The sequence below is a fragment of the Devosia sp. 1566 genome, from assembly GCF_004005995.1.
Lineage (GTDB): Bacteria > Pseudomonadota > Alphaproteobacteria > Rhizobiales > Devosiaceae > Devosia.
In genome coordinates, this window is the sequence record NZ_CP034767.1 from 3,794,687 (window position 1) to 4,168,745 (window position 374,059).

The following is a 374,059-nucleotide window of genomic DNA, read 5'->3' on the forward strand; positions in this document are numbered from 1 at the left end:
GGTATTTTGAGCGACGCGACGCGCGCAATTATTGCCCAACCGCACGTGACAGCATTGGGCAGGCTTCTAACTGTTCAATGTTCGCGCAACATACGATCCGCGCGCTTGCGCAAACGGGATAGGTCAAGGCGAACGCCCGTGCGCGACCCAAGTTGTTAGGCGGGCTGGCATCTGTCCCTCATTGATAGAAACGACTCTCCCGCATGGCCAAGTCGGCCTTGAACGCTCAAGATCGAAAGGCTTTAGGCGCGGACTTCCCGCCCTGAAGTATTGGTGTCGACTAACGTACATGCAGTCAGCGTAATAGATGTGCAAACATATCTTTGGCTGCTAGCAGAAACGAAGCGGTGTAGCGCTTCATATCTATCCCGTTAAATTTGGCACAATCTTTGCAGGGATCCTGATGAAAGGTGTGAAGGGAACTAAAATCATGATCACTGCAACTACCCGCCGCAGACTGCTCGCCGGCATCACAGGTCTGGCGACTGCGCTGATGATGAGCAATCAAGGGAGCCTGGCCCAGCCTGTCACCACCCCCAAGACGATCTCAGCGGGGAAGCTGACTATGTCAATCAACCCCACCTTGCCGCCGCTACAGTTCGTTGATGAACAGGGCCAGTTGCAGGGCATGCGCGTGGAGCTCGGCAATGCGATTGCTGAAAAGCTTGGGTTAACGCCCGAATACGTAAGGATCGAATTTGCTGCCATGGTCCCCGGCTTGGCCGCGCGCCGGTGGGACATGATCAACACCGGCATATATTGGACCGAGGAGCGGTCAGAGCTGATGTATATGGTTCCTTACGAGCTGGCTGCTGTCAGCTTCATGGCACCGCGCGGCAATCCGCTCGGGATCTCAACCTGGCAGGATCTAGCCGGGCTTTCGGTCGGAGTTGAACTCGGCGGGATTGAGGAGACCCGCACCCGCGAAGTCAACCAAATGCTGATCGCAGAAGGACTTGAGGGGATCACCATCCGCACCTTCAACAATTTTTCGGAAGCCTTCCAAGCGCTTCGGGCGGGGCAGGTGGAAGCAGCCACCGCCATTGATGCTACCGCCATGTACTGGCAAGAACGAGGCACCTTCACCCGAGCAGTATCGGGCCTGTTCCCACAAGTTGCGACCTTCGCCTTCGCGGATCGCGACCTCGCCGAGAGTGTCGCCCAAGCGCTCAATGAGTTGCGCGAGGATGGCTATTACGACGATCTATTTGAGCGGTACGGCGTGCTCCCAATCGAAGAAGACGAGTTCGCGATCCGCGGCCCTGGTCCGGCTTGATCGCCAGCTCTTTCGAAGTGGTTGCTAAACTCTCCGCCATAAGCAACAGCGAACCGGACCAGTCCGCGAGCGTCTACGGGGCTCAAGCTTTGCGCCATCCGCGCGCAGGGCTTGCTCTTCTGTCCCCAACTCCAAACAAGCTGAAGGTCTGTGAGAACGAGTGCGTTGCCGGCCTCGTAAGAAACCGTTGAGCCGTTGAGTAATAGCCCAGCAACGGTGATGCCTTTGCTGTCCCGGAGACCTGCGGCCAGAACGGCCTAAAAATTCAGGTCCTGGGCGCCAGAACGCGATACGTACTCCGCGTAAATCGTGCCCCCCGTATGGAGCTGGAGGGCAAAGCTGGGCGTACCAGCGCTGTCGTTACAGTGATGTTTTCGCCGACAGTAGCCGTGAACTGCAGGACATCATTGACCTTGTAGGTTCCGTCAGCGGGAACCGAGACCTCAGTCACAAAGGGGTTGGCGGTATAGATGGTGAAGGTCTGAGTGACGGGGGTGGAGCTATTGCCGGCCACATCCGTTGCCGTAACGCTGATGGAGTTTGAACCATTCACATTGAGGCTCAGGGTGCCGCTTTCCGGCGCGACGGTAGCCAGATCGATGCTCCATTCCCGGTCGGCCGCCGTGGTCGTGTAGGTTGCCCCACCGATTGTCAGCTTGATACCAGCGCCATCCTCCACCGTTCCGCGAATTGCCGGGGTGGGATTGCTGGCATGGGTTGACGAGGTGATTGTTGGCGCAGTTGGTGCTGACGTGTCGATGGTGACGAAAGTCGATGAGGAAAGCGCGAATTCGTTGCCGGCCGCGTCCCGGGCCGCTGCAGTGATCTCGTGCGTGCCCTCCTGGAGTTGCCCAGCCTCGAAAGACCAGTTTCCGGCGCCGTTGGCGTCTACGCTGCCGATTTCCAGGCCATTTGAGTAGACGATGATCTTCGCGTTGGCTTCTGCGTTCCCGGAAAAATACCGGCTCAGCGACATTGTTGAACCCGTCATTCGGGGTGCCGCTGTCGGAGTTTTCGTCGAGCACGATGCTCGCAGCGGCGGGCGGGATGTCATCGAGAACGGTAATCGTGAAGGGGGACTCACTCACCGCCTCCGCTGAACTTCTGGAATGGGGCTCGCAGCGGTCCGGCCGGTACCGACCCCATGCACGAACCCGCTTCGCGGGAGGGGTGCACGCGGGTCGTAGCGGGTGATATTTTGGGCCTTTGAGCGGAGGCGGTTGCGATCTGAGCCTGGAGTTTCTTTCAACGAGAGGAACTTTCCATGGCGATCTTATCGACCGACGCTCCCGCCACGCCGCTTCGCCAACGCATGCAGCAGGACATGCTGATGCGCGGTCTGGGCGTCCACACGCAGCACGATTATGTGCGTCACGTCCGGCGCTTTGCCGTCTTTCTGGGGCACAGCCCTGATGTGGCCACGCCCGATGATATCCGCCGTTACCAGCTGCACCAGCATGAGAGCGGCGTCAGCCCCTCCACGATCAATGGTGCGGTCTCGGCGTTGCGCTTCCTGTTCGATGTGACGCTGAAGCGGCAGGATCTGTCGCGGGCTTTGGTGATCACCCGCTATCAACGCCAGCTGCCTGACGTGCTCAGCATCGAGGAAGCGGCCCGGTTGCTCCAGGCGACACCAGGTATCAAGTACAAGGCCGCGCTTGGGGTTGCCTATGGCGCCGGGCTGCGCGTGTCCGAGGTTGCCCACCTCAAGTCGACGATATCGACAGCGCCCGCATGTTGATCCGGGTAGAACAGGGAAAAGGGCGCAAGGATCGCAACGCCATGCTCTCGCCCCAGCTGCTGGAGCTTTTGCGATTATGGTGGCGCGAGGGCAAGCGGCGGGGCGTGATGCTGCCTCATGGCTGGCTGTTCCCGGGGCGCTCCTGCATCGATCCGATCTCGTCGCGGCAATTGCATCGTGCGGTGCAGGAGGCGACCGAGCTCGCCGGCATCCGCAAACGCGTCAGCCCGCATACCTTGCGGCACAGCTTTGCCACCCACCTGCTGGAGCAGGATGTCGATATCCGCGTCATCCAGGTGCTGCTCGGCCATAGCAAGCTCGAGACAACAGCGCTCTACACCAAGGTCTCGACCCGCACGATCCAGGCGGTCGCCAGCCCGCTCGACCGGCTGATGGCCCTGATGGAGGACAAGCCTCCACCCGCCTGATCCAGTGCGCGCCACCATCGAGGTCGCCGATATCTTCCGGGTTGCTGGTCCTGCCTATCGCTCGGCCCATGCCGGGCATCTGAGCCTGGACCAGCTCAAGATCATGTCGGCGATTGAGACTTGCCGCACCGCCGCGCTTGGCGGCCATGTCGAAGCCTGTTTTGACTGCGGCCATCAGCGGATCGCCTACAACTCCTGTCGCAACCGCCACTGTCCCCGGTGCCAGGGCGCCGCGGCCCGCGCCTGGCTCGAAGCGCAAAAGGCCAATCTTCTGCCGGTCGGTTACTTCCATGTCGTCTTCACGCTGCCAGCTGAGATCGCCGACATCGCCTTCCACAACAAGGCGCTGATCTATGACCTGCTGTTCAGGGCGGCGTCCGAGACCATGCTGACGATCGCGGCCGACCCAAAACACCTGGGCGCCCGCATCGGCATCACCGCCGTGCTCCACACCTGGGGTTCGGCCATGACCCACCATCCACACATCCACATGATCGTTCCCGGCGGCGGCATTGCCCCGGATGGTCGGTGGATCTCCTCGCGACCGGCCTTCCTGCTGCCGGTGCGGGTGCTCGGCGCGCTATTCCGGCGATTGTTCCTCACCCGGCTGCTCGAACTCCATGGTGCCGGACGGCTCGCGTTCTTCGGCAAGCTGGCCGGGCTCAGCGCCCATCGCGCCTTCGTTCGTCACCTCGCGCCAGTCCGGAAGAAACGCTGGGTGGTCTATGCCAAGCCGCCCTTTGCCGGGCCAGAGGCGGTGCTCGCCTATCTCTCGCGCTACACCCATCGCGTGGCGATCTCGAATAGCCGTCTCCTCGGGTTCGACGGAGCCGAAGTGACCTTGTGCTACAAGGATTATCGCCGCAGCGGCACCGACCGGCAGCAGGTCATGACCCTGGCCGCCGACGAGTTCATCCGCCGCTTCCTGCTGCACGTTCTGCCGCGCGGGTTCCACCGCATCCGGCACTACGGCCTGCTCGCCAGTTCCTCTCGCAAGGACTGCCTCGCCCAGATCCGCGCACTGCTTAAGGTGGCACCAGCACCAGAAGAACCAGCGGTCGCCGAGGCCTCAAACCAGCGCCCGCCTTGTCCCTGTTGCGGCGGCACCATGGTCATCATCGAGACCTTCGCTGCATGGTGCCAGCCGCGGGCTCCGCCAACCGCGGGACCACCAACCCGGGAGACCGTTAATGACCCGGCATGACCCGCTTGTTCAAACAGCCGCGCCACATCACTGGCCGACGGGATGGTTCGTGCCAAGCGCCACGGCGACCATCGTCATGCACACCAACCTCTTCAACACCCTCGTCGCTGATGCTCGAATGCAGTCCGAACAACATCCACCCGGCTGGCGATCAACGCCATATACCGCCGTTCGCGGCGGGAACTCGACCTCGCCTAAACCAAAAACCCCATAGCGCAGCGCATGCGGACCGCGGGTTCCTGCATGGGTGGCTTTGTGACGCCAAACGGCATCCCAAACCCTTCACCATGGCAGACGTCTGCCGCGGAGCTGCGATTGCCCAGAAGCAGCCGCAGTCCACAGGATCCTTGCAGCGTTAAAGGCAATCGGTTCGGCCAGCGTACAGCTATCATCGTGATCAGCTCAGGTTTGGTCCAAACAAACCTGCTTCCCGGCGGTTGGAGCTTATAATGACACTCAAGCTATTCATTAACTGCATCGGTCATGGTGCTAGGCCTTACCGCACCCGTATTTTCATATCCCCTGGGCATTAATGACGCCGACACAAGCGTCATTCAGGCCGAAGACGGTTTCCTCTCGGGCGAGTCGCGGGCGGGCCGTACCCTGCCGGTGCGCACCAGGCCGAACCCCGTCGCACCCCCGGAAGTCAAACCAGTACGCAAACGGAGCGATCGCGAACGCCTCGGTGAAGTCTGGGCCCCCGAAACGGTGTTCCGGGGCGGCCAATATGAAGCGCCCTTCGCCCGCGGGGTCCGCAGTGACCATCGCATGTATGTCAGCCGATCGGCCGACCCATCGCTGGGTACAGCGATGCAGTCGAGATCGCGCTCCCGGAGGATAGATGGTCGATTGACGGCCTGCCGTTCACCTATAGGCGGCCAATAATTACGTCTGGTCGGGCCGGCCAGGTGACACCGATGTGCAGCAAGACACCTTTCTGGCGCCGATGGCTAAACGCGGCCAAGTGCAATCCCCTTGAGCAAGGATCCGCTTACCGTTGAGCTGATAAAATACTCACTGTGCTCAAAGTTTGTACCTGCACTTGATCGCGTGCAAACTGTATGCGATATGCGTCAGACCATCGGAGACTGCTACCGTGCAAAATATCACAGCCGCGGCGCCAAAGCTCAGTGACGATGCTTTGTCCGACCGAGTCCATGCGGCAGTATCTGAGCTCATAAAATCGCAAAAGCTGCACGGTGGAGACATCATCGTGGAATCGCGGTTGGCAGAAATGCTGGGGGTATCTCGTACGCCCTTACGCGAAGCGCTGCAGAAACTGGAAGGCGAGGGCCTTGTGGTCAAGAACGGCCGCTCCTTTGTGGTGCGCGCCGTCGGGCTCGCCGAATATCTGCAAAGCCTCAAGGTACGCGAAGTGCTGGAAGGGGAAGCCGCCGCCCTCAGTGCCGGCCGGGTCCCACCCGCTGCCATCAAGCGCGTGCGTGAAAACATCGATGCGCTGCTCGCCGCCCCCGTGTACCTGCCCGAAGCCCACTGGCAATCCGATGACGAGGTTCATTCCCTCGTGTGCGACTATGCCGGCAATCCGGTACTGGCCGAAATGATCCGCCATCTGCGCATGGTCACCCGGCTTTACGAGACCCTCAATCTGGCCGATCGTCTCATTCCCGATGCCACCGAGCATCTCGAGATCATCGAGGCGCTCGAAAGCGGCGAAGCGAAGCTGGCTCGGCAAAAGGCGCAGGCCCATATGCGCTCGCTCTACAAGGCCTCGATCTGATCACCCAGGCGACAGAGTCAGCAAGCGCAGCGGATTGTGCCGCAACAGCTGTTCGACCCGATCTGGCGTAAGGCCCGCCCGACGCATGAGGGTGGGACCGTTGCGCAGCAGGTGCCCATAGCCGTGCCCTCCCAGATGCGTCATCCGGGTGCAGGTGCAGATGTCGTGGCTGACTACGATCCGCTCGCCCCAGCCCTCATCGAACAGGGCCTTGATCAGGTGCAGCCGACCCAGGTCGGTAGGCAGTTCCGCCTCGCCCATCCAGTAATGGGACTGCTCGATGCCAAAAAAGTCCCATTCCACGCAGACGCCGGTTTCCAGCAGCGCACGCACGCCTTCGCCGTCGGGATAGGTGCGATCCATGTGGCAGATCACGCAGCGCGACAGATCCGCGCCCGCTGCCTCCAGAATCCGCACGATCTCGAATGGCGCCTGCACATGGCGGCCGGGATGTACGCTGATCGTCGCCCCGGTCCGGCGGCTCGCCTGAGCCGCGGCCACCAGCGCCCGTTGCTCGAACGGGTGAATGGGCCAGGAGCAGCCGATCTCTCCGATCAGGCCGGCGCACACCGCAGTGCCATCAAGCCCGGTTTCCACTTCCGCAACAAAGCGCTCGGTCAGCGCCGCCACGTCGAGCACCAGGGTTTCGGCATCGAGGTAATCGGCCACATAGGTGCCGGCAGCAGCAACCACATGCACGCCCGCCGCCACGGACGCCCGCCGCTGCCCTTCCGGATTGCGGCCGATGCCGAAGGTGCTCTGGTCGACCAGCAGCGCTCCGCCATCAGCCGCAAACGCCGCCAGCTCCCCCGCCGCCACCTCCGGATCAAGCTGGCGCGCATTGCGGGGGTTTTCGTTGGAGCGGTAGTCGACCTGCCAGCGATTGGCCATGGTAATGGGCGGGCTCCCGATGCCGTTGCGCTGCCCGGGGCGAACGAGATCGAACAGCAGATGTTCGTGAAGAACGATGCGCCCGATTGCCTCTGCATCCACATCGCCGCACACCGTGCGAACCACACCCGCCATCTGTCGCCTCCCCGCTAGATCGCCACCCGTGCCTGCCGCCGGCGCAGCAGACGCAACACGCTGAACGTGGTGTAGTCGATCGGATCCTCGTCCACGGGCGCATCGCGCCCCCCGATCCGCAGGCTCACCGGGCCAGCATCGGCAAGGCTCGTCACCTCAAACACCGCCTGGGTGATGCCGGGATCGGCAACCAGCTCCAGCTCGGTATGATCCAGTCCCAACCCCGCCAGTGCCACGGCTACCGACACATTGAGATGCCCGGGGAACCTGCTCACGACGTCCCGCACCGTTCCGCGCAAAAACGAGGTGGGCTGGCGCACCGCGTCCAAATCGATGAAGCGCCCGGCCCCCATGCCCGCCCAGCGCTGCACGGGATAGCTCACCCGCAACACCACTTCGCGCAGGCCGCACTCACGTCCGGCCGCAATGAAACCCAGCGACCCCAACGCGCCTGCCGGGATCTCCAGTCGCCCCGGCCCGCCCTTGGCAGCCGCCCGCAACGCTTGTTCGTTTGCCGGATCGGCAAAGGCACCCAGCGACAACGGCATAAGATCGATACCGGCCCTCAGCAATTCCGGGCCATGCTGCACCAGCGCCGTGGCCGAGGCACTTTCAACCGCCACGACCGGTCGGCGCGCGATGAACGCCCTCAGATCGGTGCACACAACCGCGGCGCCGAACGCCTCCGTGGCCGCCTCCCGGCTGCGTTCGCGCACCAACAGGGCCACGAGTTCGGGCGCCCCCGCTTGATCGCGGAGCCGGCAGGCGATGCGCCGCGCGATAGGGCCGAAACCGATGATCCCGAAGCTTGCGCCCGCCGTCACGAGACGCTCGTGGCCATCGCCCTGGGCTGGACGGTTTCCCGCACGCCGCACCAGCGCGCGATGATACCGGCTGCCACCTGAACGCAGCGGACATAATCGTCGATATCGATCCACTCGTCATGGCTGTGGTTCTGCGTCAGGTCCCCGCCAAGCGAACCCAGTCCGACAGTTAGGATGCCCTTTTGCACCATCGGATTGCGGATATCACTCGAGGTGTGCATCACATTGATATGGGGCGCTTCCCCGATCGTAGCTTCGATCACCTCGGCTACCGTGCGGTAAAGCGGGTGGCTCACCGGCACTTCAGCGCCGGTAACACCAGCATCCCAGATGATCTGGGGTGGATGGAGACGCAGCCAATCGTCTTCGTCGACTACATGGCGCACCACCGCTTCGATCTGCGCCTGCACATCTTCGAGTGCTTCCCCCGGCGGCAGCGAAACCGCTCCGCCCAGCGTGCAGCTGCTGGCCATCCGCGACAACCGATCGGGTTCGCCCGCCGCGATATGGGACAGCATCAGATTGGTGGAGCGACCCACCGCAGCCTGCAGCGAGGGATGCAGCACGCGCTCGCCGCGTTCGGCATCGAGGTCACTCAAGGCCCGGAAAATCAGCATGGCTTTTTCGATCGGGTTGACCCCGCGATGAGCGAAGCCGGTCTGGTGCGGTTCGGTGGTTTGGGGTGGCTGGCCGGCCACCACGATGCGAAAATCCAGCTGCCCCGAAGCAAAGGCTTTCACTTCACGCAAGCCTTCTCCGGATTCCGCGGGGTGGAAATACACCGCCGCATCGGCGCTGACCCCGCTATGGAGCAATGCGGAAACCCCGCGCGCATGGCGCTTGCTGGGTGTGCTGGCCAGATAAACATCTCCGGCCGGCTTGAGCCCGGCCGCCTTGAGCACGGCCACCGCCTGCACCATGGCGGCAATTCCGGCCAGATCGTCTGCCAGGCCCCAGCCATAAAGGCGGCCGTTTTCGGTTTCCCCGGCAAAGGGGTCGTGGCTCCAGCCATGCGGCTCGACAAAGGGTTCGCTGTCAGGATGGGCGAAGAAGATGACGCTGCGCCCCTCGCCCGAACCAGGCAGATGGGCCAGCACGCTTGCCCGTTCGCCGGTGTCGATTGCCCGCTCTCCGGCAAATTCGGCCACCATCGGAATATCGGCCGGGCGATAGCGCTGCGTTGTCACCGTGCAGCCCAAGGCCTCACTTTGCGCTGCGAGCCAGGCCTGCACCGCTTCCTCGCCATTGCGCGACTGGCTCAGCAACTGGCGCAGGAAGTCGACAATGGTGTCCCGGCCGGCGGCAACTGCCGCATCGATCTTGTTCAGGCTCTCGCTCATGCTTTGTGCTTCCTGCCCTGCGCTAATGCTGCAGGATCTTGCTGAGAAAGGCGTCGGCCCGCGGACTGCGGACATTGCCGAAAAATTCCGAGGTGGGCCGGTCATCGGCGATCTCGCCGTGATCCATGAAGATCACGCGGCCCGCGACCTTGCGCGCAAAGCCCATTTCATGGGTGACGCACATCATCGTCATGCCTTCGCGCGCCAGCTCGGTCATCACGTCAAGCACTTCGGACACCATTTCGGGGTCGAGCGCGGAAGTCGGCTCGTCGAACAGCATGGCGATCGGGTCCATGGCCAGCGCCCGGGCAATCGCCACGCGCTGCTGCTGGCCACCAGAAAGCTGCAGCGGATATTTGTTGGCATGGGCGCTCAAGCCGACGCGGGCCAGCAGTTCCCTGGCCTTGTCGGCAGCCTCGTTCTGCTTGCGCCCCAGCACCTTGGCCTGGGCGATGGTCAGGTTGTCGAGGATCGTCAGGTGCGGAAACAGCTCAAAGCTCTGGAACACCATGCCGACGCGCGCGCGCAGCTTGGGCAGGTCGGTGGTCTTGGCACCCACGGAGGTGCCATCCACAGTGATGGTGCCCTGCTGGAAGGTTTCCAGCGCATTGACGCATTTGATCAGCGTGGACTTGCCCGAGCCGGAGGGGCCGCAAACGACCACGACCTCGCCCTTTTGGACCGTTGTGGTGCAGTCCGTAAGGACCTGGAAGTCGCCATACCATTTGCTGACTTTGTCCAGAACAATCATGCCTTGAACTCCTGACTATCTGGGGAAACGGGAAATCGCGAACGGGCTGACGTCCCGGTCGGTAGTACCGGTGGTGACGAGGTCGGCGGTGATGCGCCCTACCAATGGGGCCAGCGTATAGCCGTTGGAGGTCACCGCATTGAAAAAGCCGGGTAGCGCCGGGTGCTCGCCGAGAATGGGCGCGCCATCGATATCGATATTCATCGCTGCCCAAGTGCGGATCACATTGAGCTTGCGCAGTGCTGGAACAACGCGTTGCGCCACCCAAAGATTGCCCTCGATGCTTTCGCGCGTCGGGCGGGGATGCTTGTGGATGGTGTCGAGTCCCGCAGTCCAGCCGCCTCCGATGAGGAAACTGCCATTGCTGGTTTGCTTGAGCGTCAGGTGCCGGTCGGCATGCGCCACAAGCCGCGAGATCAGCGGCTTGACCGGCTCGGTGACGCACATCTGCAAGGGCGCACCGAATACCGGCACCTGCAGCCCTGCAATGCGGCCGATTTCGCCAGCGAAGGCCCCCGCCGCATTGACGACCTGTCCGGCCTGAATCGTGCCGCGCACCGTGCGTACGGCAAAGCCGACACCGGCCTTGTCGATCCCCGTCACCGCCGCATTGGAATAAACCCGCACGCCCAGCTTCAACGCTGCATCCAGCACGGCCTGGGTCGCGACCAGCGGATTGATCTTGCCTTCCTGCGGGCAGAAGGCCGCCCCGATAAAGAGTTCATCGAGTGCCGGCTCAAGGCTGCGCAGGGTTGCGGCATCGATGATGTCGCAGTCGATCCCAAAGGAGCGCTCGACCCGGGCTTTTTCCGCCAGGAAGCCGAGATCGCGTTCGTTCTCGGCGACCATCAACCCGCCAGTGATCTTGATGTCGAGATCGAGGTCGGTTTCGCTCTGGATCGCCTTCCACAGCTCGATGCTATCGCGCTGGAGCGGAAGGGTCTGGGCGGCCAGCGAGCTGCCGCCCGTTTTGGCTCCGTGGTCAAAGGACAGCAGCTGCGCATGCAGGCTCCCCGCATTGCCGCCTGAAGCGCGCGCATTGGGGTAGCCGCGATCCACCACCGCCACTTCGCGGCCGGCCCGTGCCAAAAACATTGCGGTCGAAAGCCCCACAATGCCCGCGCCGATCACCACCACTTGCGCCTGCCGGCGATCGAGCCGGTCCTGGCGTTCCGTGGCATCGAGCGGGGGCAGCATGGCGCGGCGATGGCCGCCCCATTCCGGCTTTTCCACCGCCAGGGCAGCCAGCGGGACTGGGCGCAAGGGGATCTGGGGGGCATTGAACTGCGCTTCCGAGCGCGGCCGGTCGATCAGGGTCGCAATACGCGAGCCGCAGTAGCGGCCCTGGCAGCGGCCCATCCCGGCCCGGGTCAGGCGCTTGATGCTGGCCAGGTCGACGGCCCCCCGGCTCATGATTGCGTTTTTAATCTCGCCCAGTTCCACCGCCTCGCAGCGGCATACAATGGTGTTGTCTTCGGCCCGGCTAAGGCCCGGATCGTCGGCGGCAAAGACCTGCCAAAGTGCGTTCTGAAACTTGCGATGCCGCGCCAGGTGGCGCCGCGCCACCGCGTCGTCAGCAACGTTGCGCCCCATCCGCCTTGCCGCTTCGAGGCCAGCCAGCCGGCCCTGTGCCATGGCGATATGCGCGCCGCCAAAGCCTCCGGCCTCACCCACGACGAAAACATCCGCAAGGGAGGTCGCACCCGCATCGTCGCGCACGGCTTCGAGCCGGGCAAAACTGTTGGCAGGCGCGGCATGTTTCGCACCCAGCAAGCGCAGCAATTCATTGGCCGGGGCAAAACCTTCCCCCACGCAGACCGCATCGACATCGAAGCGCTGCTGCTTGCCCGCCTTGTCTTCCAGCACCGCCACCCGGGCGCGTCCGTTGCCGTCCACCCGAACGATCCGCGTTTCCCAATAGACGGGCGTATCGAGGCGGTTCAGTGCCGCCAGCTGCCGCATGCCTGCAAGGGTGAGCTTGGGTTGCGCCGCCGCCATGGCCATCGCAGCAGCGGGGCGTTGCCATGGTGCGGGTGCCGCTTCGGCCACCGCAACCACGCGGACGCCGCTGCGCGCCAGTTCAAACGCCACCTGCAGGTTGAGCGGTCCATTGCCCGCCACGAGCACCCGCTGCCCCGCCGCCACGCCATAGCTGCGCAGCAGGGTTTGCGCAGCGCCGGTGGTCATCACACCCGGCAGCGTCCAGCCGGGGAACACGCCGGGCTGCTCGCTGGCGCCGGTCGCAATAATCATCATACCGGGCGTGAAATAGCCCGCCTTGCCGTCGCGCAGATAGCCCAGGCGCAGCTTGTCGCCGTCGCGAAAGGCGCCCCAGATCAGAACGCCGCTGCGGATCTCGATGCCGGCGCCCTGCACCTTGCCGATCAGCTCGGCCCCCGACCGCATCTGCGCATCGGCGCCCGTCATGGTATGTGCGCCCAGATGGGCGGCCTGCTTGTAGAACTGCCCGCCGGGAGCCGGCCGTTCATCGACGACCAGCACCGAGGCGCCAGTCTCGCGCGCCGCTGCTGCCGCCACGAGCCCGCCGGGACCTGCGCCGATCACGAGGATCTCGACCGCTTCCACCGGCAGGTCGCCCTGGGGCAACTCGGCAAGATCGGCTTCGCCATCGCCCAGTGCCGGCCGCGGCTCCTGGGGCTGCACCATCATGCCAGGTTCGACCTTGGTCATGCAGGAGCGGACATTGTTGCGCCCGTCAACGGTCACCAGGCAATCATGGCACACGCCCATGCCGCAAAACAGGCCGCGCGGCTGCTCGGCGCCCGTGCTCGACTTGAGGTTGCGGGTCTGGGCCATGATGCCATGGGCCAGCAGCGTAGCCGCCACCGTGTCGCCTGCCACCGCTTTGAGGGGGCGGCCATCAAAGCTGATGGTAACGCCCGGCCCGCCGGTCCGGTTCTGATGCGGCACGCCACTCACCTGCCGGCATATCCCAGGAGGCGTTCAATGAAATCGAGGTGGATGGCGGCGCTTTCATCCAATTCGCTCGCCAGCACGAACTCGTCGGCCGCATGCCCTTCCGAGCCGCCTCCGGGCCCAAAATTGATGATCTCGATCCCATCATCGGCAAACCAGCGGCCATCGCTGGCGCCCACCGCATCGAGAAACCGCGGTTCGGCTCCCGTCACTGCGGTTACCGCCGCCGACAGGGCCTGCACCACTGCCCCATCGCGGGGCGAGCTGAAGCCGTTGGTGCCGCGCATCAGCTCGGCCTGCCAGCTGCCTTCCGGCTCGCCGCTTCTTTCCAGCGCCGCTACGATCTCGGCAAAGGCGCCGTTCACGGTTTCGGACGGTACGAGGCGGCGGTCGATCTCGAGCCGGCACCGGCTGGGCACGACATTGGTGTTGTGCCCGCCATGGAACTTGCCCACATTGTAGGTCGAGCGCAGCGCCCCTTCCGAACGCGCCGCAATCCTGGGGAACAGCTCGCGCTCCAGCACCGCCGCCAGCCGCAGCATGCGCTCGATGGCGTTGTCGCCCGTTTCAGGCGCCCCGGCATGGGCTGCCTTGCCGAAGGTTTCGATGCCCACCCACATCACCCCGCGTTCCGAAGTGATGAGGGCATTGGAGGTCGGCGCGCCCAGGAACAGGTAATCGGGCTTCACCGCGCCGCTTTCGCGCAGGAACCGCATGCCGTGCGGCCCAAGACTTTCCTCGTCGGTCACGAAGGTGAAGCTGATCGAGCCCTTAGCGGGCCCGCCGCGCCGGGCGATCTCCTCGGCCAGCCAAAGCTGCACCGCCATGGAGCCCTTGCAGTTGGATGAGCCCAGGCCATAAAGCCGGTCGCCCTTGGCAGTCAGAGCAAACGGATCGGTCTGCCAGCTCGAAGCCTCGCCAACCCCCACCGTATCGGCATGGGCGTTGAAGACGAGATGGGGCGCGGCCGTGCCAATAGTAGCGACGAGATTGTCGAGCCCGGGCACTTCGGCGTGCACCGCCACCCGATAGCCCAGCGCCTCGAAACGCGGCACCAGCAAGGCGCAGAGCGCCGTGGTTTCCCCCGGCGGATAGGCGGTAGGCACCGCCACAAGCTCTCCGAGAATTTCGGTCAACCGCTCCCTGGTGCTCATGGCTCGACGCTCCCGGCGGCGTAGCTCAAACCCAGTTCGCGCACGAGTTGGCCCATCTTGCGATCGAGCTCGTCGGGAATGGGCAGGCGTGGCGGACGCGGATGGCCGGCGTCAAAGCCCATATGCTTGAGCAGGGACTTGGTGGCCCCAACATAGCGCTGCCCGCCCACCGCATCGATCAGCGGCACCCAGGCATGGTAAAGGTCGCGCGCAGCGTCGATGTCCTTTTCGTCCGCCACCAGCTCATAAAGCCGCGCCATTTCTTTGGGGGCTACATTGGAGGCCACGGCCACCCAGCCGCGGGCACCCTCCACAAAGGACTCAAAGCCCAAAATGCCGCCGAAGACGGTCATCTTGTCACCGCACAGGCGGATGATGTCGCGCACGCGGGTCACTTCAAGGGTCGATTCCTTGATGTAGTCGCAGCCATCGATGTGGGCCAGCCGCGCCACGAGTTCGGGCTTGAGATCGACATTGGCAGTGGCGGGGTTGTTGTAGACCATGATCGGAATGTTGATCCCGGCCGCGATGGTCTCGTAGTGCCGCACCAGTTCGTCGTCGGTGGGCGTCGAATAGAATGGCGGGATAATCATCACGCCGTCAGCGCCCAGCTTTTCGGCGGACTGGCTCAGATGCAGCGCCCGGCGGGTATCTTCGGCCCCCGTGCCCACCAGAACTGGCACGCGCCCATCGGCGGTATCGATCACGGTGCGGGCGACATCGGCAAATTCCTCGTCACTGAGCGACAGGAACTCGCCCGTTGAGCCCAGCGGGATCAGCCCATGTATGCCCTGCTCGATCTGCCAGTTGGTGAACTCGGCAAGGGCGGCAAGGTCGACCCTGCCTGCTCCGTCAAAAGGCGTGATCATCACGGTGAAGGTACCGCTGAAGGTGTTATGCATAGTTCTCGAACCAGTCCGCAGAATAAAGTGTGGTATTGAAGGATTGGGCTCAGCGCTGCTCGGCCGGCGCGCCGATCTTGGGCAATTTGGAACTCTTGCTGGTGCTGACCTGCTGGTAGGCCTTGGCGTAGCGCTTCTCGATGCTGCGCTGCACGAAGTCCCACAGCGTGGTCAGGACCAGGTAGTAGATGGCGGCCACGGCAAAGAGCTCGAGCACCATGAACTTTTCCTGGATCAGCACCTGGGTGCGGCGCAGCAGCTCTTCCATGGAGATCACGGAGGTGACCGAGGTGGTCTTAAGCAGTCCATTCACCGAGTTGCCGAGGGGGGGAATGATGATGCGCAGTGCCTGGGGCATGATGATGTAGCGCATGATCTGCGGCTCGCGCATGCCCACCGCTCGGGCGGCATTGACCTGGCCGGCCGGCACGGCGCCAACGCCAGCGCGCACGATCTCGGCCAGGTAGGCCGCCTCGTTCAGGATCAGCCCGATCAGCGCCGATTCCAGCACGCTGAGGCGGATACCGAATTGCGGCAAGCCGGTATAGATGACGATGAGCTGCACCAGCAGCGGGGTGCCGCGAAAGAGCCAGATGTAAGCTGAAGCTGGCGCCGACAAGAGCGGGTTCTTCGAGATCTTCATCATGGCGAGGATGAAGCCGAGGATCAGACCACCCACGATTGCGGCCAGTGTCAGCCACAAGGTGGTTATGGCCCCTCCGATAATAAAGGGATTGGTCAGGTACTCGAAAAAGCCGGTCCAGCTCCAGACTTGCATGTCAGCTCCTTGCGGTTGCTTGCTTATTCGCCGGCGACGATGACGAAGTCCTCCGTCACCGAAGCGACGCCATATTGCTCGAACAGGGCGTCATAGGAGCCGTCCGCCTTCATCTCCGCCAGCACCGAAACCACGGCCTTGGCCAGTTCGGGGTTCTGCATGGCGAGCGCGACTGGGGTGGGGAACAGGCCCGAGATGGCTCGGCGGAAGTCGCCGCGGGCGTCATATTCCTCGGCCACGCCATCGATCGACACCACCGCCTCTACCTGCCCGGCACGCAGCGCCTGATAGGCCAGTGCAAAATTGTCGAAGGTGCGGATTTCCATGGGCTCGAGCCCGCGCGCCTCGAGGTCGGCACTCAGCTCCTTGGTCTTGTTTTCTTCAAAGCCGCCGATCTCGACGCCTACGACCTTGCCCGCCAGGTCATCGGCTTCGGTGACGTCCTCGACGCCGACCGGCACCGAAACGCTGATGGCCTGCAGCTCATAGGCGATCATGTTCATCATCGCCGCCCGCTCCGGCGTCACGAAGATGCCGGTGTTGATCATGTCCCAACGCCCGGCCTGCAGGCCCGGGATCATGGCGGAGAACTCGATGCGCACATATTCGGGCGTCAGGCACAGCCGCTTGGCGATTTCCTCGCCCAGTTCGACGCGCATTCCCTTGAGCTCGCCGCTCGAATTGATGAACTGCAGCGGCGGCAGGGTGGGGTTGGTGGACATCACCAGGGTGCCGGACTTGACTAGCGCCGAATCCGGAACGGTCTGCGTGCAGTCCGCAGCCGTGGCCACTCCCATCGACATGATCAACGCGACTGCACTTGTAAAGCCTAGTTTGATGCTGTTCGGCATGTTCGATACCCCTCAGGTGAAGCCCAGCTGGAGGGCCAGCAATGCGATGACCCTGGCCGTGAAAAAGGCACAAGTCAAATGCATTTGCAATATGATTTGTATACACTAGGGCCGACAGAGCGGTTGCGCCGCTTTCTTCGAGCAGCCGCTTTTGGTCGGTTTGAGGCAGGAGCTTGCGGGGCTGAGCGCACGCGCAAAAAGCTCCCTCAATCGTTGACTGGACGCACGATCGTGTTAGCGTAGAATGTAATGTGTATACATATGGAATCCAGGCGGATGCTGTGCCGCCATTCGGGCCTTTGTTTCTGCGTTCGCCTTATCGTTGCCGTCCTTGAGCCGCCGCTGCCATGGCGCAGCCGACAGGGGTTCTTGTGATAGCAGGGCCCAACACCAAGGGAGAAGACAATGACTGAGCCTCAGGACTATGCGCTGACCCGCGGCAAGATCGTCGACGTGATCGGCGGCAAGATCATCGATGACAAAGCCATACTGATCAGGGGCGGCAAGATCAGTGGCATCATGGCCGAAGCCGAGTTGCCGGCCGGAACGCGGACCATCTCGGTCGGCGGACGCTATCTTTCGCCCGGCCTCATCGATTGCCACGCCCATGTGTTCATCGGCCAGTTCAACGATGGCGGCCATATTCTGCCATCCGAGATGTCGGCCCGCGCCGGTGAGCACCTCGAGGGCATCCTCAAGCGCGGCTTCACAACCATCCGCGATGCCGGCGGTGCCGACCAGGGCCACAAGGCTGCGGTCGAAAAGGGAATCTGGACTGGGCCGCGTATGTTCGTGGCCGGCAAGATCCTGTCCCAAACCGGCGGTCATGGCGACCATCGCGGCCGGGCCGACACCTGCTCTTGTTCGTCTCAGCTTGGCGGTACGGCCATCATTGCCGATGGCGTTGACCAGGTGCGATGGGCCGTGCGCGAGAATGTCCGCCAAGGGGTCGACCAGATCAAGATCATGGCCGGCGGTGGTGTCAGCTCCCCGGGGGATAAGCTGATCCACCCGCAATATTCTCTGCAGGAGATCGAAACTATCACCGAGGAAGCCGACCGCGTCGGGCGCTATGTCATGGCCCATGTCTATGCCGATATTGGCATTCGTCGCGCGGTGGAAGCGGGCGTGCGCACCATTGAGCACGGCAATTTCCTCACCGCTGCCACGGCACGCGTGATGAAGGAACGTGACGCCCATCTCGTGCCGACCTTGATCACCTATGAGGCAGACGGCAAGTACGGCATGAGTTTCGGCTGGGCGCCGGAAAATGCCGAGAAGAACGCCGAAGTGCTCGCCAGTGGCCTGAAATCGCTCGAAGTCGCACTCGCTGAGGGCGTTAATGTCGGCTACGGCACCGATCTGTGCTGGTCGCCAAAGACCTACCAGGGGGATGGCCTCCTGATCCACCAGAAGGTGTGCGGGCCGGCGGAAGCTCTCCGTCACGCCACCGTCAACAACGCCAGAATCGTTCGCATGGAAGGTCAGATTGGCGAACTCAGCGCCGGTGCCTTGGCCGATATCCTTGTGGTCGACGCCAACCCTTATGATGGGCTGGAATGTTTTGCCCAACACGAAAACAAGGTTGTGGGCGTCATTCAGTCCGGGCGCATTATTCGCGACGATCTGCAGCTTTTGCACTGACCCTCGAGGGATGGGCCGTCCTTGCTAACAGTGCGGCCCACCCACCTTGCAGTGTACAAGGGTTGCATACATAATCGATCCATCGGATCAGGAGAGGGGTGTTGCCCTATGGAGCAACAGAACGCGATAAGACGCGCCTGGTACGCATTGCCCAGCCTCATTCGCTTTGTTGTGAGGCGATTGGCCGTTGGCGTGCTGCTCTGCGTTGGCGTCACTCTGGTCTCCTTCACCCTCACCCAAGTCGTACCCGGTGATCCGGTCGCCGCCAGCCTTGGCGAACATGCTGCCGCCGATCCGGATACCGTGGCTGCCTTCCGCCAGCGCTTCGGCCTCGATAAGCCTCTGCCAGAGCAATACCTCATCTATGTGCGCAATCTCGTGCAGGGCAATTTCGGAGAATCCCTCCAAACCCGCCGCCCTGTCGCGGAAGATCTTGCCAAATATATGAGCGCAACCATCGAGCTCTCGGTGGTGGCGATGACCATCGCCATGGTGGTCGGGATCTCGCTGGGGATCCTCGCCGCCGTCCATCGCGACCATTGGCCCGACCAACTCATCCGCATCATTTCCCTCGCAGGCGTTTCCGTGCCCACCTTCTGGCTCTCCCTAGTCTGTTTGTACGTGTTCTTTTTCCAGCTCGGCTGGTCGCCTGGAGTTGGACGCCTGCCTCCAGGGGCGAGTTCGTCTGTCAGCATCACCGGGCTCAACACCATCGACGCCCTGTTCACCGCCAATTGGAAGCTCTTGGGTCAGGCATTGAGCCATCTGGCACTACCTGCCCTGGTGCTGGCGGTTTACACCCTCGGTGCTATCACCCGCTTCACCCGCGCTGCGGTGATAGATGCCCTGCAGCAGGACTTTGTCCGCTCGGCTCGAGCTAAAGGCCTTCCCGAGCGCATTGTGGTGATGCGCCACGTTCTGCGCCCGGCACTAGCTGCCATCATCACTGTGTCCGGCATGGCGTTCGGACGCATGCTGGGCGGCGCCGTTCTGGTGGAGTCGGTCTTTTCCTGGCCTGGCTTAGGCGAATACGCCTATCGCAGTGCCGTTGCGCTTGATCTGCGGGCCATCATGGGCGTTAGCCTGGTCATCGCCGCCATCTACATCCTCGTCAATCTCCTGGTCGATGTCCTTTATGCGGTGGTGGACCCCCGCATTCGCTTGGGTTGATCCTCATGACCATTGCTCCCACTAGCCAAGACATCCATCGCGACGGCACGAAGCATCGCTCTGTCTGGTTTCAGCCCCTCGGCCTGCTCGGGGCGGGGCTGCTGCTGATGATGATCCTCGCGGCCGTCCTCGCACCGTGGCTGGTGCCAAACGATCCCAACGCCCAGTCCTTTGGCCGCTTTCTGCCGCCCAACCCCGAAAACTGGTTCGGCACCGATCAGCTCGGGCGCGACATCTTCGCACGTGTTGTCCACGCAGCACGCGTCTCCATGCCCTATGCGCTGCAGCTGGTGGTGATGTCGGCGGTGATCGGCACCATCGCTGGTGCGATTGCTGGCTATTTCGGTGGCTGGGTAGATGGCGTGATCATGCGAGCGGCCGATCTCGTCATGTCCTTTCCCGACATCATCCTTGCCATGGCGGTGGTTGCCGCGCTCGGTCCCAACCTCTTCAACGCCGTTCTGGCCGTTGTTATTGTCAGCTGGCCCATCTATGCGCGCGTCGTGCGCTCGATGATCCTCACACTGCGTGATGAACCTTATGTTCAATCGAGCCGGCTGCTCGGAGCATCCTCCGGCCGCACGCTCTGGAAGGATATCAGGCCAAATGTCGCCGGCCCGGTGGCCGTGCTTGCCGCGCTCGAATACGGCCATGCCGTACTCATCCTTTCGGGCCTTTCTTTCCTTGGTCTGGGCGCCCAGCCGCCCACTGCCGAATGGGGCAGCATGGTTTCGGAAGGCGCCAAGTATTTCGACAAGTGGTGGATGAGCGTCTTCCCCGGATTGGCCATCCTGACCGTGGTTCTCGCCGCCAACTTCCTCGGCGACACCCTGCGCGATGCTTTTGATCCCAAGTCCGCCAAGGCTTTCCGATGACCGGCACCCCGCTCGTCAGAATTGAGAAACTGACCATCAGTCTGCCGGCCAGCAGTGGCAGCCGCCTCTTTCCCGTGCGCGATGTCAGTCTTGCCATAGACGCCGGTGAGATCGTTGGGCTCGCCGGTGAAAGTGGCAGCGGCAAGACCATCACTGCATTGAGCCTTTTGGGGCTGCTGCCGCCCGGCGGGCGCATGAGCGGCCGCATCCTGTTTGACGGCCAGGACATTGTTGAGATGGCACCCAGGCAGCTGGCAAGCTTGCGGGGCCGTGACATCGCCATGGTGTTCCAGGACCCCATGACCGCGCTTCACCCCATGCTCTCCATCGAAAAGCAGATGACCGAGCACCTGCGTCATCATCGAGGTTTGGACGCTGCAGCGGCCCGCACTCGAGCCATCGAGCTTCTGGACATGGTCCGGATCCCGGACGCGAAACGGTCTCTCAAGCGTTTCCCGCACCAGTTCTCGGGCGGCATGCGTCAACGCATCGCCATCGCCATTGCCTTGTGCTGCGCGCCCCGGTTGCTTATCGCCGACGAGCCGACCACCGCCCTCGACGTAACGGTGCAGGCAGGCATCCTTCGCCTGTTGCAGGACTTGCGCGCCGATCTTGACCTATCGGTGCTACTCATCACCCACGACATGGGCGTCATGTCGGCCCTCACGGACCGGGTAGCCGTCATGTATGCGGGCCGGATCGTTGAGCAAGGCAGGCGCGCGAGCGTGCTGGCTCACCCTCGCCACCCCTATACCCATGGCCTGCTAGCCGCTCTGCCCCATGCTGACGCTGCTGGCATAAGCCTTACCCCGCTGCAGGGCACGCCGCCGGCAATCGGCGCCCTGCCCCCAGGCTGCCCGTTCCATCCGCGCTGCGCCTGGGCCGAGCCGCGCTGTCAGGCAGTCGAGCCTGACCTGGCCGGTGTTGAGGCCGACCGCACCATTGCTTGCTGCGTCGATCCGCTCGCCCGGGAGTTTGCATGAGCCTGCTCGAAATTCGTGATCTCGAAGTAACTTATGCCGGGCACGCCGGCACGCGCGTCAGGGCCGTTGCCGGCGTCGATCTGGATGTGGAGGCCGGCCAGGTCGTCGCGCTGGTCGGCGAGTCGGGTTGCGGCAAGTCCTCGCTTGGCAAGGCGGCAGTGGGCCTGGTGGCGCCCTCGGCGGGGTCGGTGCGCTTCGACGGACAGCCGCTCGAGCCGTTGCGCCGCGGTGCCCGGCCCAAAGCGCAGCGTAAGCTGCAGATGGTATTTCAGGATCCGTTCTCCTCCCTTAACCCAAGGCGCCGCATCGGCGATCTCATCGCCGATGGTGGCCGGGCAGCGAGCGAGGGCGGGGAGATCCCCATGAGCGCGGGCGAGTGCCTTGAACGGGTTGGGCTTTCGGCCGGTTTTGCCGACCGCTTCCCGCATCAATTCTCGGGCGGCCAGCGCCAGCGTATCGCCATCGCCCGCGCACTGGCGGCACGGCCGCGCTGCATCGTTGCCGACGAACCAATTTCCGCCCTTGATGCTTCGGCCCAGGCTGCCATCGCCAATCTCCTCGTGACCCTGGTGCGAGAACTCGACATGGGCTTGCTATTCATCTCCCACGACTTGGCCATCGTGCGAACCATCGCCGACGTCACCACGGTGATGTATCTGGGCAAGATCATCGAGACCGGGCCCAGCGCAGCAGTCTGGCAGGATCCGTTCCACCCCTATGCTCGTAGCCTCATAGCTGCCATTCCCCGCCCGGACGGCAGCGGCACGGTGCCGCGCGGCCTGCCGGGTGATGTCCCCGACCCTGCCCGGCCGCCGGCCGGTTGCCGGTTCCATCCGCGCTGTGCCCTGGCGCTGCCCCTTTGCCGCGAGGCCGAACCGGTCCGCGAGCACTTCGGAATGGCGCGTTCGGCCGCCTGCTTCGTCGCGTCAGCGGCCTTGAGGAGCCCGACAGCATAGCCCCCACCGATGTATTGCTAGAGGTATGCATCTGTGTTGTACTCTAATTGTATGCGATGGTGATGCCGCAGGTCGGGATGTCCCCGCCCCGGCACCGTCTTCAAGGGGGTAAGGATCGTGAAAAACATTCTCGGCGCCACGCTGATTGCGGCCTTGGGCAGCATGTCGGCAACCAGCTGGGCACAGGCCCAGGAAACGCTCATCGTTGACACAGTCTTCCAGCTCAAGACGGCCGATCCAGCGCGCTCCTTCGAGCCCACGGCCGCCCTGTGGCTGCACGCCGTTTACGAGAACCTCGTTACCTTCACCGACGGCGATACCACCACCGTCAAGCCAGGCCTTGCCGATGCCCCCGTTGTCTCGGATGACGCCAAGACCTTCACCTTCACCTTGCGGGAAGGCGCCACCTTCAGCGATGGCTCGCCGGTGACTATTGAGGACGTGGTTTTTTCTCTCAACCGGGCCATCAACGTGAAGGGAAACGCTGCCTATATCCTAGCCGGCCTCACCATCAAAGCCGGGTCTGAACCCAACACTGTTGTGGTGACCACGGAAAATCCCGATCCCGCGCTGCCTGCGCGCCTGACCTATCCTGCCTTCGCCATCGTCAACGCGGATGTTGCTCAGGAAAACGGCGCGGCGGCGAATGCTGAGGCCGCCCAAACGGACACAGCCGACGTCTACTTGGCCACGGCATCGCTGGGCTCAGGCCCCTACATCCTGAGCAAGTTCGACATGGCCTCCGAGGTCGTCCTGACCCGCAACGACAACTATTGGGGCGACCCCGCGGCCTTTGACCAGATCGTCATCCGCAACACCGCCAATGCGGCCCAGCAGATGAACATCATGCGCAATGTCAGCCAGATCGCCATCGACCTGCGCCCTGACCAGGTTAGCTCGCTTGGTGATGGCGCAAATGTCATTTCCCAGCCAGGCTCTGACATGGGCTGGCTGTTCCTCAACGCCAATCCCGAGATTTCGGCCACCTCGTCCAATCCCAAGATCTGGGAAGCGGTACGTTATGGTCTCGATTACGAGGGCATCCGCTCGATCGCTGGCGAAAGCGCCGGACGCCCCGGTGGGATCATTCCCTCGATCATCCTCGGCTCCCTGCCGACTCAGGATGCTCCAGTGCGTGACGTCGAGCGTGCCAAGGCTGCTGTTGCGGCCAGCGGCATCGAAAATCCGACCCTCGACATGGCCTATGCGTCTGACATTGCCAAACACGGCATTTCCTTCGGGGATATTGGTGCCAAGGTGCAGGCCGATCTCGCCGAAATCGGCATCACGGTCAATCTAGTCCCGCAGCCGGTCACGACCAACCTTGATGCATATCGCGCCGGACAATTGCAGTTCAGCGTCCAGTGGTGGGGCTCCTCCTTCCCCGATCCGGTCGGCTATCTGCCCTTCACACCTGGCCTGCTTGTCGGCACGCGTGCAGGCTGGCCGGCAGGGTCTGATCCGACGGTCGAAGAAATCTCGGCCCGCGCCGCCGTTGTTGTGGATGCGGCAGAGCGCGCCGCCGTATATGAGGAGTTCCAAAAGGCGCTCAACGCCTCCAGCCCCTTCATTCCCTTGTTCCAGCCGCCAACGACGCTCGTCAGCGCCACTGCGGTTGACAATGTCACCTACAATCCGACCTGGACCGTAGACCTGACCGAGGTAGTGCCAGCCGCGGAATGAGCCTCTATGGAGTGGCGGTCGCTTCTATCCGCCACTCTTACTTACCGGCAGTCCGGCTATGCACTCATGGTGTCTCGACCGGCATCGCACTCGGGTCACCGTCTTGACGCGGGTCTGCATGGTCGGAACAATTGCAATGGCCATGGAACGCCGTCGGGACGTGAGTCACTCGGCGGCGCAATCGCCACCGCCGCTCCGCGCCTTTGCAGTCACGCCCGAACCACCTGTTTGCGGATAACGGGAACGCCCGCGGATTCCAACAAGCGGCAAACGGAACCGAAACTAAATCTACCGAAAGACAGGTAGTGCCTTAGCGGGTCGGTCTCATCCTCCGGCGGTCTGGGATAATGACGAAGCGTCAGATACCGCGCCGCCCGCCAGGTGAGTCTTTCCTCTGGGCCCACTGTCAAAACGGTGACGAGCGGGTCCGTTGCAATCAACCGCAATCCGTCTGCCATCAGGGCAGCCAAGTTTGCGGTCAGTAAAATGGGCTGAAGCGGCTCAGATGTGTCGGACACTCCGATCCAAGCTTCTGGTCCCCCCGAAACGCGATCGAGTGCACCTATCACGTCGACAATGTGCGCCTCCGAGGTCAGGCGACGTCGATAACCAGACAGCACGAAATCGCTGGACGCTGGGCCTATCCGATCGATGGTACCATCTCGACCCGACCGACTTTTGATAAACCTTTGGAGTACAAGGTCTATTACGCAACCATAACGGGCGATCACGCATACTCTGTCCGCACAGATCAGAGCGAGTTCGGGATTTAATGCAATTGGTCCCGTCCCTGGCTCACACACGATTTGGACCGGATAACCTTCGACGCCGAGCAGGAGAGCACGCGCCAGGCCGATGGCGGCACCAGTCTCCCCCGGCACCCCCTGGTACTCGATTATTTTGGTAATAGAGGCGCCTTTCATCATAATAGAATTTCTTTCTTCAAGCTGAGGGAAATGCGCCAAAAGGTCCCACCGCGCGGCTGACACGTTTCTTCGAAATCCGGGGCGCCTTCGTGGGCGGGCTGAGCTTTGTCCGCACCGGCAGCGACCGCTCACGATAGAAAAAGGATGCTTCCCCGCATGGGCCGATTACAGGTGGTGGTTTGCGCTCACACACCGTTCGCGGGTCATAGAAATAAACCCCGTAACTGGTTGCCTCAGTCGCATGACCCATGCGTGTCCGGATCTCTCCCGCCGCGCTACCCTCGATGACCCAGATGGAGGCGCCTAAGCGGCGGAGCATGCGTACCGAACACTTCGGCACCGTCTTGCGCCGGCTGCGACAATCAGGATCAGAGATCACCCGGGTAACGCCGGCTTGCATGCAGAGCGCCTGGAAACGCTTGTTAAGTTCATCTTTAGGAAAGCTCGATTCTGAGCCTCCAACGATGAACGAACCGTCCGGCGTCTCGCGAGAGACAAAGTAGTTGTAGAGCGTTGCTCCAAAATCTATGGCGCGACGAGCATTCGGGGTCTTGCCACTGGCGGTGACTTTGCCATCGCTGTTAATGACAGCCTCTACAACAAACTGCCCGCACTTGTTATGGTGGTCCAGACATATTGCGGAAGCACCGGCTCCACGGATTTCCTGCGATCGAAGCGCCAGACCTATCGCCAAGACAATCAGATCGAGATCGTCATCCGTTGCAGCGGAAAGGATTGCCTCCAGATCAGCGATGGAAAGCGCCTGCTCTCGCGTCTTTAATTGACGCTCGCGTTTGGCAGAATTCTTGCGTTGCAGCCTTGGAAATTTGAAGTCCGGCACGTTTTGCAGCCACAACTTAATCCTCGCAAATCGCAGTAGTCCCTTCCAGAGGGATGTGACCCTCCTGGCAATTCTGGGCGACACTTCTGCGAGCTCGCAGCGATACCGAAGCAAGAACGCATAGTCGATATCGCCCAAGCGCAGATGCCCGTATGGCGCAACAATGTAGGTCCGTATTGCGTTGGCTCGCCCACGAGCACTCCTGGAGCCCTGGTTGTTGGTGAGGAAGGACTCTATGTAAGCGGTCGCTGCGACATCGACGGAATTGTTGCCCCCAGGCGATACGAAGACTGGCACTGCTCCACCGTGCCCCGGATTCTTATACATCGTGCGAGAACTTCCCGATGCGCCGACGAATGGCCGTGGCCTCTCCCGGAAGAGCCGGCTTCCCAGGAGAAGGCGGCATATAGGGACCAAAAAGCCGCTTAACCGTCCTGATATCGCTGTACCCGACAGCCTTGGCCACCTCATGCAGGCGATGGTTGCTTGCCGCAACCCGGCGCCCCGCTGCGAGGCGGAAGTCACGATAGGCGAAGCGTCCGACATATGTTGTCGGAGTGACCTTCGACTCCGCCCTCCCCCGAGTCTTCACAAGGTGCTTAAATTGCAGACTGCAAAGGGCACCTATGATGCCGTGATCTGTCCTCCAGAGGGCGAATATGCGTTCGTCTCCAAGTCGATCGCGCTTGATGCGGTCCAGGCGCCCACGTAATAGACCGAGTAGTTCCCGTTCCCTCAAGTGCGCCCACCGCCCGAAGCAATCTTCCTCAGTTTCTTCGGTCGAGGGCTGCAAATAGATGCGCCCACGAACGGGATCGAAATCGCGCCACCGCACGTCAAGGATCTGCGCTTCGGACGCACCCTGCCCGGCGCTCAGGTCAAAAACAATGGTTTGATTGATGTCGGCGGCGTCCCTGAGCGATTCAAACACCTCGGGATCGTTGACAGCAGAGGCCGGTTTACTGGCGCGCGGCCGAACCACCTGAGCTCCCATCGGGTAAACATCGGTAAAGTGCTGGGCAACGGCATAGGCGGCCAGCTCGGCCAGGGCCAGCATCCGGTGGTATACCGTCGCAGGCGACAGGGGGCGTTTACACCCGGCGGGTTTGACCCGACCGTGTTTGATTGCCTCCGCGGCTCTCTGGATATCGGGCTCCCTGATGGTGCTCATCATGCGCTCGCCAAACAGACGGACGAATACTTCGCAGGCGGCAATGAGCCGCGTGACCCCGTCCGGGTAGGACGCCAGGGTATGGTTGAGGAATTCCTGCACCACCCGCCGCACCCTTACTGCCTTACGGGCCGCATAAGTCCCTTCTGCAATGACCAGACTTTCGATTTCGTGTCGCGACATTACCTTCCGCCGAGTCCATGGTCCCGGCGAAGCGGGGTCTCCATCCAGACGCTGGGCGAATCTGAAAAGACGGGCCTCATCCCAACTGTCCGGCTCACCCCGTACAGGGTAGAGGGGTGCCGCGTTGTCTTCCGCCGTCTTCGGTCTTCCCGGTCTTTTGGGTGAATTGAGTTGCTTTCTCGCTTTCATGCTTGCGCCTCCGTTTGCTCGGTTGCGCATGAACCAAGCTAAGGCTGGGAGAACTGTCACCCCATTTATTTTCTAGGCGCGAACTGCGAACACCACAGAGCGTCGAGTGACAAATAAGGATTCGCGGAGCGGCTGAAGGATTCAGGTAACGCGTTGTAATCTATGGACTTTCCTGCACGTCGGCGGAATGAACCTCTGCAGCTTGACCAAAACCGCCAGACCGGCAAAATAGCTTGCGAAATCCGAAACTTAACGCAAGTCAAGCACGGAAATTAACCTCACCACCGGACAATCAGGTGCAGCAATGCATCATCGATCCCGAGGGCGATTTCACCAGCGCCCGCAGGAGGTTGGGCCCCTCAGGTGGCCTTGGAAAGACAAATTGCCAAAAGTCACTGCTTCCGTTCGACCGTTCGCAAGGACTACCGGAATTTTCCTTATCCAACCGAACGGACGGCATCTTGCACGAGGGACAATTCCTTTGGCTCCAAGATCGTCTATCCGGTGCTTGAAAAATTCGCGCCTCGCCGACAGGCAGCAAAGCCGTCGGTTTCCGGCTGTTTTGCCTTGTTCAGGAATTCGCATCGTTCCTGTTTCGCGCCGCCAAGGATTTCAGCTCCGGTGCTTGTCAAGTGTGGACCCACGAAAAGCGCCCTAGCCGCAGCCGCAGTGCGTCGTTTTGACGCACATAGACGCGTATGCTCATGGTTCTGCAGCCCGGCATCATCGGCTTGTGGGAAGAGAGATCTGCCCCGGAACCATCCCACCGCTTGATCGATCGCCATCGGATAATGCATCCCGCATGACGCGGAACAGCTCCAAACTACCGGGCAGCGGAACCAGCAGCGTAAGACCACCAGGACCCAAAAAGACCGACGGCGGCCAGTCAGATCGCGCTGGCTCCGAACGAGTTCGGATGCCTGTGCCAGCTTGCGGTGGAGCGGCCCACGACACGACCCCGGATTTGCTGTCACAAGCCGAAGCCTAGGCATCTACGGGACTGACCGGCATCTCCGCCTCCTGTTTGGAGGTACAGTACCGCTGGTTCCAGAAGCGGGGATAAGGCAGTAGCTGGTTTCTGAAGCATCCTTACGCGCGCTACTGGCGCATCATCAGCTAGCAGATCAACCTTCCGTCCTAAAGCCTCAAGCCCGGCTCAACCGACCTTCCAGCAGGCTTGGTAGATCGACAAGCAGGTCATTCTCGCTGTCGAAATCTTTGGGCCTATACGCCTCGCCCGACTACATCGCTCAGCATGGGGAACCGGCGAACCTCGACGATCTAGCACAGCATAGTATTGTCGGTCCCGATCGCAGCCGCAGCGACCTCGCCTTGGCCGAGGCACGCGGGGCGATGTTTTCGCGTCACCGCTACGTCCTTCGCTCCGACAGCCACCCCGCTCAACTGGCTGCAGTCCGTGCCGGCATCGGCATTGGAGTCACCCAGGTGCCTTTGGGCGACAGCGATCCCCGGCTCTTCCGCGTGCTGCCGGATTTCACGATGGCCTCGCTGGAAACCTGGATTGTCACGCACGAGAACCTCTCGCGCGTGCCCCGCGTGCGCGCCCTGTTCGATGCATTAGTGCACGAGTTTACAGCCATGGCTCACCAGAGCGCGGTTTGAGGAGAGAGCGCTCAATTGTGGTAGCAGCAAGCTGAGGCGCGGTGCCCGAACTTTCAACGAGATGGCAGCCCAGCTATCCGCCGATTATTATGTCCGCTTACCGGCTAGGGGCCAAAGTGCTTCAATGACCGAATTGGGGTCGGGAATGGAATAGCAGCATTCGTCGGTGTGCCTGCGATAGCGGACATTCCGCGCACGCGGTGCCATGTGGTCATAATGGCGTCGGAGGCTATCAGTCCGGGTCGGAGAGAAGTAAGTGAAGCAGACGCTGTCGACAAAAGCGCACAGGTTTGCCCAGTCGCGCTCGTTGAGGCAGGCGATATATTCGTTGTAGATGAGGGGCAGTCTGGCTTGGTCGAATGGGCTATCCTCAGCACGGCAATTTGCAGTCGAAATGCTCAACCTCAAAAGCCGCCGTTAAGTACGGCCTGGCGGGGTCGCATCGTCGGGCCGGCCGCCCATACCCATCCCCATGCCTCCGCCACCTCCGCCGCCTCCGCCAACACCACCGGCACCGCCTCCGCCATCTTCGCGGCCACCGCTGCCCTGCTGACCACCACCCCTGCCTCGTCCGCCAGTGCTGGCCGGTCGGGTAGGGCCCTGCATGGGGATCTGCAGGTCAGCCGGAATTGCAGACAGGTCGAGCGCCTGGCGAATGAAATTGCGTAGCGACACCACGAGCTCATCGGTATGGATCTGATTGCCGGCCACGAGGTCACGCGCCGCCTTCTCGGCCAGCCGAACATGCTCGTCAGTGCCCAGCAGGATTATGTCGGACAGCGCCGCTTCCACCGCGTCACGCATCTGGCGAACGCGTTCGAACATCTCGTCGCTCATGGTGCGCGGCACGACCGCCTCCCCGCCCTGCTCGGCCGCTAGCTTTTCAGCCGCTCGGATGTCGCGCAGGTGGCGCGGCTCGACCGAGAGCCTTCCGGTAAACGAGCCGCCCAGCACCTTGTACGCAGCCATCAAGGTCTTGAGGCGCTCGTTGATCTGTCGGTTTTGGCGCTGCTGGCGCTGCTGGATCGTGGTCATCATCACCAGCCGAATCCCGATGCCTACCAGCGCGAACAGCGCGATGCCGACCAGGGTGGTTAAGACACTCTCCCAAGAACTGAAATCGAAACTGCGCAAACTATTCTCCTGCAGCTGGCGCCAGAGTGCCATGCTAGGTGGATTGGTGCAAAGCGAGATCGGGATCGTCTTCTCGCGAGGTTATTACCCTTGCGGTTGCTAGCCAATGTCCCCTGGAACCAAAAACCGGGCATCCTGGGGAAGGGGATGCCATTTCACTTCAATCCGCCCCGCTTTGGTGGAAAGTGCTCCGTACTTTGTTGCGTTCGTCGGCCATTCTCCCAGGGACTACCCGGCATGATGTAGGCGGTCTTGGCGCCAACGGCAGCGATCCAGTCCCGGACAGCCTTGGCGATGAACTCGGGGCCATTGTCTGAACGAATATGCCCAGGCGCTCCGCGCAGGATGAACAGGTCGGTGAGCACATCAACGACGTCGACCGCCTTGAGCCTGCGACTGATCCTGATGGCCAGGCATTCCCTGGTAAACTCGTCGATGAGGTTGAGCATGCGGAACTTCCGGCCATTGTGGGTTCTGTCCTCGACAAAGTCATAGGACCAGACGTGATTGGAGTGCTCGGGCCGCAGCCGGATGCAGGCTCCCTCATTGAGCCAGAGCCGCCCGCGTTTGGGTTGCTTTGGTGGAACCTTGAGCCCCTCTCGCCGCCAGATCCGCTCCACCCGCTTGTGGTTCACCACCCATCCAGCGCGATGCAGCATCGCCGTGATCCGACGATAGCCATACCGGCCATACTGGGTGGCAAGCTCGATGATGTCGGCCGTTAGAGCCGCTTCATCGTCGCGGGTTTGGGGAGCCGTGCGCTGGGTGGATCGATGCTGGCCCAGAACCCGGCAGGCTCGCCGCTGCGAGATGCCAAACCGGGCAACAACATGATCCACACAAGCACGGCGGCGAGCGGGGCTTAGAAGTTTCCCCGGGCGGCCTCCGCCAGCACCATCTTGTCCAGGGTCAGGTCCGATACGGCCCGGCGCAACCGCGCATTCTCGGCCTCGAGCTCTTTAAGCCGCTTCACCTGGTCGCCCTTGAGGCCACCATACTCCTTGCGCCAGCGATAATACGAAACTTCCGTAACCGCTATCGCCCGGACAGCTTCCGCCACCGTCTTCCCCTGCGAAGTCAGCACGTCAACCTGACGAAGCTTGGCGACAATCTCTTCAGCCGTAGGCCGTATCCTGGGCATCTGCGTATCCTTTCAAAATGGGAGCTTCCCATACTTCAAAAAGGACCACTTCTGTGGGGGCAGACCAACATGGAAGCGGACGTTCCAGCTCCGCTCCAAGCCAAGGCATTTTGCCTGCTGCCGGCAGTTTTAAATGATCATACCGGTCGATGTGGAGGCTCTCGCCGGCCCGTAACCTTAACGGGCGAAGGTCAGGTGAATGGTGCCGCTTTCGGCGGTCTCGGATGTGACCGATGGCAGGCGGGCTTCGAGACAGCGCTGGTTGTCCCACAGGCGAACGCCGCTGCCGAGGACAATGGGCGCGATAGCGACATGGAGGTAATCGACCAGATCGGCCTCAAGGTAGGCGCGCACGGTGGTGGGACCACCGCCGATGCGGACATCCTTGCCGGCGGCGGCGGCGGTAGCGCGTGCGAGTGCGTCCTCAATGCTGGTGTCGATAAAGTGGAAGGTGGTGTCTGACACCGTGAGCGTGGGACGCGAAGTATGAGTGAGGACGAAGACAGGGCAGTGGAACGGCGGCTCATCGCCCCACCAGCCATTCCAGTTCGGATCGTCGGGGAAGTTATGGAGGCCAAATTTGCCGGCACCCATGATTTCAGCACCCGTGTTCTCAAAATAGGCGCGGGCGTAGGCGTCATCTACACCAGTGGTGCCGGCACCTGAGTTGTCGTGAAAGACACGCTCACGGAAGGTGCGCGTGGCGACGTAGGAAGCGGTCAAGCGCCCCCAATCTTCACCGAAGGGCTTTTCGGGAGTAGTATCTGTAGTGGTGGCGAAGCCATCGAGCGAAATCATTAAGTCGACACGTACAGCCATAGCGAACTCCAGGTGTGCAATGTCAGTAAGGCAGGTACCTTCTTATTAAGACTCTGACAGTAAGGCAAGTGCCTCTTTAAGATTGACCAGATGGAAGGTCCACGCTAGGCCTTGGACATGCCTTATCACTCGACCCCACTGGACCTGGCCTTCCATGCTCTGAGCGACCCAACACGGCGCGCTGTGGTGTCGCGATTGCGCGAGGGAGAAATGCCGGTCAGTGCGCTGGCCGCGCCGTTCGACATGGCGTTGCCCTCGTTTTCGCAGCACCTCAAAGTGCTGGAAGAGTGCGGCCTGATCATCAGTGAGAAGCGTGGACGCAGCCGCTGGTGCCGGCTTGTGCCGGAGCGGTTCGACGAGGCGGCAGACTGGATGGAAATAGAGCGCCATCGTGCGGCCGAGCGGCTAGATCGGCTTGAACGCTATCTCGACCGGACGTGAAGGGAACCCCGATGACGATGCTGTTCGAGAACCTGCTCGATACCTGGTCTATGGACCGCGAGATCGTCTTGGTGAAAGTGCTGAAGCACCCGCGCCCCAAGGTGTTTGCGGCGTGGATGGACCCGACGGCGCTTAGTCAATGGTACGGCCCGGACGGGCTAAGCATCGAGAGCCATGAGGCCGATATGCGCGAGGGCGGGTTCTGGCGCTTCGACATGGTGGGGGTATTCGAGGGCAAGCAGCAGCGCTTTCCCAACCTGATGCGGTTCATCCAGATCGTCCCTAATGAACGGATTGTCATCGACTATGGCGCGGAGAACAGCGACCCAAACGGCTTCCACATGGTGGTCACGTTCGACGAGCAGGCCGACGGTAAGACCGTGCTGACGATGCGTCAGCTGCATCCTAGTCGCGAGCGGCGGCAGGCGGTGGTGGCCTTCGGTGCAGTCGAATATGGGCTGCAGACGTTGGGTGCGCTGGAGCGATGGCTGGGCTAAGGAAGACCCCCGGCCTATTTGCGCCCTGCACCGGAAACGTTCATCGCGGGGCAGCGCGATAAAGGCCGATGGGGGGGGGTGGTTTTCAGACCGGCAGCTTTTGAGCTTCAAGGTTGTGCAAGCGGACATTTGGTGCGTCAGTGCATGCAATGTGACGATGGGAAACGCACGACGTGACGTTTGCCCCTGTAGCCGTTGTCGTTCATCCCCCTTAATCAGCGCGGCATGGCTAGAGAAGGTACGGGCACCAGCACGTGTGTTTTTCCGCGTCGGTTAGTTGATGAAAAAGTGCGATCGTTTTGCTACACACTCTGTAGCACCCGCGTGCCCCGCTTCCTATATACGGCAAATGGAAAGCCCGAACCGAGGCCTTGTGGAAGCCCGCCCGCATTATCCCAGCGTTCAGGCGCGCGCCGCGGATCTGTTTGTACATTTGCTGGGTCTCGGCCTGGCCCTCCTTGGCGGCGCCATCCTGCTTTGGATGGGCATCCAGGATCCAGCCCCTGGCAGGCTTGCGGTCATCGCGATCTACTCGCTTGGCGCGGTATGCATGTTCGGGTTCTCCACCGCGTACAACTTCGCGCCGGCTGAATGGAAGCCCGTGCTGCGCCGGCTCGACCATGTCGGCATCTTCCTGATGATCGCAGCCACTTATACGCCGTTCACCGCGTATCTGCTGTCCGGGGCCTGGGCCTGGTCGCTGACGACCAGCCTGTGGGTGCTGGCCGGCTTGGGAATTGCCGGCAAGATCTTCCTGCCGCCGATCAGCCAGAGGGTCTGGGTGCCTATCTACCTGGGCCTGGCGTGGATCGGCGCCATCGCAGCAGTCCCCCTTGCCGAGATAACCTCCGCGGTGGTGCTGTGGCTCCTGGCATTTGGCGGGCTACTCTATTCAGCTGGTGTTTTTTTCTACACCAACAAGCGCCTGCAGTTCGCCAAAGCCATCTGGCACGGCCATGTCGTGGCAGCGGCCGCGACGCACTGGGCAGCCGTGCTGGTGGGGCTGTTTGTGGTCCGCTCCTGATCGCCGCTCCCCCAATCCGCCTGGCGCAGCGTTGAGGAAGGGATGCTGGGCTTTGGCAGTTTTCTAGGAGCAGCAGGTCCGTTCCGCTGCGGTGCGGATGTTGATAACGGGCGGGAAGACCGTGCACGTAATCGCCCGCACGCCCGATGCGCATGCAGCAGCGCTAAGCCGTCGCTATGGGGTGCATGGCGCAAAATGACGTCCAGATAATCCTTGAGGCTCTGGGGATCCAAAGCCCCCGCCGATAATACAGATTTTCACCTGACCCTCCCTGTTGGCCCTGCAGTCGGAAGTGACCGGCAGCAGAGTTGATCGTGTAGCGGCACGTGCAAGACCCAAATGCACCGTGTGAGTCGAGGTTACCCTTTCGGCTCACAAGTTAGTTGTTCATCGCTCTCGAGGCCGTTGGTCTGGCGCTCAAGGGCCCTCTGACCCAAAGGCGCGTTCCACTCGAGCGGTAACGTTCGATATCCTCCACCTCAAGTTAGCATGATTGACATGGGTCGCCTGGATTCCGCCCGCTGTCGCGTGAAAACAAGGGATGGCTTTCTGGAGACCGCGAAGCCTCAGCACGTCCGGAGAGGTTCCGGGTGCACCGCTGAACTACCGGTGCCCTTGAAGACGAAGGCTCCCGCGGCTGGCCCGGCGCAGCGCCATGTTCAGGCAGGAAGTCGAGGAGCGTGCTCCCATCCTGGGCAAAGCGCCCGCTACCGCCTCGCGCTGGAATATCAGCAGCCACAGCGCGCTCACACGGCCGTTCAAGCGTACGGTAGAAGACCAAAATCCAGACGCAGGTTTATCGGGGTTAACTAAGCCGGTTCACTGAGGAGATCACCAATGACGGCCACGGCTGGACTGATGATTGTTGAAGATCAGCCCTTGATTGCAATGATGATCGAGGAAATGGCGGCCGACCTCGGCTGGGTTGTGGACGGGATCCTCTATTCCGAAGCTGACGCGCTGACCTTTCTCGACGCTAACCGACCACACCTTGCGCTTCTCGATATCAATCTTGGTTTGACGACCAGCCTCCAGGTCGCGGCCGCCTGCCAAGAACGAAAGATTCCGGTGGTTTTCACCACGGGCTACAACGCTGCCGACGTATTGGCGCAATGCGGTAATGCGCCGGTGTTGGCCAAACCGTTCTCTACCGATGGCACCAGTTGCACCATCATCACGGCGCCGGCGGTCGAGCATATCGCCGATATCCATGGCCGCATGCCGGTCATCCTCGAGGAGAGCGCCTACGATGCCTCGTTGTCGGGCGATGCCAAGGGAGACGATGCCAAGGCGATCCTGCTCGACAACCATCTTGACAGCCAGCTTGAGTTCTTCCGGGTCGGCCGCGAGGTGAACAATAGCCGGCACGAGGGGGCGGATACCAAGAAGCCTCTTTTGAACGCGCTCTAGGAACCGAATTCGGGGTCGCTCATTATCAGGCCAAACGGCGCGCGATACCCCTCCAGCGCGGTTTAAGAAAGCCGCAGGCGGTGTGTCCCCACCGCGGGCGGCTTTCTCTTTCACCCTCGCGTTCAGCTTTCGCGCTTCGCGGCCTTCTTGAGCTGCTCCGGCATGATGTCGTCCGGCATAATCTCCTGGAGATGGTCGTAGACGACATCTGCCGAGAAGGGCTTCCCGATGAAGACGGCGCCGTCCGGCATGTCCCCGGGCTGCGGTTTTAGATGACCTGACGAAACCACGATGGCGATATCCGGCCAATTCTTCGCGCAGGTGCGGGCGAGGTCGAAACCGTTAAGTTCACCCGGCGGCATCTCCACATCGGTGAACAGCAACTGGATGCTGGCGTGGGACTCCTCGAGGATCGCCAGGGCCTCCCCAACTTCCCCCGCCTCGTACACCCGGAAGCCGGCGTCTTCGAGAATTCGCGCCGCATCCATACGGATGAGCACGTTGTCATCCGAAACCAAGGCAAATGGCGTGTAGTCGTCTGACATAACGTGCTCCAGCAAGGCGTTTTAGGACAATGCATGGATTAAGGAAGCGATGCTTAACTACACTCCGCCATCTCGTTCCACCTGTCAGTGAACGGTGTCTTTCAGCCCTGGAAAGTCGATCCAGAACTTGGCACCGGCTCCGTCTTCCCGAGTTCCGAACTGAAGAGTCCCGCCTAGTTGACGGGCCAATGCCACGACGACCTTCATGCCCAGCCCACTCGTATTCGCCGGATTGAAGTCCGCGGACAGGCGGTCACCCGAGTTGGCAACCGAAAGCCTATGCCTTCCGGGTGACGGCTCTTTGAAGCTTACCTTGATCTGACCGCCCCCGTGTTTGGTCGCATTGATGACCAGCTCGTTCAGGACCAGGCCCAGAGGTACGAGCAGGTCCGCCGCCAATGAGGCAGGCTGTACATCGACCAGAATGGGCACATCCGCGTTCAACGTACCTTGCAGCTCTGCCATGAGATTTTCAATGTAACCCTTCGCATTCACCGAACCGGCACTCTGGTTCTTGAAGATATGCTGGTGTACCCGGGCCACCGACGCAACTCTCAGAGCCGCCACACGAAGCTGTTCGGCGGCATGCGAGCCCTCCACCTGCCTTGCCTGGAGCTGCAGCATGGATGAAACCAGCTGCAGGCTGTTCATCACGCGATGGTCGATTTCCTGCCCGAGCATGCGAGCTGTCTCGAGTGCGTCGGAAAGCTCTGCAACCGCTTTTCGTGCAGCCAGGCGCAGTTCCATCTGGTCCATGACAACCGAAGCAAGATGACGAAGCTGCTTGATCTGTTCTTCGGTGACCGGGCGTGGCTCGCGATCGATTACGCAGAGCGTGCCAAGTTTGAATCCATCTGCCGTGGTTAGCGGAACGCCTGCGTAGAACCTCAGACCGAACTCTCCGGCGACCAGTGGATTGGCCAGGGAACGAACGTCTGTCGCCGCGTTCTCGAGAACCCAGACCTGATCCTGTACGATCGCCGATGCGCATAGTCCCGGCTCTTTGCCGATCTGCTTGACACCATCAAGCCCGTGATGGGACTTGAACCAGACCCGATCCGTATCGACTAGGCTGATGATCGAGATCGGCACGTTAAACAGGCTAGCTGCAAGCGCGGTGATCCTGTCGAACGAGCCGTCCGGCGGCGTGTCGAGTATGTCGTAGCGCCTCACGGCGGCCAAGCGCGCTGCCTCGGCTTCGGCATCCGTCAAATTCGATTCTGTCGACGACATCGTTCTTCCCGTAGAGGCTAAGAGCATGGTGTAACTCTCAGTCATCCGCGCCCTTGTTCAGTGGCCATTGATATTCACAGCCTACAGCATTTCCGCTTCATCGATAGCATGCCGCTGCTGAGATATCGCTTACGTTATCCCCCCGTCAGCGATCTTGACGGTCAAATTGCCGAGCGGCAGTTTTTGGGATTTAGCGATGTCATATCGAAGGTCTGAATGGGGTCGTTGGCAGCGCCCTACCCCACTTCGTATTGGGGGTGGTAAGCCGAATGGCAGCTTTTCGGCCAGAAGGACTGACAAGCTGCCGCTCGATTATGCTCCTCATGCCTGGTTCACCAACGGGAAGAAGAAGGCCCTCTTAGATGATATCGGATGCAACAGCGCGTCCCGATCGCAAGAGGGGCGCGGTCCCAAGTGCACGGCATGTATGGACGCATTGGCGCCGAGGGGAATACCGCGTCATTGAGCGTTGTCGTAGCTGGCCCGGCTGTCGCGAATGAATTCCCGATGTTCAATGGCCCAAACAGCAAGCTGCCGTGCGGTTTGAGTCAGGGACATTCCCGCCTCGCTTAGTGAATATTGCACCTGTGGCGGCGTGGTGTTGCGGACTGCCCGATGAACCAGTCCGTCACGTTCCAAGGCCTTTAGCGTCCGGGTTAGCATCTGCTGCGAAATTCCCGGCACCTGCCGCTTGATGCTGTTGAAGCGTTCCGGCCTGCGGCTTAGCAGCACCACAATCTGAACTGTCCACTTGTCACCAATCCGTGCGAGCACGTCCCCAACGCCGGCGCAGTTCGGAAGTTCGTCGAGCACATCAGTCATAGCTGTAAGACCTGTCACAAGAAAATGCGTTCTCGGAGCAGCATAAGAAGTCACATATCCTTAGCAAGTCTAGAAATTAGACCTGACGCTCACGGATTGCAGGTCGAGGTAAAAGGAAGTTTGGATGATTGGCATTTCGACCCCCCGTGAAGCCAACATGGATGCGCCAATGCCTGTAGCGTCGGTCCGGGCACTGCGGTTGCAGTCTCCCGGCCGAGGTGAGGACCTGCAGTTGCGTGTGTCTGCACCGGTTGTCGGTAGTGACTTGCCTGTGATCCTGTTTTCACATGGCTTTGGGTCGTCCATGGACGCCTATGGGCCTCTGGCGCACTATTGGGCGGCACATGGCTTTGTCGTAATTCAGCCGACCTACCTCGATTCACGACGGCTCGGCCTGGCACTTGATGATGAACGGCGGCACTCGATCTGGCGCATCCGTGTGCAAGACGCGAAGCGCATCCTCGACCATCTCGACCAGATCGAGCGAGGGTTGCCCGGCCTTGCCGGAAGGGTCAACCGCGACAATGTTGCGGCTGCAGGCCATTCTTTTGGTGGCCAGACAACGAGCATGCTGCTTGGCGCCCGCATGTTGGCGGGCGGTCTCGACGAGGCCATGTTTGATCCCCGGATCAAGGCGGGCGTCCTGTTGGCATCAGCAGGCAAGGGCGGAGATGATCTAAGCGAAATTGGGCGAGCCATCACGCCTTACCTCCACACCAGCTTTGACCACATGATCACGCCAACGCTCGTCGTCGCAGGTGATGCGGATCATTCCCCATTGACAACCCGGGGGCCTGATTGGTTCTACGAACCTTATCAGCTTGCCCCGGGGAGTAAGACACTTCTCAACGTTTTCGGCGGCGAGCATATGCTGGGCGGCATCTCCGGCTACGCGGTTACCGAAACTACTGACGAATGCCCGGAACGCGTGGCCTTCATCCAGAAGGTCACCCTGGCCTATCTGCGCCAGCAATTGCTGGGCGACGAGGAGGCGTGGTCCAGCGTCCGCGCAGCTCTTAGTTACGACCCCGTACCCAAAGGCAGTCTTACGACCAAGTTGAGTTGATGAGCAACTAAGCGGAGCGCGGTACGTCCCCATGCCTCCACAAAGGTGCTCTCCTCAGCAATGCGGCAGCTTGTGGCCGAGCGTGCGGCCACAAGCTGAGTGCCGCTAGCCAAATGGTCGGCAGCCGTCCATGAGCTCCGCAGCGGACAGGCCTCCGCCGGTAGCACATTGTCAAGACGGCCGGGCAGGACGTCGCACATTTTGCATCAGCACACCCAGCATTTCACCTAGCCAGCATGCAGGGAGGGATGTCCCCCGCATGCTGACGTAGCCGGACCTAATGAGAGATGCTCGCCGGAGCACTGTTCCGGGTCCCCACGGCCGCCGGAGGACTGAGAGGCTGAAGTGTATCCTTGTCGAGTAGGAGGAAAGAGCCCTGTCCATCGGCGCCGCGCAGGTCAACCCGGATGGCTTCGCCCCATTGCTCCACCGCGTCAGCATCAATGCCTCGCTGAGCAAGGCTCGTGATAACGCTGGACGCAGAGCGTCCATGGACTTCCTGCTCCTCTTCCGTCAACGACTGCGCGGCAAATGCACTCACAGGTAGCAGGGCCACTGCAGCTGCAAGGAGAGCTGTCATCACCATGACTACGCCTCCTTCCTTGACCGCCGCGGCCCTCCGCGCGCGGGATTGCGCATAGGCTACGGAGGCGCTCAAGGCGACGCACTCGATTGCCGAAATCTCTGGATCATTCGTACCAAGTCTAAGCTTTTGCATGACAATTCCTTCTGTCTTGAAGGCTTCATACCTAGGACTTTGGTGTCATCGGTGCGTGCCGAAAACTCCTGGATGCCTGCCTATTCCTCTTGATGCGATGCGCAGACCCGGCCACAGGAATCGAGCTGGGAATGCTGGGATGAGAGCTCTCGGTAAGGTGAGCACGGCTCTAACGAACGCCGTTGACCGCATGGTCCGCCTTATAAGGTCACATGATCTACGCCCTGCCGCGCCAGCACGCTGCGCTCGATCAGGCATACAACCGAGCAATTGGTTTGAGCTAACAGAGAGTGGGCAGTTCCGGTACCAACCGTTCTGGGAGCATCCGATTGGCTGCGGCAACACAGTGCCGCTGAGTGCAGGCGTCAAGGAGCGGTTCAGCTTCGGATCGGCTCCTTCGGCTTACCAACGAGATGGCACTTATTGAGTTTGGGACCGCTCGCGCTCCGAGAGCGTCCGGATCGTTCGTCCATTCCTCGTCATCTCTTGGCGGCACATCTGCTCGGAGGCGAACATGTGATCGCCCCCAAATCCGCGGTCGCTTGCAGTGTTCGGGATCCGCTTGATGGATTAAACCATTCGCGAGGCAGGAGCCCCAAACTGCTCGTTTAACGCCCTGACATCGTATTGAACCCACTCTTCGGCGAGCCGGCCATTATCTTCGAATCTGAAGTGATTCATGACCTCCCAACGAATTTCTCGGCCGTTGGGCTTCAAGGGGCCGCCCGGAGCTGCTGTGAAAACAAAATCGAACTTGCCGGAGAAAACAGTGCGAGCAGCGAGATAATTGCCTTCGGCAATGATTGCTGCTCGTTCCACCTTCATCCCCGACAAAGCGGCACGAAGCGAGGCGAAATAGGCTTTCAGCTCGGGGTAAGTGAGATCGCCGCCCGGTCCGTGGAAAATGAAGTCTGGGCTGAAATATGCATCGAGAGCAGCATTGTTTTCTCGGGCGATCGCCTTCTCGCCAATACGGATCAGTGGCTCTGCGAGCGGGTTGGTGGACATCGGCACAGGCATAAAGGTCTCCTAATCTGCTGATGGGCTTCTCATGATCGCACTGATCAATCGTGGTGGCTGGGCACTGCTGCGGTATGACGAGACAGCGACCGAGAAAGCCGCTGTTCCGCTGCAAACACTTTGAGCTTACAGCCCCGAATGGGCGCTGAAATGAGCAAGCGCCCATGGGCACCAGGCGCGTCACGCTTGTAGACATTCGGAAATAGGTGGCTAAGCCGACGCGGATTGCTCTGCGGGATCGATTGGCATCCCTTTGGTGATCAAGCCACCAAAAGGACGAGTCTTCATTTCCACTCGGGGATCATGCTGGGCATCGCGTAGCGGGCGCCGGCTGCGCCCTCGGGCAGAATTGCCGTGATCCCAGCCAGATCTTCTGCCGTCAGCTGGACCGCAGCCGAGCCGATATTCTCCGCTAGGCGTTCCTTGCGGCGCGTGCCCGGGATGGGAACGATGTCGTGCCCTTGCGCCAGCAGCCAGGCGAGAGCCAGTTGCGGCACGGTAACGCCCTTTGACTTGGCCAGCGCCGTGAGCTGCTCGACCGCAGCCTTGTTCTTCTCGAAATTGCCAGGCTGCCAACGCGGATCGCTGCGTCGCAGGTCGTTCTCGGCATAATCTGCAGCCGGCTTGACCTCGCCCGTGAGGAAACCGCGACCAAGGGGAGAATAGGGCACAAAGCCGATGCCCAGTTCGCGCAAGGTGGGGAACAACGCCTCAACCTCCCGTTCGAACACCGAATATTCGGTCTGCAGCACGGCCACCGGCTGCACGGCATGGGCGCGACGGATGGTTTCGGGCCCGGCTTCGCTCAGGCCGAAATACTTCACCTTGCCGGCAATGATCAGGTCTTTGACCACGCCGGCTACATCTTCGATCGGCACATTGGGATCGACCCGGTGCTGGTAAAGGATATCGATGTGGTCCACACCCAAATTGCGCAGGCTCCTGTCGGTGAGCTCGCGGATGAACTCCGGCCGGCTGTCGATACCCCAATCCTCGGTGAAGCCGAACTTGGAGGCGATCACGATCTCGTCGCGAAATCCTTTGACGGCGCGGCCGAGGATCTTTTCATTCTCGCCCCAACCGTACACGGCGGCCGTATCGAAAAAGGTGACGCCCTGGTCAAAAGCATAGCCGATTGTCTCGATGCCCTGGGCTTCATCGCTGTCCCCATAGGCAATGGAGACGCCCATGGCTCCATAGCCGATTGCCGAAACTTCCGGACCATTCAGACCGAGTTGACGCTTTTCCATGACAATTCCTTCCATCCTGCAGGCCTCATAGCTAGGGCCTTGGCCTCACCACTGCGTGCCGAAAACTACTGAATTCTTGCCCATTCCTCCTGATGCGTTGCGGAGGGCCGCTTGCCGGGACTAGTATCGCGAGATGAGCACCACCACAGACTTGAAGCGCCTGATCCGGCCATATGCCTTGCAGCCAAAGACGGTGACGTCGTTCACGCGGCTCGAGATCATGCGGCTGGATCATCCGACGGCGCTGCAGCCGGTGATTTACGAGCCGGCTGTTTGTCTCGTGCTGCAGGGTGCCAAACGCGCCGTCATCGGCGAAAAAGTCTTGGCTTATGGCGAAGGCGATTACTTCATCGCCGCGGCCGAGGTAGCAGCGCTTGGCCGGATTTCAGCAGCGACCAAGGATGAGCCTTATCTGGCTCTCACCCTGCTGCTTGAGCCCCAGGTGATCGCCGGCGTGCTGCTGAACTTGCCGAAAGGGATCGAGCCCCCGGTCTCGTCCGGGTTCTACACCAGTACGGCAGACAGCAAGCTGCTCGATGCCTGGCTGCGGCTGGTGAGTGTGCTCGAGCGACCCGACGAGGCCGCAGTGCTGGCCCCCATGATCGAGCGGGAAATCCTGTTCCGGCTGCTGCAGGGCCCGAGTGGCGTCCTGCTGCGCCAGATTGCCGGGAGCGACAACCGGCTATCCAGCATCCGCAAGGCCATGGCCTGGCTGCGCGAACACTACGCTGAGCCGGTCAGGGTCGAGCGACTGGCCGCCATTGCCGGAATGAGCCCGTCCGTCTTCCACAAGCATTTCAAGGATGTGACGGCGCTGTCCCCCATTCAGTACCAAAAGCAGATTCGGCTGCACGAGGCGCGGCGGCGACTGTCGCAGGCACCGGTGGACGCAGCCGGTGTGGCCTTCTCCATTGGCTATGAAAGCGCCTCCCAGTTCAGCCGAGAATACAAACGCTTGTTCGGTGCCTCACCGGTGCAAGATGCCAAACAATTGCAGAGTCTAATCGGTTAGGAAGTCGTTGGTTCGCCATCAAATCCTCTAGTCAGCCCGTTAATACCCTCCAATTACCGGCCATCAGAGGGGTCAGAGGTCTTGTCGCCGCGCGATCCGGCAAAGAAAGTCAGGGCGGCCGCGAGCGCAAGCAAACTCCCCGCAATAAAGGCGCTGTTGATACCGTTGCCATCTACAAGAACGCCGCCAGTGAATGCGCCTAGGGCCAGAGCAACTTGGAACACAGTAACCATCATCGCCGAGCCAATCTCGAAACGCTCTGGCGCGGCCGCATAGAGCCAAAGTTGCACGCCTAATGGTACACCGCCAAATGCGAGACCCCACAGCGTTACAAATGCGATGGCGGCCAAACTGTGGCCGCCAAAAAGCATAGCCAGGAACAGGGCGACAGACAGCAACAGCATGACGCCCGCAAACCCCACGCGCAAACTCTGATCCAGCGCCTTTTCAGCTGCGAAAGTGCCCAGCAGTCCGGCCACACCATATGCCGCAAGGACGCCGCTGAGCATTGACGGGCTCAGGGCTACAACCTGCTTCAAGAACGGCTCAAGGTAGGTGTAGGCTGCAAAATGTCCGGTAACGATCAAGGCCGTCGCCAGCAACCCGATGCGCGCCTGGCGCACCGCAAACAGGGCGAAGATGTCACCTACCCTCACCACCCGGGTTGCTGGAAGCTTGGGCAGGAGCAAGGCCTGGCCGATTAGGGCGGCAACCGATAATACCGCCGTCGCCAGGAACGCCGAGCGCCACCCCGCCCATTCACCAATCAGCGCGCCGGCGGGAACACCGGCCACTGTCGCGACCGAGATGGAGGCAATGATAATTGCCGTCGCACGTCCGCCGGCGGACTCCGTGACAAGCCGCCTCCCGATCGCCGCTGAAAAGGTCCAAAACCCTCCAATACATAGCCCCAACAACACGCGGCCCAGCAGCATGACACCGAAAGACGGCGCTAAGACTGCCACCACGTTGCTCAGAACAATCAGCGCGGTCAGCACCACAACAAAGATCCGGCGATCGATTGATCCTGCGGCAACTGTTAACACCGGGGCGGCAATTGCCGCCGCGATGCCGGGAACGGTCACCATCAAACCGGCAGATCCCTCGGAAACCCCCATGTCCGCCGCGATGGCGCTCAACAGGCCAATAGGCAGGAACTCCGTCGTCACCATAGCAAATGCGCCGATAGCGATAGAGGCAACAGCAAGCCAGGGGCGAATTGATGGGTGATGCCCCATCGTGCTCGAGCTTGTCATCGGATCAATGCCCCCCAGAAACGTTGTGCTTGGAAGTCAGCAGCACCGTGCCGAGCTTGCCCGAGCGTTCAGCTTCGCTGACAGCTAAGCCCACCTGGGCGAGATCATACTCAGCTGCGACTCTGAACAAGCCGGGGGCGCTCCGCGCCAATTCCAGTGCGATGGCCAGGTCGGAAGCGCGCACTTCGTCGGGCAAATTGCTCCATCGTCCAACGGAAACGCCGGTGATTGTTATGCCCCCTGCGGAGAAGGCAAGCGCAGGCACACGGATCGGCTCCCCGGAAAGGTCGCCATAGGAAATGACCGTGCCGCCATCCATGCCCGAAATGACTGTGCTCAAAACGTCTCCGCCGACAGGATCAAGTACCATGCGGATGGGCCGGCGATCAGCGATTGTGCGCAGCTCTTCCTGCCATTCTGGATTTTCGGTGCTCGCCATTGGCATACCAGCGAAGTCGCCTTCGACCGCTGCCATGCTGATGTGGGAGCGGACCAAGCCGACAGGAAAGTAGCCCTTGTTCAGCAAAAGAGAGGCGGTAAGCTTTGCGACTTGAGATCTGGCGGCTGTCAGAACAACTGCGTCGCCTTGCTTAAGGCCAGTTTCCTCGGCAGCGCGCACGATCATGGCTGCAGTCAGCGGATTAACATGCAGCTGGGCGGCCGTCTCCGCAGCGATGTCGTCTGGGACCAGCGTAACAAAGCGGGCGGGAACCAAGACCTTCTCGCTCCAGGCGCCGCGCGCCGGAAAAAAGGCGACTCGCGCACCTGGCACAAGGCCGCTGGACGGGCTCACCTCCGGACCAATCGCCTCGATGGTTCCGGTCCCCTCAAAGCCAATCTGCGCGCCGTCCGGTCCAACCGGCGTTATGTTGCCGCGTGACCGGTACAGCCCCCGAACGCCAATTAGATCTCCCGGACGAACGGGACGATGCGTAGCTCGAACCAGGACTTCTCCATTTCCTGGTTCACGTAATTCTGGCCTTTCCGTTAGTTGCAGCACGTCGGCCGGATCGCCATAGCGGTAGTAGATGATGCTTTGCATGATATGCCTCAGCGCAATGATGGAATGCCAGTAAGAAGCTTGGTGACAAAGGTGGGGGTTGGTCGGGCGCCGCGAAGTGTCTGCCTCGACGACTTCGTTCCAGTAGATCAGCCTGGAATAGGTACGATTGCCCCCAGAGCCTGAGCGGCTGGTACACTTTTCTAGGACAGACGCTGAGTGCCGCCGGAAGGTCCAGCATCTGCCTGCAAGGGCGCCGGCAATGCCGGGGTCAATTGTTGGCGGGAGCGGCGGGTTCTTTCGTTCTGCGGACGGTGTCGCCCCAATGGAACCTCGCCCGGTCACTGCTGGTGAAGTCCGGGTCTACGTAGACATGGACGCGCTTGATAAGCAGGTCATCGAACACGAACACGTTGCAGAAGCGGCCTTCTGAGCGCTCCGGGTTCGGCCAAACCTTCCCATCCTTCGTTGTGCCTCCCTCGTAACCTTCCACAACGACGTAATCGCCACTGGTGATGAAGTTCAGGCGATCGAAGTCATGTTTGATAGTCGCAATCTCGGTCATGAGACCCGCGGCACTTTCCGCGACAGCAGCCTTGCCGTAGCCCACGCCAAACTTGGGAAAATAGAGCTGAACGTCGTCGCTCATCAGGTCGAGAACTGCGGGATCGCCGGCGTCCACCCTCCGGAAGTACTCAGTTGCTACTTCGATGCGTTGGGCGGTCAGTGCATCAGGCTGGTTCATTGTGGTTCCCATGCTTTTGCGAGTTAGCTGCGGCCACTTCGGCCCATCAGAAGAATACAGTTCGGTATGGTATCGATCAGTACTGAAACTGCATTTACGTGTCAATGCCGCTCATCCGCTCTCTTCTCGCGGCAGTCCCGAAGCACAGCTTTCAGTTTTGCGTACGACAGCCGATAAACCTCCGGGTCCCTTGTCACGGCTGGCGTAACCCCATTCTGGTCCGATGCAGGACAGCTGCTTTGTCTGGCCGATCATTGACCATCACGAGGGTCCGGTGTCCCGGTCCGTTATGCCTCCAAGTTCAACAACATCGATGCGGTGCATGAGCGGTCTTGCGAGGCATGAAGGCCGTTCCACGCCAGTCTTCGCCACATTGCTGATCGAAGGCTCCCTCTTATGAGAAACCATCTCGACTGCCCGGACGGTTAGATGCTTTGCCCGTCGAGCGCATCTCTCTCGCCGGTGGTTCGCTTCTTGGTCGGTTGCCAAGGCATCTTCAGGAGCAGAAGTCCAATCCCCTACGTCGGCAGGCATAAAATGGACGAGGCCGTGGATCGGCTTTCACCCGCCACCCACGGCCTCGAGAGCTGCATCGTTCCGGAGCGTGCTCGAAGTGACTCGCTGAAAATCCCGGTTCCAGAGCTTCAAATTGGCAGGCTTGCTCAGGCTTTGGTCGGCCAAGTTGTCAGCACGTGGTCGATAACCAGATCGAGAGCACTTCTTTCAACCCCAGCCTTCGCCTGCACGGCCATGCCTTGGGTGACAATCATCACGAAGCGTGCCAGCGCAGCACAGTCAGCCGATGCCGGCAAATCGCCTTCCGCCCTTGCTCGCTCCAGTCGCTTACACAGAGCTGCCTCGTTGGCCGAGCGCCGGCGGATCAGTTCTTGCCGTACGGGTTCGCTCTGGTCCGAGCAGGCAAGAGCGCCATTAACCCCGAGGCAGCCTGGATGCACTTCATACCGGGTCTGCTGCTCGGCTGAACCACGCAGAATGCGTTCCACCACCTTAAAGGAACTCGGCTCTGATAGCGCCTCGGTGATGAAAGACAGATATTCAGCTTCGTAGCGGTCGAGCGCCTGAAGGAACAGCGCTTGCTTGTTTCCGAATGCCGCGTAGAGACCGGGGCGGGCCACCCCGGTTGCGGCAGTCAGGTCTTCAAAAGAGGTGCCTTCGTAGCCCTTTTGCCAGAAAACACCCAACGCGGCTTCGAGCGCGTCGTTTACGTCGTACTGCTTGTGCCGGCCCATGGTCCGTCCCCTTCTTGCTCAGCTACGGCCATCATCTGCAGTTGACGACCGCTGCCCACATACGATACCGATCGTTATCGTACCTCTTGATATTGAAATTGGCTAGCACCTTGATGCAAGGCCAACTGCGGGAGGCACTAGCGCAAGGATGAGGAAATCATGAACGATAGCCCGCTCGGCATGTATGAGGCCTCCGTGCCGCTGTTCCTTGGCGGCTTCCGAACCCTTTCCGGCCTGCTCACGAATGCCAACGAGTTCGTCGCATCCGGCCGCATTGCAGAGCACGATCTCATCGAAGCCCGGCTTGCGCCGGACATGGACCCGTTGCGTAGCCAAATCCAACGCGCGAGCGACACCGCCAAGGGATGCGCCATGCGGCTTGCCGGCCGGGACGTGCCGAGCATCCCAGACGATGAGACGACGTTGCAGGACCTTCAGGATCGCGTGGCAAAAACGCAGGCGCTGCTGCTTTCCCTGTCCCCGGGCGATTTCGCCGACAGCCATGCCCGCTCGATCAAGATCAACATGCGCCGCCGTTGGGTCACGTTCGATGGCCGGGACTACCTGCTGGAATTCGCGCTGCCAAACTTCTTCTTCCACGTCACAGCCGCCTACGCGATCTTGCGTCACAACGGGCTAAAGATCGGCAAGCTCGATTACCTTGCGGATGTCCGCGAGCGCTGGGACAGCCAGCGAAGCTCGGGCGCGTAACCTTCCCGCGCGTGCTTGGGCGCATTGGCAACCAGGTTCCACCGCAATCCCTTTGGGTCCGGGGAGCCGGTCTAAATGCGGACCGTCTCGGCCGCACGCCTACCCCTGCCCGGCGCGCCGGCCAATGCCCGCGTTGGATCGCGGCCCAAGATACAGGAAGGGGTGGTAAGCGGTCGGCTGGCTCTGGGCCAGAGGCCACCGGAAAGCAGCCGCCGGACGCTAACTTGCGGACAATGAGACACCAGAGATCGAGCGCGCTGGGTGCTTGCAACGGCCTGTGATGCGCGGATACGCTCGGCGTCAGCTTGTATTAGGTAACACCGCGCTTTGAAGCTGATAACCAAAGGGTCGTCGAAGCCTTCCCGAGTACACTGTGGCGACGCTTAGATGCACGCTTGATGATACGAGTCGTGGGAGATTGTCAGTCCGACGGCGGTCAATGCTTATGACTTCCTGTGATCGCTCCACTACCGCACTGCGCTAGTGTAGCAATGGTGTTGGTAATGGCGGTTTAGTTGGCGAGCTCAAGAAGAGGATAGTCGGTGTAACCGCGGGCGCCCTCGCCGAAGAAAGTCGTCGGGTCGGAAGTATTGAAGGGCGCTCCAACGCGTAGGCGCTCCACCAGGTCGGGATTGGCGAGGAAAGGCACTCCGAACGCAACAAGGTCCGCATGTCCGGCGGACAGGACTGCATCGCCCTTCGCTCGGTCAAAGCCGCCATTGACGACCAGCGTGCCCCGGAACACAGGACGGAATGTCTCAGCAACATTCCCAATCTCAACGGGCCCCGTGTCATAGGCGGCCTCGTTTGGCTCGGTGAGATGAAGATATCCAACCCCCAGGCGATCGAGTTCGCGCACGGCATAGCTAAAAGTCTCGCGCTTATTGCTGTCGTGCATGCCGTAGAGCACGGAAGAGGGAGACAGCCGAACGCCCACTCGTTCCGCCGACCAGGCCGCTATCATAGCCTCGGCCGTTTCCAGTAGGAGCCGGGCACGACCAGCGATGGACGCACCCCAGCTGTCGGTCCGGTGGTTAGATCCGTCCTGCAAAAACTGGTCCTGCAGGTAGCCATTGGCCCCATGCAGCTCGACACCGTCAAAGCCAGCCTCGCGAGCGTTGCGTGTGGCCTGCGCGAAATCCTCGATGATGGCGGGTAATTCAGCCGCGTGCAGTTCGCGTGGCTGGGGGAAATCTACCCTTCCGCGCGGCAGGAAGAAATTGCCAGACGCGGCGACCGGCGAAGGCCCGACAGGTAGTTCGCCTCCGCGGATTTCCGGGTGGGAGACACGGCCAGCATGCCAGATCTGGTTGTAGATCCGACCTCCCGCAGCGTGAACCGCATCGGTGACTTTACGCCAGCCGGCAATCTGGTCATCGCGATGGATGCCAGGGGCCCGAATGATCCCATGTGCTTGATCGGAGACCTGCGTGCATTCGGTGATGTTCAGTCCGGCACTGGCGCGCTGAACATAATAGTCGATCATCAACTCACTGGGGACGCCGTTTTCCATTGCTCGGGTCCGAGTCATGGGGGCCATGACAATGCGGTTGGGCAGGTGCAGCCCGTTGAAGTCGTAGGGCGTGAATAGACTTGTCATTGTCTGTAGTCCTTGGTTCAGGTCAAGCATGGCGTTGCCGCCGTCCGCGACGATGGCGTGGCCGGTGAAGAAATCGCTTTGGGAGAGGCGAGGAAGAAGACGATGCTGACGAGGTCCTGGGGGACCTCGTCGGACTTCAATCCTCAACGAATGATCCTGAACGCCTTGCGAAGTTCATCCGTGAATAGGGCCGGCTGCTCGAAAGCCGCGAAGTGGCCACCATGTTCTACCTCATTCCAATAAAACAGGTTCGGCCACATCTGCTCCGCCCAGGATCTTGGCGCGCGCCAGATTTCACGTGGGAACACGGTTGCGGCCATTGGCAGCTCGATTCTGCCGAAATTGAAATCCGGTCCCGTGGGGGCATTCTCCCAATACGTGCGTCCAGAGGAGGCCGCTGTATTCGTGAACCAGTATAACGAAATGTCATTCAGCATCTCGTCGAGGGTGAGCGCGTCTTCCGGGTTTCCTCGATTGTCGGTCCAGGCATGGAATTTTTCATAGATCCACATCGCTTGGCCGACCGGACTGTCAGCCAGGGCATAAGCGACCGTCTGTGGCCTCGTGCCTTCAAGGTGGAAATAGCCCGAACCATCACCCTTGAAGGCTGCAATGGCGTCCAGAGCGGTTTTCTCGACAGGCGTAGGATTGGCCCGGGGCATGTTATCATGGACAAATTGCCAATTCACATGTGCGGCCACCAAGCCTTGCGGTCTCAGGTTGGCAAGAAAATGCGTTACTGCGGCACCCCAGTCACCACCCTGCGCCACCCAACGGTCATACCCTAACCGTTGCATCAGAGTTGCCCAAGCACCTGCGGTGCGCGGGATGTTCCAGCCTGTTTCGCTTGGTTTATCCGAGAAGCCATAGCCAGGCTGTGAGGGGATGACGAGATGGAAGGCGTCCTCTGCTCTGCCGCCATGAGCCGTAGGATTGGTCAGCGGATCAATGACTTTGAGGAATTCGATGAACGACCCTGGCCAACCATGCGTCATGACCATAGGAAGGGCGCTTGCGTGCTTTGAACGCACGTGCAGGAAATGAATGCCAAGGCCGTCGATATTTGTCCTAAACTGGGGAAGCTCGTTGATTTTCCGCTCGAACCTTCGCCAGTCATAACCGCTGGCCCAGTATTCGACGAGTTCGCGTGCTTTAATTAATGGCACACCTTGGGACCAATCTGCCACCGTCTCCTTGTCGGGGAACCGTGTCCGAGCGAGCCGTGCCCTAAGATCAGAGATGCTAGACTCCGGCACATCGACCTTAAATGGTGTTACGGCCTCCGTAGCGGGGGGTAGCGCCATCTCAGCACGCGCTTCCCATGCCAGCGCCGCTCCCAGTGCAATAGCTGCCGGCGCCGCTGCCGCGTGCCTGAGAAAATTCCTGCGTGATGATCGAATAGCGTCGTTCGGAATATCGTTTCTCATAGTCTTATCCAAGGTTGGCATTAAGGGCAGGTAGATTGTCACACCCATGCTAGATCTGGGCGCTGCCACCGTCGGCGAAGAGCTCAGCGCCGGTTACGTAGCTGGAATCGTCTGACGCCAGGAACAGGGCGGCAGCCGCGATTTCGTCGGCTTCGCCGACCCGACCCATCGGAATGGTCGTGGCGAGGTAATCGAGAAGGCCCTGCTGCTGCACGGCATCGGGACCAGCAAGGTCGACGAGCCCGGGGGTGCGGGTAGCGCCTGGGCTGATCGTGTTGATGCGAATGCCACGATCCTTGAGATCCAGGATCCAACTGCGGGAGAGGTTGCGAACGGCGGCCTTGGATGCGCTGTACACACTGAAGGCGGCAGTCCCCTTGCTACCGGTGCTCGAACCGGTCAGGATCACCGAAGCACGCTCGCTCAATAGCGGAAGGGCCTTCTGAACCGTGAACAGAACGCCCTTCACGTTCCGTTCGAACGTCGCGTCAAATTCGGCCTCCGTGATAGCGCCGAGCGGCTGCATTCCGCCGCCGCCAGCATTGGCGAACAGCACGTCGAGCCGGCCCTTCTCGTCCGAGATCACCCGGAAGAGGCGATCGAGATCGTCGAGTTTTGTGGAATCCGCGTTGATGCCACCGGCATTCGTACCGATCGCCGCCACGGCATCGTCCAGCGCCTGCTGCTGGCGTCCGGTGACGAACACGTAGGCGCCTTCCGCCGCGAAGCGCTTCGCTGTCGCTAGCCCAATGCCCCTTGTGCCGCCCGTAACCAGGGCGACCTTCCCTTCAAGTCTTCCAGTCATTTCAGTTCTCCTTGGTTGGATGGCAATGAGATATGGACGTGCGCGTGCATTCGAAATAGAAACGAATGCAAAGCATCGTTTCAGGAATGGTGATGTCGAAGCTGCCCGATCTCGAAGGCTTGGCGATCTTCGCTAAGGTCGCAGAGGAGCGTTCCTTCGCCCGCGCAGCGCGACTCCTGGGACTATCGGTGGCCACGGTTTCCCGTTCCGTCGGCCGCCTGGAAGACCGGCTGGGAACCCGATTGTTCAACCGAACCTCGCGCCAGCTAGCCCTGACCGATATGGGAGCGAGCCTCGCGGCCCGGGCTAGCGCGATCTACGCCGACGCGGAGGCAGCCGAGAACCTTGTACTCGAACAGTCGAGCCAGCCTCGCGGTCTGGTCCGGCTGGCGATCCCCATGTCGTTCGGTTTGCGCTGGGTGACACCGCTGCTGCCTGCATTCTTTCGTCAGTATCCCGACGTCTCGATCGATCTCCATTTAAGCGACGCGGTGGTGGACATCGTTGGCGAAGGGTTCGACGCGGCATTGCGGATCGCCGTCCTGCCCGATTCCTCATTGGTCGCCCGGCATCTGGCCGATATCGGCGGGGCGGTAGTTGCCGCCCCCGCCTATCTCGAAACGCGTCGGCTGCCAGAGCGACCGGCCGACCTGGAGCCGGCGGACTGCCTCGGCTATGCGTATCGCCCTCGACAGGACGTGTGGCGTTTCCGCAGCCAGGCAGGCGAGGAGGAGTCGGTCACGCCGGCCGGCAAGCTGCGGGTCACAAACGTGGATGCGCTCCTCCCCATGGTGCTTGACGGTCAAGGCATCGCGGAACTGCCCGCCTTCATCGCCGATCCATACTTGGCGGAAGGGCGCCTCGTGGCCCTGGTACCCGGGTGGACATTGCCCCGGGGGGCGCTGTATTTCGTCACCCCTTCGGCCCGCGCTCGACCGGCTAAGGTCAGCGCTTTGCTGGAGTTTCTCGCCGCTCAGCTGTCACGACCGGTTTGGTCGTAGCTGCAGCAGGCTAATGCGCTCGCGCGCAGCCAGAACGAGACAAGGAAGCGCAGTTCTGGCGGGGCCTTCATCAAGAAGGCGACGGAGCCCGCCCGATATTCCCGCGTGGTGGCTTGGTACCAGCCGCTGCGCGCCAATCTCAATAGGGCCGGCATTGGCGGGTCTGCTGCTGGACGAAAGCGGAGGCCCGCTGATCGCTTGCCTCGCCTTTCTCCAGGCCAAGGTAGCGGAGAAGACCTGGCAATGGCAGCTTTCCGGATAGCCGCACGCCACTACGAACGGCAGAAACGGGGTCGTTAGCGGCCGGCATATAGCTGGTTTTCGGGTTCGGCGGCTTCTGCGTCGCTGCTTCCCTACGGAATCTCGGACGGAACGAGCATTTTCCGGATCAGCGACCCGAGCGGTCCGTCGGACGAGCTTCTTTCGGAGTTCGTAAAGTTCATGACCGCGGCGTGATCGCCTCCGGCTGGATGACTGGTGAACCATCAAGTGGCGGCAGCTTGATCCTCTCCACCGCCTCCCGTGCCGCGATCATCTCCGGTCCTTCGGAATAGTGGCCGAGTGTCATCCCCTTGCGGGTATGGCCCACGATCGCCGCGATCAGTGGCTCGGGCGATCCGCTACGCTCGGCCTTGGTGATGAACCAGCGACGGAACGAGTGAAAGTTGACGCGGGAGCGACGCTTGCCGGCAACCATATCATCAACGCCCAGTGAGCGCCTGTACGTGGTGAAGTGCTTGCTGGCCCGAAAGCTGCGCTCAACCTTGGGCTTGTCCGGATCGCGGGGGTATTCCGGGAACAGGTCGTCTTCGGGCTTCTTGCCCTGTAGGCGGCGCCCGACGATCTCCATCAGGTCGGAATGGATGGGTACGAACCGCTCGCCCTTCTCGCGCTTCTGGGGTTTGAAGCGGAACGCCTTGTTGTCGATGACGTCCCCCGCTTTGAGGTCGACAACGGCATCGAGGCGCGCGCCGGTGAGCGCACCCATCATCATCACGTCGCGCAATGCCTGCTTGCATTTGCCCGTCAGCAGCGTGACGACCTCCTGCTCGGTGAACGGGCGCTCCAACTCGCTGTTCTTGGCGGTCGGCATATAGACCACCGCCTCCTTCCAAGGATTGGCGGTGATCTGCCGCAGGGATTTCAGGTAGTCGAAATAGAGTTTGAGCCGGGACACGTACTTCTTGATCGTACGCGCCGCCATGCCATGTTCGTTCTCGAGGTGCGCTACGAAATCGGCTACCACGTACTCGTCGACCTTGGTCGCGTCGTCGCCCAATCCCTGGCAAATGCAGAAGGCCCCCAGCATCCGTAGTGCCCGGTCATGGTCGTCTTCGGTGCGCGGGGAAACCCTGAGGCGCTTCTCCTTGTAGGCGGCGTCGGCATTGGCGATGGGAAGGCCGCCGTTCATGGCCACGTTGACGAAATCGTCCGCCAGGCGCTCACGGTTCGGATCGTAGACCGGAATGCGCGTTCCGGCATCGCCGGCCTCGCCCGTACGAGCCATCCATGGCGAGACCTCCCGATAGCCCACAGGCTTGCCCAGGATGCCTTGGACCGTGTCCTCGACGATAGCGCGCGCGAGGCCGCCGCGTTCTTCGGGACCGTAGTCGGACAGGGTCTTCGCCAATTCCGAAGCCTGCTGCAGGACGGCTTGCCGGTCGGCACGACCCGCTCCGAAGGTCTGGCGCTCGAAAGCGAGGATTTCCTCCTTGAGGTCTTTGACGACCGCCCACTTCGTCTCGTTTGCGACAGCCAGGCTGTCGGTGCCGAGCTGGCGCTTGAGCTTGGTCGTTCCCATGGCCTTACGCAGGACCTTGGGTACCGTCATGACGACGCGGTACTTGCCGTGATGGAGTTCCAGAAATCGCTTGTCGCCTGCGGCGGTGCGGGCCATGATAATGCCTCTCGCGTACCCCTCTACGTACCCCAATAGGGTACCCGGCAGCGTCCGGAAAACGGGCATCTAGTTAAAGAACAACTAGGAAAATCCTTGCGTCGAGCGCGCCCGCTCAGCTCCACCATTTTCCGGCGACGCATGAAAGCCCTGCAACTTCAGGGAGTAGCAGGCCCGCAAAATCAGTCGCGTACCCCAACACGTACCCCATTTGCGTACCCCGTAGAATTAGCCCCAGTATCCATTTTCAGCACCAGGGACTGTGGCCCTTCCGGGTCGCTCATTTCCTGCGCTGATCGGCCGGCGCAAGATGCCTCTCGACCGAAATGTCGGGCAGTCGCCGGGAGCTCGCGCTAGGCCGCAATCCTTGCCCTGCGGTAAGCATGCCCGGCTCGGGGAGCGCTTCATGCATCAGTTCAGGGTCGAGAGCAGGTGGGGAGACATGCTTCTGCTCCTTGGCTGACCCCAAAACAGCAAATTGGTCCGGTGCCACCTATGGGATCAGGCGATCAGCGCGCAACTGGGTGAACAGGTCATAAAAGGCCTGATCGGTTGGCTGATAGCGGGTAAAGCCCAAACTGCGGCTCTTGCCCATGTCGGTGACGACCTCGATCGGGCGCCCCAAATCAGCGTCGGTATGCCAGGGTGAAGCCAGGCGCGAAAGCTCCGGCTCGACCAAGCCGTGGCGCTCGGCAAGCTGCTTCCAGATGGGGGCGTCGCCTTGCATCTGCTGCTCCAGCGTCAACACTGTGCCGTCGAACGGCGCGGGCTCCAGGCCGAACCACTCAGCAATCCGAGCCCACATCCAGCTCCACCGGAACACGTCACCATTGACAATGTTGAACGCCTGATTGGCGGCGGCCGGGGTGGTTGCGGCCCACAGCAGCTGGTGCGCGAGCTGGCGCGCATCCGTCATGTCCGTCAGTCCGTTCCATTGCGCCGCTGATCCCGGGAAGCGGAAAGGACGTCCGAGTTCGCGGCAGAGCGAGGCGTAAACAGCCAGGGTCGTTCCCATGTTCATGGCATTACCGACAGCTTTGCCGATGACGGTATGCGGGCGATGAACGCTCCAGGTGAAGCCGTCGCGCGCGGCGGCGGCAAACACTTCATCTTCCTGTGCATAATAAAAATTAGCGACGTCGAGCCTGCCTTGATCTTCCCGGAACGGGGTTTGTGGCAGCACACCTTTGCCATACGACTCAAAGGGGCCAAGATAGTGCTTGAGCCCGGTTACGAGCGCCACATGGCGGGTACTGTTGCTTGACCGCAATCCGTCCAGCAGATTGCGCACCATGGCTGAATTGACGCGGATATTCTCCGCCTCGCTGTCTTGGCGCAGCCACGTGGTGATGAAAACCGCATCCACTTTGAGGTCTTTCAAGGCTGCCGCCGTCCCTCCGGCGTCCTGCAGATCCGCAGTAACGGGTGTAACCCCCGCCTGTGCAAGGGGACGCCGGGCCAGCCCGTAGACTGTCCAACCCTCCGAAACCAGCAGAGCGGTTGTCGCGCTTCCCACGATACCGCTTGCGCCAACCACCAATGCCGTTTTGGCCATAATCTTCTCCATCATGAAAGGTCGAATTCAGGTCGGGTGCAACTCCCCAGCACAAGCAATGGCGGTGCGAAGTGACCTTCGCACCCCTCTTTCTTCAAGCTGCGCCAGCGGATTGGTCGGTTAAGCCGTTGCTGTCCCAAGGAGCGGAACAAGGAACGCGATCAGCCAGGCGACCGAAATGCTGCGCTGTTAACTGCTGGTATCGCCGGTGCTTGTCCAAACCCACACGGCAAGGTTGGGGTTCCGAACTTCCCACGCTGTCCCAAAGGTGGTGGACCGCATTCTGCGCCGTTCGGCCGAGCAGCAGACCCGGCATGAAGTCCATCCAGGCTGGCTCAGCTTTAGCCATCGATTAGGCTCCACAAACCGCCTTGGATACCCAGTTAGGCCGACGCGTTCCGCCGGCGTGATCGCCTGCGGCACCGTGGTTATGCAAGTACGGGGGCAAACTCTGGTTGGCACAAGCCTGCCCAGCGCTATATGCACCAGAGCTGGACATAGCCGCAGGAATGCCGAACTAAGAATTAGGGCGTGGTGCCAACGAAGTTTTCCTGCCGGCTCGATGCAAAGCAAGCCTTGGCTCGACTCTGAGGTGCCGAGTCGCCAATCTACGCCCTGATTACCAGGATACCCCGTGAACCTTCATCTACACCCCATTCCCGCTCCAACGGCGACTGACAACGCACCGCCCCTTATCGCGCTGCGGGACGTCGAAAAGACCTATCCGGCGCGCTCCGGCGGGGGCGCCGTCAGTGCCTTGGAAGCCATTACGCTTGATGTTCCCAAAGGCTCCATCTTGGGCGTTATCGGGCGCTCGGGGGCCGGCAAATCGACATTGATCCGGCTGGTCAATGGGCTCGAACGGCCAAGCAGTGGCCGGGTCGTGGTGGATGGTGTCGAGATTTCCGCCCTGCCCGAACATGCCCTGCGCGAGCAGCGCCGCTCCATCGGCATGATCTTCCAGCATTTCAACCTGCTGGCGCGCCGCACCGCCTATGACAATATTGCGCTGCCCCTCGAGATTGCTGGCCTCCCCTCATCCCAGATCAAGGCGCGGATCACCCCCCTGCTCGAGCTTGTGGGTTTGGCCGACAAGGCGCGGCGCTATCCCGCCGAACTGTCGGGCGGCCAAAAGCAGCGCGTCGGCATTGCCCGTGCCCTCGCGACCAATCCCAAGGTGCTGCTGTCGGACGAAGCGACCTCGGCGCTTGACCCGGAAACCACCGAACAAATCCTGGCGCTGCTGCGCCGCGTCAATGCCGAACTGTCCCTGACCGTGCTGCTGATCACCCATGAAATGTCCGTCATCAAGTCGGTGGCCGATCGGGTGGCGGTGATCGATGGCGGCCGGATTGTGGAGGAAAGGTCGACCTTTGACCTCTTTACCCGGCCAAGGCACCCAACAACGCGCAACTTTGTCGCCAGCCTCACGGGCACCGAACTGCCGGCCCATCTCGCTAGCAAGCTTGCCTCAGATCCCGCAGGCGCGTCGCAGGCGCTGGTGCGCCTGACCTTTACCGGTGGCGACGCGGCCCAGCCCTTTCTGTCCGTATTGACCCGGCAACTCGATCTGGATCTGGGGATTATCCAGGCCAAGGTCGATCACATCGCCGGGCAACCCTTTGGCACCCTGATCGTGGGAGTCCCCGCCGTGCCCACCCAGGTTGCGGCGCTGAGCGAAGCGGCGCAAAAGCTGGGTTTGGATGTTGAGGTGCTTGGCTATGTGGCCTGAAGTTTTTTCCCCCCAGATCCTCAAGCTGCTGGTCTCATCGGTTGGCCAAACCCTCTATATGGTGGGCGTGGCCGGGTTGATCGGCACCCTGATCGGCCTGCCGCTCGGGGTGTTTCTCGCCACCAGCCGGCGCGGCGAACTCTTTGCCGCCCCCGCGATCAACAACGCGATCGGCCTTGTGGTCAACGCTGCCCGTTCCACCCCGTTCATCATTCTTGTGGTTGCCATCGTTCCCCTGACGCGGCTGATTGCCGGCACCTCCATCGGCACCAGCGCCGCCATCGTGCCGCTGACCATTGCTGCGGCGCCCTTCATTGCCCGCGTCATCGAAGCGGCGATTCGCGGGGTTGATCAGGGCTTGATCGAGGCGGCCCGCGCCATGGGCGCCACGCCGCTCCAGATCGTTCAAAAAGTGCTGTTGCCCGAGGCGTTGCCGGCCATCGTCTCGGCCCTCACGCTCACCGTCGTCAGCCTGATCGGCTACTCGGCCATGGTCGGGGCTGTGGGGGGTGGCGGCCTCGGGGATCTCGGCATTCGCTTTGGCTACCAGCGCTTCATGCCCGACGTCATGCTCGTCGTGGTGCTGGTGCTGATCGTTCTCGTCCAGGGCGTGCAAAGCCTTGGCGACTTCCTCGCGCGCCGGCTCGACAAGCGCGCCCGCTTCTGACTTTCAACAAGGATGCCTCTATGACCAAGACCTTCCTGCCTGCCCTGGCGCTTGCCGTCACGCTCTCAGCTGCGCCAGCCTTTGCCGAAACCTACAAGATCGGCGTCACGCCGGGGCCGCACGCCCAGATCCTCGAAGCAGTTCAGGAAGTGCTGGCACCTAAAGGCATCGAACTCGAGATCACCGAGTTCTCCGACTATGTCGTGCCCAACGAAGCGCTCGCTTCGGGTGAACTGGATGCCAATTCGTTCCAGCACCAGCCCTATCTGGACAACCAGATCAAGGACCGCGGCTACGACATCGTTTCGGTCGCCACCACCGTGAACTTCCCCATCGGCATCTATTCCGAAAAGATCGACTCCATTGAGGATCTCCCCGAAGGCGGCTCGATCGCCATTCCCAATGATCCCACCAATGGCGGCCGCGTGCTGCTGCTGCTGCAGGAAAATGGGGTAATCAAGCTCAAGGACGGCGTGGGCACGGCCGCGAGCGTCGCCGACATCGTCGACAATCCCAAGAACCTGCAGATCCTCGAGATCGACGCCGCCCAATTGCCCCGCACCCTGCCCGATGTCGATGCGGCCGGCATCAACACCAATTATGCCGAACAGGCCGGGCTTGATCCGGTGAACGGCGCCATCCTGCGCGAAGGCCCCGAGGGCCCTTACGTCAACATCATCGCTGTCCGCTCCGAGGACAAGGACGCCGAATGGGTCAAGGCGCTGGTTGAAGCCTACCACTCCGATGAGATCAAGCAGTTCGTCGACACCACCTTCAACGGCGCCGTCCTGGCGAGCTGGTAAGCCGAACAAAGGGCCGTCGCCGGGCTTGCTCGGCGACGGCACCCTCCCCTTGCGGCCAAGCCGGCGTCCATGGCAGGGGTGCTCGGCGTCCCCCTCAACAGCCGCCGCACCCGGCATCCGGATCCCGTTCATGAACGAAGTCTTTTCCCAACTCGGCGTCTCCATTTTCGAGACCATGTCGCGCCTCGCGGCCGAGCATGACGCGATCAATATCGGGCAAGGCTTTCCCGAAGACCTGGAGCCGCGCGAAGTGGTCGAGGTCGCCGCCGAGGCTATGCTGGCCGGCCCGCACCAATACCCGCCCATGCGGGGGCTCCCGGCCCTTCGCAAGGCCGTGGCCGAGAACGCTCAGCGCCACTTCGGGCTCGAGATCGATTGGCAGACCGAGGTGATCGTCACTTCAGGCGCCACCGAGGCCCTGGCCGCCGCCTTTCTCGCATTGCTCAACCCCGGCGACGAAGTCATCCTGCTCGAGCCCGCCTACGACTCCTACCGCCCACTGGTGCAGCGCGCCGGCGCCAGTGTGGTGCCGGTCACCCTCGAAGCGCCGCACTGGACCTTGCCGCGCGAGGCGCTTGAGGCGGCCGTAACCGCCAAAACCCGCGCCATTGTGCTCAACACGCCGATGAACCCGACCGGCCACCTCATGGGGGTCGATGACCTTCAATTCATCAGCGAGCTGATCAACCGGCACGATCTGGTTGCCATCTGTGACGAGGTTTACGAACACCTGACCTTTGATGGCCGGCAGCACATTCCCCTGATGAGTCTGCCCGAGGCGCGTGCGCGTTGTGTGCGCATCGGCTCAGCCGGCAAGTCGTTTTCCGTCACCGGCTGGAAGGTCGGCTATGTCACCGCCGATGCTCGCCTGCTCGGCCCCATTGCCAATGCCCACCAATACCTGACCTTCACCACTCCGCCCGCTTTGCAAACAGCCGTCGCTTACGGCCTGCGACTGGACGCTGATTATTTCGAGGGACTGCGCAGCAAGCTGCAGCAGCGGCGTGACCTGATGGCCGGATCGCTCCGGCAAGCCGGGTTCACCGTGCTGGATGCCCAGGGCACCTATTTCCTCAACATCGACATTTCAGCCTATGATCCAGCTGGGGACGATGTCGCATTCGCGCAACGGCTGGTGCGAGAAGCCGGCGTCGCCGCCATCCCCTTATCGGCCTTCCACAGCGACGGCCGCTCCAGCGGCCTCTTGCGCCTGTGCTTTGCCAAAACGCCGCAAACCATCCTCGCCGGCGTCGATCGCCTGCGTGATTGGCGCGCAAACAAGAACTGAGGGCCATCCCGGGCTGGCTAGTCCAAGCAAACCAGTCCGACTGCGTGTTTGGGGCCGTTGCGGTCCAGGCCTGAAACCCCCGGCAGATCGAGACAGACTCGCCTGCCGGGGGTCGGTGCCGAAGCTGAACCAGGCGTCCTGGGGTCTAGTGAGCGCCCACAGCCGCTTCTACTTCTGCCAGACTGTGTCCGGTCAGGTCCTTGTCGAGCTCGCCGAGCAGGATGGCTGACAGGGACTTGTGGTATCGCTTACGGAACTCGCCCAGGGAACGGGGAGCGGCAACAATAACCATGTTTTTGGCGGCGCCACTCAGCGCCATGCCGTTGAGCACGTCGACAACGCCAGCGGAAAATCCGTCTTCTGCTTGCTGACCATTGTCTGGGTTGGACGAGCTGCTTTGATGTCCACCCGAACCGGAGCCGCTTGCATCCACGGACGCCTTTGGCTCGGCGGCCAGCTGCAGGCGGCCTTCATCTCCTGTGTTCCGGAACAGGTTCAGTTTTTCGCCGTCAGCAACGGCAACAATCGTGCCATGGGGCAACTGCATATTATTCTCCTTGGGGTCCCACACTAACAGGTGAAACTGCATCCCGTTCCTTGCCCGTAGTAACTGGCCGGCCTCGTTCGTCATGGATTGCATGAGCAGACCATCGCGGACGGCACAGTCACATCCGTGTTCAGATGGCTTTGCTAAGGCCGTCACCGAAAGGAGGAACATGCCATGAAAGTCGTTGCCAACATTGATTTCGACGGGAATTGCCGAGAAGCCTTCACCGCCTATGCGAGCATCCTTGGCGGCGAGATCCGGGCCATGATCAGTCACCGCGACATGCCCGGACTTGCGCCGGGCATCTCCGAGGACCGTCTTGACCGGATCGTGCATGCATGGATCGATATCGGCGATCAGGCTCTGATGGGCCAGGACATGCAGGATTTTTCAGGCCGCAGCGGCTACAGCGTCACCATTGCCGCCGATTCCGTCGAGCAAGCCCGCCGCATCTTTATGGCGCTGTCCGAGGGAGGAACGTCGCTCATGCCCTTCGAGCCGCAGCCATGGTCACCGGGCTTTGGCATGACGATGGATCGCTTTGGTGTCACCTGGGTCATCGACTCGCCGGCCGCAGACTGATCAGGCGCCCTGTACCCAGCCCCCTCGCAAGGGGCTAGGGAAGGCCAGCGAACTGAAACGGTTCGGCGGGCTGGAATTGATTGTTGGCCCTGTCCGAATAGATGTTCATCTCGTTGGGGCCCAGATCAAGCTTCATCACCTTGCCACTGGCTGAAAGATCGAGCTTGGCTATATCAACCCAGAAGATATTGGGCGTCATTGCCGATTCAAAGAAGTAGCGCTTGCGCTTGTGGTCCGAAACCGTGCGCCAGCGCGTCGAGGAAATATTGGGCTGATCGGGCGTGCTGATGCCAAAAGGAACCGAGACATTGCGGATCACGCTGAAGGCAGCCGCGATGGTTTGCACCGGGTCGTCGGTCTTGGGAATGGCCTGCACGTAAAAGGAAGCGCGCGCGAAGCGGTCCGACGCCCGGTTCGTGCCGGGCAGAAACACGGTGCCGCCGATCTGCTCCCAATATTCCTCCATCGCCAGCTGCTTTTCGAAGATCGGTGAATTGGTCATCACCTGATAATCGCGGCTGTGGTGGATGACCTGCTTGCCACCGACATATTCGATGATCGCGCTGTCCCCACTGGCATCCGACAAGGCCAGGTGCAGGGTGGCCATCCTGTCGTCGCCCGGCACTTTGTCCGTGACGATGACAAAGGGCTCTTGCGCCAGCGCCTCGACCGCTTCCTGCACCGACGCAAAATTGTCGAGCACATACTGCGTCCAGGCGGCGATAGTCAGGCCTGGCCGCGTGCCGTCATAATCGGGATAGGTGGATTCGGCCAGCCACAGCAGATTGGCAACGAGGCCCGCCTCGTTCATCCCGTCCGTAGTCGAGTTGTCATGGGCCGAAGCGACAACGCTGCCATAGCGGGAGGTCCACTGGATCGAATTGGGCCCTGCCTGGCCCGAGCGCTGCATTGCCTGCGGGAACGCCCAAAGATCGGTGGCGATATCGGTTTTCCAGTCCATGGAGCGTCCGGTCACGACCTGATCGTCTCCCCCCAGATAAACAAACCGCGTGCACATGCTGGCCTCCACACAGATGGAGCCGGTTCATTACGCCCGTGCCGTTTGACCACTCATAATCGCCGGCAAGCAAATCTACTCGATTGCCGGATACTTGCTTCCTTGATAGGCCCAAGCCGTCCGGCGGCTTCCCGGCATGGTTCCCTGTTGCGGACATCAGCACCTGTATCAGCAGTGTTGGTCCTGAATTGTTCACGTGAAACAGCAACAAGGTGACACGGGCAATCAACAAAATTACCGATAATATGTACGTTTTGTTCGTACATGGAGCCTACTGGGACAGCAGTCTCCGATTGGAAACGGCACCTCCCCTATAGGCGATGACCATGTCGACTGAGTTGAACGCTGAGCTGTCCGAAATTGCCGAAGCACAAAGGATGGCCAAGCTGGGCTTTTGGTCCTGGGAGCCTCACACCGGCAAGTTCTCCTGCTCGGAGGAGGTTTTTCACCTGCTGGGACGTGACCCCGCCACGTTCCAGGTCACGCTGCAAAGCAGTTTAGAGTGCATCCATCCCGATGACCGGGAGGCCGTCCGGGAGAACCTGCGGGCAACAATCGACCAACGGCAGCCGCACAGCACCCAGGCACGGGTTGTTCTGGGTGACGGTCAGTTCCTGCACTTGTGGTCCAGGACCCAACCTGTCCTGGGCACCAACGGAGAGGTCATCGAGGTCAAGGGGATCTGCCAGGACGTCACTGCCCGGGTGCTCGCCGAGGCTGCCCTGCGCGAAAGCGAGGACCATTACCGCCATGCGATTGAACTGAGCCCGCAAATCCCCTGGACCGCCGACGTTGACGGCAACCTGCTGGAAATCGGCCCCCGCTGGCCCAGACTCATTGGCATGACCCGCGAAGAAACGCTGGGGAAAGGCTGGTCCAGGGCACTTCACCCGGACGACGTGGACGCAGCGGTGGCATCCTGGCAGTCCGCAGTAACCTCAGGGCAACCGCTCGACATCGAGTATCGCGTCCGCCGCCGCGATGGCAACCACACCTGGATCCGCGTCCGGGCTGCCGCTCGGCGCGACTCGGAAGGTCGCGTGGTGCGTTGGTATGGTACCGCCGAAGATGTCCAGGCCTACAAGGCGGCGGCCAGCGCACTCAAGGAGAGCGAAGCGCGTCTCGCAGCATTGCTTGAAAGTACCGGCAACTGTGTGGTCGTTGTCGACGGGAACTGGCGTGTGACCTATCGCAACCAGCGGGCGCTCAATGCCACGGGTAAACCGGGAAACTTGCGGCTCGGCCAAACCCTGTGGAAGGCGCTGACGCTTGATCCTGACAGCGAGTTTCGCCAGCGCCTGCAAGCGGTAGCCGAGATCAGGCAGCCGGCGGAATTCGAGACCTTCGTTCCAGGGCTCAATGTCTGGTTCGAGGTCTATGTCAGCCCCTATGGGGACGGGCTGTCGATATTCTTCCGGGACATCACCGAGGTAAGGACAGCGAGGGACAGGATCGCCCATCTCGCCCACCACGACGCCCTCACTGGATTGTCGAACCGGGCGCATTTCCTGCAGCGCCTCGACCGCGACCTTGATGCTGCTGTCCGCAACGGCGGAAGCGTGGCTGTAGTTTATCTTGATCTCGACGACTTCAAGGACATCAACGACACCCTTGGGCATGCCGCGGGCGACGCTCTGCTCACGACCGTCGCCAAACGGCTTGAAGCCGTTGTTCCGGGATGCGTGGCTCGTATCGGTGGGGACGAATTTGCCGTTCTGCAAACCGCCGATGTCAGCGAGACTACCCTGGCTGAGTTGACCTTGAGGATGCGGGACGTGCTGGCAGAGCCCGTTTCCTACCTGGGGGCCGAACTGTCATGCAAAGCCAGCTTCGGCATTGCAATGTATCCCCAGAGCGACCCGCAGCCGGCCGAGCTGATGAAGAACGCCGACATGGCTTTGTATGACGCGAAAAATTCCGGCGGCAACCGCCTGGCTTTTTTCAACCCAGCCGCCAGGCACCGGCTCCAACGGCGTGTGTCGGCGCTGTCATGCGCCCGAGACGCGCTTGAGCGCGACGCAGTCTTCCCTTTTTATCAACCCAAGGTGTCGCTGAGTACCGGCGAGTTGTGCGGGTTTGAAGCCCTGCTGCGCTGGAGTTCGCCCCGCCACGGCGTCCAGCCACCGGGCCTGATCAAGGAAGCCTTCGACGATCCGCTGCTTTCGGTCGCCTTGGGCAAGCGCATGCTGCACCGGGTCGTTGCCGATATGAAGCTTTGGCGGGATCAAGGCATTGATTTTGGCAGCGTCGCCATCAATGTTTCGGCCCAGCAATTCTTCCGGATGGACCTGGCGACCACCATTCTGAAATCGCTCCAGACAGCTGGACTTCCGGCGAGTTGCTTTGAAATCGAAGTGACCGAAACGGTGTTCCTCGAGGACGACTCAGGGACAGTCGCTCGTTCCCTGCAGCGTTTGCAGGAAGGCGGCGTGAGCATTTCTCTGGACGATTTCGGCACCGGATACGCGTCTCTGACCCATCTGAACAAGTTCCCGGTGAGCTGGCTCAAGATCGACCAGTCCTTTGTCAAAAATCTCGGCGTGGATCCCAACGCAACGGCCATCGTCAAGGCAGTCATCGGCTTGGCCCATGCGCTTGGCATCAAGGTCGTTGCCGAAGGCGTGGAAACGACTGAGCACTGGGACATCCTGCGCACCAACAGCTGTGATGTTGCTCAGGGATATTTGTTGGCAAGGCCGATGGCCGCGGAGCGCGTGCCCTATTACGTCAGGCACTTAGCAAGCTCGATGGAACTCGAAGCAACCTACGACCGCTCGAGTGCAAGTTCCGCCTGACCCTGCGCGAGTTGCACATGGGGTGTGGCCTATCGAGGAGGCAACGGGGTAACCCCGGTTTTACCGGGCCCCGACCCTGCCGCCCTTGTCCCGGTGCAACGCAAAAAACAGCGGCTCAAAGCCCCGGCAATCCATCATGCCGAGCAGGAGGTCAGGGGTGACCCTCCGGAAGGAGTCAATAATGGGCTGCCGGTCATAGATCATCGACATGGTAGGCACACCACGGCAGGTGAGCGTCCGCAAGCGCGCAGTGGGTTTATCCGTCGCCAAGGCGCGATAGCCCAGCCGGAACAGCAACCGGACGGGGCCCAGCCGTTGCAGGCGGGCTGTAGCATTGTTAAGCGGCAAAAAGCGCGGATTGAGCGTGACAGGCGAGCTGTTGCCAAACAGCAGCGGAAACACCCGTTCTTCATCCATAAACGCCTTGCCGTACCACTGAAAGGCTTCCAGCATGCCATCGAGAACATGGCCGGTTGGTATTGAAACGCCCCTCCACCTGCCGATGATCTCCGCCAGGTTTGGCGATGGCAGGCGGTCAAACTGGTCGAGCGCAGCCTCTAGCGAGCTTCCCTCTTGCTGCGCGCTCGCGATCCAAAGTTCCGTGTCCAGCATAGCATCACCATCCCAATCCTAAGCAGGGCCGCCACTTCCTGCTCGTCGCGGCAATTCTAAGGGGGCGCGGGCCGCACGAAAAACCGTTGCTCAACACCAGCGCAAAATAGACGACTGAGTTCCTAGGGATTGTTGAGACAAAGCCCCGATCGGCGCAGGCTAGAGACATGGGGGATCCTTGTGGAGCCCGTGTTGAGAAGGAAGCCAACGTGTCTCTTCAACCTTTAGCACTGTTGCAGCGTCCCCTTGGGTGGGGACTTGTGGCCCTGTTGCTGGGCAGCGTTTCGACCGGTGCTGCCCTCGCGCAAGACGCGCCCGTGCAGGGCGGAACGCTGGTCTATCTGGAACAACAGGCGCACACCAATCTCTACCCGCCCGCCGGCGGTTTTTATCCCAATAGCGGCATCCTCAACCAGATCACCGACAAGCTGACCTGGCAGAACCCGGCAACGCTCGAGATCGAACCCTGGCTGGCCGAAAGTTGGGAGATCAACGCGGACGCCACCGAATATGTCTTCAAGCTGCGCCCGGGCGTGACCTTCTCGGACGGCACGGCACTTGATGCGGCCGCCGTCGCCAAGAACTTTGACACCTTCGGCCTCGGCAACAAGGACCTGGGCTATCCGGTGGCGGAAGCCATCAACAATTATCAGGGCAGCGAGGCCATCGACCCGCTGACCGTCAAGTTCACCTTCAAGGCCCCCGCACCAGGCTTCCTGCAGGCGACATCGGTGATCGGCTCGGGCATCGTCGCCCCTTCCGTTCTCGAACAACCCTATGATGAGCTCGGTGACGCCACCAAGATCATCGGCTCGGGTCCATTCGTGGTGGAAAGCGAGGTGCTGGGCCAAAGCCTCAACCTCAAGGTGCGCGAGGATTACGCCTGGGGCCCACCCAATATCGGGCATACCGGCCGCGCCTATCTCGATGCAATTCAGCTCATCGTCACCCCCGAGGATAGCGTGCGTATCGGCGCGCTGCTGTCCGGGCAAGCTGATTTCATTCGCCAGATCCAGGCCTATGATGAAGCCCAGGTGGAAGCCCAGGGCTATTTGATCCACTCCGCCCCAACGCGCGGCGTCAACAACAACGTCACTTTCCGTCCCGAGAACCCGATCGTGGCCGACATCAAGGTGCGTCAGGCGCTGACCGCCGCCACCAATGCCGGGGAGATCGTTTCCACCCTGTTTTCCGCCCATTACCCGCAGGCCACCTCCGTAATTGCCTCAACTGCCGCGGGCTATGTGGACCTCTCCGAGAAACTCGCCTTTGACCCGGAAAAGGCCAAGGCTTTGCTCGATGAGGCCGGCTGGGTTGTGGGTGCCGATGGCATTCGCGAAAAGGACGGGGTCAAGCTCGAACTCAGCGCCTATGAGTCGCTGCCCCAGCCGCAGAACCGCGCGACCCTTCAGCTCCTCAGCCAGCAATGGGCCACCGTGGGTGCCAAGCTCAATGTTCTGGCGGGTGACTCCGGCAGCGCGACCCAGGACAATCTTGATCCCCTTAAGACCCCGCTCCGTCCCGCTATGGTGGGTCGTGCCGATCCGGACGTCATCAAGTCCAACTTTTACCCCACCAACCGCGACTCCCTGCTGCAAAAGGGCGGCACCAACCCCAATGCCACTTGGGAAGATCCCGCGCTTAACGAGTTGCTGCTCGCCATTGCGGCCGAGCCGGACACGAAAAGGCGGCTGGACCTGACTGCCGATGTCCAGGCCTATCTGCTCGACCAGGCCTATGTGATCCCGATCTTTGAAGAGCCGCAGGTCTTTGCCGGAGCGCCCTATGTCCGGGGCATTGGCTTTGACGCAGTCGCCCGCCCCAGCTTTTACAATGTCTGGCTGGCGCCTCGTTGATCCCCCTCGCTGCCCCGGTTGTTCCCTGGCCGGGGCGGCGTTTTTCATCAGCCCGGAGGTCCCCATGACCACCACGATTGCAACGCGCTTCGGCCAGGCCGTTCTGGTTCTCCTGCTTGCCTTCACCGCCTCGTTCCTGCTGCTGCAGGCGCTGCCGGGCGATGCGATCCTGATCAAGTACCAGAACCCCGAAATGGGGCTGTCGCCCGAGCAGATCGCTGAGATCCGTTTGCGCTACGGTGCCGACGCCCCCATCTGGGCGCAATATGGCAACACCCTGGTCAACTTCCTCCAGGGCAGTTTCGGCTATTCCGTACAGGCCGGCGTGCCGGTCAACACGGTCCTTGCTGCCAATGCCTGGCCGACACTGAGACTGGCCAGCCTCGCTCTCGTCTTTGCCGTGCTGCTTGCTGGCCTTGTGGCCTTTGCGGCGACGCTGGCGCCGTTCAACTGGCTGCGCAACGCACTGCAGATGGTGCCCTCGCTGATGATCTCGGTGCCGGTATTTTGGCTCGGCATCATGCTGATCCAGCTGTTCTCGTTCCGCTTGCGGCTGGTGCCGATCATCAATCCCTCCGAATTCCAGGCCTTGATCTTGCCGGTGGCGACCCTGGCCGTACCCATTGCCGCCCCCTTGGCGCAGATCCTGATCCGAAGCCTCGATGAGATCGAAACCCAGCCCTTTGTCGCCGTCGCGAGGGCCAAGGGCGCCAGCCGGCGCTTTGTTCTCTGGCACCACGTGCTGCGCAATGCCCTGCTGCCGGTGCTGACCATTGCCGGCGTGTTGTTCGGGGAACTGCTCGCCGGTGCTGTGGTGACCGAAACCGTCTTCGGCATCAATGGACTTGGCCGAGTGACCGAGCAGGCAGTCAGCAACCAGGATACCGCCGTGCTGCAGGCCATCGTCGTGCTCGCGGCTCTCGGCTTTGTGCTGATCAACCTCCTCGTTGACCTCCTCGCGCCGCTCATCGACCCCAGACTCAACCGTCCCGTGGGAGCAAAGGCATGACCACGCTCGACCTGTTCACTCTTGGCGCCGCAACCCCGCGCCAGCACCGGCTGCAACTGCAGCCCACCCTCCTCCTGGCTTGGGCGATCATCGCCATTGCCATCGCCTGGGCCGTTGCTCCGGCACTCTTCACCCACCATAGCGGCACGATCGGCATGGCCGGCAACCAGCTGCGGGCACCCGATGCCTCCCACTGGTTCGGCACCGACGAGATCGGCCGCGACGTGCTGGCCCGGATCATCTACGGCTCGGTCAATTCACTGTCGGGCGCCCTGGTCGCCGTTTTCGTCGGCCTGGTTGGCGGCACGACGCTGGGGCTCATCGCGGGCTCGACCGGTGGCCGGGTCGACGCCGTGATCATGCGGCTGGTGGATGTCCTCCTCTCCGTGCCCGGCCTGCTGCTCCAGCTCTCCATCATCATCATTCTGGGCTTTGGCACGGTGAACGTGGCCGCGGCGGTCGGTGCAACCACAATTGCCGGATTTGCCCGACTGATGCGCTCAGAGGTTATCCGGGTGCGCCACGCCGATTATGTCGAAGCCGCCTTTGGCAGCGGTGGCCGGTTCTGGAGCGTGTTGTGGCGCCATGTCCTGCCCAATGCCATGGGTACGGTGATTGCCTATGCCGCGCTTCAGTTCGGCAGCGCTATCCTCGCGATTTCGACGCTGGGCTTTCTCGGCTATGGCGCGCCCCCGCCCACCCCTGAATGGGGCCTGCTGATCTCCGAGGGCCGCAAATATCTCACGACCTCCTGGTGGCTCACCACCTTTCCCGGCCTTGCGGTGATCCTGGTCGTGCTTGCCGCCAACCGCATCAGCCAATCGCTGCAGAGGACGCCATGAGCACGATCAGCTTTGCGGGACAGCATGAAACGCCAGTGCTCAACGTCGAAGGGCTCAGCCTCTCCTACCGGCTTGCCAATGGTTGGCGCCGCGTGGTCCAGAACCTGTCGCTGACCCTGCACAGCGGCGAGGTGGTGGCGCTGGTCGGGGAATCGGGCTCGGGCAAGACCACGACGGCCCAGGCTGTTATTGGCCTCTTGCCCGACAATGGTCGGATCGATGCCGGCTCCATCCGCCTCAACGGCGCCGAGATCAGCAACTGGTCGGGCCGGCGGCTCGATGCCATTCGCGGCAAGGTGATGAGTCTTGTGCCCCAGGACCCCGGCACCTCCCTGAACCCGGTGCGAACCATCGGCGCGCAGGTGGGAGAAGTCCTCAAGCTTCATGGCATGCGCAACCGGCGGGAACGCCAGGAGCGCGTCATCGAGCTGCTGGCGCGGGTCGGCCTCAGCGAGCCGGCGTTGCGGTTCCACCAATATCCGCACGAACTCTCGGGCGGGATGAAGCAGCGCGTTTTGATCGCGATTGCCGTGGCACTGCGCCCCGCGCTGATCATCGCCGATGAACCAACCAGTGCGCTCGACGTCACGGTGCAGCGCCGCATCCTCGATCTGCTCGACGAGCTGCGCCAGGAAACCGGCACTGGCGTCCTCCTCGTCACCCACGATCTGGGAGTTGCCGCCGACCGGGCCGATCACATCGTCGTCCTCCAGGGCGGCATGGTGCAGGAGCAGGGCCCAGCGAGGTCCCTGCTGGCCAGCCCACACAGCGCCTATGCAAGACAACTGCTCGGCGACGCTCCCGCGCTGCGCCCGGCACAACCCCGTTCGGCCCCCAGCCTTGCGCCGGCGCTGCTGACCGTTGAGGGTTTGCGGCAGCAATTCAACATCGGCGGGCGGCCCTTCCTAGCCGTCGACGACGTTTCCTTCAGCATCGCGGCTGGTACCACCCATGCCTTGGTTGGCGAATCGGGTTCAGGCAAGACCACCACGGCGCGCTGTGTTGTTGGCCTGCAGCGCCCGACCGCCGGACAAATCGAGATCGGCGGCACCAATCTGTCCGACCTGAGTGGCGAAGCGCTGCGCCGGTTCCGCCGGGACGTGCAACTCGTGTACCAGAACCCGTTCGCCTCACTCGATCCACGCCAAACCATAGGCGAGATTGTCGGCGAGCCGTTGCGCAACTTCGAACGGGTCAGCAAGGGCGAGCGCATCGAGCGCGTCGAGGGCATGCTCGAACGGGTCGGTCTGCCTGCCGACAGTGTCGGCCGCACCGCCCGGGCCCTCTCGGGTGGGCAGCGCCAGCGCGTGGCCATTGCCCGCGCGCTGATCCTGCAGCCCCGCGTCCTCGTGCTCGATGAAGCCGTATCCGCTCTCGATGTCACGGTGCAGGCCCAGATCCTGCGCCTCCTCGAAAAGCTGCAGGAGCAGTTCGGCTTGACCTATCTGTTCGTCACCCACGACCTCGCGGTGGTGCGCCAGATCGCCCACTCGGTGACGGTGATGCAGGGCGGCCGCGCCGTGGAAAGCGGCGCTGTCCTCGATGTCTTCGCCCATCCCCAGGCCGCTTACACCCGCGACCTCCTTGCCGCGATCCCGGGCCGCGGCCTGGCACCCGCCGCTTCATTTTCCACCCTCTACAAGCGAGCTGCAGAATGAGCAAAATCAAACGTCTGGGCTTTTTCTCCCGACTTCTCGACGATGCACCGCCCTCCGAACGCTACCGCCTGGCAACTGAGCAGATCCAGACGGCGGAACGCCACGGCTTTGACTCGGCCTGGGTCGCTCAGCATCATTTCAGCCATGATGAAGGGGGCCTGCCCTCGCCTTTCGTGTTCCTGACTCATGTCGCCGCGCACACCAGCCGCATCCGCCTGGGTACCGGCATCATCACGCTGCCGCTCGAAGCGCCGATCCGCGTTGCCGAAGACGCCGCGGTGCTGGACCTGCTCAGCGGTGGGCGGCTTGAGCTTGGGGTCGGCAGCGGCGGCACCCCAAGCTCCTTTGCTCCCTTTGGCCTCGACAGCGCCCAGCGCGGCCCGGTGCATGGCGCCAACCTTACGTTGTTGCGCAAGGCGCTTGCCGGCGAGGCACTGGAGGGCGGCAACCAGCTTTACCCCGGCGGCGGCTCGCTGGCCGGGCGCATCTGGCAGGCGACCTTCTCGGTGGAGGGCGGGCAGCGGGCTGGCACCGCGGGCGATGGGCTCATGCTGTCGCGCACCCAGCCGCGGCCTAAGGACAATCCCGATGCGAGCCTGGCCGAGCTGCAGCAGCCGATCATCGATGCCTATCTCGCAGCCCTGCCTCCTGGCGCTGAGCCGCGCATCCTGGCCTCACGCACCTTGTTTGTCGCCGATGAGCAGGCCACGGCTCTGGAATGGGCCGATATCGGGCTGCGGCGCATTGCCGAGCGGTTTGTGGCCTCCGGCCACGCCCAGCCCGGCCAAACACTTCCCGAACTGATCCGCGCCTTTGACACCCATGTCGGCAATACTGCCGAGGTGATCGATAGCCTGGCCCAGGACCCGGTGCTCGATCGCGCCACCGACATCTCCTTCCAGGTGCACTCGGTCGATCCCCCTCATCCTCTGATTCTGCGCTCGCTTGAACTCACCGCCGAGGTGGTGGCGCCCGCCCTTGGCTGGCGTGCCGAACCCCAGGCCGCGCCCCGCATCGCCATTGCCCGCTGACCCCTTTTTGAGGAGAACACCATGAGCAACCCCGCGCCGGACCTGATCGATCAGGTGCTGTCCATTATTCCGGGCTCCCACCTCGATGCCCTGCGGCGGCACCGCGAAGTGGCCCGGGACAATGTCCAGCAGGCCTATCTTGCCCTGTTCGAGCCGGCCGATGCCAGCCAGGTATCGCTGCTTGAGCGCTTCGCCGTCGCCAGCTTTGTGTCGGGCCTGCAAGGCCAGCCGGTGCTGGCCGACCACTATGCCCATAAGCTCACCCAGCTCGATGGCGGCCCCGCCATCGCCGCGGCAATCAATAACGAGGTCGAGCGCGGCGCGACGACGGGGCCCTACGGCATCTACCCGGCCGGGCCCCTGTCCGGCGAAAACAAGGTGGGGCTCCATTTCGCCGTCTCGCCTGAGGTCCGCCGCCTGCTTGGTGAACGGCTCGCCGCGGCACTCGACCATGCCCATCTTCTGGTGTTCCGCCCTCGGGATGCCAGCAAGGAAGCGCTGCAGGTCCTCCTCGCCGCCGGCTGGAGCACGGCTGGGATCGTGACCCTGTCCCAGCTGGTTTCCTATCTCGCCTTCCAGCTGCGCCTCGTCGAAGGGCTTTCGGCGCTGGCCGGTGCCGCGGCAATCGAGCCGGCCAACGACACCACCATCACCAGTTTCACCGCGGCCGTTGCGGCCGGCTCCAACCCTTGAGGCTGCCATGAGCCAGATCACCGAACCCAGTACCCAACCTGCCGCCGTCAACGCCTTCACCCAGGACGAGCTAGGCTGGTCCCCATGGCTCGAGCCGCTCGATGAGGCCGCCCTCACCGAGCGCCATTGGACGGGCCTTGTCGATGCCTCGCGCGCCAAGTCCTCCTACTTCATGCTGCTCGCCCATGATCCTGACGTGCTGGGCGCCCGCACCAAGGCCGACAAGGACATCTTTTATAATCCCAATGGCGGCTTGCCGCGGGCGGAACGGGAATTGTCCGCCACGGCAACCTCCCGCCATAATGGCTGCATCTTTTGCGCGTCCGTCCATTCCCGCTTCGCCTCTACCCATTCCAAGCGCCGGGACGACGTGCAGCGCCTGCTTGATGGCGGCACCGGCACCGATCTCGGCGAGCGCTGGAACGCGGTAACGGCGGCAGCCGTGGCCCTGACCGATACACCCACCGCTTTTGGCGATGGCGAGATTGCGCGGCTACGCGCAGCGGGGCTCGACGACTTCGAGATCACCGACGTGATTTCCACCGCCGCCTTTTTCAACTGGGCGAACCGTTTGATGCTCTCGCTGGGCGAACCCGTTCCAGCCGCGAAGGCTGCGTGATGTTGGATCGTCTCGAAGTCAGCGCCGGCACGGTTGAAGAGGATTTCCGGCTGGCCATGCGGCAGTTGGCGGCGGGCATCAGCATCGTGACCGCCGGCACCGACAAAGAACGGGGTGGCTTCACGGCCACCTCGGTGATTTCGCTTTCCGTGGATCCGCCGCGCCTTCTCGTTTCGGTCGACAGCCGCTCCAACACCTGGCCACTGCTGCAAAGCAACAAGGGCTTCTCGGTCAATCTGCTGGCCCATGATCAAAGGCATTTGGCCGAGGTTTTTGCGGGCCGCACCCAGGCTCACGGCAGCGACCGCTTTGCCGGTGCAGCCTGGCGTCAATACCCCGGCGCAGGCTTTGCCCTTGAAGGCGCAATCGCCTCGGTGCATTGCGTTCTCGAGGAAGCCATCGAACGCCATGGCCATGTGCTGGTCATTGGCCGCGTGCTCGCCAGCACCACCGCTCCTGCACCCGCGCTGGTCCATTGGGATCGTTCCTTCCACAAGCTCGGCAGCTAAGGGCGGCAACCCCGGCGGGGTCGCCCATGTCGCCACCGCTCAAACCGTCTCGGCTGTGTCCTCGCTGCTCTCGCTCAGCCGATCATCGGTGAACTGCGACCACACCGCCATAAACAGCGCCGCAACCAGCGGCCCCAGCACAAAGCCGTTTGCCCCGAACAAGGACAAACCCCCGATCGTGGAAATCAGCACCACATAGTCGGGCAGCCTGGTTTCGCGGCCCACAAGCACGGGCCGCAGGAAGTTGTCGATCATGCTGATCACCAGCGCACCAACAAGAACGAGGATGATCGCCTTGGTGATCTCGCCGGTCAGGCCGAGATAAACAGCAAACGGCGCCCAAACCAGAAAGGCGCCAACCGCCGGCAGCAGCGACAGCACCGCCATCACCACGCCCCAAAGCAGCGGCGCTTCGATGCCAAGCAACCAGAACGTAACCCCACCAATCCCACCTTGGGCAAGGGCGATCAGCACATTGCCCCGCACCGTCGCCTTGACCACCGAAACGAACTTGGCGGCAATGTCGTCGGTCCGGGTGCGGTCAAGGGGAACTGAGTTGCGGATCATCAGCACCAGGGACCGGCCATCCCGGAACAAAAAGAACAACAGGTAAAGCATGATCGCGAGGCCAATAACGAACTGTAGCGTGCCTTGCCCGATGCCAAGGGCGCCGCTGGCAATGGTTTGGCCGGTGTTGGAAAGGGCTGAAAGCACGCCGTCCTGGATCTCGCGCAGATTGCCCAGATTCATGTCGGCCAGGGCCTTGTTGGCAAAATCCGGTAAAACCGCCTGTACCTGGGCCAGCGCATCGGCGAGGCTAAAATCGCTTTCTTGGAGCCGCCGGATCAAGGACGAGACTTCAATCGAGAAGGACGCAATGACCAGGCTGGCGGGGATCAAAACCACGCATATACAGGCTAGCACGCTGACCACGGCCGCAAGGCTGCGCCGGCCACCAAACCAAACGGTCAAGCGCCGCTGCAGCGGATTAAACAGAATGGCGAGGATCACCGCCCACAAAATGGCGCTGTAATAAGGCAGGAGCAGCCAAACAAAGGCTGCAGTGATCGCGACCACCAATGCCACGAAGCTGATGTTTTGAATGCCTTGTCTCGACATCGATGGAGCCCTTTTCGGTTCGCCTTCCGCAGCTGCTGCCAAGAGCGTGCGTACTGAACCCGCGAAGCGCCAGCTTCGATCCCCAGCAGTTGAGGTCCTTCACCGCGACCTGGGCGCGGGCCGAGCTCGCGCGCCCTCATTGTGGCTGCAATGGACGCACACCGCCGTTCCGGGTAGCCTCAGCCCATGATCTCGCAACCCGACCTTTTCGGCTCGCCTGGGCCGGTGCTCCCTGAGGGCTTCCGCTATTTTCCTGACGCCATCCCGCCTGCCATGCAGGAGGACGTCCTCGGGCAGGTGCGGCAACTGCCGTTCCAGGCCTTTGACTTCCATGGCTTTGAAGGCAAGCGCCGGGTGGTTTCCTTTGGCTGGCGCTATGATTTTTCGACCGAACGGCTGGCGCGGACTGACCCTATTCCCCCTTTCCTTTTGCCGCTGCGCGATCAGGCGGCGGCCTTTGCCGGCATCGAGCCGGACCGGCTGCAACAGGTTCTCGTCACCGAATATGGGCCGGGCGCACCCATCGGCTGGCACAAGGACAAGGCCGTCTTTGGATCCATCGTGGGGGTATCGTTGCTGTCGGCCTGCACCTTCAGGCTCCGGCGCAAGGCGGGCGCCAAATGGGAGCGCGTCTCGATCACCGCCGAACCCGGCTCGGCCTATCTGCTCTCGGGCGCGGCCCGGACCGAATGGGAGCACTCCATTCCACCCGTGGAGCAAACCCGGTTTTCCCTCACCTTCCGCGAGCTGCGCAACCAGCCCTAGCAGCCCATCGCAACAACAAAGGGGCAGGTCTTGCCTGCCCCTTCCTGTCTTATTCGGCCGCAACAGCCGGCGCGCTGGCCGCCGCTGGCGCAATGGGCTCATCAACCCCGATGCGCTTGGGCTTGGCCCGCACCAGTTTCATGATGAACACGAACAGCACCGGCACAAACAGCACTGCCAGCAGCGTGGCAGCGATCATGCCGCCCAGCACCGTCGTGCCGATGGCGTTTTGGCTCGAGGAGCTGGCGCCCGTGGCGATCGCCAGCGGCACCACGCCAAGGGTAAAGGCCAGCGAGGTCATGATGATCGGGCGGAACCGCAGATGGGCCGCCTCGATCGTGGCCTCCAGCAACGGCTTGCCATCGGCCCAGCTATCCTTGGCGAACTCGATGATCAGGATCGCGTTCTTGGCGGAAAGGCCGATAATGGTGATGAGGCCCACGGTGAAATACACGTCGCTCGCCATGCCGCGCAGCATCACGGCAAGCACCGACCCGATCACCCCCAGCGGCACCACCAGCATCACCGACAGCGGGATCGACCAGCTCTCATAGAGTGCGGCCAGCAGCAGGAACACAAAGGCCACGGTCAGGGCCATGAGGAACATGCTTTGCGAGCCCGACTGGATTTCCTGGAGGGTCTGGCCCGTCCATTCAAAACCAAAGCCGGCCGGCAACTGGGCGGCAAGCCGCTCCATCTCGGCAATGGCATCGCCCGAGGTAAAGCCCGGGGCCGCCGAGCCCGCGATGCGCACCGCCGGATAGCCATTATAGCCCACGATCTGCGCCGGCCCCAGTCGCCAATCGGCCTTGGCAAAGGTCGACAGCGGCACCATGCCCCCGTTGGAATTGCGCACGGTGAGGTTGAGCAGATCGCTCACATCCATGCGCTGCCCGGCATCGGCCTGCACCGTCACGCGCTGCATGCGCCCCGCATTGGGGAAGTCGTTCACATAGGCCGACCCCAGATTGGTGGAGATGGTCGAGCTGATATCGGCAAAGCTGACGCCAAAGGTATTGGCCTTTTCACGATCCACGATCAAATTGATCTGCGCCGTATTGGGCATGCCCTCGACGCGCAATCCCCGCAGCACCGGGCTTTGCGACGCCAGCCCCATCAACTGCTGACCGGCGGCGGCAAGCGCCGCCTGTCCCTGCGATCCACGATCCTGCAAGCGGAAGGTGAACCCGTTTGAGGTCCCGAGCCCGGCAATGGGCGGGGGCGACAGAGCAAACGAGATGGAGTCGCGCAGGCCGAACAACTGGCCGTTGACCCGATTGGCGATGGCGTCGGCGGAGTTGTTTTCGTCGCGCTCCTTCCAATCTTTGAGCGTGATGAAAGCCAGGCCCGCATTGTCGCCGGCGCCCGAGAAGCTGAAGCCGTTGATGGCGATAATGTCTTCCACCGCGTCTTCGGCGAGGAAAATGCCTTCCACCTGCTTGGTGATCTCGGCCATGCGGTTGTTGCTGGCCCCTGGAGGCGCCTGCATGTCCGCGATCAAAAAGCCCTGGTCTTCACTGGGCAAAAACGAGGTGGGCAATTGCATATAGGCCCAGCCCAGCCCGACAATCAGCGCCAGGTAGATCACCATGAACCGGCCGGTGCGCCGCACCATCCAACCCACGCCCTTGGAATAACCGCCCGTGGCGCGATTAAAGGTGCGGTTGAACCAGCCAAACGGCCCGCGCTTTTCGTGGTGGCCCGGCTTGATCGGCTTGAGCAGCGTCGCGCACAGCGCCGGGGTCAGCGACAAGGCCAGAATGCCCGAAAAGACGATCGAGATCACCATGGTCAGGCTGAACTGCTGGTAGATCACGCCCACCGCGCCTGACGTAAACGCCAGCGGCACGAACACGGCCGACAGCACCAGCGTGATGCCGATAATGGCACCCGAGATCTGCTTCATCGCCTTGCGCGTGGCCTGGAGGGGCGGCAGCCCTTCCTCGGCCATGATGCGCTCGACATTTTCCACCACCACGATGGCGTCGTCGACGAGAATGCCGATGGCGAGCACCATGGCAAACATGGTCAGCACATTGATGGAAAAGCCCGCCGCCAGCATCACCGCGCAGGTGCCCGCCAGCGCCACCGGCACCACCAGGGTAGGAATCAGCGTGTAGCGGAAGCTTTGCAGGAAAATGAACATCACCACAAAGACCAGCGCCATGGCCTCGATCAGGGTGTGGATCACCTTCTCGATCGAGACTTCCACAAAGGGCGCGGTGTTGTAGGGAATGCGGTATTCGACCCCGGGCGGGAAGAACTGGGCGAGCTCCTCCATCTTGTGTTCCACCGCTTCGGCGGTCGCCATGGCATTGCCGCTGGGGGCCAACTGCACGGCAAAGGCCGCCGCCTGCTGGCCGTTGATACGGGTGGAAAAGCCATAGCTCTCCGCCCCGATCTCGATCCGCGCCACATCGCGCAGCCGCACCGAGGAGCCATCAGGATTGGCGCGCAACACGATCGAGCCAAAAGCCTCGGGCGTCGACAATTGCCCGCTCACCAGGACGCTGGCGGAAATCTGCTGCGTCAGCGGATTGGGCTGCGCCCCGATCCGGCCGGCGGCCACCTGGGCGTTCTGGCTGGCAATCGCCGCGGTCACATCGGCCGAGGTCAGGTTCAACCCCAGCATCTTGTCGGGGTCGAGCCAAACGCGCATGGCGCGCTGCGAGGCAAACACCTGCGCCCGGCCAACGCCTTCGATGCGGGCGATTTCGCTGGTCACATTGCGGCTGAGATAATCGCCCAGCCCCACGGCATCCATCTTGCCGTCGGTGGACACGAGCGCCACCATCATCAAAAAGCCCGAACTGGCTTCCTGCACCTGCACGCCCAGCCGGGTCACGATCTGGGGCAGCCGGGATTCCACCCGCCGCACCGCGTTCTGCACGTCAATCGACGCGTTGGCCAGCTCGGTGCCGGTCTCGAAAGTGGCATTGATCGTGATCATGCCCGACGCATCGGACGTCGATTCAAAATAGATCAGCCCCTCGACGCCGTTGAGCTCGTCCTCGAGCGGGCGCGTTACGCTCTGGTAGATTTCCTCGGGCGAAGCGCCGGGATAGGTGGCGTAAACCGAGACTTGGGGCGGCGCCACATTGGGATATTGCGCCACTGGCAGATTGGGGATGGCGAGCACGCCGGCCACCACGATGAAAATCGCGACGACCCAGGCGAAAACCGGCCGCTCAATAAAAAACCCAGCCATATCAGTCCTCAGTTCGCCTTGGCGGCGTCAGCCACCGGCGCTTGCCATTCTTGCGGATTGACCGTCGCGCCCGGCCCGATCTTCTGGAAACCCTCCACTACGACCTTGTCGCCGACCTCAAGACCCTGCGCGATGAGGTAGCGGTTGCCCAGCGAGCGGCCGACCTGCACCACCCGCAGTTGCGCAACATTGTCTTCGCCCACCACGTAAACCTGCGAATTGCCACCGGCATCGCGCAGCAGCGATTGCTGCGGCACGGTGATCGCGTCCTGGTCAAAGGCCTGCTCGATCAGCACCCGCACATAAAGCCCCGGCAGCAGGTCGCCATCGGGATTGGGAATTTCGGCCCGCATCGTGACCTGGCCGGTGCTGGCATCGACAGCCGCTTCCTGGAACAGCAGCTTGCCCTCATGGGGATATTGGCTGCCATCATCGAGCTTGAGCGTGACCCTGGCTGCGTCCTCGCCGGCGCTGACCAGCGTGCCATCTTCCAGCGCGCGGCGCAGGGCGATGAGTTCGCCCGAGGACTGGGTGAAATCGGCATAAACCGGGTCGAACTGCTGAATGGTCGCGAGGCTCTCGGGGCTGTTCGCCGTGACCAGCGCCCCTTCGGTGATCAAGGCCCGCCCGATGCGCCCGCTGATCGGCGCCCGCACTTCGGTATATTCCAGGTTGAGGCGCGCCCCCGCCAGATTGGCTTCGGCCGCCGCCACATTGGCATTGGCCTGCGCCAGGGCAGCCGTTGCGCTTTCCAGCACCTGCTGGCTGGCCACATTTCGCTCGCGCAGCGTATTTTGCCGCTCGGCCTGCTGGCTCGCCTGCAACTGCCCCGCCTTGGCGCTGGCCAGGTTGGCCTCGGCACTCGCGACCTGCACCGCAAAGCTGGCCGGATCGATGCGGTACAGCACATCGCCCCGCTCCACCTGGCTGCCCTGCTCGAACACCCGCTCCACCACGATGCCCGACACCCGCGGCCGCACCTCGGCGATCCGGGTGGGCACGATGCGGCCCGGCAACTCGTTGACCAGCGCCACCCGCTCGGGCTTGACCGTCAAAACGCTCACCCCGGCCGGCGGCATCGCCGGTGGAGCCGCCGCTTCAGATTGTCCATCAGCATCGCTGCAAGCGGCAAGAACGGCTACCAGCCCGATGGCCAAGGCGGCCCCGGATACGCGTTTCACAAAGTTCACGGGAGTTGTAGTCCTGGTTGGTCAGAAGATGGTGGTGGGTTCAGTGGGGGTCGAGATCGTCCAGCTGCGCCAGCTTGCCGATCTCGGCGAGCAGCTCCTGCCGCTCGCCATCGGGCCAGCTATGGGTGCCAAACCATTCGAGCGAGCGCATGCCCTCAAGCGCGAGGAATGCCAGCCGCGCGCCCGCCGTGGCGCCGGGGGCTGAAACCGCCTGGATCTCGCGTTCATAGTGTTCGCTGATGACCTTGGTGAGCTCCAGATCATTGGTCAGCGAGGCGCAAAGATTGCGCGCCACGGCTCGCTGTTCTTGCGGCAGGGCGGCCATTGTCAGTTCCACATGGGCGGCAATGCGCCCTGAGGCGCCCTGGACCGGCTGATCCAGTTCGGCTTGGTCGAGCATGCGCTGCCATTCGTTGAAACGGCGTTTGACAATGAGGCGGATCAGGTCCTGCTTGCTGCCGCAATCGCGCACGACGCTGCCCTTGCTGATCCCCGCCTCCACCGCGACGTCCTCAAGGGTGAAATTGGCCGCGCCATTCTGGGCGATGACGCGCTCGGCCGCGTCGAGGATGGTGTTTTCCTCGATAGTCCTGTGGCGCGCCATGACCAACCCCGATTAATTCCTGAACAGTCAGCTATTATTGCTGGCGGACCCTGTCAAGCGTAGCGCCGCGCGGTTGGTTACCGCCGGCAAAGCAGCGCCACACCACCCCGCTACGCCACCCAGCTCGCACCCGCATTCGCTCCGGCGCTTGATATCCGTCAGCCGCGCCGCTCGCCCTATTGCTAGAAACGAACTGCAATTGGCGTGGTCCGGCCGCTTCCGGCCGTCTTCACCGCGAGCGGAACACGGGAGCTTGGGGTGCAATCGAGGGGGTGGGGCACAGCTGTCGTTTTAGCCGTTGCCCTCCCCGGCTGCGCCCGCGTCCCTCACGCCCCATCCGTTCCCATTTTCGGCTCCTATTTTCCCGCCTGGGTGATCTGCGCCGTAGCCGGCATCATCATTGCGGTGATGATCCGCGCGCTCTTCATCCTGCTCCATATCGATCAAAACCTGCCCACTCCGCCGCTGGTTTATCTGTGCCTCTCCATCAGCGCCGGCATTGGCTGCTGGCTGGTCTGGACGGGGTATTTCTGATGCTGGGCAAAATCTTTGGCAGATTGGTCGGCTATGCCATCTTCATCCTCACCGCCGGGATGATCTATCTGGCCTGGAGCGAGGGCGCCGCCAATCCCAGCTCAGATTTCGCCGAGATCGATGCGCCCCTCGTGCAGATTTCCCCCAATGTGCCGGGCCGCATCATCGAGATCCCGGTCAGCAACAACGCCGCCGTCAGCAAGGGCGATACCCTGTTCCAGATCGATCCGGAGCCTTACCGGTTGCGACTTGAACAAGCCCAGGCCGAGCTGCGCGCCACTCAATCCGAACTCGCCCAGGGTGAGCGCAACATTTCGGCCGAACAAGCCAATGCCGATGTCACCCAAAAACAGATCGAACGCGCCCAGTACAATTCGGACCTCGCCAAGCAGACCCTTGACCGGCTCGAGCCCCTGCTCAAGCGCGGCTTTGTCACGGCCCAGCAGGTCGATGAAGCCCGAACCGCCTACAACGATTCCCTAGTGAGCCTCGAGCAGGCACTTCAGCAATCCCAAGGCGCCACCGAGGTGATCGGCACGGTGGAAACGCGGCAAGCCCAGGTCGAAACCGCCACCGCCACCGTGGCCCTGGCGGAACGGGACCTCGCCAACACCACTGTGCGCGCGCCCATCGACGGCATCATCTCGGGCCTCACCATGGCTCCAGGCGAATATGTGCTGACCGGCGTGCCCGCCTTTGCCATGATCGACACCTCCAAATGGGAAGCGGTGGCGTTTTTCCGCGAAACCGAATTGCCCAATATCGCGCTGGGTGACGAGGCCGATGTCTACATCATGGCCGATGCCGAGTTGAGTGTGCGCGCCACGGTCACGGCGATCGGTTGGGGCGTTCGCTCCACCGATGAAACCACCATTCTGGGGCTACCCGTGCTGGCCAATTCACTCAATTGGGTAAAGGTGGCCAAGCGTTTCCCGGTTTATCTGGAAATGCATGAGCCACCCTCCTCACTGCTGCGCGTCGGGGCGTCGGCAGTTGTCGTCGTGGACAGACCTTCGGATCGCCGCGATGCTCCCCGTCAGCCCTAGGCCCAGGCTTCGCGACGTCTTGATCGAAGAACTGCGCCCCCATCAAGGGCGGCTTGGCGCGTCCCTGCGCACCGCGCTCTGCTGCGTGATCGTCGTGGTGCTCTCCATGAGCCAACAGGTGCCCGAAGCGGCCTTGTCCTGCTATCTCGTGTTCTTTGCCAGCCGCAACAATGCTGCCAGCGGCATCGTCATTGCCTTGGCCCTCATCATGGCCGCAAGCGTCGGCATCGCGCTCGGCGTCCTGGTGCTCGACATCGCGGCCGACGAACCCATGGTGCGCCTCGCGCTCGTTGCGGCCTTCACCTTTGGCGGCATGTATTTCTCCGTCGCCACCTCCGCCGGCTCCATTGCTGCCACGGTCGGTTTCGTCTTCGCTTTTGTGCTCACCCTTAACGATTTCGTACCCATTCCGGGCCTGCTGGTCCGCGGGCTGAGCTGGATGTGGGTTGTGGTGTTCTTCCCCATGGCGACCCTGGTCCTGGTCAATGCTCTGATCGGTCCCAATCCCAACACCATGACCCGCCACGCAATTGGCAAGCGCCTGCGCACCGGCGCCAGGGCGCTGCGCGGCGAGGCCGGGGCGGGCGCTGCGGCCCTGGCTCTCCTGTCCGAAGAGCCCGAGGAAGGCGATGAACTGGCTTCTCCCATCCAGCTGGCCGCCCTGCTCGGCTATGCCAGGCCAGCCGAAGCCGCGCGCCTCGGCGCGACCTTGCCCACCAGCGAAACCCTGCTCCTCGGCACGCTCGATGCGCCCCGCGATCCCGCGCTCGCCGCCGATCTCGAGCGCCTTGCGACCCTGATCGAAGAACGAGCCCCCCACCGGGGCGGCTGGCAACCCAAGGCCTCCTCCCCCGCAACCCAGCCGCTGGCCGAAGCGGCCGACCGGCTGGCCGATCTCTGGAGCGGACGCACGCCCCTGCCCCCCGGCCCGGGACCCAGCCTCGAGCTAACGGCCGACACCTTCACCAACCCCGCCTATCTGCACTTCGCCCTCAAGACGACGCTCGCAGTCTTTATCACCTACGCCATCTACACCGCCCGTGACTGGTTTGAAGTGCATACCGCCATGATCACCTGCTTTTACGTAGCGCTCGGCACCACCGGCGAAACCCTCCACAAAGCCACCCTGCGCATCATCGGCTGCCTCATTGGCGCCGCCATGGGCGTTGGCAGCATCCTCTTCCTCATGCCCCACATGACCGATATCGGCCAGCTCATGCTGCTGGTGGGCGTCTGCAGCTTCATTGCCTCCTGGGTCGCCAATGGCTCGAGCCTGATCCAATATGCCGGCTGGCAGATGGCGCTGGCCTTTTTTCTCTGCACCCTGCACGGCTTTGGCCCCTCGCTCGACATCGGGGTCGCCACCAACCGGGTGCTCGGCATCCTGATCGGCAATGTCGTGGTGGCCATTGTTTTTCTGTCCTTCTGGCCCACCAGCGTTGCCGGCGTCATCGCCGGCCATCTATCGCACGCCCTCCAAAGCCTCGCCACGGCCCTCCGGCGCCCTTATCCCGGCGCGGCCGAACCCGCCACCGAGATTGCCGAAGCCCACCGCCTCACCCTGATCTCGGTGTTCGAGCCCGAATGGCTGCGCCTCAGCTCGCCCGTCCTGCCCCATGTCGCCGCCATCCTCGAAGCCAGCCAGCGCGCCGTACCCGAGATCGCGCGCTTGCAGCTGCGGCGCCAGACCGGGCGCTTCCTGCATGGCGCCCCGCGCAGTGTCAAAGCAGCAACGCTGGCGCAGGAAGCGTCCGTGGGCGGGTTTTTAAAGACTGCCGCCGATGCTATCCTCGAGCCTGCCCCGGAGGCCCGGATCATGCTCGACCAGTCGTTGCATCAAGCCTTCCAGTCGCTGCAGCGCCTCGAGCGGCTGAAGCGCAAGGCGCCTCGCCGGGCCCGCTGGCGCGCCGACCTGGAGGGCGCCATCCACTCCTATCAGAAATTGCTGCTTGGTTTTGCTCGAACGCTCGAGGCAATCTAATGCTTGTGCACCGGCTCCCCCAACTCTTGGCTGTTCTGCTGATGGGGGTGGGGCTGGCCAGCTGCTCCCCCTCCTCCCTCAACCTCGCGCCCGCCAGTGCCACCACGCCCTATCATGGCGTTGCCGGCGCGCCGGCGCTCGACAAGGGCACCCGGAACTTCGCCGCCGCGCCCGACCCCAGCATGCCCATCGTGGTGACGACGCCGACGCTCAATTCCTCCACCACCTACAGCCTGCCCCAGCTCATCAACATCGCCCAGCTCGCCAGCCCCGCCACCCGCGCCGCCTGGCAGCGGGCGCGCGAAGCGGCCGCCGCGACCGGGGTGGCCGAAGCCACCTATCTGCCCGTGCTGTCAGCCGATGTTTTAGCCGGCTTTGCCGCCACCTCCACTACCGCCCCGGGCCTGCAAACCGAGATCCTCGACGTCCCCATCGACATCCCCAACGGCACCATTACCACCTCGGGCGTGCAAGTGGTGCCCGCGCTCGCCATCGAATGGCTCCTGTTCGACTTTGGCTCGCGCGACGCAGCGCTGGCCAGCGCGCAACAGCTGTCCTTTGCCGCCAATCTCGGCTTCACCCTCGCCCACCAAAAGCTGATCTACGATGTCAGCAACGCTTATTACCAATACAACGCCGCCCGGGCGCAGACGCGGATCAATCGCGAAGCCCTCGACAATGTCAAAGTTGTCCTCGCCGCCGCCGAGGCCAAGCTGAAACAGGGCCTCGCCACCACAATGGAGGTCGCTCAGGCCAAGCAGCAGGTGGCCCAGGCCGAGTTCGACCTCACCCAGGCCGTCGGCCAGGAGCGGAGCACGCAATCCATGTTGCTGGGCGCCATGGGCGTGTCGCCCCTTACCAACATCAAGGTGCAGGACATCAGCAACAAGCCGCTGCCGAGCAAGCTGCCCGCCAATCTTGACCGGCTGATCATCGCGTCCCTGCAGCGCCGCCCCGATGTCCAGGCAGCCTTTGCCCAGATGAAGGCGAGCGAGCAGGGCATCCTCGCCGCCCAGGCCAATTTCATGCCCAAAGTGGCGCTGACGGGCAATCTCAGCGCCGTTCTCGGCAGCTATTCGGTGGATGACAGCCGCTTTGATGCCGATGCCTCGCTCACCGTCGCCCAACCCAATGCCGCCGTGCTGCTGGGCCTCAGCCTGCCCATCTTTGATGGCGGCCTGCGCGACTCCCAACTCGAATCCGCCCGCGCCAATGCCGCAGCCTCCGCCGATGATTTCAACCGCCTGCAAAGCACCGCCGCCCAGGAGATCGTTGTCGCCTATGACGTGCTGCGCACCAGCCTTTCGGGCTATGCCGCCGCAACTCAGCTCGTCAACGCCGCCCGCACCAACAACGACGCCGCGGTGGAATATTACAGCACCGGCATCGGCACCCTGCCCGAAACCAGCGTGTCCCATGCGGGGCTGCTCAAGGCGCAATATGCCCAGGCCCAGGCGCGCAGCAATGCGTTTTCCGCCGCCGCGGCCCTCGCCTTTGCCACGGGAACCTTGACCAGCGCGCATGGTCTTTAATGCCGGCGCTGCTCGCTGCCCCGCCTGGCGGCGGCCGCTAAAATAAACGACGATTGCTCATGCTGTGCCCAAGCAACCGGCAAGACTATTTCCCGTTTATCGGAACGTCCCCGCGGGGCCACCGTTGCTTCTGCTTGGCTAACACAAGGAGTGCCAAGCATGTTCATGCGCGTCGATCGCCTCATAACCGAGCTGCCGCCCCCCAAAAAGCAGGATCCCAATGCTGCGGCCGCACTGCAGGAACTGCTGGGTGGCAAATATGGTGAAATGTCCACCCTCGGGAACTACATGTTCCAAAGCTTCAACTTCCGCAGCAAGGACAAGCTGCGCCCCTTTTATAGCCTTGTCGCCTCGATCACCGCCGAAGAACTCGCCCATGTGGAGCTCGTGAGCAATGGCGTGGCCATGCTCAACAACGGCCCCGAAAAGCCGGGCGGCGATGCCGGCCCTGGTGGCGATATTTCCAAGTCGCCCTTCGAGGCCATGCAGGATATCCGCCTTGCGGCGGCGTTCCTTTCCAATGGCGGTGGCGCCACGCCGGTCAACTCCAATGGCGTCAGCTGGAACAATGATTTCATCACCACCACCGGCAATCTGATCTTTGATCTCTTGCACAATTTCCATCTCGAATGCGGCGCGCGCCTCCACAAGCTGCGCGTATACGAGACCCTGAGCGCTGACGACGCCACGGGCCGGGAAGTGTGCGGCTATCTGCTGGTGCGCGGTTCGGTGCACGCTCATTCCTATGCGCTGGCGCTCAAAAAGCTCACCGGCGTCGAGATCGAAAAGATGCTGCCAACGCCCAATATCCCGTTGGCCAAGATCCCGGAATGCCAGAAATACCTGGACGAAGGCTCCCATCGCCGCCTCTACACATGGAGCCAGAACGACTACAAGGACATCTCGGGCATCTGGTCCAATGACGAAGTCGCCCTGCCCGGCGATCCTCCCGGCCCGCTTGAGGTCGTTGAAGGCATGCCCAATGGCGGCAAGATGCAGCAGCTCCAGGGCGTCCCATCGGCTTTCACCCCCGATTATGCCCCCGAGGAATTCTACGAAATCGCCGCCAAGCTCTACCAGGCTTCGCGCTGATCCCATCGGGGCGGCTTCGGCCGCCCCCCTCCCCGCCACTCAGCCATTGAGTATCTTGGCCATGGATTGGCCGATCTGCCCGCCGGCATAAGCATCGCCGTAATCGGCCCGCGCCTTTTCCGCCAGCGCCGCCAGACTGGGCTGCGCCGCCACCCGCCGCGACAGCGCCAACGTCCGCGGCGCCGTATCCGCCAGCAACGCCTCGATCCGGCTGAACCGGTCCGCCACCGTGGTCCAGAGCGTTGCCGTGATCACATCGGCAATCCCCGGCCCCTCCCCGCCCAGCAGCAAGCCGGCGTCCTCGGTCAGGCCGTGGCGGCTGCCCAGTTCCTCCCACAGCGTCATCCACTTGGCAAAGCGCGGCACATGCTCCTGCCAGCGCACCTCGTTCCACATCTCCATGCCCCCTTGCAGGGTCAGCTCGTCGATCACGTCATTGGCGTCGTTGACCACTTTCATGGTCAGGGCGCGCAGTTCGGCCGTCGGCGGCATTAGCCCGAGCGTTTCCCCGAGATAAAGAACAATTGCGGGCATCTGCGACACGGCAAAGCCGTTGCCATTGTCGATCAAGACGGGCGGGCCCATGAACGGCACCGGCATCTGGGCGACCGGCTGCCCCATCAGGGCTGCGATCGCGCCATCATCGCGTTCGCTCCAGCTTTTCCCTGCGAAAGCCAGCACTGCCCGCACGAACTGGCCGCGGAATGGCACCGACCAGTATAGCAGCTCATAATCGGCCACGATCCCTCTCCTCATGCTTGGGAAGGAACCAACGAAGCCGTACCCGGCGGCGTTCCCGTTTGACCGATCGCCCTTAAAACTTGCCCGACTTGATGAAATCCACAAAAGCGCGCAGAGGCGCTGGCACCAGCCGACGGCCGGGATAATACAAAAACGGCCCGCTAAAGCTCGACCACCATGGCTCCAGCACCGGCACCAATTCGCCCCGCTCGAAATGGGGCCGCAACCAATCCTCGAACAGCGCGACGATGCCCATGCCCGCAATCGCAGTATCGATCGCCAGCTCCATCGCTGCCCCGGCCTGCACGATCAGCGGACCCTTGGGCTCGATGCTGACCCGCTCCCCATCGCGCTCGAAATCCCAGGCAAACAGCGCCCCACTCGGAAATCGGCCCTGGAAACAGGCATGTTCGAGCAACTCGCGCGGATGGCCGGGCGTGCCCCGTTGCGCGAGATAAGCCGGCGCGGCTCCCAGGCCAAAGCGCTGCACCCGCGGCCCGATCGGCACCGCGATCATGTCCTGAGCCAGCTTTTCCTCATAGCGGATGCCGGCATCGCACCCGGTTGCCAGAAGGTCCACAAAGCTTTCATCGGCCACGATCTCGACCCGGATCTCGGGATAGGCAGCCAGGAACGGGGGGATGATGGCGGGCAGCACCGTGCGCGTGGCGCTGACCGGCACATTGAGCCGCAGCGTGCCCATCGGGCGCTCGCGATGCACGTTGACCACGTCTACCGCCAGCGCAATCTCCTGCAGCGCGGGCGCAAGCCGCGCCAGCAGGTCGCGCCCCGCTTCGGTGGGTCCGACGCTGCGGGTGGTGCGATTGAGCAGCCGCACGCCCATTTGCGTTTCAAGGCGCCGCACCGCGTCGCTCAGCCCCGAAGGGCTGCGGCCCAGCTCCCGCGCGGCATCACGAAACCCTCCGGCGCGCGCCACTACCGCAAAGGCACTGAGGTCATTGAGGTCGAAATCCACTGTTCGCCCTTCCGCACAGCCCGTGCGGATTGTGGGGCGTTATCAGGCCAATCGGCAAGCCCTATCTTGGTGCGACAACTGGAGAATGATCATGTCCACAATCGAAATTGCCGGCACCTATCCCCTTGCCGACCGTCCCGTAAAGCGCCTCGGCTATGGCGCCATGCAACTCGCCGGCCCGCATGTATTCGGTCCCCCGCGTGATCCCGACGCCGCCCGGGCTGTTCTGCGCGAAGCCATTTCGGCCGGGGTCAACCACATCGACACCAGCGACTTCTATGGCCCCCATGTCACCAACCAGCTGATCCGGGAGGCGCTAGCGCCCTACCCTGCCGACCTCGTCATCACCACCAAGATCGGCGCGGTGCGGGGCGACGACGCCTCCTGGTTGCCGGCATTCTCGGCCACCGACCTCGCCCAGGCGGTGGACGACAACCGGCGCAATCTCGGGCTCGATGTGCTCGACGTGGTCAATTTGCGCATCATGTTCGGCATGGGCCCGACTGAAGGCTCGATCGAAGCTCCGCTGACCGCTCTGCTCGAGCTGCAAAGCCGTGGCCTCGTGCGGCATGTCGGGCTGAGCAATGTCACCGCGACCCAGGTTGCCGAAGGGCGCAAGCTCGCGTCCATTGTTTGCGTGCAGAACCAGTACAATCTGGCCCACCGCGAGGACGATGCGCTGATCGACGAGCTCGCCGCTGCTGGCATCGCTTATGTGCCGTTCTTTCCGCTAGGCGGCATTTCCCCGCTGCAGTCGGCGACGCTGTCGAACGTGGCGGAGCGCCTCGGCGCCACCCCGATGCAGGTGGCCCTCGCCTGGCTGCTCCGCCGCTCACCCAATATTTTGTTGATCCCCGGCACGTCCTCGGTGGCCCATCTCCGGGAAAATCTGGCCACCGCGCAACTTGAACTCTCCGCTGCCGATATGGAGGAACTCAACAGCATCGCCGCTCCCGCTGCAGCGTCGTAACCGGCTTTGCAGCCTTGGCCGGCCATGCGCTCCTCCAACGCAGGGCCGGCCGGCAGGGCCCTAGCGCAGCGGGTTCTCGCGCCGCCAGGCCTCGTATTCTTCCTGGGCATCGGGATGGAGCGGGTAATAGCGCTGCAGCGATTCCCCGGCCATCAGCTTCATGCGCGAGAATTCCTCCCACTCGGCATGCTTCTGGCCGTCCTCGATCACTTGTTGCGCCATCGACACCGGCACCACCACCGCGCCATCGTCATCGGCCACGATGATATCGCCCGGCACCACGGTCACCCCGCCACAGGCAATGGTGACATTGACCGCATAGGGGTAGATATCGGTCTGCACATGGTAGTTGGGCGACCAGCCCTTGAGCCAGAGCGCGAGGTCGAGCTTTTCCACATTGGGCCGATCGCGCATCACCCCGTCGATGATGATGCCCGCGCCCCCGCGGCCCTTGAAATAGGTGGACATCATGTCCCCGAAAATGCCCGAGCGCATGTCGCCGCGCGCATCCACCACCACCACATCGCCATCCTGCACATGATAGAGCACATGCCGGTGCAGCTGCGTTTCGGGATCGGCATATTCGCCTTCGCTAAAGAGGTCGGGCCGCTGCGGCAGGCATTGCAGCGTCAGGGCCGGCCCGCAGATCACCTTGCCCTTGGTCTGGGGCAGGATGCCGGTCATATGCGGGTTGCGGAACCCCATATGCCCGAGCGTGCCGGCAATGGTCGCCGCGCCCAGCCCGCGCAAGCCCTCGATCAATTCCTTTGCCGGCCGTTGTATCTCGGCGCCACTCGTCATTCGTCTTTCCTCCACTTTGGCCGGCCGCCTACCAATTGGTCACCGAACCATCTCGGCGCCGCAGATGCGGCGCTTCCCAGAACTCAAAACTCTGCCGCGCCAGGAGGTCTTCATTGACCTCCACCCCCAGCCCCGGCGCATCGCTGACCCGGTAAACCGCGCCCTCCAGCTGCGGCTGCACCGGAAAGAAATCGGCGTTGTTAAAGCCCAGCCCGCGTTCGGGCTCCCGCGTCTCGAGCCAGGCGAAATTGGGCACGGCCGCCGCGAAGTGCACGGTCGCGGCTGTGCAGACCGGCCCCAGCGGGTTATGCGGCATCAGGTCGACATAATGGGCCTCGCTCCAGCCAGCGACCTTCATCGCCTCGGTCAGCCCACCGACATTGCACACATCGAGCCGATTAAACTGGTGAATGCCCCGCTCGATATAGGGCAGGAACTGCCACTTGCTGGAAAACTCCTCGCCGATGGCGAAGGGAATATCGGTCATCCCGCGCAGCGATTGGTAGGCTTCGGGCGTCTCGTCGCGAATGGGCTCCTCAAGGAAATCGAGCACGCCCTTGTCGAGCTTGTTGCAAAAGCTCGCCGCCTCCGCGACCGACAGGCGGTGGTGATAATCGATCCCCAGCACCACGGCGTCGCCCAAGGCCTCGCGGGCCCGGTTAAGCAGGCGCGCCGTGCTGGCAATGGATTCGCGGGGCTCGAAAATGTCACGGCTATCCTGCCCGATGGGGAAAAAGCGGATCGCGTCGAACCCCATTTCCATCAGCTCAACGGCCCGCTCGATCGCGCCTTCCCCCGCACTGTCACCGGTGGAGGCAAAAGTGGGGATCACGTCGCGCTGCTTGCCCCCCAGCAACTGGTAGACCGGCACGCCCAGCGCCTTGCCCTTGATGTCATGGAGCGCAATGTCGATGGCCGAAATCGCGGCCTGCAGCACCCGCCCGCCCTCGAAATATTGGCTGCGATACATTTCCTGCCAGATCCGGCCGATCTGCATCGCGTCCTGCCCGATGAGGAACTCGCGGTAATGCTCGACCGCCCCGGCCACGGCCTTCTCGCGCCCGGTGAGGCCACTTTCGCCCCAGCCAAAGATCCCGCCATCGGTTTCGATCTTGAGCAGGAACTGGTTGCGGATACCCACGCGCACGGCAAAGGGCGTAATGGCAGTGATCTTGAGCTGGAACGGCATGAGCAGGGGTAATCCGGATTATGCCGAGCGCAGCGCCATTTCGGTTTCGCCATCGAACAGATGCATGCGCTCCTGGTCGAATTCGAGCCAGACCTGCTCGTCGGGCGCGACCTGCACCGTGGGTGGCAGGCTGATATTGACGATCGAGCTCGCGACGAACGCCTGCACAAAGGTGATGTCGCCGGTGGGCTCCACCGTATAAACCCGCGCCGGCACCGCCCCGTCCACCGCCGATTTGTGCAGCCGGATGGTCGAGTGCCGCGCCCCCAGCACCACTTTGCGCGAACTGGCGCCCGCGACCTTGCGCGCATTGGCCTCCGAAAGCGGCATGTGCCAGCCCTCGGCGCTGGTCAGCACCGTTTGCCCATTGGCACTGCTGGCTTCCAGCGGCACCAGACTCATGGCCGGGCTGCCGATGAAGCTTGCGACAAACATGTTGACGGGGTGGGCAAAGACCTGCGCCGGGGTATCATATTGCTGCAGCAGCCCCCCATTCATGACAGCCATCTTGTCGGCCATGGTCACGGCTTCGAGCTGGTCATGGGTCACATAGATGATGGTCGCCCCCAGATCCTGGTGGAAGCGCTTGATTTCCGAGCGCATCTGCACGCGCAGCTTGGCATCGAGATTGGACAGCGGCTCGTCCATCAGGAACACCGCCGGGTCGCGCACCAGCGCCCGCCCCAGCGCCACGCGCTGCTGCTGCCCGCCCGACAGCTCGCGCGGCTTGCGCTCGAGCAGATGGGTGATGTCGAGCACCTTGGCCGCCGCACTGACCTTGGCCTCGATCTCGGCCTTGGGGAGCTTTCTCATCTGCAGCGGGAAGGCGAGGTTCTGGAACACGCTTTTTTGCGGATAAAGCGCATAGTTCTGGAACACCATGGCGATGTCCCGGTCCTTGGGGTCGAGATCGTTGACCACCCGGTCCCCGATCACGATGTCCCCCGAGGTGATCGGAATCAGCCCCGCCACGAGATTGAGCGTCGTCGTCTTGCCGCAACCGGACGGGCCGACCAGGGCAACGAACTCGCCATCATTAACTGTCAGGGACACGTCCTTGGCCGCATAAATCGAGCCATAGGTCTTGACGAGATCCTTGAGAACCACCTGAGCCATGGGGCAACTTTCTAGTGTTTGACCGCGCCTTCGGTGAGCGCACGCACGAAATATTTCTGGAGCACGAGGAACAGCACCACCACAGGCACGCTCATCATGAAGCTTGCCGCCATCAGACCCGGGAAATCGGTGGTGTTTTCCGAAAAGAACCGCTGGATGCCGACGGGCAGGGTCAGCTGGTCGTTCCGGGTGAGGAAGGTCGCGGCATAGATGTATTCGTTCCACGCCCCGATAAAGGAGTAGATCGCGGTGGCGATGATCCCCGGCGCCGAAAGGGGCATGACGATCAGGAGGAACGCCTGGAAGCGCGTGGCCCCGTCGATCCGCGCCGCCTGTTCGAGCTGTACCGGGATGTTGTCGTAAAACCCCTTGAGCAGCCAGATCGCCAGCGGCAGCCCGAAGGTCAGGTAAGTCAGGATCAGCGAGCCATGGGTGTTCACCAGTCCCAGCACCCGCATCAGGATGAAGAGGGGCACGAGGAAAATCACCGCTGGGAACATGTTGCGCAGCAGCACCGCGAAAAACAGGAATTTCCGCCCGGGAAAGCTGAAGCGCGAAAAGGCGTAGGCGGCCGGCACCGCCACCACCACCGCCATGATCGTGGTGCAGACCGATACAAAGAGGCTATTCCAGAAAAAGCGCAGGAAATCCTGGCCCACGCTGTTTTGCGGATCGAGCAGCTTCTGGTAGCTCGCCAGCGTCGGCTCGCTCGGCCACCATTGCGGCGGGAACTGCATGGCGGCAAAGCCCGATTTGATCGAGGTCAGCAGCATCCAGATCATGGGCAATGCGGTGTAAACCAGCATGAAGCCGAGAAAGATGCGCCCCGCCCAGCGCCAGCCATCGATCTTCTTGCGCCCACGCGGGGCGGTAATTGCGGTGCGGTCGGATGAGGCAGCGGTTTGGGTGATGCTGGTCACGCGCCGTGCTCCTTTTTCTCGTTGCCGCTGAGCGCGCGGACATAGAAGTAGCCCAGCGCCATCAGGATGATGAACAGCAGCACCGAATAAGCCGAAGCCACGCCCCAGCGCTGCCGCCCGAAGGCCAGCTCATAGATGTGGGTGATCCAGATATGGGAGGCGTTGGATGGCCCGCCGCCGGTCATGATCCAGGGGATAATGAAGGAATTAAAGTTCGCCACTGCCAGCAGCAGGATGGTGACCGTCGATACCCCGCTCAGATAGGGAAAGGTCACGTGCCAGAACCGCTGCCAGGTCGAGGCGCCATCGACCTTGGCGGCGCGCAGCAATTGCTCGGGCACGGTTTGCAGTCCGGCCATGATCATGATCATGGCAAAGGGGAACTCGCGCCAGATATTGACCACGATCAGCGAGGGCAAGACGGTGTGGACATTGTCGATGAAGTTGGGCTGCTGGTCTACCAGCCCCATTTGCACCATCACCGCGCCCAGGATGCCGAAATCGGAATGGTACATCCACTTCCAGATATAGGACGCCGCCACCGCGCTGATCACCCAGGGAATGATGAGGATCGCGCGCAACACGGCCCGGCCGGCGAAATCACGGTGCAGCGCCAGCGCCGCCGCATAGCCCAGCACAAAGGCGATGAGTGTCGAGGCAAAGGTCCAGATCACCGTGTTGAGGGTAACGCGCCAGAACACATTGCTTGAGAGGATCGTGGCGTAGTTCTCGAGCCCGACAAAGTTCTTGTCGCGCAGCTGCAGGCCGGGGGGCGTTTCAAAGAACGACAGGTCGATCGTGTAATAGATGGGATAGGCGATGACGATCAGCATGACGATGATCGCGGGCAGCACATAAAGATAGTCGGCCCGGCTGGACCATATCTGCTGCAACACACTGGGGCGAACAATGCGCGCCTGGGCAGGGGCGCTGGCAAACCCGATCTGGGTGGTCATTGTGGCTCTCGTGGTGAGAGAAAAACTAACCGGCAGCGGCGCAGGGCTGCCGCCGGTCGCGTCTTCTGTGCCGGCTGGGCCTAGAGCCCGCCGCCGCCCGTCAGGTCGCGCACCTTTTGCGCCGCATCATCGGCCGCTTCATCGACCGTCATCGCCCCGGTCAATGCGTTTTGCAGCATGTCGGGAATGATGATGTTCATGATTTCGGGCGTCACTGGCAGCGCCGGGAACGGCACGCCATAGGGCAGCATGGCGGTGGTGACATCGAGGAACTCGATGTTTTCAAGCCGCTCCTTCATCCAGCTGGTCTTGAAGCCATTCAGATTGCCCGGATTGGAGCCCGCATAGGCCATTTTGAGCGACCATTCGGGGCTGGTCCAAAAGCAGGTCATCGCCTTGGCCGCTGCCTCGTCCACGACACCGCCATCCACATATTCAGGCTTGAGGATGTGGATATTGGAGCCGCCGAACACCACCGCGCGCCGCCCGTCGGGGCCGGTGGGAATAAGGCCATAGCGCATATTGTCGATGACGGTCTGTGCCTTTTCCTTGTCGGCGCCCGTGGCCTTGGCCTGCAGGTCCAGCATCACGTCATAGTCGGATGGGTGCGACACCATCATCGCCACCTGGCCGGCCAGAAACAGCGGCTGGTTGTCGGCCTGCTGGTTGGTCAGTGCTGAAACCGGCACCGATTTGTCGCGCACATACATGTCATAGGATGCCTGCAGCGCCGCCTTGCTTTCGGGGCTGTCGAGGCGAACCTCTTCATAAGTCGGGTTCGGGTCGGCTTCGTCGAACACGCCCCCGCCATAAGCCCAGAGCTGGGGCATGAAGCGATAGGGGGTATTGCCCGCATTCTTGCGCGCGACGAGCCCATAGCCGGCAATGCCCAGCGTGTCGTGGATCTGCTTGGAATAGGCGACCACCTCGTCCCAGGTTGCCGGTGGCTTTTCGGGATCAAGGCCGGCCCGCTCGAAGATGTCGGCGTTCCAGATAAAGCCCATCGTCTCGTTATTGGTGGGAATGCCGTAGGTCTTGCCTTCCCACATCACCGACTTCATGGCGCCCGGCCAGAAATCCTCGCTCTTCCAGCCCACGTCTTCCGGGCTGAGCTCCTGCAAATAGCCCTTGGAGGCAAATTCAACCCCACCCAGGATCTGGAGGCGCACCATCATCGGTCCGGCATTGCCCAGAAGCGCCGTGCGGAATTTGTCGAGCAGGTCGTTATAGGTCAGCGCCTGCTCCTGCAGCTCGATATTGGGATAGGTTTCCCGGAAGGCGACAAAGAAGTCCTTGTAGTACTGGCGCAAGAGGTCCGGGTCGCCCTCGAACACGCCCTGGTACCAGAAGGTCAGCTTGCCTTGGTAATCGAGCGGGGTGACGGCCCCGCACTGCTCGGCCGTGTCGAACTCCTCGGTGCCCGCGATCGAGCGCACATATTCCGGCGACCACTGGCTGATATCGACACTTTGCGCGAGCACGGAAGTGCTCATCATCGTCGACACAGCGAGCGCAGTTATTGCTGCGCCATGCACAAGGGCACGGCCCAAACTGGGCTTCCTCATCTCGTCCTCCTGTCATCCGCTGGGCTCGGCGCAGCGGGCTCCCTTGGCGATCGGACAGCGGGCTTGTGCCTCTTCTGTCTCGCGCCACCTCGGGCAGGTTTGCAGACAACAAATAATGTGTCAACGGGCTAAAATTGCACATTATCGGCAAGATTCATTGTACGATCCAGCCGTACGCTGGCTAGGCTGGTGCTCGCGTTCGACAATGCCAACCCATGGAAGTGACGGGACTACCAATGAACGACTACAAGGCGCAGCCGCCCGTGGGCATGGAGCCCAGCGGCGCGACTCCAGCCGGTGATTCGGTTTACCAGCAGATCCGGGACGACATCATTTCGGGACGCCTTGTGGCCAACGAACGCCTGGTGGTGGCCGAACTGGCGCAGCGCCATAACACCTCCGCCAACCCCATCCGCGAAGCCCTGCAGATGCTGCGTGGCGAGGGCTTTGTCATCATTTCCCCCAATCGCGGCGCCCGGGTGCGCCCGATCGACCAGGATTTCGTGCGCGACATCTACGAGATCGGCGTCTTGATCGAGCCCGCACTCACCCGCTGGTTCGTGGGCATGGCGACGAGCCAGGATATTGCGCAGCTCAAAGCGGTGCAGGACGAGATCGAGGCTAACAATTTCGCCGATCCCCTGCGCCACAGCGAACTCGATACCCGCTTTCACACCATCATGTATGAGCGTCATTACAACCGCCATGCCGCCGAGCTCTGGTGGAAGCACCGCGAAGTGCTGCGCGCCGTCAGCCGGCGCTTTGATTTCACCCTGGCGCGCCGCGCGCAGGTCATGCGCGAGCATCGCGAGCTGATCGCACTGATCAAGGCGGGCGATGCCGATGGGTCGGCGGCGCTCGTGGCCCAGCATGTCGAGGGCTCGGGCCGCCATATTCTGGAACATATGCGTGCCGCCGAAACGGCACGGGCGAGTTAGCGCCGCATCTGCACAGCAATCGGCGCCTTGGGGAGGAAGGCAATGAAGATAACTGGCGTCAAACCTTGGCTGATCAAGTCAGCCGCATCCTATTGGGGCGAGTTCCTCTTTGTGGAGGTGACCACCGACGAGGGCGTCTCGGGTTGGGGGGAGATCACCACCACCACCTATGTCGCCAACCGGGCGCTTTGCGTCATGCTGACCCAGATCAGCAAGATCATCGAAGGCGACAACCCCGCCCATATCGAACGCATCTGGCACAAGATCTTCCGCAATTTCACCTATATGGGCAGCCGCGGCGCCGCAGTGGAATGCACCAGCGCCATCGACATCGCCCTGTGGGATATCCGGGGGAAGGTGCTGGGCCAGCCCATCTATGAATTGCTGGGCGGGCCGGTGCGCGAGGACATTCTCCTTTACACCCACCCTGACCAGCGCAAGTTCACCAGCCCGGAAGCCGTCGCCCAGGAAATCCGCGACATCGTGGCGTCCGGCCACACCGCGCTCAAATTCGACCCCTTCCCCCAGCAAGGACCGGTGCTGGCCAACGGCATCGCCCGCGAACAGTTCGAGGGCTATCTCGATGGCACGATGACGCGCAAGGATGAGCGCGAAGCCGCTGAACTGACCGAACTCATCCGTCAGACCGCCGGGCCCGATATCGAAATCCTCATCGATGCCCACGGCCGCTTTGACGTGCCCACCGCCATTCGCCTTTGCCGCTCGCTCGAGGAAGCCGGCGATATCGACTGGTTCGAAGAACCCGTGCCGCCCGAAAGCTTCAACGCCCTCCAGCAGGTGCGCGAGAAGGTCAATTGCCCCATTTCCTGGGGCGAGCGCGGCCACACCAAATGGGATTTCGTGCCCATCCTGCAAAACCAGCTCGCCGACTACATCATGCCCGACGTCACCTGGACCGGCGGCATCACCGAGCTCAAGAAGATCTCGGCGCTCTGCGAAGCCTACTACATCCCCGTTTCGCCCCATGATGCGGCCGGGCCCATCAATGTGGTGGCGGGCGCGCAGGTGATGATGACCGTGCCCAATTTCTACCGGCTCGAAACCTCGGAATGGAATTTGAGCAAATACGACCACCTGATCGACAAGCCGCTCGACAACTCGAACGGCTCGCTCAAGCTCAACCGGGCCCCCGGGCTCGGCATCGAAATGAACCGGGCTTATCTGGAGGAAAACCTGGTGGACCTCGCCTGAAGGCGGGAACGGGCGCGTGGAGGCGCCCCAGTGGGAAAGGGAGGAATTGACCCATGAACGAGATCAACACCAATGAGTTGATCCAAGCCAATGTGCGCACCAGCTCAAGCCCGAGCGATCTGCGCATCACCGATATCCGCGTCGCCGAAATCGTGGGGGCGCCGTTCATCAGCGCGCTCCTCAAGATCTACACCAATCAGGGCATAGTCGGCTTTGGCGAAGTGCGCGACGGCGCCAGCGCCACCTATGCGCTGATGCTCAAGAGCCGGCTGCTCGGCGAAAACCCGCTCGATGTGGATCGCCTGTTCCGCCGCATCAAGCAGTTCGGCGGCCACGGCCGGCAGGGCGGCGGCGTTTCGGCTATTGAGATTGCTCTATGGGACATTGCCGGCAAGGCCTATGGCGTGCCGATCTACCAGATGCTGGGCGGCAAGTTCCGCGACAAGGTGCGCATGTATTGCGACACCGATGCCAGCGTCGCCAGCGGCACCGAAACCGGCAAGCGGTTGAAGGAACGGATGGCGCTGGGCTTCACCTTCCTCAAGATGGACCTCGGGCTGATGCAGGTCGTCGATACCCCCGGCTCCGTTGTGGCGCCCGCGGGCTCGCTTGAGGGCTATCGCATCCATCCGCCCCGCGGCCACGGCAAGACGCTCGAAGACCGCCGCGCCCGCAACGCCGTCTACGACACCCACAATGTGCGCCACCCCTTTACCGGGCTCAACTTCACCGAGCGCGGGCTCGACCAGCTCGAGCAATATATCCACGAAGTGCGCGAGGTGATCGGCTACGAGATCCCGCTCGCCATCGACCATGTCGGCCATATCTCGCTGCAAAGCGGCATCCGGCTCGCTCGCCGCATCGAGAAATACGCCCCGGCCTGGCTCGAGGACGTGATCCCCTGGCAATATACCGAGCAGTATCGCGAGCTGCAGCAGGCCACGACCGTGCCGATCTGCACCGGCGAGGACATCTATCTGCGCGAGGGTTTCGAGCCGCTGCTGGGTTCGGGCATTTCGGTGATCCACCCCGATCTGCTCACTTCGGGCGGGATTCTCGAAACCAAGAAGATCGGCGACGCCGCCCAGGAACAGGGTATCGCCATGGCCATCCACATGGCCGAAAGCCCCATTGCCTGCATGGCCGCCGCCCATGTCGCCATCGCCACGGACAACTTCATGGCGCTCGAATACCATTCGGTCGAGGTCGACTGGTGGGACGACATCGTCACCGGCCTGCCCAAGCCCCTGGTGCAGAACGGCTTCATCACCGTGCCCGACAAGCCGGGCCTGGGGATCGACGACATCGTCGACGAGGTCATCGCCGAGCACCTGCAGGACGGCGTCAAGGGCATCTGGCTGCCCACCGACCACTGGAACGACGACTATTCCTGGGACCGGACGTGGAGCTAGGCTTTTTCCCCGACGGGGAAAATAGCCCCGCCTCTTCGCGCAGCGAAGATGGCTCAGGCTTCCCGGCCTTTTCGCGCAGCGAAAATGGCGAGCGTCTATTCTGGGCAAAACCATCGCCCACCCACTGAACGGCACCTCCCCCTTGATGGGGAGGCTGGGAGGGGGTGCGGGAGCCACGATGTCGGGGCGAACGCCCCTTACCCTTGATCCCTCCCCGCCCGGGGGAGGGTGTCGACTGAAAGGTCAGCGACACCGCCAACAAGGTTCAGGAGGAACCATGAAAATCACCGATCTGCGCTGCGCCGTTATTGGCCGGCACCCCATTGTGCGCGTCGTCACCGATGAAGGCCTCTATGGCCTGGGGGAAGTGGAATACACCAAGGCTTATCTCAAACCCTGGGTGCTCCATTTCCGCGATGCGCTGATCGGGGAAGACCCCACCGATGTCGAGCGCTGCATGCTGAAAATCCGCCAGCGCGGCTCGTTCAAGCCCTATGGCGCCGCCGTTTCGGCCATCGAGCATGCCCTCTGGGACATCGCGGGCAAGGCTGCCAATGTGCCCGTTTACAAGCTCCTCGGCGGCAAGGTGCGCGACCAGGTCCGCGTCTATAACGGCTCCATCCGCCAGAAACGCACCGGCGATCGCCCCGAGGATTATGCGGCCGACGTCAAATGGATGATGGAGCAGCCGCAGAACTTCTTCATGGTCAAGCAGGGCATCAGTTTTCATTCCAACATGAAAACCGCTGTTCCCGATTTCCATTATGGGGTTACCCAGCCGCGCCTGTTCCACGGCGCCATGGACCAGGGCCAGATCAGCGAGCACGCTTTCAACCACATGCTCGATTGCGTCATCGCCATGAAGGAAGTGCTGGGTGACAAGGTTTCCCTCGCGCTCGATTGCGGCCCCGGCTGGTTCCTGCCCGATGCCATCCGCTTTGCCCAGGCGGTCGAGAAATACAATCTGATGTGGCTCGAGGACATGCTGACCGGCGATTACGTGCCCTGGGTCAATCCCCAGGCCTATCGCGAGCTGACCACCTCGACCTCCACCCCCATCCATACCGGCGAGCAGATTTATCTCCGGCACAATTTCAAGGAACTGATCGAAACCCAGGCCGTGCGCATCATCGGCCCCGATCCTGCCGATATCGGCGGCATTGCCGAGCTCAAATGGGTGGCCGAGCACGCCTATATGCATTCCATCATGATGGCACCGCATGGCACCGCCAATGGCCTTTTGGGCCTCGGCGCCCTCATCAATGTTTGCGCCACGCTGCCGGCCAACTACATCGCCTTTGAATATCCCAGCGCGTCCGATCCCTGGTGGGAGGACATCGTCATCGGCCTGCCCGACCAGATCGTCACCAATTCCATGGTCGATCTGCTCGAAGCGCCGGGCCTGGGGCTCGATATCGATCCCGAGGGGGCCCGGCCTTATCTGCTGGAAGATGATTTGGACTTTTTCGCCCCCTGAGGAGAGGGGCGAGAGAGCAGCTTGCACACAACAATCGGGCTGCACCGCAAGGGGCAGCCACGCGCGGGGAGGAGAACCACGTGAAAATCACTTCGGTCACCACAGCGGCCACATCGGGCCATTGCATGCATCTATGGGTGCGCATCGAAACCGATGCCGGCATCACCGGCCTCGGCGAATGCGTCCATGGCGGCCACCAGGCCATTGCCATCATCCAGCGCGAACTGGCGGGCAAGCTCGTCGGTCGCGACCCCTTCGCCATCGACGCCATCTTTGAGGAAATCCGCCGCAGCCTCGTTTTCGAAGGCGGCTTTGCCGGCGCCTTGATCACCGCGCTCACCGGCGTCGAGATCGCCCTTTGGGACCTCAAGGGCAAAGCCCTGGGCGTGCCGATCTATGAGCTCATGGGCGGCAAGTTCCGCGACCACATTCGCGTTTACTGCGATTGCGAAGTCTCGCCCGGCATGAACATGGACCAGGTGCAGGCCGAGGTCGATCAGGTGCTCGCAGCCGGTTTCACCGCCCTCAAGGTCGATCTCGATATCCGCGCCTATGGCCATACCGGCACCGAAACCGACTGGTATGAAAAGGACGGCTTCAACATGACTCCCAACAAATGGGAACATGACCGCATGGTGCAGCTGGCCGAAATGGTGGTCAAGGCCGCCGGCAAGGAGGTGGAAGTCGCCTGCGACCTGCATACCCGCCTCGACAAGCACAGCGCCATCCGCCTCGCCCGCGATCTCGAGCACCTGCAGTTGATGTGGCTCGAAGAGCCCATTCCGCCCGAGAACATCGATGTCATGGCCGAGATCACCCGCAGCACCACGACCCCGATCTGCGCCGGCGAAAACCTTTATCTGCGCCACGGGTTCAGGAAGCTGCTCGAGCAGCAGGCGGTGGATATCATCATGCCCGATATCCCCAAATGCGGGGGCCTGTCGGAATGCCGCAAGATCGCCGAGCTGGCCGATCTCTACTCAATCCCGTTTGCGCCCCACAACGTGTCCTCGCCCATCGGCACCATGGCCTCGGCTCAGGTCTGCGCCACGGTGCCCAATTTCCTCGTTCTCGAGTTCCATTGGTTCCACCGCGATTACTGGTCCACCATCACCGATGGCGGCGAGATCATCAAGAACGGCAGGATTGCGCTCAGCGATCGGCCGGGCATCGGGCTCGAGCTCAACGAGGAAGTCGCCCGCGCCCACCAATATCCCGGCACGACCTGGTTTGAGCCGATGCAGTAATCCGGCGCCACAGCGCCGGCGCTGCAAGGCACCGGTCGTTACCCCCGCGATCATGAACGGCAAAACCCTGCGCCGGCGCCTCAAGCGCCGGCCGCGTCATTATCCCCCAGCGGGACTTACGCCGCCTGGGCTTCCAGCAGGTCGAAGGTCGCGACCTTGTTGGCAAAGGCGAATTTTTCAGCGGTGGAGCTGTCCATCGCCGTCATCGCCTGGTTCAGCAGCGCCTTGAATTCGACCAGCGCCGCGCTCGCATCATCCACCGAAAAGGGCTCGCCTTCGAACCGGGCGACAAAGCGTGCAGCCACCCGGCCAAGCAGGGCGAGAATGGCGGCATTGTCGCTATCCTGACGGGCCAGTTCGCGCACTTTCTGGTGGAACTCGGTATAGGTCCGGATCCCCCCGCTTTGTTCTTCAAGCCAGGTATAAAGGTCGTGCACTCTAGGTCTCCTGTCATAACAGACGCTTGCTGGACGGCGGAAACGGGCGTGTATATCAAAAGTGAGACTTAGCGCAAAGGGAAAGCATGTCCGCCCAATTCGAGGAAATCGGCAAACGACTGCGCGCTCATCGGATCGGCAAGAACCTGAACGCCGATGATATTGCCGCCCATCTTGGCATCTCTCGCGCTGCCGTTTACCGGCTCGAGAAGGGCGAAATCGTCAAGGTCCAGATCCTGGAATCCATCGCCCGCTTCCTTGATGTATCCCTGCCTTCGCTCTTGGGCGTTGGCGTCGAATACTACAGTAATGCCCTCTCGTTTTTCGAGCGCATGCGCCAGCTCGAAGAAAAGTCGCACTATCTCCTCGGCAATTTCTCGCCGGTCTCGTCTCTCTTGCTGTCGCCCGACTACATGGATTATCTTCGCCTGATGCTGGTGGAGGCCATTTCTGAAACCGAGCGCGACCGCCCCGCCGCTCTACACGCCATCGACAATATTCTCGATCTCCTCAATGAGCGCCGCCGCAGCGCCACAAGGCGCAATGTGCCCATCGTCTCCATCGTCGGCAGCCAGGATATCGAGCGGTTTTTGCTGTTGGGTCTCGTCGGGAGGCTGGATCTACCGCGTGAAGTCCAGGCCGAGCGCCGTGCCGCCGCCCGCCTCGAAATCGAGCGGCTATGCACCACGCTCGAGCGCCAGCCGATCGGCACCCAGATCGGCATCATCGATGGCCAGCCGCCCAGCCAGACCTTCCAGATCTATGAGCGCGACGCCGATTCCGCGGTCACTCTCTCGCCCTACCGCCTTGGCGATCAACCCAATATTTCCTCGGGCATCGCCATTGTCACCACCGCGCCCGAAGCGGTGCACCACTTCCGTGACACGCTCGAAGCGCAATGGGCCGTGGCGAAGAAAGGCCCCGATGGTGCCGCCATCCTGCGCCGCATCATCGAGCGCACGGCCGCGACCTTCCCCTGAGCGCGCGGGCGTACCGACCACGCAGGCCCATTGACAACCTGCCCGGGGCTGCGCATTGTCTCAAAAATGAGACAGGATGAAATCTCCGCCCTCGCCCCCGCCGCTCCTTTTATGCCGCGCATTGCGGATACCTCGGCGCGTGTCCTCAGCAATGACTGGGTTAATGCCGAATATAAGCTCGTCGTGCTCGATGCCCCTGGTGTCGCCGCCACGGCCGAAGCGGGCCAGTTCTTCAACATCGACTGCCCGGCAATCGGCGAAGACAAGCCGTTCTTTCGCCGCCCCATGAGCACCTATGCCGCCGACCCCGCGACGGGCCGGGTGGAGTTCCTCTACAAGGTCGCCGGCGCCGGCACCCGTGGCCTCGCCAGCCTCGCGCCCGACAGCACGCTGCGCATTCTTGGTCCCCTGGGGGTCGGCTTCAGCTTGCCCGAGGGTATCCGCTCCATTGTCGTGGTTGGGCGTGGCGTCGGGCTTGCAACCCTCGCGCCCCTGGCCGAACTCGCCCGCAGCTGCGGCATCGCCGTTACTGCCCTTGTCAGCGCCCGCGATCCCGCAGCTGTGCTCTCGGTGGAGCGCTTCCGCTCCGCCGGCGCTGCCGTCGAGATCGTGCTCGACAGCGATGGCACCAGCGAGCTGCCCCATGTCGAGGCCCTGCTGCGGCGCCTCCATGCCGATGGCCGCGCCGACGCTCTTTACACCTGCGGCTCCAACCGTCTGATGCTGCTGCTCCAGCGCCTCGCCGCTGAACTCGACCTTTACGGCGAAGTCGCCATGGAACAGCAGATGGCCTGCGGCCTGGGCATGTGCTTTTGCTGCGTGCGCAATTTCACTGTCGATGGGCAAACCGTTTCCAAGCGCGTCTGCTGGGATGGCCCCGTCTTTCCCCTTGCCGAGGCCACCTCATGGTAGACCTGCGCACCGATCTCGGGCGAGGCCTGGTCCTCGCCAATCCCGTCATGCCCGCCTCGGGCACCTTTGCCGAAGGCCTCGCCGACGTCATCGACCTCAACACGCTAGGCGCGCTGGTCACCAAGACCATCACCGCCGAATTGCGCGGCGGCAATGCTACGCCCCGGGTGGCGGAAGTGGGCAATGGCATGCTCAATTCCATCGGCATCCCGTCCAAGGGGATTGCACATTTCCTCGCCGAAACCCTGCCCTTTTACCGCAGCTTTGCGAGCCCGCTGATCGTCTCGGTCTCGGCGCCCACCATTGCCGAATTTGCCCAAGCGGCCGCGCAGCTCAACCAGCCCGGCATTGCCGGCATCGAAGCCAATATTTCCTGTCCCAATATCGAGGAAGACGGCAAGGCCTTCGCCATGCGCCCCGCCACCACCGAACAGGCGATTGCCGCCATGCGCGCCGTCACCGACCTGCCGCTCTGGGCCAAGCTCACCCCCAACACCGGCGACATTGCCGGCGTCGCCCGCGCCGCTGAAGCCGCGGGCGCCGATGCCGTGGTCGTCGCCAACACCATCCTCGCCATGTCGATCGACATCGATACGATGCGCCCGACCCTCGGCAACATCATGGGCGGCCTGTCCGGCCCCGCCTTCAAGCCCATTGCCCTGCGCATGACCTATCAATGCGCCCGCGCCGTCCGCATCCCCGTGATCGGCTGCGGCGGCATCAGCAGCGCCCGCGACGCGGTCGAGTTCCTGCTCGCCGGCGCGCGCGCCGTGCAAATCGGCACCGCCACCTTCACCCGCCCCGGCACCATGCCCGAAGTGATCGCCGGCCTCGCGCAATACTGCGAACGCCATGGCTTCACGAGCCTCGACCAGCTCATCGGCGCCCTCGACACCGACATGCAGCTCCCCCACCTGATGGAGGCCGCCCAATGAACGCCCTTGCGCCTGCGGCCGATATCGATTGGACCGCCTTCCCCACCGAGCATGAGCTCGCCACCGCCATCTTTGCCGAACTGGCCCGCTGCACCGGCGACGGCGTCGGCATCACCCGCGAATGCTATGCACCCGGCGAAGACGCGGCGCTGGCCATCTTCTCGGCCGTCGCCCACGCCCATGGCTTTGCCATCAGCATCGATCCCGTCGGCAATCTCCTCGTTTGCCTGCCCGGCGATGATGGCACCCGCCCCGCCCATCTCATTGGCTCGCACGCCGATTCCGTGCCCCAGGGCGGCAACTACGATGGCGCCGCCGGCATCGTCGCGGGTCTCGCCTGCCTTATCCGCATTGCCCGCTCGGGGCGCGAGCTCACCACCCCCGTGCGCCTGCTGATGCTGCGCGGCGAGGAAAGCGCCTTTTATGGCCGCGCCAATATCGGCTCGCGCGCCCTTTTTGGCATCCTCTCCCCCGCCGATCTTGCTGCCCGCTCGCGCGGCACCGGCCGGACCCTGGCCGAAGCCATGACCTCGGTCGGCATCGACCTCGCCCCCATCCGCGCCGGCCAGACCCTTTTTGACCCCAGCACCGCCGCGAGCTACCTTGAACTCCATATCGAGCAGGGCCCGGTGCTGATCGACCGCCGCCTGCCCGCCGCAGTCGTCTCGGGCATTCGCGGCAATCTGCGCCACCGCCGCGTCGTTTGCCGCGGGGAAGCTGGCCATTCCGGCACCATCCCTCGCTGGCTGCGAAAGGATGCCGTTTTCGCCTTTGCCGATCTTGTCGGGCGCCTCGACGAGCATTGGCGCGTCCTCCTCGAGCGCGGCCTCGACCTCGTGGTGACCACCGGCATTGTCGGCACCGATCCAGACCAGCATGCCCTCAGCCGCATCCCGGGCGAAGTCATGTTCTCCTTTGAAGTGCGCAGCCAGAGCCACGACACGCTCGAAAGCTTCTACGAGCTGTTCCGCGCCGAATGCCGCGCCGTCGGCCAGCAGCGCGGCGTCGTCTTCGAGCTCGACGAGCGCGTTTATACCGAGCCCGCTCGCATGGACCCCGCCGTGATCGAGCGCCTCTGCGCCGCCGCCGCCGCTTGCGACCTCGATCCCCAAACGCTGCCTTCGGGCGCCGGCCATGATGCGGCGGTGTTCGCCAATGCCGGCATTCCCTCGGGCATGGTGTTCGTGCGCAACGCCAATGGCTCGCACAATCCCGCCGAAGCCATGGATATCGGGGATCTCATCAAAGGCACCGATGTGCTTTATAAGGCCGTGACCGCCACCAACTGAGCCAGGCCCCCGACCCCATGCGATCCCTGACCATCCGCAAGCCCGTCGACCTTCACGTGCATTTCCGCGACGGCGCGGTGCTCGATGCCGTCGTGCCCCACACCGCCCGCCAGTTTGCGCGCGCCATCGTCATGCCCAATCTGGTGCCCCCCGTCACCACCGCCGCGATGGCCGCCGCGTATCGCGCGCGCATCGAGGCGGCGATCCCCGAGGGGGTCGACTTCACCCCCATCATGACCTGCTACCTCACCGACGCCACCGACCCCGCCGACCTCATTGCCGGCCATCGCGACGGCATCTTTGCCGCCGCCAAGCTCTACCCCGCCCACGCCACCACCAATTCGGCCCATGGCGTTACTTCCATAGCCGGGCTCGATCCTGTGTTCGCAGCGATGGCCGAAGCCGGCATGCCGCTCCTCACCCATGGCGAGCTCGTCCACCACGATGTCGATATCTTTGATCGCGAAGCGCGCTTCATCGATGCCGTCCTCGCCCCGCTGCTCGAGCGCCACCCGACGCTCAAAGTGGTGATGGAGCATATTACGACGAGCGAAGGCGCCCAGTTCGCGAGGAGCCACGGCAGCCGCGTCGCCGCTACCATCACCCCCCAGCACCTGCTTTATGATCGCAATGTGCTGTTCGAAGGCGGCATCCGCCCCCATTATTATTGCCTGCCCATCCTCAAGCGCCGCTCCCACCAGCTGGCGCTGCGGGAGGCGGCCACCAGCGGCGCGCCCAACTATTTCCTGGGCACCGACACGGCCCCCCATCTGCGCCATCTCAAGGAAAATGCCTGCGGCTGCGCCGGCGTCTTTTCCGCTCCCGTCGCGGTCGAGGCCTATCTCAAGGTCTTTGCCGAGGAAAACGCGCTCGACAAGTTCGAGGCCTTTGCTTCCCTCAATGGCCCCGCCTTTTACGGCTTTGCGCCGTCACAAACCCGCGTCACCTATGAGGAACGCGCCTGGACCGCGCCCGCCAGCGTTTCGGTGGAAGAGCACCAGATTGTCCCGCTCTTTGCGGGCGAACGAGTTGACTGGGCTTTGAGCCGCGGTTTATAGCGAACCGGTTGCAATCGAGATTTAAGCACCCTGCGGCGCTGGACTTCCATCCGGCGGCCGCGATTTCGCGCGACCGCATGACGCAATGATGAAGGACTGTTTCCCATGAGTGCACTGCACCGCAGCGAAGACAAAAAAGCCATCGCCCGGCAAACCGCCCGGATGATGCTCGAGATCAACGCTGTTCACTTCAATGCCGAACATCCATTCGTCTTCACCTCCGGCTGGGCCAGCCCGGTTTACGTGGATTGCCGCAAGCTCATCTCCTATCCGCGCCTGCGTTCGGCGCTGATGGACATGGCCGCCCAGACCATCGTCACCGAAATCGGCTATGAGTCGATCGACGTGGTCACCGGTGGCGAAACCGCGGGCATCCCCTTTGCCGCCTGGATCGCCGACAAGCTGATGCTGCCCATGCAGTATGTGCGCAAGAAGGCCAAGGGCTTTGGCCGCAACGCCCAGATCGAGGGGGAAGTGATCGCCGGCGCCCGCACCCTCCTCGTGGAAGATCTCGCCACCGACGGGCGCTCCAAGGTCATGTTCGCCGATGCGCTGCGCAAGGCGGGCGCCAAGGTCGACCACTGCTTCATCGTCTTTTTCTACGACATCTTCCCCAACAGCCACGACCTGATGAAGGAGCTCGGCATCGAGCTGCATTATCTCGCGACCTGGTGGGATATCCTCGAGGCAGCCAAGGAATCCGGGCACTTCGATGCCAAGACCCTGACCGAGGTCGAAAGCTTCCTCAACGACCCCTCGAGCTGGTCGGCTGCCCATGGCGGCATTTCCGAATTCTCCCCTACCCCTAAGGAATAAGCCCGTTTTCAACCGGCAAAACAAAAGGGCCGCCCAGTGGGCGGCCCTTTTTTTTGTCCCTCTGTGACCCCGGTCAGGGCGCCAGCATGCGGGGCAGGAACATCGAGATCTCGGGCAGATAGGTGATCACCAGCAAGGCCAGCAGGTTCACCACCACAAAGGGAAAAATGCCCGAAATGATCTTGCCCACCGACTCCCCGAGCGTCGAGGACGCCACGAAAATGTCGAGCCCGAATGGGGGCGTGATCATGCCGATACAGGTGTTGAGGCACACGATGATGCCGAAATGGATGGGATCGATGCCAAAGCTGACCGCCACCGGATAGAGCGCCGGTACGAGGATCAGCATGGTCGAATTGGGATCGATGAACATGCCGGCGACAAGGAACAGCAGGTTGACGATCAGGAGGAACATCACCCAGTTCGCATCGATCGCCCCGAGAAAGTCGATCACCAGCGTTGGCAGCTGCGCCAGCGTGATGAAATAGGCCACGATCGAGCCCATCGCCAGCAGCACGAAGATCGTGCCCGTGGTCACCGCCGCGCCGGTCGCGACCTTGAACACATCGCCCAGTTTCATGTGGCGATAGATCAGCACCTCGACAATCAACGCATAGGCCACGCTGACGGCGGCAGCTTCGGTGGGGGTGAAGAGGCCCGAATAGATACCGCCGAGCAGCACGACCGGCAGGCCCAGCGCCCAGATCCCGCGCCCCACCACTTTGAGCCGCTCGCCCCAGCTCAGAGGCGCATCGCCCTTGATGCCGTGGCGATAGGCGTAAAACAGCACATAGCAGCAAAACACGCCGGCCAGGAACAAGCCCACGACGAGGCCGGCGGCAAACAGCGCCGCCACCGACGTGCCGGTGAGCCAAGCATAGATGATGAGCGTGATCGAGGGCGGGATCAGCAGCGATACTTCCGCCGAGGACACGATGAGCCCGAGCGAGAACTTGTCGGAATAACCTTGCCGCTGCATTTCGGGATAAACAATGCCGGCCAGCGCCGCCACGGTGGCCGGCGCCGAACCCGATACCGAACCGAAGGCCGCCGCGGCCGCCACTGTAGTCAGCCCCATGCCGCCCCGGCGATGGCCGAGAAAGGCCCCCACCAGCTGGATCAGGTGCCGCGCGATCACCCCCTTGGACATGATCTCGGCGGCAAAGATAAAAAACGGAATGGCCAGCAGCGTCGAATGGTTGATGCCCCCGACGATGCGCTGCCCATAGATCAAATCGGGCATGCCGGAAAAGAAGAATTCCTTGGTCAGGATGCCCGGAATGCCGAGCACGATGAGCATTTCAAAGCCAAGGAAGAGGAGGGCCAGCGCCCCCGCAACAAGAACGGCAATCAACATCTCAGTGGGCCTCAGCCTTGTTGGACCAGCGATCGATCAGCCCGAACAGGCTCATGGCATAGCGCAGCGCCAGCAGCAGAAAGCCGACAGGCAGCGCGTAATACAAAAGGGCGGCCGGGACGCCCAGGGTCGGGCTCATCTGCCCGGTGCGCCCCACGGTCTGCGCCATCTGCAGGCCGAACCAGGCGATATAAAGCGAGAGCACGAGCCCAGACAGATCAATGGCCCGGCGGATCCAGAGCTGGGCGCCCGAGGACATGCGCTCAAGGAAACTGGTCATGGCGATCTGGCGCCCTTCGGCCAGCGCCAGCCCCAGCGACAGAAACACCAGCCATACCATCAGATAGCGGGCGGCTTCGTCGATCCAGGCGAAATTGCGCGCATAGACGGGAACCAGTTCGCGCACGACCACACCGGTGACGTAAAGCGCGACCATGATCAGCATCAGGGCTGCTAGCGCGATCCGCTCCAGGGACGACCAGGCGGCGAGCGCCTTGGAAAACTTGCTGTTTGGGCTCATGTCACTGCGGGTTCCCTCTGCAAAAAAGAGGCGCCAGGGGAAAAGCTCCTGGCGCCTGCTGGCTGCTGGCGCCTTGCGGCGCCGGTTCGCTCAATTGGCTTACTGCCCCGAGACCGCGCTGTATTGCGCCTCATAGGCATCCACGATTCCCTGCCCAGCGGCACCCGCATTGGCGAGATAGGCATCGCGCGCGGGGCCATACATGGCTTCCCGGAAAGCGGCGCGCTGCGCGTCGTCGAGCTCCTGGATGGTGATGTCGCTGGCGCGGATGGTTTCGAGCGCGGTGGCCTGGGCGGCTTCCTTGAGCTCTTCCACCTGCGGGCGCACTTCCTCGAAGGCCTCGATGATCACGGTCTGGTATTCGGCCGGCAGGCCATCCCACCAGGCCTGGTTGAACATCACCACGTCCTCATTGGCGCCGTGCTCGGACACCAGCAGGTAGTCCTGCACTTCGTGGTACTTCATGGTCGCGATCGTATCGAGGGCATTTTCCTGCCCGTCGACCACGCCGGTCTGCAGAGCGGTGTAAAGCTCGCCAAAGGGCAGCGCCACGGCCGAAGCACCGACGGCATTGAACTGCTCGATCAGCACCTTGCTGTCCATGACGCGGAAGCTCTGGCCGGCGAAGTCCTCGAGCGCGGCAATCTCTTCATTGGAAGTCATCGACTTGCGCCCATTGGGCCAGATGGCAATGGCCTTGAGCCCGAGCGGGGCAAAGCTGTCGAGCACGGCTTGGCCGAAAGCGCCGGTGCGCAGCTCATTGGCCTGGGCGCGATCGGCGGGATACAGGAACGGCACGTCAAGGATCGATACGGCAGGGTTGAAGCCGGCAAGGAACGCGGCGGGCGACACGGTGCCTTCCATCAGCCCCAGCTGGGTGCCTTCATTCATCTCACGGGCCTGGCCGAGCTGGCCGGCGGGGAACAGCTGGAACGCCACGTTGCCGTCGGTGCGCTCCTTGACGAGGTCGGCCACCATCACCAGGCCCTTGTGACGCGGCTGCTGGTCCGATTCCAGGTGGCCGATCCGGGCGGTGAATTGCTGGGCGGCGGCGGGCAGCGCCCCGATCAGTGCGGACAGGACCGCGACGCTGGCAAGCAAAACACGACGGTTCATTTGGTTCCCCTTCATTCAAAATTATTTTCGACAAAAGCCCTGCGCCCCAACGGAGTCAAGCGAACTTTCTCAAAAACTAGACAGTTCTGTTATCCTGCCCCAATGTTGGGCGGCCTGCCCAAACTCTGGCCCGGTTAGTACCCATTCACGGCAGCGCCAGTTCCTCGGTAAATCCGGCCAGTTCCGTCCCCACCGGCAGCAGCGCCCGCACCGCTTCGCGCACCGCTATCACATCGACATCGCGCGCCAGCACCACCAGCACCACCCCTTGCGGCTCACCCACATCGCGCCCCTGTCGCTCTGCCGTGGGCAGCGCCGAGATGGCCTGGTCGGCCAGGCCCAGATGGCACCCCGCCACCCCAGGCAGCGCCGCAATCCCCGCCGCCACCGCCGCCCAGTCCTCCTCAGCCTCGGCCACAAGGCACCCCACCAGCACCCGCTCGCCCGGAGCCTCGCCAGCGCTGGGGCCAAAAAAGCCGACGCAGCGCCGATTGTTCTGAAACTGGCGCATCACCCGCTGCGTCCAGGGGCTGGGATCATTGAGCCGCGCCAGATACGCCGCCGACCGGCTCACCTCGGGTTCCGCAAGGGTATACAGCGTGAAAAACTCGAGCGGCGCCTCGTCGGCCCGCCACCGCGTGCCACCCAAAAAGCCGGGGATGGCGAGGCGCTCGGGCATATGCTCCTCGCGGTGCCAATCGACGAAATCCTGCCGCCCTACGGCCGGGATCCCGTTCCAGATTGCGACAAAGCCGCGCCCCGCCAGTGAATGCATCCGTATCTCCGCAAAATCGGCCGGGCCATAACTGTAGCGCAGCCGCGCAACATCGCCGCTTCGTCTCACGATTGAGACGAAAGCTCCATCTGCTTTGCCGCTTGTGCAGTATCCGCCCGCGTTCTGCTGTTGTTGCGCCTCGCACAACCCACCAGAACTTGGCGCCCAGCCCCGGCGGGCTGCTTATCCCGGCTGCCGCCAGCTTGGCAATGCCCACGCCCCCGCGTCCGGTTGCCCCAGCCGCCGGAGAACAGCTTTCCACAAACCGGCTTTTTGCAGAATTTGCTACTCCTCTGGAACCCAGCGCGAGCAGTCCATCTTCCTTCCACTAATGGAGTTGGCTGCCGCCCTGCCTTATGCTGCGGCACCCTTTTCGTGGAGCCCTCATGCCCAAAATTGCGCTTCTTGCCGCCGCCCTGCTTGCTGGCGTCAGCTTTCTGCCCGCCGCCGCCTTTGCCCAGGATTTTGATCCCGCCGCCACCATCCGCATCGGCTCGCTCTACGAGCCGCAGAACCTCGACAACACCGCGGGCGCTGGCCAGGGCATCAACGAGGCCTTCAACGGCAATGTTTATGAAGCGCTGTTCCAGCTCACCGATGCCGGCACCGTCGAGCCCCGGCTCGTGGCCGATTACACCGTCTCGGAAGACGGCCTCACCTATACCTTCACCCTCCGCGACGGGGTGACCTTCCATTCCGGCGATCCGCTGACCGCGGCCGACGTAAAGCACTCCATCGAGCGCGTCACTGCCGAAACCTCGCAAAGCTCGCGCAAGCGCAGCCTTTCGACCATCACCGGCATCGAGACCCCCGATGACCAGACTGTGGTCATCACCCTTTCGCAGCGTTCCATCTCGCTGCCCTACAATCTCTCCTATGTCTGGATCGTCAACGACGCCGCCCCCGACATCACCGCCGCCGAAGACGGCACCGGCCCCTACCAGCTCGCCGAATGGCGCCGCGGCTCGGCCCTCGCCCTCACCCCGTTCGAACAATATTGGGGCGAAGCACCCAGCAATGGCGGCGTGCTGTTCCAGTATTTCACCGAGGCCACCGCGCTCAACAATGCGCTGCTGACCAATGCGGTTGACATCATCACCTCGGTGCAAAGCCCCGATTCCCTGGCGCAATTCGCCGACAACCCGGCCTTCACCGTCACCGAAGGGGCCTCCACCACCAAGGAAATCCTCGCCTATAACGACCGCCTCGCTCCCTTCGACAACCCCCAGGTGCGCAAGGCCCTCGCCCGCGCCACCAACAAGGCCCAGCTCCTGAACTCGGTCTGGGGCGACTATGGCACGCTGATCGGCTCCTTCGTGCCCCCCACCGATCCCTGGTATGTGGATCTGACCGGCGTTGATGCCTATGACGTCGAATCCGCCAAGGCGCTCCTTGCCGAGGCCGGCTATCCCGACGGCTTCGAGTTCACCCTCGACACGCCCGACTACGACCCCCACCCGCTCGTGGCGCAGTTCCTGCAGGCGGAATATGCCAAGATCGGCGTCACGGTGAACATCAACATCATCACCGCCAATGAATGGTACACCAAGGTCTACCAGAGCCACGATTTCCAGGCGACGCTGCAGGAGCACGTCAATCACCGCGACATCGTCTTTTACGGCAATCCCGAGTTCTACTGGGGCTACAACAACCCCGAAGTGGTCGAGCTGATCGCCAGCGCCGAAGCGGCCGCCTCCGAAGCCGAGCAGACGCAAAAGCTGACCGAAGCCAACCGCATCATCGCCGAAGACGCCGCCAGCAACTGGCTCTATCTCTATCCCCAAATCGTCGTTTCCGCCGCCAATGTCACGGGCTACCCGACCAACGGCCTCAACGCCCAATTCTTCGCCTACGACATCCAGAAGACCAACTGACGGCCTGACCCCGATCCACCGGCAAACACCGGCCCATCCCCTCCCCCTTTGCGGGGAGGGCTAGGGTGGGGGTTCAGGCCCATCCACCAGCCAGAACCCCGGCGCTTCCCTCAACGCTCGCCGCCAGCCTCTCCGCTCCCACCCCTCCCCCTTGCGGGGAGGGTAGCGCAGCTTGGGCCGCAAGGCCCTAGCGGAGCTGGGGTGGGGGTCGTCGACCCTGCCACCGCTAGGCCCGCTCTTCTCCAGAGAGCGAACTTAGAGCACACATCCAAACCTTGGATAACCCCACCGGCCCTTTCGGGGCGCCGGTGGTTTTGTCCATCGCCCCCAGCTACACTGCGCGCGTCGCATCGCCGCCAAAGGACATCAGCCCATTCTCGCCTATACCATCCGCCGCACCATCATCCTGCTGCTGTCCCTGCTGATCGCGGCCGTGGTGCTGTTCGTGCTGCTGCGCCTGCTGCCCGGCGATCCCGCCAATGCGCTGCTGGGCGTCGGCGCCACCCCCCAGCAGATCGAGGCCGCCCGCGCCCAGGTCGGCTCCGACCAGCCCCTCTTCACCCAGTTCACCACCTTCCTCGGCAATATCGCCCGGCTTGATCTGGGCACCTCGTTCGTCAGCCGCGCCTCCGTGCTCGCCGAAATCGGCAATCGCCTCGCCGTCACCCTGCCCCTCACCGCGCTTGGCTTTGCCATCGCGCTCCTCCTCGCCATTCCCCTCGGCATCATCTCGGCGGTCAAGGCCGATCGCTGGTATGGCGCCGCCATCTCGGTCGTCTCGCAACTCGGCATCGCCATTCCCGTGTTCTGGGTCGGCATTCTGCTCGTTACCCTTTTTGCCGTGAACCTGCGCTGGCTGCCCTCGGGCGGCTTTCCCCTGCGCGGCTGGAGCAGCTTTGGCGAAGCCGCCACCGGCATGATCCTGCCGGCCCTCACCATTGGCCTCGTCATGGGCGCCTCGCTGCTGCGCTATGTCCGCGCTGCCACCCTCGAAGTGCTCGGCAGCGATTTCCTGCGCACCGCCCGCGCCTTGGGCGCCAGCTTCCCCGAGGCTCTCATCCGCCACGGCATCCGCAATGGCGCCGTGCCGGTGATTTCCATTCTCGGCATCGAGCTGGCCTCGACCTTTCTCGGCGCCGTGGTGATCGAGCGCGTCTTCAGCCTGCCCGGCCTTGGCTCCATGCTACTCCTCGCCATCCAGCAGCGCGATTATCCCAATGTGCAGGGCGTGCTCTTCGTTTCGACCCTCCTCGTCCTGCTCATCGGCTTTGCCGCCGATCTTGCCCAGCGCCTGATCGATCCGCGCCTGCGCACCCGCAGCGAGGCCCGCGCATGACCAGCATTTCCACCACCGCCACCGCGGCCCCGCAGCGCCGCCCGCGCGCGCTGCTCCTTTGGGTCGGCATGGCCCTGGTGAGCCTCCATCTCGTTGTCGGGCTCCTGACCCTCGTCTGGACGCCCTATGATCCCACCGCCTTTTCCGGCGGCCGCCTCGAGGGCCCAAGCCTTCTCCACTGGGTCGGCACCGACCGGCTTGGCCGCGATCTTTGGACCCAGCTGATGATCGGCAGCCGCATTGCCCTTCAGGTCGGCACCGGCGCTGTCGCCATTGGCGCGGTGATCGGCGTTACCCTCGGGCTTCTCGCCGCCTTTGCCAGCAAATGGCTCGATGACGTGCTCGCCGCCGCCCTCGATATTCTCATTGCCTTCCCGACCCTCCTCATTGCCATGCTGGTGGTGGCGGCCAGCGATACGGCGAGCCTCGGCTCCGCCATCCTCGCGCTCGGCATTGCCCTTTCGGCCATCGTCGCCCGCCTCACCCGCATTCTCGCCAAGCGCGTTCTGGTGATGGATTACATCACCGCCGCCCGCACCTCGGGCAGTTCCTGGCCAAAGATCGTGCTCATCCACATCCTGCCCAATATCCTGCCGACCCTTTCGGTCAATTTCGCCCTCCAGTTCGGCCTTGCCGTCATTGCCGAAGCCTCGCTCTCCTATCTGGGCCTCGGCGCCCCGCCGCCCAATGCCTCCTGGGGCCGGCTGCTGCAGGAAGCCCAGGCCACGGTTTACACCGCCCCCATCGGCGCCATCGCGCCCGGCCTCGCCCTTGTGTCGCTGGTGATTGGCATGAACCTCCTCGCCGATGGCCTGCGCGACCGCGCCGATCCGACGAGGCGCAGCCGATGAGCCCCTTGCTGACGGTCGACAACCTTTCCATCCAGGCCGGTACGACGACGCTGGTCTCGAATCTGAGCTTTACCCTCGCCCGCGGCGAACGCCTCGGCCTGATTGGCGAATCCGGCTCTGGCAAGTCGCTGACCGCGCTGGCCATCACCGGCTTGCTGCGGCGGGGCCTTTCCGCCACCGGCTCGGTGCATCTCGCCGGCCAGCAGATGGTCGGCACATCAGAGCAAAAGCTCAACCCGCTACGCGGCACCGCTGTCGCCACCGTGTTCCAGGAACCGCTGACCGCGCTCGATCCCCTGATGCGCATCGGCAAGCAGATCGCCGAGCCCCTGGCACGTCGCGCCCGCCGCGACGGCAAGCCCCTCTCCGGCAGCGCTCTCGCCGAAGCAGTGCAAACCCTGATGGGCGAGGTATCCCTCCCCGATCCCGCCCGCATTGCCCGTGCCTATCCCCATGAGCTCTCCGGTGGCCAGCGCCAGCGCGCGGCTATCGCCATGGCGCTGGCCTGCCGGCCCGATCTGTTGATCGCCGACGAACCCACCACCGCGCTCGATGTCACGACGCAAGCCGAAATTCTGCAGCTGCTCGATCGCCTGGTACGCGAGCGCAACATGGCGCTGCTCTTCATCAGCCACGATCTGCCCGTCGTCGCCAACACCGTCGAGCGCATCGTCGTGCTGCGCCGCGGCATTGCCGTGGAAGCCGGCCCGGTTAGGACCGTGTTCAACACCCCCCAGCACGAATATACGCGCAGCCTCCTGGCCGCCGCGCGCAGCTTTGATCGGGCACTGGAGGGCCAGCCATGAGCCTTGTTACGGTTGAAAATGTTGGCTTCGGCTACACCCGGAGCCGCCCGATCCTCCAAGATATCTCGTTCCAGATCGCGGAGGGCGACACCGTCGGGCTGGTCGGGGAATCCGGCTCGGGCAAAACTACGATTCTGCGCCTGCTCCTCGGCCTCGAACGCCCGGGCACTGGCACCATCCAGTTCGATGGCGCCCCGCTCGACCCGCGCAACCGCGCTTTCATGCGCAATTTCCGCCGCCAGGCGCAGGTCGTGTTTCAGGACCCCTATTCCTCGCTCGATCCGCGCCAAACCATTCAGGCCGTGATTGCCGAGCCCCTGCGCTCACTGCGCATCGAAGGCGACCACGGGCAGATGATCAGGGCGGCCCTCGCCGCCGTCGGGCTCGATGCCGATGCCGCCACCCGCTACCCCCACCAGTTCTCGGGCGGCCAGCGCCAGCGCATCGCCATCGCCCGCGCCATTGTCGCCCGGCCCCGCCTGCTGCTCGCCGATGAAGCGGTAAGCGCCTCGGATCTCACCACCCGCATCCGCATTGTCCAACTCCTGGCGGGCCTCAGCCAATCCATGAGCCTCTTGCTCGTGTCGCACGATCTGGGTGTCGTTGCGGCCCTCTGCCGCCGCGTCATCATTCTCGAGCGCGGGCGCATTGTTGAAGCCGGCCTCACCCGCGACGTGCTCGCCCATCCCCAACACCCCTATACGCAGCGCCTGCTTGCCAGCGTGCCGCGCCTGCATCTGGAGAGCCCGACGCCATGACCACCGCCCCCGCCGATTACACCGCCTGGCAAGACCGCCGCCTCGCTGCCCTCAAGGCCCCCGATGGCTGGCTCAACATCATTGCCCGCGATTGGCTCTCCGAAGGGACCGTTGCGGTCGGCAGCGCCGCCGATAACGACATCGTCCTGCCCGCCGGCCCGGCCCATATCGGCACCCTCACTCAAGGCCCGGACGGCAGCGTCACCTATACGCCCGTTGGCGGCGAGCCGACCAAGCTCGCGCTCTCCAAAACCAACCCGCCCCGCTTCACCGCCGAAAACCTCCTGCTCGAAGTCACTACCCTCAACGGCGAAAACGCCCTGCGCGTGCGCGACACCGCTTCAACAGCTGGCGACGACCTGCCGCCCATCCAATACTTCCCCTATGATCCGAGCTGGCGCATCTCCGCCCAGTGGATCGCGCTCGACGCCCCCAAGCAGCTTTCCATCACCACCTCCAAGGCGATCCCGACCGAGGTCGAGGCCTCCCACAAGGCCGTGTTCACCCGCGAGGGCACCACTTACGAGCTGCTCGCCACCCATGGAACGCCGCAAAGCCCACAATTCGTCATTCGCGACCTGACCGCGCAAAGCGAAACCTATGGCGCCTGCCGCTTTGTGTTCGGCGAGGAGGTCACCGACACCACCATCGTCCTCGACTTCAACAAGGCCATCAATCCGCCCTGCGCCTTCACCGATTTTGCCGTCTGCCCGCTGCCCCCCGCCGAGAACGTCCTGCCCATCCGCATCGAGGCCGGCGAAAAGCGTCTGGCCAACAGCCACTAGGCCGCGCGCTTTTCCCTTGCGCCACCGTCCGGGGGAACACTGTTCCGCCCCCGGGCGGTTGCCGCCCTCACTTCGGCATGCTCCCTTGCAGCACCAGCCGACCGGCCCACAAAAACACTGGAGGAAACCATGAAGCTCGAATCCATCGCCCTGCACCACGGCTATACCGCCGAAGCCACCACCAAGGCCGCGGCCGTGCCGATCTACCAGACCACGTCCTATACCTTTGACGACACCCAGCATGGCGCCGATCTCTTCGATCTCAAGGTCGCCGGCAACATCTATACCCGCATCATGAACCCCACGACCGCGGTGCTCGAAGCGCGGGTCGCCGAGATGGAAGGCGGCATTGGCGCCCTCGCTGTCGCCTCGGGCATGTCGGCCATCACCTATGCCATCCAGACCATCGCGGAAGCCGGCGACAACATCGTCTCCATCTCCCAGCTCTATGGCGGCACCTATAATCTCTTCCAGCACACTTTCCCCCGCCAGGGCATCGAAGTGCGCATGGTCGGCTTTGACGATTTCGAGGGCTTTGAGCGCCTGATCGATGCCCGCACCAAGGCGGTGTTCCTCGAATCCATCGGCAACCCGCTTGGCAATGTCGTCGACATCCAGCGCATCAGCGAGATCGCCCATCGCCATGGCGTGCCGGTGATCGTCGACAACACCGTCGCCACCCCGGTCCTCTGCCGCCCCTTCGATTTCGGCGCCGATATCGTCGTCCACTCCCTCACCAAATATATCGGCGGGCACGGCACCTCGATCGGCGGCATCATCGTCGATAGCGGCAAGTTCAACTGGGTCGCCAACAAGACCCGCTTCCCCATCCTCAACCAGGCCGACCCCTCCTATCATGGCGTGGTTTATACCGAAGCGCTTGGCGCCGCCGCCTTTATCGGCCGCGCCCGCGTCGTGCCGCTGCGCAATACCGGCGCCGCCCTTTCGCCCTTCAACGCCTTCCTGATCCTGCAGGGCCTCGAAACCCTGGCGCTGCGCATGGAGCGCCATTGCGACAACGCACTTAAGGTCGCCCAATTCCTCCAGAACCACCCCAAGGTCGCTTGGGTGAACTACGCCGCCCTCCCCGATAGCCGCTTCCACGCCGCGGCCCAGAAGATCACCAAGGGCAAGGCCTCGGGCATTTTGAGCTTTGGCATCAAGGGCGGCCGCGACGCCGGTGGCGTCTTCATCGACAACCTCAAGATGATCCTGCGGCTGGTCAATATCGGCGACGCCAAGTCGCTCGCCGCCCATCCGGCCACCACCACCCACCGCCAGCTCAACGCCGAGGAACTGGCCAAGGCCGGGGTGTCCGAAGACCTCGTGCGCATCTCGGTTGGCATCGAGCATATCGACGACATCATCGCCGATATCGAGCAGGCCCTGGCCGCCGTCCCGGCCGCCTGACCCACTCCGCTCGCCGGCTGCATTCGCACCGCCGGCGAGCACCTGTCGTTTTGTTCAGAACGCGTTCATCATCATGGCCAAAACCCGGCCAACCCGCCCCGGAGACCCCGTTTGCACCCCTTCACCACCCAGCTGCTCGACGCCATCACCACCGGCAATCCGGTCCCCCGCGCCACTGCCAATCCCCCGCAAACCCCCGCTGAAAGCGAAGCCATCCAGTCCGAATTGATCGCCGCCCTCGGTGGCATCGGTGCCTGGAAAGTCTCCCCCTGGTCACCCGGCGCCACCATGACGGCGGCTCCCATTCCCAAGGCCTGGGTTCACCAAAGCGCTGAAACCGTTGATCTTTCCGGCCTGCGCTTCGAGGTCGAGTTCGCCCTGGTTGTCGCTGATGACGGCTCCTTCCGCATCGCCCCCGCCCTCGAATTCATCCGCTCGCGCACTCAGGCCGACGCTGAATGGCCCGCCGCGGCCAAGCATGCCGACCTCCTCGTCACCGGCGGCCTCGTCCTCGGCACCCCCCAGCCCCTGCCCGCGGCGGACAGCGAAATTGCTGTGACAATCCAGCTACTTGCCGGCGAGGAAAGCCAGACGCTGACCACCACCCTGTCGGTTCCCGACCTCCTGGAAGCGGCCCGCTGGACCAGCGAATACGCCAGCCGCATCGGCCTGCCCTTCACCCCCGGCACCGTCATCATCACCGGCGCCCGCCTCGGCCCGATCGAGCTAGCCGCCAATCATATCCGCGCCGAGCTCGACAGTTTCGGTGCCGTCGAGATCTTCCGCGCCGGGGCACAATAAACTCCGCCCGCGGCGATACTTGCCGCCGAGTAGAATTTTCTTCTCTGCTCGGCGGCCAAAACAACGAGCCTTTTATCCAATCCGCCTGCGCTTTGGAGCGCCAGGCTTCGCTTCCGCACGCCCAAGGCCTTATGCTCCCAGCAACTTTGCAGGAGTGTGGGATGCGTTTTTCGTCTTTGGTTGCGGCCGCCATGCTGGTCGCGGTTCCCGTGTCCGTCCAGGCCGCCGAGGTGACCCCGCTGGTCACCGCCGACTGGCTCAAGGCCAATGCCGGCGATGAAAACGTCAAGATCATCGACATCCGTGACGAGATCGAAGGCACCGACCTCGGCGAATTGCCCTATATCGCCAATGCCGTGGTCGCTCCCTATGCCAGCGCCGGCTGGCGCACCGAGGTCGACGGCGTCCCCGGCCAGATCCCGCCCGAAGCTGAGATCGCCGAGCTGATCGGCAATCTGGGCATTGATGGCGACGATCACGTCGTGATCGTTCCCTGGGGCACCGATTCCTCCGAATTTGGCGGCGCCACGCGAGTGTACTGGACGTTCAAATATCTGGGCCACAACGATGTTTCCATTCTCGATGGCGGCTGGCGCCAATACGACGCCCAGGGCGGCGAGCGCGTCGCCGAGGCCGCCAAGCCCGTGCCCGTTGAGTTCCCCTACGAGATTCAGCCCCAACTGCGCGCCACCACCCCTGACGTGCAGGCTGCTCTTGAAAAAGGCACCAAGCTCATCGATGGCCGCCCCACCGAGCAGTTCGTCGGCCAGTCCAAGAGCCCGGTCGTTCGTGTCACTGGCACCATCCCGGGCGCGGTCAACATCCCGCACTCCACCCTTTACAGCGGCGAATATGCGAGCTTTGCCCAGCCCGAAACCATCGCCACCCTGGCGCAGGGCGTGGGCCTGGCCGAAGGCGAAGAGAACATCGTCTTCTGCAACACCGGCCACTGGGCATCAATCGCCTGGTTCGCCCTGAGCGAAGTGGCGGGCAACAAGAACACCGCCATGTATGACGGCTCCATGGCCGAATGGGCTGCCGATCCGGCCCGCCCGATCCAGTAAAAACCTGGTGCCGGCCCTCCACCACCATCTTGGGTGTTGCGCTTGACCGGCGCAGCATCCAAAGCTTTTTGAACACACCAGTTTCCGAGACCTATGAGCCAGATATCTGCGGCCGCCCCGCCCAAACTGCTCCCCACCATTGTCCCTGACCGGGCGCCGCTCCTCGTGGCGAGCGCCATGCTTGTCCTGGGCTTTGCCCTCATTACTTGGCAGGTCGACCTGCGACAGGGCGGGCTCTTCCTGATCGGCGCCGCCCTGGGCGTTGCGCTTTACCACGGCTCCTTTGGCTTCACCGGCGGCTGGCGACGTATGGTGGTGGAAAAGCGCGGCCGCGGCATGCGCGCCCAGATGCTCGCCATCGGCGTGGCCGCGATCGCCATGATCCCCCTCGTGGCTGCCGGCAATATCGGCGGCCAGGCCATGGTTGGCGCCATGGCCCCGGTCGGCCTTTCCGTCCTGCTCGGCGCCGCTATGTTCGGGTTGGGCATGCAACTGGGCGGCGGCTGCGGCTCGGGCACGCTGTTCACAGTTGGGGGCGGCTCCGCCCGGATGCTGGTGACGCTGGTCTTCTTCATTATCGGCGCCGTCGCCGGCACGGCCCATCTGCCGTTCTGGCTGCAGCAGCCCTCGCTGCCGCCGATCAGCATCGGTGCCGAACTGGGTGTCGGCTTTGCCATTGCCGTTACCATCGCGGGCCTGGCCATCGTGGCGCTAATCACCGCGCTGGTGGAAAAGCGCGTGCATGGCAATATCGAGCACGAACCGGCGCCGGTTCGGGCCGATTGGGGCTGGATCCTGCGTGGACCCTGGCCTCTCGTGGGTGCCGGTCTGGTGCTGGCGCTGCTCAATGTTGCCACGCTTCTGCTGGCCGGCCACCCCTGGTCGATCACCTATGGCTTCGGGCTTTGGGGCGCCAAGATCGCCCAGGCCGTCGGCATCGATGTCGCCAGCTGGGAGTTCTGGACCTGGCCGGCGCAGGCCCAGGCCCTGCAGTCCAGCGTTTTGGCCGACACCGTTTCGGTGATGGATTTTGGCCTTGTGCTCGGCGCCGCCGCTGCCGCCGCCATCGCCGGCAAGTTCGCGCCCAAGGCTGCCTTGCCTCTCGGCTCGCTGCTTGCTGCCATTGTTGGGGGCCTCCTCATGGGCTACGGCGCCCGCCTGTCCTTTGGCTGCAATATCGGCGCGCTGTTTTCGGGCATCGCCACCGGCAGCCTGCATGGCTGGCTCTGGTTTGCCGCAGCTTTCGTGGGCTCGTTCTTCGGCATTGCCCTGCGGCCGGTATTCGGACTTGATGGACTGGCCAAGAAATGAGCGCGCGTAACACCCTTCTGTTTGGCGCCGCTCTGGCCGTTTCCACTGCCGCGATCGCCTATGACCACCTGACCAATCCGGTGCCGCCGCGTCCGGGCACCCAGACCGCTGCCGCAGCGGGGGGTTCTGCCCCTTGTGCAGCCGCGCCCTGTGCTGCGGGGGCCTCTCCCTGCGCCGCCGGCGCGCCGGCCGCACCCATGCGCGCGGCTCCCCCACCCCCAGCCGCTGCACCCTGCGCGGCCGGTGCGCCACAGCTGGCGGCGCCTCCGCCACCCCCGGCCACCCCGCCTGCTGCCGGCAAGGCACCGCCCCCGCCACCACCGCGGGCGACACCTCCGGCTCAGCCGCAGGCTGCGCTGGCTGCCCCGCCACCTCCGCCCAAGGCTAAGCCTGCGGGTGCGGAAGCGCCTGATCTGGTTCTGGACCCGTCCTGAGATGAGTGAGGACGCCCGCCGGCAGGCCCTGGCTGAAGTCGCCTTTTGCGAGACAATCCTCGCCAAGGGCGGCCTCAATGTGCTGAGCGAAACATTTGCCGGCGTGACCACGATTGAGGCATGGGAGCATTATCCCCCCGGCGATGTGTTCGACCCTGCGAGCAATTCCCAATGGTTCTACCATTGCCACCCGGCAGAGGAAGGCGCGCGCGAGCACGGCCATTTCCACTGCTTCCTGCGCCCGGAGGGTCCCGCCGGTCCCATCCACCATCTGGTGGCGATCGGCGTCGATGGTGAAGGGCGCTTGCTGCGCCTCTTCACCTCCAATCAATGGGTGGTAGGCGACGACTGGGCCGATGCGTCCACGACGATCCCGCTGCTCGAGCGCTTCGACATGCAGATGCCCCGGCCCTCTTATCTGGTGAACCGGTGGCTGACGGCGATCATCGTTGCCTATGGGGAGCAGATCGCGGACCTGCTGCGCCAGCGCGATGCAGCTCTGGCGGAAGGCGGCGGGGATATCGACGCCCGCCGCCAGGATCGTTCGCTCGAAGTGCTCTCAGAGTTCTTTCCGGCCGCCGCCTGAGTCGACAGCCGGGTTTGTTGACCGGCTAAATTAACCGGTACTGCTTGGCCTTGTTGCGCAGGAACGGCAGGCCCTTGTCCATCACTTCCTCAAAGCTGTTGGCGACGGGCCGCCAAACCGCAAGGCCATAGGCAAGCTCGGGCGGCATGTTGATGAAGCTTTCCATGGCAATGCCGCCCTTGAAGCCGATAGCGGCGAGGGTTGCATAGATTTCGTCCCAATCGCAGGTGCCTTCGCCGGGGGTACCGCGATCGGATTCCGACATATGGATATACCGCAGCAGGTCCCCGGCATCGATGATGCCGTTGCCCGCGCCCTTTTCCTCGATATTCATGTGGTAGGTATCGAGGTGAACGAAGATATTGTCGGCGCCCACCTTTTCGATCATCCAGCGGGCCTGTGCTGCCGTGTTGATCAGGTGGTTCTCGTAGCGATTGACGGGCTCGATGCCAAAGGCCAAGCCGACTTGCTTGGCATGACGCGCCGCCGCTTCCAGCGCCCGGGCCATGTTGTCATATTCCTGCGCCGTGGGGGGCAGCCCGCTGCGCTGGCCGATGCCGCCATAGGTGACGCCCGACAGGGCCTCCGCCCCCATGGCTGCGGCAACATCCATGACATGCTTGAGATGGGCGATCCCCGCTTCTGGATCAACCGAAGGCCAGCTGCCCTCAGGCAGGCCGAGCGAGCAGACCGCCCGCATATTGTGCTGCTCGAGCAGCGATCTTGTATGAGCCGGATCCACCACACCCGGGTTGACCAGGGCGATTTCGATGAAATCCATCTTGTAGGCCGCAGCGGCGGCAACCGTGCGCTCCGCTCCGGCCCGATCCCAGTTCATCGTCCACATGCTGGTGTGAACACCAAAGCCTTGCATTGCCTTTTCCTCTTCTCGTCAGAAATCTTGACTACGGTGCCGTCTTAAATAGCCAGAAACCAACATGGCGCCTCAGAACCGATGGGCGGCGGCAAGGTTGCGGAGGTCCCGCGCCGTAGCCTGCAAGGTGAGGAACGCCTGGTAGCGGAAATCCTGCAGCGCCCGCAGGTCAGGGTTGGGCAAGCAGCGCGCCGCTACGCGGGACATAGCCGGCATTGCCGTTTGCAGGTCCGGGTAAAGGTTCGACGCCACTGCGCCCAGCATGGCCGAACCCAACAGCACGGGTTCGGGGCATTCGGTGATATCGACCGGCAGCCCCGTGGCATCGGCGAGCAATTGCCGGGTCAGCGGATGGGCGCCGGCGCCACCGCTGATGCTGATCGTTCCCACCGGAGCGCCATGAGCCGCCTGCGTCTCGATGATCTGGCGCAGGCCATAGCCCAACCCGCAAATGCCGGCGACGTAAAGGGCCACCAGCGAGTCGGGACCCGATTCCATGCCTTGGCCCATGAGCACGGCGCGGGCATGCGGATCGGCAAAGGGCGCGCGGTTGCCCAAAAATTCCGGCACCACATGCAGGTCGTCGGCCAGCCGCACCGTGGCGCTGGCGTTGCCGGCGAGCTGCAAGGCGCGATCGGCCAGCCATCCCGGCAGGGACATGCCGGCCGCTTTTGCTAAGGCCGTCGCTTCCGCATTGCCGGGATGCAGTTTTACGAGCTGGTCGATGGCCGCTCCGGCCGCCGACTGCCCGCCTTCGTTGAGCCAGGCGCCGGGCACCATGGCCGAATAATAGGGTCCCCAGACACCCGGCACAAAGGCCGGTTTTTTGGTGGTCGTCATGGTGCACGATGAGGTGCCGAACACATAGCCAAGGCAGCGCGTGGCGTCGCCACCGGCCGCAACCGTGCCCAACCCACCCGCATGGGCGTCGATCAACCCGGCTGCCACGGCCGTGCCCGGCAACAGGCCCATCGCTTGTGCGGCGGTTTCGGTCAGCCCCTGTCCCAGCGGCGTGCCGGGGTCAACCACGCTTTGCCCGATACGCTCGAAGTCCTGGTCGGCCAGGTCCGCCAGGCCAATCTGGCGGAAATAACTCGCATCCCAACGACGCTCATGCGCCAGATAGGTCCATTTGCAGGTGACCGTGCAGGCCGAGCGATCCAGCGCCCCGCTGGCTTTCCAGGTCAAGAAATCCGTGAGGTCAAAGAAATTAGCGGCGCGGACATAGATGTCCGGGCGATGCTCGCTCAACCACAGCAGTTTCGGGGTTTCCATCTCGGGCGAAATGCGGCCGCCCACATATTGCAGCACGGGATGGCCCTGCGCATTGATGCGCTCGGTCTGCTCCAGCGCCCGATGATCCATCCAGACGATGATGTCGCGTTCGGGATGGGCGGGGTCGCCCACCGGCAGGCTTTCGCCCTGGGGGCCCAGCACGACCAGCGAGCAGGTGGCATCGAACCCAAGCCCGCGCACATCGGCCGGGTCGATCCCGGCTCGGGCCACGCTTTGCCGAACCGTTTCGCAAACGGCCTGCCAGACTTGCGCGCTGGATTGCTCGGCAATGCCGCCGTCCTCGCGGTGCATGTCGATATTGCGGCGCGCCGTGGCCAGCATGCGGCCATCTGTGTCGAACACGCCGGCTCGCGCTGAGCCGGTGCCGACATCAACCCCGATAACATAGCTGGCCATGGCGGTCTCTCCCCTAGCCCGTGTCAGACGCGATCGAAACTGGTGGGGAGCACGATCATGTCGCGGATCGTCACCGTGCGCTTACGCGTGAGCATAAAAACAATGGCGTCCGACACTTCCTCGGGACCCATGAGGCTGCCGGCTTCCTTGGCCTTGCGCAGATTCTCCTCGGGCCAGTCGGCCAGCAGGGCCGAAACCACTGGCCCCGGCGAGACCTGGCCGACGCGGATACCATGGGGAATGAGCTGGCGGCGCATGCCCTGCACAAAGCTCGTAATGGCCCATTTGGAGCCCGAATAAACCGGCTCCCAATAGGTCGGGAAATGCCCGGCCACCGAGCAGGTAACGAGGATATCGCCGGTCTTGCGCTCCATCATATGGGGCAAAACGCCATGCACATTCTTCATCACCGCATTGACGTTGAGATTGAGCATCCGGTCGATGGCTTCGGGCGTGGTTTCAAGCAGATCGCCGCCGACATAGGTGCCGGCATTGCAGTAAAGGATGTCGATATGAGGCACCTTGGCGAGGATCTCGGGCACCATGGCGTCGCAGCTTCCGGCATCGAGCAGGTCGGTGACCTGGACCACCGCCTTGTCGCCCAGTTCGCCCGCAAGCGCCGTCAGTGCCGCCTCGTTGCGGTCGACCATCACCACCGTCGCGCCTTCCTTGAGCAGGGCCTTGGTCGTTGCCAAGCCGATGCCCGAAGCCGCCCCGGTGATCACCGCGATCTTGCCTTGCAGGGGTTCCGCCATTCTTGTTCTCCTGGATAAAGGGGTTGAAGCGGGCCGCAGCCTTGTGGCTCACCCAAACTGTTGCTGATGGCGGGTTTGCCCATCAGCCTGATTCTTGCATGCCCGCGGGCAGTTTTGGCTCTCAAGCCCGCCCATGCGAGGCGCGCGAGCGCCGGGCCAGCGAATCCACGATCACGGCGATGGCCAGCACGGCACCGGTGATCATGTAGCGCAGGGACGAATTGAGGTTGAGCAGGGTCAGCCCATTGGCGATGGCCTGGATGACGATGATGCCTAGGAGCGCCGAATAGGCACTGCCCCGCCCGCCAAAGAGGCTCGTGCCGCCGATCACCGCTGCGGCAATGGCGTTGAGGTTCACGTCGCCCGTGCCGGCCTGCTGGCTCGAGGACGCCAGGCGCGACGCCGCCAGCACGCCGCCCAGCGCGGCAAAGGTCGAGCACAGGATAAAGGCACTGGCATAGATGCGCCGCACATTGATGCCGGCGCGGCGGGCCGCTTCCTTGTTGCCGCCTACCGCCTGCATGGAGCGGCCCCATTTGGTGCGGGTAAAGGCGTAATCCATGATGATGACCAGCGCCACAAAGAGGCCGAACATCCAGGGCACGCCCCGGCCGAGATTGAGGTAATATACCGCTCCCTCGATCACGAGGGTCAACACCGCGGCCTTGAACAAGAGCCCGCCCATGCCCCCGGCACTCAGATTAGCCGCGCGCCGGCGCTGGATCGTCCGCATACCCAGAACGATGGTGAAAATCCCGGGCAGCAAGCCCAGCGCATGGGAGAGCCATTTAGGCATCATCAGGATCTGCCCGAACATCACCAGCGGCGACTGATAGGGCAGGTTGATCGAGCCGGCATTACCCAGGATGTAAAGCTGCAGACCCAAAAGAGCGAGTAGCCCCGCAAGCGTGGCCACAAAGCTTGGCATCCCAAGCCGATTGTAGAGCAGCGCATAGATGCTGCCGACGACGACGCCGGCGAGGAGGGCAGCAAGGAGCGCGACCTCAAAAGGCCAGCCCTGCGTCACCCAAAGCGAGCCGAACAGGGCGGAAGCCAGCCCGCTCATCGAGCCAACCGACAGGTCGATCTCGCCCAGCATCAGCACGCAAACAATGCCAAGCGAAATGATGCCGACCGTGGCGCAATCGAACAGCAGGTTCACGAGGTTGTTGGGCGCCAGATAAACTGGGTTGAGGGCGCTGAACACCAGCGAGATCACCACCAGCCCGACGGCAACGGGCAGCATGCCGAGATCGCCCGAACGCACCCGGTCGAAAAAGCCTCGGATCGCGCCCGAGACGCCCTCGTCATGCCGGACGCGTACATCGCTGCGGTCCAGTTCACGGGAAGCCTCAGGCTTTACCTGATCGAGCTGGCTCATCGCATTGCCTCCTGGTCGGATGTGTCCGCAGCAAGTTGTTTGCGGCTCATGCGCCGCGACACGGCGTTTTCAGTAGCGCCGGTGATGGCCGCCACCAGCTCGTGGTTGGAATCCTCGGGCGTGAACACGCCATTGTTGCGGCCCAGGCGCAGCACGACAATGCGGTCCGCGACTGCCCGCACATCCTCCATGTTGTGGCTGATCATCAGCACACCCAGCCCCCGCGCGCGAACCCGCTCGATCAGGTTCAACACTTCGGCGGTCTGCGCCACGCCAAGAGCGGCAGTGGGCTCGTCAAGCATGATGAGCTTGGGTTCCAGCAGCAGCGAGCGAGCGATGGCTACGGTCTGGCGCTGCCCGCCCGAGAGCGACGCCACCGGCTCGCGCACCGAAGGAATGCGGGCGGACAGCTCGTTAAGCAGCGTCCAGGCGCGCACTTCCATCGCCACCTCATCAAGGCGCCAGGGGTTCTGCTCGCGCCCAAGATAGATATTGGCGACAACATCGAGGTTTTCGCACAGCGCCAGATCCTGGAACACCGTGGCGATGCCAAGATTAAGCGCTGCGGCGGGGCTGTCGAGGCTCACCTCTTGCCCATTGAAACGGATAGTGCCTGCCGACGGCTGGTGCACGCCAGCCAGGATCTTGACAAGGGTCGACTTGCCAGCGCCGTTGTCGCCCACCAGCGCCACGACCTCGCCAGCATGCACCTCTAGCTCGATATCGGTCAGCGCTGATACCGCGCCGAAATTCTTGGAAATGCCACGCAGGCTGAGTACCGGCTCGCCAGTATGCTGCGCAGTTGATGACTGGTCGGACATGGCCTGCCCCTTCGCTCAGGAGAAACATCCGCCCGGCCATGACCTGGCCGAGCGGACGGGGTGGCGCTTACTCGAGAATGCCCAGTTCGCGGCAGCCTTCGGCATATTCACCCGTGCACACTTCCTCTGCGCTGGCGATGTCCTTGTCGAAGATCTCGGCCTTGATGTTTTCGCGCGTCACCACAACCGGCACGAACAGCTCCGAGGGCGTGTCGTAAAGCGTCGTCTTGGCTTCGGGGGTTTCCCCGTTCAGCAGCTTGTAGGCGACTTGCGCCGCAGCAGCCGCCACGATCTCGGACGGCTTGGAGATGGTGTTGTACTGATCCCCCGAAATGATCAGCTGCAGTGCCGCGATCACCGCGTCATTGCCCGTGACGGGCGGAACGGGGTCAACGCCTGCCGCCTTGAACGCAGCGATGGCGCCGCCGGCAGTGCCGTCATTGGCCGCAGCCACGCCCACGATCTGGTCGCCAAAGCGAGTGATCTGTCCGCTCGCCCATTGCTGGGCTTCGGCCGGCACCCAGTCGGGGGTATCGAACTCAGCCAGGGTCTCGTAGCCGGACGCATCGAGCGCCGAGTCAATGCCGTCCCGGATCAAGCCGGCTGCCGCGTCGGTGGGCGAACCATTGATCTGCAGCACCCCCGCGCCCTCGGGCACGCCCTCAGCCTTGAGGTGGTCCACCAGCGACTGCGCGATGGCCCGGCCAATACCTTCATTGTCGAAGGACACATAATAATCCGCCGGGGTATCGGGGATCGGGCGGTCATAGGCGATCACCTTGACGCCCTGGGCATGGGCCTGCTGCACCAGCGATGCGGCGGCCGAGGAGTCCACCGGGTCAAGCACGATCACCGTGGCGCCCTGGGTAATGGCGGAGTTGAACTGTTGCTGCTGCAGCGCGGCATCAGCCGTGGCGTTCTGGTAGATCAGATTGCAGTTGGCGCAGAGCTTTTGCATCTCTGCCTGGAAGCCCGGCCAATCATGCTCCTCGTAGCGCGTGGAGCCCTGGTCCGGCATCAAAAAGGCAATCGTGGCATTTTCGGCCTGGGCGAAAGCTGGGGCCGCCATCAGCAAGCCAGCAAGCGTCGTCGCCAGCGCAGTTCCGATCAAAGTTCTAGACATGTAGTCCTCCCATTGTGGTTGATTTCACTCACTCCCCCCGCCCGACTTTGTGTCTGGGCCGGGATTCCCTTGATTCTTCCTGGCGGCGCTTAGCGCCGTCGGCCGAGCGTCAGCAGCTCTGCGCCTCCTGTTGCGTGTCCCACGCTCTTGCCCGTGGAGCCCGGTGCGGCGGTCGATTCACGCAGCACCAGTTCCACCGGCAGCTGCCGGTGCACCGGGCCACCGCTGGCGCCGTTGATGCGTTCGAGCAATCGCGACCAGGCCAGCCGCCCTATGAGGTCAACAGGCTGCCGGATCGCGGTGATGGACGGCCGGGCAACCGGCATCCAGGAATAATCATCAAAGCCCACCAGCGACACGTCGTGAGGTACCGCACGCCCAGTGCGGTTGAGCGCCGCCAGCACTTGCAGTGTCGTGGTATTCATCAAGGCAACGATCGCGCTGGCGCTGGCAATCTGCGCCTCCGCCGTGTCTGGCAACGCTTCGGGCACGCCGCCAAGGCCGGTTTCCACCACCAAGGGTTCGGCGCCGAATTCAGCCAGCACTTGCGCCACGCCGGCGATGCGCTCGCGCAGATTTCGCACTCCCAGCGAGGGGGTGCAGACGGTGATTTGTCGATGACCGAGCTGCACCAGGTGGCGGGCCGCTGCCGCACCGGCGGCAACATTGTCGATCTCGACGAAGTCGCTGGGCTCGCCGTCGGGCGCCCGATCGGCAAAGACCAAGGGGATGCGGGCCGCCTCGATCTGCTTGCGGGACGCAAGTCCGGCCGAGCAGGGTATGATGATGAAGCCGGCGGGCTTCCATTGCATCAAAGCGTTGATGCGGGCTTCCTCGATTTCGGGCTGATGGGCGGAACTTGCCACGATCAGCTCGAAGCCATCCTTCTGGCAGCTGGCTTCCACTGCCGCCAGGATGGTGGGAAAGAATGGGTTGTCGAGGGCCGGCACGATCGCCGCTACGATCTTGGAGCGCCCGCTGCGGAGATAAGAGGCCGCCGGATTTACCCGGTAGTTGAGCGCCTCGACCGCCGCCATGACCTGCTCGCGCGAGCCGGCACGAACCGGCTTGTCGCCCGATAGCACGTTGGACACCGTCGCGACGGAAACGCCCGCGCGCTTGGCAACGTCCTTCATGGTCACGTTGATCTTGATCTTCCCACCCTCCCCGGTGAGCCGCCTCAAGCCGAAGCTAAAAACGATTTACGTAAATCGTTTCACGGCGCCGCGAGGCTGTCAAGCGGGTGCTTTGCTCGCGGCAGGAGGAGGGAGGGCTGCAGAAGCCTATGCAGGCGCTGCCGCCTTGTCTCCGGCGGAGTCCCGAGGAAGAAAGGTGGCGTCCAGAAGCGACACCAAGAGCGCGGCGAGCAGCGTACCGGCCACCGTCAAGCCCGCCCGCTGGACAAACGCGAAACCGGGCTCGGAGGTGGCCAGCGCGCTGCCGACCAGCGAAATCATCACCGAAGCAGCATCCTGATAAGCCATAGAGGGCAACCGGCCGCTCAGCATCTTGTGCCCCAACCAGAGGGTCGCGAGAAAGACCAGGCACAGCAGCACAGCCAGATGCCCGACCCAATTGAGCAGCGCAAGAATGGTGAGCGCCAGCACTCCCCCCAGGATCACTGAAAAGCTGCGCTGCCCTGCCTCTGCCCAGATCGAGCGGCGCGTCGATTGCACCAGCACGAACATGCCGGCGACTGCCAGCATCATGTTGGAGAAGTCGAGGATCGTGTACAAAAACAAGCTATAGCCCAGCATGACCACCGTGCGATTGGCCGCACGGATCCCCCATCCTGAGGGAAATGCCGGTTCATACTTGTCCACATTGATCTCGGTGGTGCAGGGCGGCAGCAGCACATAAAGCAGTGGGATTACGACGGCTGAGCACAAGGCCGCCTTGCTCATCTCGCTGCGCAGATAAGCCATGGCCGGGTAGGAGCCGAGGCCCATGATCGACATTAGCGCCACGGCGACGATGATCAGCAAGCCAAAGGCGTTGCCGGTTCGCTGGATCAGGTAAAAGGCCAGAAAGTAGATGCCGCCGATCACCAGCAACAGCAGCGCCGGGATGCCTGAAAACAGCAGCACCACACCCGACATCAGCCACAACACCCCGCTGAACATGATGGGAGCGGCAAAGACCCGCCGGGCGTCGAAAGCCTTCCGATTGCCCGCCAGGAGCGAGAACATCAGGGTGGGAAAAACCATCGCCAAGGGCGAGCGGAAGGCCATGCCAATGAGGAGCCCGATAACAGGCATGATGGCAACCCGCACGGCAAATAGCGGGTCTTCATCGATCAGCGGCCGGGGAGCGATGAACATGGCTGCCCGTTAGTACAGATAGGAGAAATAAGCGTTGAGCGTCTGCAAGGCAGAGGCCGCAACAGCCACCGGATGCGAGCGGCCCTGCGCGTAAACCAGCGCACTGGCCTTTGAGCCCACCCGAACATTGTCCGGCCAGGTTTGGTCGGGCGCCAGTTCAACATGCACCGGGATCGTCCGGGCCGGCTCGAACCAGCGGGCCATGGCCTGATTCTGCGGCAAGCCGTTAGCAGCGGTGCGGCCGGGATCAATGCCCCAGGCAATGCCGCGCACCACGCCAGGATATTTGCGGCCCGGTGCGCCATCAAACAGGATATCAGCGTCATCGCCGACATCGATATTGGCAAGCTGATTTTCGCGCATATCGACCACCACCCAGGAACTATCGGCCTCGATAAAGGTGAGCGCGGGGGTGCCGGCATTCACATACTGGCCCTGGGCGAGCTTGAGATTGGTGACCACCCCGTCAGCGGGGGCCAGCACCGAAGCAAAGGATCGGTTGAGCCGCGCTTGCTCGAGCTGCACCGCAGCCGTTTCCACCTGCGGATTGGCTTCCTTGCCACCGGCACGAAGCCGGGCGCTTTCAAGTTCCGCAGTGGCGGCATCAAGTCCCGAACGCGCCGATGCCAGTTGTGCATTTGCCGCATCGAGCTGAACCTGTGATGCCAAACCACGCTGATGCAGGCTCGTGGTGCGCTCGGCAGCGGTCCGGGCCGTATCAAGGCTGGCGCGCGCCTGCTCAACTTTGGCTTCAGTCGCCACCAGCGAGATGACCGAAGCGTCAAGGGTTTGCGTGACTTGAGCGAGATTGGCCTCGGCTTGCCGGACCGCCAGGTCAAAGGGAGCCGGATCCAGTTCAAACAGCGGCGTACCCCGGACGACAAACTGATTGTCCTGCACCAGTACAGTTTGCACCTGTCCCGATACCCTGGGGGCCATCAACGCGGTTAGCGCCGTCACCGAACCCGAGGAACTCGCCGGAGCCACCAGGTCGGTCGCTACATGCCAGCCCAAAGTGCCGATAAGGACAACAAGGATCACCCCGGCCACCTTGCGTGCCGGGTTGGCTCGTTTGGCGGCCGGTTCCGCACGCGGCGCAGCTTCATCTGGCTTGCCTGCCGCAGCGTGTGGCTGCAGCGCCTGCGCGGGAGTTGCAACTTCGGCATCGATTTGAGCAGTTGTGCGAACCACGTTTTTTCGTCCTTGCTTCAAGGGGCCGACGCCTCTAGAAGTAATTTGTCTTCACCGTAGAGATACTTCATGGAAGAGAAACCGTCAAGCAGCAGTGCGCGCGACCTGAAGATGCGCCGGCTCGGATCGGCGCTGCAAAATCTGATGCGCAATGTGGAAAGCGCGCGTGAGGCCGCTGCCCGCGCCCAGAAGCTGCATCCAACCGATTTCTCCTGCATTGGCCTACTGGCCCGAGCAGGAGCACCGATCAGTCCCAAGCAGATCATTGACGAGCTGCATCTGAGTTCGGGCTCAGGGACGGCCTTGCTGGATCGCTTGGAACGGGCCGGCTTTGTGCGTCGCCTTCCCAATCCAGACGATCGCCGCAGCGTGTTGATCGAACTCGACAAACAGCAGGCCGCCGAGCCGCTGGCGAGGTATCGGGAAATCGAACAGGCCTATGTTCGGGTGACGGAAAACCTGACCGACAACGATATGGACACTGTGGCGGACTTCCTCGATGGCGTTGCCGCCCTTACCCGGCTGCATCCCCGGCCGTGATTTGAGCCTTCCCAGCTCAGGCGGAAAACCAGTTGGCATGGGCCTCCGCCAATTTGGGCAGCGAAGTCAGGATTTCGCTTAGGTGTCGCTGCATCCCCGCTTCGGCGCTATCGGGATCACGGCGGCGGATGGCGTCGGCAATTACCGCGTGCTGCTCGATCAAGGTCTTGATCGGCGTGGCGTCTGAGAGGGACAGGTAGCGCACCCGGTCCATCTGCGCCTTGAGGCTCTCCAGCAAACGCCAGGCATGTTCGCAATCGGCAGCCAGTGCAATCGCCTGGTGAAAGGCTTCATCGAGGCGCAAGAATTCCACATGCTCGCCGGCATCATTGGCCTGGCGCTGCCGCTCGATCAACCCATCGAGAATGGAATGGTGACGAGGGTCGGCCTCGGCGGCCGCCTTGCGCACCACGGCTACTTCAACGGCTTCCCGAATGAACCGGGCGTTTTCCACTTCCCGGCGTGAAATCATCACCACCGAAGTGCCCCGCTGGGGCCGAATCTCCACCAGCCCCACCTCCGCCAGTTTGATGAAGGCTTCGCGCACGGGCTGGCGAGACACACCGAGCTGGCGAGCCATCTCGGCTTCCGACAAGGGATCGCCTGGCCGCAACTGCAGCTGGATGATGGCCTGGCGCATGGCCTCAAAGACCTTGTTGCCTACGGTAGCGGGCCGCCCCAATTGGGCAGCCTCATGGGTCAGGGGTGCAATCGTTACCATGTTGACTCCTTTGAACTACCATACTACCATTTTTGCGAAGCCGTTGCCTAGAGCACGGAACGTCGCGGCTACGCCGCTTGGGAGGAAATCATGAAATTCACACCGCTCGCCGCGGCGCTTGCTGCTGGCTTGGTCATCTCGTACTCGGTTCCCGCGATGTCGGCTGACTATACCCTCAGCGTCAACACGGCGCTGGCCACTTCAGACCCGCTGTATAAGGGGCTTGAAGCCTTCCGCGACAATGTCGCCACCGCCTCCAATGGCGCCATCGAAGTCAAGCTCTTCCCCAATTCGCAGTTGGGCGCCGATGAAGACGTGCTGGAGCAGGCCCGTGCCGGAGCGCCGGTCGCTGTGGTGGTTGATGGCGGTCGCCTCGCCGCATTCGTCAACGAATTTGGCGTGCTCGGCGCTCCTTATCTCGCTTCGGGCTATGAAGGCATCCGCAAGGTGGCCGTTTCCCCGCAGATGGAGGAATGGATCACCAAGCTGCACGACGCTTCGGGTCACCAGGTGCTCTCGTTCAACTGGTGGCAGGGTGAGCGGCACCTCTGGACCAAGATGCCGGTCAATGTGCCCGCTGACCTCAATGGCTCGCGCATGCGTACCCCAGGCGCGCCGGTCTGGGTGGAAACGGTTTCCGCCATGGGCGCGACCCCAACCCCCATGCCGTTCTCGGAAGTTTATTCGGGCCTTGAGCAGAACGTGATCGATTCCGTGGAAGCCCAGCTTCCTGCCGGCTTTGGCTCCAATCTGCAGGAAGTCACGTCCGTCCTGACCAAGACCGGCCACATCAACCTGATCACCGGACTTGTCACCTCCGGCCCCTGGTTCGACAGCCTGCCGGCCGAGCTGCAAACCGTGCTCCGCGACGAGGCCCTTAAGGCTGGCGATATCGCTTCCTATGGCACCCAGGATGCCCTGGCCCAGATCGAGGCCGACCTCGTCGCCGCCGGAATGACTGTCAACGAGATCGACGTCACCCCGTTCAAGGAAGCGACGGCCGGCGTTTATGACAAGCTCGGCTATGGCGCGCTGCGCGACGAGTTGCAGGCTATCGCCAACCAGTAATTCCCTATGGCGGGTCCTGCGGAGCCCGCCATTCCATTGCTCAGGTAAAATCCATGCTCAAGCGTTTGGCTCAACTCGAGCTGGCGATCTGCTTCGCCTTGCTCGCCGGCATCACCGGCCTGGTGTTCACCGCCGCCCTTATGCGGTTCTTTGGCCATCCGCTGATCTGGTCGGTGGACATGGCCCAGCTCCTCTTCATCTGGCTGTGTTTTTTCGGCTCCAACAAGGCCATGCGCGAAAAATCGCACCTGGGCATGGAAGTGCTGGTGTCGCGCCTGGGCTACAAACGCCGGTTCTGGCTGGAATTTGCTTGCACGCTGCTGATCATCGCCTTTTTGCTGGTGCTGGCAGTTGAGGGTTGGAAGCTGACCATGCTCAACCGTGAACGCACTTTTGGCGACAGCACCCTTTCTTATTCCTGGGTCACCGTTGCCGTGCCCGTGGGCTGCGTGCTGCTCGCCGCCACACTGATTTACAATACGGTTCGGGCGTTCAAGGGCCGCCAGCAGGAACTGCTGATCTATAACCGCACGCAGGCCGAAATGGAGCGCCAGCGCCCCCACACTGGAGCTCTGATCATGGCCCTGATTGGTATCGCCTTTGTTGTGCTTGATGGTCCTGGGCATGCCCGTTGCCTTCGCGACCGGCATTTCCGGCTTCATCTTCTTCATGACCACGCAGGGCATGCCAATGTCCATCGGCGTGCAGAAGATCGCATCGATGAGCCAGAGCTTCCCCTCTGCTCGCCGTGCCCTTCTTCGTACTGGCCGGCCACCTGATGAATGAAAGCGGCATCACCGGCCGCCTTCTCAAGGTCGCGCCTGCTCTCGGTAGGCTGGATGTCTGGCGGTCTGGCGCAGGTGGCCATAGTGCTTTCCACCTTGATGGGTGGCGTTTCCGGCTCCGCCGTGGCCGACGCCGCCATGGAAGCGCGCATTCTTGGCCCCACCATGACTGCCAAGGGCTATGGCAAGGGCTTCTCGGCCGCCGCAATTGCCGGTGGGCTCGCTTATCACCGGCCACCATTTCCGCCGTCCATCGGGCTGATCCTTTATGGCTTTGTCGGCAATGTCTCGATTGGCCGGCTGTTCCTGGCCGGCATCATTCCTGGCATCCTGATGATGGTGGTCCTGATGCTCACCACCTATCTCATTGCCAAGAAGCGGAAATATGTAGTCGCCGACAGCAAGAAACCGACGGTCAGGGCGCTGGCCGCCGCCTGCTGGGATGCCAAATGGGCGCTGCTGTTTCCCGTGGCCTTGGTGCTGGCCATCCGGGGCGGCCTCTTTACGCCTTCCGAGGTCGGCTCCGCCGCCGTAGTTTATGCCCTCGTCATTGGGTTTTTTCGCCCATCGCGAGCTAACTATGGAAAAGGTTTGGCGCTGCTTTGGTCAGGCGACCTCCGATGTTGGCCTGATCATGCTCATTATCCTGATGAGCGGCATGGTAGGCTATGCCACCATCTATCTGCAGGTGCCCCAGGAACTGGCCGGCTGGATGCTGGCCGGCATCACCGATCCCAACATGATCGTGCTCGTCATCCTGATCTTCCCTCTTGGTGGCCGGCCTGGCGCTCGACAGCACGGTGATGGTGCTGCTGCTGACACCGATCTTTGTGCCCATCATCACGCAGGTCGGCATGGATCCCGTCCATTTCGGCATTCTGATGATGTCAATCGTCACCCTGGGCGGCATGACCTGGCCCAGCGGTTCGGCTATGTTTGCCGTGTGCTCGCTGATGAATGTGTCGATCGAAGAATATTCCATCGAATCGATCCCCTTCATCGCTGCCGTCGGTCGCTCTGATCGCTGTGCTGCTCTTTGTGCCCGACCTCGTGCTTCTGGCTGCCGCGCCTCGCCTTTGGCAGCTGACGACGCCGTTGGAGCCGCGTGCAGCGGCTCCGACCCTATTCCCTCGGAGATCGACATGAAGCAGACTTGGCGCTGGTTCGGGCCCCATGACCTCACCAGCATTGACGACATCATCCAGAGCGGTGCCGAGGGCGTGGTCTCGGCCCTGCACCACATCCCCAATGGGGAGGTCTGGACGCCCGAGGAGATCGCGCTGCGCCAGCGCCAGATCGGCACTCGCAAGGATGGCTCCCCTTCGGGGCTTCGCTGGGACGTGGTCGAAAGTCTTCCGATCTCGGAAGACATCAAGCAGCAGACTGGCGATTGGCGCCTTCACATCGCCAACTACCAGACCAGCCTGCGCCACCTCGCCGAAGCCGGGCTGGAGGTGATCTGCTACAACTTCATGCCGGTGCTCGATTGGACGCGCACGGCGCTTCGCTGGCGGCTCGCCCATGGCGGCACCTGCATGCGCTTCGAGCTCAACGATTTCGCGGCCTTCGACATCCACATCCTGGAACGCAAAGGCGCTGGGGGACGACTACCCCGAGACTGTGGTCGAGGAAGCGGGCCGGCGCTTTGCCGATATGAGCGATGCCCGATAAAATCACCCTCGCCCGCAGCGTGACCATGGGCCTGCCCGGCTCCACCGAGTCCATGTCGCTTGCCGACATGCACACCCACCTCGCCCGCTATGGCGCGATCTCCCCCGACCAGTTGCGCGCCCATTTCATCGCTTTTCTGGAAGAAGTGGTCCCGGTTGCTGAAGATCTGGGTTTGCGGCTCTGCTGCCACCCCGACGACCCGCCGTTTCCGCTGCTCGGCCTGCCGCGCATTATGTCGACCGGAGAGCACTTCCGGCTGATCCTGGACGCGGTCAACAGCCCGGCCAATGGCATGACTTTGTGCTCGGGCTCGTTGGGTGCCCGGCCGGACAATGACCTGCCCTCCATCATGGCAGAGCTTGGCGACCGCGTGCACTTCCTGCATCTGCGCAATGTGACGGCGCGAAAACGATGCGATCATGGGCTCGTTCTACGAAGCCGAGCATCTGGGCGGCGATACCGGACATGGTCGCGCTGATCGCGGCGGTACTTGCTGAGGAAGGGCGCCGCAAGGCGGCGGGCCGCACCGATTGGGAAATCCCGATGCGTCCCGACCATGGCCAGGACATTCTCGATGACCTCAAACCGCAGTGCCCAACCCGGCTATCCGACCATCGGTCGCATGAAGGGCTTGGCCGAACTGCGCGGCATCACCAAGGCGCTGCAACACGGGCGCCGTTCGCTATCAAGACGCTTAGGAGCGAAGCCCGCCTCCGGTACTAAGCTTTGTTCCGGTGCCCCAAGCGATCGGCTCCCAATTCCTGCAGGGTCTTGAGCAGCCTCGGCTCAATGGTTTTAGCCTGTAGTGCGCTTTCGAGGCTAAAGGCTTGCTGCACCTCGAGAAACTGCACCGCAAAGCCGCCGCGGGTTACCCGCACGACCTGGGCGGCGATGGCGCCGATCGCGAGATAGTCGCCGACCCCCAGAGCCAGAAAGGTCAGCACAACCGCGCCCGAGGCCGAAACATTGGCAATGCGGCAGCGGGTTTGCCGGCCATCGGGCAGGAAGATCAGCGCCTGCGTATTAAGGGGCACAAAGCGGGGATGAGCGCGCAATTCCGCCCGGTCATCGCCAGCAGCCGAGCTTGGAAGCCGGTCCCCAAACAGCGGCGCAAAGCGCGCATGCGAGCGCGGCGTGGCGAGCGTACTGTGCACCGCAGCCCCGCCTAGATAATTGAACTGAGCGGAATAGGCCGCTTCCGCCTTGCCGATCGTATTGGCGCCATAAGCAAAGCTGGCCAGACCGGCAAGCCGCGCTTCCCGCCCGAACCGCTCGAGTTCGCTCGCCATTTGCAGGTTTTCGCCCTCGGCTTCGCCCAGCGAGATGGACAACCCCCAGGTCGCGCCGCGAACGCCATCGTTCAACCGGTCGTCCCAGGGCGTAACTTGCAACACGACACGTTCGGTGATCTCGCGCGCCGTTCTGACGACCTGGAGCAACTCAAACGCACTTGCCGCGGAAGGCACGCCGATAACATCGAGCAACAGGAACTTGCGATAGGGTGGAGGCAGGGCCGCGCCCAGTTCGATGAACTCGGGCGAAGCACCCAGCAGAGTTTGAAACTGCACCGGAACCATGACGCTGGCCTGCTTGATGTCTCCAAGCGCCTGATGCAGGCCTTCGACGGACTTGGCGAACAACACGCAATCAAGATTGGCGAGCGCCTCCAGCAGCTCATCTCGGCTTTCAAGCGCGGTAAGATGTTCGGCCGCCGCGGTCCCTACCCAGCTATCAAGCAGGCTCCGGTTGATGGTTTTACCAAAGGCGCGGCTGGGCCAGAGCGGCTGGAACAGGGCACTGGCATAACGGAGCGCGGTGATGCGGTGGCGTTTGGCCGACCGGTCGCTGACCTGATCGCGAATGTCAAGCAAGCTGGCATGGAGGGCCGCCAGGGGGTCGCTGGTTTCGGTGAAACGTTGCGAGTCTACGGCCGCGGCAAAGCTTTCGACCGACACCATGGAAGCGCCATGTTGCAGCTCCAGCTTGATCCTTTCCTCGATCCGCGCCGCGATACGCTGCACCTGGAAGTGCGCGAACGCTTCGTCCTGGGTCTCAAAGCAAACCTGAAACGCGCCACTGGGCAACAGCTGGAACACATCCTGCGGGCCGAGAAATTGCTGCAGCACCTCCTCGGCTATGCCAGTGGCGCGATCCGCGAGCGTGTTCCATCCCTCCCCAACGCGCGCCCGGATCTCGTCCAGCCCGACAAGGAGCACGCACCCCGCCATCACGGCCGTTGAATTGCGCGCGCGTATATGGCTGACCAGGCCAGCAATGTCATTGACGCGAGGCGAGGACGCCGATGTTGCGGCGGCAAAGCCCACAGCCTTGCTCGATCCGGTGAATAGCTCTCGGACGCGCTTCAACAGGTAATCAGTGCGCACGATATTGCCTTGTTGCTTGGCAGTCTCCAAACCGAAAGCGGTTCAGTTGGCGCCGTATTCTCCGCTTGAGCATGCCGCGGCTTTACAAAGCATTAACCTCGACGCATTTGCCGTGTCGGAGCACGCGCCGGTTGACCGCTGCTAACCTCCGAGGGAGGCGTAGCCCCGCAGCGGCACCCAGGTGAAAGCCCCGCAGATAAAGCCAAATGTGCTACTTGCCGGGGAAGAGAACGGCAGCAGCAAAGCACCAAGCAGATGAGCATTATTTTGACCGTGACAGCCGAGCCCTCGGCCGCCGACCTGTCGGCGATCAGTAAAGGATTGGCAGCCTTCAACCGGGCGGATGTCGGGCCAGCGGAGCGGCGAGCCCTTGCCGTGACACTCAAAGACGGTACTAGCACGCTTGTGGGCGGGCTTTCCGGTTACACGGCCTGGGGCTGGCTTTACGTGCAGTGGCTGTGGCTGGATGAAGGCCAGCGCGGCCACGGGTTGGCCAGTCGCATGCTCGAGCAAGCGGAAGCAGAAGCGCGTAGCCGCGGCTGCCACGGCGCTTACATCGACACATTCAGCCCCGTTGCGCTCAAGGTTTATCAGCGTGCGGGCTATGTGCCCTTTGGCGCCCTGCCCAACTTCCCGGCAGGGCGAACACGCACCTTTTTGCAAAAGCCGCTTTAGCCGGCAATGCGCCCGCCGGTGAGAGGATGGGGCGCCCCGGTGGTGGTCGGAAAACTGATCGGCAGCCCCCGCAGCACGCGAGCCGCAAGGAAGGCGAAGCATTCCGCCTCCACCGCATCGCCACGCCAGCCGACTGCTTCGGCGGGAATGGCTTCCACGCCGGCGCGCTCATGCAACATCGCCATGATGGTCGGGTTATGCCGCCCGCCCCCGCACACCACCAGCTTGGTTGGGCGCTCCGGCAACAGGTCCAGTGCCTTGCCGACCGCTCCAGCGGTAAACGCGGTAAGGGTCGCCGCACCCCTTGCGGGTTCGAGACCGTCGGCCATCGCAGCGGTGAAGTCGAAGCGGTCGAGCGATTTGGGAAAGGGCGCGGAGAGATAAGGATGCTGCAGCAATTGCGCGAGCCGTGCCTCGTCGACCTCGCCGCTGGCGGCAAGTGCACCGTCGCGATCCATCTCACCCAGGCCCAGGGCCTTCATGAAGTCGTTAAGCGGGGCGTTGGCGGGACCGGCGTCAAAGGCAATCAGCCCAGCCTCCCCGTCCCACCAAGTGACATTGGCCACCCCGCCCAAGTTCAGCACCGCCGTGTCGCCGCTCGCCCCAATGCCCCGCAGCAGCGCCTGGTGGTAGACCGCCGCCAGAGGCGCGCCTTGCCCACCGGCGCGCACATCGGCCGAGCGAAAATCGAACGCAACTTTCACGCCAAGCAACTGGCTCATCAGCGCACCGTCACCCAGTTGACGGGTTGCTCCCATTCGGTCCGGTTGGGGCGCCCGGTGCAACACCGATTGGCCATGGAAACCGATAATGCCGATATCAGCCATGCTGAGGCCCGTGCTTTCCACCAACTGTCGCACCGCTTCAGCTTGGGCGCGGGTGAGCGCGGCTTCGGCTTCGGCAAAAATGGCAGGCTCGGGCCCCTCGAAGTTCCACTGCCGAGCGGCGGCCAGAGTTGCTGCGAGCAATTGGCGAACCTCGCTTGTATATGGCGCCAGCGTATAGGCGCCGAACTGCTCGATCCGCTCGCCATCGGTCTTGAGCAGCGCAACATCGATATTGCCGTCCAGCACCGTGCCGGTCATCAGCCCAACAGTCCAGATCGGGTCCACGGTGCTATTCTCCATTGCCGCTGATAAGATCGCCTACGGCGCGCCGCAGGCTCATAATGCCACTGTCGAAATGCCGGGTCGGATGGACGCGATTGGTCAGGAGGGTCCAGGCCCGGCTATTGGCGAAATCGATCCATAGGCCGGTGCCGGTAAAGCCGGTATGGCCAATCGTCTGGGCCGAGCAAGCCTCCCCACCCGACCACCCCTCATAGGGGCGCTCCCAGCCATGGGTCCGGCGTCCCGACACTGGGGTGCGCATCAGCTCGATTGCCTTGGCCGAAGCACCCGTGCCATTCAGGAGGCCTTCGGCAAAGTCGAGCACGGCGCCAACGGTGCCGAACAGCCCGGCGTGACCGGAGCCCTGCAGCGCATAACAGTTCTCGTCATGCACTTCGCCAACCATGACCCGGCCCCGCCAGGGATCCTGTTCCGTTGCGACAGCACGGGCGGGATCCGCCGACCAGGCGAAACCCGGTCCGGGATCGATCTGGCGCATGGAGCAGCCCTGCGACCGCTCCAGCACAAAGCCCAAAAGGATGAAATTGAGATCGGAATAAACCGCGGGACCGGACGCCCATTCATGCTGCATCACAAAGGCGCGCAGCAGGTCGGGATCACTGCCATAGGTATAGATGGGGAACACTCCGGGTAGCGGCGTCTGGTGCCCCAGACACTGCCGAAAAGTAATCTTGCGTTCCCAATTATCCGCATTGTACTGCCGCCAATCTGGCAGCACCGAGATGATGGGTGCGTCGAGATCGATGGTGCCCGCATCCGCCAGCGCCAGAATGCGCGGGGTGGTAAAAATCACCTTGGTGAGTGACGCCAGATCGAACCAAGAGGCTTCGCTGATGGGGCGCTGCTCTGGTACCAGCTGTGCCAAGCCGATAGCCCTTGTTGCCCGAGAGCCGTCCCGCTCAACCACTCCGAGCACGCCGCCGGGGATGCGTCCTTGTTCAATCGCGTGCCGCACGGGGGCAAAAGCGCGCTCCGCTACATCCTCTAGGCTCATGCGTCCTCCAGCCTTACCCGGTGATCAATACCAGCATCTCGCCAGTTCGGCGTAGCTGGCTCATAGCCCGGCGGCCGCACCAGCGATGGGATCTGGGTGGCATCCACCGTGAAGTGCTGACGCCGCCGCTCGATAGTAGGCACCGCCGCAATCAAGCGCTTGGTATAGCTGTGCTGCGGATCAGACAGCACCGAGGCCGCAGCTCCAATCTCGACGAACTGGCCCGCATACATCACGGCAATCCGGTGGGCGATCCGCTCCACCACGGCCATGTCATGCGAGATGAAAAGGTAAGCGAGCCCGAATTCCTGCTGCAGTTCCACGAGCAGATCCAGCACTTTTGCTTGCACCGACACGTCAAGTGCTGACACGGCTTCATCCAGCACCAGAACATTGGGGTTCAGCATTAACGCCCGCGCAATGCAGAGCCGCTGGCGCTGCCCGCCCGAGAACTGATGGGGAAAGCGCAGGAGAGCATCTTCGGGCAGCCCAACACGGTCCAGCAGCATGCTCATGCGCTCACGCACTTTTCCATCCAGCTTCTGACCAGCGGCAATGGCAGGCTCGGCCATCAGGTCACGCCCATTGAGACGGGGATTAAGCGAACCGAACGGATCCTGGAACACCATCTGCATCGGACGCTCACCTGCGCCCCTGGCCGTCTCGATGTTGCCACGGGTCCTGGCGACGAGGTCCAGCATGGCCCTGGCGGTAGTGGATTTACCCGAGCCGCTTTCCCCCACAATGGCCAGCGTTTCGCCGGGCGCCAGATCGAACTCGACCCCATCCACCGCATGCACCGCGCCCCTAGCGCGCGCAAACAGCCCCCGCTTGAGCGGGAAGCGAACCACCAGGTCCTCTACAGCCACCGCCCGTGGCTCAGAGCCTTTGCGCGGCGCATCGCTGCGCACCGCACTACCCCGGTTAAAATGGGGCACCGCTCCGAGCAGGTGCTTGGTATAATCGTGCTGCGGCCGGTCCAGCACGCCATCGAGCGCCCCCTGCTCCACCGCAACCCCGTTCTGCATCACCATGATCTGGTCGGCAATTCCGGCCACGAGCCCGATGTCATGGGTAATAAAGATCATCGCCATGCCGGTTTCTTCGCGCAGTTCGGCCAAGAGCGCCATGATCTGCGCCTGCACCGTCACGTCGAGCGCCGTGGTCGGCTCATCGGCAATCAGCAGACGCGGATTGCTGGCGATCACCATTGCGATCATCACGCGCTGGCGCATGCCACCCGATAGCTGGTGTGGATAATAAGCGAGCCGCGCCTTGGCATCGGGAATGCGCACCCGCTCCAGCGCCTGCTCTGCCGCCAGAGTTGCCGCGCGGCCCTCAAGCCGGCGGTTGAGGCGGAAGGCTTCCTCGATCTGCTTGCCAATGGTTTGCACCGGATTGAGCGAAGTCATGGGCTCCTGGAAGATCATGCCGATTTCGCGCCCCCGAATCCGGCGCAGCACACCCTCCTCGGCACCGGTAATATCGAGCAGGTCGCCGTCGGGCCGCTGCAGCTTTACGCTGCCGCCAGTGACGCGCCCGCCGCCAAAATCAACCAGCCGGTTGATCGACAAGGCCGTAACTGACTTGCCCGAGCCGCTTTCCCCCACAATGGCGAGGGTCTGCCCTTGGTCGAGCTCAAAGCTGACGCCCCGCACCACTTCATTGGCTTTGGGATCACGGCCAAAGCCCACCCGCAGGTCACGAACAGAAAGCAGCGGGCTCATGGGATGCGCCCCTGCGTGCGAGGATCAAGAATGTCGCGCAGGGCATCGCCGAAGAGATTGAAGCCCAAAATACCAAACATGATCGTCAGCCCGGGAAAGATCAGCAGCCAGGGCGCCTGCTGCATTAGGTTGCGCGCCTCGCTCATCATCAAGCCCAGCGAAGGCGACGGGGGCTGAGTGCCGAGACCGAGAAAGCTGAGCCCCGCCTCGGTGAGAAGGGCCCATGCCAGCGCCAGCGTCACCTGCACGGTCAGCGGCGCCACGAGATTGAGCAGCAGGTGGCGGGTCAGGATAAACCATTGCGAGGATCCAAAGGTCTTGGCTGCCTCGATGAATTCCCGCCGCTTCAGCGACAAGGTCGGGCCGCGCACGACGCGCGCAAAGATCGGTGTATAAACAATGCCGATGGCGGCAATGCTGGTCATGGTGCCGGGGCCGACAATAGCGATGATCAGCAGCGCCAGAAGGATCGCGGGAAAAGCCAGGAGCACATCCATCAACCGCATCAGCACGCCATCGGCCGGGCCGCCCCACCAGGCGGCAAACAGGCCAATGACCGTCCCCGCCAGCGTCGCAATGCCAACCGAAGCAAAGGCGACAACGAAGGACTGCCCGATCGCCACCATCAGCCGGCTGGCCGTATCGCGTCCAAGAAGGTCAGTGCCCATCAGATAGGTGCCGTTCGGCGCCTTCATCCGGTCAATGCGAAACTGTTGCAGGGCATCATGAGGGGTGATGCCCACAGCCCCAAGGATTGCGAGGAAGATATAAAGGGTGACGATGGCAGCGCCGATCCGGCCGCTCGGATGAGCGGCAATAGCTTTGAGCAAACCCATCAGCGACTCCCCAGCCGAATGCGGGGATCAAGCGCCGCATAGGCGAGATCAACCAGAAGATTGACGATGAGGAAGTTGAAAGCCACGAACAATACCGATCCCTGCACCAAAGCGTAATCGCGCTGGCTGATTGCATCCAGCGTCAGCCGCCCAAGCCCTGGCAAAGCAAAGATCTGCTCGACGATCACGGCGCCGCCCAGCAGATAGCCAAATTCCACTCCGCTCAGCGTCACCACGGGAATGAGCGCATTGGGCAGGGCATGGCGCCAGATGACGCTACGCGCCGAGGCGCCCTTGGAGCGTGCGGTGCGTACATAATCCTCATGCAGTACATCGAGCATGGCCGAGCGCGAAATGCGGGTCACCGAGGCGGCAAAGGCAAAGCCGAGCGTCAGCGACGGAAAGATCAGTTGGCTCAAATTGGCGAGGGGATCGACGTGGAGCGGTGTGAACGTGCCCATCGCCGGCACGACTCCAAAATAAACCGACAGCACGAAGATAATCACGAGGCCCACCACAAAGCCGGGGGTAGATTGGCCGAGCATGGCCAGCACCCGCACGACAAGGTCGGTGGGACGCTGCGCCCGGGTGGCCGCGAGCACGCCTGCCGGCACCCCGATGCTGAGCGCTATGAGCATGGACAAAACGGCCAGTTCCAGCGTCAGTGGGAAGCGCTCGAGGATCACGGACAACACCGGCCGGCCATAGGTGACCGACACGCCCATATCACCTCCGAACAGCCCGGTGAGCCAGCGCCAATATTGCAGGTGGATGGGTTGGTCGATGCCGAAATAAGCAGCAAGGGACGCACGTTGCGCCGGGGTCAGCAGGCCCGCTTCCGTGCCGAGCATGGCGGTGATCGCATCGCCCGGAATGAGCCGGATCGACACGAATACCAGCACCGAAACGCCCAGCAGGATCAGCGGAAAGGTCAGCAGCCGCTGCGCGACGTAGTTCATGAAATCAACCGTTGGGAAAGGAGGCGGGCCCCTGGCCCGCCTTCAGGCATCAGGGGGTGACGGAAACCTTGGTCAGGCCGAACAGCGTACCGGTCGGCGAAGGCTCAAAGCCCGACACGGTCTTGAGCTGGGCCGTATAGGTGTTGGAGGTCGACAGCCAAATCCACGGGGCCATCTCCACCAGATGCGCCTCGAACTGGCCAAAGATTTCCTTGCGCTTGGCGGGGTCCGTTTCGATCCGGCCCTGCTGCATCAAGCTGTCGAGCTCGTCATCGACATAGTTGGAAACGGCGAGCAGATTGCCATCCTTAGTGAAGTACCGATTGTACATTGGATAGGGGTCGGGACGGCCGCCGTTCTGGGCGACTGCCATGTCGAAATCACCGGCCAACCAGGTATCGACAAAGACATTGAGCTCCATGATCTTGATCTCGAGATCAACCCCGATCTCTGCCAACTGGCTCTGCAGCACCTGGGCCTCGGCCGAGGCGACCGGAGGTTCCCCGCTGGCGGCGATCACGGTGGCCTTGAACCCGTCAGCCATCCCGGCTTCTTCCATCAGCGCCTTGGCTTTTTCCAGGTCCTGCTCATAGCAGAACAGCGTGCTGGGATCGCTGGCATAGGCCGGCATGGTCAGGGGGCCGGTGACCTGCCCCTCACCCACTAGGGCGGTATCGAGCACTTCCTGGCGGTTGACCGCGCAAGAGATGGCCTGCCGCACCAGGAGGTTGTCCATCGGCGCTCGCGAGGGATTGAGCTGGAGCACGTTGTACGCAAGGCCCGGAATAGCATTGAGCTGCAGGTTCGGCTCATTAGGAACGAGCGTGGCGATCAGCGGATCGTTGAGCAGGGCAAAGTCGGTTTGCCCCGCACGCAGGGAGGCCAGGATCGCGGTCTCATCGGGCAGAACCGAAATGGTGATGCCATCGATGGCAAGCTCGCCGCCCGCCCATTCGGGATTGGCGCTCAGCACTTCGCGCGAATTAGGATCCCACTGGTCGAGCTTGAACGGACCCGAGCCAAGCGCTGTGGTGCCGATGCTGCCCGCCGTAATAGCGCTGGTCGGTACCACAGCGGCATTGATCGTGGCCATGGCCACGAGGATCGGCGCATCGGGCTGGGACAGGGTGAACACCACCGTGCCCTCGTCGGGGGTGTCGATGGAGGCAATGGACAGGAAATTGGAGCGAGCCGCGGCACCTGTTGCTTCATCCAGCAACCGCTCGAACGAAGCCTTGACGTCCGCGGAGGTCACTGGCGTGCCGTCGCTGAACTTGGCATCGGCATCGAGCTTGAAGGTCAGCGTGGTGCCGTCTTCGGAAAAGCTCCAGCTTTCGGCAATCGCCGGCACCACATTGAGTTTGCCGTCGAGCCGCACGAGAGGCTCATAGATCAACTCCAGCAGCCGCAGGGACGAGAATGCGGTCTGGGTGTGCGGATCAAGCCCCGTGGCGTCCTGCGCCCAGGCCATGCGCAAGCTCGCCGCCTCAACGGGCAGCGCCAGGGCTGCGGAAAACATCGTCGCTATGGCGACGCTGGACAAAAACGGCTTGCCGAACTTCAGATGCATTGTGATCTCCGGTGCGAAACTCTTGCGCGCTCTTTGATGCCTCATGGGCCATCACGGTGCCGAAGGCGAGCTTATGCCTGGGAGAGCGGGAACGGCAATCAACCAACAGGTCGATAGCCTCGCTTTACAAAGCTTGGCAGCGCTTCTTGCGTTGACGAGCTTAGCGCCATAACGTCTGCTCTGTCGAGACTGGTATCATACTGGATCTATCGGGAGGGGCCGGTGATGGCAGAAAACGGGCTGGCGGCGCTTGCGCCCCAGGGTGAAGAGCTGCCCTCTGCCCTGTCGCAGGCCATTGTTGCTGCCATGCGCAGCGACATGGCCCATGAAGACCCACTTTATCTGCAGCTCGCCCGCGCCATTCGCGGCCTGATCGAAAGCGGTCACCTGCGTTACCGCGAATCGCTGCCTTCGGAGCGCACTTTGGTCCGGGCCACCGGCATTTCCCGTGTCACCGTGCGCAAGGCTATTGATCAGCTCTTCCGCGAAGGTCTGGTGTCCCGCCGGCCAGGAGCCGGCTCCTATGTCGCGCGCAAATTCGATCAGCCCATGTCGGTGTTGGTCGGGTTCACCGCTGACATGACGCGCCGGGGCCTTGCGGGTCGGTCCATTCTGCTGGACAAGACGGTCAGCCTGCCCAAGCCCGACGAATTGCTCAAGCTCGCCCTTTCTCCCAGCGACAAAGTGCTCCGCCTTTCGCGTGTGCGCCTGGCGGACGACGAGCCGCTGGCCATTGAAAACGCCGTGGTCCCCTTGTTTGCTGTTGAGCCAGACCGGATCGAGCATTCACTCTACGAAGCCATGCGACACACCGGTAACCGACCGGTGCGCGCTCTGCAGCGGCTGCGCGCCGCGGTAGCGGACGCGGACGAGGCCCGTCATCTAGACATTCCCGAAGGCAGCCCGATCCTTCATATCGAGCGCCATTCCTTTCTCGCCAATGGCAAGCCCATTGAGGTGACTCACTCCGCTTACCGCGGTGATCGCTATGATTTTGTCGCCGAACTGCACCTGGAAGACTGAGGCAAAATGCGACAAGTGCTTTACATCGGCAGCGCCTTGTTCAATGCTGTGGTATTGCACTGGTATGGTCCGTGCGCAGGAGGCCATGCATGGCGCGGTTGAACCTTCGTGGCGTCAAGAAACGCTTCAAGAGCACTGAAGTGCTCCATGGCATCGATCTCGACATCGGTGACCGTGAATTTGTGGTGTTTGTCGGCCCCTCCGGCTGCGGCAAGTCGACCTTGCTGCGCCTGATCGCCGGCCTCGACCCCATCAGCGAAGGCGAGTTCATCCTCAACGGCCGGCGCATGAACGAAGTGCATCCGTCCCAGCGCGGCATCGCCATGGTCTTCCAGAGCTATGCGCTTTACCCGCATATGGATGTCTACGAGAACATGGCCTTTGGCGCTCGCCTGATGGGCCTGAGCAAGACCGAGGTCGAAGCCCGCATCGCCCAAACCGCGCGCATGCTGCAGCTCGAGCCGCTGCTGAAGCGCCGCCCGCGCGAATTGTCGGGCGGCCAGCGCCAGCGCGTTGCCATTGGCCGCGCCCTTGTGCGCAAGCCCGAAGTGTTCCTGCTCGATGAGCCGCTGTCCAATCTCGATGCAGCCCTGCGCTCCGAAGTGCGCCTCGAAATCGCGCGCCTGCACCGGGAAATCGGTGGCACCATGATCTATGTGACCCACGACCAGGTGGAAGCCATGACCCTGGCCGACCGGATCGTCGTCATGAATGCCGGTCGGATCGAGCAAGTGGGCTCGCCCCGCGAACTCTATGAAACCCCGGCCAATCTCTTTGTGGCGACCTTTATCGGCTCGCCCAAAATGGCGGTGATCAATGCTGAGCGCACCGGCAATGCCGTGACTGTCGCCGGCGCCACGGTGCCACTCGCTCGCCTGCCCGCCGGTGGAGGTGCGCTACGCCTGGGCATTCGCCCCGACGCCATGCGCATTCAGCGCGAGCCGGGTGCCAGCGCCATTCCGGCCAAAGTCGTTTACACCGAATATCTGGGTGAAAACGCCTTTGTTTATGCCCGGCTCGTGGATGGCACGCTGGTGGGCATCCGCACCACGCCCAATGATCTCTATGAGCCCGACGCGCCGGTCGGCCTGCTGCTCGACAATGACGCGATCCATTTCTTTTCTGCCGAAGATGGCCGCCGGTTACCCGCGTAATCCAGGTGGCGAGTTGATGACGATTACGCCTGCAAACAAATCAAGGGAGTTGAAATGCCAAGCACACTCATTCGGATCGGGGCCGCACTGGCCGCCATCACCGTCGCGGCGCCCGCACTGGCGCAGGACCTGACCTTCTGGAGCTGGCGCCAGGAAGATCGCGCCCAGTATGACCAGTTCATCGATACGTTCGAAGCCGCCAATCCCGGCATCACCGTAAACTTCGAAACCTTCGAAGCCACGAACTACAACACCATTCTCGCCACGGCTCTCGCCGGCGGCAGCGGGCCCGACCTGATGATGGTCCGCGCCTATGGGGGGCTCGAAAACATCGCCGTGCCCGGCTATCTCGAGCCGCTGACGACCGAAATCGTGCCGGCTCTGGCCAACTACACGCCCGAAGCGCTGGCCGCCGAAACCGTGCGCGCCGACGGCAAGGTCTATGCCGTGCCCTTCGCCAGCCAGACTCAGCTCGTGATCTACAACAAGAAGATTTTCGATGATGCAGGCCTCAGCGAACCCCAGACCTGGGACGAGTTCATGGCGCTGAGCCAGAAGCTCAAGGACAGCGGCATCATCCCGATCGCCAATGGCACCGCCACGGCCTGGCAGAACGAGACCGTGACCTTCGACTTCGTGTCCTCGCTGATGGGCAAGGATTTCGTTGCCGATATCATGTCGGGCGAAACCGACTTCACCGATGAGCGCTTCACCAGTGCCCTGGCCGCTCTCAAAGACCTGTCACAGTACTTCCCGGACGGCTTTATCGGCCTTGATTATGCCAGCGCCCAGCAGCTGTTCTCCTCGGGCATGGCGGCGATGTTTGGCGGCGGCTCCTATGAGCTGGCCACCTTCCGCGCCCAGAACCCCGATCTGGAACTCGGCGTCTTTGCCGCCCCCGGCCGTACTGCCGAGGACGAAAAGCTTGTCGCTCTCTATTTCGACGGCGGCTATGCAGCCAATGCCGCCGGCGCCAACAAGGAAGCGGCGCTCAAGTTCATCAACTATCTCGCCAGCACCGAGTTCGGTCAGGCCTTTGCCGACAACCTCAACAACATCTCTACCGCACCGGGCGTAACCTTCCAGGATCCGCTCCTGGCCGAGGTTGCCGAGCTCAATGCCACCTCGATCCCCTACCTGTTTCTCGTGAACTTCCGCTATGGCGAGCCCTCCGGCTCGGTGCTGATCCAGAGCGAAGTGCAAAAGCTGTTTGCCGGCGAAACCACGCCGGAAGCCGCGGGCCAAGCCATTACTGACGGGCCTTAAGGTCTGGTACGAGCCCTTCCAGGACTGATCACCCCTTCGCCCAATCCCTCCCTCGCCCACCGGCGGGGGAGATCCTAGCTGGAGAACACCATGCCGCAACTTCGCCTCACCGGGCGCGGGCTTTGGATCACGGCGCTGATCGTGCCGCCACTGGCCTTTGTGGCGCTGTTCGTCGTTTATCCGATCATCTCCGCCTTCGCTTATGCCTTCTTTGACTGGAACGGGCTGCTACGCGGCGAATTTGTCGGGCTCGACAACTTCCACACCGTGCTGTTCGTGGAGCCCTATGCCAGCTGGACCCGCAACGCTTTCTCCCACAACATCATCGTCTTTTTTGCCCTGATGGTGCTGCAGAACGGCCTGGGCTTTTTCCTTGCCTATGCGCTGTGGCGCGAACTACCCGGCGCCCGCTTTCACCGCATCGCGGTGTTCCTGCCCGTCGTGCTCTCGACCATCATTGTCGGCTATCTCTTCAAGCTCTTCCTTCATCCGCTGTTCGGCGTCGTCAACATCAGCCTGCGCGGCATGGGCCTGGGCGAGCTGGCGCAACCTTGGCTCGGGCAAAGCTCAACCGCGCTTTGGGCCCTGATCGCCGCCAATGCCTGGCACATGGTCGGCTTTCCCACCCTTGTCTTCCTCGCCGGCATGCAGCGCATCCCCACGGAAATGCTTGATGCCGTGCGCATGGAAACCCGCAGCGAATGGGTCAAGATCACCAAGATTGTCTGGCCGCTCGTCGCGCCCAGCGCCACCGTCGTCTTCGTCTTGCTGTTTGTGGGCGCGTTTAACTGGTTCGAGCTGCCCTATGTGATGGCGGGGCTCGATGGCTCGCCCTTTGGCTCTACCGACGTGCTGGGCCTTTATTTTTACCGCACCGCCTTCGGTAATGTGTCCTCTGGTCAGCAAGACTTCGGTCTGGGCAGTGCCCTTGCCGTGCTGATCTTCCTCTTCATCGCCGCCGTCGCCGGCGTCATCACGGTGCGCCTGCGCGCACGGGAGATCCAGTTGTGAGCACTGTTACCAGCACTTACAGCGATCGTCCCGGCCTCATCGCCACCCTAGGGCGTGACGGGCTGATCCAGATTATCCTGATCGCCAACACCTTCATCATGCTGGCGCCCATCGTCATCATGATGTTTTCGGCCTTTAAGACCACGCCGCAGATCTTCGCGTCGCCCTTCGGCATTCCTGATTTCACCAATCTGGTCAATTTCAGCCGGATCTGGACCCAGACCAACTTCCTTCAATACCTCATCAATTCCTTTGTCGTGACGGGCGCCTCCATGGCACTGATCCTGACCTTGGGCACGATGGCAGCCTATGCGCTGGCGCGTTACGAGTTCTTCGGCGCCGGCTTTATCCTGATGTTCTTCATCGCGGGGCTCACCTTGCCCCTCAAGCTCGCCATTATCCCGCTCTTCATGCTGATGCGCGATCTAGGCATTCTCAACAATCAGCTCTCGCTGATCTTTGTTTATACCGCCATGGGCCTACCCACGACGATCTTCATCATGACGGGGTTCATCCGCACCCTGCCCAATGAACTTGAAGATGCCGCCCGCATGGATGGCGCCAGCGAGGCGCGGATCATGTGGTCGATCATGCTGCCCCTGGTGCGTCCGGCCATGGTCATCGCCGGCATCCAGAACGTCGTGCCGATCTGGAACGACTTCTTTTTCCCGCTGGTGTTCATCCAGAACGATCGCCTGAAAACCCTGCCCCAGGGCCTCACTACCTTCATGGGTGAATATTCCACCGACTACGGCGTGCTTTATGCCGGCCTGACGCTCTCGGCCCTGCCGATCATCATCATCTATATCGTGCTGTCCCGGCAGTTCATCAGCGGCATGACCTCGGGAGCCATCAAATGAGCCTGCGCCTGCAACAGGGTAGCCTCATCGTGTCCTGCCAGGCCCGGGCCGACAATCCCCTGCATGGTCCCCAGTTCATGGGCGCCATGGCCCTGGCCGCACGCGATGGGGGCGCCAGCGCCATTCGCGCCAACGGGCCTGAGGATGTGCGCGCCGTCAAAGCTGCGGGTCTGCAGGTGATCGGTATCCACAAGGTCTTTTCCCCCGACGTGCCCGTCTACATCACCCCCACCATCGCGGCCGCCGATGCCTTGGCCGAAGCAGGTGCCGATATCATCGCGCTTGATTGCACCCCCCGTCCCCGCCATGGCGACGAACCCGCAGCGATCATCGCCCATATCCGCGACCGGCTGGGGCTCGAAAGCTTTGCGGATGTGTCAGCCCTTGAGGAAGGCATCGCGGCCGCGGCGATGGGCGCGACCTATGTGTCGACGACGCTCTCCGGCTACACCGAATACACCCAGCCCAAGCCTGACCTGCCCGACTTCGAGCTGATCCGTGCGCTGGTGGCCACCATCAAGACGCCCATCATCGCCGAAGGCCGCTTCAACACGCCCGAACTGGCCCAGGCCGCGATCGCTGCTGGCGCCTATGCCGTGGTGGTTGGCACCATGATCACCAATCCGCGCGAGATCACCCGCGGCTTTGCCCGGGCGGTTGCCGAGGCACATTGATGGCAGGCTTCCTAGGCATCGACATCGGCGGCACCGCCTCGCGCTGGGTGCTGGTGGATGCAACTGGCACCCCGCTCGCCCGTGGTTCGGCCGCCGGTGCCACCGGCCATCTCTTTAATCCCGCTGAACGCGAGCGACTGGCCACCACCCTCGCCGCTATCGCCGCAGCGCTCCCTCAAGAGCCCATCCATGCTACCTGCCTGGGCATTACGGGGCTGGGCCAAAGCGTGCATGAAGAGGCGCGCCAGCTGGTCGCCAGCAGCTTCAAGCTCCAGGCAGGTGCCATCCGCCTCATCGATGACATGGAACTGGCCTTTCGCGCCGCCTTTGCTCCGGGCGAAGGGCACCTCATCTCGGCGGGAACTGGCTCGATCGGGCTGCATCTCGATGCCAACGGCACCATGCTCCGGGTCGGCGGTCGCGGGCTCCTGATCGATGACGGCGGCTCGGGCACCTGGATCGCCCTGACCGCGCTTGATCAACTCTATCGCCGCATCGATGCCACCGGCGGCCCCGCCGATGCCGCCATCCTCGCGCGCGAACTCTTTGCCGAGATGGGCGGCGATCACTGGGACCAGACCCGCGCCTTTGTTTATGGAAGCGACCGCGGCCGCATCGGCACCCTCGCCCAGGCCGTGGCCCGCGCCGCGACTGCCGGCGATCCACTGGCAACCGAGGTCCTCGAGCGCGCCGCCGATGAACTCGCCCGCCTCGCCAAGGCGCTGATTGGCCGTGCCGGCAGGCTCCCCGTCGCCTTTGTGGGTGGGATCACGACGCTCCACCCCCTGATCAAATCCGGCCTGACCGCTGCCCTACCGGAAACATCAGTCAGTTTCCCCCAGATCGACGCCGCCAGCCACGCTGCCCAATGGGCCAGAACCACTCACCAACAGGAGGCCCCTTTATGAGCCACACCACCGAATCCGCCTCCCTGCGCTTCGCCAATCTCGAAGACTGGTCCAGCACCGATCTGGTTGCCGGCATTCTGGAAGGCCAGTTCAGCGCCATCAGTGCCGTCCAGGCCGCCAGCGCCCCCATCGCCGAAGCCATTGACCGGGGCGCCGAACGGCTGGCCCGTGGTGGTCGCCTCGTTTACCTCGGCGCCGGCACCTCCGGGCGCATCGCCACCCAGGACGCTGCCGAACTGCCCCCCACTTTCAACTGGCCCTATGAGCGCGCCCTCAGCCTCATGGCGGGCGGGGAAGATGCCGTGTTCCGCGCCGCCGAAGGTGCCGAAGACAGCGAGCAGCTGGCCATCGAGGCTCTCGAGGGCATCGGCGTCAACGAAAACGATGTGGTGATTGCCCTCGCCGCTAGCGGCCGCACCCCCTATGCCATTGCCGGCGTCCAGCATGCCCGCGCCAAGGGCGCCTTGACGATCAGCATCTTCAACAACTCAGGCGCTCGCCTGGGCGAAGTCGCCGATATCGCCGTGCTGCTCGATACCGGGGCCGAGATCCTTTCGGGCTCCACTCGCATGAAGGCTGGCACCGCGCAAAAGGCGGCGCTCAATTGCATCTCGACGGGCGTGATGATCCGGCTGGGCTTTGTGTATCGCGGCCTCATGGTCGAGATGCGCCCCACCAATACCAAACTCAAGGACCGCGCCGCCAAAATGGTCGCGACCCTGACCGACACCGATTACGCCACCGCCGCCGAGGCCCTCGCAACTGCGGGCGGCAGCATCAAGATCGCCACCGTCATGCTGCTCAAGTCGCTCGATCGGGGGGACGCGGAAGCCGCTCTGGCCGGCGTTGACGGCAATCTGCGCCGCGCCCTGCAATAGTCCGGCGCGCGTTTCGCGGCGCCCGCGCAAAGATCCCGGGACAACCCCATATGGTTTACCTTCCGTCAACCCGCAGCCGCGAATAGTGCCGACCTCATTGAAACCCAGGAGGCACCATGAGCGACGCTGGTATTGCGGGTGGACGGATCCGTTCCTTTGTTGAACGCATCGAGCAGATCGAAGGCGAGATCGCCGAACTCAACGAAGGCAAGAAAGAGATCTTTGCCGAAGCTAAGGGCGAAGGGTTCGACGTCAAGGTGATCCGCGAGATCATCAAGCTGCGCAAGCAGGACCAGGACGAGCGTGACGAGCACGAAACCCTGCTCGATCTCTATATGCGCGCTATGGACCGCACTGACGAGACCGAAGACGCCAAGGCAGCCTGAGCTCGCCTGAGCTCGCCTGAGCCTCATAATCTGGAAAAGCACTCCCAACCAGCTTGGGGGTGCTTTTTGCTGTCAGCTGGTCCCATTCGGCAATGGTCTCCAGGGGCCCTCGCCCGTCCGCTGCAGCAAGGGCGAAGACAGCGGGGCCACGATGCGTTCCCGCCAGGGCGCCAGCGGCTCCTGCCAACGCGTGCCCTGCAGCATCGCCACCCCGATCACCACCGGCTCGATCCCGGCCTTCCCTAGCAGCCGCAGCACGGCTGCTGTCGAGGTGCCCGAGCTGATCACATCGTCGATCACCGCCACCCGCTTGCCCTCCAGCAGGGGCAGCATGCGCGGATCAACGAACATGGTCTTGCCCAACCCAGGGCTCGTGATCGAGCTGATCGGCTCGGAGAGATCCTCGACATACCAGAACTTGCGCGAAGTTCCGAGCGCCACCATCCGGGGGTGCCCGAGCCGGCGCGCCACATTATTGGCAAGCGGCAAACCAAGCGTCGGCACCCCAACCACCACATCGGGCGCATGAGGGGCGAGCAGCCCCGTCAATTGCTCGGCCAGTGCATCTTCCACGGCAAAGCTCGCCTGGTTGATGATCAGGGAAGCAACCGCCCTGGTGCCATCGCCGGGCAGGACGCGAATGGGCAGCAGCAATTCACGCCCATCCGCAAGTTGGGCCGGATAGCCCCCGAAATAGCCGGCTTCCGGGTCGCCGGGATAAGTGCCCTTCGGCACGATCTGCTGCCAAAAGCTGTGTGGTTCGATGGTCACGGCAAGGTTTCTCTTGCAAGGGCCCCACCCGGGAGCCGATGTCTGGGGGCTAGAGTTTCAAGTACGAGCTTTCGATGCAATCCAACAGCAATGACCCTTTCGAGCTCATGCACATGATCGAGCTGCGCCGCGATCTGCATGCCAACCCCGAACTGGGCTTTGAGGAAATCCGCACCAGCCAGATCGTCGCCGAACAACTCGCGGAAGTCGGCATTGAAGTGCATCGCGGCCTTGGCAAGACCGGCGTCGTCGGCACTTTGCGCGGGGGCACGGGCACAAGGGCGATCGCCTTGCGGGCCGATATGGACGCACTGGCCATGCCTGAACTCGCCGAGCGCGACTATGCCTCCAAGACCCCAAACACCATGCATGCCTGCGGCCATGACGGCCATACGGTGATGCTGCTGGCAGCGGCGCGCCATCTCGCCCGGGAGCGCAACTTTTCGGGCACCGTGCATTTTATCTTCCAGCCGGCTGAAGAAGGGCGCGGTGGTGCCAAGGCCATGATCGATGACGGTTTCTTCGAGCGCTTCCCGGTTGACGCTGTTTATGGCCTGCACAACATGCCCGGGCTCGCTCCCGACGAGATGGCAGTGGTCGCCGGCCCGCAGCTGGCCTCGTCCGATAGCTGGGAAGTGACGTTCCGCGGCATCGGCACCCATGGTGCCAAGCCCCATCTGGGGCGCGATGCCGTCACCGCCGCCGGCCAATTCCTTCTTGCCCTCCACACCATCGTCGCTCGTCGCGTCGATCCGCTGCAACCCGCCGTGGTGAGCGCCTGCGCGATCGAGAGCGGCGATTTCCGCGCCCTCAATGTCATCCCTGACGCTGTCCGCATCGGCGGTACGGCCCGCGCCTACAGCGCCGCGGTGCGCGATCAGCTCGAAGCCGAAATCGGCCAGCTGGCACAGGGCACCGCCGCCATGTTCGGCATCACTGCAGACTACAAATTCCTGCGCCGCATCCCGCCCGTGATCAACGACGCCGACGCGACCCGTCGCGCCCTGGCGGCAGCGCAGGCCGTGACCGGCCGGCCGGTGGTCACCGATTTCCCGCCCTCGACCGCCGGCGACGATTTCGCCTTCTTTAGCGCGGCGGTGCCCGGCGCCTATGTCTGGCTGGGCAATGGTCCGGCAGTGGATGGCGCGCTGCACCACAACTCGCGCTATGATTTCAACGACGAAGCCATTGCAACCGGCGCCCGCTTCTGGAGCACGCTGGTTCAACAAGAGCTGCGCTGAGCCTCGTTGAGGCCGTGCCTCAGGGCCTCGATAGCTCCGGGGCCATCGACCCGCATCGCGACCTTGATGGGCGGCGCGTCCGCGTCCTGCACAAGGGCGCCCGCTTCAGGTCCATCGCTCACATCAACCGCCAGTCTCAAGGTGTCGAGGCCAAACAAGCCAGGCTCGACCGCAAACAGCATCACGCAAGGGTCGTGGAGGGGCCGGCTTTCCCGGCCACTGCCGAAGTAGAGCGCGATGATCTCGGCACAAAGGTCTCCGGCCGGCGAGCCTCGCAGCGAGGCAATCTGCGCCGGAACCACCCGGACGCGCCGGGTGACGTCCAGCGGGATCACGGTGAGATCAAGCCCTGCTCCGAGCACGATCTGCGCCGCCTCGGGGTCGGTGGCGAAATTATACTCCGAACGCGCGCCGATATTGCCGGGCTCGTCCACCGCTCCGCCCATGACGATGAGCCGACCCATGCGGGCCGCAGCATCAGGATGGTCGCGCACGAGGAGGGCGATATTGGTCAGGGGCCCGAGGGCAAGGATGTCGACGCTCCCCGCAGGCGCCGACTGCAATTGCTCGACCAGCCAGCCGACCGCCTCGCCCTGCGCTTCGGCTTGCGGCCGGGGCAAGGCAAGGCCGCCCATCCCATCATCGCCGTGAATGGAGGTGAGTTCCGCCCCGCCACGACGAAGCGGCTGCGCAGCACCGCGGCGCACCGGCACATCGCAGCGCGCCATCGCGACAAGCAGCCGAAGGCTGTTGCTTGTGCTCGCCTCGATACCGATATTGCCCGCGACCGTCGTCAGTCCCAGCACCTCGAACCGACCGCAAGCGAGGGCATAAAGGATTGCGACCGCATCATCGAGCCCGGGATCGGTGTCGATGATCACCCGCCGAGGGGTTGCTGGCGCGCTCAAGCTTTCTGCTCGTCAAGCAAGACCATCTCGGCCCTGAACTGCTCGGCAATCTGCAAGGCATCGCGCAGCGCCTTTTTGGGCTCAAGCGTTTGCATCTGCCGGTTCCGCATCAGCCAGCGGCCGGCCACCATAGTGTCGAGCACATCACCGGGCATGGCTGCAAACACCAGCGCCGAATAAGGATCATAGATCGGATGCAGCCGCGGCGCGGCAAGGCTGATGCGAATAAGGTCCGCCTGCTTGCCCGGCTCGAGCGAACCCGTCTGCAGATTGAGCCCCAGCACCCGGGCTCCCTCGATCGTCGCCATCTGCACGACATCACGCGCTGGCAATGGCCGCCGCGATTTGCCCAAGAGCTTGGCAAACATCGACACCGGCGCGAACTGCGCGAACAGATCCAGCGTATTGCCGCTCATCGCCCCGTCACTGCCCAGGCCCACCGGCAAGCCGGCATTACGCAGCGCTTCCACCGGCGCGATGCCGCGGCCGGCCTTGCCATTGGAGCGCGGATTGGTGGCGACGCAAACCTGCGCCTCGGCCATCATGGTGATATCGGCATGATCGAGCTGCAAGCAGTGCGCGCAGATGAGGTTGGGCTTGAGCAAACCAGCTTCGCGCGTCACCTCGACCGTCGAGCAGCCATGGTTATCCTGCGCCCAGCGGACTTCCAGATCGCTCTCAGCCAGGTGCATCTGCACCGGAATATTGGGGTGATCCGCCGACCATTGCGCTACCCGCTCCATGGTGGCGCGGCCGGTGGAGTATGGCGCATGCGGGGCAATCGACGCCGTGACGAGCGGATGGCCGGCAAACTCATCCACCAGCGCCTCGACCAGGGCAAAGCCCTCGTCCCAGTTGCGATGATCGGGCGGCTGGAAGTCGGCGAGAGTCTGGCCGACGATGGCACGCAGGCCCGAAGCCGCAGCTACCCGGCCCACTTCCTGCTCGAAATAATACATGTCGGTGACGGTGGTGACCCCGCCCTGGATCATCTCCAGCGCCGAAAGGGCCGAGCCGACCCGCACCATCTCTGGCGACACGAATTTGCGCTCAAGCGGCAGGATATAGCGGTAAAGGCGATCATCCACGTCTTCGCCCAGGCCCCGGAACACCGCCATGCCCATATGGCAGTGGGTGTTGACCATGCCGGGCATGACGATATCGCCGCCGCAATCCACGATCTCGGCGCCGGCGATGGAGGGCGGCTCGCCACCGCCCAGTCCCGTGATGGTGGTGCCATCCACCTGCACCCAGCCAGGATTGTGCTCGCTCATCGCCTCGTCGAGCGTCAGCACCCAGGCATTGACGAAAAGAATGGTCACGCCGTTTCTGCCGCCAGGATCGTGCATTGCTCGGGCACGGGCACGAGCTTGGCCTGTCCGCCCATCTCGAGCGGCCGCGTCAGCGGCCCATTGGCCAGCAGCGGGCCGGCGGGCGTGTCGCACTGATACTGGTAGGCACGACCCAGATAGGTGCGCAGCCCCAGCGTTGCCGGAATGCCTTCCATGGCCAGGTCAGGGCTCGCCACAAGGCCATCGGCCCGGCAAGCCAGCGTGAAGCTGTCGGGAATGGCGCCGAACTGCTCCAGGCCCAGCGTCAGCCGCACGCCACCGGCAGCCTCGGCGGTGATCTTCGCACCATCCCGCTCGACAACGCGCATGGGGATCAGGTTCTCAAAGCCCACAAACCGCGCGACGAACGCATTGGCTGGACGCTGATAAAGGGTTTCGGGCGTATCGAGCTGCATGATGCGGCCCGCATGCATGATGGCCACGCGATCCGAGATCGAAAAGGCTTCTTCCTGGTCGTGCGTGACGTAAACCGAGGTCGTGCCATTGGCGCGCTGCAGCTGGCGGATTTCGACCCGCATATCGACCCGCAGCTTGGCGTCGAGATTGGACAGCGGCTCATCGAACATCAAAAGCGGCGGCTCAATAACGAGGGCGCGCGCCAGTGCCACACGCTGTTTTTGCCCACCCGACAGCTCTCCGGGCAGTCGGCTCGCGAGATGCGCGAGGCCCACGCGCTCGAGCATGGCCGCGACACGCTTGGTTTTTTCCGCCGGCGCAACCCCGCGTTGCTTGAGCCCAAAGCCCACATTGTCGGCCACGCTCATATGGGGAAAGAGCGCATAGTTCTGGAACACCAGCCCGATATCGCGCCGATGCGCGGGCAGGCGTGTCAGGTCGACCCCGCCAAGCAGGATGCGGCCTGAAGTGGGCTGCAGGAAACCGGCCACCAGACGCAGGGTCGTGGTCTTGCCGCAGCCGCTGGCGCCCAGCAGCGAGACGAGTTCGCCTTCCGCCACCTCGAGCGAAAGATCTTCAAGCACCTTGGTCGTGCCGTAATGGGCAGTGATCGACTGGATCGAAAGAGCTTTGGTCACGCGCGTGGCACTCTATTTAGCAAGGAATGTAAGGCCGAGCGTGCGCTCGACAATCGCCATGACCCCGACGGTCAGCACCATCAGCAGCACTGACACCGAAGCAACGGTGGGATCAAAGAACTGCTCCATATGCGCCAGCAGCTGGATGGGGAGCGTGGAAATGCCCGGGCCGGTGAGGAAAATGGAGATGGACACGTCATTGATCGAGGTGATGAAGGCCAGGATAAAGGCCGCGATCACGCCCGAGCGCACATTGGGGAGCAGGATGGTGAAAAAGGTGCGCAGCGGGGGTGAGCCCAGGCTGATCGCCGCTTCCTCGACCGAAAAGTCGAACGAGGCGAGCGACGCGCTGATCACCCGCACCACATAGGGCAGCACGAGCAGGCTGTGCCCGAACACCAGCGTCAGGAAGATAGGGGTGTTGAACTGCACCGCCACATTCTTGAGGAGCGCGAACCCCAGCACCAGCTCGGGCACCAGCACCGGCAGCACGAACAGCGTGGCCAGCCACCCCGGCAGCTGGATGCGGTAGCGATTGAGCGCATAGGCGGCGGGAATGCCGATCAGCAGCGCGATGAAGGTCGAGAGGAACGCGATCTGCAGGCTGGTGATGATGGTACGACGGAACGCAGCGATCTCGAAGATATTGGCGAACCAGCGTAGCGACAGCCCCTGGGGGGGGAAGGTCAGATAGGTCGTGTCGCTGAGCGCAGAGCCCACCACGATGATGAGTGGGCCGATGAGGAAGATGAAAACGAGGACGGTAAAGCCAATGAGGGCCGGGTGCAGCTTTTGGGTCATCATACCGCCATCGGGTTGAGACGGCGGGCGACCCGCGTCATCACAAGAACAATGGCGATGGTGAACACCACCATGACGGCCGCGATGGTGGAGGCCGCGACCCAGTCGAAGGTGACCATGGCCTGCTGATACATGAGCGTGCCCATCATCATCACCTGCTCGCCGCCCAGCAATTGGGGCGTGGCATAGGAGGTGAAGCTGCCGGTGAACACCAGCACGGCACCCACGATGAGGCCCGGCACCGCGAGCGGCAGGATGACCTGGGTGAAGGTCGCCCAAGGCTTGGCGCCCAGCGAAGAGGAGGCCTGGATCAGGTCTTCGGGGATGGATTCAAGCACGCCCACCAGGGTCAAAATCATCAGGGGAACAAAGAGATAGACCATCGCCACGATCACCGAGCCCTGCGTGTAGAGCATGGTCAGGGGCTCGCCGATGAGACCGGTGGAGACGAGGAAATTGTTGAGAATGCCGTTCTTGCCCAAGATGATGAGCCAGGCAAAGGAGCGCACGACGACGCCGGTCAGGAGCGGAAACACGGCGGCAATGATCAGGATCGACTTGAGCCAACCCGGCGCGCGGCTGATCACGAAGGCCGTTATGAAGCCAACTATGAGCGCGATCGCCGTAACTATGAACGAAACCTGAATGGTGCGGAACAGCACCGTGCGGCGAAAACCGCTGCCGAAAAATCCAAGATACGGCGCCAGCGGGCCGTTGGGCGTCATGAAGGTGGTGACGATGGTGGCAACCACCGGCAGCACCAGAAAGACCACCACCAGCAGCGTCGCGGGAGAGGCCAGGGTCCAACCTGAAAATCGCTTCATTCAACCTGGCCCTTTAGTCCAGCAAAGAGTGCGGGGCGCTAAGGCGCCCCGCTTGGAGATTACATGCCGAAGATTTCGTTCCAGCGCTCGATCCAGCCGGACTTGGCGGCGTTCATCTTGGCATAGTCGATGCGCTGCAGCCCGGCGATGGTGTCGGCACCATAGGTCCAGAGTTCTGCCTGCTCGGGGGTCAATTCCACCGCGGTGTTGACCGGAGCGTCAACGCCCTCTTCAGCCAGAACCTGCTGGATTTCGGGCGAGAGGATGAAGTTGATGAACTGGTAGGCCAATTCCGGCTCGGCTGCGCCCTTGGGAATGTTGACGGTGTTGAGCGTGGCAATCGAGCCTTCCTCGAGCTCGGCCCATTCAACGGTCGGCACGGCAGCCTGAATCTGGCCCAGGGTGAAGTCCTGCGCAATGGCAGCACTGATCTCACCGGTCGAGAAGAGATTGATCATCTCCGAGCCGGTATTGTAGTTCTTGACCACATTGGGCTTGAGTTCGGCGACGGCGGCAAAGGCGGCATCGGTGTCTTCATAGGCATCGACACCGGCATGATCGCCTGCCTTGAGCACGACCATCGGGCCGGCCGTGGTGGTGATGCCGGGCAGCGAGAGCGAGGAAGCGAGGTCTTCGCTCCAAAGGTCATTCCAGGAGGTGACCGGCGTTGCGATCTTGGCGGTGTCGTAAACAATGCCGACTCGGCCGATCGTATAGGCCGGACCATACCCGCCCTGCGGGTCCTTGGCGATGTCATAAAGACCAGCAAGGTTGGGGAGTTTGGCCGGATCGATCTGCTGGAACAGGCCCGCTTCAATGCCCTGCTGGCTGAAGCTGTCGGAGAAATAGGCGACGTCAACGCCACCGCCATTGCGGATCTGCAGCTTGTTGAGACGCTCGCCGTTATTGCCGGTCTCGAACACGATCTCGCAGTCGCACATTTCGCGGAAGGGCGCGAGCACCAGCGTCTCGAGCTTTTCGCCATTGAAGCCCCACCAGGAAATGGTCAGGGTCTTGTCCTGCGCCATTGCGGGCGCGGCCATCATGGCAGAGGCGGCAAGGGCAACCGCGAAGACGGAAGAAACAATTTTCGACATGGATATTCCTTTGCACGCGGAGTGCCGTCCGCGAACGGATGGAGCGCAGGCCCGGCCGGCAGAAGCCTGTTTTTTGGGTCGCATATGCCGCAAGCCTTATCTTTGTGCAACTGTCATGGGAAGATGGCTTCTACTCGCCATCCCTCTTATTGACAGGCAAGCGCATTGTCAGCGCGGCAAACTGTATCTCGGAACTGATATGACCACCATAAGCGATCTGCTGATCAACCCTGAAGACGAAGTCGCGATCCGGCAGAACCTGGCCCTGGTGGCACTGGGCAAGCGTCCGGCCGATCGCGCCATTCGCGTGGGAAAGGTGCTCGATGTCTATGGCCGCAACTGGCACGAGGACCAGGAGATCGTGGTCTCGGGGCGCCGCATCGCCTGGGTGGGTCCGGCCGGCGCTTATCCCGGCAACGTAGCCGAACGGATCGACCGCTCCCATCTGGCCGCCGTGCCCGGCTTTGGCGAAGTGCACAAGCATATTGAATCGAGCCATCTGACCCCCGAATGGGAGGCGGCGCTGGTGCTGCCCCATGGCTGCACCTGGACCTGTGAAGCCAGCCACGAATTTTCCAACGTGAATGGCGCTCACAATCTCCAATTCTGGCTGACTGCGCGGCTGGCCGGCTCGCCCATGAAGATTTTCCCCTTGCCCGGCTCGGCCGTTCCGCCCACCGCCTATGAATGGGGTGGCGGGCATTTCGGCTATGCCGAACAGGCCCAGTTCCTGCGCAGCCAGCTGATGGTGGCGGGGCTCGACGAGGTGATGGATTGGCCGGCAGTCTGGAACCCCGACAACCCCTCCTATGAGCGGCTCTGGGGGATGATCCGCGCCACCTTCGAGCAGCGCGGCGTGGTCGAGGGGCATGCGGCCGGGATGCGGGACCTCAATGACATCAATGCCTTTGCCGCCGCCGGCATGGCGTCGGACCACGAAGCCTGGACGGCCGAGGAGGTCAGCGACAAGCTGCGGCGGGGCCTGTTCATGGAACTGCGCCCCCATTCCCTCACCGAAATGATCACGGGCCTGCTTGAGCGCGGGCAGAGCGATTGGTCCAATGTCGCGCTGTGCACCGATGATCGCTCCTGTTCCGATACAATGAAGCTGGGGGCCACCGACCATAATGTGCGGCTCGCCATCGCCGCAGGGCTGCCGGTCGAGACCGCGATCCAACTGGTGACGATCAATCCGGCCCGGCATATGCGGCTAACGCCTTGGGTCGGCGCTGTCGCGCCAGGACGCTTTGCCGATCTGGTTCTGCTCGATGACATTGAAAAGCTCGCCATTGACCAGGTCTGGGCTGACGGCACCCAGGTCTCGCAGGGGAAAAGCTATACCGGCGCCCTGCCCCAGATCACCTGGCCCGACTGGGCAACAAAGACGGTCCATATCGAGCGGGAGATGACGGCCGCCGATTTCGCCATTCCCGCACCTGCGGATCGCGACACGGTTCAGGCTGCGCTGTTGCGGCCTTTCCACTGGGCCGATGACTTCATCACTACCGAACTCAAGGTAGAGAATGGGCTGGTGCAGCGCGACACTGCCCGCAACATCACCAAATGGGCCATTGTCGACCGGTTTTCGGGGGAGGGCAAAGCCGCGGCCATGTTCTGGCTGGGCACCGGGCCGGCCACGCCCGATACGGCGCTGGCCTGTTCCATGGGGCACGACAAGCACAATATCTGGGTGGTGGGCTCGTCGGACGAGGCCATGGCGCTCGCAGTCAATACCCTGCGCCAAACGCAAGGGGGCTGGGCCCTGGTGCGTAGCGGGGAAGTGCTCGCCACCGTGCGCTATGAGGTCGGGGGCCTCATGGCCTGCCGCCCGGCCGCCGAACTCGATGCCGAAATGGCCGAGCTTTACCGACAGGGCGAAACCATTGAGTGGATGTTCGAGCCGACCTTTTCGCCGCGCTGGTGGCCCGGCTTTCCCGAACGGCTGGCCTTTGCCACCCTCACCTGCGCGCCCTGGCGCTGGGTTCTGGTGGCCCCTTCGCCGCTCGCGCCGGAGGGGTTTGTCAATGTTGCCACCGGAGCCACCCACCCCATCGTCTGGTAGATGTGGCTGGGCTTGCCTAGTGCAACGGCCCCAGCACGCGCCGATACTCCGCCTCGGGGGCGCCATAGGCGTCGGCGGCAAAGGCCTCCAGCGCTTCGCGATCACGAATGGCGATGAAGCCGCGCTCCGCACGAATGAAACGACTCCCTTCAAGGGAGTGGAGCGCCGTGGTGACACTGGGGCAGCGCACGGCCAGCATCAGCGCGAGAAAGTCGTGCGTGAGCGCCATCTCATCAGCCTCGGCCCGGTCGTGACACATCAACAGCCAGCGCGCCAACCGCTCGTGGACCGGGTGCACGGCGTTGGACAGGGCCGTATATCCGGTCTGGATCGACAGCGTGTGCACAGATAGCGAAAGCATCTGGTGCAGGGATGGCTGGCTCGGCACGCCCCCAGCAATGCTGTGCTATCGATGACGTGACCGGCGCCAGCCATTTGCATCACGATTAAATGAACCGGCTGACCGGACCCAAGGGGAATGGGTCCAACTTGGTACGCTTGCTAATACAAGTTGGTCCTATCGGGGCTGATGTGCTAAGACTGAGTTGATGACGCCTAGAGACGCAGCCGCCACAGGCGATGCTGCCCTGCTGCGTTCGCCATGAGCGGACGTCACTGCCCGATCCAGGCCGCTTTATACGCCAGAATTGCTGCACGAACCTGAGCGGACCGGCTCAGGCGAGACAATTAAACTGCAGTGCCCTGTAGCGCTTCCTGGCGCTATCAGCGGCACGGCAACAAGCGCAGACATGGCTTCGTAATTCTCGAGTTTGACTAACATAGTTCAATGAACAGGAGGTTGGCGATGTCGGATGGTGCGGAACTGATGATCGTTGAGGACGAACCCCTGATTGCCATGATGATCGAGGAAATGGCCGATGAAATCGGCTGGCCGGTCGGGAGATGCCTCCACTCCGAAGCGGATGCCTTTGTTTACCTCAACAGCCACAAGCCTGCCCTGGCGGTGCTGGACATCAATCTGGGCCTGACCACGAGCCTCGGCATCGCGGCCGCCTGTCACGATCGCAACATCCCTGTTGTCTTCACCACCGGCTACACCGCCGCCGACGTGCCGACCCAATGTGGCAACGCCCCAGTGCTGGCCAAGCCGTTCTCGACCGAAGACCTGGCTCGAGCCATCAAGCAAGGATTGCAGCAACATGCTCATGCGTAACCATTCAGCCTCGGGCCTGCCCGCCATCGGCGATGCTTTGGCCGGCCATCTGGGTTTGTTTGGCCCCCTAAGCCCCGCTGAGCGCACTGGGCTGCTGGCCCTTACGGGCTCCACGGTGCGGCTGTCGGCCAATGAAGAAATCACCCAGCTGGGATCGCACGCTTCCAGCATCGTCGTGGTGCTCGATGGCGTGTTGCAGCGCTTCAACGACGATGCCCGCGGCAATCGCCAGATCTGCGGGCTTTACCTGCGCGGTGATGCCCCGGGGCTGGAAACGCTGCAGATGCCGATCGCGGACCAGGGGCTTTCAGCCCTGGTACCCTCCATTGTCGGGCTCATTCCGCAGCGCAAGATGCTCGATCTGATCACGCAGTTTCCCTCCCTGCAGGGCCTGATGTGGCGCGAAACTTTGGTGCAGGCCTCGATGCTGCGCATCTGGCTTCTTCGCAACAGCATCAAGAATGCCGCCGGGCAGCTCGCGCATCTGTTTTGCGAATTGCTGATCCGCGCCAAGGCCGCCGGCATTGCCCAGGGCAATAGCTGCCCCCTGCCCCTTTCGCAGCGCCACCTTGCCGAAGTGACCGGGATGTCGGTGGTGCATGTCAACCGCACGCTGATGGTGCTGCGCGCCGACAATTTGATTGAATTTGCCAATGGCGTGCTGACGATCCATCGCTGGGACGAGCTGGCTGAAATCGGCGAATTCACCCCCGGCTATCTGCATCTGGGCGAGCAGGCTGCCGAGTTGGCCCCAGCGCGGCCCACCCCGGTGCTGCAAAGCCGGATTGAGGACAGTTTCGAGTTCATCCCCAGTCGCGCCCCTTCGGCGTCCGAGGAGCCCGACGCCTTCCGGCGCAAGGCGGCTGATTTCAAGCAGATGCTCAAGACCTGGTCATTTGTGTCCTCGGGCATCATGCGCGGGGAAGCTGACGATCTGTTTGAAAAGCTCACCCGCCTCGCCAATGATCTGCACGAGTTGGCGGGCGATGCCCCTGAGCGCAAGGCCACGGTGGAAACGCTGACGAGCCTGTTTCACCGCGTGCAGCTGGTGCCCGACCGCAGCAAAAGCCAGGCCTGAGGCCTGGCTTTGCGCCCTTAGCGGAAACGCGCAACACTGTAGGGCGTTGGATCCACAAAGGGGGTCTCCCCCGTCATCATTTCGCCCAGGAGCCGCCCCGTGGCGGGCCCGAGCGTCAGCCCATGATGGGCATGGCCGGTGGCCAGCCATAGCCCCTTGCGCCCTTCAGGCCCGATTATGGGCTTCATGTCGGGCGTGCAGGGCCGCGCCCCCATCCAAGGCTTGGCATCGAGCCGCTCGGCAATGGGGTAGCCCTCGCGCGCATAAGGCTCGGCGGCATCCACCTGCACAGGGTTGGGCGGCGCATCGAGCGCGGCAAATTCCGCCCCGGTGGTGAGCCGGATGCCCTGGCGCATCGGCACCATCAGGAAGCCCGCTTCATCAAACATCGGCATGGAGATGGTGGCATTGCCCCGCGGGCGGTAATGCATGTGGTAGCCGCGCTTGACCCCGAGCGGCAGGTGCCGCCCCAGTTTGCTCAGCAGCCCGCCCGACCATGGGCCCAGCGCCACCACCGCATCGCGCGCCTGGAGCGGGCCCTCGACCGTGTCGACACTCCAGCCTGGCGCCGCTTCACGCAGGCTCAGCGCATCCCCATGCACGAACCTTCCGCCCAACTGGATGAACAGGCGCAGATAAGCCTGCGTCAGCGCCAACGGATCGCGTACCGTCCAGGGCTGCGTCCAATGCACCGCGCCAACGAGCGGGGCAGTGACATGGGGTTCCTGGCTGCGCAGCGTTTGCTGGTCGAGGGCCTGGTGCTCCAGCCCATAGCGGCCATGCCCCTCGGCTTCCTCGAGGGCGGCGCGGAAACCCTTTTCGGTGCGGAACACCTCCATCCAGCCCGCCTTGCCGATCAGGTCCCCGGCGCCCGCTTCCTCGATCAACGGCGCATGCTCGGACACGGAATGGGCGATGAACTTGGAATAGTCCTCGACGATCTTCTGATAGGAGCCCGAGCGCGACGCCCACCAATAGCGCGCAAGGAACGGCGACAACTTGGGCAGGTCGCGCCAGCGAAAGCGCATGTCGACGCTCTGGTTGCGGCCATAATTGAGCACTGTCACCAGCGACTGGGGAAACAGATGCGGCGCCACCCCTTCGCGCTGGATCAGTCCGGCATTGCCATAGGAGGTTTCCTTTCCAGCCTCCCCCCGGTCCAGCAGCACCACGGAACGGCCGCGCTTGAGAAGGTGAATGGCGACACTGACCCCGACGATCCCGGCCCCGAGGACAACGCAATCTGCTTTCATGGAGAATTCCGACTCAACTCAATAATGTTGGCGATCCGCTGTCTAGACGCCGCTGGGGCGCATGCGGAAGTCGTTGCCCTCGGGCAGCAACTGACCACCATCTACGACAATGGTGGTGCCAGTGATATAACTGGCCTCGTCGGAAGCCAGAAACAAAAACGCGTTAGCAACATCGCGGGCACTGCCCAGCCGCCCCAGGGGAATGGCGCTTTCCATATCGGCGATGAAAGCCGGGCCGCGATGCTCCTGCATCGCTTCGGTCAGGATATTGCCGGGCTCGACGCCATTGACGGTGATGCCATAGGCGGAAAACTCCAGCGCCGCCGAGCGGATAAAGCCGTTGATGCCGGCCTTGGTCGCGGCGTAGTGGCCGTGGCCCGGGCTGGTGACATGCGGCCCGGTAATCGAGGAGGTAAAAAGGATCCGCCCCGAGCCTTGCGCCCGCATCGGCGCTAATGCCGCTTTGGCGGCATTGAACGAGCCGCGCAGATTGACCGCCATGACGCGATCCCAATCGGCTTCCGAAGTGTCCTCGATCAGCTGCCAGGGATAAACGCCGGCATTTTGCACGATGATATCGAGCCGCCCATAGGCGGATAGTGCCATAGCCACGGCCGCTTCCGCATCGGCCAGCCGCGAAATGTCGGTGGCGATGAACTGCGCACCCAACTCCTCGGCCGAGGCGCGACCGGCCTCGGCTTCCCAATCGGCCAGAACGAGGTTGGCGCCTTCCTCGGCAAAGCGCAGCGCAATGCCTTTGCCAATGCCACGGGCAGCCCCGATGATCAGGGCCGTCTTGCCCGCCAGCCTGTCGCTCATGCCAATTGCTTTCTGATGGTTTGTTTGAGGGTATCGAGCAGCACCGCCGCCAAGACCAGAAGGCCATGGATGACCTGGGTGTAATGAGCCGGCAGGCCCATGAGGTTGATTGCAGTGTTGATCGACGAGAGCAGCAGCACGCCGGCATAAACGCCGGGCAGCGAGCCTACGCCGCCCTTGAGGCTGACGCCCCCGATCACCACCGCGGCAAAGGCATTGAACAACATGCCGGCGCCCAGATTGGCGGTAGCCCCCGAGGTGCGAATGGCGAGGAGCCAACCGGCCAGGGCGGCAATAGCCCCTGAAAGGACAAAGGCTGCCATCAGCACCTTGTTGACCTTGATGCCCGCGCGAAACGCGGCGCCTTCATTGCCCCCGATCATCAGCAGGTGACGGCCGAACCGGGTTTTAGCCAGGATGAAGGAAAAGGCCACAAAGCAGAAAATGGCGATGTAAGCGGTGAGGGGAATGCCAAGGACGCGCTGAATACCGAGCCAACGCAATTCGGGTGCCAGGTTCTGCGCCGAGCGGCCGCCCGACAAGGCCACAACCAGCCCCCGCACCCAGATAAAACTCGCCAGGGTGACGATGAAAGCATTCATCTTGACCTTGACCACGAGAAAGCCGTTGAGCACGCCGATAGCGGCGCCCACCAGCAGGCCGGCGCCAAGCGAGACTGGCACAACCAGCCAGCCCGGTGTCAAAGTTATGCCAAGGCCGATGCCAGACGAAGCAAAGAGTATCCCCGTGACCATGGCGCTGAGCGCGGCGACCGATTCCACCGATAAGTCCATGTGGCCGGCGATGATCACCAGCGCCAGGCCAATGGACATGACGCCCAGAACGCTGGATTGCTCGATGATGTTGGCGAAGATGCCGGGCTGGAAATAGTTCGGGATAACAGCCGAAAAGATTGCCAGCACCGCGAGCAGCATGAACCACACAAGGTTATCGAGCACGAACTCGAGCGCTTGGCGTTGGCGAGGCGGCATGGATGAGCTTCCGGGAGGGCTATGGACAAAGGCTCCCTCCCGATGGGGGAGGGAGCAGAGGGTTCAATGGTTATTCAACCGGCGTGATCGGCTGTGCTGGCGGCTGCCCGTTGCCCCAGAAAGCGGGGTCATCCACATTTTCGGCGGTGACCGCGGCACCCGGAATCTTGATCGTGGGGCCCCAGTCTTCGACCGTCACCGCTGAAGTCAGCCCGAGCACATCATATTCGCCGGGCTCGATGGGCTCCTTGGCAACGATCTTGTCCATGAACATCGCCACCGCCGCAGCCTGCGCATAAAGCGGCTGCTCGACTTCCACCTGCATCCAGCCATCGCGGATCAGCTGCAGCGCAACCGGGGCACCATTGGAGCTCATCACCAGGACATCGCCAGGCTGCTTGCCGGCCGACTCCAGCGCCGCCACGGCCGCGACGGATAGATGCGCTGCGTGGCTGAAGACGATGTCGATGTCGGGATTGGCCAGCAGCTGGTCCGACACAATGGTGCCGGCATTGCTCGCTTCCCACATCATGGCGGGTTGGCTGATGATGGTGACCTCGGGAAAGGCTGCCATCTTCTCTTCAAAACCCTTCTGAATATCGAGGGTGTAGGGGTCACCGGGGTCGCCCAGCACCTGCAGCACCTTGCCTTTAACCCCGCCGTTCTTTTCGGTCAGCAGCCGCTCGACCTCTTGGGCGGCGACATAGCCAATCTCGATCGTGCCGGCGACCGAGGTGAAGTCCGAAACAGTAGAGGAAATCTGCCGATCAAACTGGATGACGGGAATGCCTGCCGCCCGCGCCGCATCAACGGAAGGCGCCAGGGCATTGAAGTCCACGGCTGCCAGGATAATGGCCGTGGGGGCTAGGGTGATAACGTCGTTCATCTGCGATTGCTGCAAGTCGGTCTTGTTGTCGGCATTGAGCGTCGTCATGTCGTAGCCGACCTGCTCGAGGAACATTTCGAGCGCACTGACCGAGCCGGTCTGGAATTCATCCAAGAGGGTCGGGACCATGTAGTAGACCGTGCCCTTGTCCTGGGCATAGGCCGGGCTCAACAAGGCCGCGCCACTCGCCGCCATGAGCAGGGTCGATTTCAGCAGTTTGTTCAAAACATCGCTCCTCGAACCGGATCGCTACTGCCCCGCGCCCAGGGCCGGTCCGGATCCGGTCAAGGTTTCGCCCGTGATCATGCCGATCACTGCGTCCGCATTGGTTTGACTGCGCGCCACATCGCCGGCCACCACGCCCTGGCGGATCACCACGATGCGGTCGGCAACCTGAAAAGCCTGCTGCATGATATGGGTGATGATGACGACGCCGATGCCCTGCGCGGCGACCTGGCGGATCATCTGCAGGCCCCGCCGGGTTTGCTCGACGCCGAGCGCCGCAAAGGGCTCGTCCAGCAAGACCAGCTTGCCGCCCCAATGCACGAACCGATTGAGCTCAATCGCCTGGCGCTGCCCGCCCGACAGATGCTCGACCTTGGTGCGCAGGGAGGGAATGCGCGTGCCCGCATCGGCCAGCGCCTTGGCGGTTTGCCGCTCCATGGTGGCTTCATCGAGCACGCGAACGCCCAGCACCTTGCGCGTCAGCTCCCGCCCCATGAAAAAATTGCCGACCACATCGATATTGGTGCAGAGCGACAGGTCCTGGTAGACCGTCTCGATCCCGGCGGTTTTGGCTTCGGAGGGGGAACGGGGGCGGAAGTCGCGGCCCTCGAACCGCATGCTGCCCGAACTGGCCTCCAGCCCGCCCGAGATAATCTTAACGAGAGTCGACTTGCCGGCGCCGTTGTCGCCCAGAAGGGCGATGACCTCGCCCTTGGCAATGGAAAAGGACACTCCTCGCAGCGCTTCCACGGCGCCAAAGCTCTTGGTGATACCATCGAGCTCGAGGAGAGGCTGGTTCACGCGGCCACTCCGCAAGCCGCGACGAATAGGCAGTTCAACCTGCCAACCACACCATCTGCCGCGCCAACTACCATGCCGCCGTGCCCCCTCAATAGGCAGCAGACTGGCAGCGCCTAAATTTCAAGTCAATCGGCAATCAATGGCTCCTGCTGCCCTCGCCCGGTCCCTTTCCTGAACCGTTCGCCACGGCAAGGTGGCCGTTGGCAGCATCCTGCATCAGGTGCAAGGCCAACAGGCTGAGCTTTTCGGCGTCCTCGGCGCCAAAACTGCTGCGCGCTTCCTGGTCCAAGAGCGACAATGCGCCGACGATTTCCCCATCGCCGCCGACCAGCGGCACCGAAACACAAAACCCGATGCCGTTCTCGAGCAGGGCGGGATCGGCGGAGAAACGCGCGTCCGAACGCACATCGGTCACCACCACGACCTCGCCCGTGCTCATGGCGAGAGCGGCCACCGTGCTGGCGCCATGCGGCGTCGCGGGCGTGGATGAACCATTGCTGCCGCCGGCCTCGTCCTGGCGCAAGTCCACAACCGCAACAGGCACTTCCATGGTCACCGCAATTTCCCGCAGGCGTTCGGCCACGGGGCCCTCAGGACGAGCGAGTTGCCGGATCCAGGCCATGTCGGCGGCCGCGCCAAGCGGGTCGGTTGCTTCGAGAGCCGGTGTCCCCCCTTCGGGCTCAGCCATCTCGACGCGCACGGCAGTGGCTGCTTCCTCGATATTGCGCGCCACCATGTCCACGTTCAGCTCACCCGCTTCGGCCGTCGCCATGTCGTCATTGAACACGCAGGCGATTACGACAAGGCCGGGCTGGCGACGGTGTAGACGGCGCGCCACATAGCGCAGATAGCTGCGCATGCTCTCGCCGAGATAACACAGGCACACCACCCGCACGCCTTCGAGATCGAGTTGGCCGATGCTTTCCTGGCGGACGGCTAGGGGCGGCATGACGCTGATGGCATATTCGGTTTCCAGCAGCCTCCCGAGCAACAGTGCGGCCGAGCCGTCGAGCTCGGTGCGCCCGCCGATGCAAAGCACCTGAGGCTTTTCCGCCTCCACCGCATGGCGGCCCAGATCATCGTCGAGGTCGTCCACCACGCCCGAAAGGCTTTCCACCACCCGGCGGCGATGGGCGACATCATTGGCGTTGGTGTCGAGGTCTGCTTCCGCCAGGCGCAGCGCGGGCATGGCGATCTCCTGGTAAAAGCGCTGCAGATCATGCTCGCCGACATATTCTTCGGCCAGCTCGATGGCCTCCACGGTGTTGCCCGCCACCAGCCGCTGGTAGAACCGCTCCGTCGGTTCCAGCACCGGCTCGCTGCCGAGGAGCGTCTCGAAAAACTGCAATTGGGGCACATAGCGGCCAAGCACGACAAGGCACACGGTTATAGGCGTCGACAGGATCAGGCCGATCGGTCCCCATAGTGTGGCCCAGAACATAGCCGCCACCAACACCGCGAGCGGTGACAGCCCGGTGCTCGAGCCATAAAGCCTCGGCTCGATGGCATTGGTGGTGACGAGCTCGAGCGTCGCGAACAGCGCCACGGAATAGAGCAGCATCGACCAGCCCGGATCCACCGCAAAGGCGAGGGTAAAGGGAATGGATGAGGCGATCAGCGTACCGACAAAGGGGATGTAGCGGAAAATGGCCGCGAGCAAGCCCCAAAGCACCGCATTGGGCACGCCGATCAGGCTGAGGCCCGTCCCGTACACCACCCCATAGGAAAGATTGACGCAGAACTGCACCAGCAAATAGCGCCCAACGCGGGCGGCCGCTTCGTTCATTACCTTGGTGCTGGTGCGCAGATCGCCCCGGCTGACGAGTTTGAGGAAGCGGTCGCGGAGGTCTTCGCGCTCGAGCAGAAGGAAAATCAGGAACACTGCTACGATAGCGGCGGTGGTCAGCGGCCCCAGCACGGAACTGAGCACCGATTGCACCATGGCGAGTGGGCCAGCGGCATCATTGGTGATCACGACCGGCATGGGCCGCGTGGTTTCAGCGCCATCCGCTGCTTCAAGCTGCCCCTGCAGCTGGCCGATCGCATCGCCGAAACTGCTGAGGAAACCCGTGCCGCCCTCCCCGCCGAGGGTTTGCTGCAGCGCGGTAAATTTTTCGATTACTGTGGTCTGGTAGCGCGGCAGGTCGCCCGCGAGCTTGATCAGCTGGGTGGCGACGATATAGCCGATGGTCGACAACACCGCGCCTGCCAGCAGCACGGCCAGCAGCACCGCCACGATATGGGGCAGATGCAGCCGCCGCAGCCGATGCACCACCGGCGCCAGCGCGAAGGCCAGCAGCACTGCCAGGACCAGCGGCACGAAAATGCCCGCCCCCAGATAAAGCACCACAATGGTCATGCCGATAAAGGCGGCGGTGACCAAGGTGTTGGTTGGCGGGGCGCCCTTGTAGTTGACCGCTCCGACCAGGGGAGGAGTGTCGTGCGGATCGCTCATGGGTGAATACCTGAAAGCCGCGAGATTGCTGCGCGAAGGCAACGGCCACGGCTCCTCCCGGTTCCGTTACTGCGCGCCCTCGGCGCAGAATGACGCAAGGGGTGCCCTCAGGCACCCCGGCAAGGTTAGCGCAGCAGCAGCAGCGAGCGCGAGGTCATCCTTACGGGCTCGCCCGCTGTAAGCTTGCGGACGTCCTCGCCAGTGACGGCAGCAGTGTTGATCTCGACCAGCCATTCATGGCCACCTTCCCGCTCGGGCACGACGAAATCCACGTCGCCGTCATGGGGATTGAACAGCACCAGCACCTCCCACCAGGTGTCGGGCTGGCCCTTGAGGTCGTCGCGCGCCAGATGCAGGCCGATCGTGGTGGCGCCAGCGTCTTCCCAATGCTCGTCCTGTTGTTCCCCGCCCCCGGGATTGAACCAGGTAACGGTCATGCCGTCGCGCCAATTGGCGCGCCGCAGCAGCGGCTGTGATTGCCGGAGCGCAATCACCTGGCGCACAAACTCGGTCAATTCAGCGGTGGAGGCAGGCCGTTCGTCCCAGTTAACCCAGGAGATCTCGCTGTCCTGGCAATAACCGTTGTTGTTGCCCAGCTGCGAGCGGCTGAACTCGTCGCCCGCCAGGATCAGCGGCGTGCCATGTGAAAGCAGGAGCGTCGCAAGCATGTTGCGCTTTTGCCGTTCGCGCACTTCATTGATGCCGGCATCGTCGGTTGGGCCTTCCGCGCCGTAGTTATAGGAGCGGTTATCATTGTGCCCATCATTGTTGTCTTCGCCATTCGCCTCATTGTGCTTCTCGTTGTAGGAAACGAGGTCATTGAGGGTAAAGCCGTCATGGGCGGTAATGAAATTGACGCTGGACCACGGGCGGCGGCCGCGTAGATCATAAACATCGCCGGATCCGGTAAAGCGGGCCGCAAAGTCGCGGACAGTGTTGTCCTCGTCGCGCCAGTAATCGCGCACGGTATCGCGATATTTGTCGTTCCATTCCGACCAGCCGGGCGGAAAGCCACCGACCTGATAACCCCCCGGGCCGATATCCCAGGGCTCACCCACAAGCTTGACCTTGCTCAGCACCGGGTCCTGCCCGACCGCTTCGAAAAAGCCGCTTCGCTCGTCAAAGCCATAGGGCTCGCGCCCCAGAATGGTGCCCAGATCGAAGCGGAAGCCGTCGATATGCATCTGCTCGACCCAGTAGCGCAGGCTGTCGGTCACCATCTGCAGCACGCGCGGATGGCTGGTGTTGACCGTGTTGCCGGTGCCGGTGTCGTTGATGTAGTAGCGCGGCTCGCCCGGCATGGTGCGGTAATAGGCGAAGTTGTCGATGCCTTTGAACGAGAGGGTCGGCCCCATTTCGTTGCCTTCGGCGGTGTGGTTGTACACGACGTCGAGGATCACCTCGATGCCGCCATCATGGAAGGCGCGCACCATGTCGCGGAACCCATCGAGCCCGCGCGGGCCGAAATAGCGGTTGGCCGGCGCAAAAAAGCCCAGCGTATTATAGCCCCAAAAATTCTTGAGGCCGCGATTGAGCAGGAAATCGTCATCGGGGAAGAAGTGCGTCGGCAGCAGTTCAACCGAAGTCAGCCCCATGCTCTTGATATAGTCCACCACCGCCTTGTGGCCCATTCCTTCGAAAGTGCCGCGCAGGTTTTCGGGGATCGCCGAATTGAGCTGGGTGAAGCCCTTCACATGGGTTTCGTAAAAGATGGTCTGGTCCCACGCGATATTGGGCTTGCGATCGCTGCTCCAGTCATAACCACGCGGATCGATCACCCGCGCCTTGGGCATGCCTGCGGCGTTGTCGCGCTCGTCAAAGGACAGATCCTTGTCTTCGCTATCGGTGATGTAGCCGAAATGGGCGGGCGACCACTGCACGTCACCCACCAATTCACGGGCATATGGATCCACCAGCAGCTTGTTGGGATTGAACCGATGGCCGTTCATGGGATCATAGGGACCATGGACGCGATAGCCATAAAGGGTGCCGGGTCCTATACCGGGCAGATAGCCGTGCCAGATTTCGTTGGTATATTCGGGAAGGGTGATGCGCTCTTCCGCCCCACTTGCCGGATCGAACAGGCACAACTCCACCCGATCGGCATGAGCGCTGAACAGGGCAAAATTGGTCCCGTCCCCGTCCCAGTGAGCGCCCAGCGTGGTGAAATCACCGGGCAGGACCTGGCGGGAAGACGAGCTTGTAATCGACATGGAGCGGGAACCCTTGATTGACGCCGCTCAACGTCGCTAGGCCCTTCGAAGTTGCCTCAAATCCGTGTCGTAATACGCCAAATTGGCGGCGACGGCGGGCGGCGGTAACCTCGTCTTCACTATGCGCGCCCTACAAGGAAGGCGCACGGTATGTACCGGGTACGTGCAAACAGCGTCAGTGAGGCGCCTGTCCATTTGGTTGGGCAGGCGCCCTACGCTGAACCGAAAATGAACCAGGTGATATGGTTTGGTTCAGAGCCCAGCGGCTAGAAGCGAGCATGCTTTTGAGGGCATGATCATTTTCAAACCCTGAGGTTCTCCCATGAAACTCCCCGCTTTTTCTCCCCTCCTGCGTGCTGGGGCCGTGGCACTGGCACTGGGTGTCACCGCAGTTTCGGCCATGCCGGCCCAAGCCCAGTCCAATAGCCCCAGCCTGTCGTTCAGCTTCCAGAACGGCAATGGTTATGGCTTTTCGGTTGGCGAACGCCACCGCCCGCAGCGCGATTGCATGAGCGATCGTGAGGTGCGGCGCCTGGTGGAGCGCGCCGGCTATCGTCACGTCCGCATCTATGCTTCGGGCGACCGCTATGTTCGCGTCCGGGGTGACGAAGGTCGCCGCTCCTATATCGTGACTGTAGACGCCTGCCGCGGCCGCATCATCGATCGCGACCGGGTTCGCCGCTAATCGCTTGGGCCCGGCTTTGTGCCGGGCCTTTTGCTTGCTGACCGCTCGAGGGTCAGCCTGCAATGGCCACTTCAAGCGCCAGCTCCACCATCTCGCGCAAGGAGCTTTGCCGCTCTTCGGCGCTGAGCTCCTCCTTGGTGATGATGCAATCGGTCATGGTGCAGATGGCGAGCGCGCGCGCACCGAACCGGGCAGCGAGCGTGTAAAGCGCCGCCGCTTCCATCTCGACGCCCAGAACGCCATGTTCGGGCAAGGCGTCGTAACCGGCCATCCCATCGGCATGGTAGAAGATATCGGCCGACAGCATATTGCCGGCGTGAAAGCGCAGCTTGCGCTCTTCGGCCCGCTCGGCGGCACGGCGCAGCAGCCCAAAATCGGCGATCGGGGCAAAACTATAGGGGCCGAACCGCCCCTTGACGATGGAGCTGTCGGTGCAGGCCCCTTGCGCCAGGATTACGTCGCGTACCTTGACCTTGGTGTTGAGCCCGCCACAGGTGCCCACCCGGATCAGCGTCTTGCAGCCATAGACATTGATGAGCTCATGCACATAGATCGCGAGCGAAGGCTGCCCCATTCCGCTCGCCTGCACCGAAACCCGCCGGCCGTGATAGGTGCCGGTATAGCCCAGACAATTGCGCACGCTGTTGACCTGCTGCGCATCGGCGAGGAACGTTTCGGCAATCCATCTAGCCCGCAGCGGATCGCCCGGCAGCAGCACGGCATCGGCGTAATCGCCCGGCTTTGCATGATTATGCGGCGTCATCGGTTGCGTCCCTGGCTGGTTTCGGAGACAAAACCCTGCCATCGGCCGCCCCTCCGGGCAAGGCCGGCGGCTTGACGCCGCGTCGGACGCGGCCCATCTAGACGAGCAACACGAGGAGCGCGAAACAGCACATGGCCGCCAAGATCTTCATCGATGGGGAAGCTGGAACCACCGGATTGCAGATCCGCGAGCGTTTGCAGGAGCGGCGCGATCTCGAACTGCTCACCATCCCGCCCGAGCGGCGCAAGGATGCAGGCATGCGCGCCCAGCTGCTCAACGAGGCCGATGTGGCCATTCTCTGCCTGCCGGACGATGCCGCCAAGGAAAGCGTCGCGCTGATCGAGAACACCACCACCCGCGTGATCGACGCCTCCACCGCGCACCGGGTGAACCCCAACTGGGCCTATGGCTTTGCCGAGATGGACCGCGCACAAACCAAGGCGATTGCCGAAGCGCGCTTCGTGGCCAATCCCGGCTGCTGGCCTCAAGGCGCCATTGCCGGGCTGCGCCCGCTGATCGCTGCGGGCTTGCTGCCGGCCGATTACCCGGTGACGGTTAATGGCGTGTCGGGCTATTCGGGCGGCGGTCGGCAGATGATCGAGGAATATGAAGCCGCCGGTGCCAGCGCCAGCCACTTCATGCCCTATGGCCTGACCTTCCAGCACAAGCATGTGCCCGAGCTTACCCAATACGGCACCCTCCAGCGCGAGCCGCTGTTCCAGCCGGCCGTTGGCGATTTCGCCCAGGGCATGCTGGTGGCCGTGCCGCTGCAGCTGGGCATTCTGCCCAAGGCCCCGACCGGCAAGCAACTGCATGCCGCTTTGGCCGACCATTACGCTGCCATTCCCGACAGCTTTGTGGACGTGGCGCCCTTCGAGGCCGTGGCCAAGACCCCGGCGCTCGATCCACAGCACCACAACGACACCAACCGCATGACCCTGCACGTCTTCGCCAATGATGATCGCGCCCAGGCGCTGCTCGTGGCGATCTACGACAATCTGGGCAAGGGCGCCTCGGGCGCTGCCGTGCAGAACCTCAACCTGATGCTCGGCGTGGACGCGCGCGAAAGCCTCGCGGCTTAAGGCAAGCCCCCAAACCTGACGACGGCAGGACGATCACCGCCGCCCCACCCTCGATGTCACCCGGCCCCATCACGAAATCCGGCCCCTGCCGCAAGGTGCTCCACCAGGGCACCTTGAGCACCTCCCACCAACACCTCAGGACGGGTCCCGGCTCAAGGCCGGAATGACAGCTGGCTGATAAGGCCACCTTTGAGCCCTTCCAAACGCCGGAAATTCCCTCTTCCACCCCAAAACCACTTCGCAGGCGTAACCAAGAGTACGCCAGCGAACGGTTTCCCCCCAACTCGACTTGACCCCATCCCCGCTTTCGCGCAAAGACCAAGCCAAAGCGAGGTTTTCCGATGGACAAATTCACCACCCTGACCGGTGTTGCGGCGCCATTGCCGATCATCAATATCGACACCGATATGATCATCCCCAAGCAGTATCTGAAAACCATCAAGCGCACGGGTCTGGGCACCGCGCTGTTTTCGGAAATGCGCTACAACGAAGACGGCACCGAAAACCCCGATTTCGTGCTCAATAAGCCGGCCTATCGCGGTGCCAAGATCATCGTGGCCGGCGACAATTTCGGCTGCGGCTCCTCGCGCGAGCATGCCCCTTGGGCGCTCTTGGATTTCGGCATCCGCTGCGTGATCTCGACGAGCTTTGCCGATATTTTCTACAACAACTGCTTCAAGAACGGCATCCTGCCGCTGGTCGTCAGCCCCGAGCAGCTCAAGCTGCTGCTGGACGATGCCGAGCGCGGCTCCAACGCCACCCTGACCATCGATCTGGAAGCACAGACCGTTCAGGGTCCCGATGGCGGCACCATCCATTTCGATATTGATCCCAGCCGCAAGCAGATCCTGCTCGAAGGCCTCGACGATATCGCCGGCACGCTCAAATCCGACCCGTCCATCGCTGGCTTTGAAAGCAAGATGGCCGTGGACCGCCCCTGGCTCTAAGGCTCCCGGCCATGGTGCAGCGCGTTTCTACCGGCTCGCCGTTTGAAACCGACTTTAGCTATTCCCGCGCCGTCCGGCACGGGGACACCGTCTATGTTTCGGGCACCACCGGCTATGACTATGCCAGCATGGTCATGCCCGACGGAGCGGGCGATCAGGCCCGCAATGCGCTTGCCACTATCGATGCGGCCCTGGGTGAACTGGGCTGCACGATCGCCGACACCGTCCGCGTCGTTTACTACGTAGCAGACCGCTCACATGTCGAGGACGTCGTGGCGGCGGTCGGACCGGTTTTCCGTACGGTCCGCCCCGCCGCTTCCATGCTGATCGTGCAGATGATCGAGCCCGGCATGAAGATTGAAATCGAAGTAACCGCCCGCCTGGGCGCCTCCAACTCTTGAAAGCACAAAATATGGCCACCCATTCCCTCTTCCTCTTGCCCGGCGATGGCATCGGCACCGAGATCATGGTGGAGGTCGAAAAGCTCATTGATTGGACCAATGGCGAGCAGCTGACCGATTTCTCGATCGATACCGGTCTTGCCGGCGGCGCCGCCTATGATCAGCATGGCGTCGCCATCACGGATGCAGACGTGGCCAAGGCGCTCGCGGCTGATGCCGTGCTGTTTGGCGCCGTGGGCGGGCCAAAGTGGGACAATGTCCCTTATGAGCATCGCCCCGAGGCGGCTCTCCTGCGCCTGCGCAAGGAAATGGCCGTTTTTGCCAATCTGCGCCCCGCCATCTGCTACCCCGCCCTGGCCGACGCCTCTTCGCTCAAGCGCGAGCTGGTGGAAGGCCTTGATATCCTCATCGTGCGCGAACTAACGGGCGGCGTTTATTTCGGCGAGCCCAAGGAGATCACCGATCTGGGCAACGGCCAGAAACGCGCCGTCGACACCCAGGTCTACGAGACCTATGAGATCGACCGCATCGCCCGCGTCGCCTTCGATCTCGCCCGTACCCGCCGCGGTCTCGTGCACTCCGCCGACAAGAAGAACGTCATGAAGTCCGGCGTGTTCTGGGATGAAGTCGTGCACCAGGTGCACAAGGACTACTCGGACGTCGAGCTGCGCCATATCCTCGCCGACAACGCCGCCATGCAACTCGTGCGCAATCCCAAGCAGTTCGACGTCATGGTCACCGACAACCTGTTCGGCGATATCCTCTCGGACGTGGCGGCCATGCTGACCGGCTCGCTCGGCATGCTGCCCTCCGCCGCGCTGGGTGCACCCGATCCGGTGACGGGCAAGCGCAAGGCCTTCTACGAGCCCGTGCATGGTTCGGCCCCCGATATCGCCGGCCAGGGCATCGCCAACCCGATCGCCATGATCGCGAGTTTTGCCATGTCCCTGCGCTACAGCTTTGGCATGGTGGAACTGGCCGGCAAGGTCGAGGACGCCATCTCGGCCGTGCTCAGCGACGGGTTGCGCACCCGCGACATCGCCCAGGACAACCGCAAGACGGTGGGCACCGAAGAAATGGGCTCGGCGATCCTCGCCAAGCTCAAGGCGTAAAGCCCCCTTCTCAGCGTTGCACCAAGATCACCCCGGCCTCGCGCCGGGGTTTTTTGTTTGTGCCGGCGTCGGCTGCGAAAGGGGTTTTGCGGCTCCTTCCCAGGCTTCGCAGTCGACACCCTCCCCTCGCGGGGAGGCGCCGCGCCGGCGCACGGCCAAGCCCCACAAACCAAAAACCCCGGCGCTTGCGCACCGGGGTTCTTCTGGCAGTCGCCAAAAAGCCGAATTACTCGGCGGCAGCGTCCTCGGCCGGAGCATTGGCGGCAGCAGCCTTGGCGGCCTTTTCTTCAGCGCGCTGGGTGGCCTTCTCGCCGGGCTTGCCCTTGTTGGGGTTGTTGCGGGGGTCACGCTTGGTCAGGCCCGCATTGTCAAGGAAGCGCAGCACGCGGTCGGTCGGCTGGGCGCCAACTTCCAGCCAATGCTTGGCGCGCTCGCTGTTCAGCACGACGCGGTTCTCGGCATCCTTGTCGAGGAGCGGGTTGAACGTGCCCAGCTTTTCGATGAAGCGGCCATCGCGGGGCGAGCGGGCATCGGCAACAACGATATGGTAGAACGGGCGCTTCTTGGTGCCACCACGAGCCAGACGGAGCTTGAGAGCCATTTTGGTATCCTAGGTTTGGTTGAAGGGTTACTTTTTCTTGCCCAGGCCAGGCAGGCCAGGGAAACGGGGAGCGCCGCCGAGGCCGGGTAGGCCCGGGGCGGATTTGAGCAGCGAACCGACATCGGTCGGCAGCTTTTCGGTCAGCTGCGGCTGCACGGAGGGCAGGGCCTGCAACTGCTTGGGATCGATGCCGGCCTGACGGGCCATGGCTTCGAGTTGTGCGGGATCCATCTTGCTCAGGTCCGGCATGCCGCCCAGCATATTTCCCATCTTGCCGCCGAACATGCCGCCAAGTGCGCCCATGCCGCCCTTGGAGACCTTTTTCATCATGTCGGCCATCTGCCGATGCTGCTTGATGAGCTTGTTGATTTCGCTGACTTCCACGCCCGCGCCAGCGGCAATGCGCTTGCGGCGCGAGGCATTGAGCAGGTCAGGCTCGGCCCGCTCCTTCTTGGTCATCGAATTGATGATGGCGACCTGGCGATCAAAGATCTTTTCGTCGACATTGGCGCCGGCCATGGCCTTTTTCATCTGGCCCATGCCCGGCAGCATGCCCATCAGGCCACCCATGCCGCCCATTTTTTTCATCTGCAGCAGCTGGTTGCGCAGGTCCTCGAGGTCAAAGGAGCCCTTTTTGAGCTTCTTGGCCATCTTGGCGGCCTCTTCGGCCGACACATGCTCTGCGGCGCGCTCGACGAGGGAGACGATGTCTCCCATCCCCAGGATCCGGTCGGCAATGCGCGAGGGATGGAAATCCTCGAGCGCATCCATCTTTTCGCCCACGCCGATCAGCTTGATCGGCTTGCCGGTGGCGGCACGCATCGAAAGCGCAGCGCCCCCGCGGCCATCGCCATCGACGCGGGTAAGGACGATACCCGTGACATCGAGCCGCTCATCGAACGAGCGCGCCACATTGATCGCGTCCTGACCGGTCAGGGCATCGACGACCAACAGGATTTCGTGCGGATTGGCGATCGACTTGATCTGGGTCGTTTCGACCATCAGCTCTTCATCGATATGGGTGCGACCGGCGGTGTCGAGCACCAGCACGTCAAAGCCGCCCAGCCGGGCTTCGCGCGCGGCGCGCCGCGCGATCTCGACCGGGGTTTCGCTGGCGACGATCGGCAAGGTGGCAACGCCCACCTGCTCGCCCAGCACGCGCAGCTGCTCCATGGCAGCGGGGCGGCGGGTATCGAGCGAGGCCAGCAGCACCTTCTTTTTCTGCCGGTCCTTGAGGCGCTTGGCGATCTTGGCCGTGGTCGTGGTCTTGCCCGAGCCCTGCAGACCCACCATCAGGAGGGTTACGGGCGCAGGCGCATTGAGATCGATCGCGACCGCGTCCTCGCCCAGCACGGCAACGAGCTGGTCGTGGACGATCTTGACCACTTGCTGGCCGGGCGTGACCGAACGGGTGACTTCGGCGCCCACCGCGCGCTCGCGCACCTGTTCCACAAAGGCACGCACCACTTCGAGCGACACGTCGGCTTCGATCAGCGCGCGGCGAATCTCGCGCAGCGCCACATCGACATCGGCAGCGTTGAGCGCACCGCGCCCTCGCAGTCCCTCGAAGATCTTGCCAAGCCGGTCTGAAAGGCTCTCGAACATGAACTTGTCCTTTATTCTCTTCGGGTGATCCGAGGAGAGATAAGATCCATCAGCCCAAACGCCAAACCCACCCGCGGGCGCAACGCGCTGGCGGATGGTGGCCTCCGGGATCGTTTTATACCACTTGGGGTCCCGGTCGGCGGATCAGGTACGGCCTGATGAATGGGTGCTGCATAGAGTTTTCACGCCTCCGAGTCAAGGAAAGCCCGGCCTGCGCCCCTTTAGCGGCTGGACGCCCGGCGCTCCGCTGGCCATAAGGGCGCCATCCCGATTAACTGGATCCACCCATGCCGATTGCCGTTGTCAGCTGGAACATCAACTCGGTGCGCTTGCGCCTGCCCATGGTGCTCGACTTTCTCAAGCAATATAGCCCCGATGTGCTGATGCTCCAGGAGATCAAGTGCACGGAGGATCAGTTTCCCCGCGTGGCCTTTACCGAAGCTGGCTATCCCCACCATGCGGTGCATGGGCAAAAGGGCTATCATGGCGTCGCCATCATTTCTCGCTTCCCGCTCACCGACATTGCCACCCGGCAGTTTTGTGACATCGATCACTCCCGCCACATCTCGGCCCGGCTCGACTGGGGCAGTGGACCGGTGACCCTCCACAACTTCTATATTCCGGCCGGCGGGGACGAGCCCGATGCCGAGATCAACATCAAGTTCAAGCACAAGCTCGATTTCCTCGACGAAATGGCGCTCTGGTTTGCCGAACCGCAGTTCGCCCAGGGCCAGCTCATCGCCGGTGACTTCAACGTCGCCCCGCACGAGAACGACGTGTGGAGCCACAAGCAGATGCTCAAGGTCATCAGCCACACCCCTGCCGAAACCGAGCGGCTCGACGCGCTGCTGGCCGGCGGACACGGCTGGGTGGACCTGATCCGCAAGCACGTGCCCTATGACCAGAAGCTGTTTTCCTGGTGGAGCTATCGCGGGCTCGACTGGGAGAAAAGCAACCGCGGTCGCCGACTTGACCACATCTGGGCCACCGCAGACGTGGCCGCCCATTGCTCGGGGGCCGAGATCATCAAGCCGGCGCGCGGCTGGACGGAAAAGCCCTCTGACCACGTGCCGGTGATCGCCCAGTTTGGCCTGTGACGCCTAGCGCTTGAACTTGTTGCGAATGGGCTGCAGCGCTTCGAGATAGCTGCCAAGGTCGGCCTGGATGCGCTCGGCCACGCGCTGCGCCAGCACCGGGGACTGCTGCACCAGCTTCATGAAAGCGTGCCGCGGCACGAAAAACACCTGGGCTTCGGTCAAAGCAGTGATGGTGACGGGACGAGGCTTGGCCAGGATCAGCGCCATGGCAGAAACAACGCTGCCGGGCTCATCGATTGTATAGGGGGCCGAGCCGTCGCCTTGTGGCGCCACCTGCAGGACTCCCTCGAGCAGCACAAAGGCGCCGCTCGGAATCTCGCCGGCCCGGTACAGCACCTGTTCGGCGCCGAAATGCTGCTGGTCGCCGGCAAAGGCCAGCATGCGCCGCTGCTCGTCGTCGCACATTTCCAGGAACTCGGCCCGCGCCAACATCGCGGCCGTATCGTCCATAATATCGCCCTATCCAACAAATCAGCGGGTCGCCCGGTCGGTCCGAAGCGGTTCGCCAAGCTATAGGGCAATTCGGCTCCCGCTTTGAACCCCCTTTAGCGCCAATGGTCTAGGGGACGAGGCGATAGCCCCCTTCTTCGGTCACCAGGAGCCGAGCATGAGACGGGTCGCGCTCGATTTTCTGGCGCAAGCGATAGATGTGGGTTTCCAGCGTATGGGTGGTCACGCGGTTGTTGTAGCCCCATACTTCCTTGAGCAGCACATCCCGGGTGATGGTTTTTGGGCCCTGCCGGTAGAGATATTTGAGGATCGAGGTTTCCTTGTCGGTCAGGCGCACCTTGCCCCCGTCATTGGCCTCGAGCATCTTGGCGGCCGGCTGAAAACTATAAGGGCCGATGGTGAACACCGCGTCCTCGCTCTGGTCGTGCTGGCGCAGCGCCGAGCGGATGCGCGCCATCAGCACCGGAAAGCGGAAGGGCTTGGTCAGATAGTCATTGGCGCCCGATTCTAGCCCTTTGATCTGGTCGGCATCGCTGGTCTGCCCCGTCAGCATCAGGATCGGGCTTTTGAAGCCCTCCTGGCGCAGGATCTTCACCGCCTCGCGCCCATCCATGTCGGGCAGGCCGACATCGAGGATCATGAGGTCAATATTGTTTTCGCGGGTGGCCTTGAGCGCATCATTGGCGCTGGCAGCCTGGACGATCTCGAATTCCCGTTCGTCTTCGAGTTGATCCACCATGGTCTGGCGCAGATCCGCATCGTCATCGACCAGAAGAATGCGGCGCTTGTTCATGAATTCGCTCCGGACTTAGACCAGGGCGAGTGCAAACGGCTGCCTGCAGAAAGGCAAAGGGGCCGGTCACGTCGCCGTTACGGTGATAAGCAACGGAACACGACGCCCAGAAGTTGCAGTGCGGGCACAAAGCGGCGCAAGTTTATCTCTTGCTAACCATTTGCCTCATCTAAGCAAGCGGCGGTCGGCCCCCGAACAAGGCCGAGCCCACCCGCACATCGGTGGCGCCCATGGCAATGGCCGTTTCGAAGTCCCCGCTCATGCCCATGGAGAGGCGCGACACCCCGGCCGCCCGGCCCAGCGTGGCCAGATGAGCAAAATAAGGCCCCGGCGGCACCCCATCGGGTGGGATGCACATCAACCCCACCACATCGAGCCCATGCACGCTCCGGCAGCGCTCCACAAACGCTACGGCTTCGGCCGGCGCAATGCCGCTCTTTTGCGGTTCTTCCCCGATATTGACCTGCACATAGCAGGGCAATTTCCGCCCCGTGCGCGCCATCTCAGCGGCCAGCACCTCAGCTAGGTTGTCGCGGTCGACGCTCTGGATCACATCGAACAAGGCCACGGCATCGCGCGCCTTGTTGGTCTGCAGCGGCCCGATCAGGTGCAGTTCCACATCGGCAAAACGCTCGCGCAGCGTCGGCCACTTGCCTTTTGCCTCCTGCACCCGGTTCTCGCCGAACACGCGCTGCCCTGCCTCGAGAAAGGGGGCGATCGCGTCGGCATCGAATGTCTTGGACACCGCCACCAGCTTGACCTCGGCCAACCTTGGCTCGAAGCGAGCCTGCGCCCGCGCGATGCGATCGCGGATTTCGGCCAGCCGCGCCGGCGCGTCCACTACAGTCTCGCTCACGCTTTTGCCCTGTTGCTGTTGACCTGAGGGGTGATTTCTGATGATGGTCCGGTAGCCAAAATCCCCAATAAACGCAAGCAGCTTCGCCCTTTCGGCAGACTGCGCATTTGCCCCCAAGGACTGATAGATTGAGCGGCGAACGCTATAATCCGCGCGAAATGGAACCGCACTGGCAGCAGGTCTGGGACCAGCGCCAAAGCTTTGTGACCTCCAATGATGACCCGCGCGAGCCCTATTACGTGCTCGAAATGTTCCCCTATCCTTCAGGGCGCATCCATATGGGCCATGTGCGCAACTATGCCATGGGCGATGTCGTCGCGCGCTATCACCGCGCCCGCGGCAAGAATGTGCTGCACCCCATGGGCTGGGACGCTTTCGGCCTGCCGGCGGAAAACGCCGCGATCGAGCGCAAGACCCATCCCGGCACCTGGACCCGCGCCAACATCGCGACCATGAAGGGCCAGCTCAAATCCATGGGCCTGTCCATCGACTGGACACGCGAATTCGCCACCTGCGAGCCCGAATACTACAAGCACCAGCAGGCCATGTTCATCGACATGATGGCGGCCGGCCTTGTCACCCGCAAGCAAAGCAAGGTGAACTGGGACCCCGTCGACATGACCGTGCTCGCCAATGAGCAGGTGATCGATGGCAAGGGCTGGCGCTCGGGCGCCCTTGTGGAACAGCGCGAGCTGACACAGTGGTTCTTCAAGATCTCCGACTTCGCCGAAGAGCTGCTCGAAGCGCTTGATGGCCTGACCGAGTGGCCCGAAAAAGTGCGCACCATGCAGCGCAACTGGATCGGCCGCTCCGAAGGCCTGCGCCTGCTGTTTGAGATGGTACCCAACAACACCGTCAATGCTTGCAGCATCGAGGTCTTCACCACCCGCCCCGACACCATTTTCGGCGCCTCCTTTGTCGCCCTCTCCCCCGATCACCCGCTGACGGCGGAACTGGCGCGCAGCAATCCGGCTCTGGCCGAGTTCGTTGAGGAGACCCGCCGCCTCGGCACGGCAACCGAAACCATCGAGAAAGCGGAAAAAAAGGGCGTCTTCACCGGCCTCCAGGTCAAGCACCCCGTGCTCGAAGGCCAGACCCTGCCGGTCTATGTCGCCAATTTCGTGCTGATGGACTATGGCACCGGCGCCATTTTCGGCTGCCCTGCCCATGACCAGCGCGACCTTGATTTTGCGCGCAAATATGACCTGCCGGTGATCCCCGTCGTGCTGCCGCCCGACGCGGATGCGGCCAGCTTTGCCATTGGCGATGAAGCCTATGTTGACACTGGTCACATCTTCAACTCGGATTTCCTCTCCGGCCTTTCTATTGCCGAAGCCAAGACCGCCGCAGCGCAGTTCTTTGCCGAGCGCACCGTCAACGGCAAGCCGCAGGGCAAGGTGGAAGTCAATTATCGGCTCCGCGATTGGGGCGTCTCGCGTCAGCGCTATTGGGGCTGCCCGATCCCGGTGATCCATTGCGAGGTCTGCGGCACCCTTCCCGTCCCCAAAAAGGACCTGCCGGTAGTGCTCCCCGAGGATGTCACCTTCGACAAACCCGGCAATGCCCTCGATCATCACCCGACCTGGAAGCACGTCCCCTGCCCGCAATGCGGCGGCCCCGCCCGACGCGAAACCGATACCATGGACACCTTCGTGGACAGCTCCTGGTATTATGCGCGCTTCACCGCGCCTCAGGCCGAGACCCCGACCGTCCCTGCCATTGCCAATCGTTGGTTGCCAGTGGATCAGTATATCGGTGGCGTCGAGCACGCGATCCTGCACCTGCTGTATTCGCGCTACTTTACCCGCGCGATGAAGGCGACCGGCCATGTGGGGCTCGATGAGCCGTTCAAGGGCCTCTTCACCCAGGGCATGGTCACCCATGAAACCTATCGTGCCGCGGCGGGCGAATGGGTTGCCCCGGTAGACGTTCTGCTCGAAACCAGCGGCGAAACCCGCTCCGCCACGCATCTCGAAACCGGCGCACCGATCAACATCGGCTCGGTCGAAAAGATGAGCAAATCCAAAAAGAACGTCGTTGATCCCGACGAGATCGTTGCCACCTATGGCGCTGATACTGCGCGCTGGTTCATGCTCTCGGACTCCCCGCCCGAGCGCGACGTGCAGTGGACCGAAGCCGGCGTTGAAGGCGCCAGCCGCTTCCAGCAGCGCATTTGGCGCCTGGTGGGCGATACGGTGGCCCTGTGCGCCCAGTCGCATGACCTGTCCACGGTTGCCGCGGACGAAGAAGCCACCGCCGTGCGCCGTGCCGCCCACCGCGCGGTGCAGCAGGTCGCAGACGACATCGAAGGCCTGCGCTTCAACCGCGCTGTCGCCCAGATCTATGAGCTGACCAATGCTCTCGTACGCTCCTCGGGTCTGGTGTCGGCCGCTCCCGCAGCGCGCCTCGCGGCGCTCGAGGAAGGGGTTGGCTACCTTGTGCAGCTGATCGCCCCGATGATGCCGCACCTGGCAGAAACCTGCTGGCAGGCACTCGGCCGCGACGGTCTCGTGGCCGATGCACCCTGGCCCCAGGTCGATCCGGCGCTCCTCGTGGACAATGACGTGGTCATGCCCATCCAGGTCAACGGCAAGCGGCGTGGTGAAATCACCGTAGCCAAGGGCACCGCCGCCGCCGAGATCGAGCGCATGGTCTTGTCACTCGAAGCGATTGCCCGCATGCTGGAGGGCAAGACACCGCGCAAGATCGTCGTGGTGCCGGACAGGATCGTCAATGTCGTGGTCTAGCCCACTCCGGAGCGCATTGCTCGCTCTTGGCCTTGTCGCTGCTGCGGCCACCCTGGGTGGCTGCAGCTTCTCGCCGGTCTATGGGCAAGCCAATGCGGCGCGGGTCGAGCAGTTTGCCCTGAGCTTCGCCAAGCCGGGCAACCGGCTCGAGCAAATCATCTACCAGGAGCTGGCCGAAAGCTTCAGCAATTCAGCCACTGCCACGCCGCGGGAGGCCCGCGTCAGCCTCGCCGTCGGCTACGCCGATGCGGCGCTGTCGCAAACCGGCAGCCCGTTCAAGCCGCTCGAGGTGACCATCACCGGCACCCTTACCGTGGCAGCCCTGCCCGGTGGCAAGCCGATCGTCCTGACCCGCACGGCGACAGCGAGCTTCACCAAGAATGATCAGGTTCTGGCCGATCGCATGGCCGGCACCGAAGCCGCCGAACGCGCGGCCCAGTCGGTCGCCGAGTCGCTGCGTCTCGGGCTCCTGGCCGTCCTGTCGCGCTAGATGAGCGCGCTCAAGGCTCATGAGGTCGCGCGCTATCTAGCTCGTCCGGACCTTCGCGAGGGCATTTTCCTGGTCTACGGACCCGACACCGGGCTCGTTCGCGAAACCGCGCACACCCTGATCCGCCGCCTCAGCGGCGATGATCCCGAAGCCGCCGATGTGATCGTGCTCGACAGCGCCCAGCTCGATGCCGATCCCTCGCTCTTGGTTCTCGAAGCGCGGAGCACGTCGCTCTTTGGCGGCAAGCGCATCATCCGGGTCCGGGGGGCTGGCAAGAACCTCGTCATGGCGCTGACACAGCTGCGAGATGATCCCGGCGGCTCCGCCATCGTTCTCGAAGCCGGCAATCTGGCCCCGCGGGACGCCCTGCGGGGCCTTGTGGAAGCAGCCAAGCTCGGTCGCGCCCTGCCCTGCTATGCCGATACGGACGAGACCCTTTCCGCCCTCATCCGCGAAACCTTCAATGCCCAAGGCATTAGGGCGGATGGTGACGTGGTCTCCACCCTGCTCGAAATCATGGGCAATGATCGTGAAGTCACCCGGCGCGAGCTCGACAAGCTCAGCCTTTATGCTGCGGCGAGCAAGCAGCTGACGCGCGAAGATGTGCTGCGCCTGTGCGCCGACAACGGTGCACTGGTGATCGACGCTATCATCGATGCGACTGCTGGCGGTCATGCCGAGCGTTTGGAACTGACGCTCAATCGAGCTTTGAGCGGCGCCGTCGATCCCCAGCGACTGCTCGCCACGGCGACCATTCACTTCGCCAATCTGCGGCGCTGGCGCACCGAAGTCGACAAGGGCCGCAGTCCGCGCGATGTCTTGGATAGCTTGAAGCCCAAGCCGCATTTCTCGCGCCGCTCGAGCCTGGAGCAGCAGCTGCGGCTTTGGTCCGATACTGCACTAGGCACGGCGCTGGAGCGGCTGCTGCTCGCCACCGGCGAGTCGCGCCGTCGCCCGGCCTTGGCCGAGCCGGTGCTGCGCCGTGCTTTGCTGAGCATCTGCACGGCGGCCGCAAGCCATTAAGGCCTAGTTGCCGGAGCCGGTCAGCCGATGGCAAATGCCGTCGAGTTGTTCCATGGTCTTGTAGCGGATCTCGATCTTGCCGCCCTTGTCGCCATGATTGAGCGACACCGACAGCCCCAGCGCGTCCGACAAGCGCCTCTCCAGCGACACTGTATCGCTATCGCGCTCCGTCGGCGTGCTGCGCTTCTTGGGGGCAACTTCGCGCTGCTGGCTCAAGGCCTCCGCCTCACGCACGGAAAGCCCTTCATCAACGATCTGCCGCGCCAGTCTGGCCGGATCTTCCGCCGTGATCAGAGTGCGGGCATGGCCCGCGGTCAAATCGCCGCTCGAGACCATCTCCTTGACGTCTTCGGGTAGGCGAAGCAGCCGCAGCGTATTGGCGACATGCGAGCGGCTCTTGCCGATCACCTGCGCCAGATCCTGCTGGGTGTATTCGAACTGCTCCATCAGTTGACCATAGCCCATGGCCTCTTCGAGCGGATTGAGATCGGCCCGCTGCACGTTCTCGATGATGGCGAGCTCGAGGGCTTCCTTGTCCCCGACCTCCCGCACGATCACCGGCACATCATGCAGCCCCGCCTTTTGCGCGGCCCGCCAGCGGCGTTCGCCGGCGATGATTTCGAACAGATGCGGATCTTCGCTCGGGCGCACCAGCAGCGGCTGCATGATGCCTTTCTCGCGAATGGAATTGGTCAACTCTTCGAGCTGATCGGCATTGAAGGTACGGCGCGGGTTGGACCGATTGGCAATGATGAATTCGACAGGGAGGCGCTTGGTCCCCTGCATGTCGGTGACGCGATTTCCTTCCATCGTCGCCATATCGCCGATCAAAGCCGCAAGCCCACGGCCGAGCCGCGTTGGTTTATCGTTCATTAACGCTCTCCTAAGCCGCGTTGAGTTGGCGCTCGCGCCGAATAACTTCAGTGGCCAACCGCAGATAGGCCTGGCTGCCCGCACATTTCAGATCATAGAGCAAGGCGGGTTTACCATACGATGGCGCTTCACTCAGGCGCACATTGCGCGGGATCACGGTGTCATAAACCAGTTCGCCCATTTCGCTGCGCACATCATGCAGCACCTGCTCGGACAAATTGTTGCGGCGATCGAACATCGTCATCACCACGCCTTGGATCGAGAGGCGCGGATTGAGCGTCGAGCGGATCTGCTCGATGGTCTGCAGCAGCTGGCTCAAACCCTCAAGCGCAAAGAACTCGCATTGCAGCGGCACCAGTACAGCGTCGGCGGCCACCAGCGAATTGATGGTCAAGAGGTTCAGCGAGGGCGGGCAGTCAATCAGCACATAGCTGATCGCCTGGTCATTGATCTTCAGGTCACCCAGAGCTTTGAACGCGTTGCGCAGCTTGAAGGCGCGGTCTGCCTGCGCGGCAATGGTCAGCTCGACGCCCAGCAAGTCCATGGTGGATGGAACGATCGCCACATTGGGAACGCTGGTCAAAACAGCTGACTCGACCACGGTCGCTTCGCCGACCAGCAGGTCGTAGGCGGAAATCTCGCGTTCGTTGCGGGCGATACCAAGACCGGTGGAAGCATTGCCCTGTGGATCGAGGTCCACGATCAGCACGCGTTCGCCAATGGCAGCGAGAGCGGTAGCCAGGTTGATGGCGGTTGTAGTTTTACCCACGCCGCCTTTCTGGTTCGCCAATGTGAGAATACGGGGTGCCAAATTCGCCTCCAGTACACCGCTGCTAGCGAGATCTCAGTCCAGTGAGTTCAAGCAGCACGCCATGCGGATCAGTGTCGCTTTGCGCTACTACCACGTCGAATGCCCATAAAGCACGCGATTCGCTGATCTCTTCACCATATTCGCGGCCTTTGTGTAGCAGTGCACGGGTGTGCGGGCCGAAAAACGGCTGCATCATGCCGCAGAGCTGCGGTAGTGCCGCCAAAGCGCGTGAAGTGATCACGTCGGGAATCGCTGTTTCACGTGAATCAATCTCGTTGCTGCGCTTGGGAATCACGGTGACTGCCAGGCCAAGCTCACGCGCGACGGTGCGCAGGAAGCTTACCTTGCGGCCTGTGGGCTCAACCAGAGTGAACTGCGCCGGGGTCTCCTTCAGGGCGATTGCCATTGGCAAAGCTGGCAGCCCGCCGCCGCTGCCGAGATCGAGAAAGTTGCGGTCTTCCGCCCGAACGAGAGCTAGAGTTTGCAAACTATCGGCGAAGTGGCGCGTCCAGACCTGGTCCAGTGTTTCACGTGAAACCAGATTTTGCACCGCCTGCCAGCGCCGCAACAGGCCCTCATAAGTTTGCAGATCGGCCTCTACTTCGGCCCGACTACGAGAGAAATACTGAGTGTAGCGCTCTATACTACTCTTAGGCACTGGCACGCTGCCTCACATCCCCGCGCCGGATAGCAGCCAGAACCAGAGTGATCGCGGCCGGGGTGACGCCATCCACCGCCTGCGCCTGGGCAATGGTTTGCGGCCGCGCCGCGGCCAACTTCTGGCGCAGTTCACTCGATAGACCCGGCAGCGTCTGATAATCGAAATTATCGGGAATGCTGCGCTGCTCGTCCCGACGCACCGCCTCGATGTCCTTGCGCTGTCGATCCAGATAGACGGCATATTGCGCGTCCACCACGAGTTGCTCGAGCGTCGGTGCGGCAATCGTATCCAGCTCCGGCCAAAGCTTACGCACATCATCGAAGGCGATGTCCGGATAAGACAACAGCTCAAACGCGGAGCGAGATTGCCCATCGGCATTCACCGCAATCCCGGCCCTTCGTGCCACTGTGGGGCTGACGCGCAAGGTCTGCAGCAACGACCGGCCCGTAGCCAGGGCTGCGGTCTTCGCCTCGAACTGCTGCGAGCGCTGCTCACCCACAAGCCCGCACTCGATCCCCAACTGGGTCAGGCGCTGATCGGCGTTGTCGGCGCGCAGGTGCAGGCGGAACTCCGCCCGCGAGGTGAACATGCGGTAGGGTTCGGTTACGCCCCGGGTGACCAAATCATCAACCATGACCCCGATATAGCTCTCAGTACGCGAGAGGACCAGTGGCGCCCGCCCCTGTACTGCCGCGGCAGCATTAGCACCGGCCAGCATGCCCTGCGCCCCGGCCTCCTCATAGCCGGTCGTGCCGTTAATCTGCCCCGCAAGGTACAATCCAGGCTGGCGCTTCAGCTCCAGCGTGGCGCGTAGCTCGCGCGGATCGACATAATCATATTCAATTGCATAGCCTGGGCGAACAATCCGCACCTGCTCGAGCCCCGGCATGGAGCGCAAGAAGGCCGCTTGCACGTCCTCTGGCAGCGAGGTCGACAAGCCATTGGGGTAAACCGTCGTGTCGTCCAGCCCTTCTGGCTCCAGAAAAATTTGGTGACTGTCGCGATCGGCAAAGCGGACGATCTTGTCCTCAATGGAGGGGCAATAGCGTGGGCCACGGCTCTGGATGCGGCCGGAATACATGGCCGAGCGATGCAGGTTCTCGGCTATGATGCGGTGCGTGTCGGCCGTGGTACGTGTGATATGACATTCCACCTGCGGCGTCGTGATCGCAGCCGTGAGCATGGAAAAGGGCTCGGGTGGCGTGTCACCTGGTTGAGCTTCCAGCTGCGCGTAGTCAATGGTCGTACCATCGAGGCGCGCCGGCGTGCCGGTTTTGAGACGGCCAAGCTGCAGGCCGAGTTGCTCTAGCCGCGCCGATAGCCCAAGCACCGGCCCCTCCCCGAACCGCCCCGCCGGCGTGGTTTCTTCACCCCGATGGATCAAGCCCCGCAAAAACGTGCCGGTGGTCAGCACCACGCTTTTGGTGCTGAAACGACGCCCATCGAGAAGCACTACCCCCGACACCTTGCCGTCAGCGTCGACGCTGATGTCATCGACTTCACCCTCGATGACCTGCAGGTTCGTCTGCGCCGTAATGGCTGCCTGCATAGCCTGGCGATACAGCTTGCGATCTGCTTGGGCGCGCGGCCCACGCACCGCCGGGCCTTTGCGGCGATTGAGCACCCGGAACTGGATGCCGGCGGCGTCGGCAACGCGGCCCATCAAGCCGTCGAGCGCATCGATCTCGCGCACCAGGTGTCCCTTGCCCAAGCCGCCGATGGCCGGATTGCAGCTCATCTCGCCAATGGTGGCAAACCGATGGGTGATCAGCGCCGTCGGCACACCCATGCGGGCTGAGGCGGCCGCGGCCTCACAGCCGGCATGGCCCCCGCCCACCACGATCACTCCGAACTCAGTCATTCCGCAAACTCCAACAACCCGTGAAGCAATGTTCCACGTGAATCATTGCCGGCATCGCACAGCCCGGCTTATTTGCCGATACAGAAGCTTGTGAACAGGCGATCCAGTACCATTTCCGGATCGAGCCGGCCCACCAGCCGCTCCAGGGCACTCGAGGCCAATCGCAACTGCTCAGCCGCAAGCTCGGGTTCATCGAGCAGCCGCATGGCCCAACCCAGTGCTTCCCGTGCCGCCACCAAGGCTGCACGATCGCGCTCGCGGCTCAACAGCGCCGGCTCGCCGCCGGTGTAATCTTGCCCTAAATCAGCTAGGCGCTGCAACAACTGCTCAACGCCGGTGCCATCCAGCGTCGACACTGCCAGATCAGCATCTGGGCTCACCTGACCCAGATCGGCCTTGGTGCTGACCCGCAGCAATGGCGCCAAATCTGCCGGGGGCTCAACGGGCTCGATGTCCGGCGCCTCAAGCCAGAGCACGAGGTCGGCACTCTGCATGGCTTGACGGGCCCGGCGGATGCCTTCCGCCTCGGCCTTGCTGTCGGTGTCACGCAACCCCGCAAGATCAAGCAGCACGAATAGCTGCCCACCAATATCGAGCGGCACTTCGCGCACATCGCGCGTCGTGCCCGCTTCATCGGTGACAATGGCAATGTCTGAACGCGCCAAGGCATTAAGCAGACTAGACTTTCCCACGTTTGGGGGGCCGGCGAGCGCCACGCGAATACCCTCGCGCACGATCCGGCCATGCTCGACACTGCTCAGCGCTCGGGCGATATCTTGATCGAGTGCCGCAATGCTGTGACCGAAACCCTCAGGCAGGGCCTCCCCGACATCGCCCTCGTCGGAAAAATCGAGCCGCGCTTCGATCTCGGCCCGCAGATCGAGCAGTTGCTCGCGCCAGCCGCCGATCTTGCTACTAAGCCCGCCTTCAAGCCGCGCCAGCGCTTGGCGACGCTGGTTCTCGGTTTCCGCTTCCAGTAAGTCGCCGAGCCCCTCGACTTCGACGAGATCGAGCTTGCCGTTCTCAAAGGCGCGCCGGGTGAACTCGCCAGCTTCAGCGAGGCGTGCCCCCTGCCCCACGAGTAATTTGAGAATGGCGCGCACGCCGGCCGGCGATCCATGCACCTGCAATTCGGCGCAATCTTCGCCAGTAAAGCTCGTGGGGCCCGGGAAAAACGCCACGAGACCCCGATCAAGTGCCGTCCCGGCACCAATGCTGCGCAAGGTGAACTGCCGCGACTTGGGCACGACGCCTGTCACCGCCAAGAGCAACTCTTGCACGGCGGGACCCGAGAGCCGGATCACCGCCACGCCCGAAGGCGTCGCGCCGGACGACAATGCTACAATCGTATCGCCCAGGCGCATCGATCCACCCTCGCCCCGCGGCTCAGGTATTCATCGAATCAAAGAAATCCGAATTGGTCTTGGTCTGGCGGATCTTGTCGGTGAGGAATTCCATGGCATCGATCGTGCCCATGGGCGTGAGGATCCGGCGCAGCACATACATCTTCTTGAGGATGTCGGCTTCCACCAACAGCTCTTCCTTGCGGGTGCCCGACTTGGTGATGTCGAGAGCGGGGAAGATGCGCTTGTCGGCGACCTTGCGATCAAGAATGATTTCGGAGTTACCGGTGCCCTTGAACTCTTCAAAGATCACTTCGTCCATGCGCGAGCCGGTATCGATCAGCGCGGTTGAAATAATGGTTAGCGAACCGCCATCCTCGATGTTGCGCGCCGCACCGAAGAAGCGCTTGGGGCGCTGCAGGGCATTGGCATCCACGCCGCCCGTAAGAACCTTGCCCGAACTCGGCACGACGGTGTTGTAGGCGCGGCCAAGGCGGGTGATGGAATCGAGGAGAATCACCACGTCGCGCTTGTGCTCGACAAGGCGCTTGGCCTTTTCGATCACCATTTCGGCGACCTGAACGTGGCGGCTGGCGGGCTCGTCAAAGGTCGAGGAAATAACTTCGCCGCGAACCGAGCGCTGCATGTCGGTCACTTCTTCGGGCCGTTCGTCGATCAGCAGCACAATGAGATAGCATTCGGGATGGTTGGTGGCGATTGACTGCGCAATATTCTGCAGCAGCACGGTCTTGCCGGTGCGCGGGGGTGCGACGATCAAAGCGCGCTGCCCCTTGCCCAAGGGTGCCACGAGATCGAGCACCCGCGCCGAGCGATCGCGAACCGTGGGGTCCGGCAATTCCATGCGCAGCCGCTCTTCGGGGTAAAGCGGGGTCAGATTGTCGAAGTTGACCTTGTGGCGCACCGCCTCAGGATCTTCGAAATTGATGGTGTTGACCTTGACCAGGGCGAAATAGCGCTCGCCTTCCTTGGGGGAGCGAATCTGGCCTTCCACCGTATCGCCGGTGCGCAGGCCGAAGCGGCGGATCTGCGAGGGGCTGATATAGATATCGTCCGGACCCGGCAGGTAGTTGGCATCGGGCGACCGCAAGAAACCGAAGCCATCGGGAAGAACTTCCACCACGCCTTCGCCAGTAATATCGACTTCGCGCTCCGCCAACTGCTTGAGAATGGCGAACATCAACTCCTGCTTGCGCATGGTCGATGCATTTTCAACTTCGTGTTCTTCTGCGAACACAAGAAGTTCGGCCGGAGATTTGGCCTTGAGCTCGCTGAGCTTCATATTCTGCATGTAGAGGATGACCCTGCGGGAAATCGAAAAGGCGGAGAGGAGGGGGGTGTAAGGCCCCGCAAGCAACCTGGGCGGTCGCGAAAGCGCGGAAGCATTTCGTTTCAGATAGCCCGGCTTGCCGCTTATTTCAAGCGACAAGCGCGCTGCAATGGCGTTTTTCGCGCCCGAACGGCTAGAACGGCCGCACGATCACGGCAATGACGATGCCGATCATCAACACGGTCGGCACTTCATTGATGATGCGGAAGTAGCGCTGCGGCTTGGTGTTGGCGTCCGCGGCAAAGTTCTTGGTGTGGCGAACGAGAATGCCATGGCACGCCGTCAGCCCGATCACAAACGCCGCCTTGAGCCACGGCCAACCCTGGCTCCAGTCGACCGCGCCCATATGGATCATCCATAGTCCGAAGACGAAAGTGGCGATCATGGCGGGGTTGATGATCCCCTTGAGCAGCCGCCGCTCCATGATCTTGAAGGTTTCCGATTGCTCCGTGCCCGGGGTGGTGACGGAGTGATAAACGAACAAACGCGGCAGATAGAGCATGCCCGCCATCCAGGCGATAACGGCAATCACATGCCCCGCTTTAACCCATTCATACATGCCCGCTACCCGTTCTTGACCAGCTCGACCAACCGCTCGACATGGGCGATCGGCGTTTGCGGCACAATGCCGTGCCCCAGATTGAAGATATGCGGACGATCGGCAAAGGCGGCGATGATCTGGCGCGCCCGCTCTTCCATCTGCGGGCCACCGGCAACCAGCCGCAGCGGATCAAGATTGCCTTGGACCGCCATCCCGGGTGGCACCGCGTTCTGGGCAAAGCCGAGCGGAGTGGAATAATCCAGACCCACGGCATTCACCCCCGTCGCGGCGACATAGGCGGCGATGTTGCCGGCCGCGCCACGGGGAAAGCCGATGATCGGCGCATTGGGCACGCGCTGGCGTACGCCTTCGACGATCCGCCGATTGGGTTCAATCACCTGTGTGCGGAACGCTTCTTCGTCGAGATTGAGGGCCCAGCTTTCAAACAGCTGCACCACATCGGCGCCCGCTTGAAATTGCGCCACGAGATAATCGATGCTGGCTTGTACCAGGATGTCCATCAAAGCCGCAAAGGCCGCCGGCTCCTGCAGCGCAAATAACCGCGCCGCCGCCTGATCGGGCGAACCGCGTCCGCCGATCATATAAGTGGCCACGGTCCAGGGCGAACCGCAAAAGCCGATCAGCGTCTTGTCGGCGGGCAGTTCGTGCTTGAGGCGCCGCAAGGTTTCAAACACCGGCGCCAGATGCTCGAGCACCCGTTCCGGACGAAGTTGACCCAGGGTCTGCGCGGTGATGGGCTCGAGCAGGGGGCCTTCGCCTTGTTCAAAGCGAACCGATTGTCCCAGCGCATCGGGCACGACAAGAATGTCCGAAAACAAAATCGCTGCGTCGAGCGGGAACCGACGTAGGGGCTGCAGCGTCACTTCCACAGCCAAATCGGGCGAATAGCACAGATCAAGGAAACCTTTGGAGCGGGCGCGCACTTCCCGATACTCGGGGAGATAGCGTCCAGCCTGGCGCATGATCCAGATCGGGGGTCGTGCCTGTCGCTCACCGAGTACGGTGGCGAGAAGAGGCTTGAGGGCCACTTGGCTCACAGTGACTTTCCCTTCCAAACCCCTGAAAAGACTCTTGTTCTTAGTATCTCTATTATCATTGCGGTGTTTTGCTCTAATTCACGGGCATCCACAATCGCTGTGGTGGCGACACAGTTACGCAGGATTGCGGCGGCGAGGCTGTGAATCCAAATCAGCGGCGTTGCTTTGAGGGCCGATGCGCAAAAGGTTAACGCGGCGTTAACCCGCGGACTCCCAGAGTCAAGCCAAAGGTTAAGGCTGTGTAAACCTGCCTCGCCGGCGGCTGGAGGGCAAAAAGTTTTCCCCAGAGTTCCCGCTGACTCTAAACGGCCCCCTCCCGGAGTCCAGATGTTAACGTTTTACTAAGCTGGTCGAACAACTCGGCGCCTGGCCGGAATCTATGAGTCAAGAACACAGAGATTGCTTGAGCTGTGGATAGCAGTGTGGAAAACATCCCGCCATGCTGATCCTTGCCTCCCAAAGCGCAACCCGTAAGGCCTTGCTGGCGCAGGCAGGTTTGCGTTTCGCCGCACATCCTGCCGTTATCGACGAGCGCCTGACCGAAGCCACGATCCTCAACCAAGGGGGCGGGGGCAGGGCAGTCGCTATGGCCCTCTCTAGCGCCAAAGCCCTTAACATCTCCTTGCTCCATCCCGGCGCGCTGGTGATTGGCGCCGACCAGACCTTAACCTTTGGCGGGCAGTTGCTGCACAAGCCAGCCGATCGCCAGCGGGCCGCCGCACAGTTGCGCCAACTTAGCGGCCAAACCCATCAACTCCATGCCGCCGTGGCGCTGGCCCGGGGAGGGGGGGTGGTGTGGAGCTTTGTTGACACCGTTGAGCTGACCATGCGCGGCATCAGCGATGCCGAGATCAAGGCGGTGCTGGATGCGGAAGGCGATGCCGTTCTGGCATCTGTCGGCTCCTATCGGCTGGAAGGGCCCTCCATTCAGCTGTTCGAACGGGTGCAAGGCGACTATTTCTCCATTTTGGGGTTGCCCCTGTTGCCCCTCCTCGGGGCGCTTCGGCGCTTTGCCCCACACCTGTTGCTCGGAGCCAGCCAGTCTTGACCCGCAAAGCCTTTGTTATCGGCCACCCCATCGCCCATTCCCGCTCGCCCCTGATCCACGGCACCTGGCTCGCTGAACACGGGATCGACGGCACCTATGAGGCCATCGACGTGGCGCCTGCCGAGCTTCCCGGCTTTTTTCAGCGACTGCGTGGTGGGGAATTTGCCGGCGGCAATGTCACCATTCCCCATAAGGAAGCCGTTTTTGCCCTGTGCGACACGGTGGATCCACTGGCGCGCAGCATTGGTGCGGTCAATACGCTGGTGGCCGAGCATGGCCATGTGCACGGCACCAACACTGATTATCTCGGCTTTCTCGGCAATCTCGATCAGGGCGCGCCGGGCTGGTCCGAGGGGCTCGAAGCAGCCATCGTTCTTGGAGCAGGGGGCGCGGCGCGCGCGATCCTTGTGGCGCTGCAAAGCCGCAATATCCCGATCATCCTGCTCAACCGCACGCGCCAAACGGCCGATCGGTTGGCGCAGAGCATCGGCGGCGATATCGATGTTGCCGACCTGGAGGAGTTCAACAGCATCGCTCCATCAGCCGGTCTTGTGGTTAACACCAGCTCGGTTGGCATGCATGGCACCGGCTTTGCCGATTTTGACCTCGGCCAGTTGCGGCCCGATGTGTTGGTGACCGATCTGGTTTATGTGCCGCTGCAAACTCCCTTGCTCGCCGATGCGGCCGCCCGTGGCTTGCGCATAGTCGACGGTCTGGGCATGCTGCTCCATCAGGCCGTGCCGGGCTTTGCCGCCTGGTTCGGCATCCAGCCCGAGGTCACCCCGCAATTGCGCGCCCGGATCGAAGCCACTCTGGACCATTGAACATGTATCGCCTTGGCCTCACCGGCTCCATCGCCACTGGAAAATCTGCGGTCCTCGCGGCGTTCGCGGCCAATGGCGTGCCGGTGTTTTCCGCCGATGCTGCAGTGGCCGAGCTTTACGCCGGCGCTGCGGCTCCGGCCGTCGAAGCGCTGTTTCCCGGCGTTATCGTCGACGGAGCCGTTGATCGCACCCGGCTATCGCTGCAACTCGCAAAAAACCCCGGAAAGTTTGACCAGCTCGAAACCCTGGTCCATCCCATGGTGCGCGCCCGCATCGCCCAGTTCCTCGCCGATGCGGCAGCGGCGGGCGAGACCCTTGCCGTTGTTGAAGTGCCGCTCCTTTATGAGACCGGCCATGATTATGGCTTTGATGGCGTGGCTGTCACCCTGGTTGACCCCGCCATTCAACGCGAGCGCGCGCTGGCCCGCGCCGGCATGACCGTGGATAAGCTGCAAACAATTCTTGCCCGCCAGCTCCCGCAGGCTGAAAAGCAGAAGCGCGCCGATTTCGTTTTCGATACGGGCAAGCCGCTCGGGGTTACGCAGGCTGAGGTGGCGGCCCTGGTCGAAGCCTTGCAGGCCCAGCAGGAACAGGCATGAACCGAGAAATCGTCCTTGATACCGAAACCACGGGCTTGTCTCCCGCCACGGGCGACCGGCTGGTGGAAATCGGCTGTGTCGAGCTGATCAACCATATCCCCTCGGGCAAGACCTACCATATCTATATCAATCCCCAGCGCACCATGCCCGAAGAAGCGTTTCGGGTGCACGGGTTGTCCGACGAATTTTTGGCCGACAAGCCCCTTTTTGCTGAGGTAGCCGAGGATTTCTGCCAGTTCATCGGCGATGCCACGCTGATCATTCACAACGCCCCATTCGACATGGGTTTTTTAAACGCGGAGCTAGGCAAGCTTGGTCGCGGTGCCCTGCGCAACATGGTGATCGATACGGTGATGCTCGCCCGTGAGCGGCACCCCGGCGCTCGCGTGAGCCTTGATGCCTTGTGCAAGCATTACGGCATCGACAATTCGCGCCGGACTCTCCACGGCGCGCTGCTCGACAGCGAGATCCTCGCTGAGGTCTATCTCGAGCTGATCGGCGGCAAGCAGGTGAGCCTGGCGCTGGTGGCGGAAAACCGCGTTTCGGGCGCCGAGGCTCTTGCGAGCTTTGCGGCCGCCCCACGCCGGCCCTTGCCCCTGCCACCTCGGCTGACGCAAGCGGAACTGGCGGCCCACGCCGCCTTCATCGCTTCGCTTGGGCCCGAGGCGCTCTGGACCCAATTCGCCGCCGACGAAGTCCCGACCCGGCTCAGCGCCTGATCAACGAAAAACCCCGGACGCGAGCCCGGGGTTTTGTTTATTGAAATTGTGCCAGCCGAACTCAGTTCGGCTTGTCGCTTTCGGCATCGGCAGCAGTCACTGGAGCGGCAGCATTTGCGCCACCCGCATTCTGCTTGGCCGCGAGGGCCTGCAGGTTCTGGCGATAGATTGAAGCGAAATCCACCGGCTCCATCATCAGCGGCGGGAAGCCACCCTGCTGGGTCACGCTGGCGAGCACCTGGCGGGCAAACGGGAAGATCAGGCGCGGGCATTCGATCATCAGCAATTGGCTGAGCTGAGCTTCGGGGACATTGCGCAGCCGGAACACGCCGCCATAGACCAGCTCCACTGCGAACAGCAAAGTGGTTTCGCGATTGGCCTTGGCGTTGAGCGTGAGCTCGACGGCGAATACTTCGTCGGCCTGCTTTTTGACGGCGACGCTGATCGAAACATTAAAGGCCGGGTTGCCGCCGCCTGCCATGATCGAACCCGGTGCGCCCGGATTCTCAAACGACAAGTCGCGAATATACTGCCCAACCAGGTTCATGCTGGGGGCGGTGCTGGCCTGGGGTGCGGCGCTGCCCTGGGTCTCGTCAGCCATGATCGTGGGTCCTCTGTCCGGTTTTTTCTTGCGCGCTGGCTAGCATCTTTGCTTCGGGCGAACAAGCCAAGCCCGGAGCGCCTATTTCTCCCGGAATTCGTCGTCGTCGAGATCGATTGTATCGGGGCGATCGATCCGGCGCTCGTTCCAGGCGCTTGAGCTTTGATAGCTGGCGGTACTCACCACTGTCATGCGCTTGGCAAGGCTCCGGTAGATCCAACTGCGCACCGGCGGCAGCAGCAGGAGAATGGCGACAATGTCGGAGAAAAAGCCCGGCACCACCAGCAGCACCGCGGCGATCCCCAGCATCATCGCATCGGCAATGGCGCGCGCCGGCATCTCGCCCCGGTTCATGCGCTGGCGCATTTGCGTCAGCACGCTCACCCCTTGCTGGCGCAACAGCACCGCGCCGAGGAGCGCCGCGAGGATCACGAGCCCCAGCGTTGGCCACAGGCCGATTGTCTGTCCCACCTTGATAAACAAGGCAATCTCGACAATAGGCAGCAGCAGCAGGGCAAACGGCAGATAGCGGATCACGCGAACACTCCTTGTTAAGCCAGATGCGGGGTGGCGCGACACAATGCAACTTGCCCGCGGGCGAACTGGTTTCGCCGTCAGCTTTGCCTATATATAGAAACACTTCGTGCGCATGCGAGCGCATCAGCGTCCTTTGCGGCGCTTCAAGCAAAGGTGCATTGATGGACGATTTTCTCGATCTGCCCACTCTCATTGTGATCGTGGTAGCCGTGATTGTTTTATTCCGGCTGCGTTCGGTGCTGGGAACGCGGACGGGAACCGAGCGTCCACCCGTCGAGCGCCGCAAGCCCGCCGAGGCCGCTGCCGCTGACGATACCGTCGTCCCGCTGCGCCCGCGTGGTGCCGGCCAACCCGAACTTGATGACGAGCGGCGCGCGCGCAAGCTCGAGGCCGAGATCGAGCAGCATTCGCGCGGCAATCAGCCTTTGGCACAGGGCATGCGCGACGTCGCGGCGGCCGACCCCACCTTTACGCCCAAATCCTTTCTCGATGGCGCCAAGCAGGCCTATGAAATGATCGTGACCGGCTTTGCCGCCGGCGACCGCGCTCTGCTCAAGACGCTGCTGGAAAAGGACGTGTTTGACGGGTTCAACCGCGCTATCACCGACCGAGAAGCGGCGGGCCAGACCGTCGATTTCACCTTTGTGGGCCTGCCCAAGGTGGAAATCTCGGAAGCCGAGAACAACGGCAAATCTGTTCTGGTCACCGTCCGCTTCCATGCCGAAGTGGTTTCCGCCACCCGCGACAAGGACGGCAATCTGGTTGAAGGGAATGCCGATCAGGTGCAAACGGTCGCCGACGAATGGACCTTTGCGCGCAACCCCAAGTCGCGCGATCCCAACTGGAAGGTCGTCACCACCAGCCAGCTCGACTGACCCGGGCTGGCACCCATTCATGTCCAAGCGTGATCCCAAGCGGCTGCCGCATGACTTCCACTTGTGGACGACGGTCGCCGCAACCGTGGATCCGCTCCGGCGCAAGGGGCTGATGCGCATGGGGGCTGGGCCGCTGCCCATGCCGCACGCCGAAACGCCGGCTGAGCCCCCGGCACGGCCCGCTGCCGGCAAGCCCAAGCCGCCCCGCAAACCGTTCCTCGCGCCGTACCAGGCGCCGCTCCCCAGCGCACCAACTCCCGAGCGCAGCATCGAGCCCGCCATCCATAAAAAGGTGCGCAAAGGCCGCATCGATATCGATGGCACGATCGATCTGCACGGCATGACCCAGAACGAAGCGCGCAGCGCGCTCCATCGCTATGTGCAATCGCGCTGGGCCCGTGGCGACCGCACGCTCCTCGTCATCACCGGCAAGGGTGCCCGTACCGACGATGATTACATCGCCGCCATGAACCAGCGCGGCGTCTTGCGCACCATGTTGCCGATCTGGCTGAGCGAGCCGGCGCTGTCGCCGCTGGTATCAGGCTGGACGCTGGCGGCCCGCGGCCATGGCGGGGAGGGCGCGTGGTATGTGCGCCTGCGCCGCCAGTGACCCCGCTCGGCGCCAAGCTGCGCGCGCTGCGCGAAGAACGCGGCATCCAACTCAAGGACATGGCCGCCGCCCTCCAGGTCTCGAGCGCCTATCTCTCCGCTCTCGAGCACGGCCGGCGCGGCAAGCCCACCGGCTTTCTCCTTCACCGCATCATCGCTTATTTCAACGTCATCTGGGACGAAGCCGAGGAGCTGCAGCGCCTCGCCGAAATCAGCGACCCCAAGATCACCATCGACACCGCCGGCATGGTCCCCGAAGCAACCGAGCTCACCAACCGCCTCGCCGCCGATATCGGCAAACTCACCCCAGAAGACCTCCGGTTCCTGCACACCGAACTGGTACGCCGCTCCACTCGCCGTTAGTTTTGAGCTGTTAGGGCCGGTGCTGTCTGTCGGCTCACCGCCCCATCCCACCCCCGATGGTGGGCTACTCAACCTTTACGCGGCTGGAAGCCATCACGCGGGCAAAATCAAAGGGGGTGAGAGAGCCACCTCCCACCCCTTCACACCCAAGAGACTACAGCACGAACTTACTTAGATCCGTGTCCGCCGCCAGCACGCCGACCTTCTCGGCCACGAAGGCCGCATCGATTCGGATGGTCTCGCCCTGCTTGTCAGGGGCCTCGAACGAGATGTCTTCCACCAGCCGCTCCAGCACCGTTTGCAGCCGCCGGGCGCCGATATTTTCCACCGACGAATTCACCCGCACCGCGGCATCGGCAATGGCCTCGATGGCATCCGGGGTGAATTCCAGCGTCACCCCTTCCGTGCCCATCAGCGCAACATATTGCTTGATGAGGCTCGCCTCGGTGTCGCTCAAAATGCCGATGAAGTCCTCGCGGGTCAGCGCCTTGAGCTCGACGCGGATCGGCAGGCGACCCTGCAATTCGGGCAGAAGGTCCGAGGGCTTGCTCACATGAAACGCGCCCGAAGCGATAAACAGGATATGGTCGGTTTTGACCGGCCCATATTTCGTCGCGACGGTCGTGCCTTCGATCAGCGGCAACAGGTCCCGCTGCACGCCTTCGCGTGATGGCCCGCCCTGTACGCCACCTTCGCGCGCCGCAACCTTGTCGATCTCGTCGATGAAGACGATGCCGTGGTTTTCCACCAGCTCGATCGATTCGGCCTTGAGCTGTTCCTGGTCGAGCAGCTTGTCGGCTTCCTCGGCGATCAGCGGCTCATAGGCATCCTTGACCTTGAGCTTGCGCTTGACCCCGCGCCCGCCCATCGCCGACTTGAACATATCCGATAGATTGATCATGCCGATCCCGCCATTGGGCATGCCCGGCATTTCGAAACCGCCCGTGGAGGGCGACGGGGTCAGCTCGATCTCGATTTCCTTGTCGTCGAGCTCGTTGGCCCGCAGCTTCTTGCGGAACGAGTCGCGCGTCGACGGCGTGGCTGACGTGCCGACCAATGCATCGAGCACCCGCTCTTCGGCATTATGATGCGCCTGGGCCTGCACATCGGCCCGGCGCTTGTCGCGCAGCACGGCGATGCCGGCTTCCACGAGGTCGCGGATGATCTGCTCCACGTCGCGCCCGACATAGCCCACTTCGGTGAACTTGGTGGCTTCCACCTTGATGAACGGCGCCTGCGCCAGCCGGGCCAGGCGGCGCGAAATCTCGGTCTTGCCGACACCCGTGGGCCCGATCATCAGGATGTTCTTGGGCGTCACTTCCCGGCGCAGCTCGGGGGGCAACTGCTGGCGCCGCCACCGGTTGCGCAGCGCCACGGCCACCGCGCGCTTGGCATCGGCCTGACCCACGATATTGCGGTCGAGCTCGCTGACGATCTCGCGCGGGGAAAAATTGGTTTCACTCATTTCGTTGTCTTTCCTGGTGCCTCGTCGAGCAAGCGCACCATCAGGTGTTCGTCGATGTAACGGCCGTTCACATAAAGAGACCGCGGTTCGGTCCCGTAGATTTCAAACCCGGCCTTCCGGTACAGCGCCAGGGCCGGTGCATTTTCTGCGCCAGCGGCCAGCAGCACCTGCTGGTGGCCGAGCTGTCTCGCATGGGCCACGGCCTCCTCGATCAGCGGCAGCGCCATGCCTTGGCCGCGCGCCTCGGGGCGGACATAGACGGTATAAAGATTGCCGATATGCCGCCGCTTGGCGCTCTGGCTCCAATACAGGCCGACCACGCCGCAGAGTCTTTCCGCAACAAAGCCACCAAACACGGCGCTGCCCGTCAGTTGCTCGGTGAAGGCCTCGAGCGGTTGCTGGCTTTCCTCGCCATGATCGCCGCCAAAGGCTTCCGGTGTATCGAGCAGCGCTTCGAGCCGGATCGTCCGGAACGCTTCGGCATCCGCCGCCGTCAATTGCCGGACCGAAAAACTCACGCGTCCAGCTCGATGGTTTCCACCGTCACATTGCCATTGGTGTAGACACAGATTTCCTCGGCGATCTTCATCGCCCGGCGCGCCACATCCTCGGCATCGAGTTCGGTGGCCTGGTGCAGGGCCAGCGCTGCCGAATGGGCGTAGTTGCCGCCCGAGCCGATGGCGATCACGCCATGATCGGGGGTCAGCACATCGCCATTGCCGGTCAGCACCAGCGTGTCCTTCTTGTCGGCCACAATCATCATGGCTTCCAGCCGCCGCAGATATTTGTCGCCGCGCCAGTCCTTGGCCAGCTCAACGGCCGCGCGCATCAGCTGGTCGGGATATTGCTCGAGCTTGGCTTCGAGGCGCTCAAAGAGGGTAAAGGCATCGGCGGTCGAGCCGGCAAAGCCGCCGATCACCTTGCCGCCAGCGAGGCGTCGCACCTTCTTGGCGCCGTGTTTCATCACGGTCTGGCCCATGGACACCTGGCCATCGCCAGCCACCACGACCTTGTTGCCCTTGCGCACGGAAACGATCGTCGTCCCGTGCCAGCCGGGGAATGCTGCATCACTCATGGGGAGAACTCCAGAACTTGTTGGTTCTTACTTAAGCGCAGCCCCGGTGATTTCAATGTGGGCCTGGCCGAGGCGCCACCTCGCTTCAATCCAATCTTTAAGGCTGCGGCGCTACATGCTAGGAGCCCGACGCCCGGAGGCCCCAATGCGCACTGCCACGATCGCCCGCAAGACCAACGAAACCGATATCCGCGTGTCCATCAATCTCGATGGCACCGGCAAGCACGCCATGGCGACGGGTGTCGGCTTTTTCGATCACATGCTCGACCAGCTGGCGCGCCATTCCCTGATCGACATGGAGATCAGCTGCACCGGCGATCTGCATATCGACTTCCACCACACGGTAGAGGATGTCGGCATTGCCCTGGGCCAAGCCATTCGCGAGGCCATCGGCGACAAGCGCGGCATCAACCGCTATGCCAGCTGCGATCTGCCCATGGACGGCACCCTGACCCGGGCAGCGCTCGATGTCTCGGGCCGCCCCTTCCTCGTGTTCCGCGCCCAGTGGAGCCGCGACAAGATCGGCGAGATCGACACCGAGCTGTTCCAGGAATTCTTCCAGGCCTTTGCGGTCAATGCCGGCATCACCCTCCACATCGAGAACTTCTACAGCGACAACAGCCACCATCTGGCCGAGTCCATGTTCAAGGCCGTCGCCCGTGCCCTGCGCGTGGCGCTCGAAATCGATCCGCGGGCAGCCGATCGCGTTCCCTCCACCAAGGGCACGCTCTAGGCTTTCACTGCGGCCCCTTTTGCCCTAATGGAGCAGCAGCGGGCGGGAACACCCCGCGCGGCAGGCCCACGCCCCGGGTCTGCCCTCCGCCGCGCTCTTTGTGCACTGGAGCCAACTGGTGACCTTTTACGCCATTTTTGACGCCAAGCCTGGCCAGGCCGATCTGCCCGTCGCCGTGGGGGATCGCTTCTCCTGGCTCGCCTTCTGGCTGCCCCCCGTCTTTGCGCTGCGCCATGGGCTCTGGCTCGAACTGCTCGTCTACGTGCTCCTCGTCCTTGCGCTCGGATTTGCCTCCCTTTGGCTGGGGCAGGGCGCCACCACAGCTCTTTACGGCGTGCTGGCCGCGTCGATCGGCTTTGCCGCGCCCGCGCTGCGCCGGGCCAAGCTGACGCGCGCCGGCTGGACCTATCGCCGCGAACTCTGGGCACCCTATCCCGAACAGGCTCAACTGGAGGCCCTGCAATGAGCCGCGTTGCCATCATCGATTACGGCGCAGGCAATCTGCATTCGGCCGCCAAGGCCTTCGAGCGGGTGGCCGCCGGCTTCGAACACCCACCTGAAATCCTCGTCACCGCCGACCCTGAAGTGGTGCGTGGCGCTGACCACATCATGCTGCCTGGCGTCGGCGCCTTTGCCGATTGCAAGCGCGGTCTCGATGCCGTGCCCGGCATGGTCGAAACCCTCAACAGCAAGGTCATTGCCGGCGGCACGCCGTTTCTGGGCATCTGCGTGGGCATGCAGCTCATGGCCGGCGAAGGCCGCGAAAAGGAAATCACCCCCGGGCTTGGCTGGATTCCCGGTTCGGTCGAGCGCATCGCCCCCAGCGATCCCAGCCTCAAGATCCCCCATATGGGCTGGAACACGCTTCGCTTCGAGCGCCCCCATGCGCTGTTGTCGGGGATCGCCGACGGCCCTAATGGGCTCCACGCCTATTTTGTCCATTCCTATCACCTGCGCCCCACCCATCCCGAGCATCTCATCGCCACCGCCGATTACGGCGGCCCGGTGACCGCTTGCGTTGGGCGCGACAATCTCTTTGGCGCGCAGTTCCACCCGGAAAAATCCCAAACCCTGGGCCTGCGCCTGATCGAAAACTTCCTGAGGTGGACGCCATGATCCTCTTCCCCGCCATCGACCTCAAGGATGGCCAATGCGTGCGCCTCAAGCTTGGGGACATGAACCAGGCCACCGTCTTCAACGACGATCCGGCTGCTCAGGCCAAGAGCTTTGAAGATCAGGGCTTTGAGTATCTCCACGTCGTTGACCTCAATGGCGCCTTTGCCGGCCAAAGCGTCAACGGCGCGGCGGTGGAAGCCATTCTCAAGACGGTGAAGTTTCCCGTCCAGCTCGGCGGCGGCATCCGCAATCTCGGCCATATCGAAGCCTGGCTCGACAAGGGCCTCGCCCGCGTCATCCTCGGCACCGTCGCCGTGCGCGACCCCGCTTTGGTGAAAGAAGCCGCCCGCAAGTGGCCCGACCAGGTCGCCGTCGGCATCGATGCGCGCGCCGGCATGGTGGCGGTGGAAGGCTGGGCCGAAACCTCCGAGCTCAGCGTCATCGAGCTCGCCCGGCGCTTCGAAGGCGCTGGCGTTGCCGCCATCATCTATACCGATATCGACCGCGACGGTGTACTCGCCGGCATCAACTGGGACTCGACGCTGGAGCTTGCCCGCGCCACCGGCATTCCGGTGATCGCCTCGGGGGGCCTCGCGTCCATGGCTGATATTGAGCGCCTGACCCAACCCGATGCGCAGGTGCTCGAAGGCGCCATCACTGGCCGCGCCCTTTACGATGGCCGCATTGATTCACGTGAAGCCCTGACCCTGTTGCGGCAGGCGGCCTGAATGGCGAACCGCTTTCCCTGGCGGTTCTACCTTCTGGCGCTCGCCGTCATCGTCTTTCTGGCCCTCCTGCCACTGATTTCGGTATGGCTGGCCACAAGTCTTGCCGATTGGCACAATTGCCAACTGGACGAAGGCTCGGTTCATGCCTGCATGATCGCCGGGGCCGATTGGGGCGAAGCGCTTTACGCCATGGCCCTGATGGGCTGGCTGATGCTGGCCAGCATTCCGCTCGGTGGCGGGGCCGTGCTGGTCTGGCTGATTATGCTTATCATTCACTGGCTGGCCTGGCGCCGGCACACGCGCCTGCCGCAAGGATAATCCGATGACCCTCAAGACCCGATTGATCCCCTGCCTTGATGTGATGGGCGGCCGCGTCGTCAAGGGCGTGCAGTTCGTTGACCTTCAGGATGCCGGCGATCCCGTCCAGGCCGCCATGGCCTATGACGCCGCCGGCGCGGATGAACTCACCTTCCTTGATATTGCCGCCAGCCACGAAGGGCGCGACACCATTGTCGATGTGGTCCGCCGCACGGCCGAACATTGCTTCATGCCAGTAACCGTTGGCGGTGGAGTGCGCACCGTGGAAGACATTCGCCGCCTGCTGCTGGCCGGCGCCGACAAGGTCGCCATCAACTCCGCCGCCGTCAGCGATCCCGATTTCATTGCCCGCGCCGCCGACAAGTTCGGCAATCAATGCATCGTCGTCTCTGTCGACGCCAAGGCCCGCGCCGAGGGTCCCGGTTGGGAAATCTGGACCCATGGGGGGCGCAAGCCGACGGGCATTGATGCGGTGGAATTTGCCACCCGCATGGTCGAGCGCGGCGCCGGCGAATTGCTGGTCACCTCCATGGACCGCGACGGCACCAAGACTGGCTTTGACCTTCCCCTCACCCGCACCATCGCCGATGCCGTGGAAGTCCCGGTGATCGCCTCGGGTGGCGTCGGCACGCTCGATCACCTCGTTGAGGGCGTCCGGGAAGGCCATGCCAGCGCCGTGCTGGCCGCCTCCATCTTCCACTTCGGCACCTTCACCATCCCCCAGGCCAAGCAGTATCTGCGCGACCATGGCGTTGCCGTGCGCATGGACCCGCCCGATGTCGAACCCGAGCAAAGGATTGCCCCATGACCCTCGAGGAACTCGACGCCCGCATCGCTTTGCGCGCCGCCGCTTCGCCTGACGAGAGCTACACCGCCAAGCTCCTCGCCCGGGGCATCGAAAAATCAGCGCAAAAGCTCGGCGAAGAAGCCACCGAAGCCGTGATTGCCGCCGTCACCGGCAACAAGCCCGAACTCACCAAGGAAGCCGCCGACGTGCTTTATCATCTGCTTGTCGTGCTGCGCGCGGCTGACCTGCCGCTGGCCGAGGTCATGGCCGAGCTTGACCGCCGCACCGCCCAAAGCGGGCTCGAAGAAAAAGCTGCGCGCGGGGCAGGGCACTGATGGCCAAGCTCAAGCGTCGGCCCCCCGAGCCCTACCATCACCTCACCAAGGCGCAATGGTCCAAGCTGCGCGCCGATGAGCCCATGACCCTGACGCGCGAGGACGTTGCGCGCCTGCGTACCCTCTCCGATCCCATCTCGCTCGAGGAAGCCGAGGAAGTCTATCTGCCGCTGACCCGGCTGCTCTCGTTCTATGTGGAAGCCGTGCAGAATCTGCACCAGGTTTCGACGCGCTTTCTCGGCACACCCGACCAGCGCGTGCCCTTCATCATCGGCGTTGCGGGTTCCGTTGCCGTGGGCAAATCCACCACCGCCCGCATTCTCCAGGCGCTGCTGCGCCGCTGGCCGGCGAGCCCCAAGGTCGATCTCGTCACCACTGATGGCTTTTTGTACCCCAATGCCGTTCTGGCCGAACGCGGGCTCATGGAGCGCAAGGGCTTTCCCGAGAGCTATGATCGTGCTCGCGTCGTCGGCTTTCTCGCCGATGTGAAATCGGGCAAGGGCAAGATCTCGGTCCCGGTTTATTCCCACCTCGTTTACGACGTCGTACCCGGCGAGGAAGTGGTAATTGATCGCCCCGATATCCTCATTGTCGAGGGGCTCAACATCCTGCAGACCGGCGAACTCCCCAAGACCGGGGACCCGATCCTCTTTGCCTCCGATTTCCTCGACTTCTCCATCTATATCGATGCGGACGAGGATGATCTACGCGACTGGTACATGGAGCGATTCTTCCGCCTGCGCGAAACCGCCTTCCGTGACCCCAGTTCGTTCTTCCGCCGTTTTGCCGATATGACCGAGGAAGAGGCCGGGGCCTTTGGGAACAAGGTCTGGGAAACCATCAACCTGCCCAATCTGCTCAATAACGTGCTGCCGACGCGTGGCCGCGCCGATCTGATCCTCAAAAAGGGCAAGAGCCATCTGATCGAGGAAGTGCGCCTGCGTCGCGTCTGACGCTTAGTACGTCCCCGGCCGCGGCTCGCTTAAGACGATCTGGTTGCCGTCGGGGTCGCGCAGTTTGGCGGTCTTGAAGAAATCACCCATCGATTTGGCCACCGGCTCGATGCCCACGCTTTTAAGCCGGTGCAATTCCCCCGCCAGATCATCGACGATCAGCGTCAGCGTCGATGCACCCGCGCGGTCCCCGTCGGTAATCAGCTGGATCCAGCCATCGGTTGGCAGTTTCCATTCGGCCACATCGCCCAGCGGGCGCGAATCGGCCTCCCGGCCGAACAACAGCTCATACCAAGGCAGCGACTCGCCAAAATCGTCGACCGCGATGCCCGCAAGCGCATTGGTGATGGTCATGCAAGATCTACCCCGCCCTTAGAGTTTCCCAACCTAGCACGCCGGTCCCCGCGGGGCACGCAGTTGGCGCGGCCCGATGGCGCTGCTATAGGCAAAGCCGAAAATCGGAGTAGATGATGGCGGAACTGAGGGTAATCATCGCGGGCGCCGGCGGGCGCATGGGCGCAGCCAATATTCGGGCGCTGGTCAACCATCCCGGCGTGGTGCTCCACGCCGCCCTGGATCGGCCCGGCTCAAGCGTGCTCGGGCGTGATGCCGGCACGCTAGCCGGGCTTGAGGCCCTCGGTGTTCCGGTGGTCGATTCGCTCGATACAGCGCTGCCCGGCGCCGACGCCATCATCGATTTCACCGCCCCCGCGGTCAGCGTCACACTGGCACAGCGGGCCGCTGACACTGGCTTGATTCATGTGATCGGCACTACCGGGTGCACTCCCGAGGACGACGCCGCGATTGCTGCCGCTGCCAAGGCCGGGGCCCGCATCGTCAAATCAGGCAATTTCTCCCTCGGCATGGCCGTGCTCTCCAACCTCGTGGAACAGGCCGCTGCGGCTCTGGCCGATTACGACATCGAAATCGTCGAAATGCACCATAGCCGCAAGGTCGACGCGCCCTCGGGCAGCGCCCTCATCCTCGGGGAAGCGGCCGCGCGCGGTCGCGCCGTTTCGCTCGAGGAAAAATCCGTGCGCGTACGCGATGGTCATACCGGCCCGCGTGAAGCCGGCACGATCGGCTTTGCCACCCTGCGCGGCGGCACGGTCGTCGGCGATCACAGCGTCATCTTTGCCGGCCCCGGTGAGCGCCTCGAGCTCGGTCACCGCGCCGAAGACCGCTCCATCTTTGCCAATGGCGCCCTGCGCTCCGCGCTCTGGGCCCGCGATCAGGCCCCCGGCCTTTACACCATTGCCGATGTGCTCGGCCTCACCCAGTCATCAAGGACCTCATCATGACCGGCACCCTGATCCTTGTCCGTCACGGCCAAAGCGAGTGGAACCTGCTCAACCTCTTTACCGGCTGGCGTAACCCCGACCTGACCGAGCAGGGGATGGAAGAGGCCCGCGCCACCGGCAAGGCGCTGAAGGCCGCGGGCATCGTGCCCGACCTTTATTATACCTCGGCTCTGCGCCGGGCCCAGCACACGCTCGATTTGATGCTCGAGGAAATGGGCGTTCTGAATTGCACCATCATTCGCAACACTGCGCTCAATGAACGCGACTATGGCGACCTCTCGGGTCTCAACAAGGATGATGCCCGCGCCAAATGGGGCGAGGAGCAGGTGCTGATCTGGCGCCGCTCCTATGATGTGCCCCCTCCTGGCGGCGAATCGCTCAAGGACACGGCGGCCCGCACCTTGCCTTACTACCAAGCCGAGATCCTGCCGCGTCTCCAGGCCGGCGCAACCATCCTCATTGTTGCCCATGGCAACTCGCTGCGCGCCATGGTCATGGCCATTGAGGGGCTGACGCCCGAGCAGATCCTCAAGCGCGAGATCGCGACCGGCCAGCCTACGGTGTACGAGATCGGCAGCGACGGGGCGCTGGAGCGCCGCATCGAGCTCTAGGTTTCACGTGAAACCGGGTGGGTGGCGGAAATGACCCCGGCCTCCCACCCCAGGATCGCGCGCTTGCGCGGCACGCCCCAATGATAGCCGGTCAGCGCCCCTGAACTGCCCACCACCCGGTGGCAGGGCACCACAAAGCTGATCGGGTTCTTGCCCACCGCCGCCCCCACCGCCCGCGATGCCGAGGGCCGTCCCACCTGACGCGCCACCTCCGCATAGGTGCTGGCCTGCCCCAGTGGGATCGAAAGCAGCGTCTCCCACACCTTGACCTCGAAGTCGGTGCCGATCAGCACCACCCGCACCGGCTGCTCGGGCGACCAATGCTCGGGCGAAAACACCTGGGCGACCATGGGCGCAATGCGCGCATCGTCGCGAATGAACCGGGCATTGGGCCAGCGCTGCGCCAGATCCTCGAAGGCCCGCTCGATGCTGGTCTCGCCATCGGCAAAGCCCAGCCCGGAAATACCGTAGTCGGTGGCAGTCACGACGGCGGTCCCGAACGGGGAGGGGGCCGCGCCCCAGATCATGTCGATCCCCGCGCCACCGGCCCGGAACACGCCGGGCGGCATCGCCTCATAGGTCACGAACAGATCATGTAGCCGCGAGGTCGAGGAGAGACCCACTTCATAGGTGGTGTCGAGTACGCTTTGCCGGCTCGCCAGCAGCGATTTGGCATGGTCGAGCGCCACCGCCTGGGCAAAGGACTTGGGTGTCAGCCCGCACCAGCGGCGAAACAATTCGCTGAGCGAACGCTCGCTTTGCCCCAGCGCACGGGCGAATCGGGCGAGATCGAGTTCATCGGGGCCTGTTTCGCTGAGATAGCGAATGGCCGCGCGAATCGCCTCGTAGTCATCGGCTGCGGATATGGTCACATGCGTGTTCATGGGGAGGAAGCTAGGACAATGCGCCCCCGCAAGCGACCCGAAAACAACGTCTAGGCGCGCGCCTTGCGCAGGGCCGAACCGAAGGCCTTGCTGAAGCTCGAGAGGTCATCGGGATGCAAGAACGCCCCCACTGGCGTATCGAGCCCGCCCGAGCGCAGCAACAGCCCCGTCGTGCGCTCGTTGATATCGCGCTCGATCACCAGCCGCACCTGGCGCGGGTCAAACAGCTGCGTGCTGGTTTCGCCCTTGGCCCCGATGCTGGTCAGCTCGAGCCGATCCTTCCACAGCCGCACCTGTTCGGCCTGCTTGCCGCCCTTGATCGAGGCATGCATCGCCCAGGCAATGGCCAGCACGTCGAGGCCCATGAACCCGATCACCGGCCAGGCGCCCATGGCAAAAAAGATGATACCGGGGATCAGCGCGAGGACGCCTGCCAGGGCAACAACGAACCAGCCACCGCGTCGCGACAGGGAGCGGTGTGGCGTCAGCCTAGCTGCAAAGAGCGGCGCTGTGGTTGTAGCTTGCATCGACATGGTAAAGCTCTCAAGCCATATAACCCCAAAGCGGGGAGTGAGAAAATGCCGCCATTAAAAAAAGTGAAGTCACTGCCTCCCGCGGCTATCGCGGCGATCTTCGAGCGCTTCCACAGCATAGACCCTGAGCCAAAGGGCGAACTCGAATATGTCAACGCCTTCACTTTGTTGGTGGCGGTGGTGCTTTCGGCCCAGGCGACCGATGCAGGCGTCAACAAGGCGACCCGCGCGCTCTTTCAACTGGCGCCCACCCCCGCCGCAATGGTGGCGCTTGGCCCCGAGCGCATCGAGGAAATGATTCGCACCATTGGCCTGTTCCGCACCAAGGCCAAGAATGTCTATGCCCTCAGCCAAAAGCTCCTCAACGATTATAGCGGCGAGGTCCCGGCCGATCGCGAGGCGCTGGAATCCCTGCCCGGCGTCGGGCGCAAAACCGCCAATGTCGTGCTCAACATCTTTTTTGGCCAGCCCACTATGGCCGTCGACACCCATGTGTTCCGGGTCAGCAACCGCACCGGCATCGCTCCAGGCGCCACGGTGCTGGCAGTGGAAACCCGGCTGATGCAGGTTATTCCACCCGAGTATGCGCTCCATGCCCATCACTGGCTGATCCTGCACGGCCGTTATATCTGCAAGGCGCGCAAGCCCGAATGCTGGCGCTGCCCCATCCGGCAATGGTGCCTGTTCGAGCCCAAGACGCCCGCACCCGGCGGCGGCCCCCAAGCGCTCTCGAGCTAGCTGCCGTAACCCCGCGCCATCATCGCAGCAAAGATTGGCACGAGGATGAGAAAACCCAACTCGGCATGGAGGAACCGACGCTGCCGGCGAATTTCACCTTCGCTTGGGCGAAAGCCGGGATCGGCGCGAAGCGCTTTGCGCCACCGGCCAAAGGCAATTGTGGGCGCAATTGACAGCAGGCCCACCGCCACAAAGGCGGCCATCTTTCCCCAGAAGGCGTGATTGCTGAAATAATAGTCCGGACCCGCGGCACCCCAGTACAGCCGCATCACTCCCACCAGCACCACCAGCACTGCGGCGCTGCCATAAACGGCGTCGAGCCGCGCCAAGCGCTGCAGCTGTACGCCGTCTAGACCGGGACGCAGCAGCACGAATTCGGCTGCGATCGCGCCAACCAAGGTGAACACCGCTAGATGGTGACCGATCGCCAAGGCAAGATCTGCATCCATCTTCCGCTCCATTGTTGACGCTGTTCACATGCTAGTTTAGGCATGTGAACAATGTCAACTTCGAACCACCCGCCGTATCACCATGGCGATCTGCGCAACGCCTTGCTCGACGCCGCTCTCATCATTCTGGAGCGGGAAGGGGAGGCGGGCCTCGGGCTGCGCGAACTCGCCCGTGCCGTTGGCGTGTCACCAGCCGCGCCTTATCGCCATTTCGACGGCCGCATTGCCCTCCTGGAAGCGCTGGCGGTCACCGGCTTTCGCCGCTTCACCCAGATGATGGACGAGGTCGGCGCCACGAACCCGCCCGATCCGCTCGCCGCCATGGGCCGCGCCTATGTCTTGTTCGCGCTTGATAACGGCAATCTCTTTCGCCTGATGTTTTCCCCGCAGCTGCGCCGCGCCAATCGTCCCGGCCTGCGCATGGCCGCCGATGCCGCCTTTGCCACCCTGCGCCGCGTTGCTGGCGGGGAAGGGCGGGAAGCCCGCATTGCCTCGCTCACCGCGTGGGCGCGCGTTCATGGCCTTGCCGTGCTGCTGCTCGATGGCCAGATCGCCATTGAAGCGGGCGAAGACACCCGAGACCTGATCGCCCAGATCATCGGCCGCTCCTAAGCTGGCTACCCGCCTAGTTCGGCTGGCCAATTGCACAGCCCGGCGCGATCCTCTACACCGCCAAGGTCTGGTCCCGGAGCCCCTGCATGTCCGAAACGCGGTTTGACGTCCTCACCATCGGCAATGCCATTGTCGATATCATTGCCCCCGTCGAGCCGGGCTTCATCGAGCGCGAAGGCATGAGCAAGGGCATCATGCACCTCATCGACACCGACCGCGCTGCCGATCTTTACGACAAGATGCCCCTGGGCAAGCAGCAGATCTCGGGCGGCAGCGCCGCCAATACCGCCGCCGGCGTCGCCTCCCTTGGTGGCCGCGCCGCCTTTATCGGCAAGGTCGCCGACGATCCGCTGGGCGACGTCTTTGCCACCGACCTCGATGCGCTGGGCGTCTACTACGCCACCAGCCGCCTCGAAAACGGCGCGCTCACCGCCCGCTCCATGATCTTCCTGTCCGAAGATGGCGAGCGCACCATGAACACCTATCTCGGCGCCTGCCACGAGCTGACCGAGCGCGACATCCGCCCCGACGAGATCGGCAGCGCTGCCATCACCTATATGGAAGGCTTTCTATGGGACCCGGTCGAGGCCAAAAAGGCCTTTGTGCTGGCCGCCCACTACGCCCACAAGAACGAGCGCGCCGCCGCCTTCACCCTTTCGGACCCGTTCTGCGTCGATCGTTATCGCGCCGAGTTCCTCGATCTCATCCGCTCCAAGACCATCGACTATGTCTTTGCCAATATCAACGAGCTGAAATCGCTCTACCAGACGGATGACCTCGGCGTCGCTGTTCGCGAGATCGCCAAGGATGCCGAACTCGCCGCCATCACCATGGGCGCCGATGGCGCGATGGCGATCTGCAATGGCGAAGTGGTTTCGGTACCAGCCTTCCCGGTGCCCCATGTCGTCGATGCCACCGGCGCCGGCGATCTCTTCGCCTCGGGTTTCCTGCTCGCTATGGCCCGTGGCCAAACGCTGGAAACCGCGCTCAAAACCGGCTGCCTCGCGGCTTCCGAGGTGATCTCCCATATCGGCGCGCGCCCGCAGCTCGATCTGGGCGACCTGACCCGCGAGCACGGGCTGGCGGGCTAGGCTCGGAGCGCCTCCAGCCGCCGCAGCCCGCGCGGGGCGAAATCGGCCAGCGCCTCGACTGACCGCCACTGCGCGCCATGCACTTCCTCGAGCTGGGGCGTGAGCGGCAAGCCCGGGTCGGCTACGAACAGATATTGCAGATCGTGGTGCACATGCGCCGGCTCGTTGCGGGCCGGTTTGCCCGGCACGTCGTGGCTGTCGATGGTGAAGGGCAGATCGCTATCCGCGTGCCAGGGATGGAGCCGCAGATCTGCGACCCCCGTTTCCTCGAAGGCTTCCCGTGCCGCCGATTGGGCAAAGCGCGGTGCCGGTTCGTAGTGCCCGCCCGGCTGCAGCCATCGGCCGATGGTGACATGGTCGATCAACAAGGCCTGCCGGAGATCGGGCGAAAGCACAAAGGCACTGGTCGTGACATGCCCCGGCAAGGTGCTCCGCTCATCGAGCTGATGCCCCTCTGCGATCTGCCAGCGTAACAGGGAGAGGTATTCTCCCCGCTCCGCCACTTCGGCAAGGTAGCGCTCCACCAGGGCATTCAGCGTGGGCAGGAAGGGTTTAGGCAAGCCGTGTGCCGCCGGCCATTTCGGCGAGGATCGCCCGGGCTGCCGCTGCGGGATCGGGCGCTTCGATGATCGGGCGCGCCACGACGAGATGGGTCGCGCCGGCGTCGAGCGCCTCGCGCGGACCCATGACCCGCTTCTGGTCCCCCGCCGGCGAACCGGACGGGCGAATGCCGGGCGTCACTACCGCGAGGTCAGGACCCACGAGATTGCGCACCATCCCCGCTTCATGGGCCGAAGCCACAACGCCACCGATCCCGGCTGCCCGCGCCTGTTCGGCCCGCAGCGCGACGAGGCCCGCCGCATCGCGCTCATAACCCGCTTCGCGCAGATCGGCATCGTCCATCGAGGTCAGCACGGTAACGCCCAATACGCACAGCCCCGATCCGGCGGCGGCCTTGGCGGCGGCGCGCATGGTCTTGGGATAGGCATGCACGGTCAGCATGGTCGCGCCCGTCTGCGCGAAAGCAGCGACCCCTTTTTCAACCGTGTTGTCGATGTCGAGGAGCTTGAGATCGAAGAATACCTTCTTGCCCGCGCTAATCAACTCCTTGCCCAGGGCAAACCCGTCCCCGCCATAAAACAGCTGGTAGCCGATCTTGTAGAACTCGACGCTGTCGCCCAGCCGCGCGACCATGTCTTCGGCCTTGGCGCGCGACGACAGGTCCAGACCAACAATCAATTCTCCGCTCACCGCTGCTTCTCCCGGGCTCAAAAACTGCCGGGAGGCTTAGGTCAAAACCCGAGCCTCCGCAATCGCCGGCGCGGTGAACCAGTCCGGTGGCAATTCCTCGAGGGGCGTCCAGTCCAGCAGCACTTGTCTCTCGGCAAGCTCGAACACGAACCCATTGCCACCGCCCCGACCGCCGCGGCGCCCCTGGTCTTCCCGCCGGTCGATCGGCACTCCTGCGACAAAGCATTTGAGCAGCGTGCCCACCCCGCCATGCCCGCAAAACACTGCCGGGGTGCCCGGGGGGACACTGGCCAGCGCCGTGCGCACCGTTTCAACGATACGGGCCTGCGCGTCGATCGCCCGTTCCCATCCCTGGTAGCTGCTATGGGGTTCGGCAAAGAACTGGTCGGCTGCCAGCTCAAACAGCGCCGGGGGCAGAAAGCCCGTGCTGCTGCGATCATTTTCCCCCATCAGGTGATCGCTCAACACCACTGTCCCGGTGCTCGCCGCGAGAACTTCGGCGAGATCGAGTGCCTTGCGCTCGCGGCTCGAAAAGATCATCGCGCCGGGCGGCACCACGCCCCGCGCCGCAAAGCGCTCAGCCCGGTCGAGCCCTTCGGCCGACAGCGGCCACAGCGGCACCGGCACATTGGCATCCATGCTGATCTGCGGGTGGGAAAGGTAAAGTGCCCGCATCGCCTGCTAGCCTCTGCTGAAATGGGTGAGATCGTGCACCAGCTGCTCGATCTTGCCGACCACGGATTTTTCGGTGGGATTGCCGTCCGCATCAAAGGCGGCGGCGCCCGGGCCAATGCCGAGCAGCGTCGGCACCACCAGGGCTCCAAGTTTGCTCAGGCTATCGCGCAGATGGGACTGGCCCATCACCGTGCCATATTTGCCCGAGCTCACCCCGCCAATGCCAAAAACGGCGTGCCGGAACGGATTGGGCTTTTGCCGGCTGAGCCAGGCAATGGTGTTGACCGTCAGGGGTGTCAGCCCGCCATTATATTCCGGACTGGCCCAGAAGATGATGTCGTGGCTGGCAAACAGCTGCGCGAGAACAGGCGCTGCTTCCGGTACCTGGTCCGGTTCCAGATCCTCGTTGAACAGGGGCATGGGAAAGTCGCCCAGTTCAAGCTGGGTGACCGCAACCCCGGCTTGCGTGAGCTTGCGCCCGACATGGTTTTGCAGCACGCGGTTGAGCGAGCCGCGCCGGATCGAGCCTGAAAGCGTCAATGCAGTGCCCATGCCGGCAGTGTTCCTCCGCGTTGGAGGATCAATGTTGCTCAGCTGCGGGATGTGCACAAGCCATGTTGACGCATAGCTGCCGATGGGATCGTCTCAACTCGCACTGAGGGAGACAATTACATGGCTTCGAAGTTGAACGTGACCCATCTCTCGCACGACCTGGCGGCCGGCAAGAGCTATCTGTCATTCGTGTGGGCCGATGATTCCAACAAGCGCCTTGGGCTTGAAGTGCCCTTCGGCACCGCCATCGCCGATGCCGAGGATGCGGGCAGGGCGGCGCTCACAGCCCTGTCGCGTGAACTCGACGAAGCCGTGCTCGTCGTCCCGCCGGCGGCAACCACCGGTTCTTGACCGGCGGCAGCGCGCTTAGGTGTCGAACATCTTTTTGAGCTTGGCGAAAAACCCGTCCGAAGTGGGGCTGGTTTCGTTCGTGGTCAGGCGCTGGAATTCTTCGAGCAGTTCGCGCTGCTTGCGGCTGAGGTTCTGCGGCGTCTCAATATCGAGCTGCACATAAAGATCGCCCTGATCCTTGGAGCGGAGCACCGGCATGCCCTTGCCCTTGAGGCGCACGCGCTGACCCGGCTGGGTGCCGGCCGGCACCTTGACCTTGGCTCGCGCATTATCAAGCGTTGGCACCTCGAACTCGCCCCCCAGCGCCGCCGTCGTCATCGCGATGGGGACGCGCGCATAAAGATCAGCGCCGTCGCGCTGGAACAGGTCGTGCGGCTTGATCGAGATAAAGATGTAAAGATCGCCCGGCGGGCCACCACGCAGCCCCGCCTCGCCCTCATTGGCCAGCCGGATGCGCGTGCCATCCTCGATGCCCTTGGGGATATCCACCGATAGCTTGCGATTCTCCTCGCGCCGGCCCTGGCCACCGCAATCGGTGCAGGGCTGGTCCATCATCTGGCCGCGGCCCTGGCACACGGGGCAGGTCCGCTCGATGGTGAAAAAGCCCTGTGCAGCGCGCACCTTGCCATGGCCATTGCATTGCCGGCAGGTATGGGTGCCGGTGCCCGGCTTGGCGCCCGAGCCATCGCAGGTGGTGCAGCCAACCAGCGTTGGCACATCGATCTCGACCGTGCGGCCGGTATAGGATTCCTCGAGCGAGATTTCGAGATTATAGCGCAAATCCGAGCCGCGCAGCTTGGCCGAGGCCCCGCCGCCGCCGCGTCGGCCGCCCATGAAATCGCCAAAGATGTCTTCGAAGATATCGGACATCGAGGAGTTGAATTCGGGGCCAAAGCCCGCGCCTCCACGCCCACCGCCATTTTCAAACGCGGCATGGCCGAACCGGTCATAGGCGGCGCGCTTCTGGCCGTCCTTGAGCGTGTCATAGGCCTCGCTGATTTCCTTGAACTTGGCCTCCGCTTCGCTGTTGCCGGGGTTGCGGTCGGGATGATGCTGCATGGCCAGCTTGCGATAAGCACTCTTGAGTGCCGCATCGTCGGCTCCCTTGGCAACGCCAAGCACTTCGTAGAAATCTCGTTTGGCCAAGAAAATTGTCTCCAGACGCCGGGCTGCGGTACGGGCGTCGCGCGGGGAGCGCGCCAGCCCGGCACCGATGGGATTGGTTGGAACTGCCTCACAGATGGCGACGCTGCGCCGCCGGTGCAAGGGTGATTAGCAAGGGTAGGGCGCGCCAGCAACTCTTGGATACACGTGAAACCCTGTTGCCCAGGCCCAAAACAAAAAGGGCCCGGCCAAGCCGGACCCCTCTAGACCATTCTGAAGGCTTACGCCGACTTCTGGTTGTCGTCGTCGCGCACTTCCTCGAAGTCCGCATCGACCACGTCGTCATCGCCATCGTCGGTGCCGGAGGCCTTGGCCTCGGCTTCTGCCTGCGATGCCTTGTACATGGCCTCACCCAGCTTCATCGACGCTTCCGCCAGAGCCGCGGTCTTTTCCTTGATCGCTTCGGCATTGTCGCCTTCGATCACCGAGCGCAGATCGGCAAGAGCGGTTTCGATCGCGGTCTTGTCTTCGGCCGAAACCTTGTCGCCATATTCCTTGAGCGACTTTTCGGTCGAGTGGATCAGGCTTTCGCCCTGGTTCTTGGCTTCCACCGCTTCGCGCTTCTGCCGGTCGGCTTCGGCGTTCTGCTCGGCTTCCTTGACCATGGCTTCGATATCGGCGTCGCTGAGACCACCCGAAGCCTGGATGCGGATCTGCTGCTCCTTGCCGGTGCCCTTGTCCTTGGCCGAAACCTGCACGATGCCGTTGGCGTCGATGTCGAAGGTCACTTCGATCTGCGGCACGCCACGCGGTGCGGGGGGAATGCCGGTCAGGTCGAAATTGCCCAGCAGCTTGTTGTTGGCGGCCATTTCGCGCTCACCCTGGAACACCCGGATGGTCACGGCGCTCTGGCTGTCTTCGGCGGTCGAGAACACCTGGCTCTTCTTGGTCGGGATGGTGGTGTTGCGATCGATCAGGCGGGTGAAAACGCCACCCAGGGTTTCGATGCCCAGCGACAACGGGGTCACGTCGAGCAGCAGCACGTCCTTGACGTCGCCCTGCAGCACGCCGGCCTGGATCGCTGCGCCAAGCGCCACCACTTCGTCCGGGTTCACGCCCTTGTGGGGCTCCTTGCCGAACAGCTGCTTGACCACTTCCTGCACCTTGGGCATGCGGCTCATGCCGCCCACCAGCACCACTTCGTCGATCTGTGCTGCCGAAACCCCGGCATCCTTCATCGCCTGCTTGCAGGGGTCGATGGTCCGCTGGATCAGGTCTTCCACGAGAGTTTCGAGCTTGGAGCGCGTCAGCTTGAGCGTCAGGTGCTTGGGGCCCGAAGCGTCTGCCGTAATAAAGGGTAGGTTGATTTCGGTCTGGGTTGCGCTCGAAAGTTCAATTTTGGCCTTTTCGGCAGCTTCCTTGAGGCGCTGCAGGGCGAGCTTGTCATTGCGCAGGTCGATGCCCTGCTCTTTCTTGAACTCGTCGGCCAGATAATCCATCAAGCGGTTGTCGAAGTCTTCGCCGCCCAGGAACGTGTCGCCATTGGTGGACTTCACCTCAAACACGCCATCGCCGATCTCGAGGATCGAGACGTCGAAGGTGCCGCCGCCAAGGTCGTACACGGCGATGGTGCCGCTGTTCTTCTTGTCGAGGCCATAGGCCAGCGCTGCAGCAGTCGGCTCGTTGATGATGCGCAGCACTTCAAGGCCGGCAATCTTGCCGGCGTCCTTGGTCGCCTGGCGCTGCGAATCGTTGAAGTAAGCGGGAACCGTGATCACCGCCTGGGTGACGGTTTCACCGAGATAGGACTCGGCGGTTTCCTTCATCTTCTGCAGGATCATGGCCGAGACCTGCGAGGGCGAATATTTCTCGCCCGAGGCTTCCACCCAGGCGTCGCCATTGTCCGCCTTGACGATCTTGAAGGGCACCAGGTTCTTGTCCTTGGCCACAACCGCGTCATCGAAGCGGCGTCCAATCAGGCGCTTGACGGCAAACAGCGTGCCTTCGGGATTGGTCACGGCCTGCCGTTTGGCCGGCTGGCCAACCAAACGCTCGCCATCCTTGGAAAATGCCACCATGGAGGGGGTGGTACGCGCCCCTTCGGCGTTTTCAATCACCTTGGGATTGCTGCCGTCCATCACGGCGACGCAGCTATTGGTGGTGCCCAGGTCGATACCGATTACTTTAGCCATAACGTGCCTCTTTTTAAGCAAAACCCTTGATCGAAACCCCTCTTGAAAGCGGGTTTCCAGGGCCTTCGGAGCCGGGTTTCCTTGAATTGGGTGTGCTCATTGCTGAGCGTGAGGGGTATATAGGAGGGGGGCTGGAAGCGTTCAAGCAGAACAAAAGCGATTTGCCTGAACGAGGGGCCCTCCGGGGCCGCCATCGTGCCGGCCCGGCGCTGCTTGTGCCACCCGGCCGCGCTCGCGCCAAGTGGCTTTGCACGGCGGCCCATCCACAATAGAATCAAAGCCATGTTCGCTCCCGGCTCAGTGCTGCTCCACGACAATCTCGCGCCCGACGGCACCAATCTGCTGTTCACGGACCCGCACGCCATCCTTGTGGCCCATACCAGCGAGGAAGCCCGAAGGGCCCTGGCGGAACTGGAACGAGCCAAGCAGCAGGGCTTCTGGGCCGCGGGGTTTCTGAGCTATGAGCTCGGATTTTTGTTTGAAGAGCGCCTCGAGCCTCTTCTGCCCGAGCGCTCGCCTTTTCCCCTGCTTTGGCTTGGCCTCTACAGCGCGCCCCAACGCTTGTCCGCCGGGGAAGTAGACCAACGCCTCGACAGCGCCATACCCGGGCAGGGCGCAGAAGCCCTCGACCTCGTCCCCAGCCGCCCCTTTGCCGATTACGCCCCCGGCTTTGGGCAAGTGCAGCAATGGATCGGCGCCGGCGACACCTATCAGGTCAACCTCACCTTCAAGGCCCGCTTCCGCCTTGAAGGCCACCCCGCCGCGCTTTATCGCGATCTCGCGCGCAAGCAGCAGGTTGCCTATGGCGCGCTCATCAACACCGGCGAGCACTGGATCTTGTCGCGCTCGCCCGAACTTTTTGTCGCCAGCACCGGCGGCACGCTGTCCGCTCGCCCGATGAAGGGCACGCGGCGGCGCGCCGGCACCATTGCACAGGACGAAGCGGGTCGCGCGGCCCTCGCCGCCGATCCCAAGAACCGCGCCGAAAACCTGATGATCGTTGATCTCCTGCGCAACGATCTGTCCCGCATCAGCGCCGTGGGCTCGGTCGAGGTCACCGACCTCTTTTCCGTGCAAACCCTGCGCACCCTCCACACCATGACCTCGGGCATCACCGCGCAGCGCTTGCCTGATGTGTCCACCACCCAGCTCCTCGCCCAGCTCTTTCCCTGCGGCTCCATCACCGGGGCGCCAAAACTGCGGGCCATGGAAATCATCGCCGCGGTGGAGGCCGAACCGCGCGGGCTTTACACCGGCTCGATCGGCTATTTCGCCCCCAACGGAGACCTCACGCTCAACGTCGCCATCCGCACCGCCGTGATCGACGGGGAGGGACAGGGGGAAATCGGCATCGGCGGGGGCGTCGTCGCCGACTCGGCGGCCGAGGACGAATATGAGGAAGCACTGCTGAAAATGGCTTTTCTTGCGGACAAGAGCCCACCCATCTGCCTGATCGAAACCCTGCGTTGGACCAACATCACGAGCTTTTGGCTGCTCGAGCGCCATCTCGATCGCATCGCCGCTTCTGCGCAATATTTCAACATGCCGTTCGACCGGTACGCCGCCACAAGCCTTCTCACCAAAACCGCTGCCGGCTGGAGCGAGCCGGCCATGCGAGTGCGCCTTACTCTCGAGCAGGTGGCGGGGCTCGGCCTTTCCGCCACCCCGTTGCCGGCCAACCCAGCGCTGTTCCGCTTCGCGGTTGCTGAGGAGCGGCTCGATTCCGGCTCGCTCTGGCTGGCGCATAAAACCACCAACCGCGCTTTTTACGACGAGCCGCGCCAGCGCGCCGCGGCCGCGCTTGGCGTCGATGAAATCGTCTTTCTCAACGAGCGCGGCGAGCTGACAGAAGGCTCCATCACCTCGCTGTTCCTGCGGCGGGGCGGCGTGCTCCTCACCCCGCCGCTCGAGGCCGGCTTGCTGCCCGGCACCTTGCGTGCTGAACTGCTCGCAACCGGCGCAGCCAGGGAGGCGCGCCTGACCCTTGATGACCTGGCAAGCGCCAACGCCATTTATCTCGGCAATTCCGTGCGCGGCTTGCTCCGCGCCAGCTGGATTCACCGCCCAAGCAAGGATGCGACATGACCTTCGACATCACCCCGCATGACGTTCTGATCGTGGTGGATGTGCAAAATGATTTCCTGCCCGGCGGCAGCCTTGCCGTGCCCAGCGGTGACGAAATTGTGCCGCTGATCAACCAGCTGGCCCGCCGCTTTACCCATGTGGTGCTGACCCAGGACTGGCACCCCGCCGATCACATCTCCTTTGCCAGCCAGCATCCCGGCACCCAACCCTTCCAAACCATCGAGCTGCCCTATGGCACCCAGGTTCTGTGGCCCGACCATTGCGTTTGGGACACCCATGGGGCGCAGATTTCGGCCGATCTCGATATTCCCCATGCGCAGCTGACCATCCGCAAAGGTTATAACCGCGGCGTCGATTCCTATTCCGGCTTCCAGGAAGCCGACCGCCGCACCCGCACCGGCCTTGGCGGCTATCTCGCCGAACGGCGTCTCGCCAAGATCTATGTTGCGGGTCTCGCCACCGATTTCTGCGTCGCCTGGACCGCGCTCGATGCCGCCGAGGCTGGCCTCGATGTCAGCGTGATCGAAGACGCCAGCCGCGCCATCGACAGCAATGGTTCACTGCAACAAGCCTGGACCCAGATGGGTGCCGCCGGCATCGGCCGCCTGATGAGCAGGGATATTTTGGGGTAACGGGCCCTCACCATCCCTACAAACAAAAATCCCCGCCAAAGCGGGGATTTTCCAGAACCGTACCTGAACACTCAGGCTGATTTATCAACCGTTTCGGCGCCTTCTGCGGCGCGTGGGCCACCCTTGGCCACACCAACCATCGCCGGGCGCAGCACGCGATCGCCGATGGCAAAGCCGGTCTGCACTACCTGCACCACCGTCCCTTCGGGATGGCTGGGATCGGGCACTTCAAACATCGCCTGGTGCTTGTGCGGATCGAACTTCTGCCCTTCGGCTTCGATCGGCTTGACGCCATGCTTGGCCAGCAGGCGCTGCATTTCGCGCTCGGTCATCTCGATGCCCTCGATCAGGGACTTGGTCGTGGCATCGCCCGATTCGCGCGCTTCGGGCGGCAGCACCATCAGCGCCCGGCTCAGTGCATCGGTGGCCGAGAGCATGTCGCGGGCAAACCCCGAAATGGCATAGGAGCGCGTATCGGCAATATCGCGTTCCATGCGCTTGCGCAGGTTTTCCATTTCCGCTGCCGTGCGCAGCACCCGGTCCTTGAGCTCGGCATTCTCGGCGCGCAAGGCTTCCACGGGATCCACTTCGCTTTCCGGTACGGGCGTTTCGATCTCGAATTCTTCGCTGGGCGAGGTGTTTTCGTCGCTCATAAGGGCAAGCTTTCGCATTGGGAATGAATTTGCCCCCGATATCGGTCAATGCACCGGCTTTTTCAACCCTCCCTAGCCGCGCCCCTTGCGCGCCATCATCGAGGTGATGACATTGGCCGTATAGTCCACCACCGGCACGATACGGGCATAATTGAGCCGCGTCGGCCCGATAACCCCAAGCACGCCCACCACCTTGTCATTGGCGTCCTTGTAGGGGCTCAGGATCACCGAAGATCCCGAAAGGGAAAACAACTTGTTTTCCGAGCCGATAAAGATGCGCACGCCCTGGGCGTTTTCCGCATCTCCCAAGAGTTCCAGCAACCCGTCTTTACTTTCGAGTTCGTCGAATAGCTGGCGCATGCGAGCCATGTCTTCGGACGCCATGGTGTCATTCAACAGATTAGCCCGGCCCCGCACGATCACCGTGGGCTGCGCCGCCGGCGATGGCTGGCTCAGTGTCGCGATCCCGGAATCAACCAGCTTTTGGGTCAGCTCGTCCAGTTCCGCCCGCTGCTCGGCGCGCTGCTCGCCCAGGGCCTTGCGCGCTTCCGCAATGGTGCGCCCCACCACATGATGGGCAAGGTAATTGCTGGCCTGTTGCAGCGCACTGGCGGTCAGGCCCGGGGGCAGGGGCAGGATGCGGTTTTCCACCTGCCCGTCCTCCCCCACCAGGATCGCCATCGCGCGAGCTTGGTCGAGCCGGACAAATTCGATGTGCTTGAGCACCATATCGGCTTTGGTCGCGATCACCACGCCCGCGCCCTGGCTTAGCCCCGACAGCAACTGGCTCGCCTCGGCGAGGAGGTCCTCCACCTGCCCGCCTTGCGCGGTTTCGGCAATGTGCTGGGCAATGCGGCTGCGTTCGCGCTCGTCGACGGCACCCACTTCCAGCATCGCATCAACGAAAAAGCGCAGGCCCTCCTGGGTCGGCGCGCGCCCGGCCGAAACATGGGGTGCGGCAATCAGCCCGAGATCCTCGAGATCGGCCATCACATTGCGCACCGAAGCGGGCGACAGGCCCAGTTGCAGCATGCGGCTGAGATCACGCGAACCCACCGGCTGGCCCGTGTCGAGATAGCGCTCCACGATGCGCCGGAAGATATCCTGGCTGCGCGTATTGAGGACGGCGAGAAAGTCTTCGGGTGGCTTGACCATCATATTCGTTCAAATTGTCGGCTTTAACCCTCCCCATTCATTTAGGGGCATTGCGGCCATTCGCCAAGCCAGCCTGGCTTGTGAGGACCTGCAGAGAGGGTTAAGAGGCGGTTAACTGTTTTTTACTGCCAAGGTGATTGCCTATGCGCCCTTCCGGACGCGAACCCAACCAGATGCGCGCGATTTCCATCGAGCGCAATGTTTCGCTGAAAGCCGAGGGATCCTGCCTTGTCTCGTTCGGCGACACCAAGGTTTTGGTGACCGCTTCGGTGGAAACCAATCTGCCCGGCTGGCTGCGCAACAAGGGCCAGGGCTGGGTCACTGCCGAATACGGCATGCTGCCCCGCGCCACCGGCTCGCGCACCCGCCGCGAAGCGACCGCCGGCAAGCAATCGGGCCGCACCCAGGAAATCCAGCGCCTGATCGGCCGCTCGCTGCGCGCCGTGGTGGATCTTCCCATGCTGGGCGAAAACCAGGTCACCCTCGATTGCGACGTGCTCGAAGCCGATGGCGGCACCCGCACCGCCGCGATCACCGGTGCCTATGTTGCCCTGGCCGATGCCATCCGCTGGATGGACGAGCGCAAGCTCACCCGCGGCCCGGCCTTGCGCGATTCCGTGGCCGCCGTGTCCTGTGGCATCTATCGCGGCACCCCCGTGCTCGATCTCGATTATCTCGAGGACGTGGAAGCCCATACCGATGCTAATTTCGTCATGACCGGCTCAGGCAAGTTCGTGGAAATCCAGGGCACTGCCGAGCAGGCCCCCTTCAGCCGCGACGAACTCGACCAGCTCATGGGCCTGGCCGAAACCGGCATCGCCGAACTCACCCGCCTTCAAACAGCAGCACTGCAAGCATGAACCTGTTTTTCCGCAAGAAAAGCGGCGCCGCCACGACTGCCCCCCAGGCGAGCGGCCGCAGCACGCCCGGCACCAATTGCCCCATCTGGCATGATGTGGCGCGCGCCCTTGATCAACCCGCCCGCGCCTCGGCCGGGCGCAGCAAGGCCCGGCAAGGATCCCCCAAATGAGCGCCATTCCCCGTCTTCGCGCTGGTGACCGCCTCGTGCTGGCGTCGCACAATGCGGGCAAGCTGGCCGAGTTTCGGGAATTGTTTGCCCCCTTCGGGCTCGAGCTGATCTCGGCCGCGCAGCTTGATCTGCCTGAGCCCGATGAAACCGGCACCACCTTTGCCGAAAACGCCCGCATCAAGGCCCATGCCGCCGCGAGTGCCGCCAATATGCTGGCCCTGTCCGACGATTCCGGCCTGTGCGTTGATGCGCTGGGCGGCGATCCCGGCGTCTACACCGCCAATTGGGCCGGCCCTAATCGCGATTTCAATCACGGCATGAAGCGCGTCGAGGATGCCCTCCAGGCTGCCAATGCCACAACGCCAGCCCAGCGCCACGGCTCCTTCCGCGCCACGCTTTGCCTCGCCCATCCCGATGGCCGCGACGCCCTCTACGAAGGCCGCATCGATGGCACCCTGGTCTGGCCGCCGCGTGGCGATGTCGGCTTCGGCTTTGATCCCGTCTTCATGCCCGAAGGCTTCGACGTCACCTTTGGCGAAATGCCCTCGAGCGTCAAACATGGCTGGGCTCCGGGGCAGGAGGGTCTCTCCCACCGCGCCCGCGCCTTCGCCAAATTCGTCGAGGGCCAAATTGAGCAGGCCTGATCGCGTGCCCGCCAATCGCTGCCACGCCACCAACCCACATGAGGGGGCTGCCGCATGAGCCGTAACGACCTCTTTGGCGTTTATGTGCACTGGCCCTTTTGCGCGGCCAAGTGCCCCTACTGCGATTTCAATTCCCATGTGCATCGCGGCCCGCTCGATGAGCAGGCCTTTGTCGCCGCCTATCAGCGCGAGATTGCCCATACCGCCAGCCTCACTCCGGGCCGGGTCGTGCAGTCGATCTTTTTTGGCGGCGGCACGCCCTCGCTGATGAGCCCTTGGGCCGTGGAAACCATTCTCGACACCATCGCCGCCCATTGGACGGTCGAACAACGCGCCGAGATCACGCTCGAAGCCAATCCCACCAGCGTCGAGGTTGATCGCTTCAAGGGTTTTCGTTCCGCCGGCATCAACCGTGTCTCGCTCGGCGTGCAGTCCCTGCGGGACAAGCCGCTGGCGGACCTCGGCCGCCGCCACACCGTCGATGAAGCCATCGCTGCCGTGCGCATCGCCCAGTCGATCTTTGATCGCTCGAGCTTTGATCTGATCTATGCCCGCCCGGGTCAAACCCTCGAGGATTGGGAGGACGAACTCAAGGAAGGCCTCTGGCTCGCGCGTGGCCATATCTCGCTCTATCAGCTCACCATCGAGCAGGGCACGCGCTATTTCGACCTGCATCGCGCCGGAAAGCTCATCATGCCCGATGAGGATCTGTCCGCCGATTTCTACGAGTTGACCCAGGAACTCACGGCCTCCGCCGGCCTGCCGGCCTATGAGATTTCCAACCACGCCCGCCCCGGTCAGGAAAGCCAGCACAACATGCTCTATTGGCGCTATGGCGAATATGCCGGCATCGGCCCAGGCGCCCATGGGCGCCTCCTGATCAACAACCAGCGCCACGCCACCGCCGCCGAAAAGCTGCCCTTCAAATGGCAGGAAAAGGTGCTGGCGCAGGGCCATGGCCTCGTCACCGACGATGTGTTGACCTGGGAAGAGCAGGGCGACGAATTCCTCGTCATGGGCCTGCGCCTCAAGGAAGGCATCTCGCCCCAGCGCTTCACCGCGCTGTCCGGCCGTCGCATCAGCCAGCGCCAGATCGAGGATCTCAAGGGCTACGGCTTTGTGGAAACCCTCCCAAACGGCAATATCCGCGTCACTGACCGTGGTTGGCCGGTGCTCGACGCCGTCGTTGCCGATCTCGCCGCTTAGCGATTGGGTGGCGCGCGCCTGCGTGCTAGCCTTGCGCCCATGAGTTCAGAGTTCTTCATCGCCGGCACCAAGCTCGAGGCCCCTCCCTTGGCGCCCGGCCTTTACGTCGTTGCCACCCCCATCGGCAATCTGCGTGACATCACCATCCGCGCCCTTGAAACCCTTGCCGCCGCGTCCGCCGTGCTCTGCGAAGACACCCGCATGTCGGCGCGCCTGCTCGATCACTACGGCATCAAGACCCGCCGCGTGGCGCTGCACGAACACAATGAGCGCGCCAAGGCCGACGACATCGTCGCGCGCATCGCCGCCGGGGAAGCCCTGGCGCTGATTTCCGACGCCGGCACGCCCTTGCTTTCCGATCCCGGCTTCCCGCTGATCCGCGCGCTGGCCGCCGCCGATCTGCCGGTCTTCGCCGTCCCCGGCGCCTCAGCACTTCTTTCCGCTCTTGTCGTCGCGGGCCTGCCGACCGACGCCTTTGCCTTTCACGGCTTTTTGCCGGCCAAGGCGGGCGCTCGCGCCACCGCGCTTGCCGCCCTTTCGGTTTCACGTGAAACTCTGGTGTTCTACGAATCCCCGCGCCGCCTCGACGATACTTTGGCTGCTATGGCCGAAATTCTCGGTCCGGACCGGCAAGCGGCCGTCGCCCTCGAGCTCACCAAGCGCTTCGAACGCGTGCAGCGCGGCACTCTGGCCGAACTCGCTGAGAGCTTCGCCGAAGGCGATACCAAGGGCGAAGCCGTTATCGTTGTCGCCGGCGCGGCCGAAGCTGCGGCCCCCGACGCGGCCGATTGGCAGGCCGCGCTCCTTGCCGAAATGGCCGACCAGCCCCTCCGCGCCGCGGTTGACGCTGTCACCGCCCGCTTTGGGCTAAAGCGCAAGGAGGTCTATGATGCCGCCCTCGCCCTTAAAGCCACCGACTGAACCCAGCCGCGCCCGCCAGCGCGCCAACCGCGGGGGCGAACGCGCTGAAGCCCTGGCCGCGCTCTTTCTCCAGCTCAAGCTCTACCGCATTCTTGCCCGCCGCCACAAAACCCCGCTTGGCGAAATCGACTTGATCGCCCAGCGTTGGGGCACCACGGTCTTTGTTGAGGTCAAGGCGCGTGCTTCAGAGCCCAGGAAGGCGAGGCGCTCACCCAGGTGAACCAGGCCCGCATCAGCCGCGCCGCCCACTACTGGCTCTCGCGCCACCCCGCCTATGCCCAAGCCAATCTGCGCTTTGACGTGATTTTCCTTGCGCCCTGGGCTTGGCCGCGCCATCACATCAACGCTTTCGACGCTTCCTAGGACCTCTGCATGTCACTCAAGATCGCCGTCCAGATGGACCCCATTGCCAGCATCAATCCCGCCGGCGACTCCACCTTTGCCATGATGCTCGAAGCTCAGGCGCGCGGCCATGCGCTGGTATATTATACACCCGACACGCTCGGCCTGCGCGGCACCACCGTTTCCGCCCTCGCCGCACCGGTCGAGGTCTTCGACAAGCCCAAGGGCGAGCACTTTAAGCTGGGGGCGTTCACGCGCATCGATCTGGGCGAGCAGGATGTGATCCTGATGCGCCAGGATCCGCCCTTCGACATGAACTACACCACCATCACCCATATTCTCGAGCGGCTGCACCCGAAAACCTTCGTGGTCAATCCGCCCGCTGCGGTGCGCAATGCGCCCGAAAAGATCCTCGTCACCGATTTTCCCAAGCTGATGCCGCCCACCCTAGTGACGCGCGATCGCGAGATGATCCGCGCCTTCCGCCAGGAGCATGGCAACATCATCCTCAAGCCCCTTTACGGCAATGGCGGCGCCGGTGTCTTCTTCCTTCAGGAGGGCGACCATAACCTCGCCTCCCTGATCGAGCTGTTTGAGCTCAGCTTCCGCGAACCCTTCATGGTGCAGAAATACCTGCCCGATGTCCGCAAGGGCGACAAGCGCATCATCCTCATCGATGGCGAGCCCGTCGCAGGCCTCAACCGCATTCCCGCCGAAGGGGAATCGCGCTCCAACATGCATGTGGGCGGCCGCCCGGAACTGTCCGAACTCACCGCCCGCGAGCGCGAGATCTGCGCTGCCATCGGCTCCGCGCTCAAGGAGCGCGATATGATCTTTGTCGGTATCGACGTGATCGGCGACTACCTCACCGAGATCAATGTCACCTCGCCCACCGGCATTCGCGAGATCAAGCGCTTTGGCGGTCCCGATATTGCGGTGATGATCCTTGATGCCATCGAACGGCGCCGCCGCTGACCGTGCCGCTTAACTTAAGGGCGGTGTGCTGATGCCGGTCGATACCTATCTGCTGGCGGTTACCACGTTTTTTGCCACTATCGGCCCCGCCGATCTGGCCGTGGTGTTCCTGGCGCTCACGCGCGACACCTCCTCGCCCGAGCGGCGCCGCCTGGCGCTTCGCGGGGTGCTGATCGGCGGATTGATCCTGCTCTTCTTCGCGCTCTTCGGCGAACCCCTCCTTGCGCTCTTCGGCATTACCTTGCCGGCACTGCGCACGGCCGGCGGCGTGCTGCTGCTCCTCATCGCCATCGACATGGTGTTCGCTCGCTCATCTGGCGGCACCTCCACCACCACCGAGGAAGATATCGAGGCGCGCGACCGCGCCGATATCTCGGTGTTCCCTCTCGCCACCCCGCTCATTGCGGGACCGGGGGCGATCAGCGCCGTGATCCTGCTCATCGCTGGCTCGGAAGGCGATTACGTCAAGGACGCCGCGGTGATCGCGGGCCTGCTCACCATCTTGCTGCTGACCTATGTGATGCTGCGTCTCGCTATCCCCATCCAGCGCTTGCTGGGTGTCACCGGCGCCCATGTGGTGTCACGCGTGGTCGGCGTGCTGCTGTCGGCTTTGGCGGTGCAGTTCATCTTTGATGGCATTGCCTCGAGCGGCATCTTCCGCCCCTTGGCCAGCTAATCCCGCGGCGCCCATTCGTTGAGCGCTCGCGCTCGCGGCGCCCCTTCGTTGAGCGCTCGCGCCCGCGGCGCCGATTCAGGCGCTCGCGCTTCTGGTCCTGTGACAGCCCTCAACAACAAAAAAGCGACCGGCCTTGTGCCAGTCGCTCATTCGCATTTGCTCGGCATGCTTACTTCTTGCCGGTATTGCCGGTGCTGCCGCTACCAAGGCCCGTGATCGGCTTTGCTGTTTCCAGCTTGTCCTTTTTGGGCTTCTTGGCTTCCTTGTTGCTGCGCATCTGACCTTTAGCCATGGCTGTTCTCCTCTGCGCCGGGCTGAGCCCGGAAGACGGGCTGGAATCTAGTCCTCGCCACCGCGGCTGACAAGTGACGGCGCCCTATTTGTAGACGCGGCACCGGCCAGTCGGGGCAAGGGCGGCAAATGAGCGTGGATCGCAGCCCGTCATCAGGAAATTGATCCAGTCATTCCGATCACCGTAAAAGGCGTTGCGGTCCACTTCACCTCGGATGCCGGGCACGACGCCAGTCTGCGTCCACTGCCAGAACGTCCAGCCGCGGTTACGATAGCGCTCATGCGGTTCGGCAGCCGTGGAGCGCAACCAGAACGCATTGGGGAAGTACTCCCCATCCAGCACGTCGCGGTGGAAGTTCATGTCGGTATAGATGATGGGCAGCTTGCCGGTATGGGCTTCCATTGCCGCTAGCATCACCCGGATCTTTTCCAGCGCATCGGCCCGCGATGGCTTGACCTTGCACGAGGAATGATTGTTCCACTCCAGATCCAGAACGGGCGGCAGCGCGTCGGGATCATTGGGCACATTGGCGATGAACCACTGCGCCTGCTCGGAGGCGAGCGAACACCAGGTCATGAAGTGGTAGGCGCCGCGTGGCATGCCCGCATCGCGTGCGGCCGCCCAGTTCCGGCGGAAGTTCGGATCGATGTAATCCTTTCCTTCCGTAGCCTTCATGAACACAAAGGCGATGCCCGAGCGCAGCGCCGTCGAAAAGTCGATATGGGATTGGTAGCGCGCCACATCGATCCCCTGGATCGGCATTTTGCGCGCTCGGTCCACTCCGGCATGGGGCCGGTTGTCCCCGTCGATCGGGCCATAAAGTCCACCGCCGCTCGCGCAGGCGGCAAGCAGCACCACCATTGCCGCCATTGCGGCGCCCTTGAGCATGGAAGAAAAACGGCGCGCGCAGACTGGGGGCATGAATATACTCGTGTACGACCAGGCGAGCCTTTCATTCAACATGGCGCGGTTAAGGGAAGCTTGCGTTAACTCCAATCCGCCGCCTCGTGGTTAACCCCTATTTAATGTTCGCTGAATGTTCTTGTTGGAGCGGCAGTGCTCTGCTAGCCTCCTCCTGTGCTGGGGGAATGGCGTACATGGTAACCCGGGTTGCGACCGTGGCTTTTCAGGGCATCGAGGCGGTGCCGGTCGATGTCCAGGTGCAGATTGCGCCAGGCCTGCCCAAGTTTCTCATGGTCGGTTTGCCCGATAAGGCGGTCAAGGAGTCGAGCGAACGCGTTTATGCCGCGCTGCTCGCCTCGGGCCTCAGCCTGCCGCCCAAGCGCATCACCGTTAATCTCGCTCCCGCCGACCTGCCCAAGGAAGGCAGCCATTATGATTTGCCTATCGCCCTGGGGCTGATGGCCGCGATCGGCGCCATTCCGCAGGATGCGCTGGAAGGTTTCCTTGCCCTGGGCGAACTGGGGCTCGATGGCCGCCTCGCTCCCGTAAATGGCATCCTCCCTGCTGCTATTGCCGCCGGTGCCCGCGACCTTGGCATCATCTGCCCCGAAGCCTGCGGCCCCGAAGCCGCTTGGGCCGGGGAAGACGTCGACATCGTCGCCGCCGAAAGCCTCTTGGCCTTGGTGAATCACCTGACCGGTCATCAGCGCGCCCCGCGGCCACTGCCGCGCAAGCACCTCACCAATGGCGGCCTGCCAGATTTGAGCGAAGTGCGCGGGCAACTCGTCGCCCGCCGCGCCCTCGAAGTCGCCGCTGCCGGTGGCCACAATCTCCTGATGATCGGCCCGCCCGGCGCCGGCAAGTCCATGCTCGCGGCCCGTCTGCCTTCCATCCTGCCGCCGCTCAATCCGCGCGAACTGCTCGATATCTCGATGATCCAGTCCATCGCGGGCGAACTGGCCGGCGGCGCCATTTCCGATCGCCGCCCCTTCCGCGCGCCCCACCATTCCGCGTCCATGGCGGCGCTAGTCGGCGGTGGCCTGCGCGTTCGTCCCGGTGAAGTCAGCCTTGCCCATAATGGCGTGCTGTTTCTCGACGAACTCGCCGAATTCGCGCCCCAGGTTCTCGATTCCTTGCGCCAGCCGCTTGAAGCGGGCGAAACCGTCATCGCCCGCGCCAATGCCCGCGTGTCCTATCCCTCGCGCGTCCAGCTGATTGCGGCGATGAACCCCTGCAAATGCGGTCTCGCCGGTACGCCCGGCCACACCTGCAAGCGCGGCGCCGCCTGCGCCAATGACTATCAGGCCCGCGTGTCCGGCCCCTTTCTTGACCGCATCGATATCCGCATCGACGTGCCCGCCGTCAGCGCCGCCGATCTTATTGCCCCCGCCGAACCCGCCGAAGCCTCCAGCGTCGTCGCCCAACGCGTCGAGCGCGCCCGCGAGCGGCAACGCCAGCGCTTCCTCGAACACGGCGCGCCTGGCATCTACACCAATGCGGCTGCCGGCCCCACCCTGATCGAAACCGTGGTCAACCCCGATAGCGACAGCCGCAAGCTCCTGCTCCAGGCCGCCGAGCGCTTCAACCTTTCCGCCCGCGCTTACCACCGCGTCCTCAAGGTTGCGCGCACCCTTGCCGACCTCGCCGGCGTCGACCGCGTCGCCCGCCCTCACATCGCCGAAGCCCTGAGCTACCGCGTCAACTTGGCCGCAGCGTAAGTCGCGCTGATATTTGGTTAACTGCATCGCGGCTATGGCTAGGGCAAAGGGGAGCCTCAATGCCCAGCGATCAACCGGGAAGGTCGCCCACCAAACGCCCGCCCGCCCGAAAACCGCAGACAAAAACGGCGAGCCGTCAATCGAAGCGGCTGCCTCCCGCCCCTCCGCCAAAGCCAGCGCCTGGGCTCAGAACCGTTGCCGCCATCCTGCTGACCGCCTTGGTTGCCTTGGCGCTCGCCCGGGCCGCACTCCCCGTCTGGTCAGCGGCGGTTTATTTCGCCGCGAGCGCCCTGTCTTTTCACCTCTACCACAAGGACAAGCTGGCCGCTCAAGCCGGTGAGTGGCGGGTCAGCGAAGGCGCCCTCCATGCCATTGATCTGTGCGGCGGCATAATCGGTGGCCTCGTGGCGCAGCAGCGGTTCCGCCATAAAACCCGCAAGCCGAGCTTCGTTCTGGCGACAGCGGGCATTGCCCTGCTGCATCTGCTGGCTCTGGCAGCTTTGGCGCTTGGGCTTGTAGCACCGCGTGGAGGGGCGAGCCTGTTGCCCTAGTGTTCCCACTTGGCTTGCCATTCGGGATAATGCTCTTCCCAGAGCGCCTGCCATTCGCGCACCAGCGCCGCCCGCCGCCGGCCATAGCGCTCCTCGGTGAGCTCGAGCGCCAAAATCCGGTCGGTGCGGAAATTGCGGAATGCATCGCGCAGGCAGCACCAGGCCGCGACCGTCTGCTTGCCCTCGAAAAACGCCACCTGCACCGGCCAGATCACCCGCTCGGTGCGCTGGCCCGCTTCATCGGCATAGCTGATCCGCAGCGCCTTTTCGCAGCGCATCGCCATGCGCACGTCCCCAAGAATGGGCAGGGGCTCGCGCTCGCGCCAGAGCGCCACGGGCCACAGGCCCGTATCATTGATGCGGTCGCGCAAGTCCTCGGGCGAGGCAGTGGCGATTTTCGCCAGCGCGTTCTTGGCCGCGAGGCCCAGCCCGTCATCGGGCTGCGCCTGCACCCAGCGCGCGCCCAGCACCAGCGCTTCCAGCTCCTCGGGCGTGAACATCAGCGGGGGCAGGAAAAATCCGGGTTTTAGCATATAGCCGATCCCCGCTTCTCCCGCGATCGGCGCGCCCAGCCCGATAAGGGTCTGCACATCGCGATACAGCGTACGCACCGAAACGCCCTGCTCCTCGGCGAGCGCCGCAGCCGTAACCGGCCGGCGGTGCCGGCGCAGCGCATCCATGATCGAAAACAACCGCTCGGTCTTGTCCAGCTTGTGTTCTCCATCCCCGGCCCTCCCGCCTGCTGCGGAAAGGATGTTGCGCTTTGGCCCTGACAGCGCCTGTCAGGACGCCGCGACCTCTTGGTCGTCGGCCCCGCCGCGACCTCCTGGTCGTCGCCCCGCGGCGGGCCCTTGCTCGTCCGCTCCCGGCGAGCCCTTGCTCGTCCGCCCTGTTTATCGCCTAGCCGATCTCGATCTCGCACCAATGCCGGTATGGCTTGTCGGGCCCATGGATGATCGAGGGGAAATGCGGGTTGTGCAAGGCATCGGGGAACATCTGGTCCTCGAGGCAAAACCCGGAATGCTTGGGATAGCGGCGACCGTTCAACCCGGGCACCGCCACATTGGTCATCACCCCGTTATAGAACTGCAGGCCCGGCCGGTCGCTCCATAATTGGAGTGTAAGCGCCCCGTCTGGCCCGCGCACGGTCGCGATCGGGTCGGCGAGATCGCGGCCGGTGTCGAGCACGAGATTGATGTCATAGTCGATCGGCGCGCCCGCTTCATCGCGCAACGTGCGCCCCGCGCGCAGGTCATATTGCGTGCCGCGCGAGGGCAGGATGGCGCCGGTGGGGCACAGATCGGGGCCCAGCTGCGTATAGGCGCTCGAGGGGATCTGCACCCAATGGTCCAGCACCAGCGGGTCGGTGCCCAAATTCCAGTACTGGTGCTGCACGAGGCTGATCGGCGTGCGCCGGTCGGTTGTTGCCTCGAACTCGGTGCGCAGCCGGTTGCCCACCAGCCGATAGGTCACGGCAAAATCCACATTGCCCGGATACCCCATCGCCCCGTCGGGGCTATGGAGGGTAAACCGCACGCTGTTGCCGGCACTGTCGACCTCGCCGGCCCAGACCTGGCGCCCCAGCCCTTCGGGGCCGCCATGCAGGTGAATATTGCCCTCATTGACCGGCAGGTCGTAGTGCTGCCCGTCCAGGTCGAATGATGCGCCCACGATCCGGTTGGCCACCCGCCCCGTGATCGCGCCGAAATGCGGACTATGCTCGGGATAGGGCTCGAAGCTGTCGAACCCCAGCGCCACCGAGCGCAGGCCCCCCGCCACCCGCACCCGCCAGTCGCGCACCGCCGCGCCATAGCCGATAATGTCGATCTCGACCCCCGTATCGCTGCGCAGATGATATTGATCCACGCGCTTGCCGTTGAACTGGCCGAATTCGCTAACTGCTATGCTCATGCGCCTCTCCCCTTTTGCGCCCTGCTTTAGCCGGTTTGCGTTCACCCCTGCAACGGCGCACTTGACCAAACACTTGACCTAACCGGCTGCCCTCCGCAGTGTCTCGCGCGGTTTGGAGACAAGGGCAGTGAACGAGATCGGATCGAGGCGCCGGGCAACGGTTCATGATGTGGCGCGCGCCGCGGGCGTGTCGCTGGCCACGGTTGATCGCGTGCTCAACAATCGCCCCGGCGTGCGCCCCGTCACCGCGCAAAAAGTCGAAGCGGCAATGGCCGCTATCGGTTTCCAGCGCGATCTGTCCGCCTCGCTGCTGGCCCGCGGGCGCGATCTGCGCGTCGTTTTCCTCCTGCCCGCCGGCTCCAACGAATTCATGGGCAGCCTGGCCGGCGCGGTGGAGCGGCGCGCCCAATCCAGCGCGGGCGAGCGGCTGGCGCTCGAGCTGCGGCGCCTGCGCCCGCTTGATCCCGAAGGGCTCGCCCGCGCCCTTGACGGGCTCGAACCTGCCATCTGCGATTGCGCCGTGATCGTGGGCAGCGAAACGCCGTCTGTACTGGCTGCCGTCGAGCGCGCCAGCCGCCGCGGCGTCGCGGTGGTGACCCTCGTGTCGGATCTGCCCAATTCCGCCCGCCGCCATTTCATCGGCATCGACAATCCCGCCGCCGGCCGCACCGCCGCCTCCCTCATGGGCCGGTTCTGCCCAAAGGGAGCCATCGGCGTCATCGCCGGCTCGCTCGCGCTGCGCGATCATCGCGACCGCCTCGATGGCTTTGGCGCCGTTCTCGCCCGCGAGTTCCCGGACTTGCAACTGCTCGGACCGCTCGAAAGCCATGACGAGCCCGCCCACGCAGAGGCGCTTGCCACCCGGCTTTTGGCCGACCATCCCGATCTGGCCGGCATCTACAATCTTGGCGCCGGCAATGCCGGGCTCGTGGCGGCGCTCGCCGCCTCCGAGCGCGCCCGCGCTGTGCGCGTCATTGCCCATGAGCTGACGCCCGCCACCCGCGCCGGGCTTGATTCGGGGGCGATCGATGTGGTGCTGGATCAAAATCCCGATCACGAAATCCGCGAGGCGCTGCGCGCCGCCCAGCAATGTGCCCTTGGCAGTGCCGCACCCGTCACCACCGACCCCATTGAAATTGGGATATTCCTGCGCGACAATCTGCGCTAACACAGCAGCCGATCCAAAATTCGGCATCGCCCAAACGGGCAGGGGAGGGACTTTCGTGTTTTCACGCTTGCCAAATTGTGAGGTACGTTCCTCATGACCAACTTCCTTGGCATTGATATCGGCACCTCCGGCGTCAAGGTGATGCTGATCGATGCGGCAGGCCGTCCCATCGGCGACGCCACCGCGCCTTCCCCCGAGCCGACCCGCCCCCATCCCGGCTGGTCCGAACAGAACCCTGCCGATTGGTGGGCAGCAACCCAGGCCGCCCTTGATGGGCTGAGCCAAAGCCACGCGACCGAGCTCGCCGCCGTGCGCGGCATTGGCCTCTCCGGTCACATGCATGGCGCCACGCTGCTGGGGGAAGACGATGTGGTTCTGCGCCCCTGCATTTTGTGGAATGACGGGCGCTCGGCCGCCGAATGCGCCGAAATGGAAGCGGCGCTCCCCACCCTGCGTGATATTGCCGGCAACATCGCCATGCCCGGTTTCACCGCGCCCAAGATCGCCTGGGTGCGCAAGCATGAGCCCGAGGTCTATGCGCGCATCCGCAAGGTGCTGCTCCCCAAGGCCTATGTGCGCCTCTTGCTGACCGGCGACTATATCGAAGACATGAGCGATGCCTCGGGCACGCTCTGGCTCGATGTCGGCCGGCGCGACTGGTCCGACGAACTGCTTGCCGTGACCGGCCTTGATCGCTCCCACATGCCGCGCCTCGTTGAAGGCTCTGCCCCCTCGGCCATCCTCAAGCGCGAGCTCGCTGCCCGCTGGGGCATGTCGGGCGATGTGGTGGTGGCCGGCGGCGCTGGCGACAATGCTGCCGCCGCTTGCGGTATCGGCGCCATTCGCCCCGGCGAAGGCTTTGTGTCGCTCGGCACCTCGGGCGTCCTGTTCGTATCCAACGACAAGTTCCGCCCCAACACCTCGGGCGCCGTGCATGCCTTTTGCCATGCCGTTCCCGACACCTGGCACCAGATGGGCGTGATCCTTTCAGCGACCGACTCGCTCAACTGGCTCGGGCACATCACCGGCCAGAAGCCCGCCGCCCTGGCCGGCGCTGCCGAAGCGGGTTTCACCGGTCCCGGCGAGGAGATCTTCCTGCCCTATCTCTCGGGCGAACGCACGCCGCACAACAATGCCGGCGCCCGCGGCAGCTTTGTCGGCCTCTCCCACCGCTCCGATCCGGCCCGGCTCGCCCAGGCGGTGATGGAAGGGGTCAGCTTTGCCGTGCGCGACTGCCAACGCGTCCTTGAGGATGCCGGCACCCAGATCAACCGGCTGATCGCGGTGGGCGGGGGCAGCCGGTCGGCGCTGTGGCTCAAGCTGATCGCCACCAATCTCAACACCGAGATTGCCCTGCCTGAAGATGGCGATTTCGGCGGTGCGCTGGGCGCCGCCCGTCTCGGGCTCTGCGCGGCCACTGGCGCCAACCCCGCCGAGGTAATGACCATGCCCGCCATCAAGACCGTCATTGCACCCGATGCCCGTTTGTCGGCTGCCTATACCGAGCAATACCAGCGCTACCGCGCGCTTTATCCCGCCATCGAGGAGGCACGTTCGTGACTGATTTCTTCAAGGGCATTTCGCCCGTCAAATATGAAGGCCCGTCGAGCACCAATCCGCTCGCCTATACCCATTACAACAAGGACGAGATGGTCGCCGGCAAGCGGATGGAAGACCATATCCGTCCCGCCATCGCCTATTGGCACACCTTTGCCTATGAAGGCGGCGACCCCTTTGGCGGCCGCACCTATGATCGCCCCTGGTTCGATCGCGGCATGGACGGCGCCCGTATGAAGGCCGATGTGGCCTTCGAGCTCTTCGAATTGCTCGACGCGCCCTTCTTCTGCTTCCACGATGCCGATATCGCCCCCGAAGGGGAAACCCTCGCCGAATCCAACCGCAATGTGCGTGCCATCGGCGAGATCTTTGCCAGGAAGATGGAAACGAGCCGCACCAAGCTCCTTTGGGGCACGGCCAACCTCTTCTCCAACCGCCGCTATATGGCGGGCGCCGCCACCAATCCCGATCCCGAGATCTTTGCCTATGCCGCCGGCCAGGTGAAGAACGTGCTCGAACTCACCCATGAACTGGGTGGCGCCAATTACGTGCTCTGGGGCGGCCGCGAGGGCTATGAAACCCTCCTTAACACCAAGATCGGCCAGGAGCAGGACCAGATGGCCCGGTTCCTCCACCTCGTGATCGATCACGCCGACAAGATCGGCTTCACGGGCCAGATCCTGATCGAGCCCAAGCCGCAGGAGCCATCCAAGCACCAGTACGACTTCGACGTCGCGACGGTTTACGGCTTCCTCAAGAAGTACGGCCTCGAAACCCGCGTGAAGTGCAACATCGAAGTCGGCCACGCTTTCCTTGCCAACCATTCCTTTGAGCACGAACTGGCGCTGGCCGCGTCGCTGGGCATGCTGGGTTCGGTCGATGCCAATCGCAACGATTTGCAGTCGGGCTGGGACACCGACCAGTTCCCCAATGACCCGCGCGAAATGACTCTCGCCTTCCTGCAGATCCTCAAGAATGGCGGCCTCGGGTCAGGCGGCTTCAACTTCGACGCCCGCGTGCGCCGCCAGTCGCTTGATCCCCAGGATCTGCTGATCGGCCATATCGGCGGGCTCGACGTCCTCGCCCGCGGCCTCAAGGCTGCCGCCGCCATCATCGCCGACGGCACCTATGACCAGGCGGTCGACCAGCGCTATGCCGGCTGGACCGAAGGCCTTGGCCAGGACATCCTCTCGGGCAAGCTGTCGCTCGCCGACCTCGCCCAGAAAGTGGAAACCGAGAACCTCAACCCCCAACCCGTCTCGGGCCGCCAGGAATATCTCGAAAACCTGATCAACCGCTTCATCTAGGCCTTGTCACGAGACGTCGGGCCATCCCACCCCTCCCCCTTGAGGGGAGGGGTCAGGGGTGGGGGTTCAGGCCTCTCCTCCACTTCGACTTCGCCGCTCGATCGTCCCCGCTTCGGACAGTTCGAACCACCCCCGATCTCTCCTCCGCCACCCCTCCCCCTTGAGGGGAGGGGCCGGGGGAGGGGGTCCCTCAGTGACCCCGCCAACCACCCCAGTCCTCTGCCCCATAGAGGACCCAAGGCACCGCCACCGCTGCGCTCGCGCGAGGAACCCATGCCCACCATCACCAATCCCATTCTGCCCGGCTTCAACCCCGATCCCTCGATCTGCCGCGTCGGCGAGGATTATTACATCGCCACCTCCACCTTCGAGTGGTTCCCCGGCGTGCAGATCCACCACTCCCGCGACCTCGCCAACTGGGACCTCGTCTGCCGTCCGCTCACCCGAAAGACTCAGCTCGACATGCGCGGCGATCCCGATAGCTGCGGCGTCTGGGCGCCCGACATTTCCTATGCCGATGGCTTGTTCTGGCTCGTCTATACCGACGTCAAGCGCAAGGACGGCTCCTTCAAGGACGCCCATAACTACATAGTCACCGCCCCCTCGATCGAGGGGCCCTGGTCCGACCCGATCTACATCAATTCCTCGGGCTTTGACCCCTCGCTGTTCCACGACGATGACGGCCGCAAATACTTCGTCAACATGCTCTGGGACCACCGCACCCGCCCGCTCAAATTCGCCGGCATTGCGCTCCAGGAATTCGACCCCGCCGCCGGCAAGCTCATCGGCCCGGTCACCAATATCTACCAGGGCACCGACCTCAAGCTCGTCGAAGGCCCGCATCTTTATAAGCGCAACGGCTGGTACTACCTGCTGACCGCCGAAGGCGGCACCGCCTATGAGCATGCCTGCACCTTCGCGCGCTCGCGCACCATCGATGGGCAATACGAAACCCATCCGGACAAGCATATCCTCACCTCCAAGGACGCGCCCTTTGCCGCCATCCAGCGCGCCGGCCATGGCGATCTCGTCGATACCCCCGAGGGCAAGACCTATCTCGTCCATCTCGGTGGCCGTCCCACCACCCAGAACCGGCGCTGCGTTCTGGGCCGCGAAACCTCGATCCAGGAAGCCTATTGGGGCGATGACGACTGGATTCACGTGAAACAGGGTCCCGTGCCCTCTCTCCACGTCGAAGTGCCCGGCACCCGCAACGACACCCCCTATTGGAGTGAGCAGCGCTATAGCTTCGCCGATAGCGAGCTACACCAGGACTTCCAGTGGCTGCGCACCCCCGAGCCTGAGCGCATCTTTGCCCTCGAGGATGGCAAGCTGCGCCTTTTCGGCCGCGAATCCATCGGCTCCTGGTTCGAGCAATCCCTCGTCGCCCGCCGCCAGACCCACTTCTCCTATGATGCCGAAACCACGCTCAGCTTCGATCCGGTCGACGAGCGCACCATGGCGGGCCTTACCGCCTATTACAGCCGCTACAATTTCTATTATCTCGCCGTCACCGCCCATTCCGACCGCCAGCGCGAGCTGCTCCTGATGAGCTCGGAAATGAGCTGGCCCGACGGCAATCTGCGCTTCCCCGCCGAACCGGTGCAGATCCCCCAGACCGGCAAGGTCAAGCTCGCCCTCTCCATCCGCGGCGCCGCCTTGCAGTTCTACTACGCCCTGGAAGGCGAAGCCCTGCAGCCCATCGGCCCGGTGCTCGATGCCTCGATCCTTTCGGACGAATGCGGCGGTCACCAAGCCCATGGCTCCTTTACGGGCGCCTTTGTCGGCGTCGCCGCCCAGGATCTCAACGGCACCGCCCGCCCGGCCGATTTCGATTATTTCGTCTATCGTCCCGAGCACCACGCCAGCGACCGCTACGAGGTCTAGCCACCATAACGACGGGCGGGCAGGGCACCATCCAGGCCCGCCTGCCCCTTCACATCTTGCGGATGGGGGCGACACCGCGTCGCAGCTGCCCTATGCTCTTCCTGTTGCGGCTGCGGGTCCGCTGAACGCATTGCTGGTATTCTCACCGGGCCATGTGGCCTCCATTGGAGGATACCTCACCATGGCCAATTTCCACATTCTGACCGGCGCGGGCACCAAGCTCGACCTGCCGGTTATCCGCACCATCACCATCGCCGATCTGTTTGATGCCCTTCGCGCCGGCGCCAGCGATTTCTGGGCCAAGCCGAGCCATTATCTGCTGCTCGCCGTAATCTACCCGATCGTGGGCGTCGTGCTCACCGTCTGGATGAGCGGCTTTCACACCTGGCCGCTGCTTTATCCGCTGATCGGCGGCTTCGCCCTGATCGGCCCTATCGCCGCGCTCCCCCTTTACGAAGTCAGCCGCCGTCTCGAAATAGGGGAGGAGATATCCTGGGGCGAAGCCATGAGCGTGCTGCGCTCTCCGGCCATCGGCGCCATTGCCGTGCTCGGGCTCATGCTCTTTGTGCTGTTCACGCTCTGGCTTACTGCCGCCCAGGGTCTTTACGAAGCCCTCTTGGGCGCCTCCCCGCCGCGCACCTTCGACGCTTTCCTTGCCCAGATCATGGGCGAACCCGCCGGCCGCACGCTGCTGGTCGCCGGCACGCTGCTTGGCGCCGGCTTTGCCCTCGTCACCCTTTGCACCACCGTCATCGCCTTCCCGCTGCTGCTTGATCGGGACGTGGGCGCCTATGTGGCAATGGAAACCTCGTTCCGCGCCGTGCTGCACAACCCGGTGCCCATGCTGGCCTGGGGCGTCATGGTGGGGGCCGGGCTGTTCCTGGGCTCGCTCCCCATCTTTGTCGGGCTTGCGCTGGTGATCCCCATTTTCGGCCACGCCACCTGGCACCTCTATCGCAAGCTGGTGGATTCCGCCTCCCTGATCCGGGGTGCCTGACGCCCCAGCGGCAATCTTGCGGGCATATCCAAACTGCCGCAGTTGGCATTGCCCCGCTAAGCCCCTAAGGTCCGCGCTTTCGAGCCCGGACCTTTGAGCGCTTGATGCACGGATCGCCCACTTCTCCTGCCCCGACCGGCCCAGCCCCCACGCTGACGCCGATGATGGCCCAGTTCTTCGAGATCAAGGCGAACCATCCCGGCTATCTGCTGTTTTATCGCATGGGCGATTTCTACGAGCTGTTCTTTGAGGACGCCGAGATCGCCAGCGCCGCCTTGAACATTGTCCTCACCAAGCGCGGCAAGCATCTGGGCCAGGATATCGGCATGTGCGGCGTGCCAATCCACGCCGCCAATGATTATCTCAACAAGCTCATCAAGCTTGGCCACCGCGTCGCCATTTGCGAGCAGGTGGAAGATCCCGCCGAAGCCAAAAAGCGCGGCGCCAAATCGGTCGTGCGGCGCGAAGTGGTGCGCCTTATCACCGCCGGCACCCTGACCGAAGACGATCACCTCGACGCCCGCCGCTCCAATTTCCTCGCCGCCCTCGCCGCCGTGCGCCACGGCCAAACCGATTTCGCCCTCGCCTGGGCCGATATCTCGACTGGCGAGACCTTCACCCTCGAGCTGGCCGCCACCGAGCTCGCCGACGAACTCGCGCGCATCGATCCGGCTGAACTCCTCGTCAGCCCCGCCACGCGCCTCCTGCTCCGCGAGCAGCATCTTTGGGCCCCTGCCTGGGACAAGCTCACCCACGAAGCCGACCCGGCCGTTTTTGACAGCGAAGCGGGCACCGCGCGCATCCGTTCGGCTTTGGGCGGCGAGGGCTTTGACCCGACCGCCTTGTCCCGTCCCGCCCGCGCGGCGCTGGGCGCGCTCCTCGCCTATGCCGAGGAAAGCCAGAAGGGCGCGGCTGTCCCCCTGCGCGCGCCGGCCAGCGAAGCGCCCGGCAAGTTCATGGCCATCGACAGCGCCACCCGCGCTTCCCTCGAACTGCACCAGACCCAGCGCGGCGAGAGCCGCGGCTCGCTCCGCCACGCCATTGATCTCACCGTCACCGCCCCCGGCTCGCGCCTCTTGGCCGCCCGCCTCGCCGCCCCGCTCAACGATGCCCGGGCCATCAACGAGCGCCTCGATGCGGTCGCGGGCCTCGCGCAAGACCCAACCCTCACCGGGCGCCTGCGCACCGAGCTCAAATCGGTGCCCGATCTCGCCCGCGCCCTGACCCGCCTGGCGCTGGAGCGCGGTGGCCCGCGTGATCTAGCTGCCATTGGCCGCGCCATTGCCGCCGCCGCCGCGCTCGGCCACCAGCTGGCCGGTACCGAGGGCTCGACCACCCTCACGCGGCTGCACGCCATCCTGTCCGGCGCTCCGCTCGATCTCGCCACCGTCCTCGGCAACGCCCTCGCCGATGAACTGCCGCTCCTCGCCCGCGATGGCGGCTTTGTGCGCGAGGGCTATGAGCCCAAGCTCGATGCCGAGCGCCTCCTTGGCCGCGAAACCCGCGCCGTCGTCGCCGCGCTCCAGGCCGAACTCGTGGCGCAAACCGATATTCGGACCCTCAAAATCCGGCACAACGGCATGCTGGGCTTTTTCGTTGAAGTCCCCGCCGCGCAAGGCGCCAAACTCCTTGAAGAGCCGCTGCGCCAAAGCTTCATTCACCGCCAGACCATGGTCAACGCCATGCGGTTCACGACGACCGAGCTGGCCGAACTCGAAGGCCGCATCGCCCGTGCCGGCGACGCCGCGCTCGAGCTTGAAACCGCGATCTTCGCGCGCCTCCGCACTGGCGTGCTCGACCACACACCAACCCTGCGTGCCCTCGCCGATGCGCTGGCCGAGCTTGATGTCACCGCCGCGCTCGCCCATCTCGCCGCCACCCGCAACTATGTGCGCCCCGAGATCGACACTTCCCTCGCCTTTGCCATCACCGCGGGCCGCCATCCCGTGGTCGAGGAAATGGTGCGCGCCGACGGCAAGTCTTTTGTCGCCAATGATGCCGATCTCTCCGGTGACGAGGCTTCGGGCGGCGGGCATCTCTGGCTGGTCACCGGGCCCAATATGGGCGGTAAATCGACCTTCCTCCGCCAGAACGCCTTGCTCGCCATTCTCGCGCAAATGGGCAGTTTCGTGCCGGCCGATCGCGCCCATATCGGTGTTGTCGATCGCCTGTTCTCGCGCGTCGGCGCTTCGGACGACATCGCCCATGGGCGCTCCACCTTCATGGTGGAAATGGTGGAAACCGCCGCCATCCTCAATCGCGCCACTCGCCGGTCTCTCGTCGTGCTCGACGAGATCGGCCGTGGCACTGCCACTTTCGATGGTCTCTCGATCGCCTGGGCGGCTGTCGAGGCGCTGCACGAAACCACCGGCTGCCGCGCCCTTTTTGCCACTCACTTCCATGAGCTGACCAGCCTCGCCAAGACCCTCACGCGCGTGTCCAACCATACCATGAAGGTGCGCGAATGGGAGGGCGAGGTCGTGTTCCTCCATGAGGTGGGGCAGGGGGCGGCCGATCGCTCCTATGGCATTCAGGTCGCCCGTCTCGCCGGCCTGCCCGAGCCGGTTCTGCGCCGCGCTCGCCAAGTCTTGACCGTGCTGGAGGAGCGCGCGGCGGGTGCGGCCCCTTCCGGCCGCGTCACCAGCGTGCTAGACGATCTTCCGCTGTTTTCCCACCAGCCAGCGCCGGCGCCCGCCGTCGCCAACCCAGTTGATGAAAAGCTCGACGCTATCCGCCCCGATGAAATTACGCCTAAAGAGGCGCTCGAGCTGATCTACGAGTTGAAGAAAACCCGCGATGCCGCTCGCCGAAGTTGACGCCAAGCCGCGAAAGCCGCTGTTTGCGACCCGACCTGCCCAAGTCATCCTGGAAGAACTCGATGCTGCCATTGGCACCGAGCCACCCAAGAGTGCGGCGGCACGCGCTGCGGTCCTCGCCCATGTCAGGCAGTGCCTTGCCGAAGCGCGCCAGGGTGCCGAAGCCGAACTGATCGCCAGTGGCAAGGGCACGCGCTGCGCTCAGAATCTGTCGGCGGCGCAGGACGAGATCATCACCGCCGTCCACCTCTTTGCCACCCACCGCGTTTATCCCGTCGACAATCCCTCTGGCGCCGAAGCCATCGCCCTCTCGGCTGTCGGCGGCTATGGCCGCGGCACCCTCGCCCCCGGCTCCGATATCGACCTGCTCTTCATCCTTCCCTATCGCCAGACCCCCTGGGGCGAACAGGTCACCGAATACATCCTTTATATGCTCTGGGATCTCGGCCAGAAGGTCGGCCACGCCGTACGCTCGGTGGATGAATGTATCCGCATGGCCCGCGCCGACATGACCGTGCGCACCGCCACCCTCGAAGCGCGCTTCCTCACCGGCGACAAGGCGCTCTTTGACAATCTCGTCCACCGCTTTGAAACCGAGATCGTGCCCCATACCGGGCCCGAATTCATTGCCGCCAAAATGGCCGAGCGCGACGAGCGCCACCGCATCATGGGCAATACGCGCTATGTCGTTGAACCCAATGTCAAGGATGGCAAGGGGGGCCTACGCGACCTCAACACGCTCTTCTGGATCGGTAAATACTTCTACCAGGTCAAGACCTCGGCCGAACTCGTCGACAAGGGCGTGCTCGCCCCCGCCGAATACCGCCTGTTCCAGCGCGCCGAGGATTTCCTCTGGGCCGTGCGCTGTCACCTGCATTTCCTCACCGGCCGCGCTGAGGAAAAGCTGACCTTTGACGTGCAGCCCGAACTCGCGCAGCGCATGGGCTATGCCAAGCGCGCCGGCATGCTGGGCGTCGAGCGCTTCATGAAGCGCTATTTCCTCGTCGCCAAGGATGTGGGCGATCTCACCCGCATCTTCTGTGCTTCGCTCGAATTTAACCACGCCAAGGACATGGATCTAGTGGGCCGCGTTCTCGCGCCTTTCCGCTCCGGCAAGTCCAAGATCAAGGGCGAAACCGATTTCATCCTCGATACCGGCCGGCTCAACATCGCCCGCCCCGATGTCTTCACCAGGGATCCGGTCAACCTCATCAAGATGTTCCTCGTTGCCGGGCGCCAGCAGCTGCTGTTCCATCCCGATGCGATCAAGGAAATCACCCGCTCGCTGCATCTCATCAACAACAAGCTGCGCACCGATCCCAAGGCCAACAGCTATTTCCTGACCATCCTGACCTCACCGGAATCGGTCGAGCGCATGCTGCGCCAGATGAACGAAAGCGGCGTGCTCGGGCGCTTCGTGCCTGAATTCGGCAAGATCGTCGCCCTGATGCAGTTCAACATGTACCACCACTATACGGTGGACGAGCATCTGATCCGCGCCGTCGGCGTCATGGCCGAGATCGCCAATGGCGGCCTGCGCCAGGAACTGCCCCTCACCCACGAATTGCTGCCCCAGCTCAACGACACCCGCCTCCTCTATGTCGCCCTGTTCCTCCATGACATCGCCAAGGGCGGCCAGGAAGACCATTCCGAAGCCGGCGCCCGCATCGCCCGCCGCCTCTGTCCGCGCTTTGGCCTCTCGCCCGCCGAAACCGACACCGTCGCCTGGCTGATCCAGTATCACCTCTTGATGAGCGAGGTCGCCCAGGCCCGCGACATCCAGGACCCCGAAACCGCCAAGGCCTTTGCCGATATCGTCCAGTCGCCCCAGCGCCTGGCGCTCCTGATGATCCTCACCGCCTGCGATATCCGCGCCGTCGGCCCCGGCGTCTGGACGGGATGGAAGGGCTCGCTGCTGCGCGCCCTTTATTACGCCACCGAACCGCTGCTCTCGGGCGGCCATTCCCAGGTTACCCAATCCGCCCGCATCGCTGATGTCCGCGCCACCCTCACCGAGGCCCTCTCAAGCTGGCCCGCCGAGGAAGTGGCCGCCTATACCGCCCGCCATTACGATCACTACTGGCTGCGCGCCGAGCCCGAACTGCAGATCGAGCACGCCCGCATGATCCACGAGGCTGACCAGAACGGGGACGCTTTTGCCGGCTCCATCCGGGTCAAGGCTTTCGAGGGTATCACCGAAGTCAGCTTCTATACCCCCGACCATCCGCGCCTGCTCTCGCTGATCGCCGGCGCCTGCACCATGCAGGATGCCTCCATCATCGGCGCGCAGATCTTTTCCACCCGCGACGGCCGCGCCATTGACACCTTCCGCCTGCGCCGCACCTTCACCAATGACGAAGACGAAAAGGTGCGCGCCACCCGCATCATTGATACCGTCAAGCAATTGCTGCAGGGCCGCCGCACCATCCTCATCGATCTCGGCAAGGAATCGCGTCACAACCGCCGCCTCAAACCCTTCGCGCTCCCGGCCGAAGTGATGGTCTCCAACTCGCTCTCGGAAAAATTCACCGTCATCGAGGTTTCGGGCCTTGATCGCATGGGGCTCCTGCATGCCCTGACGCGTGAGATCTCCGATCTCAACCTCTCCATCGGCTCGGCCCATATTGGCACCTATGGCGAAAAGGCCGTCGACGTTTTCTATGTCACCGATCTCACCGGCGGCAAGATTTCGAGCAAGCCCCGCCAGCGCCGCATCCGCGATGCGCTCCTTGCCGTCTTCCACCCCCGCGCCGCCGAAGCCAAGGTGGCCAATGGCTGAGGCCCAGCCCCGGCGCCCCCGCCCATGAGCCTATACCGCAATTTCCTGTCCGTGGGCGGGCTCACCCTCGTGTCGCGCGTGGCCGGCTTTGCCCGCGATGCACTGATGGCGGCGGTTCTCGGCATCAGCCCCGTCGCCGATGCCTTCAACGCCGCCTTCCGCTTTCCCAACCTGTTCCGGCGCCTCTTTGCCGAAGGCGCCTTCAACACCGCCTTTGTGCCCATGTTCTCGACCGCGCTCGAGCAGCAGGGCCACGACGCGGCCAAGGAACTCGCCTCGCGCATCATGAGCTGGCTCGTCGCCGCCATCGCCGTGGTGACCATCCTCGCCGAAATTTTCATGCCCCAGATCATGGTCTGGTTCGTGCCCGGCTTTGCCGATGATCCGCAAAAGCTCGAACTGACCGTCTTCCTCACCCGGGTGATGTTCCCGTACCTCGCCTGCATGTCGCTGATGTCGGCCTATGCGGCGATCCTCAATTCCCTGGGGCGGTATTTCGCCTCCGCCTTCGCCCCGGTCGTGCTCAACATCGTCAACATCGCCGCCCTTGTGCCGCTGGCCTTCCTGAACCTCCCCGATCAGGCCGATACCGCCTTCTGGATCGCCATCGCCACCATGCTCGGCGGCATCGCCCAGCTGGCTCTCGTTTATGGCGCCATTCGTCGCGCTAGCTTTGTGCCCCGCCTGCGCCTGCCGCGCATGGATGCCGATGTGCGCCGCTTCTGGGTCCTCGCCATTCCCGCGATCCTGGCCGGCGGCATCACCCAGATCAACATCTTCGTTGGCACCATCATCGCCTCCACGAGCGACAACGTCATTTCCATCCTCGCCTATGCCGATCGCCTCTACCAATTGCCCCTCGGCATTGTCGGCATCGCCATCGGCACCGTGCTCCTGCCCGAGCTCTCCCGCCATATCGGCGCCGGCCGCGATGCCGAAGCGCGCGCCAGCCAGAGCCAGTCCCTGCTGCTGGCCATGCTGCTGTCGCTCCCCGCCGCGGTGGCGCTCGCCACCATTCCCGTCCCCATCATCCGCGTCCTCTTCGAGCGCGGCCAGTTCGGCCCCGCCGATACCCTGCTTACCGCCCAGGCCCTGGTCGGCTACGCCGTGGGACTGCCCGCTTTCGTTCTGGTGCGCGTGCTCCAGCCCGGCTTCTTTTCACGCCAGGATACCCGCACCCCCACCGTTTTTGCCGGCGTCTCGGTTGCGGCCAATATTGCCATTTCCCTCTGGCTGTTCCCGACCCTCCAGCATCTGGGCATTGCGCTCGCGACCTCCGCCTCCGCCTGGCTCAATGTCCTCCTCCTTGCCGTTTTCCTGCGCCGTCGCGGCCATTTCCGCATGAGCCTCTCGGAATGGCGGCGCCTCGCCACCATTCTCCTGGTCGCCATGGTCATGGGGGCGGTGCTCTATCTCCTTGCCGCGCGCGCCGGGGCGATTTTTTCCCCCGGCCACTCGCTCTTGGTGCAGATCACCGCGCTGGGCGCCATTTGCCTCTTTGGCGCGCTGACCTATTTCACCCTCGCCCATTTCAGCGGTGCTCAGTCGCTTGGCGGCCTCGTGTCGCGTCTGCGCCGCCGCCGCGCCAAAAGCCAGACTCCTGCCGGCTCTTGACCAACTCCAAGGTTCCAAACCGGGCATTTGCCCTATAATGCTTCCCCTCTGATCCCATTCCGTTCGACCAGGCGTTCCATGACCTTCACCCCGCGCATCTTTTCGGGCATCAAGCCTTCGGGCGATCTGCATCTGGGCAATTACCTCGGCGCCATCCGCCAGTTCGTGCCGCTGCAGGACACCCACGAGACCATCTATTGTGTGGTCGACATGCACGCGATCACGGTCTGGCAGGAGCCCGAGGATCTCAAGCGCCGCACCTATGAGATCGCCGCCGCCTATATCGCCGCCGGGCTCGATCCCAAGCGCTCCATCATCTTCAACCAGTCCCAGGTGATGGAACATGCTGAACTGAGCTGGATCTTCAACTGCGTGGCCCGCATGGGCTGGATGGCCCGCATGACCCAGTTCAAGGACAAGGCCGGTGAAAACAGCGAGAACGTCTCGCTCGGGCTCTTTGCCTATCCTTCGCTGATGGCCGCCGATATCCTCCTTTACAAGAGCACCGCCGTGCCGGTGGGCGAGGACCAGCGCCAGCATCTGGAGCTGACCCGCGACATCGCCAAGAAATTCAACCACGATTTCAGGAAGCAAATCGCCGAGCTTGGCTTTGAGGAAGACTTCTTCCCCATCACCGAAACCCTCGCCACCGGTCCGGCCATGCGCGTCAAGTCGCTGAAAGACGGCTCCAAGAAGATGAGCAAGTCCGAGTCGACGTCGGACCTCGCCACCATCTACCTGCTCGATGATGCCGATGCCGTGGCCAAGAAGATCAAGCGCGCCACCACCGATCCCGAACCCCTGCCCAGCGAAGCGGCCGGGCTCGAAAGCCGCCCTGAGGCCGAAAACCTCGTCGGCATCTATGCCGCGCTCTCCAATCAAAGCGTTGATGCGGTGCTGGCCGGATTTGGCGGCAAAGGCTGGGGCGCCTTCAAGCCCGCCCTCGCCGATCTGGCCGTCAGCGTGCTCTCGCCCATTGCCAATGAGATGCAGCGCCTGGTCGCCGATCGCGGCGAAATGGACCGCATCCTGCGCGATGGCGCCGATCGCGCCCGTGCCATTGCCGCGCCGGTGATGGCAGATGTGCGCCAGATCGTCGGCTTTATCCGCTAACGGAGGCCCGCATGGTTCCCGCCAACGAATACAAGCGCAAATTTCTCGTCGTCATCGATGAAACCGAGGAATGCGACCGCGCCCTCCTCTTTGCCGCCTATCGCGTCAAGCGCACCGGCGGCGCCGTCGTGCTGATGAGCGTGGTCGAGCCGCCCGAATTCATCGGCCTTGGCGTCGAAGAAGTGCTGCGCGCCGAAGCCGTGGAACAAGCCGAGCGCAATCTCGACACGCGGCTGGCCCGCCTGCGCTCCATCGGCGACATCAAGGTGGAATCGGTGATCCGCGAAGGCAGCGGCCCCGAACAGATCGAGCGCGTCATCGACAAGGACAAGGGCGTCGCCATCCTCGTCCTTGCCGCCTCCATCTCCCCGGAAGGCCCCGGCCCCCTGGTCCTCCACTTCGCCAACCGCGCCAACGCCCTCCCCATCCCCCTCACCATCGTCCCCGGCCACATGACCGACGAAGAAATCATCGCCATCTGCTGATTTTTGTCACCGGCGGCCGAACCGCAACCGGCACCAGCCTCACGGCTCCCGCCCACCCTCCCCCTTGCGGGGAGGGCCGGGGAGGGGGTCGTGCAGTGATCCACCAAGCCCCGGTAACCGCACCTACAAAACGCCGCGCCCCTTCGTCCCCTCCCCCTTGAGGGGAGGGCCAGGGTGGGGGTTCGAGCCCCTCTGCGAACTCGAATTAGGTGGGACCGCCCGAACCCCCACCCTCAATCCCTCCCATCAAGGGGGAGGGAGGCGTCAGCCCTGCACTGACCGCTAGCAAAACCATCCCTGCACAACAGCTGGTGCCCCTTCGTCCCTCCCCCTTGAGGCGAGGGCTAGGGTGGGGGTTCGAGCCCCTCAGCGAACTCGAATTAGGTGGATCCGCCCGAACCCCCACCCTCGATCCCTCCCCTCAAGGGGAGGGAGGCGCAACTCCCATGACCGGCGTCCAGCCGATCTGTCCCTCGCACAGGCGCTCATGCGCTTACCCACCCTCCCCCTTGCGGGGAGGGCCGGGGAGGGGGTCGATGGTTAAGCCCCCAAGCCAGCAGCGGCCTCAGCTTCCCCCGCTCAGTCCCGCGCCGCCACGGCCATTTGCTTGCGCCTGAGCAACCCGTCATTGGCAAACGTCCCGAACGGCACAAACGCCGCCAGTGCCGTGCGCACCCACTCCAGCGCCGTAAACCCCTTGCCGGGCAGGCACACCAGCATGGCCAGCAGATACAGCACAAACGCCGCCCCATGCGCGGCCCCGACCGGGGGCACGAGGCTGGGATTACCCAAAACATACTTCATCGGCATGGCGATGCCGAACAGCGCCAGCGTGGTGATGCCCTCCAAGAGGGCTAGTCGTCGAAACCATTGGATCATGCCCGCGTTGTACCGCCCGCAGCGCATGGGAGCCACGCGGCGCGAGGTCGCGTAAAGCCTCTTGCACCGCGCCGCGAAAAGCTTATTTTAGAAGCGTTCTAAACACGTCCACGGCAAGGAAGCGCCATGTTCATCCAGACCGAAGCCACGCCCAATCCGGCGACCCTCAAGTTCCTGCCGGGGCGCGATGTGCTGGTGGGCGAGCCGCGCGATTTCCGCAACCCAGATGCTGCCGCAGCGTCCCCGCTGGCGACGGGCCTGTTTGCCATTTCCGGCGTTACCGGTGTGTTCCTTGGGTCCGATTTCATCTCGGTTACCAAGGACGACACCAACTGGGCCCATATCAAGCCCGCCATTCTGGGCGTGATCATGGATCACTTCCTGTCCGGCAAGCCGGTGCTGGCGCCCGAAGGCGAAGGCACTTCCGACTTTGCCGATGATGGCGAAGAATTCTTCGAGGCCGAAGACAGCGAAACCGTCGAGGTGATCAAGGAGCTGCTCTCCACCCGCGTGCGTCCGGCCGTGGCGATGGATGGCGGCGACATCATCTTCAAGGGCTACAAGGAAGGCACCGTCTTCCTGCACATGCAGGGCGCCTGCTCGGGTTGCCCTTCCTCGACCGCAACGCTCAAGAACGGCATCGAAAACCTGCTGCGCCATTTCGTGCCCGGCGTCGAAGCCGTCCAGCAGGTCTAGGCTCTCCTTCATCACTTACAAAAAAAGCCCGGAGCGATCCGGGCTTTTTTTTCATCAGGAGGCGGCTTTTTCGCCTTCGCTGCGCTGATCGGTGATCGCCAGCGGCTCTTCGGGAGCGCCACCCTCGGGCACCCGGCGAATGCGCAAGCGCTTGATACGGCGGCTATCGGCAGCCAGCACCTCGAACTCGAACCCCTTTAGTCCGCCAACCTTTTCGCCGCGTTTTGGCACGTGTCCGGCCAGGTCGAACACCAGCCCGCCCACCGTATCGACTTCCTCGGCATAAGTGCCGGGATCGAAATCGGGTCCGATCAGTGCCTGCACATCGGCCAACTCCGCCCGGGCATTGGCGATATAGGTGTCTTCGCCCACTTTACGGATCAGTGCAGCGGTGAATTCGTCGTGCTCGTCTTCGATCTCGCCGACCACGGCTTCGAGCAGGTCCTCAATGGTGACGAGCCCATCCGTGCCGCCATATTCGTCGATGACGATCGCCATATGGACGCGGCTGGCGCGCATGGATTGCAAGAGGTCCCCGACCGGCATGAAGGTGGGCACGAACATCGCCGTGCGCACGAGGTCGAGCTTGCCGATCTTGGAGCGCAGCGCCGGCGACACCAGCTTGACCGGCACATCCTTTTCGGGATCGTTGACGCTATCGGTAATGCGCCGCAGCGCGTCCTTGACGTGAATGAAGCCGAGGATGTTGTCGAGCCCGTCCTCATAAACGGGCAGGCGGGAATGGCCCACATCGCGGAACTTGGCCAGCAGCGTGCCCAGATTGACATCGGCCTCGATGGCCTGGATGTCCGAGCGCTCCACCATCACATCGCCCACCGTCACATTGCCCAGCTTGAGCACGTTCTGCAGGATCGTCCGCTCGCTTTCGGAGAAATCGCCGGTTTCGGCGCTTCCCGGCTCGTCCAGTGCTTCCTGCAGGTCTTCGCGCAGGGACGCCGTGCCGCGCACCAGCATGGAGCGGATGCGGTTCAGGATCGAAAGCCCCCGGGCGGCTACCGGCGCGGGGGCGGGGGAAGAAGGAGGCTCGGCATTTTCGGGTCGGTGGCCCAAACTGTCACTGTCGGTCATTGTTTTATGCCGCAAACGGCGGCTCTTCTGCTGTGGGAAGGGGTGTGGGCCCTGCGGGCGCTAATCGGCATAGGGGTCCTCGACCCCAAGACTTGCCAATATCTGAGTTTCGAGCCCCTCCATTTGAAGGGCCTCGTCTTCAACAATATGATCATAACCCAGGATGTGGAGAAATCCATGCACCACCAGATGGGTAAAGTGATCGGTAAAACTCTTGCCCAACTCTTCGGCTTCGCGCGTGAGGGTTTCATGGGCGAGCGTAATATCGCCCAGGATCCCGACCACCGGGCCAAAGGGCTCGATCTGGGGAAAGCTCAGCACATTGGTCGCGCTGTCCTTGCCGCGCCATTGCGCATTGAGTTCGCGCTGTTCGGCATCGTCGGTGAGGAGGATGGAGATCTCGGCGGCGCCGGCGATCCGCGCCTTGCTGTGAGCAAGCGCGGCCAGCACCGCCCGCTCCGCGAGCGGGTCGAGATCTTCGGGCCAGGCGTCGCTGTTGCGGATCACCGCGATCTCGAGGGGGGAAGCGCTCAGCGGGCCACCCCTTCGGCAAGCTTTTCCTGCGCCTTGCGGGTGGTGTCGGCCTCATAGGCGCGCACGATCCGCCCGACAAGGGCATGGCGCACCACATCCTTGTCGCCAAAGCGCGAGACATGCACGCCCTCGATCCCGTCGAGCAGCCCCACGGCCTCCACCAGCCCCGACTTTTCGCCCCGCGGCAGGTCGACCTGCGTCGGATCGCCCGTCACGATCATCTTGGAATTTTCACCCAAACGGGTCAAAAACATCTTCATCTGCATCGAGGTGGTGTTCTGCGCCTCATCGAGGATCACCACCGCATTGGCCAGCGTGCGCCCGCGCATAAAGGCGAGCGGGGCCACTTCGATGATCCCCGAAGTGATGCAGCGCTCGACATTTTCGCTCTTCATCATGTCGTAGAGCGCGTCATAAAGCGGGCGCAGATAGGGATCGACCTTTTCCTTCATGTCGCCGGGCAAAAAGCCCAGCCGCTCGCCCGCTTCCACCGCCGGACGCGACAGGATGATGCGGTTGATATCCCCGCGCTCGAGCAGCGACGCGGCATGCGCGACCGCGAGATAAGTCTTGCCGGTGCCGGCCGGACCCACCCCGAACACCAGCTCGGCCCGGTCCATGGCCCGCATATAGGCGTCCTGCGCCGGGGTGCGCGCGAGAATGGTGGATTTGCGCGTGGCGATCTGGGCCATGCGCACCTTGCCCTTGCGCTCGAGCGTCGGCAGGGTCAGCTGGCTGTCCTCGGTTTCGATCATGCGGATCACGCCATCCACATCCGAAATCCCCAGCGCCCGACCTTCCTCGAGCGAGGCATACAGCGATTCCAGCACGCGCCGCGCCTGGTCCACGGCCTGCGCCGCGCCCTTGAGCAGCACATGATTGCCGCGCGGCGCGGCCGCCACTTTGAGCCTTTGCTCGATCAGCGCCAGGTTCTGGTCGAAATCACCATAAAGCTGCGCCGCCAGGCGATTGTCTTCAAATGCGAGTTCGAGTTGGGATGCCAGTGCGTTGTCTGCGGTGGGTGCCAAATGCCTGCTCAAAAAAACTGGGGCTCCTCAAGGGAACGGAACACTGGCGCTGCCAGCAAGGGTTAAACGAGGCTAGGACGATTTTGTCCCCGCGTCAGCAGTAATATTGTGACGCCCACGCCCGCGCGCAAGCCGCTCCCTCGCGCCAGGCGCATCGGCAGGCGGCCGCCGGCTTAACCCACGTGCATAACCGGCGCATCGCTACGCCGGAACTGCGGCAGATGCGCATGGCTGACGAGCCGCCCGACCAGCGAATTGGTCGAAGTGCCCACGATCTCCACCTGGTGGATCGACCCGATCAGCTCGGTCCCACCCTCCAGATGCACAGCCTGCAGGTAAGGCGAGCGACCGCCGACCTGCCCCGGCATGCGCCCGACGCGCTCGATCAGCACCGGCAAGGTCTTGCCGACGCAGCTCTGGTGGAAGGCCGTGGTCTGGGCATTCACCAGCTCCTGCAGCCGATACAGCCGCTCGGTCTTGACCTCTTCGGGCACCTGGTCGGGCAGATTGGCCCCCGGCGTGCCAGGTCGCGTCGAATATTTGAACGAATAGGCCGAGGCGTAGCCAACCGCCCGGATGATCGCGAGCGTGTCCTCAAAATCGGCATCGGTTTCCCCCGGAAAGCCGACAATGAAATCCCCCGACAGCGCCATATCCGGCCGTGCCAGCTTGATCCGCTCGATCAAAGCCAAATACTCCGCCGCCGTATGGCGCCGGTTCATCGCCTTCAAAATCCGGTCCGACCCGGACTGCACCGGCAGGTGCAGATAAGGCATCAGGATGGGCAGGTCGCGATGGGCGGCGAGCAGCGCGTCGTCCATGTCGCGCGGATGGCTCGTCGTGTAGCGCAGCCGCTCCAGCCCGTCGATTTCTGCCAGCAGGTAAGCCAGCTCCCCCAGCCCAACCACCCGGCCGTCATCGGCCAATCCGTGATAGGCATTGACGTTTTGCCCGAGGAGGGTGATTTCGCGCACCCCCGCTTCCACGAGGCCCCGCGCTTCGGCCAGCACCTGGCGCACCGGCCGGCTGACCTCGGCGCCGCGGGTATAGGGCACGACGCAAAACGAGCAGAACTTGTCGCAGCCTTCCTGGACCGTCAAAAAGGCCGTCAGCCCGCGCTTGATCGTCACCTCCCGCTGCGGCGCGGGCAGGTGGTCGAACTTGTCTTCTTCGGGGAACTCGGTGTCGACGATGGTGCGCCGCAGCGAGGGGTGCACGGCGCGCCGCGCCTGCGCTTCCGCCAGCATTTGGGGCAGCTTGTGATAGGCCTGCGGGCCCACCACCATGTCGACCACCGGCGCGCGGCGGGCAATTTCCTCGCCCTCGGCCTGGGCCACGCAACCGGCGACCCCGATCATCAGGTCGGCGCCATCGGCCCGGCGCTCCGCCTGCAATTCCTTGAGGCGCCCGAGCTCGGAAAACACCTTTTCGGCCGCCTTTTCGCGGATATGGCAGGTGTTGAGCAGCACGAGGTCGGCATTGCCGATCTCGGTTGTCGCCTCATAGCCGTGCGGCGCCAGCGCATCGGCCATGCGGTCGCTGTCATAAACGTTCATCTGGCAACCATAGGTCTTGATGAACAGCTTTTTAGTGTTGGCACGCGTCTGGGTCATGGCGCTCCTTTACCAGAGCCTGCCGCCAGACCCAAGCGCTCCCTGCAACTTCCGGCCCCCCGCGCCGTTTAACGTGAGCTAACTTTTTCAAGGAGGTCATCATGACCGATCCGACCACGCCAGGCGCAGCGGCACTCAAGGACGGCGAAAAGCCCGGCCCCAAGGATTCCCCGGTGCAGATTCGTCCAGCCGGCGGCGAGTCCCAGGCCGACAAACCCGAGGATTGGGATGAAGTGGATGAGGCCGTGGACGAAAGCTTCCCGGCCAGCGACCCCATCGCCAAGTACTGAGCGCCTGCAGGACCCGGTTGATGGCCGCTGCACCCCGGGTGTGGCGGCTATCGCCTGTTTGGCAATCCAATAAAATCTGGCTTTCCGCGCTCCAATGCAGTATAGGGCAGGGCAACTGGCGGGCGTTTGCCCCGTCAGTTTATTCGGCCCCGCCTGGACGACATCCCGGCCGGGGCGACCCATCCTCCCAATTGAAAGGATATGCCCGATGTCGATTACTCCTGAGCGCAAGACCGCCCTGATCCAGGAATATGCGACCAAGCCAAACGATACCGGTTCGCCGGAAGTGCAGGTCGCCATTCTGTCCGAGCGCATTGCCAACCTGACCGAGCACTTCAAGGGTCACGCCAAGGACAACCATTCCCGCCGCGGCCTGCTCAAGCTGGTTTCAACCCGTCGCAGCCTTCTGGACTATGTCAAGAAGATCGACGAGGATCGCTACAAGACCTTGATCGAACGTCTCGGCCTTCGTCGCTAAGCGACGTCAGATGATTTGCGGATGCGGGACCCGGTTCCGCATCTGTCGCCGGCGCCTTGAGATTGCGTCAGGGCGAGCCGAAAGTTCGGTTTTCGAGAACCGGAGCGGAGCGTACATCGGTACCTCAGCACCGGAACCGCAAAAACGGACTTGCAGGCCGCCCTCACGCGAAGATCAAGGGGTCGGAAGCGTAGACCGGCGTTCGCCGGAGCATGGCAGGATTATTGGCCGCTCCCCGCCTCACGCACTGCAAAATCATTTCCTTGGTTTTGAATCCGTGAGGCGCCCCACCATTCGGGGAGCGTCTTGTTGTCTTGCCCATGTTTCAGCCCGCCGAACCGAAACAGTGTCTGGTTTTGAGCCGGCGCGGCACATGGGGTGCGGCGCTCGGTGCGGACACACTCGATGACTTCGCGGTCGCTATGCGCCGCGCTCCGGGTCATTGGGCAGAGATGAAAGACAAACACATGTTTGATCACCACAAGGTAGAGCTCAACTGGGGCGGCCAGCCCCTCACCCTCGAGACCGGCAAGATTGCGCGCCAGGCCGATGGTGCCGTTCTCGCCACCCTGGGCGAAACCGTGCTTCTGGCCACCGTTGTCAGCGCCAAGTCCCCGAAGCCGGGCATCGACTTCTTTCCGCTGACCGTCAACTACCAGGAAAAATACTTTGCTGCCGGCAAGATTCCGGGCGGCTATTTCAAGCGCGAAGGTCGCCCGACCGAAGCTGAAACGCTGACCTCGCGCCTGATCGATCGCCCCATCCGTCCCCTGTTCCCCGATGGGTACAAGAACGAAACCCAGGTGATCGTTACCGTTCTCCAGCACGACATGGAAAATAATCCTGACGTTCTGGCCATGGTCGCCGCTTCCGCTGCGCTGACCATTTCGGGCGTGCCCTTCATGGGCCCGATCGGCGCTGCGCGCGTTGGTTACGTTAATGGCGAATACGTCCTCAACCTGCCGGTTGACCGTCGCGCCGACTCCAAGCTCGATCTCGTCATGGCCGGCACTGCCGATGCCGTGCTGATGGTTGAATCGGAAGCCAAGGAACTCAGCGAAGAAGTGATGCTGGGCGCCGTGATGTTCGGCCACGCCGAATCGCGCAAGGTCATCGACGCCATCATCAAGCTGGCCGAGCTGGCCGCCAAGGACGCCCGCGATTTCGAGCCCGAGGATTTCTCGGCCATCGAAACCGAAATGCTCGGCGTGATCGAAGCCGATCTGCGCGCCGCCTACAAGATCACCAAGAAGGAAGATCGCTACGACGCGGTCGACAAGGTCAAGGCAACGGCCAAGGCGCATTTTGCTGCCCGCGTTGATGCCGGCGAGATCTCGGCCGAAGATGTTGGCGCCGTGTTCAAGTCGCTCCAGGCCAAGGTTGTGCGCTGGAACGTGCTCGACACCGGCTACCGCATCGATGGTCGTGACCTGCAAACCGTTCGCCCGATCGTTTCGGAAGTTGGCGTTCTGCCCCGCACCCATGGTTCGGCGCTGTTCACCCGCGGCGAAACCCAGGCGCTGGTGGTTGCGACCCTCGGCACCGGTGAAGACGAGCAGTTCATCGACTCGCTCGAAGGCACCCAGAAGCAGAACTTCCTGCTGCACTACAACTTCCCTCCATACTCGGTGGGTGAAGCTGGCCGCATGGGTTCCCCAGGGCGTCGCGAAATCGGCCATGGCAAGCTTGCCTGGCGCGCGATCAACCCGATCCGCCCTTCGGTTGAAGAGTTCCCCTACACGATCCGCGTCGTGTCAGAGATCACCGAGTCCAATGGCTCCTCCTCGATGGCCACCGTTTGCGGCACTTCGCTGGCGCTGATGGATGCTGGCGTGCCGCTGGCCCGTCCAGTGGCCGGCATTGCCATGGGCCTGATCCTCGAAGGCGAGAAGTTTGCTGTGCTCAGCGACATTCTCGGTGACGAAGATCACCTGGGCGACATGGATTTCAAGGTGGCGGGTACCGAAGAAGGCATCACCTCGCTCCAGATGGACATCAAGATCGCCGGCATCACCGAGGAGATCATGAAGATCGCCCTCGAACAGGCCAAGGGCGGTCGTATCCACATCCTGGGCGAAATGGCCAAGGCGATCACCGCTTCGCGCAGCGAAGTGGGCGAATTCGCTCCGCGCATCGAAACCATGAAGATCCCGACCGAAAAGATCCGTGAAGTGATCGGCACCGGCGGCAAGGTGATCCGCGAGATCGTCGAAAAGACCGGCGCCAAGATCAACATCGATGATGACGGCACGATCAAGATCTCGTCCTCGGACGGCGCTCAGATCGAAGCGGCCATCAAGTGGATCCGCTCGATCACCGACGAAGCCGAAGTGGGCGCGATCTACCAGGGCACGGTCGTCAAGACAGCTGACTTTGGTGCCTTCGTGAACTTCTTTGGCGCCAAGGATGGCCTCGTGCACATCTCGCAGCTGGCCGAGGCTCGCGTTGCCAAGACCACCGACGTGGTCAAGGAAGGCGACAAGGTCTGGGTCAAGCTCCTGGGCTTTGACGAGCGCGGCAAGGTCCGCCTCTCCATGAAGGTTGTCGATCAGGCAACCGGCAAGGAAGTCGAAAAGAGCGAACCGGCCGAATAAGCCGAAAAACATCTCCCAAGGGGGCTCGGTATCAAACCGGGCCCCTTTGCCTTAGTTGCGCCTCTGCAACACCACATTTCACATCTGTGCGAGGCAACCCACGCGTTAACGTAGCGTTGGCGTAGTGATGCTTTCCTGCACTCGACAATGGCTGTCACGGGGCTTAGGTCATTGTCGAATCACCATTTTTTCGTTCAGCCGCTCCACCAGGGAACTACTGTGCTCAACCGCCGCCTGTTTATGATTGGACTTCCCCTCGCCCTGGCTGCCTGTACCACGTCGCGTCGTGCGCCGACGATGTCAGAGCCGACCATTGATCCGTTCTACGTGTCCATGTACGGACCCGTGCTCGATGAACCTCATCCCGTCGCCGCCATGGACCTGCGCCGTGTCGACCCCAAGTGGTGGCGCCAGGAAGTGGAATATGTCACCGACGAGCGCCCGGGCACCATCATCGTCGATACCCCCAACCGCTTCCTTTACCTTGTGCAGGAAAACGGCCGCGCCATGCGTTACGGCATTGGTGTGGGCAAGGACGAAGCTCTTGAGTTCCGCGGCAATGCCACGGTCGGCCGCAAGGCTGCCTGGCCCCGTTGGACCCCCACCAGCTCGATGATCAAGCGCGAACCCGACCGCTATGGCCAATATGCCGGCGGCCTCGAAGGCGGCCCCACCAACCCGCTTGGTCCCCGTGCGCTTTATCTTTACAAGAACGGGCGCGACACCCTGTTCCGCCTGCACGGCACGACCGAGCCCTACACCATCGGCACCAATGTCTCCTCTGGCTGCATTCGCCTGATGAACCAGGACATCATCGACCTTTATTCGCGCGTCCCCACCGGCACCCGCGTGGTCGTTTACAACTAAACGGATTGGGTCATTGCCGCGGCAGCGGGGCTCCTTTTTTCGGATCCCGTAGTCACCGAAAGAAAGAACGCCGCTGTCGCGGCAATGACCCGGTTCAGCATCAAAAGCCCGCTCTCGATGAGAGCGGGCTTTTTGTTTACCGCCATTTGATTCCCGGTCCCCGTGTGGTTTTTTGCGCGCCTCATAACTGCGCTTGGGCGGCGATCGGCAGGGGCGCGGCTAGGTGTGCCGCCTCGCGCATGAACGAGCCGTCAGCGGCTGTTCAGAAGGCGTTCAGCTACATGGCCGCTTTGTGGCCAAGGCAACAAAAAAAGGGCGCGGATCCGATCCGCGCCCCTTGTCAATTTCAGTGTTCTTAGGCCTACAGCGTGCGCTGCACCGTCTCGACGCGGAAGCATTCGATCACATCGCCGGGACGCATGTCCTCGTAGTTCTCGAAGGCCATACCGCATTCCTGGCCGGTCTGGACTTCCTTCACTTCATCCTTGAAGCGCTTGAGAGTCTTGAGCTTTCCTTCGTGGATCACGACGTTGTCGCGGATCAAACGCACGCCCGAGCCACGCTCCACCATGCCTTCGGTGATCCGGCAACCGGCGACCTTGCCCACCTTGGTGATCTGGAAGACCTCAAGGATCTCTGCATTACCAATGAAGGTCTCGCGGCGCTCAGGCTTGAGCAACCCGCTCATCGCATTTTTCACATCATCCACAAGATCATAGATGATGTTGTAGTAACGAATTTCGATCCCGTCGCGGGTCGCAAGATCCGTGGCCTGCTTGTTGGCACGCACGTTGAAACCGATGACGATCGCGTTCGAGGCCGAAGCCAGGGTCACGTCCGATTCAGTGATCCCGCCCACGGCGCTCATCAGGATCTGCGCCGACACTTCATCGGTTGAGAGCTTGTTGAGCGAAGCCACGATCGCTTCCACCGAACCCTGCACGTCGCCCTTGATAATCAAGGGGAACTTGGCAATGCCCGAGGCCTTGAGCTGGTTCATCATCTGCTCAAGGCTGGTCGCGCCGCCACCAGCAGTCTTCTCGCGGATAACGCGCTGACGGTATTCGGTGACTTCGCGAGCCCGTGCTTCGCTTTCAACCACCGAGAACCGATCGCCAGCGCTTGGCACGCCGGTAAAGCCCAGGACCTCAACGGGGACCGAGGGGCCGGCCTCTTTGACCTGTTCGCCCTGATCGTTGATCAGCGCCCGAACACGGGCAAATTCGGTACCAGCAACCACGATGTCGCCGATCGCCAGCGTGCCGCGCTGCACCAGCACCGTCGCAACGGCACCGCGACCGCGGTCGAGCTTGGCTTCAATCACAAGGCCTTCGGCACGGCCGTCGCGCGCCACGCGTAGCTCAAGCACTTCGGCCTGCAGCAGGATGGTCTCGAGCAACTTGTCGAGGCCATCGCGCGTCTTGGCGGAAACCTCGACATCGAGCACATCGCCGCCCATGGTTTCAACAAACACTTCGTGCTGCAGCAACTCGGTGCGAACCCGAATCGGGTTGGCATCGGGCTTGTCCATCTTGTTGATGGCCACGATGATCGGAACACCGGCCGCCTTGGCGTGCTTGATGGACTCAATGGTCTGAGGCATCACGCCGTCATCGGCTGCCACAACCAAAACGGCAATGTCGGTCGCCTGCGCACCGCGGGCACGCATGGCGGTAAAGGCTTCGTGGCCCGGGGTGTCGAGGAAGGTGATCCGTGCACCGTTCTTTTCCACCTGATAGGCGCCGATATGCTGGGTGATGCCACCGGCTTCCCCGCTCACCACATTGGCTTCGCGGATGGCGTCGAGCAGGGAGGTCTTGCCGTGGTCCACGTGACCCATGATGGTCACGACGGGCGCACGATTAGTCAGATCCTCAGCCCGGTCATCGGTGGGCAGATCATAAAGCCCTTCTTCAACATCGGCTTCCGACACGCGCTTGACCGTGTGACCGAGTTCGGTCGCAATCAGCTCGGCCGTATCGGCATCGAGGATGTCGTTGATCTTCATCATCTGGCCCTGGGCCATCAACAGCTTGATGACGTCAACGGCGCGCTCGGCCATGCGGTTGGCCAGTTCCTGGACGGTGATCGCCTCGGGAATGGTCACTTCACGGCTAAGCTTGGGCGCCACCTGCTGGTTGCGACCCATCTTCTTGTCGCGACGACGACGCATTGCAGCCAGCGAGGGACCACGATCACGGTCGCTTTCGGCGCCGGCATTGGTAACCGTCAGCCGGCCGCGAGCATTGGCATCCTCACCAACGCGGCGCGTCGGACGCTCCGGCGTGGCGCGAGATGCGCGGCGGGCATTTTCCAGTTCAGCTTCACTGATCGGGCCACGATTGGTGGGCGCGCTGGTGCGGATCTTGCGACCATCGGCTTCGCTGGGCGGTGCCGGCGGCACATTGCCGATCGGTGCCATGCCAGCGCCCGCTGGACGACGAGCCTCCGCAGGACGAGTGGCGGTGCCCGACGGACGGGCCGTGGCAGCACCGGGGCGCAGTGCAGCGCCTGCACCGCGCTCGCTTGCGGGGCGCAGATTGGGGTTGGGGCGGTCGCCTGCCGGGCGCGTTGGCCGCGGCGGCTGGCCTGGGCGGCCGGCAACCACACGGACACTGCTCGGCCCGGGATTGCGCTGAGACGCTGGAACAACGGGTGCAGCAGCTTCTGCCGGGGCAGGAGTGGGAGCCGATGTCTCGGCCGCAGCTGCAACTGGAGCTGCTTCAGCCTGAGGGGCAGGGCTGGATGGCTCAGGTGTTTCTGATGCCGCTTCGCTGGCGCGACGGCGCTCTTCTTCGAGCCGGGCCGCCTCTTCACGCACCTGGCGGCGGCGGGCATCTTCCTCAACGCGGCGGGCTTCCTCGGCGGCAAAGCGCTGTTGCTCCTCCGCCTGGCGCGCGCCGGCCTGCAACAGGGCGTTGCGCCGGGCTTCAGCTTCAGCAGCTGACAGGCCCAAGGGGGCACGGCTCTGCCCGGCCGGGCGACCTTGCGGCGGACGCTGGCTCTGGGGAGGGCGCTGGCTTTGCGCTGGCCGCTGGCTCGCCGCGGCGGCAGGGGCCGGAGCCGCTGACTGGGGCCGCTGCGGTGCACCACTCGGGGCGCCCGGCGTGGGCACGCGGCGCGTGCGCTTCTCGACCACCACGGTACGGGACTGTGGACGCGACATGCCGGGGCGGTTTCCGGCACCCGGACCCCCCTTCAATGTCAACGTCTTCTTGCCCCCGCCAGAAGTGTCGTCGATGCGCTTGTCGTCGTTATCAGCCATGTATCTCGCGTCTCTCAAACTCGTTCGTCTGGCAAAACAGCACCGTCAACCGCAGGGCGGTCGGTGCTGTCGGCCATCGCTTGGGCGGTGTAAAGGGCCAGTCTGCGGGCCTTTTCCACTGCCGATTGGGCTGCCGCCCCTTTCGTTAGGGCAGCATGTATCACATTTTCCTGGCCAAGTGCCAAACCCAATTGCTCCGAAGAGAGCAATTCGAGATGAGGCACTTCAAAGTCGTCCACGCCTTCTTCGCGTGCGGCGTGATGAAGGGCCTTGAGGGGTCCTACCATCTTGCTGCGTCCATCCGCCGAGGCGTCGGACGCGGTGATCAGCGCAACCAGCTCGCCCGTGGCAAGGAGACTGCGAACTTTGGTCGCCCCGGTCACCAGCTGCCCCGCCTTGCGCGTCATGCTCAGGGCCTGCAACAAGCGCTGCTCAAGCCGGGTTCGCACCAGCTCGGGCAGGTCTTGGGGGACCACAACCTCGCTTTTGAGGCTGCGCCCGAACACCTTCTTTTTCACCGCCTCGGCAACGGCCTGCTGGTTGAGGCTGATCCAGACGCCCCGCCCATCCGCCTTCGCCTCTGTGTCAGGGGCCAGGACCCCGTCGGGGCTCAGCACAAAGCGGATCAGCTCGGCGACCGGCTTTTCTTGCCGAGTCAGCGCGCACATCCGCGTTGTTTCTTCGCGCCGGGCCAAACGGAGCTCCCTTGCCTTGAGGCGGCTTAAACCGCCGCCTCTGCTTGAGTGACTTCGCCTTCTTCAGCCTGCGCGCCAGGCAGTTCGTCTTCGTTGATCCAGCCGGCCCGCACGCGCGCCTGCATGATCATATCTTCAGCTTCCTCGCGGCTGACGGGGAAGTCCTTCAACGTGCCTTCGAACCGCTTGGTTTCGCCGTCCTTGCGCTCACTCCATCCCACCAGATCGTCGGCGGCGCAGCCCGCGAAGTCTTCCACGGTCTTGATGTCATCCTTGCCCAGAGCTACCAGCATGGCGGCAGTCAGGCCCGGGATTTCGTAAAGATCGTCCTCGACACCGAGTGCCTGGCGCTCCTCGTCGTGAGCCCGATCAATGGCGGCCAGATATTCGGTGGCGCGGTTCTGGATTTCCGCAGCGGTTTCTTCGTCAAAGCCCTCGATCGAGGCGATTTCATCGAGTTCGATATAGGCGAGTTCTTCAACCGACGAGAAGCCTTCGGAAGCCAATAGTTGGGCAACCATCTCGTCCACGTCAAGGGCATCCATGAACAGGGTCGAGCGTTCGGTGAATTCTTTCTGACGCCGCTCGCTTTCTTCCTGCTCGGTCAGGATATCGATATCCCAGCCAATGAGCTGGCTGGCAAGACGGACATTCTGGCCACGGCGGCCAATGGCAAGGCTCAGCTGCTCATCGGGCACCACGACTTCGATGCGCTCGGCCTGCTCATCGAGCACAACCTTGGCAACATCTGCCGGCTGCAGGGCCGAAACCACCAGATCGGCAATGGAGTCGGTCCACGGGATGATGTCGATCTTTTCGCCCTGCAGCTCGCCCACCACCGCCTGCACGCGCGAACCGCGCATACCGACGCAGGCGCCCACGGGGTCGATGGAAGAGTCCGACGAGGTCACCGCGATCTTGGCGCGCGATCCCGGATCACGGGCAATTGAGCGAATGGTGATGATGCCATCATAGATCTCGGGCACTTCCTGCATGAACAGCTTGGCCATGAACTGCGGATGGGTGCGCGACAGGAAAATCTGCGGCCCACGCTGTTCGCGGCGCACGTCATAGACATAGGCGCGCACGCGATCGCCATAGCGGAACATTTCGCGCGGGATCAGCTCGTCACGGCGAATGATGGCTTCGCCACGGCCCAGATCCACGATCACATTGCCGTATTCGACGCGCTTGACCGTGCCATTGACGATCTCGCCAATGCGGTTGAAGTATTCGTCATACATGCGCTCGCGCTCGGCATCGCGCACCTTTTGCACGATAACCTGCTTGGCCGACTGAGCGGCAATGCGCCCAAATTCCATAGGGGGCAGGGGCTCGGTCAGGAAGTCGCCAATCTTGGCGGTAGGCGATTTGATCTGGGCGGTCTTCAGGTCAACCTGACGGCTGGGCTCTTCAACCTCGTCAACAATTTCCAGCAGGCGCCACATCCGGGTCTCACCCGAGCGGGGATTGATCTCGACCTTGATCTCGGTTTCCGCGCCATAGCGGCCCTTGGCGGCCTTTTCCATGGCGTCCTGCATGGCTTCGATCACAACCATGCGGTCGATCGATTTCTCGCGGGCGACGGCATCTGCAATCTGCAAGAGCTCGAGTCTGTTCGCGCTAACGGCCATTTAGTGGGTCTCCTGAACGATTTGGTCGTCTTCATCGTCGTCGCCGGGATCGGTGAACTCAACCGTTTCCGTTTCGTCGTCATCGATGGGATGAGCTTCCTGGTCGATCCGCGCCTTTTCCATCAAGGCATCGGTCATAACCAGCTTGGCTTCGGCAAGAGCCGTAAAGGGCAGGCGGAAATCGGGATCGGTGCCGCCCGGCGCATCGGGAATGGTAATGACGAAGGCATCATCCTCGACGGCCTTAATGATGCCGCGGAAGCGCTTGCGGCCATTAAGGGCATCGGCCAGTTCCACCTTGGCTTCATGACCGATATAGGTCTCGAAGTCGCGGCGGCGCACCAGCGGGCGATCAATGCCTGGCGACGACACTTCCAGGTGATATTCGCGGTCGATCGGGTCCTCGACATCCAGCACCGGGGAGAGATCCTTGGACAGGGTTTCGCAATCGGTGATTGCAAAGCGGCCGTTCTCGTCCTCGGCCATGATCTGCAAGGTCATGCCATTTTCCTGGGTGACCTTCACCCGCACCAGGGCATAACCAAGGCTGTTGGCGACCGGCTCGATAATGGCTGCCAGCCGTTGCTCGAGTCCGGTTTCCTTGATGAAGCGTTTTTCAGTAAGATCGATTGGCATTGAACCTTCAGGTAATAAAAAAGAGCGGGGCCGGGAAGGCGCCCACTCTGCAAACTGCCAGAGATGTTGAACCCTTATATAGCGCTGTATTGCCAGCGCTGCAAGGCTTCCATCAGCGACGCTCGAAACTGAAGTAGAACGACACCATCCGGCCTTCCCGGCGCGCCTTGGTCTCGTACCGCGTCGCTTCCCAGCCAGGATAAGGCTCGTGCCACTCGCCCCCACCACCGGGATTGAACGCGAAATCGGGGCTGCGCAGGATATGAGCGAGGCACCAATTGGCGTAATCCTCAATGTCGGTGGCGAAATAGAACTTCCCACCGGGGCGGATCACTCGCGCGAGTTCCCCCAGTGTTGTCGGCGACACAAAGCGCCGCTTGTGGTGTCGCGTTTTGGGCCAGGGATCGGGATAAAGCAGGTAAACGCCATCTAGGCTGGCGTCCGGCAGCGCCATCAGCAGCTTGAGGGCATCATCGGTAAAGAGCCTGATATTGCGCAGCCTCTGCGCGGCGATGGTCTGCACCATCTTGCCGATGCCGCCGGTAAACACTTCGCAGCCGATAAAGCCGGTTTGCGGATGCCGGCCGGCCTCAAGGGCAAGATGCTCGCCCCCACCATAGCCGATCTCAACGATGATCTCGTTGGCGTCGGGAAACAGCGAGCGGGGATCGAGTGATCCTTCGAGCTCGATCTCAAGCGCGGGCAGGGTGGCGTCGAACACCGCCTGCTGCCCGCCATGCAGCTTCTTGCCGGAACGGCGGCCAAAAAAAGCGCGCGGTTCACCCGCGCGCGTTTGCGGAAGTTGGTGAGCGGTCTTGGTCATCAGGTTCGCGGCTATAGCAGGCCGCTGCCCGTTACGCCAAGGGCTCCTACTTTACCGCCGCCTTGAGCGCCCCTACGAGGTCGGTTTTTTCCCACGAAAACGAGCCGTCCCGTCCGGCCTTGCGGCCGAAATGGCCATAGGCGGAGGTCTTGGCATAGATGGGCTTGTTGAGATCGAGATGGGTGCGGATACCGCGCGGGGTCAGATCCATCACCTGGCCCAGAGCCAGCTCCACGGCTTCTTCCTCGACCTTGCCGGTGCCATGCAGGTCCACATAGATCGAGAGTGGCTGTGCCACGCCAATGGCATAGGACAGCTGAATGGTCGCGCGATCGGCCAGACCTGCTGCTACGACATTCTTGGCGAGATAGCGTGCTGCATAAGCGGCCGACCGATCCACCTTGGTCGGATCCTTGCCTGAAAAGGCGCCACCACCATGGGGGGCAGCCCCGCCATAAGTATCGACAATGATCTTGCGGCCGGTCAGTCCGGCATCGCCATCGGGGCCACCAACCACGAACTTGCCGGTTGGATTGACGTGCCACACCGTCGCGTCATCGATCCAGCCGTCGGGCAGGGCCTCGCGCACGAAGGGTTCGACAATCGTTCGCACATCGGCCGAGGTCAGGTCTTCATCAAGGTGCTGCGTCGAGAGCACGATCTGGGTAACACCAACCGGCTTGCCGTTCTCATAGCGCACCGTCACCTGCGATTTCGCATCGGGCCCCAGCACGGCCGCCGGACCCACTCCCGACTTGCGCGCCTGGGTCAGCACATCGAGAATCTTGTGGGCATAAAAGATCGGTGCTGGCAGCAGTTCGGGGGTTTCGCGGCTGGCATAGCCGAACATGATCCCCTGGTCTCCCGCGCCGACATCCTTGTTGCCCGCCTCATCCACACCAGCTGCGATATCGGCGGATTGCCCATGCAGCAGCACGTCGATCTTGCAGGTTTTCCAGTGAAAGCCTGCCTGCTCATAACCGATGGCACGGATCGCCTTGCGGGCCGCGGCCTTGAACTTAGCCGGATTGACGCGTGGCTGGCCGGCACCGTCGAGCACGACATTACCGTCCTTGTCCTTTTTCAGCAATGTTTCGGGCACGCGCACTTCACCCGCGATCACCACGCGGTTTGTGGTCGCCAGCGTTTCGCAGGCAATGCGGACCTTGGCCGGGTCCATGCCGGTTTTTTTGGCTTCGCGAAAGACGAGATCCACGATTTCATCGGAAATGCGGTCGCAGACCTTGTCCGGATGGCCTTCCGAAACCGACTCAGAGGTGAAAAGATAAGAAGAGCGTGCCACGCCTTGTTCTCCGCTACCGTCAGAAGGGCAGCATTTCCCCTCTTCAGGGGTGGTTTTGGCACCGGGGGCCGTAGCGGTCAAGGCGGATATAAAGAAAGCTTGATATCTCGTTGGCGTGAAGGTGGGCAAAGCCTGCCCATGGCTGGCGGCGTTCAGGGGACCAACAGCGAGAACTCTAGGTCTGGACAGGGTCGAGTCCAGCCCTTCATATCGGCCCATGACCGAAATCGCTCGATTCCCTGACGTCATGCTGCTGGCCGCCGGCCTTGGCACCCGGCTTCGGCCCATCACCCAAACCTTGCCTAAGCCGCTTGTACCGGTGAGTGGCACCCCGCTGATCGAGCGCGTCATGGCAAGTGCGCGCGCTGAAGGGGCCAAGCGCTTTGTTGCCAACGCCCATTATCGGGCCGACCAGCTGCTCGCCCATTTCGGCGGCCTGCTCAAGGTGTCGCGCGAAGACACGCTGCTGGGCACCGGTGGCGGGGTTAAGGCAGCGCTGCCCATGCTTCATTCCGACCCGATCCTCGTCATGAACACCGATGCCTTCTGGCTCCCCGGCGCTGACACGCCGCTCGCGCGCATGCTCGAGCGCTGGGAAGGAGGAGAAGCCGAAACTGTGCTGCTTTGTGTCCATCCCAGCCGGGCAACGGGGTTCGGGCGCAGTCACGATTTCTGTCTTGATCCCTTCGGCAGGGTCACGCCGGACTATGGCGCGCCGGTAATCTATGCCGGCGTCGCTCTCCTCGGCAAAGCGGCCTTTGCCGATACCCCGGATGGGGCATTTTCCCTCACCAAATTGTTCGACCGGGCAATGGAGCGGGAAACCCTTGCCGGCGTAGCGTTGAACGCACACTGGTTTCACGTCGGCGACCCCGAGGCACTGGCGGCGGCGGAGCAGGAACTGGCGTGACAATCTTTTCCATTGCGCCCCATGCGCCCTTCCTGCCCAGGCTGGCAGATCGAATTCTTGATGGCACGCTGCTGGGCGACTGGGACCGCAGCCAGCCCTTCTGGTTGAGCGACATCACCGTGATTGTCCCGACGCAGCGCGCCCGTCTAGGGCTTGCTGAAGCCTTTCGGCAGCGTGGCGGTGGTCTATTGCCCGATATTCGGACCTTTGGTGGCGAAGTGGAGGATGAAGAGCCGTTCCTGCCGCCCTTCGATGCGCCCTTGCTGCCGCCGGCCGCGTCCGGGCTGGAGCGGCGCCTGGTGCTATCGCGCTTGGTTGGCGCCTGGGCCAATACCAGCGAAGGTCGCGCGGCATTTTCGACCCCGCCCACGGCCGGCGAAATCCTCTCCATGGCCGAGTCGCTGGGTGAGCTGATCGATGACCTGACCACCGAGGAGCGCACCGCCGGCGACCTGCGCGCTATCGCCGCTGGGGTGGAAAGCAATCTCGGTGCTTATTGGCAGCAAACCCTGCGCTTCCTCGATATCGCCCTGCAGTTCTGGCCCGAGCACCTGCGCGAGCGGGGCCGTGCCGATCCGGCCGCATTGCGCTCATTGCGCCTCGACCGGCAGGCGGCCGCCGCGCCCTTGCTCTATGGTGACCGGCCGGTAATTGCGGCCGGATCCACGGGCTCCATTCCCGCAACGGCGCGGCTTCTGGATGCCATTCAACGGCTCCCTCGCGGTGCGCTGGTGCTGCCCGGCTTCGATACGACGATGAGCGAGGCTGATCATGCCGCCTTGCTTGATGATGCCAACAATCCCCATGGCCACCCGCAATATGGGTTGAGTAAGCTGCTGCGCGGGCTTGGAGCGGGGATCGGTGAGGTGATCGAGCTTGAGGATACCCCCGCCGCCCGTACCGACCTGGTCCGTCTCGCGCTCGCGCCAACGCCCCAAACCGCTATTTGGTCCGAGCAGCGCATGAGCGAGGAAGCCCTTGCGCTCGCCACTTCAGGCATGAGCATTCTTGCCGCGCGCACCGAAGACGAGGAAGCACGCGCCATTGCCCTGGCGGCCCGAGCGGCGCTTGCAGAGCGCAAGACCGTGGGCATCGTCACGCCTGATCGTAACCTCGCGCGCCGGATTGCTGCGGAACTGGCCCGTTGGGACGTTCGGGTGGATGACGCCGCCGGCGCTCCCCTTTATCAATCTGCCGCGGGACGGCTGGTGCGTGAAATCCTTGCGCTCGCCACCAATGGCTGTGCGGCCGTTGACCTCATGGCATTGCTGCGCAACCGCGCCGCCCTTTTTGGCCGCTCCCGTGGCGAGATCGCCCGGGTCGCTGACATGATCGAGCTGGGCCTTTTGCGTGGGCAGCGCTCCAGCCCCGGCCTTGACGGCATTCGCACCCTGCTGACGGCCAACATCGATGGCACCACGGCCTTCCCGGCCTTACGACTGGACCCGCGGGCGGGCGCCGACATATCGGGCTTGCTCGACATGGTGGAGGCGGCCCTCGCGCCCTTGCAGGCGCTGCTGGCGGCGCCCGAGATCACGGCGGCGGGTCTCGCCTCGGCCTTGCTGGCCGGCTTTGTCGGTGTCGCCGATGGCGCCGATATCCCGGGGCGCCGGGAACTCGAGGCCTGGGCCAATGAACTCGATGGTCACGGCGAGCAGGGCCTTCGCTTTGCCCCACGCGGCCTTGACGCGGTGCTGCGTGCCCTCATGGCCGGGTTCCAGGTGCGCACGCTTGAAACCCGGCGCACTGACATCACCATCTGGGGACAGCTCGAAGCGCGCCTGCAAAACCCCGATCTGCTGATCCTCGCCGCGCTCAACGAAGACAAATGGCCCGAACCGGCCGATCCCGGCCCCTGGCTCAGCCGCGGCATGCGTCTTTCCGCCGGGCTCGAGCCGCCCGAGCGGCGGCAGGGCCTCGCCGCGCACGACTTTGCCCAGGCGCTGGGTAATGGCCAAGTGCTGCTCGCCTTTTCCGAACGCATCGGCACCAGCCCCGCCATCGCCTCGCGCCTCCTGCAACGCCTCGAAGCCTTTGCGGGGGACGTGTGCATCAAGGCGTTGCGTTCGCGCGGCAGCCGCTGGTGCGTGGAGGCGCGGGCGCTTGACGCGGTAGCGGCCGTGCTACCGGCGACCCGCCCCGCACCCAATCCGCCGGTGGAAGTGCGCCCACGGCGCCTTTCGGTCACCGAGATCGAAACCCTGATGCGCTCGCCCTATGATCTCTATGCCAAGCACGTGCTCGGCCTGCGCCCGATCGATGCCCTGGGCAGCCCGCCCGATGCCCGCGAACGCGGCACCATCATCCACGACATCTTTGCCCAGTTCGTGATCGATGGTCATGATGCGATGGCCACGGACGCCATCGACATCCTCAATGCCATTGCGCGAGTCAAATTCGCCGGGCTCGACGCCATTTCCGAGCGGCGCGACATCTGGCTGCGCCGCTTCGATACCGCTGCCCGGCAATTCCTCGATTGGGAGCGGAGCCGTGACGCCGAGATTCGGCGCCGCCATGCCGAGATCGATGGCGATTGGGCGCTCAAGCTCAAGGAACCCATGCGCATCACCGGCCGGGCCGACCGGGTGGACGAGCGCGTCGATGGCACGCTCGAGATCGTCGATTTCAAGACCGGCACTCCGCCCAACAAGGCGGCGATGCAGAGTTTCCAGGTGCCTCAACTGCTGCTCGAGGCGCAAATGGCGCGCGTCGGCGCGCTGGAGGGTGTGGCGCCGGCCGATACGGCTGCCCTGACCTATGTGAAGGTCGGCTTGGGTCCCGATGCCTTTGTGCCCAAGGCCTTCGTTCCCCCCGAAGGGCACGACCTGATGTCGGCAGCCGACGAACTGGCGCGTCGGGCCCAGGCCCATATGGAGCATTTCCTGTTGCGCCAAACGCCCATGCCGTCCCGGCTCTTGCCCTTGGCCGGTCAGCGCTTTGCGGGCGCCTATGACCATCTTGCCCGGGTCGCCGAATGGAGCGCCATGGATGGCACGGAGGGCGACCAGTGAGCGATCGCGGCGAACTTCAGGTTCCGTTCAATACCCGCGCCAACCAAGCCCAGGCGGCAGATCCCGGCCTCTCGATCTGGGTGTCGGCCAATGCGGGCTCGGGCAAGACCTTCGTGCTCACGCGCCGCGTCCTGCGCCTGTTACTCGCGGGCGTCGATCCTCAGGCTATTTTGTGCCTGACCTATACCAAGGCGGCGGCCGCCGAGATGCGGCGCCGGGTGGCGCGTGAATTGGCGCGCTGGGCAACCATGGAGGAGCAGGCGCTCGATGAGGACCTGCGCGAGCTTGAGGGCGCAAGCTTCCGCCCGGCTATGCGCGAGCGCGCCCGCACCCTCTTTGCCCGCGCGCTGGAAACCCCGGGGGGTCTGCGCATCAACACCATTCACGCTTTTTGCGAAAGCGTGCTGCATCGGTTTCCACTCGAAGCGCGGGTGCCCTTCGACTTCTCCGTAGTGGAAGATGACACGCGCGAAGATATGCTGCTCGGCGCCCGCGAAGCGGTGCTGGCCGAAGGCATCGGCGTTGAAGGCGCCGTCGAAACCCTCTTTCGCACCCTTTCCGATGACCAAATCCGCAAGGCCATTGGCGATGCCCTGGCCGATGCGCGCAAGCTCAAGACCGTGCTGCAGCACCCCGACCGGGCAAGGGCGAATCTCCGGCGCCTGGTGGATGCCGGCAACCGCTCCAGCGCCGAGGTGGAAGCCGAGCTCCAGAACGATACGCTGCTCGACGCGCTTAGCTGCCGTGATCTCGTGACCATATTTGCCGGCGATCCCCTCAAGGGGGTGGGCGCGCGCTTTGTTGACATGCTTGCCCGCTGCAATCCCGATCTGATCACCGCGGGCGAGCTGCGGCGCCTCTTCCTGACGGATAAGGGGCCGCGTTCGCGCCTGCTCACGGCCGCCCAACAGGCCAAGCGCCCCGATCTCTTCGATCTGCTGAACCGCGAGCAGGAGCGCGTGGTTCGGCTCGATGCGGAATTGAGCAAGCTCGAACTGGTTGAGCGTAGCGAGGCCTTTGTTCAGATCCTGGGCGCTATCCACCAACGCTATGAGGATGCCAAGCGCCGGCAGTCCAAGCTCGATTTCGACGACCTGGTGGAGCGGCTTGCCGATCTCTTCGAGCGCGAAGCGGGCGAATGGGTGCGCTACAAGCTCGATGCCGGGATCGATCACATCCTGGTCGATGAATCCCAGGATACCAATGGCGAGCAATGGCGGGTGGTCAAGGCGATCACCGCCGAGTTCTTTGCCGGTGAAGGGGCGGTGACGCGGCCGCGTTCCCTTTTCGCCGTGGGCGATCAGAAGCAGTCCATCTATTCATTTCAGGGTGCCCAACCTGAACTCTTTGGCGAAACCGGCCAGCTCTACCGCCGGCTAGCCGCTGAAGCCGACGCACCCTTCCTACCGGTGCCCCTGCGCACGAGCTTCCGCACCCTACCAGAAATCTTGCAGGCGGTGGACCTCGTCACCAACAGCCCCGAGATGCGTCAAGCCCTGCTGGAAAACGAGCCGGTGGAGCACCAGGCCGCCCGCACCATGCGGGGTGGTACGGTGACCCTGTGGCCCCCGCTGCAGCAGCCGGCGGGCGGCAGGGAGGACGATGAGTGGCCCACCAGCGTTCCGCCCATCGAGCAGACCGCGCCACGCCAAGTCGCCGAACGCATTGCCGCCGAGATCAGCGGCTGGATCAAGAGAGGGCGTCCCCTCACCGGCCGCGGCCGCCCGGTGCGGGCCGACGACGTCCTGATTCTCGTGCAATCACGTGGTCCGCTTTTTGCCGAGATTATCCGGGCGCTTCGCAAATGGGACCTGCCCACCCCGGGCGCCGACCGGTTGGGGGTCACCAGCCATATCGCGGTCATGGACCTCTTGGCGCTCTGCGACGTGCTGCTGAATCCCGCCGACGATCTGCAACTGGCGGCCTTGCTGCGCTCGCCCTTGTTCGACATCACCGAGGATGATCTGTTCGGCCTCAGTCATGGGCGGGCGCAGGGGCAAAGCCTGTGGCGGGCGTTGAGCCGATGTACGATTGCCCCTTGCGCCGAGGCGTACGAACGGCTCCATCGCTGGCGCGGCGAGCTCGATTTCGAGCGCCCCTTCGAGTTTCTCGCCCAGGTGCTTTATGCTGAAGACGGGCTTGCGCGCTTTCACGCCCGGCTCGGCAGCGAAGTGGACGACGTGCTGGCCGCGTTACTGGAACTGGCTCTCGCCCACGAGCAGACCGAACAACCTTCGCTGCTGGGATTCGTGGCGGCGATGCGGGGGCTTGGCGGTACCGTCAAGCGGGAACTGCCCGAATCGGGGGCAGGGGTGCGCATCATGACCGTGCATGGCGCCAAGGGGCTCGAGGCCCCGATTGTAATCCTTGCCGATGCCGTCAACAAACCACGCCCGCAACAGGTGGGGCGGCCGATCTACCTCGTGCCTGACTATCCCGGCCCGCTCCTGATCCATGCAAGCGGCGCCAACGGGCATTTGCCCGAAACCTCGCCTCTTAAGCAGCGGATCGATGCCAATCTGCTCAACGAATATTGGCGTAAGCTTTACGTCGGCATGACCCGGGCTGAGGACGAGCTTTACCTGACCGGTGCGCTCACTCCCGGGACCGACGCCGGAAAGCAGCTCGAGGGCAGTTGGTATGCAGCCGTGGAAGCCGCCCTCCGCCCGCTAAGCCAAAGCGTCACCGATACCGATGGCGTTGAAACCGCGCTGGTCTTTCCACGCGATCGCAAGCAACCGGCCGGCTTGGCTGGCGGGACTACCCAAGAGACCCAGAGCGCGGGCATGCTTGCGCTTGAGCCTCTGCCACCTTTCCGCGCCATTTCCACCGTCACGCCGGCTGCAGCCGGCACGCAGGGGGCGCCACGTACCCCCTTCAGCACCGCGCTTGAAGGGATGCGCGACGCCGAGGCTTCGCGGCGCGAGGGCATTGCGCTCCACGCGTTGCTGCAGCATCTCGGCAGGGTGGAGCCCGCGCTTTGGCCCCAGGTTGTGCCGAAGGCCGTCGCGGCGCTCCTGCCCGAGGCGCCGGAACGACAGCCGATCGTGGGCGCCAAGGCTATATCCATCCTGACTCGGCCCGAGCTGGCGGGGCTCTTCGGCGCCTCGAGCCGCGCGGAGGTGCCGTTTCTGTTTGATGCCGTCCAAAACGGCGCGCCAATTCGGCTGGCGGGGCGCATGGACCGTATCGTCGTCGATGCCGACAGCGTTCTGGTGATCGACTTCAAATCCGACGCCATCGTTCCTGATGCACCTGAACTAGTGGCGCGGAACTACCTGACCCAGCTGGGGTTGTATGCACTGGTTGCAGAACAGCTCTTCCCTGGACTGCGGGTGCGGGCCGCCATCCTGTGGACGACGCTGGAATCATTGATGTATCTTCCACCCCACCTCTTGCACGAGGCGCGCGAGGGTTTCACCATCCGGTGAGTCTGCTTGCTGAAACGCTAGACTCTTCCCAGCTTTGGGAGCAAACAAAGCACCGCTTTCAACCAAAAGGCAATTTTGATGACCAAACACGTTTCCGACGCCAATTTCGGCGAGGAAGTTCTGAATTCCAAAGAGCCCGTTCTGGTCGATTTCTGGGCCGAATGGTGCGGGCCCTGCCGGGCGATCGCACCCGTGCTCGATGAGCTGTCGACCGAGTTGGCTGGCAAGGTCAAGATCGTCAAGCTCAACATCGACGAAAACCCCTCCACCACCGTCAAATACGGCGTTCGCTCCATCCCGACCATGATCTTGTTCAAGGACGGTGAAGCGGCCGACATGAAGATCGGCGCCGGCACGCCCAAGGCCGGCCTCAGCAAGTGGCTGTCCTCGCACGCCGCCTAAGCTGATCGACCGATCACGAGATTAGCTGACACCGCCGGAGCGATCCGGCGGTGTTTTTGTGTGCGGTGACGCTGCTCAGTGGGGCGGCGTGCCATTGAGCGCCAGCGCGTGCCCGGCAAGATAGAGCGAGCCGCAAATCACGACCCGCGCGCTCGGAACACCCGCGGCCTTGCGGATCGCGGCGCCAAGCGAGCGCTGGGGGCTGGCCTCAAGGCCAAGTGCCTGGGCGGCTTGCGCGATAGCGGAAGCCTCGTGGGCATTGGTTTCGCCGGGAATGGTCAAACCCACAACCTGCGGATTGAATTGCCTGAGGGGCTCAAGGAAGATCGCAGGCGAGCGGTTGTTCATCATACCCATGATCAGCACCAGCGGGGCTGGGCGCTGGCCCTGGAGAGCCGCCAGCGCGCGGGCCAGTGCGGCAGCGCCATGGGCATTATGGCCACCATCGAGCCAGAGTTCTGCATCGGGGGGCAAGGCATCGCGCAACTTGCCCGTGAGCGGGGTCATGCGCGCGGGCCAGTAAACCGTCCTCAGCCCCCTCTCCAGTGCCTGCTTGTCGACCGGCAAACCGAAGCGCCGTACGGCGGCAATGGCGAGGCTGGCATTGTCCACCTGGTGATCGCCAAAAAGGGCTGGCGGAGGCAGATCGAGGAGGCCATCGCCATCCTGGAACACCAGACGCCCATCTTCCAGATGCCCGTGAAAATCCTCGCCCTGAAAGGCGGGGTGAACGCCAAGCCGGCGTGCCGCCCGCTCGATCACATCGCGACCTTCGGGCTGCTGATAGCCGATGACGGCCGGGCTGCCGCGCTTGAGAATGCCGGCCTTGCTGACGGCGATCTCGGCAATGGTGTTGCCGAGGAATGCCTGGTGATCGAGGTCCACGGGTGTGATAACGACGCCTCGGGGCTGGGCAACGACATTGGTGGTGTCATAGATGCCGCCCATGCCCACTTCGAGCAGCAGGAAATCGGCCGGTGTTTCGCTGAATAGCAGGAACGCGGCGGCGGTGGTCACCTCGAAGAGGGTGATGTTTTCGCCCCCATTGACCCGCTCCACCCGCTCCAGGGCCTCGTTGAGGCGGCGCGTCGGCACGAGCTGCCCACCAAGCCGGATGCGCTCGTTGAAGCGCACGAGGTGAGGGGAGGTGTAAACATGCACCGATTGCCCCGCGGCCTCCAGAAAGGCGCGCATGAAGGCGATGGTCGAGCCTTTGCCATTGGTGCCCGCGACATGGATCACCGGCGGCAGCCGATCCTGTGGCCGCCCCAGCGCCTCAAGCAACCGTTCGATACGCTCCAGCCCCAAATCGATCAATTTGGGATGAAGCCCCGAAAGGCGTTGTAAAATGAGGTCGGTACGCGACATGGGGCCCCCTGACTGGACGGCACTCCCTAGCCCCGATCTCGCCGCCGCTCAAGCGAGCAGCGCGAGATCGGCTGATCAGTCGCAATCAGCGGCTGGCGCTATTCGGCATAGGCCGGGGGCTGCGGCCGCGCCTCGTCATCCGCTTCTGCCGCCACCGCCACTTCACGCAGCGTTACCTGCTGCAGCAGCGGTGAGGACGAGGCGAGTTCCGCTACCGGCTCGGTCTTGGTGAAGATGCCGGCAAGCGAGCCGATGGTGGAGCGCAGATTGTGGCGGTGCACTACCATGTCGACCATGCCGTGCTCATAGAGATATTCCGAGCGCTGGAAGCCCTCGGGCAGCTTTTCGCGAATGGTCTGCTCGATAACGCGCGGCCCGGCAAAGCAGATCAAGGCGCCCGGTTCGGCAATATGCACATCGCCCAGCATCGCATAGGACGCGGTAACGCCGCCCGTGGTGGGGTTGGTGAACACGACAAAGAAGGGCAGCCCCGCTTCGCGCAGCCGCAGCACGGCAACCGTGGTGCGCGGCATCTGCATCAACGACAAGATGCCCTCCTGCATGCGCGCACCGCCCGAAGCCACAAACAGCACCATCGGCGTTTTGCGCTCAAGTGCCGTTTCCAGCCCGGTAATGATGCCCTGTCCGGCGGCCATGCCGAGCGAGCCGCCCATGAAGTCGAAGTCCTGCACCGTCACCGTAATCGCGTGACCATAAAGCGTACCGGTGGCGACAATCACCGCATCTTCGTAGCCCGTCTTGACGCGGTTTTCCTTGAGCCGGTCAGTATAGCGCTTCTGGTCGCGGAACTTCAGCGGGTCCTGCGGCACTGCGGGCACCGGCACCAGGTCATAGCGGCCTTCGTCCATAAAGGTGGCGAGCCGATCGGCCGGCTTGATCTTCATGTGATAGCCCGAATTGGGCACCACCCACTGATTGGCTTCCAGATCGCGATAGAACACCATCTCGCCCGACTCGGGGTCCTTGACCCAGAGGTTTTCCGGCGTGTCGCGCTTCGTGTTGAGGAACGAGCGGATTTTCGGGCGGACGAAGTTATCGATCCAGTTCATGCGAAAGCCTCGGCGGATTGGTCGCGAAAGGATGGCTTAGGAGACGATTGTGGCATTGTTATCAGCGGCGACCACAATCGCCATTGTGGCGAGGTTTCACGCGCGGGCGCGCCGCACGCCGCCGGCAAGGGTCGCCACCAAGTCGCGCACTGCCCCAACGGTTGCGCCGGTGGCCTTGCCGTCCTGCAGCGAATTGCGCACCGCGTCCACCAGAACCGAGCCAACCACGATGCCATCGGCATGGCGCCCGATCTCGGCGGCGTCTTCTGCGGTCTTGATGCCAAAGCCAACGGCGACCGGCAGATTGGTATGGGCCTTGATCCGGTCAACCGCCTCGCCGACAGCGCCGCGCGACTTGATCGCCGATCCTGTCACGCCGGTCATAGATACGTAATACACAAAGCCGGACGTGTTCTGCAGCACCTTGGGCAGGCGTTTGTCGTCCGTCGTCGGCGTGGTCAGGCGAATGAAGTTGATGCCAGCCGCGAGCGCAGGCAGGCACAGCTCCTCATCCTCCTCGGGGGGCAGGTCGACAATAATCAGCCCGTCAACGCCTGCTTCCTTGGCGGCGGCGACAAAACGCTCGACCCCAAAGGAGAAGATGGGATTGTAGTAGCCCATCAGCACAACCGGCGTGGTTTCATCCTTACGGCGGAAATCTTCCACCATGCCGAGCACGCCGCGCAAGGTCTGGCCCGAAGCCAGAGCTCGCTGACCAGCCAACTGAATGGCAACGCCATCGGCCATGGGGTCGGAAAACGGCATGCCCAATTCGATCACATCAGCGCCCGCTTGCGGCAAGGCCTCGAAGATGGCCTGGCCCGTGGCGAGATCTGGATCCCCCGCCATCACAAAGGTCACGAGCGCCGGGCGGCCCTCGGTCTTGAGCTGGGCAAAACGCTTGTCGATACGGGATTGAAACATGAATGGTTCCGATGGGAGCAACTGGGCGGTTTAGGAGCAGAAGCGGGCAGCTGTCAACGACAGCCGCTGTCGCGTCAGAGCAGACCCAGGCGTCGGCCAACGCTCTCCACATCCTTGTCACCCCGGCCCGAGAGGCATAGCACCACCGACTGCTCCTTCGGCATCGTGGGGGCAAGCTTGATCACCTGCGCCAGGCCATGGGCCGATTCCAGCGCCGGGATGATGCCCTCTAGCCGGGTACACAGCTGGAAGGCTTCGACGGCTTCGGTGTCCGTGATGGGCACATAGGTGACGCGCTGGGTGTCGTGCAGGAAGGAGTGCTCGGGTCCGACGCCGGGATAATCGAGGCCGGCCGAAATCGAGTGACCTTCAAGGATCTGCCCGTCGCGATCCTGCAGCAGATAGGTGCGGTTGCCGTGCAGCACGCCGGGACGGCCGCCAGTCATCGACGCCGCATGGCCGTTCTCCACCTCAATGCCATGGCCGCCGGCCTCGGCGCCATAGATCGCGACCTCCGGATCATCAAGGAAAGCATGGAAGGTACCGATGGCATTGGAGCCGCCGCCCACGCAGGCCACGATCGCTTCGGGCAGCTTGCCCTCGGCCTGCCGGAACTGTTCCTTGAGTTCAGTGCCGATCACCGACTGAAAATCGCGCACCATCTCAGGATAGGGGTGGGGACCCGCGGCAGTGCCGATCAGGTAATATGTGGACTCCACATTGGTAACCCAGTCGCGCAGCGCCTCGTTCATCGCGTCCTTGAGCGTGCCCGCTCCGGCAGTGACGGGCCGCACTTCAGCGCCCAGCATCTTCATGCGCAACACGTTCGGCATCTGCCGCTCGACATCTGTCGCACCCATGAAGATGGTGCAGGGCAGATTGAACTTGGCGCAAACGGTAGCGGTCGCCACACCGTGCTGCCCCGCCCCGGTCTCTGCGATGACGCGCGTCTTGCCCATGCGGCGTGCGAGCAGGATCTGCCCCAGACAATTGTTGATCTTGTGCGAGCCGGTATGGTTCAGCTCTTCACGCTTGAACCACACCTTGGCTCCACCAAGATGCTCAGTTAGCCGCTCGGCAAAATAAAGCGGGCTCGGCCGGCCGGCGTAATGGGTCGACAGGTCGTTCAGTTCGGCGGCAAAGGCCGGATCTTTTTGCGCGGCGCGATAGGCAGCCTCCAGATCCAAAATCAGCGGCATCAGCGTTTCGGCAACGAACCGGCCGCCATATGGGCCAAATCGGCCCGCTTCATCAGGGCCATTGCGTAAAGAGTTGATGCCGTCCATGGGGTCTCGCCAATCGATCGCGGAGCAGAAAGGAAGCCGGAGCTTGCCGCTTCAATAGGCCCTGCAACGTCCCAATTGCAAACTCAAAGCGCAGCGCGGGCGTTCCGGATAAAGGCTTCGACCAGGCGCTTGTCCTTGACGCCGGGCGCTGATTCCACACCCGAGGACACATCGACGCCCATCGGGCGCACCGTCTGGATGGCGTCGGCCACCGTGGTGGGGGTCAGTCCGCCCGAAAGCATGAAGGGAATTGCGGGGTCGAGCGCCCGGAGCAAGGACCAGTCAAAGGTTTCCCCCAGCCCGCCGGGACGGTCGGCTCCCTTGGGCGGCTTGGCATCGAGCAGAATGCGATCCGCTACATCGGCAAACCCGGACACATTGGCGACATCGTCGGCAGACCCGATCGGCACCGCCTTGATAATCTCAACGCCCGCTTCAGCGCGGATCGCAGCGACGCGGTGCGGGCTTTCGGGCCCATGCAACTGGATCCAGTCTGGGCCGAGCGCCGCTACTTCCGCAACGCAGGAATTGTCCGGATTGACCAGCAACACGCTGCTCTCGATCCGGCCGCGAGCCGTGGAAATCAGCCCGGCAATATCCTCGATGGTGCAGTGGCGCGGCGAGCGCACGAAATGCACGAAGCCCACCATGTCGGCGCCTGCCTCAATGACGGTTTCCAGCATTTCAGTGGTTTTGATGCCGCAAATCTTGATGATGAGGGGGTCTACCATCGCCTGTCACGAATTGGGGGGCAAGCTGCGCATCAGCGCAGTTCCAGAAGATCGTCGACTTCAGCAAGGGGAGCGTTTGCGCCCGCTGCCGGGGTTTTGCGCAAGCTTTCAAGCTCGCTTTGAAAGGCATAGGCTTCACGCCGCCAATGCCGCTCGCCACTGCGATGGCGAGCCTGGGCGAACCAGGTGGCAATACCCCCCAGGAGCACGCCCACCAGCAACACGACATACAGTACGACGAACAACGGCACGCCATAACCGGGTGTCGCCATGGATTCGACCGGCACGAACGGGTTGAAGTTGATCAGCACGAAATGGCGGTTGGCCAGCGCGAACACGATCAAGAGGGCGCATAGCGGCACCAGAACCAGCCAGCCGACGATTTTCTTGACCATAAAAGCGCTGCCTTAGGCTGTGTGCCCGTTACGAACGGTTTAGCCGCTCGCGGATTTCTTTGCCAGCCTTGAACTGGGGAACGTATTTCTCCCCCACATCCACCTGCTCGCCAGTACGCGGATTGCGCCCGAGGCGCGCCGGCCGGTTCTTGACCGAAAAGGCCCCGAACCCACGCAGTTCCACCCGGTCGCCCCGCGCCATTGCATCGCCGATCTCATCCAGAATGGCATTGACGATGTTTTCGATATCGCGCTGGAACAGGTGCGGATTTTCGGCCGCAAGTTTCTCGACGAGTTCCGACTTGATCATGTTTGGCTCCGAAGGTGCCCTAATCCGTCCCCACTCACGAGGCGGGGTCAACCTGCCAAAGCGAAACCAACCCGTCAAGCGCGATGGCACCGGCAGGAGGCAGCCCGAGTGCCGCCCGCGCCTGCCCGGAGATCATGGCGCCGATCCAGCCCAGACCCTGATCAGGTTTGGGCCAGGCGGTCACAAGCTCCAGATCCTCGGCAATGCCGCGCTCCGCCACTAGCCACTCAACCGCCTCACGCTCGGACCCGATACCGTCGATCAGTTTGCTTGCAACAGCCATTCGCCCTGTGACAATACGCCCGTCCGCCAGCGCCAGCGCTTCGGGGCGCGGCAAGCCCCGCCGTTCCGCCACTACGTCTACGAACCACTCAAAGCTGTCGTTGACGAGGGCCGCGATGGATTCGCGTGCTGGGCCCACCAAAGGTTCATCAAAGTCGGGTTCAGCCTTGAGCGGGCCTGAAGCAACTTTGTCGAGATTGACGCCAATTATATCCATCAGCTTGCCGGCATTCACATGCTGGTACAGCACGCCAATGGAGCCAACGATGGACAGTCGTCGCGCCAAAACGCGATCTGCGGCGATGGCGGTCATATAGGCGGCCGATGCGCCCAGTTCCTGGACCACCGCGACAACAGGCTTGGTTTGGCGCAGTCGGCTCAGCGCTTCATAGAGTTCCTCGCCGCCCGCAGTCGTGCCGCCAGGTGAGTTGATGGCCACAATGACAGCGGTGACGCTGTCGTCCTCGGCGAGCTCTTCCAACGCTTCCAGCCGATCACGATTGGTGCTGATCGCGCCATCGATCACAACCCGGGCAATGTGGTCGCCGACCACGCCATCGCCCCCAGCGAACCGGCCAAGCAGCGCCAGAATGGCCACGACGATGGCGAGCGCAGCAACAATGCGCCACCAACCGCGTGAGCGGCGGAAATGGGCGGCAGCAAGCGCCCCATGCGGATCGGGCGGGCGGGTAGGCTCAGGAGAAGGCTGGTCGGTCATGATCGGCTCACTCTTTGCCCGCCAAGCGGTAGCGAGGCAGCCGCGGGAAAGCAAGCATGCGGCGGGTCAGCTCAGTTGCCGCACCATATATTGCGCTGCGTCTTCATAGCTCAGCAGCGCTTCGCGCAACTCGGGCACATCAACAGGGACGAAGCCGTGCCGGCTCCAGAACGGCGCCGAGCCATTGACGGCAGCAAGGCTAGCCGTGGCAAAGCCGGCGCGCCTGGCGTGGTCCAGCACCTGCTCGACGATCACTCCCGCCGCTCCATGGCCGCGAGCCTGGGGCAGCAGTGCCAGATCGTGCAGATAATAGGTGGGCGGCCCGCTCGGCAGGGTGCCGTAAAGCTGATTGAGCTTGGGCATGGTGCCGGCAGTCCAAGGGTGGGTGAGGAAATAACCGCTCGGTGCGCCATTGATGTCCAGCAGCCAGGCGCCATCCGGGTACAAGGCGCGGCGCTCGGCAAACACCGCAAGATCCTCGGGAAAGCTGGGATGCACGCAAGCGGCAATAGCTTGCACCGCCGGCAGATCCAGCGTCGTCATGCCCCGCCAGTGAATACCCTTGCTTGTCATGGCATACCCGCAAAAGAAAGGACCCGCGCTAGAAAGCGCGGGTCCAGATGGCATGAAGCCGATCTTAGTTGTTGTCGCGACCCTTGAGCGCAGCGCCCAGGATGTCACCGAGCGAAGCGCCCGAATCGGAGGAACCGTAATTGGCCACGGCTTCCTTTTCCTCGGCAATTTCCAGCGCCTTGATCGAGAGCTGGATGCGCGAGGTCTTGCGATCGTACTGGGTGACGCGTGCGTCGACCTTTTCGCCCTTGCTGAAACGCTCGGGACGCTGGTCGTTGCGATCACGCGACAGGTCGGCGCGGCGGATGAAGGCCGTCATGTCGCTATCGGCCAGCTTGACTTCAATGCCGCCATCGTTGACGTCGATCACGGTGCCGGTGACCACAGCGCCCTTGCGGATGCCGCCGGTCTCGCCCTCAGCCGAGGATGCAGTCTCGCCGGTGGCTAGCTGCTTGATACCCAGGGAGATACGTTCCTTCTCGACATCGACGTCGAGCACCTTGGCCTGCACCATGTCGCCGCGGTTGTAGTCGTCGAGCGCGATTTCGCCGGACTTCTGCCAATCGAGGTCGCTGAGGTGCACCATGCCGTCCACATCGCCTTCGAGGCCGATGAACAAACCAAATTCGGTCTTGTTCTTGACTTCGCCTTCGATGACCGAACCCACGGGGAACTTGTCAGCAAACGATTCCCACGGATTGGCCAGGGTCTGCTTGAGGCCAAGCGAGATACGGCGCTTGTCGGGATCGACCTCGAGCACCACCACTTCCACTTCCTGAGAGGTGGAGACGATCTTGCCGGGGTGGACGTTCTTCTTGGTCCAGCTCATTTCTGAGACGTGGATCAGGCCTTCAATGCCTGGCTCCAGCTCCACAAACGCACCGTAGTCGGTGATGTTTGTGACGCGACCGGAGAACTTGGCGTTGATCGGGTACTTGGCTTCGATGCCTTCCCACGGATCGGCCTGCAGCTGCTTCATGCCGAGGCTGATGCGGTGCGATTCGTGGTTGATGCGCACGATCTGGACCTTGATGGTCTCGCCGATCGTGAGCACTTCGGACGGGTGATTGACCCGGCGCCAAGCGATGTCGGTGACGTGGAGCAGACCATCGATACCGCCGAGGTCCACGAACGCACCGTAATCGGTGATGTTCTTGACCACGCCGTCGACAACCTGACCTTCTTCCAGCTGCTGGACGATTTCCGAACGCTGTTCAGCGCGGGATTCTTCCAGAATGGCGCGACGCGACACGACGATATTGCCGCGGCGCTTGTCCATCTTGAGGATCTGGAAGGGCTGGGGAACGTTCATCAGGGGAGCGATATCGCGGATTGGGCGGATATCGACCTGCGAGCGCGGCAGGAAGGCGATGGCGCCTTCGAGGTCGACCGTGAAGCCGCCCTTGACCTGGTTGAAGATCGTGCCTTCAACGCGCTCGTTATTGTTGTACATTTCTTCGAGCTTGACCCAGCTCTCTTCACGGCGGGCCTTCTCGCGGCTCAGCACCGCTTCGCCCATCGCGTTCTCGACGCGATCGACATAGACTTCCACGACCGAGCCGACGGTGATGGTGCCGTCACGGCCAGCCTGGCCGAATTCCTTGAGCGCAATGCGCCCTTCGGTCTTGAGACCGACATCGATGATCGCCAGATCCTTTTCGATCGCGACCACGGTTCCCTTGACGACGGTGCCTTCCAAAGGCTCGTTGTCGATGAACGAGTCCATCAACAGGGATTCAAAATCTTCTTTAGTCACAGTTTGCTGTGCCAAATTCATCTCCAGATGCGCCGGCGGTTGGGGGTTGGCATTGTCGCAATGGGGGCTCGCCATCTGTTGGTCAGATGCCGGCGCGCGGGCGCCCGATCGGAACGGCAATGTTGGGTATTCTGCCCGGCAGCCGAAGCAAGCATGCGCAAGGATTGAATTAGGGCACGAGCCCTGCCTTGCGCCTGATGGCTCCATCGACAATAGCGATGGCTGCGCGGAGTGCGGCTTCTATATCGAGAAGCGTGGTGTCGAGCAAGTGCGCGTCCGCCGCCTTGTAAAAACCGCCATGGGGATTGGCCATGTCCCGGGCATCCCGCTCTTCTATTTGGTGATAAAGGGCGTAGCGATCAACCACCTGGCCGCGCAATTCCAGCTGGCGCGCCCGTCGTTCCATCCGCGACTTGGAATCAGCCTGGATAAAGAGCTTGGCGTCCGCCTCGGGGCAGATCACGGTACCGATGTCGCGACCATCGAGTACGGCACCGCCCTCCTGCAGGGCAAACTGGCGCTGATAGTCAAAGAGTGCCTGACGGACTTCTCCAATCACGGCGACTTTGGACGCCAGCTGGCCGGCCCGCGCCGAAAGCAGTAGTTCGGACTGCAAGTCCGCCTCATCAAGCTTCCGGGCCGCTGCGATGGCGCGGTTCTCAAAATCCGGCGCGTCCTCAAAGCCGTCCACCGCCTGCCCGACAGCGCGGTACAACAGGCCCGTATCCAGATGCGGCAGCCCGTAATGGCGGGCGAGGCCGCTCGCGAGCGTGCCCTTGCCCGAAGCAGCTGGTCCGTCGACGGCGATGATCATGGCTTTCTCCGGGCGGCTGGAACGGCGGGGCGGGCTTAGCATTTTCGGTTTGACAGGGGCAAGGTTTGCCCATAACCGGACGAGCCAAAGCGGGGCTTGCCCCGCGCTCCCCCATCGACGAGGACCACCCATGGCCAGTTCCGAACGCGGCACCAAGCGGACCGATCCCGACACCGGCAAGAAGTTCTACGACCTCAACATGGACCCGATCGTCTCGCCTTATACGGGCAAGAGCTATCCGCGGTCCTACTTCGAGCAGGTGCTGGTCGGCAAGGCTTCCCCGGCAACCGCCCGGAAAGTTGAGGAAGAAGACGAGACGGAAGAAGAAGACGAGGTCGTCGACGCAGCGGCGCCCGAGATCGTTTCGCTCGAGGACGCCGATGCTGAAGAAGCCGGCGAGGACGAAATCCCTGATGTCGAGGATGTCGAGGTCGACGAGGAACTCGGCGACGACGAAGACGTGTTCCTGGAAGAGGAAGACGACGAGGACGACAGCTTGGCATTTGATGTTGGCGGTGACGAGGATCGTTGATTTCGCTTGAATTTTTTCGCCGGCCAAGCTTTTGGCCGGCGAAATAAAAAAGTGTCATTTAGGCACTTGCAAGGGGACGGAGCATCCAATAGGTTCCGCCTCGCTTCGGACGGGAATGACCCGGACGAACCCGAAAAGATGGGGCCATAGCTCAGCTGGGAGAGCGCTTGCATGGCATGCAAGAGGTCAGCGGTTCGATCCCGCTTGGCTCCACCAATCTTTCGATAACTCCCTGTCGAGACTATTCTCGGGTTGAGCCCCGATCGAGGGTTCTCAATCACTCGGCGACCCAACCCGCTGCAGCCGCTTTCCATCCACCGCCCGCCGCGCTACAAGGCGGCCGCGTCAGCTGGAGGTGAACCGCGTGCCCACAACAGATATCGCTCGGCGGGTCTATGATCATACCTGGAAGCTCGACCCGATCATCCGGAGCCTGCTGGACACCGACTTCTATAAGCTGTTGATGCTGCAGATGATCTGGGGCTTGTACCCCAAGATCGACGTCACCTTCTCGCTGATCAACCGCACCCGCTCGGTTCAGCTTGCCCATGAGATCGACATCACCGAGTTGCGCGCCCAGCTTGATCACGCGCGCACTCTGCGCTTCTCCAAAAAAGAAATGATCTGGCTGGCCGGCAATACCTTTTACGGCTCGCGCCAGATTTTCGAGCCAGCCTTTCTGCAATGGCTCGAAGACTTCCGGCTGCCGGAATACCATCTGGAGCAGCGCGACGGTCAGTTCGTGCTGGAATTTCCAGGCAAGTGGTTGGAAACCTCGATGTGGGAGATTCCCGCCCTTTCAATCATCAACGAGTTGCGCAGCCGCGCCGCGATGAAGCGCTACGGGCCCTTCACGCTCGATGTGCTCTACGCACGGGCCAAGGCCAAGATGTGGGAAAAGGTCGAACGGCTGCAAAAGCTGCCGGAATTGCGCATTTCCGATTTTGGCACACGCCGGCGCCATTCTTTCCTCTGGCAGCGCTGGTGCGTCGAGGCCCTCAAGGAAGGGATCGGGGAAGCTTTTACCGGTACCTCCAATGTCATGCTGGCCATGGATACCGATCTCGAGGCTCTCGGCACCAATGCGCATGAGCTCCCAATGGTCCTCGCGGCGCTGGCCAAGACCGATGACGCCCTGCGCGAGGCCCCCTATGGCGTGCTGCAGGACTGGGAAAGCTATTATGGCGGCAATCTCAAGATCGTGCTGCCCGATGCCTTTGGCACTGATTCCTTTCTCAAGCATGCCCCCGATTGGGTCGCCGACTGGACTGGCTTCCGCCCAGATAGTGCCCCCGCCATCGCTGGCGGCGAACGCATCATCCGTTGGTGGCAGGAGCGGGGGCGCGACCCGCGTGACAAATTGCTGATCTTTTCCGATGGGCTCGATGTGGACATGATCGAAGAGGCCTATTTGCACTTCGACGGGCGCGTGCGCATGGCCTTTGGCTGGGGCACCAACCTGACCAATGATTTTGAAGGCTGCGCGCCAGAGCCCAATCCGGGACTGGACCCAATCTCGATCGTCATCAAGGTCAGCGAGGCCAATGGGCGGCCGGCGGTCAAGCTGTCCGATAATCCGGCCAAGGCGACGGGCGAGAAAAGCGAAATTGAGCGTTATCTGCGCGTTTTTGGCGATGCTGGCCGGGTAGAGCACGCCGTGCGCGTTTGACCCGCCCGCACGCTGTGGAGAACCGCCTTTAGTTCGAGGCGGTTAACTGGGCTGGAACGCTAAACGTCCAGCATCGTTGCCTGTCCACAGGGCCGGAACCGTTTGACTTACCAACTTATCGACATTGCCGTAGCGCATAAAAGCGCCCATCCCCGCTTGCCTAACCGCGTAACCGGCAAGGTGCGCGCCGTGCTGACCGAAATACGCGATGGGCGCGAACAGCGCCACGATCTGGATATCCCGGTTTGGGCCAACACGTCCGAAACCATGAGCGAAGAAGATATCGACATGGCCTTGCTGGTGAAAGCCGCCGACATTTTGGCGCGGCTGAAATCGAAGCTCGATCAGGTATAGGGCTGATTGCCTGTGGTCTGCAGGAAGGCGCGGTAGGCGGGCGAAAGGCCGGGAAAAGTCTGAGCGTTTTGAGCCTCTGTTGCGGCTCGTGGGGCAGGGGAAGGGCAGAGCCGGGCCGCCCTCCGCCGGCGACGATGCTCTTGCCGCTCATCCACTGCAAACCACAGCACGGCGGGCACCACTAGCGTCCAGATCGCGATCAATTGCCAAGCCACGCCAACCTCCCTGCAGCGCCAGCAAGGATGCTGTACTCGTCGAAGGCTCGTTAACGCTAGAAGGCTCGGCGGTTAGTGTTAACTTGGGATGGCAGTGCTACTGCGGCTCGCCCTTGGCGGGCTTGGATCCGGTTTCGATCGGCACGGCATAAAGCTCGAGGCGATGATCCACCAGCCGGTATCCCAGCCGCTTGGCAATCACTTCCTGGATCGCCTCGATTTCCTCGTTGCGGAACTCGATTACCCTTCCGCTTCGAACATCGATGAGGTGGTCGTGGTGCTCGTCGGGAATCAGTTCGAACCGGGCGCGTCCATCCTTAAAATCGTGCTTGGTGACAAGGCCGGCTTCCTCAAACAGGTTGAGCGTCCGGTAGACTGTGGATAGTGAGATGCCGGCGTCGATCGCCGCTGCGCGCCGGTGCAATTCCTCGACGACGGGATGGTCAGCACTGTCCTGGATCACGCGGGCGATGATCCGGCGCTGGTCGGTCATGCGCATGCCCTGCGCCACACAGGCCTCTTCCAGGGTCGGTTCGCTGCTGGTCTTGCTCACAAGCGGGTCCTGCCAAGGCTATAGGAAGGAGTTAGCCAAGATCGGCGGCCATGACAAGCGCGGTGGCTGCCGAACCGTCCGGGCGGGGATAATAGCCCTTGCGCCTACCCACTTCCACAAAGCCATGACTGCGATAAAGTCGCAGCGCTGCACTGTTGCGCTCATCCACTTCCAGGAACATGCGGCGGGCATTGGTAAACAGCAGATCATCCAGAGCCGCTCGCAGCAGAGCCTGGCCCACCCGCTTGCCCCGCCATTTAGGCTCAACGGCAATGCTGAGCAATTCCGCCTCATCACCAATCAGTCGCACCAGGATGAAACCGGCAACTTGGCGCCGTGGGTCACAGGCGACCAGGGTAGTGCATTCCGTTTCCTGGAGGAAGTCGGCAAACTCCTCGCGAGACCAGCCACGAAAGAAGCCCTGGGCGTGAATAGCGGCCAAGACCTCGGCATCGCCTACCTGGGCGGGCTCCACATGCAGGCCATGCGGCCCCAGCCACAGCTTTCTCACGGGGCGAGCCGGGGTATGCGGGCGGCAGCCTGGGGCTTGGCATCTGCTTCGCGCACATAGGCAGCTTCCGGGGGATAGTCGGCCGGATCAGCGGTAGCCCCAAAGCGGGCCAGCAAGCTGACATCGATGAAGGGGCCGCGCAGCAGAGTTGCCCCTGCTGGCACCGCAGCTTCCGCTTGCGCCATGGGCAGCAATTGCGCTGCACCGGCCGGAACGCCTCTAGTGCTGAAAGTCTGGGAATAGGCCTCACCCCGCCGCGCATCGAGCAGCACCGCTATCGGCCCCTCGCTTGAAGCGGAGAGGGAAAGGGCCAAAAGGGTCGGGGCACCCACCACCGGGATGCCCCGGGCCAACGCTATGCCTCGGGCAGCGGAAAGCCCGATCCGCAAGCCGGTAAAGGAACCGGGCCCCGTCGAGACGGCCACCCGCCCGAGATCGGCATAACTCAACCCATTGCGCTCCAGCAGCGCCGCGAGCCGCCCGAAGATCAATTCGGCATGGCCGGTGGCGATCTCGTCGACTAGCACATCCACGCTTCCATCCGCGAGCAGCAGAGCGAGCTGCAGCTGGGGCGCAGCAGTATCAATGGCGAGGGTGATGGGCAGGGTCTGCATAGCTATCGCTCTAGCGGCGTCGTCCTTCGGTGTCGAGACCGATCAACTCGTCAATGTGCCTCGGGCAGCGCCTTGACGCTGGGGCTTTGCGCAGCCAGCTTGCGCCCATGCACCCCGATTCGCGCAGTAGTTCGCAATGACCTGGCTGGCCGAGACCGCCATGCTGAGCCATGGTTGGCGCCGTCTCGTGCTGCTGGTGCTGGCCGGGGCGGTGGCCGGGCTCGCTGTGCCCCCATTGTTCGTGTTGCCGGCGCTGTTCCTGGCGTTTCCCGTCTGGGTCTGGTGCCTCGATGGTGCCGAGCATGGCCGCGGCTGGCCGAGATTGTTCGGACCAGCCTTCACCATTGGTTTTGCCTTCGGCTGGGGCTATTTCACAGTCGCGTTTCACTGGTTGGGCGCGGCTTTCTTTGTGGATGGCGGCGTCATGCTGGTGCTGATGCCCTTTGCCATCTTGGCCCTTGCCGCTTTGATCGCCTTGTTTTGGGGGTTGGGCAGCGCTGGCGCGCACCTACTCTGGTCCACCGGACCTTGGCGCATTGTGACGCTCGCGACCTTTGTGACCGCCGCCGAATGGGCGCGCGGCCATGTGCTGACCGGCTTTCCCTTCGACCTGCTTGGCTATGCCCTGACGCCGACAACGGAGATGATGCAGGCGACGGCCCTTGTGGGCGTTTATGGCCTCACCTTTGTTGCGGCCCTCCTGGCAATGACGCCGGCCCTGATCTGGCCCGCTGACGGGCGCCCGCTGTCGCGGCGGCTGCTTCCGTTCTTCCTGTCGCTGGCGGTCCTGGCTGGCCAGCTTGGTTATGGCTTTAACCGGCTGGCAGGCACCCCGGTCGCCGAGCGTACCGATATCGCTATGCGCCTCGTGCAGCCTTTGGTTTATGAGCATGCCAACTGGGCCCGGGTGGATCCGGCTGGCCTCATCGACCGGCTGCTGATGTTGTCGGAAATCCGGATGGATCCGCAGGACCAGGGTCTTGCCGACATCACGCATCTGGTTTGGCCCGAATCCAGTTTGCCCTTCTTTCTGGCGTCCTATCCCGATGCGCTGGCGCGTATTGCCCGCATGCTGCCGGACGACACCATCCTCTTTACCGGAGCGCCGCGCCAGCAGCTTGCTCCGGGCGCGACCAGCCCATCCGGTCCGCCCTTCAATGCCATTCTGGCGATCAACAGCGATGGTGAGGTGATCGAGAGCTACGACAAGGCTCACCTGGTGCCCTTTGGCGAGTTCCTGCCCTTTCAGGACTTCTTTGCCCAACTTGGTATCAAGCAATTCGTGCCTGGAGCGGAAGGCTGGGGCCATGGCGACGCGCGCCGGCGCTTGCTGAACCTGCCGGGGACGCCGGCTCTATTGGCGCTGATCTGCTACGAAATCCTGTTTTCCGGTGATCTGGGCGACACGGCCAAAGCCCAGTTCCTGTTCAACATCACCAATGATGCCTGGTTCGACGGCTCAATCGGTCCGGCCCAACATGCCCACCATGCTCGGGTGCGGGCAGTGGAAGAGGGGATGAGCCTGATCCGGGCGGCCAATACTGGCATTACCTTTGCCACTGATCCGCTGGGCCGCATCACCGGGCAGCTGGCGCCCCTGGAGATGGCCGCGCTCGATGTGCGCCCGTCCGAACGGCTGGCCAGCACGCCGTTTGCCCAATGGCGCCATTGGCCCTTGCTCGCCGTTCTGGCGCTGGGCCTGCTGATCTCGGTGCTAGCCTGGCGCGCCGAGCGGCCCCGGCGGCGCTAGCTAGGCTCCTAGGTTCGGAGCACGCCGCCGCTGGCTTTGCTGACGGCATTGACCACAGCGGCCGAAACCTTCTCGATCTGCTCGTCAGTCAGCGTCTTGTCGGTAGGCTGCAGCGTCACCGCGACCGCCACCGACTTGTTGCCCTCGCCGACATGGGTGCCTTCATACACGTCGAACACCTCGACGCTGGTGATCAGGGTTTTGTCGGCACCGCGGGCAGCCTTGATGATGGTGCCGGCGGAGACCGACTTGTCGACCACAAAGGCGAAATCGCGGCTCAGGGGCATGAGGCTGGAAAGCGGCAGGGCCGGCTTGGTGCGCGTCGGCTTGCGGCGCGGCTCGGGCAAGGCATCCAGATCAATCTCGAAGGCTGCGACGGGCCCAACAAGGTCAAGCTCGGCACTGAGGGCCGGGTGCAGCTCGCCAAACCAGCCCAGCGTCACCTTGGGTCCGAGCGCCAGGCGCCCGCCACGACCGGGATGGCTCCAGGAGGCGGCTTCGGGCAGCACCTGCACCTTCTCGATATCAACCCCAAGGGCGTCGAGCACGGCCGCGAGATCTGCCTTGGCGTCGAACACGCCAACGGGTTCCGCCTTGCCGTCCCAGCGGCGACCGCTGCCGGTCAGCTTGGCCGTGCCGGTGCGAATGCCAGTCGCATAGGTGTGCTGGCCTTCGGGAGCATCGGACAGGAACACCTGCCCGACCTCGAATAGGGCCAGATCTTCGATGCCGCGATTGGAGTTGCGCCGGGCCGCGGCCAACAGGCCCGGCAGCAGGGAAGGGCGCATATCGGTCATATCTGAAGCAATGGCATTGGCCAGCTGCAGGGTCTCTCCGCCTCCGCCGAAGCGCAGGGCTTCCTTGTGCGAGATGAACGACCAGGTGACGGCCTCGTCCAAACCGCGGGCGGCCAGCAGGCGCCGCGCAATACGCCGCCGGTTCTGCATGGTCGTCAACACGCGCGGGGCCACATGGTGCAGGCGCGGCAGCGGCTCGACAGGCACGGCATCAACGCCAACCATGCGCATCACTTCTTCAACGATATCGGCCTTTTGCGTGATGTCGGGCCGCCAGCTGGGCACCGCGACATCGCGCGTCTCACCACCGCCGGTCACAGCAAAACCGAGACCTTCGAGGATAGCCTCGATTTGGCTGGGTTCAACCGTAAGGCCGGTCAGCCGCTTGACCTCGGAAAGCGGGAATTCCACTCGCGTATTGGGGAACACGTCTTCGCCCGAGATCACAGGCTCAGCCGGTTCGCCGCCGCAGAGCTCCAGCACCAGCCGGGTGGCCAGCTCGAGGCCGGGTTCGGTCAGCGCCGGGTCAACGCCACGCTCGAGCCGATAACGCGCATCCGAGACAATGCCGGTCTTGCGTCCGGTTCGGGCAATCAGGTCAGGATCCCAGCTGGCGCATTCCATCAGGATTGTGGTGGTATCATCAGTGCAGCCCGAGCGCTCGCCCCCCATGATGCCGCCAAGGCAAAGCGGCCCCTGCTCGTCGGCGATCACCGTCATGGTTTCGTCGAGCGGGTGGAGCTTGTTGTCGAGACCATCAAGGCTCTCCCCGGCGCGTGCATTGCGCAGCACGGGCTGGCCCACGATCTTGTCGGCATCATAGGCATGGAGCGGACGCCCCCAGCCCAGCGACACCAGATTGGTGATATCAACCACCGCATTGATGGGGCGCAGACCCACTGCTCGCAGGCGGCTTTGCAGCCACTCAGGGGAGGGGCCATTCTTGATGTTGCGAATGACCCGGCCAGCGAATTTGCGGATGGCCTTGGGCTCGCCTTCGGCGAATCGGTGCGGCAGGGGCGCCAACGGGCTCGGGCCCTTCGAGGCCGTGGGCGACATGTCGGTGCGCTTCAATGTGCCAACGCCAAAGGCTGCCAGATCCCGGGCGATGCCATAAACGCCAGTGGCGTCGCCGCGATTGGGCGTGATCGAAATGTCAAAGACGACACCATTGATGCCGGCATAATCGACATAGCGGTGACCGACGGGTGCATCTCCGGGCAGCTCGATGATGCCGTCATGGTCGCTCGACAGGTCGAGCTCGGCCGCCGAGCACAGCATGCCATTGGAGGCGGCGCCGCGAATATTGCCCACCCCGATAGTCATGTCCTTGCCCGGGATATAGGTCCCGGGGAACGCGAACACGGTCTTGAGCCCGGTTCGGGCATTGGGCGCACCGCACACGACGTCAATCAGCTCGCCGCTCCCCGCATCGACCTTGCACACGCGCAACCGGTCGGCATTGGGGTGCTGCTCGGCCGATACGACATGGGCCACCACAAAGCTCTTGAGCGCTTCGCCCTGATCTTCCACGCCTTCCACTTCGAGGCCGATCATGGTCAGCGATTTGCTGATCTCATCCACGGAGGCTGTGGTGTCGAGATGCTCGCGGAGCCATTCAAGGGTGAACTTCATGATCGCATACCTTAACGGAAGTCGCTCTGGCTGCCGGTGATCGGCGGCAGGGCGCGGGAAATCTTGAACAATTCGACAAGGACCCGGGCAAAGCCGCGGGCATCGTCGATCGCATGATGGGTGTGGGCGATATGGCCGTAGAACTCGGCGGGCAGCTTGCTCATGCCCCAATCGAGATAGGGCGCGCCACGCAGCGTTCCGGCCATAGTGTAAAGGCAGACCCCGCCGCCACGAAAGATCTGCCGGCCCTTGAAGGGACCGCTCAGCACTCGCGTGCCGGCAAACTGGTCGAGATAATGGTCCATCCACAGGCCGTCAAACATAAGGGGGGCGGCAGCAAAGACCTTGGGTCCGGGCAGGTTTTCCACCCAATCGGCAAAGCGCGGCATTACCGTCTCCGCCGGCTCGGCTCCCGTGGTTGCTGCTGCCCAGGCTTCCGGCTGGGTTTGCCACCAGGCCATGGTGGTTTCGTTGGCATGCCGATCCGGGCGCGCCTGCAGCACGGCCTCGAACTCGCCATGTCGCGTCCCATCTGCTTCGACCGCCACGGCCGCAAAGCTCAGCATCGAATTGTGCAGCGGGGTCGGGCCGTCCGACTCAATATCGGTGACGATAAAGATCGGCCGCGCCACCTGATTATACACGGGGCGCCCGGCAGGCAGAACCTCAACCAGCCGAAACTGCTCGCAGACCACCGGCATGTCGGGAGCAAAGCCACCGTTGCGAGCGAAAAAACGCTCATGGCCGGCGCGCCACTCGGCATAGGGGCCCTCGCCTTCAAGGTCGCTGAACTCCGGACCGATCTCATCGAACCGCTTGACCTCGACTGAGAGGGTTTCGATCACCGCCGCCGCTCCCCCCGCTCCGTTCAGTACGACATCGCGCCGTCCGGCCTGGGGTAGGGGTTCCTTGTATGGCCCGAAATTACGCAAGGCGCCGCAGGTTGCCGTCTTCTTGCCGGCAAGCACGAGGGCGAGCAGCTCGTCCGCCAACTCGGGCGAGTCGCCGAAGCTGAACTGGATGGCATCGCGGTAAGGGGGCGGCAGGTCAGCCATACCGTTAGCTCGACAGCCCGCCGAACAAGGTTGGCAGGTCCAGCGGCCGGAACCCATAATGGTCGAGCCAGCGCTGGTCGGCGTCAAAGAACTGGCGCAGATCGGGCATGCCATATTTGAGCATGGCGATGCGGTCGATTCCCATGCCCCAAGCAAAGCCCTGATAAACGTCCGGATCGAGCCCGGCATTGCGGATCACATTAGGGTGCACCATGCCGCAGCCCAGGATCTCGAGCCAATCATTGCCTTCGCCGATCTTGACCTCGTTACCCGAGCGGTCGCAGCGCACGTCCACTTCCATGCTGGGTTCGGTGAAGGGGAAAAAGCTCGGCCGGAAGCGCAGCGTCACATTGGGCACTTCGAAATAGGCCTTGAGAAATTCCTCAAGCACCCAGCGCAGCTGCCCGATATGGCTGGACTTGTCGAGCACCAGCCCCTCGACCTGGTGGAACATAGGCGTGTGGGTCTGGTCGGAATCGTTGCGATACGTGCGCCCAGGGATCACCACCCGGATCGGCGGATCCATGGAGGGCGTGATATAGCTCGCAGAAGGCTTTTCATTGGTTTTCTGCATAACGCGGACCTGCACCGGAGAGGTGTGGGTGCGCAGCAGCTTCTTCACCCCGTCCGGACCGTGCTTCATGAAGAACGTGTCATGCATTTCCCGCGCGGGGTGCCCCTCGGGGAAATTGAGCGCGGTGAAATTGTAATAATCGGTCTCGATATCGGGACCTTCAGCGATGGAAAAACCCATATCCGAAAAGATCGCGGTGATTTCATCGAGCGTCTGGCTGATGGGGTGGATGCGCCCCCGGGCGGTCGGTGCCGGCTGCAGGGGAAGCGTGATGTCGACGGTTTCCTCTGCAAGGCGCGCCTCGAGCGCTTCGGCCTCGAGCGCGGCTCCGCGCGCTTCGATCAAGCCGGCAATTTCACTCTTAAGGCCGTTGATCGCCGGACCCGCCGATTTGCGCTCTTCGGGGGCCATGCTGCCCAACGACGCCAGCAGCGCCGAAACACTGCCTTTCTTGCCCAGCGCGGCGACGCGAACCGCATCCAGCGCGCCGACATCGGCGGCAGCGGCGGTCGCGTCGGTAAGCTCGGCGCGGAGAAGATCGATCTGCTGATCAAGGGTCATGGGGAGATCCGGATTAAGTGAACGCGGTTAGACCAAAACAAAGCGCCCTGCACCAGCCCTTCCGGGTGGCACAAGGCGCAAAGCTGACCTCAGCGAAGGAGAGTCTTAGGCAGAAACGCGGGCGTGGGTGGTGGCTTCAACGCCTTCCAGATACGCCAGGGCTGCCTTGGCCTTTTCGACCAGTGCGCCGAACGCTGCGGGCTCGGTGATCGCGAGATCGGAGAGCACCTTACGGTCAACGGCAATCTCAGCCTTGCTGAGGCCGTCGATAAATCGACCATAGGTCAATCCGTGATCGCGCACGGCAGCGTTGATGCGCTGGATCCACAGAGCGCGGAAGTTGCGCTTCTTGACGCGACGATCGCGGTAAGCGTACTGGCCGGCCTTTTCCACTGCCTGCTTGGCAATGCGGATCGTAGACTTGCGACGGCCGTAGTAACCCTCGGCAGCCTTCAAGACCTTCTTGTGACGGGCGTGATTGGTAACGCCTCTTTTAACGCGTGACATGTGTCAGGGTCCTTTCGAGAGCGTTAGCGGTTGTACGGCATGTACCACTTGACCAGCGATTCATCGCCCTTCTGCAGGATTTTGGTCCCACGATTGGTGCGAATATACTTGGCCGAGTGGTTGATCAGGCGGTGGCGCTTGCCGGCGACGCCGGCCTTGACGCGACCGGTTGCCGTGAAGCTGAAACGCTTCTTGGCGCCCGATTTAGTCTTCATCTTGGGCATTTTGCGGGTCCTTGGTGTTACGAGGATAGACAGAGGGCCTATCGCATTCAAAGACCGCCACGGCATGCCTGAGGCCGGGCGGTCAGCAGAAGCCGGCTCTATAGGGCCAAAGGCGGCACAAGGCAAGAGCCTAGCCGTCACCAGCGAGCAAATTGGGCCGCCTTGAACAGCGCCGGGCGCCCACCATATGTTGGCAAGGCGCGTGATGCCGTTCTTTCTGGGTCCGCGCCAATGCGTTGCTTGTGATCAAGGACGGCTGCATGTCGCGTGTCTCGGTGTTTTCTGCGCCCTTTTTGTTGGGCTTCGACAATCTGGAAGAGCGGGTAGACCGCCTGGCCAAGGCTGCCGAAGGCTACCCGCCCTACAACATAGAGCGTAGCACCGCTCCGGATGGGACTGAACAGTTCCTGGTATCGATTGCCGTCGCCGGGTTCTCACCCGACGATCTGGAAGTGACTGCCGAAGATGGGCAGGTCCTCGTGCGGGGTCGGCAAAAGGAAGATGGCGCGCGTCAGTTCCTGCATCGCGGCATTGCCGCCCGCCAGTTCCAGCGTTCCTTCCTGCTCGCCGACGGCATGATCGTTAGGGATGCAACTTTAAGCCACGGTTTGCTCGTTGTTACCATCGAGCGCCCCCAAGCGCCCAAGATTGCCCGGCGCATTGAAATTCGCTCAATTTGAGGAAAGGGCCAGTTATGTACGAAAAGCGTAACACTGAAAATTACACTGAGACCTTGGCCAATCCGCTAAAGTCTCTCACGCGGGCCCAGTTTGCCGCACTTGGCGGCAGCGCGGTGGCCTATGTACGGCCCGTGGGCGGCGATGTGCTGTCGGCCATGATCGAGGAAGCCGAGTTCAACACTGACGAGGTTTATCAACTCGTCATGTCTGCCGATGGCACACCCTTGCTGGTAACCGATACCGAGGATGCCGTTAGCGAATGGCTCGGCACCCGCAATCTCGGGCTGGCTACCGTCCATTAAAGCGAATCCAGCTGGAAGGCCGGCCGCCAACGGCGGCTCACGCGGCGTAGTTGGTGTCCGATGGGCTGCTTAGAATGGCGTAAAGTTGAGCTTCATCGCCGGCGCGGCGCAACTCCTCGACCACGCTTTCGGTGCGCAACAAGCGGGCCACCCGCGACAGCGCCTTGAGGTGATCCGCCCCCGCGCCGGCTGGTGCCAGCAGCATCATGACGAGGTCTACGGGCTGATCGTCGACTGCATCGAACTCGATCGGCTGGTCAAGCCGGGCAAACACCGCCGTCACCTGTTTGATGCCGGCGGTTTTTCCGTGTGGAATCGCGATCCCGTTGCCCAGGCCCGTCGAGCCCAGGGCTTCGCGATTGGTAATGGCATCAAGGATGTCGTTGCGCTCGAGTCCCGTCAGTTCGGCGGCCCGTTGGGCAAGCTCTTGGAATAGCTGCTGCTTGGATTGCACTCCCGTACAAGCAAGCACCGCGCGTTCAGCCAGAATGTCGGCCAACTCCATCACTATAGCCTTAATCTAGATTATTCTTGGTGCAGCAATTACTCGGGTCTAATTTGCGCCCAATGCCGGATCGATCCAGCCAATATTGCCGTCGGAGCGGCGGTAAACCACATTCAGACCGCCATGTCCAGCGTGGCGGAACATCACAGCCCCGGCGCTGGTCATATCCAGTTCCATGACGGCCTCTTCCACGCTCAGCGAGCGCAGGTTTTTCGTGGTCTCCGCGATCACAGGTGGCGCATAATCTTCTGGAAGTTCCTCAAGCTGATCGCCTGCACCAAATACCGTGTATTGCGCGGTTCCGTCGGCGTCGGGCACCTGGGTGTCGCCGACGCCGAATCCACCGCGCCGATGCGACTTGAGCTTCCGGTTATACCGGCGCAACCGCTTTTCGATGTGTTGCGTCATCAGCTCGAAGGCGGCGATAGCGTCGCCACCCTGGGCGCTCGCCTGCAACACGGCTCCGGTGTCCAGATGCACTACACAATCGGCCAGGAAGCCAGTTCCGTCGGGAGTAAGGGTGAGGTGGCCGTCATAATTGCCGTCGAAATACTTCCCCACTGCTGCGTCGATATGCTCCTCCGCACGACCGCGCAGGGCATCGCCGACATCCATGTTCTTTCCCGAAACGCGTAAGCTCATGGCATCCTCTTTCTTTTTGTTCTCGCTTGATGCGCCGTAGCCAGAGTAACCCTTGGTGGGCCGACTAAATGTGCCACTCCCTGGGCAAGCTGGTTGCAGCCATCACGCACCCAACGCGTAACTTGCCCCCTCGGTTCGAACCTGCCCTATGCAACATGGTCGTACCGGCCGGTTGCAAGCGGACAGGCGCCGGTCTCAGGCCATTGTCGCCAGATCTCGTTTTTGGCGCCGGCGGATCACCGAGGAGGGGATGTTCATACCTTCCCGATACTTGGCGACCGTCCGCCGGGCCAATTCGATACCCTGCTCGCGCTTGAGCATGGCCGCGATCGTATCATCGGACAGCACATCGCTATGCGATTCGCTTTCGATCAACTGGCGGATACGATGGCGTACCGCCTCGGCCGAATGGTCACCGCCGCCGTCAGAAGCGGCAATGGCGGTCGTGAAGAAGTATTTCATCTCGAACAGCCCGCGCGGCGTCGCCAAGTATTTGTTGGAGGTGACGCGGCTGACGGTTGATTCGTGCATATCAATAGCGTCGGCGACCATTTTGAGGGTCATCGGCCGCAGATAAGCGATGCCATGGCGCAAAAAACCGTCCTGCTGGCGCACGATTTCCGCGGCCGTCTTGATGATGGTTTGGGCCCGCTGGTCAAGGCTCTTGGTCAGCCAATTGGCGCTGGCGAGGCAATCTGACAGAAAGGCTTTGTCGCCTGGCTCGCGCGTCCGCTTGGACACGGTGGCGTAGTACACCCGGTCAACTAAAACTCGGGGCAGCACCTCGCTGTTGAGCTCGATGCCCCAGCCACCATCAGGAGCAAGGCGCACAAACACGTCGGGCACCACTGTTTCAGCCGGGCCAGAGTCGAAGGCCAGGCCCGGACGGGGATCAAGCCGGCGCAGTTCAGCGAGCATGTCGAGCAGATCTTCCCGATCGCAGCCGATGGCTCTTTGCAAACCGGAAAGGTTGTGCTCGGCCAGCATCGGAAGATGAGCGAGCAGGCCCTGCATCAGTGGGTCCAACCGATTGGCTTCCCTGAGCTGAATAGCAAGGCACTCAGCAAGGTCCCGCGCGAACACTCCGACCGGTTCACACCCTTGAAGCGCTCCGAGAACAGCCTCCACGTCCGCCAACTCAGCGCCGAGTTGCTCGGCCGTCGTGTCCAGCGGCGCATTCAGATAACCCGCCTCATCCAGTTGCCCGATCAGGGCGCCGGCGATCAGGCGGTCCGAAGCCGTCCGCAAGATCAGATTGGCCTGGCGTTCCAGGTGCTCCGAGAGTCTCGGGCGAGCCGAAAGGAACTGGTCCAGATCGGGTGCCTCGCTCCAATCCACACTGTCGCGCTCGCGACCGCTCGAGACTTGGCCCTCCGATCTGTGCTGTTCGGGGAAAACATCTTCCACGGCCGTGTCGAGGTGCTCCGCAATGGCCTCGGCCGTGGGCAAATGCACCGCGCTGTCCAGTGTGTCAGCAAAACCGCTGCCGGTCTCTGGCTGGTCAGCGGCCTCAGTCATATCCCCCGTCACTGACGCGCCGTCGCCTTCAGCGCGCTCCAGTAGCGGATTGCGCAGTAATTCGGCGTCGACGAACTCATTGAGTTCGAGATGGCTCAACTGCAACAACCGGATCGATTGCATCAATTGCGGCGTCAGCGTCAGGCTTTGCGCCTGCCGAAACTCCAGCCGCGGCCCTAATGCCATAACTGTCCTCACGCCCATTTGCTGCACTTCTGCCGCGCTTCCCGCGTGCAACATGACTCAGTTGCGGGCCAAGGGCAAGTTCCATGCCAAGAAGGCGGTTGCGGTTCAAATGGCGAAATTTTCGCCGAGGTAAACGCGCCGGGCATCAGGGTCGGCGCTGATCGTTTCGGGCTTGCCCTGGATCATCACCTTGCCCCCATGAATCACATAAGCACGATCCACCAGACCCAGGGTTTCGCGCACCGCGTGATCGGTGATAAGCACGCCAATGCCGCGTTGCGTCAACTGCTTAACCAGGCCCTTGACCTCGGCCACCGCGATCGGATCGACGCCGGCAAAGGGTTCGTCAAGAAGCATGAACACGGGGTCGGCCGCCAAGGCGCGCGCCAGTTCCACCCGCCGGCGTTCGCCGCCCGAAAGGGACAAGGCGTTGGCCTTGGCGAGGTGCGAGATCGAGAACTCATCGAGCAGGGCTTCCAGGCGCGCTTGGCGTGCCTTGCGCCCCCGAACATGGTTCTCCAAAACGGCCATGATGTTGCCGCGCACCGATAGGCCGCGGAAAATCGATGGCTCCTGCGGCAAATAGCCAATGCCTAACTGGCCGCGCTGGAACAGCGGCAGGTGGGTAATTGGTCGCCCATCGAGCCGGATATCGCCTGCATCGGGTTTGACCAGCCCCATGATCATGGTGAAAACCGTAGTCTTGCCCGCTCCGTTGGGACCCAGCAGGCCCACAGCCTCGCCCCGCCGCACGGCAATGGAAACATCGCGCACGACGACGCGCTTGCCGAAGCTCTTGGCCAAGCTATGCGCAACCAGCCATCCGGTCTGGTCAATTCGGCCTTGGGCGCGCGTCTCGTTCATTGCGAGGTAAACACGCCGGTGACGCGTCCGCCTTTGCCACCGGTGAAGGTAGACACATTGGTTGCAAGATTGACGACGAGTTCGCCGGCATCCACCGTGCCGCCCGAATTGGTCACCTTCACATTGCCGGTGAGGCGCAGCAGTTGATCGCCCGGGGTAAACACGGCCCGCTCTCCCGTTGCGGTCTGGTCGGGTGTTTCGAGCTTCACGTCCCCCGTGGCCTCAAAGGTCTCGATATCGGTAGTGCCCCCAGCGCCATAGGTGGCAACGACCTTGGTGGCCCAGACCTTCACCGTTGGATGGGTCACCACGACATTGCCGGTAAACACAGCCTCCCGCTCTGCCTCGTTGAGGGTGAACAGGTCCGCCGTGATGGCGACGCGGTCCTGCGCTGCGGCCAGCCCAGACAGGCAAAGCAGCAACAAAATCGATAACAGCGATCGCATCATCATTGGGGCTCGGCTCCAGGCGTGTGGGGCAGGGTGACGTTGGCGCCACTAAATGTCCAGACGCTCGCCTCCGCATCGAAATGCATTCCCGCAGCGGTCAACTCCGTGCCGTCGGCATAGTGGATAACGACCGGGCCATCGCCGGTCAGCGTCTGCGCACTCCAATCAAAAACCGACTGCTCGATCGTGCCGCTGGTGCCGGTGCTGTCACTGATGTCGGACGCGCCCTCGATCCGAACCACCCTTTGAGCTGTGTCCAGAACCGCGCTATCAGCGCTCGCATCGAACACTACCCCATCGGGGCGCACAACGTTGAGGGCGGCGTCGCGCAAGGCGATCTGCTCGGTCGAATTGAGCATCGCCTGCGCGTCGCTCGCCCGCACCCGATAAGCGGAGCCGTCGGACAAGACTCCGGCATATTCGGGTGCTTCCACCCGGATGCTCTCACGATCCATGCTGACTTCGCCGATACTGAATTGATCCAGCAGGCTGGACAGGTAGATCTGCCCTACCAGCAGCAGCAGGGTCATCGCCCCGAGAGCGGGAACCGCAACGCGTAACACGCCCACCATGCGATTGCGGCCCTGCAAGCGTCGGTAGGTGGCAAGGCGGTCAGTGCTCGTGGCGTGCTGCTCCGTCATGGACAGGCCCACGCCTTAACTGTGGGCAAAGATGTCGGTCTCATCCCACCCCAGCAAATCCAATTCGCATCGGGTGGCAAGGAAGTCAAAGCAAGCCCGGGCCAGTTCGGTGCGGTTTTCGCGCCGGAGCATCCGATCGAGATGACGCTTGAGGTCGTGCAAGTAAAGCACGTCCGAAGCGGCATAATCGAGTTGTGCGTCGCTGAGCTTTTCGGCCCCCCAGTCCGAGCTTTGCTGCTGCTTGGAGAGATCGATATTGAGCAACTCACGGACCAGGTCCTTGAGTCCATGGCGATCCGTATAGGTGCGTACCAGTTTGGACGCAATTTTCGTGCAGTAGACCGGACCGGCCACCACGCCAAAGCGGTGCTTGAGCACTGCCACGTCAAAACGGGCATAATGGAAGATCTTGGTCCGCTCAGGATCGGCGAGCAGTCGAACCAGATTGGGCGCCTCGTTGCTGTCGGCCGGAATCTGCACCACATCGGCACTGCCATCACCGGGCGACAGCTGAACTACGCATAAGCGGTCGCGATGCGGATGCAGGCCCATAGTTTCAGTGTCAATCGCCACTTCGCGGCCATAGCGCGAAAGGTCGGGCAGGTCGCCGCGGTGCAGTCTGGGGGTCATGTTGATCTCAACAAACGGATGCAGCATTCCTCTTGGCACAGCATCAGGGCATTGAAAAGGCGAGACCAAAAACCAGAAGGCCGCCCGCTTCACAGCGGCCGGCCTTCTTGAAAAATGGTGCCCAGAAGAAGACTCGAACTTCCACACCTTGCGGTACACGGACCTGAACCGTGCGCGTCTACCAATTCCGCCATCTGGGCAGGCGGGGCGTTGTTAGGGCCGGCGCCGACCGATGTCAACGCCTATTGTTTCAATTCACATATTAGCCCCATCCCAATGCGTCACCGCACCAGTGTTAACTGGCGGTGCATCATCGAGGCAGTTGACGTTGATCATCACCGTTTCGGTGCCGTTTTCGTCTCGGCCCCGCCCGAACGATTCGATGCCGCAGGTTTTGCAGAACAGATGATCAATGGTGTTGGTGTTGAAGTGATAGAGGGTGAGATTGTCCGCGCCGCGGATCAGATTGAACCGGACCGCGGGGACAGGCTGCATCACCCAGCCCAGCCTTTTGCACCGGGAACAGTTGCAGGTCATCAGACTGTCCAACTCGGTCTGGGCCGTGTAACGGACCGCGCCGCAATGGCATCCGCCCGAATAAATGTTCATGTCGGTCATGTTCGCCTCCCTGAAACAAATAGGGAACATCATTATTCTTGTGTCAAGAGCGTGCATCCACCGCCTCTCGACCAATCCCGCGCCTTAGGCTAAGAGCACGGCTAGTTTGTCCTTCCATTGCTGCCGGAGCCTGCCATGGACCCCCTCAACGAAAAACTGGTGACGATCTTCGGAGGCTCGGGATTCCTGGGCACCCAAGTGGTCCAGGCGCTGTCTCGGGCTGGGTATCGCATCCGGGTGGCCGTGCGGCGTCCTGACCTGGCGGGCCATGTTACGATCTATGGCAATGTCGGGCAGATCCAGCCAATTCAGGCCAATCTGCGCCATGCAGCTTCGGTGGCGCGAGCGATCGCCGGTGCAGATGTGGTGATCAACCTTGTTGGTATTGGCGGCGAACGCGGGGCGCAGACCTTCAATGCCGTTCATACTCAAGGCGCTCAGACCGTCGCGGCCGCTGCCAAGGCGGCGAGGGCTTCGGTGGTCGTACATCTGTCGGCCCTCGGGGTGGATCGGGCGGAGCGAAGCGCCTATGCCCGCAGCAAGTTGGCGGGCGAGGCCGCCGTGCTGGCCGCCTTCCCCCAAGCGGTCATCCTGCGCCCTTCGCTGATGTTCGGCGCGGACGATGGCTTCTTTAACCTCATGGGTTCGCTGGCCCGCATGTTCCCAGCCATGCCTCTGGTTTGTGGCGACACCCGCTTCCAGCCGGTTTACGTTGGCGATGTTGCCGATGCAGTGACGCTGGCGGCTAGCGGCAAGGTCAAAGGTGGTCGCATCTACGAACTAGGCGGGCCGCAGGTTGAAACCCATCGGGAACTTCTGACCCGCATACTGCGCGAGACAGCCCGCAAACGCCCGCTGGTGCCGCTCTCCCCAAGCATGGCCAAGCTCCTGGCTCTGCCACTGTCGATCCTCCCCGGCCAGCCGCTGCTGACCAAGGATCAAGTGGAACTGCTTGGGGTCGACAATGTCGTGTCCGAAGCGGCTATCCGCGAGAAGCGGACATTGGAAGGGCTCGGCATCGTGCCGACCTCGATGGATACTATCCTGCCCACTTACATGTGGCGCTTCCGCCGCAACGGCCAGTTCGATCGCAACCTCATCGAAGGCGCCAACGAAGGCGCAACGCTCTAGCCACTTAGCACCCTAAAATATCTTGGCCGCCTTCTCACCTGAGGGGGCGGCTTTTTCGTGCTCAGCATTTTGTTCAAGATATATCTTGAATGCTCTTTTTCGGACCCAATGTAAGCAGCCGGGGCATTGAGATATATCGGAGACACATCATGGCACCTTCTGGACGTGACGGCGAACTGAACTGGCGGCGACTAGAACAGATGGCGCGGCGCTGGGGCCGTCTGGCCTACCAAGCCGATGCGAGCCTTCTGGGCAATGTCGGCGGAAATTTCCGCATCGGCCGCATGCTAGCTTCGGGCGATCTGCGGCTGGTGTCCCTGTATCTGATCGAACAGCAGCCCCGGCACGGTTATGATCTGATCAAGGCCGTGGAAGAGCGCTCTGGCGGCTTTTACGCTCCAAGTCCTGGCGTGGTTTACCCGGCTCTGACCTTCCTTGAGGAAGCGGGCTATGTGACCTCCGCTGCCGATGGTAACAAGAAGCTTTATACCATCACCGATGCCGGCCGTGCCCACTTGGCAGACAATCGCGAGGCGATCGAGGGAACGTTGGCCTTTCTCGCCAAAGCAGGCGAACAGGTGCACCGGTTCCGCGATTTCGCCCGTACCGATTGGCCGTTTGGGGGCGATCGGCCCGAGGGGTCTGACGCTGCCAGCGGCGCGTCCTCCAGCCGCGAACAGGGGGCGGCTGCTGAACACGCATCCGACACCGACATGAAAGGCGTCGTTCCCGACCTGAATGAAGCCCGTAAAGCGCTCAAGGCTGCCATCAAGGCGGCCCGCCACTACTCGCCCCAGCGGCAAACAGAAGCCGCGACTATCCTGCGCCGCGCCGCAGCTGATCTGACGGCTCTCGGCACGCACCCTGATGACGACGTCGACATCTGAAGTGCTAAGCCTGGCCGCTCGGCACGAGCCGGGCGGTTTTTTGCCCGACAAGGATGTGAGCCGCTTCCGACGCAGCCACTAACATGTTAGTGGATTGAGATGCAGCAAGCTCTCATTACCCCTGTCACCCAGCCCCCGCTTGATCGTCAAGCAGCGGGCGAACGGCTCGTCGCGCGCCTCAAGGGCGTGATCCCATCCGAAAAGATGATGACCGACCCGCTGATGACCTATGCGTGGTCCGGCGACGCGTCTTCTTATCGGCTTATCCCGGCTGCCGTTGTCTTCATCAATTCCGAGGCCGATGTGCAGGCAGTAATGCAAGCCTGCCGTGCGGAGGGCCTACCGCTAACCTTCAGGGCCGCGGGCACGTCCTTGTCGGGTCAGGCCGTGACCGATGGGGTGCTTGCAGTTCTCGGCGACGGCTGGCGCAAGCTCGACATCCATCCCGGCGCCGAGCAGGTGACGCTAGGGCCCGCGATCATCGTCGCGCACGCCAACCGTGCTCTCAAGCCCTTCAACAAGAAGCTTGGCCCCGACCCAGCCAGCCAGGCCACCTGCAAGATCGGCGGCGTGGTCAACAACAACTCGTCCGGAATGTGCTGCGGCGTTGCCCAGAACACCTATCACACCATGGCGCGCCTGCGCATTGTGCTCACCGATGGCACAGTCCTAGACTCGGGCGATCCGGTTTCACGTGAATCGTTCCGCCAGAACCGCGCTGATCTGCTCGACGGCATTGCCGCGCTTCACGCCCAAGTCATGGCCGACGCGGAACTTGTTGCCTTGATCCGCAAGAAGTACGCGATCAAGAATACCGTTGGCTACTCACTTAATGCGCTGGTCGACTACCACGACCCGCTGGACACTCTTGTGCATCTGATCGTGGGCTCGGAAGGCACTTTGGGCTTTGTGTCCGAAGTCACCTACAACACTGTGCCCGAGCATCCCTTTAAGTCGACGGCGCTGGTGCCGTTCCCCGATCCCTACGCCGCCTCACGCGCCATTATCCGGCTCGCTAATGGCGGCGTGCATGTGACCACTGGCGTCACTGCAGCCGAATATATGGAACGCCGGGCCCTGGCGACGGTGGAGCATCTGGCTCCCATGGCGCCGCTCCTGCCCTGGCTGACGGATCACTCGCCTGCCGTGTTGATCGATGTCACGGCTCCAGACGCGGAAACGCTCGAGCGCGAAGTCGAAAAGGCCGTAGCGATCCTAGCTGAAGAAAACGCCACTCATATCGATTTTTCCACTGACGAGGCCCGGTCGCACGCGCTTTGGGATATCCGCAAGGGGTTCTTCACTTCCGGGGGCGCAGCGCGGCCGAAGGGCACTTCCATGCTCACCGAAGACGTGGCGGCTCCGATCGACCAACTCGCCGACTTTGTCATCGACATGCGCCAGCTGCTCGATGACCACGGCTACGAAGATGCCATCATCTTCGGCCACGCCCTGGCGGGAAACCTCCATTTCCAGATGAGTGACAACTTCTCCCAGCCAGGCTCGGCCGAGAGGTTCGATGCGTTTTCTGTGGCGCTGTCGCAGCTTGTCTCGATCCGCTATGGCGGCTCGCTTAAGGCCGAGCACGGCACAGGCCGCGCCATTGCGCCCTTTGTGGAAGCCGAATGGGGTTCGCGCGCATACGGCGTGATGCGCCGGATCAAGACCCTTTTTGATCCGGAGAACCTGCTCAACCCCGGCGTCTTGCTCAACGACGACGCAAAGATTCACGTGAAGCACTTGAAGGTGATGCCGCTGGCCGATGAGCTCATCGACATGTGCATCGAATGCGGTTTTTGCGAACCTGCTTGCCCCAGCCACCAGATGACCTTGTCGCCACGCCAGCGCATTTCGGTGACGCGTGAGCGGGCCCGGCTCCGGGCCAGCGGCGAAAATCCGGCACTCCTGGCTCGTCTCGACGATGACTTTCGCTACGCCGGCATTGATACTTGTGCCGCCTGTAATCTTTGTTCCCTTCGGTGCCCCGTTGGCATCGAAACGGGCACAAGGATCATCAAGGAACGCGGTGAGCGCCGTACCGATTTTGCCCGTTCGGTAGCCGGCTTTGCCGCCGATCATACCGGCGCTATTGAAAGCTTCATGCGTGGGGGTGTGGCGCTTGCGGACGCGGCTAAGGCCGTTGTCTCGGCGCCGTTGATTGAAACGGTGACGGAAACCGCCCGCCGGTTAACCGACAAGCATTTGCCGCGAGTTTCGCGGACCCTCAAACCTGGCCCTGGAGCCCCAAAGGCCCCGCCCGTCATTTCCCGCGACGATCCTCGCCGTACCGGTTTTCCCGTGCCCATCGTGCAAGGTGGGCGCCAGCGCGTGGCATATTTCCCGTCCTGCGCCACCCGCATGTTCGGCGCGCCCAAGACCGAGTTCGATCTTCTTGCCGTACCTGACGCCATGCTGGCGCTGCTGGATCGTGCCGGGTTCGATGTTGTTATGCCCGACCACCTGAATGGCCAATGCTGCGGCCAGCCATTCCACTCCAAGGGCTTTCCCGAACAAGCCGTGCAAGTAGGCGCCGCGCTCTTGGACGAACTCTCGGCTTTGCAAGGGGACCTGACCGTCACCGACGCTTCCACTTGCGCCAAGCACCTGCGCGGCGCTCCCGAAGGCGCGCCGGTCCTGGATTCCAGCGAGTTCATCGTCACCCATATCCTGCCGCAGCTGACCGTCACGCAGCCTCTGCCGGTCGTGGCTGTGCATCATAACTGTTCGGCCCAGCGCCTGGGTGAGCAGGGGGCCACGGAGGCGATCGCCCGCGCCTGCGCCAGCCAGATCGCGGTATTATCGTCCGTCACCTGCTGCGGTTACGCCGGCGACAAGGGCTTGTTCATCCCTGAACTCAACCGCTTTGCCAGCCGATTTGCCAAGAACGATATTCCGGCAGGCTGCACGCTGGGTGTTTCGACGGTCTCCACTTGTGCCTCTGGACTCTCCGAGCATGCCGGTATTCCCTTTGTGGGGCTGGCTAGCCTGCTCGAATATGTAAGTCGCCCGGGCGACTAAAGGCGCCACGCGGCCCTCCGCCCCGGCTACCCTGATAAGCTTTGCTTGCCCGCCGCCTTCCCCTTGGATACTGCACGGCGGGCAAGCCATTGGATGATTATGACCCTCACCGCCACTATTCTAAGCCTCGGCCACAAGGGCGAGGGCGTCACCGAGATTGATGGCCGCAAGGTCTTCGTGCCATTGGCGCTGCCCGGCGAAACGGTGGTGATCGAGGCGGACGGCGAGCGAGGCACCCTGCTTGAGGTGCTAGCGCCCGCACCTGAGCGGATCACGCCTTTTTGCCCGCACTTCGGCTTTTGTGGCGGCTGTCAACTCCAGCATCTCGAACGCGCCGCTTACGAAGCGTTCAAGACCGGCATCATCGAAACGCAGCTACGCTATGCCGGCTTGGATGCCAAGGTTGAGCGCTTCATCGATGCGGCTGGGCAGGGACGCCGCCGGGCTACCTTGCATGCGCGGCGCGAAGGCCCTGGGTATATGCGCCTGCGTAGCCACGAGGTTTACCCCATCGATGCCTGTCCTATCCTGGTGCCCGCGCTCTCTCGCGCCCCGCGGATCGCCGCGGCGGTGATGGCAACCCTGGGTGAGGCCGATGTGGCTTTCACCGCCACGCTAACGGGGCTCGATGTGGCCGTTCGGACAGAAAAAAAACAGGCGCGCGCCAAGCGGATCGAGCCACTCGTCAACCAGTTCGGCTTGGCTCGCCTAGCGCTCAATGGCGAACTGGTACTGCAAGCCCAAGCGCCGCTGGTGTCCATGGGTCGAGCTACGGTTGAGCTACCGATCGGATCGTTTCTGCAGGCCACTGAAGCCGCCGAGTCAGCGCTGGCGGATTATGTGCTCGGCGCGGTGGGCAAGGCCAAAAAGGTGGCCGATCTATTTTGCGGTGTCGGCCCGTTCGCGTTGCGGCTGGCTGAGGCAAGGCCCCTCTACGCCGCCGACACCGACAAGGCCGGTATCGCAGCACTCGACAAGGCGCGCCGCTACGCCAAAGGTCTGCGGGAGATCACTGCCAAGGCTCGCGACCTATTCCGCGATCCCCTGACGCAGTTCGAACTCAACGAGTTCGATGCGGTGGTGCTTGATCCGCCCCGCGCCGGGGCCGAGGCGCAGGTGCGCGAGCTCAGTAACTCCAAGCTCAGAGTGGTGGTGATGGTCTCTTGTGACGCGCGCAGTTTCGCTCGGGACGCAGCGCTGCTGATCGGCGCCGGATTTACTATGAGCGACCTTGTTGCGGTGGATCAGTTCACCCAATCCACCCATGTCGAGATTGCTGCCACTTTCCGGCGCCAATAGGGGTCTATCAAGCAACCGCCTGAGACAAGGCGCGTTACCCACCCATCGATTAACAAGGACGACTGCGTGGGGCGGGCGTTGTTGTCCACGGAGAAACTCATGCAATCTTTGAAATACGCTCTGAGCCTTGGCGTCTTGTGTGCTGCTTTTGCTGCCCCAAGTTTTGCCCAAGAGGCCGCCTCCACCGCTAACACCGCATCCCCGGAAGGCAACTTCGTGGATAAATACGGTACCTCCTTCCAGTTCTCGCTTTGCGGCGACAGCGGCACCGATCTTTGCGGCGTGCTGACCAATCTCGAAGGTGAGTCCGCTACCGAAGAGAACCTGGCTTTCGTAGGCAAGATGGTGATGCAGGCGCCCCAGACCGGTCCAAACGAATGGAAGGGCGCGCTTTCCGCGGGTGGAATCAGCGCTGAGGCCACCGTCACCCAGACGAGCCCTGATACCATCGACATCCAGGGCTGCCGCGCAGCCATTCTCTGCCAGACCCTGACCTACACCCGTATGTAGGGCTGTTTAGTCCAGCCCCCGGACCGCTTGGTTCGGGGGCTTTTTGCGTTTTCAGCAGACCGTCGCCACGCGCTCCTTGATCACATCCAGCACTTCGTCTCCAGGCCGCTGCCACCAGTTGTCACGCGAAAAAATCTCCACTTCCTGTGGACCATGGTAGCCTGCAGTTTCGATCATTGCCCGAATGGCGGGCAGGTCGATCACCCCATCGCCCATCATGCCGCGGTCGAGCAGCATATCGGTCGTGGGCACCAGCCAATCACAGATATGGTGGGCAAAGATGCGGTTCATCCGCCCCGCCCGCGCGATTGCCTCTGCTAGGCGGGGATCCCACCAGACATGGTAAACGTCGATGGCAACGCCAACGCTCTCGTCCAGCGATGCACAAATATCGAGCGCTTGGTCGATCGTGTTCACGCAGGCGCGGTCTGCGGCATACATCGGATGCAACGGTTCGATGGCAATGCGAACTCCCGACGCACGGGCATGGGGCAGCATGGCAGCAATCCCGTCTGCCACCATTCCCCGCGCGCCCGGCAAGTCCTTGGAAGAACCCGGAAGGCCCCCTACCACGAGCACGAGGCAGTCGGCGTCGAGGGCGGCAGCTTGGTCGATGGCGCGCAGATTGTCGTCGATATTAGCCTGCCGGCCTAGTGCTGTTTCAGCGGGAAACATGCCCCCGCGGCACACGCCGCTGACCCGCAGGCCATTGCTGCGCACGATGTTGGCGGCTTCCTCGATCCCGATGGCCTCGATCTGGTCGCGCCAGGGCGAAATGGCCGTGATGCCGTGGCGCAAGCAACCATCTACCGCTTCCCCAAAGCCCCATTGCTGCCCCGTTGTGGCGAGGTTCAGCGAAATCTCTCCGTTCATGCCTCCACTCCGTGGACCGCAAGGACGGCGCGCATCCGACTCGTGGCCAGATCAGGATCGGCAAGCACGCGAGCGCAGTCAGCAAGGCGGAACAGTTCGCAGAGGTGCTGGAGCGAACGGGCCGACTGCTGACCACCGATCATGGTGAAATGGTCCTGCAGGCCATTAAGATAGGCCAGGAACACTACGCCGGTTTTGTAGAACCGCGTTGGGGCAGCAAAGATATGGCGGCTCAGCGGCACTGTAGGTTCGAGCAGATCGAAGAATTCATTGGTATTGCCACGGCCAAGCGCGGCCATGCCCGCCGATGCGGCCGGGGCGATAGCGTCGAAAATCCCGAGCAGGGCGTGGGAATAACCCTGCTCGTCCCCGGCAATCAGTTCGGCATAGTTGAAGTCGTCCCCGGTATACATCTTGACGGATGCGGGCAGTCGTCGGCGCATCGCAATCTCTTTTTGCGCTGACAGGAGCGAAACCTTGATGCCATCGACTTTGTTGGCATTGGCCGCAATCACATCAAGGCACACATCCATCGCCGCATCATGATCTATGCTGCCCCAATAACCCTGCAGCGCCGGATCAAACATTTCCCCCAGCCAGTGCATGATCACGGGCTGCCGCACCTGGCCGAGAACATGCCCGTAAACCCGCGCATAATCGTCCGGTGACTTGGCGGCAAAGGCAAGGGCGCGGCTGGCCATCAGGATGACCCGGCCTCCCTCCCTTTCAACAAAGCCGACCTGCTCCTCATACGCCTTGATGATGTCGTCGATCGTGACATCGGGCGCTGGCGCCAGATGGTCAGTGCCGGCGCCATAGGCGATCAATGTGTCACTGCGCGTTCGTGCCTCGGCTTGCGAACGCCGGATCAACTCCTGCGCCTCGGTCCAGGTTAGGCCCATGCCGCGCTGGGCCGTGTCCATGGCTTCGGCCACACCCAGTCCCAGATCCCACAGCCGATGCCGGAACTGGAGCGTCGTGTCCCAGTCGATAGCGGGCGCAAGCCACGGATCGTTGCTGGCAAGGGGATCGGCGACCACATGGGCCGCAGCATAGGCAACGCGCGGGAAATCCTGCGCCTTGAACTTAACGAAAGGAATGGGGCCTCCGGTGAGCCGGTAGGGCGTGATTGACCGGTCGGGATTGAGCAGTCGGATGGTGGGCTGGGTGAGGACCTTGCTCATGCCTCAAAACTCCAGCTTGGGGACATCCAGCCAGCGCCGTTCGGCCCAGCTCTTGAGGCCCAGTTCGGCCAACTGCACCCCCTTGGCACCCGCTTCGAGCCCATAGGGCCAAGGCGCATCCTCGGCAACATGGCGCAGGAACATCTCCCACTGGGCTTTAAAGCCGTTTTGGGCGGGCCAGTTGTCTGGCACTTCTTCCCAATCGGCAAAGAAGTTCATGGTTTGCGGCTGGTCGGGGTTCCACACAGGCTTTGGCGTATTGACGCGATGCTGGGTCCAACACTTGTGCAGCCCGGCCACGGCAGAGCCAAGCGTGCCATCGACATGGAAGGTGACAAGGTCATCGCGGCGCACACGAGTGGTCCAGCTGGAGTTGATCTGGGCCACGACGCCGCCTTCGAGCTCGAAGGTAGCATAAGCCGCGTCGTCCGTATCTGCTTTGAAGCGTTGACCTTTTTCGTTGACGCGCTCCGGAATATGGGTGGCGCCTAGGCAGGACACGGCCTGCACTTCCCCGAACAAATTGTCGAGCACATAGCGCCAATGACAGAGCATATCGAGAATGATGCCGCCACCATCCGCCTTGCGGTAGTTCCAGGAGGGGCGCTGCGCCGGCTGCCAGTCACCTTCGAACACCCAGTAACCGAACTCACCGCGTACCGAGAGGATCTTGCCGAAAAAGCCGCTGTCGCGCAGCATTTTGAGCTTGAGAAGGCCCGGAAGGAATAGCTTGTCCTGCACGACGCCATGTTTGAGGCCCGAGGCGCGGGCGGTTTTCGCGAGGCGAACGGCGACGTCGAGATCGTCGGAGATCGGCTTTTCGCAATAAACATGCTTGCCGGCGGCGAGGGCTTTTTCCAGCAACTCGGCGCGCATCAGGGTGGTACCGGCGTCAAAGAACACGGTGTCTTCCGGATTGGCGAGGGCAGCGTCGAGGTCTGTTGTCCAGCGTGCAATACCGTGCTTCTCGGCAAGTGCCTGAACTTTCTCGCGATCCCGACCGACGATAATGGGGTCCAGCATCAGGCGGTCGCCGTTGCTCAGCGCCACGCCACCCTGATCGCGGATCGCCAGGATCGAGCGGACCAAGTGTTGATTGTACCCCATGCGACCTGTCACGCCATGCATGATCAGGCCAAGTCGCTGCTGCGCCATGCTGTTTTCTCTCCCGCGCCACTTTCGGCGTAACTGTTTAGTTACTTGCGTACACGCGGAAAGGCGATGCAGTCAAGGGGCCCTTCCCCGGCGGTTTCACGCAATGCACTTCCCAGTTCATCTTTGAAACACTTTACCCCTGCTGGTGCGGCTGGTATCCGTCGGGGGTAGGGCGGCGCGGCAGCTCGGTTTGGATGAGGCAGATGGATCAGGCGCCGAGTGGGGTGGAGAATGGGGTCAAGCGGGCCCGCAACTCCGGCAAGACTAAGGCGGCGATCCTGGTGGCGGCGCGGGCTGAATTTGCCGAACGGGGCTTTGAGGGTGCGCGGGTGGATGCCATTGCCGAGCGGGCGGGCGCCAACAAACGGCTGCTCTATCACTACTTCGGCAACAAGGAAGATCTCTACCGCGCGGTGCTGCTCGACGCCTATGGCGAGATCCGCAAGGGTGAGCGGGCGCTGAGTCTGGACCAATATGGCCCGGTGGAAGCCATGGACCGGCTCGTGCGCTTCACCTTCCGCCATTTCCTGGCAAACCCTTGGTTCCCAAGGCTTTTGGGGACCGAAAACCTGGAGAATGCCCGCTTTCTCAAGACCATGCCGGATATCCGCGCCCTCCACTCCCCCCTGGTTGGGCAGATCACCGAGATCGTGCGGCGCGGCAATCAGGCCGGCATTTTCCGCGGCGATGTGGATGCGGTGCAGCTTTATATCTCAATCGCGGCCCTTGGATTCTTCTATGTTTCCAACATGGCGACCCTGTCGGTGATCTTTGACCGGGACCTCGCCAGCGTGGCCATGGTGCAGGAGCGTGAGGCGCAAGCGGTGCAGATGGTGCTCGATTACCTGCGCACGCGCCCGAGTTGAGCCACATAGATGAACAGATTATGAACGGCTGCTGAACAGCTTGCGTTCGTGCCGTTTTTCGTCTTCCATACAAGAAGGGCTTGGCGGTGCTTGACATCGACCAAAGTCTGACACAGTGTTGTAACCAGTTGGTGAGTTAGCGGCGGGGAGGCCGCGCTCCGCACCGCTCCGGATCCGGGCGGCAGCTGTTCATGGGAGGACATCATGACTATTCGTATCGACCGCCGCAGCTTCCTGCTCGGCAGTACGGCCCTGATGGCGGGAGCCGTCGCCGGCATTCGCCCGGGCTTTGCCCAGGAAGGCGCCAATCTGCGCCTGATCTTCTGGGGCGGCCAGGCGCGCGCCGACCGCACCTATGGGGTGACGGATCTGTTCACCGCAGCCAACGGCGGTGAGATCCAGGGCGAGTTCCTGGCCTGGAACGATTACTGGCCCAAGCTCGCCACACAAACCGCTGGCGGCAATGCGCCTGACATCATCCAGATGGATTATCGCTATATCGTTGAATACGCGAACCGCAACGCCATCGCGCCGCTCGACGAATTCGTGGGCACTACGCTCAAGCTTGACAATTACGATGCCGACCAGCTCGAGGGCGGCAAGGTTGGGGGCAAGCTTTACGGCGTCAGCCTTGGCGCCAATTCGGTTTGCACCCTGATCAACACCACCGCATTCGAGGAAGCGGGCGTCACCCCGCCCACCAATGCCTGGACCTATGATGACCTGATGGCCATGGGCGAGGCCTTCAAGTCGGCCAATATCCGTGGCGGCATGAAGGCCATCATGGATGCCTCCTATACCGAGCCGGCGCTCGACAACTGGCTGCGCCAGCGCGGCAAGGCCCTTTATACCGCCGAAGGCCAGCTGGGCTTTGGCGTCGAGGACATGACCGAGTGGTTCACCCTTTGGCAGGGTCTGCGCGAAGCGGGCGTCTGCGTTGCCGCCGAAGAACAAGCGCTTGATACCGGCCCGCTCGAAACCACGATGCTGGTGCAGCAAAAGGCGGCGCTGATGCCGTCCAACTCCAACCAACTGGTGGGCTACCAGGCGCTGATGGAAGACAAGCTCGATATGTGCGGCCAGCCGCGCATCGCGGCCGGGCAGGGCGGTGGGCATTACCGCAAGCCATCGATGTTCTTTTCGGTGGGCGCCAATTCGCAGAACAAGGAAGCGGCCGCCAAATTCCTCGATTTCTTCATCAATGATGTGGAGGCAGGCAAGATCCTGGGCGTGGAACGCGGCATCCCGCCAGCAGTGGCCGTGCGCGAAGCTGTGGCGCCCACGCTGGACGAAGCCAACCAGATCGCCCTTAATTTCGTGGCGAACCTGGGTGACCTGTTGGGGCCGCTGCCCCCGCCACCACCTGCCGCCGCGGGCGAGATCGACATCTCGCTGCTGCGCACCGTCGGCCAGGAAGTGGGCTTTGGCGCCCGCTCGCCTGAAGACGGCGCCCAGTACTTTGTTGGCGAAGCGACCGCCATCCTGACCCGGGCAGGCTAATCCATGACTGCGCGCTCCCTTGCAACCGACGCTCCTGCACGGGAGCGCGCGCATTCTCCCTCCTTCCTGTCGCGCATCTGGCACAATGATGCGCCGGGCTATCTGTTCTTGCTGCCTTGGTTCATCGGCTTTTTCGGCCTGACCATCGGGCCGATAATTTCCTCGCTTTATCTCAGCTTCACCGACTTCGACCTGCTGACCTCGCCCGACTGGGTTGGCGCGGACAACTATGTCCGCATGTTCACCAATGACCCGAAATTTGCCGCCTCCATGCGGGTGACGCTGTTTTTCGTGCTGTTTTCGGTGCCGCTGAAGCTGGCCTTTGCGCTGGGCGTCGCCATGCTGCTCAATCGTGGCATCAAGGGGCTGCCCCTCTACCGCGCGCTGTTCTACCTGCCATCGCTGCTGGGTGCTTCGGTCGCCATCGCCATTTTGTGGCGGCAGATCTTTGCCGGCGACGGCCTCGTCAACCAGCTGCTGGCGCCACTCGGCATTGTCGGCCCGAGCTGGATTTCCAATCCGCGCTATTCACTCTGGACGCTGGTGATCCTGTCGATCTGGCAGTTCGGCTCGCCCATGATCATTTTCCTCGCCGGTCTGCGCCAGATCCCTACCGACATGTATGAGGCGGCGAGCCTTGATGGCGCCAGCCGCTGGCGCCAGTTCGTCAAGATCACCCTGCCGCTGCTGACGCCGGTGGTGTTCTTCAACGCCATCATCCAGACCATCGACGCGTTCAAGAGCTTCACCCCCGCCTTCATTATTTCGGGCGGCACCGGCAATCCGATCAATTCGACGCTGTTCTATACGCTCTACCTCTACCAGGAGGCCTTCGGCTTCTTCCGCATGGGCTATGCCTCGGCGCTGGCCTGGGTGCTGCTGGCGCTGGTGGCGGCGTTCACCGCGTTCTCGTTTTTGACCAGCAAGTACTGGGTGCATTATGACGACTGACGCGCCCCGCCTCGAGGTCGTGACGGCCCATACGCCTTCGCCGCTGCGCCGGCGCCTGACCACCATTCTCGTGCATGTGCTGCTGATCGGCGCCTCGATCGCCATGCTGTATCCGCTGCTCTGGATGCTGTCGGCCTCGGTGCGGCCGGAAAACGAGATATTCAACGCCACGAGCCTCTGGCCCAGCGAATGGAGTCTCGATGCCTATCGGCGCGGCTGGAACGGGTTGCGGGTGAGCTTTGGCACGTTCTTTTCCAACAGCTTCCTGATCTCGATCCTGTCGGTGCTGGGCAATGTGATGGCCTGTTCGCTGGCCGCCTATGCCTTTGCCCGGCTCAAGTTCCGCGGGCGCAATTTCTGGTTTGCGCTGATGCTGATGACGCTGATGCTGCCTTATCAGGTCACGCTCATTCCCCAATATGTGCTGTTCCGGCAGCTGGGCTGGATCGACACCATCCTGCCGCTGGTCGTGCCCAAATTCCTCGCGGCCGATGCGTTCTTCATCTTCCTCATGGTGCAGTTCTTCCGTGGCCTGCCGCGCGAGCTCGATGAAGCCGCGCAAATGGATGGCTGCTCGCCCTGGCGCATCTATTGGAAGATCATCCTGCCGCTGTCGACGCCGGTGCTGGCGACGGCCGCGATCTTCACCTTCATCTGGACCTGGGACGATTTCTTCGGGCCGCTGATCTATCTCAACGAGATGCGGCAATACACGGTGATGCTGGGCCTGCGCACCTTCACCGACTCCACCGGCGAAAGCGATTACGGCGCGCTCTTTGCCATGTCGGTGCTCTCACTGATCCCGATCTTTGTGTTCTTCCTGTTCTTCCAGCGGCTGCTGATCGAGGGCATCGCGACCACGGGGATGAAGCGGTGACACCAGCCTGTGCGGGCAAGGCCTCCCTCCCCCTTGAGGGGAGGGCCGGGGAGGGGGTGATCCGGTGGGTCACTGATGGACCCCCACCCCCAGCCCCTCCCCTCAAGGGGGAGGGGAGGACACGGGCCGCATGGCCGGCGGTACACCAGCCCCTTCCACGACGCGCCCGGACTGCCGTCGACTTTCGGCACCCACAAAAGAACTGAGTAGACCATGACCATCAAGATTGCCGCGATCGGCATCAATCACAGCCATATCTATGGGCAGGTCAATTGCCTGCTCGATGCCGGTGCCGAGCTCGTGGCGTTTCATGCGCCCGAGGATGATCTGGCGGGCCAGTTCGCGGGAAAATACCCGCAGGCGCGGCGGGTTGCCGACCCCAAGGCAATCCTTGAGGACGAGAGCATCGCGGTGATCCTGACCTCGGCCATTCCTGCCGAGCGAGCGGCCATTTCCATCGCCGCCATGCAGCATGGCAAGGACGTGCTGTCCGACAAACCGGGCATGACGAGCTTTGCCCAGCTCGAGGAAATCAAGCGGGTGCAGCGGGAGACCGGGCGCATTTATGGGGTGCTCTATTCCGAGCATTTCGAGGTGCGCGCCACGGTCGAAGCCGGCAATCTGATTGCCGCCGGCGCCATTGGCGAAGTGATCAATACGGTGGGGCTCGGACCCCATGCCATCCGCAACAATCAGCGGCCCGACTGGTTTTTCGACCGCAACCGCTATGGCGGCATTTTGTGCGATATCGCCAGCCACCAGTTCGAGCAGTTCCTGTTCTTTTCCAAAAGCCTGGATGCCGAAATCATCTCGGCGAGCGTCGCCAATCGCGCCCATTCCGACCGGCCGGGGCTGCAGGATGTGGGCGACACGCATCTGCGCACGCCCCGCACCACCGGCTATATCCGCGTCGACTGGTTTACTCCCGAGGGCCTGCCCACCTGGGGCGATGGCCGGCTGACCATTTTGGGCACCGAGGGCTATATCGAGCTCAGAAAATATATCGATATTGCCGGCCGGCCCGGCACCGATCACCTGTTCCTCGTCGACAAGTCCGGGGTGCAGCATGTGGATTGCTCGGCGACCGAGCTGCCCTTCGGGCGGCAGTTCCTCGAGGATGTGCGCAACAGAACGCAAACGGCGATGCCGCAGGAGCGGTGCTTTAATGCCATGCAGCTGGCGCTGACCGCCCAGCAACTGGCCGAACGCGGCACGGAGTGGCAGCAGTGAAAGAGATCTTCAACGTCGCTATTATCGGCTGCGGCATTGGTCGCTCCCATATCGTCGAGGGCTATGCGCCCAATGCCGACAAGTTCCGCGTGCTGGCCCTGTGTGATCTCAACCCCGAGCGCATGAACCCCATTGCCGACGAATTCGGCGTGCCGCGGCGCGAAACCGAGTTCGATGCCGTGCTGGCGATGGATGATATCGACATCATCGATATCTGCACCCCGCCCATGCTGCATTACCCCATGGTGCTGGCGGCGCTGCGCGCGGGCAAGCATGTGATCTGCGAAAAGCCGCTGGTGGGCTCGCTCGCCCAGGTCGACGAAGTGATCGCCGAGGAAAAGAAGTCCAAGGGCATGCTGATGCCGGTGTTCCAGTACCGGTTCGGCGACGGCATCGAGCAGGCCAAGGCCATCATCGATGCCGGGATCGCCGGCAAACCCTATGTGGGGACGGTGGAAACGCTGTGGACGCGCGGGCCTGATTATTATGCGGTGCCCTGGCGCGGCAAATGGGCAACGGAACTGGGGGGCGTGTTGATGACCCACGCCATCCACCAGCATGACCTTTTCACTTACCTGATGGGCGACATCAAGCGCCTGTTCGGGCGGGTGGCGACGCGGGTCAACGACATCGAGGTGGAAGATTGCGTCACCGCCTCGCTCGAGCTCGAGAACGGGGCGCTCGGGAGCTTTACGGCGACGCTGGGCTCCGCCCAGGAGATCACGCGGCTGCGGCTGGCCTTCGAGAATGTCACCTTCGAAAGCGATCACGAGCCCTATAATCCGGGCAACAAGCCCTGGACCATTCTGCCGCGCAACGCGGAAACGCGCGAAAAGATCGAGGCTCTTCTGGCTGGCTGGCAGCATGTGCCCTCGCGCTTCCAGACGCAGATGGCGCGCTTCCATGCCGCCCTGACGGGGCAGGCGCCGCTGCCGGTGACCTCGGCCGATTCGCGCCGGGCGCTGGAATTGGTGACGGCATTTTATCATTCCTCCACCACCCACGAGGATGTGGAACTGCCCCTGGGCACCGAGCATCCCCGCTATTCCAGCTGGGTGCCGCCCCAGTTCCAAAAGGCTTAAGGAGCGTTTCATGGCCACCAGTGTCGTGCTCGACAATATCCGCAAGGCCTATGGCGATGTGGAAGTGATCCATGGGGTGAATTTGCGCATCGAGCCGGGAGAGTTCACCGTGTTTGTGGGCCCGTCCGGCTGCGGGAAATCCACGCTCTTGCGCATGATTGCGGGGCTCGAGCCCATCACCGGGGGCGATCTGCTGCTCGATGGGCAGCGCATGAACGAAGTGCCCGCCGCCCGGCGCGGCATTGCCATGGTGTTCCAGAGCTATGCGCTTTATCCGCATATGACGGTCTATCAGAACCTGGCATTCGGGCTGGAGACGGCGCGGGCGCCAAAAGCCGAGATCGAGCAGCGGGTGGCGCGGGCCGCCGAAATCTTGCGCATCGAGCCGCTGCTCAAACGCAAGCCCAAGCAGCTTTCGGGCGGGCAAAGGCAGCGCGTGGCGATCGGCCGGGCCATTGTGCGCGAGCCCAAGATCTTTTTGTTCGACGAGCCGCTGTCCAATCTCGATGCCGAGCTGCGCGTGCAGATGCGGGTCGAGATCGCCAAGCTGCACAATGACCTCGGCAACACCATGATCTACGTGACCCATGATCAGGTCGAGGCCATGACCATGGCCGACAAGATCGTGGTGCTGCGCGCCGGGGTGATCGAGCAGGCGGGCGCGCCGCTCGAGCTCTACAACAATCCGCGCAACCTCTTTGTGGCGGGCTTTATCGGCTCGCCCAAGATGAACCTTTTGCCCGCCCAGGCGCAGGGCAATGCCAATGAGCTGCAGGTCGCGGGCGACCGGATGAGCCTTAATCGCGCCGCGGCCGGGGCAACGACGCTCGGCATCCGGCCCGAGCATATCAGCGTGACCCCGGGTACGGGGACGCGGCTCGCGAGCGTGCGGGTGGATTTGGTGGAAAGCCTTGGGGGCCAGACGGTGGTGTATGCGACGACCGCCGACGGGCAGGCGCTGACCATTGTGCTGGAAGGGCAGCGCCAGTTTGCGTTGGGCTCGGATATCGAAACCTTTATCGATCCCGCGCGGGTGCATTTGTTCGACAAGGACGGCCACGCGCTCTAGCCCCCCTTTTCCACTGCTGCGGGTGTGGCGGTGGACTGAGGGATCGGGTGCAACACAATCTTAAGATCTGGCGCCCATCGTCCGCGGGCTGGTTTTGTTGAACCTCCAAGCCAACTTGCCGCCCCGGCCTGCCGCGGGCGGCTCTTCTTTGCGGGCGTTGTTGCGCATGGCGGCGGGGACTAGGGTAGGCGCATGAGTGTTCTAACGCCCCTGCATCGCTTGTTTGAATCCTGGATCGACCCGTTTCGGGCGCCGCAAAGCTTGCAACCGCCCGGCACCGGCCCGCAGTTTTTCTGGCATTATGTGCGCCAGGCCAAGCTGCCGTTCCTTGCGCTTCTGGTGCTGGGCGGGGCGGTGGCCCTGGTGGAAGCGGCGCTGTTTTACTATGTCGGCCGGCTCGTTGACATTCTCGATGCGGCCAATCAGGCGGCGGGCTGGAATGGCCTTCTGGCCAGTGCCGGCACCGAGCTTGGCATCATGCTGATGGTGGTGCTCGTTGTGCGCTTCATTGTCACCTGGCTTTCGGCGGCGGTGGAAGAGCAGACGGTTAATCTCGGCTTCTACAACCTCGTGCGCTGGCAGGCCTATTCGCATGTGATCCGGCAGAGCCTGTCGTTCTTTCAGAACGATTTTTCCGGCGCCATTGCCAGCAAAGTCTGGCAAAGCGGCGGAGCGGTGGGCGATTTCATGGTCGCACTGCTCCAGGTGGTGTGGTTCATCGCTGTTTATGCGCTGACAACGCTGGTGCTGGTGGGCCAGCTCGATTGGCGGTTGGGTGCGGCGGTGGCGCTCTGGATCTTCGCCTTTTCGCTGCTGGCCTGGTATTATGTGCCGCGCATGCGCCAGCGCTCGGCGCAGGCGGCGGAAGCGGCCTCGGCGCTCAATGGCCGGATCGTTGATAGCTTTGCCAATATCCAGACGCTCAAGCTCTTTGGCTCGAGCGATGAAGACGACCGCTTTGTGCGCCGCGGCTTTGACGGCTTCATCGAGGCCATGCGCAGCCTCGCGCGTACGCTGGTGGGGGTGCGCTCGGCCATGGGCATGCTGTCGGGCATCGCCATTGCCGGGATCGGTGCGCTTTCCGTGCATTTGTGGACGCAAGGGCTGATCTCGGTGGGCGGGGTCGCCTTTACGCTGGGGCTGGTGCTGCGGCTCTACAATCTGCTTGGGCGCATGATGAACCAGCTCAACGGGCTGATGCGCAATTATGGCACGGCGCAGAACTCGGCCGAACTGATCGCCCGGCCGCTGGCGCTGGTGGATGCGCCCGATGCCAAGCCGCTGGTGGTGACGCAAGGCGCGATCAGCTTCGAGAACATCTCGTTTCACTATGGCCAAATCCAGGGCGTGATCGAGGGCCTCAATCTCGATATTGCGCCGGGCGAAAGGATCGGGCTGATCGGGCGCTCTGGGGCGGGCAAGTCGACGCTGGTCAACCTGTTGCTGCGCTTTTACGACCTCGAAAGCGGGCGCATCACCATTGATGGGCAGGACATTGCCGGGGTGACGCAGGCTTCGCTGCGCGCCAATATCGGCGTCGTCACGCAGGATACCGCGCTGCTGCACCGCTCGGTGCGCGCCAATATCGTCTTTGGCCGGCCCGAAGCGAGCGACGCCGAAATGGTCAGCGCCGCCGAAATGGCGGAGGCCGACGAGTTCATCGAAACCCTGGTCGATCACCGTGGGCGCACCGGTTACGACGCGCAGGTCGGCGAGCGCGGCGTCAAGCTATCGGGTGGGCAACGCCAGCGGGTGGCGATTGCCCGGGTGCTGCTGAAGAACGCGCCCATCCTGGTGCTGGACGAGGCGACTTCGGCGCTGGACAGCGAGGTGGAAGCGGCGATCCAAAGCCAGCTCGAACGATTGATGGCAGGCAAAACCGTCATCGCCATTGCCCATCGCCTTTCCACCATTGCCGCGATGGATCGGCTGGTGGTGCTGGAAAAGGGCCGGATCATCGAGCAGGGCACCCATGCCGAACTCTTGGCGCATGGCAAGACCTATGCCCAACTCTGGCAGCGGCAATCGGGCGGTTTCCTTGATCCCGCGGAGGTCGGCGGCCGCTAGATATCCCTGGCGGCTCAGTGGAGCCGCCGCGCCAACGCGGCTTTTTGGTCCAAGAGGAGAGCTGAAATGCGCATGATAGCAAGCAGTGGTGGAGCGCAACTGGCAAGTGTGGCGGAAGGGGAGCGGCTGGAAGGGACGATCCTCCTTGTCATGGGCGCCACGGCATCCATGGTGTGGTGGCCCCAATCGCTGGTGCAGGCGCTGGCTGGTGCGGGGTTTCAGGTGATCAGGTTCGATCATCGCGATACTGGCGCCTCCACGACCAACCCGCCCGGAGATATCCGCTACACCATCCAGGAGCTTGCCGATGATCTGGTCGCTATCCTGGACGCCTACGGGGTGCGTCGAGCCCATCTGGTGGGCATGTCGCTGGGCGGGTATCTCGCCCAGATCGTGGCGCTGCAGCATCCCGAGCGCGTCGCGACGCTGGCCCTGCTTTCGGCCGAACCGCTGGGCATGAACTACCAAGGCGAGGGGATTGCGCCGGCACTGCTTGAGCATTTCGGCACTTTCGGCTCGGTCGACTGGAGCGACGCTGCCGCGGTTCGACGCTTTATGCTGCGCGATGCCGAACTCTGCGCTGGTACTGCCGTGCCGTTCGACACCGATGCTGCGAGCGCCCGGATCGAACAGGAGCTGAGCCGAACGCAAAGCATGGCCAGTGCCTTTAATCACGGCTCGGTCGGGGGCGAACTTGATCCGGGCTTGAGCGCGGCTGATTTACGGCTGCCGCTCCTGGTGGTGCATGGCAGCCAAGACCCGGTAATTTCCCTCGCGGCAGCACGCACCAGCGCCGCCGCCGTGCCCGGCGCGGAGCTGATCATCCTGCCCGAGCGCGGCCACGAACTGCTCGAAATGGACATGCCCGAGATTGCCGCAGCTGTGGTGCGCAACTGCGCACGCGCGTCGTGATGCCAGGTGACCAGCCCTCGGGGTTCAGGCGGCCAGTGGCGGATCGGTGAAGTGGCGGAACAGCACCCGGTTGCGCCCGGTGGCCTTGGCACCATAAAGCCGCTCGTCCGCCAGCGAGAACAGATGGTCATAGGTGGCGAGCCCGTTATAAGTCACGCCCCCAATGCTGACGGTGATTTCGTCTGATATGGCCGGCAAGGGGAGCTTGAGACTGCCAACCGCTTGGCGGATGCGCTCGGCAACTGTTCGCGCTTCCTCGGGGGTTGCACCGGGCAGGAATACGCCAAATTCCTCGCCCCCGACGCGCCCCACAATATCGGCCCCGCGCAGCATGCCCTTGATGGTGCCGGCAATCAGCTTGAGCGCCTCATCGCCCAGTTGGTGGCCGAAGCGATCATTGATGTTCTTGAAGTGATCGGCATCGATCACCAGCAGCGCACCCGAGCGCAGATTGGCATGGGCGCGCGACTGCTCGAGATATGCGTCCACCATCATGGTGAAGGCGCCCCGATTGAGCACGGCGGTCAGGCTATCGGTAGACGCCAGCTTGGCAAGGTCGCGCTGGGCGATGGCCAATTGCCGGATCTTGCTCATCAGCAAGAACAGCAGCGGGCCTGCCAGTGCACTGGGCAGCAACAGGTCGACTGCTATGGCCCGCCGGAACTCGTCAGCGGTCATGGTGGGGAAATTGAAGGAGTCCACGAACAGCGCCGCGCCCGCGCAGAAGATCATCCCGGCAAGGGTAACCAGCCAAACGCGCAGGCGTCCGGTGGCGGAAAAATCGAGCTGCATGGCCACGCGCTTGCTCATGCCGCGACGTGGTGCTTGGTGCCGGGGTCGCGGGCGTGCAACCAGGCGGTGAAGGCTGGGGCGGGCACCGGCCGCGAGATCAGGTAGCCCTGGGCTTCATCGCACCCGGCCTCGCACAGGAAATCATAGGCAAGCTGGGTTTCCACCCCTTCGGCCACGACGCGCAAACCAAGCTCCTGGGCCATGGTGATCATGCCCCTGACCAGCGCACTGTCGGCACCACCGGGCACGAGGGTCCGGATAAAGCTCTGGTCGATCTTGATGATCTCGGCAGGAATGTCCTTGAGATAGGAAAAGCTGCTGTAGCCCGTGCCGAAATCATCAATGGCGCAGGCAATGCCAAGCGCGCGGATAGCAGCGAGATTGATGAGAATCCGCCCCTGGTTGCGGATCAGCCCACTTTCGGTGAATTCGACTTCGAGCGCCTGGGCGGGCACGGCGTAGCGCGCAAGGGCCTCGCCCATCCGCTCGGCAAAATCGGCTTCCTCGAGATTGGCCGGCGATACATTGACCGAAATCTTGAGTTCGAGCCCAGCGGCGCGCCAAACGGCCGCCTGTTGGAGCGCCGCCTCGATCACCCATTGGGTCAGGGGACGCGCCAGTTCAGTGGCTTCGGCCAGGGGAATGAACTCGCCGGGGGCAACATTGCCCAGGGCGGGATGCTGCCAGCGCAGCAGCGCTTCAACGCCATCGCACCGCCCGGTGCGCAGATCGATGCGCGGCTGGAAGTGAAGGCTGAGCTGGTCGGGGGCAAGCAGGGCATCATGGAGGCCATCGAGCAGGGCATAGCGCCGCTGATGGGCATCATCGAGCGCCACCGAATACAGCCCGACGCTTTTGCCGGCGTCGCGTGCATCCTGGGCGGCGCCAAGCGCGGCGCGCAGGACCTGGGCGGGCGAGACTTCGCCGAGGCGGAAGGGCATCAGGCCCACCACCGGCGCCGAAGCGGCGCGGTCGCGCCCAAGGGCTGTTTCGGCCACTTCCGCGAAATGGGCTTGGACCTGATCGAACAGCACCTGGGGATTGTGGCCGACGAGGACCGTCGCGAATTGGGTGACGCCGACCTGATAAAGGGTCGCTTCGCCTTTGAGGCGTTCCTTGATGGCGCCGGCGGCGGTCTTGATCATGGTGTCGAGATAGGCGGGGCCAAGAATGCGCATGGACTGGTTGAGCTGAACGGGCTCGACCAGATCCACCAGCATGGCGATGCGCTCCTGCCCGGCATGGTCGCGGCTGAGATCCTCGAGGTCTTCGGCAAACTGGTTGCGGTTGGGCAGGCCACTGGCCGGATCGATGCGCCCCAGGGCATGCTGCAGTTCGACCTGCGCCATGACCATGGCGGCCAGATCGGTGAGGATGCGCGCTTGTTCGGGGGTGATGGTGCGCGGCTTGGTATCGAGGACGCACATGGCGCCCAGGGTGAACCCGTCACGCGTGGTCAGGGGCGCGCCGGCATAAAAGCGCACGCCGCTCTGGTCCAGCACATTGCCCTTGAAGCGCGGATCCTGGGAAAGGTCGGAAACCACCAGCACATCGCCCAGGCGCGTGACTTCGGCGCAGGGGGCGCGGTCGCGCGGAATCTCGGTGCCGCAGCCTACGCGCGACTTGAACCATTGCCGGTCCTTGTCGGTCAGCGAGACCGCGGCGATGGGGGCACCAAAAATCTGGCTGGCCATGCGCGTGATGCGATCAAAGCTTTCGCTGGGTGCTGTGTTGAGCAGACCCAAATCATTGAGCGCCCGGAGCCGCTCGCCTTCATCCTGCTGCATCACGCTTTGCCTTTATCGTCCGTTGTTGCGTAGCTCAAAGTTACGGCGGGAAGATGAAAAAGGTTTAAGCGCAAGATTGCAGCTGCTGAGCACAGTTAATGCGGTGTTACCCGGGGGGATCAACTGCAACCGATATTGGAGCTTTTCAGCGCCCGCCGGCAAAGGCGGCGAGCGTATCAGTCAAGCTGGCAAGCAGGGCCGGATTGTTCCACAGCACGAGGCCGCCGGCACCCAGCGCCACCACCAGCAAGACGCCGAAGATTTTGCGCAGGACGGTGAAAACGAGCCAGACCACGACAAGGCCAACAAGGCCCAGGATAATCAGGGTGGTGGTATCGGTCGGGATCGGCTGGCTCCGTCGGGTCGTGGCAGCCGCGGCTCCGGCTCGGGGCGGGAAACGCGGCTGCGCTGGGTTGGCTTAGCGCTTGTCGAGCACGTCGCCTTCAAACACGCCAAGGTTTTCCAGCATCTTTTCGTTGAAACTGAGGTCAACCAGATCGTCGAGCGGAACGGGAGCGATTTCGGCAAATTCCGGATTGGCATAGGCGAACTCGACCGCAGCGGCCAGATTGTCCGGGTTCATGCAGCCATTGACGCACCAGCGCGAGGTGTTGAGCGCGGCGGTGGCGGAGATGGCTTCGGGAGAGAGGTCATCGCGGGCAGCGGCAATGGCGGCTTCCCAGGTGGCGGGATCGTTCTGCATGGCGCGGGCGGCATCGGCCAGGGCATCGGTGAAGCGCTGCAGCGCGTCGCGCTTGGCTTCGATCGTGGGCTCGAGCGCGGCGACGAACTTGGACTGGCCCGGCGAGCGCTCGGCAAAGTCATCGGCATCCACCAGCACATGGATGCCTTCCACGTCGGCAATCGACTGATAGGTGCCGAACGAGACGGTAGTGGCATCGACCTGGCCGGCGGCCAGCGCCTGGACGCGCACGTCGGGCGCCCCGATGGCGACGAAATTGGGCGCGTCGGTCGGGATGTCGTAGCTGTTGAGGACCGCCACGGTCAGGTTGTGATCAAGGCTGCCGCTATCGGCGATGGCAAAGGAACGCCCTGCGAGGTCCTCGACCGTTTCGATGTCGTCCTTGGCGGCCATGAGAAAGGCGCTGCCGGAAGACACCGCGGTGATGCCGCGGATCGGCACGTCGTTTTCGGCGCGCAGGCGGATGGCCGATTCAATGGTGATATCGGCCACGTCAACGGCACCCGAATTGAGCGCAGCCACAGCCTGGGGCGTGCCATCGAGGGTGACGACATTCACCTTGACCCCGTGCTTCTCGTAAAAGCCCATATCCTGCGCGATGCGGAAAATGGAGCCCGTGGTGGGGTTGAAATTGGCGTCGGTGCTGGCCAAGGCGAGGTTGATCTCGGGCAGATCGGTGGATTGGGCGAGGGCGGTGCTGCCGAGCAGGCTGGCAAGGGTCAAACCGGTGGCAAGGGCGGCGACAAGGGGGCGGGTGGGGTGAGCGGACATGGCACTACTTTCTGGTGACGGGTTGGACTGTTGGGTCCGGGTTAGTGTTTGGGGGCAAAGAGGGGGATGGAGCTGAACTCGCTTTTGAGGATGCCCGAGGGATGCTCATGGCCCATCCAGCCCTCGATGAGGGTCGAATAGATGCGGCGGTAATCGGTGGTGAATTTGAGATTGCCGTCGTCGAGATCGGTGAGGCTAGGCACGCCGCCGTAGTGGCCGCCCAGCACCGGCTTGCCGATCACAAAGGCGGGGCCGGCGGTGCCGTGGTCGGTGCCAAGGCTGGTGTTTTCGGCAACGCGGCGGCCGAACTCGCTGAACACCATGACGACCACGTCATCGCCGCGTCCGATCCGCTCCATGTCGCGCACAAAGGCTGCGATATGGTCGGAGGTATAGGCCCAAAGCCGGGCATGGGTGTCGCCCTGATAGACATGGGTATCAAAGGCATTGTTGCGATAAGGGACGTAGTAGACCTTGGTGGGGAACTCGGCGGCGATAAGGGCGGCGACGCGTTCGAGGCCAAAGGGCACGAGGCCATAGTCGATGGGGCTGGAATAGGTGTTCCAGGCCTCGCGCACCAGATGCTCGGAGCTGTTGGCGCTGGCCGCCACGTCAAAGAGGAAATCCTCGGCGGGATTGCGCCCGCCATTGCCGAAGCGGGCGTCGAGCACGCCCAGGGCCGGCTTTTCCTCGTGCAGCACGCGGCGAGTGAAGTTGTCGGGGTTGTTGAAGACCAGCGGCACATGGTTCATCGAGCGCACGGCCAGGGACTGGTTGTCGTCGATATTGACGAGGAAATTGGTGGTGTGGCCGAGCGGATCGATGGCATCAGCCATGCGCCCGAGCCAGCCATAGGCCTCGCCGCTATTGGGCGCGCCGGTCTGCCAGAAGGCCATGGAGGAGAAGTGCGAGAACGAGGGCTGGTCATAGCCCACGCCATGCACGATCCCCATCATGCCGTCCTTAAAGAGCCGCTCAAAGCCGCTCATGGTTTTCTGGAAGCCGAACTGGTCGTCGATCTTGAGCAGCTTGTCGGGGCGGATCCCGAGATGCGGGCGGGCATTGTAATAGGCGTCATCGCCATAGGGGATGACGGTGTTGAGCCCATCATTGCCGCCCGACAGCTCGACGATAACGAGGATGCGCTCATTGGCGTCGGCCTGCGCTTGGGCGACCCTGGACCAGACCGGCGAGCTGCTGATGCCGCTGGCGCCGCCCAGCACCATGCTGCCAAAGCCGCTTTGCAGGAGGCCTTGCTTGTCGGTGCCGCTGAGTTTGGGTGGTCTTGCCATGAAAAGGTCTCCGCCGGTCAGGCCAGCTGATATTGCGGTGCGCTCATGATGAGATGGGCCACCATGCGCAGGCCGTGCTCCATATAGGTGTCGGCTTCCAAAAGGCTCGTCGTGCCCAGCTCCCCATCCAGCGTGTCGATGAGGACAGCGCGGGCGGGCGGGGCGAGGGGCACGCGCAGCAAGCGCCGGGCGAGCAGATCGACCGCCTCGCCCGTCGTTGTGGCGCCTTCGGTGCGCAGCATGTCGGACAGGCTGAACTGGGCGGGGGCGCGGGGCGTCGGCTTGAGCTTGCGCAGCGCCTCCTGATAGCCCACGAGGCTGCCATAGCGGGTGTTGAAGCTTTCCTGGATGCCGGCGGCCATGCTGGGCGAGGCGCCTTCCTCGAGGGTGGCCGCGGTGATCTCCATGCCCGAAAGGATGTTCGCATTGACCCGCTTGACCACGCGCCCTGGGTTGAACAGGGGATCGGTGAAGTCGATCACATTGGGGAACATCACTTCGCGGGCGAAATTGGCGCGCTCGAACAAGAGCCCCGGCGTGATCCAGGCGCGACCTTCGCCCCAGCCGGCGACGGTGGGTGGATAGAGCAGCACCTGGCCCAGCGTCTTGCCGACGCTCCAAGGGTCGGGAATGCCCGGCAGTTCCCCAATCCCGAGCTTGCGATAGGTCGAGACGATCAGCTCGGTCGGCGACTTGATATGGGCCGCAATCGAGGGCTCGGCATAAAAGTCCTCGGACAGGAAAATGGTCTCGAGGAACGGGGCGATCTCGTAATTGCCCGCGCGCAGCAGGTCGCCCAGGGTTTGGGCGAAGTCGGGCGAAATCTGCTCGCGCACAAAAAAGCGGTAGAGCTTGGCGGCGATGTAGTTGGCGGTTTGCGGCTGCTCGAGAATGATGCGGAGGATATCCTCGCCGGCAAAGGCGCCGGTGTGGCCGAGGAAATTCTTGATCCCGGTGTCGTGCTTGTCGGGATCGACCACAAAGGTGAGATCGTCATTGCCCCAGCCGGTAAAGGCGCGGGCGGCTTCGCGGATATCGTCCTCGGTGTAATTGCCCACCCCCATGGTGAACAATTCCATGACCTCGCGGCCGAAATTCTCGTTGGGCGCGCCTTTCACGTTCTGGGCGGCATCGAGATAAACCAGCATGGCCGGATCCTTGGCCACCGCGTCCAGCAGGGCACCGAAATTGCCGCTGGCCCCGGCGCGCAAAGTGCCGAGCTGAAGGAGCGCCTTGCGGTAATCGCGCAGCTTTTCTTCGCTGGTGGCAAAATGGCCGTGCCAGAACAGGGTCAGCTTTTCTTCAAGCGGGCGGTTGGTGCGCACCATGCGATCGAGCCACCAATAGCCGATGCGCCGGGTTTCAAGCGTCGTCGCGCGGGCCCAGTAAAAGAAGCGATTGGTGACGGCCTGCAGGGGACGGGGGCCGCTGGGCTTGGCGCGCACGCCCATCGCCTCGCCGGTTTGTGCGGCAAGGGTGGTGGCCGCGGGCCGGCTGACCGGAAAATTTTTGAGCGTGGGGTCCCAGAACCCAGATTCCTCGAAGGGCGGCAAATGGCTGTTGTCGTGCTGCCGGTAGTGCACGAGGCTGGCGACGGCAGCGGCCGGTGTCACCGCGGCCAATTGCCCGATCTCCTGGGGCGTTCCACCAAAACCGGCGCGCTCCAGCAGATGCGCCGCCAGTTCATAGCTCCAGGCGGCGTCGGAAAGTGGCGACAGGTTTTCAGCGCGTGGCAGGCTCAATGTGGTCCGGTACCTTTGGCACCCCCACTTGGCGCGCGGGCGCGCGCGGAAAAAAACCGGGAGGTTGCCCGCCCCATAAGATCACCGATGGGGGCGCGCTAACACTCTATGAGGCCTATAGGAAATTCCTATCCGCTGGTGGCGGGCGCCGGGTCGTCGAGGGGAAAGGCGCCGGCCAGTTCCTCGAGCTGGGCGCCATCGCGCACCATGTCGTGAATGCGGCCCCAGAGATGCGCGCGCATTTCGGCAAATTGGGGGAGGGTGCGCGGATCGGTATCCCAGCGCGCCTCGGGCAAGCGCACATCGACGATTTCGTCAACCCGGCCGGGGCGCGGGCGCAGCAGTACGATGCGCTGCGACAAGAGGATCGCTTCATCGATGTCGTGGGTGACAAAAACAATGGCAATGCCGCGGCGCGACCACATCTGCCAAAGCTCGCGTCGCAGCACTTCGCGCGTCATGGCGTCGAGGGCGGCAAAGGGCTCGTCCATCAGCAGCACTTTGGGTTCGACCGCAAGCGCCCGGGCCAGGCCCACGCGCTGCTGCATGCCGCCCGAGAGCTCATGGGGAAAGGCGCCGGCAAAATCGCGCAGTCCGACCGCGCCGAGCAGGGCCGAGGCGCGCTGCGCCCGCTCGCGCCGGCTCATGCCGCGCAGCGAGAGCACAAATTCGATATTGCCGGCCACCGACAGCCAGGGCAGGAGGCGGGCGGATTGAAACACCATAGCCAGGTCCGGCCCTGGCTCGGGTGGGGCACCGAGCACGCTGACCTCCCCCTCATCGGCGGGGGTAAGGCCATTGATGATGCGCAGCAGCGTGGTCTTGCCGCAGCCGCTGGGGCCGACGAGGCTGACAAATTCCCCGGGAGCAATATCGAGCGAGATGTTCTCGATCGCGCGGATCTGCCCGTCGCGGAAGCTCTTGCCGACACCGCGCAGCGAGATCAGGGGGGTGAGTGTGGGGGCTTGGGTCACTGGGCGTTCCTTTGCGCCACGCGCCAGCGCCCGAAGCGCCGTTCGGCCCAGCGTAGGAGGGCGGTGAGAGCGGTGCCCAGGGCCATGAGGACGATGACCACGGCAAAATAGCGATCCATCTGGAAGCGATTGCCGGCAGCGGCCAACAAGCCGCCAAGGCCGGACTGGGCCATGGTCAGCTCGGCGATCACAGTGCCCACGGTGCTGATGGCAGCGCCGATCCGCAAGCCACTCAGGATGGAGGGCAGGGCATCGGGCACCATCACCCGCCAAAACAGGGTCAGCCGCTTGGCGCCAAAGGCGCGGGCCATTTCCACAAGGTCCTTGTCGGCATTGGCAATGCCGGCAGCGGTGTTGATGAGAATGGGAAACAGCGCCGCGTTCCAGACGACGACGATCTTGGCTTCGGTATAAAGCCCGAACCAGACAATGATCAGCGGGATAAAGGCAGCGCCGGGCGTCGAGTTCATCGCATTAACGAACGGGTCGAGAATGCGCCCGACGAGGGGAAAGCCCCCGAGCACAATGCCCAGCAGAATGCCGGTGCTGGCCGAAAGGAGGAACCCCAGCCCGATCACGGTCAGCGATTCGCCCAAGGCGCGCAGCATGGTGCCGTCGGACCAGAGCTTGATGCTTTCATCGAGAATGTCGGTGGGCTTGGGCATGATCAGATTGCCCGCGCTGGCATTGAGCGCGAACATGCCAAGGATCAGGAGGAGCACAAGGCCGATCTGGATCGCGAGCACCAGCGTGCTGGTGCGCCGGCGGCGCGTTTGCGCGCGGCTGGCAAGGGCGGTGCTCGAGAGGCTCGATGATGGGGCGGGCGCGGTTGAGCGGGCCGGCGGCTGTGGCGGTTGCCCTTCTCCGATCATACCGCTATCCCCCTCTTTAGGCTGCACAAGGCTTAGGCACCCGATGCAATTCAGAGCGGGCAGACCGCGGTCCGGATGGCCGCTGCTGGCGATAGTTGGACCAAGCGGTTGAACTATTCAAGCCGCACTGGACGAGGGGACCCGGCGCCCCGCGGCGCTTTGCCCGTGCGGCGGAGGCGGGTTTGGGCTAGATCTGGGCCCCTGGTGCCAGGGGCCGGGCCAAAAGAAAGTTTGATCCGGAATGGATGACAAGCAGGCGATAAAGCCGGGAGCCAAGACCGGGAGCAAGGCGCGGGGTCGCGCGCGGGCCACGAGCGCGGCGCAGCCGCGAACCGGGGATCTGACCCTCCACCAGCTGCGAATTTTCTGGGCGGTGGCCCGCTCGACGACCCTCACCAATGCGGCCAAGCAATTGGGGCTGACCCAGCCGTCGCTGTCCCAGCAATTGGCCAAGCTTGAGGCCAATGTCGGCACGCTGTTGTTTCACCGCCGCTCCAACGAGATGGAGCTGACCGAAGCCGGGCAATATCTGTTGCCCAAGGCCGAGCAGGTGCTGCGCTCGATCACCGAACTCGAGGACGGGCTGGGCCAGTTCGGGGCCGGGCAGCGGCTGACGTTGCGGCTGGCGGGGATCAATTCGGTGCTGCGCGTGGTGCTGCCCCGCGCGGTCGGGGCGCTGCAGGGACAGTTTCCTGACCTCGAATTCGACCTCTTGGAAAGTGCGCCCGGCGAGATCCTCGACCTGCTGTATAGCCGGCGGGTGACGATCGGGCTTTTGGCTGCCAATTCGGTGGCGCAGGCCGGCGTGGGCTTTGTGCAGGTGCCGCTGCTCGAAGACCCCTATGTGCTGGTCGTCCCCAAGGGGCTCGAGCTCGACGGAGTGAGCGATCCGCAGGCCCAGTTGCCAGCCGAGGGGTGGCGGCTGCTCAACCAGGCCATCCAGTTCAGCTTTGGCAGCCGCCACGCGAGCCGGGTAGCCGATTGGTATGCGCGCCTCCTGCCCGAGCACCGGGTGGTGGCGCAGTGCCGCTCGTTTGAAACCGCGATCGGGCTGGTGCGGGCGGGGGCAGGGGTGTGCCTGGCGCCGGCGTTGGCCTCTGTGGGGATCGATGGCGTGCCGAGCGATGTGACGCTGTATCGGGTGCAGGCGCCGCCCCGGCGGATCGTGGCGCTGGTGCCCTCGCAATACCGGCGGGTCGAGCCTTATGCGGCAATGCTGGAAGCGCTGCAGGCGAGCGCGGCTGGCTATGTCGCTCCCCCTATCGCCGCAACGCCGCCGTGGCTGGCGCTGGATAGGGCCGAGGAGTTCTAGGCTTCAGGGGCGGTGCTCGCCTTGGCCTTGCCGATCGCGCCCAGATGGGTGTGGTTGAACGCTGAGGCATATTTGAGCCCATAGCCAAGGGCGCGGTCAAAACCGATATGAGCGGCAAGGATCAAGGCAAATTGCCAGATGAGCTCAGCGCCAAGCGCCCAGCCAAGGGCGCCAAGGACTGCCGCCAGCACATAGCTGTGGGCCGTGTTGTATACGGCGGCGCCGGCCCTGGCATTGAGGGCATAGCCGGCAAAGCTCAGATCGGGCACAAAGAACAGCAGCACGAACAGCCAGGGATTGCCGCCGCTGGCGAAATAAGCGGCGGTCGCCCCGGCGAGCACCGCCAGCGCTTCAAGTCGCAGCACGCTGCGCACTCCACCCGTCGCCGCGCCAATTGGTGAAGATTTGCCCTGGTCCATAGCTGCCCCTTGCTGCTGCCTTGCGCGATAGTCTAGCGCGGCGGGGAGGGGGTTGGCGACTGGGCTCAAGCGGCGCCGGCCAAGACCGTTTTGGGCGCCTGGAGGGCGGGTCGAGCATTCCGCCCGACCCGCCGGAAATTGGTTTGAGCCTTAGGTCGAGATGCTCAGAATATGGCTTTCAAAGGCCACAAAGTCGCCCTCGATCCGCGTGCCGTCACTGACCAGCGTGCGTTCGCCGCTGATGCGCAGATAGCCTTCGCCGAGCACTTCCTCGATGATGTCATCGAGCTCGCGCTCATCGGTGAAGCCGATCTTGGTGCCATCGCTCGTGGTGAGTTGATAATCGGGCAATTCGCTCTCCTGTTTTCGACGGTTCGTGCATCAACGCCGCAACCGGGCAAAAGGTGCGACGGGTTCTAACGCGTTCTGGGGAAGGAAATTGATCGGGTGCAATGCTGATTCGGCTCGCGGTCGCAGACCCACGTGGCGCCAAACCCGGAAAAACAAAAAGGGTCCCGAAGGACCCTTTGTTTCTCAAGGCTTGCCGGCCTTGAGAATTTGGAGCGGGCGATGGGATTCGAACCCACGACCCTAACCTTGGCAAGGTTATGCTCTACCCCTGAGCTACACCCGCGCTCCGTTGTCATCCACGCTGCCTTGGCATCGGGTCGACGGCGGCCTATATGCCTAATCGCATTCCGCTTTGCAACCGCAAAAATGGGCCTTGTTGCCAAGTTCGTGTCCGGGGAGATCCCGCCACACTTGTCAGAAGCCGGTTTGCGGGGGCATGAAGACACCAATCTGCTTTTTTGCCGCACCCGAAGGCTTGCTCCCATGTCCCAGCCGTTCACCGCTTCCCCCGCCAGCCAGCCCGCCCCTTCCAATGGAGCGCTGGTCAAGAATTCCAGCGACGCCGCGTTCAAGGCCGATGTGATCGATGCTTCGCTCGATGCGCCCGTGCTGGTGGATTTCTGGGCGCCCTGGTGTGGCCCCTGCCGCCAGCTGACCCCGGCGCTCGAAAAAGTGGTCAATGAAAAGGCCGGCAAGATCCGGCTGGTCAAAATCAATATCGACGAGCATCCCGCCATTGCCGGCCAGCTGGGCGTGCAGTCCATCCCGGCGGTGTTTGCCTTTGCCGGCGGTCGTCCGGTGGACGGGTTCATGGGCGCGATGCCCGAAAGCGAAGTGCGCCGCTTTGCCGACCGGGTGATTGCCGCGGCCCCGGCGCCCGGTCCCGCTCCCGATTCGATGGAAGCCCAGATCGCCGAAGCGGTCGCTGCCGCCGAAGAGGCGCTTGGAGCGGGCGACCTGCCGCGCGCCGCGCAGATCTTTGGCATGGTGGTGCAGCACGCGCCCGACAATGCCCCCGCGCTGATTGGCCTGGCACGGGTATATCTGGCAGCGGGCGAGCCCGACCAGGCCCGCGCCACCCTCGACATGGTGCCCGAGGAAGCGCGCACGGGCGAGGCCTATACGGCGCTCGCCAATTCGCTGCGCCTCCTGGCCGAAGCGGCCGAACTCTCGGAAACCGCGACGCTGGAAGCGGCGATCGCTGCCGATCCGGACAACCACCAAGCCCGATTCGATCTCGCCGTCGTGCTCAATGCCGAGGGGCGGCGCCTTGAAGCGGCCGAGGCGCTGGTAACGCTGCTCCGGCGCGACCGCAGCTGGAACGAGGACGGCGCGCGCAAAAAGCTGCTCGAATTCTTTGAAGCCTGGGGTCCCAAGGATCCCGCCACCGTCAAGGGCCGCCGTCTGCTCTCGGCGGCGCTGTTTTCGTAACGCAAAGGAAAGCACTCGTGCTCAAGCGCCCCGCTTCTCCCGCCGACCTGCCCAAAAGCGTGCCGCTGTTTCCCCTCAGCGGCGCGCTGCTGCTGCCCTTTTCGCACCGCCCGCTCAATGTATTCGAGCCGCGCTATCTCGACATGGTGGACGCGGCCCTCCGCGGCGACCGCCTGATCGGCCTGATCCAGCCCGAGGACAGCGAAGAAGAAAGCCCCAAGGGTCGCAGTCCGCTGCAATCGATCGGCTGTTTGGGGCGAATCACCCATTTCGAGGAAAGCGGGGAAGGGCGCTATTTCATCATCCTTGAGGGCATCACCCGCTTCCGGCTGGTCCATGAGCTGACGGTGATGACGCCTTATCGCCAATGCACGATTTCAGCCGAGGAATTCGCCACCGACTTCAACCGGCAATGGGGGGAAGGCGAGGTCGATCGGGAGCGCTTCCTCAAGATGATGCGCGATTATGCCGATTTCGCCGATATTGAGCTCAACTGGCAGGAAATCGACAATACCGGCACCGCCGATCTCGTTAATTTCTGCTGCATGGTGTCGCCCTATGGCGCGGCTGAAAAACAGGTGCTGCTGGAAGCCCCCACGCTCGAGCAGCGCGCTGAAACCTTGATCGCCATGACCGAATACGAGATCGCGCGCGGTGGCGCCGGCGGTTCGGCGCCCCCGCTCAATTGAGTGTTCCCGAGGTCAATCCCCGGCATGTGGTGGACCGCCGCACGCTCGAACTGCTGGTGTGCCCCCTGACCAAGACGCGCATGACCCTCTCGGCGGACCGGAGCGAGCTGATTTCGGTGGCCGCGCGCCTGGCCTTTCCCATTCGCAAGGGCGTGCCGCTGCTCGCCCTGGATGAGGCGCGCAGCATCGAGCCCGAGGAAATCAAGGCGCTGACGCGCCCGCCGGCGCCTTAGATCGGCAGGCCCGAGAGGAGGCGCGGCCCGTGGGCCGAAAGGCCCGCGGCACCGCGGATCATCATCGCCTTGACCGGGCCGGCGCGATCCACCAGCCCCAGGCCAAAATCGCGCAGCGCCCGCACCGGCGGGGCGTCCGTCGAAAAGAGCCGGTTCATGCCATCGGTGACAAGGGCCATGCCGGTGGTGTCGAGCCGCCGCCAGCTCTGGTAACGCTCGAGCACGGCGGGACTGCCATGATCAAGCCCGAGCCGCATCGCTTCGACCACGGCTTCGGCGAGCGCCGCCACATCCTTGAGCCCGAGATTCACGCCCTGTCCCGCGACGGGATGCACCACATGAGCGGCGTCGCCCACGAGCGCGAGGCGCGGGCCGACAAATTGGCGGGCCAGCTGCAGGCGCAGGGGAAAGCCCATCAGATCCTCGTCTACGCCGACGGCCCCCAGGGTCGAGCCCATCACCGCCTCGATTTCGCGGGCGAGCTCCTCTTTGCCCATGGCGAGGAACCGGGGGGCATCGGCTGACTTCTCGGTCCAAACGAGGGACGAGCGGTTGCCGGGCAGCGGCAGGCTGGCAAAGGGGCCGGCGGGACGGAAATGTTCATAAGCCACCCCGTCATGGGGGAGTTCATGGGTGATGGTGGTGACGAGCCCGGTCTGGCGGTAATCATGGGAAAAAACGCCGATCCCGCTCATCTGGCGCAGGCTTGATTGCGCACCATCGGCCGCAACCACCAGCGGCGCGCGCAAGATCCGCCCATCGGCGAGCACCAGATCGGCCGAGTTGGCGCTGGTCTGCAGGCCGGCAACGCTGGCCGGCGCCACGACGGTAATCTTGCTCGCTACCGCATCCAGCAGCGCCTGCCCGCTGACCCGGTTGGGCACCATATGGGCAAAGGGCTCGCCCGGAGCCACGTCCCCTTCAAAGCTCAGGAACAGGGGGCGGGACAGATCGCCCGGACCCGAATCGGTGATGCGCATGGCGGTGATCGCCTGGGCCTGCTCTGCCATGGGCGCCCAGACGCCGAGCGCCGTCCAGGCGCGGCGCACGCTCGCGGCAATGGCCGAAGCGCGGTTGTCGCGCGGCACTTCGAGTGGGCGTCGATCCACCAAGGCGATGCGGATGCCGCGGGCAAAGCGCGACAGGGCCAGCGCCAGGGTCAAGCCCGCCGGACCGCCGCCCACGATCACCACATCGAACTGTTCAGCCTTGCTCATCGGGAACGCCTCCATTGCGGCTATTGAACGCGCCGGGCTCCTCAACGCAAGAGTGCCAAGGGTCGCGCCAGGCCGCCGCAAATTTGCTCAAAACGCTCCAGACCTGCTCATTAATTGAGCACTTGCGCTCAAGCATACGGGTGAAATTCACGCACGATCTGGCAAGTGCTTGAAATGTTTGTTGTTTCTGAGCAGCTATCGAGTTGGCACGGCACTTGAGTCTTGCTTGGCATCAAGACCAGCGCAAGATGCAAAGGGGCTCGCATGAAACTGGTGATCGCTATTATCAAGCCATCCCGCCTCGAAGAGGTTCGCCAGGCACTCAATTCACTCGATGTTCACGGCATGACTGTGACCGAAGTGAAGGGTTATGGCCGCCAAAAGGGACATTCGGAAATCTATCGCGGCACCGAATATGCCGTCCATTTCCTGCCCAAGCTCAAGGTCGAGATTGCGGTCGACGATGCGCTTGCCGATGCCGTTTCCGCGGCCATCCGCGACAGCGCCCAGACCGGTCGCATCGGCGACGGCAAGATTTTCGTGCTCGACCTGCTGGCCGTCACCCGTATCCGCACCGGTGAAACCGGCGCCTCTGCCCTTTAAGCGTCCTCGGGAGAAACAAGAAGATGAAGACGTCCAAGATCTTGGGGAGCGCCGCACTTGCCTCCCTGCTGCTGGCCCTGCCGGCCTTCGCCCAGGATGCGGCGGCACCCGCCGTCGAAGTCGTTGAAGAGGCCGTTGCCACGATCGACACCGGTGACACGGCCTGGTTGATCGTTTCGACCCTCCTGGTCATCCTCATGACCATTCCGGGCGTGGCGCTGTTTTATGGCGGCCTCGTGCGCTCCAAGAACATCCTGTCGGTCGTCACCCAGGTGTTCGGCGCGTTTTCCATGATCGCGCTGCTCTGGGTCGCTTATGGTTATTCGCTGGCCTTTTCCGGGCCGAGCGAAGGCGGATTGTCCGCCTTTATCGGCGATTTTTCCAACTTCTTCCTCGCCAATGTGAACCCCGACTCGGTTTCGGGCACCATTCCCGAGCTGATCTTTGTGGTGTTCCAGCTCACCTTTGCCTGCATCACCGCGACCCTTGTCGTGGGCGGCATTGCCGAGCGCATGAAGTTCGGCGCGGTGATGGCCTTCCTCGCGATCTGGTTCACCTTCGCCTATCTGCCGATCGCGCATATGGTGTGGTCGGCCGCGGGCCTATTTTTCCAGATGGGCGCGCTCGATTTTGCCGGCGGCACCGTCGTGCACATCAATTCGGGCGTTGCCGCACTCGTGGCTGCCATCGTGCTGGGGCCGCGCCTTGGCTATATGAAGGAGCCGATTGCGCCCCATAACCTCGTCTTCACCTATATCGGCGCCTGCCTGCTCTGGGTTGGCTGGTTCGGCTTCAATGCCGGCTCGGCTCTCGGCGCCAACGGCGTTGCCGCCCAGGCCTTCCTCAACACCATCACCGCTCCCGCCGCAGCCGGCATTGCCTGGGCTGTGGGCGAAAAGATCACCCGCGGCCATGCCTCGGCCCTGGGCTTTGTGTCGGGTGCCGTTGCGGGCCTTGTTGCCATCACCCCGGCTGCCGGTTTTGCCGGCACCTTTGGCTCGATCGTTCTGGGTGCGGTGACCGGCTTTGTGTGCCTCTGGGCGGTCGTGACCCTCAAGCCCATGCTCAAATACGACGACAGCCTCGATGTGTTCGGCATTCACGGCGTCGGCGGCATTGTCGGCGCCATCGGCACCGCTGTTGTCGCCGATCCGGCCCTGGGTGGCTTTGGCGCCGAGGGCTATGCCATGGGCGGCCAGCTGGTCACCCAGGTCATGGCGGTGGTTGTCGCAATCCTGTGGTCGGGCGTCGTGGCCTTCGTCGCCATGATGATCGTCAAGGCGATCTTCGGTGGGGCCCGCGTTCCCGAATCGGCCGAGGTCGACGGGCTGGACCTCTCCAGCCACGGCGAGCGCGCCTACAACTAGCATTCCTCCCTTCCGGGCGGCGTCCCTCGCGTCGCCCGGATCCCATTCTTTGCCTGCATTGATCGTGGCGTGCGGCTCGTGTTCCTCTTGGCCCGCCCAGAGGCTTCCCACTCGCAAACCGCATGGGCCGCACTCCTCGATCAATCCTCCCTAGTGCCGCCTTCCCCCCGCTGTTGGCGGCACTCTGCCTGGGCCCGTTGCCTGCAACGGGCCCTTTTTCTTGCCGTGGTGGGGATGGTTAGCCTGCGATTAACCACACGGCTCTAGCATCGGCGGCATGCGGCCTGGATTCTCCCGGGCGCCACCTAAACCATAGTGCCCCATGCCATCACACCCCACGCCAATGCTCGACGAGATTCGCTCGGTGCCACAACGCGGCACCCGGGCCGCAGCCAAGCCAGCGCCTGCTGCCGTGAGCGCCATTGCCATTCGCATCCCGGTGCGCCTTGTGGGATTGCTGGGCCTGGTTTTGGTAGCGGTGTGCCTGGTCGCCATGGCCTCCTGGTCGGTGGATGACCCAAGCTTCACCTATGCCACGACCAAGCCCGCCGCCAATTGGCTGGGTTTTCCCGGTGCGGTGATTGCCGATACGCTGTTTCAGATGCTGGGCCTGGCCGGGCCCGTGCTGCTGGTGCCGCCGGCCCTGTGGTTCTGGGCCATGTCGCGCCGCCGCCTGCCCACCCGCTTTGGCCTCCGAGCCACGAGCTGGATCGGGGCAACCATTCTTGTGGCCGGCGTGCTGGCCTTTGTGCCTATGCCCGCCACCTGGCCGCTGCCGACCGGGCTTGGCGGCATTGTCGGCACCGGCTTTACCGTGCTCGCGACCCTGGTCGGGGGCGCCCAGCCGCAGCCGCTGACGGCCGCGCTGTTTGCCGTCATTCTCGCGGCTCCCGCGATTGCCCTTTTTTGGATCGGCATGGGGTTGGGTACCGCCCGTTCAACGGCCCCGGGCAAGCCGGCCAAGGCCGCTGGCCGGGCCGAGCCCGAGCCACGCGACGCGCGTGACGCCGACGAGGAACGCGAAACCAATCCGCTGGTGGACGTGGCGCTCGGCGCCATGGTGCATCTGGGCTACTCCCTGCGTACCGCCTTCCGCCGCGCCCGCGCCAATCACGCCGAAAAACGCGCTGCCGACAACGCGCCCTATCGCGATGACGAATTCGAGCCCAGCCTGGATGGTCGTGGCGCGCCCCAGTTGGAGCGCCTCGAGCCTGCAGTGGTGGCCGAGCCGCGCCGCATTCATTCGCGCACCATGCCTGAGCCCAGCTTTGCGCCTGAAGCGCCGGTGTCCGCGCGCATCAATGCCCGCCCGAGCTATGACGAAACCGAGCTCGATTATCCCGATGATGCCGAAGACGACGACATCCCCTTTGTGCCCGAGCCCCCGGCCCCCGCCGTGGTCAATCACCGCCAGCAGGGCGATTCCCGCTTCCATCCGGTCAATCCCGCGGCACCCCGCGTCGCGGCGCCAGCGCCTGCCCCGGTGCAGGGCACCCGTGTCGCGCGCGAGGCCCAGCCCTCGTTCCTCGACGAGCCCGGCGCGTTTGAGCTGCCGCCGCTGAGCCTTCTGGCCGAACCCAAGCACAAGGGCCCTTCGCCCGAGCATGCCCCCGAGCGGCTCGAGGAAATGGCGCGCCAGCTCGAAGGCGTGCTGGAAGACTTCGGCGTCAAGGGCGACATCATCAATGTGCGTCCGGGCCCGGTCGTCACCTTGTTCGAGCTCGAGCCGGCGCCCGGTATCAAGTCGAGCCGCGTGATCTCGCTGGCCGATGATATTGCGCGCTCCATGTCGGCGATCTCCGCCCGTGTGGCGGTGGTGCCCGGCCGTAATGCCATCGGCATCGAGCTGCCCAACCAGATGCGCGAAACCGTGTATTTCCGCGAAATGCTGGCCTCGTCCGACTTCGAGAAGATGAAGGGCAAGCTGCCCATTTGCCTGGGCAAAACCATTGGCGGCGAGCCTGTGATCGCCGATCTCGCGCGCATGCCCCACCTGCTGATCGCCGGCACCACCGGTTCGGGTAAATCGGTGGGTATCAACACCTTCATCCTGTCGCTGCTCTACCAGATGACGCCCGAGCAGTGCCGCATGATCATGATCGATCCCAAGATGCTCGAATTGAGCATCTATGACGGCATTCCTCATCTGCTGACCCCCGTGGTCACCGACCCCAACAAGGCCGTGGTGGCGCTCAAATGGGCGGTGCGCGAGATGGAAGATCGCTATCGCAAGATGAGCAAGATCGGCGTGCGCAATATCGATGGCTTCAACCAGCGCGTCACCGAATCCAAGGCGCGTGGCGAAGTGATCACCCGCACCGTGCAGACCGGGTTTGACCGCGAGACGGGCGAAGCGATCTTTGAGAGCGAAGAGTTCGATCTCGAGCCCTTGCCCTATATCGTCGTCATCGTCGACGAAATGGCTGACCTGATGATGGTGGCGGGCAAGGACATCGAAGGCGCCATCCAGCGCCTGGCGCAAATGGCGCGCGCGGCCGGCATCCACATCATCACCGCCACCCAGCGCCCGTCGGTGGACGTGATCACCGGCACGATCAAGGCCAACTTCCCCACCCGTATCTCGTTCATGGTGACGTCGAAAATCGACTCCCGTACCATTCTGGGCGAGCAGGGCGCCGAGCAACTGCTGGGCAATGGCGACATGCTTTACATGGCCTCCGGTGGCCGCACCAAGCGCCTGCACGGCCCCTTTGTGGCGGACTCCGAAGTCGAGGCAGTGGTCAAGCACCTCAAGGCGCAGGGTGCGCCCGATTATCTCGACTCCATCACCGCCGATGAAGACGAGGATGGTGGCTCGGCCGCTGATTTCGGCGGTGCCGATGACAGCGGCGGCTCGGGCGACGAGCTTTATGACAAGGCCGTCCAGATCGTGCTCACCGACAAGAAGGCCTCGACCTCCTATGTGCAGCGGCGCCTTGCCATCGGCTACAACAAGGCGGCGACCCTGATTGAGCGCATGGAGCGCGAAGGGGTGATCTCGCAGGCCAACCATGCCGGCAAGCGCGAAATCCTCGTCGGCAACAACGCTGACGGCTATTAAGGCTTTGGTCAGGCAGCGGCAGGACGCGGGGAACCTTCCCGCTCCTGCCGCAATTGCTGTCTAGGCTGATCTCGAACACCAAAGCCCCAGGGAACTCCTCCATGTTACGCCGCGACGCTCTGCTGCTTGGCCTTTCGGCCGTTCTCGCCACCACGCTGCCCAGCTTGGCGCTGGACCGGGCCCTTTCGGCCGAAGAGCAGCAGTTGATCGCCGATATCGGCGCCCATAATTCGGCAATCCGCTCCATGGCGGGCCGGTTCCTGCAGATCGACACCAATGGCGGGCGCAGCGAAGGCACGTTCTTCCTTGAGCGCCCCGACAAGGTGCGCTTCCGCTATAATCCCCCCAGCCGCGAAGAGATCGTTTCGGTGGGGCGGGGCTTTTACGTGCTCAACCGCAAGGAAGAGACCTATTACGCCTATCCCCAGGACACGATCCCGCTGCGCCAGTTTTTGGGCGACAAGATCGACCTGCTCAATGCCAATGTGGTCGATGTGACCACCTCGGACGGCTATATGTCGATCACCGTGATCGACGAGACCGTGGCGGGCACGGTGCAGGTCTCGCTGATCTTTGACACCTCGACGCTGGATCTGAGCCAATGGAGCCTGGTCGAGCCCAGCGGGGCGGAGCTGACCTTTTCGCTCTATGACGTGGAAAAGAACGTCGAGATCCCGCGCGCCTATTTCTCCATTCCATCGACCTATTCGGCCCAGCAGCCGAAATAACTTCGGGCGGGGCCTAGCGCATGACCAAAAGCGCAATGAGCCCCGCGCCGCCCACCAGGATGCGCCACCAGGCAAAGGGCGCAAAGCCATAGCGGCTGACGAAAGTCAGCAGGTAGCGCACGACGAGCGCTCCCACGACGAACGCGGCGGCAAAGCCGATTGCAACATTGAGCGCGATGGAGGCGTCGATCAGGTCGCGGCTCTTGTAAAGGTCGTAGCCAAAGGCGCCCACCATGATGGGAAGGGCGATAAAGAAGGTGAATTCCGCCGCCGCGCGCTTGCTGGCGCCAAACAGCATGCCCCCCACCACGGTCGAGCCCGAGCGCGAAATGCCGGGCACAAGGCTGAGCATCTGGAACAGGCCGACAATTACCGCCAGATGCCAGGGGAACTGGTAGATATCGTCATATTTGGGCTGGAGCGGCAGCCGGTCGACGATGAGGAGAACGATCCCGCCGATCAAGAGGGTCCAGCAGATCAGCTGCGCCGAGTCCCACAAATCCCCCTGGATGAAATCGCGCAGCAAGACGCCGGCGACCACGGCAGGCAAACAGGCGAGGATAACGGTTACAGCAAAGTGCCAGGCATAGGGCTTGCCGGTCAGCGCATCGCGGATCAGCAGGCCCAATTTGGCGAAATAAACCGTGATGACAGCCAGGATCGCCCCCAGCTGGATCAGCACGATAAAGGTCGCGGGCTGGGTCAAACCGAAGAAGTGGCCGGCCAGGAGCAGGTGCCCGGTGGAGCTAACTGGCAGGAATTCGGTAAGCCCTTCGAGTATTCCAAGGACCAGCGGCACAAAAAGACCTTGATCGGCGTTCATCTGATCCCCTAACTCCACTAGCTAGCCGCGTGGCAGCGCCGGGGGTCTTAAACTGCTTCGCTCCGAGCGCCAAGGCGGGCGAGCAACCGGCCCCAACACCAGCCTGATCTGAACACCAGCCTGAACTTAACAAGAGCATCCCGCATGCCAAGTCTGCTGCACCACCCCCTTGATCCTTCCTCCCGTATCATTCGCCTGATGTGCGCCGAATACGGCGTGCCGCTCGACATGGAGGAGATCAAGCCGTGGCTGCGCGAACCCACGCTGCTCGAGATCAACCCTGCCGCGACCCTGCCCATCCTGCTCGACGACAGCGACACGCCCATTGTCGGCATTCTTGCGGCCATCCACATGGTCGAGGATCTGTGGTCGCCCAATGTGGTCTCGGGCCTCGTGCCGGCCGATCCGGGGCCGCGCGCGGAGATGTGGCGGCTCTTGGAATGGATCCTGACCAAGCTCAACGAGGAAGTGACGCGCTATATTCTCGAGGAAAAGATCGTCAAGCGCGACCAGCGCGGCGCCACCCCCGACCCATCGGTGCTGCGGGTGGCCAAGGCGAATTTGACCGAGCATATGCTCTATTTCAACTGGCTGCTGGCGACGCGCTCCTGGCTGGGTGGCGACAGCATGACCCTGGCCGATTTTGCGCTGGCGGCGCATTTCTCTACCCTCGATTACCTCGGTGACATGGACTGGAACAAGGCGGGTGAAACGCGCGACTGGTATTCGCGCATCAAGTCGCGCCCGGCCTTCCGCACCCTGCTCAATGACCGCGTGGTGGCGATGCCGCCCCATGCCGGCTATGCCGATCTGGACTTTTAACGCCCATGCAACTGCACCTTCCCCATCGTCCGGAGGGTTTGCCGACCCCCGCTGAGGGGAAGGCGAGCGCCGGTGCTGCAATCGGACCCGAAAAGCTCGTGACGGAGCTGCGCGAGCGCGCGAGGGCGCTGGGGTTTTCGAGTTTTGGCATCACCCGCGCCGATGCGCGCCCGGATCTGCCGGCCAAGCTCGAGGCGGCGCTCGAAGCGGGCTGGCATGGCGATATGGACTGGATGGCCGAAACGCCCGAACGGCGCGCGAGCCCCCAGGGGCTGTGGCCCGAGGCGCGCTCGATCATTCTCCTCGGCTTCAATTATGGCCCGGAAAGCGATCCGCTCGAAGCGCTGGGACATCCCTCCCATGGCGCCATTTCGGTTTATGCGCGCAACCGCGATTACCACGAGATCATCAAGGGCAAGCTCAAGGAGCTCGCAGGGCTGCTGGCGCGGCGCGCGGGCGCCGATGTCAAGGTGTTCGTCGACACCGCGCCGGTGATGGAAAAGCCGCTGGCGGAAGCGGCGGGCCTGGGCTGGCAGGGCAAGCACAGCGTTTTGGTCAGCCGCGACTGGGGCGGCTGGCAGTTCTTGGGGGCGATCTTCACCTCGGCCGAGCTTCCGGTCGACCAGCCGCATCGCTCAAGCTGCGGCTCGTGCACGCGCTGCCTTGATGTGTGCCCGACCAATGCCTTTCCCGCGCCCTATCGCCTCGATGCCCGGCGGTGCCTGGCTTACCTCAATATCGAGCACAAGGGGCCCATTCCGCTCGAATTTCGTGTCCCAATGGGCAACCGCATCTATGGCTGCGATGATTGCCTTGCGGTCTGCCCCTGGAACAAATTTGCCAAGCAAAGCCAGGAAGCGCGGCTGCAGGCGCGCGAGGAGCTGGACCGCCCGGCCCTGGCCGATCTGGTGCAGCTCGATGATGCAGGGTTCCGCGCGCTCTTTGCCGGCTCCCCAATCAAGCGGATCGGCCATGCCCGCTTCCAGCGCAATGTGCTGATTGCCGTGGGCAACAGCGGCGATGCCGCCCTGCTGCCACTGGCGGCGGCCCGCCTGGCCGATCCCGAGCCGCTGGTGCGCGGCGCGGCGGTGTGGGCGACGCGGCGCCTGGCGGCTGATGATGACGGCGCCGCTTATCGCGCGCAATATGCGCCTGATGAAACCGACGCGCAGGTGCGCGAGGAATGGACGGCAGTGCTGCAATGAAATTCTTCTTTTTCGGCCTCGGCTTTTCGTCCCTGGCGGCCGTCGAGCAGGTGCGGGCCCTTGATCCGACGGCCAGCATTGCCGGCACGGTGCGGTCACCCGAAAAGGCGGCGCGGCTGCGCGACAACGGCATTGCCGCCCATCTGTTTACCGGCGATGCGCCGAGCGAAGCGCTGCGCGCGGATCTGCACGCGGCCACCCATGTCGTGTTGTCCATCGCGCCCGATGCCGGGGGCGATCCGGCGCTCAGCCAGCACCGGGCCGATCTCGATACCGCGCCCGATTTGCAATGGCTGTGCTATTATTCCACCGTCGGCGTTTACGGCGATTTCGGCGGCGCTTGGATCGATGAAACCGTGCCGCTGGTGCCGCGCAACGAGCGCTCGGACCGGCGGGTCGCGGCCGAAGCCGCCTGGCGCGATTATGCCGAGGAGCGCGGGGTGGGGCTGGCGATTTTGCGGCTGGCCGGTATCTATGGGCCGGGGCGCTCGACCTTTGACAAGCTGCGCGACGGCACGGCCCGGCGGCTGGTCAAGCCCGAGCAGGTGTTCAACCGCATTCACGTCGAGGACATCGGCCGGGTCACGGCGCTGGCGGCGCAGCAGCGGCTGGCGGGCACCTTTAATCTGAGCGATGACGAGCCGGCGCCGCCGCAGGACCTCGTGACCCATGCCGCCCAGTTGCTGGGGGTCGCGCCACCGCCCGAGATTGCCTATGCCGATGCGGAGCTGACGCCGATGCAGCGCTCGTTTTATGCCGACAACAAGCGCGTTGCCAACCGCGCCATCAAGGACGCGCTCGGGATCGAGCTCTTGTATCCGACCTATCGCGAAGGGCTGGCCGGTATCTTGGCGGGGGAAGGCAAATGAGCGTGGCAGGAGCCAAATCGGCGCCCGAGCGGCGCGTGCTGGAAGGCCGACTGGTGCGGCTCGAGCCGTTGGAGAGCCGCCATGCCCCCGATCTCCTCGCGGCATCGCAAGGGTCGGATATGGACGAGCGCTATCGCTGGCTTGGGGAATATCCGCCGCGAAGCGTCGGGGAGCTCGAAAGCTGGATCGCTGCGGTCAATGCCGGAGCCGATCGCTTTGTCGCCGTGGTGGACCAGCGCACGGGTCGCGCCCTCGGACGGCAGGCCTGGATGCGCATCTTCCCCGAGCACGCCTCGATCGAGATTGGTGGCGTTTATTGGGGCCCGGACATGGCGCGCACGCCGCTGGCGACCGAGGCGCTGTATCTGTTTTCCCGCCACGCCTTTGACGATTTGGGTTACCGGCGCTTTGAGTGGAAGTGCAATAATCGCAACGAGCCGTCCAAGGCGGCGGCGCAGCGCTTTGGCTTTACCTATGAGGGGTTGTTCCGCCAGGACCGCATCGTCAAGGGCGAAAGTCGCGACACCGCCTGGTTCTCGATCATCGATAGCGAATGGCCCGTGCTGCGCGCCGAGTTCGAGCGGTGGCTGAGCCCGGACAATTTCGCCCCCGACGGCAGGCAGAAAACTCAGCTGAACGCCCGCCGCTAGCTCGCTTTTGCATCCTTGACCAGCGCCAGCACCGCCGCGCGCAGCCGCTCCAGATCCTCGGGCCGGCTGAGGCGATGGTCGCCATCGGGGATCAGCGTCAGGGTGACGGGGTCATGCAGCAGGTGGGTGACGAGCTTGATCGCATGGGCCTGGGGCACGTCGGTATCCTGCCCGCCCTGGAGGATATGCACCGGGCAGCCGGTTTCGATGACGGCGCCAAACAGCAGGTGTTGTTCCCCGTCCTCGATGAGGCCGTGGGTCAGGCGATAGGGCTCGGGTGAATAATCGGAGGGCTGCTCGACATAGCCTTGGTTGCTCAGGGCGTCGTGCTCGGCTGGGGTGAACTGCGCCAGCATGAGGTCCTGCGTCATGTCCACGGCCGGGGCGATCAACACCAGACCGGCGACCCGATGATCGCCTTGCGCGAGCATGGCGCGTACCAACAGGAGGGCGAGCCAGCCGCCCATGGAGGAGCCGACGATGATCTGCGGCCCGGTCGTGGTGGCAAACACCGACTGGGCTTCCTCGAGCCAGCGGCTGATCGTGCCCTCATTGAAATCGCCCCCCGAAGCGCCATGGCCGGAATAATCGAAGCGGGTGACGGCAAGACCCTGTTCGGCGCCCAGGGCATCAAGCGCCAGCGCCTTGCTGCCATTCATGTCCGAGCGAAAACCGCCGAGCCAGAAAATGCCGGGCGTTGCACCCTCCCGCCGGGCCACGGCAATGGGCCGGGCGGCGTCGCCTGTGCCAACGGAAAGCAAGGATGGCTCAACCATGAAATGCACCAATCATTATCCAGTTGGGAACGCAAAGCGGCTCAAGAGCGCTTTAGTGTGGCCCCGAACGCCCAGCAGGCAAGAAATCCCTGCTTGTGCAGTTGACTTCCGGTGCCGCTACCACGATTTTACGCCTGTTTTCACCACTTTGTTTAACTACACAAGGAACGCCCGCCATTCGCCGTCCCATGAGACCCGTTACGCCCCAGAAAGATGGGCCGCTCTCCAATGAGGATATCACCAGCCCTGATGTTCAGTTGATCGATGCCGAAGGTGAGAACCGCGGCATTGTCCGAACGCGCGAGGCGCTGACTGAAGCCCAGGAAGCAGGCCTTGATCTGGTGCTGATCTCGCCTAACGCCCAGCCGCCGGTCGCCAAGATGCTCGATCTCGGCCGCTTCAAATATGCTGCCCAGAAAAAGGCGGCCGAAGCGCGCAAGAAGCAGAAGGTGATCGAGGTCAAGGAAGTCCAGCTGCGTCCCAATATCGATACGCACGACTACGAGACCAAGATGAAGGCCGTGCAGCGCTTCCTCGACGAGGGTGACCGGGTCAAGGTGACAATGCGTTTCCGTGGCCGCGAAATGGCGCACCAGGAAATCGGCATGCAACTGCTCATCAAGGTCAAGGACCAGATGGAAGCCCTGGCCAAGGTTGAGTCGCAGCCGCGCTCGGAAGGCCGCCAGATGGTGATGGTGCTGGCGCCCAAGTAAGCGCTGGCGCTTCAAAGCTATTCAAAGGCAGGCCAGTGGCCTGCCTTTTTGCTTGTGGACCCTACTGCCCGTAGGGCTCAAGCTCATCGGCGCGGGGGATGGCCGGCTGCGCTCCGGGCTTGAGGCAAGCCAGGCTCGCCGCCGCCGTTGCACGCCGCACTGCCGCCTCAAGCGATAGCCCAGCATCGAGCCCGGCAGCGAGATAGCCGCAGAACGTATCGCCTGCGCCAACCGTGTCGACGGGGGTGATCGGTAGCGCAGGCACGCTGATGACGCCTTCCGGGGTCGCGGCCCGCGCGCCATCGCCGCCGAGGGTCACGATCACGGTCTGGTTGTGCTGGATGGCCCAATCCTGCATTGCCACCATGATGTCGGCATGGCTTTCACCGCAGAGCAGCGCAAACTCGCTTTCATTGGCGACGAGGATGCTCGCCTGCGTCGCGATCGCCGCAGTGCTGGGCAGGAAAGGCGCGGTGTTGAGGATCGAGATAGCGCCGCGTTCCTTGGCCAGCTCCAGCGCGCGTTGCGTGGCGTCCTGCGGGATCTCCTGCTGCAGCAGCATGACCGAGCCGGGCTCCAGGTCCGATAGAGCCGCATCGGCATCGGCGGGGCTCAAAGTGCCATTGGCGCCGGGCAGGACGGCAATGACGTTTTCGCCCTGGGCGTCCACCAGGATCATGGCGATGCCGGTGGGCTCGGCGGCAATCTTGACCTCGTTGAGATCAACCCCATCGGCCTTGAGCAGCTCGAGCGCTGCCTGGGCGAAGACGTCGTTGCCTACGGCCGATACATGGCGCACTTCCGCCCCGGCGCGGCGGGCAGCCAGAGCCTGATTGGCCCCCTTGCCCCCGGGGGAAACCGAAAACGTGCCGCCGGCCACCGTTTCGCCTGGGCTGGGCAAGCGGGTGACAGTGCCGATCTGGTCGAGATTGGTGGAGCCGAAAATGGTGATCATGGGTGGCAGGCCGCCTTCAATAGGGTGTTCCAGTTGCGCGTGGTGGCAAGACTTGCCTTGTCCAGCATGCGCCCGAGCTTGTCCATGCCCGGCACACTCATTTGGGCGTGTCCCTGGTCTGGGGGTAAATGGCCTCACCGCGGGCCAGCATGGCGACGAACTCGGCGATCTTGCGAGCGCGACCGGCAGGGGTGCGCAAATTGGCGAGGCGAAACGCCAGGGCAAAGCGGTTGGTCTTGCTCAGCCCTTCAAAGGTCGCGAGAGCGGCAGGATCGGCGGCAATCGCCGCCATCAAGTCGGCCGGTATGTCCATCTTGCTGGGGGACGCATAGGCGGCGTCCCAACGGCCATCGGCCTTGGCAGCCTCGACCTGGCGCAGGCCGTGCTCGGTCATGCGCCCCTGGGCAATCAGTCTCGAGACATGATCGCGATTGACCTGGCTCCAGATGCTGCGGGGCTGCCGGGGCGTGAAGCGCTGCAGAAACGAGGCCTCGTCCCAGGATTTGCGGATGCCGTCAATCCAGCCCCAGCACAAGGCGACGTCGAGCGCCTCGGCATAGGTAACCGTGGGGGTGCCATTGCCCTTCTTGAAAATGCGCAGCCACAATTCGGGCTCGCTCCCGTGGTGTTCGGCGAGCCACGCTTCCCAGGCGGCCGCGTTGGGAAAGGCGCGGATCCGGTCGGGGCGGGGCACCACCGGGGCCATCAGGTGGTGAGCGGATTGGCGCCGGCAAGGATCGCGAGGAGCTTGGCGTCGAGCAACTCGCTTTCGGGCAAGGTGATGCCGAAATTGGCCATCAGGGCTTCGCGCAGTTCGGCCTCGTCGGTGAGGGTCCGCTGCTCGGGCTCGCCTTCGGGACCGGGCAGGCTTAGCTGGTTGCCAGTAAGCACGATCCGGCTGCCCTTGGGGGAGAGGGCCGCGGTCAGCGTACGGCGCTGCGAGGAGGCGGGATCGCTCCAGACATACTGGTTGGACGCTGCGATATCGCCTTCGGCGTTGGCGTCAAAGCTATAGAGCGGCACCCAGCCCTCGCCGAGCTTGGCCTGCAGCTCCCAGCGCGGATCCCCGCCCAGGAGGCGGTAATCGCCATGGGGAGTGGTCTGCTCCACATCGGCGCGCAGCTTGAGCGGCGCGGTGGGGGTCATGGCGCCAAAGCCGGCATCGGCGAGATAGGTCTGCCCGGCAAGCTCGACCAGCACGATCAGATGCAGATCCGGATCGATTTCGGTCTGCGGGCTGGGCCAGAGCACCGAGGCCAGCAGCGGGCGGGCGGTGTAGTCGAGTTCGCCCAGCATGCTCAGCAACAGGCTGTTGTGCTCAAAGGCGTTGCCGCCGCGATTGTCAGCCAGGAGCTTGCGCTCAAGGCTCGCCTGATCGAGCAGCACCGGTTCGCCCAGCAGGGGATCGAGATTTTCAAAGGGAATGCTGGCTGGATGCAGCTGCACCAGCTGGTCGAGCGTGCCAAGAGTTGGAGCGATGGAGCCGGCAAAGCCGATTCGCTCGAAATAGGCATTCAGATTGACCTTTGGCCGCATCAGCCACCCGTTTTGCTGTTTCCATTGCGGCGCAATATGCCGGTGGGTCACGCTTTTGTCACCCGCCAAGCACCCGGAGGGGCTGACCGGAGCCCCGCACCAGGCCTGCACTCCGAGGTGGAGCGCACGCCAAAGCTGCAGTTTTCTGGCCCTTTACTGGGCCTGCTTGCGCACCCGGATCACCACATCCACATGGCTCACCTGCATGCCATGGGGAGCTTCAGGCAGGGTCCGGAACTCCACCGAAGAGGCCGGAATGTCGATCATGCGCTGCTCGTCCTCGACATAGAAATGGTGGTGGTCGGAGGTATCGGTATCGAAATAGGAGCGCGATGCATCCACCGCCACTTCGCGCAGCAAGCCCGCCTGGTGGAACTGGTGGAGGGTATTGTAGATTGTTGCCAGCGACACATTGACCCGTGCCAAGCTGGCTTCGCCGTGCAGCTGCTCGGCACTGACATGGCGATGCGGGCCGCCAAACAACAGTTCGGCCAGGGCCACGCGCTGCCTGGTCGGGCGCAATCCCGCCATGCGCAGCACGGCCGTGAGACACGGTTTACGGGAAGGAACAGGTCGGAGGGTCTGGGATCGCTCTGACATGGGGTCCTTGAAACGCAAGATCGGGATCAATAGTCCGGACCTTATAGCTTTGGCGGGCGTTTAGGACAAGCTAGAGCGCCTGGGAGGGCTAACGGATGCCCCCGATCCCTTGACCCTCCCCCTGCGCGCCTATACGAGACGATTTAAACATAAGGAGCCAGGCCATGGCCGAGCGCCAGCACGCTTTTGGATACGAAGAACTCCTGGCTCATGGCCGGGGTGAATTGCCCGGGCAAGGCGATGCGCGCCTGCCCGCTCCGCCCATGCTGATGTTCCATCGCATCACCCATATCGATGACACCGGCGGCGCCTTCGGCAAGGGCCAGGTGCGGGCCGAACTCGATGTCGATCCAAGCCTGTGGTTCTTCCAGTGCCATTTCGTCGGCGATCCGGTGATGCCGGGTTGCCTGGGGCTCGATGCCATCTGGCAGATGACCGGGTTTTTCCTCAGCTGGATCGGCCAGCCCGGTCGCGGCCGTGCGCTGGGCGGGGAAATCAAGTTCACCGGCCAGGTCACCAATGACGTCAAGCTGGTGGAATATGCCATCGACCTCAAGCGCGTGATGCGCGGGCGACTGACGCTGGGCATTGCCGATGGCTGGGTCAAGGCTGACGGCAAGGTGATCTATGAGGCCAAGGACCTGCGGGTAGGCCTGTTCACCGACAGCCAAATGGGCGAACAAAAGGTCGCCTGAGCCCCTTTTACCCAACAAGCCGAGGGGTCCGGTTCAACGGGCACCCACACCTAGGAGCGGAAACAGATGAAACGCGTCGTCGTGACCGGCATGGGCATTATTTCTTCCATCGGCAATTCGGTTGCCGATGTGACCGAAAGCCTGCGTACCGCCCGGCCCGGCATTTCCTTTGCCCAGGATTATGCCGATCTGAACTTCCGCAGCCAGGTCAAGGGCGATCCGATGCTGGATCCCTTTGCCGAGCTTGATCGGCGCACCACGCGCTTCATGGGACGCGGCGCCGCCTGGAACTATCTGGCCATGCAGCAGGCCATCGCCGATGCCGGGCTGGACGCCGCCGATATTTCCAACGAGATGACCGGGATTGTGATGGGCTCGGGCGGCAGCTCCACCCGCACCATCGTCGAGGCCGCCGACATCACCCGCGAAAAAGGGCCCAAGCGCATCGGGCCGCTGGCCGTGCCCAAGGCGATGGGTTCGACCGCTTCGGCAACCCTGGCGACCGCCTTTGGCATCAAGGGCATCAATTATTCCATCACCGCGGCCTGCGCGACCTCCAAGCACTGCATCGGCAATGCCGCCCAGCAGATCATGCTGGGTCAGCAAAACATCATGTTTGCCGGTGGACACGAGGATCTCGACTGGACGCTGTCGAACCTGTTCGACGCCATGGGCGCCATGTCCTCGAGCTATAACGCGACGCCGGAACGCGCTTCGCGCTGCTATGACCGCGACCGCGACGGCTTCGTGATCTCGGGCGGCGCGGGCGTTCTGGTGCTCGAGGAGCGTGAGCACGCCATTGCCCGCGGCGCCACCATCCATGCCGAGCTGATCGGCTATGGCGCCACGTCCGACGGCGTCGATATGGTGGCTCCTTCCGGCGAAGGCGCCGAGCGCTGCATGCGCCTGGCGCTGCGCGACGTGAAGCAAAAGGTCGACTACATCAATCCCCATGCCACTTCGACGCCGGTAGGCGATCTCAAGGAGATCGAGGCCCTGCGCGCCGTGTTCGGCAACGAGGACAAGTGCCCGCCGATCGCTGCGACCAAGTCGCTGACCGGCCATTCACAGGGCGCCACGGGCGTGCATGAGGCGATCTATTCGATCCTGATGATGAAGAACCGCTTCATTGCCCAGAGCGCCAATATTGACAATCTCGACCCGGCCTTCGAGGACATGCCCATTTTGCGCGAACGGCGCGACAATGTGGATCTGGGCGTGGTGCTGTCCAACAGCTTTGGCTTTGGCGGCACCAATGCGGCGCTCGTCTTTAAGCACCCCGACGCCTGAGGTTGTTAGAGGGCGAACTCGGAAAACCGGGCGTCCTTGCCATCATAAACCAGCACCCGCCCGACGAGGGGGGTGCCGATGCCGGTGATGAGCTTGACCGCTTCCATCGCCATCAGCGTGCCGATCACCCCGGTGAGCGGGCCGATAATGCCCGTGGCCTCGCAGGAGGGCAGATCGGCATCATCGGCGGCGGCGGGATAAAGCGCCGCAAAGCCTGGGCCGCCTGGGGCAAACACCGTCACCTGGCCAGCAAACATCGAGACAGCACCCGAAACCAGCGGCAGGCCAAGCTTGGCGGCGGCTGCGGCGGTGATGCGGCGCGTGGCGAGATTGTCAGTGCCATCCAGCACCAGGTCGTATTGCGCCAGGAGCGCTTCGGCATTGTCCGCAGTGACGGCCGCCTCATGGGGCACCAATTGCACATGCGGGTTGAGCGCTTCGGCAAAAGCGGCGGCGCTCTGGGCCTTGTTGATGCCCACACCGGCGCCGGTATGGATCACCTGCCGGTGCAAATTGGACAGCGACACCGTGTCGTGATCGGCAATGCCGAGCGTGCCAATGCCGGCGCCGGCGAGATAGGCGATGACGGGGCTGCCCAGCCCGCCCGCACCCACCACCAGCACCCGGGCGCGCTTGAGCGCCTGCTGGCCGGCCCCGCCCATGCCCTTAAGCACGAGGTGACGGCCATAGCGGCGGGTTTCTTCGGATGAGAGTAGGCGGGGATCAGCGGGCAAGCGGCACCCCCGGTTTATGGCACGCTGGTGCCGGTGGAGCCAAACCCATTGGCGCCACGATCGGTGTCATCAAGAACGCTCTGCACGCCGAACTGTGCCGGGGTGACGGGCGCCACGAGGAGCTGGGCAATGCGTTCGCCGCGGCGGATCTCGAAGGGCTCCTGCCCCAGATTGATGAGGAGGGCGCAGATCTCGCCGCGATAATCGCAGTCGATCGTGCCCGGCGCGTTGAGGACGGAGACCCCGTGTCGGAGCGCCAGGCCCGAGCGGGGCCGCACCTGCGCTTCAAAGCCGGCGGGGAGCGCCATGGCAAAGCCGCAGGGCACCAGCGCCCGCTGGCCGGGCGCGAGCACGAGAACTTCACCTTCGGCGATGGCGGCTTGCAGGTCCATGCCGGCGGCGCCGCTGGTTTGGGCGGCGGGAAGGGGGAGGCCCTCGCCATGGGGCAGCCAGCGGAGAGGGATGGTTACAGCGGCCATCTAGAGCACCGCGCCGATGAGGATGCCAAGCAGTAACAGCGCCCCCGCACCAAGGGCGAGGGGCAGGCGACTGCCGGCATCGCGCAGCCGGGCCTGTTGCTCGAGCCGGGTTTGCGCCAGCACCAGTTCGGCTTCCGCCAGAATGGTGGGCACGCGCTTGCTCGCATCGGTAAAGACCTCAAAGCCGCGCTTGAGATCATCGATCCGGCCCATGGGCCCGGCTTCCCGGCGCAGCCAGTCGCCGACGACTGGTTCGGCCAGCGACCAGATATCGAGATCGGGATCGAGGGCGCGGGCGACGCCTTCCACCAGCACCATGGATTTTTGCAGCAGCACCAGTTGCGGCTGGGTCTGCATGGAAAAGAGGTCCGTGACGGCAAAAAGCTGCCCCAGCACCCGCGCCATGGAGATATCGGCGGCGGTGCGGCCATGCAGCGGCTCGCCAATGGAGCGGATGGCGAGGGCGAAATCGTCCACCGACTGGTTGGCGGGCACATAGCCGATCTCGAAATGCCGCTCGGCCACGAGGCGATAATCGCGGGTGATGAAGCCGTAAAGAATATCGGCCAGGAACCGGCGCTCGGAGCGCCCGATCCGGCCCATGATGCCGAAATCGACGGCGATCACGTCATTGCTGCCCGGGGCGGCAAAGAGATTGCCCGGATGCATGTCGGCGTGGAAGAAGCCGTCACGGATGGCATGCTTCAAAAAGCTCTGCAGGATATTGGCGGCCAGAACCTTGCGATCGATCCCCGCCGCATCAAGCGCGGCGAGGTCGCGAACGGGAATGCCCTCGACCCAGGTCGTCGTCAGCACATTTTGCGCGGTGTGATCCCAACTGACGGTGGGGATCACAAAGCCCGTGTCATTCTTGATGTTCTCGGCCATCTCCGAAATGGCGGCCGCTTCCAGGCGCAGATCGAGTTCGAGCCGGGCCGAGCGGTCGAGCGTTTCCACCACCTGGAGCGGACGCAGGCGCCGCAGCTTGCGCGCCAGCCGTTCAAAGAGGCGCGCGCCGGCATAAAAGCTCTCGATATCGGCGGCAAAGCTTTGCACGATGCCGGGACGCAGGATCTTGACGGCAACGGTGGTCGGGAGGGCGCCGGTGGGCACGAGCCGCGCCTTGTGCACCTGGGCAATGGAGGCGGCAGCGACCGGCGCCGAGATGTCGCGCAACTGCTCGGCCTTGGGGCCGAGCGCCTGGGACAGAATATCGGGGACGAGCTTGGGGTCGAACGGCTCCATCCGGTCCTGCAGGCCCTGCAGGTCGGCGGCAACCTCGGGACCCACGACGTCCGGGCGGGTGGCCAGCGTCTGGCCGAATTTCACATAGGTTGGGCCGAGGAGCCGCAGGGCACGGTTGAGCCGCTCCACATGGCCGGTGCGCCGCACTTCGGGGCGCTCCACGAGGCGCCCCAGCGCGATGGGGGCGCGCAGCGCCGGCGGCAGGCTTTCCTTGGGAATGATCGACAGGGCGCCTTCGCGCGCCAGCACAAAGCCGGCTTGCGCCAGGCGAAAATAGGGCGACAACCACATGGGCTAGAGCTTCCAGCCGCTAAACAGCGCCGCGATATTGCCGGTCATGGCGGTATGCTTGACCCGCTTGAAGCCCGCCTCCGTCAACATGGCCGAAAAGGCGGGCGGGGAGGGGAATTTGCGGATCGATTCCACCAGATACTGATAAGGCTGGGCGTCGCCGGTGACGAGCCGTCCCATAGGCGGGATCACCCGGTCGGAGAACTGGCGGTAGAGCGCATCGAGCCCGGGCACATCCACCTGGGAAAATTCGAGCACGAGAATGCGCCCGCCGCGCTTGAGCACCCGGTGCGCTTCGGCGAGCGCGAGGGGGATGCGCGGCACGTTGCGGATGCCAAAGGCGATCGTATAGACGTCAAAGCTGTTGTCGGGGAAGGGCAGGGACTCGGCATTGGCCTCGACAAAGCTCACCTGGTCGGGATAGCGCCATTCGCGCGCCCGCTGGGCGCCCACGCGCAGCATGTCCGAATTGATGTCGGACACGACGACTTCGGCGTAGCCGACCGAGCGATTGATGATGCGCTCGGCAATGTCGCCGGTGCCCCCGGCCATATCGAGCACGCGATAAGGCCTTGTGCCCGATTTAGGCGGGCTCAGCTCGGTCACCATCGCATCCTTCCAGATGCGGTGCACGCCCCCGCTCATCAGGTCGTTCATCAGGTCATAACGATCGGCGACGCCGTGGAACACGGCATTGACCATGCCCTGCTTGTCTTCGAGCGCCACAGTTTGCTCGCCGAAATGGGTGGTCTCGCGCGTGTCGGTCATGGCATGGAACTCTTGAACGCTAAGGGGCCTAGGTTTGCGCCGCACCATAGCGAAGCCCGCCTCGCTTTGCCATGGCGCAAAGCAGCACAAGCGCCAGGAGCCAAGGATGCCAGAACTGCCCGAGGTCGAAACGGTGCGCCGGGGCCTGGCGCCATGGCTCGAAGGCGCGCACATCGAGAAGGTGACGTTGCACCGCGAAAACCTGCGCTTTCCCTTTCCGCCGGGTTTGAAGGAAAAGCTGGAAGGCCAGAGCGTGCGCCATGTCGGGCGGCGGGCCAAATACCTGCTGATGGAGCTCTCGAGTGGCGCAACGCTGTTGAGCCATCTCGGGATGACGGGGGCGTATCGCTTTGCCGAGCACCCCATCGACAAGCCGCCGCGCTATTATGAGCTCGGGCCCGTACCCAAGCACGACCATATGGTTTGGGAGATCTCGCATCCCGTTCATGGCCGCTCGCACCTGATCTATGCCGATCCGCGCCGCTTCGGCTTTGTGGATCTCTATGATGACATCACGACGAGCCCTTATCTGCAGGGCCTTGGTCCCGAGCCACTGGGCAACGGCTTCAATGTGGAGAGCCTGAGCGCGGCGCTCAAGGGCAAGAAGAGCCCGATCAAGGCGGCGCTGCTGGATCAGCGCGTGGTGGCGGGGCTGGGCAATATCTATGTGGCCGAAGCGCTGCATCGCGCCCATATCCACCCCACGGCGCTAGCGGGATCGCTGCTGACGGAAGAGGGGGCGCCCAAGCCTGCGCTCGAAGCGCTGGTGTCCGCCACCCGCCAGGTGCTGATCGAGGCCATCGAGGTGGGCGGCTCGACCTTGCGCGACTTCCGCAATGCCGAGGGCGGCTCGGGTTATTTCCAGCACCGCTTTGCCGTTTATGACCGGGAAGGGCAGCCTTGCCCCACCCCGGGCTGTACGGGTACGATTGAGCGCATCGTGCAGTCCGGCCGGTCCACCTTCTTTTGTCCGGTTTGCCAGGGGCAGCCCTGAGCGGAGCGCGGGTGAATCCAGTTGACGCCTGCCGGCCTATCCCCTATAGAGCCCACGACCTGGCGGCTCCTGTGCCGCCGCTTTCATTTCGCCCCGTACCCTGCTGCGCATTTTGCGCATCTCGTCCGGATGGACCGCAAGAGGACCGTTATGGCCAATACGCCTTCAGCCAAAAAGGCTACCCGCAAGATTGAAGCCCGCACCGCGGTCAACAAGTCGCGCCGCTCGCGCGTTCGCACCTTCATCCGCAAGGTTGAGGAAGCCATTGTTGCCGGCGATCACGCCACTGCCATGCAGGCGCTCCGTGCCGCTGAGCCCGAGATCAACCGGGCTGCCACCAAGGGCATCGTCCATGCCAATCTGGCTGCTCGCAAGGTGTCTCGCCTCAACAACCGCGTTAAGGCTTTGAGCGTCTGATCCCTGCCTTTGCAGAAACGAGCCAAGCATTGAACGGGCCCCGCAAGGGGCCCTTTTTTATTGCCCGATCGCGGGGTGCTTTTTTGCCTTTGTCGGCAGATTGTGTCAGCTGCGTGAATGCGGCACGCCAAAGGGTGTGACAAAGCGCTGCGACAAAAAGCGCGGTATAATCAAAGGCTTGCTTTGATTCTGCATTGTCGGCCGCAGCTTCCAATTTCCCGGATACCGATGAATTTGCCGGCCGGTCGAAATATTTTTTTCGCCTTCATAAAACGCTTGCTACGCGATTCATCGTGGAGTCACAGAGCCTTGAGCGAGGGGGTTGCAGAGCCCTTGCTGGAGGTTAACGGAGGGCGGGCGAGTCAACCCCCATTTTGAAAAATTCACGTGTTGCGAGCCCAAAACCCACACTCTAGAATGCCTCTCGTCAGCTCAGGACGGGACGCGAAAAGCGCCATCCGAACCGAGTTGACGGGTCGAATAGGCTTATGGATTGGGTCGCTTTGGCAGCAATGGCGAGGCGAAGTGCGGTGACGATGGCAGCGGTGAAATTGGTTCATCCGGTCCGGTCCGGACCTGCATCAAGAACAAAAGCCCACTAACCGACTCCGGTTGGGTTCAGCGACAAGAACGTAAATAGCCAATGGTGGCTTG

General features: G+C 63.1%; 351 protein-coding genes, 3 tRNA genes and 7 pseudogenes. 181 read left to right on the forward strand and 180 right to left on the reverse strand.

Annotated elements, in window-relative coordinates:
* The first annotated feature begins 403 nt into the window (after positions 1–403).
* Positions 404–1,276: an ABC transporter substrate-binding protein gene (locus ELX51_RS18060; protein WP_248305179.1), complete on the forward strand. Its 873-nt coding sequence runs from the start codon at positions 404–406 to the stop codon at positions 1,274–1,276.
* Positions 1,277–1,541: 265 nt separating this feature from the next.
* Here the strand turns inward: ELX51_RS18060 and ELX51_RS18065 are convergent, their stop codons facing one another.
* Positions 1,542–2,252, reverse strand: a complete 711-nt coding sequence (locus ELX51_RS18065) for an Ig-like domain-containing protein (protein ID WP_164854914.1) — start codon at positions 2,250–2,252, stop codon at positions 1,542–1,544.
* 288 nt (positions 2,253–2,540) lie between these two features.
* Here ELX51_RS18065 and ELX51_RS18070 point away from each other — a divergent pair.
* The 3 genes and pseudogenes from ELX51_RS18070 (at position 2,541) to ELX51_RS18080 (ending at position 6,390) form a co-directional block, all read left to right on the forward strand.
* Positions 2,541–3,445: pseudogene (locus ELX51_RS18070) on the forward strand (site-specific integrase).
* 4 nt (positions 3,446–3,449) lie between these two features.
* Positions 3,450–4,649, forward strand: coding sequence for an IS91 family transposase (locus ELX51_RS18075; protein WP_127754801.1), 1,200 nt, complete (start codon positions 3,450–3,452; stop codon positions 4,647–4,649).
* 1,096 nt (positions 4,650–5,745) lie between these two features.
* Complete coding sequence (locus tag ELX51_RS18080; RefSeq protein ID WP_248305180.1) at positions 5,746–6,390, forward strand: GntR family transcriptional regulator; 645 nt, start codon at positions 5,746–5,748, stop codon at positions 6,388–6,390.
* On the opposite strand, the gene ELX51_RS18085 is transcribed toward ELX51_RS18080, so the two are convergent.
* The 9 genes from ELX51_RS18085 to ELX51_RS18125 are packed head-to-tail and all read right to left on the reverse strand — an operon-like array spanning position 6,391 to position 16,905.
* Positions 6,391–7,416: an aryldialkylphosphatase gene (locus ELX51_RS18085; RefSeq protein WP_127754802.1), complete on the reverse strand. Its 1,026-nt coding sequence runs from the start codon at positions 7,414–7,416 to the stop codon at positions 6,391–6,393.
* A 14-nt stretch (positions 7,417–7,430) separates the two neighbouring features.
* A complete protein-coding gene (locus tag ELX51_RS18090; RefSeq protein WP_164854915.1) occupies positions 7,431–8,240 on the reverse strand; it encodes an aspartate dehydrogenase domain-containing protein in 810 nt (269 codons plus the stop codon).
* Positions 8,237–9,580: a M20/M25/M40 family metallo-hydrolase gene (locus ELX51_RS18095; RefSeq protein WP_164854916.1), complete on the reverse strand. Its 1,344-nt coding sequence runs from the start codon at positions 9,578–9,580 to the stop codon at positions 8,237–8,239. The genes ELX51_RS18090 and ELX51_RS18095 overlap by 4 nt, the downstream gene beginning before the upstream one ends.
* 22 nt (positions 9,581–9,602) lie before the next feature.
* Positions 9,603–10,331, reverse strand: coding sequence for an amino acid ABC transporter ATP-binding protein (locus ELX51_RS18100; protein ID WP_127754805.1), 729 nt, complete (start codon positions 10,329–10,331; stop codon positions 9,603–9,605).
* Positions 10,332–10,346: 15 nt separating this feature from the next.
* A complete protein-coding gene (locus tag ELX51_RS18105; protein WP_248305181.1) occupies positions 10,347–13,262 on the reverse strand; it encodes an FAD-dependent oxidoreductase in 2,916 nt (971 codons plus the stop codon).
* 5 nt (positions 13,263–13,267) lie between these two features.
* Positions 13,268–14,422: an ArgE/DapE family deacylase gene (locus ELX51_RS18110; RefSeq protein ID WP_127754807.1), complete on the reverse strand. Its 1,155-nt coding sequence runs from the start codon at positions 14,420–14,422 to the stop codon at positions 13,268–13,270.
* The gene (gene dapA / locus ELX51_RS18115; protein ID WP_127754808.1) at positions 14,419–15,324 is read right to left on the reverse strand and encodes a 4-hydroxy-tetrahydrodipicolinate synthase; all 906 of its coding nucleotides are present in this window, start codon (positions 15,322–15,324) and stop codon (positions 14,419–14,421) included. Before dapA ends, ELX51_RS18110 begins: the two co-directional genes overlap by 4 nt.
* Positions 15,325–15,373: 49 nt before the next feature.
* Positions 15,374–16,102 carry an amino acid ABC transporter permease gene (locus ELX51_RS18120; RefSeq protein ID WP_127754809.1) on the reverse strand — a complete coding sequence of 243 codons (729 nt, stop codon included), beginning with the start codon at positions 16,100–16,102 and terminating at the stop codon, positions 15,374–15,376.
* A gap of 23 nt (positions 16,103–16,125) precedes the next feature.
* On the reverse strand, positions 16,126–16,905 hold the full coding sequence (locus tag ELX51_RS18125; RefSeq protein WP_248305369.1) for an ABC transporter substrate-binding protein: 780 nt from the start codon (positions 16,903–16,905) through the stop codon (positions 16,126–16,128).
* Between the two features lie 453 nt (positions 16,906–17,358).
* On the opposite strand from ELX51_RS18125, the gene ELX51_RS18130 reads away from it, so the two are divergent.
* The 6 genes from ELX51_RS18130 to ELX51_RS18155 all read left to right on the forward strand — a co-directional run bounded on the left by ELX51_RS18130 (position 17,359) and on the right by ELX51_RS18155 (position 24,264).
* Positions 17,359–18,597, forward strand: coding sequence for an amidohydrolase family protein (locus ELX51_RS18130; protein ID WP_127754811.1), 1,239 nt, complete (start codon positions 17,359–17,361; stop codon positions 18,595–18,597).
* Between the two features lie 108 nt (positions 18,598–18,705).
* On the forward strand, positions 18,706–19,767 hold the full coding sequence (locus ELX51_RS18135; RefSeq protein ID WP_127754812.1) for an ABC transporter permease: 1,062 nt from the start codon (positions 18,706–18,708) through the stop codon (positions 19,765–19,767).
* Positions 19,768–19,772: 5 nt separating this feature from the next.
* Complete coding sequence (locus tag ELX51_RS18140; protein ID WP_127754813.1) at positions 19,773–20,642, forward strand: ABC transporter permease; 870 nt, start codon at positions 19,773–19,775, stop codon at positions 20,640–20,642.
* Positions 20,639–21,625, forward strand: coding sequence for an ABC transporter ATP-binding protein (locus ELX51_RS18145; protein WP_127754814.1), 987 nt, complete (start codon positions 20,639–20,641; stop codon positions 21,623–21,625). Before ELX51_RS18140 ends, ELX51_RS18145 begins: the two co-directional genes overlap by 4 nt.
* Complete coding sequence (locus ELX51_RS18150) at positions 21,622–22,581, forward strand: ABC transporter ATP-binding protein (RefSeq protein ID WP_127754815.1); 960 nt, start codon at positions 21,622–21,624, stop codon at positions 22,579–22,581. Before ELX51_RS18145 ends, ELX51_RS18150 begins: the two co-directional genes overlap by 4 nt.
* Before the next feature lie 117 nt (positions 22,582–22,698).
* Entirely contained in the window at positions 22,699–24,264 is a 1,566-nt protein-coding gene (locus ELX51_RS18155) for an ABC transporter substrate-binding protein (RefSeq protein WP_127754816.1), read from the forward strand.
* A 942-nt stretch (positions 24,265–25,206) separates the two neighbouring features.
* On the opposite strand, the gene ELX51_RS18160 is transcribed toward ELX51_RS18155, so the two are convergent.
* Both ELX51_RS18160 and ELX51_RS18165 read right to left on the reverse strand, forming a co-directional pair.
* A complete protein-coding gene (locus tag ELX51_RS18160) occupies positions 25,207–26,169 on the reverse strand; it encodes a hypothetical protein (RefSeq protein ID WP_127754817.1) in 963 nt (320 codons plus the stop codon).
* Between the two features lie 181 nt (positions 26,170–26,350).
* Positions 26,351–27,385, reverse strand: a complete 1,035-nt coding sequence (locus ELX51_RS18165; RefSeq protein WP_127754818.1) for a hypothetical protein — start codon at positions 27,383–27,385, stop codon at positions 26,351–26,353.
* Positions 27,386–28,792: 1,407 nt separating this feature from the next.
* Between ELX51_RS18165 and ELX51_RS18170 the strand changes: the two genes are divergently transcribed.
* On the forward strand, positions 28,793–29,197 hold the full coding sequence (locus ELX51_RS18170) for a LysR substrate-binding domain-containing protein (protein ID WP_248305182.1): 405 nt from the start codon (positions 28,793–28,795) through the stop codon (positions 29,195–29,197).
* 417 nt (positions 29,198–29,614) lie between these two features.
* On the opposite strand, the gene ELX51_RS20200 is transcribed toward ELX51_RS18170, so the two are convergent.
* From ELX51_RS20200 to ELX51_RS18185, 3 genes and pseudogenes are all read right to left on the reverse strand, one after another.
* Positions 29,615–30,331, reverse strand: a complete 717-nt coding sequence (locus tag ELX51_RS20200) for a hypothetical protein (RefSeq protein WP_206524663.1) — start codon at positions 30,329–30,331, stop codon at positions 29,615–29,617.
* A gap of 212 nt (positions 30,332–30,543) precedes the next feature.
* Positions 30,544–31,472: pseudogene (locus ELX51_RS18180) on the reverse strand (IS3 family transposase); the annotation flags it as partial.
* 177 nt (positions 31,473–31,649) lie between these two features.
* Positions 31,650–32,291: a dihydrofolate reductase family protein gene (locus tag ELX51_RS18185; RefSeq protein WP_127754820.1), complete on the reverse strand. Its 642-nt coding sequence runs from the start codon at positions 32,289–32,291 to the stop codon at positions 31,650–31,652.
* 117 nt (positions 32,292–32,408) lie between these two features.
* Here ELX51_RS18185 and ELX51_RS18190 point away from each other — a divergent pair, with 117 nt between their 5' ends.
* The 4 genes from ELX51_RS18190 (at position 32,409) to ELX51_RS18205 (ending at position 35,663) form a co-directional block, all read left to right on the forward strand.
* Positions 32,409–32,732 (forward strand): metalloregulator ArsR/SmtB family transcription factor, encoded by a 324-nt coding sequence (locus ELX51_RS18190; protein ID WP_127755372.1) that lies wholly within the window; start codon positions 32,409–32,411, stop codon positions 32,730–32,732.
* A gap of 17 nt (positions 32,733–32,749) precedes the next feature.
* Complete coding sequence (locus tag ELX51_RS18195) at positions 32,750–33,229, forward strand: SRPBCC family protein (RefSeq protein WP_206524762.1); 480 nt, start codon at positions 32,750–32,752, stop codon at positions 33,227–33,229.
* Positions 33,230–33,602: 373 nt separating this feature from the next.
* On the forward strand, positions 33,603–34,253 hold the full coding sequence (locus ELX51_RS18200) for a hemolysin III family protein (RefSeq protein ID WP_206524664.1): 651 nt from the start codon (positions 33,603–33,605) through the stop codon (positions 34,251–34,253).
* Positions 34,254–35,090: 837 nt separating this feature from the next.
* Complete coding sequence (locus tag ELX51_RS18205; protein WP_127754823.1) at positions 35,091–35,663, forward strand: SOS response-associated peptidase family protein; 573 nt, start codon at positions 35,091–35,093, stop codon at positions 35,661–35,663.
* A 122-nt stretch (positions 35,664–35,785) separates the two neighbouring features.
* Here the strand turns inward: ELX51_RS18205 and ELX51_RS18210 are convergent, their stop codons facing one another.
* From ELX51_RS18210 to ELX51_RS18220, 3 genes are all read right to left on the reverse strand, one after another.
* Positions 35,786–36,208 (reverse strand): response regulator, encoded by a 423-nt coding sequence (locus tag ELX51_RS18210; protein ID WP_127753243.1) that lies wholly within the window; start codon positions 36,206–36,208, stop codon positions 35,786–35,788.
* Between the two features lie 84 nt (positions 36,209–36,292).
* Positions 36,293–37,486 (reverse strand): histidine kinase dimerization/phosphoacceptor domain -containing protein, encoded by a 1,194-nt coding sequence (locus tag ELX51_RS18215; protein ID WP_127754824.1) that lies wholly within the window; start codon positions 37,484–37,486, stop codon positions 36,293–36,295.
* Positions 37,487–37,900: 414 nt separating this feature from the next.
* The gene (locus ELX51_RS18220) at positions 37,901–38,263 is read right to left on the reverse strand and encodes a helix-turn-helix domain-containing protein (RefSeq protein ID WP_127754825.1); all 363 of its coding nucleotides are present in this window, start codon (positions 38,261–38,263) and stop codon (positions 37,901–37,903) included.
* 124 nt (positions 38,264–38,387) lie between these two features.
* Between ELX51_RS18220 and ELX51_RS18225 the strand changes: the two genes are divergently transcribed.
* The gene (locus ELX51_RS18225; RefSeq protein ID WP_127754826.1) at positions 38,388–39,329 is read left to right on the forward strand and encodes an alpha/beta fold hydrolase; all 942 of its coding nucleotides are present in this window, start codon (positions 38,388–38,390) and stop codon (positions 39,327–39,329) included.
* A gap of 1,288 nt (positions 39,330–40,617) precedes the next feature.
* Here ELX51_RS18225 and ELX51_RS18230 read toward each other — a convergent pair.
* Positions 40,618–41,067 carry a nuclear transport factor 2 family protein gene (locus ELX51_RS18230; protein WP_127754827.1) on the reverse strand — a complete coding sequence of 150 codons (450 nt, stop codon included), beginning with the start codon at positions 41,065–41,067 and terminating at the stop codon, positions 40,618–40,620.
* Between the two features lie 284 nt (positions 41,068–41,351).
* On the reverse strand, positions 41,352–42,317 hold the full coding sequence (locus ELX51_RS18235) for an aldo/keto reductase (protein ID WP_127754828.1): 966 nt from the start codon (positions 42,315–42,317) through the stop codon (positions 41,352–41,354).
* 133 nt (positions 42,318–42,450) lie between these two features.
* Here ELX51_RS18235 and ELX51_RS18240 point away from each other — a divergent pair, with 133 nt between their 5' ends.
* On the forward strand, positions 42,451–43,329 hold the full coding sequence (locus tag ELX51_RS18240) for an AraC family transcriptional regulator (protein WP_127754829.1): 879 nt from the start codon (positions 42,451–42,453) through the stop codon (positions 43,327–43,329).
* A gap of 53 nt (positions 43,330–43,382) precedes the next feature.
* Here the strand turns inward: ELX51_RS18240 and ELX51_RS18245 are convergent, their stop codons facing one another.
* The 4 genes from ELX51_RS18245 to ELX51_RS18260 all read right to left on the reverse strand — a co-directional run bounded on the left by ELX51_RS18245 (position 43,383) and on the right by ELX51_RS18260 (position 47,580).
* The gene (locus ELX51_RS18245) at positions 43,383–44,585 is read right to left on the reverse strand and encodes an MFS transporter (RefSeq protein WP_206524665.1); all 1,203 of its coding nucleotides are present in this window, start codon (positions 44,583–44,585) and stop codon (positions 43,383–43,385) included.
* Positions 44,586–44,589: 4 nt separating this feature from the next.
* The gene (locus ELX51_RS18250; protein ID WP_127754830.1) at positions 44,590–45,627 is read right to left on the reverse strand and encodes a zinc-binding dehydrogenase; all 1,038 of its coding nucleotides are present in this window, start codon (positions 45,625–45,627) and stop codon (positions 44,590–44,592) included.
* A gap of 229 nt (positions 45,628–45,856) precedes the next feature.
* Positions 45,857–46,330 (reverse strand): nuclear transport factor 2 family protein, encoded by a 474-nt coding sequence (locus ELX51_RS18255; RefSeq protein WP_127754831.1) that lies wholly within the window; start codon positions 46,328–46,330, stop codon positions 45,857–45,859.
* Between the two features lie 662 nt (positions 46,331–46,992).
* Positions 46,993–47,580: a TetR/AcrR family transcriptional regulator gene (locus ELX51_RS18260; protein WP_127754832.1), complete on the reverse strand. Its 588-nt coding sequence runs from the start codon at positions 47,578–47,580 to the stop codon at positions 46,993–46,995.
* A 159-nt stretch (positions 47,581–47,739) separates the two neighbouring features.
* Here ELX51_RS18260 and ELX51_RS18265 point away from each other — a divergent pair, with 159 nt between their 5' ends.
* A complete protein-coding gene (locus ELX51_RS18265) occupies positions 47,740–48,291 on the forward strand; it encodes a DUF1993 domain-containing protein (RefSeq protein ID WP_206524666.1) in 552 nt (183 codons plus the stop codon).
* A gap of 511 nt (positions 48,292–48,802) precedes the next feature.
* Here the strand turns inward: ELX51_RS18265 and ELX51_RS18270 are convergent.
* The 3 genes from ELX51_RS18270 to ELX51_RS18280 are packed head-to-tail and all read right to left on the reverse strand — an operon-like array spanning position 48,803 to position 52,123.
* Positions 48,803–50,038: an alkene reductase gene (locus tag ELX51_RS18270; protein WP_248305183.1), complete on the reverse strand. Its 1,236-nt coding sequence runs from the start codon at positions 50,036–50,038 to the stop codon at positions 48,803–48,805.
* Positions 50,035–51,318: an epoxide hydrolase gene (locus tag ELX51_RS18275; protein WP_248305184.1), complete on the reverse strand. Its 1,284-nt coding sequence runs from the start codon at positions 51,316–51,318 to the stop codon at positions 50,035–50,037. Before ELX51_RS18275 ends, ELX51_RS18270 begins: the two co-directional genes overlap by 4 nt.
* A 49-nt stretch (positions 51,319–51,367) precedes the next feature.
* Entirely contained in the window at positions 51,368–52,123 is a 756-nt protein-coding gene (locus ELX51_RS18280; protein WP_127754833.1) for an SDR family oxidoreductase, read from the reverse strand.
* A 92-nt stretch (positions 52,124–52,215) separates the two neighbouring features.
* Between ELX51_RS18280 and ELX51_RS18285 the strand changes: the two genes are divergently transcribed.
* Positions 52,216–53,124, forward strand: a complete 909-nt coding sequence (locus tag ELX51_RS18285; RefSeq protein ID WP_127755377.1) for a LysR family transcriptional regulator — start codon at positions 52,216–52,218, stop codon at positions 53,122–53,124.
* A gap of 439 nt (positions 53,125–53,563) precedes the next feature.
* Here ELX51_RS18285 and ELX51_RS18290 read toward each other — a convergent pair whose 3' ends face one another.
* Together ELX51_RS18290 and ELX51_RS18295 are read right to left on the reverse strand one after the other, a co-directional pair.
* Positions 53,564–55,021, reverse strand: coding sequence for a tyrosine-type recombinase/integrase (locus ELX51_RS18290; RefSeq protein ID WP_164854917.1), 1,458 nt, complete (start codon positions 55,019–55,021; stop codon positions 53,564–53,566).
* Positions 55,022–55,514: 493 nt separating this feature from the next.
* Positions 55,515–56,576: an SDR family oxidoreductase gene (locus tag ELX51_RS18295; RefSeq protein WP_127754835.1), complete on the reverse strand. Its 1,062-nt coding sequence runs from the start codon at positions 56,574–56,576 to the stop codon at positions 55,515–55,517.
* Positions 56,577–57,270: 694 nt separating this feature from the next.
* On the opposite strand from ELX51_RS18295, the gene ELX51_RS18300 reads away from it, so the two are divergent.
* The 4 genes from ELX51_RS18300 (at position 57,271) to ELX51_RS18315 (ending at position 61,066) form a co-directional block, all read left to right on the forward strand.
* Positions 57,271–58,308, forward strand: a complete 1,038-nt coding sequence (locus tag ELX51_RS18300; RefSeq protein WP_248305370.1) for a methionine ABC transporter ATP-binding protein — start codon at positions 57,271–57,273, stop codon at positions 58,306–58,308.
* Positions 58,298–58,975, forward strand: a complete 678-nt coding sequence (locus ELX51_RS18305; protein WP_127754836.1) for a methionine ABC transporter permease — start codon at positions 58,298–58,300, stop codon at positions 58,973–58,975. The genes ELX51_RS18300 and ELX51_RS18305 overlap by 11 nt, the downstream gene beginning before the upstream one ends.
* Before the next feature lie 20 nt (positions 58,976–58,995).
* Positions 58,996–59,778 (forward strand): MetQ/NlpA family ABC transporter substrate-binding protein, encoded by a 783-nt coding sequence (locus tag ELX51_RS18310; protein ID WP_127754837.1) that lies wholly within the window; start codon positions 58,996–58,998, stop codon positions 59,776–59,778.
* A gap of 130 nt (positions 59,779–59,908) precedes the next feature.
* Positions 59,909–61,066 carry an aminotransferase gene (locus ELX51_RS18315; protein WP_127754838.1) on the forward strand — a complete coding sequence of 386 codons (1,158 nt, stop codon included), beginning with the start codon at positions 59,909–59,911 and terminating at the stop codon, positions 61,064–61,066.
* 145 nt (positions 61,067–61,211) lie between these two features.
* Here the strand turns inward: ELX51_RS18315 and ELX51_RS18320 are convergent, their stop codons facing one another.
* Positions 61,212–61,613, reverse strand: coding sequence for a host attachment protein (locus tag ELX51_RS18320; RefSeq protein ID WP_127755379.1), 402 nt, complete (start codon positions 61,611–61,613; stop codon positions 61,212–61,214).
* 174 nt (positions 61,614–61,787) lie between these two features.
* Between ELX51_RS18320 and ELX51_RS18325 the strand changes: the two genes are divergently transcribed.
* Positions 61,788–62,195: a VOC family protein gene (locus ELX51_RS18325; RefSeq protein WP_127754839.1), complete on the forward strand. Its 408-nt coding sequence runs from the start codon at positions 61,788–61,790 to the stop codon at positions 62,193–62,195.
* 34 nt (positions 62,196–62,229) lie between these two features.
* Here ELX51_RS18325 and ELX51_RS18330 read toward each other — a convergent pair whose 3' ends face one another.
* Positions 62,230–63,213, reverse strand: coding sequence for a linear amide C-N hydrolase (locus tag ELX51_RS18330; RefSeq protein WP_127754840.1), 984 nt, complete (start codon positions 63,211–63,213; stop codon positions 62,230–62,232).
* Positions 63,214–63,539: 326 nt separating this feature from the next.
* On the opposite strand from ELX51_RS18330, the gene ELX51_RS18335 reads away from it, so the two are divergent.
* Complete coding sequence (locus tag ELX51_RS18335; RefSeq protein WP_164854918.1) at positions 63,540–66,008, forward strand: EAL domain-containing protein; 2,469 nt, start codon at positions 63,540–63,542, stop codon at positions 66,006–66,008.
* Between the two features lie 60 nt (positions 66,009–66,068).
* Here ELX51_RS18335 and ELX51_RS18340 read toward each other — a convergent pair whose 3' ends face one another.
* Positions 66,069–66,620 carry a GXWXG domain-containing protein gene (locus ELX51_RS18340; protein WP_127754842.1) on the reverse strand — a complete coding sequence of 184 codons (552 nt, stop codon included), beginning with the start codon at positions 66,618–66,620 and terminating at the stop codon, positions 66,069–66,071.
* A 260-nt stretch (positions 66,621–66,880) separates the two neighbouring features.
* Here ELX51_RS18340 and ELX51_RS18345 point away from each other — a divergent pair, with 260 nt between their 5' ends.
* From ELX51_RS18345 to ELX51_RS18380, 8 genes are all read left to right on the forward strand, one after another.
* On the forward strand, positions 66,881–68,476 hold the full coding sequence (locus ELX51_RS18345) for a TIGR04028 family ABC transporter substrate-binding protein (RefSeq protein ID WP_248305185.1): 1,596 nt from the start codon (positions 66,881–66,883) through the stop codon (positions 68,474–68,476).
* Positions 68,477–68,540: 64 nt separating this feature from the next.
* A complete protein-coding gene (locus ELX51_RS18350; RefSeq protein WP_127754844.1) occupies positions 68,541–69,485 on the forward strand; it encodes an ABC transporter permease in 945 nt (314 codons plus the stop codon).
* Entirely contained in the window at positions 69,482–70,327 is an 846-nt protein-coding gene (locus tag ELX51_RS18355; protein WP_127754845.1) for an ABC transporter permease, read from the forward strand. The genes ELX51_RS18350 and ELX51_RS18355 overlap by 4 nt, the downstream gene beginning before the upstream one ends.
* Positions 70,324–71,985, forward strand: a complete 1,662-nt coding sequence (locus ELX51_RS18360) for an ABC transporter ATP-binding protein (RefSeq protein ID WP_127754846.1) — start codon at positions 70,324–70,326, stop codon at positions 71,983–71,985. The genes ELX51_RS18355 and ELX51_RS18360 overlap by 4 nt, the downstream gene beginning before the upstream one ends.
* Positions 71,982–73,016: a putative FMN-dependent luciferase-like monooxygenase gene (locus tag ELX51_RS18365; RefSeq protein ID WP_127754847.1), complete on the forward strand. Its 1,035-nt coding sequence runs from the start codon at positions 71,982–71,984 to the stop codon at positions 73,014–73,016. Before ELX51_RS18360 ends, ELX51_RS18365 begins: the two co-directional genes overlap by 4 nt.
* Positions 73,017–73,037: 21 nt before the next feature.
* Positions 73,038–73,709, forward strand: a complete 672-nt coding sequence (locus ELX51_RS18370) for a CMD domain protein (RefSeq protein WP_127754848.1) — start codon at positions 73,038–73,040, stop codon at positions 73,707–73,709.
* Positions 73,710–73,716: 7 nt separating this feature from the next.
* Positions 73,717–74,328, forward strand: coding sequence for an alkylhydroperoxidase domain protein (locus ELX51_RS18375; RefSeq protein ID WP_127754849.1), 612 nt, complete (start codon positions 73,717–73,719; stop codon positions 74,326–74,328).
* Positions 74,328–74,837 carry a flavin reductase family protein gene (locus ELX51_RS18380; protein WP_127754850.1) on the forward strand — a complete coding sequence of 170 codons (510 nt, stop codon included), beginning with the start codon at positions 74,328–74,330 and terminating at the stop codon, positions 74,835–74,837. Before ELX51_RS18375 ends, ELX51_RS18380 begins: the two co-directional genes overlap by 1 nt.
* Positions 74,838–74,876: 39 nt before the next feature.
* Here ELX51_RS18380 and ELX51_RS18385 read toward each other — a convergent pair whose 3' ends face one another.
* Positions 74,877–75,956: an AI-2E family transporter gene (locus tag ELX51_RS18385; protein WP_127754851.1), complete on the reverse strand. Its 1,080-nt coding sequence runs from the start codon at positions 75,954–75,956 to the stop codon at positions 74,877–74,879.
* 186 nt (positions 75,957–76,142) lie between these two features.
* Here ELX51_RS18385 and ELX51_RS18390 point away from each other — a divergent pair, with 186 nt between their 5' ends.
* Positions 76,143–76,721: an alpha-ketoglutarate-dependent dioxygenase AlkB gene (locus ELX51_RS18390; RefSeq protein WP_127754852.1), complete on the forward strand. Its 579-nt coding sequence runs from the start codon at positions 76,143–76,145 to the stop codon at positions 76,719–76,721.
* A 49-nt stretch (positions 76,722–76,770) separates the two neighbouring features.
* On the opposite strand, the gene ELX51_RS18395 is transcribed toward ELX51_RS18390, so the two are convergent.
* The 3 genes from ELX51_RS18395 to ELX51_RS18405 are packed head-to-tail and all read right to left on the reverse strand — an operon-like array spanning position 76,771 to position 81,723.
* A complete protein-coding gene (locus tag ELX51_RS18395; RefSeq protein ID WP_127754853.1) occupies positions 76,771–79,929 on the reverse strand; it encodes an efflux RND transporter permease subunit in 3,159 nt (1,052 codons plus the stop codon).
* Between the two features lie 8 nt (positions 79,930–79,937).
* Positions 79,938–81,119, reverse strand: a complete 1,182-nt coding sequence (locus ELX51_RS18400; protein WP_164854919.1) for an efflux RND transporter periplasmic adaptor subunit — start codon at positions 81,117–81,119, stop codon at positions 79,938–79,940.
* A gap of 40 nt (positions 81,120–81,159) precedes the next feature.
* A complete protein-coding gene (locus ELX51_RS18405; protein ID WP_127754854.1) occupies positions 81,160–81,723 on the reverse strand; it encodes a TetR/AcrR family transcriptional regulator in 564 nt (187 codons plus the stop codon).
* Between the two features lie 258 nt (positions 81,724–81,981).
* Between ELX51_RS18405 and ELX51_RS18410 the strand changes: the two genes are divergently transcribed.
* From ELX51_RS18410 to ELX51_RS18430, 5 genes are all read left to right on the forward strand, one after another.
* Complete coding sequence (locus ELX51_RS18410; protein ID WP_127754855.1) at positions 81,982–82,257, forward strand: YtcA family lipoprotein; 276 nt, start codon at positions 81,982–81,984, stop codon at positions 82,255–82,257.
* On the forward strand, positions 82,257–83,303 hold the full coding sequence (mdtN, locus tag ELX51_RS18415) for a multidrug transporter subunit MdtN (RefSeq protein WP_127754856.1): 1,047 nt from the start codon (positions 82,257–82,259) through the stop codon (positions 83,301–83,303). The genes ELX51_RS18410 and mdtN overlap by 1 nt, the downstream gene beginning before the upstream one ends.
* 19 nt (positions 83,304–83,322) lie before the next feature.
* Complete coding sequence (locus ELX51_RS18420) at positions 83,323–85,284, forward strand: FUSC family protein (protein ID WP_164854920.1); 1,962 nt, start codon at positions 83,323–83,325, stop codon at positions 85,282–85,284.
* A gap of 26 nt (positions 85,285–85,310) precedes the next feature.
* Positions 85,311–86,816, forward strand: a complete 1,506-nt coding sequence (locus ELX51_RS18425) for a TolC family protein (RefSeq protein ID WP_164854921.1) — start codon at positions 85,311–85,313, stop codon at positions 86,814–86,816.
* Positions 86,817–86,975: 159 nt separating this feature from the next.
* Positions 86,976–87,908, forward strand: a complete 933-nt coding sequence (locus ELX51_RS18430; RefSeq protein WP_127754859.1) for a manganese catalase family protein — start codon at positions 86,976–86,978, stop codon at positions 87,906–87,908.
* Positions 87,909–87,947: 39 nt separating this feature from the next.
* Here ELX51_RS18430 and ELX51_RS18435 read toward each other — a convergent pair whose 3' ends face one another.
* Entirely contained in the window at positions 87,948–88,649 is a 702-nt protein-coding gene (locus ELX51_RS18435; protein WP_127754860.1) for a glutathione S-transferase, read from the reverse strand.
* 73 nt (positions 88,650–88,722) lie between these two features.
* Positions 88,723–89,625: a LysR family transcriptional regulator gene (locus tag ELX51_RS18440; protein WP_127754861.1), complete on the reverse strand. Its 903-nt coding sequence runs from the start codon at positions 89,623–89,625 to the stop codon at positions 88,723–88,725.
* A gap of 91 nt (positions 89,626–89,716) precedes the next feature.
* Here ELX51_RS18440 and ELX51_RS18445 point away from each other — a divergent pair, with 91 nt between their 5' ends.
* Positions 89,717–90,595, forward strand: coding sequence for an aldo/keto reductase family oxidoreductase (locus ELX51_RS18445; protein ID WP_127754862.1), 879 nt, complete (start codon positions 89,717–89,719; stop codon positions 90,593–90,595).
* Positions 90,596–90,655: 60 nt separating this feature from the next.
* On the opposite strand, the gene ELX51_RS18450 is transcribed toward ELX51_RS18445, so the two are convergent.
* The 6 genes from ELX51_RS18450 to ELX51_RS18475 form a co-directional block, all read right to left on the reverse strand.
* Positions 90,656–91,396 (reverse strand): ribonuclease activity regulator RraA, encoded by a 741-nt coding sequence (locus ELX51_RS18450; protein WP_127754863.1) that lies wholly within the window; start codon positions 91,394–91,396, stop codon positions 90,656–90,658.
* A gap of 28 nt (positions 91,397–91,424) precedes the next feature.
* Positions 91,425–92,585 (reverse strand): mandelate racemase/muconate lactonizing enzyme family protein, encoded by a 1,161-nt coding sequence (locus ELX51_RS18455; RefSeq protein WP_127754864.1) that lies wholly within the window; start codon positions 92,583–92,585, stop codon positions 91,425–91,427.
* Between the two features lie 18 nt (positions 92,586–92,603).
* Positions 92,604–93,701, reverse strand: coding sequence for an ABC transporter ATP-binding protein (locus ELX51_RS18460; protein WP_127754865.1), 1,098 nt, complete (start codon positions 93,699–93,701; stop codon positions 92,604–92,606).
* Positions 93,702–93,712: 11 nt separating this feature from the next.
* Positions 93,713–94,507 (reverse strand): carbohydrate ABC transporter permease, encoded by a 795-nt coding sequence (locus ELX51_RS18465; RefSeq protein WP_210258578.1) that lies wholly within the window; start codon positions 94,505–94,507, stop codon positions 93,713–93,715.
* 110 nt (positions 94,508–94,617) lie between these two features.
* Positions 94,618–95,577: a sugar ABC transporter permease gene (locus ELX51_RS18470; protein ID WP_127754866.1), complete on the reverse strand. Its 960-nt coding sequence runs from the start codon at positions 95,575–95,577 to the stop codon at positions 94,618–94,620.
* A gap of 80 nt (positions 95,578–95,657) precedes the next feature.
* The gene (locus ELX51_RS18475) at positions 95,658–97,142 is read right to left on the reverse strand and encodes a sugar ABC transporter substrate-binding protein (protein WP_127754867.1); all 1,485 of its coding nucleotides are present in this window, start codon (positions 97,140–97,142) and stop codon (positions 95,658–95,660) included.
* Between the two features lie 236 nt (positions 97,143–97,378).
* Here ELX51_RS18475 and ELX51_RS18480 point away from each other — a divergent pair, with 236 nt between their 5' ends.
* The 5 genes from ELX51_RS18480 (at position 97,379) to ELX51_RS18500 (ending at position 103,428) form a co-directional block, all read left to right on the forward strand.
* Positions 97,379–98,080 carry a GntR family transcriptional regulator gene (locus tag ELX51_RS18480; protein WP_127754868.1) on the forward strand — a complete coding sequence of 234 codons (702 nt, stop codon included), beginning with the start codon at positions 97,379–97,381 and terminating at the stop codon, positions 98,078–98,080.
* Positions 98,081–98,122: 42 nt separating this feature from the next.
* Complete coding sequence (locus ELX51_RS18485; RefSeq protein WP_127754869.1) at positions 98,123–99,292, forward strand: mandelate racemase/muconate lactonizing enzyme family protein; 1,170 nt, start codon at positions 98,123–98,125, stop codon at positions 99,290–99,292.
* A gap of 53 nt (positions 99,293–99,345) precedes the next feature.
* The gene (locus ELX51_RS18490) at positions 99,346–100,704 is read left to right on the forward strand and encodes a mandelate racemase/muconate lactonizing enzyme family protein (RefSeq protein ID WP_127754870.1); all 1,359 of its coding nucleotides are present in this window, start codon (positions 99,346–99,348) and stop codon (positions 100,702–100,704) included.
* A 277-nt stretch (positions 100,705–100,981) separates the two neighbouring features.
* Positions 100,982–102,181: a mandelate racemase/muconate lactonizing enzyme family protein gene (locus tag ELX51_RS18495; protein ID WP_127754871.1), complete on the forward strand. Its 1,200-nt coding sequence runs from the start codon at positions 100,982–100,984 to the stop codon at positions 102,179–102,181.
* Positions 102,182–102,261: 80 nt separating this feature from the next.
* On the forward strand, positions 102,262–103,428 hold the full coding sequence (locus ELX51_RS18500; RefSeq protein WP_127754872.1) for a mandelate racemase/muconate lactonizing enzyme family protein: 1,167 nt from the start codon (positions 102,262–102,264) through the stop codon (positions 103,426–103,428).
* Between the two features lie 116 nt (positions 103,429–103,544).
* Here ELX51_RS18500 and ELX51_RS18505 read toward each other — a convergent pair whose 3' ends face one another.
* Positions 103,545–103,865, reverse strand: a complete 321-nt coding sequence (locus tag ELX51_RS18505) for a hypothetical protein (protein ID WP_127754873.1) — start codon at positions 103,863–103,865, stop codon at positions 103,545–103,547.
* An 86-nt stretch (positions 103,866–103,951) separates the two neighbouring features.
* On the opposite strand from ELX51_RS18505, the gene ELX51_RS18510 reads away from it, so the two are divergent.
* The 6 genes from ELX51_RS18510 (at position 103,952) to ELX51_RS18535 (ending at position 109,855) form a co-directional block, all read left to right on the forward strand.
* The gene (locus ELX51_RS18510) at positions 103,952–104,845 is read left to right on the forward strand and encodes a helix-turn-helix transcriptional regulator (RefSeq protein ID WP_127754874.1); all 894 of its coding nucleotides are present in this window, start codon (positions 103,952–103,954) and stop codon (positions 104,843–104,845) included.
* A gap of 66 nt (positions 104,846–104,911) precedes the next feature.
* Positions 104,912–105,757: a dihydroorotate dehydrogenase electron transfer subunit gene (locus ELX51_RS18515; RefSeq protein WP_248305186.1), complete on the forward strand. Its 846-nt coding sequence runs from the start codon at positions 104,912–104,914 to the stop codon at positions 105,755–105,757.
* Positions 105,751–106,692 carry a dihydroorotate dehydrogenase gene (locus ELX51_RS18520; protein WP_127754875.1) on the forward strand — a complete coding sequence of 314 codons (942 nt, stop codon included), beginning with the start codon at positions 105,751–105,753 and terminating at the stop codon, positions 106,690–106,692. The genes ELX51_RS18515 and ELX51_RS18520 overlap by 7 nt, the downstream gene beginning before the upstream one ends.
* Complete coding sequence (locus tag ELX51_RS18525) at positions 106,689–107,981, forward strand: hydantoinase/carbamoylase family amidase (protein ID WP_127754876.1); 1,293 nt, start codon at positions 106,689–106,691, stop codon at positions 107,979–107,981. Before ELX51_RS18520 ends, ELX51_RS18525 begins: the two co-directional genes overlap by 4 nt.
* A gap of 17 nt (positions 107,982–107,998) precedes the next feature.
* Positions 107,999–109,039 carry a dihydroorotase gene (pyrC, locus tag ELX51_RS18530; RefSeq protein WP_127754877.1) on the forward strand — a complete coding sequence of 347 codons (1,041 nt, stop codon included), beginning with the start codon at positions 107,999–108,001 and terminating at the stop codon, positions 109,037–109,039.
* Between the two features lie 105 nt (positions 109,040–109,144).
* Positions 109,145–109,855 (forward strand): orotate phosphoribosyltransferase, encoded by a 711-nt coding sequence (locus tag ELX51_RS18535; protein WP_127754878.1) that lies wholly within the window; start codon positions 109,145–109,147, stop codon positions 109,853–109,855.
* A 73-nt stretch (positions 109,856–109,928) separates the two neighbouring features.
* Here ELX51_RS18535 and ELX51_RS18540 read toward each other — a convergent pair whose 3' ends face one another.
* The 4 genes from ELX51_RS18540 to ELX51_RS18555 form a co-directional block, all read right to left on the reverse strand.
* Complete coding sequence (locus ELX51_RS18540; RefSeq protein WP_127754879.1) at positions 109,929–111,212, reverse strand: TRAP transporter large permease; 1,284 nt, start codon at positions 111,210–111,212, stop codon at positions 109,929–109,931.
* Position 111,213: 1 nt separating this feature from the next.
* Positions 111,214–111,732 carry a TRAP transporter small permease gene (locus tag ELX51_RS18545; protein WP_127754880.1) on the reverse strand — a complete coding sequence of 173 codons (519 nt, stop codon included), beginning with the start codon at positions 111,730–111,732 and terminating at the stop codon, positions 111,214–111,216.
* A 99-nt stretch (positions 111,733–111,831) separates the two neighbouring features.
* The gene (locus ELX51_RS18550; RefSeq protein ID WP_127754881.1) at positions 111,832–112,848 is read right to left on the reverse strand and encodes a TRAP transporter substrate-binding protein; all 1,017 of its coding nucleotides are present in this window, start codon (positions 112,846–112,848) and stop codon (positions 111,832–111,834) included.
* Between the two features lie 145 nt (positions 112,849–112,993).
* Complete coding sequence (locus tag ELX51_RS18555; RefSeq protein WP_127754882.1) at positions 112,994–113,623, reverse strand: hypothetical protein; 630 nt, start codon at positions 113,621–113,623, stop codon at positions 112,994–112,996.
* A gap of 386 nt (positions 113,624–114,009) precedes the next feature.
* Here ELX51_RS18555 and ELX51_RS18560 point away from each other — a divergent pair, with 386 nt between their 5' ends.
* From ELX51_RS18560 to ELX51_RS18610, 11 genes are all read left to right on the forward strand, one after another.
* Positions 114,010–115,497, forward strand: coding sequence for an ABC transporter substrate-binding protein (locus tag ELX51_RS18560; protein ID WP_248305187.1), 1,488 nt, complete (start codon positions 114,010–114,012; stop codon positions 115,495–115,497).
* 388 nt (positions 115,498–115,885) lie between these two features.
* Positions 115,886–116,833, forward strand: coding sequence for an ABC transporter permease (locus tag ELX51_RS18565; protein ID WP_282567590.1), 948 nt, complete (start codon positions 115,886–115,888; stop codon positions 116,831–116,833).
* The gene (locus ELX51_RS18570; protein WP_127754885.1) at positions 116,830–117,684 is read left to right on the forward strand and encodes an ABC transporter permease; all 855 of its coding nucleotides are present in this window, start codon (positions 116,830–116,832) and stop codon (positions 117,682–117,684) included. The genes ELX51_RS18565 and ELX51_RS18570 overlap by 4 nt, the downstream gene beginning before the upstream one ends.
* The gene (locus tag ELX51_RS18575; protein WP_127754886.1) at positions 117,681–118,490 is read left to right on the forward strand and encodes an ABC transporter ATP-binding protein; all 810 of its coding nucleotides are present in this window, start codon (positions 117,681–117,683) and stop codon (positions 118,488–118,490) included. The genes ELX51_RS18570 and ELX51_RS18575 overlap by 4 nt, the downstream gene beginning before the upstream one ends.
* On the forward strand, positions 118,487–119,248 hold the full coding sequence (locus ELX51_RS18580; RefSeq protein ID WP_127754887.1) for an ABC transporter ATP-binding protein: 762 nt from the start codon (positions 118,487–118,489) through the stop codon (positions 119,246–119,248). Before ELX51_RS18575 ends, ELX51_RS18580 begins: the two co-directional genes overlap by 4 nt.
* Positions 119,245–120,033: a DUF1684 domain-containing protein gene (locus ELX51_RS18585; RefSeq protein WP_127754888.1), complete on the forward strand. Its 789-nt coding sequence runs from the start codon at positions 119,245–119,247 to the stop codon at positions 120,031–120,033. Before ELX51_RS18580 ends, ELX51_RS18585 begins: the two co-directional genes overlap by 4 nt.
* Before the next feature lie 129 nt (positions 120,034–120,162).
* Positions 120,163–121,443, forward strand: coding sequence for an aminotransferase class I/II-fold pyridoxal phosphate-dependent enzyme (locus tag ELX51_RS18590; RefSeq protein ID WP_127754889.1), 1,281 nt, complete (start codon positions 120,163–120,165; stop codon positions 121,441–121,443).
* Positions 121,444–121,554: 111 nt separating this feature from the next.
* Entirely contained in the window at positions 121,555–122,244 is a 690-nt protein-coding gene (locus ELX51_RS18595; protein ID WP_127754890.1) for a hypothetical protein, read from the forward strand.
* Positions 122,245–122,405: 161 nt separating this feature from the next.
* Positions 122,406–123,308, forward strand: a complete 903-nt coding sequence (locus ELX51_RS18600) for a sulfurtransferase (protein WP_127754891.1) — start codon at positions 122,406–122,408, stop codon at positions 123,306–123,308.
* Positions 123,309–123,401: 93 nt separating this feature from the next.
* Positions 123,402–124,619, forward strand: coding sequence for a YeeE/YedE family protein (locus ELX51_RS18605; RefSeq protein ID WP_127754892.1), 1,218 nt, complete (start codon positions 123,402–123,404; stop codon positions 124,617–124,619).
* A 435-nt stretch (positions 124,620–125,054) separates the two neighbouring features.
* A complete protein-coding gene (locus tag ELX51_RS18610) occupies positions 125,055–125,639 on the forward strand; it encodes a hypothetical protein (protein WP_127754893.1) in 585 nt (194 codons plus the stop codon).
* A 25-nt stretch (positions 125,640–125,664) separates the two neighbouring features.
* On the opposite strand, the gene ELX51_RS18615 is transcribed toward ELX51_RS18610, so the two are convergent.
* From ELX51_RS18615 to ELX51_RS18655, 9 genes are all read right to left on the reverse strand, one after another.
* The gene (locus ELX51_RS18615) at positions 125,665–126,513 is read right to left on the reverse strand and encodes a sugar phosphate isomerase/epimerase (RefSeq protein WP_127754894.1); all 849 of its coding nucleotides are present in this window, start codon (positions 126,511–126,513) and stop codon (positions 125,665–125,667) included.
* 72 nt (positions 126,514–126,585) lie between these two features.
* Positions 126,586–128,205: an FGGY-family carbohydrate kinase gene (locus ELX51_RS18620; protein ID WP_127754895.1), complete on the reverse strand. Its 1,620-nt coding sequence runs from the start codon at positions 128,203–128,205 to the stop codon at positions 126,586–126,588.
* A gap of 23 nt (positions 128,206–128,228) precedes the next feature.
* Positions 128,229–128,960, reverse strand: coding sequence for an SDR family oxidoreductase (locus ELX51_RS18625; protein ID WP_127754896.1), 732 nt, complete (start codon positions 128,958–128,960; stop codon positions 128,229–128,231).
* A 121-nt stretch (positions 128,961–129,081) separates the two neighbouring features.
* Positions 129,082–130,341, reverse strand: a complete 1,260-nt coding sequence (locus ELX51_RS18630; protein ID WP_127754897.1) for a sugar ABC transporter permease — start codon at positions 130,339–130,341, stop codon at positions 129,082–129,084.
* A complete protein-coding gene (locus ELX51_RS18635) occupies positions 130,338–131,162 on the reverse strand; it encodes an ATP-binding cassette domain-containing protein (RefSeq protein ID WP_127754898.1) in 825 nt (274 codons plus the stop codon). Before ELX51_RS18635 ends, ELX51_RS18630 begins: the two co-directional genes overlap by 4 nt.
* A 67-nt stretch (positions 131,163–131,229) precedes the next feature.
* Positions 131,230–132,231 (reverse strand): sugar ABC transporter substrate-binding protein, encoded by a 1,002-nt coding sequence (locus tag ELX51_RS18640; protein ID WP_164854964.1) that lies wholly within the window; start codon positions 132,229–132,231, stop codon positions 131,230–131,232.
* A gap of 143 nt (positions 132,232–132,374) precedes the next feature.
* Positions 132,375–133,421, reverse strand: a complete 1,047-nt coding sequence (locus ELX51_RS18645) for a LacI family DNA-binding transcriptional regulator (RefSeq protein WP_127754900.1) — start codon at positions 133,419–133,421, stop codon at positions 132,375–132,377.
* A gap of 147 nt (positions 133,422–133,568) precedes the next feature.
* Complete coding sequence (locus ELX51_RS18650; RefSeq protein WP_127754901.1) at positions 133,569–134,606, reverse strand: DUF2955 domain-containing protein; 1,038 nt, start codon at positions 134,604–134,606, stop codon at positions 133,569–133,571.
* A gap of 9 nt (positions 134,607–134,615) precedes the next feature.
* Positions 134,616–135,797 (reverse strand): HlyD family secretion protein, encoded by a 1,182-nt coding sequence (locus ELX51_RS18655; protein WP_206524667.1) that lies wholly within the window; start codon positions 135,795–135,797, stop codon positions 134,616–134,618.
* Positions 135,798–135,866: 69 nt separating this feature from the next.
* Here ELX51_RS18655 and ELX51_RS18660 point away from each other — a divergent pair, with 69 nt between their 5' ends.
* On the forward strand, positions 135,867–136,337 hold the full coding sequence (locus tag ELX51_RS18660) for a MarR family transcriptional regulator (protein WP_127754902.1): 471 nt from the start codon (positions 135,867–135,869) through the stop codon (positions 136,335–136,337).
* Between the two features lie 16 nt (positions 136,338–136,353).
* Here the strand turns inward: ELX51_RS18660 and ELX51_RS18665 are convergent, their stop codons facing one another.
* Entirely contained in the window at positions 136,354–137,058 is a 705-nt protein-coding gene (locus ELX51_RS18665; RefSeq protein ID WP_127754903.1) for a GntR family transcriptional regulator, read from the reverse strand.
* 90 nt (positions 137,059–137,148) lie between these two features.
* On the opposite strand from ELX51_RS18665, the gene ELX51_RS18670 reads away from it, so the two are divergent.
* From ELX51_RS18670 to uxuA, 5 genes and pseudogenes are all read left to right on the forward strand, one after another.
* On the forward strand, positions 137,149–138,126 hold the full coding sequence (locus tag ELX51_RS18670) for a C4-dicarboxylate TRAP transporter substrate-binding protein (RefSeq protein WP_127754904.1): 978 nt from the start codon (positions 137,149–137,151) through the stop codon (positions 138,124–138,126).
* Positions 138,127–138,179: 53 nt separating this feature from the next.
* Positions 138,180–138,905 (forward strand): TRAP transporter small permease, encoded by a 726-nt coding sequence (locus ELX51_RS18675; RefSeq protein ID WP_248305188.1) that lies wholly within the window; start codon positions 138,180–138,182, stop codon positions 138,903–138,905.
* Between the two features lie 60 nt (positions 138,906–138,965).
* A complete protein-coding gene (locus tag ELX51_RS20205; protein WP_206524668.1) occupies positions 138,966–139,715 on the forward strand; it encodes a TRAP transporter large permease subunit in 750 nt (249 codons plus the stop codon).
* Positions 139,715–139,858: pseudogene (locus tag ELX51_RS20210) on the forward strand (TRAP transporter large permease subunit); the annotation flags it as partial. The gene ELX51_RS20205 and the pseudogene ELX51_RS20210, both read left to right, overlap by 1 nt.
* Positions 139,859–140,053: 195 nt before the next feature.
* A pseudogene (uxuA, locus tag ELX51_RS18685) lies at positions 140,054–141,255 on the forward strand (mannonate dehydratase); the annotation flags it as partial.
* A gap of 46 nt (positions 141,256–141,301) precedes the next feature.
* Here uxuA and ELX51_RS18690 read toward each other — a convergent pair.
* Entirely contained in the window at positions 141,302–142,966 is a 1,665-nt protein-coding gene (locus tag ELX51_RS18690; protein WP_127754905.1) for a PilZ domain-containing protein, read from the reverse strand.
* A gap of 255 nt (positions 142,967–143,221) precedes the next feature.
* On the opposite strand from ELX51_RS18690, the gene ELX51_RS18695 reads away from it, so the two are divergent.
* On the forward strand, positions 143,222–143,641 hold the full coding sequence (locus ELX51_RS18695) for a GNAT family N-acetyltransferase (protein WP_127754906.1): 420 nt from the start codon (positions 143,222–143,224) through the stop codon (positions 143,639–143,641).
* Here the strand turns inward: ELX51_RS18695 and ELX51_RS18700 are convergent.
* The 6 genes from ELX51_RS18700 to ELX51_RS18725 are packed head-to-tail and all read right to left on the reverse strand — an operon-like array spanning position 143,638 to position 150,806.
* Positions 143,638–144,753: an anhydro-N-acetylmuramic acid kinase gene (locus tag ELX51_RS18700; protein ID WP_127754907.1), complete on the reverse strand. Its 1,116-nt coding sequence runs from the start codon at positions 144,751–144,753 to the stop codon at positions 143,638–143,640. The genes ELX51_RS18695 and ELX51_RS18700 overlap by 4 nt on opposite strands.
* Before the next feature lie 4 nt (positions 144,754–144,757).
* Positions 144,758–145,765 (reverse strand): serine hydrolase domain-containing protein, encoded by a 1,008-nt coding sequence (locus ELX51_RS18705; protein WP_127754908.1) that lies wholly within the window; start codon positions 145,763–145,765, stop codon positions 144,758–144,760.
* Positions 145,762–147,492, reverse strand: a complete 1,731-nt coding sequence (locus tag ELX51_RS18710) for an ABC transporter ATP-binding protein (protein ID WP_127754909.1) — start codon at positions 147,490–147,492, stop codon at positions 145,762–145,764. Before ELX51_RS18710 ends, ELX51_RS18705 begins: the two co-directional genes overlap by 4 nt.
* Positions 147,489–148,328, reverse strand: coding sequence for an ABC transporter permease (locus ELX51_RS18715; RefSeq protein WP_127754910.1), 840 nt, complete (start codon positions 148,326–148,328; stop codon positions 147,489–147,491). The genes ELX51_RS18710 and ELX51_RS18715 overlap by 4 nt, the downstream gene beginning before the upstream one ends.
* Positions 148,328–149,287, reverse strand: coding sequence for an ABC transporter permease (locus ELX51_RS18720; protein WP_127754911.1), 960 nt, complete (start codon positions 149,285–149,287; stop codon positions 148,328–148,330). Before ELX51_RS18720 ends, ELX51_RS18715 begins: the two co-directional genes overlap by 1 nt.
* Before the next feature lie 49 nt (positions 149,288–149,336).
* Positions 149,337–150,806 carry an ABC transporter substrate-binding protein gene (locus ELX51_RS18725; RefSeq protein ID WP_248305371.1) on the reverse strand — a complete coding sequence of 490 codons (1,470 nt, stop codon included), beginning with the start codon at positions 150,804–150,806 and terminating at the stop codon, positions 149,337–149,339.
* A 276-nt stretch (positions 150,807–151,082) separates the two neighbouring features.
* Between ELX51_RS18725 and ELX51_RS18730 the strand changes: the two genes are divergently transcribed.
* The 9 genes from ELX51_RS18730 (at position 151,083) to ELX51_RS18770 (ending at position 159,017) form a co-directional block, all read left to right on the forward strand.
* Positions 151,083–151,880, forward strand: coding sequence for a GntR family transcriptional regulator (locus ELX51_RS18730; protein ID WP_127754913.1), 798 nt, complete (start codon positions 151,083–151,085; stop codon positions 151,878–151,880).
* An 89-nt stretch (positions 151,881–151,969) separates the two neighbouring features.
* The gene (gene ugpC / locus ELX51_RS18735) at positions 151,970–153,034 is read left to right on the forward strand and encodes a sn-glycerol-3-phosphate ABC transporter ATP-binding protein UgpC (RefSeq protein ID WP_127754914.1); all 1,065 of its coding nucleotides are present in this window, start codon (positions 151,970–151,972) and stop codon (positions 153,032–153,034) included.
* 54 nt (positions 153,035–153,088) lie between these two features.
* A complete protein-coding gene (locus ELX51_RS18740) occupies positions 153,089–154,300 on the forward strand; it encodes an extracellular solute-binding protein (RefSeq protein WP_248305189.1) in 1,212 nt (403 codons plus the stop codon).
* Positions 154,301–154,390: 90 nt separating this feature from the next.
* Positions 154,391–155,311: a sugar ABC transporter permease gene (locus ELX51_RS18745; protein ID WP_127754915.1), complete on the forward strand. Its 921-nt coding sequence runs from the start codon at positions 154,391–154,393 to the stop codon at positions 155,309–155,311.
* Positions 155,308–156,171 (forward strand): carbohydrate ABC transporter permease, encoded by an 864-nt coding sequence (locus ELX51_RS18750; protein WP_248305190.1) that lies wholly within the window; start codon positions 155,308–155,310, stop codon positions 156,169–156,171. The genes ELX51_RS18745 and ELX51_RS18750 overlap by 4 nt, the downstream gene beginning before the upstream one ends.
* A complete protein-coding gene (locus ELX51_RS18755; RefSeq protein ID WP_127754916.1) occupies positions 156,168–156,845 on the forward strand; it encodes a putative N-acetylmannosamine-6-phosphate 2-epimerase in 678 nt (225 codons plus the stop codon). The genes ELX51_RS18750 and ELX51_RS18755 overlap by 4 nt, the downstream gene beginning before the upstream one ends.
* Positions 156,845–157,753: a BadF/BadG/BcrA/BcrD ATPase family protein gene (locus tag ELX51_RS18760; protein WP_127754917.1), complete on the forward strand. Its 909-nt coding sequence runs from the start codon at positions 156,845–156,847 to the stop codon at positions 157,751–157,753. Before ELX51_RS18755 ends, ELX51_RS18760 begins: the two co-directional genes overlap by 1 nt.
* Complete coding sequence (locus ELX51_RS18765; RefSeq protein ID WP_127754918.1) at positions 157,750–158,631, forward strand: N-acetylmuramic acid 6-phosphate etherase; 882 nt, start codon at positions 157,750–157,752, stop codon at positions 158,629–158,631. The genes ELX51_RS18760 and ELX51_RS18765 overlap by 4 nt, the downstream gene beginning before the upstream one ends.
* A gap of 116 nt (positions 158,632–158,747) precedes the next feature.
* Positions 158,748–159,017 (forward strand): DUF2312 domain-containing protein, encoded by a 270-nt coding sequence (locus ELX51_RS18770; protein WP_127754919.1) that lies wholly within the window; start codon positions 158,748–158,750, stop codon positions 159,015–159,017.
* Between the two features lie 72 nt (positions 159,018–159,089).
* Here the strand turns inward: ELX51_RS18770 and ELX51_RS18775 are convergent, their stop codons facing one another.
* Positions 159,090–159,782 (reverse strand): phosphoribosyltransferase, encoded by a 693-nt coding sequence (locus tag ELX51_RS18775; RefSeq protein WP_127755385.1) that lies wholly within the window; start codon positions 159,780–159,782, stop codon positions 159,090–159,092.
* Positions 159,783–159,862: 80 nt separating this feature from the next.
* Between ELX51_RS18775 and ELX51_RS18780 the strand changes: the two genes are divergently transcribed.
* Positions 159,863–161,029 carry a M20 aminoacylase family protein gene (locus ELX51_RS18780; RefSeq protein ID WP_127754920.1) on the forward strand — a complete coding sequence of 389 codons (1,167 nt, stop codon included), beginning with the start codon at positions 159,863–159,865 and terminating at the stop codon, positions 161,027–161,029.
* On the opposite strand, the gene ELX51_RS18785 is transcribed toward ELX51_RS18780, so the two are convergent.
* From ELX51_RS18785 to ELX51_RS18810, 6 genes are read right to left on the reverse strand one after another with little or no spacing between them, the layout of a single operon-like run.
* Positions 161,011–161,937 (reverse strand): nucleoside hydrolase, encoded by a 927-nt coding sequence (locus tag ELX51_RS18785; RefSeq protein WP_127754921.1) that lies wholly within the window; start codon positions 161,935–161,937, stop codon positions 161,011–161,013. The genes ELX51_RS18780 and ELX51_RS18785 overlap by 19 nt on opposite strands.
* Positions 161,934–163,259 carry an amidohydrolase gene (locus ELX51_RS18790; protein WP_206524669.1) on the reverse strand — a complete coding sequence of 442 codons (1,326 nt, stop codon included), beginning with the start codon at positions 163,257–163,259 and terminating at the stop codon, positions 161,934–161,936. The genes ELX51_RS18785 and ELX51_RS18790 overlap by 4 nt, the downstream gene beginning before the upstream one ends.
* Entirely contained in the window at positions 163,256–164,323 is a 1,068-nt protein-coding gene (locus ELX51_RS18795) for an ABC transporter ATP-binding protein (protein WP_127754923.1), read from the reverse strand. The genes ELX51_RS18790 and ELX51_RS18795 overlap by 4 nt, the downstream gene beginning before the upstream one ends.
* 12 nt (positions 164,324–164,335) lie before the next feature.
* Positions 164,336–165,127 (reverse strand): ABC transporter permease, encoded by a 792-nt coding sequence (locus ELX51_RS18800; protein ID WP_127754924.1) that lies wholly within the window; start codon positions 165,125–165,127, stop codon positions 164,336–164,338.
* Positions 165,124–165,948 carry an ABC transporter permease gene (locus ELX51_RS18805; RefSeq protein WP_127754925.1) on the reverse strand — a complete coding sequence of 275 codons (825 nt, stop codon included), beginning with the start codon at positions 165,946–165,948 and terminating at the stop codon, positions 165,124–165,126. The genes ELX51_RS18800 and ELX51_RS18805 overlap by 4 nt, the downstream gene beginning before the upstream one ends.
* Before the next feature lie 59 nt (positions 165,949–166,007).
* Positions 166,008–167,045, reverse strand: coding sequence for an ABC transporter substrate-binding protein (locus ELX51_RS18810; protein ID WP_127754926.1), 1,038 nt, complete (start codon positions 167,043–167,045; stop codon positions 166,008–166,010).
* Positions 167,046–167,244: 199 nt separating this feature from the next.
* Between ELX51_RS18810 and ELX51_RS18815 the strand changes: the two genes are divergently transcribed.
* Entirely contained in the window at positions 167,245–169,107 is a 1,863-nt protein-coding gene (locus ELX51_RS18815; RefSeq protein ID WP_248305191.1) for an adenine deaminase C-terminal domain-containing protein, read from the forward strand.
* Positions 169,108–169,123: 16 nt separating this feature from the next.
* Here ELX51_RS18815 and ELX51_RS18820 read toward each other — a convergent pair.
* Positions 169,124–169,441, reverse strand: a pseudogene (locus ELX51_RS18820) (helix-turn-helix domain-containing protein); the annotation flags it as partial.
* Between the two features lie 471 nt (positions 169,442–169,912).
* Here ELX51_RS18820 and ELX51_RS18825 point away from each other — a divergent pair.
* Positions 169,913–170,281, forward strand: a complete 369-nt coding sequence (locus tag ELX51_RS18825) for a response regulator (RefSeq protein ID WP_164854922.1) — start codon at positions 169,913–169,915, stop codon at positions 170,279–170,281.
* A complete protein-coding gene (locus tag ELX51_RS18830; RefSeq protein WP_127754930.1) occupies positions 170,268–171,359 on the forward strand; it encodes a Crp/Fnr family transcriptional regulator in 1,092 nt (363 codons plus the stop codon). Before ELX51_RS18825 ends, ELX51_RS18830 begins: the two co-directional genes overlap by 14 nt.
* A 17-nt stretch (positions 171,360–171,376) precedes the next feature.
* Here the strand turns inward: ELX51_RS18830 and ELX51_RS18835 are convergent, their stop codons facing one another.
* From ELX51_RS18835 to glgX, 7 genes are all read right to left on the reverse strand, one after another.
* Positions 171,377–172,612, reverse strand: a complete 1,236-nt coding sequence (locus ELX51_RS18835) for an FAD-dependent oxidoreductase (RefSeq protein ID WP_127754931.1) — start codon at positions 172,610–172,612, stop codon at positions 171,377–171,379.
* A 42-nt stretch (positions 172,613–172,654) separates the two neighbouring features.
* The gene (locus tag ELX51_RS18840) at positions 172,655–173,431 is read right to left on the reverse strand and encodes an SDR family oxidoreductase (protein WP_127754932.1); all 777 of its coding nucleotides are present in this window, start codon (positions 173,429–173,431) and stop codon (positions 172,655–172,657) included.
* Positions 173,428–174,423, reverse strand: a complete 996-nt coding sequence (locus tag ELX51_RS18845) for an ABC transporter permease (RefSeq protein WP_127754933.1) — start codon at positions 174,421–174,423, stop codon at positions 173,428–173,430. Before ELX51_RS18845 ends, ELX51_RS18840 begins: the two co-directional genes overlap by 4 nt.
* A 70-nt stretch (positions 174,424–174,493) precedes the next feature.
* A complete protein-coding gene (locus ELX51_RS18850) occupies positions 174,494–175,504 on the reverse strand; it encodes a sugar ABC transporter substrate-binding protein (RefSeq protein ID WP_127755386.1) in 1,011 nt (336 codons plus the stop codon).
* Between the two features lie 54 nt (positions 175,505–175,558).
* Positions 175,559–176,335 carry an ATP-binding cassette domain-containing protein gene (locus tag ELX51_RS18855; protein WP_127754934.1) on the reverse strand — a complete coding sequence of 259 codons (777 nt, stop codon included), beginning with the start codon at positions 176,333–176,335 and terminating at the stop codon, positions 175,559–175,561.
* Positions 176,336–176,471: 136 nt separating this feature from the next.
* Positions 176,472–178,790: an AI-2E family transporter gene (locus ELX51_RS18860; protein ID WP_127754935.1), complete on the reverse strand. Its 2,319-nt coding sequence runs from the start codon at positions 178,788–178,790 to the stop codon at positions 176,472–176,474.
* A gap of 125 nt (positions 178,791–178,915) precedes the next feature.
* Positions 178,916–181,003, reverse strand: a complete 2,088-nt coding sequence (gene glgX / locus ELX51_RS18865; RefSeq protein WP_127754936.1) for a glycogen debranching protein GlgX — start codon at positions 181,001–181,003, stop codon at positions 178,916–178,918.
* Positions 181,004–181,325: 322 nt separating this feature from the next.
* Between glgX and ELX51_RS18870 the strand changes: the two genes are divergently transcribed.
* Positions 181,326–181,688 carry a hypothetical protein gene (locus ELX51_RS18870; protein WP_127754937.1) on the forward strand — a complete coding sequence of 121 codons (363 nt, stop codon included), beginning with the start codon at positions 181,326–181,328 and terminating at the stop codon, positions 181,686–181,688.
* A gap of 52 nt (positions 181,689–181,740) precedes the next feature.
* On the opposite strand, the gene deoD is transcribed toward ELX51_RS18870, so the two are convergent.
* Complete coding sequence (gene deoD, locus ELX51_RS18875) at positions 181,741–182,451, reverse strand: purine-nucleoside phosphorylase (RefSeq protein ID WP_127754938.1); 711 nt, start codon at positions 182,449–182,451, stop codon at positions 181,741–181,743.
* 131 nt (positions 182,452–182,582) lie between these two features.
* Here deoD and argC point away from each other — a divergent pair, with 131 nt between their 5' ends.
* The 4 genes from argC to leuB all read left to right on the forward strand — a co-directional run bounded on the left by argC (position 182,583) and on the right by leuB (position 185,993).
* Complete coding sequence (gene argC, locus ELX51_RS18880) at positions 182,583–183,533, forward strand: N-acetyl-gamma-glutamyl-phosphate reductase (RefSeq protein WP_127754939.1); 951 nt, start codon at positions 182,583–182,585, stop codon at positions 183,531–183,533.
* 341 nt (positions 183,534–183,874) lie between these two features.
* Complete coding sequence (gene leuD / locus ELX51_RS18885; RefSeq protein ID WP_127754940.1) at positions 183,875–184,480, forward strand: 3-isopropylmalate dehydratase small subunit; 606 nt, start codon at positions 183,875–183,877, stop codon at positions 184,478–184,480.
* An 11-nt stretch (positions 184,481–184,491) separates the two neighbouring features.
* Positions 184,492–184,881, forward strand: coding sequence for a RidA family protein (locus ELX51_RS18890; protein ID WP_127754941.1), 390 nt, complete (start codon positions 184,492–184,494; stop codon positions 184,879–184,881).
* 11 nt (positions 184,882–184,892) lie between these two features.
* Positions 184,893–185,993 carry a 3-isopropylmalate dehydrogenase gene (gene leuB / locus ELX51_RS18895; protein ID WP_127754942.1) on the forward strand — a complete coding sequence of 367 codons (1,101 nt, stop codon included), beginning with the start codon at positions 184,893–184,895 and terminating at the stop codon, positions 185,991–185,993.
* Positions 185,994–186,219: 226 nt separating this feature from the next.
* Here leuB and rpsP read toward each other — a convergent pair whose 3' ends face one another.
* Together rpsP and ffh are read right to left on the reverse strand one after the other, a co-directional pair.
* Positions 186,220–186,594, reverse strand: a complete 375-nt coding sequence (gene rpsP, locus ELX51_RS18900; protein WP_127754943.1) for a 30S ribosomal protein S16 — start codon at positions 186,592–186,594, stop codon at positions 186,220–186,222.
* A gap of 27 nt (positions 186,595–186,621) precedes the next feature.
* Positions 186,622–188,199, reverse strand: a complete 1,578-nt coding sequence (gene ffh, locus ELX51_RS18905; protein WP_127754944.1) for a signal recognition particle protein — start codon at positions 188,197–188,199, stop codon at positions 186,622–186,624.
* A gap of 287 nt (positions 188,200–188,486) precedes the next feature.
* Between ffh and ELX51_RS18910 the strand changes: the two genes are divergently transcribed.
* Entirely contained in the window at positions 188,487–189,296 is an 810-nt protein-coding gene (locus tag ELX51_RS18910; RefSeq protein ID WP_127754945.1) for an exodeoxyribonuclease III, read from the forward strand.
* A 3-nt stretch (positions 189,297–189,299) separates the two neighbouring features.
* Here the strand turns inward: ELX51_RS18910 and ELX51_RS18915 are convergent, their stop codons facing one another.
* The 3 genes from ELX51_RS18915 to ELX51_RS18925 all read right to left on the reverse strand — a co-directional run bounded on the left by ELX51_RS18915 (position 189,300) and on the right by ELX51_RS18925 (position 191,353).
* Entirely contained in the window at positions 189,300–189,746 is a 447-nt protein-coding gene (locus ELX51_RS18915) for a cyclic nucleotide-binding domain-containing protein (RefSeq protein WP_127754946.1), read from the reverse strand.
* Between the two features lie 109 nt (positions 189,747–189,855).
* Positions 189,856–190,539 (reverse strand): response regulator transcription factor, encoded by a 684-nt coding sequence (locus ELX51_RS18920; protein WP_127754947.1) that lies wholly within the window; start codon positions 190,537–190,539, stop codon positions 189,856–189,858.
* A gap of 169 nt (positions 190,540–190,708) precedes the next feature.
* The gene (locus ELX51_RS18925; protein ID WP_248305372.1) at positions 190,709–191,353 is read right to left on the reverse strand and encodes a YggS family pyridoxal phosphate-dependent enzyme; all 645 of its coding nucleotides are present in this window, start codon (positions 191,351–191,353) and stop codon (positions 190,709–190,711) included.
* A gap of 170 nt (positions 191,354–191,523) precedes the next feature.
* Here ELX51_RS18925 and leuS point away from each other — a divergent pair, with 170 nt between their 5' ends.
* The 3 genes from leuS to holA are packed head-to-tail and all read left to right on the forward strand — an operon-like array spanning position 191,524 to position 195,655.
* Complete coding sequence (gene leuS / locus ELX51_RS18930) at positions 191,524–194,142, forward strand: leucine--tRNA ligase (protein WP_127754948.1); 2,619 nt, start codon at positions 191,524–191,526, stop codon at positions 194,140–194,142.
* A complete protein-coding gene (locus ELX51_RS18935; protein WP_127754949.1) occupies positions 194,129–194,632 on the forward strand; it encodes a hypothetical protein in 504 nt (167 codons plus the stop codon). The genes leuS and ELX51_RS18935 overlap by 14 nt, the downstream gene beginning before the upstream one ends.
* Positions 194,633–195,655 (forward strand): DNA polymerase III subunit delta, encoded by a 1,023-nt coding sequence (gene holA, locus ELX51_RS18940; RefSeq protein ID WP_127754950.1) that lies wholly within the window; start codon positions 194,633–194,635, stop codon positions 195,653–195,655.
* Between the two features lie 3 nt (positions 195,656–195,658).
* Here the strand turns inward: holA and ELX51_RS18945 are convergent, their stop codons facing one another.
* From ELX51_RS18945 to hemE, 8 genes are all read right to left on the reverse strand, one after another.
* Entirely contained in the window at positions 195,659–196,528 is an 870-nt protein-coding gene (locus ELX51_RS18945; protein WP_127754951.1) for a ParB/RepB/Spo0J family partition protein, read from the reverse strand.
* Between the two features lie 10 nt (positions 196,529–196,538).
* On the reverse strand, positions 196,539–197,339 hold the full coding sequence (locus tag ELX51_RS18950) for a ParA family protein (protein ID WP_127754952.1): 801 nt from the start codon (positions 197,337–197,339) through the stop codon (positions 196,539–196,541).
* Between the two features lie 22 nt (positions 197,340–197,361).
* Entirely contained in the window at positions 197,362–197,997 is a 636-nt protein-coding gene (gene rsmG / locus ELX51_RS18955) for a 16S rRNA (guanine(527)-N(7))-methyltransferase RsmG (RefSeq protein ID WP_248305192.1), read from the reverse strand.
* Positions 197,990–199,861, reverse strand: coding sequence for a tRNA uridine-5-carboxymethylaminomethyl(34) synthesis enzyme MnmG (mnmG, locus tag ELX51_RS18960; protein WP_127754954.1), 1,872 nt, complete (start codon positions 199,859–199,861; stop codon positions 197,990–197,992). Before mnmG ends, rsmG begins: the two co-directional genes overlap by 8 nt.
* A 68-nt stretch (positions 199,862–199,929) precedes the next feature.
* Complete coding sequence (gene mnmE, locus ELX51_RS18965; RefSeq protein ID WP_127754955.1) at positions 199,930–201,225, reverse strand: tRNA uridine-5-carboxymethylaminomethyl(34) synthesis GTPase MnmE; 1,296 nt, start codon at positions 201,223–201,225, stop codon at positions 199,930–199,932.
* Between the two features lie 22 nt (positions 201,226–201,247).
* Positions 201,248–202,513, reverse strand: coding sequence for a transcription termination factor Rho (rho, locus tag ELX51_RS18970; RefSeq protein WP_127754956.1), 1,266 nt, complete (start codon positions 202,511–202,513; stop codon positions 201,248–201,250).
* A 172-nt stretch (positions 202,514–202,685) separates the two neighbouring features.
* Positions 202,686–203,111, reverse strand: coding sequence for a protoporphyrinogen oxidase HemJ (gene hemJ / locus ELX51_RS18975; RefSeq protein WP_127754957.1), 426 nt, complete (start codon positions 203,109–203,111; stop codon positions 202,686–202,688).
* A gap of 5 nt (positions 203,112–203,116) precedes the next feature.
* A complete protein-coding gene (gene hemE, locus ELX51_RS18980) occupies positions 203,117–204,151 on the reverse strand; it encodes a uroporphyrinogen decarboxylase (RefSeq protein WP_206524670.1) in 1,035 nt (344 codons plus the stop codon).
* Positions 204,152–204,590: 439 nt separating this feature from the next.
* Here hemE and ELX51_RS18985 point away from each other — a divergent pair, with 439 nt between their 5' ends.
* The 4 genes from ELX51_RS18985 to dnaQ are packed head-to-tail and all read left to right on the forward strand — an operon-like array spanning position 204,591 to position 207,341.
* Positions 204,591–205,199, forward strand: coding sequence for a Maf family protein (locus ELX51_RS18985; RefSeq protein ID WP_127754958.1), 609 nt, complete (start codon positions 204,591–204,593; stop codon positions 205,197–205,199).
* The gene (locus ELX51_RS18990) at positions 205,196–206,023 is read left to right on the forward strand and encodes a shikimate dehydrogenase (RefSeq protein WP_127754959.1); all 828 of its coding nucleotides are present in this window, start codon (positions 205,196–205,198) and stop codon (positions 206,021–206,023) included. Before ELX51_RS18985 ends, ELX51_RS18990 begins: the two co-directional genes overlap by 4 nt.
* 2 nt (positions 206,024–206,025) lie before the next feature.
* The gene (coaE, locus tag ELX51_RS18995; protein WP_127754960.1) at positions 206,026–206,622 is read left to right on the forward strand and encodes a dephospho-CoA kinase; all 597 of its coding nucleotides are present in this window, start codon (positions 206,026–206,028) and stop codon (positions 206,620–206,622) included.
* Positions 206,619–207,341, forward strand: coding sequence for a DNA polymerase III subunit epsilon (gene dnaQ, locus ELX51_RS19000; protein ID WP_127754961.1), 723 nt, complete (start codon positions 206,619–206,621; stop codon positions 207,339–207,341). The genes coaE and dnaQ overlap by 4 nt, the downstream gene beginning before the upstream one ends.
* Before the next feature lie 61 nt (positions 207,342–207,402).
* On the opposite strand, the gene secB is transcribed toward dnaQ, so the two are convergent.
* Together secB and ELX51_RS19010 are read right to left on the reverse strand one after the other, a co-directional pair.
* Positions 207,403–207,942, reverse strand: coding sequence for a protein-export chaperone SecB (gene secB / locus ELX51_RS19005; protein WP_127754962.1), 540 nt, complete (start codon positions 207,940–207,942; stop codon positions 207,403–207,405).
* Between the two features lie 81 nt (positions 207,943–208,023).
* A complete protein-coding gene (locus ELX51_RS19010; RefSeq protein ID WP_164854923.1) occupies positions 208,024–208,479 on the reverse strand; it encodes an FxsA family protein in 456 nt (151 codons plus the stop codon).
* 161 nt (positions 208,480–208,640) lie between these two features.
* Here ELX51_RS19010 and ELX51_RS19015 point away from each other — a divergent pair, with 161 nt between their 5' ends.
* From ELX51_RS19015 to ELX51_RS19025, 3 genes are read left to right on the forward strand one after another with little or no spacing between them, the layout of a single operon-like run.
* Complete coding sequence (locus ELX51_RS19015; RefSeq protein ID WP_127754964.1) at positions 208,641–209,354, forward strand: Tim44/TimA family putative adaptor protein; 714 nt, start codon at positions 208,641–208,643, stop codon at positions 209,352–209,354.
* 19 nt (positions 209,355–209,373) lie between these two features.
* Positions 209,374–209,964 (forward strand): Smr/MutS family protein, encoded by a 591-nt coding sequence (locus ELX51_RS19020; RefSeq protein WP_164854924.1) that lies wholly within the window; start codon positions 209,374–209,376, stop codon positions 209,962–209,964.
* Positions 209,961–210,326, forward strand: a complete 366-nt coding sequence (locus ELX51_RS19025; RefSeq protein WP_127754966.1) for a helix-turn-helix transcriptional regulator — start codon at positions 209,961–209,963, stop codon at positions 210,324–210,326. The genes ELX51_RS19020 and ELX51_RS19025 overlap by 4 nt, the downstream gene beginning before the upstream one ends.
* 154 nt (positions 210,327–210,480) lie before the next feature.
* Here ELX51_RS19025 and hslU read toward each other — a convergent pair whose 3' ends face one another.
* From hslU to hslV, 3 genes are read right to left on the reverse strand one after another with little or no spacing between them, the layout of a single operon-like run.
* A complete protein-coding gene (gene hslU, locus ELX51_RS19030; protein WP_127754967.1) occupies positions 210,481–211,791 on the reverse strand; it encodes an ATP-dependent protease ATPase subunit HslU in 1,311 nt (436 codons plus the stop codon).
* A complete protein-coding gene (locus tag ELX51_RS19035; RefSeq protein ID WP_164854925.1) occupies positions 211,788–212,309 on the reverse strand; it encodes a GNAT family N-acetyltransferase in 522 nt (173 codons plus the stop codon). Before ELX51_RS19035 ends, hslU begins: the two co-directional genes overlap by 4 nt.
* Positions 212,306–212,866 (reverse strand): ATP-dependent protease subunit HslV, encoded by a 561-nt coding sequence (gene hslV, locus ELX51_RS19040; protein ID WP_127754969.1) that lies wholly within the window; start codon positions 212,864–212,866, stop codon positions 212,306–212,308. The genes ELX51_RS19035 and hslV overlap by 4 nt, the downstream gene beginning before the upstream one ends.
* Before the next feature lie 145 nt (positions 212,867–213,011).
* Between hslV and hisB the strand changes: the two genes are divergently transcribed.
* The 8 genes from hisB to coaA all read left to right on the forward strand — a co-directional run bounded on the left by hisB (position 213,012) and on the right by coaA (position 217,836).
* Entirely contained in the window at positions 213,012–213,599 is a 588-nt protein-coding gene (gene hisB / locus ELX51_RS19045; RefSeq protein WP_127754970.1) for an imidazoleglycerol-phosphate dehydratase HisB, read from the forward strand.
* 118 nt (positions 213,600–213,717) lie between these two features.
* Positions 213,718–214,065, forward strand: coding sequence for a DUF2628 domain-containing protein (locus ELX51_RS19050; RefSeq protein ID WP_164854926.1), 348 nt, complete (start codon positions 213,718–213,720; stop codon positions 214,063–214,065).
* Entirely contained in the window at positions 214,062–214,715 is a 654-nt protein-coding gene (gene hisH / locus ELX51_RS19055) for an imidazole glycerol phosphate synthase subunit HisH (RefSeq protein WP_127754972.1), read from the forward strand. Before ELX51_RS19050 ends, hisH begins: the two co-directional genes overlap by 4 nt.
* A complete protein-coding gene (hisA, locus tag ELX51_RS19060; protein WP_127754973.1) occupies positions 214,712–215,443 on the forward strand; it encodes a 1-(5-phosphoribosyl)-5-[(5-phosphoribosylamino)methylideneamino]imidazole-4-carboxamide isomerase in 732 nt (243 codons plus the stop codon). Before hisH ends, hisA begins: the two co-directional genes overlap by 4 nt.
* Positions 215,444–215,761: a hypothetical protein gene (locus tag ELX51_RS19065; RefSeq protein WP_127754974.1), complete on the forward strand. Its 318-nt coding sequence runs from the start codon at positions 215,444–215,446 to the stop codon at positions 215,759–215,761.
* 4 nt (positions 215,762–215,765) lie between these two features.
* Positions 215,766–216,569, forward strand: coding sequence for an imidazole glycerol phosphate synthase subunit HisF (gene hisF, locus ELX51_RS19070; protein ID WP_127754975.1), 804 nt, complete (start codon positions 215,766–215,768; stop codon positions 216,567–216,569).
* Positions 216,566–216,883: a phosphoribosyl-ATP diphosphatase gene (locus tag ELX51_RS19075; protein ID WP_127754976.1), complete on the forward strand. Its 318-nt coding sequence runs from the start codon at positions 216,566–216,568 to the stop codon at positions 216,881–216,883. The genes hisF and ELX51_RS19075 overlap by 4 nt, the downstream gene beginning before the upstream one ends.
* Complete coding sequence (coaA, locus tag ELX51_RS19080) at positions 216,883–217,836, forward strand: type I pantothenate kinase (RefSeq protein WP_127754977.1); 954 nt, start codon at positions 216,883–216,885, stop codon at positions 217,834–217,836. The genes ELX51_RS19075 and coaA overlap by 1 nt, the downstream gene beginning before the upstream one ends.
* Before the next feature lie 3 nt (positions 217,837–217,839).
* On the opposite strand, the gene ELX51_RS19085 is transcribed toward coaA, so the two are convergent.
* Positions 217,840–218,190 (reverse strand): VOC family protein, encoded by a 351-nt coding sequence (locus ELX51_RS19085; RefSeq protein ID WP_127754978.1) that lies wholly within the window; start codon positions 218,188–218,190, stop codon positions 217,840–217,842.
* A 116-nt stretch (positions 218,191–218,306) separates the two neighbouring features.
* Between ELX51_RS19085 and dapB the strand changes: the two genes are divergently transcribed.
* Positions 218,307–219,137, forward strand: coding sequence for a 4-hydroxy-tetrahydrodipicolinate reductase (gene dapB, locus ELX51_RS19090; RefSeq protein ID WP_127754979.1), 831 nt, complete (start codon positions 218,307–218,309; stop codon positions 219,135–219,137).
* On the forward strand, positions 219,134–219,748 hold the full coding sequence (locus ELX51_RS19095) for a 2,3-bisphosphoglycerate-dependent phosphoglycerate mutase (RefSeq protein ID WP_127754980.1): 615 nt from the start codon (positions 219,134–219,136) through the stop codon (positions 219,746–219,748). Before dapB ends, ELX51_RS19095 begins: the two co-directional genes overlap by 4 nt.
* Here ELX51_RS19095 and ELX51_RS19100 read toward each other — a convergent pair.
* Together ELX51_RS19100 and ELX51_RS19105 are read right to left on the reverse strand one after the other, a co-directional pair.
* Positions 219,745–220,632: a bifunctional helix-turn-helix domain-containing protein/methylated-DNA--[protein]-cysteine S-methyltransferase gene (locus ELX51_RS19100; protein WP_127754981.1), complete on the reverse strand. Its 888-nt coding sequence runs from the start codon at positions 220,630–220,632 to the stop codon at positions 219,745–219,747. The genes ELX51_RS19095 and ELX51_RS19100 overlap by 4 nt on opposite strands.
* Positions 220,633–220,682: 50 nt before the next feature.
* Positions 220,683–221,165, reverse strand: a complete 483-nt coding sequence (locus ELX51_RS19105) for a DUF2244 domain-containing protein (RefSeq protein WP_127754982.1) — start codon at positions 221,163–221,165, stop codon at positions 220,683–220,685.
* A 45-nt stretch (positions 221,166–221,210) separates the two neighbouring features.
* Here ELX51_RS19105 and nth point away from each other — a divergent pair, with 45 nt between their 5' ends.
* Positions 221,211–221,903 carry an endonuclease III gene (gene nth / locus ELX51_RS19110; RefSeq protein WP_127754983.1) on the forward strand — a complete coding sequence of 231 codons (693 nt, stop codon included), beginning with the start codon at positions 221,211–221,213 and terminating at the stop codon, positions 221,901–221,903.
* Here the strand turns inward: nth and ELX51_RS19115 are convergent.
* On the reverse strand, positions 221,900–222,352 hold the full coding sequence (locus tag ELX51_RS19115) for a DUF2214 family protein (RefSeq protein ID WP_127754984.1): 453 nt from the start codon (positions 222,350–222,352) through the stop codon (positions 221,900–221,902). The two genes, nth and ELX51_RS19115, sit on opposite strands and share 4 nt — an antisense overlap.
* A gap of 51 nt (positions 222,353–222,403) precedes the next feature.
* On the opposite strand from ELX51_RS19115, the gene ELX51_RS19120 reads away from it, so the two are divergent.
* Both ELX51_RS19120 and ELX51_RS19125 read left to right on the forward strand, forming a co-directional pair.
* Positions 222,404–222,964, forward strand: a complete 561-nt coding sequence (locus ELX51_RS19120; RefSeq protein WP_127754985.1) for a TetR/AcrR family transcriptional regulator — start codon at positions 222,404–222,406, stop codon at positions 222,962–222,964.
* An 86-nt stretch (positions 222,965–223,050) separates the two neighbouring features.
* Positions 223,051–224,055, forward strand: coding sequence for an adenosine kinase (locus ELX51_RS19125; RefSeq protein WP_127754986.1), 1,005 nt, complete (start codon positions 223,051–223,053; stop codon positions 224,053–224,055).
* Here the strand turns inward: ELX51_RS19125 and ELX51_RS19130 are convergent.
* From ELX51_RS19130 to ELX51_RS19145, 4 genes are read right to left on the reverse strand one after another with little or no spacing between them, the layout of a single operon-like run.
* Positions 224,052–224,615, reverse strand: coding sequence for an NUDIX domain-containing protein (locus tag ELX51_RS19130; protein ID WP_164854927.1), 564 nt, complete (start codon positions 224,613–224,615; stop codon positions 224,052–224,054). The genes ELX51_RS19125 and ELX51_RS19130 overlap by 4 nt on opposite strands.
* Positions 224,608–225,306, reverse strand: a complete 699-nt coding sequence (gene pyrF, locus ELX51_RS19135) for an orotidine-5'-phosphate decarboxylase (RefSeq protein ID WP_127754988.1) — start codon at positions 225,304–225,306, stop codon at positions 224,608–224,610. The genes ELX51_RS19130 and pyrF overlap by 8 nt, the downstream gene beginning before the upstream one ends.
* A gap of 36 nt (positions 225,307–225,342) precedes the next feature.
* Complete coding sequence (locus tag ELX51_RS19140) at positions 225,343–225,981, reverse strand: histidine phosphatase family protein (protein WP_127754989.1); 639 nt, start codon at positions 225,979–225,981, stop codon at positions 225,343–225,345.
* A 6-nt stretch (positions 225,982–225,987) separates the two neighbouring features.
* A complete protein-coding gene (locus ELX51_RS19145) occupies positions 225,988–226,533 on the reverse strand; it encodes an NADPH-dependent FMN reductase (protein WP_127754990.1) in 546 nt (181 codons plus the stop codon).
* Positions 226,534–226,653: 120 nt separating this feature from the next.
* On the opposite strand from ELX51_RS19145, the gene ELX51_RS19150 reads away from it, so the two are divergent.
* Positions 226,654–226,884, forward strand: coding sequence for a hypothetical protein (locus ELX51_RS19150; protein ID WP_127754991.1), 231 nt, complete (start codon positions 226,654–226,656; stop codon positions 226,882–226,884).
* A 15-nt stretch (positions 226,885–226,899) separates the two neighbouring features.
* Here ELX51_RS19150 and dnaJ read toward each other — a convergent pair whose 3' ends face one another.
* On the reverse strand, positions 226,900–228,030 hold the full coding sequence (gene dnaJ, locus ELX51_RS19155) for a molecular chaperone DnaJ (protein ID WP_127754992.1): 1,131 nt from the start codon (positions 228,028–228,030) through the stop codon (positions 226,900–226,902).
* Between the two features lie 239 nt (positions 228,031–228,269).
* Entirely contained in the window at positions 228,270–230,180 is a 1,911-nt protein-coding gene (gene dnaK, locus ELX51_RS19160; protein WP_127754993.1) for a molecular chaperone DnaK, read from the reverse strand.
* A gap of 282 nt (positions 230,181–230,462) precedes the next feature.
* Between dnaK and pabB the strand changes: the two genes are divergently transcribed.
* Positions 230,463–232,265, forward strand: coding sequence for an aminodeoxychorismate synthase component I (gene pabB, locus ELX51_RS19165; protein WP_127754994.1), 1,803 nt, complete (start codon positions 230,463–230,465; stop codon positions 232,263–232,265).
* Positions 232,262–232,897, forward strand: coding sequence for a bifunctional nicotinamidase/pyrazinamidase (gene pncA / locus ELX51_RS19170; RefSeq protein WP_127754995.1), 636 nt, complete (start codon positions 232,262–232,264; stop codon positions 232,895–232,897). The genes pabB and pncA overlap by 4 nt, the downstream gene beginning before the upstream one ends.
* 71 nt (positions 232,898–232,968) lie before the next feature.
* On the opposite strand, the gene grpE is transcribed toward pncA, so the two are convergent.
* Both grpE and hrcA read right to left on the reverse strand, forming a co-directional pair.
* Positions 232,969–233,550: a nucleotide exchange factor GrpE gene (gene grpE, locus ELX51_RS19175; protein WP_127754996.1), complete on the reverse strand. Its 582-nt coding sequence runs from the start codon at positions 233,548–233,550 to the stop codon at positions 232,969–232,971.
* A gap of 72 nt (positions 233,551–233,622) precedes the next feature.
* The gene (gene hrcA, locus ELX51_RS19180; RefSeq protein WP_127754997.1) at positions 233,623–234,708 is read right to left on the reverse strand and encodes a heat-inducible transcriptional repressor HrcA; all 1,086 of its coding nucleotides are present in this window, start codon (positions 234,706–234,708) and stop codon (positions 233,623–233,625) included.
* 140 nt (positions 234,709–234,848) lie between these two features.
* Here hrcA and rph point away from each other — a divergent pair, with 140 nt between their 5' ends.
* The 8 genes and pseudogenes from rph to ELX51_RS19215 all read left to right on the forward strand — a co-directional run bounded on the left by rph (position 234,849) and on the right by ELX51_RS19215 (position 240,499).
* Positions 234,849–235,565: a ribonuclease PH gene (gene rph, locus ELX51_RS19185; RefSeq protein WP_127754998.1), complete on the forward strand. Its 717-nt coding sequence runs from the start codon at positions 234,849–234,851 to the stop codon at positions 235,563–235,565.
* Positions 235,562–235,735 carry a hypothetical protein gene (locus tag ELX51_RS20110; protein ID WP_164854928.1) on the forward strand — a complete coding sequence of 58 codons (174 nt, stop codon included), beginning with the start codon at positions 235,562–235,564 and terminating at the stop codon, positions 235,733–235,735. The genes rph and ELX51_RS20110 overlap by 4 nt, the downstream gene beginning before the upstream one ends.
* Positions 235,732–236,379 (forward strand): non-canonical purine NTP pyrophosphatase, encoded by a 648-nt coding sequence (locus tag ELX51_RS19190; RefSeq protein WP_127754999.1) that lies wholly within the window; start codon positions 235,732–235,734, stop codon positions 236,377–236,379. The genes ELX51_RS20110 and ELX51_RS19190 overlap by 4 nt, the downstream gene beginning before the upstream one ends.
* 54 nt (positions 236,380–236,433) lie before the next feature.
* On the forward strand, positions 236,434–237,585 hold the full coding sequence (gene hemW, locus ELX51_RS19195) for a radical SAM family heme chaperone HemW (RefSeq protein ID WP_127755000.1): 1,152 nt from the start codon (positions 236,434–236,436) through the stop codon (positions 237,583–237,585).
* A gap of 39 nt (positions 237,586–237,624) precedes the next feature.
* The gene (gene rsmI, locus ELX51_RS19200) at positions 237,625–238,506 is read left to right on the forward strand and encodes a 16S rRNA (cytidine(1402)-2'-O)-methyltransferase (protein ID WP_127755001.1); all 882 of its coding nucleotides are present in this window, start codon (positions 237,625–237,627) and stop codon (positions 238,504–238,506) included.
* A pseudogene (locus tag ELX51_RS19205) lies at positions 238,475–238,869 on the forward strand (YraN family protein). The gene rsmI and the pseudogene ELX51_RS19205 overlap by 32 nt, the downstream one beginning before the upstream one ends.
* Positions 238,870–238,878: 9 nt before the next feature.
* Positions 238,879–239,823 carry a glutathione synthase gene (gshB, locus tag ELX51_RS19210; RefSeq protein ID WP_127755002.1) on the forward strand — a complete coding sequence of 315 codons (945 nt, stop codon included), beginning with the start codon at positions 238,879–238,881 and terminating at the stop codon, positions 239,821–239,823.
* A gap of 31 nt (positions 239,824–239,854) precedes the next feature.
* Positions 239,855–240,499 (forward strand): MarC family protein, encoded by a 645-nt coding sequence (locus ELX51_RS19215; RefSeq protein ID WP_127755003.1) that lies wholly within the window; start codon positions 239,855–239,857, stop codon positions 240,497–240,499.
* A 169-nt stretch (positions 240,500–240,668) separates the two neighbouring features.
* Here ELX51_RS19215 and ELX51_RS20465 read toward each other — a convergent pair whose 3' ends face one another.
* Together ELX51_RS20465 and ELX51_RS19220 are read right to left on the reverse strand one after the other, a co-directional pair.
* On the reverse strand, positions 240,669–240,791 hold the full coding sequence (locus ELX51_RS20465) for a hypothetical protein (protein WP_282567566.1): 123 nt from the start codon (positions 240,789–240,791) through the stop codon (positions 240,669–240,671).
* 84 nt (positions 240,792–240,875) lie between these two features.
* Positions 240,876–241,712 carry a GH25 family lysozyme gene (locus tag ELX51_RS19220; protein WP_127755004.1) on the reverse strand — a complete coding sequence of 279 codons (837 nt, stop codon included), beginning with the start codon at positions 241,710–241,712 and terminating at the stop codon, positions 240,876–240,878.
* Between the two features lie 176 nt (positions 241,713–241,888).
* Between ELX51_RS19220 and ELX51_RS19225 the strand changes: the two genes are divergently transcribed.
* The gene (locus ELX51_RS19225; protein WP_127755005.1) at positions 241,889–243,412 is read left to right on the forward strand and encodes a YifB family Mg chelatase-like AAA ATPase; all 1,524 of its coding nucleotides are present in this window, start codon (positions 241,889–241,891) and stop codon (positions 243,410–243,412) included.
* Positions 243,413–243,630: 218 nt separating this feature from the next.
* Positions 243,631–243,963, forward strand: a complete 333-nt coding sequence (locus tag ELX51_RS19230; protein ID WP_164854929.1) for a DUF1294 domain-containing protein — start codon at positions 243,631–243,633, stop codon at positions 243,961–243,963.
* Here the strand turns inward: ELX51_RS19230 and ELX51_RS19235 are convergent.
* Both ELX51_RS19235 and ELX51_RS19240 read right to left on the reverse strand, forming a co-directional pair.
* Positions 243,960–244,655 (reverse strand): YafY family protein, encoded by a 696-nt coding sequence (locus tag ELX51_RS19235; RefSeq protein WP_348983125.1) that lies wholly within the window; start codon positions 244,653–244,655, stop codon positions 243,960–243,962. The genes ELX51_RS19230 and ELX51_RS19235 overlap by 4 nt on opposite strands.
* A 208-nt stretch (positions 244,656–244,863) precedes the next feature.
* Complete coding sequence (locus tag ELX51_RS19240; protein ID WP_127755008.1) at positions 244,864–245,874, reverse strand: aldose epimerase family protein; 1,011 nt, start codon at positions 245,872–245,874, stop codon at positions 244,864–244,866.
* 127 nt (positions 245,875–246,001) lie between these two features.
* Here ELX51_RS19240 and ELX51_RS19245 point away from each other — a divergent pair, with 127 nt between their 5' ends.
* The 10 genes from ELX51_RS19245 to ELX51_RS19290 all read left to right on the forward strand — a co-directional run bounded on the left by ELX51_RS19245 (position 246,002) and on the right by ELX51_RS19290 (position 261,597).
* Entirely contained in the window at positions 246,002–247,042 is a 1,041-nt protein-coding gene (locus tag ELX51_RS19245; RefSeq protein WP_164854930.1) for a LacI family DNA-binding transcriptional regulator, read from the forward strand.
* Positions 247,043–247,135: 93 nt separating this feature from the next.
* The gene (gene xylB, locus ELX51_RS19250) at positions 247,136–248,602 is read left to right on the forward strand and encodes a xylulokinase (RefSeq protein ID WP_127755010.1); all 1,467 of its coding nucleotides are present in this window, start codon (positions 247,136–247,138) and stop codon (positions 248,600–248,602) included.
* The gene (gene xylA, locus ELX51_RS19255) at positions 248,599–249,906 is read left to right on the forward strand and encodes a xylose isomerase (protein ID WP_127755011.1); all 1,308 of its coding nucleotides are present in this window, start codon (positions 248,599–248,601) and stop codon (positions 249,904–249,906) included. The genes xylB and xylA overlap by 4 nt, the downstream gene beginning before the upstream one ends.
* 273 nt (positions 249,907–250,179) lie before the next feature.
* A complete protein-coding gene (locus ELX51_RS19260; RefSeq protein WP_127755012.1) occupies positions 250,180–251,793 on the forward strand; it encodes a glycoside hydrolase family 43 protein in 1,614 nt (537 codons plus the stop codon).
* A gap of 181 nt (positions 251,794–251,974) precedes the next feature.
* Positions 251,975–252,790 carry a DUF2189 domain-containing protein gene (locus ELX51_RS19265; protein ID WP_127755013.1) on the forward strand — a complete coding sequence of 272 codons (816 nt, stop codon included), beginning with the start codon at positions 251,975–251,977 and terminating at the stop codon, positions 252,788–252,790.
* Between the two features lie 104 nt (positions 252,791–252,894).
* Entirely contained in the window at positions 252,895–255,606 is a 2,712-nt protein-coding gene (gene mutS, locus ELX51_RS19270; RefSeq protein ID WP_248305193.1) for a DNA mismatch repair protein MutS, read from the forward strand.
* The gene (locus tag ELX51_RS19275; RefSeq protein WP_127755014.1) at positions 255,587–258,385 is read left to right on the forward strand and encodes a [protein-PII] uridylyltransferase; all 2,799 of its coding nucleotides are present in this window, start codon (positions 255,587–255,589) and stop codon (positions 258,383–258,385) included. Before mutS ends, ELX51_RS19275 begins: the two co-directional genes overlap by 20 nt.
* Positions 258,386–258,409: 24 nt before the next feature.
* Entirely contained in the window at positions 258,410–259,999 is a 1,590-nt protein-coding gene (murJ, locus tag ELX51_RS19280) for a murein biosynthesis integral membrane protein MurJ (RefSeq protein ID WP_127755015.1), read from the forward strand.
* Positions 260,000–260,077: 78 nt separating this feature from the next.
* Positions 260,078–261,112 carry a tryptophan--tRNA ligase gene (gene trpS / locus ELX51_RS19285; RefSeq protein ID WP_127755016.1) on the forward strand — a complete coding sequence of 345 codons (1,035 nt, stop codon included), beginning with the start codon at positions 260,078–260,080 and terminating at the stop codon, positions 261,110–261,112.
* Positions 261,113–261,123: 11 nt separating this feature from the next.
* Complete coding sequence (locus ELX51_RS19290; RefSeq protein ID WP_127755017.1) at positions 261,124–261,597, forward strand: universal stress protein; 474 nt, start codon at positions 261,124–261,126, stop codon at positions 261,595–261,597.
* Between the two features lie 579 nt (positions 261,598–262,176).
* On the opposite strand, the gene ELX51_RS19295 is transcribed toward ELX51_RS19290, so the two are convergent.
* Positions 262,177–262,476 carry a DUF3817 domain-containing protein gene (locus ELX51_RS19295; RefSeq protein ID WP_127755018.1) on the reverse strand — a complete coding sequence of 100 codons (300 nt, stop codon included), beginning with the start codon at positions 262,474–262,476 and terminating at the stop codon, positions 262,177–262,179.
* A gap of 126 nt (positions 262,477–262,602) precedes the next feature.
* On the opposite strand from ELX51_RS19295, the gene ELX51_RS19300 reads away from it, so the two are divergent.
* The gene (locus ELX51_RS19300) at positions 262,603–263,172 is read left to right on the forward strand and encodes a NifU family protein (RefSeq protein ID WP_127755019.1); all 570 of its coding nucleotides are present in this window, start codon (positions 262,603–262,605) and stop codon (positions 263,170–263,172) included.
* 54 nt (positions 263,173–263,226) lie between these two features.
* Here ELX51_RS19300 and ELX51_RS19305 read toward each other — a convergent pair whose 3' ends face one another.
* The 4 genes from ELX51_RS19305 to miaB form a co-directional block, all read right to left on the reverse strand.
* Positions 263,227–264,261 (reverse strand): hemolysin family protein, encoded by a 1,035-nt coding sequence (locus ELX51_RS19305; protein WP_248305194.1) that lies wholly within the window; start codon positions 264,259–264,261, stop codon positions 263,227–263,229.
* Between the two features lie 60 nt (positions 264,262–264,321).
* Positions 264,322–264,768, reverse strand: a complete 447-nt coding sequence (gene ybeY, locus ELX51_RS19310; RefSeq protein ID WP_282567567.1) for an rRNA maturation RNase YbeY — start codon at positions 264,766–264,768, stop codon at positions 264,322–264,324.
* Between the two features lie 23 nt (positions 264,769–264,791).
* Positions 264,792–265,823 (reverse strand): PhoH family protein, encoded by a 1,032-nt coding sequence (locus tag ELX51_RS19315; protein WP_248305195.1) that lies wholly within the window; start codon positions 265,821–265,823, stop codon positions 264,792–264,794.
* A gap of 173 nt (positions 265,824–265,996) precedes the next feature.
* Entirely contained in the window at positions 265,997–267,436 is a 1,440-nt protein-coding gene (gene miaB, locus ELX51_RS19320; protein ID WP_127755022.1) for a tRNA (N6-isopentenyl adenosine(37)-C2)-methylthiotransferase MiaB, read from the reverse strand.
* A 101-nt stretch (positions 267,437–267,537) separates the two neighbouring features.
* Between miaB and ELX51_RS19325 the strand changes: the two genes are divergently transcribed.
* The 4 genes from ELX51_RS19325 to ELX51_RS19340 all read left to right on the forward strand — a co-directional run bounded on the left by ELX51_RS19325 (position 267,538) and on the right by ELX51_RS19340 (position 271,665).
* On the forward strand, positions 267,538–267,726 hold the full coding sequence (locus ELX51_RS19325; RefSeq protein WP_127755023.1) for a hypothetical protein: 189 nt from the start codon (positions 267,538–267,540) through the stop codon (positions 267,724–267,726).
* Between the two features lie 94 nt (positions 267,727–267,820).
* Positions 267,821–268,204 (forward strand): 30S ribosomal protein S15, encoded by a 384-nt coding sequence (gene rpsO / locus ELX51_RS19330; RefSeq protein WP_248305196.1) that lies wholly within the window; start codon positions 267,821–267,823, stop codon positions 268,202–268,204.
* A gap of 467 nt (positions 268,205–268,671) precedes the next feature.
* Complete coding sequence (gene pnp, locus ELX51_RS19335) at positions 268,672–270,798, forward strand: polyribonucleotide nucleotidyltransferase (protein WP_127755025.1); 2,127 nt, start codon at positions 268,672–268,674, stop codon at positions 270,796–270,798.
* Between the two features lie 240 nt (positions 270,799–271,038).
* Positions 271,039–271,665 (forward strand): L,D-transpeptidase, encoded by a 627-nt coding sequence (locus ELX51_RS19340; RefSeq protein ID WP_206524766.1) that lies wholly within the window; start codon positions 271,039–271,041, stop codon positions 271,663–271,665.
* A 361-nt stretch (positions 271,666–272,026) separates the two neighbouring features.
* Here the strand turns inward: ELX51_RS19340 and infB are convergent, their stop codons facing one another.
* The 6 genes from infB to metK all read right to left on the reverse strand — a co-directional run bounded on the left by infB (position 272,027) and on the right by metK (position 280,021).
* Positions 272,027–274,930: a translation initiation factor IF-2 gene (infB, locus tag ELX51_RS19345; RefSeq protein WP_127755027.1), complete on the reverse strand. Its 2,904-nt coding sequence runs from the start codon at positions 274,928–274,930 to the stop codon at positions 272,027–272,029.
* Between the two features lie 14 nt (positions 274,931–274,944).
* Positions 274,945–275,625: an RNA-binding protein gene (locus ELX51_RS19350; protein WP_127755028.1), complete on the reverse strand. Its 681-nt coding sequence runs from the start codon at positions 275,623–275,625 to the stop codon at positions 274,945–274,947.
* 26 nt (positions 275,626–275,651) lie between these two features.
* Positions 275,652–277,259 carry a transcription termination factor NusA gene (nusA, locus tag ELX51_RS19355; protein WP_127755029.1) on the reverse strand — a complete coding sequence of 536 codons (1,608 nt, stop codon included), beginning with the start codon at positions 277,257–277,259 and terminating at the stop codon, positions 275,652–275,654.
* Positions 277,260–277,895: a ribosome maturation factor RimP gene (rimP, locus tag ELX51_RS19360; RefSeq protein WP_127755030.1), complete on the reverse strand. Its 636-nt coding sequence runs from the start codon at positions 277,893–277,895 to the stop codon at positions 277,260–277,262. It lies immediately after the preceding gene.
* Between the two features lie 112 nt (positions 277,896–278,007).
* Positions 278,008–278,718, reverse strand: a complete 711-nt coding sequence (trmB, locus tag ELX51_RS19365; protein WP_127755031.1) for a tRNA (guanosine(46)-N7)-methyltransferase TrmB — start codon at positions 278,716–278,718, stop codon at positions 278,008–278,010.
* A gap of 46 nt (positions 278,719–278,764) precedes the next feature.
* The gene (metK, locus tag ELX51_RS19370; RefSeq protein ID WP_127755032.1) at positions 278,765–280,021 is read right to left on the reverse strand and encodes a methionine adenosyltransferase; all 1,257 of its coding nucleotides are present in this window, start codon (positions 280,019–280,021) and stop codon (positions 278,765–278,767) included.
* A gap of 217 nt (positions 280,022–280,238) precedes the next feature.
* Between metK and ELX51_RS19375 the strand changes: the two genes are divergently transcribed.
* The 4 genes from ELX51_RS19375 (at position 280,239) to trxA (ending at position 287,775) form a co-directional block, all read left to right on the forward strand.
* Positions 280,239–280,931, forward strand: a complete 693-nt coding sequence (locus tag ELX51_RS19375; RefSeq protein ID WP_127755033.1) for a nucleotidyltransferase family protein — start codon at positions 280,239–280,241, stop codon at positions 280,929–280,931.
* Complete coding sequence (gene addB / locus ELX51_RS19380) at positions 280,928–283,942, forward strand: double-strand break repair protein AddB (RefSeq protein WP_164854931.1); 3,015 nt, start codon at positions 280,928–280,930, stop codon at positions 283,940–283,942. The genes ELX51_RS19375 and addB overlap by 4 nt, the downstream gene beginning before the upstream one ends.
* On the forward strand, positions 283,939–287,373 hold the full coding sequence (gene addA / locus ELX51_RS19385; protein ID WP_164854932.1) for a double-strand break repair helicase AddA: 3,435 nt from the start codon (positions 283,939–283,941) through the stop codon (positions 287,371–287,373). The genes addB and addA overlap by 4 nt, the downstream gene beginning before the upstream one ends.
* A 78-nt stretch (positions 287,374–287,451) precedes the next feature.
* On the forward strand, positions 287,452–287,775 hold the full coding sequence (trxA, locus tag ELX51_RS19390; RefSeq protein ID WP_127755036.1) for a thioredoxin: 324 nt from the start codon (positions 287,452–287,454) through the stop codon (positions 287,773–287,775).
* Between the two features lie 75 nt (positions 287,776–287,850).
* Here trxA and ELX51_RS19395 read toward each other — a convergent pair whose 3' ends face one another.
* The 11 genes from ELX51_RS19395 to ELX51_RS19445 all read right to left on the reverse strand — a co-directional run bounded on the left by ELX51_RS19395 (position 287,851) and on the right by ELX51_RS19445 (position 298,002).
* Entirely contained in the window at positions 287,851–289,143 is a 1,293-nt protein-coding gene (locus tag ELX51_RS19395) for a folylpolyglutamate synthase/dihydrofolate synthase family protein (protein WP_127755037.1), read from the reverse strand.
* A gap of 98 nt (positions 289,144–289,241) precedes the next feature.
* Entirely contained in the window at positions 289,242–290,213 is a 972-nt protein-coding gene (gene accD / locus ELX51_RS19400) for an acetyl-CoA carboxylase, carboxyltransferase subunit beta (protein ID WP_127755038.1), read from the reverse strand.
* Between the two features lie 96 nt (positions 290,214–290,309).
* Entirely contained in the window at positions 290,310–291,137 is an 828-nt protein-coding gene (gene trpA / locus ELX51_RS19405; RefSeq protein ID WP_127755039.1) for a tryptophan synthase subunit alpha, read from the reverse strand.
* A gap of 74 nt (positions 291,138–291,211) precedes the next feature.
* On the reverse strand, positions 291,212–292,423 hold the full coding sequence (gene trpB, locus ELX51_RS19410; protein WP_127755040.1) for a tryptophan synthase subunit beta: 1,212 nt from the start codon (positions 292,421–292,423) through the stop codon (positions 291,212–291,214).
* A gap of 83 nt (positions 292,424–292,506) precedes the next feature.
* On the reverse strand, positions 292,507–293,154 hold the full coding sequence (locus ELX51_RS19415) for a phosphoribosylanthranilate isomerase (RefSeq protein ID WP_127755041.1): 648 nt from the start codon (positions 293,152–293,154) through the stop codon (positions 292,507–292,509).
* Positions 293,155–293,186: 32 nt separating this feature from the next.
* Positions 293,187–293,549 (reverse strand): lipopolysaccharide assembly protein LapA domain-containing protein, encoded by a 363-nt coding sequence (locus tag ELX51_RS19420; RefSeq protein WP_127755042.1) that lies wholly within the window; start codon positions 293,547–293,549, stop codon positions 293,187–293,189.
* A 28-nt stretch (positions 293,550–293,577) separates the two neighbouring features.
* Positions 293,578–293,859 carry an integration host factor subunit beta gene (locus ELX51_RS19425; protein WP_127755043.1) on the reverse strand — a complete coding sequence of 94 codons (282 nt, stop codon included), beginning with the start codon at positions 293,857–293,859 and terminating at the stop codon, positions 293,578–293,580.
* A 34-nt stretch (positions 293,860–293,893) separates the two neighbouring features.
* A complete protein-coding gene (gene sppA / locus ELX51_RS19430; RefSeq protein ID WP_127755044.1) occupies positions 293,894–294,859 on the reverse strand; it encodes a signal peptide peptidase SppA in 966 nt (321 codons plus the stop codon).
* Between the two features lie 66 nt (positions 294,860–294,925).
* Positions 294,926–295,432: a GNAT family N-acetyltransferase gene (locus ELX51_RS19435; protein ID WP_248305197.1), complete on the reverse strand. Its 507-nt coding sequence runs from the start codon at positions 295,430–295,432 to the stop codon at positions 294,926–294,928.
* Positions 295,433–295,496: 64 nt separating this feature from the next.
* Entirely contained in the window at positions 295,497–297,263 is a 1,767-nt protein-coding gene (rpsA, locus tag ELX51_RS19440; protein WP_282567568.1) for a 30S ribosomal protein S1, read from the reverse strand.
* Between the two features lie 94 nt (positions 297,264–297,357).
* A complete protein-coding gene (locus ELX51_RS19445; RefSeq protein WP_127755046.1) occupies positions 297,358–298,002 on the reverse strand; it encodes a (d)CMP kinase in 645 nt (214 codons plus the stop codon).
* Between the two features lie 130 nt (positions 298,003–298,132).
* Here ELX51_RS19445 and ELX51_RS19450 point away from each other — a divergent pair, with 130 nt between their 5' ends.
* The 4 genes from ELX51_RS19450 (at position 298,133) to ELX51_RS19465 (ending at position 300,557) form a co-directional block, all read left to right on the forward strand.
* Positions 298,133–298,534: a TIGR02300 family protein gene (locus ELX51_RS19450; protein WP_127755047.1), complete on the forward strand. Its 402-nt coding sequence runs from the start codon at positions 298,133–298,135 to the stop codon at positions 298,532–298,534.
* 140 nt (positions 298,535–298,674) lie between these two features.
* Positions 298,675–298,750, forward strand: a tRNA-Ala gene (locus tag ELX51_RS19455).
* A 148-nt stretch (positions 298,751–298,898) separates the two neighbouring features.
* Positions 298,899–300,203 (forward strand): nicotinate phosphoribosyltransferase, encoded by a 1,305-nt coding sequence (gene pncB, locus ELX51_RS19460; RefSeq protein ID WP_127755048.1) that lies wholly within the window; start codon positions 298,899–298,901, stop codon positions 300,201–300,203.
* A 102-nt stretch (positions 300,204–300,305) separates the two neighbouring features.
* Positions 300,306–300,557, forward strand: a complete 252-nt coding sequence (locus ELX51_RS19465) for a hypothetical protein (RefSeq protein ID WP_127755049.1) — start codon at positions 300,306–300,308, stop codon at positions 300,555–300,557.
* Between the two features lie 312 nt (positions 300,558–300,869).
* On the opposite strand, the gene ELX51_RS19470 is transcribed toward ELX51_RS19465, so the two are convergent.
* The 3 genes from ELX51_RS19470 to tsaB form a co-directional block, all read right to left on the reverse strand.
* Entirely contained in the window at positions 300,870–301,271 is a 402-nt protein-coding gene (locus ELX51_RS19470; RefSeq protein WP_127755392.1) for a Fur family transcriptional regulator, read from the reverse strand.
* Positions 301,272–301,356: 85 nt separating this feature from the next.
* Positions 301,357–301,836, reverse strand: coding sequence for a ribosomal protein S18-alanine N-acetyltransferase (gene rimI / locus ELX51_RS19475; RefSeq protein ID WP_127755050.1), 480 nt, complete (start codon positions 301,834–301,836; stop codon positions 301,357–301,359).
* Entirely contained in the window at positions 301,833–302,450 is a 618-nt protein-coding gene (gene tsaB / locus ELX51_RS19480) for a tRNA (adenosine(37)-N6)-threonylcarbamoyltransferase complex dimerization subunit type 1 TsaB (RefSeq protein ID WP_127755051.1), read from the reverse strand. Before tsaB ends, rimI begins: the two co-directional genes overlap by 4 nt.
* Before the next feature lie 136 nt (positions 302,451–302,586).
* On the opposite strand from tsaB, the gene lnt reads away from it, so the two are divergent.
* Positions 302,587–304,200 (forward strand): apolipoprotein N-acyltransferase, encoded by a 1,614-nt coding sequence (gene lnt, locus ELX51_RS19485; RefSeq protein ID WP_127755052.1) that lies wholly within the window; start codon positions 302,587–302,589, stop codon positions 304,198–304,200.
* A gap of 8 nt (positions 304,201–304,208) precedes the next feature.
* On the opposite strand, the gene pheT is transcribed toward lnt, so the two are convergent.
* From pheT to rpmI, 5 genes are all read right to left on the reverse strand, one after another.
* The gene (gene pheT / locus ELX51_RS19490) at positions 304,209–306,632 is read right to left on the reverse strand and encodes a phenylalanine--tRNA ligase subunit beta (protein ID WP_127755053.1); all 2,424 of its coding nucleotides are present in this window, start codon (positions 306,630–306,632) and stop codon (positions 304,209–304,211) included.
* 11 nt (positions 306,633–306,643) lie between these two features.
* Complete coding sequence (locus ELX51_RS20520) at positions 306,644–307,687, reverse strand: ASCH domain-containing protein (protein ID WP_206524673.1); 1,044 nt, start codon at positions 307,685–307,687, stop codon at positions 306,644–306,646.
* 4 nt (positions 307,688–307,691) lie between these two features.
* Positions 307,692–308,822, reverse strand: coding sequence for a phenylalanine--tRNA ligase subunit alpha (pheS, locus tag ELX51_RS19500; protein WP_127755054.1), 1,131 nt, complete (start codon positions 308,820–308,822; stop codon positions 307,692–307,694).
* Positions 308,823–308,927: 105 nt separating this feature from the next.
* Positions 308,928–309,329 carry a 50S ribosomal protein L20 gene (rplT, locus tag ELX51_RS19505; RefSeq protein ID WP_127755055.1) on the reverse strand — a complete coding sequence of 134 codons (402 nt, stop codon included), beginning with the start codon at positions 309,327–309,329 and terminating at the stop codon, positions 308,928–308,930.
* 23 nt (positions 309,330–309,352) lie between these two features.
* Positions 309,353–309,553: a 50S ribosomal protein L35 gene (gene rpmI, locus ELX51_RS19510; protein WP_127755056.1), complete on the reverse strand. Its 201-nt coding sequence runs from the start codon at positions 309,551–309,553 to the stop codon at positions 309,353–309,355.
* A 260-nt stretch (positions 309,554–309,813) separates the two neighbouring features.
* On the opposite strand from rpmI, the gene ELX51_RS19515 reads away from it, so the two are divergent.
* Together ELX51_RS19515 and ELX51_RS19520 are read left to right on the forward strand one after the other, a co-directional pair.
* Positions 309,814–310,233, forward strand: a complete 420-nt coding sequence (locus ELX51_RS19515; protein ID WP_127755394.1) for an Hsp20 family protein — start codon at positions 309,814–309,816, stop codon at positions 310,231–310,233.
* A 14-nt stretch (positions 310,234–310,247) separates the two neighbouring features.
* The gene (locus tag ELX51_RS19520; protein WP_127755057.1) at positions 310,248–310,535 is read left to right on the forward strand and encodes a DUF1150 family protein; all 288 of its coding nucleotides are present in this window, start codon (positions 310,248–310,250) and stop codon (positions 310,533–310,535) included.
* A 37-nt stretch (positions 310,536–310,572) separates the two neighbouring features.
* Here ELX51_RS19520 and ptsN read toward each other — a convergent pair whose 3' ends face one another.
* The 9 genes and pseudogenes from ptsN to ELX51_RS19565 form a co-directional block, all read right to left on the reverse strand.
* Entirely contained in the window at positions 310,573–311,040 is a 468-nt protein-coding gene (gene ptsN / locus ELX51_RS19525; RefSeq protein ID WP_127755058.1) for a PTS IIA-like nitrogen regulatory protein PtsN, read from the reverse strand.
* Between the two features lie 48 nt (positions 311,041–311,088).
* Positions 311,089–311,682 carry a ribosome-associated translation inhibitor RaiA gene (gene raiA / locus ELX51_RS19530; protein WP_127755059.1) on the reverse strand — a complete coding sequence of 198 codons (594 nt, stop codon included), beginning with the start codon at positions 311,680–311,682 and terminating at the stop codon, positions 311,089–311,091.
* 195 nt (positions 311,683–311,877) lie between these two features.
* Positions 311,878–313,386: an RNA polymerase factor sigma-54 gene (gene rpoN / locus ELX51_RS19535; RefSeq protein ID WP_127755060.1), complete on the reverse strand. Its 1,509-nt coding sequence runs from the start codon at positions 313,384–313,386 to the stop codon at positions 311,878–311,880.
* A gap of 105 nt (positions 313,387–313,491) precedes the next feature.
* Positions 313,492–314,211, reverse strand: a pseudogene (lptB, locus tag ELX51_RS19540) (LPS export ABC transporter ATP-binding protein); the annotation flags it as partial.
* Between the two features lie 35 nt (positions 314,212–314,246).
* Positions 314,247–314,702 (reverse strand): LptA/OstA family protein, encoded by a 456-nt coding sequence (locus tag ELX51_RS19545; protein ID WP_127755062.1) that lies wholly within the window; start codon positions 314,700–314,702, stop codon positions 314,247–314,249.
* Positions 314,699–315,340: a hypothetical protein gene (locus ELX51_RS19550; protein ID WP_127755063.1), complete on the reverse strand. Its 642-nt coding sequence runs from the start codon at positions 315,338–315,340 to the stop codon at positions 314,699–314,701. The genes ELX51_RS19545 and ELX51_RS19550 overlap by 4 nt, the downstream gene beginning before the upstream one ends.
* A gap of 15 nt (positions 315,341–315,355) precedes the next feature.
* Positions 315,356–315,970 (reverse strand): ribonuclease H-like domain-containing protein, encoded by a 615-nt coding sequence (locus ELX51_RS19555; protein WP_127755064.1) that lies wholly within the window; start codon positions 315,968–315,970, stop codon positions 315,356–315,358.
* 115 nt (positions 315,971–316,085) lie between these two features.
* A tRNA-Leu gene (locus ELX51_RS19560) sits at positions 316,086–316,170 on the reverse strand.
* A gap of 55 nt (positions 316,171–316,225) precedes the next feature.
* The gene (locus tag ELX51_RS19565) at positions 316,226–316,588 is read right to left on the reverse strand and encodes a GFA family protein (RefSeq protein ID WP_248305199.1); all 363 of its coding nucleotides are present in this window, start codon (positions 316,586–316,588) and stop codon (positions 316,226–316,228) included.
* A 135-nt stretch (positions 316,589–316,723) separates the two neighbouring features.
* Between ELX51_RS19565 and ELX51_RS19570 the strand changes: the two genes are divergently transcribed.
* From ELX51_RS19570 to ELX51_RS19590, 5 genes are all read left to right on the forward strand, one after another.
* The gene (locus tag ELX51_RS19570) at positions 316,724–317,719 is read left to right on the forward strand and encodes a complex I NDUFA9 subunit family protein (protein WP_127755065.1); all 996 of its coding nucleotides are present in this window, start codon (positions 316,724–316,726) and stop codon (positions 317,717–317,719) included.
* A 149-nt stretch (positions 317,720–317,868) separates the two neighbouring features.
* Entirely contained in the window at positions 317,869–318,606 is a 738-nt protein-coding gene (locus ELX51_RS19575) for a PadR family transcriptional regulator (protein ID WP_127755066.1), read from the forward strand.
* A gap of 99 nt (positions 318,607–318,705) precedes the next feature.
* The gene (locus ELX51_RS19580) at positions 318,706–321,624 is read left to right on the forward strand and encodes an FAD-binding and (Fe-S)-binding domain-containing protein (protein WP_127755067.1); all 2,919 of its coding nucleotides are present in this window, start codon (positions 318,706–318,708) and stop codon (positions 321,622–321,624) included.
* A 99-nt stretch (positions 321,625–321,723) separates the two neighbouring features.
* Positions 321,724–322,923, forward strand: a complete 1,200-nt coding sequence (locus ELX51_RS19585) for a TRAM domain-containing protein (protein WP_127755068.1) — start codon at positions 321,724–321,726, stop codon at positions 322,921–322,923.
* Positions 322,924–323,022: 99 nt separating this feature from the next.
* Positions 323,023–323,433 carry a hypothetical protein gene (locus tag ELX51_RS19590; protein ID WP_127755069.1) on the forward strand — a complete coding sequence of 137 codons (411 nt, stop codon included), beginning with the start codon at positions 323,023–323,025 and terminating at the stop codon, positions 323,431–323,433.
* A 51-nt stretch (positions 323,434–323,484) separates the two neighbouring features.
* Here ELX51_RS19590 and ELX51_RS19595 read toward each other — a convergent pair whose 3' ends face one another.
* The 3 genes from ELX51_RS19595 to ELX51_RS19605 are packed head-to-tail and all read right to left on the reverse strand — an operon-like array spanning position 323,485 to position 326,645.
* The gene (locus tag ELX51_RS19595) at positions 323,485–324,306 is read right to left on the reverse strand and encodes a sugar phosphate isomerase/epimerase family protein (RefSeq protein ID WP_127755070.1); all 822 of its coding nucleotides are present in this window, start codon (positions 324,304–324,306) and stop codon (positions 323,485–323,487) included.
* A complete protein-coding gene (locus ELX51_RS19600) occupies positions 324,303–325,490 on the reverse strand; it encodes a dihydrodipicolinate synthase family protein (protein WP_127755071.1) in 1,188 nt (395 codons plus the stop codon). Before ELX51_RS19600 ends, ELX51_RS19595 begins: the two co-directional genes overlap by 4 nt.
* 3 nt (positions 325,491–325,493) lie before the next feature.
* Entirely contained in the window at positions 325,494–326,645 is a 1,152-nt protein-coding gene (locus tag ELX51_RS19605; RefSeq protein ID WP_127755072.1) for a Gfo/Idh/MocA family oxidoreductase, read from the reverse strand.
* 203 nt (positions 326,646–326,848) lie between these two features.
* On the opposite strand from ELX51_RS19605, the gene ELX51_RS19610 reads away from it, so the two are divergent.
* The 9 genes from ELX51_RS19610 (at position 326,849) to ELX51_RS19650 (ending at position 337,199) form a co-directional block, all read left to right on the forward strand.
* Positions 326,849–327,511, forward strand: a complete 663-nt coding sequence (locus ELX51_RS19610) for a TetR/AcrR family transcriptional regulator (protein WP_127755073.1) — start codon at positions 326,849–326,851, stop codon at positions 327,509–327,511.
* A 204-nt stretch (positions 327,512–327,715) separates the two neighbouring features.
* A complete protein-coding gene (locus tag ELX51_RS19615) occupies positions 327,716–329,011 on the forward strand; it encodes an extracellular solute-binding protein (RefSeq protein WP_127755074.1) in 1,296 nt (431 codons plus the stop codon).
* Between the two features lie 3 nt (positions 329,012–329,014).
* A complete protein-coding gene (locus ELX51_RS19620; RefSeq protein WP_127755075.1) occupies positions 329,015–329,962 on the forward strand; it encodes a sugar ABC transporter permease in 948 nt (315 codons plus the stop codon).
* A 103-nt stretch (positions 329,963–330,065) separates the two neighbouring features.
* Positions 330,066–330,839 (forward strand): carbohydrate ABC transporter permease, encoded by a 774-nt coding sequence (locus ELX51_RS19625; protein ID WP_248305376.1) that lies wholly within the window; start codon positions 330,066–330,068, stop codon positions 330,837–330,839.
* A 213-nt stretch (positions 330,840–331,052) separates the two neighbouring features.
* Positions 331,053–332,069 (forward strand): Gfo/Idh/MocA family oxidoreductase, encoded by a 1,017-nt coding sequence (locus tag ELX51_RS19630; protein WP_127755077.1) that lies wholly within the window; start codon positions 331,053–331,055, stop codon positions 332,067–332,069.
* Entirely contained in the window at positions 332,066–333,151 is a 1,086-nt protein-coding gene (locus ELX51_RS19635; protein WP_127755078.1) for a Gfo/Idh/MocA family oxidoreductase, read from the forward strand. The genes ELX51_RS19630 and ELX51_RS19635 overlap by 4 nt, the downstream gene beginning before the upstream one ends.
* A gap of 10 nt (positions 333,152–333,161) precedes the next feature.
* Positions 333,162–334,220: an ABC transporter ATP-binding protein gene (locus ELX51_RS19640; protein ID WP_127755079.1), complete on the forward strand. Its 1,059-nt coding sequence runs from the start codon at positions 333,162–333,164 to the stop codon at positions 334,218–334,220.
* Between the two features lie 192 nt (positions 334,221–334,412).
* Complete coding sequence (locus ELX51_RS19645) at positions 334,413–336,287, forward strand: ABC transporter ATP-binding protein (protein WP_127755080.1); 1,875 nt, start codon at positions 334,413–334,415, stop codon at positions 336,285–336,287.
* Between the two features lie 66 nt (positions 336,288–336,353).
* Positions 336,354–337,199 (forward strand): alpha/beta hydrolase, encoded by an 846-nt coding sequence (locus ELX51_RS19650; protein WP_127755081.1) that lies wholly within the window; start codon positions 336,354–336,356, stop codon positions 337,197–337,199.
* A 24-nt stretch (positions 337,200–337,223) separates the two neighbouring features.
* Here ELX51_RS19650 and ELX51_RS19655 read toward each other — a convergent pair whose 3' ends face one another.
* From ELX51_RS19655 to ELX51_RS19685, 8 genes are all read right to left on the reverse strand, one after another.
* Positions 337,224–338,009, reverse strand: coding sequence for a GGDEF domain-containing protein (locus ELX51_RS19655; RefSeq protein WP_248305200.1), 786 nt, complete (start codon positions 338,007–338,009; stop codon positions 337,224–337,226).
* Positions 338,006–339,778, reverse strand: coding sequence for a GGDEF and EAL domain-containing protein (locus ELX51_RS19660; RefSeq protein WP_127755082.1), 1,773 nt, complete (start codon positions 339,776–339,778; stop codon positions 338,006–338,008). Before ELX51_RS19660 ends, ELX51_RS19655 begins: the two co-directional genes overlap by 4 nt.
* Before the next feature lie 145 nt (positions 339,779–339,923).
* On the reverse strand, positions 339,924–340,073 hold the full coding sequence (locus ELX51_RS20115) for a hypothetical protein (RefSeq protein WP_164854933.1): 150 nt from the start codon (positions 340,071–340,073) through the stop codon (positions 339,924–339,926).
* 123 nt (positions 340,074–340,196) lie between these two features.
* Positions 340,197–341,252: an ABC transporter substrate-binding protein gene (locus tag ELX51_RS19665; protein WP_127755083.1), complete on the reverse strand. Its 1,056-nt coding sequence runs from the start codon at positions 341,250–341,252 to the stop codon at positions 340,197–340,199.
* A 41-nt stretch (positions 341,253–341,293) separates the two neighbouring features.
* Entirely contained in the window at positions 341,294–342,544 is a 1,251-nt protein-coding gene (locus ELX51_RS19670; RefSeq protein ID WP_127755084.1) for a DUF1501 domain-containing protein, read from the reverse strand.
* Positions 342,545–342,561: 17 nt separating this feature from the next.
* On the reverse strand, positions 342,562–344,286 hold the full coding sequence (locus ELX51_RS19675; protein ID WP_127755085.1) for a DUF1800 domain-containing protein: 1,725 nt from the start codon (positions 344,284–344,286) through the stop codon (positions 342,562–342,564).
* 128 nt (positions 344,287–344,414) lie between these two features.
* Positions 344,415–345,260 carry an ABC transporter ATP-binding protein gene (locus tag ELX51_RS19680; protein ID WP_173088435.1) on the reverse strand — a complete coding sequence of 282 codons (846 nt, stop codon included), beginning with the start codon at positions 345,258–345,260 and terminating at the stop codon, positions 344,415–344,417.
* Entirely contained in the window at positions 345,257–346,132 is an 876-nt protein-coding gene (locus tag ELX51_RS19685; protein WP_127755086.1) for an ABC transporter permease, read from the reverse strand. The genes ELX51_RS19680 and ELX51_RS19685 overlap by 4 nt, the downstream gene beginning before the upstream one ends.
* 241 nt (positions 346,133–346,373) lie before the next feature.
* Here ELX51_RS19685 and ELX51_RS19690 point away from each other — a divergent pair, with 241 nt between their 5' ends.
* Positions 346,374–347,444 carry a LysR family transcriptional regulator gene (locus tag ELX51_RS19690; RefSeq protein WP_127755087.1) on the forward strand — a complete coding sequence of 357 codons (1,071 nt, stop codon included), beginning with the start codon at positions 346,374–346,376 and terminating at the stop codon, positions 347,442–347,444.
* Here the strand turns inward: ELX51_RS19690 and ELX51_RS19695 are convergent.
* From ELX51_RS19695 to ELX51_RS19705, 3 genes are all read right to left on the reverse strand, one after another.
* Entirely contained in the window at positions 347,441–347,863 is a 423-nt protein-coding gene (locus tag ELX51_RS19695) for a DUF4260 domain-containing protein (RefSeq protein ID WP_127755088.1), read from the reverse strand. The genes ELX51_RS19690 and ELX51_RS19695 overlap by 4 nt on opposite strands.
* A 150-nt stretch (positions 347,864–348,013) precedes the next feature.
* Complete coding sequence (locus ELX51_RS19700; RefSeq protein ID WP_127755089.1) at positions 348,014–348,214, reverse strand: hypothetical protein; 201 nt, start codon at positions 348,212–348,214, stop codon at positions 348,014–348,016.
* A 208-nt stretch (positions 348,215–348,422) separates the two neighbouring features.
* Positions 348,423–348,497: transfer RNA gene (locus tag ELX51_RS19705), tRNA-Gly, on the reverse strand.
* 200 nt (positions 348,498–348,697) lie between these two features.
* Here ELX51_RS19705 and ELX51_RS19710 point away from each other — a divergent pair.
* Genes ELX51_RS19710 through ELX51_RS19720 form a run of 3 tightly spaced genes read left to right on the forward strand, consistent with a single transcriptional unit; the run spans position 348,698 to position 350,567 of the window.
* Positions 348,698–349,645, forward strand: coding sequence for a co-chaperone YbbN (locus ELX51_RS19710; RefSeq protein ID WP_127755090.1), 948 nt, complete (start codon positions 348,698–348,700; stop codon positions 349,643–349,645).
* 17 nt (positions 349,646–349,662) lie between these two features.
* On the forward strand, positions 349,663–350,334 hold the full coding sequence (locus tag ELX51_RS19715) for an LON peptidase substrate-binding domain-containing protein (RefSeq protein WP_127755091.1): 672 nt from the start codon (positions 349,663–349,665) through the stop codon (positions 350,332–350,334).
* The gene (locus tag ELX51_RS19720) at positions 350,331–350,567 is read left to right on the forward strand and encodes a Trm112 family protein (RefSeq protein ID WP_206524674.1); all 237 of its coding nucleotides are present in this window, start codon (positions 350,331–350,333) and stop codon (positions 350,565–350,567) included. Before ELX51_RS19715 ends, ELX51_RS19720 begins: the two co-directional genes overlap by 4 nt.
* Here ELX51_RS19720 and ELX51_RS19725 read toward each other — a convergent pair.
* On the reverse strand, positions 350,564–351,784 hold the full coding sequence (locus ELX51_RS19725) for an FAD-dependent monooxygenase (RefSeq protein ID WP_127755092.1): 1,221 nt from the start codon (positions 351,782–351,784) through the stop codon (positions 350,564–350,566). The genes ELX51_RS19720 and ELX51_RS19725 overlap by 4 nt on opposite strands.
* 264 nt (positions 351,785–352,048) lie before the next feature.
* On the opposite strand from ELX51_RS19725, the gene ELX51_RS19730 reads away from it, so the two are divergent.
* From ELX51_RS19730 to ELX51_RS19745, 4 genes are all read left to right on the forward strand, one after another.
* Positions 352,049–352,387, forward strand: coding sequence for a P-II family nitrogen regulator (locus ELX51_RS19730; RefSeq protein ID WP_127755093.1), 339 nt, complete (start codon positions 352,049–352,051; stop codon positions 352,385–352,387).
* A gap of 23 nt (positions 352,388–352,410) precedes the next feature.
* On the forward strand, positions 352,411–353,754 hold the full coding sequence (locus ELX51_RS19735) for an ammonium transporter (RefSeq protein WP_127755094.1): 1,344 nt from the start codon (positions 352,411–352,413) through the stop codon (positions 353,752–353,754).
* Positions 353,755–354,076: 322 nt separating this feature from the next.
* Positions 354,077–356,815, forward strand: a complete 2,739-nt coding sequence (locus ELX51_RS19740; protein WP_127755095.1) for a DNA translocase FtsK — start codon at positions 354,077–354,079, stop codon at positions 356,813–356,815.
* 101 nt (positions 356,816–356,916) lie between these two features.
* A complete protein-coding gene (locus ELX51_RS19745; protein ID WP_127755096.1) occupies positions 356,917–357,543 on the forward strand; it encodes an outer membrane lipoprotein carrier protein LolA in 627 nt (208 codons plus the stop codon).
* 13 nt (positions 357,544–357,556) lie between these two features.
* On the opposite strand, the gene ELX51_RS19750 is transcribed toward ELX51_RS19745, so the two are convergent.
* A complete protein-coding gene (locus tag ELX51_RS19750; protein WP_127755097.1) occupies positions 357,557–358,366 on the reverse strand; it encodes an undecaprenyl-diphosphate phosphatase in 810 nt (269 codons plus the stop codon).
* Positions 358,367–358,510: 144 nt separating this feature from the next.
* On the opposite strand from ELX51_RS19750, the gene ELX51_RS19755 reads away from it, so the two are divergent.
* From ELX51_RS19755 to ELX51_RS19770, 4 genes are read left to right on the forward strand one after another with little or no spacing between them, the layout of a single operon-like run.
* The gene (locus tag ELX51_RS19755; protein ID WP_127755098.1) at positions 358,511–359,188 is read left to right on the forward strand and encodes a glutathione S-transferase family protein; all 678 of its coding nucleotides are present in this window, start codon (positions 358,511–358,513) and stop codon (positions 359,186–359,188) included.
* 5 nt (positions 359,189–359,193) lie between these two features.
* Positions 359,194–360,393: a tRNA epoxyqueuosine(34) reductase QueG gene (queG, locus tag ELX51_RS19760; protein ID WP_127755099.1), complete on the forward strand. Its 1,200-nt coding sequence runs from the start codon at positions 359,194–359,196 to the stop codon at positions 360,391–360,393.
* A complete protein-coding gene (locus tag ELX51_RS19765) occupies positions 360,390–361,262 on the forward strand; it encodes an NAD-dependent epimerase/dehydratase family protein (protein ID WP_127755100.1) in 873 nt (290 codons plus the stop codon). Before queG ends, ELX51_RS19765 begins: the two co-directional genes overlap by 4 nt.
* Positions 361,259–361,912, forward strand: coding sequence for a GNAT family protein (locus ELX51_RS19770; protein WP_127755101.1), 654 nt, complete (start codon positions 361,259–361,261; stop codon positions 361,910–361,912). Before ELX51_RS19765 ends, ELX51_RS19770 begins: the two co-directional genes overlap by 4 nt.
* Here the strand turns inward: ELX51_RS19770 and ELX51_RS19775 are convergent.
* A complete protein-coding gene (locus ELX51_RS19775; protein ID WP_127755102.1) occupies positions 361,909–362,688 on the reverse strand; it encodes an alpha/beta fold hydrolase in 780 nt (259 codons plus the stop codon). The genes ELX51_RS19770 and ELX51_RS19775 overlap by 4 nt on opposite strands.
* Positions 362,689–362,864: 176 nt before the next feature.
* On the opposite strand from ELX51_RS19775, the gene infC reads away from it, so the two are divergent.
* The gene (gene infC, locus ELX51_RS19780) at positions 362,865–363,401 is read left to right on the forward strand and encodes a translation initiation factor IF-3 (protein WP_172124743.1); all 537 of its coding nucleotides are present in this window, start codon (positions 362,865–362,867) and stop codon (positions 363,399–363,401) included.
* A gap of 61 nt (positions 363,402–363,462) precedes the next feature.
* Here the strand turns inward: infC and ELX51_RS19785 are convergent, their stop codons facing one another.
* The 4 genes from ELX51_RS19785 to irrA all read right to left on the reverse strand — a co-directional run bounded on the left by ELX51_RS19785 (position 363,463) and on the right by irrA (position 366,492).
* Positions 363,463–364,356 (reverse strand): ribokinase, encoded by an 894-nt coding sequence (locus ELX51_RS19785; protein WP_127755104.1) that lies wholly within the window; start codon positions 364,354–364,356, stop codon positions 363,463–363,465.
* A 97-nt stretch (positions 364,357–364,453) separates the two neighbouring features.
* Positions 364,454–365,062 (reverse strand): YdeI/OmpD-associated family protein, encoded by a 609-nt coding sequence (locus ELX51_RS19790; protein WP_127755105.1) that lies wholly within the window; start codon positions 365,060–365,062, stop codon positions 364,454–364,456.
* A complete protein-coding gene (locus ELX51_RS19795) occupies positions 365,062–365,943 on the reverse strand; it encodes an arylamine N-acetyltransferase (protein WP_127755106.1) in 882 nt (293 codons plus the stop codon). Before ELX51_RS19795 ends, ELX51_RS19790 begins: the two co-directional genes overlap by 1 nt.
* A 102-nt stretch (positions 365,944–366,045) precedes the next feature.
* Positions 366,046–366,492, reverse strand: a complete 447-nt coding sequence (gene irrA / locus ELX51_RS19800) for an iron response transcriptional regulator IrrA (protein ID WP_127755107.1) — start codon at positions 366,490–366,492, stop codon at positions 366,046–366,048.
* Positions 366,493–366,656: 164 nt separating this feature from the next.
* Here irrA and fabA point away from each other — a divergent pair, with 164 nt between their 5' ends.
* Together fabA and fabB are read left to right on the forward strand one after the other, a co-directional pair.
* On the forward strand, positions 366,657–367,187 hold the full coding sequence (gene fabA / locus ELX51_RS19805) for a 3-hydroxyacyl-[acyl-carrier-protein] dehydratase FabA (protein WP_127755108.1): 531 nt from the start codon (positions 366,657–366,659) through the stop codon (positions 367,185–367,187).
* A gap of 66 nt (positions 367,188–367,253) precedes the next feature.
* Positions 367,254–368,477: a beta-ketoacyl-ACP synthase I gene (gene fabB, locus ELX51_RS19810; RefSeq protein ID WP_127755109.1), complete on the forward strand. Its 1,224-nt coding sequence runs from the start codon at positions 367,254–367,256 to the stop codon at positions 368,475–368,477.
* A gap of 5 nt (positions 368,478–368,482) precedes the next feature.
* Here the strand turns inward: fabB and moeB are convergent, their stop codons facing one another.
* The 4 genes from moeB to ubiE are packed head-to-tail and all read right to left on the reverse strand — an operon-like array spanning position 368,483 to position 371,994.
* Entirely contained in the window at positions 368,483–369,211 is a 729-nt protein-coding gene (gene moeB, locus ELX51_RS19815) for a molybdopterin-synthase adenylyltransferase MoeB (RefSeq protein WP_127755110.1), read from the reverse strand.
* 14 nt (positions 369,212–369,225) lie between these two features.
* Positions 369,226–369,690 (reverse strand): dUTP diphosphatase, encoded by a 465-nt coding sequence (dut, locus tag ELX51_RS19820; protein WP_127755111.1) that lies wholly within the window; start codon positions 369,688–369,690, stop codon positions 369,226–369,228.
* On the reverse strand, positions 369,691–371,226 hold the full coding sequence (gene ubiB / locus ELX51_RS19825; protein WP_127755112.1) for a 2-polyprenylphenol 6-hydroxylase: 1,536 nt from the start codon (positions 371,224–371,226) through the stop codon (positions 369,691–369,693).
* Positions 371,227–371,229: 3 nt separating this feature from the next.
* Positions 371,230–371,994, reverse strand: a complete 765-nt coding sequence (gene ubiE / locus ELX51_RS19830) for a bifunctional demethylmenaquinone methyltransferase/2-methoxy-6-polyprenyl-1,4-benzoquinol methylase UbiE (protein ID WP_127755113.1) — start codon at positions 371,992–371,994, stop codon at positions 371,230–371,232.
* Between the two features lie 106 nt (positions 371,995–372,100).
* Between ubiE and mutM the strand changes: the two genes are divergently transcribed.
* Entirely contained in the window at positions 372,101–372,988 is an 888-nt protein-coding gene (mutM, locus tag ELX51_RS19835) for a bifunctional DNA-formamidopyrimidine glycosylase/DNA-(apurinic or apyrimidinic site) lyase (RefSeq protein ID WP_127755114.1), read from the forward strand.
* 150 nt (positions 372,989–373,138) lie between these two features.
* On the forward strand, positions 373,139–373,405 hold the full coding sequence (gene rpsT / locus ELX51_RS19840) for a 30S ribosomal protein S20 (protein ID WP_127755115.1): 267 nt from the start codon (positions 373,139–373,141) through the stop codon (positions 373,403–373,405).
* Positions 373,406–374,059: the final 654 nt, after the last annotated feature.

Bases quoted from the DNA above. Each gene is read 5' to 3' on its own strand.
- ELX51_RS18060 (WP_248305179.1), top strand. From the start codon at position 404: ATGAAAGGTGTGAAGGGAACTAAAATCATGATCACTGCAACTACCCGC.
- ELX51_RS18065 (WP_164854914.1), bottom strand. From the start codon at position 2,252: ATGTCGCTGAGCCGGTATTTTTCCGGGAACGCAGAAGCCAACGCGAAG.
- ELX51_RS18085 (WP_127754802.1), bottom strand. From the start codon at position 7,416: ATGGCGGGTGTGGTTCGCACGGTGTGCGGCGATGTGGATGCAGAGGCA.
- ELX51_RS18095 (WP_164854916.1), bottom strand. From the start codon at position 9,580: ATGAGCGAGAGCCTGAACAAGATCGATGCGGCAGTTGCCGCCGGCCGG.
- ELX51_RS18100 (WP_127754805.1), bottom strand. From the start codon at position 10,331: ATGATTGTTCTGGACAAAGTCAGCAAATGGTATGGCGACTTCCAGGTC.
- ELX51_RS18110 (WP_127754807.1), bottom strand. From the start codon at position 14,422: ATGAGCACCAGGGAGCGGTTGACCGAAATTCTCGGAGAGCTTGTGGCG.
- dapA (WP_127754808.1), bottom strand. From the start codon at position 15,324: ATGCATAACACCTTCAGCGGTACCTTCACCGTGATGATCACGCCTTTT.
- ELX51_RS18120 (WP_127754809.1), bottom strand. From the start codon at position 16,102: ATGCAAGTCTGGAGCTGGACCGGCTTTTTCGAGTACCTGACCAATCCC.
- ELX51_RS18125 (WP_248305369.1), bottom strand. From the start codon at position 16,905: ATGTCGATGGGAGTGGCCACGGCTGCGGACTGCACGCAGACCGTTCCG.
- ELX51_RS18130 (WP_127754811.1), top strand. From the start codon at position 17,359: ATGACTGAGCCTCAGGACTATGCGCTGACCCGCGGCAAGATCGTCGAC.
- ELX51_RS18135 (WP_127754812.1), top strand. From the start codon at position 18,706: ATGGAGCAACAGAACGCGATAAGACGCGCCTGGTACGCATTGCCCAGC.
- ELX51_RS18140 (WP_127754813.1), top strand. From the start codon at position 19,773: ATGACCATTGCTCCCACTAGCCAAGACATCCATCGCGACGGCACGAAG.
- ELX51_RS18145 (WP_127754814.1), top strand. From the start codon at position 20,639: ATGACCGGCACCCCGCTCGTCAGAATTGAGAAACTGACCATCAGTCTG.
- ELX51_RS18150 (WP_127754815.1), top strand. From the start codon at position 21,622: ATGAGCCTGCTCGAAATTCGTGATCTCGAAGTAACTTATGCCGGGCAC.
- ELX51_RS18165 (WP_127754818.1), bottom strand. From the start codon at position 27,385: ATGTCGCGACACGAAATCGAAAGTCTGGTCATTGCAGAAGGGACTTAT.
- ELX51_RS18185 (WP_127754820.1), bottom strand. From the start codon at position 32,291: ATGGCTGTACGTGTCGACTTAATGATTTCGCTCGATGGCTTCGCCACC.
- ELX51_RS18190 (WP_127755372.1), top strand. From the start codon at position 32,409: ATGCCTTATCACTCGACCCCACTGGACCTGGCCTTCCATGCTCTGAGC.
- ELX51_RS18195 (WP_206524762.1), top strand. From the start codon at position 32,750: ATGCTGTTCGAGAACCTGCTCGATACCTGGTCTATGGACCGCGAGATC.
- ELX51_RS18205 (WP_127754823.1), top strand. From the start codon at position 35,091: ATGACGGCCACGGCTGGACTGATGATTGTTGAAGATCAGCCCTTGATT.
- ELX51_RS18210 (WP_127753243.1), bottom strand. From the start codon at position 36,208: ATGTCAGACGACTACACGCCATTTGCCTTGGTTTCGGATGACAACGTG.
- ELX51_RS18215 (WP_127754824.1), bottom strand. From the start codon at position 37,486: ATGACTGAGAGTTACACCATGCTCTTAGCCTCTACGGGAAGAACGATG.
- ELX51_RS18220 (WP_127754825.1), bottom strand. From the start codon at position 38,263: ATGACTGATGTGCTCGACGAACTTCCGAACTGCGCCGGCGTTGGGGAC.
- ELX51_RS18225 (WP_127754826.1), top strand. From the start codon at position 38,388: ATGATTGGCATTTCGACCCCCCGTGAAGCCAACATGGATGCGCCAATG.
- ELX51_RS18230 (WP_127754827.1), bottom strand. From the start codon at position 41,067: ATGCCTGTGCCGATGTCCACCAACCCGCTCGCAGAGCCACTGATCCGT.
- ELX51_RS18235 (WP_127754828.1), bottom strand. From the start codon at position 42,317: ATGGAAAAGCGTCAACTCGGTCTGAATGGTCCGGAAGTTTCGGCAATC.
- ELX51_RS18240 (WP_127754829.1), top strand. From the start codon at position 42,451: ATGAGCACCACCACAGACTTGAAGCGCCTGATCCGGCCATATGCCTTG.
- ELX51_RS18245 (WP_206524665.1), bottom strand. From the start codon at position 44,585: ATGACAAGCTCGAGCACGATGGGGCATCACCCATCAATTCGCCCCTGG.
- ELX51_RS18250 (WP_127754830.1), bottom strand. From the start codon at position 45,627: ATGCAAAGCATCATCTACTACCGCTATGGCGATCCGGCCGACGTGCTG.
- ELX51_RS18255 (WP_127754831.1), bottom strand. From the start codon at position 46,330: ATGAACCAGCCTGATGCACTGACCGCCCAACGCATCGAAGTAGCAACT.
- ELX51_RS18260 (WP_127754832.1), bottom strand. From the start codon at position 47,580: ATGGGCCGGCACAAGCAGTACGACGTAAACGACGCGCTCGAAGCCGCG.
- ELX51_RS18265 (WP_206524666.1), top strand. From the start codon at position 47,740: ATGAACGATAGCCCGCTCGGCATGTATGAGGCCTCCGTGCCGCTGTTC.
- ELX51_RS18275 (WP_248305184.1), bottom strand. From the start codon at position 51,318: ATGAGAAACGATATTCCGAACGACGCTATTCGATCATCACGCAGGAAT.
- ELX51_RS18280 (WP_127754833.1), bottom strand. From the start codon at position 52,123: ATGACTGGAAGACTTGAAGGGAAGGTCGCCCTGGTTACGGGCGGCACA.
- ELX51_RS18285 (WP_127755377.1), top strand. From the start codon at position 52,216: ATGTCGAAGCTGCCCGATCTCGAAGGCTTGGCGATCTTCGCTAAGGTC.
- ELX51_RS18290 (WP_164854917.1), bottom strand. From the start codon at position 55,021: ATGGCCCGCACCGCCGCAGGCGACAAGCGATTTCTGGAACTCCATCAC.
- ELX51_RS18295 (WP_127754835.1), bottom strand. From the start codon at position 56,576: ATGGCCAAAACGGCATTGGTGGTTGGCGCAAGCGGTATCGTGGGAAGC.
- ELX51_RS18305 (WP_127754836.1), top strand. From the start codon at position 58,298: ATGTGGCCTGAAGTTTTTTCCCCCCAGATCCTCAAGCTGCTGGTCTCA.
- ELX51_RS18310 (WP_127754837.1), top strand. From the start codon at position 58,996: ATGACCAAGACCTTCCTGCCTGCCCTGGCGCTTGCCGTCACGCTCTCA.
- ELX51_RS18315 (WP_127754838.1), top strand. From the start codon at position 59,909: ATGAACGAAGTCTTTTCCCAACTCGGCGTCTCCATTTTCGAGACCATG.
- ELX51_RS18320 (WP_127755379.1), bottom strand. From the start codon at position 61,613: ATGCAGTTGCCCCATGGCACGATTGTTGCCGTTGCTGACGGCGAAAAA.
- ELX51_RS18325 (WP_127754839.1), top strand. From the start codon at position 61,788: ATGAAAGTCGTTGCCAACATTGATTTCGACGGGAATTGCCGAGAAGCC.
- ELX51_RS18330 (WP_127754840.1), bottom strand. From the start codon at position 63,213: ATGTGCACGCGGTTTGTTTATCTGGGGGGAGACGATCAGGTCGTGACC.
- ELX51_RS18335 (WP_164854918.1), top strand. From the start codon at position 63,540: ATGTCGACTGAGTTGAACGCTGAGCTGTCCGAAATTGCCGAAGCACAA.
- ELX51_RS18340 (WP_127754842.1), bottom strand. From the start codon at position 66,620: ATGCTGGACACGGAACTTTGGATCGCGAGCGCGCAGCAAGAGGGAAGC.
- ELX51_RS18350 (WP_127754844.1), top strand. From the start codon at position 68,541: ATGACCACCACGATTGCAACGCGCTTCGGCCAGGCCGTTCTGGTTCTC.
- ELX51_RS18355 (WP_127754845.1), top strand. From the start codon at position 69,482: ATGACCACGCTCGACCTGTTCACTCTTGGCGCCGCAACCCCGCGCCAG.
- ELX51_RS18360 (WP_127754846.1), top strand. From the start codon at position 70,324: ATGAGCACGATCAGCTTTGCGGGACAGCATGAAACGCCAGTGCTCAAC.
- ELX51_RS18365 (WP_127754847.1), top strand. From the start codon at position 71,982: ATGAGCAAAATCAAACGTCTGGGCTTTTTCTCCCGACTTCTCGACGAT.
- ELX51_RS18370 (WP_127754848.1), top strand. From the start codon at position 73,038: ATGAGCAACCCCGCGCCGGACCTGATCGATCAGGTGCTGTCCATTATT.
- ELX51_RS18375 (WP_127754849.1), top strand. From the start codon at position 73,717: ATGAGCCAGATCACCGAACCCAGTACCCAACCTGCCGCCGTCAACGCC.
- ELX51_RS18380 (WP_127754850.1), top strand. From the start codon at position 74,328: ATGTTGGATCGTCTCGAAGTCAGCGCCGGCACGGTTGAAGAGGATTTC.
- ELX51_RS18385 (WP_127754851.1), bottom strand. From the start codon at position 75,956: ATGTCGAGACAAGGCATTCAAAACATCAGCTTCGTGGCATTGGTGGTC.
- ELX51_RS18390 (WP_127754852.1), top strand. From the start codon at position 76,143: ATGATCTCGCAACCCGACCTTTTCGGCTCGCCTGGGCCGGTGCTCCCT.
- ELX51_RS18395 (WP_127754853.1), bottom strand. From the start codon at position 79,929: ATGGCTGGGTTTTTTATTGAGCGGCCGGTTTTCGCCTGGGTCGTCGCG.
- ELX51_RS18405 (WP_127754854.1), bottom strand. From the start codon at position 81,723: ATGGCGCGCCACAGGACTATCGAGGAAAACACCATCCTCGACGCGGCC.
- mdtN (WP_127754856.1), top strand. From the start codon at position 82,257: ATGCTGGGCAAAATCTTTGGCAGATTGGTCGGCTATGCCATCTTCATC.
- ELX51_RS18430 (WP_127754859.1), top strand. From the start codon at position 86,976: ATGTTCATGCGCGTCGATCGCCTCATAACCGAGCTGCCGCCCCCCAAA.
- ELX51_RS18445 (WP_127754862.1), top strand. From the start codon at position 89,717: ATGTCCACAATCGAAATTGCCGGCACCTATCCCCTTGCCGACCGTCCC.
- ELX51_RS18450 (WP_127754863.1), bottom strand. From the start codon at position 91,396: ATGACGAGTGGCGCCGAGATACAACGGCCGGCAAAGGAATTGATCGAG.
- ELX51_RS18455 (WP_127754864.1), bottom strand. From the start codon at position 92,585: ATGCCGTTCCAGCTCAAGATCACTGCCATTACGCCCTTTGCCGTGCGC.
- ELX51_RS18460 (WP_127754865.1), bottom strand. From the start codon at position 93,701: ATGGCTCAGGTGGTTCTCAAGGATCTCGTCAAGACCTATGGCTCGATT.
- ELX51_RS18465 (WP_210258578.1), bottom strand. From the start codon at position 94,507: ATGCTGGTTTACACCGCATTGCCCATGATCTGGATGCTGCTGACCTCG.
- ELX51_RS18470 (WP_127754866.1), bottom strand. From the start codon at position 95,577: ATGACCACCCAGATCGGGTTTGCCAGCGCCCCTGCCCAGGCGCGCATT.
- ELX51_RS18475 (WP_127754867.1), bottom strand. From the start codon at position 97,142: ATGAGGAAGCCCAGTTTGGGCCGTGCCCTTGTGCATGGCGCAGCAATA.
- ELX51_RS18480 (WP_127754868.1), top strand. From the start codon at position 97,379: ATGAACGACTACAAGGCGCAGCCGCCCGTGGGCATGGAGCCCAGCGGC.
- ELX51_RS18485 (WP_127754869.1), top strand. From the start codon at position 98,123: ATGAAGATAACTGGCGTCAAACCTTGGCTGATCAAGTCAGCCGCATCC.
- ELX51_RS18490 (WP_127754870.1), top strand. From the start codon at position 99,346: ATGAACGAGATCAACACCAATGAGTTGATCCAAGCCAATGTGCGCACC.
- ELX51_RS18495 (WP_127754871.1), top strand. From the start codon at position 100,982: ATGAAAATCACCGATCTGCGCTGCGCCGTTATTGGCCGGCACCCCATT.
- ELX51_RS18510 (WP_127754874.1), top strand. From the start codon at position 103,952: ATGTCCGCCCAATTCGAGGAAATCGGCAAACGACTGCGCGCTCATCGG.
- ELX51_RS18515 (WP_248305186.1), top strand. From the start codon at position 104,912: ATGAGACAGGATGAAATCTCCGCCCTCGCCCCCGCCGCTCCTTTTATG.
- ELX51_RS18520 (WP_127754875.1), top strand. From the start codon at position 105,751: ATGGTAGACCTGCGCACCGATCTCGGGCGAGGCCTGGTCCTCGCCAAT.
- ELX51_RS18525 (WP_127754876.1), top strand. From the start codon at position 106,689: ATGAACGCCCTTGCGCCTGCGGCCGATATCGATTGGACCGCCTTCCCC.
- pyrC (WP_127754877.1), top strand. From the start codon at position 107,999: ATGCGATCCCTGACCATCCGCAAGCCCGTCGACCTTCACGTGCATTTC.
- ELX51_RS18535 (WP_127754878.1), top strand. From the start codon at position 109,145: ATGAGTGCACTGCACCGCAGCGAAGACAAAAAAGCCATCGCCCGGCAA.
- ELX51_RS18540 (WP_127754879.1), bottom strand. From the start codon at position 111,212: ATGTTGATTGCCGTTCTTGTTGCGGGGGCGCTGGCCCTCCTCTTCCTT.
- ELX51_RS18545 (WP_127754880.1), bottom strand. From the start codon at position 111,732: ATGAGCCCAAACAGCAAGTTTTCCAAGGCGCTCGCCGCCTGGTCGTCC.
- ELX51_RS18550 (WP_127754881.1), bottom strand. From the start codon at position 112,848: ATGAACCGTCGTGTTTTGCTTGCCAGCGTCGCGGTCCTGTCCGCACTG.
- ELX51_RS18555 (WP_127754882.1), bottom strand. From the start codon at position 113,623: ATGCATTCACTGGCGGGGCGCGGCTTTGTCGCAATCTGGAACGGGATC.
- ELX51_RS18560 (WP_248305187.1), top strand. From the start codon at position 114,010: ATGCCCAAAATTGCGCTTCTTGCCGCCGCCCTGCTTGCTGGCGTCAGC.
- ELX51_RS18570 (WP_127754885.1), top strand. From the start codon at position 116,830: ATGACCAGCATTTCCACCACCGCCACCGCGGCCCCGCAGCGCCGCCCG.
- ELX51_RS18575 (WP_127754886.1), top strand. From the start codon at position 117,681: ATGAGCCCCTTGCTGACGGTCGACAACCTTTCCATCCAGGCCGGTACG.
- ELX51_RS18580 (WP_127754887.1), top strand. From the start codon at position 118,487: ATGAGCCTTGTTACGGTTGAAAATGTTGGCTTCGGCTACACCCGGAGC.
- ELX51_RS18585 (WP_127754888.1), top strand. From the start codon at position 119,245: ATGACCACCGCCCCCGCCGATTACACCGCCTGGCAAGACCGCCGCCTC.
- ELX51_RS18590 (WP_127754889.1), top strand. From the start codon at position 120,163: ATGAAGCTCGAATCCATCGCCCTGCACCACGGCTATACCGCCGAAGCC.
- ELX51_RS18600 (WP_127754891.1), top strand. From the start codon at position 122,406: ATGCGTTTTTCGTCTTTGGTTGCGGCCGCCATGCTGGTCGCGGTTCCC.
- ELX51_RS18605 (WP_127754892.1), top strand. From the start codon at position 123,402: ATGAGCCAGATATCTGCGGCCGCCCCGCCCAAACTGCTCCCCACCATT.
- ELX51_RS18610 (WP_127754893.1), top strand. From the start codon at position 125,055: ATGAGTGAGGACGCCCGCCGGCAGGCCCTGGCTGAAGTCGCCTTTTGC.
- ELX51_RS18615 (WP_127754894.1), bottom strand. From the start codon at position 126,513: ATGCAAGGCTTTGGTGTTCACACCAGCATGTGGACGATGAACTGGGAT.
- ELX51_RS18620 (WP_127754895.1), bottom strand. From the start codon at position 128,205: ATGGCCAGCTATGTTATCGGGGTTGATGTCGGCACCGGCTCAGCGCGA.
- ELX51_RS18625 (WP_127754896.1), bottom strand. From the start codon at position 128,960: ATGGCGGAACCCCTGCAAGGCAAGATCGCGGTGATCACCGGGGCGGCT.
- ELX51_RS18630 (WP_127754897.1), bottom strand. From the start codon at position 130,341: ATGAGCCAGCTCGATCAGGTAAAGCCTGAGGCTTCCCGTGAACTGGAC.
- ELX51_RS18635 (WP_127754898.1), bottom strand. From the start codon at position 131,162: ATGTCCGACCAGTCATCAACTGCGCAGCATACTGGCGAGCCGGTACTC.
- ELX51_RS18640 (WP_164854964.1), bottom strand. From the start codon at position 132,231: ATGGCGGCCCCAGCTTTCGCCCAGGCCGAAAATGCCACGATTGCCTTT.
- ELX51_RS18645 (WP_127754900.1), bottom strand. From the start codon at position 133,421: ATGAAGGACGTTGCCAAGCGCGCGGGCGTTTCCGTCGCGACGGTGTCC.
- ELX51_RS18650 (WP_127754901.1), bottom strand. From the start codon at position 134,606: ATGTTCATCGCTCCCCGGCCGCTGATCGATGAAGACCCGCTATTTGCC.
- ELX51_RS18660 (WP_127754902.1), top strand. From the start codon at position 135,867: ATGGAAGAGAAACCGTCAAGCAGCAGTGCGCGCGACCTGAAGATGCGC.
- ELX51_RS18665 (WP_127754903.1), bottom strand. From the start codon at position 137,058: ATGGTAACGATTGCACCCCTGACCCATGAGGCTGCCCAATTGGGGCGG.
- ELX51_RS18670 (WP_127754904.1), top strand. From the start codon at position 137,149: ATGAAATTCACACCGCTCGCCGCGGCGCTTGCTGCTGGCTTGGTCATC.
- ELX51_RS18675 (WP_248305188.1), top strand. From the start codon at position 138,180: ATGCTCAAGCGTTTGGCTCAACTCGAGCTGGCGATCTGCTTCGCCTTG.
- ELX51_RS20205 (WP_206524668.1), top strand. From the start codon at position 138,966: ATGTCTGGCGGTCTGGCGCAGGTGGCCATAGTGCTTTCCACCTTGATG.
- ELX51_RS18695 (WP_127754906.1), top strand. From the start codon at position 143,222: ATGAGCATTATTTTGACCGTGACAGCCGAGCCCTCGGCCGCCGACCTG.
- ELX51_RS18705 (WP_127754908.1), bottom strand. From the start codon at position 145,765: ATGAGCCTAGAGGATGTAGCGGAGCGCGCTTTTGCCCCCGTGCGGCAC.
- ELX51_RS18710 (WP_127754909.1), bottom strand. From the start codon at position 147,492: ATGAGCCCGCTGCTTTCTGTTCGTGACCTGCGGGTGGGCTTTGGCCGT.
- ELX51_RS18715 (WP_127754910.1), bottom strand. From the start codon at position 148,328: ATGGGTTTGCTCAAAGCTATTGCCGCTCATCCGAGCGGCCGGATCGGC.
- ELX51_RS18720 (WP_127754911.1), bottom strand. From the start codon at position 149,287: ATGAACTACGTCGCGCAGCGGCTGCTGACCTTTCCGCTGATCCTGCTG.
- ELX51_RS18725 (WP_248305371.1), bottom strand. From the start codon at position 150,806: ATGTTTTCCGCAGCCCTGGCGCTGCCCGTTGAGGCGGCGAGCTTGCGC.
- ELX51_RS18730 (WP_127754913.1), top strand. From the start codon at position 151,083: ATGGCAGAAAACGGGCTGGCGGCGCTTGCGCCCCAGGGTGAAGAGCTG.
- ugpC (WP_127754914.1), top strand. From the start codon at position 151,970: ATGGCGCGGTTGAACCTTCGTGGCGTCAAGAAACGCTTCAAGAGCACT.
- ELX51_RS18740 (WP_248305189.1), top strand. From the start codon at position 153,089: ATGCCAAGCACACTCATTCGGATCGGGGCCGCACTGGCCGCCATCACC.
- ELX51_RS18745 (WP_127754915.1), top strand. From the start codon at position 154,391: ATGCCGCAACTTCGCCTCACCGGGCGCGGGCTTTGGATCACGGCGCTG.
- ELX51_RS18755 (WP_127754916.1), top strand. From the start codon at position 156,168: ATGAGCCTGCGCCTGCAACAGGGTAGCCTCATCGTGTCCTGCCAGGCC.
- ELX51_RS18760 (WP_127754917.1), top strand. From the start codon at position 156,845: ATGGCAGGCTTCCTAGGCATCGACATCGGCGGCACCGCCTCGCGCTGG.
- ELX51_RS18765 (WP_127754918.1), top strand. From the start codon at position 157,750: ATGAGCCACACCACCGAATCCGCCTCCCTGCGCTTCGCCAATCTCGAA.
- ELX51_RS18770 (WP_127754919.1), top strand. From the start codon at position 158,748: ATGAGCGACGCTGGTATTGCGGGTGGACGGATCCGTTCCTTTGTTGAA.
- ELX51_RS18780 (WP_127754920.1), top strand. From the start codon at position 159,863: ATGCAATCCAACAGCAATGACCCTTTCGAGCTCATGCACATGATCGAG.
- ELX51_RS18800 (WP_127754924.1), bottom strand. From the start codon at position 165,127: ATGATGACCCAAAAGCTGCACCCGGCCCTCATTGGCTTTACCGTCCTC.
- ELX51_RS18805 (WP_127754925.1), bottom strand. From the start codon at position 165,948: ATGAAGCGATTTTCAGGTTGGACCCTGGCCTCTCCCGCGACGCTGCTG.
- ELX51_RS18810 (WP_127754926.1), bottom strand. From the start codon at position 167,045: ATGTCGAAAATTGTTTCTTCCGTCTTCGCGGTTGCCCTTGCCGCCTCT.
- ELX51_RS18815 (WP_248305191.1), top strand. From the start codon at position 167,245: ATGACCACCATAAGCGATCTGCTGATCAACCCTGAAGACGAAGTCGCG.
- ELX51_RS18825 (WP_164854922.1), top strand. From the start codon at position 169,913: ATGTCGGATGGTGCGGAACTGATGATCGTTGAGGACGAACCCCTGATT.
- ELX51_RS18830 (WP_127754930.1), top strand. From the start codon at position 170,268: ATGCTCATGCGTAACCATTCAGCCTCGGGCCTGCCCGCCATCGGCGAT.
- ELX51_RS18835 (WP_127754931.1), bottom strand. From the start codon at position 172,612: ATGAAAGCAGATTGCGTTGTCCTCGGGGCCGGGATCGTCGGGGTCAGT.
- ELX51_RS18840 (WP_127754932.1), bottom strand. From the start codon at position 173,431: ATGAGCGACAGGCTGGCGGGCAAGACGGCCCTGATCATCGGGGCTGCC.
- ELX51_RS18845 (WP_127754933.1), bottom strand. From the start codon at position 174,423: ATGCCGCCTCGCCAACGCCAAGCGCTCGAGTTCGTGCTCGATAACCTT.
- ELX51_RS18850 (WP_127755386.1), bottom strand. From the start codon at position 175,504: ATGGCGGCGAGTGGCGCGGCCTTGTTGAGCCCGGCCTATGCCCAGGAC.
- ELX51_RS18860 (WP_127754935.1), bottom strand. From the start codon at position 178,790: ATGAGCGATCCGCACGACACTCCTCCCCTGGTCGGAGCGGTCAACTAC.
- glgX (WP_127754936.1), bottom strand. From the start codon at position 181,003: ATGTCGATTACAAGCTCGTCTTCCCGCCAGGTCCTGCCCGGTGATTTC.
- ELX51_RS18870 (WP_127754937.1), top strand. From the start codon at position 181,326: ATGAAACTCCCCGCTTTTTCTCCCCTCCTGCGTGCTGGGGCCGTGGCA.
- deoD (WP_127754938.1), bottom strand. From the start codon at position 182,451: ATGACGCCGCATAATCATGCAAAGCCGGGCGATTACGCCGATGCCGTG.
- argC (WP_127754939.1), top strand. From the start codon at position 182,583: ATGGCCGCCAAGATCTTCATCGATGGGGAAGCTGGAACCACCGGATTG.
- leuD (WP_127754940.1), top strand. From the start codon at position 183,875: ATGGACAAATTCACCACCCTGACCGGTGTTGCGGCGCCATTGCCGATC.
- ELX51_RS18890 (WP_127754941.1), top strand. From the start codon at position 184,492: ATGGTGCAGCGCGTTTCTACCGGCTCGCCGTTTGAAACCGACTTTAGC.
- leuB (WP_127754942.1), top strand. From the start codon at position 184,893: ATGGCCACCCATTCCCTCTTCCTCTTGCCCGGCGATGGCATCGGCACC.
- rpsP (WP_127754943.1), bottom strand. From the start codon at position 186,594: ATGGCTCTCAAGCTCCGTCTGGCTCGTGGTGGCACCAAGAAGCGCCCG.
- ffh (WP_127754944.1), bottom strand. From the start codon at position 188,199: ATGTTCGAGAGCCTTTCAGACCGGCTTGGCAAGATCTTCGAGGGACTG.
- ELX51_RS18910 (WP_127754945.1), top strand. From the start codon at position 188,487: ATGCCGATTGCCGTTGTCAGCTGGAACATCAACTCGGTGCGCTTGCGC.
- ELX51_RS18915 (WP_127754946.1), bottom strand. From the start codon at position 189,746: ATGGACGATACGGCCGCGATGTTGGCGCGGGCCGAGTTCCTGGAAATG.
- ELX51_RS18920 (WP_127754947.1), bottom strand. From the start codon at position 190,539: ATGAACAAGCGCCGCATTCTTCTGGTCGATGACGATGCGGATCTGCGC.
- ELX51_RS18935 (WP_127754949.1), top strand. From the start codon at position 194,129: ATGTCGTGGTCTAGCCCACTCCGGAGCGCATTGCTCGCTCTTGGCCTT.
- holA (WP_127754950.1), top strand. From the start codon at position 194,633: ATGAGCGCGCTCAAGGCTCATGAGGTCGCGCGCTATCTAGCTCGTCCG.
- ELX51_RS18945 (WP_127754951.1), bottom strand. From the start codon at position 196,528: ATGAACGATAAACCAACGCGGCTCGGCCGTGGGCTTGCGGCTTTGATC.
- mnmG (WP_127754954.1), bottom strand. From the start codon at position 199,861: ATGACTGAGTTCGGAGTGATCGTGGTGGGCGGGGGCCATGCCGGCTGT.
- mnmE (WP_127754955.1), bottom strand. From the start codon at position 201,225: ATGCGCCTGGGCGATACGATTGTAGCATTGTCGTCCGGCGCGACGCCT.
- rho (WP_127754956.1), bottom strand. From the start codon at position 202,513: ATGCAGAATATGAAGCTCAGCGAGCTCAAGGCCAAATCTCCGGCCGAA.
- hemJ (WP_127754957.1), bottom strand. From the start codon at position 203,111: ATGTATGAATGGGTTAAAGCGGGGCATGTGATTGCCGTTATCGCCTGG.
- ELX51_RS18985 (WP_127754958.1), top strand. From the start codon at position 204,591: ATGCTGATCCTTGCCTCCCAAAGCGCAACCCGTAAGGCCTTGCTGGCG.
- coaE (WP_127754960.1), top strand. From the start codon at position 206,026: ATGTATCGCCTTGGCCTCACCGGCTCCATCGCCACTGGAAAATCTGCG.
- dnaQ (WP_127754961.1), top strand. From the start codon at position 206,619: ATGAACCGAGAAATCGTCCTTGATACCGAAACCACGGGCTTGTCTCCC.
- secB (WP_127754962.1), bottom strand. From the start codon at position 207,942: ATGGCTGACGAGACCCAGGGCAGCGCCGCACCCCAGGCCAGCACCGCC.
- ELX51_RS19015 (WP_127754964.1), top strand. From the start codon at position 208,641: ATGGACGATTTTCTCGATCTGCCCACTCTCATTGTGATCGTGGTAGCC.
- ELX51_RS19020 (WP_164854924.1), top strand. From the start codon at position 209,374: ATGTCCAAGCGTGATCCCAAGCGGCTGCCGCATGACTTCCACTTGTGG.
- hslU (WP_127754967.1), bottom strand. From the start codon at position 211,791: ATGAGTGAAACCAATTTTTCCCCGCGCGAGATCGTCAGCGAGCTCGAC.
- hslV (WP_127754969.1), bottom strand. From the start codon at position 212,866: ATGAGTGATGCAGCATTCCCCGGCTGGCACGGGACGACGATCGTTTCC.
- hisB (WP_127754970.1), top strand. From the start codon at position 213,012: ATGCGCACTGCCACGATCGCCCGCAAGACCAACGAAACCGATATCCGC.
- hisH (WP_127754972.1), top strand. From the start codon at position 214,062: ATGAGCCGCGTTGCCATCATCGATTACGGCGCAGGCAATCTGCATTCG.
- hisA (WP_127754973.1), top strand. From the start codon at position 214,712: ATGATCCTCTTCCCCGCCATCGACCTCAAGGATGGCCAATGCGTGCGC.
- ELX51_RS19065 (WP_127754974.1), top strand. From the start codon at position 215,444: ATGGCGAACCGCTTTCCCTGGCGGTTCTACCTTCTGGCGCTCGCCGTC.
- hisF (WP_127754975.1), top strand. From the start codon at position 215,766: ATGACCCTCAAGACCCGATTGATCCCCTGCCTTGATGTGATGGGCGGC.
- ELX51_RS19075 (WP_127754976.1), top strand. From the start codon at position 216,566: ATGACCCTCGAGGAACTCGACGCCCGCATCGCTTTGCGCGCCGCCGCT.
- coaA (WP_127754977.1), top strand. From the start codon at position 216,883: ATGGCCAAGCTCAAGCGTCGGCCCCCCGAGCCCTACCATCACCTCACC.
- ELX51_RS19085 (WP_127754978.1), bottom strand. From the start codon at position 218,190: ATGACCATCACCAATGCGCTTGCGGGCATCGCGGTCGACGATTTTGGC.
- dapB (WP_127754979.1), top strand. From the start codon at position 218,307: ATGGCGGAACTGAGGGTAATCATCGCGGGCGCCGGCGGGCGCATGGGC.
- ELX51_RS19095 (WP_127754980.1), top strand. From the start codon at position 219,134: ATGACCGGCACCCTGATCCTTGTCCGTCACGGCCAAAGCGAGTGGAAC.
- ELX51_RS19100 (WP_127754981.1), bottom strand. From the start codon at position 220,632: ATGAACACGCATGTGACCATATCCGCAGCCGATGACTACGAGGCGATT.
- ELX51_RS19105 (WP_127754982.1), bottom strand. From the start codon at position 221,165: ATGTCGATGCAAGCTACAACCACAGCGCCGCTCTTTGCAGCTAGGCTG.
- nth (WP_127754983.1), top strand. From the start codon at position 221,211: ATGCCGCCATTAAAAAAAGTGAAGTCACTGCCTCCCGCGGCTATCGCG.
- ELX51_RS19115 (WP_127754984.1), bottom strand. From the start codon at position 222,352: ATGGATGCAGATCTTGCCTTGGCGATCGGTCACCATCTAGCGGTGTTC.
- ELX51_RS19120 (WP_127754985.1), top strand. From the start codon at position 222,404: ATGTCAACTTCGAACCACCCGCCGTATCACCATGGCGATCTGCGCAAC.
- ELX51_RS19125 (WP_127754986.1), top strand. From the start codon at position 223,051: ATGTCCGAAACGCGGTTTGACGTCCTCACCATCGGCAATGCCATTGTC.
- ELX51_RS19140 (WP_127754989.1), bottom strand. From the start codon at position 225,981: ATGCGGGCACTTTACCTTTCCCACCCGCAGATCAGCATGGATGCCAAT.
- ELX51_RS19145 (WP_127754990.1), bottom strand. From the start codon at position 226,533: ATGGGCACTGCATTGACGCTTTCAGGCTCGATCCGGCGCGGCTCGCTC.
- ELX51_RS19150 (WP_127754991.1), top strand. From the start codon at position 226,654: ATGGCTTCGAAGTTGAACGTGACCCATCTCTCGCACGACCTGGCGGCC.
- dnaK (WP_127754993.1), bottom strand. From the start codon at position 230,180: ATGGCTAAAGTAATCGGTATCGACCTGGGCACCACCAATAGCTGCGTC.
- pabB (WP_127754994.1), top strand. From the start codon at position 230,463: ATGTTCGCTCCCGGCTCAGTGCTGCTCCACGACAATCTCGCGCCCGAC.
- pncA (WP_127754995.1), top strand. From the start codon at position 232,262: ATGACCTTCGACATCACCCCGCATGACGTTCTGATCGTGGTGGATGTG.
- grpE (WP_127754996.1), bottom strand. From the start codon at position 233,550: ATGAGCGACGAAAACACCTCGCCCAGCGAAGAATTCGAGATCGAAACG.
- hrcA (WP_127754997.1), bottom strand. From the start codon at position 234,708: ATGATGGTCAAGCCACCCGAAGACTTTCTCGCCGTCCTCAATACGCGC.
- rph (WP_127754998.1), top strand. From the start codon at position 234,849: ATGCGCCCTTCCGGACGCGAACCCAACCAGATGCGCGCGATTTCCATC.
- ELX51_RS20110 (WP_164854928.1), top strand. From the start codon at position 235,562: ATGAACCTGTTTTTCCGCAAGAAAAGCGGCGCCGCCACGACTGCCCCC.
- ELX51_RS19190 (WP_127754999.1), top strand. From the start codon at position 235,732: ATGAGCGCCATTCCCCGTCTTCGCGCTGGTGACCGCCTCGTGCTGGCG.
- hemW (WP_127755000.1), top strand. From the start codon at position 236,434: ATGAGCCGTAACGACCTCTTTGGCGTTTATGTGCACTGGCCCTTTTGC.
- rsmI (WP_127755001.1), top strand. From the start codon at position 237,625: ATGAGTTCAGAGTTCTTCATCGCCGGCACCAAGCTCGAGGCCCCTCCC.
- gshB (WP_127755002.1), top strand. From the start codon at position 238,879: ATGTCACTCAAGATCGCCGTCCAGATGGACCCCATTGCCAGCATCAAT.
- ELX51_RS19215 (WP_127755003.1), top strand. From the start codon at position 239,855: ATGCCGGTCGATACCTATCTGCTGGCGGTTACCACGTTTTTTGCCACT.
- ELX51_RS20465 (WP_282567566.1), bottom strand. From the start codon at position 240,791: ATGGCTAAAGGTCAGATGCGCAGCAACAAGGAAGCCAAGAAGCCCAAA.
- ELX51_RS19220 (WP_127755004.1), bottom strand. From the start codon at position 241,712: ATGCCCCCAGTCTGCGCGCGCCGTTTTTCTTCCATGCTCAAGGGCGCC.
- ELX51_RS19225 (WP_127755005.1), top strand. From the start codon at position 241,889: ATGGTAACCCGGGTTGCGACCGTGGCTTTTCAGGGCATCGAGGCGGTG.
- ELX51_RS19240 (WP_127755008.1), bottom strand. From the start codon at position 245,874: ATGAGCATAGCAGTTAGCGAATTCGGCCAGTTCAACGGCAAGCGCGTG.
- xylB (WP_127755010.1), top strand. From the start codon at position 247,136: ATGACCAACTTCCTTGGCATTGATATCGGCACCTCCGGCGTCAAGGTG.
- ELX51_RS19260 (WP_127755012.1), top strand. From the start codon at position 250,180: ATGCCCACCATCACCAATCCCATTCTGCCCGGCTTCAACCCCGATCCC.
- ELX51_RS19265 (WP_127755013.1), top strand. From the start codon at position 251,975: ATGGCCAATTTCCACATTCTGACCGGCGCGGGCACCAAGCTCGACCTG.
- mutS (WP_248305193.1), top strand. From the start codon at position 252,895: ATGCACGGATCGCCCACTTCTCCTGCCCCGACCGGCCCAGCCCCCACG.
- ELX51_RS19275 (WP_127755014.1), top strand. From the start codon at position 255,587: ATGCCGCTCGCCGAAGTTGACGCCAAGCCGCGAAAGCCGCTGTTTGCG.
- murJ (WP_127755015.1), top strand. From the start codon at position 258,410: ATGAGCCTATACCGCAATTTCCTGTCCGTGGGCGGGCTCACCCTCGTG.
- trpS (WP_127755016.1), top strand. From the start codon at position 260,078: ATGACCTTCACCCCGCGCATCTTTTCGGGCATCAAGCCTTCGGGCGAT.
- ELX51_RS19290 (WP_127755017.1), top strand. From the start codon at position 261,124: ATGGTTCCCGCCAACGAATACAAGCGCAAATTTCTCGTCGTCATCGAT.
- ELX51_RS19295 (WP_127755018.1), bottom strand. From the start codon at position 262,476: ATGATCCAATGGTTTCGACGACTAGCCCTCTTGGAGGGCATCACCACG.
- ELX51_RS19300 (WP_127755019.1), top strand. From the start codon at position 262,603: ATGTTCATCCAGACCGAAGCCACGCCCAATCCGGCGACCCTCAAGTTC.
- ELX51_RS19305 (WP_248305194.1), bottom strand. From the start codon at position 264,261: ATGACCGACAGTGACAGTTTGGGCCACCGACCCGAAAATGCCGAGCCT.
- miaB (WP_127755022.1), bottom strand. From the start codon at position 267,436: ATGACCCAGACGCGTGCCAACACTAAAAAGCTGTTCATCAAGACCTAT.
- ELX51_RS19325 (WP_127755023.1), top strand. From the start codon at position 267,538: ATGACCGATCCGACCACGCCAGGCGCAGCGGCACTCAAGGACGGCGAA.
- rpsO (WP_248305196.1), top strand. From the start codon at position 267,821: ATGCAGTATAGGGCAGGGCAACTGGCGGGCGTTTGCCCCGTCAGTTTA.
- pnp (WP_127755025.1), top strand. From the start codon at position 268,672: ATGTTTGATCACCACAAGGTAGAGCTCAACTGGGGCGGCCAGCCCCTC.
- ELX51_RS19340 (WP_206524766.1), top strand. From the start codon at position 271,039: ATGATTGGACTTCCCCTCGCCCTGGCTGCCTGTACCACGTCGCGTCGT.
- infB (WP_127755027.1), bottom strand. From the start codon at position 274,930: ATGGCTGATAACGACGACAAGCGCATCGACGACACTTCTGGCGGGGGC.
- nusA (WP_127755029.1), bottom strand. From the start codon at position 277,259: ATGGCCGTTAGCGCGAACAGACTCGAGCTCTTGCAGATTGCAGATGCC.
- rimP (WP_127755030.1), bottom strand. From the start codon at position 277,895: ATGCCAATCGATCTTACTGAAAAACGCTTCATCAAGGAAACCGGACTC.
- trmB (WP_127755031.1), bottom strand. From the start codon at position 278,718: ATGACCAAGACCGCTCACCAACTTCCGCAAACGCGCGCGGGTGAACCG.
- ELX51_RS19375 (WP_127755033.1), top strand. From the start codon at position 280,239: ATGACCGAAATCGCTCGATTCCCTGACGTCATGCTGCTGGCCGCCGGC.
- trxA (WP_127755036.1), top strand. From the start codon at position 287,452: ATGACCAAACACGTTTCCGACGCCAATTTCGGCGAGGAAGTTCTGAAT.
- ELX51_RS19395 (WP_127755037.1), bottom strand. From the start codon at position 289,143: ATGTCGCGTACCGACCTCATTTTACAACGCCTTTCGGGGCTTCATCCC.
- accD (WP_127755038.1), bottom strand. From the start codon at position 290,213: ATGAACTGGATCGATAACTTCGTCCGCCCGAAAATCCGCTCGTTCCTC.
- trpA (WP_127755039.1), bottom strand. From the start codon at position 291,137: ATGTTTCAATCCCGTATCGACAAGCGTTTTGCCCAGCTCAAGACCGAG.
- trpB (WP_127755040.1), bottom strand. From the start codon at position 292,423: ATGGACGGCATCAACTCTTTACGCAATGGCCCTGATGAAGCGGGCCGA.
- ELX51_RS19415 (WP_127755041.1), bottom strand. From the start codon at position 293,154: ATGGTAGACCCCCTCATCATCAAGATTTGCGGCATCAAAACCACTGAA.
- ELX51_RS19420 (WP_127755042.1), bottom strand. From the start codon at position 293,549: ATGGTCAAGAAAATCGTCGGCTGGCTGGTTCTGGTGCCGCTATGCGCC.
- ELX51_RS19425 (WP_127755043.1), bottom strand. From the start codon at position 293,859: ATGATCAAGTCGGAACTCGTCGAGAAACTTGCGGCCGAAAATCCGCAC.
- sppA (WP_127755044.1), bottom strand. From the start codon at position 294,859: ATGACCGACCAGCCTTCTCCTGAGCCTACCCGCCCGCCCGATCCGCAT.
- ELX51_RS19435 (WP_248305197.1), bottom strand. From the start codon at position 295,432: ATGACAAGCAAGGGTATTCACTGGCGGGGCATGACGACGCTGGATCTG.
- rpsA (WP_282567568.1), bottom strand. From the start codon at position 297,263: ATGGCGAGCCCCCATTGCGACAATGCCAACCCCCAACCGCCGGCGCAT.
- ELX51_RS19445 (WP_127755046.1), bottom strand. From the start codon at position 298,002: ATGATCATCGCCGTCGACGGACCAGCTGCTTCGGGCAAGGGCACGCTC.
- ELX51_RS19450 (WP_127755047.1), top strand. From the start codon at position 298,133: ATGGCCAGTTCCGAACGCGGCACCAAGCGGACCGATCCCGACACCGGC.
- ELX51_RS19470 (WP_127755392.1), bottom strand. From the start codon at position 301,271: ATGCGCATGACCGACCAGCGCCGGATCATCGCCCGCGTGATCCAGGAC.
- tsaB (WP_127755051.1), bottom strand. From the start codon at position 302,450: ATGCAGACCCTGCCCATCACCCTCGCCATTGATACTGCTGCGCCCCAG.
- lnt (WP_127755052.1), top strand. From the start codon at position 302,587: ATGACCTGGCTGGCCGAGACCGCCATGCTGAGCCATGGTTGGCGCCGT.
- pheT (WP_127755053.1), bottom strand. From the start codon at position 306,632: ATGAAGTTCACCCTTGAATGGCTCCGCGAGCATCTCGACACCACAGCC.
- ELX51_RS20520 (WP_206524673.1), bottom strand. From the start codon at position 307,687: ATGGCTGACCTGCCGCCCCCTTACCGCGATGCCATCCAGTTCAGCTTC.
- pheS (WP_127755054.1), bottom strand. From the start codon at position 308,822: ATGACCCTTGATCAGCAGATCGATCTTCTCCGCGCCGAGCTTACCGAC.
- rplT (WP_127755055.1), bottom strand. From the start codon at position 309,329: ATGTCACGCGTTAAAAGAGGCGTTACCAATCACGCCCGTCACAAGAAG.
- rpmI (WP_127755056.1), bottom strand. From the start codon at position 309,553: ATGCCCAAGATGAAGACTAAATCGGGCGCCAAGAAGCGTTTCAGCTTC.
- ELX51_RS19515 (WP_127755394.1), top strand. From the start codon at position 309,814: ATGTCGCGTGTCTCGGTGTTTTCTGCGCCCTTTTTGTTGGGCTTCGAC.
- ELX51_RS19520 (WP_127755057.1), top strand. From the start codon at position 310,248: ATGTACGAAAAGCGTAACACTGAAAATTACACTGAGACCTTGGCCAAT.
- ptsN (WP_127755058.1), bottom strand. From the start codon at position 311,040: ATGGAGTTGGCCGACATTCTGGCTGAACGCGCGGTGCTTGCTTGTACG.
- raiA (WP_127755059.1), bottom strand. From the start codon at position 311,682: ATGAGCTTACGCGTTTCGGGAAAGAACATGGATGTCGGCGATGCCCTG.
- rpoN (WP_127755060.1), bottom strand. From the start codon at position 313,386: ATGGCATTAGGGCCGCGGCTGGAGTTTCGGCAGGCGCAAAGCCTGACG.
- ELX51_RS19545 (WP_127755062.1), bottom strand. From the start codon at position 314,702: ATGATGATGCGATCGCTGTTATCGATTTTGTTGCTGCTTTGCCTGTCT.
- ELX51_RS19550 (WP_127755063.1), bottom strand. From the start codon at position 315,340: ATGACGGAGCAGCACGCCACGAGCACTGACCGCCTTGCCACCTACCGA.
- ELX51_RS19555 (WP_127755064.1), bottom strand. From the start codon at position 315,970: ATGACCCCCAGACTGCACCGCGGCGACCTGCCCGACCTTTCGCGCTAT.
- ELX51_RS19565 (WP_248305199.1), bottom strand. From the start codon at position 316,588: ATGACCGACATGAACATTTATTCGGGCGGATGCCATTGCGGCGCGGTC.
- ELX51_RS19570 (WP_127755065.1), top strand. From the start codon at position 316,724: ATGGACCCCCTCAACGAAAAACTGGTGACGATCTTCGGAGGCTCGGGA.
- ELX51_RS19575 (WP_127755066.1), top strand. From the start codon at position 317,869: ATGGCACCTTCTGGACGTGACGGCGAACTGAACTGGCGGCGACTAGAA.
- ELX51_RS19580 (WP_127755067.1), top strand. From the start codon at position 318,706: ATGCAGCAAGCTCTCATTACCCCTGTCACCCAGCCCCCGCTTGATCGT.
- ELX51_RS19585 (WP_127755068.1), top strand. From the start codon at position 321,724: ATGACCCTCACCGCCACTATTCTAAGCCTCGGCCACAAGGGCGAGGGC.
- ELX51_RS19590 (WP_127755069.1), top strand. From the start codon at position 323,023: ATGCAATCTTTGAAATACGCTCTGAGCCTTGGCGTCTTGTGTGCTGCT.
- ELX51_RS19595 (WP_127755070.1), bottom strand. From the start codon at position 324,306: ATGAACGGAGAGATTTCGCTGAACCTCGCCACAACGGGGCAGCAATGG.
- ELX51_RS19600 (WP_127755071.1), bottom strand. From the start codon at position 325,490: ATGAGCAAGGTCCTCACCCAGCCCACCATCCGACTGCTCAATCCCGAC.
- ELX51_RS19605 (WP_127755072.1), bottom strand. From the start codon at position 326,645: ATGGCGCAGCAGCGACTTGGCCTGATCATGCATGGCGTGACAGGTCGC.
- ELX51_RS19610 (WP_127755073.1), top strand. From the start codon at position 326,849: ATGGATCAGGCGCCGAGTGGGGTGGAGAATGGGGTCAAGCGGGCCCGC.
- ELX51_RS19615 (WP_127755074.1), top strand. From the start codon at position 327,716: ATGACTATTCGTATCGACCGCCGCAGCTTCCTGCTCGGCAGTACGGCC.
- ELX51_RS19620 (WP_127755075.1), top strand. From the start codon at position 329,015: ATGACTGCGCGCTCCCTTGCAACCGACGCTCCTGCACGGGAGCGCGCG.
- ELX51_RS19625 (WP_248305376.1), top strand. From the start codon at position 330,066: ATGCTGTATCCGCTGCTCTGGATGCTGTCGGCCTCGGTGCGGCCGGAA.
- ELX51_RS19630 (WP_127755077.1), top strand. From the start codon at position 331,053: ATGACCATCAAGATTGCCGCGATCGGCATCAATCACAGCCATATCTAT.
- ELX51_RS19640 (WP_127755079.1), top strand. From the start codon at position 333,162: ATGGCCACCAGTGTCGTGCTCGACAATATCCGCAAGGCCTATGGCGAT.
- ELX51_RS19645 (WP_127755080.1), top strand. From the start codon at position 334,413: ATGAGTGTTCTAACGCCCCTGCATCGCTTGTTTGAATCCTGGATCGAC.
- ELX51_RS19650 (WP_127755081.1), top strand. From the start codon at position 336,354: ATGCGCATGATAGCAAGCAGTGGTGGAGCGCAACTGGCAAGTGTGGCG.
- ELX51_RS19655 (WP_248305200.1), bottom strand. From the start codon at position 338,009: ATGAGCAAGCGCGTGGCCATGCAGCTCGATTTTTCCGCCACCGGACGC.
- ELX51_RS19660 (WP_127755082.1), bottom strand. From the start codon at position 339,778: ATGCAGCAGGATGAAGGCGAGCGGCTCCGGGCGCTCAATGATTTGGGT.
- ELX51_RS19665 (WP_127755083.1), bottom strand. From the start codon at position 341,252: ATGTCCGCTCACCCCACCCGCCCCCTTGTCGCCGCCCTTGCCACCGGT.
- ELX51_RS19670 (WP_127755084.1), bottom strand. From the start codon at position 342,544: ATGGCAAGACCACCCAAACTCAGCGGCACCGACAAGCAAGGCCTCCTG.
- ELX51_RS19685 (WP_127755086.1), bottom strand. From the start codon at position 346,132: ATGATCGGAGAAGGGCAACCGCCACAGCCGCCGGCCCGCTCAACCGCG.
- ELX51_RS19690 (WP_127755087.1), top strand. From the start codon at position 346,374: ATGGATGACAAGCAGGCGATAAAGCCGGGAGCCAAGACCGGGAGCAAG.
- ELX51_RS19695 (WP_127755088.1), bottom strand. From the start codon at position 347,863: ATGGACCAGGGCAAATCTTCACCAATTGGCGCGGCGACGGGTGGAGTG.
- ELX51_RS19710 (WP_127755090.1), top strand. From the start codon at position 348,698: ATGTCCCAGCCGTTCACCGCTTCCCCCGCCAGCCAGCCCGCCCCTTCC.
- ELX51_RS19725 (WP_127755092.1), bottom strand. From the start codon at position 351,784: ATGAGCAAGGCTGAACAGTTCGATGTGGTGATCGTGGGCGGCGGTCCG.
- ELX51_RS19730 (WP_127755093.1), top strand. From the start codon at position 352,049: ATGAAACTGGTGATCGCTATTATCAAGCCATCCCGCCTCGAAGAGGTT.
- ELX51_RS19735 (WP_127755094.1), top strand. From the start codon at position 352,411: ATGAAGACGTCCAAGATCTTGGGGAGCGCCGCACTTGCCTCCCTGCTG.
- ELX51_RS19740 (WP_127755095.1), top strand. From the start codon at position 354,077: ATGCCATCACACCCCACGCCAATGCTCGACGAGATTCGCTCGGTGCCA.
- ELX51_RS19745 (WP_127755096.1), top strand. From the start codon at position 356,917: ATGTTACGCCGCGACGCTCTGCTGCTTGGCCTTTCGGCCGTTCTCGCC.
- ELX51_RS19750 (WP_127755097.1), bottom strand. From the start codon at position 358,366: ATGAACGCCGATCAAGGTCTTTTTGTGCCGCTGGTCCTTGGAATACTC.
- ELX51_RS19755 (WP_127755098.1), top strand. From the start codon at position 358,511: ATGCCAAGTCTGCTGCACCACCCCCTTGATCCTTCCTCCCGTATCATT.
- queG (WP_127755099.1), top strand. From the start codon at position 359,194: ATGCAACTGCACCTTCCCCATCGTCCGGAGGGTTTGCCGACCCCCGCT.
- ELX51_RS19765 (WP_127755100.1), top strand. From the start codon at position 360,390: ATGAAATTCTTCTTTTTCGGCCTCGGCTTTTCGTCCCTGGCGGCCGTC.
- ELX51_RS19770 (WP_127755101.1), top strand. From the start codon at position 361,259: ATGAGCGTGGCAGGAGCCAAATCGGCGCCCGAGCGGCGCGTGCTGGAA.
- ELX51_RS19775 (WP_127755102.1), bottom strand. From the start codon at position 362,688: ATGGTTGAGCCATCCTTGCTTTCCGTTGGCACAGGCGACGCCGCCCGG.
- ELX51_RS19785 (WP_127755104.1), bottom strand. From the start codon at position 364,356: ATGATCACCATTTTCGGCTCCACCAATCTCGACCAGATCGGCACTGTC.
- ELX51_RS19790 (WP_127755105.1), bottom strand. From the start codon at position 365,062: ATGGCCCCGGTGGTGCCCCGCCCCGACCGGATCCGCGCCTTTCCCAAC.
- irrA (WP_127755107.1), bottom strand. From the start codon at position 366,492: ATGTCAGAGCGATCCCAGACCCTCCGACCTGTTCCTTCCCGTAAACCG.
- fabA (WP_127755108.1), top strand. From the start codon at position 366,657: ATGGCCGAGCGCCAGCACGCTTTTGGATACGAAGAACTCCTGGCTCAT.
- fabB (WP_127755109.1), top strand. From the start codon at position 367,254: ATGAAACGCGTCGTCGTGACCGGCATGGGCATTATTTCTTCCATCGGC.
- dut (WP_127755111.1), bottom strand. From the start codon at position 369,690: ATGGCCGCTGTAACCATCCCTCTCCGCTGGCTGCCCCATGGCGAGGGC.
- ubiB (WP_127755112.1), bottom strand. From the start codon at position 371,226: ATGTGGTTGTCGCCCTATTTTCGCCTGGCGCAAGCCGGCTTTGTGCTG.
- ubiE (WP_127755113.1), bottom strand. From the start codon at position 371,994: ATGACCGACACGCGCGAGACCACCCATTTCGGCGAGCAAACTGTGGCG.
- mutM (WP_127755114.1), top strand. From the start codon at position 372,101: ATGCCAGAACTGCCCGAGGTCGAAACGGTGCGCCGGGGCCTGGCGCCA.
- rpsT (WP_127755115.1), top strand. From the start codon at position 373,139: ATGGCCAATACGCCTTCAGCCAAAAAGGCTACCCGCAAGATTGAAGCC.